This window comes from Phaeobacter sp. BS52 (assembly GCF_045040595.1).
Taxonomy (GTDB): domain Bacteria; phylum Pseudomonadota; class Alphaproteobacteria; order Rhodobacterales; family Rhodobacteraceae; genus Phaeobacter; species Phaeobacter piscinae.
Map to the genome: position 1 here is coordinate 803,717 of NZ_CP090662.1, position 461,373 is coordinate 1,265,089.

354 protein-coding genes, 7 tRNA genes and 91 pseudogenes (2 of these 452 only partly in view) are annotated in these 461,373 nt (G+C 60.3%); 210 read left to right on the plus strand and 242 right to left on the minus strand.

Features of this window, described 5'->3' with window-relative positions:
• On the minus strand, positions 1–721 hold the 5' portion of the coding sequence (locus tag L0Z65_RS03915; protein ID WP_405110931.1) for an HNH endonuclease. The gene continues 470 nt to the left of window position 1, outside the view; only the first 721 of its 1,191 coding nucleotides appear in the window; its start codon is at positions 719–721; its stop codon lies off the left edge, out of view.
• A complete protein-coding gene (locus L0Z65_RS03920) occupies positions 722–1,054 on the minus strand; it encodes a nucleotide pyrophosphohydrolase (protein ID WP_405110934.1) in 333 nt (110 codons plus the stop codon). It abuts the gene before it with no gap.
• A 763-nt stretch (positions 1,055–1,817) separates the two neighbouring features.
• On the opposite strand from L0Z65_RS03920, the gene L0Z65_RS03925 reads away from it, so the two are divergent.
• Positions 1,818–2,294 (plus strand): thermonuclease family protein, encoded by a 477-nt coding sequence (locus tag L0Z65_RS03925; RefSeq protein ID WP_405110937.1) that lies wholly within the window; start codon positions 1,818–1,820, stop codon positions 2,292–2,294.
• Here the strand turns inward: L0Z65_RS03925 and L0Z65_RS03930 are convergent.
• The 47 genes from L0Z65_RS03930 to L0Z65_RS04160 form a co-directional block, all read right to left on the minus strand.
• Positions 2,257–3,237 carry a contractile injection system protein, VgrG/Pvc8 family gene (locus tag L0Z65_RS03930; protein ID WP_405110939.1) on the minus strand — a complete coding sequence of 327 codons (981 nt, stop codon included), beginning with the start codon at positions 3,235–3,237 and terminating at the stop codon, positions 2,257–2,259. The two genes, L0Z65_RS03925 and L0Z65_RS03930, sit on opposite strands and share 38 nt — an antisense overlap.
• Complete coding sequence (locus L0Z65_RS03935) at positions 3,234–3,443, minus strand: tail protein X (RefSeq protein WP_260083504.1); 210 nt, start codon at positions 3,441–3,443, stop codon at positions 3,234–3,236. Before L0Z65_RS03935 ends, L0Z65_RS03930 begins: the two co-directional genes overlap by 4 nt.
• Entirely contained in the window at positions 3,443–3,868 is a 426-nt protein-coding gene (locus tag L0Z65_RS03940) for a phage tail protein (protein ID WP_051338946.1), read from the minus strand. Before L0Z65_RS03940 ends, L0Z65_RS03935 begins: the two co-directional genes overlap by 1 nt.
• Positions 3,868–6,705 (minus strand): phage tail tape measure protein, encoded by a 2,838-nt coding sequence (locus L0Z65_RS03945; protein WP_405110944.1) that lies wholly within the window; start codon positions 6,703–6,705, stop codon positions 3,868–3,870. The genes L0Z65_RS03940 and L0Z65_RS03945 overlap by 1 nt, the downstream gene beginning before the upstream one ends.
• A 21-nt stretch (positions 6,706–6,726) precedes the next feature.
• Entirely contained in the window at positions 6,727–6,855 is a 129-nt protein-coding gene (locus L0Z65_RS03950) for a GpE family phage tail protein (RefSeq protein WP_081698684.1), read from the minus strand.
• 26 nt (positions 6,856–6,881) lie between these two features.
• The gene (locus L0Z65_RS03955; RefSeq protein WP_405110947.1) at positions 6,882–7,202 is read right to left on the minus strand and encodes a phage tail assembly protein; all 321 of its coding nucleotides are present in this window, start codon (positions 7,200–7,202) and stop codon (positions 6,882–6,884) included.
• A gap of 84 nt (positions 7,203–7,286) precedes the next feature.
• The gene (locus tag L0Z65_RS03960) at positions 7,287–7,787 is read right to left on the minus strand and encodes a phage major tail tube protein (protein WP_405110950.1); all 501 of its coding nucleotides are present in this window, start codon (positions 7,785–7,787) and stop codon (positions 7,287–7,289) included.
• An 11-nt stretch (positions 7,788–7,798) separates the two neighbouring features.
• Positions 7,799–8,980, minus strand: coding sequence for a phage tail sheath C-terminal domain-containing protein (locus tag L0Z65_RS03965; protein ID WP_405110953.1), 1,182 nt, complete (start codon positions 8,978–8,980; stop codon positions 7,799–7,801).
• A 44-nt stretch (positions 8,981–9,024) separates the two neighbouring features.
• Complete coding sequence (locus L0Z65_RS03970) at positions 9,025–9,501, minus strand: hypothetical protein (protein ID WP_405110956.1); 477 nt, start codon at positions 9,499–9,501, stop codon at positions 9,025–9,027.
• A gap of 10 nt (positions 9,502–9,511) precedes the next feature.
• Positions 9,512–10,405 carry a hypothetical protein gene (locus tag L0Z65_RS03975; RefSeq protein ID WP_405110959.1) on the minus strand — a complete coding sequence of 298 codons (894 nt, stop codon included), beginning with the start codon at positions 10,403–10,405 and terminating at the stop codon, positions 9,512–9,514.
• A complete protein-coding gene (locus L0Z65_RS03980; protein WP_405110962.1) occupies positions 10,402–10,740 on the minus strand; it encodes a hypothetical protein in 339 nt (112 codons plus the stop codon). The genes L0Z65_RS03975 and L0Z65_RS03980 overlap by 4 nt, the downstream gene beginning before the upstream one ends.
• A gap of 4 nt (positions 10,741–10,744) precedes the next feature.
• Positions 10,745–11,359, minus strand: coding sequence for a phage tail protein (locus tag L0Z65_RS03985; protein WP_405110965.1), 615 nt, complete (start codon positions 11,357–11,359; stop codon positions 10,745–10,747).
• The gene (locus L0Z65_RS03990) at positions 11,359–12,063 is read right to left on the minus strand and encodes a phage tail protein I (protein WP_405110968.1); all 705 of its coding nucleotides are present in this window, start codon (positions 12,061–12,063) and stop codon (positions 11,359–11,361) included. The genes L0Z65_RS03985 and L0Z65_RS03990 overlap by 1 nt, the downstream gene beginning before the upstream one ends.
• Positions 12,056–13,063, minus strand: a complete 1,008-nt coding sequence (locus tag L0Z65_RS03995) for a baseplate J/gp47 family protein (protein ID WP_405110971.1) — start codon at positions 13,061–13,063, stop codon at positions 12,056–12,058. The genes L0Z65_RS03990 and L0Z65_RS03995 overlap by 8 nt, the downstream gene beginning before the upstream one ends.
• Positions 13,060–13,392 carry a GPW/gp25 family protein gene (locus tag L0Z65_RS04000; RefSeq protein WP_405110973.1) on the minus strand — a complete coding sequence of 111 codons (333 nt, stop codon included), beginning with the start codon at positions 13,390–13,392 and terminating at the stop codon, positions 13,060–13,062. Before L0Z65_RS04000 ends, L0Z65_RS03995 begins: the two co-directional genes overlap by 4 nt.
• A gap of 5 nt (positions 13,393–13,397) precedes the next feature.
• Positions 13,398–13,583 carry a hypothetical protein gene (locus L0Z65_RS04005; RefSeq protein ID WP_405110976.1) on the minus strand — a complete coding sequence of 62 codons (186 nt, stop codon included), beginning with the start codon at positions 13,581–13,583 and terminating at the stop codon, positions 13,398–13,400.
• 1 nt (position 13,584) lies between these two features.
• Positions 13,585–13,875, minus strand: coding sequence for a PAAR domain-containing protein (locus L0Z65_RS04010; RefSeq protein ID WP_405110979.1), 291 nt, complete (start codon positions 13,873–13,875; stop codon positions 13,585–13,587).
• Positions 13,875–14,273, minus strand: a complete 399-nt coding sequence (locus L0Z65_RS04015) for a phage baseplate assembly protein V (RefSeq protein WP_405110982.1) — start codon at positions 14,271–14,273, stop codon at positions 13,875–13,877. The genes L0Z65_RS04010 and L0Z65_RS04015 overlap by 1 nt, the downstream gene beginning before the upstream one ends.
• Positions 14,266–14,823, minus strand: coding sequence for a hypothetical protein (locus L0Z65_RS04020; RefSeq protein WP_405110985.1), 558 nt, complete (start codon positions 14,821–14,823; stop codon positions 14,266–14,268). The genes L0Z65_RS04015 and L0Z65_RS04020 overlap by 8 nt, the downstream gene beginning before the upstream one ends.
• Positions 14,820–15,266, minus strand: coding sequence for a phage virion morphogenesis protein (locus tag L0Z65_RS04025; protein WP_405110988.1), 447 nt, complete (start codon positions 15,264–15,266; stop codon positions 14,820–14,822). Before L0Z65_RS04025 ends, L0Z65_RS04020 begins: the two co-directional genes overlap by 4 nt.
• 3 nt (positions 15,267–15,269) lie before the next feature.
• Positions 15,270–15,713 (minus strand): gp436 family protein, encoded by a 444-nt coding sequence (locus tag L0Z65_RS04030; RefSeq protein WP_405110991.1) that lies wholly within the window; start codon positions 15,711–15,713, stop codon positions 15,270–15,272.
• 96 nt (positions 15,714–15,809) lie between these two features.
• Complete coding sequence (locus tag L0Z65_RS04035; RefSeq protein ID WP_260112269.1) at positions 15,810–16,199, minus strand: HI1506-related protein; 390 nt, start codon at positions 16,197–16,199, stop codon at positions 15,810–15,812.
• A gap of 14 nt (positions 16,200–16,213) precedes the next feature.
• Positions 16,214–17,128 (minus strand): Mu-like prophage major head subunit gpT family protein, encoded by a 915-nt coding sequence (locus L0Z65_RS04040; protein WP_096706364.1) that lies wholly within the window; start codon positions 17,126–17,128, stop codon positions 16,214–16,216.
• A 2-nt stretch (positions 17,129–17,130) separates the two neighbouring features.
• Positions 17,131–18,114, minus strand: coding sequence for a phage protease (locus tag L0Z65_RS04045; protein ID WP_405110995.1), 984 nt, complete (start codon positions 18,112–18,114; stop codon positions 17,131–17,133).
• 337 nt (positions 18,115–18,451) lie between these two features.
• Positions 18,452–19,660 (minus strand): phage minor head protein, encoded by a 1,209-nt coding sequence (locus L0Z65_RS04050; protein ID WP_405110998.1) that lies wholly within the window; start codon positions 19,658–19,660, stop codon positions 18,452–18,454.
• A complete protein-coding gene (locus L0Z65_RS04055) occupies positions 19,653–21,224 on the minus strand; it encodes a DUF935 domain-containing protein (protein ID WP_405111001.1) in 1,572 nt (523 codons plus the stop codon). Before L0Z65_RS04055 ends, L0Z65_RS04050 begins: the two co-directional genes overlap by 8 nt.
• Positions 21,224–22,666: a terminase large subunit domain-containing protein gene (locus L0Z65_RS04060; protein ID WP_405111004.1), complete on the minus strand. Its 1,443-nt coding sequence runs from the start codon at positions 22,664–22,666 to the stop codon at positions 21,224–21,226. The genes L0Z65_RS04055 and L0Z65_RS04060 overlap by 1 nt, the downstream gene beginning before the upstream one ends.
• On the minus strand, positions 22,656–22,862 hold the full coding sequence (locus L0Z65_RS04065; RefSeq protein WP_405111006.1) for a hypothetical protein: 207 nt from the start codon (positions 22,860–22,862) through the stop codon (positions 22,656–22,658). Before L0Z65_RS04065 ends, L0Z65_RS04060 begins: the two co-directional genes overlap by 11 nt.
• Complete coding sequence (locus L0Z65_RS04070; protein WP_405111009.1) at positions 22,862–23,398, minus strand: phage protein Gp27 family protein; 537 nt, start codon at positions 23,396–23,398, stop codon at positions 22,862–22,864. Before L0Z65_RS04070 ends, L0Z65_RS04065 begins: the two co-directional genes overlap by 1 nt.
• Before the next feature lie 2 nt (positions 23,399–23,400).
• The gene (locus L0Z65_RS04075) at positions 23,401–23,700 is read right to left on the minus strand and encodes a hypothetical protein (RefSeq protein ID WP_260079489.1); all 300 of its coding nucleotides are present in this window, start codon (positions 23,698–23,700) and stop codon (positions 23,401–23,403) included.
• Positions 23,697–24,044 (minus strand): DUF2730 family protein, encoded by a 348-nt coding sequence (locus L0Z65_RS04080; protein WP_405111012.1) that lies wholly within the window; start codon positions 24,042–24,044, stop codon positions 23,697–23,699. Before L0Z65_RS04080 ends, L0Z65_RS04075 begins: the two co-directional genes overlap by 4 nt.
• On the minus strand, positions 24,041–24,610 hold the full coding sequence (locus L0Z65_RS04085) for a holin family protein (protein ID WP_096706369.1): 570 nt from the start codon (positions 24,608–24,610) through the stop codon (positions 24,041–24,043). The genes L0Z65_RS04080 and L0Z65_RS04085 overlap by 4 nt, the downstream gene beginning before the upstream one ends.
• Before the next feature lie 67 nt (positions 24,611–24,677).
• A complete protein-coding gene (locus L0Z65_RS04090; protein WP_405111015.1) occupies positions 24,678–25,289 on the minus strand; it encodes a holin-associated N-acetylmuramidase in 612 nt (203 codons plus the stop codon).
• Between the two features lie 85 nt (positions 25,290–25,374).
• Positions 25,375–25,761: a hypothetical protein gene (locus L0Z65_RS04095; RefSeq protein ID WP_405111018.1), complete on the minus strand. Its 387-nt coding sequence runs from the start codon at positions 25,759–25,761 to the stop codon at positions 25,375–25,377.
• Positions 25,758–26,213, minus strand: a complete 456-nt coding sequence (locus tag L0Z65_RS04100; protein ID WP_405111020.1) for a gp16 family protein — start codon at positions 26,211–26,213, stop codon at positions 25,758–25,760. The genes L0Z65_RS04095 and L0Z65_RS04100 overlap by 4 nt, the downstream gene beginning before the upstream one ends.
• A complete protein-coding gene (locus L0Z65_RS04105) occupies positions 26,213–26,464 on the minus strand; it encodes a hypothetical protein (protein ID WP_405111023.1) in 252 nt (83 codons plus the stop codon). The genes L0Z65_RS04100 and L0Z65_RS04105 overlap by 1 nt, the downstream gene beginning before the upstream one ends.
• 11 nt (positions 26,465–26,475) lie before the next feature.
• On the minus strand, positions 26,476–27,141 hold the full coding sequence (locus L0Z65_RS04110; RefSeq protein ID WP_405111026.1) for a DUF3164 family protein: 666 nt from the start codon (positions 27,139–27,141) through the stop codon (positions 26,476–26,478).
• 40 nt (positions 27,142–27,181) lie between these two features.
• Positions 27,182–27,376, minus strand: coding sequence for a hypothetical protein (locus L0Z65_RS04115; RefSeq protein ID WP_061047874.1), 195 nt, complete (start codon positions 27,374–27,376; stop codon positions 27,182–27,184).
• Positions 27,373–27,750 carry a hypothetical protein gene (locus tag L0Z65_RS04120; protein WP_405111029.1) on the minus strand — a complete coding sequence of 126 codons (378 nt, stop codon included), beginning with the start codon at positions 27,748–27,750 and terminating at the stop codon, positions 27,373–27,375. Before L0Z65_RS04120 ends, L0Z65_RS04115 begins: the two co-directional genes overlap by 4 nt.
• Positions 27,750–28,613 carry a hypothetical protein gene (locus tag L0Z65_RS04125; RefSeq protein ID WP_405111032.1) on the minus strand — a complete coding sequence of 288 codons (864 nt, stop codon included), beginning with the start codon at positions 28,611–28,613 and terminating at the stop codon, positions 27,750–27,752. The genes L0Z65_RS04120 and L0Z65_RS04125 overlap by 1 nt, the downstream gene beginning before the upstream one ends.
• Before the next feature lie 5 nt (positions 28,614–28,618).
• Entirely contained in the window at positions 28,619–29,365 is a 747-nt protein-coding gene (locus L0Z65_RS04130) for an AAA family ATPase (protein ID WP_052463855.1), read from the minus strand.
• Between the two features lie 57 nt (positions 29,366–29,422).
• Positions 29,423–31,561: a transposase domain-containing protein gene (locus L0Z65_RS04135; protein ID WP_405111035.1), complete on the minus strand. Its 2,139-nt coding sequence runs from the start codon at positions 31,559–31,561 to the stop codon at positions 29,423–29,425.
• Complete coding sequence (locus L0Z65_RS04140) at positions 31,558–32,097, minus strand: hypothetical protein (protein WP_405112621.1); 540 nt, start codon at positions 32,095–32,097, stop codon at positions 31,558–31,560. The genes L0Z65_RS04135 and L0Z65_RS04140 overlap by 4 nt, the downstream gene beginning before the upstream one ends.
• Positions 32,045–32,527 carry a ParB/RepB/Spo0J family partition protein gene (locus tag L0Z65_RS04145; RefSeq protein WP_405111038.1) on the minus strand — a complete coding sequence of 161 codons (483 nt, stop codon included), beginning with the start codon at positions 32,525–32,527 and terminating at the stop codon, positions 32,045–32,047. The genes L0Z65_RS04140 and L0Z65_RS04145 overlap by 53 nt, the downstream gene beginning before the upstream one ends.
• Entirely contained in the window at positions 32,527–32,832 is a 306-nt protein-coding gene (locus L0Z65_RS04150) for a hypothetical protein (RefSeq protein WP_405111041.1), read from the minus strand. Before L0Z65_RS04150 ends, L0Z65_RS04145 begins: the two co-directional genes overlap by 1 nt.
• Entirely contained in the window at positions 32,829–33,086 is a 258-nt protein-coding gene (locus tag L0Z65_RS04155) for a hypothetical protein (protein ID WP_405111044.1), read from the minus strand. The genes L0Z65_RS04150 and L0Z65_RS04155 overlap by 4 nt, the downstream gene beginning before the upstream one ends.
• Positions 33,083–33,451 carry a hypothetical protein gene (locus tag L0Z65_RS04160; RefSeq protein ID WP_405111046.1) on the minus strand — a complete coding sequence of 123 codons (369 nt, stop codon included), beginning with the start codon at positions 33,449–33,451 and terminating at the stop codon, positions 33,083–33,085. The genes L0Z65_RS04155 and L0Z65_RS04160 overlap by 4 nt, the downstream gene beginning before the upstream one ends.
• A gap of 736 nt (positions 33,452–34,187) precedes the next feature.
• On the opposite strand from L0Z65_RS04160, the gene L0Z65_RS04165 reads away from it, so the two are divergent.
• Together L0Z65_RS04165 and L0Z65_RS04170 are read left to right on the plus strand one after the other, a co-directional pair.
• A complete protein-coding gene (locus L0Z65_RS04165) occupies positions 34,188–34,790 on the plus strand; it encodes an autoinducer binding domain-containing protein (protein ID WP_405112448.1) in 603 nt (200 codons plus the stop codon).
• A 61-nt stretch (positions 34,791–34,851) separates the two neighbouring features.
• Positions 34,852–35,559, plus strand: a complete 708-nt coding sequence (locus L0Z65_RS04170) for an acyl-homoserine-lactone synthase (protein WP_405111049.1) — start codon at positions 34,852–34,854, stop codon at positions 35,557–35,559.
• Positions 35,560–35,879: 320 nt separating this feature from the next.
• On the opposite strand, the gene L0Z65_RS04175 is transcribed toward L0Z65_RS04170, so the two are convergent.
• Both L0Z65_RS04175 and L0Z65_RS04180 read right to left on the minus strand, forming a co-directional pair.
• Positions 35,880–38,729, minus strand: coding sequence for a TrlF family AAA-like ATPase (locus L0Z65_RS04175; RefSeq protein WP_405111052.1), 2,850 nt, complete (start codon positions 38,727–38,729; stop codon positions 35,880–35,882).
• A 1,024-nt stretch (positions 38,730–39,753) separates the two neighbouring features.
• On the minus strand, positions 39,754–40,512 hold the full coding sequence (locus L0Z65_RS04180) for a hypothetical protein (RefSeq protein ID WP_123618695.1): 759 nt from the start codon (positions 40,510–40,512) through the stop codon (positions 39,754–39,756).
• A 214-nt stretch (positions 40,513–40,726) separates the two neighbouring features.
• Here L0Z65_RS04180 and L0Z65_RS04185 point away from each other — a divergent pair, with 214 nt between their 5' ends.
• The 6 genes and pseudogenes from L0Z65_RS04185 (at position 40,727) to L0Z65_RS04210 (ending at position 48,845) form a co-directional block, all read left to right on the plus strand.
• Positions 40,727–41,614 (plus strand): tyrosine-type recombinase/integrase, encoded by an 888-nt coding sequence (locus L0Z65_RS04185; RefSeq protein WP_405111055.1) that lies wholly within the window; start codon positions 40,727–40,729, stop codon positions 41,612–41,614.
• Positions 41,615–41,624: 10 nt separating this feature from the next.
• On the plus strand, positions 41,625–42,818 hold the full coding sequence (locus L0Z65_RS04190; protein WP_405111058.1) for an IS91 family transposase: 1,194 nt from the start codon (positions 41,625–41,627) through the stop codon (positions 42,816–42,818).
• Between the two features lie 1,031 nt (positions 42,819–43,849).
• Positions 43,850–46,666 (plus strand): annotated as a pseudogene (locus tag L0Z65_RS04195) (glutamine-synthetase adenylyltransferase).
• On the plus strand, positions 46,656–46,946 hold the full coding sequence (locus tag L0Z65_RS04200) for a hypothetical protein (protein WP_405111061.1): 291 nt from the start codon (positions 46,656–46,658) through the stop codon (positions 46,944–46,946). Before L0Z65_RS04195 ends, L0Z65_RS04200 begins: the two are co-directional and overlap by 11 nt.
• Before the next feature lie 120 nt (positions 46,947–47,066).
• Positions 47,067–48,281: an RSP_2647 family RNA methyltransferase gene (locus L0Z65_RS04205; RefSeq protein WP_405111064.1), complete on the plus strand. Its 1,215-nt coding sequence runs from the start codon at positions 47,067–47,069 to the stop codon at positions 48,279–48,281.
• A gap of 21 nt (positions 48,282–48,302) precedes the next feature.
• Positions 48,303–48,845 carry an RSP_2648 family PIN domain-containing protein gene (locus L0Z65_RS04210; protein WP_405111067.1) on the plus strand — a complete coding sequence of 181 codons (543 nt, stop codon included), beginning with the start codon at positions 48,303–48,305 and terminating at the stop codon, positions 48,843–48,845.
• A gap of 10 nt (positions 48,846–48,855) precedes the next feature.
• Here L0Z65_RS04210 and L0Z65_RS04215 read toward each other — a convergent pair whose 3' ends face one another.
• The 3 genes and pseudogenes from L0Z65_RS04215 to mazG form a co-directional block, all read right to left on the minus strand.
• The gene (locus tag L0Z65_RS04215) at positions 48,856–49,851 is read right to left on the minus strand and encodes an LLM class flavin-dependent oxidoreductase (protein ID WP_405111070.1); all 996 of its coding nucleotides are present in this window, start codon (positions 49,849–49,851) and stop codon (positions 48,856–48,858) included.
• A gap of 184 nt (positions 49,852–50,035) precedes the next feature.
• Complete coding sequence (locus L0Z65_RS04220; protein WP_405111073.1) at positions 50,036–50,728, minus strand: M48 family metallopeptidase; 693 nt, start codon at positions 50,726–50,728, stop codon at positions 50,036–50,038.
• Between the two features lie 46 nt (positions 50,729–50,774).
• Positions 50,775–51,613: pseudogene (gene mazG / locus L0Z65_RS04225) on the minus strand (nucleoside triphosphate pyrophosphohydrolase).
• Positions 51,614–51,677: 64 nt separating this feature from the next.
• On the opposite strand from mazG, the gene L0Z65_RS04230 reads away from it, so the two are divergent.
• From L0Z65_RS04230 to L0Z65_RS04245, 4 genes are read left to right on the plus strand one after another with little or no spacing between them, the layout of a single operon-like run.
• A complete protein-coding gene (locus L0Z65_RS04230; RefSeq protein ID WP_405111076.1) occupies positions 51,678–52,871 on the plus strand; it encodes a M20 aminoacylase family protein in 1,194 nt (397 codons plus the stop codon).
• 59 nt (positions 52,872–52,930) lie between these two features.
• The gene (gene speB / locus L0Z65_RS04235) at positions 52,931–53,899 is read left to right on the plus strand and encodes an agmatinase (RefSeq protein ID WP_405111079.1); all 969 of its coding nucleotides are present in this window, start codon (positions 52,931–52,933) and stop codon (positions 53,897–53,899) included.
• Positions 53,892–54,839 carry an agmatinase gene (speB, locus tag L0Z65_RS04240; protein ID WP_027247112.1) on the plus strand — a complete coding sequence of 316 codons (948 nt, stop codon included), beginning with the start codon at positions 53,892–53,894 and terminating at the stop codon, positions 54,837–54,839. The genes speB (L0Z65_RS04235) and speB (L0Z65_RS04240) overlap by 8 nt, the downstream gene beginning before the upstream one ends.
• 44 nt (positions 54,840–54,883) lie before the next feature.
• Positions 54,884–55,306 carry a DUF1499 domain-containing protein gene (locus L0Z65_RS04245; RefSeq protein ID WP_040181078.1) on the plus strand — a complete coding sequence of 141 codons (423 nt, stop codon included), beginning with the start codon at positions 54,884–54,886 and terminating at the stop codon, positions 55,304–55,306.
• A 42-nt stretch (positions 55,307–55,348) separates the two neighbouring features.
• Here the strand turns inward: L0Z65_RS04245 and L0Z65_RS04250 are convergent, their stop codons facing one another.
• Positions 55,349–55,747 carry a hypothetical protein gene (locus L0Z65_RS04250; protein WP_405111083.1) on the minus strand — a complete coding sequence of 133 codons (399 nt, stop codon included), beginning with the start codon at positions 55,745–55,747 and terminating at the stop codon, positions 55,349–55,351.
• A gap of 62 nt (positions 55,748–55,809) precedes the next feature.
• On the opposite strand from L0Z65_RS04250, the gene prfA reads away from it, so the two are divergent.
• The 3 genes from prfA (at position 55,810) to L0Z65_RS04265 (ending at position 58,663) form a co-directional block, all read left to right on the plus strand.
• Positions 55,810–56,865, plus strand: coding sequence for a peptide chain release factor 1 (gene prfA, locus L0Z65_RS04255; RefSeq protein WP_405111085.1), 1,056 nt, complete (start codon positions 55,810–55,812; stop codon positions 56,863–56,865).
• Positions 56,862–57,719: a peptide chain release factor N(5)-glutamine methyltransferase gene (gene prmC, locus L0Z65_RS04260; protein ID WP_096871590.1), complete on the plus strand. Its 858-nt coding sequence runs from the start codon at positions 56,862–56,864 to the stop codon at positions 57,717–57,719. The genes prfA and prmC overlap by 4 nt, the downstream gene beginning before the upstream one ends.
• A 224-nt stretch (positions 57,720–57,943) precedes the next feature.
• Positions 57,944–58,663 carry a DUF4167 domain-containing protein gene (locus L0Z65_RS04265; protein ID WP_096871589.1) on the plus strand — a complete coding sequence of 240 codons (720 nt, stop codon included), beginning with the start codon at positions 57,944–57,946 and terminating at the stop codon, positions 58,661–58,663.
• Between the two features lie 126 nt (positions 58,664–58,789).
• Here L0Z65_RS04265 and rsmA read toward each other — a convergent pair whose 3' ends face one another.
• From rsmA to lptF, 6 genes and pseudogenes are all read right to left on the minus strand, one after another.
• On the minus strand, positions 58,790–59,635 hold the full coding sequence (gene rsmA / locus L0Z65_RS04270) for a 16S rRNA (adenine(1518)-N(6)/adenine(1519)-N(6))-dimethyltransferase RsmA (protein ID WP_405111089.1): 846 nt from the start codon (positions 59,633–59,635) through the stop codon (positions 58,790–58,792).
• A 122-nt stretch (positions 59,636–59,757) separates the two neighbouring features.
• Positions 59,758–60,737 (minus strand): annotated as a pseudogene (pdxA, locus tag L0Z65_RS04275) (4-hydroxythreonine-4-phosphate dehydrogenase PdxA).
• Positions 60,734–61,999 (minus strand): peptidylprolyl isomerase, encoded by a 1,266-nt coding sequence (locus L0Z65_RS04280; protein ID WP_405111092.1) that lies wholly within the window; start codon positions 61,997–61,999, stop codon positions 60,734–60,736. The pseudogene pdxA and the gene L0Z65_RS04280 overlap by 4 nt, the downstream one beginning before the upstream one ends.
• Positions 61,984–64,173 (minus strand): LPS-assembly protein LptD, encoded by a 2,190-nt coding sequence (locus L0Z65_RS04285; protein WP_405112451.1) that lies wholly within the window; start codon positions 64,171–64,173, stop codon positions 61,984–61,986. Before L0Z65_RS04285 ends, L0Z65_RS04280 begins: the two co-directional genes overlap by 16 nt.
• 1 nt (position 64,174) lies before the next feature.
• Positions 64,175–65,279 (minus strand): annotated as a pseudogene (lptG, locus tag L0Z65_RS04290) (LPS export ABC transporter permease LptG).
• Positions 65,276–66,419, minus strand: a pseudogene (gene lptF, locus L0Z65_RS04295) (LPS export ABC transporter permease LptF). Before lptF ends, lptG begins: the two co-directional pseudogenes overlap by 4 nt.
• A 248-nt stretch (positions 66,420–66,667) precedes the next feature.
• Between lptF and L0Z65_RS04300 the strand changes: the two are divergent.
• Positions 66,668–68,145, plus strand: a pseudogene (locus tag L0Z65_RS04300) (leucyl aminopeptidase).
• A gap of 34 nt (positions 68,146–68,179) precedes the next feature.
• Positions 68,180–68,653 (plus strand): DNA polymerase III subunit chi, encoded by a 474-nt coding sequence (locus L0Z65_RS04305; RefSeq protein ID WP_405111094.1) that lies wholly within the window; start codon positions 68,180–68,182, stop codon positions 68,651–68,653.
• 20 nt (positions 68,654–68,673) lie between these two features.
• Here L0Z65_RS04305 and L0Z65_RS04310 read toward each other — a convergent pair whose 3' ends face one another.
• From L0Z65_RS04310 to L0Z65_RS04320, 3 genes and pseudogenes are all read right to left on the minus strand, one after another.
• On the minus strand, positions 68,674–69,255 hold the full coding sequence (locus tag L0Z65_RS04310; protein ID WP_118068115.1) for a TIGR02281 family clan AA aspartic protease: 582 nt from the start codon (positions 69,253–69,255) through the stop codon (positions 68,674–68,676).
• A gap of 67 nt (positions 69,256–69,322) precedes the next feature.
• A pseudogene (locus L0Z65_RS04315) lies at positions 69,323–69,944 on the minus strand (MarC family protein).
• Complete coding sequence (locus L0Z65_RS04320; protein WP_405111098.1) at positions 69,944–71,797, minus strand: ABC-F family ATP-binding cassette domain-containing protein; 1,854 nt, start codon at positions 71,795–71,797, stop codon at positions 69,944–69,946. The pseudogene L0Z65_RS04315 and the gene L0Z65_RS04320 overlap by 1 nt, the downstream one beginning before the upstream one ends.
• Before the next feature lie 244 nt (positions 71,798–72,041).
• Between L0Z65_RS04320 and ndk the strand changes: the two genes are divergently transcribed.
• Positions 72,042–72,464 carry a nucleoside-diphosphate kinase gene (gene ndk / locus L0Z65_RS04325; protein ID WP_014874960.1) on the plus strand — a complete coding sequence of 141 codons (423 nt, stop codon included), beginning with the start codon at positions 72,042–72,044 and terminating at the stop codon, positions 72,462–72,464.
• Between the two features lie 104 nt (positions 72,465–72,568).
• Here the strand turns inward: ndk and L0Z65_RS04330 are convergent, their stop codons facing one another.
• The 4 genes from L0Z65_RS04330 to L0Z65_RS04345 all read right to left on the minus strand — a co-directional run bounded on the left by L0Z65_RS04330 (position 72,569) and on the right by L0Z65_RS04345 (position 73,656).
• Positions 72,569–72,955 (minus strand): DUF4112 domain-containing protein, encoded by a 387-nt coding sequence (locus L0Z65_RS04330; protein ID WP_405111102.1) that lies wholly within the window; start codon positions 72,953–72,955, stop codon positions 72,569–72,571.
• On the minus strand, positions 72,846–73,094 hold the full coding sequence (locus L0Z65_RS04335) for a DUF4112 domain-containing protein (protein ID WP_405111105.1): 249 nt from the start codon (positions 73,092–73,094) through the stop codon (positions 72,846–72,848). Before L0Z65_RS04335 ends, L0Z65_RS04330 begins: the two co-directional genes overlap by 110 nt.
• The gene (locus L0Z65_RS04340; RefSeq protein ID WP_014874958.1) at positions 73,087–73,257 is read right to left on the minus strand and encodes a YqaE/Pmp3 family membrane protein; all 171 of its coding nucleotides are present in this window, start codon (positions 73,255–73,257) and stop codon (positions 73,087–73,089) included. The genes L0Z65_RS04335 and L0Z65_RS04340 overlap by 8 nt, the downstream gene beginning before the upstream one ends.
• A 69-nt stretch (positions 73,258–73,326) precedes the next feature.
• Entirely contained in the window at positions 73,327–73,656 is a 330-nt protein-coding gene (locus L0Z65_RS04345) for a TfoX/Sxy family protein (protein ID WP_405111108.1), read from the minus strand.
• Positions 73,657–73,895: 239 nt separating this feature from the next.
• Between L0Z65_RS04345 and L0Z65_RS04350 the strand changes: the two genes are divergently transcribed.
• On the plus strand, positions 73,896–75,248 hold the full coding sequence (locus L0Z65_RS04350; protein ID WP_405111110.1) for an alginate biosynthesis protein: 1,353 nt from the start codon (positions 73,896–73,898) through the stop codon (positions 75,246–75,248).
• Between the two features lie 91 nt (positions 75,249–75,339).
• Here L0Z65_RS04350 and L0Z65_RS04355 read toward each other — a convergent pair.
• From L0Z65_RS04355 to L0Z65_RS04365, 3 genes and pseudogenes are all read right to left on the minus strand, one after another.
• Positions 75,340–77,095, minus strand: a pseudogene (locus L0Z65_RS04355) (SulP family inorganic anion transporter).
• 121 nt (positions 77,096–77,216) lie between these two features.
• Positions 77,217–77,429 (minus strand): DUF2892 domain-containing protein, encoded by a 213-nt coding sequence (locus tag L0Z65_RS04360; RefSeq protein WP_102896804.1) that lies wholly within the window; start codon positions 77,427–77,429, stop codon positions 77,217–77,219.
• 106 nt (positions 77,430–77,535) lie between these two features.
• Positions 77,536–78,213: a Crp/Fnr family transcriptional regulator gene (locus L0Z65_RS04365; protein ID WP_405111113.1), complete on the minus strand. Its 678-nt coding sequence runs from the start codon at positions 78,211–78,213 to the stop codon at positions 77,536–77,538.
• Between the two features lie 276 nt (positions 78,214–78,489).
• On the opposite strand from L0Z65_RS04365, the gene L0Z65_RS04370 reads away from it, so the two are divergent.
• From L0Z65_RS04370 to L0Z65_RS04380, 3 genes are read left to right on the plus strand one after another with little or no spacing between them, the layout of a single operon-like run.
• Positions 78,490–79,914: a cytochrome ubiquinol oxidase subunit I gene (locus L0Z65_RS04370; protein WP_102896806.1), complete on the plus strand. Its 1,425-nt coding sequence runs from the start codon at positions 78,490–78,492 to the stop codon at positions 79,912–79,914.
• Between the two features lie 14 nt (positions 79,915–79,928).
• Entirely contained in the window at positions 79,929–80,933 is a 1,005-nt protein-coding gene (cydB, locus tag L0Z65_RS04375; protein ID WP_405111117.1) for a cytochrome d ubiquinol oxidase subunit II, read from the plus strand.
• A gap of 14 nt (positions 80,934–80,947) precedes the next feature.
• The gene (locus L0Z65_RS04380; RefSeq protein WP_405111120.1) at positions 80,948–81,100 is read left to right on the plus strand and encodes a DUF2474 family protein; all 153 of its coding nucleotides are present in this window, start codon (positions 80,948–80,950) and stop codon (positions 81,098–81,100) included.
• A 144-nt stretch (positions 81,101–81,244) separates the two neighbouring features.
• On the opposite strand, the gene L0Z65_RS04385 is transcribed toward L0Z65_RS04380, so the two are convergent.
• Positions 81,245–81,859, minus strand: a complete 615-nt coding sequence (locus L0Z65_RS04385) for a response regulator transcription factor (RefSeq protein ID WP_102896808.1) — start codon at positions 81,857–81,859, stop codon at positions 81,245–81,247.
• A gap of 303 nt (positions 81,860–82,162) precedes the next feature.
• On the opposite strand from L0Z65_RS04385, the gene L0Z65_RS04390 reads away from it, so the two are divergent.
• From L0Z65_RS04390 to L0Z65_RS04400, 3 genes are read left to right on the plus strand one after another with little or no spacing between them, the layout of a single operon-like run.
• Positions 82,163–82,795 carry a molybdopterin-dependent oxidoreductase gene (locus tag L0Z65_RS04390; protein ID WP_405111124.1) on the plus strand — a complete coding sequence of 211 codons (633 nt, stop codon included), beginning with the start codon at positions 82,163–82,165 and terminating at the stop codon, positions 82,793–82,795.
• Between the two features lie 50 nt (positions 82,796–82,845).
• Entirely contained in the window at positions 82,846–84,822 is a 1,977-nt protein-coding gene (locus L0Z65_RS04395; protein ID WP_405111127.1) for an ATP-binding protein, read from the plus strand.
• 5 nt (positions 84,823–84,827) lie between these two features.
• Positions 84,828–85,490 (plus strand): response regulator, encoded by a 663-nt coding sequence (locus tag L0Z65_RS04400; RefSeq protein ID WP_405111130.1) that lies wholly within the window; start codon positions 84,828–84,830, stop codon positions 85,488–85,490.
• 220 nt (positions 85,491–85,710) lie between these two features.
• Here the strand turns inward: L0Z65_RS04400 and L0Z65_RS04405 are convergent, their stop codons facing one another.
• Positions 85,711–85,884, minus strand: a complete 174-nt coding sequence (locus tag L0Z65_RS04405; RefSeq protein WP_096871567.1) for a DUF1328 domain-containing protein — start codon at positions 85,882–85,884, stop codon at positions 85,711–85,713.
• Between the two features lie 20 nt (positions 85,885–85,904).
• On the minus strand, positions 85,905–86,372 hold the full coding sequence (locus tag L0Z65_RS04410) for a hypothetical protein (protein WP_405111133.1): 468 nt from the start codon (positions 86,370–86,372) through the stop codon (positions 85,905–85,907).
• 89 nt (positions 86,373–86,461) lie between these two features.
• Between L0Z65_RS04410 and L0Z65_RS04415 the strand changes: the two genes are divergently transcribed.
• From L0Z65_RS04415 to L0Z65_RS04430, 4 genes and pseudogenes are all read left to right on the plus strand, one after another.
• The gene (locus tag L0Z65_RS04415) at positions 86,462–87,193 is read left to right on the plus strand and encodes a Crp/Fnr family transcriptional regulator (protein ID WP_405111136.1); all 732 of its coding nucleotides are present in this window, start codon (positions 86,462–86,464) and stop codon (positions 87,191–87,193) included.
• Positions 87,194–87,409: 216 nt separating this feature from the next.
• Positions 87,410–88,356 (plus strand): annotated as a pseudogene (gene dusA, locus L0Z65_RS04420) (tRNA dihydrouridine(20/20a) synthase DusA).
• Between the two features lie 212 nt (positions 88,357–88,568).
• On the plus strand, positions 88,569–89,435 hold the full coding sequence (locus tag L0Z65_RS04425; RefSeq protein ID WP_405111139.1) for a sulfite exporter TauE/SafE family protein: 867 nt from the start codon (positions 88,569–88,571) through the stop codon (positions 89,433–89,435).
• A 19-nt stretch (positions 89,436–89,454) separates the two neighbouring features.
• Positions 89,455–90,249, plus strand: coding sequence for a hypothetical protein (locus L0Z65_RS04430; protein ID WP_405111142.1), 795 nt, complete (start codon positions 89,455–89,457; stop codon positions 90,247–90,249).
• A 162-nt stretch (positions 90,250–90,411) separates the two neighbouring features.
• On the opposite strand, the gene L0Z65_RS04435 is transcribed toward L0Z65_RS04430, so the two are convergent.
• The 3 genes and pseudogenes from L0Z65_RS04435 to ccmI all read right to left on the minus strand — a co-directional run bounded on the left by L0Z65_RS04435 (position 90,412) and on the right by ccmI (position 92,380).
• Positions 90,412–90,645, minus strand: a complete 234-nt coding sequence (locus L0Z65_RS04435; protein ID WP_040170777.1) for a DUF1289 domain-containing protein — start codon at positions 90,643–90,645, stop codon at positions 90,412–90,414.
• A gap of 5 nt (positions 90,646–90,650) precedes the next feature.
• Positions 90,651–91,124, minus strand: coding sequence for a Holliday junction resolvase RuvX (gene ruvX, locus L0Z65_RS04440; RefSeq protein ID WP_096868969.1), 474 nt, complete (start codon positions 91,122–91,124; stop codon positions 90,651–90,653).
• Positions 91,121–92,380, minus strand: a pseudogene (gene ccmI, locus L0Z65_RS04445) (c-type cytochrome biogenesis protein CcmI). The gene ruvX and the pseudogene ccmI overlap by 4 nt, the downstream one beginning before the upstream one ends.
• A gap of 232 nt (positions 92,381–92,612) precedes the next feature.
• Between ccmI and L0Z65_RS04450 the strand changes: the two are divergent.
• The 9 genes and pseudogenes from L0Z65_RS04450 to L0Z65_RS04490 all read left to right on the plus strand — a co-directional run bounded on the left by L0Z65_RS04450 (position 92,613) and on the right by L0Z65_RS04490 (position 100,666).
• Positions 92,613–93,858, plus strand: a pseudogene (locus L0Z65_RS04450) (sarcosine oxidase subunit beta family protein).
• Between the two features lie 85 nt (positions 93,859–93,943).
• Positions 93,944–94,273 carry a sarcosine oxidase subunit delta gene (locus tag L0Z65_RS04455; protein ID WP_040170784.1) on the plus strand — a complete coding sequence of 110 codons (330 nt, stop codon included), beginning with the start codon at positions 93,944–93,946 and terminating at the stop codon, positions 94,271–94,273.
• A gap of 58 nt (positions 94,274–94,331) precedes the next feature.
• A complete protein-coding gene (locus L0Z65_RS04460) occupies positions 94,332–97,364 on the plus strand; it encodes a sarcosine oxidase subunit alpha family protein (RefSeq protein ID WP_405111146.1) in 3,033 nt (1,010 codons plus the stop codon).
• Positions 97,357–97,929, plus strand: coding sequence for a sarcosine oxidase subunit gamma (locus L0Z65_RS04465; protein WP_405111149.1), 573 nt, complete (start codon positions 97,357–97,359; stop codon positions 97,927–97,929). Before L0Z65_RS04460 ends, L0Z65_RS04465 begins: the two co-directional genes overlap by 8 nt.
• A gap of 178 nt (positions 97,930–98,107) precedes the next feature.
• The gene (locus L0Z65_RS04470; RefSeq protein ID WP_118068095.1) at positions 98,108–98,563 is read left to right on the plus strand and encodes a hypothetical protein; all 456 of its coding nucleotides are present in this window, start codon (positions 98,108–98,110) and stop codon (positions 98,561–98,563) included.
• A gap of 65 nt (positions 98,564–98,628) precedes the next feature.
• Positions 98,629–99,096, plus strand: coding sequence for a hypothetical protein (locus tag L0Z65_RS04475; RefSeq protein ID WP_405111152.1), 468 nt, complete (start codon positions 98,629–98,631; stop codon positions 99,094–99,096).
• Between the two features lie 175 nt (positions 99,097–99,271).
• Entirely contained in the window at positions 99,272–99,871 is a 600-nt protein-coding gene (locus L0Z65_RS04480; protein WP_096871535.1) for a superoxide dismutase, read from the plus strand.
• 142 nt (positions 99,872–100,013) lie between these two features.
• Entirely contained in the window at positions 100,014–100,214 is a 201-nt protein-coding gene (locus L0Z65_RS04485; protein ID WP_014880275.1) for a hypothetical protein, read from the plus strand.
• Positions 100,214–100,666: a host attachment family protein gene (locus L0Z65_RS04490; protein ID WP_405111156.1), complete on the plus strand. Its 453-nt coding sequence runs from the start codon at positions 100,214–100,216 to the stop codon at positions 100,664–100,666. Before L0Z65_RS04485 ends, L0Z65_RS04490 begins: the two co-directional genes overlap by 1 nt.
• A gap of 110 nt (positions 100,667–100,776) precedes the next feature.
• Here the strand turns inward: L0Z65_RS04490 and L0Z65_RS04495 are convergent, their stop codons facing one another.
• Complete coding sequence (locus L0Z65_RS04495) at positions 100,777–101,319, minus strand: TIGR00730 family Rossman fold protein (RefSeq protein WP_405111159.1); 543 nt, start codon at positions 101,317–101,319, stop codon at positions 100,777–100,779.
• A 165-nt stretch (positions 101,320–101,484) separates the two neighbouring features.
• On the opposite strand from L0Z65_RS04495, the gene L0Z65_RS04500 reads away from it, so the two are divergent.
• Entirely contained in the window at positions 101,485–103,170 is a 1,686-nt protein-coding gene (locus L0Z65_RS04500) for a LysM peptidoglycan-binding domain-containing protein (RefSeq protein WP_405111162.1), read from the plus strand.
• Between the two features lie 135 nt (positions 103,171–103,305).
• The gene (locus tag L0Z65_RS04505) at positions 103,306–105,114 is read left to right on the plus strand and encodes an ABCB family ABC transporter ATP-binding protein/permease (protein ID WP_405111165.1); all 1,809 of its coding nucleotides are present in this window, start codon (positions 103,306–103,308) and stop codon (positions 105,112–105,114) included.
• A gap of 47 nt (positions 105,115–105,161) precedes the next feature.
• Here the strand turns inward: L0Z65_RS04505 and L0Z65_RS04510 are convergent, their stop codons facing one another.
• The 3 genes and pseudogenes from L0Z65_RS04510 to L0Z65_RS04520 all read right to left on the minus strand — a co-directional run bounded on the left by L0Z65_RS04510 (position 105,162) and on the right by L0Z65_RS04520 (position 110,573).
• A complete protein-coding gene (locus L0Z65_RS04510; protein WP_024096937.1) occupies positions 105,162–105,389 on the minus strand; it encodes a hypothetical protein in 228 nt (75 codons plus the stop codon).
• Between the two features lie 90 nt (positions 105,390–105,479).
• Positions 105,480–109,293, minus strand: a pseudogene (locus tag L0Z65_RS04515) (efflux RND transporter permease subunit).
• Positions 109,290–110,573 carry an efflux RND transporter periplasmic adaptor subunit gene (locus L0Z65_RS04520; protein ID WP_096871529.1) on the minus strand — a complete coding sequence of 428 codons (1,284 nt, stop codon included), beginning with the start codon at positions 110,571–110,573 and terminating at the stop codon, positions 109,290–109,292. The pseudogene L0Z65_RS04515 and the gene L0Z65_RS04520 overlap by 4 nt, the downstream one beginning before the upstream one ends.
• Positions 110,574–110,870: 297 nt before the next feature.
• Here L0Z65_RS04520 and L0Z65_RS04525 point away from each other — a divergent pair, with 297 nt between their 5' ends.
• The 5 genes and pseudogenes from L0Z65_RS04525 to L0Z65_RS04545 all read left to right on the plus strand — a co-directional run bounded on the left by L0Z65_RS04525 (position 110,871) and on the right by L0Z65_RS04545 (position 116,486).
• Entirely contained in the window at positions 110,871–111,542 is a 672-nt protein-coding gene (locus tag L0Z65_RS04525) for a tetratricopeptide repeat protein (RefSeq protein WP_096871528.1), read from the plus strand.
• Positions 111,543–111,608: 66 nt separating this feature from the next.
• Positions 111,609–112,931, plus strand: coding sequence for a PQQ-binding-like beta-propeller repeat protein (locus L0Z65_RS04530; RefSeq protein WP_405111169.1), 1,323 nt, complete (start codon positions 111,609–111,611; stop codon positions 112,929–112,931).
• A 99-nt stretch (positions 112,932–113,030) separates the two neighbouring features.
• Positions 113,031–114,492, plus strand: a pseudogene (gene der / locus L0Z65_RS04535) (ribosome biogenesis GTPase Der).
• A 300-nt stretch (positions 114,493–114,792) separates the two neighbouring features.
• Positions 114,793–115,806, plus strand: coding sequence for a fatty acid desaturase (locus L0Z65_RS04540; RefSeq protein WP_405111172.1), 1,014 nt, complete (start codon positions 114,793–114,795; stop codon positions 115,804–115,806).
• Entirely contained in the window at positions 115,803–116,486 is a 684-nt protein-coding gene (locus tag L0Z65_RS04545) for a helix-hairpin-helix domain-containing protein (RefSeq protein WP_405111175.1), read from the plus strand. The genes L0Z65_RS04540 and L0Z65_RS04545 overlap by 4 nt, the downstream gene beginning before the upstream one ends.
• Before the next feature lie 92 nt (positions 116,487–116,578).
• On the opposite strand, the pseudogene serS reads toward L0Z65_RS04545, so the two are convergent.
• Positions 116,579–117,872, minus strand: a pseudogene (serS, locus tag L0Z65_RS04550) (serine--tRNA ligase).
• A 109-nt stretch (positions 117,873–117,981) separates the two neighbouring features.
• The gene (locus tag L0Z65_RS04555) at positions 117,982–119,496 is read right to left on the minus strand and encodes a pentapeptide repeat-containing protein (RefSeq protein ID WP_405111178.1); all 1,515 of its coding nucleotides are present in this window, start codon (positions 119,494–119,496) and stop codon (positions 117,982–117,984) included.
• Positions 119,497–119,675: 179 nt separating this feature from the next.
• Between L0Z65_RS04555 and yajC the strand changes: the two genes are divergently transcribed.
• From yajC to L0Z65_RS04600, 9 genes and pseudogenes are all read left to right on the plus strand, one after another.
• The gene (gene yajC, locus L0Z65_RS04560; RefSeq protein ID WP_405111181.1) at positions 119,676–119,975 is read left to right on the plus strand and encodes a preprotein translocase subunit YajC; all 300 of its coding nucleotides are present in this window, start codon (positions 119,676–119,678) and stop codon (positions 119,973–119,975) included.
• A gap of 20 nt (positions 119,976–119,995) precedes the next feature.
• On the plus strand, positions 119,996–121,657 hold the full coding sequence (gene secD / locus L0Z65_RS04565; RefSeq protein WP_405111184.1) for a protein translocase subunit SecD: 1,662 nt from the start codon (positions 119,996–119,998) through the stop codon (positions 121,655–121,657).
• Position 121,658: 1 nt separating this feature from the next.
• Positions 121,659–122,627 (plus strand): protein translocase subunit SecF, encoded by a 969-nt coding sequence (gene secF, locus L0Z65_RS04570; RefSeq protein ID WP_405111187.1) that lies wholly within the window; start codon positions 121,659–121,661, stop codon positions 122,625–122,627.
• A 168-nt stretch (positions 122,628–122,795) separates the two neighbouring features.
• Positions 122,796–123,149, plus strand: coding sequence for an Mth938-like domain-containing protein (locus L0Z65_RS04575; protein ID WP_040178755.1), 354 nt, complete (start codon positions 122,796–122,798; stop codon positions 123,147–123,149).
• A 97-nt stretch (positions 123,150–123,246) separates the two neighbouring features.
• Positions 123,247–123,874, plus strand: a pseudogene (gene ccmA, locus L0Z65_RS04580) (heme ABC exporter ATP-binding protein CcmA).
• On the plus strand, positions 123,871–124,527 hold the full coding sequence (gene ccmB, locus L0Z65_RS04585; protein ID WP_014874911.1) for a heme exporter protein CcmB: 657 nt from the start codon (positions 123,871–123,873) through the stop codon (positions 124,525–124,527). The pseudogene ccmA and the gene ccmB overlap by 4 nt, the downstream one beginning before the upstream one ends.
• Positions 124,528–124,572: 45 nt before the next feature.
• Positions 124,573–125,304 carry a heme ABC transporter permease gene (locus L0Z65_RS04590; protein ID WP_405111192.1) on the plus strand — a complete coding sequence of 244 codons (732 nt, stop codon included), beginning with the start codon at positions 124,573–124,575 and terminating at the stop codon, positions 125,302–125,304.
• Positions 125,301–125,474: a heme exporter protein CcmD gene (gene ccmD, locus L0Z65_RS04595; protein ID WP_405111195.1), complete on the plus strand. Its 174-nt coding sequence runs from the start codon at positions 125,301–125,303 to the stop codon at positions 125,472–125,474. The genes L0Z65_RS04590 and ccmD overlap by 4 nt, the downstream gene beginning before the upstream one ends.
• Positions 125,467–126,007, plus strand: a pseudogene (locus tag L0Z65_RS04600) (DsbE family thiol:disulfide interchange protein). The gene ccmD and the pseudogene L0Z65_RS04600 overlap by 8 nt, the downstream one beginning before the upstream one ends.
• 71 nt (positions 126,008–126,078) lie before the next feature.
• Here the strand turns inward: L0Z65_RS04600 and L0Z65_RS04605 are convergent.
• Both L0Z65_RS04605 and acnA read right to left on the minus strand, forming a co-directional pair.
• Entirely contained in the window at positions 126,079–126,378 is a 300-nt protein-coding gene (locus L0Z65_RS04605; RefSeq protein ID WP_405111198.1) for a putative quinol monooxygenase, read from the minus strand.
• A gap of 280 nt (positions 126,379–126,658) precedes the next feature.
• Positions 126,659–129,348, minus strand: a pseudogene (gene acnA, locus L0Z65_RS04610) (aconitate hydratase AcnA).
• A gap of 246 nt (positions 129,349–129,594) precedes the next feature.
• On the opposite strand from acnA, the gene L0Z65_RS04615 reads away from it, so the two are divergent.
• Complete coding sequence (locus L0Z65_RS04615; RefSeq protein ID WP_096871516.1) at positions 129,595–130,326, plus strand: thioredoxin family protein; 732 nt, start codon at positions 129,595–129,597, stop codon at positions 130,324–130,326.
• Between the two features lie 14 nt (positions 130,327–130,340).
• On the opposite strand, the pseudogene L0Z65_RS04620 reads toward L0Z65_RS04615, so the two are convergent.
• The 5 genes and pseudogenes from L0Z65_RS04620 to L0Z65_RS04640 form a co-directional block, all read right to left on the minus strand.
• Positions 130,341–131,278 (minus strand): annotated as a pseudogene (locus L0Z65_RS04620) (lysophospholipid acyltransferase family protein).
• 383 nt (positions 131,279–131,661) lie between these two features.
• Positions 131,662–132,864, minus strand: coding sequence for a flagellar motor switch protein FliG (locus L0Z65_RS04625; RefSeq protein WP_405111201.1), 1,203 nt, complete (start codon positions 132,862–132,864; stop codon positions 131,662–131,664).
• A 76-nt stretch (positions 132,865–132,940) separates the two neighbouring features.
• Positions 132,941–133,546, minus strand: coding sequence for a tetratricopeptide repeat protein (locus L0Z65_RS04630; protein ID WP_118068078.1), 606 nt, complete (start codon positions 133,544–133,546; stop codon positions 132,941–132,943).
• 188 nt (positions 133,547–133,734) lie between these two features.
• Positions 133,735–135,039 (minus strand): adenylosuccinate lyase, encoded by a 1,305-nt coding sequence (gene purB, locus L0Z65_RS04635; protein ID WP_405111204.1) that lies wholly within the window; start codon positions 135,037–135,039, stop codon positions 133,735–133,737.
• Positions 135,040–135,317: 278 nt separating this feature from the next.
• Complete coding sequence (locus tag L0Z65_RS04640) at positions 135,318–136,574, minus strand: bifunctional alpha/beta hydrolase/OsmC family protein (protein WP_096871512.1); 1,257 nt, start codon at positions 136,572–136,574, stop codon at positions 135,318–135,320.
• Positions 136,575–136,669: 95 nt separating this feature from the next.
• Here L0Z65_RS04640 and L0Z65_RS04645 point away from each other — a divergent pair, with 95 nt between their 5' ends.
• A complete protein-coding gene (locus tag L0Z65_RS04645) occupies positions 136,670–137,230 on the plus strand; it encodes an NUDIX hydrolase (protein WP_405111207.1) in 561 nt (186 codons plus the stop codon).
• A 77-nt stretch (positions 137,231–137,307) separates the two neighbouring features.
• Here L0Z65_RS04645 and dddP read toward each other — a convergent pair whose 3' ends face one another.
• Positions 137,308–138,651 (minus strand): dimethylsulfonioproprionate lyase DddP, encoded by a 1,344-nt coding sequence (gene dddP / locus L0Z65_RS04650; RefSeq protein ID WP_405112454.1) that lies wholly within the window; start codon positions 138,649–138,651, stop codon positions 137,308–137,310.
• Positions 138,652–138,838: 187 nt separating this feature from the next.
• Here dddP and L0Z65_RS04655 point away from each other — a divergent pair, with 187 nt between their 5' ends.
• A complete protein-coding gene (locus L0Z65_RS04655; RefSeq protein WP_405111210.1) occupies positions 138,839–139,603 on the plus strand; it encodes a heme-dependent oxidative N-demethylase family protein in 765 nt (254 codons plus the stop codon).
• Positions 139,604–139,619: 16 nt separating this feature from the next.
• Here the strand turns inward: L0Z65_RS04655 and L0Z65_RS04660 are convergent, their stop codons facing one another.
• The 3 genes from L0Z65_RS04660 to L0Z65_RS04670 form a co-directional block, all read right to left on the minus strand.
• Positions 139,620–140,645 (minus strand): hypothetical protein, encoded by a 1,026-nt coding sequence (locus tag L0Z65_RS04660; protein WP_405111213.1) that lies wholly within the window; start codon positions 140,643–140,645, stop codon positions 139,620–139,622.
• 527 nt (positions 140,646–141,172) lie between these two features.
• Positions 141,173–142,579, minus strand: a complete 1,407-nt coding sequence (gene glnA, locus L0Z65_RS04665; RefSeq protein WP_096871508.1) for a type I glutamate--ammonia ligase — start codon at positions 142,577–142,579, stop codon at positions 141,173–141,175.
• 93 nt (positions 142,580–142,672) lie between these two features.
• Complete coding sequence (locus tag L0Z65_RS04670) at positions 142,673–143,011, minus strand: P-II family nitrogen regulator (protein WP_014874894.1); 339 nt, start codon at positions 143,009–143,011, stop codon at positions 142,673–142,675.
• A 192-nt stretch (positions 143,012–143,203) separates the two neighbouring features.
• On the opposite strand from L0Z65_RS04670, the pseudogene L0Z65_RS04675 reads away from it, so the two are divergent.
• Both L0Z65_RS04675 and L0Z65_RS04680 read left to right on the plus strand, forming a co-directional pair.
• Positions 143,204–144,902: pseudogene (locus L0Z65_RS04675) on the plus strand (NAD(P)H-hydrate dehydratase).
• Positions 144,903–145,018: 116 nt separating this feature from the next.
• A tRNA-Leu gene (locus L0Z65_RS04680) sits at positions 145,019–145,103 on the plus strand.
• Positions 145,104–145,276: 173 nt separating this feature from the next.
• On the opposite strand, the gene L0Z65_RS04685 is transcribed toward L0Z65_RS04680, so the two are convergent.
• The 4 genes and pseudogenes from L0Z65_RS04685 to L0Z65_RS04700 form a co-directional block, all read right to left on the minus strand.
• Complete coding sequence (locus tag L0Z65_RS04685) at positions 145,277–145,432, minus strand: hypothetical protein (RefSeq protein WP_405111218.1); 156 nt, start codon at positions 145,430–145,432, stop codon at positions 145,277–145,279.
• Between the two features lie 4 nt (positions 145,433–145,436).
• Entirely contained in the window at positions 145,437–145,775 is a 339-nt protein-coding gene (locus tag L0Z65_RS04690; protein WP_405112457.1) for a methyl-accepting chemotaxis protein, read from the minus strand.
• Positions 145,776–145,824: 49 nt separating this feature from the next.
• Positions 145,825–146,211 (minus strand): annotated as a pseudogene (locus L0Z65_RS04695) (methyl-accepting chemotaxis protein); the annotation flags it as partial.
• On the minus strand, positions 146,150–147,484 hold the full coding sequence (locus L0Z65_RS04700; protein WP_405111221.1) for a HAMP domain-containing protein: 1,335 nt from the start codon (positions 147,482–147,484) through the stop codon (positions 146,150–146,152). The gene L0Z65_RS04700 and the pseudogene L0Z65_RS04695, both read right to left, overlap by 62 nt.
• Before the next feature lie 354 nt (positions 147,485–147,838).
• Here L0Z65_RS04700 and L0Z65_RS04705 point away from each other — a divergent pair.
• Both L0Z65_RS04705 and tig read left to right on the plus strand, forming a co-directional pair.
• A pseudogene (locus L0Z65_RS04705) lies at positions 147,839–148,971 on the plus strand (porin).
• 268 nt (positions 148,972–149,239) lie between these two features.
• Complete coding sequence (gene tig, locus L0Z65_RS04710; RefSeq protein WP_405111224.1) at positions 149,240–150,571, plus strand: trigger factor; 1,332 nt, start codon at positions 149,240–149,242, stop codon at positions 150,569–150,571.
• A 214-nt stretch (positions 150,572–150,785) separates the two neighbouring features.
• Here the strand turns inward: tig and L0Z65_RS04715 are convergent, their stop codons facing one another.
• The 8 genes and pseudogenes from L0Z65_RS04715 to rpsF form a co-directional block, all read right to left on the minus strand.
• Complete coding sequence (locus L0Z65_RS04715) at positions 150,786–151,223, minus strand: M10 family metallopeptidase C-terminal domain-containing protein (protein ID WP_405111227.1); 438 nt, start codon at positions 151,221–151,223, stop codon at positions 150,786–150,788.
• Positions 151,189–152,055, minus strand: a complete 867-nt coding sequence (locus L0Z65_RS04720) for a hypothetical protein (protein ID WP_405111230.1) — start codon at positions 152,053–152,055, stop codon at positions 151,189–151,191. The genes L0Z65_RS04715 and L0Z65_RS04720 overlap by 35 nt, the downstream gene beginning before the upstream one ends.
• 298 nt (positions 152,056–152,353) lie before the next feature.
• Positions 152,354–154,313: pseudogene (locus L0Z65_RS04725) on the minus strand (bifunctional 2',3'-cyclic-nucleotide 2'-phosphodiesterase/3'-nucleotidase).
• A gap of 150 nt (positions 154,314–154,463) precedes the next feature.
• Positions 154,464–154,934: a transglycosylase SLT domain-containing protein gene (locus L0Z65_RS04730; protein ID WP_405111233.1), complete on the minus strand. Its 471-nt coding sequence runs from the start codon at positions 154,932–154,934 to the stop codon at positions 154,464–154,466.
• A 321-nt stretch (positions 154,935–155,255) separates the two neighbouring features.
• Positions 155,256–155,438: a hypothetical protein gene (locus L0Z65_RS04735; RefSeq protein WP_040169456.1), complete on the minus strand. Its 183-nt coding sequence runs from the start codon at positions 155,436–155,438 to the stop codon at positions 155,256–155,258.
• 232 nt (positions 155,439–155,670) lie between these two features.
• On the minus strand, positions 155,671–156,285 hold the full coding sequence (gene rplI, locus L0Z65_RS04740) for a 50S ribosomal protein L9 (RefSeq protein WP_040169455.1): 615 nt from the start codon (positions 156,283–156,285) through the stop codon (positions 155,671–155,673).
• A gap of 12 nt (positions 156,286–156,297) precedes the next feature.
• Complete coding sequence (gene rpsR, locus L0Z65_RS04745) at positions 156,298–156,525, minus strand: 30S ribosomal protein S18 (protein WP_005982441.1); 228 nt, start codon at positions 156,523–156,525, stop codon at positions 156,298–156,300.
• 28 nt (positions 156,526–156,553) lie between these two features.
• Positions 156,554–156,908, minus strand: a pseudogene (gene rpsF, locus L0Z65_RS04750) (30S ribosomal protein S6).
• A 586-nt stretch (positions 156,909–157,494) separates the two neighbouring features.
• Between rpsF and L0Z65_RS04755 the strand changes: the two are divergent.
• The 3 genes from L0Z65_RS04755 (at position 157,495) to L0Z65_RS04765 (ending at position 160,100) form a co-directional block, all read left to right on the plus strand.
• Positions 157,495–158,091: a hypothetical protein gene (locus L0Z65_RS04755; protein WP_096871443.1), complete on the plus strand. Its 597-nt coding sequence runs from the start codon at positions 157,495–157,497 to the stop codon at positions 158,089–158,091.
• 236 nt (positions 158,092–158,327) lie between these two features.
• Positions 158,328–158,903, plus strand: coding sequence for a YceI family protein (locus L0Z65_RS04760; protein ID WP_102896859.1), 576 nt, complete (start codon positions 158,328–158,330; stop codon positions 158,901–158,903).
• A 363-nt stretch (positions 158,904–159,266) separates the two neighbouring features.
• Positions 159,267–160,100 (plus strand): hypothetical protein, encoded by an 834-nt coding sequence (locus L0Z65_RS04765; RefSeq protein WP_405111243.1) that lies wholly within the window; start codon positions 159,267–159,269, stop codon positions 160,098–160,100.
• A 280-nt stretch (positions 160,101–160,380) separates the two neighbouring features.
• On the opposite strand, the pseudogene L0Z65_RS04770 reads toward L0Z65_RS04765, so the two are convergent.
• Positions 160,381–161,671, minus strand: a pseudogene (locus L0Z65_RS04770) (cytochrome b/b6 domain-containing protein).
• A 185-nt stretch (positions 161,672–161,856) separates the two neighbouring features.
• Here L0Z65_RS04770 and fabD point away from each other — a divergent pair.
• The 4 genes from fabD to L0Z65_RS04790 all read left to right on the plus strand — a co-directional run bounded on the left by fabD (position 161,857) and on the right by L0Z65_RS04790 (position 165,448).
• Complete coding sequence (fabD, locus tag L0Z65_RS04775; protein WP_405111246.1) at positions 161,857–162,789, plus strand: ACP S-malonyltransferase; 933 nt, start codon at positions 161,857–161,859, stop codon at positions 162,787–162,789.
• An 86-nt stretch (positions 162,790–162,875) separates the two neighbouring features.
• Complete coding sequence (fabG, locus tag L0Z65_RS04780) at positions 162,876–163,613, plus strand: 3-oxoacyl-ACP reductase FabG (protein WP_040169440.1); 738 nt, start codon at positions 162,876–162,878, stop codon at positions 163,611–163,613.
• A gap of 693 nt (positions 163,614–164,306) precedes the next feature.
• Positions 164,307–164,540: an acyl carrier protein gene (locus tag L0Z65_RS04785; RefSeq protein ID WP_005982462.1), complete on the plus strand. Its 234-nt coding sequence runs from the start codon at positions 164,307–164,309 to the stop codon at positions 164,538–164,540.
• Between the two features lie 164 nt (positions 164,541–164,704).
• Positions 164,705–165,448, plus strand: a complete 744-nt coding sequence (locus L0Z65_RS04790; protein ID WP_096871438.1) for a HisA/HisF-related TIM barrel protein — start codon at positions 164,705–164,707, stop codon at positions 165,446–165,448.
• 293 nt (positions 165,449–165,741) lie between these two features.
• On the opposite strand, the gene L0Z65_RS04795 is transcribed toward L0Z65_RS04790, so the two are convergent.
• Positions 165,742–166,653: a PilZ domain-containing protein gene (locus L0Z65_RS04795; RefSeq protein ID WP_405111251.1), complete on the minus strand. Its 912-nt coding sequence runs from the start codon at positions 166,651–166,653 to the stop codon at positions 165,742–165,744.
• Between the two features lie 363 nt (positions 166,654–167,016).
• On the opposite strand from L0Z65_RS04795, the gene fabF reads away from it, so the two are divergent.
• The 22 genes and pseudogenes from fabF to L0Z65_RS04905 all read left to right on the plus strand — a co-directional run bounded on the left by fabF (position 167,017) and on the right by L0Z65_RS04905 (position 186,771).
• Positions 167,017–168,282 (plus strand): beta-ketoacyl-ACP synthase II, encoded by a 1,266-nt coding sequence (gene fabF, locus L0Z65_RS04800; protein WP_405111254.1) that lies wholly within the window; start codon positions 167,017–167,019, stop codon positions 168,280–168,282.
• A pseudogene (gene mltG / locus L0Z65_RS04805) lies at positions 168,282–169,437 on the plus strand (endolytic transglycosylase MltG). The gene fabF and the pseudogene mltG overlap by 1 nt, the downstream one beginning before the upstream one ends.
• 291 nt (positions 169,438–169,728) lie before the next feature.
• Positions 169,729–170,070 (plus strand): recombinase, encoded by a 342-nt coding sequence (locus L0Z65_RS04810; RefSeq protein ID WP_405111257.1) that lies wholly within the window; start codon positions 169,729–169,731, stop codon positions 170,068–170,070.
• Positions 170,042–171,335, plus strand: a pseudogene (locus tag L0Z65_RS04815) (DNA-packaging protein). Before L0Z65_RS04810 ends, L0Z65_RS04815 begins: the two are co-directional and overlap by 29 nt.
• Positions 171,336–171,539: 204 nt before the next feature.
• Positions 171,540–172,735, plus strand: a pseudogene (locus L0Z65_RS04820) (phage portal protein).
• Entirely contained in the window at positions 172,728–172,946 is a 219-nt protein-coding gene (locus L0Z65_RS04825; protein ID WP_405111260.1) for a hypothetical protein, read from the plus strand. The pseudogene L0Z65_RS04820 and the gene L0Z65_RS04825 overlap by 8 nt, the downstream one beginning before the upstream one ends.
• A 35-nt stretch (positions 172,947–172,981) precedes the next feature.
• Positions 172,982–173,599, plus strand: a complete 618-nt coding sequence (locus tag L0Z65_RS04830; protein ID WP_405111263.1) for an HK97 family phage prohead protease — start codon at positions 172,982–172,984, stop codon at positions 173,597–173,599.
• Between the two features lie 48 nt (positions 173,600–173,647).
• A pseudogene (locus L0Z65_RS04835) lies at positions 173,648–174,833 on the plus strand (phage major capsid protein).
• 185 nt (positions 174,834–175,018) lie between these two features.
• Complete coding sequence (locus L0Z65_RS04840) at positions 175,019–175,666, plus strand: hypothetical protein (protein ID WP_405111266.1); 648 nt, start codon at positions 175,019–175,021, stop codon at positions 175,664–175,666.
• Positions 175,663–176,034, plus strand: a complete 372-nt coding sequence (locus L0Z65_RS04845; RefSeq protein WP_040169406.1) for a head-tail adaptor protein — start codon at positions 175,663–175,665, stop codon at positions 176,032–176,034. The genes L0Z65_RS04840 and L0Z65_RS04845 overlap by 4 nt, the downstream gene beginning before the upstream one ends.
• On the plus strand, positions 176,031–176,444 hold the full coding sequence (locus tag L0Z65_RS04850) for a DUF3168 domain-containing protein (RefSeq protein ID WP_405111269.1): 414 nt from the start codon (positions 176,031–176,033) through the stop codon (positions 176,442–176,444). The genes L0Z65_RS04845 and L0Z65_RS04850 overlap by 4 nt, the downstream gene beginning before the upstream one ends.
• Positions 176,445–176,550: 106 nt before the next feature.
• A pseudogene (locus tag L0Z65_RS04855) lies at positions 176,551–176,965 on the plus strand (phage major tail protein, TP901-1 family).
• Between the two features lie 14 nt (positions 176,966–176,979).
• Positions 176,980–177,333, plus strand: coding sequence for a GTA-gp10 family protein (locus tag L0Z65_RS04860; protein WP_405111272.1), 354 nt, complete (start codon positions 176,980–176,982; stop codon positions 177,331–177,333).
• Positions 177,330–177,587 (plus strand): rcc01693 family protein, encoded by a 258-nt coding sequence (locus L0Z65_RS04865; RefSeq protein WP_405111275.1) that lies wholly within the window; start codon positions 177,330–177,332, stop codon positions 177,585–177,587. The genes L0Z65_RS04860 and L0Z65_RS04865 overlap by 4 nt, the downstream gene beginning before the upstream one ends.
• On the plus strand, positions 177,580–178,236 hold the full coding sequence (locus tag L0Z65_RS04870; protein WP_405111278.1) for a phage tail tape measure protein: 657 nt from the start codon (positions 177,580–177,582) through the stop codon (positions 178,234–178,236). Before L0Z65_RS04865 ends, L0Z65_RS04870 begins: the two co-directional genes overlap by 8 nt.
• Positions 178,237–178,251: 15 nt before the next feature.
• The gene (locus tag L0Z65_RS04875) at positions 178,252–178,884 is read left to right on the plus strand and encodes a TIGR02217 family protein (protein ID WP_405111281.1); all 633 of its coding nucleotides are present in this window, start codon (positions 178,252–178,254) and stop codon (positions 178,882–178,884) included.
• Entirely contained in the window at positions 178,884–179,834 is a 951-nt protein-coding gene (locus L0Z65_RS04880) for a DUF2163 domain-containing protein (protein WP_405111284.1), read from the plus strand. Before L0Z65_RS04875 ends, L0Z65_RS04880 begins: the two co-directional genes overlap by 1 nt.
• On the plus strand, positions 179,831–180,301 hold the full coding sequence (locus L0Z65_RS04885; protein ID WP_040169390.1) for an NlpC/P60 family protein: 471 nt from the start codon (positions 179,831–179,833) through the stop codon (positions 180,299–180,301). The genes L0Z65_RS04880 and L0Z65_RS04885 overlap by 4 nt, the downstream gene beginning before the upstream one ends.
• Positions 180,301–184,257: a glycoside hydrolase/phage tail family protein gene (locus tag L0Z65_RS04890; RefSeq protein WP_405111287.1), complete on the plus strand. Its 3,957-nt coding sequence runs from the start codon at positions 180,301–180,303 to the stop codon at positions 184,255–184,257. Before L0Z65_RS04885 ends, L0Z65_RS04890 begins: the two co-directional genes overlap by 1 nt.
• Positions 184,258–184,269: 12 nt before the next feature.
• On the plus strand, positions 184,270–184,590 hold the full coding sequence (locus L0Z65_RS04895; RefSeq protein WP_405111290.1) for a hypothetical protein: 321 nt from the start codon (positions 184,270–184,272) through the stop codon (positions 184,588–184,590).
• 267 nt (positions 184,591–184,857) lie between these two features.
• The gene (cysE, locus tag L0Z65_RS04900) at positions 184,858–185,673 is read left to right on the plus strand and encodes a serine O-acetyltransferase (RefSeq protein ID WP_040169387.1); all 816 of its coding nucleotides are present in this window, start codon (positions 184,858–184,860) and stop codon (positions 185,671–185,673) included.
• A 210-nt stretch (positions 185,674–185,883) separates the two neighbouring features.
• Positions 185,884–186,771 carry a sulfotransferase domain-containing protein gene (locus tag L0Z65_RS04905; RefSeq protein ID WP_405111293.1) on the plus strand — a complete coding sequence of 296 codons (888 nt, stop codon included), beginning with the start codon at positions 185,884–185,886 and terminating at the stop codon, positions 186,769–186,771.
• A gap of 183 nt (positions 186,772–186,954) precedes the next feature.
• On the opposite strand, the gene L0Z65_RS04910 is transcribed toward L0Z65_RS04905, so the two are convergent.
• From L0Z65_RS04910 to L0Z65_RS04930, 5 genes and pseudogenes are all read right to left on the minus strand, one after another.
• A complete protein-coding gene (locus tag L0Z65_RS04910) occupies positions 186,955–188,292 on the minus strand; it encodes a pyruvate dehydrogenase complex dihydrolipoamide acetyltransferase (protein ID WP_102896877.1) in 1,338 nt (445 codons plus the stop codon).
• A 12-nt stretch (positions 188,293–188,304) separates the two neighbouring features.
• Positions 188,305–189,690: a pyruvate dehydrogenase complex E1 component subunit beta gene (locus L0Z65_RS04915; RefSeq protein ID WP_405111297.1), complete on the minus strand. Its 1,386-nt coding sequence runs from the start codon at positions 189,688–189,690 to the stop codon at positions 188,305–188,307.
• 16 nt (positions 189,691–189,706) lie between these two features.
• A pseudogene (pdhA, locus tag L0Z65_RS04920) lies at positions 189,707–190,721 on the minus strand (pyruvate dehydrogenase (acetyl-transferring) E1 component subunit alpha).
• Between the two features lie 302 nt (positions 190,722–191,023).
• Positions 191,024–191,323 (minus strand): septum formation initiator family protein, encoded by a 300-nt coding sequence (locus L0Z65_RS04925; RefSeq protein WP_014880143.1) that lies wholly within the window; start codon positions 191,321–191,323, stop codon positions 191,024–191,026.
• A 254-nt stretch (positions 191,324–191,577) separates the two neighbouring features.
• Positions 191,578–192,768, minus strand: a complete 1,191-nt coding sequence (locus tag L0Z65_RS04930) for a phosphoglycerate kinase (RefSeq protein ID WP_405111301.1) — start codon at positions 192,766–192,768, stop codon at positions 191,578–191,580.
• 181 nt (positions 192,769–192,949) lie between these two features.
• Here L0Z65_RS04930 and L0Z65_RS04935 point away from each other — a divergent pair, with 181 nt between their 5' ends.
• The 3 genes from L0Z65_RS04935 to L0Z65_RS04945 all read left to right on the plus strand — a co-directional run bounded on the left by L0Z65_RS04935 (position 192,950) and on the right by L0Z65_RS04945 (position 195,206).
• Positions 192,950–193,456, plus strand: coding sequence for a peptidylprolyl isomerase (locus L0Z65_RS04935; protein ID WP_040169371.1), 507 nt, complete (start codon positions 192,950–192,952; stop codon positions 193,454–193,456).
• A complete protein-coding gene (locus tag L0Z65_RS04940) occupies positions 193,449–194,000 on the plus strand; it encodes a peptidylprolyl isomerase (protein ID WP_040178650.1) in 552 nt (183 codons plus the stop codon). The genes L0Z65_RS04935 and L0Z65_RS04940 overlap by 8 nt, the downstream gene beginning before the upstream one ends.
• Before the next feature lie 198 nt (positions 194,001–194,198).
• Complete coding sequence (locus L0Z65_RS04945) at positions 194,199–195,206, plus strand: DUF3179 domain-containing protein (RefSeq protein ID WP_405111305.1); 1,008 nt, start codon at positions 194,199–194,201, stop codon at positions 195,204–195,206.
• A gap of 86 nt (positions 195,207–195,292) precedes the next feature.
• On the opposite strand, the gene L0Z65_RS04950 is transcribed toward L0Z65_RS04945, so the two are convergent.
• From L0Z65_RS04950 to L0Z65_RS04985, 8 genes and pseudogenes are all read right to left on the minus strand, one after another.
• Positions 195,293–196,789: a calcium-binding protein gene (locus L0Z65_RS04950; protein ID WP_405111308.1), complete on the minus strand. Its 1,497-nt coding sequence runs from the start codon at positions 196,787–196,789 to the stop codon at positions 195,293–195,295.
• 243 nt (positions 196,790–197,032) lie between these two features.
• A complete protein-coding gene (locus L0Z65_RS04955; protein ID WP_405112460.1) occupies positions 197,033–197,548 on the minus strand; it encodes a hypothetical protein in 516 nt (171 codons plus the stop codon).
• Positions 197,431–198,282 (minus strand): calcium-binding protein, encoded by an 852-nt coding sequence (locus L0Z65_RS04960; protein ID WP_405111314.1) that lies wholly within the window; start codon positions 198,280–198,282, stop codon positions 197,431–197,433. Before L0Z65_RS04960 ends, L0Z65_RS04955 begins: the two co-directional genes overlap by 118 nt.
• Before the next feature lie 262 nt (positions 198,283–198,544).
• A pseudogene (locus tag L0Z65_RS04965) lies at positions 198,545–199,089 on the minus strand (polymer-forming cytoskeletal protein).
• Positions 199,079–199,411 (minus strand): M23 family metallopeptidase, encoded by a 333-nt coding sequence (locus tag L0Z65_RS04970; RefSeq protein WP_405111317.1) that lies wholly within the window; start codon positions 199,409–199,411, stop codon positions 199,079–199,081. The pseudogene L0Z65_RS04965 and the gene L0Z65_RS04970 overlap by 11 nt, the downstream one beginning before the upstream one ends.
• Positions 199,341–200,411, minus strand: coding sequence for a DUF5930 domain-containing protein (locus L0Z65_RS04975; RefSeq protein WP_405111320.1), 1,071 nt, complete (start codon positions 200,409–200,411; stop codon positions 199,341–199,343). The genes L0Z65_RS04970 and L0Z65_RS04975 overlap by 71 nt, the downstream gene beginning before the upstream one ends.
• Before the next feature lie 405 nt (positions 200,412–200,816).
• Positions 200,817–201,698: a ferritin-like domain-containing protein gene (locus L0Z65_RS04980; protein ID WP_405111323.1), complete on the minus strand. Its 882-nt coding sequence runs from the start codon at positions 201,696–201,698 to the stop codon at positions 200,817–200,819.
• Between the two features lie 141 nt (positions 201,699–201,839).
• Positions 201,840–202,301, minus strand: coding sequence for a peroxiredoxin (locus tag L0Z65_RS04985; RefSeq protein WP_405111326.1), 462 nt, complete (start codon positions 202,299–202,301; stop codon positions 201,840–201,842).
• A gap of 100 nt (positions 202,302–202,401) precedes the next feature.
• Between L0Z65_RS04985 and L0Z65_RS04990 the strand changes: the two genes are divergently transcribed.
• The 7 genes and pseudogenes from L0Z65_RS04990 (at position 202,402) to uvrA (ending at position 215,506) form a co-directional block, all read left to right on the plus strand.
• On the plus strand, positions 202,402–206,136 hold the full coding sequence (locus L0Z65_RS04990; protein WP_405111329.1) for a DUF3971 domain-containing protein: 3,735 nt from the start codon (positions 202,402–202,404) through the stop codon (positions 206,134–206,136).
• Between the two features lie 102 nt (positions 206,137–206,238).
• Positions 206,239–207,309, plus strand: a complete 1,071-nt coding sequence (gene queA, locus L0Z65_RS04995) for a tRNA preQ1(34) S-adenosylmethionine ribosyltransferase-isomerase QueA (RefSeq protein ID WP_405111332.1) — start codon at positions 206,239–206,241, stop codon at positions 207,307–207,309.
• A gap of 249 nt (positions 207,310–207,558) precedes the next feature.
• Positions 207,559–208,833, plus strand: coding sequence for an MFS transporter (locus tag L0Z65_RS05000; protein ID WP_040169351.1), 1,275 nt, complete (start codon positions 207,559–207,561; stop codon positions 208,831–208,833).
• A gap of 137 nt (positions 208,834–208,970) precedes the next feature.
• Positions 208,971–209,549, plus strand: coding sequence for a DUF924 family protein (locus tag L0Z65_RS05005; RefSeq protein WP_405111335.1), 579 nt, complete (start codon positions 208,971–208,973; stop codon positions 209,547–209,549).
• A 192-nt stretch (positions 209,550–209,741) separates the two neighbouring features.
• Positions 209,742–211,137: pseudogene (gene lpdA / locus L0Z65_RS05010) on the plus strand (dihydrolipoyl dehydrogenase).
• 129 nt (positions 211,138–211,266) lie between these two features.
• Positions 211,267–212,519: pseudogene (locus L0Z65_RS05015) on the plus strand (MFS transporter).
• 110 nt (positions 212,520–212,629) lie between these two features.
• Positions 212,630–215,506: an excinuclease ABC subunit UvrA gene (gene uvrA, locus L0Z65_RS05020; protein WP_405111338.1), complete on the plus strand. Its 2,877-nt coding sequence runs from the start codon at positions 212,630–212,632 to the stop codon at positions 215,504–215,506.
• A 785-nt stretch (positions 215,507–216,291) separates the two neighbouring features.
• On the opposite strand, the pseudogene mmsB reads toward uvrA, so the two are convergent.
• The 3 genes and pseudogenes from mmsB to L0Z65_RS05035 form a co-directional block, all read right to left on the minus strand.
• Positions 216,292–217,169, minus strand: a pseudogene (mmsB, locus tag L0Z65_RS05025) (3-hydroxyisobutyrate dehydrogenase).
• Entirely contained in the window at positions 217,166–218,212 is a 1,047-nt protein-coding gene (locus L0Z65_RS05030) for an enoyl-CoA hydratase/isomerase family protein (protein ID WP_405111341.1), read from the minus strand. Before L0Z65_RS05030 ends, mmsB begins: the two are co-directional and overlap by 4 nt.
• A 7-nt stretch (positions 218,213–218,219) precedes the next feature.
• Positions 218,220–219,366: pseudogene (locus tag L0Z65_RS05035) on the minus strand (acyl-CoA dehydrogenase family protein).
• Positions 219,367–219,405: 39 nt separating this feature from the next.
• Between L0Z65_RS05035 and L0Z65_RS05040 the strand changes: the two are divergent.
• Positions 219,406–221,430 (plus strand): UDP-N-acetylglucosamine-peptide N-acetylglucosaminyltransferase, encoded by a 2,025-nt coding sequence (locus L0Z65_RS05040; RefSeq protein ID WP_405111344.1) that lies wholly within the window; start codon positions 219,406–219,408, stop codon positions 221,428–221,430.
• 260 nt (positions 221,431–221,690) lie between these two features.
• On the opposite strand, the gene L0Z65_RS05045 is transcribed toward L0Z65_RS05040, so the two are convergent.
• The 3 genes from L0Z65_RS05045 to L0Z65_RS05055 all read right to left on the minus strand — a co-directional run bounded on the left by L0Z65_RS05045 (position 221,691) and on the right by L0Z65_RS05055 (position 225,215).
• Positions 221,691–222,290 (minus strand): L,D-transpeptidase, encoded by a 600-nt coding sequence (locus L0Z65_RS05045; RefSeq protein WP_405111347.1) that lies wholly within the window; start codon positions 222,288–222,290, stop codon positions 221,691–221,693.
• Between the two features lie 183 nt (positions 222,291–222,473).
• Positions 222,474–223,502: a fatty acid desaturase gene (locus tag L0Z65_RS05050; RefSeq protein WP_102896894.1), complete on the minus strand. Its 1,029-nt coding sequence runs from the start codon at positions 223,500–223,502 to the stop codon at positions 222,474–222,476.
• A 213-nt stretch (positions 223,503–223,715) separates the two neighbouring features.
• Entirely contained in the window at positions 223,716–225,215 is a 1,500-nt protein-coding gene (locus L0Z65_RS05055; RefSeq protein ID WP_102896895.1) for a CoA-acylating methylmalonate-semialdehyde dehydrogenase, read from the minus strand.
• Positions 225,216–225,347: 132 nt separating this feature from the next.
• Between L0Z65_RS05055 and L0Z65_RS05060 the strand changes: the two genes are divergently transcribed.
• The 3 genes from L0Z65_RS05060 (at position 225,348) to coaD (ending at position 227,372) form a co-directional block, all read left to right on the plus strand.
• Positions 225,348–226,244, plus strand: a complete 897-nt coding sequence (locus L0Z65_RS05060; RefSeq protein ID WP_096871401.1) for a LysR family transcriptional regulator — start codon at positions 225,348–225,350, stop codon at positions 226,242–226,244.
• A gap of 56 nt (positions 226,245–226,300) precedes the next feature.
• Positions 226,301–226,735: a CBS domain-containing protein gene (locus tag L0Z65_RS05065; RefSeq protein WP_096871400.1), complete on the plus strand. Its 435-nt coding sequence runs from the start codon at positions 226,301–226,303 to the stop codon at positions 226,733–226,735.
• A 142-nt stretch (positions 226,736–226,877) separates the two neighbouring features.
• On the plus strand, positions 226,878–227,372 hold the full coding sequence (coaD, locus tag L0Z65_RS05070; protein ID WP_014874824.1) for a pantetheine-phosphate adenylyltransferase: 495 nt from the start codon (positions 226,878–226,880) through the stop codon (positions 227,370–227,372).
• 69 nt (positions 227,373–227,441) lie between these two features.
• Here coaD and L0Z65_RS05075 read toward each other — a convergent pair whose 3' ends face one another.
• The gene (locus tag L0Z65_RS05075) at positions 227,442–227,585 is read right to left on the minus strand and encodes a hypothetical protein (RefSeq protein WP_167385675.1); all 144 of its coding nucleotides are present in this window, start codon (positions 227,583–227,585) and stop codon (positions 227,442–227,444) included.
• A gap of 103 nt (positions 227,586–227,688) precedes the next feature.
• Entirely contained in the window at positions 227,689–228,690 is a 1,002-nt protein-coding gene (gene gap, locus L0Z65_RS05080) for a type I glyceraldehyde-3-phosphate dehydrogenase (protein ID WP_405111352.1), read from the minus strand.
• 283 nt (positions 228,691–228,973) lie between these two features.
• Here gap and L0Z65_RS05085 point away from each other — a divergent pair, with 283 nt between their 5' ends.
• Together L0Z65_RS05085 and L0Z65_RS05090 are read left to right on the plus strand one after the other, a co-directional pair.
• Positions 228,974–229,945 (plus strand): DUF808 domain-containing protein, encoded by a 972-nt coding sequence (locus tag L0Z65_RS05085; protein ID WP_405111355.1) that lies wholly within the window; start codon positions 228,974–228,976, stop codon positions 229,943–229,945.
• A gap of 42 nt (positions 229,946–229,987) precedes the next feature.
• The gene (locus L0Z65_RS05090; RefSeq protein ID WP_123618699.1) at positions 229,988–230,401 is read left to right on the plus strand and encodes a hypothetical protein; all 414 of its coding nucleotides are present in this window, start codon (positions 229,988–229,990) and stop codon (positions 230,399–230,401) included.
• A gap of 67 nt (positions 230,402–230,468) precedes the next feature.
• Here L0Z65_RS05090 and tkt read toward each other — a convergent pair.
• Positions 230,469–232,491, minus strand: a pseudogene (gene tkt, locus L0Z65_RS05095) (transketolase).
• A gap of 283 nt (positions 232,492–232,774) precedes the next feature.
• Between tkt and L0Z65_RS05100 the strand changes: the two are divergent.
• Together L0Z65_RS05100 and L0Z65_RS05105 are read left to right on the plus strand one after the other, a co-directional pair.
• Entirely contained in the window at positions 232,775–233,773 is a 999-nt protein-coding gene (locus L0Z65_RS05100) for a hypothetical protein (protein WP_405111358.1), read from the plus strand.
• Positions 233,773–234,171, plus strand: coding sequence for a cell division protein ZapA (locus L0Z65_RS05105; protein WP_405111361.1), 399 nt, complete (start codon positions 233,773–233,775; stop codon positions 234,169–234,171). The genes L0Z65_RS05100 and L0Z65_RS05105 overlap by 1 nt, the downstream gene beginning before the upstream one ends.
• Positions 234,172–234,249: 78 nt before the next feature.
• Here L0Z65_RS05105 and L0Z65_RS05110 read toward each other — a convergent pair whose 3' ends face one another.
• Positions 234,250–234,726: a TetR/AcrR family transcriptional regulator gene (locus tag L0Z65_RS05110; RefSeq protein ID WP_405111364.1), complete on the minus strand. Its 477-nt coding sequence runs from the start codon at positions 234,724–234,726 to the stop codon at positions 234,250–234,252.
• 135 nt (positions 234,727–234,861) lie between these two features.
• On the opposite strand from L0Z65_RS05110, the gene L0Z65_RS05115 reads away from it, so the two are divergent.
• Positions 234,862–235,542, plus strand: coding sequence for a DUF1295 domain-containing protein (locus L0Z65_RS05115; protein WP_405111366.1), 681 nt, complete (start codon positions 234,862–234,864; stop codon positions 235,540–235,542).
• Positions 235,543–235,653: 111 nt separating this feature from the next.
• On the opposite strand, the pseudogene grxD reads toward L0Z65_RS05115, so the two are convergent.
• From grxD to L0Z65_RS05150, 7 genes and pseudogenes are all read right to left on the minus strand, one after another.
• Positions 235,654–236,019, minus strand: a pseudogene (gene grxD / locus L0Z65_RS05120) (Grx4 family monothiol glutaredoxin).
• 101 nt (positions 236,020–236,120) lie between these two features.
• On the minus strand, positions 236,121–236,351 hold the full coding sequence (locus L0Z65_RS05125) for a hypothetical protein (protein ID WP_405111369.1): 231 nt from the start codon (positions 236,349–236,351) through the stop codon (positions 236,121–236,123).
• Positions 236,352–236,357: 6 nt separating this feature from the next.
• Positions 236,358–236,594: a BolA/IbaG family iron-sulfur metabolism protein gene (locus L0Z65_RS05130; protein WP_096789236.1), complete on the minus strand. Its 237-nt coding sequence runs from the start codon at positions 236,592–236,594 to the stop codon at positions 236,358–236,360.
• A gap of 67 nt (positions 236,595–236,661) precedes the next feature.
• The gene (locus L0Z65_RS05135; protein ID WP_405111372.1) at positions 236,662–237,210 is read right to left on the minus strand and encodes a hypothetical protein; all 549 of its coding nucleotides are present in this window, start codon (positions 237,208–237,210) and stop codon (positions 236,662–236,664) included.
• Between the two features lie 97 nt (positions 237,211–237,307).
• A pseudogene (purL, locus tag L0Z65_RS05140) lies at positions 237,308–239,474 on the minus strand (phosphoribosylformylglycinamidine synthase subunit PurL).
• Between the two features lie 216 nt (positions 239,475–239,690).
• On the minus strand, positions 239,691–240,086 hold the full coding sequence (locus L0Z65_RS05145; RefSeq protein ID WP_024097071.1) for a hypothetical protein: 396 nt from the start codon (positions 240,084–240,086) through the stop codon (positions 239,691–239,693).
• A gap of 585 nt (positions 240,087–240,671) precedes the next feature.
• A pseudogene (locus L0Z65_RS05150) lies at positions 240,672–241,578 on the minus strand (LysR family transcriptional regulator).
• A gap of 169 nt (positions 241,579–241,747) precedes the next feature.
• On the opposite strand from L0Z65_RS05150, the pseudogene L0Z65_RS05155 reads away from it, so the two are divergent.
• The 10 genes and pseudogenes from L0Z65_RS05155 (at position 241,748) to L0Z65_RS05200 (ending at position 253,703) form a co-directional block, all read left to right on the plus strand.
• A pseudogene (locus L0Z65_RS05155) lies at positions 241,748–245,169 on the plus strand (indolepyruvate ferredoxin oxidoreductase family protein).
• Positions 245,170–245,428: 259 nt separating this feature from the next.
• On the plus strand, positions 245,429–246,349 hold the full coding sequence (locus tag L0Z65_RS05160; RefSeq protein WP_405112463.1) for a lysophospholipid acyltransferase family protein: 921 nt from the start codon (positions 245,429–245,431) through the stop codon (positions 246,347–246,349).
• Between the two features lie 20 nt (positions 246,350–246,369).
• The gene (locus L0Z65_RS05165) at positions 246,370–247,179 is read left to right on the plus strand and encodes a glutamate racemase (protein ID WP_405111375.1); all 810 of its coding nucleotides are present in this window, start codon (positions 246,370–246,372) and stop codon (positions 247,177–247,179) included.
• 125 nt (positions 247,180–247,304) lie between these two features.
• Positions 247,305–248,333, plus strand: a complete 1,029-nt coding sequence (gene argC, locus L0Z65_RS05170; RefSeq protein WP_405111378.1) for an N-acetyl-gamma-glutamyl-phosphate reductase — start codon at positions 247,305–247,307, stop codon at positions 248,331–248,333.
• 53 nt (positions 248,334–248,386) lie between these two features.
• On the plus strand, positions 248,387–248,830 hold the full coding sequence (gene ccmE, locus L0Z65_RS05175) for a cytochrome c maturation protein CcmE (protein WP_040169618.1): 444 nt from the start codon (positions 248,387–248,389) through the stop codon (positions 248,828–248,830).
• Positions 248,831–248,949: 119 nt separating this feature from the next.
• On the plus strand, positions 248,950–249,561 hold the full coding sequence (locus tag L0Z65_RS05180; RefSeq protein ID WP_405111381.1) for a holin-associated N-acetylmuramidase: 612 nt from the start codon (positions 248,950–248,952) through the stop codon (positions 249,559–249,561).
• Positions 249,552–250,164: pseudogene (locus L0Z65_RS05185) on the plus strand (holin family protein). Before L0Z65_RS05180 ends, L0Z65_RS05185 begins: the two are co-directional and overlap by 10 nt.
• Before the next feature lie 118 nt (positions 250,165–250,282).
• Positions 250,283–252,247 carry a heme lyase CcmF/NrfE family subunit gene (locus L0Z65_RS05190; protein ID WP_405111384.1) on the plus strand — a complete coding sequence of 655 codons (1,965 nt, stop codon included), beginning with the start codon at positions 250,283–250,285 and terminating at the stop codon, positions 252,245–252,247.
• A pseudogene (locus tag L0Z65_RS05195) lies at positions 252,244–252,739 on the plus strand (cytochrome c-type biogenesis protein). The gene L0Z65_RS05190 and the pseudogene L0Z65_RS05195 overlap by 4 nt, the downstream one beginning before the upstream one ends.
• A 186-nt stretch (positions 252,740–252,925) precedes the next feature.
• Positions 252,926–253,703 (plus strand): annotated as a pseudogene (locus L0Z65_RS05200) (enoyl-CoA hydratase-related protein).
• A gap of 147 nt (positions 253,704–253,850) precedes the next feature.
• On the opposite strand, the gene L0Z65_RS05205 reads toward L0Z65_RS05200, so the two are convergent.
• From L0Z65_RS05205 to gltX, 3 genes and pseudogenes are all read right to left on the minus strand, one after another.
• A complete protein-coding gene (locus L0Z65_RS05205) occupies positions 253,851–254,741 on the minus strand; it encodes a calcium-binding protein (RefSeq protein ID WP_254683181.1) in 891 nt (296 codons plus the stop codon).
• A gap of 334 nt (positions 254,742–255,075) precedes the next feature.
• A pseudogene (gene gltA, locus L0Z65_RS05210) lies at positions 255,076–256,372 on the minus strand (citrate synthase).
• A 126-nt stretch (positions 256,373–256,498) separates the two neighbouring features.
• Positions 256,499–257,898 (minus strand): annotated as a pseudogene (gene gltX / locus L0Z65_RS05215) (glutamate--tRNA ligase).
• A gap of 79 nt (positions 257,899–257,977) precedes the next feature.
• Between gltX and L0Z65_RS05220 the strand changes: the two are divergent.
• The gene (locus L0Z65_RS05220; RefSeq protein ID WP_405111387.1) at positions 257,978–259,423 is read left to right on the plus strand and encodes a ComEC/Rec2 family competence protein; all 1,446 of its coding nucleotides are present in this window, start codon (positions 257,978–257,980) and stop codon (positions 259,421–259,423) included.
• A complete protein-coding gene (locus L0Z65_RS05225) occupies positions 259,368–260,042 on the plus strand; it encodes a hypothetical protein (protein WP_405111390.1) in 675 nt (224 codons plus the stop codon). The genes L0Z65_RS05220 and L0Z65_RS05225 overlap by 56 nt, the downstream gene beginning before the upstream one ends.
• Before the next feature lie 386 nt (positions 260,043–260,428).
• Here L0Z65_RS05225 and lexA read toward each other — a convergent pair whose 3' ends face one another.
• From lexA to L0Z65_RS05260, 7 genes and pseudogenes are all read right to left on the minus strand, one after another.
• The gene (gene lexA, locus L0Z65_RS05230; RefSeq protein WP_096871379.1) at positions 260,429–261,112 is read right to left on the minus strand and encodes a transcriptional repressor LexA; all 684 of its coding nucleotides are present in this window, start codon (positions 261,110–261,112) and stop codon (positions 260,429–260,431) included.
• 139 nt (positions 261,113–261,251) lie between these two features.
• Positions 261,252–262,424, minus strand: a complete 1,173-nt coding sequence (gene glp, locus L0Z65_RS05235; protein ID WP_405111393.1) for a gephyrin-like molybdotransferase Glp — start codon at positions 262,422–262,424, stop codon at positions 261,252–261,254.
• Complete coding sequence (gene moaC / locus L0Z65_RS05240; protein WP_405111396.1) at positions 262,425–262,895, minus strand: cyclic pyranopterin monophosphate synthase MoaC; 471 nt, start codon at positions 262,893–262,895, stop codon at positions 262,425–262,427.
• Positions 262,895–263,709, minus strand: a pseudogene (gene trpC, locus L0Z65_RS05245) (indole-3-glycerol phosphate synthase TrpC). Before trpC ends, moaC begins: the two are co-directional and overlap by 1 nt.
• Positions 263,710–263,723: 14 nt before the next feature.
• Positions 263,724–264,377: a uracil-DNA glycosylase gene (locus L0Z65_RS05250; RefSeq protein WP_405111399.1), complete on the minus strand. Its 654-nt coding sequence runs from the start codon at positions 264,375–264,377 to the stop codon at positions 263,724–263,726.
• Positions 264,374–265,403: pseudogene (gene trpD, locus L0Z65_RS05255) on the minus strand (anthranilate phosphoribosyltransferase). The gene L0Z65_RS05250 and the pseudogene trpD overlap by 4 nt, the downstream one beginning before the upstream one ends.
• Positions 265,400–265,982 (minus strand): annotated as a pseudogene (locus L0Z65_RS05260) (anthranilate synthase component II). Before L0Z65_RS05260 ends, trpD begins: the two co-directional pseudogenes overlap by 4 nt.
• Positions 265,983–266,180: 198 nt before the next feature.
• Between L0Z65_RS05260 and L0Z65_RS05265 the strand changes: the two are divergent.
• A complete protein-coding gene (locus L0Z65_RS05265) occupies positions 266,181–266,561 on the plus strand; it encodes a hypothetical protein (protein WP_405111402.1) in 381 nt (126 codons plus the stop codon).
• On the plus strand, positions 266,503–267,837 hold the full coding sequence (locus tag L0Z65_RS05270) for a divergent polysaccharide deacetylase family protein (RefSeq protein WP_405111405.1): 1,335 nt from the start codon (positions 266,503–266,505) through the stop codon (positions 267,835–267,837). Before L0Z65_RS05265 ends, L0Z65_RS05270 begins: the two co-directional genes overlap by 59 nt.
• A gap of 133 nt (positions 267,838–267,970) precedes the next feature.
• On the opposite strand, the pseudogene trpE reads toward L0Z65_RS05270, so the two are convergent.
• The 6 genes and pseudogenes from trpE to fabI all read right to left on the minus strand — a co-directional run bounded on the left by trpE (position 267,971) and on the right by fabI (position 274,984).
• A pseudogene (trpE, locus tag L0Z65_RS05275) lies at positions 267,971–269,484 on the minus strand (anthranilate synthase component I).
• Positions 269,485–269,499: 15 nt separating this feature from the next.
• A pseudogene (locus L0Z65_RS05280) lies at positions 269,500–271,343 on the minus strand (SurA N-terminal domain-containing protein).
• A 147-nt stretch (positions 271,344–271,490) separates the two neighbouring features.
• Positions 271,491–272,681, minus strand: a complete 1,191-nt coding sequence (locus tag L0Z65_RS05285) for an aminotransferase (RefSeq protein ID WP_405111408.1) — start codon at positions 272,679–272,681, stop codon at positions 271,491–271,493.
• Positions 272,682–272,880: 199 nt separating this feature from the next.
• Positions 272,881–273,384, minus strand: coding sequence for a xanthine phosphoribosyltransferase (gpt, locus tag L0Z65_RS05290; RefSeq protein ID WP_014874783.1), 504 nt, complete (start codon positions 273,382–273,384; stop codon positions 272,881–272,883).
• Positions 273,385–273,433: 49 nt separating this feature from the next.
• Positions 273,434–274,048 carry a LysE family translocator gene (locus tag L0Z65_RS05295; RefSeq protein ID WP_096868837.1) on the minus strand — a complete coding sequence of 205 codons (615 nt, stop codon included), beginning with the start codon at positions 274,046–274,048 and terminating at the stop codon, positions 273,434–273,436.
• 116 nt (positions 274,049–274,164) lie between these two features.
• Positions 274,165–274,984: pseudogene (gene fabI / locus L0Z65_RS05300) on the minus strand (enoyl-ACP reductase FabI).
• Positions 274,985–275,151: 167 nt separating this feature from the next.
• Here fabI and pdxH point away from each other — a divergent pair.
• From pdxH to L0Z65_RS05325, 5 genes and pseudogenes are all read left to right on the plus strand, one after another.
• A pseudogene (gene pdxH / locus L0Z65_RS05305) lies at positions 275,152–275,758 on the plus strand (pyridoxamine 5'-phosphate oxidase).
• 118 nt (positions 275,759–275,876) lie between these two features.
• Entirely contained in the window at positions 275,877–276,413 is a 537-nt protein-coding gene (locus L0Z65_RS05310) for a cold-shock protein (RefSeq protein ID WP_102896920.1), read from the plus strand.
• A gap of 4 nt (positions 276,414–276,417) precedes the next feature.
• A complete protein-coding gene (locus L0Z65_RS05315) occupies positions 276,418–276,954 on the plus strand; it encodes a DUF192 domain-containing protein (protein WP_405111413.1) in 537 nt (178 codons plus the stop codon).
• 43 nt (positions 276,955–276,997) lie between these two features.
• A tRNA-Pro gene (locus L0Z65_RS05320) sits at positions 276,998–277,074 on the plus strand.
• Positions 277,075–277,926: 852 nt separating this feature from the next.
• Positions 277,927–281,574 (plus strand): annotated as a pseudogene (locus L0Z65_RS05325) (vitamin B12-dependent ribonucleotide reductase).
• 193 nt (positions 281,575–281,767) lie between these two features.
• Here the strand turns inward: L0Z65_RS05325 and L0Z65_RS05330 are convergent.
• Positions 281,768–282,937 carry an MFS transporter gene (locus L0Z65_RS05330; protein WP_405111416.1) on the minus strand — a complete coding sequence of 390 codons (1,170 nt, stop codon included), beginning with the start codon at positions 282,935–282,937 and terminating at the stop codon, positions 281,768–281,770.
• A 236-nt stretch (positions 282,938–283,173) separates the two neighbouring features.
• Between L0Z65_RS05330 and L0Z65_RS05335 the strand changes: the two genes are divergently transcribed.
• The 11 genes and pseudogenes from L0Z65_RS05335 (at position 283,174) to L0Z65_RS05385 (ending at position 293,793) form a co-directional block, all read left to right on the plus strand.
• Positions 283,174–285,579: a diguanylate cyclase domain-containing protein gene (locus tag L0Z65_RS05335; RefSeq protein ID WP_405111419.1), complete on the plus strand. Its 2,406-nt coding sequence runs from the start codon at positions 283,174–283,176 to the stop codon at positions 285,577–285,579.
• A gap of 19 nt (positions 285,580–285,598) precedes the next feature.
• Positions 285,599–286,018, plus strand: a complete 420-nt coding sequence (locus tag L0Z65_RS05340; RefSeq protein WP_405111422.1) for an EAL domain-containing protein — start codon at positions 285,599–285,601, stop codon at positions 286,016–286,018.
• A 415-nt stretch (positions 286,019–286,433) separates the two neighbouring features.
• The gene (locus L0Z65_RS05345; RefSeq protein WP_405111425.1) at positions 286,434–287,180 is read left to right on the plus strand and encodes a FadR/GntR family transcriptional regulator; all 747 of its coding nucleotides are present in this window, start codon (positions 286,434–286,436) and stop codon (positions 287,178–287,180) included.
• Positions 287,173–287,847 (plus strand): aminotransferase class I/II-fold pyridoxal phosphate-dependent enzyme, encoded by a 675-nt coding sequence (locus L0Z65_RS05350; protein WP_405111428.1) that lies wholly within the window; start codon positions 287,173–287,175, stop codon positions 287,845–287,847. Before L0Z65_RS05345 ends, L0Z65_RS05350 begins: the two co-directional genes overlap by 8 nt.
• Positions 287,819–288,325 (plus strand): PLP-dependent transferase, encoded by a 507-nt coding sequence (locus L0Z65_RS05355; protein ID WP_405111431.1) that lies wholly within the window; start codon positions 287,819–287,821, stop codon positions 288,323–288,325. The genes L0Z65_RS05350 and L0Z65_RS05355 overlap by 29 nt, the downstream gene beginning before the upstream one ends.
• 41 nt (positions 288,326–288,366) lie before the next feature.
• Complete coding sequence (locus L0Z65_RS05360) at positions 288,367–289,110, plus strand: ABC transporter substrate-binding protein (RefSeq protein WP_405111434.1); 744 nt, start codon at positions 288,367–288,369, stop codon at positions 289,108–289,110.
• Complete coding sequence (locus tag L0Z65_RS05365) at positions 289,094–289,624, plus strand: extracellular solute-binding protein (protein ID WP_405111437.1); 531 nt, start codon at positions 289,094–289,096, stop codon at positions 289,622–289,624. Before L0Z65_RS05360 ends, L0Z65_RS05365 begins: the two co-directional genes overlap by 17 nt.
• The gene (locus L0Z65_RS05370) at positions 289,606–290,556 is read left to right on the plus strand and encodes a carbohydrate ABC transporter permease (protein ID WP_040169252.1); all 951 of its coding nucleotides are present in this window, start codon (positions 289,606–289,608) and stop codon (positions 290,554–290,556) included. Before L0Z65_RS05365 ends, L0Z65_RS05370 begins: the two co-directional genes overlap by 19 nt.
• Before the next feature lie 9 nt (positions 290,557–290,565).
• Positions 290,566–291,417 carry a carbohydrate ABC transporter permease gene (locus L0Z65_RS05375; protein ID WP_040169251.1) on the plus strand — a complete coding sequence of 284 codons (852 nt, stop codon included), beginning with the start codon at positions 290,566–290,568 and terminating at the stop codon, positions 291,415–291,417.
• Positions 291,418–291,428: 11 nt separating this feature from the next.
• Positions 291,429–292,484, plus strand: a pseudogene (locus tag L0Z65_RS05380) (ABC transporter ATP-binding protein); the annotation flags it as partial.
• A 55-nt stretch (positions 292,485–292,539) separates the two neighbouring features.
• The gene (locus L0Z65_RS05385; RefSeq protein WP_405111440.1) at positions 292,540–293,793 is read left to right on the plus strand and encodes an AGE family epimerase/isomerase; all 1,254 of its coding nucleotides are present in this window, start codon (positions 292,540–292,542) and stop codon (positions 293,791–293,793) included.
• An 80-nt stretch (positions 293,794–293,873) separates the two neighbouring features.
• On the opposite strand, the gene L0Z65_RS05390 is transcribed toward L0Z65_RS05385, so the two are convergent.
• Positions 293,874–293,948: transfer RNA gene (locus L0Z65_RS05390), tRNA-Asn, on the minus strand.
• A 453-nt stretch (positions 293,949–294,401) separates the two neighbouring features.
• Here L0Z65_RS05390 and L0Z65_RS05395 point away from each other — a divergent pair.
• The gene (locus L0Z65_RS05395) at positions 294,402–297,407 is read left to right on the plus strand and encodes a hypothetical protein (RefSeq protein ID WP_405111443.1); all 3,006 of its coding nucleotides are present in this window, start codon (positions 294,402–294,404) and stop codon (positions 297,405–297,407) included.
• 16 nt (positions 297,408–297,423) lie between these two features.
• Here L0Z65_RS05395 and L0Z65_RS05400 read toward each other — a convergent pair whose 3' ends face one another.
• The 5 genes from L0Z65_RS05400 to L0Z65_RS05420 form a co-directional block, all read right to left on the minus strand.
• Positions 297,424–297,957, minus strand: coding sequence for a phosphatase PAP2 family protein (locus tag L0Z65_RS05400; protein ID WP_405111446.1), 534 nt, complete (start codon positions 297,955–297,957; stop codon positions 297,424–297,426).
• Positions 297,958–298,015: 58 nt separating this feature from the next.
• A complete protein-coding gene (locus L0Z65_RS05405; RefSeq protein ID WP_405111449.1) occupies positions 298,016–298,870 on the minus strand; it encodes a hypothetical protein in 855 nt (284 codons plus the stop codon).
• Between the two features lie 132 nt (positions 298,871–299,002).
• Positions 299,003–299,254, minus strand: coding sequence for a hypothetical protein (locus L0Z65_RS05410; protein WP_405111452.1), 252 nt, complete (start codon positions 299,252–299,254; stop codon positions 299,003–299,005).
• A gap of 16 nt (positions 299,255–299,270) precedes the next feature.
• On the minus strand, positions 299,271–300,776 hold the full coding sequence (locus L0Z65_RS05415; protein WP_405111455.1) for an adenylate/guanylate cyclase domain-containing protein: 1,506 nt from the start codon (positions 300,774–300,776) through the stop codon (positions 299,271–299,273).
• A 122-nt stretch (positions 300,777–300,898) separates the two neighbouring features.
• Positions 300,899–301,387, minus strand: coding sequence for an Lrp/AsnC family transcriptional regulator (locus L0Z65_RS05420; RefSeq protein WP_405111457.1), 489 nt, complete (start codon positions 301,385–301,387; stop codon positions 300,899–300,901).
• A 94-nt stretch (positions 301,388–301,481) separates the two neighbouring features.
• Between L0Z65_RS05420 and L0Z65_RS05425 the strand changes: the two are divergent.
• Positions 301,482–302,689, plus strand: a pseudogene (locus tag L0Z65_RS05425) (methionine gamma-lyase).
• Between the two features lie 116 nt (positions 302,690–302,805).
• The gene (locus L0Z65_RS05430) at positions 302,806–305,217 is read left to right on the plus strand and encodes a transketolase-like TK C-terminal-containing protein (RefSeq protein WP_405111460.1); all 2,412 of its coding nucleotides are present in this window, start codon (positions 302,806–302,808) and stop codon (positions 305,215–305,217) included.
• Positions 305,218–305,318: 101 nt separating this feature from the next.
• On the opposite strand, the gene L0Z65_RS05435 is transcribed toward L0Z65_RS05430, so the two are convergent.
• Positions 305,319–308,075: a CheR family methyltransferase gene (locus tag L0Z65_RS05435; RefSeq protein WP_405111463.1), complete on the minus strand. Its 2,757-nt coding sequence runs from the start codon at positions 308,073–308,075 to the stop codon at positions 305,319–305,321.
• Complete coding sequence (locus L0Z65_RS05440) at positions 307,978–308,571, minus strand: chemotaxis protein CheB (RefSeq protein ID WP_405111466.1); 594 nt, start codon at positions 308,569–308,571, stop codon at positions 307,978–307,980. The genes L0Z65_RS05435 and L0Z65_RS05440 overlap by 98 nt, the downstream gene beginning before the upstream one ends.
• 270 nt (positions 308,572–308,841) lie before the next feature.
• Here L0Z65_RS05440 and L0Z65_RS05445 point away from each other — a divergent pair, with 270 nt between their 5' ends.
• From L0Z65_RS05445 to L0Z65_RS05475, 7 genes and pseudogenes are all read left to right on the plus strand, one after another.
• The gene (locus L0Z65_RS05445; RefSeq protein WP_405111469.1) at positions 308,842–309,324 is read left to right on the plus strand and encodes a hypothetical protein; all 483 of its coding nucleotides are present in this window, start codon (positions 308,842–308,844) and stop codon (positions 309,322–309,324) included.
• 730 nt (positions 309,325–310,054) lie between these two features.
• Positions 310,055–311,192 (plus strand): annotated as a pseudogene (locus L0Z65_RS05450) (ABC transporter substrate-binding protein).
• Between the two features lie 97 nt (positions 311,193–311,289).
• Positions 311,290–312,212 (plus strand): annotated as a pseudogene (locus L0Z65_RS05455) (branched-chain amino acid ABC transporter permease).
• Positions 312,212–313,195: a branched-chain amino acid ABC transporter permease gene (locus L0Z65_RS05460; protein ID WP_405111472.1), complete on the plus strand. Its 984-nt coding sequence runs from the start codon at positions 312,212–312,214 to the stop codon at positions 313,193–313,195. Before L0Z65_RS05455 ends, L0Z65_RS05460 begins: the two are co-directional and overlap by 1 nt.
• On the plus strand, positions 313,188–313,958 hold the full coding sequence (locus L0Z65_RS05465) for an ABC transporter ATP-binding protein (RefSeq protein WP_405111475.1): 771 nt from the start codon (positions 313,188–313,190) through the stop codon (positions 313,956–313,958). Before L0Z65_RS05460 ends, L0Z65_RS05465 begins: the two co-directional genes overlap by 8 nt.
• Positions 313,955–314,644, plus strand: coding sequence for an ABC transporter ATP-binding protein (locus L0Z65_RS05470; RefSeq protein WP_040178578.1), 690 nt, complete (start codon positions 313,955–313,957; stop codon positions 314,642–314,644). Before L0Z65_RS05465 ends, L0Z65_RS05470 begins: the two co-directional genes overlap by 4 nt.
• 73 nt (positions 314,645–314,717) lie before the next feature.
• Positions 314,718–315,461, plus strand: a complete 744-nt coding sequence (locus tag L0Z65_RS05475) for a glycosyltransferase family 2 protein (protein WP_405111479.1) — start codon at positions 314,718–314,720, stop codon at positions 315,459–315,461.
• 61 nt (positions 315,462–315,522) lie between these two features.
• On the opposite strand, the pseudogene L0Z65_RS05480 reads toward L0Z65_RS05475, so the two are convergent.
• Positions 315,523–317,076 (minus strand): annotated as a pseudogene (locus tag L0Z65_RS05480) (trimethylamine methyltransferase family protein).
• Between the two features lie 473 nt (positions 317,077–317,549).
• On the opposite strand from L0Z65_RS05480, the gene L0Z65_RS05485 reads away from it, so the two are divergent.
• The 5 genes from L0Z65_RS05485 to L0Z65_RS05505 all read left to right on the plus strand — a co-directional run bounded on the left by L0Z65_RS05485 (position 317,550) and on the right by L0Z65_RS05505 (position 323,335).
• Positions 317,550–318,146 carry an outer membrane protein gene (locus L0Z65_RS05485; protein WP_405111482.1) on the plus strand — a complete coding sequence of 199 codons (597 nt, stop codon included), beginning with the start codon at positions 317,550–317,552 and terminating at the stop codon, positions 318,144–318,146.
• A 408-nt stretch (positions 318,147–318,554) separates the two neighbouring features.
• Complete coding sequence (locus L0Z65_RS05490; protein ID WP_405111485.1) at positions 318,555–319,085, plus strand: outer membrane protein; 531 nt, start codon at positions 318,555–318,557, stop codon at positions 319,083–319,085.
• Positions 319,086–319,390: 305 nt separating this feature from the next.
• Positions 319,391–320,809, plus strand: a complete 1,419-nt coding sequence (gene cysS, locus L0Z65_RS05495; RefSeq protein ID WP_405111488.1) for a cysteine--tRNA ligase — start codon at positions 319,391–319,393, stop codon at positions 320,807–320,809.
• A 115-nt stretch (positions 320,810–320,924) separates the two neighbouring features.
• Positions 320,925–322,556, plus strand: a complete 1,632-nt coding sequence (gene cimA / locus L0Z65_RS05500) for a citramalate synthase (protein WP_405111491.1) — start codon at positions 320,925–320,927, stop codon at positions 322,554–322,556.
• On the plus strand, positions 322,556–323,335 hold the full coding sequence (locus L0Z65_RS05505; protein WP_405111494.1) for a squalene/phytoene synthase family protein: 780 nt from the start codon (positions 322,556–322,558) through the stop codon (positions 323,333–323,335). Before cimA ends, L0Z65_RS05505 begins: the two co-directional genes overlap by 1 nt.
• A gap of 90 nt (positions 323,336–323,425) precedes the next feature.
• On the opposite strand, the gene L0Z65_RS05510 is transcribed toward L0Z65_RS05505, so the two are convergent.
• The gene (locus L0Z65_RS05510) at positions 323,426–324,652 is read right to left on the minus strand and encodes an MFS transporter (RefSeq protein ID WP_024097132.1); all 1,227 of its coding nucleotides are present in this window, start codon (positions 324,650–324,652) and stop codon (positions 323,426–323,428) included.
• A 92-nt stretch (positions 324,653–324,744) separates the two neighbouring features.
• On the opposite strand from L0Z65_RS05510, the pseudogene L0Z65_RS05515 reads away from it, so the two are divergent.
• Positions 324,745–325,414: pseudogene (locus L0Z65_RS05515) on the plus strand (DNA-3-methyladenine glycosylase family protein).
• The gene (locus tag L0Z65_RS05520; protein WP_040169209.1) at positions 325,411–326,076 is read left to right on the plus strand and encodes an alpha/beta hydrolase; all 666 of its coding nucleotides are present in this window, start codon (positions 325,411–325,413) and stop codon (positions 326,074–326,076) included. Before L0Z65_RS05515 ends, L0Z65_RS05520 begins: the two are co-directional and overlap by 4 nt.
• A gap of 40 nt (positions 326,077–326,116) precedes the next feature.
• On the opposite strand, the gene L0Z65_RS05525 is transcribed toward L0Z65_RS05520, so the two are convergent.
• On the minus strand, positions 326,117–326,815 hold the full coding sequence (locus L0Z65_RS05525; protein ID WP_405111499.1) for a pseudouridine synthase: 699 nt from the start codon (positions 326,813–326,815) through the stop codon (positions 326,117–326,119).
• Between the two features lie 622 nt (positions 326,816–327,437).
• Between L0Z65_RS05525 and L0Z65_RS05530 the strand changes: the two genes are divergently transcribed.
• The gene (locus L0Z65_RS05530) at positions 327,438–328,004 is read left to right on the plus strand and encodes an HNH endonuclease (protein WP_040169205.1); all 567 of its coding nucleotides are present in this window, start codon (positions 327,438–327,440) and stop codon (positions 328,002–328,004) included.
• A 79-nt stretch (positions 328,005–328,083) separates the two neighbouring features.
• Here L0Z65_RS05530 and L0Z65_RS05535 read toward each other — a convergent pair whose 3' ends face one another.
• The 3 genes and pseudogenes from L0Z65_RS05535 to rocF all read right to left on the minus strand — a co-directional run bounded on the left by L0Z65_RS05535 (position 328,084) and on the right by rocF (position 330,981).
• Positions 328,084–329,130 (minus strand): ornithine cyclodeaminase, encoded by a 1,047-nt coding sequence (locus L0Z65_RS05535; protein ID WP_405111503.1) that lies wholly within the window; start codon positions 329,128–329,130, stop codon positions 328,084–328,086.
• Positions 329,127–330,056 (minus strand): citrulline utilization hydrolase CtlX, encoded by a 930-nt coding sequence (gene ctlX, locus L0Z65_RS05540; protein ID WP_405111506.1) that lies wholly within the window; start codon positions 330,054–330,056, stop codon positions 329,127–329,129. Before ctlX ends, L0Z65_RS05535 begins: the two co-directional genes overlap by 4 nt.
• Positions 330,053–330,981, minus strand: a pseudogene (rocF, locus tag L0Z65_RS05545) (arginase). Before rocF ends, ctlX begins: the two are co-directional and overlap by 4 nt.
• A 112-nt stretch (positions 330,982–331,093) precedes the next feature.
• Between rocF and L0Z65_RS05550 the strand changes: the two are divergent.
• Positions 331,094–331,519 carry an Lrp/AsnC family transcriptional regulator gene (locus tag L0Z65_RS05550; protein ID WP_024097141.1) on the plus strand — a complete coding sequence of 142 codons (426 nt, stop codon included), beginning with the start codon at positions 331,094–331,096 and terminating at the stop codon, positions 331,517–331,519.
• A gap of 34 nt (positions 331,520–331,553) precedes the next feature.
• Here the strand turns inward: L0Z65_RS05550 and L0Z65_RS05555 are convergent.
• Both L0Z65_RS05555 and L0Z65_RS05560 read right to left on the minus strand, forming a co-directional pair.
• Positions 331,554–332,025 (minus strand): annotated as a pseudogene (locus L0Z65_RS05555) (disulfide bond formation protein B).
• A 2-nt stretch (positions 332,026–332,027) separates the two neighbouring features.
• Positions 332,028–332,606 carry a YqaA family protein gene (locus L0Z65_RS05560; protein ID WP_405111509.1) on the minus strand — a complete coding sequence of 193 codons (579 nt, stop codon included), beginning with the start codon at positions 332,604–332,606 and terminating at the stop codon, positions 332,028–332,030.
• Between the two features lie 177 nt (positions 332,607–332,783).
• On the opposite strand from L0Z65_RS05560, the gene L0Z65_RS05565 reads away from it, so the two are divergent.
• Positions 332,784–332,869, plus strand: a tRNA-Leu gene (locus tag L0Z65_RS05565).
• A gap of 180 nt (positions 332,870–333,049) precedes the next feature.
• On the opposite strand, the gene L0Z65_RS05570 is transcribed toward L0Z65_RS05565, so the two are convergent.
• The 13 genes and pseudogenes from L0Z65_RS05570 to L0Z65_RS05630 form a co-directional block, all read right to left on the minus strand.
• Entirely contained in the window at positions 333,050–334,528 is a 1,479-nt protein-coding gene (locus tag L0Z65_RS05570; RefSeq protein WP_405111512.1) for an HD-GYP domain-containing protein, read from the minus strand.
• A gap of 122 nt (positions 334,529–334,650) precedes the next feature.
• Positions 334,651–335,406, minus strand: coding sequence for an ABC transporter ATP-binding protein (locus tag L0Z65_RS05575; RefSeq protein WP_405111515.1), 756 nt, complete (start codon positions 335,404–335,406; stop codon positions 334,651–334,653).
• Positions 335,406–336,260 (minus strand): ABC transporter ATP-binding protein, encoded by an 855-nt coding sequence (locus L0Z65_RS05580; protein ID WP_102896950.1) that lies wholly within the window; start codon positions 336,258–336,260, stop codon positions 335,406–335,408. The genes L0Z65_RS05575 and L0Z65_RS05580 overlap by 1 nt, the downstream gene beginning before the upstream one ends.
• Positions 336,257–337,193: pseudogene (gene nikC / locus L0Z65_RS05585) on the minus strand (nickel transporter permease). The gene L0Z65_RS05580 and the pseudogene nikC overlap by 4 nt, the downstream one beginning before the upstream one ends.
• Positions 337,190–338,149 (minus strand): ABC transporter permease, encoded by a 960-nt coding sequence (locus L0Z65_RS05590; protein ID WP_405112466.1) that lies wholly within the window; start codon positions 338,147–338,149, stop codon positions 337,190–337,192. The pseudogene nikC and the gene L0Z65_RS05590 overlap by 4 nt, the downstream one beginning before the upstream one ends.
• Positions 338,150–338,248: 99 nt before the next feature.
• A pseudogene (locus L0Z65_RS05595) lies at positions 338,249–339,845 on the minus strand (ABC transporter substrate-binding protein).
• 108 nt (positions 339,846–339,953) lie between these two features.
• The gene (locus L0Z65_RS05600; protein ID WP_405111519.1) at positions 339,954–341,006 is read right to left on the minus strand and encodes a dipeptidase; all 1,053 of its coding nucleotides are present in this window, start codon (positions 341,004–341,006) and stop codon (positions 339,954–339,956) included.
• Positions 341,007–341,210: 204 nt separating this feature from the next.
• A complete protein-coding gene (locus L0Z65_RS05605) occupies positions 341,211–341,882 on the minus strand; it encodes a class II aldolase/adducin family protein (RefSeq protein ID WP_405111522.1) in 672 nt (223 codons plus the stop codon).
• 6 nt (positions 341,883–341,888) lie between these two features.
• A complete protein-coding gene (gene mtnA / locus L0Z65_RS05610; protein WP_405111525.1) occupies positions 341,889–342,992 on the minus strand; it encodes an S-methyl-5-thioribose-1-phosphate isomerase in 1,104 nt (367 codons plus the stop codon).
• 103 nt (positions 342,993–343,095) lie between these two features.
• Positions 343,096–343,386 carry a MoaD/ThiS family protein gene (locus tag L0Z65_RS05615; protein WP_096871336.1) on the minus strand — a complete coding sequence of 97 codons (291 nt, stop codon included), beginning with the start codon at positions 343,384–343,386 and terminating at the stop codon, positions 343,096–343,098.
• 9 nt (positions 343,387–343,395) lie between these two features.
• A pseudogene (locus L0Z65_RS05620) lies at positions 343,396–345,667 on the minus strand (xanthine dehydrogenase family protein molybdopterin-binding subunit).
• Positions 345,667–346,149 (minus strand): (2Fe-2S)-binding protein, encoded by a 483-nt coding sequence (locus tag L0Z65_RS05625; RefSeq protein WP_040169184.1) that lies wholly within the window; start codon positions 346,147–346,149, stop codon positions 345,667–345,669. The pseudogene L0Z65_RS05620 and the gene L0Z65_RS05625 overlap by 1 nt, the downstream one beginning before the upstream one ends.
• Positions 346,146–347,014, minus strand: a pseudogene (locus tag L0Z65_RS05630) (FAD binding domain-containing protein). The gene L0Z65_RS05625 and the pseudogene L0Z65_RS05630 overlap by 4 nt, the downstream one beginning before the upstream one ends.
• A gap of 687 nt (positions 347,015–347,701) precedes the next feature.
• On the opposite strand from L0Z65_RS05630, the pseudogene L0Z65_RS05635 reads away from it, so the two are divergent.
• The 3 genes and pseudogenes from L0Z65_RS05635 to L0Z65_RS05645 all read left to right on the plus strand — a co-directional run bounded on the left by L0Z65_RS05635 (position 347,702) and on the right by L0Z65_RS05645 (position 351,886).
• Positions 347,702–348,668 (plus strand): annotated as a pseudogene (locus tag L0Z65_RS05635) (TAXI family TRAP transporter solute-binding subunit).
• 177 nt (positions 348,669–348,845) lie between these two features.
• Positions 348,846–351,458, plus strand: a pseudogene (locus L0Z65_RS05640) (TRAP transporter permease).
• Positions 351,455–351,886, plus strand: coding sequence for a universal stress protein (locus L0Z65_RS05645; RefSeq protein WP_405111529.1), 432 nt, complete (start codon positions 351,455–351,457; stop codon positions 351,884–351,886). Before L0Z65_RS05640 ends, L0Z65_RS05645 begins: the two are co-directional and overlap by 4 nt.
• A 92-nt stretch (positions 351,887–351,978) precedes the next feature.
• Here the strand turns inward: L0Z65_RS05645 and L0Z65_RS05650 are convergent.
• From L0Z65_RS05650 to L0Z65_RS05660, 3 genes and pseudogenes are all read right to left on the minus strand, one after another.
• Positions 351,979–353,086 (minus strand): annotated as a pseudogene (locus L0Z65_RS05650) (lipocalin-like domain-containing protein).
• Complete coding sequence (locus tag L0Z65_RS05655; protein WP_405111532.1) at positions 353,076–355,535, minus strand: FtsX-like permease family protein; 2,460 nt, start codon at positions 355,533–355,535, stop codon at positions 353,076–353,078. The pseudogene L0Z65_RS05650 and the gene L0Z65_RS05655 overlap by 11 nt, the downstream one beginning before the upstream one ends.
• Positions 355,532–356,233: an ABC transporter ATP-binding protein gene (locus tag L0Z65_RS05660; RefSeq protein ID WP_405111535.1), complete on the minus strand. Its 702-nt coding sequence runs from the start codon at positions 356,231–356,233 to the stop codon at positions 355,532–355,534. The genes L0Z65_RS05655 and L0Z65_RS05660 overlap by 4 nt, the downstream gene beginning before the upstream one ends.
• A gap of 198 nt (positions 356,234–356,431) precedes the next feature.
• Here L0Z65_RS05660 and L0Z65_RS05665 point away from each other — a divergent pair, with 198 nt between their 5' ends.
• The gene (locus L0Z65_RS05665) at positions 356,432–356,812 is read left to right on the plus strand and encodes a hypothetical protein (protein ID WP_405111538.1); all 381 of its coding nucleotides are present in this window, start codon (positions 356,432–356,434) and stop codon (positions 356,810–356,812) included.
• A 96-nt stretch (positions 356,813–356,908) separates the two neighbouring features.
• A complete protein-coding gene (locus tag L0Z65_RS05670; RefSeq protein WP_405111541.1) occupies positions 356,909–357,358 on the plus strand; it encodes an ion channel in 450 nt (149 codons plus the stop codon).
• 17 nt (positions 357,359–357,375) lie between these two features.
• On the opposite strand, the gene cls is transcribed toward L0Z65_RS05670, so the two are convergent.
• The gene (cls, locus tag L0Z65_RS05675) at positions 357,376–358,794 is read right to left on the minus strand and encodes a cardiolipin synthase (RefSeq protein WP_405111544.1); all 1,419 of its coding nucleotides are present in this window, start codon (positions 358,792–358,794) and stop codon (positions 357,376–357,378) included.
• A gap of 114 nt (positions 358,795–358,908) precedes the next feature.
• Here cls and L0Z65_RS05680 point away from each other — a divergent pair, with 114 nt between their 5' ends.
• The gene (locus tag L0Z65_RS05680) at positions 358,909–359,772 is read left to right on the plus strand and encodes a YihY/virulence factor BrkB family protein (RefSeq protein ID WP_102896967.1); all 864 of its coding nucleotides are present in this window, start codon (positions 358,909–358,911) and stop codon (positions 359,770–359,772) included.
• A gap of 410 nt (positions 359,773–360,182) precedes the next feature.
• Here L0Z65_RS05680 and L0Z65_RS05685 read toward each other — a convergent pair whose 3' ends face one another.
• Both L0Z65_RS05685 and L0Z65_RS05690 read right to left on the minus strand, forming a co-directional pair.
• The gene (locus L0Z65_RS05685; RefSeq protein WP_096868797.1) at positions 360,183–360,938 is read right to left on the minus strand and encodes an RlmE family RNA methyltransferase; all 756 of its coding nucleotides are present in this window, start codon (positions 360,936–360,938) and stop codon (positions 360,183–360,185) included.
• Between the two features lie 68 nt (positions 360,939–361,006).
• On the minus strand, positions 361,007–362,119 hold the full coding sequence (locus L0Z65_RS05690) for a Ppx/GppA phosphatase family protein (protein ID WP_014874712.1): 1,113 nt from the start codon (positions 362,117–362,119) through the stop codon (positions 361,007–361,009).
• 324 nt (positions 362,120–362,443) lie between these two features.
• On the opposite strand from L0Z65_RS05690, the gene L0Z65_RS05695 reads away from it, so the two are divergent.
• From L0Z65_RS05695 to L0Z65_RS05705, 3 genes and pseudogenes are all read left to right on the plus strand, one after another.
• On the plus strand, positions 362,444–362,740 hold the full coding sequence (locus L0Z65_RS05695; RefSeq protein ID WP_061049542.1) for a virulence factor: 297 nt from the start codon (positions 362,444–362,446) through the stop codon (positions 362,738–362,740).
• Positions 362,741–362,766: 26 nt separating this feature from the next.
• Positions 362,767–363,702: pseudogene (locus L0Z65_RS05700) on the plus strand (methylenetetrahydrofolate reductase).
• Positions 363,703–363,705: 3 nt separating this feature from the next.
• Positions 363,706–364,768 (plus strand): annotated as a pseudogene (locus L0Z65_RS05705) (methyltetrahydrofolate cobalamin methyltransferase).
• A gap of 338 nt (positions 364,769–365,106) precedes the next feature.
• Here L0Z65_RS05705 and L0Z65_RS05710 read toward each other — a convergent pair.
• A tRNA-Arg gene (locus tag L0Z65_RS05710) sits at positions 365,107–365,183 on the minus strand.
• Positions 365,184–365,423: 240 nt separating this feature from the next.
• Positions 365,424–365,993: a DUF882 domain-containing protein gene (locus L0Z65_RS05715; protein WP_096871322.1), complete on the minus strand. Its 570-nt coding sequence runs from the start codon at positions 365,991–365,993 to the stop codon at positions 365,424–365,426.
• 374 nt (positions 365,994–366,367) lie between these two features.
• Between L0Z65_RS05715 and L0Z65_RS05720 the strand changes: the two genes are divergently transcribed.
• The 4 genes from L0Z65_RS05720 to L0Z65_RS05735 are packed head-to-tail and all read left to right on the plus strand — an operon-like array spanning position 366,368 to position 370,654.
• Complete coding sequence (locus L0Z65_RS05720; protein WP_405112469.1) at positions 366,368–368,002, plus strand: murein L,D-transpeptidase; 1,635 nt, start codon at positions 366,368–366,370, stop codon at positions 368,000–368,002.
• 38 nt (positions 368,003–368,040) lie between these two features.
• Positions 368,041–369,114 (plus strand): UDP-3-O-(3-hydroxymyristoyl)glucosamine N-acyltransferase, encoded by a 1,074-nt coding sequence (gene lpxD / locus L0Z65_RS05725; RefSeq protein ID WP_405111550.1) that lies wholly within the window; start codon positions 368,041–368,043, stop codon positions 369,112–369,114.
• 48 nt (positions 369,115–369,162) lie between these two features.
• Positions 369,163–369,417, plus strand: a complete 255-nt coding sequence (locus L0Z65_RS05730) for an acyl carrier protein (protein ID WP_024097235.1) — start codon at positions 369,163–369,165, stop codon at positions 369,415–369,417.
• 28 nt (positions 369,418–369,445) lie between these two features.
• Positions 369,446–370,654 carry a beta-ketoacyl-[acyl-carrier-protein] synthase family protein gene (locus tag L0Z65_RS05735; RefSeq protein WP_405111554.1) on the plus strand — a complete coding sequence of 403 codons (1,209 nt, stop codon included), beginning with the start codon at positions 369,446–369,448 and terminating at the stop codon, positions 370,652–370,654.
• A gap of 98 nt (positions 370,655–370,752) precedes the next feature.
• Here the strand turns inward: L0Z65_RS05735 and L0Z65_RS05740 are convergent.
• A pseudogene (locus L0Z65_RS05740) lies at positions 370,753–371,396 on the minus strand (invasion associated locus B family protein).
• Positions 371,397–371,938: 542 nt separating this feature from the next.
• On the opposite strand from L0Z65_RS05740, the gene L0Z65_RS05745 reads away from it, so the two are divergent.
• A complete protein-coding gene (locus tag L0Z65_RS05745; protein ID WP_405111557.1) occupies positions 371,939–373,483 on the plus strand; it encodes a helicase HerA-like domain-containing protein in 1,545 nt (514 codons plus the stop codon).
• A 97-nt stretch (positions 373,484–373,580) separates the two neighbouring features.
• On the opposite strand, the gene L0Z65_RS05750 is transcribed toward L0Z65_RS05745, so the two are convergent.
• From L0Z65_RS05750 to L0Z65_RS05775, 6 genes and pseudogenes are all read right to left on the minus strand, one after another.
• On the minus strand, positions 373,581–374,903 hold the full coding sequence (locus tag L0Z65_RS05750; protein WP_096871318.1) for a branched-chain amino acid ABC transporter permease: 1,323 nt from the start codon (positions 374,901–374,903) through the stop codon (positions 373,581–373,583).
• Positions 374,900–375,910 carry a branched-chain amino acid ABC transporter permease gene (locus L0Z65_RS05755; protein WP_040169148.1) on the minus strand — a complete coding sequence of 337 codons (1,011 nt, stop codon included), beginning with the start codon at positions 375,908–375,910 and terminating at the stop codon, positions 374,900–374,902. The genes L0Z65_RS05750 and L0Z65_RS05755 overlap by 4 nt, the downstream gene beginning before the upstream one ends.
• Positions 375,910–376,095, minus strand: a complete 186-nt coding sequence (locus L0Z65_RS05760; RefSeq protein WP_118067943.1) for a hypothetical protein — start codon at positions 376,093–376,095, stop codon at positions 375,910–375,912. The genes L0Z65_RS05755 and L0Z65_RS05760 overlap by 1 nt, the downstream gene beginning before the upstream one ends.
• Positions 376,096–376,400: 305 nt before the next feature.
• Positions 376,401–377,233 (minus strand): annotated as a pseudogene (locus L0Z65_RS05765) (ABC transporter ATP-binding protein).
• Positions 377,230–378,018 carry an ABC transporter ATP-binding protein gene (locus L0Z65_RS05770; protein WP_040169146.1) on the minus strand — a complete coding sequence of 263 codons (789 nt, stop codon included), beginning with the start codon at positions 378,016–378,018 and terminating at the stop codon, positions 377,230–377,232. Before L0Z65_RS05770 ends, L0Z65_RS05765 begins: the two are co-directional and overlap by 4 nt.
• Before the next feature lie 99 nt (positions 378,019–378,117).
• Positions 378,118–379,312, minus strand: a pseudogene (locus L0Z65_RS05775) (ABC transporter substrate-binding protein).
• 478 nt (positions 379,313–379,790) lie between these two features.
• Here L0Z65_RS05775 and L0Z65_RS05780 point away from each other — a divergent pair.
• Positions 379,791–380,898: pseudogene (locus L0Z65_RS05780) on the plus strand (PQQ-dependent sugar dehydrogenase).
• A 31-nt stretch (positions 380,899–380,929) separates the two neighbouring features.
• Here the strand turns inward: L0Z65_RS05780 and L0Z65_RS05785 are convergent.
• The gene (locus L0Z65_RS05785) at positions 380,930–381,934 is read right to left on the minus strand and encodes a GlxA family transcriptional regulator (RefSeq protein ID WP_040169140.1); all 1,005 of its coding nucleotides are present in this window, start codon (positions 381,932–381,934) and stop codon (positions 380,930–380,932) included.
• Between the two features lie 180 nt (positions 381,935–382,114).
• Here L0Z65_RS05785 and L0Z65_RS05790 point away from each other — a divergent pair, with 180 nt between their 5' ends.
• Positions 382,115–383,485 carry a class II 3-deoxy-7-phosphoheptulonate synthase gene (locus L0Z65_RS05790; RefSeq protein ID WP_096789172.1) on the plus strand — a complete coding sequence of 457 codons (1,371 nt, stop codon included), beginning with the start codon at positions 382,115–382,117 and terminating at the stop codon, positions 383,483–383,485.
• A gap of 277 nt (positions 383,486–383,762) precedes the next feature.
• Here the strand turns inward: L0Z65_RS05790 and L0Z65_RS05795 are convergent, their stop codons facing one another.
• Complete coding sequence (locus L0Z65_RS05795; RefSeq protein WP_405111564.1) at positions 383,763–384,620, minus strand: PAS domain-containing protein; 858 nt, start codon at positions 384,618–384,620, stop codon at positions 383,763–383,765.
• 245 nt (positions 384,621–384,865) lie between these two features.
• On the opposite strand from L0Z65_RS05795, the gene L0Z65_RS05800 reads away from it, so the two are divergent.
• From L0Z65_RS05800 to phoB, 11 genes and pseudogenes are all read left to right on the plus strand, one after another.
• Positions 384,866–385,762, plus strand: a complete 897-nt coding sequence (locus tag L0Z65_RS05800; protein ID WP_405111567.1) for a YicC/YloC family endoribonuclease — start codon at positions 384,866–384,868, stop codon at positions 385,760–385,762.
• A 41-nt stretch (positions 385,763–385,803) separates the two neighbouring features.
• Positions 385,804–386,447, plus strand: a pseudogene (gene gmk, locus L0Z65_RS05805) (guanylate kinase).
• Positions 386,444–386,965, plus strand: a complete 522-nt coding sequence (locus tag L0Z65_RS05810) for a gamma carbonic anhydrase family protein (RefSeq protein ID WP_014874690.1) — start codon at positions 386,444–386,446, stop codon at positions 386,963–386,965. Before gmk ends, L0Z65_RS05810 begins: the two are co-directional and overlap by 4 nt.
• A 27-nt stretch (positions 386,966–386,992) precedes the next feature.
• On the plus strand, positions 386,993–388,150 hold the full coding sequence (locus tag L0Z65_RS05815; protein ID WP_040169131.1) for a PLP-dependent aspartate aminotransferase family protein: 1,158 nt from the start codon (positions 386,993–386,995) through the stop codon (positions 388,148–388,150).
• A gap of 50 nt (positions 388,151–388,200) precedes the next feature.
• Complete coding sequence (locus tag L0Z65_RS05820; protein WP_405111571.1) at positions 388,201–389,241, plus strand: sensor histidine kinase; 1,041 nt, start codon at positions 388,201–388,203, stop codon at positions 389,239–389,241.
• Positions 389,242–389,484: 243 nt separating this feature from the next.
• Positions 389,485–390,540 (plus strand): substrate-binding domain-containing protein, encoded by a 1,056-nt coding sequence (locus L0Z65_RS05825; RefSeq protein WP_405111574.1) that lies wholly within the window; start codon positions 389,485–389,487, stop codon positions 390,538–390,540.
• A gap of 144 nt (positions 390,541–390,684) precedes the next feature.
• Positions 390,685–392,164, plus strand: a pseudogene (pstC, locus tag L0Z65_RS05830) (phosphate ABC transporter permease subunit PstC).
• Positions 392,164–393,520, plus strand: a pseudogene (pstA, locus tag L0Z65_RS05835) (phosphate ABC transporter permease PstA). The pseudogenes pstC and pstA overlap by 1 nt, the downstream one beginning before the upstream one ends.
• Positions 393,521–393,533: 13 nt before the next feature.
• The gene (gene pstB / locus L0Z65_RS05840) at positions 393,534–394,331 is read left to right on the plus strand and encodes a phosphate ABC transporter ATP-binding protein PstB (protein ID WP_024097257.1); all 798 of its coding nucleotides are present in this window, start codon (positions 393,534–393,536) and stop codon (positions 394,329–394,331) included.
• 14 nt (positions 394,332–394,345) lie between these two features.
• Positions 394,346–395,056, plus strand: a complete 711-nt coding sequence (phoU, locus tag L0Z65_RS05845; protein ID WP_014874683.1) for a phosphate signaling complex protein PhoU — start codon at positions 394,346–394,348, stop codon at positions 395,054–395,056.
• A 2-nt stretch (positions 395,057–395,058) separates the two neighbouring features.
• Complete coding sequence (gene phoB / locus L0Z65_RS05850; RefSeq protein ID WP_040169121.1) at positions 395,059–395,748, plus strand: phosphate regulon transcriptional regulator PhoB; 690 nt, start codon at positions 395,059–395,061, stop codon at positions 395,746–395,748.
• Between the two features lie 63 nt (positions 395,749–395,811).
• Here phoB and L0Z65_RS05855 read toward each other — a convergent pair whose 3' ends face one another.
• Positions 395,812–396,723: a LysR family transcriptional regulator gene (locus L0Z65_RS05855; RefSeq protein WP_102896978.1), complete on the minus strand. Its 912-nt coding sequence runs from the start codon at positions 396,721–396,723 to the stop codon at positions 395,812–395,814.
• 102 nt (positions 396,724–396,825) lie between these two features.
• Here L0Z65_RS05855 and L0Z65_RS05860 point away from each other — a divergent pair.
• Together L0Z65_RS05860 and L0Z65_RS05865 are read left to right on the plus strand one after the other, a co-directional pair.
• Positions 396,826–398,047 (plus strand): annotated as a pseudogene (locus tag L0Z65_RS05860) (acyl-CoA dehydrogenase).
• A gap of 762 nt (positions 398,048–398,809) precedes the next feature.
• A complete protein-coding gene (locus tag L0Z65_RS05865; RefSeq protein WP_405111579.1) occupies positions 398,810–399,586 on the plus strand; it encodes an SDR family NAD(P)-dependent oxidoreductase in 777 nt (258 codons plus the stop codon).
• A gap of 26 nt (positions 399,587–399,612) precedes the next feature.
• Here L0Z65_RS05865 and L0Z65_RS05870 read toward each other — a convergent pair whose 3' ends face one another.
• The 6 genes and pseudogenes from L0Z65_RS05870 to L0Z65_RS05895 form a co-directional block, all read right to left on the minus strand.
• Entirely contained in the window at positions 399,613–400,479 is an 867-nt protein-coding gene (locus L0Z65_RS05870) for an acyl-CoA thioesterase (protein WP_405111582.1), read from the minus strand.
• An 81-nt stretch (positions 400,480–400,560) separates the two neighbouring features.
• Positions 400,561–401,774: pseudogene (locus tag L0Z65_RS05875) on the minus strand (serine hydrolase domain-containing protein).
• Between the two features lie 30 nt (positions 401,775–401,804).
• A complete protein-coding gene (locus L0Z65_RS05880; RefSeq protein ID WP_405111585.1) occupies positions 401,805–402,557 on the minus strand; it encodes an enoyl-CoA hydratase/isomerase family protein in 753 nt (250 codons plus the stop codon).
• A gap of 141 nt (positions 402,558–402,698) precedes the next feature.
• On the minus strand, positions 402,699–403,493 hold the full coding sequence (locus tag L0Z65_RS05885) for an IclR family transcriptional regulator (protein ID WP_102896984.1): 795 nt from the start codon (positions 403,491–403,493) through the stop codon (positions 402,699–402,701).
• A gap of 24 nt (positions 403,494–403,517) precedes the next feature.
• The gene (locus L0Z65_RS05890; protein ID WP_405111589.1) at positions 403,518–404,594 is read right to left on the minus strand and encodes a phosphotransferase family protein; all 1,077 of its coding nucleotides are present in this window, start codon (positions 404,592–404,594) and stop codon (positions 403,518–403,520) included.
• Positions 404,594–405,617: pseudogene (locus tag L0Z65_RS05895) on the minus strand (NAD(P)H-dependent flavin oxidoreductase). Before L0Z65_RS05895 ends, L0Z65_RS05890 begins: the two are co-directional and overlap by 1 nt.
• 163 nt (positions 405,618–405,780) lie before the next feature.
• On the opposite strand from L0Z65_RS05895, the gene L0Z65_RS05900 reads away from it, so the two are divergent.
• The 3 genes and pseudogenes from L0Z65_RS05900 to L0Z65_RS05910 all read left to right on the plus strand — a co-directional run bounded on the left by L0Z65_RS05900 (position 405,781) and on the right by L0Z65_RS05910 (position 408,221).
• Positions 405,781–406,782: an NADPH:quinone oxidoreductase family protein gene (locus L0Z65_RS05900; protein ID WP_405111592.1), complete on the plus strand. Its 1,002-nt coding sequence runs from the start codon at positions 405,781–405,783 to the stop codon at positions 406,780–406,782.
• A 236-nt stretch (positions 406,783–407,018) separates the two neighbouring features.
• The gene (gene aroQ, locus L0Z65_RS05905) at positions 407,019–407,468 is read left to right on the plus strand and encodes a type II 3-dehydroquinate dehydratase (protein WP_102896987.1); all 450 of its coding nucleotides are present in this window, start codon (positions 407,019–407,021) and stop codon (positions 407,466–407,468) included.
• A pseudogene (locus L0Z65_RS05910) lies at positions 407,465–408,221 on the plus strand (LuxR family transcriptional regulator). The gene aroQ and the pseudogene L0Z65_RS05910 overlap by 4 nt, the downstream one beginning before the upstream one ends.
• Before the next feature lie 452 nt (positions 408,222–408,673).
• Here L0Z65_RS05910 and tsf read toward each other — a convergent pair.
• From tsf to L0Z65_RS05935, 5 genes and pseudogenes are all read right to left on the minus strand, one after another.
• The gene (gene tsf / locus L0Z65_RS05915) at positions 408,674–409,549 is read right to left on the minus strand and encodes a translation elongation factor Ts (protein ID WP_040169102.1); all 876 of its coding nucleotides are present in this window, start codon (positions 409,547–409,549) and stop codon (positions 408,674–408,676) included.
• A 79-nt stretch (positions 409,550–409,628) separates the two neighbouring features.
• On the minus strand, positions 409,629–410,402 hold the full coding sequence (gene rpsB / locus L0Z65_RS05920; RefSeq protein WP_024097272.1) for a 30S ribosomal protein S2: 774 nt from the start codon (positions 410,400–410,402) through the stop codon (positions 409,629–409,631).
• A gap of 185 nt (positions 410,403–410,587) precedes the next feature.
• Positions 410,588–411,452 (minus strand): annotated as a pseudogene (locus L0Z65_RS05925) (lysophospholipid acyltransferase family protein).
• Positions 411,449–412,210, minus strand: coding sequence for a GNAT family N-acetyltransferase (locus tag L0Z65_RS05930; protein WP_405112472.1), 762 nt, complete (start codon positions 412,208–412,210; stop codon positions 411,449–411,451). The pseudogene L0Z65_RS05925 and the gene L0Z65_RS05930 overlap by 4 nt, the downstream one beginning before the upstream one ends.
• A gap of 105 nt (positions 412,211–412,315) precedes the next feature.
• Entirely contained in the window at positions 412,316–412,501 is a 186-nt protein-coding gene (locus tag L0Z65_RS05935; protein WP_405111597.1) for a DUF3553 domain-containing protein, read from the minus strand.
• A gap of 29 nt (positions 412,502–412,530) precedes the next feature.
• On the opposite strand from L0Z65_RS05935, the gene L0Z65_RS05940 reads away from it, so the two are divergent.
• Complete coding sequence (locus L0Z65_RS05940) at positions 412,531–413,127, plus strand: histidine phosphotransferase family protein (protein ID WP_405111600.1); 597 nt, start codon at positions 412,531–412,533, stop codon at positions 413,125–413,127.
• Positions 413,128–413,233: 106 nt separating this feature from the next.
• Here L0Z65_RS05940 and L0Z65_RS05945 read toward each other — a convergent pair.
• From L0Z65_RS05945 to L0Z65_RS05975, 7 genes and pseudogenes are all read right to left on the minus strand, one after another.
• Positions 413,234–414,501: pseudogene (locus L0Z65_RS05945) on the minus strand (glutamate-5-semialdehyde dehydrogenase).
• Between the two features lie 74 nt (positions 414,502–414,575).
• A pseudogene (proB, locus tag L0Z65_RS05950) lies at positions 414,576–415,683 on the minus strand (glutamate 5-kinase).
• A complete protein-coding gene (gene obgE / locus L0Z65_RS05955; protein WP_405111603.1) occupies positions 415,671–416,705 on the minus strand; it encodes a GTPase ObgE in 1,035 nt (344 codons plus the stop codon). Before obgE ends, proB begins: the two are co-directional and overlap by 13 nt.
• 110 nt (positions 416,706–416,815) lie before the next feature.
• A complete protein-coding gene (locus L0Z65_RS05960) occupies positions 416,816–417,355 on the minus strand; it encodes a GNAT family N-acetyltransferase (RefSeq protein ID WP_014879990.1) in 540 nt (179 codons plus the stop codon).
• A 194-nt stretch (positions 417,356–417,549) separates the two neighbouring features.
• Positions 417,550–417,819, minus strand: coding sequence for a 50S ribosomal protein L27 (rpmA, locus tag L0Z65_RS05965; RefSeq protein ID WP_014874659.1), 270 nt, complete (start codon positions 417,817–417,819; stop codon positions 417,550–417,552).
• 11 nt (positions 417,820–417,830) lie between these two features.
• A pseudogene (locus L0Z65_RS05970) lies at positions 417,831–418,422 on the minus strand (50S ribosomal protein L21).
• A gap of 239 nt (positions 418,423–418,661) precedes the next feature.
• Entirely contained in the window at positions 418,662–419,513 is an 852-nt protein-coding gene (locus L0Z65_RS05975; RefSeq protein WP_405111608.1) for a DUF2059 domain-containing protein, read from the minus strand.
• Positions 419,514–419,633: 120 nt separating this feature from the next.
• On the opposite strand from L0Z65_RS05975, the gene L0Z65_RS05980 reads away from it, so the two are divergent.
• From L0Z65_RS05980 to L0Z65_RS05990, 3 genes are all read left to right on the plus strand, one after another.
• Positions 419,634–419,723, plus strand: a tRNA-Ser gene (locus tag L0Z65_RS05980).
• Between the two features lie 172 nt (positions 419,724–419,895).
• The gene (locus tag L0Z65_RS05985; RefSeq protein ID WP_405111611.1) at positions 419,896–421,344 is read left to right on the plus strand and encodes a UDP-N-acetylglucosamine-peptide N-acetylglucosaminyltransferase; all 1,449 of its coding nucleotides are present in this window, start codon (positions 419,896–419,898) and stop codon (positions 421,342–421,344) included.
• Positions 421,316–421,555, plus strand: a complete 240-nt coding sequence (locus L0Z65_RS05990; RefSeq protein ID WP_405111614.1) for a hypothetical protein — start codon at positions 421,316–421,318, stop codon at positions 421,553–421,555. The genes L0Z65_RS05985 and L0Z65_RS05990 overlap by 29 nt, the downstream gene beginning before the upstream one ends.
• A 158-nt stretch (positions 421,556–421,713) precedes the next feature.
• On the opposite strand, the pseudogene L0Z65_RS05995 reads toward L0Z65_RS05990, so the two are convergent.
• The 9 genes and pseudogenes from L0Z65_RS05995 to L0Z65_RS06035 all read right to left on the minus strand — a co-directional run bounded on the left by L0Z65_RS05995 (position 421,714) and on the right by L0Z65_RS06035 (position 429,864).
• A pseudogene (locus L0Z65_RS05995) lies at positions 421,714–422,935 on the minus strand (cysteine desulfurase).
• Positions 422,928–423,509, minus strand: coding sequence for a YIP1 family protein (locus L0Z65_RS06000; protein WP_405111617.1), 582 nt, complete (start codon positions 423,507–423,509; stop codon positions 422,928–422,930). Before L0Z65_RS06000 ends, L0Z65_RS05995 begins: the two are co-directional and overlap by 8 nt.
• Positions 423,506–423,991 carry a YIP1 family protein gene (locus L0Z65_RS06005; protein WP_096871286.1) on the minus strand — a complete coding sequence of 162 codons (486 nt, stop codon included), beginning with the start codon at positions 423,989–423,991 and terminating at the stop codon, positions 423,506–423,508. Before L0Z65_RS06005 ends, L0Z65_RS06000 begins: the two co-directional genes overlap by 4 nt.
• On the minus strand, positions 423,991–425,271 hold the full coding sequence (locus L0Z65_RS06010; RefSeq protein WP_405111620.1) for a SufB/SufD family protein: 1,281 nt from the start codon (positions 425,269–425,271) through the stop codon (positions 423,991–423,993). The genes L0Z65_RS06005 and L0Z65_RS06010 overlap by 1 nt, the downstream gene beginning before the upstream one ends.
• On the minus strand, positions 425,272–426,027 hold the full coding sequence (gene sufC / locus L0Z65_RS06015; RefSeq protein ID WP_014879982.1) for a Fe-S cluster assembly ATPase SufC: 756 nt from the start codon (positions 426,025–426,027) through the stop codon (positions 425,272–425,274).
• A 66-nt stretch (positions 426,028–426,093) separates the two neighbouring features.
• Positions 426,094–426,408: a heavy metal-binding domain-containing protein gene (locus L0Z65_RS06020; RefSeq protein WP_014879981.1), complete on the minus strand. Its 315-nt coding sequence runs from the start codon at positions 426,406–426,408 to the stop codon at positions 426,094–426,096.
• A gap of 296 nt (positions 426,409–426,704) precedes the next feature.
• Complete coding sequence (gene sufB, locus L0Z65_RS06025) at positions 426,705–428,228, minus strand: Fe-S cluster assembly protein SufB (protein ID WP_040169591.1); 1,524 nt, start codon at positions 428,226–428,228, stop codon at positions 426,705–426,707.
• A 15-nt stretch (positions 428,229–428,243) separates the two neighbouring features.
• Positions 428,244–429,287 carry a cysteine desulfurase family protein gene (locus tag L0Z65_RS06030; RefSeq protein ID WP_405111625.1) on the minus strand — a complete coding sequence of 348 codons (1,044 nt, stop codon included), beginning with the start codon at positions 429,285–429,287 and terminating at the stop codon, positions 428,244–428,246.
• A 118-nt stretch (positions 429,288–429,405) separates the two neighbouring features.
• The gene (locus L0Z65_RS06035; RefSeq protein WP_040169082.1) at positions 429,406–429,864 is read right to left on the minus strand and encodes an Rrf2 family transcriptional regulator; all 459 of its coding nucleotides are present in this window, start codon (positions 429,862–429,864) and stop codon (positions 429,406–429,408) included.
• Between the two features lie 188 nt (positions 429,865–430,052).
• Here L0Z65_RS06035 and L0Z65_RS06040 point away from each other — a divergent pair, with 188 nt between their 5' ends.
• The 6 genes from L0Z65_RS06040 (at position 430,053) to L0Z65_RS06065 (ending at position 435,168) form a co-directional block, all read left to right on the plus strand.
• Entirely contained in the window at positions 430,053–430,706 is a 654-nt protein-coding gene (locus L0Z65_RS06040) for an alpha/beta hydrolase (RefSeq protein ID WP_024097294.1), read from the plus strand.
• Positions 430,706–430,954 carry a hypothetical protein gene (locus tag L0Z65_RS06045; RefSeq protein ID WP_076615216.1) on the plus strand — a complete coding sequence of 83 codons (249 nt, stop codon included), beginning with the start codon at positions 430,706–430,708 and terminating at the stop codon, positions 430,952–430,954. The genes L0Z65_RS06040 and L0Z65_RS06045 overlap by 1 nt, the downstream gene beginning before the upstream one ends.
• Entirely contained in the window at positions 430,947–432,119 is a 1,173-nt protein-coding gene (locus L0Z65_RS06050; RefSeq protein ID WP_405111630.1) for an HD domain-containing protein, read from the plus strand. Before L0Z65_RS06045 ends, L0Z65_RS06050 begins: the two co-directional genes overlap by 8 nt.
• Positions 432,120–432,164: 45 nt before the next feature.
• Entirely contained in the window at positions 432,165–432,500 is a 336-nt protein-coding gene (locus tag L0Z65_RS06055; protein WP_096871281.1) for a multidrug efflux SMR transporter, read from the plus strand.
• 148 nt (positions 432,501–432,648) lie between these two features.
• Positions 432,649–434,469 (plus strand): translational GTPase TypA, encoded by a 1,821-nt coding sequence (gene typA, locus L0Z65_RS06060; RefSeq protein ID WP_096789143.1) that lies wholly within the window; start codon positions 432,649–432,651, stop codon positions 434,467–434,469.
• 117 nt (positions 434,470–434,586) lie between these two features.
• The gene (locus L0Z65_RS06065) at positions 434,587–435,168 is read left to right on the plus strand and encodes a VOC family protein (RefSeq protein WP_405111634.1); all 582 of its coding nucleotides are present in this window, start codon (positions 434,587–434,589) and stop codon (positions 435,166–435,168) included.
• A gap of 91 nt (positions 435,169–435,259) precedes the next feature.
• On the opposite strand, the pseudogene L0Z65_RS06070 reads toward L0Z65_RS06065, so the two are convergent.
• From L0Z65_RS06070 to recA, 3 genes and pseudogenes are all read right to left on the minus strand, one after another.
• Positions 435,260–435,548: pseudogene (locus tag L0Z65_RS06070) on the minus strand (DUF1330 domain-containing protein).
• A gap of 94 nt (positions 435,549–435,642) precedes the next feature.
• Entirely contained in the window at positions 435,643–438,294 is a 2,652-nt protein-coding gene (gene alaS, locus L0Z65_RS06075; RefSeq protein WP_405111637.1) for an alanine--tRNA ligase, read from the minus strand.
• Positions 438,295–438,508: 214 nt separating this feature from the next.
• Complete coding sequence (recA, locus tag L0Z65_RS06080) at positions 438,509–439,576, minus strand: recombinase RecA (protein ID WP_024097302.1); 1,068 nt, start codon at positions 439,574–439,576, stop codon at positions 438,509–438,511.
• A gap of 204 nt (positions 439,577–439,780) precedes the next feature.
• Here recA and L0Z65_RS06085 point away from each other — a divergent pair.
• Positions 439,781–440,375, plus strand: a pseudogene (locus L0Z65_RS06085) (gamma-glutamyl kinase).
• 62 nt (positions 440,376–440,437) lie between these two features.
• Here L0Z65_RS06085 and L0Z65_RS06090 read toward each other — a convergent pair.
• The 3 genes and pseudogenes from L0Z65_RS06090 to guaB form a co-directional block, all read right to left on the minus strand.
• Positions 440,438–442,754, minus strand: a pseudogene (locus L0Z65_RS06090) (ATP-binding protein).
• A gap of 94 nt (positions 442,755–442,848) precedes the next feature.
• The gene (locus tag L0Z65_RS06095) at positions 442,849–444,060 is read right to left on the minus strand and encodes an RsmB/NOP family class I SAM-dependent RNA methyltransferase (protein WP_405111640.1); all 1,212 of its coding nucleotides are present in this window, start codon (positions 444,058–444,060) and stop codon (positions 442,849–442,851) included.
• A 50-nt stretch (positions 444,061–444,110) separates the two neighbouring features.
• Positions 444,111–445,562 (minus strand): annotated as a pseudogene (gene guaB, locus L0Z65_RS06100) (IMP dehydrogenase).
• A 263-nt stretch (positions 445,563–445,825) separates the two neighbouring features.
• On the opposite strand from guaB, the pseudogene L0Z65_RS06105 reads away from it, so the two are divergent.
• From L0Z65_RS06105 to L0Z65_RS06120, 4 genes and pseudogenes are all read left to right on the plus strand, one after another.
• Positions 445,826–447,002: pseudogene (locus tag L0Z65_RS06105) on the plus strand (CaiB/BaiF CoA transferase family protein).
• 160 nt (positions 447,003–447,162) lie between these two features.
• Positions 447,163–449,259, plus strand: coding sequence for an ASKHA domain-containing protein (locus L0Z65_RS06110; RefSeq protein ID WP_405111643.1), 2,097 nt, complete (start codon positions 447,163–447,165; stop codon positions 449,257–449,259).
• 75 nt (positions 449,260–449,334) lie between these two features.
• Positions 449,335–449,408, plus strand: a tRNA-Gly gene (locus L0Z65_RS06115).
• Between the two features lie 147 nt (positions 449,409–449,555).
• Positions 449,556–450,032: an acyl-CoA thioesterase gene (locus L0Z65_RS06120; protein WP_405111646.1), complete on the plus strand. Its 477-nt coding sequence runs from the start codon at positions 449,556–449,558 to the stop codon at positions 450,030–450,032.
• Positions 450,033–450,066: 34 nt separating this feature from the next.
• On the opposite strand, the gene pgl is transcribed toward L0Z65_RS06120, so the two are convergent.
• The 3 genes from pgl to L0Z65_RS06135 form a co-directional block, all read right to left on the minus strand.
• Positions 450,067–450,738, minus strand: a complete 672-nt coding sequence (gene pgl / locus L0Z65_RS06125) for a 6-phosphogluconolactonase (RefSeq protein WP_096873129.1) — start codon at positions 450,736–450,738, stop codon at positions 450,067–450,069.
• Positions 450,735–452,222, minus strand: a complete 1,488-nt coding sequence (zwf, locus tag L0Z65_RS06130) for a glucose-6-phosphate dehydrogenase (protein ID WP_405111650.1) — start codon at positions 452,220–452,222, stop codon at positions 450,735–450,737. The genes pgl and zwf overlap by 4 nt, the downstream gene beginning before the upstream one ends.
• Positions 452,223–452,489: 267 nt before the next feature.
• Positions 452,490–452,759, minus strand: coding sequence for an usg protein (locus tag L0Z65_RS06135; RefSeq protein ID WP_024097312.1), 270 nt, complete (start codon positions 452,757–452,759; stop codon positions 452,490–452,492).
• Between the two features lie 193 nt (positions 452,760–452,952).
• Here L0Z65_RS06135 and gyrA point away from each other — a divergent pair, with 193 nt between their 5' ends.
• Together gyrA and L0Z65_RS06145 are read left to right on the plus strand one after the other, a co-directional pair.
• Positions 452,953–455,709, plus strand: coding sequence for a DNA gyrase subunit A (gene gyrA, locus L0Z65_RS06140; protein WP_040178446.1), 2,757 nt, complete (start codon positions 452,953–452,955; stop codon positions 455,707–455,709).
• Between the two features lie 131 nt (positions 455,710–455,840).
• Positions 455,841–456,191, plus strand: a complete 351-nt coding sequence (locus L0Z65_RS06145; protein WP_040169054.1) for a DUF6614 family protein — start codon at positions 455,841–455,843, stop codon at positions 456,189–456,191.
• A gap of 94 nt (positions 456,192–456,285) precedes the next feature.
• Here the strand turns inward: L0Z65_RS06145 and L0Z65_RS06150 are convergent, their stop codons facing one another.
• The 3 genes from L0Z65_RS06150 to L0Z65_RS06160 all read right to left on the minus strand — a co-directional run bounded on the left by L0Z65_RS06150 (position 456,286) and on the right by L0Z65_RS06160 (position 459,744).
• Positions 456,286–457,755: a carboxypeptidase M32 gene (locus L0Z65_RS06150; protein ID WP_405111655.1), complete on the minus strand. Its 1,470-nt coding sequence runs from the start codon at positions 457,753–457,755 to the stop codon at positions 456,286–456,288.
• 2 nt (positions 457,756–457,757) lie between these two features.
• Positions 457,758–458,906 carry a heme A synthase gene (ctaA, locus tag L0Z65_RS06155; protein WP_405111658.1) on the minus strand — a complete coding sequence of 383 codons (1,149 nt, stop codon included), beginning with the start codon at positions 458,904–458,906 and terminating at the stop codon, positions 457,758–457,760.
• Between the two features lie 91 nt (positions 458,907–458,997).
• Positions 458,998–459,744: an RNA methyltransferase gene (locus L0Z65_RS06160; protein ID WP_405111661.1), complete on the minus strand. Its 747-nt coding sequence runs from the start codon at positions 459,742–459,744 to the stop codon at positions 458,998–459,000.
• 207 nt (positions 459,745–459,951) lie between these two features.
• Here L0Z65_RS06160 and L0Z65_RS06165 point away from each other — a divergent pair, with 207 nt between their 5' ends.
• Positions 459,952–460,587, plus strand: coding sequence for a thiamine phosphate synthase (locus L0Z65_RS06165; RefSeq protein ID WP_040169046.1), 636 nt, complete (start codon positions 459,952–459,954; stop codon positions 460,585–460,587).
• Between the two features lie 71 nt (positions 460,588–460,658).
• Here the strand turns inward: L0Z65_RS06165 and L0Z65_RS06170 are convergent, their stop codons facing one another.
• Positions 460,659–461,373, minus strand: partial view of a HupE/UreJ family protein gene (locus L0Z65_RS06170; protein WP_405111664.1) — the 3' portion only. Its footprint extends 494 nt past the window's final position; the window shows 715 of its 1,209 coding nt (coding positions 495–1,209); the start codon falls outside the window, past its right edge; the stop codon is at positions 460,659–460,661.

Consider the following 461,373-nt stretch of genomic DNA (forward strand, 5'->3'; position numbering starts at 1 on the left):
TTGGCAAGCAACCCATTAGAATAGGATGAAAGGCATTTGCCATACGGCTAAACTCTTCATCCAAGGACAGGCTCTCTAGCCCCTCCAATGAGAAGAACTTGCATATAGAGCCGCCGCCTTTGTCAGTGCCGGAGATTTTTGTTGTTTCTATGAGATCAGTCAGCGAAGTCCATTCATCGAACCCGTCTTCTCCGGGGGATAGACGCGCTTTCGAATTAAAGTGCCAACCACCTTCGCGTTCCAGATAATCCGAAAGCTCAACAGCCCTCTCGTCCTCAGGAAGTGGTAGCTTTCGATTTATGAGAGGGACAATCGTCCTGTTCCGGGTCTTGACCGCCAGATCGTGGTAGTCATTTTCGCTAATGCTTATGGCTAAGCCCATTTCGAGACCGCGTTCAGATGCAATTGCATAGATCTGTGGCATTCGGGCAAATTCCTCCGATCCAGTACCGCAAAGCGAGACCCAAACATCCACGGGCCGATGCCCCCTCGCTCCATACTGCGGAGAGAAGTTCATGCGCTTAATCTCAACGGTCTCTGGCACCGGTAGGCTTGATCTTGCAGCCTCAGCCGCTTCAACTAGCTCATCGTGGATCAGAGTATAGCGAGCTTTGTCCTGCTCAGATATGACACCCGGATTATTCTTGCTGCCAAAAGCATTGGCTGGTGCGTCTCGCCACTTTGCAAAGACCTCAAATGCCGCTTGATCACCCTTGAGCATTCATACCTCTTTTTTGGGTTTGGCAATTCCCCTGCTAACGTCAGCGGGGAAACGCTGTTGGTTTGCATCGATCTTCTTGTTAGTGGCTTCGACGAGGTCGATGCCGGTTTTGTCGCAAAAAAGCAGTAGATACGAGAAAATGTCCGCAACTTCACTTTCAATTGCACGCTTCATTCGTTCGTCCACTGGTGCGGCTTCAGGCCTCCATTGAAATACCTCCAAGAGTTCCGAAGCCTCAACTGAGATTGATAATGCCAAGTCCTTCGGCGTATGGAATTGATCCCAGTCCCGTTCATCGCGGAATTTTTTCAGACGTTCTGTGACTGATTGCATTTGGCTTGATCCAACTACTACTGATGATAGGGTTTCAAAAATAACCCGAGTGCAAGACTGTTCTTTCCGTGTTGAACGATACCCCTTTTGGAAGATCTGCAACAAGCCATTGTCGCCCTCGTTAGCATATGTGTACCGAAGCCAGCGTTGTCCGCAATGTGTGAGTTCGCAACCTAAGCGGCAACCGTCGGCTACAGTAAATTCGCACAGAGGATCATGGTCAGCTTGAGGCTGCGAGCTGCTTTACTATGCCCCATGATTCCTGAAGAAAAAGGGCTTATCTCATCCATCACAAGCGCACCCACGGCCCTTACGACAAGTTTTGCTGCGACTGATACAAGAGTTTCCACAGGCTTTCCCCTTGCGGCATGTCTTACAGCAGGCGGCATTCCAGATCGTTGCCTCAGTGTCGATGCCAAGCGCACGAAGGCGCTCCCAAGTTGCCGCTGTGTAGGCTGCTGGGTTGGTACTTTCTTGTAGATCCGACATGCTGTGGTTGAGATCAGCCGCAACTGCGATGTCCCCAACACCAATGACAGCGAAAACTGCCAGAATGTTCAGAAATTTGCGCATGGTTTCCCCCCGGAAAATGAATCACCTATAAATTGCATGGATCGTGCGGCATTAAACTGACCCATATCAAGTCAGGATGGGAGCGGTGGCAGCAACTTTAGGCTGTCCTCGGCTGCGTTCGATGCTACGGAAAGGGCAACAGTTTCGAACATTAGGGCGTAGCAGAATGAGAGTATCCAGTGCGGTCGCTATGAGACCTGCAATTGCCGTGGCGCTCGCTCTTGTGGTTTCAATTCCCGCTTTGGCTGCTGGGCTACGGGTGCGAGATGCTGACACGATCGTGGTTGACGGAACACCAGTTCGACTACAGGGCGTAGATGCGCCAGAGTTGAAAACGAGAGCCGGGAAGGACGCTAGGCGTTGGATGGTCAACTTCCTTTCGGGTAAGAGCGTTGAATGCAGCCTGAACGGCGAACGTTCTTATGATCGCTACATTGGTGTCTGCTATGCTGAAGGCCAAGATATTGGGGCAGCGGTTATCGCTGCAGGCCACGCGCTCGACTGCCGCCGCTATTCTGGTGGTCGATATCGTCACTTGGAGACGCTTAGCTGCGAAGTCCCGAATACGCCGTGCTTCTTACTGCCGTTGAAGCGGTTCGGTACCGTGAGGGCTGATCTCAGCGCGAGATCTATTTCTTGGCCTTCTCGTTGTCGCGTTCTGCTTTGAGACTGGTTGTGAGTGTGGTGCCGAGGCGGTGGGTGACGCTGGTGATCAACCATTCGCCTTCTAGTTCGGGCTTGATGCCGGTCAGGTTGACCTTGGCCTCGGCCATCAGATCACCCCAGAAGCCGCCGAGCTGAACATTGACAGATCCGCTGGCGCGGGCGGTGCGGGATAGGGCGGCGTCGGCGGCGCGCTGTGCCTCTGCCTCGTTCGGGTAACGATGGCGCAGCTTCAGCTTGGGGTCTTTGTCTCCGGCCTTGCAGGTGCGGATCTCAGCGCTGCCAAGGTCGGTCCATTCCACGATGACACAACCATATTTGCCGCGCCCTTTCAGTTGCCAATCGCAAGACGACATCTGTGCGCGGTTCACCTCAAACACCGGCAGGGCAGAGCCATCTGCGGCTTTGTTCTCCCCGCGTTTGGCGACAACCAGGGCGCCGCCCGCTGGCTTGGCGACGGCGTCCAGATCCTTGGCCAGACGGGTCAGGAAGTTGAGGTCGCTTTCGGTGGTTTGCGCAAGATAGGCATAGCGGTGGGCTTTCAGGCTGTCGCTGATCACCGGTTTCAGCCCGTGTTCGCCCGCGATCTTGGTCACGATGTCGGCAAGGGAGACGTTGCGCCAGGACCGGGATTTGCGTGCCCGGATACCGCTCAGCATATCTGCGGCCTTGGCACCGATGGTCATGATATCCGGCGCAATGCTGCCGCTCAGCTCATCAACCACAAAGCGCCCGATTTCCACCAGATCGCCGGTGAAGCCAAGCGAGATTTGCAACGCGGCGCCGGTTTTAGGCAGGGCGATGGCATAGTCGCGGTCGTCCACCGTGATCTCTGCGCGGTCGGATTTGCTGCCCGCCTCATCAATGACGGTCAGGCCAATCAGCCGGTCGGCAAAATTGCCTGTGACGTCCTCACCATCAGCGATAATTTGATAGGCGACTTTCATGACGTGCCCCACAGGCGCAGCGGCTTACGGACAGTGGCTGGGGCCGGATCGGGCAGGGTGATCAGCATGCCCTTGGGGAGGATGGGGCCCAGCCGCGCCAGCCCCGGATTGGCCTCATAGACGGCAACGGTCATGTCCTCGCGGCCATAGTGATCCTTGCAGATCTCGTCGATCATATCGCCCTCGCTGGTGCGGTAGGTCTGCATCACAGCCCCCCAAGGAATGAGGACAGGACGCCGTTGTCCTGGCCATAGGCTTGCAGGGTTAGCGAGAACTCAATCTTGCGCGGGGCACCATCGGCCAGAAAGACGCTTTTGCGTTCCTCAACATGGGTGATCACCCAGCGGTCCCAGACCCAACCGAGGCCATCGACCATCATCATCGGTTTGGCCACTTTGGCTTGCAACCGCATCATTTCCACCTGTCGTAAACCGCCTTTGAAATGGGGGTAAATCACCCCTTCAAGCCGCAGCTCCTCGGCGTCCGGCCCGGTGAACTGTAGGGCCGGGGCACGTCCGATCCGATTCACCTTTTCCCAGCGGTAAGCGGCGGTGCGGGCAAACTGCTGATAGGAATCCCCGCCCATACCAAAGCGAAAGCCGCCAAGGGCCATCATGACCATGCTCAACATCAGTAATCCAACCCGTCATGCAGGTCGGCGCGGCGCGCGCTTTCCCGTTTGTTTAACTCTTGCATCACCATCCGCGCGATTGCGGCCTCATCGGTGCCCTGCGGCGGGGCGATGGTGATATTGATCGTATCGCCCTGGCGGGTGATCTGCGGTGCGGCGGCCTGCGTGGACAGAGCCGGGCGCGGATCAATCTGGCGCTGGATTTCACCGGGGCCTGCGACGGCGGCCGCCGGGATCGACAGCGAGGTCGCCGCCATTGCCGCCTTCAGAACCCGCGTGGGCAGGATGCTGCCGGATACGCCAGGCACAAAGATCTCGGCGCTGCGTTCCCCGACCAGATAGGGCATCCCTGCGCGCACCGGCCCGCCCGCGTCTCGCTGCCCACTCAGGGGATGCGCTTTAGGCGAGCGTTCACGCCCGTCGCCGGTCGCTGCCTTGGCGGTGGGGCTATCGCCGCTGGCCCAGGCTTGCAGATCCGTAAGCCATTGGGGCTTGAGATTGGCCAGCTTGTTTGTGATGAAGGTCACTGCTTGGTCCACGATTGAGGCCATGCCGTCCCAGAGCGATTTCATCAACGTGACACCGCTGGCAAAGAGAGAGATTTCTTTGAACTTGGCAATGATCTGCTGCGGGACGCCCAACAGCTCCATGACATAGGCAACCAGCCCGATGGCGCCCTCTATCGCAAGGGTGAAGGGGTTGAACTCCGCCAGCAGCTTGAACACGCCTTTGATCAGCCCCTCATCAAAGGCCGCGCGCACCAGTTCTATTTTCTCGATGACCGCGCCGACGATCTTGTCCCAATTGTCATAGACGACATAGGCAAGTGCGGCGACGGCTGCGATGACCAGGCCAATGGGATTGGCCATGGCCAGAGCGCCAAGGCGGACAAAGGCACCACTCAGCAGTTTGACCCCGCGCAGCAGCAACAACAGCGGACCTTTGCCGACCCACATCAGCAGTTTGCCCGCTGCGAAGATGGGAGCCATGGGCAGCCACCAGATCAGGCGCAACGCGGCAAAACCCGCATAGAGGGCTGCGGCTGAGGCAATGACCCGGCCTAAGCTGCCGTCCCATTCAAACAGCGAGGCCACCATTTGACCAAGCGCGGCCCCGGCATCGATGCCCCAGGACGTCCAGGCGTCGCGGCTGGCGTCCAGCGGCCCCAGGAGATTGCTAAACCACTCCCAAAGATCACGCGCGGCCTGGATGATTTCGTCCAACATTGGCGCGGCAGGACCAAGGGCGGCACGGAACCCGTCCCAGAATCCGGTAAAGAATGCGCCAAGGCCGGACCAGTTGTTGTAGATCCAGATACCCGCCATCGCGACACCGGCCAGGAGCGCGCCAATGCCGGTGGCCAGAAACGCCCAACGGATCGCAATTAACGCACCGCGCACCAGCTTTAACGGGTTCAACAGCGCCAGCAATCCACGCGCCAGAAGTGGCGCCAACATCAGGAAACCGCTGCCCGCCCGGATGATGTGCAGGAACACCGGCAGGATCGAGAACAGCGACCAGCGCAGGGCAATGGATGCGACCCGCAGGCTGAACAATGCGAGTGCCGCTTTCATCACGCCGTTGATCAGAGCGGGGTGGGCAGCGGCCCAATCCGTCATCGCAGCCACAATCGGCATCAGCGTGGCCATCAGTTCATTCATCTGTGGCAGAACGACAGTGCCGACGACAACGGCCAGCCCCTTGGCGAACTCCAGAAGGCGCTGGCGCTGTACAAAGGTGGTGGCCGCCTGTCGGCTATATTCTTCCTCCATCAGCCCTAGGAGGCTTGCGGTGTCGGTGGCCTTAGCGAAGGCGGTTTCCAGCATTTCGACATTGGTGATCAGAGGGGTGATTGCGCCCTTGGCTTCCTCACCAAAGAGAATGCCGACCATCGAATTGCGCTGATGAACCGGGACGCTGTCAAACGACTTGATCACCTTCAGGATGGCGCCGGTTGCATCGTCTTGCATGTCTTTTGCGAGTTGAACGGGGTCCAGGCCGAGGGCCTTATAGACGGCTTTCTGGCGTTTGGTGACATTGCTGCCACGGGTCAGCGCGTTGGTGAAGTTCTTCAGCCCCGTTGCGGCCACTTCCGGGGCCGCGCCTGCGGCCAGCAATGTGGCGCTAAGCGCGGCGATTTCATCGGCGGCAAGACCGGCGGATTTGGCAACGGTGCCTTGCCGGTTGATCACGGCCAGAATGTCGGCCTCGCTGGTCGCCATCGTATTGCCGAGCAGGTTTACGGTATCGCCCAGGACCATGGCTTCCGTGTGGGTCAGTTTCAGGTTCTGACGCCACCGTGCCAGCGCCGTTCCGGCCTCATCGGCGGTGATGCCAAAGGCGGCACTCATCTTGGCAGCGTCGGTGGCAAATTCCAGCAACTGGCGGCGTTTTTCATCATCGGGCAGGTTTTCATCTACGACGCCCATCCGACCAGCGGCGGCGATGATATCGGTCATGCCTTCGGCGGTGGCGGCCAACCCGCCAGAGGTCACCAATTCGCGGATCTGCGTTTGCAGGATATTCAGCCCATTGGCGTCCTTGAATGACACCACCTTGGACACCTCGGCCAAACGCCGTTCGGCCTGAATGGCGGGTTCGGTCAAGCCAAGCAGGGTGCCGCCCAATGCGGCTAGCCCCAGAACCTCGCCTTGCAGGGCAGAGCGGCGCGCCTTGTTGGCTTCAAGCTGCTGATTGGCCCATTCCACACCACGGCGCCCGGTCTGTTCGGTGACGTGGCCGATCTTGTCCAGCGCCGAAGTTGCCTGCCGCGCCGGGGCCGACACCTGGTCAACCAGTTTCAAGATCAGGGCAATGTTCAGATCGCCTGTGGCCATGCCACCCACTCCAATATCAGCCTATTGCTGCGCGCCGTTCTGGGCCTCGGATCGCTCGCGCGCTTTTTCCCGCCACATGGCCAGCTCCTCGATGCTCATGCTGTCCATCACATCGGGGGGCCAGTGGAACACGAGGGCGATATCCGCCATCGCGTCCTCTACAAATTCGGGCAGTTTCAGGGGGTCGCCTCCAGTTCCAGAAGCTGCCCCTCCAACTGCTCTTTCTTCGCGAAAAAAAGCAGGGTTTTCGTCGCCAGTTCGGTGAAGTCCTCCGGCTCCAGTTCCGAGGACAATTGCAGAGGCGACAGCGGCGGCTGGGTGATGCGGGGCAGCAGTTTGAACATGGCGTCCACTTCCATCCGCAGGATATCCACCATCGACAGGCCGCGCAGTTCCCCAGGCGAGGGACGCCGCAGGATGATTTCGGTGACCTTTTCGCCGTCGATGGTAACGGGCGAGGATAGGGTGACAGCGTTGAGTTTTTGGGTTTGGCTCATGGGTCAGGCTTTCAAAAAAGTAGGAGAGAGGGCAGGGCGGATGAGCCGCCCTGCGGGGGTGTTCAAGGTGTTTCAAATGCTGCTTTAAAGGCCCATTGAGGCGCGAAGGGCCGCCAATTGATCAACGCCACCGATGACGCGCTTGCCCGCGCGCACGTCGATCTCGAACAGTTCTTCGCCATCGTGCAACAGGCGGAAATAGTCGGCTTCAAGCGTGAGCTTCATTGGTACGTCAGAACCGGGCTTGAGGTCGGCAAAATTGGTGACAGCGAATAGACCGCCAACGGTGGCGACATAGGTGTTAGAGGAAAAGTCTTCTTCACCCATCGCGCCGGGGCGTAGTGTCAGCCGCTTGCGCGTGCCAAACATCTTGATCAGCTCCGGCGGCCATTCCGCCAGCGTCAGCTCACAGCGCATCGCCTCAGTGCCCATGTCCTGGGCAACGGTGCCGTCCATGCCTGCGCCGCGATGATTGGCAAGTTGGAGTTTCAATTCCGGCAGCTTGCCTTCGGTGACGCGCCCGCAATAGCTGCGCCCGTCCACGAACGCGCCGAAATTGCGGATTTTGCGGGGGTATTGGATCATCGTTCAGCCTCCTATGCTGCCTGTTTCACGCCGGAAACAAGATCGTCGTAATAGGCGCCATTGCGGTGGCCCCGGAAAATCAGGTGTTCCAGTGGGGCGGGCGGCTCCAGGTCGTAATCCAGATACAGTTTGCCCGCCTTCAGGGTGGCCTCGGTGTTCAGTTCCGGGTCCATCCAGCAATTGAAACCCAGCAGAGCCTGGCGGAGTACCAGACCCCGGCCAAAGGCCAGAACACCATCGCGAATATCCATGATGAGCTGCGCCGACAGCGGGCGGTCCATGGCCCAATCATGGGCTTCGGCGATGCTCTGGGCCACGATGTCGGCGGTCCGCACAACCGACATGAACGCCCATTGCGCATCTGCCGAGGTGCCCCGGTTACCCCAGAGACGGAAACCCTTATTGCGGACAATCGTGGCGACCTCGGCCTCGTTCATCCGATTGGCTTCGGTTGCCGCCGAGTTGATGTGGAAACCGACCGGGCGGGCGGTGCCATTCAGTCCAAGCATGACCTGATTGGAGGGCCATTGCCAATAACCGTTTTTGACGTCGTTCTTGGCAATCAGCCCTGCGACATATCCAGAGGCGGGGCGTGTTACGTTGCTTTGGCTGTCGGTGTCAAACGCGGTCACCGCTGGGTCGATGATGAACAGACGGTCGGAGCCGTAATTCTGCCGGTCCAACTTCGCGTCCTCTTCGGTGGTGTTGGGGCCGTCCTTCAGCACCACGGCGCGGGTCTTTTCCGCCAGGCTAATGAGATTGGACACAACCGGATTGACGCCCTCACCGGGCAGGCCAGAAGTGAAACCAGGTGCCGCCGTGATCCGGGGGGTCATGTCCAAAACGCTGCGGGCATGTTCCAGGGCAAAGACGCCGGTTCCGGTGGTCGGATCGCCAACCACATTGGCCTTGGTTGCAGCCGCGTTTTCCCCCTCCGGAGCGGCCACCACGACCACCTCGGTTGCGCCGTTTTGATAGGCCGCCAGATAGGCATCGCGCAGGGTGCCGCCGACGCCCAGCTCACTGGCGTGGCGCGGGCCTTTCAGGTGGACCGGCTTGTTACGGGGAAAGCCGAGGGGTGCATCGGGCGCGGTGCCGACAAGCCCGATAACGGAGCTTTTGGCCGAGCGGATCGGGCGGAGGCCGTCGTCAATGCGAACAACTTCGACCCCGTGAAGAAACATTTCAGGCATTGTGAGCCTCCTTTGGTTTGGTTCGGGAAGAATGGGCCATGTGATCAGCCCTCGACCGGCCAGGCGGCCAGCATGGCGGCCTTGTGTTCGGCGGTGGCGTAGCCTTCGGCGATCAGGCCACTGAGGAAGTGTTCAACAACCGGATTGTCGCGGTGGATGCTTTGGGGAACGTCGGTTTCCCATTTCATCCACAGCAGCTTGATTGCCGGATCTTCCCGCATGGCCAGCTCGCCTGCGTCATCCATGCCGGTGACGTGCCGAAACAGGGTCATGGCTTCCAGCTTGGTCAGGGAACGGTAGACCGGATCGCGGGGCGGCAATGGCTCAACCGTCCAATCACCATCCTGCCAGTCCAGCCGCTCGGCGGCCGGATCATAGGTGGGCTTGGCCGGGGCCGGTGCGTATCCCGCAGCCGTCAGATCCGCCTCGGTGTAGGGGGCAGTCCGCCAGCGACCATTGGGCAGGCGCAGTTTTTTAGGAAGAGACGCGGGACGCGCGCCATTCAGCGTGTATTGGCTCACAATGGCCTCCTTAATATTGCTCGGTGAGGTAGCCCCGGTTCTCAACCAGCCAGAGCGTTCGGTCAGGGGCATAGGCGAATTGTTCGCTGCTGGAGTTATGCGGATCCGGGCGCTGCCCCTGATAGGTCAGCGTGTCCAAGTCGCCATTGGTGCCAAATCTCAGGGTCTGCACCCCGTAACCGAGACCGACGTCTGACGAATTGAAACAGCACAGCTCATCGTCCGCTGGCATGAAAATTCCGGCACCGCCGTTGTTCTTTATCTCGCTGGGCACAAGCACGCTTTGATCGGGGGTCGCGGCGTCAATGCCGGAGAAATCCCAAGGGGTGGCGGCGTCCCACTTGTCGAGATAGCTGATGTAATCCGGTGACCCGGTCTCTTGGCGGAAACGCAGCAAGTAGCTGCCGTCGCGGGCAAAACAGGCATATTTGCTGGCATGTGAAATCGGATTTCCCACGGACCAGTCCAACACCATCGTGTTGACGTCCCAAGGGGTGGTCAGCCGGTACACTTTGATCGGAGAGGCAGATCCGAAAAATGCAAAATGCGATCCATCAGCGGCGGCAACCATCGTTCGGTTTCCGGGCGAGACTTGTCCATGGCTCACAACCGAATTGGCAGGATCCGAAAGATCTTCCCAGTTTTGGATATCATAGACGATGAGGGCACCGCCGGTATCCTCCGATGACACGATCAATTTGCCGCCTCCGGTAGCGTCTGGGATGACACAGATGCCCTTCAGGACGCCGAGGCTTGGGCTACCAACAATGCTCGAAAGAGACAGCCGCCGCCGAAAGAGGCCGGTCGCCGCACCTATGCTACCGCCGCCCGCAGCCTGACCCGCGCCGCCCAGCGACAACAGCGGGCTGCTCAGCGCGCCGTCATGTCCGACAACACGTCTCATGCGGGCACCGCCTCTGCCACCGGACGGTCGTGATAGCTGACCCAGATATCAAGGGCGGCATCGTCGCTGGCAACAAAGCGCAGCACGTCACCGGCCAGGAGGGTTCCGGGGCCGACGATACTGGCGCGGGCGTCGCCTTCGGTGATGGTCTGGGCGGGCGTCACCTTGTAGGTCTCGCCGCCCGCGTCGATTTCGCAGGTCAGAATGACACCGGATGCCGCGTCATTGCTGGTCTGGATGGTGGCAATATGGCGGGTGTGATCCGCCGGAACTGGCGGCATGGCGACACCGGCTTGCGTGACATGCGCCAGAAAACGGTTTGGGATGATGCTCATGGGTTCAGGCTCCTGCAATCATGGCGAGGTGTTCGGCGTCGGACAGCGCGTCAGAGCGCGGCACCCATTGGGCGCTGCCGTCTGGGCCGCCTTGCAGCATGGCCCCCGGTGTCGGCGCGCCTTCGGGCAACAGGCGGGGGTCCAGCGCGTCCAGATCTTGTTTGGTGGCGAGGGTCAGCAGCTTATTAATCTGGGCCGTGACGGTCTGGGCCTGGCCAATCACGGTGATCAGATCGAAGGTTTGTTCGATCACGGTTGCGCCGCCTTCAGCGGGCATAAAATCCGGCGTATCGGCAGCGTGGGTGTAGCCATAAAGCTGTTCATCACCGGTCGCCGGATCGCGGGCGAACACGCCCAGCTCGCGGATATAGAACCCCTCGGCCAGCCCTTGATTGGTGACAAAGGCGCGGATGCGCGATGTGCCATCGCCCAGAACCTCCATCGACTGGATGCCAAGCGACAGCCGTTCATTGACCAGGGCATTCAGTGGCTTGATCTCTGCCGGTTCTGCGCCGTCGCCCAGGGCAACGCGGGTGAACTCCAGGGGCTGACCGATCTGAGCCTTGGCTTGCAGGTTGTCGCCTGCGGCGGTGGTGACTGTGCCGGAAAAATTCGCCATCAGATTGACCTCGGTTGAATGGTGGTTTTGGCGGTGATGTGGGCGGCGGTGCCGCGCAAGAGCTGGGCAGGTGCGACGGCAATGCTGGGCCGTGCCGGGCGGATCTCGGTGCGCTTGACCTGGTGCAGTGCCGCACCGATGGTCCGGTAGGTGGGCGCGACCTTCAGGCCAAAACGGATGCCGACGCGCAGATGCGTTCCGCTGTGTAGGGCGGTGGCCTTGTAGAACGTGGTTACAGCGGATCTGGTGACGCGGATTGCGTTCAGGCGTGACCGCACGGGTTTCACGCTCTCAACAACACGGATCAGCTCCGCATAGCTGGCGGCTTGCAGCCCCTGATTGGGGGCAAGGGACAGCGCGAAGGCATGGGGCGCAAGGCGCGCGTCATTGCGCGGCTCAGCAATGCTGATTTGACCGACGATGCCCTCCAAAACGCGGCGCAGCGCTGTGACCGTGCCCTTGCGACGGTGAACCTCGAGCGCGGCCTTGATCACCCGGCGTTTGGTCGCCTCATCCCAGGACGGCTCCCAAACATCCACGGAGAACGCCCAGGCCAACCAGCCCAGCAAATCGGCGGGGCAGGTATCGGGGTTCATCAGCGTGGCGACGGGCGACAGATCCGGGCGTGTGCTTTGGATCAGCCGCTCCAAGGACCGCTCCAGCGATGTGCTGTTTGGTGGCAGGATGGACGGCTGGTCAGACATGGTGGCCCCCAACGGTCAGGGACACGTCTTCGGGCGCGCAATAGGCCGCTTGCCAGTCTCCGACCTCGATGTCGGCGGCAGGGCTGATGAGATTCACGCGCTGCACACCTTCGACAAACAGCGCGGCATAGATTGCGCCGCGCGTGATGTCGTGGCCAAGCCGGTGATTGCGGTTGATGTAATCGGCCAGTGAGGCTTGCGCGGTGGTCAAAACCAAGGCGCGATCGGGGCCGTCCTTCAGGAACAATTCCGCGGTGATCTGATAGCGTGGAATACCAGCGCTGCGCGGGCGCGGGTTGTCGGTGACGGGGCGGACGTCTTCGGCGTTCACAGAGGTTTCAACGGCACTTAAAACCTCGTTTGAAGCGCTGCCGTCGCCGGTTTGGCTCAATACCGTAATGGCCACGTCACCCGGCATCGGGTCCACCAGACCGGCATCATCCAGAACGCCCAGCACCAGGGCACCGTCAGGCAATTGCGAAGCCAGTTCGGGCGCGACTTGCAGGCGCGTAAAGATGGGCGCAGCCACGTCCACGTCTTTGATGCCGCCCGCTGCTGACAGCGCCCAGTAGATGTAGGAGCCGCGCGGCCCGGCGGTGCTGCGACCTTCCATAGATAGCTGGATGCGGTGGCGGAATGCGTCGTCGCTTTCCTTCAGCTCAGGGATCGGCGGAATGGGGCTGTCGTCGGCCTCTTGAATGGTCAGACGCTCAACGCCCCAGAAGACACCGAGGTGATCCAGTGTTGCACCGGTAGAAAGCGCCAGCAGCAGGCCGCGCGCATCGTCGTTAAACTCCAAACGATCCAGCAGTCGGTAATAGGCAAAGACGCGGATCAGTTTGGTGACCGGCTCGCTTTCAAGCTGAAGGAATGGTGCCAGCTCCGGCTCCAGGCGGATCGCCTCTGCCTTCATATCGGCGAACAGTACGTCAAAGCCGACCGAGCGCAGGATTTCCGGCGCAGGAAGCTTGCTGTGGTCGATGGCAGTAAAGTGGCTCATTGACTGGCCTCCGGTGACAGATCCACGGGCAGGGGCAACAGGTTGCCGTCGGGGTCGCTCAGTTCCAGAACCGCATAGCCGGGGCGCGCCTCGGTGACCTGTACCCGTGCAAGCGTGATGCGCGGCTCCCAGAGGGCCAGCGCCTCGGCAGTGGCCTGGTAGACGTCAATAAGGGTGTCCCCGTTCAGGGGCTGGTCGATGATGAAGGGCAGGTCCGATCCGTAGTCCCGCAGCATCACCGTTGACCCCTTTGGAGTGGTCAGGATGTCGTGGATCGACTGGGCAAGATGCCCGTCGCCCTGCAACGCCCGCCCGCTATGTCGGCTCATACCGGTCACGACTTGGCACGCTCCGGCTTGCCTGCGCCTGATTTGGCAGCGGGTTTCGGGGCCTCATCCGCCAGGGTAACATTCTCATATTGCGCCTGGGCTGCGGTCAGTTGCAAAGGCGCGCCTTTGGGGCGCCATTCGCCAGCCGTCCAGCCTGCGGCGGTGGTCACATAGTCCAGTTTCAATGGCATCTTAGCCTCCTACAATCACGGTTCCGGCGCCGGTCGCGATGGATGAGCCGCAGCCCACCGCATCGCCGACACGGGCCAGAGGTTTGCCGTTCACAAAAACTGTGGATGAGCCTGTCGCCTGGCTTGCACCGTGGCAGAGCAGGTCGGGGTTACAGTGGGTTGCCCAGCTATCGCCCTGGCGCAGGGCGGCGAGGCCCTCGATCTCCACATTCGGGCTACCGCCGGTGGCGGGCCGGGATGGAAAATCGGCATGGCCGGTGCAGGTGTCGGTTTTACGCGCTGCTTTTGGCATTAGTTGATCCTTACTTTGGCGCCTTGCAGGAACAGCTCACCAATCGCTTTGATGGTGATATTGCCACCAGCAGCTTCGATGTATGAGCCGCCCTCAAAGCTGAGACGGAATGTGTCTGGCGCCCCGTGGGGCGGGTTCTTTCCAGTGGGCAGGGCGCCCAAAATGACAGCCTGGGCCAGATCGCCGAATGGGGCGGCCAGCATCACCCATTCGCCGGTCTGCAAGGGCCACCACGAATGGTTGCTTGCGGCGCGCTGTGCCAGCCAGGGGATCAGGTTGGTCTCAATGTCACCGCATTTGACGCGCGCCCGGCCTGAGGCCGCATCAACCGCAATGACCTTTCCGGTCATCAGCAAGTTTTCAATGCGGCGGTCTGCTTCTGCGAGCTGTTCACTCATCGTCAGAGCCTCCAACGTGTTCGTAGTCATCGACATGATCCGCGCCGACTTTGGGCGCGATGCCGACATGCAGCTCCACGCCCAGAGAGCGGGGCACGGGCTGAAAAAAGCTGATGGGCTGAAGCCAAGTGACCGCCCAAAGGGAAACCGCTTTCGATTTGACCTTGGTCGATATCAACGTGTGCATCGCCGTGGTTCGGGCGGGGCCGATGCCGTCCAGGCCCCAAGTCTGTTCGGGGATGGCGGCCAGCAGCGTCTGGCAGATCTGAGCGGCGAGAATATCGCGACTGATGCCGAGGCCATCACGGGTGACCACGTATGCCGCCATCAACAGCAGAAAGGTTGCCGGTGCCCCTGCATAGGTTTGGTCCTGCTTTGCGCCGAGACACGAAACCTTGACCGCTGGCGCGGGAATGCCTTCGCGTTTCAGGTCATCAAGGGTGTATTTGCCCTCATGCGGCGTACACTCGCGAAGATCCGGCAATAGGGCATTGAACCGGGCGCAGACCTGGGCGGGTAGTTCAGACAGAACGTTGTTCGGATCGCTCATTGCAACAAATCCTCCAGCGTCACCGTGACGAGGTCGTGCAAATCCAGCTCATCCTCACCAGAGACGCCAAGGTAGGGCCGGGCCGGAATGCCGCTGTCGATTTCATCACCGCCGATCTGGTGGTGGGCGGCATAGACAAGATTGGAGCCGACCTGGACCTCGCTCTCGCTGGCATAGCTGGCGATGCTGTCCCGCAAATCTCCCTCATCGACCAAAAGCGAATGCACGTCATGGTCGCGGGTTTCGTCATAGCTTTCTGACCAGGGCGCCCAACGGTCGCCGTCGGGGGCGACGGCAGTGTCAAACCGGCGCCGGGTAGAGCTTTCCAGAACCGCCCCGGCATCATCTGCCAGTTCAGCCAGGCGAAAGCCCTCGAGGCGACGGACCTTGGCAATGGCTTCGGTCAAGCCCGTGGATGTGAGAGTTGCAGCAACACCGGCCATGGATCAAAGCCCCCGCATCTTGTCACGGGTGAACTCGCGTTCCGGGCCGACCGAGACCACCGGACGGGGCCGGGCCGGAGCTGCGGGTGCTTCGCCGTCGCCGGATTGCGGCGCACCTGTGTTTAATGTGGCGGTGCCGCGTGCGATGTCCTTCAGGTGTTTCTGGGCGTCCTCGTAGCGGGTGCGGTGTTCGTCCGACAGCACGTCGCTGGACAGCGCGAGACGGTAAAGGGCGATATCCACGCTGAACTGAACCAGGAGGCCGGGCACGGTCTCCAGCGGCAAGCTGAACCGGACGCCCAGATAGCTGTCGATCTCATCACCCGCCGTTTGCAAGGCGCGGGCAATGGCGGCCTCATCGGGTACACCGTCGCCGTCGCGATCCGCCACATAGAGCGCGTCCTGCGAATAGAGCGTCACGATATCTGTCTGAGTGGCGTAGGCCATCAGGTCACCTTTGGTTTCTGGTCTTGGATAAATCGTCGGGGCAAGAGGCTCCCCGATGCAGCACCCCGTGGCCGCGCCGGATCATCGCCCCCCGGTTTAAGCCGGTGCAGTGGCGGCTGGGGTTTCAAACCCGCCACTGGTGAGAGCATCCCAGGCCGCGTTGCGCTCGGCGGTGGTGATCTTGCCCAGGTCATCGCCCAGAAGGTCGAACAGGGCGTCGATTTTCGGCTTGCCGTCCTTCTGGAAATCCTCGGGGCTGAGGCTTTTGATGGCCTCGCGGATCTGGGCGTCGCGCGCTGCTGCGTCTGAAGCTGGGTCAGCCTCGGCCAGCGCCACTCGCAGGTTTGGCTCTGCCTTCAGGCGGCGCCATTGATCGGCGTCGAAATCCTCGGCGTTGACCGGGATGCCAGCGTTGGGAAAGAACGTGCCGCAGCGGCAAAAACCCTCTTTTGGTACGCCTGAAATTGTATAGTTCTTGGATGTCATAGCGCGGCCCTCCTTTAAGGCAGCCAGGGGTTCACCAGAACCTTGACCTCGTTGTAGTTGGGGTTGGATGCGCCACCGTCGCCGAGCATCATCTTGACGACCTTGTTGGCCTTGGAGCGGTTGGACCGGCCCACCATGATGTGTGAGGGCATCAGGCCCAATTCGCGCCCGCCGTCGCCGGTCACGCCCATCATGGCCTCAAAGGCGGCATCAAAATTGTCGCCGTTCAGTTCGGCCTTGGACATATGGGCCATTTGCCAGAAGCCATAGCCAGCCGCCCAATATGCGTCGGCGCCATAGAGGTACTGGTTGCGCATGAACACATGGTCGCTGGTCTTGGGGTCTTCCTTGCCAATGAGGCCGACCTTTTCGCGCTCTTGGAAAATGAACGGGCGCAGGACGGAATTCAGATCCAGCATATACCAGGGCGACCCGGCGCCATCGGTCATATTGGAAACGGTTGTCACCGCGCCAGTGCCGTCATGTCCGGCATAAACCGGGTGGTCAGTGTCAAAGAAGTACTGGCCGTCATAGCAGGTCTGGCTTGCTCCGTTGATGATCAGGTCGCGAACCATTTGGTCGGGCTTGCGCGCGGCGGCTTCACCAAGGCGGCGGAAACGAGGTCCGTAGGTGCCCAGCTTGTCGTTCTTGATGTCCTTGGCTTTGACGCCGATGGTTGTCTCGAACTCCTGGTTGATGATCTGGTAGCCGTGCGACTTGATATCTTTGACCACCCGGTCGCCGATCCATTCCCGCATTTCCGGGGCATCGCCCAACCAGTCATAGGTCTCGCGATCATCATTGGAATTCACGATGGTGCAGACGTCCTTGTAAAAGGACTGGTTTGCCATCGCCTCATAGCCATCATTGAAGTTCTTTTTGGCGCCTGTCCAAAGTGCTGACAGCACCGCTGGTGTAATTGCAGCCATGATCAGCTCTCCTCGGTTTCAGCTTGCGCCGCGTGGAAGTCTTCAGGGGTGAGGCCCATCTGGCGGCAGATCGCCAGCTCGTCGGGCGACAGGGCCTTGTTTTGGGCCGTGGGGGTCTTGTCGCGTAGCTCGCTGTCTGCGGCGATGACGGGGCTGGCATCGACCAGTTGCTGGAATTTCTCCAGCCCGCCCTCGGAGCGGCAGGCCGCCACATGGTAGTCGCGGCTGCTTGGCGCAATCTTACCCGCCTCAATAGCAGCCCCGACGGCAGTGTTGATCGCCTCGTCCTGGCGTTCTTTCTCAGCGGTTTCAAAGGCGCTGATCTTGTTCATCGCCAGATCGTAATCGGCGCGCGGGATGAATTTGCCGCTGTCGGGGTTTTCGGCCCGATTGCGGGCAGTCGCCTCATCCGTTTTCATTTTGTTGATCGCCGTCACCACATCCAGATCGGACGCGTTTTCCGGCAGGCCGAGGGCCTCAAGGATCGCCTTGTTCATCGGCAGTACCTCATCAGCGCCACCCTGACGGTCTTCAGTGTTCAGGGCGGCTAGTTCCAGGTTGGGTTGGTTGGTCAGGCCCGCTGAAATCATCTTGCTGATTTCCTTGGCCGCCTTGGTGAAGGTGAAAACGGGGCTCACATAGCGGTATCCTTTCGACGCGATGGAATTGCGGCCTGCGTCATTCCATTCAACGCGCCCCCAGATCGCCCCGTTGCGCGCATCCAGTTCCTTGATCCAGCCGACCGCAGGGGCGGCATCGCCCTTTGCGCCCTTCACTTGGGTGGCATGTTCAAAATCAACGGGGAGGTCAGCACGGTTGCGCGCAAATTCAGCGACCACCGCGTCGGGATTGGTCAGCCGCCATTGGCGCCCGTCACGGCCCGTCAGGTGCGGGCCGGGTGGCGTGAGCTGGATCCAATCGGGTACGCTGTCGCCCTCGGCGTTCAGCGCTAGCGCAATGGTGGTTATGGAGTTGGCCTGTGTCATGAGGCCACAATGCCCCGCCGTGCCGTACTACTCAGCCTTGGCAGGTGTCGGGGGCAAGATCGAGGGTCAGAACGGGGTTGGCGAAAGAGGGGGCTTAGACGGGCGTAACGGCTGATCTCGCATGATGCCGCCCGAAAACCCGTTCCACCCCTTTCTACCCCCTTTAACCCCCCTTTAAAAACGATCCTCGCAGCATGAGGTCGGGGCGATCAGCGGCTCGCGGGCACTATTCGGGCCGGTGTTGAAAAATTCATTCCTGATTGCTATCTTTGAAGTGCGCGTGAGCCTAGGGAAGCCGGTCTTGAGCCGCGAGGGAATTTCCGCCCCTCCACGCGCGTCACTCCCTCACTATGGTCACGTTTTTGCCGCGCAGCAGCTTTGCCCATTTGGCGGGTGTGCTGCGATGGAATGTACTTAGGAAGATCTCATCCCCGGCCACAGTGCGCTTTAGAACCAGCCGCCAGCGCTTCGCGCCTTGTCCTTCAAAGATCAGGCTTTCGGTTCCGGTGCCTGATACCTCATGAGCCACGGCGCCGGTTTCCAGCAGCTCCGCAACGCGTCTGAACTGGTCGGCGGTGGCCTCACCATGTTTGCGCCTGGTCTTCTCGGCTGTGTAATCGGAGAACTGCACCACGCGGGTTTTTGCGCCGATCCGGTCTGCCAGCTCCAGCGGCAGCATGGCGACGGGGGCCGAGCCGGTGGCTGAACCGTCATGGATGCGGCGCACACGCCAGCTTGTCGCCATGTCGCGGGCGGCGGCGTGGGCAATGGCCGGATCGGCGGCGTTCAGTTTGTCTTGCAGGAACTCGGCCATGCGGCGTTGGCGGTAGAGGCCGGGATTGCTTTCCCATCCGGGGTCGATGCCAACCGGGATTTCCTTCAGCTCGCCGGTACGCGGATTGAACACCTCGCGGCTGGGGGTGTCGGGGTTTTCACTGATGCCGATTTCTTCAGCTTCGCGGCGGGTGATCTGGCGAACATGGCATTTGCAACCAAAGCCATTGGGCGGATACCAAACCTGCCAGGCTGGATCATCGACCGGCAACACCATGCCGCTCCGGGCCGCGTGGCTGGGCCGGTGGCGGACGCTCGGGCCGAGCAGATAGACCAGATAGGGCAGGGCGCGCTTGCTGCGCTGGATGCGTTGCCATTGGCCCGCCGCACGGGCCGAGCGCATATTGGCGCGATAGATGGTCTTGAGTCGGCGGGGCGATCCAAGGCGCACTTTCTTCACATCACCGGTAAGCGGATCCACCTGTTCTTTGACACCCCACCAGCCCATGCGGCGCAGGCGTGGGGTCAAAGTCTTCTGGAACTCCTCAAAGGGAATGCCGTTGTCCAGGGCCGTTTGCAGCTCGTCGCGGATGGTTTGCAGGACATCGACCTGCATGGCCTTGGCCACGGTGAAGGCGACGGCGTGTTCTTCAGGCTCAACATCGCGAAAGCTGAAGCTGGGGCGCATGGCCTTATTGCGGAAAAAATCCGCCACCTCAGGCGGCGCGCCGGGATTGAAGCTGTAGCCGGGCCGGTCGCGAAACTCAGCCATCGCTGATGTCTCCCAGGGCGCGGGATTTCACGGCAGATTTGACCAGGCTGTCCAAGAGCGGGCGGGTGTCCATTTTGGGGAATGCATCTGCCAGTGTCGCAAGCGCATCCTCATAGGAGGTGGCGGTCTCCAGCAGTTCCAGAACCGGGGCAACAACTGGCCCCATGATCGCCTCCCAATCTTCTGCCAGTTCGGCCTCCAGATCGTCCAGCGGCGCATAAGGATTGCTTGCACCCGTCGGCGTTTCGGACCGGTTGGCGGCGGTTTCGGTGGGCGGCGCTGACTGCACTGCATCTGCGGCGTTGGATTTCGCCCGTGATGGCGTCAGGATCTCATCACCCGCATCGGGTTCAGAATAGCCAAGCTTGCCCCGCACCTCGGACTGGCGCACCCGAACGCCCCGATCCACCATCTCAGCGGTATGACGCAGGATCATGTCCACGTCTTCGATCTCGTCAATCGTGATCACCAAGCGTGGATATCGCTTCTGCACTCCGAAATGCAGATCTACATAGGGCTTCACCAGATCCCGGTTCAGAGTGGTGGTGACAGATTTGGCATCGGCCTTGGCAACGTCGTGGCGAACATCGTTATGAACTTCCGCCTGGGCCATGGATGAGCCATTGTCTGAGGTCATGGTCTGGCCGAGCACGGCCTTTGATGTCTGTTCATCGACCCAGCGGGCAAGGCTTTCAAACACCTCGGCACTGGCGCTGCCGCTCATGGCCTGCACAAACTCAATTTTCATGGCCTCTGGGATGACTGCCGCCGCGTCGGTGCCGATATTGGCAACGGCCTGAAACAGCACCTCGACGTCGTCGGGCGTGGCACTTGGCCCATATTTCCCAACACGCAAGGGCAGACCGTAGGTTTCTGCAAAGGCCATCCAGTCTTTCACCGTATAGGCTTTGCACATCCAGCCAAAGGACACGAGCCGGGCCAGACCGCCCCGGATCGGCAGACCGGACTTCAGTTTGGCCTGGTGGGAAATCCACTTGAACGGCTCCAGCTCGACGCCGTCGATCATATCCCGCTCGTCCAACATGCGGATCTTACGACCTGTTTCGCGGTCTACAGTGAAGAACCTCGGGTCGTGATGTAAGAACTCTTTGACCCACCATTCTGTCTTGCTCCGGTCCCAGATAATTTCCGTTTGGGAGAAGCCCTTTCCGAGCGCGTCCAGCATATCCTCAATCAGGTCGGAAAACCCGTCATGCTCTGCAATGTTATCGCGGACGGCGTCGGCCATTTTTTCGTCCTGAGCGTCGCCGGATGCCGGAGTGACAACGGGATCAACCCCTGAAATCGCACGTTTGCGGATGCCCAGGACAGAACCATAGTGCTGGTCGCGTTCTTCCATTTCCTCAGCCAGGACAAGATAGTCCTGAATATTGCCCTCATTGGCCGCCAGTAGAATCCGCGACAGGCGCTGCGGTGTCAGACCGAGTGCGACCGACGGCGCCCATGCGTTGCGGATAGAGGTGATCCCCGGTTCGGGCACCCGCTGCGTCAGGCTCTGGAGTTTGATCGGGCGCCCATAGGCATCAAGCAAGCGGGGTGTCATCACCAAATTCCTTTTCTGGCATTAAAACCTGCGGTCAGGTTGATCAGCCGTTTTGTGTGTTTGTCGCCGCCGGGTGCGACGGGGCGATAGACCAGCGGCTGGTATTCGGTTTCTGCGGCTTCGCAGGCCAGGGCTGCCGCCCAGAAGCGGTCGGCGTGGCCGTCGGTGTCGGTGTCCGCGACGAGGCGCCGGATACCCGTGGGGCCGGTCACAGATTTGATGGCATGAAGATCCGCGCGCAGCTTGGGGTCGCCTTCGGGGATCAACATTGAGCGATCCTGAAAACGGTCTTTCATGCCAGTGGCCAGATCCAGCTTAACCGGCGCGCTGAATAACACGCCGAGAACACGGTCCTCGCCGTGATTGCGCTTGGCATCTTCCACCGGCTTTTCGCCCATTCCGGTCTGATCCATGCAGCAGCGCGCCACCCGGTAGCGGCGGAACACATCTGCTAAAAGCTGGTCTTGCCGCGCAAAGCTGATACGGCGTTCGGCGATGACTTCGCGGGTGATCAACTGGCCTTCGACCAGTTCCATCAGCCAGATCACAAAGAGGTCGTTTCGTGCCGCGATATCAACGCCGACGTAGCAAAGCCCGCCACGATAGAGCGCAGGGTGACCGGCGCGCACATCTTCACAGGATGAAATCAGATCGTAGTCCAGCCAGGCCGAGGCCGCGTCCAGCCATTTCAGCTCAAATTCTTGCGCCCAGGCGTCTTCGTCGGACATACCGGCGCGCAATTCGTCAATATCAACGTCCAGCCCCTGTTTGACCGCCTCGTAGATATCGACGTGGTGTTTAGAAAACCCATTGTTGAGCGTGGTCATCAGCTCATGGAACTTGTTGCCCTTGCCATTTGGGGTGCTGATCACCCGGATCTTATGGCCACCGCGCGCGGCGACCGGAAAAGCCGACCCCCAGATCCGGCGGCTGTCGGCGTGAAAGGCAAACTCGTCGAACAGCATGTTGCCACCAAAGCCACGGGCGGCGTCAGGTGAGGCGGAAATCGCTGTGACGCGTGAACCACCCGGAAATCGGACTTCCTGCGCCTTGTAGGTTGCCGCCTCAACATCAATCAGATGGGTTGCGCCGTTCTGGACGACTTCGCGTTTGTGGGCCGGGACGTGGAAATCTTCCTCGGAAAACTCTGGCCGACCCTTGCGTGCCAAGGTGGAGAGGGCCGCGTAATAGCCCTCAGTCATGGGTTTTACAGCGTCTTCAATGGCCTCTTTGGCAGTCGCTTCAGACCGGGAAAGGATCGTCCAACGCGTTTTGCGCCCTTCAATCTCGGCATCAACGCAGTCGCCCACGATTTCGCCGCCCGAGCCGAATGTCTTGCCGCCCCGCCTGGTAAACATGCCAATTTTGAAACGGGATGTGTTGGCGATCCACGCCTTCTGGTAGGGCAGGAAATCAATGACCGGCCCAACGCTAACCGCCATTTTTGGCCTCGGGCGCCTCACGCAGTGCAATCAGGTAAGGCTGTTCTTTGTACCACGCGATTGTGCAGTGCTTTTCAAGGTGAACGAACCTTTCGCGCCGCCCAAAGAACAGAGCAGCAATAGAGGGCCACATCGGCCCCTTGCGCCAATTGTAGTCACCGACCAGGACAACAGTTCCAATTGCCATATCGCTCATCAGACAAACCCCATGATTTCGCGGGCCTTCTGTGCGGCCTCTTTTTCCACGTCTCCGGCTTCCACCGCCTCATCCAGTTTGCGCGCCATTGCGTCGCGTTCGGCCTTGGCGATTTCATCACGCAGCGAGGTGCTGCGGATCAGGTTGTTCAGGGCGGTGGTCAGATCCTTCAGCCCGCGCGGATCGGGAAGCTGATCGGGATTGGCCATTGCCATCTGCAACCGCCATTGAATCGTGGTGAGCTGCTGGAACAGGGCCGAGGTGACGTCGACCTCATCTTGCAGGCTGGCCTCCTCAAGAAAGGCGCGGATTTCGTCCTGGGCCTGTTCCTGCATCTTGGCGTAGTCGCGAAACTCCTGCCCGTAGGCGTGAACGGCGGACTTGCCGATCCGCATTTCCAGCCCGGCGTCTTCAAGGCGAAAATTCAGCGCCTCGGTGACTTCCTCATAGTCAGAGAAACCACGCGCCTTCAGCTCATCTTGCAGCCAATGGCGCATCTCGCTTGGCAGTAGGTCGATCTTGCGGGGTGGGGGCATGACTACGGCCCAGGCCGGGGGCGTTGGACGCCTGAATGGCGCGCTTTGCCTTCGGCGATCTCAACACCGCGACTGGTCGCAGTGGCAATGCGAAATAACCCGTTATCAGTGACACTGGCCAAGCCCTGTTCGCTCAGCCAGTCCAGCTCGCCCATGACCTGGTCGCGGGTGGTAGCTACCCCGTAGCTATTGCAGACGTCCACGAGGATGGATGCGTTGGACGTATATTCCGGGCTGTCTGACAGGAATTTTAAAATTGTCAGGCGACGGTGTTTGGACAGGGTGTCTTGGTATGCGCTCATGGTCTCTTAGGTCCGATTAGATGGTCTTCGTGTCGGCTGACGATGGTTTCAAGGCGGGCCATAATCTTGGCGTTGCCGTCCATCACAGCGCGGATTTCAGCCAGCGATCCTGTCTGTTTGACCAGCTCCAATTGCAGGGCGTGAATGTCGCCCGTGCCGGGGAGGATCTGCACCGTTTGCTCAAGTGCCGCGATACGGTTTTCGTGGCGGTCCATCCGCTTGGATCCTTCTTTGAACCGTTCGTCGGTGTCTTTCTGGCGGGTCGCAAAGAACGTGTAGATGATGGCGCAAACCGAAATTCCGAGATTGGTCAGCTTTAGAATGGTCTCAAGATCCAGGGTCACCGTTTCTGCCCCGCTTCCCACCAGTCCATCACGGCTTGATTGTCCTCTTTCGGCTGCGCCTTGGCGATGTCATCGCCCGCCACGCCGCCCTCAGCGGCGCCGGGCGTGTCATGTCGTAGAGCGTCGATTGCGCTGATGTTTTCCAGAACCTGCGGCAACAGCGCGGTGCCCTGGCTCAACGATTGGCGGAACTGCTGCGACTTAACCTGAAACCGCCCGCCGAAATAGAAGGCGACGATTGTTCCTGCCAGCCACCAGAGCGGATCAGGCACCAGGGCCAGCCCTTGCATCCGGGCAGCAAACCAAAGCGGGTCGAACATGGCCGAGGCAAAGAGGGCAAAGGTGGCAATCACCATCAGAGGGCGCGGCAGGCGGTTCATGCCGTCCATAAACCGATCAAAACGCCCAAGGGCGGGTCGGCTGAACTCGGCGCCATGTTGAGCCAGCGCGGACTGCACGTAAGCGGCGTCGCGCTGTGCGCTCGCCTCAGCATGTGGGCGAAATACGCCTGCTGTTTCGGCGATCACATTGCGACCACCGCCAAAGAGCCATTTCAAAAACTGCATATCTTGCCTCCTAAGTCGCAGCCAAACCGATGCGTAAACTGCGAAACCTGCCAATCGCCCGGCGCGCTTATCCCCATGCCGCTGTCCGTTGCTGGAAAGCGGTGTTGTTCAGGTGGTAGCGGGGTGAAATGAACTCCTCGGCGCGTTTGATCCAACCGCCTTTGCCGCCCGCGCGGGTCCGGACAAACCTGCGTGATGCAGGCCGACGGTCGGCGAGGCGCAGATAGTAGTCCCGGCGGGCAATACCGTAGGCATCGACCAGATAGTCCCCGGCCTTTCCATAGGCCCGGTGGGCTGCTGCGGCGGTCTTGGGACCAAGTGCGCCATCGACTGTGACCGGTTCCTGAAAACCCGCCAGCAGGCGCTGGAGGATCTTTATGGCATTGGCACCGGCATTGACCTGCATGTCAAAAACACTGGCTTGCAGCGCCTGCGGCAACAGGTCGATCCGGGGTTTTGTGAAATAATGCCGGATGAAAATCTCAACGGCCTGCGCGCGGCTCAAAGCGCGCACATCCAACACGTCAACATCGCCGTCGCGGTCTAGGTCCAATCCCAGACGGCGCATCGTATGGATGGTCACGCCGTAATTGGTCGCGCCGCCGGGGTCGGCAGGATCATTTACGAACCCGCCTTCGCGCGCGACGATTTCCTCTGCAATAGTTTGGACTGATGGCATGGCCGGTGGCTCCGTCTGTGTAAGACAAAACTACCTGTGACGCTGGGTGATTGCCGTCCCGCCGGGTGTCGGGGGCAATGCAATACTAGATGAAAAAGTCGCCTTGATCGTCGTTGCGTCTGCGCAGACTGGCCGCGACACGCTCGACGGTTCGCAGGGTCACGTCAACCTCGGCGGCGACCACCGAGTGACTTTTACCTTGGCCCAGCAACATGGCGATCCGCTGGCGGCGCCCGGCTTGACCGCCAAAGTTTCCGGCGGGGACAACCAGTTTTCCGCCGCCGAGTAGTTTGTACAGGCGGAGCGCATCCTCTGCGCCCACCAGTTCCGCAAGGCTGGAGCCTGCTTTGTTCGAGATATAGACCTCACGCCCGCCCTTCACCTCTGCCAGGCGCACAGCCAGATCAAGACTGATTTCCTCGGCGATGTAGGACAGAACACCGGGCAGATATGGGCGAAAACTGCGGCTCATCGCTGATGGTCTGACCAATCAAAGTCGATGTCCTGGCGGTGGCCCCAAGACTTCAACGCCTGAATGACCTGGTCGATCTGTTCAAGATCGCGGAGCATATCAACGTCAGCGGGCACCGACTGCCAAGCGGAGCCAAATCGTTTGCGGATGAATGTGTTCAACCCCTTGCGGCTAGGGTCACGCAATGCGTCGGCCTCACCGAGCTTTCGCCAAAGGACATGGACCAAACGCAGATCAGCGCGGGGAGCTTTCTTGTGGCGGTGGTTCCCGGCTGTCGCGTGTTTGAAACCATCGCTCCTAAGGCGCTTTAAAACGCTTTTTAACTCGGCCTCGGTCATGTCTTTCATCGACGTTTTGCCCGTGACGGCCAGTTGCAGGCCGCGCCGTGCATCGCTGTCCATGCCAAGCTGACGGCAGCCGATGTGGATCTTCTGTTGCAGGGCGCGGCTCATCACACAGCCTCGGCTATCGGGGCGGCAACGGGATGCTGGACAAGGTCGTCCCGCATCCGTTTGTCGGCTTGGTTCATTTCCTCACGGGCCATTGCGTCGAATGCTTCAGGCGCGATCTTGGCAATCTCCGCCTCACGCCGCAGAACGACCAAGCTATTGCCCAGGACCAGATTGGCACGCCGCATTTTGGTGGCATAGCTGCTGAATGCACTGTGCAGCGCGGTTTGGATTTCGGATTGGGTCATTGCCATCGGACGCGCTCCTATGCCTTGGCCAAGTCAATCGTGATATGTTCCCAAGGCGCATCGACGCTGGGCCGTTGGTAGCAACGCGTATAGCTGGCGGTGCCGACAACGCGCATGGCGTCTTTGATGGCCGTCATTGCCCGTTTCCAGCGCTCATCGGTGATGTCGAGCCGCAAGAGCATCATCACCTCACCGCGATTGATCTGGCCGGGCTTCTCGGTGTTGAACGCACGGGTGACGATGGCGCGCAGTTCTGCCGGGGCATCTGCGGACCATTCGTTTAGGCATTCGTCCAGTAGTTGCTTGGCCACCTGCAATTCCGGGCCAAAGTCGATCTTATCGGCGACGGACACGGTGATTTTGAACAGACCGTCAAAAGAGGTCAGGGTCATATTGCCCTTAGCGCCGCCAAGCTGTGCGCCGTATTCCTGAGCCAGCAGGGCCTGCAAATCGGCAACATCGCGGCCAGTATGTGCCTTGAAACGGGCGACTTGGCTACGCAGCGGCAGGGCGTAGCTGATGATCTTGCGGACGGTTTCGTCCTGGAGCTTATCGCGGGCGCTGACCGTTTCCAGTGGCACCAATTTGCCCTTTGCGTCGGTCATGTATTTGTTGCCATTGGCCTCAACGATGCCGTCGGGGATGTCTGCTCGTTCGAGGGAGGTGGTCTGGACTTGGGTCATTGCAATCGCTTTCTTTCTGGGGGCTTGGGTTCAGGTCGGGCTATGCGCCCTCTGGGTCCAGCACGTCGGCCAGGCTACGCAAGACGATGCCTGCGTGAACTGGATCCTTGATCATGATGGCGTCTGTAAGCGCGTCGGCGGTGCCGGTGGGAACGTGTGCGCCTGATACGAGGTCATTCACAGCGGCGCGCACCTTCTCAGGTGTTGGGCGGCAAAAGGGGCGCTGAGTGATCATGTTTCACCTTCTGATTTTATGAACTTCGGGCAGGCGCGACATGCGCGGGTCATGCGGACGCGAAATGGGTTGGAATGGGACCAGGTCTCAGCGCGGCGGCGATGGTCGAGGCAAGCCGCACTCGCTATTTCCACCTGTAAGGCCGGGCACTGCACCGGTGCGTTCATGAAGACATCACGAACCGTAGATTCAATGCGGACCATATTCCCGGCATAGCGGTTGCGGATTGCTTGGCTGACGACCGTGGCACTCAGGCCGAGCTGCTTTGCGACCACGTTTTGCGAAGTGCGGTCGCATTCGGCGATCAAGACGGCGATCCACTCCGGCAAGGTATTGCCCCAACCATCTTGGGCAAGGATCAGGCGGTCGCTCATCACAGACGCCCCCCTGGTGCGTAGACGATCTTATCGTCGTTGCTGTCCACGACCACCGTCATGCTCCGTTTTATAGGGGGTAAGGGGCCTCTATCTTTGATGAGCCGTAGGGGCGTTTCCTCGCCCAGCCCGCGATTGTTGGCGGCGGCGCGTAGGTATCCAGCCAGCCGCAGGGTACGGCAATAGGCCAGAATGCCTTTCTTTGAGACGTCAGGCCGCGCCGGTACGAGGGATGCGTATAGGTCAATAGGGCGAAAGCGCTTCTGTCGACGAATAGCCGTCCACATGATGCCTTCCAGGCTGTCGCGTTTGCTCTTGGAACTGTCACGAACCTCACTTGGCAGCTTGGTTGTATAGAAGGTTTCACCGTTGCCGCGCCCGAACACCCGGACGGCTTGAGCTTGCTTAAGGCGCTGGAAGAACCGCGTTCTGATAGTCTCCGATGCACAGACGTTTTTCAGGTCCGTGACGGTGAAATACGCAAGGTCATTGATATACTTCCAGATCTGCTTTTCTTCAGGAGAACGCGGTTCTGCACTCGGTAGCTCCAAATTGCGCGCGTCGTTTTCATTCATGGACGCGATCAGCGATGCAAGGCGGGCTTTGGATCGTTCTGTATCCCGTTCGTGCTGGTCGCCATAGGCTTCAAACCGCCGGGCTTCCTCGGGATCAAAGACGGTATAACAGGTGGCGTACCCGTCCTTGCCGCATTCGCGCACCACACCTTGGCGCTGGAGCGCGCGCAGGTAGTTTTGACGGGTCCACTCGCTGGCTCCGCAGTAGGTTGCGACCTCTGCATGGGTGAAACGCAGGCGGGTGCTGATGTAATCAAGGATTTCCTGTTCAGCGCTGTTGTTGGCCACTGCGTTCACCATTTCAGCCCCCGGCGCGGAGCTGGGGCCTCGTTGGCCATGAACTCGATACCGCCCCACTCATCAGCCCCCATGGATTTCAGACCAAGCTTGATGGCTTCTTCTTTGACCTGGGCAATGTTCACCACCATCAGGCGCGGGTTGCCGGTGTTGCGTTCGATGATAGACCCCAGCAGATCGTCGCGTATCTCAACGCCTGCCGCGTAGATAGTCGCCAGCAGGCGGGCGTCTTTCAGGGACGCGGGTTGCGCGGCGACGTAGCTCAACACTCGGCTGTCGATGACCGGGAACTTTTTCAATTTCTGAGGGAAGCTCTCGTTGCCAATCATAACCACCGGCGTGTCTGATCCGTCATGCAGATCACGGATCAGTTCAATGACACCGCGATTGAGCGCGTAGTCGGCTTCGTCCACAACCAATGTACGGCCATTCAACGCCAAAGCTTCGCAAGCTTGCAGGGCCATGTCTGGGATCGTCTTATGGGCTGACACGCTCAGCTCTCCGAGCAGCCGGGACAGAAGTGTTTTCTTGGTCCAGTCCGCCTGCATGGAGATATGGATTACGTCAAATTTAGACGCGCAGTAGATGGCCCCAAAGGTCTTGCCGTAGCCGGGATGGCTATAGAAAACCGCCAAGCCGGGAACGCCAAAGGCACGGTCCTGTAGCTGGTTCACCAGCGTTGCCAGTTTCGCGACATTGGTCAGCGGCTGGATGCTATTGCCAACCTCGATAAGCTGTGACATCGTTTGCTCCTACTCAATATTGACCGTCGCCTCGGGGCCAGCCGGGCGGCGGTTTTCTTATCCGGCGCTGTTGCTGCCGAAATCTCCGAAAATCGCCGAATATGCCTTGTATTCAGCGTGTTCTAAAAACCCCTCCAGCCAACCGGCTTCGGCCTCACCGACAGGTTTTCCCTGCCGCTGTCGCTGTGCGATGTCTTCGGCCTGGCGGAACCGCTCCTCGGGGCTGTTGGCAACCGAGAACCCGCTATCCTGCGGTTCTGGTTTGGCCGGGGTCTTGGCACCCATCTGCAAGATAAGTGCCTCTTGTTCGCGTTCCGCCGCTGGGTCCATGTGATCGCGGAACGTGGTGACCGCAGCGGGTTTGCGGAAAACCGGCTTCACCACTTTGGCCTCCAGATCTGCCAGGGCCTCAGACGGCAGCGGAGCCGAGTTGGTCATGTCAGCGGCAAGTTGTTCGACCGGGACGGGTCGTTGCAGCTCAGCCAGGGCTTTTTCCGCTTTGACGATCTGGCGGTTGCGGCGGGCTGTTGACCGCGCGCCGTCCAGATCGAAGAAACCAACCTTCTGCTGGCATTCGGCAAAGCCCAAATACTGACCGTCGAGCGCTGAAAGATGTACGCCGCTGTGCAGGTCTTCGGGGTCGAAGCGGATGATCACTTTGCGACCCGCTTCCTGGCTCATCCAATCGCAATGGTAGACATTGCCGTGCAGGGTGAGCTTGCCGCTGTCCTTGTGCAATTTCCCGTCTGCCTGGCCCATCAACCAAAGGTGCCGTTGTTCTTCGGTCGCCTTGATGATCGGCGCGGTCGCATAGCTTTCGGCAAATGTCTCGTCAAAGGACCGGCCCTTAGCGGTATCGGATCGGCGACCCGTGCGGGCGTTGTGTTCGGCAATACCCTCCGCCAGGACTCCCAGAAACTCAGCGGCCTTGATTGCCCGGCTGCCGTAGTTTTCCGGTTTGGCGTCGGGCCGGTTGCCGACATAGGCGCCTGCAAAGCGCACATCCTTGGCCACATCACTTGCCAAATCCCGGAACGCGCGTTCAATGGGTTTCGCCTGACCGTGGCCCGGGTTGGCCCAGTGCATGTTGATGCCGAGCAAGGGCAAAACACCAATGGGATCGTCTTCCCGGACTTTGAAACGGAACCGGGTTGGCGCGCCTGCTGTCATCCATTTGTTGGCAAATTCGCGCCCGTTGTCGAACAGGCATCGTTTTGGAATGCCCCAGTTGTCGACCAATTCACCAAATGCGGCCATAACCATGACTTTGTTCGGGTCGTGATCCACGCGCCAAGACAGGAATTTGCCGGAGTAAAGGTCTTGAAACACCACGATTTGGGGGCGGTTGACGGTGCCGTCGGGCCATTTGACAAAGACGTCGATCTTGTGACAATCGGCGTTGACCGCTTCCAGCGCATGAAGGCTCGACCGGTCACGAATTTGTGCAGGGTAGCAGCGCATCAGGCCATTAACGCCCTCGCGGAGATAGACTTGCGTTGTGCGTGGCACCTCGGCATCTACCCAGCGCTTTGCGGTCTTCTCAATCGGGATGGGCCATCCCATCTGGCCCGCTTGGCGCTCGGCCATGCGGTAGCATTGCGCAAAGGTAGGGCGTTCGGGACGCAGCCAAGCGCTCTTGAGCCAATCCATAAACGGCTGATAGGCGGTGCGATCTGCCTGTTGGGTGCGTTTTTTCGGCGCCTTGGGCGCGACGAATGCAAGCCGGTCCTCTGGTGCCACACCGGCGACAAGGTCGATCCAGTTATAGATCGTCCGGGTACTGGACCCGATTTCTGCGGCGACAGTGTCGACGGCGTGGACATGGCCCGCACCGCTGGTGTGAAGCAATTCAACCTTGGTGATCGCATCTAGGCGGCGCGCGGCCTCGTCTTTGGATTTCTGGGGTAGGGCTGCATAGGAGGCCCAGGCGCTGTTGCGGTCGAGCTTTTTGACCGGGCGGCTGGCGTCATGCTTGATCAGTTTAGCACGTGCGGCCAGCGGCAGCACTGACCAATGATAGAGTAAACCACCACCGCGACCGACCTTGCGTTTGATCGCACCGGGCACGTCCCGCCAGCCTTCACGGTCGGCTTTTGCAGTCACCCCCCGTGCAGTGCCAGGAATGCCGGGCAGGCGGGCCGCAGCCAGCTCAGCCACAGACCACCATTCCTGTTTGGGCGAGACGGGCGTTGTCATACCTTTGCCTCGCCTTTGGCGTCTTCGATCAATTCAGAGAGAACGTCGCCGTACTGCGCGACAAACTGACGGCGCGCTTCTTTGCTGGCGCGGATGAACGCGTCTGCCAGCTTTGAAAACTGTTGTTCAACCGGTGTTTTAAGCGCAGCGCCTGGGGCTTTTTTCCGGTCTAAAACCTCTTTAGCGGATTTGGCGGTTCCATCGCCTAAGGCAGCGCAGATGGCGGACCTGTCCGCTTGTTCGCCGCATTTGGCTATATGCTCTAGGTCTTTGAACTGGACCTTTTGCGGGGCGTCCCGGAGCTGGGCGATTTCACTAGGTGAGAGCTTTTCACCGACGCTGATCAGGCGTTGCATCGTTTTTTGAGACTTACCGAATGTCTCGGCTGCATTTGCCGTGAACGATGCAAGCGACATTTTGTCGTTTGCATCCCAGCGCCCGTGTGCGCCCGCTTTTCCGCGCGCAGTTTCGGGGTTTTCCCTTTCATAGAGCGCTTTGTGTGCGGCCAGAAACACGGCCATATCCAGCGGCGTCAAAGGCGCGCTTAGCCACATTGGCGTCCACCTCAATACGGATCGCCTGATCATTGGTGCATTCGCTGACTTTAACCGGCACCTCGGCTAATCCCGCCTCTTTCGCAGCGGTCAAGCGGTGCAGACCGTCCAGCAGGCGATAGCCGTCTTTGACACGGCGGACCAAGAGCGGTTGCAGGATGCTGCCCACCTCTTGGATAGAGGATACGATACTTTTAACCGCTGTTTCAGAGGCGGTGCGCAACCGTTCCTCTACCTGAATATCTTCTACGGGTAGGGTTTGAATTTGTTGCCAGATAGGTGGGGTCATTGGGGATGCTCCATCGTAACCGAGGGTCGAGTTTGTTGGCCTGTCGTTCTGTGCGACATGGCCGATGAGGTCGCGGCGCTTCGCCTTGGCCGCCTGGCCTGCGTGGGTCAGCGCGCCAGGCATCAGGGACGCCCGCTGGTTTCGAGTTTCAGAAGGTCGGCGAGGCACTCCAAAGAACCGCGACCATTTAGGTGGGCGACAAGGTCGGCGACGCACTCTTGAGCCGTGCCGACCTCCTCTGCGGCGCGATCCACAGCGTCAGCCAGTGCCCCGGTGTCGCGGCGTCCAAGGGCTCGGGCCGCTTGATGGGCCGTAAGCGCTTGTTGCAGTACCGACCGGCATCGCGCGTAGTTGGCGGCGTGTTTTGTCAGTTCATTGGCCAGCCGGTGCTGAGGAAATTGGATCAATTCAAAGTCAATCGCGCTCATTGCAAAAGGCTCCAAAATAGGAGGGCGGCGGGCAGCACAAAGACACAGGCTGCGCCGATAAGGTCGCCCCAGAAGTCAAACGGGTTAGGGAAGTAGTGTTTAAAACCGTCGCGCAACCTTCGCTGCACGTCTGCTGCGTTGCGCTGAAAAGCCCCCAGCGGCGCATCCCCATGGCCGCTGGGGTAGTTACCCGAATTAGCGACGAGGACATTGCCGCCGCAGGCTATCGGGGAAAGAACCTCAGGCGTTCTCATGTCCGCGCACTCGCGCTCTCGGCGCTTAACGCAATGTCCTTTGCCGTGAGTTGCTTACGGGGGCGGTTTGGACTGTGCAGTGCGTCAATGTAACAGTCTTTGCCTTGCAGGTGAGGAACAACATCTTCCTCAGGTCCATCGACCTCATAGCCCAAGGTATAGAGCACCAGTCTTATGGTCAGGGTTGAAGGTGTTCCTTGCTGCTCAGCAAGCTTGCGTAGCCACTTACCGGTCACGCCGCATGAGCGGCCCAACTCGGCATAAGAGAGTTTTCCCAATCCTCGGTTTGCGGCTGAAAACTCTCTGTTCAAGAGTTTGGCAAACTGTCGGCCGCTCATCTGAGAAATAATCGTATTCGGCGTCATCGCATCCTCCTGTAGTTCGATACGATAGAACTAAACTTCTATCAACTCAACACCGGAAGTCGACATTATAGAATTATAAAGCGATTTATTTGCGGTCAGACCCACTCCCAGGGGTTTATATTCCCGATTGCGGGAACTATAATTCCCTGTATGATGAAAACATGGTTGGACCGATTGATAGAAGCCAAGCGGCGAGTGGTGCGGGCATTGAGTTGTGGCGCAAACGCCTGAGACAGGCGTTGGATGACCGCGGCTTGGACTACGGAGAGATCTCAGTAGCAGCGGGTAATAACGACGAGTACGTTAGCAAGGTCCCTGAACGGTCGCTTTAATCCAACAGTGGCAAGAATTCTGAGAATCTGCGAAGTCGCAAATATAGAGATGGCGTATCTTTTTTCAGATAACCCCTCCGCTGGCGAGCGTGAGGTTATCTCAAAGTCGAGTGACCTTACTGAGAGTGATGCCGACTTAGTCAGCCGGTTGGTCGCAAGTTCCCGATCTCTCTGACAGAGCGGTTTCTATGGCGTCTCTAAACGCCTCTATTCCTTTTCCTGGCTTGACCGCATTCTGCTCAGCTACGCGCTTAAGAATGAGTTCGAGGGTGCGAGCCGTTATTCCGTTGCTGTTCATTGTCTCGCCTGGTCCAGAAAAGTATTACTTGTGATAATACCGTAATGCGGTATTAAGTATGGTCATTACATATGTAGCGTGTGTGTCCAATATGATTAATGATATAATGAGGGTGCATTTGCGTACCCTGGAAGAGATTTCGGACAAAGGCTTCTCGCTCGGTGTTGGCTTCGACGGCGCAGAACCTGTGTTCATGAAGTCTACTTACTCAAGGGAGTGGATCGATCACTATCTAGTTCAACGATATTTTGACCTAGACCCCACCATCCACTTTGGCAAATCTGCAACTGGCTTCACGACGTGGGAGGATCTGAGACGGCATTACCCAACTTCCAACAAATTCTTCGATGATGCGGCCCGTTTCGGCCTAGACTGCGGTAATACACTGTCCATCCACGTCGATGGTCAGGTATCCATATTAAGTTGTTCAGGGCCGAAATGGGGAGATACGGAGCGTCGATTGGCGAAAGCGGCGCTCTATTCGATCCATGCCGTTCACCATCGTGAGTCCTGCCGGTATACGATCAAAGAGAAGTCAAAAGATGTTATCAGACTGATGTGTACAGGATACCAGGACCGGGAAATTGCAGAGAGGCTAGGAGTCAAGCTTGAGACAGTTCGGCAACGAAGGCAAACTGCGATGCAGGCTGTCGAAGCGACATCTACCGCTCAGCTTATAGCACTTGTGATAAAATATGGCCTGATTTAGCGCTTATCGATTCACAAGATTGTCGACCGGATGAACATGGCGTTTCTATTAGGAGAACGCCATGAAGCTACATGTTTTTTCGTTTGCACAGAGATCGAGTTATACAGGGATTCTAGAGGGTTTTTTTGCCCTTAGGAAGCGCAAGCTGGTCGACGAGCTGGGTTGGGCGCTAGCGCACGACGGCGGGCTGGAGAGCGACCAGTATGACAGGCCGGGTGCTGTGTACTCTATTGTCACCGATGACGACTGTGTTGTCGCCGGTGCGCGGGCGTTGTCCTGTGGCGCAGCCTATGGCCATTGGACCTACATGTTGAAAGATGCAGCCGATGGGAAGTTGGAGGGTATTCCTGACGGGTTGATGGACGTTTACCCGACGGATCACTCCGCGTGGGAATGTACACGCTTTGTCACCGACGACAGATTGGCGGAAAATTCTCCTTCTAGCGTCGAAGCTAAGTTGGTTGTGGCTGGTTTGTGTCGGGGCACACATTGGCTCGGGGCTACCAGTCTACTGTCACTTTCGCCCCGAGCACTCGGCGTACTACTTAGAAGGTTTGGATATAGGGTTCAAAGGCAGGCGAACCGCTACTTGTGTGAAGATGATCAGCGTGAATACTGGGCATTTGTGATGGGCTGCGATCCGTCTGTGAATGAAAAGCTATTCTTTACGTATGCTACGCCAACAGCGCTTGCCAATTCATCGGGGCGGCATGATTTGCGCGTACAGCCTCTGATTCGTTGTCACCAGGAGCGAGCCGATGTTGTCTAGGATGTGGCGAAAACTGCTCTCAGGTTCAGCGAAGCTGTCGCTAATCGAAAATTTGATATAATGGCGCCTATTGTGAGGAGTGAGTGAAAGACAGCGGCCAGCCCACAGCGGAAATGTTCTGTGCGATCGCAGCATCAGAACCTGCCGTCAGGCGGGAGCAGTCGTTCTCAGCGATCACCTCGAATGGCTACTACGCGCCAGAAAAGAAAATTTAAGTTTTAACGGTTTGATAGAAAGTGGATGGCTTTCAACAATTCGTAGCGGTTCTTCAAGAAAGCGTGTCGAGATCAGATTCAGCGAAACAAGGCATATTCAGTAACTCAGTAACCATACTTTTCTTTTCTATCTCGAAACGCTTGTGGCCCACCCTCCATGACCTCTGTAATTTTATCGCAAACCTCTTTCGTGTCGATTGCCCCACCACAGGCAACATCTCTCTTTGCGTTATCATTTACATCTAGGCCAAGCACGAGTTCCGAAGAGCCGTTGACAACAATGTTTGCATTATGGCTAGCAAATATGATCTGCCTGTTTTGTTTGGCATCGTGTAGCTTTTCGGCGAGGTCTGACACAATCTTATTGTCGAGATCCCCTTCGGGTTGGTCGACGAGAAGTGGTCCGCCAGATTGTTCCAGCAACATGAACAATAGCGCAGCCGCCCGCTGACCCTCAGATGCTTTTTCGAATGATATCTTTCGATCTCCATCACAGTACAGCAAAGAGATATCATCGCTTGGAACAGCAGTTGCAATAGCTTCCACGCGCGGTAGGTCCATCAACTCAACACAGCGCTCAATCGCCCTTGGTGTTGCCCCGGTTGCTTCAGCCAGCGCCTCCATTTGTGGCGGCTTGCCACTTTCAGATTGCGAAAGGATATTCCAGCGCAAAGCGGCCAATGCATCGGCCCTCAATCTGTCAAGGGACGACCATACATCTGAATCCTCTAAGCACTCATCCGTCCGTTGAATTCTCGTTGCTTCTTTAATGCCTGCCTTGGCGGTTATAATCTCAACTGCGTCATGAATAGCGCTCCAGTTCGCGTTAGCCTTAAGTCGGGCCTCTATCCTTTTGTCAGATAACGTCTCGATCTTGTCGGCCCATTCCCTCGTCTTCCCGCCCTTAAGTGCAACAGAAGCTTTCAATTCGTCGACTGCTGACCTTAGCTTTTCAAACCATTCATCAGCTGAACTGGTTGTGACTGACAGTTCAGAAATTTGTTTGCGAATACCCTGGAGTTCAACTTGGAGGTTGGAAATCTGGGCCGTAGCTGATCGATGTTCCGTGAGTTTTGCCATGGCCGCGTCGCGTGCGATTTTCGCACCTTCTAGAGCACGGGTTATTTCTTTCCCATCCTCGCCTATCGCATCGCGATGCTTACCCAGTTCAATTCCAAGCGCTTCAATTCCGGTCGAAAATGCACTATTGAACTCAGAGTAGGCCTTTTGAAAACTAGCCGCTTCAGGAAGTGTGGAGGTCAGATCAACAGGTGCGCGCGAAGTATGCCAAAGCTGTGTGACTTCTTCCATAACCGCAGCCACTTGTGCAGTCGCTTGTTGCCGCTTAGCGTCAAGAGCGGTCAGGCTTTCATATCGAGCAACTGTTGCCTTGTCGGTCTCAGACAATTCTGGAAGGGTCTTCTGCAGCGCTGCAATTCGCTGCTCCAATGAAGTCTTCGACGCATTGAACTTGCTTATCTTTGCTTCAAGTGCCCACGCCGAAGAAAGTTTTTGGATAGCCTGCCGGATCACCAACTTGGCTGAATCAATTTCTGCATTCAGTCGTTCATCTTCGCGCTTATACTCCTGATCTACAAACTGCAGAAGATCAGACATGTGGGTACGCTTCCCTGCTTGCTTCCCAAGTTCAGAGAGCTCTCCCTGACTATAAACAACTGAGGGTAAAAGCGCTCGAAGCTCTTTTGTGCTGAGCATCTGTGTGGACCCATCTGGGTAAGTCACCTCAGGTTGGTAGGAATTTGCACCATTTCGGCGAACTTTGAATTTTGCTCCATCCTGGATGACATCAATCGATAGTGTGGCACCCTTTGAAATAAGTGTCTGCAAGATCAGTTCTTTCAAGCGGCCAGCCCCAGAGAATGAATCCTTCGGCAAATCATGACAGCTGCGCCCCAGCCCGAACGCAATATACTCAAGCAACGTGCTCTTGCCGCTGCCCCTTCCACCGATGAAGGAATTAAGCTCTGAACTGAGGTCGGTCTTTCTATCAGTTAGGATTTCCGAGCCGCTAACCTCCACAGAGTTAACGCTGAGCGTAGGAGTTTGAGGAAGTTCAATCGCGACACGTGACCGATGCCCCAGTAAGGCTTGTCGAATTGCCTCAGCAGTAGGTGCGGCTAGTTTAATCCAACAACTATTTGTTCCAATCTTAGAAAAGTCTGCTGATCGTCCATCTGATGTGGGTAAGGGATAGACGAAGCGATTTCCCCAGATGTCTTCTTGACCTGATAAGCGCCTCTTGTTCTTCCCCTTTATAGTTTTAATATTCTGCCCTGAGTCGAGATAACCTCCTACGTAGGACATTTTCTTGAAGTCAGCGTGAGATCCTTCGGTTAGTACGGTGTGCTGACCTCCCTGAGAAACGTTCGGCAGGATGATATATCTACCCTGAAGCTCCTGGACTAAATCGAGCCGGGAAGAGATTTCTGGATATGGGAAATCAAGTTGCGTGACACGGGGCCCTTGCTGGCCACTTACATTCAAGGATGGGATTGTGATCCCCAACTTGGACTGAGCTTCAGTCCGCCATTCTTCCGACAGGTCTGCGTCAAAAAGGATTAAACATTGCACACCATGTCGGCAGGTCAGTTCCATTCCTGGAAACAGCCATAGGTCAAAGTGAGTATCCTCAGATAACCGCTGAGCAATAGCCGCCTGAACATAGGGTATCATAACCATTTCGTGGTGATCAGTTATCGCAATCGCTCGTAGGTCTCGCTTCATGCAGGCATCTACGAATTCAAGCGCCCATGCTTTCCGCGCATCATCAACTTGAGTCTGCGTTGCAGGTCCGAGATCAGTTTCGTCGCCCACACCGATCGGCCTTTTTCCCTGCCAGTTGGGGTCGCGTGGAGTATGGAGCTGGAAGTCACATTTCCGCCAAGAAGCAAACTGCATAGTAAAATTCTCAAATTCTGAAATTAGCGTTGTCATCGATCACAGTGATTTCGGGCAACCTATCGACTTAGTCTGCTATAGGGAAGGTTGTGTTGTCAGCCACTTGAACTCATGAGCGGCATGTTTGGGCTGACCCGGTTCCGAACGGGGGTCACAGTTAGTAACTTTGCAGCGGCAGCTTCCTGCGCAGTACTGACGTTGGGCCTAAAAAACTGCGCTTGCGAAGAATTTCGGCGAAGTGTGCAAGTCGGTCAGAATCAGTTCCAAGTTAAGGGCTATGGAGAAGACAGCCGTGTTTAATCATCTATTTGATTTTATGTAGCTAATTCCGTTCTAGGAACTGACCCTTCCGATGGTGCGCTAGTTCCAAGTTCGGTGGACCACATGGCGGTTAGAAACTTAACATAAGTGCTCTTATTGGGTTTGTGCTGCGCTGCTGTGGTGGCGCCGCTTTGGCTGGGGGGCTGTGCCCTCACAGCCTTACAATAAAGGCAGACAGGGCAGGTGGGCGGTGTTGTGCGCTACGATGGGGAGCCTGGGCAGCATTGAAGCAGGTAGCCCCGGATAATTTGAAACTTGAACTGTCTCAGTTTTCGACATCAGCTCTAAATTCGCCCGATTTTTAAGTTGTGCAAGACAAGCGCCATTTTGGCCCGAGCCTTTAAAAACCCTCTTGGAAGCCCAATTTTTTATGCCTCATCCGGGTTTGTCCGGCTTCACCCGGATTCTTCCGGTTACTGCAATATTAAGTGTCTCCTAACATCCGTCAGAACCAGTTCCAGGTTAAGGGCTGTGGATAAGACCGTTGTGTTTGATCATCTATTTGATTTTACATAGCTAATCCCGTTCTAGGAACTGACCCTTCCGATGGTGCGCTAGTTCCAAGTTCGGTGGACCACGTGGCGGTTAGAAACTTAACGTAAGGGCCCTCATTATGTGCGCCAGCTGCAAAGCATCAGCCAGCGCATCAAGGACACAGCGGTTCAATCTGTCTGGTGCCACGCAGACCTTTGGGGTGAATAGCTGAACTGGGAAGATGCAGGACGAAGCGTACGCTGGGTCAATCTCGCTGAACGACTGCTTTGGGTCGCATCAGGATTGTGGCGATCAGCGCTCCCAATATGAAAGCAAATGCGAAGAAGTAGGGTGAGTACGGCGATAGCAGCCAGCCGTAGGCGGCCAAGAAGCTCATTCCTATGAACACTGCAAGACCACGAACGGCCAGCGCGAACACAGTAATTTTGAAAGGTCTTAGCTGCCAGCCATTGCGTTTCCATTTCCACGTGAGGCGCGCTAGAAGCGACCAAGTCACAACCCACCAGAGCACTGACAAAGCGCTACCCATAGGTGAACCCCAAACCCCGGCCATCTCAAATCTGAGTTTTTCTATAGGCGTCGCGGGGCGCTTGGAAAAACCATAATTTATGTGCATGTATTCTGGATATGCGTCACGGGGCGGCCTGCCTTCTTCTTCAATTATTCTGCCCCGCGCCCACTGTTTGTCGTCGGGCTCAAGAACAACGCCCTGCAATTCGTCGTAAATCCGGCAACCTGGTGGGCTGACTGATCTGTCGCATTGGATGAGTAATGCCTCTGACTGCGGCGTTGCCGCAAGCAAATATCCTTTGCTATCAAAGACTACTACTTGCGAGGGATCAGCGAAGAATACGCCGTCGCCGTATAAAACGGCGAACTCAACAACGCCAAATTTTGGATGTTCAATCCTCTCGCTTTGGCCAAAGTAGGGCGAATGTGCTCGGACGGGTGATGAAAACCCAAACCAAAAGAGCGTTGCGAAAACGGTGATGGATAATCTCAATTCAAAACAAACCCTAGCTAAAACCCTCGAATTCAAAGTTAGCAGACATTGGCGTTAAGCGCAGCATCTTACGGTTTGGGCTCTTGGACGAAGCCGCTCGCGCGGCATTGGCGCTTGTGGCTGATGTTTCGCATTGTTCCTGACGTCGTGCATTTTGTGAACTGATGAACCTGTCTGACGATTGGGGCTTTCTCAGTCGACAGAGGAGGTTTCCATGACAGAGGAGAGAACAACCCCGCTTCGGGAGCGGATGATCGAGGATATGCGCATTCGGGGTCTGGGATCCCAATCTCAGCGAGCGCATATCCGGGCGGTGAAGGATTTCGCCGGGTTTCTGGGGCGCTCGCCCGATACGGCCACGACGGAAGAGCTTCGCGCATACCAGCTTCACATGACGGATACCGGGGTCACGCCCTCGGTCTACAATGCCCGCATTACCGCGCTACGTTTCTTCTTCTCGATGACCTGTGGACGCGAGGAGATGAAGCGGTACATGCAGTTCCGCACGCAGCCGCGCAAACTGCCCGCGGTGCTCAGCGCCGAGGAAGTTTCCGAGCTTCTGGCGGTCGCGCCTGGGCCGGGGCTCAAATACCGTGCCGCGCTCAGCATTTCCTACGGTGCAGGTTTGAGAGCTTCCGAGGTTTGCAATCTCACCACTAGCGATATCGATAGCGACCGGATGCTCATCCATGTCGTGCAGGGCAAGGGGCGGAAGGATCGCAAGGTGATGTTGTCGCCCGATCTGCTCGATCTTCTGCGGGACTACTGGTGCGAAGCACGGCCAGAGGGTTGGCTGTTTCCCGGCAAGCCAAAGATCAACCCGATCTCGCCCCGCCAGTTGAACCGGGCTTTCACATCGGCCAAACGCATGGCCGGAATCGACAAACCTGCGACGCTGCACACCCTGCGGCACAGCTTTGCCACGCATCTCTTGGAAGCGGGGACAGATGTGCGGGTGATCCAGGTGTTCCTTGGTCATGCCAAACTGACGACCACCGCCCAATATACCAAAGTCGCCACCAAGATGATCCGGGACACAGCCAGCCTGTTCGAGGCGCTCAAGCAATTGAACCTGCGGACCCGTAACAAGCGACCGGGGTGAGGCGCGGGCCTTGTCCCGCACAAAGCTGGAGGTCGCTGACATATTCCGGAGATTTGGCCCCGCGTGGCGGCAGGCCAATGCAGGGCATATCAGCCTGAGCCAGCTCAAGGTGATGTCGGCCATTGAGGCTTGCCGAACAGAGGCGCTCGGCGGGCATGTGGCCGCTTGCACCAAATGCAGCCATCAGCACATCGCCTATAATTCGTGCAAGAACCGGCACTGTCCCAAGTGCCAGGGACCAGCCGCGCGCGATTGGATGGCCGCGCGGGCCGAGGACCTGCTGCCGGTCGAGTATTTCCACGTTGTCTTCACGCTGCCAGCCGAGATCGCACGGATCGCCCTCTGGAACAAACGGGCGGTCTATAGCCTGCTATTCAGGGCATCGGCGGAAACGGTGATGACCATCGCCACCGATCCCAAGCGTCTTGGCGCCCGCATTGGCATGACCAGCGTGCTGCACACATGGGGATCAGCGCTCACGCGCCACCCCCACATCCACATGATCGTCCCCGGCGGTGGTCTATCGCGCGACGGCAACAAATGGGTGGCGTGCAAGCCAGGGTTCTTCCTGCATGTGCGGGTGCTGTCACGGCTGTTCCGCCGCCTGTTTGTCGAAGGGTTGATGGCGCTGCACTGCACCGGGCAGCTTGCTTTCTTCGGTGATCTGGCTCGGTTGGTGGACGCTGATGCCTTTGCCAGGTACCTCGCTCCGCTGCGCAAAACCGAATGGGTGGTGTATGCCAAACCGCCCTTCGGAGGACCCGAACAGGTGCTAGCCTATCTCAGCCGCTATACTCATCGGGTGGCGATCTCGAACCAGCGCCTCGTCAGTGCCGATGCAAACACCGTGGCGTTCCGATGGAAGGACTACCGTATCAAGTCTGGTGACCGGCAAAAGGTGATGCGTCTGACAACGGACGAGTTCATCCGCCGCTTCCTCATGCATGTCCTACCAGACGGGTTCCACCGCATCCGGCACTACGGCCTGCTGGCCTCCGCTCGACGCAAGATCAACATCATCAAAGTCCGTGTTCTGATAGGAGCAAGCGCACCAGAGCAAGAGCCACAATCCGAAGATGATCCAGCACCACTCACGCTGCGGGAGCCATGCCCCTGTTGCGGCGGCACAATGCTGATCATCGAAACATTCAAACGTGGCCAGGTTCCCCGTTCCCGCGCTCCACCAAGGAAACAGGCCGCATGACCGAGTGCCCAATCATCCCATCCAATGCAGACCGGTTGGCCCAGCCAAACCGGCCAAAACCTCTTGCGCGCAGCGGTTCGGCAAATCGCGTAAAAGGCGCAAACCGCCAGCAACCCGGGTTAAATCCAAGGCAAACCCTCCGGTGGAACGGGGAAGCGGCTGCTTGCAACCTGTTCAATCTTCCCAGCAACGCGCCCGAAACGGCTACAGACCCAACCGGCAGCGCACTTCCACCATAGACAACGCCAGGCCCCCGCGGCTTCCTCCCTGAGAGATTTTCCAACGCGGGCCACAGTCGAACCAAGCCGAAAGGCCGCACCATGGCCCGCATCAGAAAATCTTCATCAACGCCGACCTAGCTTTAGAGGGAACGAATGTCCCTGCTGGGGCGCGGGTCACGCTTTGTGAGGCGCGCCATATGAGCCCAGGCAACGCTGAGGCAAGTGGTGTCGGATAAATTGCAACTCGAGCTGTCTTGGTTTTGATATCCGACCGCTATCAGCGCGGTATTCGGGTTGTGCAAGACACGCGCCAACTTGGTATGTCCTCTTAATATCGTCTTGAAAGCTCAGTTTTTCAGACCTTATCTTGGCTGATCCGGTTTCCCCGGCCTCTGCCGTTGACTGCAACATGAAGTGTCTTCTGACATGGTCCGAGCTGTCAGTTGTCCTGTGGGCCAGGACGGCTCCGGTGCTCAAATCCTAACAGAGACTTTGGCGAAAAGAGAGCGGGGGAGGGCATACGGCTGCGCTTTGCCGTCAGACGATGTGAAATATACCTGATGCGCGCGACAGGTCGGTGCCGCCCTGTTCTGGACGTCTGCGTGCCGCTGATCACCGTATCACTCGTTACTACAAAACTGTCTGACAGGCCCCCGGAACATGAGCGCAGCCGCAGAGTCAGACTTAACTTATCGTTAATAAGAGGGCCATTCCGGTATTCCTTACCTTACGTCATCTTCTGCAATATGGCAGCGCTTTGGTGTGGTTTCGCCGATTGACGGCGACTGCATCTGATCGCAGTGTCACGAGATGGGACAGTCGATTGAAATTCAGCGCCTTCCGCGGGCATTTGATGCAGATCTGGGACAGGATGCGCTGGCACTTGCGCCTGCACTTCAGGGCGATCAAGCCCGCCTGGTGGCCGGTGCGGCCGGATCCAGCCCTTATCTGAAGGAGCTGATCAGCCGTGAGGCGGAATGGCTGGCGCCCGCGCTGGCGGATCCGCAGGTTGCTCTTGCCGGGGTTTTCGCAGATGTGCGGGCCTTGGCGCCGGATCAGCTGAAACCGGGGCTGCGGCGAGCCAAGCGTCAACTGGCGCTGTTGAGCGGGCTATGTGACCTTGCCGGGGCCTGGGACCTTATGCAGGTGACCACGGCGCTGACGCAGTTTGCAGAGCTTTGCGCGGATGTCGCCATCAAGGCTGAAATCGCTGCGCTGATCCGCCGGAAGAAATTGCCGGGGCTGACCGAAGCGGACGTCGAAACCGTCGGCTGGGCTGACTCTCTTGGCGATGGGAAAGATGGGCGCCTATGAGCTGAACTACAGCTCGGACATCGACATGATCTGTCTCTTTGATGAAACGCGGTTTGATCCTGATGATTTCTATGAGGCACGCCAGGGCATGGTTCGGGCCACGCGCAATATGTGCACGGTACTGAGTGAACGCACCGCTGATGGCTATGTCTTCCGCACCGATCTGCGGCTGCGGCCTGACCCATCGGTGACGCCGGTCGCCATGGCGATGGAGGCAGCGGAGCGCTATTATGAGAGCCTTGGCCGCACCTGGGAACGGGCCGCCTATATCAAGGCACGCCCCTGCGCCGGTGATCTGCAAGCGGGCGCGGATTTCTTGCAGACGCTGCGCCCCTTCGTCTGGCGGCGGCATCTCGATTTTGCGGCCATTCAGGACGCACATGATATGCGCCTGCGGATCCGTGAGAACAAAGGCACCGGCGGCCCGCTGACGGTGCCCGGCCATGATATGAAGCTGGGGCGCGGCGGCATTCGCGAGATTGAGTTTTTCACCCAGACCCGGCAGTTGATCGCGGGGGGCGTGATGAAAGCCTGCGTCCGCGCGGCACTCTGGACGGGTTGCGCGCGCTGGCGGCCAAGGACTGGGTGCCACAGGATGTCTGCGACCAGCTCGGCGCGCATTATATTGCCCATCGCGAGGTGGAGCACCGGATCCAGATGGTGCATGACGCCCAGACCCATCGGATGCCACAGTCCGAGGATGGCATCGCCCGGATTGCCTGCCTGATGGACCGTGACCCAGCTGCGCTGCTGGCGGAGACCAAGGCGCGGTTGCAGGAGGTGCATGAGCTGACGGAGGGGTTCTTTGCGCCGGATGCACCGCCGGAGGCCGGGCCTGAGACCCTGCCGGACGCGCTGGATGGGGATATCCTTGCCCGCTGGCCCACTTATCCGGCGCTGCGCTCAGCGCGGGGGGCGCAGATCTTTGAACGGCTGAAACCAGAACTGCTGGCGCGGTTGTCGCGCACCGCCCAACCGGCGGAGGCGCTGGTGGCGCTGGACGGGTTTCTGGCAGGCCTGCCCGCAGGGGTGCAGCTGTTTTCGCTGTTTGAGGCCAATCCGCAGCTGATTGATCTGCTGATTGATATTGTCGGCACCTCCGGCACGCTGGCGAGCTATCTGTCGCGCAATTCCAGCGTATTTGATGCCGTGATCGGCGGATCTTTCTTCGACGACTGGCCCGGGCGTGGGGAACTGTCGCAGTTGCTGGCGGCGGTGCTGGCACAGGAAGACGACTATGAGACGCAGCTGGACGCGACCCGGCGCTGGTGCAAGGAATGGCATTTCCGCATCGGTGTGCATCACCTGCGCGGGTTGATCGATGCCGCAACAGCCGGGGCGCAATATGCCGAATTGGCAGAGGTTGTGATCGCCGGGCTGGCACCGGTGGTGGTGCAGCAGTTTGCGCAGAAACACGGGGCCCCGCCGGGGCGCGGTGCGGCGGTTCTGGGAATGGGGTCGCTGGGCGCGGGGCGGATCAATGCGCTGTCGGATCTGGATGTTATCGTGATCTATGATCCCGGTGACGAAGAGGCCTCAGACGGGCCACGACCGCTCGCCACACGGCCCTATTATGCGCGGCTGACGCAGGCGCTGATCACCTCCCTGACGGCGCGCATGTCGCAGGGCCAGCTTTATGAGGTGGATATGCGGCTGCGCCCCTCGGGCACGCAGGGGCCGGTGGCGACCAGTTTGGACAGTTTCTGCCAGTATCAGCGCAATGATGCCTGGGTCTGGGAGCATCTGGCCCTGACCCGCGCGCGCGTGGTGGCTGCGGCGCCGTCGCCGTCCGCTGATGGTCTCGCAGAGGATATCGGCGCGTTTCGCCGGTCATTTCTGGCCGCCCCACGTCGCCGCGAAACGGTTCTTCCTGATGTCGCCAGCATGCGGGCGCGGCTCGCCGCCGCCAAGGCACCAAGCGGCCCCTGGGACGCCAAGACCGGCGCCGGGCGGATGATGGACATCGAGTTGATCGCTCAGGCAGGGGTCTTGCTCAGCGCGGCAACCGGACAGGATGTGGCCGCGGGTCTGGAGGGCGCTGTCGCCTGTGGCTGGCTGGATGCCGCAGATGCAGCTGAATTGCAGCGCGGCTATGATCTATTCTGGGCCGTGCAGACCGCAGCGCGTCTGGTTTCGGGCAAGGCCATTGATGCGCAGACCCTGGGAGAGGGCGGCGCATTGTTCCTCTGCCGCAGCACGGGCTATGCGGATCTTGCGGCATTGGAAGCGGATTTGACGGCGCGCTATGCGCGCTGCGGTGACATCATCGCCGCCGCATTGGAGAGAGAAGGGGCCACTGGCCATGACGACTGAGGCGACACCATACCTAACGCTTGCCCAGCTCGATCCCAAGGGGCTGATCCGGGAGAGTTTTTGCATCGACGGCATTCAGAGTGGGGAATGCCGCAGCATTTTTCTGGACTGGGCGCTGAGCCTGCCCGACGGGGTTGATAGCCGTCAGGCCATGTCGACCCTGCTTGAGCAGGTGGCCGCAGATCACCCGGATCATCCGATGACGGGGGTGCTGCGCGAGGGGCTGGAGAGCGCCGCCAAACCCCGCAGACGCGGCGGCTGGCGGTCGCGCGCGCGGTGACCGGACGGGCGCCGCGCAGGGTCGGCCGCAGCGCGCGCCGCAAGGCCGCGTGACGCAGACCATCTGCGCCTGATCCAACAGGCTCTTTCAACGGGCAGAGGTTGGGAGTAAGAGGGGCCTATGACAGCTTCTCCCTCCGCGCCCGAGCGCGCCCGCGTAAAACTGAAACCCAAAGCCAATGCCCGCGCTCTGCGCCACGGCTTCCCTTGGGTTTATGCCAACGAGCTGGTCACCGACCGGCGCACCCGCAAACTGGCCCCCGGCACGCTGGCGGTGCTGGAAGATGACGGCATGACGCAGATGGGTCTCGTCGCGGTCAACCCCGAGAGCAAAATCATTGCACGGATGCTGGACAGCGACCCCGCCGCTGAGCTGAGTGTGGCCTGGTTCGAGGCCCGGTTGCGCCGCGCGCTGGAGCTGCGCGAGCAACTGTATGACGCGCCATTCTACCGGTTGGTCCACGCCGAATCCGACGGGTTGCCGGGCGTGGTGATCGACCGCTTCGGCGATACCTGCGTGGTGCAGCCCAATGCGGCCTGGGCCGAGGCGCATCTGGACGCGCTGACCGAGGCGCTGGTGGCCGTCACCGGGGTCACAACCGTTCTGAAAAACGCCTCTGGCCGGGCGCGCAGCCTGGAAGGGCTGGATGACATCAGCACCGCCCTGCGCGGCGGCGCCCCTGAGGCCGCAGTTGAGGTTACGATGAACGGCGCCACCTATATGGCGGATCTGACCGGCGGGCAGAAAACCGGGTTGTTCTACGACCAGCGCGACAATCACGCCTTTGCCGCGAAACTGGTCAAACCCGGCGCCAAGGTGCTTGACGTGTTTTCCCATGTCGGCGGCTTTGGTCTGGCGATGCTGGCCGCTGGTGCGGCTGAGGCTACCTGCGTTGACGGCTCGGCTCCGGCGCTGGAGCTGGCAGAGCAGGGCGCTGCGGCCAGTGGTTTTGCAGACCGGTTCACCGCGCGGCAAGGCGATGCTTTTGAGGTGCTGACACAGCTGGCTGAGGAGGGCGCGCAGTTTGACGTGGTGATTTGTGATCCCCCCGCCTTTGCCCCCTCAAAACAAGCACTTGAAGCCGGTCTGCGCGCCTATGAGCGGATTGCCAAACTGGCGGCGCCTCTGGTGGCACCGGGGGGCTATCTGGGCCTGTGTTCCTGTTCCCATGCGGCAGATCTCAGCCGCTTCCGCAATGCCTCGGCGCGCGGGATCGGGCGGGGCGGTCGTCGCAGCCAGCTGCTGCACACCGGCTATGCTGGCGCAGATCATCCGCAGCTGCCTCAGCTGGCTGAAAGTGGCTATCTGAAGGCCGTGTTCTTCCGGCTCGACTGATCTGGCGCGGGTGTTCTGGCGATGAAACTGCTTTTGGATGCCTGCGTGCTCTATCCGACGGTGATGCGGGAGATGCTGCTGGGCGCGGCCCGGATCGGCCATTTCACGCCACTGTGGTCGCCGCGCATCCTGGAAGAATGGGCGCGGGCGGCGCGCAAGATCGGCCCAACGGGTGAGCCGCAGGCGCGGGCTGAAATTGCGCTGATCTCCGCCGCCTGGCCAAGGGCAGCCATCCCCCCCACACCCGCGGTGGAGGCACGCCTATGGCTGCCTGACAGCGCTGATGTCCACGTGCTGGCGTCGGCGATCATCGGCCATGCGGATGCAATTGTGACCGTCAACAACAAGGATTTCCCCCGCCACACGCTGGCGGAGGAAGGGTTGGAGCGGATCGGGCCGGACCAGCTGCTTTATGAGTTGTGGCTGAAAGATCCCGACGGTCTGTCGGCGGTTGCGGCGTCCGTTCTTGCAGAGGCCAACCGGCTCTCCGGTGGCGGATGGGAGCTGCGTCCGCTGCTGAAAAAGGCCCGGCTGCCGCGCGTGGCGAAGGCTCTGGCCAGCTAGGCCAGGGTGGTCAGACCTCGCTCAGGATTTCGGCAGCGATCTCAAAGGATCTGAGCCGCGCCGCATGGTCATGGATTTGGCCGGTGATGATCACCTCATCCGGGCGGTATCGTTCAAGAATGGACGACAGTTCCGCACGCACGCTGTCCCTGCTGCCTGTCGCGGAAATCCGCAGCGCCTCATTCACGCCGGCAAGCACCGGCGCCGGGATATGGTCGGTGATATCATCTACGGGGGCGGGCAGTTTGCCGGGCTTACCCAGACGCAAACGGGCAAAGGCCTGCTGCATCGTCGTGCGCAAGCGGGTGCCCTGTTCATTGCTCTCGGCGGCAAAGACGTTGATCGCCATCATGGCATGGGGCGCAGACAGGTTGGCAGAGGGTTGGAATTGGTGGCGGTAGACCTCCAGCGCCTCCTCCAATGCGGCGGGCGCAAAATGCGAAGCAAAGGCGTAAGGAAGCCCCAGATGCGCCGCCAGCTGCGCACCGTAAAGGCTGGAGCCGAGCATCCAGACTGGCACATGGGTGTCCTGTCCGGGAAAGGCACGCACCGCGCGCCCCGGATCATCAGCCCCTAAAAATCCCATCATATCAATAACATCCTGCGGGAAGCTGTCACCGGAGGCATGGTCATGGGCCATGCCACGGCGCAGGGCGCGCGCCGTCTGCATATCGGTTCCGGGCGCGCGACCCACTCCCAGATCAATCCGGTCGCCATGCAGGCTTGCCAGCGTGCCAAAGGCCTCTGCGACCATATAGGGTGCATGATTGGGCAGCATGATGCCGCCAGCCCCGACCCGGATTGAGCGGGTCTGCGCGGCGATATGGCCAATCAGCACTGCCGTCGCGGCACTTGCGATGCCCGGCATGTTGTGATGTTCGGCCAGCCAATAGCGGTGATAGCCCCAGCTTTCAGCCCGCTGGGCCAGCTCGGTGCTGTTGCGCAAGGACTGGGCAATCGTCTGGCCTTCGGGCACGGGAGCAAGGTCAAGAACAGAGTAGCGCATGGGGGCTCCTTTGAATTCTCAGTGCCGTTGCTTAGGGGGAGCTGGCAATGGGACTGAATGGGGCAGAAGGATAACTGTTACCTTCCCATGTGGGGAAGGTTTCCCGTCGTGGCAAGAGGCAGGGATCTAATGGGATCTGTTAACTCCCATTAACCATATCTGGCAGGTGGTTATAGGGGGAAGCTTATCCTTTGGGGCTGTCCCACTTTGCTTCCAACCGGTCGAGGGCGGCGATGCGCTCCTCGGTCTTCGGGTGGCTCATCAGCCAGGCGGGAGCCATGCCGCTGCGGGCCTGTGTCAGATCTTCCAGCTTACGAAACAGGCTCTTTTGCGGCGCGATGCCGATGCCGGATTTGGTCAGCAAGGCGGCCGCATATTCGTCAGCCTCATACTCATCGCTGCGCGACAACCGGGCGGCCAAAAGCGAGGTGAGCACATTGGCGATCCACGGCCCGACAAAGGGCACAAAGCGACCGATGATCAGCATCAGGGCGGTGCGCAGAGCGTTCTGTCCAGAGAAATCGATCATGCGCTTTTTGGCGTGCCCCAGCGCCACATGGCCCAGCTCATGGGCGATGACCGAGGCCAGTTCGGCATCGCTGACCTCGCCATTGCGGTATTTGCGATAAAACCCGCGCGTGATGAAGATCCGCCCATCAGGGGCGGCCAGCCCGTTCACCGGGTCAACCTCATAGATATAGACCGGGATATGAGTGATCCCGAGTGCCGCTGCCATCCGGTCCGTCAACTGACGCAGGCGGGCATCGGCCAGTTCGGTGGATTGCTGATCAAGGGCACGATGGGTGCGCCAGACCGACAGGCGATACATCACCAACCCGTAGATCACAGCCAGAAGAATGGGGGTCAAACGCAACATGAGTCAGGATATGGGGCTGTGACAGGGCAGGGGCAAGGCGTGGTGGTTAGCTGCCATGGGCGGATTTGGCGGCGCGGCTCTCGGCCTTCACCTCATCCCAGAGCGCATCCATTTCGGCCAGATCGCTGTCTTCAGGACGTTTGCCACGGGCGGCCAGTTTGGCCTCCACCCCCTCAAACCGGCGGATGAACTTGGCATTGGCGGCGCGCAATGCGGCCTCCGGCTCAACCCCCAGATGGCGGCCGAGATTGGCCATCACAAACATCAGATCGCCGAATTCCTCCTCGACCTCCGCCTGGCTCAAACTGTCGCGCGCCTCGACAAGTTCGGCGGATTCCTCCGCGATCTTGGCAATGACATTGGCAGCCGAGGGCCAGTCAAACCCAACCCGCGCGGCGCGTTTTTGCAGCTTATAAGCCCGCAGAAGGGCGGGCAGGCCGACCGCGACTCCGTCCAGCGTGCCCTGCTGCGCCTTGCCTGCACGTTCCGCGGCCTTGATCGCCTCCCAGTCGGCAGTCTGCTGGTCGGCGGATTTATCGCGGCTCTCATCGCCAAAGACATGCGGATGACGCGAAACCATCTTGTTGGACATGGTGGTGACCACATCCTGAAAGGTGAAATGCCCCGCCTCTGCCGCCATCTGGGCATGAAACACCGACTGAAACAGCAGATCGCCCAGCTCACCCTTCAGCTCATCCCAGGCCTCACGCTCAATTGCATCGGCAACTTCGTAAGCCTCTTCAATGGTATAGGGCGCGATGCTGGCAAAATCCTGCTCGATATCCCAAGGACAGCCGCCCTTTGGATCACGCAGACGGCGCATGATTTCCAGCAGCCGCTCGATGCTGCAGCGGTTTCATTGTGGATGAGATCGGTTTCGGGCATTGCGGCGGCTCTTGTTCCAGTGTCAGATGCATCAATCCCGAGTCTGACCAAGGAGTCCACCCCCATGCCGGTTGTGAACCGAATTGCCGATTACGCCGACGAGATGAAGACCTGGCGTCGGCATCTGCACCAGATCCCCGAATTGGCGCTGGACCTGCCGAAAACCGCGGCCTTCGTGGCTGAGCGGCTGCGCGAATTTGGTGTGGATGAGCTGCATGAGGGCATCGCCACCAGCGGCATGGTGGCGATCATCAACGGGCAGGGCAGTGACGCAGGCGATGGGCCAACCATCGGGTTGCGCGCCGATATGGACGCGCTGCCCATCCCTGAGGAAAGCGGTGTCGACTATGTCTCAGGTCATGCGGGCAATATGCACGCCTGTGGTCACGATGGTCACACCGCCATGCTCTTGGGGGCTGCAAAATACCTCGCGGAGACGCGCAACTTCAAAGGCCGCGTGGCGCTGATCTTCCAGCCCGCAGAGGAGGCCATCGGCGGTGCCCGTATTATGGTCGAAGAGGGCATCATGGAGCGGTTCAACATTGGCGAAGTCTATGCCCTGCATAATGCACCGGGCCTGCCTGTGGGCGCCTTCGCCACCACGCCGGGGCCGTTGATGGCGGCGGTGGATACCTTCCACATCCATATTCAGGGCGTCGGGGGCCATGGGGCGATGCCGCATGAAACCCGCGATCCGGTGATGGCGGCCTGTGGCATGGCGCAGGCGATCCAGACGATTGTGTCTCGCAATCATTATGCGCTGGACGATCTTGTGGTCTCGGTCACCCAGATCCACACCGGCACCGTCGATAATGTGATCCCCGACACCGCCTATATCAACGGCACCGTGCGCACCTTTGATCCGCGTGTGCAGGAGATGGTGATGCGGCGGATGAAGGAGATCGTCGCCGGTCAGGCTGCAAGCTACGGTGTTGAGGCTGAGCTGGATTACGAGGTCGGCTACCCCGCCACCATCAATGACGCGTCCAAGACGGGTTTCGCGGCCAGCGTCGCGGGCGAGGTTGCAGGCCCTGAGAATGTCGAGGCCGAGGCCGGGCGCGAAATGGGAGCGGAGGATTTCTCCTACATGCTTCAGGCCCGCCCCGGCGCTTATCTGTTTCTGGGGCAGGGCGACAGCGCCGGGCTGCATCATCCGAAGTATGATTTCAACGATGAGATCGCGCCGATTGGGGCGTCGTTTTTCGCCCGTCTGGTCGAGAGAGCACAGCCCATGGCCCAGGCATCCAACGACGGGTGACAAGGACAATGTGACCCGCTATTTGATCAAACAGCAGGTGCATCACAAGGAGGCGCAGAATGGCGCTAGAAGACGCAAAGCACATGATCGATCACGCCTTTACGCGTGAGGATATGAAAGGTCTCAGCTTTGAGATCACCTTTGGTGGGGCAACTTCTTTCCTGCGACGCAAATATACCAAGGATCTGACCGGGGTGGACATCGCGGTCACCGGCGTGCCGTTTGATCAGGCGGTCACCAACCGGCCCGGAACACGGCTGGGTCCGCGCGCCATCCGCGAGGCCTCAGCACTGCAAAGCCCGGATGAACCCTATGGCTGGCCCCATAGCCCGCTCAGCACGCTGGCCATCGCCGACTATGGCGATCTGGCCTTTGACCACGCCGATGTTCCGGCCTTTCCTGCCGCGCTGACGGAGCATATCCGTGGTATTCTGGCCTCCGATACGGCCTCGGTCGTCTTGGGTGGTGATCACTATATCAGCTTCCCGATCCTGAAGGCCTATGCAGAGAAATACGGCCCTATCTCGCTGCTGCAGTTTGATGCCCATACCGACACCTGGCCCGATGACAACATGGACCGGATTGACCATGGGACCATGTTCTACAAGGCGGTGAAAATGGGCCTTGTGGACCCCAAAACATCCGTTCAGGTCGGGATCCGCACCACCAATGACGACACATTGGGTGTGAACATCATCGATGCGCCCACCGTGCATGAGATCGGCCCGGTTGAGACCGCAAAACGGATCAAGGCGATCCTTGGCGACCGGCCCGTCTATCTGACCTTCGATATCGACTGTCTCGATCCGGCCTATGCGCCGGGCACCGGCACGCCGGTCTGGGGTGGGCTGACCTCGGCGCAGGCGGCCCGTATCCTGCGCGAGATTGCAGGCATCAATATCAAAGGCGGCGACGTGGTGGAGGTCTCCCCTCCGTTTGACACCACCGGCGCCACCGCCATCGCAGGTGCCCATGTGGCGACCGAAATTATCTGCCTTCTTGGCTGGAATATGAGAGACAATGACTGATTTCAATCAACCGATCAGCGGCAATGATCTGGCGCGGTTTTCTGGTCCGAACACCTTTATGCGACTGCCACAGGCGACTTCACTTGACGGGCTGGATGTGGCCATTCTGGGTGTGCCGATGGATATCGGCACCTCCTGGCGCTCCGGCACCCGCTTTGGCCCCAAGCAGATCCGCGCCGAAAGCGCGATGATCCGCCCCTATAATATGACCTCCGGTGCGGCACCGTTTGACAGCCTGAATATCGGTGACATCGGCGATTTGGCGATCAATACGTTTTCTCTGTCCGATAGCCTGCGCATCATTCAGGAAAGCTACAGCGCAATCCTGTCCAGCGGTGTGACACCTGTCGCAATGGGCGGGGATCATTCGATCACCCTGCCAATCCTGCGTGCCATTGCTGAAAAATACGGACCTGTTGCGCTGGTCCATGTCGATGCCCATGCGGATGTGAACGACGATATGTTCGGCGAGCGTGAAACCCATGGCACCGTGTTCCGCCGCGCCTATGAAGAGGGTCTGATCGTCGCCGACAAGACCTATCAGATCGGGCTGCGCGGTACCGGCTATGGTGCGGACGACTTCAAGGAGGCGCAGCGCTGGGGCTTCCAGCACTTCCCGGCCAGCGAATTGTGGAACCGCTCGCTGCACGGCATGGGTGCGGAAATTCGTCGCGATATCGGCAATAGGCCGGTCTATGTGTCCTATGATATTGATAGTCTTGATCCGGCCTATGCGCCGGGCACCGGCACGCCGGAAATCGGCGGGCTGACCACACCGCAGGCGCTGGAGCTGATCCGCGCTTTGCGGGGGCTGAACATTGTGGGTTGCGACATGGTCGAAGTGTCGCCGCCTTATGACACATCGGGCAATACAGCGCTGACAGCGGCCAATCTGCTGTATGAGCTGCTCTGTGTGCTGCCGGGTGTGACAACAAAATAAGGCAGGCTGTCCAGTGGCAGCCGCCACGAGGGAGAGCGGACCATATGGGTCGAGTGATGATATTTGTCTGGCTGAGCATTGCGGCGCTTGTCGTGGTGCTCGGCTTTATCCGGCTGGCGCCCAGCGATCCGCTGGACTGGAACACACAGCCGGAATTCAGCGAGGACAAGACCTTTCGCGGCGGCGTGTTTCGGGTGGTTCGCAGCGGGGAGGACGGGCTGGAGCGGTTTCACGCGGTCGCCAGCAATGCGCCGCGCACCCGTGTTCTTGCAGGCTCGGTCGAGGACGAAATGGTCACCTATGTGACCCGCACCCGGTTTCTGGGGTTTCCCGATTATACAACGGCGCGGCAGCATGGCGACCTGCTGAAGGTCTATGCGCGGCTGCGCTTTGGCCGCTCTGATCTGGGCGCGAATAACGACCGGATCAACAGCTGGATCGCGCAGATGGAGCCCGCGCCGCAATAGTTCGCGCGCAGGGATGAGTTGGCAAAGCGATTGTCAGCAATGTCAGATCTGGGGCAGGGGGGCGGTCGGGACCGATATATCTGGCGCCGGATCCGCCTCAGCCGCAAGGCATCCTTTTTGCACCTCGCGCCACATCGGTACATTCAGCGACATCTGGCATTGGGCGGTGAACATGCGCCCATCAACCTGCAGGCAGATAAACTCACCCAGTTCGATCCGGCTGCCGCTTTTGTCGGTGCAATAACAATCAATCGTGCGGCCGTTTGGGGCTGTCACATCCGCTCGGACGGTGGTCGCGGCGGCACAAGACAGCAGAACAAGGCCAAGAAGCCGCATCAGCTGCCGCGCCGGGGGCACAACAGTGTGTTCCGGGTGAGTATCGGCAAGGGCGCAGCGCTGCAGGCGGCCCGTTCCCACGATATGAGGACTGGCATGTTGCATGGCCCTAGCATATCACAAGGGCAGCTTTCCGCCAAAGACAGATCAGAACGGACATTGCGCGCATGATCCCCGAAGACCGCCTTGAACAGATTTTGCAACGGTTCCAATATCTTGAGGCCGCAATGGCCGAGGGCGTTGCCGGTGCGGATATCGCGGCTTTGGCCAAGGAATATTCCGACCTGCGCCCGGTTGCGGAGCAGATCACCGCCTATCGCCGACTGCTCTCCGATCTGGAGGAGGCCGAACAGATGCTGGCGGATCCCGATATGGCAGAGCTGGCTCAAGAGGAGCTGCCGCAGCTGCGCGCCGCCTTGCCTGAGGCGGAACATGCGCTGCAACTGGCGCTGTTGCCCCGTGATGAGGCGGACGCCCGCCCGGCGATGCTGGAAATCCGCCCCGGCACCGGCGGAGATGAGGCGGCCCTTTTTGCCGGAGACCTCCTGCGCATGTATCAGCGCTACGCGGAGGCGCGGGGCTGGGGGTTCGAGATCATCGAAGAGCAGACAACCGAATTGGGCGGGCTGAAAGAAGTGGTGGCCCATGTGAAGGGAGAAAACGTCTTTGCCCGGTTGAAGTATGAATCCGGTGTCCACCGCGTGCAACGGGTGCCAGTGACAGAATCCGGTGGCCGCATTCACACCTCCGCCGCCACTGTCGCGGTATTGCCCGAGGCTGAGGATGTGGACCTGCGCATTGATCCCGGCGATCTGCGGATCGACACCATGCGGGCCTCAGGGGCGGGCGGCCAGCACGTGAACACCACCGATTCCGCCGTGCGGATCACCCATATCCCGACCGGCATCATCGTGGTCAGCTCTGAGAAATCCCAGCACCGCAACCGGGAAATCGCCATGCAGGTGATGCGGACCCGGCTCTATGATCTGGAACGGCAGCGGATTGACAGCGAACGCTCAGCCGATCGCGCCAGCCAAGTCGGCTCTGGGGATCGCTCGGAACGGATCCGGACCTATAATTTTCCGCAAGGCCGCATGTCCGACCACCGCATCAACCTGACGCTTTATAAGCTGGATCAGATCATGCAGGGCGATCTGGATGAGATTATCGACGCGCTGACGGCGGATGATCAGGCGCGGCTTCTGGCCGAGATGGGCCAATGAACGCGCCGCAGACAGCCGCTCAGGCGATGGCCGCTGCGGCCGCGCGCCTGCGCGCGGCCGGCGTGCCTGACCCGGCGCGCGATGCGCGCGTTCTGCTTGCCCACGCCGCCCGGATCGAGGCCAGCCGTGTCACCTTGATTGCACCCGAGGATCTCGCACCGGAGATTGCCGAACGCTATGAGCAGCTGATCGCTCTGCGTGCCATCCGTGTGCCGGTCTCGCATCTGATTGGTGAGCGCGAATTCTACGGGCGACGTTTCAAGGTCTCCGGCGACGTGCTGGATCCGCGCCCGGAAACCGAATGCCTGATCGAGGCGGCTCTGGCCGAACCCTTCTCGCGGGTTCTGGACCTTGGCCTTGGATCGGGGTGCATTCTGGTCACCCTGCTGGCAGAGCAGGCCGACGCAACCGGTGTCGGCGTTGACCTGAGCGAGGCCGCCTGTCTGCAGGCCAGTGCCAATGCGGTGCTGCACCGGGTCGAGCTGCGCGCTGAAATTCTGCAATCAGACTGGTTTTCGGCGGTGGACGGCCAGTTTGATCTGATCGTCTCCAACCCGCCCTATATCGCGTTGGATGAAATGTCCGACCTGTCAGACGAAGTGCGCGGCCATGAGCCGGAGATGGCGCTCACCGATGGCGGCGACGGGCTTGGCGCCTATCGCATCCTTGCGGCGCAGCTTGGCGGGCATCTGGCGCCACAGGGGCGGGTGTTTCTGGAAATTGGCCCCACGCAGGGCGCTGCGGTAAGCGATCTGCTGTTGTCGGCTGGGCTAAAAGAGGTCCGTATCATTCAGGATCTCGACGGGCGTGATCGGGTGGTTTGTGGCCGCGGCTGTGACGAAAACGCCTCCTAAACCCGTGAAAATCGCCCGAATTTGCAGTTTCGTAAGAAAAAGCACGGATAATAGCGCCTAACCCCTTGTCTGAACGGGCGTAACATGATTACTCAAAGAGGTCGCCTTCGGGCGAGGTCAAGAATACCTCCCGGCGACATCAAGCCCAAAATGGTCGATGATCCGGCGCAGAGGCGCGCCGATATGGGTCCACGACAAATACAATCAAGGCTGACGTTAGGCATATGAGATCGTCCAAATCACGTTCGCGTTCCAAGTCGAACCGGAATCGCCCGCAAGGCGCAAATGTTGTCAACCGTGTGTTCGACAGCTCCGGCCCCGAGGGGAAGGTTCGCGGAACGCCGCAACAGATCATCGATAAATACAATCAGCTGGCGCGTGACGCCCAGCTGAGCAATGATCGTGTTGCCACAGAGAATTTCCAACAGCACGCCGAACACTACCTGCGTATGCTGAACGAGGCCCAACGCGAAATCGACGCGCGCCGCGAAGAGCAGGAGCGGCAAAACCGCGAGCGCCAGGCGGAGCGGGATCGCGAACGCGCAGAGCGGCTGGAGCGTCAGGAGCGCGAGGCGGGCAGCCGCAGCGATGATCCGGCAGCAGCCCCTCAGCCAGAAGTGATGGACCCGCGCGACAGCAACGGTGAAAGCGGTCTGGTAGAAACCCCCGAGAGCCGCGATCAGGCTGCTGCAGAGGGTGACAGCAAGCCGCAAAAGCCTCAGGCCCGCAAACCGCGCAGCCGCAAGCCCAAGGCAGAGGGCGGCAAGGCTGAAGGTGGCAAAGCGGAAGAGGCCAAAGGCGACGATACTGCAGAAACTGCAAGCGCGCAGAGCGCGCCAGCAGACGCAGGCGAGGCTGCCCCGGCCCCGGAGCGCAAACCCGCGCCCCGCCGCAAGCCCAAGCCGAAACCCTCGGCCGAGGATGCGCCTGAGGCCGCAGAATAACGCAGCGCGAAATACCGTATTGCAATAGACAGATAAAAAAACCCCGGCCTGAAATCAGGCCGGGGTTTTTTTGTCTGTAATGACCACTAGGCCTGCTTGCTGCGCGTCGGTTCTACCTATCTCGACTTAGTCCAGCGGCTTCAGGCTGCGGGCCAAGGCGCAGAAGGCCTCCAGCCCGACCTGCTCGGCGCGCTCGGTAGGCGGAATGCCAACGGCCTTCAGGTGATCCTCGATATCGGGACTCACGCTTTTGAGGCTGGCGCGCAGCATCTTGCGGCGCTGGTTGAAGGCTGCGGCGACCACCTTGTTCAGGGTTCCGGCATTTGCCGGATAGCGCGGCGCCTCAAGCGCTTTCAGATGCACCACCGCGCTATGGACCTTGGGCGGCGGGCTGAACGCCTCGGGCGGCAGGGACAGCACAATGCGCGCATCGGCGCGCCACTGCGCCAGCAACGCCAGACGCCCATAGGCCTTGCTGCCGGGTTGCGCGACAATCCGCTCCGCGACCTCACGCTGGAACATCAGGGTCAGGCTCTGCCAGAACGGCGGCCAGGCCTTCGGCGTCAGCCAGCGCACCAGCAGCTCGGTGCCGACATTATAGGGCAGATTGGCGGCAATGCGGATCGGCGGTGTCAGATGGGTGAGGGGGTTCACCTCCAGCGCGTCACCTTCGATCACCTGCAACCGTCCGGGATAGGCATTGGAAATCTCCGCCAGCGCGGGGATACAGCGACTGTCCTTCTCCACCGCCAAGACGCGCCGCGCACCCTCCGCCAGCAGGCCCCGTGTCAGACCGCCGGGGCCGGGGCCGATTTCCAGCACATCGCATTCGCGGAGATCACCAGCCTGCCGCGCGATTTTCGCGGTCAGGTTCAGATCCAGAAGAAAGTTCTGGCCCAGCGATTTGCGCGCCAGAAGCTGGTGAGTCTCGATCACCTCACGCAGGGGAGGAAGGGAGTCGATAGCGCTCATATCATCGGTACCTTGGGACGGGGCGCGAGGGACGCGCGATAGTTTTCATGCCTCCGGCGGGGATATTTCCGGCCAGAAGAAGTTTCAAGTGCCGGCGTTCAGTCGCTGTGCCGTGCGCTGGGTCAACTGCGCGCCATGGACTGCGCCAGCCGCAGCGCCTCAATCAGGCTGGAGGGGTTGGCGATGCCCTGACCGGCGATGTCGCAGGCGGTGCCGTGGTCCGGCGAGGTGCGGATGAAGGGCAGCCCCAGCGTAACATTGACGCCGCGATCAAAATCCAGCGTCTTGATCGGGATCAGCGCCTGATCATGATACATGCAGATCGCCGCGTCATAACGTGCGCGGGCCGCCGCATGAAACATGGTGTCGGCGGGATGTGGCCCGGACAGCGTGTAGGCGCCGCCCTGCATATCGGCAATCAGCCCGCGCATCCAATCCAGTTCTTCGTGGCCCATGGCGCCTTCTTCGCTGCGGCATGAGGGTTGAGACCTGCAATCGCAATTCTCGGGTGCGCCAGACCAAACTGGTCGCGCAGCCCCTGAGCGGTGATCTCAATCGTGGCCCGCAGACGCGCGGCGGTCAGCGTCTTTGGCACCTCCGACAGGGCGATATGGATGGTTGCAGGCACCACCCGCAGCGCCGGACTGGCCAGCATCATGACCACATTTTGCACATTGCCGAGATGGGCGAGGAATTCTGTATGGCCGGGGAAGGGAAACTGCGCCCCATCCATCAGCGCCTTTTTGTGAATTGGTGCGGTACAGAGCGCGCTGGCCTCACCGGACTGCACCAGCGCGACACCGGTCTCGATGGCGCGGATGACACCGGCGGCATTGTCGGGGTTGAGCTGTCCGGGCACGGCCGGTGCGGCAAAGTCGACCCGCAGCACAGGCATCGCGCTGGCGCTGACATCGGCGGCCTCAGCCGCTTGGTCGATCTCTCGCCAGTCGGTTCCCGTGGGCAGGTGGGCCGGATCCCCCAACCACAGGAACGGGCAGCTGTCGCGCAACTCCTGCCAGGCCTTCACCGCCAGTTCCGGGCCAATGCCCGCCGGTTCCCCACAGCTAAGCGCGATGGGCAAGGGGCGGGCAGGGCGGCTCATTCGCCGCTGATCCGCGCGTCAGCTTTCAGCTGCTCCAACAGGCTGTCAGCAAAGGCCCCGAGCCGTTGCTGGGTCAGCGCGTTGCCGACGCTTTCGCGGCTGGCTTCGGCATTCACCTCAGCGGTGCGGCCACAGAGCATCAGCAGCATCAGAGTCTGACCATTGTTGCGGGTCAGCGCCAGCGAGGTCTCATTGGGATCCAGCTTGGCCAGCTCAATGGCGATATCCTGCGGGATCTCCGCCGGGGCCAGTGTTTCGCGGTCCAGCACAGATGGATCCTGATCCTTGGCCACACCGTAGAGGTCGTCACAGGTGTCGATGGCGTTTGCTACCTTGGTGCCTGCGGCCAGCGCCTCTGGGGTGCGGCCTCCGGGCAGGTAATAGGCCGCATATTCGATGGCGGCATAACTTGGCGCCGCACCGGAGGTTTCGCGCAGATCGCGCAGCTGGAACAGCGCAACGGCTCCATCCAGCGGCAGCGGGGCGGTCACCTCACCCGGACGCAGGCCCAGAACCACCTGTTGCAACTGCGGTGGCAGATTGGTCAGCGGCATCCACGGCAGCCGACCACCGCTCTGCCGGGTAGCCGTAGCGGAATACTGCTGCGCCGCCTGCGAGAAGGCACCGGTGGTAGTGATCCGGCTCACCTGTTGGGCGATGTCTTCAACCTGGGCTGCGTTCTGCGCGTTGATCGGCATGATCAGCTCAGACAGAAGCACCTCAACCCCGCCAGAGCCAGACAACCCCATGGCGCGGTCAATTTCTTCCTCGCTTGGGCGGGCCTGCGCCAGATAGCGGGCGGCGATATATTCGCGCCAGGCAATGCCAACGCGGGTGAAATCACGCAGGGTTTCAGGTGCCACGCCGTTCTGACCCAGCACATTCAGGAATTCCTGCAGGCTGAGATTGGCGCGCCCGGCCAGCTCGGTCATGCCTTCGACGATCTCTTCTTCCGTCGGTTCAATCCCCGCCTGGGCCAGCACATCCAGCTTCAGCCGATCAAGGATCAGATCTTCGCGGGCCTTTTTCTGCGGATCGCCCGGATCGCGCAGCAACGTCAGAAAGCGGGCGCGCTGCTGCAGCTCATAATTGGTGACCACGGCATCGTTTACCGTCACAGCCGGGGCAAACAGCCCCTGCGCCGCCGCTGGCGCGGGGCCAAACATGACTGCCGTTGCCAAGGCAATGGCTGCTGCGCTCTGGGTTAGGCGCTGAACGAAAGGGGCCGCATCTTGGGGCCGGAAACTCAGGTGTTTTTGCATGATCGCCTGTACTTCTTGCTGCCGCTGTCCACGGAAAACCCGTTTAACGCGATGGTAAAGCCGAAATCCGTTGTCGGCTCAACACTTGTTGTCGATGTATAGCGCCGGTTGACCGAAAGATCGACCGTCACGCATTCATTGGAGTATACCAGTCCCAGCCCGGCGCGAGTGGCGCGGGCGTCTGAGATGTCGTAGCGCAAACTGGCACTTGCGGTCCAGCCGGGGGTGACCTCATAGGCGCCGTCGAACCAGAGTTCGGAGACCTCTTCGGAGCGGCCTTCTGCGGGGTCGGTGCCCAGCCACATATAGGTGCCGGTGAGGCGGCTGCGGTCGGTCATCCAGTCGCCGCGCACCTCTGCCTTGGAGAAGTTGAGCGAGCCGTTGAGCAGCCCGCGCGTGGTGATCGCCAGATCGTCGTTCAGCTTCAGCTGCGCCGCCATCAAGAGGTCAGAGGACGTGCCACCAAGGCCAGAACTCTTGGTGAATCGTCCATCGTCGCTGTCGCGAAACACCTGACCGATGGTTGCCGAGGCCTGCCAGCCACTGGGGGAGAACCGTGCCCAGTTCAGACCGTAGACCACGGTCACCCCGTCCTCTCGCGCATCCGTGGCCGGAAACCGGGAGAGCTCCAGCAGGTTGCCGCGATCAAATTCGACGAAATTGCTCTCGTCGTTGGGCACGGCGGTATCACCGGTATCGGTCCAGCCGATTTGCAGGATCGGTTCCAGATATTGTGTTGCGCCGGATTGTTCGCGCCGGGTCATCGGCAGACGGAAGGTCAGCGCACTGCGCGGACTGAAGCGTGAGGTTTTATTGGCAAATACGTCATCATCATAAACCGCGAAGGCATCTGCCGCAGCCCCCAGCGACCATTCCGCCACCAACCCGCTGCCAAAGCGCCAGCTGCGTTGCCAGTCCACATCAACGGTGGCGCGCCCTACATCGCGCCCACCGGGATCGGTCAGATTGCCTTTGATATCGGATGTGCGGTTGTGACCATGGGTTTCCAACGACAGCCGCAACTCGCCGCCGATCTGGGTCGGAAAGAACCGCTTCTCATAGTAGAGGTTGCCGATGGAGGAGGGGATCAGATCCTGATTTTCACTGTCCCGCAGCGTCTTGTAGGAAATTGCGCTGGCGCGGAACAGGCTGTCGCGCTGCACTTTGGACACCACCACCTCAGAGCGCAGCCGGTCCAGATCCTGCAGGCCGTAGTCCACCAGATAGGCGTCGTCCGACACGGTTTTGAGGTCAAAGCGCAGTTTGAACTCATTGCGCAGATCAAATGTGCCCTCGGCAAAGACATAGCCGCGATCCTCGCCCCGGTACAGCTCATCGCGGGTATAGGCGCCGTTGACCTCGATCTCACCGCGCCGGAACGCCTGCCGATAGCGCATATCCAGTGTGCGGGTGCGTGACGACAGATAAGGCGATAGCGTCAGATCACGGTGGGGGCCGATGGTGAGGAAATAGGGCACCTTAACCCCGGTGCCGAGGTTGGAGGTGGTGCGGATGGACGGGATCAGAAACCCGTTGGCACGCTCCAGCGTCGGATCGGGCAGGCGAATGCCGGGAAAATAGAAGATCGGCGTATCCAGCACACGCAGCTGGGCGTTCTCAAGATAAAGCTGACGTTCTTGCTGGTCATGGGTGATCCGCTCGGCCCGGATCTGCCAAAGTGGCGGCCGCCCATCGTTGCAGACATGGCAGGAGGTGACAGCGGTTTTGTACAGCTGGGTATAGCGACCGCCGACCCGTGTCATCTGCAGCGAGGCGAGTTGCAGCTGTTGCTGGAACACCATCCGCGCACCCACCAGCAGACCATTGCGCAGGTCGCGGTCCAATTCGGCTGCATCTGCCAGAATGGTGATATCGCCGCCTTCGTCGATGCGGATGGGGCCTTCTATTTGCAAGGCGCCTTGCGTCTGATCAAAGGTGATCTTCCGTGCCGTCAACCTGATGCCGCCCTGAAACGCCTCGACATTGCCCTCTGCAACCAGGGTGCGGTCCGGGGTGATAAACAGCTGATCGGCCACAAGGATGGCCGGGGCCTCCGATGATGGTCCGCTGGTAGCACCTAGAGGCGCGCTTTGGGCGCGGGCGCTCTCGGGCAGGGCAAACTGACCCAGCGCCAGCCAAGGTAAAACCGTCGAAAGCAACAGGGCGCGGCGCATGTTATCCGTCCTCGGCATGTAAGAGTAACCCCATCGTCAGCAGGATTGCGGCCACCGGCGGTGCCCAGCTTAGCCAGCGCCACGGGGATCTGACCATTCTCCCCCAGGATCTGCGCGAAATTGCGCAGGAAATAAAGCCCGAACCCCAACAGCACAGCTGTCAGCACCGCCAGCCCCGTGCCGCCAAACCGCGCATGGCGCATGGTGAAGGCCGCGCCGACCAGCGCCATAGCGATCAGGAACAAGGGCCGCGCCAGTTCGACCTGCAACCAGACCTCATAGCGTTTGGTGGAAAAACCCGCCTCCGAGAGTTCGCGAATGGTGGCAGGAAGATCGTAGATCGAGATCCCCGTCGCCGTGCCCAGCGTGTCTCGGATCCGTTCCGACGTCAGCGTGGTCGACAGGCGCAGGGTGGGGTGGCGCTCGGCATTGGTTTCCGGGTTCACGCCGACAATCAGCGGCCAGACCTTGGCCTTGGTCAACACCCAGTCACCGTTATCCAATGCAGCCTCTTCCGCCAGCGTCTGGCGGATCGGGCGCCCTTCCGGTCCATAGGACAGGATCGTCACATCATAGAGCGTGATATCTTCGGTATCGCCACTATAGCCGGTGGCGTGAATGACGGATTGCCCCTGCGCGCCGCCCTGCCGCAGCCACAGCCCCTCACCAGTAAGCGACAGCGCTGCCGGGCCGCCGTTGCGATAGGTCTCCGCCAGGTCGCGGTAGCGGTTGGAGGTCGCTGCCACGATCGGGTTCAGCGTGCTGACCGCCAGTACACCAATGAGAGCCGCCAACAGGACCGGCGCCGCCAGCGCCCGGATGCCGGAGCGGCCAATGGCGCGGGTCACCACCAATTCACTGCTGCGGGCCAGCCCGATGAACAGCACGATGGTGGTGAGGATCATGATCAGCGGCAGAAATTCACTCAGCGCGGCGGGCGTGTTCAGCAACGTCAGGCCAAACAGCTGGCCCAGCGACAGATCCTGCGCCTCGAACCGTCGGATCTGCTCGTTCAGGTCGATCAGCATTACGAGGGTTAACAAAACCCCGCAAATCACTGCAAACCATTGAAGAAACCGGCGCGCGTAATAGAAGTCGAGGGTCATGTCGCGCGCTCCCTGCGGCTGTGACGGCCCCGCGCCAGGATTGGCCCCAGTGGCTTCGCCGCCAGTTGCAGGAAGATCAGCCCGACCAGCAGCCCGATCAGCGTTGGCAGGTAGATCAAGGGCCAGAGATCCGCGTTCTGCAGCACCGGTTCCGACACCACGCCGCGCAGCCCCTCAACGAAGATCAGCAGGACAAAGGCCAGCAAGGCCTGCCGCCAGACCCCAAATCGCGAGAACCCGCCCAGCATCAGCGCCGCAAACCCGATCATCACCACCGCCACGCAGACGAGCGCCCGCGCAAACCGAAGGTGCAGCTCCTCCGCCAACGCCCCCGCACTATAGGGGCCGTCGGCAATCAGCTTGGCGCGGTCGCGCAGCAATTCCAGGCTGGGGATCGCACGGATATTGCGGGTCTTTTCCTCAGCTTTGTTGGCAAGGCTGCTGATATCATAGGAGAAATCAGAGAATATGGTGGAGGAGAGCCGCTGCGTTTCCGCATTGATACGCTGCGACATGCCATCGACCATCACCAGATGGGTTCGCTCACCGTCGCGCACCAGATAGGCTTTGCCACCGGTGTAGGTCACACTTTCGGCGGGGTTGCGGCGGTCCGACAGAAACACATCGTTCAGCGTGCCATCAGGATCAATCCGACCAATGTAGAAGGTCACGCCCCGCGCCGGATGCAGAAAATCGCCCTCACTCAGCAGCTTGGCGGTCACATTGCGGGCAACCTCGGATTCGCGTTGCTCCAGGGTGGCAATGGACGCCAAGCAACAGCACATGGGTGAGGATCGACATCATCGCAGCCGTGATGAGGCCAAAGACCAGCGCCGGTTTGGCCATCTGCCAGGGGCTGGTGCCGGTGGCGCGCAGCACCGTCAGCTCGCTCTCGCTATTGAGCCGGTTGGTCACCCAGACTGAGGCGGCAAAGGCCGCAACCGGCAGCACCATACGCACCAGATTCGGCAGCGCCAGCGCAGTGAATTCGAGGAAAACCAGCGCCGACTGCCCGTCACCGATCAACCGGTCAAACAGCACCACAGCGCGGTTGATCCAGAACACGGCCACCAGAATCAAGGCAAAGAACCCAAAAAACAGCAGGTATTGGGACAGCACATATCTGTCGTATCGTGACACGCGATCCCCCCAGATCCTACTGCCCTTGTTTTGAGGTGACCTTAGAGGATTTCATTGCCGGGGAAAACTGCATTCTGAACGCGCGCGACAGTCAGCCGGTGGCGGTCTGATACGCGGCGGCTTCTATGCCATCTGTGCCGGGCGCGGCGCTAAAATATATCTGACCCTAGTCATCGCCGCACAGGCAGGCTACCTGTTGGGCATTGAGGAATTGACCCTGAGAATTGACCCTGACAGGAGCCCCGAATATGCGTCCGCTGACCCCCACACGTTTTGTCGAATTTGATCCCAAGACCCTCTCCGATATCGAGGGCCGCGTGGTGGTTCAGATCACCCCCGAAGGGACATTGGGGCAGGCTGCGCGCACGGCCAATCGGCTGACCAAAGGCGCGCTGGCGCGTCTGGTCGAGGCAAAAAGCTTTGAGAAGGCCAAATCCGGCGATGTCATCTCGCTGGCCTGGCCCGCAGGCATGAAGGCCGAGGCGCTGGACATCCTTGTGACCCCGCGCCGGATCAGCACCATCGAGGCGCGCAAAGCCGGGGCCAAACTGGCCGCCCGCAGTGGTGGCAAGCCGGTGACAGTGATGGCAGGCTCCATGCCGCGCGCCGCAGATCTGGCGCTGGGAATGGCACTGCGCGACTACCGTTTTGACGATCACAAAACCGCTGACAAGGATCCGTCCGAGGCGGAAGTGGTCATCGCCCATAAATCCCCCGCCGATATTGAGGCCAGCTACGGCCCGTTGGCAGCCGTGGCCGAGGGAGTGCATATGACCCGCGATCTGGTCAATGAGCCTGCAAACGTGCTGACCACTACCGAATTTGCCAATCGTCTCGCTGAGATGGAGAACCTCGGGCTCAAGGTTGAGGTGCTGGAAGAGGACCAGTTGGAAGAGCTGGGCATGCGGACACTGCTTTCGGTCGGGCAAGGCTCTGACAGCCCCTCTAAGGTGGTTGTGATGCAATGGAACGGGGGCGAAGATGATGCCGCCCCGCTCGCACTGGTCGGCAAGGGCGTTGTCTTTGATACCGGTGGCATCTCGCTGAAACCTGCCGCTGGTATGGAAGATATGACCATGGATATGGGCGGCGCTGGCGTCGTTGCTCGAGCACCATGCGCGCCTTGGCCCTGCGCAAGGCGAAGGCCAATGTGGTTGGCCTTGTCGGATTGGTAGAAAACATGCCGTCGGGCAACGCGACCCGTCCGGGTGATGTCATCAAATCCATGAAGGGCGACACCGTCGAGGTGATCAACACCGACGCCGAGGGCCGCTTGGTGCTCTGCGATGTGATGTGGTACGCGCAGGAGCGGTTCAAACCTGCCGGGATGATCGACCTCGCCACCCTGACCGGTGCGATCATCATTGGTCTCGGCCATGAAAACGCCGGTGTGTTCTCCAACGATGATGCGCTTTGCAATGCCCTCCTCAAGGCCGCCGAGGCCGAGGGCGAGGGCGCATGGCGCCTGCCGCTGGGCAAGGCCTATGATGATCTGCTGAAATCGCGCATCGCGGATATGAAGAACATCGGTGGCCGCGCCGCGGGGTCCATCACCGCAGCCCAGTTCCTGCAACGGTTTGTGCAGGACGATACCCCCTGGATCCATCTCGACATTGCCGGTGTGGCCTCTGTCAAAAGTGATACCGACTATGCACCCAAAGGCGCCACCGGTTGGGGCGTCATGGCGCTGAGCCGTCTGGTGCAGAACATGTTCGAAGCGGACTGAAACGGGTAGTGTGGGGCAGGCAGAGGCGTAAACCATGGGTGCGGCCTATTTCTATCATCTGACCCGGCGGTCTCTCGAAGAGACGCTGCCGGTGCTGCTTGAGAAGGCGCTTGGCGCTGGCTGGCGCATTGTTGTGCGCGGCGTGGACCTGCCGCGGATCACGCGGTTGGACGAACGGTTGTGGTTGGGGGCGGAGGATCAGTTCCTCCCCCATGGCCTGGTTGGCGGCCCCCATGACGCGCTTCAGCCTGTCCTGCTCAGCCATGAGACCACGCCGGTGCCCGGCACCAGCTGCCTGATGGCGGTGGATGGGGCTGAGGTTGCGGCGGAAGAGGTGACTGCGCTGGAGCGTGTTTGCATCCTCTTTGACGGCACCAACCCCGACGCGGTCGCCCGCGCGCGGGTGCAGTGGAAATCCCTCACCGATGCGGGCTGTTCCGCCCAATATTGGTCCGAAGAGAGTGGGCGCTGGGAGAAAAAGGCCGAGAAAACGGCGGGCTCCGACTAAGCCGCAGGTTGGCCCCAACCTCAGCGGGTCAGGATCAGCGATCCATTGCGGATCTCAATACTTGACCAGCGTTGCAGGTAATCCATCCCCAAGAGCGACTGATCCATCTGCCCCTCATTGACCGAGAGGGTGATATTGCGGTCCGTGATGCCGCCCAGCGACATGCTCTCAACCTTGGCCAATGCGGTGCGCACCTCGCCATTGGCGGTCCGTGCGCGTCCCAGATAGGCCAGATCATCAGGGTTCAGGCCAACCCGCCGGGCGTCTTCTTCGTTCAGCACCACGGCGCTGGCGCCGGTGTCGACCAGAAACTGCACCGGCACGTCGTTCACATCTACGGTCAGGTAATAATGCCCGTCGCGGGCGCGCGGCACATCCACACGGCCCGCGTCGCGCATCACCACCTGCTGCGGCTGAACGGTGCTGCGGATATCTTCCCAGAGGCCATAGCCCGCAATCACCCCAAGAAAGATGAACGCCCAGATCGCCAGCTGCTGCACGGTCTTGCCCAGCCCCTGCCGGTTCTGCACGAACACCCAGGAGCCAACGGCAACCAGAAGCAGAAGAAGATAAATCAGCCGTGGGGTGTCGATTGCGTCCAATGTCTGTCTCCTAAGGGGTAGTCGCGTCCCTATTCAATATGGGGAGCATTCTGCCACTTGCGAGGGGTCAGCCCCCGGCAAAGCCAAAGGCGCGCAGACCGTCCAGTACGAACTGCACCGACAGCGCCGCCAGCAGCATCCCCAACAGGCGAGTGACGACAGTAATGCCGGTCTTGCCCAAAAGCCGCTCAAACAGACCGGAGAACAGGCACATGACCAGCAGGATACCCAGCACCGCAAACACAACACCCATCACCATGGCAAACCCGGCAAACCCCGGCTGCTGACCGGTCAGCAGGATCACCGTCGCGATGGAGCCGGGGCTAGGCAATTAGCGGGATCGCCAGCGGAAAGACAGAAGGATCATCGAAATCATCTTCCTCGCTGCGGTCCTCTCGCCGCTTGTTGCGGCGTTCAAACAGCATGTCGAGGGCGGTCAGGAACAACAGAACGCCGCCCGCGATGCGAAAGGCAGCCATGGAAATACCGGCAAATCCCAGCACGGCCTCGCCAAAGGCAGCGAATACCGCCAGCAAGATCGCCGCCGTCACAGTAGAGCGCAGTGCAATCGCCCGGCGCTGCGCTGGTGTCATGCCTTGCGTCAGCGCCAGAAAGATGGGGGTCAGACCAATCGGATCCACGATCACAAACAGGGTGACAAAAGAAGTGATCAGAAAGGCCGTATCCATCACAGCGCCTCCGCTTTCTCAAGCTTCTCCACCGCCTTCAGCCACAGATCCTCTGCCCGGTCCTGTGCTTCCATCACTTCGGCGTATTTGCGTTGCCAGACCACGGCCTCATCCTTGCGCTCTTCGTCATAGAGGGCCGGATCGGCCAGCTTCTTGGCCAGCTTGTCCCGCATTTCACTGACCTTCTCCAGCCGTGCCTCACCTTTGCGGACTTCGGCGCGCAAGGCAAGCAGCGCGTCGCGCGAGGGGCGTTTGGGCTTTTCGGCCTTGGTCTTGGATTTACCCGCCGGTTTGTCGCGTGTCAGCAGCAGATCACGGTAGGAGGGCAGATCGCCCTCGTAGGGTTTCACCGTGCCGCCGGAAACCAGCCACAACCGATCCGCCACAAGGCTCAGCAGATGCATATCGTGGCTGACCAGAATGACCGCGCCGGAATAAGCGGTCAGGGCCTCCACCAGCGCTTCGCGGCTTTCAATGTCCAGGTGGTTGGTCGGCTCATCGAGGATCAACAGATGCGGCGCGGGCAGGGTAGCCAGCAGCAGCGACAGACGCGCCTTTTGCCCACCAGAGAGCCGCCCGACCTCCGTATCCGCCTGATCCGACCCAAGACCAAAGCCTGCCAGTCGCGCGCGCAACCGGGCCTGTCCCTCATTCGGGCGCTCGCGTTGCAGATGCTGCAAGGGGGTTTCATCAATATGCAGCTCATCCACCTGATGCTGAGCAAAAAAACCGATCCGCAGTTTGCTGGATTGGGTCATCTTGCCGGTCATCACATCCAGACGGCCAGACAGCATTTTGGATAGGGTCGATTTGCCCTCACCGTTTTTGCCCAGAAGCGCAATCCGGTCGTCCTGATCGATGCGCAGGTCCAAGCGGCTCAGGATTGTGGTGCCGTCATAGCCGACTGATGCGCCCTCGGTGGCGATGATCGGCGGCGACAGCTCTTCCGGTTCGGGGAAGGTGAAGACCGTGCGCGCCGCATCTTCGGGGGCGCGGATGGTTTCCATCTTCTCCAGCATCTTCACCCGGCTCTGGGCCTGTTTGGCCTTGCTCGCCTTGGCTTTGAAGCGATCGACAAAGGCCTGCAGATGCGCGCGGCGGGCGTCCTGCTTCTTGGCCTGTGCGGCCTGATTGGCGCGGTTTGCGGCGCGCTGACGGGCAAACTGATCGTAGTTGCCGGAATAAAACGTCAGGCCGAGGTCTTCCAGATGCAGGATCCCGTTCACGGAGCGGTTCAGCAACTCGCGGTCGTGGCTGATGATGATCACGGTGTGCGGGTATTTGACCAGATAGGCCTCCAGCCACAGCGCGCCTTCCAGGTCCAGATAGTTGGTCGGCTCATCGAGCAGCAACAGATCCGGCTGTGAAAACAGCACCGCTGCCAGCGCCACCCGCATCCGCCAGCCACCGGAGAAATCCGAACAGGGGCGCTGCTGCGCCTCATAGTCGAACCCCAGACCCTTCAGGATCGAGGCGGCGCGCGCCTCCGCCGACCAGGCGTCGATATCGCTGAGCCGCGTCTGAATTTCGGCGATGCGGTTTGGATCCTGTGCCGTCTCCGCTTCCGCCAGCAGCTCCGCCCGCTCGGTGTCGGCTGCCAGCACCGCCTCGATCAGCGACACATCCGAGGCTGGCGCCTCCTGTGCGACGCCCCCAATGCGTGAGCGACTGGGCAGGGAGATGCTGCCGGATTCCAGCGACAACTCATTGCGGATGAGGCGAAAGAGGGTGGTTTTGCCGGTGCCATTGCGGCCCACCAAACCGACCTTATGGCCTGTGGGGATCGTGGCGCTGGCGCCATCGAAGAGAAGACGGCCTTCGACCGCATAGGAGATATCGCTGATACGTAACATAGGGGCGGTGTGGCCCAGTGACCCGGTGCTGTCAATTGGCCTCAGGACGTCTGACGGGTCAAAGCGCGCCGCGATGCGCGCGAACGGACATATATGTCGCGACTTTGGCCAACTGATGGTCCCGACCGGGCAGGGGGAGTGCAACAACCCCCTTCCCATGAGGCGCAAGCCATGTTAGGCGGCGCGCGAAGTTTCCGGCCCCGGGAGGTCCCTTTCCGCGGCCCAATATGCAGGAGTATGCCTAATGGCTCTGGAACGTACCTTTTCGATCATCAAACCCGATGCAACCCGTCGTAACCTGACCGGCAAAATCAACGCCAAGTTCGAAGACGCAGGTCTGCGCATCGTCGCACAAAAGCGCATCCACCTGACCAAAGCGCAAGCGGGCGAGTTCTACGCTGTGCACGCCGAGCGTCCGTTCTACGACGAACTCTGCGAATTCATGGCATCCGCGCCGATCGTTGCGCAGGTTCTGGAGGGCGAAAACGCCATCGCGAAAAACCGCGAAGTCATGGGCGCCACCAACCCGGCCGACGCTGCTGCCGGCACCATCCGCGCTGAGTTCGCCGAATCCGTTGGCGAAAACTCCGTCCACGGTTCTGACGCACCGGAAACCGCAGCGGTTGAGATCGCGTATTTCTTCTCCGGTCTGGAGCTGGTCGGCTAAGCCACCGCTGTTTCAGTATGTGAGCAAGACTAAAGGCCGCGCCGGAGCATCCGGGGCGGCCTTTTTCATGACGCGCCTTTCGGCGAGACCATCGGTGATATCGGTCAGCTGTGACGCAGCCGTGCTTCGCCCGCACCGGTCGTCGATGTTTTGCTACCGCGACTGTGCAGGCGTTGCGGCAGGTTACGGGCGGCCTTCAATGTCTTGCGGGTTGGGGCGTTGATATGGTCGAACCCCCTGCGGGCCAGCCGTTTGGCCAAAGGCTCGCCCGCCATCGTCTTTTTTTCAAGATGCCGCCTCAGGATGGCAACGTTGCGCAGATTGGCCTTCCAGCCAATGTCGAACATATCACCCAACAAGGGGATCGTACCGATCACCGCGTCAACGCCGATATTGCCTACCATCCGCGCAAGCGTGCCGGTTGAGGCGCCCATACGGTAGCCGGACAGTACGATATATCCCTGCTGGCGCCAGCGCCAGCGCGTCGCCAACGCCTGGCACCAGACCCAGGATGCTGTCCCAACCGACACGCGCGCCGATGACAGGCAGACGAAAGGCGCGATCCATACCATGCGCCAGCCGCTCAAGCGACTGCAGGCGCTCTTCATGCGGGGTTTCGATATTAGGCATGCTGGGGTTCCCGTGCGATCACCCAGACAGCGTGAACGATGCCGGGGATATAGCCGAGCAGGGTCAACAGGATATTCAGCCAGAAATGCTTGCCCAGACCGACCTGAAGAAAGACGCCCAGTGGCGGCAGAATAACGGCGGCGATAATACGAATAAGATCCATGATAGCTCTCCCAAAGCTTTGGTTGCTGTTACAGATACAACTCTCGCAGCTTGGAAATGGTTCCCGCCCTCACCGCCGCTCGATCACCCCGATCTCATTGAGGGCACGCTCGAATTCAGACCTGCCGACATCACAGCTGCCAGCTTTTAGCGCATCAAAACGTTTGCGCAGGGCCGCTTTCTCGGCGCCTTTGCAATCGTTCCAGGGCCGCCCCTGCAGGGCCATGACCAGAACGTAATACCCAATGAAATGTGGTCTTTGCCCGGTCTCGAGCAGTCGGGTATAGGCCGCATCCGCCCCCATCGCGCGCAGGGCTTCGGCAGAGGGGATACCCGCCTTGGTACAGGCCGCCTCAAACGCGGGGCCAAGATTGCGGATGGAGGAAACAGGTGTGGACATACCGAGAACATACCCGCCGGGCGCGCCGCTGTCACGATGGGATTTTAGGGAAATTTGAACCATTTCTATGATGAATTGCACAGAGCTAGAACGCTAAGGTTGTACCGGCGCTATCCTTTTTCGCGCCCGGAAACACCCACTGGATAGAAGATCGTGATTGCTGAATTTCCTAATGTGAGATCAACACGCCCGCTCTGGGTCATCCCAGAACCGCCAGGATACATCGAAAGGAATGCAGCATGATCTTCCCTATCGTTCTCGCCGGAGCCACCGAAGCCGATATCGCCAGCAGCGCGGATATGGTGCCGATGCATTTCGAAGACGCCGTCGGCATTCAGAGCCGCTATCAAACCGTCTTGTCGACTGTTGCCGCGCCTGAATTTCACACGCCGACGGTGCTGAGCAGCGACAGCTTCGCTGCGGTGGCCCGCACCCAGTTGGAGGCCGCAGGCCTCTCGGGCCGGTTGCTGCTGGAACCCGGCGCCACCAAAACTGCCGCAGGGGTGATCGCGGCATTGCACAGCCTGCGCGCATCGGCTGACAGTCTGGTATTGATCTTGCCTGCGGATCAGGATTTTGATGACCCCAATCAGCTTCAGGATGCTTTGGCGCAGGGGGTTCAGGCGGCACAGCAGGGTGATATTGTGATGCTGGGGGTGCAGACGGATCGCGCCTGCCGCAGCCATGGCTATATCGAATGTGCGCAGCGCCTCACTGCAGAGACCGCAACCCCGGTGAGCACGTTCCTCGACCAGCGCAGCCCGGCCTTTGATGGCTGGCGTGAACAGCTGACCGCAAAACTCTGGAACACCGGCATTTATCTTGCCCGGCTGGACACGCTGTTGGCCGCTTACAAGAAACACGCCGCCCGGATCCTGATGCCCGGCAAAACGGCGATGGCCCGCGGCCATCAGGTTGACGACATCCTGATGCTGGATCCCGAGAACTATCGCCGCGCCCGTGGCAGCTCCTTTGAAAACGCGGTCCTACGCCATCTCGATGGTCTCTCGGTTGTCGAACTGGATGCAGGCTGGGATGAACTTGATGCTTGGCAGGTTGAACCTGAGGCGGCCAGCGATGCCGAGTGGGAGGCCTGGCTGTCCGGCAGCGTCTCGGGCGAGGCGGGCTGGTGCAAAACCCTGCCGCATAGCCGCAGGGCGCCTGCCGAACGCCCCGCCGCCACAATGCGCGAGAGCAGCGATGCTGTTACGCTGGCTAGCTGGTATAGCGATCAGCTGCGCGACGGGGGCAGCCCCGCCGCTGCCAGCCAAAGCACCACTGAAACTTGGGGCCACAGCGAGACCCTCGATATGGGCGCGCAGCATATCGTCAAACATTTGACTGTGCTGCCGGGGCAAAGCCTGCCGCTTTCGGTGGCAACGCTCGGCACCCATTGGCGGGTGGTCGAAGGATCCGCGATGATCTCCTCGCAGGAACGGGTGCAGATGGTCTGGCGGGATCAAAGCCTGACCAGCGGTGGTGAAATCCAGCGGATCGACAATATCGGCATCCGCCCGCTGCACCTGATCGAAGTCGCGCCGACCCGCAGCATTCGGATGGCAAAACGCAGGGTTCTGTCGGGCGTCGCCTAGGGGGGCAGCCGGATCACCGACAGACGCCACACCTGAAACACCACGGGCCGCAGTATTTTGCGGCCCGGTTTGCGTTTGGCCGGGACTGCGCCTAGTCCCTGAGGGACGGCGCGGAGAGACGTGTCTCGCTTCCAGCAGGCCGCAATGCCTCCATCGCGTCGTGCTGGCTCAGGAAGACCTTGCCGGTGAGGTGATCCAACAGTGCCCCGCACCGTAGCCGGTCCATCACCGGCCCCTTCACCTCCGACAGATGCAGCGTCACGCCCATCTCGCCCAGCCGGTGCATGATCTCCTCCAGCGAGTCCAGCGCGCTGAGGTCGATGTCATTGATCGCGGCGCAGTGCAGCACAACGTGATCAATCTGCGGATCATCCACCACCCGCCGGTGAATGCAGTCTTCCAGAAACCGCGCATTGGCAAAAAACAGGCTCTCATCGACGCGCAGGTTCAGCAGGCTGGGATGGGTCTCCACCTCATGGCGCAGGATATTGCGGAAGTGTTCGGTGCCCGGCACCCGGCCCACTTCGGCGATATGCGGGCGCGAGGATTTATAAAGATGCAGCCCGATCGACAGCACCACACCGGCGGAAACACCCGCCTCGACCCCCATCAACAGCGTAAGCGCGATGGTGGCCAGAACGGCGGCGAAATCTGCCTTCGAATAGTCCCAGCTCTTGCGCAGGATAGAGAAATCCACCAACCCCAAGACGGCGGTGATGATGGTCGCGGCAAGGGTCGCCTTGGGCAGAAAATAGATCAACGGTGTCAGGGCAACGGCGGCAATTGCCAGCCCGACCGCCGTAAAGGCCCCGGCCGCAGGGGTTTCCGCTCCGGCGTCAAAATTCACCACTGACCGGGAAAACCCGCCAGTCACCGGGAACCCACCGGTGAAGGCCGCGCCGAGATTGGCGGTGCCCAGACCGATCAGCTCCTGATCCGGGTCGATCCGCTGCCGCCGCTTTGCGGCTAGCGTCTGCGCCACGGAAATCGATTCCACAAATCCGATGACGGAAATCAGCACCGCAGGCAACAGCAGCTGCGCCAGCAGATCCTGTGACAGATCTGGCAGGGTGAGGGGCGGCAGCGCCTGTGGCACCGCGCCGACAATCTTCACGCCGCTCTGCGCCAGCCCCAATCCCCAGACCGCCAGCGTGGTGACGACAACCGCGGCAACCGGCCCGGCCTTGGTCAGAAAACCCGCCATGCGCGTCCCGACCCCAAGTCGGCGCAGGGCTGGGTTCAGCCCGCGCCGCACCCAGAACAGAAACGCGGTTGCGCCTCCGCCGATCAGCGCAGTTGGCCAGTTGAGTAGCGGTAGATGCTCCAGAAGCGACAGGAGCAATTCAGGCAGGGTGTGCCCCTCCGCATGGATCCCAAGCAGATGCTTGATCTGACTGGTGGCGATCAGCACGCCAGAGGCTGTGATAAATCCGGCAATCACCGGATGCGATAGGAAATTCGCAAGAAACCCCAGCCGTAGCAGCCCCATCGCCAATAAGATCGCCCCCGACAGCGCGGCCAGCGACAGGGCCGCAACCGCGTAGCCCATACTGCCCTGTGCGGGGATCTCACTCAGGCTCGCGGCGGTCATCAGGGAGACCACGGCGACGGAGTCCCACCGCCAGCGCCCGACTGGTGCCAAACACCGCATAAAGCAGGATCGGCACGATTGACGCATATAACCCGGCCTCAGGCGGCAAACCCGCCAGCAAGGCATAGGCCAGCGACTGCGGGATCAGCATAATCGTGACAATCACCGCCGCGATCAGGTCATTGGTCAGGGTCAGGCGGTCATACTCCCGCCCCCAGGTCAACAGCGGGACATAGCGGGTCAGGAGAGAAGGCATTCAGGTCTTTCTTTGCGTGTAACAAGCCGTCTTGCAGCGGGGCGTGTCTCAAACCGGCGCAGCACCTTGAACGACAGCGCGGCGCCGGGGTCAAGTGACCAGCCGGGCAACAGGACCGGGATCAAAGCTTGCAGCTGCGCAGGCCCAGAAGCGTGTAGACCGGACAGCTGCGGGTCAGCGCCACCAGTAGCATCACCGCCCCGACAACCACCGACAATACCGTGGCCCAGGTTGCGGCAAAAATGGCAAATCCGCTGACAAAGGGCGCGGCAATGAGGGCCAGGCCCAGCATCAGGCGCATTGTCCGGTCTAGGGTGCCGACGTTTCTGGTCATCTTATCTACTCCTTGGCGATGTCTTCTCGCCAGAAACCGCAGATTGCCCCGCGCTGTCTGTGACAAAGTCACCCTGACGCACAACTATCGCCAAAACCGGCGCGCCTCAGCGTCCGGCCAGCTGCCGCAGGGCCTCGCGGTTCACGATGGCAACACTGCCACGCGCCAGCTGCACCCAGCCGCGGCGCTGAAACTCCTGCATCTGGCGCGACACCACCTCGCGGGCGGTGCCCAGATCCACGGCCAGTTGCTGATGGGTCACCGCCAGGTGATCATCTGCTCCGGCCAGATCCAAAAGCCCCTGCGCCAGCCGCACGTCAACGCGCTGGAACGCGACCTCGTCAATTACCAGAAACAAATCGGTGATCCGCTTGGAGAAGGCCGAAAAGACAAAACTGCGGAACTCTGCCGAGGTGGCGACCAGCGCGTCAAACACCGACCGGGGCAGGGCTGCGGCGGCCACATCTGTCTCGGCAATGCCTTCTGCCGCGTAGTCTTCATAGGCGAGCAGGCAGGCGGTGGTCAGCACACAGCTTTCGCCCGCGTTGATCCGGTACAGCAGGATCTCGCGCCCACTGTCAGAGACCTGCTGCACCCGGACCGTACCATCCAAGAGGAACAGCATGTTTTCGGGCGACTTGCCGGGACCAAAAATCACCGCGCCCTTTGGGACCTTCACCAACGCGGCCTCCGCGAGGATATGCGCCTTGGTCTTCGCATCCAGCCTGGCCAATCCGGCGAAACGATCAATCCAGAGGGGCTCTGCCGGGGTCATAACTGTCATTCCGTTCCTGCCTGCGCCATTCTGCCACCTTCACCTCACCCCGAGGGGTCGCTGTTGCCCCAAGCCCTTGAAACAGGCTGTGCAACGGCATTTTCAGGGACTAGCATAAATGGGTGCGGTTCGGAAAACCTGAGACCTGTCGCCGCGCTGCGGCTTTCTGCCACCTGCAATTCTGCGCTTCGGTATTAGCTTTGTCACAAGAAGAAGGCCGCGCCACCACAGTTCGCACTCCTAACCGGTAAGGGGCGGCACCGAGTTCTAGGAAAGAGACCAGATATGTTTGATGGCCTGACAGCCGAGACACTGGCACGTATGCAATTTGCGTTCACCGTCTCGTTTCACATCATCTTCCCGGCATTCTCCATCGGTTTGGCCAGCTATCTGGCCGTGCTGAACGCGCAGTGGCTGCGCACCCGGGATGAAACCTACTACACCCTGTTTGAATACTGGAAAAAGATCTTCGCAGTCGCCTTTGGCATGGGGGTCGTCTCCGGCATCGTGATGTCCTACCAGTTTGGCACCAATTGGTCGGTGTTCTCGGACAAGACCGGTCCGGTGCTGGGTCCGTTGATGGCCTATGAGGTGTTGTCTGCGTTTTTCCTTGAGGCTGGGTTTCTGGGGATCATGCTGTTTGGCCGTGCCCGCGTCGGGGACCGGCTGCATATGTTCGCCACCGCTATGGTGGCCTTTGGCACGTTGATGTCGGCGACATGGATCCTCAGCGTGAACAGCTGGATGCAGACACCCGCAGGCTACAGCATCAATGAGGTCGGTCAGTTTGTGCCGGAGGATTGGTGGCAGATCGTCTTTAACCCGTCCTTCCCCTACCGGTTGGTGCATATGGTTCTGGCGGCGTTCCTGACCACCGCGCTGGTGGTGGGCGGCGTCGGTGCCTTGCATTTGCTGCGTGACAAAACCGATGCGGCAGCCCGGCGAATGTTTTCCATGGCGATGTGGATGCTGATCGTGGTCGCTCCGCTCCAGATCTTTGCCGGTGATATGCACGGGCTGAACACGCTGGAGCACCAACCGGCCAAGGTGATGGCAATGGAAGGTCACTATGACAGCCACCCCGAGGGCGCCCCGCTGATCCTGTTTGGCCTGCCGAATGCCGAAACAAAAACAATCGACTACGCCATTGAGATCCCCAAACTCTCAAGCCTGATCCTGAAACATGATCTGAACGCGCCGCTGGCCGGGCTGGACACGATCCCCGACGAGGATGAACCACCGGTGGCCATCGTGTTCTGGAGCTTCCGGGTGATGGTTGGTCTTGGGTTTGCGATGGCGGGTCTTGGGCTCTGGTCGCTCTGGGGGCGTCTGCGTGGGCAGCTCTATGACAGTCGCTGGCTGCACCGCGCCTCAATTGCGATGGGGCCGATGGGGTTTGTCGCGGTTCTGGCCGGTTGGATCACCACCGAGGTCGGGCGCCAGCCGTTCACGGTCTATGGTTTGCTGCGCACCTCCGACAGTCTGGCGCCAGTGTCCGCACCTGCGGTCGCGGCCTCGCTGACGGCGTTTGTGATTGTCTATTTCTTCATCTTCGGGGCCGGAACCTTCTACATCCTGCGGATGATGAACAAGGCACCAGCGACCCGCAATCTTGGTCTGCGTGACGGGCCGGTGCGGGCGGCGGGCATCACCCCGGCGCAGCAGGTCGACCCTGACATCACCGATGATCCCACCCCGCAAGGCAACTGACAGAGGTCCTTACTATGTTGTTTGATCTATCCTTCATCTGGGCCGGGATCATCGCCTTTGCGGTGCTGACCTATGTTGTCCTCGACGGGTTCGACCTTGGCGTCGGCATCCTGTTCCCCTTTGCCACCTCAGAGCGCGACCGCGCCACCATGATGAACTCCATCGCGCCGGTCTGGGACGGCAATGAGACCTGGCTGGTCCTTGGCGGCGGCGGGCTGTTTGCGGTCTTTCCGCTCGCCTATGCGGTGATCATGCCAGCGCTCTATATGCCCATAACCCTGATGCTGCTGGCGCTGGTGTTTCGCGGTGTGGCCTTTGAATACCGCTGGCGCACCACCCGCTGGCGCGGCGTCTGGGACAGCGCGTTCTTCGGCGGTTCCGTGGTGGCCGCCACCATGCAGGGCATCGCGCTGGGCGCGCTGGTGCAGGGGATCGAGATTGAAGGCCGCGCCTACGCAGGCGGCTGGTGGGACTGGCTGACGCCGTTCTCGGTCCTCACTGGGTTGGCGGTGTTGACGGGCTATGCGCTGCTGGGCGCGACCTGGCTCAATATGAAGACCGAGGGTGACCTGCAAGGCCAGATGCGCGGCTACGCCCGTTGGCTTGCGGCGGCGACGCTGGTTTCAATCGGGCTGGTCAGCCTGCTGACGCCGTTTCAGGATCCGGAGTATTTTCGCCGCTGGTTTAACCTGCCCGGCAGCCTGTTCAGCCTATTGGTGCCAGGACTGGTCGCGCTGTGCAGCTACGCGCTGTTTCAGGGGCTGAAGGGCACGCGGGATGCGCAGCCATTCCTCGCCGCACTTGGGCTGTTTGTCCTCAGCTTCATCGGGATCGGTATCAGTTTCTACCCGTTCATTGTACCACCGGGTCTGACCATCGCAGAGGCTGCCGCGCCGGATGAAAGCCTGATGTTCACATTGGTCGGCGCCGCGGTGCTGGTGCCGCTGATCCTGGGCTATACCGCTTATGCCTATTGGGTGTTTCGCGGCAAAATTAACCCGGAGGAGGGCTACCACTGATGCAGGGAAAGCCGATGAACCCCCGTCGTGAGCACCAGCCGCCACAGCCCGAACCGGGTGCGCGGCGCCCTATGGGGCGGCTGTTGTGGTTCGCGGCGATCTGGATTGCCAGCGTCGCGGTTCTGGGCTGCGTGGCCTATGTCATCCGCTGGGCGGTGGTTCCCTGATCTCGGCAGCCGGAGCGGGTTGACACGCCCATCATCCGCGCCGGACGGTATATTCAGGATAAAAAAGCGCACTCAGCCACCGGCTGGGCGCGCTTTCACGATTGATGCGACTGTTACCACATATGGTAAAGGCCAGCTGGCGGCTTAAAAAAGGCCCGCTTCCTTGGCCGTCAGCGCGGCTTGGGTGCGATTCTTGGCCTCAAGCTTGCGGCAGAGCGTGCGGACATGCAGCTTGATCGTGACCTCCTGCAACTCCAGCTCACGGGCGATTTCCTTGTTCGACAGACCGCGGCACAACCCGTCCAGCACCTCAATTTCGCGCGGGCTCAGCTTGTCAGCGAGCGGATGGACAGGCGCCTCTGCCTCCTTGCGCATCAGCTCAACCGGGACGTAGATTTCCCCGGCGCTCATGAACCGCACGGCATTCAGAAGCGACTGCGCGCCCATGGTTTTCGGGATGAAGCCGATGGCCCCGGCATCCAACGCCTCCTGCGCGGTGCGGCTGGGCGCACTGCCGGAGATGATCGCAACCCCCTTGCCACCATTGGCCTTCAGCGCGGTGCCCAACCCGGCCAGCCCCTGCATGCCAGGCATATTGTAATCCAGCAGGACCAGATCATAAGGCCCGTTCTCTTCAATCTCGCTCAGCGCGCCGGGCAGATCGATGGTCGAGGTCACGGCGGCACCGCCTTCTGATTTCAGATAGGCGGATATTGTTTCGCGAACCATGTCGTGATCGTCCGCCAAAAGAATACGCATGTAAGCTCCTGCTAAGTACCGGCTTTGTTGTTAGGATAACCGTAATTTGGTTGATAAAATGTCAATCGCCCCTGATCTGGGACGCTATGGGTTTTGGCCGTGGGTGTGGCGGCGGTTCGGGCGGCGGTTCGGGCAGCGGCTGAGGCAAGGGGGGGCAAATCCGCCCCTCCAAACCCGTAAGCCAGCTCCTATTTTGCCCTTCTGCGGGCGCAACCGCACGTAAAATCGTCCTCAGGTGGCAAAAAATCGCAGTTCTGGTTACGAATCCTATACCAAAGAATAGCAGTCTATCCGCAGGAACAGATGCCCGGCGCGGCGGTTTGTGACAGGTTGGGACCAGATCAGGGATGTGCAGCACCGCAGGGACACCACTTCGACCCGCCGGGATGCACGGGCAAAAGGATAGACGCTATGAAACACTGGCACCTTCACATCGCGGCATTGTTCGCAGTCGTTACAGTGCTTTGCGGTCTGCCATCCGGCGCCGTGCAGGCGTCCCAATCGGATGCGGCCGTGCTGACCGTGGCCGTCAAACCTGCCAATGGCGGCGACATGCAGCGGCATGAATTCTCCATGGAGGAGCTGCGCAGCCTGCCGGTGGCCCAATTTGATACCCGGACCATCTGGACCTCGGGGGAGCAGGCCTTCACCGGGGTGAGCCTGGCCGCCCTGCTGGCCCATGTCGGCGTCGCCGAGGGGCAGTCGGGGGTCGTCGTGGCCCGGGCGATCAATGACTACGCCGTCGAAATTCCCGTCTCTGACGCCACCAATGGCGGCCCGATGGTCGCCTATGAGCGCAACGGGTCGTCCATGTCGGTACGCGACAAGGGGCCTTTGTGGATTGTCTATCCTTACGATAGCGACCCCACATATCGTACAGAGGCGGTTTATTCCCGCAGCATCTGGCAGCTTGAGGAGATCACAGTAGGCCAATGACCGGCACAGACAGAGGCCCTTCATAGGTGCGGCTCAGGGAGAACCCTTTGGTGTCGCGCAGCGTCCTGATCACCGTGGGCTTGGTTCTTGCCTTGCTCGCGGTGCAGTCCGTTCGGCTGGGACGCGAGGTGCTGGTGCGCCTGGAGGTTCTCTCAACCGCCGCAACCGACAGCCTGCAGTGGACCCTGTCTCAGGCCGAAATTGAACAGCTGAAGCTGGAGAATGCAGTTCTGTCAGCGCGCAACGCGCAGGATCTGTCGCAGGTGCGCCGCGAATTCGATATCCTCTACAGCCGCGTGGCCATCATCCGCGAAAGCCAAACCTTCAAATCCGTGCGCGAGGCGCCGGAAAACGCCCAGATCCTGCAACGGGTCATGGCGCGGATTGACACTTTGATCACCTATATCGACGGTCCGGATGAGGCATTGTTGTTCGGCCTGCCGCAGGTGAGCGAGATCCTGCGGGCAAACCGCGATGACCTGCGGGTGCTGGCGCTTGCGGGGCTTGTTGAACATGCGCGCACGACTGAGGAAAAACGCCTCAGCCTCTTTGCGATCCTGTCCCGGCTGGCCTGGGTTGTGCTGGCGCTCTGCGTGGCGCTGGGGCTGACCGCATTGATGATGGGGCGGCTGTACCAGCGCGGCAAACGTCTGGCCGAACGCACCCGTTTTGCGGTCGCGCGGATGCGCGCCATGATCACCTCCTCCCTGGATGCCATTCTGGTTGTTGGCGATGATGGGCGCATTCAGGAGGTGAATGGCGCGGCAGAGACGATTTTTGGCTACTCAAAGGGGGAGGCGACGGGCGCCGATATGGCAGAGCTGATCATCCCCGACCACCTGCGCGACGCCCATGAGCAGGGCATGCAGGCCTATCTGGCTGGGGGCACGCCCAAGGTCGTGGGTCAGGGCCGTGTGCAGTTGCAGGCCAAGCGCAAATCGGGTGAGATCTTCCCGGTGGAACTGTCGATCACCGCCAGCCAATCCGCCGAAGAAACCGTCTTTGTCAGCTATCTGCGCGATATCTCCGACCGGATCGCCGCCGAGGAAGAGCTGACCCGCACCCGCGATGAGGCCCTGGCAGGCGAGCGGGCGAAGGCCGATCTTCTCACCGTGATGAGCCATGAGATGCGAACGCCGCTGACCGGTGTCCTTGGCGCGGTTGAGCTGCTGGACGGCACCGCCCTGTCGCCGGATCAGCGCGACTACCTGTCGGCGATCCGCACCTCAGGCGACCGTTTGATGGCCCATGTCAATGATGTCCTGCAATTGTCGCATTTGGAAACCGGCGTCGACTATGAGCATCAGCGCATTTTCAACCTCAGCGATCTGGTCCAGGAACTGATCGATACGCATCAGAGCACCGCCCGCCGTGGTCGCAATGATCTGAGCCTGCATTGCAGTCTTGGCGCCAGCGGAGACGTGCTGGGGCGCCCGGTCGCGCTGAAGAAGGTCTTGGTCAACCTGGTCGAGAACGCGTTGCAATTCACCACTGATGGGGCCGTGTCGGTTGATGTGCAGCGCCTCGGGCAGGGCGATACTGTGGAGATCAGCATCGCCGACACCGGCGCCGGCATTGCCGAACGTGATCTCGACCGGATTTTTGAGGATTTCATTCGGCTGGACGCGAGCTATGCGCGCAGCAGCGAGGGCACGGGGCTTGGCCTTGCGATCACCCGCCGCATTGTTGTGGCGCTTGGCGGGGATATCTCCTGCGAGAGTGAGCTGGGGGAGGGCAGCCTGTTCACCATCTCGTTGCCGCTGCCGGCCTCCCATGCCGGGGGGGCGGTGGATGCGGCGCCCGCTGAGCTGGCGCCGGTGCTGACCGCGCCGCCCGCCCCGGCACCGCAGCAAAGCCTGGACATCAGCCGGTCTGAGGATACGCCAGTGCGGATCCTTGTGGTCGAGGACAATGAAATCAACCGGCTTTTGGTGGAGCGGATGCTGACCAATCTTGGCCATCAGGTGGTGCTGGCCCCCGGCGGGGCTGAGGGGTCGCGGCTGCGCGCGCCGAACGGTTTGATCTGATCTTCATGGACATCAGCATGCCAGAGGTGGACGGGATCGAGGCCACCCGCCAGATCCGCGAACAGCGCCTGGCAGAGGGCACGCAGATCGTCGCACTTACCGCGCATGTGGCCGCCCGTGATCACGCAAGGATACGTGACGCCGGGCTGGTCGAAGTGGTCACCAAGCCGGTCAGCAAATCAACTCTGGCAGAGGTGATATCGCGCCACGTCAATCGGGATCGACCTGACGAAAACAAACCCGCTGCAGCGCAGCAGCCATTGTCGGGATCTGCGCCGTCGGCGACCGCAATGTCACAGCAGGCAGCCGCCGCAGCACCGGCGCAGATACATGCGGGCACCGGGGGTCAGGGATCGGATATCACGCAGTTTTTCCATGCTCTGGGCGCTGAACGCGGCGCGCAGTTCCTTGGGGGCTATTGCCAAGAGGTGGATCAGTTCCTTGACGATCTGGGCACGGCGCACACTCTGGATGCGGCCCACCGGCAGGAGGCGCACCGGCTGGCCGGATCGGCAGCTGTGCTTGGCTTTACTGAGCTGCGCGAGGCGCTGCTAACCATCGAGCATACCGAGGCTGCGGACATGCCGGATCTGGCAGGCCTCGCGCGTGCGTGGGAGCAGGCCAGCTGCGAGATCGCGGCAGCCCTTCCGGGGAAGGCCGCAGGCTGATCCTCTGGCGGTCAAAGCTCAAATATGCCAGTCTCCGTCGGATCTCAATCATACAGGCCGGAGCCGCCCACCGACCATGGCGGGGGCAAGGGGGCAGCCATGGCTCGTCAGGGACTTCTCTTCCTCAAGGCGCAATAAAAACGCCAATGGCCCGCCACAGCCCCAACAAGGAACCAATGACAGGCCAAATGTTCAATCGGACCTCAGGATGCGCAGCGTGTTACACCGGCGGTTTTCCCTTCAGCGCGCGCATGACCATCGCCACAACAAAGAGGACGAGGAAAATGATGAACAGGATCTTTGCGATACCGGCCGACGCCCCTGCGATGCCACCGAAACCAAGCAGGCCCGCGACCAGTGCGACGACCAGAAATGTAAGTGCCCAACCAAGCATTTTCTCTCTCCTTCAAAAGGTTAGTCTACAATACGTAGATGCAGAGGTAACGCGTCAGGTCCCGAATTGTTCCCTGCGGTGGCCTTCGGCGCAGTATGCCGGGGGGGTAGCCAGCTTTTGATCACTGCGGTAGAAAACGGGCGGCACAGCACCGGCCAGGGGTAGGAGCCGATCTCTGCCGCCTCCATTTCAGCCTCCGCTGCTGTGCCCATCAGAACCAGTTTGCCACCGCGCGCCGGGATAATCTGATCCAGCTGCAGCTGGTCGACCAACGCAACCCCAGCCTCGGCAAACACCACGGCAAGCGTGCTGTGACGACAGAGGTCGGCCATCGCGGCCTCGATCGACAGATGGCAGATCACCTTCGCATCGGTGTGAAGTTCAAAAATTGTGTCGGAAATATCGCATGTGGTCAGATAATCCTTCGACGCAACAATGTAGACAGCGTCTTTTGCTGTGGTCGAGGTGACCGGCGGATTGTCTTGCATAGGGAAGTGGCCTTTCGTTTCGTGCATCTTGCGTCGAACTGGTCTAGGCTTGCATTAATCTATGACATACCGCCGAAGGGGATTGCGCATTGTTGACCACCGACTGTCAGGATTGCCCCCTGCGAAACCGCGATATTTTCAACCAGATGAGCAAGGACGAGCTGGCCTTTACCCAAGGGTTCAAGACCGGCGAATTGGTGGTCGATCCCGGAACAACCATTTTGCTGGAAGGTTCAAACAGTCCGCAGGTCTATACGGTGCTCAAGGGGATGGGCACCCGCTACACCACGCTTGAAAACGGGCGCAGGCAGGTAATCAACTTTATCTTTCCGGGCGATTTTATAGGCTTGCAGGCAGGTCTTATGGGGGAGATGAAACACTCCGTTGAGGCAACAACCAGCATGACCCTCTGCGTGTTTCGGCGTTCTGAAATTTTCCGCCTGTTTGAACAATATCCGGCGCGTGCGTATGATCTGACCTGGATTGCAGCGGTGGAGGAACATTTCCTGGGCGAGACGATTGCATCCCTCGGACAACGCGATGCGTCACAGCGCATTGCATGGGCCTTGGTGCGGATTTACCTGCGCCTGCGCGCGGTCGGGCTGGAGGAGGGGCACACGGTTCCGCTGGCCTATCGCCAGCAGGATCTGGCGGATGCGCTTGGCCTGTCACTGGTGCATACCAACAAACGGCTGAAGGCACTGCGCGATGAGGGGCTGGCGGACTGGCAGAACGGTCAGTTGTCGATCAGCGATCTGGACACCCTTGCGGAACGCGCCTTGATTGATCTGGAAAACCCAGAACGCCGCCCCTTGATCTGACCACAGATCCGTGGTGTTGCCTGCGTTTTGGGGTGGGTGCTGGAAATCCCGCAGGAATTGATGATATGCGGCGCGCAGACTGCCTGTTGCGCCCAATAGCTGCGACCAGCCCCCGACGAGAAGAGCCCTGACATGACCGATCAGACCAACGCCCCGTTTCCCCAACCCGCTGGCACCAGCGCCCTTCACCAAGCGGCGCGCCTATCCATTGCACCCATGATGGATTGGACCGATCGCCATTGCCGCTACCTGCACCGACTGCTGAGCAAAGAGGCGTTGCTGTATACGGAAATGGTAACGGCACCTGCCTTGGTGCGGGGGGCGCGCTGCATTTGCTGGATCATTCTGCGCAGGAGCATCCCGTTGCGCTGCAACTGGGGGGATCGGACCCGGTTGAGCTGGCGGAGGCGGCGCGTTTGGGGGCAGAGGCGGGCTATGATGAGATCAATCTCAACTGCGGCTGCCCCAGTGACCGGGTACAGTCCGGCGCCTTCGGCGCGGTGCTGATGAAATCGCCGGATCTGGTGGCAGAATGTGTCGCGGCCATGCGGGCCAAGGTGGATGTCGAGGTCACTGTAAAATGCCGGATTGGTGTCGATGATCAGGACCCGCAGGAGGTGTTGCCGGGGTTTGTTTCCGCCATCGCAGAGGCCGGGTGCCCGCGGGTGACGATCCATGCGCGCAAAGCCTGGCTGAAAGGGCTCAGCCCCAAGGAAAACCGCGATATTCCGCCGTTGGATTATGAGATCGTGCATCAGATGAAGGCGGAGTTTCCGCAGCTGCATATCTCGCTCAACGGTGGCGTGGCCAGTCTCGATGAGGCGCTGCCACATCTGGAGCGTGGGCTTGATGGGGTGATGATTGGCCGTGCGGCCTATCATCAGCCCGCCGATATCTTGTCGCAGGCGGATCCGCTGATTTATGGCACCGGCAGTGCCACGGATCCGGTCGCCGTGGTGAGGCAGATGCTGACCTATATCGACGATCAGATGGTGCAGGGGGCCCGGTTGCATCAGATCACCCGGCATATGCTGGGGTTGTTTGCCGGGCGGCCCGGTGCGCGCAACTGGCGGCGGGTGTTGTCAGAGGGCGCAAGTCGGCCGGGAGCGGACACTCGGTTGGTGGAAACCGCGCTGGAGCAGGTGACCGGGATCGCGGCCTGATCCGGCAGAGGCCTGAATATGGGCTGATCAAGCATCAGGTCTGCGATGCCCTGCGACCACGGGTCACTGCTGCAATCGACTGATCTGCAAGAAATCCTGAGACAAAATTGCGCTCACCCTGTAGGGGAGGGTTTGGATCTGCGCGCCGCACACAGCCCACAGGAGGGCAGGGTGCCGACCGGGATCGCGACCGCCATGAAGGAGAGCCGTCAATGTCAGCCCTGACCACCAGTCTTGTGACCACTGCTGCCCTGCTGCCGGAGCCTGCTGTGCTGGCGCAGATGGCCGGTCTGCTGATCGTGACCGGCGCGGTTGCCGGTGTTCTGGCGGGCCTGCTTGGGGTTGGTGGCGGTATTGTGCTGGTGCCTGCGTTTTTCTATGTCTTCCAGACGCTTGGCTATGGCGGTGATCAGCTGATGCAGATGTGTCTGGCGACCTCGCTTGCGACGATCATCGTGACCTCCCTGCGCTCAGTGATGAGCCACAATAAGAAGGGTGCGGTGGATTGGCAGATCCTGCGCGGCTGGGGACCGGGGATTGCCATTGGTGCCATCATTGGCGTCACGGTGGCGTCCTCGCTGCGCTCCACCACGTTGCAGGCGCTGTTTGGCGTGCTGGCGTTGATGATCGGGCTTTACATGGCTTTTGGGCGCGCGGACTGGCGGCTGGGGCAGGAGATGCCAAAGGGCGCCCGGCGCATGATCCTGTCGCCCATGGTGGGGTTTCTGTCGGTGCTGATGGGCATTGGCGGTGGCAGTTTCGGGGTGCCGCTGATGAGCCTGCATGCAACCCCCATTCACCGGGCGGTGGCCACGGCGGCGGGCTTTGGTGTGATCATCGCGGTGCCTTCTGTGATTGGGTTCCTGTTCCTTCCTGTTGAGGCTGCTGTGCGTCCGCCGCTCACTGTTGGGGCGGTCAATCTGGTTGCTTTTGTGGTGGTGATTGCGATGACGCTGATCACTGCGCCTTGGGGGGTGAAGCTGGCCCATGCGATGGACCCGAAACCGCTGAAACGAGTGTTTGCAGTGTTTCTGATCCTTGTGGCGCTGAACATGCTGCGCAAGTCGCTCGGCTTTTGATTTTTGTTAGGGGTTAGCAATGGGCTGGCAGGACTTCTTAACCCGTGGCTGGTGTGAGTTCCCAGCTGATGCGGCCACCCTGGCCTGGGCGCGACATGCGCATAGGGCAGGCGTTCAGGCGTTAGCGGATCCGGCCAATGCCGACTGGCTGCAATGCGAAGGGACCTGGTTCATTGGCGTGGATGCGCTGCCCAATGATGCGCAGGGTCAGCTGCCCGGTGGGCCTGAGCTGGCGGGCCCCGCGCTTGATTTTATCACGGCGCATCTGGGCGGTCTGCCGGATCTGCATCGCGGGCAGGTGTCCTCCGTCTTTCCCGGCTATCCACGACCGCGCCCCGGGGAGGGGGAGGCGGCGCTGCGCTACCGGATCAAACGGGATGCGGCCCATGTGGACGGGGTGAAGATGTTCGGCGATGCCCGTCGCCGCAAGGTGGAGGAACCGCATGCCTGGGTGCTTGGCCTGCCGCTGAATGACAGCAGCGCGGATGCCTCCCCATTGGTGATCTGGGAGAGCAGCCATGTGATCATGCGCCGTGCCTTTGCAGCAGCCTTTGACGGCATCCCATCGGAGCAATGGGGCGATGTTGATGTGACCGACGCCTATACGGCCGCCCGCAAGCAGGTGTTTGAAACCTGTCCGCGTGCCACGGTGTCAGCAAAACCGGGGCAGGCCTATCTGATGCACCGGCTATGTCTGCACGGTGTTGCGCCCTGGGCAGAGGGCGCCAGCGCACCGGAGGAGGGGCGGATGATCGCCTATTTCCGACCTGAGATGGCGGAGTGGACCGATCCGGTGCGGGGGTGGCTGTCTTAGGTCAGCAATCCTGCCCGAATGTTTCGCGTGCGAAACAATAGGTCAGGGGTTATTCCGCATGATTTTCAAAGTGTTACCGAGGCGCGCGCGGCTTTCGCTGGCAGAAAACTGTGCGGGATCAGCCCGCTATCCGTTGCCGCGCGACATGTGCCGCGCGCCGCGTTAGCTGCGTTTTAGGCGGGCACTGCGGCCGCCGCGGCGCTTGGTCAGCTCCTTGGCGCGCTCGGGCAGGGCCTCCAGCAACTCGGCCCGTTCATCGTTGCTCATCTTGGACCAGCGGGTGATCTCGTCGATGGAGCGGTAGCAGCCGGTGCAGATCCGCGCCTCCGGGTGGACGACACAAATTTGGATGCAGGGCGATTGCACCTCGTCACGTTTCCAGACCTCGTCGCTCATCTGCTTTATCCTGCCTTGATATGGCGCATCCGGTCGAGCGCCCCCTGCAGGATATACGACGCAGCGACGTGATCGATCACCTCTGCGCGACGTTTTCTGCTCGTATCCGCCTCCAAAAGCGCTCTTTCGGCGGCAACCGTGCTGAGCCGTTCGTCCCAGAAGCCGATCGGCAGCTCTGTCAGCTTGGCCAAATTGCGGGCAAAGGCGCGGGTTTTCTGACAGCGCGGGCCTTCGGTACCATCCATGTTGCGGGGCAGGCCCAACAGCAGCGCGCCAACCTCGCGGGCTTTGACGATTTCGAACAGGCGTTCTGCATCCAGCGTGAATTTCTTGCGCCGGATGGTTTCCAGCGGGGTGGCGACGGTGCCCATCCGGTCCGAGATGGCGACGCCCACGGTTTTATCGCCAAAATCCAGCCCGGCAATCGGGGTGAAATTCGGGACTGCCGCCGCGAAGGTTTCAAAGTCGTCGTAGATCATTGGGTCAGTCCTGCCTGTTTGGCGGCGGCGGTGATGGTGGCGAGGGCCTCGGGCACCTCGGCGAAGACCTCCTGCGCCTCAGCGTAGATGGCTTGCGCGCGATCGGTCTGTTGCAGCACCGATAGGGCGCCGATCAGCCGCGCCCATTCCTGCGGCGTGCCGCCAGTGGTGGCAAGCCGGTCTGAGAGGCCCTCAACCATGCCACGGATCATCTGCTGGCGGTCTTCGGTGCTCATGTCTTCCGCGGCGGCGATATCGTCGGCGCTGGGACCTGTCGCAGGAGTGGCGGGGGCGCGGCCCGGTGCAGGCACGCTGCCGGGGGTGATTGGCGTGTATTCAACGCCGAGCGCGATAGGCGATATCTTCAATCTGGGCAGTGATGGCGGTGACCCAGGGCGCGCCCTCCGGTCCCATGGCGAGGGTTTCGCTCCAGACCTCATAAGCGACATCCGGGCGGCCGATCTGGGCCATCATCAGCCCCCAGTAATAGCGCGCGCCGCCATCAAAACGATCAAGCGTCAGCGTGGTGCGCAGGGCGTCCTCCGCCTCCGGGGAGACATAGCCGTGCGGCAGGCCATGATCTGCAGCTCTGCCAGCTCGCCGAAATCGCGGGCCTCAACATCGCCGGACATAATGCGGATATAGTTTGCCTTGGCTCTGGCGGCGGCGGCGAAATTGCCGAGGTTGGCCTCATGCTGGGCCAGCAGCGCCTGACCCTGCGCATCATCAACGCGTTTACTGGCGGTGTCGCGCAGCTGATCGACCAGCGTGGCGTAACCCGGCTCTACCACGCGGGCCGGGCGTTTCGGTGCGTCGGCCTCTGCCTCAGCCTGCGTGGGACGTGTGGCGGCGCGTTCCGCAGCGGCGTCGATGCGCAGTTGCAGGCCAAGGTCGCTGTAGCCCGGCGCGCCGAGATTGGCATAGATCAGGTAGGTGCCACCGCAGACCAGCCCGATCAGCGCGATGGCGGCAGCGCTGGTCAGGGTGCGGGGCTGGGTGTGGCCGCTGGCGGCGGCCTGGACCTGAGCGTCGGCGCTCAGGATGCGGCGGGAAATCTCGGTGCGGATACGCTCGGCATCGCTGGCCTGCAGCACCCCGCGCGCCAGATCCTTGTCCACATCGCGCAGTTGCTGGCGGTAGACCTGCAGGTCATAGGCGGCGGCTGGTTCGCCGCTGTCGCGTCCGCGCAGCAGCACAAGGGACAGCAGCGTGGCGGTGGCCAGCGTGATGAGGCTGATAACGATCCAGAAGGTCATGGCGGCTCCCGCAGTTTCAATCCCATGTATAGGGGCTGGGGGGCGGAAAAAAGGCCTATCTGCTGCGGCGCGCTGTCCCGGTGGCGGGCGTTGAGGACGCAAAGGGTGCGGTGAGCCTGTGGCGTCTTTGCTGCCGGATGTCGCAACCATGCATGATTGCGACGATAAACGGCGCAGGTCAGCCTTGTCTGTGGTGCATACCCGTTAACAGTCTCGAACCACGGATTCGCCCATGAAACGTTATTCTGCCTTTGCTGTCGCGCGTGAGGCGCTGCGCTACCACACCGGATGGGAACGCGCCTGGCGCTCTCCCGAACCCAAACGCCACTATGATGTGATCATCGTCGGGGCCGGTGGCCATGGTCTGGCCACGGCTTATTTCCTTGGAAAAAACTACGGCATCACCAATGTCGCGGTTCTGGAAAAGGGCTGGTTGGGTGGCGGCAACACCGGGCGCAACACCACTATCATCCGCTCCAACTACCTGCAGGATCCCTCCGCCGCGATCTATGAGAAATCGCGCTCGCTCTATGAGACGATGAGCCAGGACATCAACTACAACGTGATGTTCAGCCCGCGCGGCGTGATCATGCTGGCGCAGACCGAGCATGAGGTGCGCGGCTACAAGCGCACCGCCCATGCCAATGCGCTGCAGGGGGTGCAGACCGAATGGATTGAGCCTGCGCGGGTGAAGGAACTGGTGCCGATCATCAATCTGGAAGGGCCGCGCTATCCGGTTCTGGGCGGGCTTTGGCAGGAACGCGGTGGCACCGCGCGCCATGATGCGGTGGCCTGGGGCTATGCGCGGGCCTGTTCGAACATGGGCATGGACATCATCCAGCAGTGCGAAGTCACTGGTGTGCGCAATGAAAACGGCCGTGTCGTCGGTGTCGACACCACCAAGGGTGCTATCGACTGCGACAAGCTGGGCATGGTGGTTGCGGGCAATTGTTCGCATCTCTCCGAAATGGCCGGTTTCCGTCTGCCGGTGGAAAGCGTGGCGCTACAGGCGCTGGTGTCTGAGCCGATCAAACCCTGCATGGATGTGGTCGTGATGGCCAATACCGTGCATGGCTACATGTCCCAGTCCGACAAAGGCGAGATGGTCATCGGCGGCGGCACCGACGGGTTCAACAACTACACCCAGCGCGGGTCGCTTCCATCATATCGAGGAAACCGTGCGCGCCCTCAATGAGACCTTCCCGATGGTCAGCCGTCTGAAGATGCTGCGCCAGTGGGGCGGGATCGTGGATGTGACCGGCGACCGTTCGCCGCTGATCTCCAAGACGCCGGTTGGCAATATCTTTGTCAACGCAGGCTGGGGCACCGGTGGCTTCAAGGCGATCCCGGGCTCCGGCTGGGCGATGGCGGAACTGATGGCCACAGGTCATTCGCCGCTGGCCGAAGAGTTTTCGATGATGCGCTTCAAAGAAGGCAAATTCATCGACGAGAGCGTCGCAGCGGGTGTGGCACACTGATGCAGCGCACCGTCGCAAAATTCTTGGAAGAATTTTGCCGAGGATTTTCAAACATCCTTGGCCCCCAGTTGGAGAGGTCCGCACAATGCTGATCCTTGAATGCCCATATTGCGGCGTCAAAGCCGAAGAAACCGAACTGGCCGCAGGCGGCGAGGCGCATCTGAAGCGTTTTGGCCCCGGTTCGTCAGATGAAGAGTTTCATGACTATCTGTTCATGCGCGAAAACCCCAAGGGTGTGCATTTTGAACGCTGGCGCCATGCCAATGGCTGCGGCAAGTGGTTCCATGCTGCCCGCTGCACCACCACGCTGGAGGTGTTTGGCACCTATTCGGCGCAGACCTATGAGCCGCCGCAGGAGATCCTGGATGCGGTCACGGCCAAACGCCCCGGTTGGACATGGCGGGATCTGAAATGATCGCCTCTCTGAACGTAACCTCCCTTTTCGTCGCCCTCTCTTGCGAAAGGTCCGCCACATGAGCACGCGCCTTGCCAAAAACGGCCGGTTGATCGACCGCTCCAAACCGATCGAATTCACCTTCAACGGCAAGCGGATGAAGGGCTATGCAGGCGACACGCTGGCGTCTGCCCTGTTGGCCAATGACCAGATGATGGTTGGCCGCTCGTTCAAATATCACCGCCCACGTGGTCTGGTTGCAGCTGGTCCCGAAGAGCCCAATGCGCTTGTGGGGCTGGGCACCGGCGACCGGTTTGAACCCAATCAGCGCGCCACCACGACCGAGCTGTTCTCGGGCCTGTCGGCGCAGTCGCAGAACCACTGGCCGAGCCTTGAGTTCGACGTGGGTGTGGCCAACAACGCGCTGGCACGCTTCCTGCCTGCGGGTTTCTACTACAAGATGTTCATCCACCCGCGTCCCCTGTGGAAACATGTCTATGAGCCGATCATCCGCCACTCTGCCGGTCTGGGCAAAGCGCCGGACAAGGAGCTGAAGGACGCCGACACCTACGAGCATTTCTATTATTTCGCCGATGTGCTGGTGATTGGTGGCGGTGTGGCCGGTCTTCAGGCGGCCAAGGCGGCGGCCAGCTCCGGTGCCAAGGTGTTGTTGCTGGAGCAGAACAATCACTGGGGTGGTCGTGCGCCCGTTGACGGTGGCACCATCGACGGGATGGAGCCGGACGCCTGGATTGAGAAAACCCTCGCCGAGCTGCGCGCCATGGACAATGTCACCCTGCGCGATCGCTGCATGGGGGCAGGCGTTTATGACCACGGCTACGCGCTGGGGTATGAGCGGCTGACCGATCATGCGCCGGGGCAGGGTGGTCCGCGCCACCGTCTGTGGCGGATCCGGGCCAGCCAGATCGTCACGGCAACCGGTGCCATTGAACGTCCCCTGTCCTTTGCCGGGAATGATGTGCCGGGCGTGATGCTGGCAGCCTCCATGCGCGATTATGCGGTGAACTGGGGGGTGACCCCGGGCCAGAAGGTCGTGGTGGCCACCAACAATGACGACGCCTATCGCACGGCAATTGCCCTGCATGGCGCGGGTGTTGAGGTGGTCCGTGTGCTGGATGCCCGCGACAGCGGCGGCGGGGCCCTGATGGAAGAGGTCCGTCAGCTGGGCATCCGCGTTGAATGTGGCCGGGCCATTGCCAAGGTGAAGGGCGGCAAGCGCGTCACATCCGTGGCGATCTGCGCCCAGAACGGCGAAGGCGGGGCGCAGGAGGAGGTCGAGGCCGATGCGGTCGCGATGTCCGGTGGCTGGTCGCCGGTTGTGCACTTGTGGTCCCATTGCGGTGGTAAGCTGGTCTGGGATCAGGCCCATGCGAATTTCCGTCCCGATGCCTCGCGTCCGCCGCTGGGTGCGGATGGCAATGGGTTTGTCATCGCAGCAGGTGCCGCCAATGGCGCGGCCGGTCTGGCGGCAGCGTTGAGCGATGCGCAGGCCGCAGGGGAAGCGGCGGCGAAGGCCGCTGGCCGCAAGGTCAAAGCGGCGGCTGCGCCGGTCGGAGATGCGCCGGTTGAAAAGGCGATGGAGCCGGTGTGGCTGATGCCTGCCAAGGCTGACATCAAGCTGCGCATGAAGACCTGGCTGGACTATCAGAACGACGTCAAAGTGTCGGACGTGCAGCTGGCCGCGCGCGAAGGTTTCGAGAGCGTCGAGCATACCAAGCGTTACACCACGCTGGGCATGGCAACCGATCAAGGGAAGCTGTCGAATATCAACGGCTTGGCGATCCTTGCTGATGCGCTGGGGGCTGAGATTCCGCAGGTGGGCACGACCACGTTCCGTCCGCCGTATCACCCGATTTCGATGGGGTCGATTGGCGGTGAGGCCCGCGGCGAGATCTTCCAGCCGCTGCGCAAGACACCGATGTATGACTGGCACGACAGCAATGGTGCGGATTGGGAACCGGTTGGCCAGTGGCGCCGTCCCTTCGCCTATGTCCGCTCTGGCGAGAGCCTGCATGACGCGGTGAACCGTGAGGTGAAGAACACCCGCGAGAACCTCGGCCTTCTGGATGCCTCGACCCTGGGTAAGCTGGTCGTCAAGGGGCCGGATGCGGGCAAGTTCCTCGACATGATGTACACCAACATGATGTCGACGCTGAAAGTCGGCAAATGCCGCTACGGTCTGATGTGTTCGGAGAACGGGTTCCTGATCGACGATGGTGTGGTTGCGCGCATTGATGAGGACACCTGGCTTTGCCACACCACCACCGGCGGTGCCGAGCGGATCCATGGTCATATGGAAGAATGGCTGCAGACCGAATGGTGGGACTGGAAGGTCTATGTTGCCAATGTCACCGAACAGCTGGCGCAGGTTGCCGTCGTCGGCCCCAATGCCCGCAAGGTGCTGGAAAAGCTGAACGAAAACGCGGGCGGTGGCATGGATCTGTCCAAGGAGGCGCTGCCCTTCATGGAATGGCGTGACGGGGATATCGGCGGCTTCAAGGCGCGAGCCTACCGGATCTCCTTCTCGGGTGAGCTGTCCTATGAGATCGCGGTTGCGGCCTCGGACGGGCAGGCGTTCTGGACCGCATTGATGGAAGCGGGCAAGGAATTCGGGGTGATGCCGTATGGCACCGAATGTCTGCATATCCTGCGGGCCGAGAAGGGCTTCATCATGATTGGTGATGAAACCGACGGAACCGTGATTCCGCAGGATCTGGGCCTGAACTGGGCGCTGTCGAAGAAGAAAGAGGACTTCCTCGGCAAGCGGGCGCATACCCGCAGCCATATGGCCGATCCCGACCGCTGGCAGCTGGTGGGTCTGGAAACAACCGATGGCTCGGTGCTGCCGGATGGCGCCTATGCGGTGGGCAATGGTGTGAATGCCAATGGGCAGAAAAACACCATCGGGCGCGTGACCTCGACCTATTACTCGTCGAACCTGGGCCGTGGCATCGCCATGGGTCTGGTCAAGCATGGTCCCAAACGGATGGGCGAAGTGATCGAATTCCCCGGCACCGACGGGACAATCTACAAGGCCAAGATCGTCGATCAGGTCTTTTACGACAAGGAAGGGGAGAAGCAGAATGTCTGATCCTGTCAGCGCAATGAATGGTGCCAAGTTCTCCGGTCTGGCGCAGATCGAGGACAGCGGGCTGCAGGGGATGATTACCCTGCGCGGCGATCTGGCATCTGACACCCTGAAGGCGGCGGTTAAAGCCGCCACCGGGGCGGATGTTCCAGCCAGCGGTCAGGTGTCACTGACCGATGCGGGCGGTGTCGCGTGGATGTCCCCGGATGAGCTGCTGCTGCTGGTGCCCTACGCCGAGGTTGAGGCGAAGGTTGCCGAGTTGTCAGAGGCGCTGAAAGGCGAGCACGCGCTGGCGGTCAACGTCTCAGATGCGCGCGGTGTGTTCCGCCTGTCCGGTGACGGCGCGCGGGAGGTTCTGGCTAAGATCTGCCCGGTGGATCTGTCGGCTGAAGCCTTCAAACCCGGTCAATTCCGCCGTACCCGCATGGCGCAGGTGGCGGCTGCCTTCTGGTTGGACAATAACGGTGCATTTCACATCGTTTGCTTCCGCTCAGTGGGCGGATATGTCTACAACTTGTTATGCACAGCCGCCCATCCACAATCTAAGGTAGGCGTGTTAACTGGTTAAGGCAATTTAGCCTTGTGGCAAGTTTTACGGCCAGTTACAGTGTCCCTGGATTTCCGGGGGCACTTTTTATTTGGTTTTGTTGGTTGTTTCCCAACTTTGAGTCGCGATTATCCCTAAATCGGAAGTGTCGAGATGCGGTGTGGCGGTGCCATGCTGCCCTGGCTGGTGGGAGGTCGAAATGTCCAAGGTCGTTGACCTGTTGGTTCCAAGAGTGCGGGCACTCGGCCTTGTGGCCGGGGTTGCGCTTGGGGCCGGTCTTGCGACCCCGGCAATGGCGCTGGAGGGCATGTATACCTGCGCGGTCACCTCGCTGTCCGGGCGGGGCTGGATCCCGCCGCAGATCAGTTTGCATTTTCACGATGAATGGACCGCCGAAGTCGTGCATTCGGGCAATGTCAGCGCGCTGTCCGGACGCCCGTTGAAAGCGGGTTTTTTCCGCATCAGTGATGTGTCTTATCGGGTCAGTTGGACGGTGGTCAGTGCCTCTGTCGGCAACGGGGCCGAGGCGGTGAAAACCCATTATCGCGCCGTGTTCAACACCCAGAACAAGAAACTCTCAGTGCAGGTGATCTCCCTTGATAGCGGGGCAAAGCCGCCACGCGGGATTGGCCAATGCGTCCAGGTGACCAGTTAGCTGATGATGTCGCGACTGCGCCGTAACGATAGCCGTTGACAATCTGGGGTGCAACTGTCAGGCGAGTGCCTGATTTTGTATACGTCCAGAAGAGAGCGCAGGCTTTACCAATGAAAACACTGATCAAAACCGTCGCCGTCCTCGGCACCCTGTTTGCTGCAGCGCCTGTTGCAGCGGCGCCGGTGACCTATGATTGCACCATTCAGTCTTATGAGAAACACGGCTGGATCGCGTCGCGCGTTCTTGTTTTTGTAGACCACGACGAAAAAGTCAGTGGCGTGATGGATGGCATTATTGCCACTCGTCAGAAAACCCCGATGATTGTGCCTTATGATCAGCGCTCTAAGCAGCGGTTGAAGTTGAAGTGGACCCTGAAAAACTTGGGTTCGAGCCAAGGATCAACCAAAGTCACATATTCCGCGACCATGGACGAGCCGCGTATGAAGTTGTCGATTTCTGCCCGTGTGCATGGCGCAGATAACCGCCCCTCCGGCAGCGGCCCTTGCAAGCGCAGCGACATCAAGCTGAACTGACGTGAGGGCGCGCCAATGGCGCAGTTAAGCGGATCGTGTGGCAGGGTCTCAGGCAGCGGTGTCTTCCAAAATGCTGCGGATATTTTTTGGTGTTTCCCCGGCTTGGTCTTGACCAAAGGGGACACCAGCCGCATGTATCTGCCTAGAAACGCAACAGATACTACAGGGGGCCCAGATGGCTTTTGAACTTCCCGATCTTCCTTACGCCCATGACGCGCTGGCATCTAAAGGCATGTCCGCCGAAACGCTGGAATATCACCACGACCTGCACCACAAGGCTTATGTCGACAACGGCAACAAGCTGATTGCGGGCACCGAGTGGGACGGCAAGTCCATGGAAGAGATCATCAAGGGCACCTATGACGCGGGTGCGGTCGCCCAGAGCGGTATCTTCAACAACATCTCCCAGCTGTGGAACCACAATCAGTTCTGGGAAATGATGGGCCCGGGCGACAGCAAGATGCCGGGTGAGCTGGAAAAGGCGCTGATCGACAGCTTCGGTTCGGTTGACACGTTCAAGGACGAGTTCTCCGCTGCGGGTGCAGGTCAGTTCGGCTCTGGCTGGGCCTGGCTGGTCAAGGATACTGATGGCGGCCTGAAGGTGACCAAGACCGAAAACGGCGTGAACCCCGTTTGCTTTGGTCAGACGGCACTGCTGGGTTGTGACGTGTGGGAGCATTCCTATTACATCGATTTCCGCAACAAGCGTCCGGCCTATCTGACCAACTTCCTCGACAATCTGGTCAACTGGGAAAACGTTGCATCGCGCATGTGATTGCGGCGTAGCAGCATTAGAATTTGGGCCTCGTCCGCTATCGGACGGGGCCTTTTTTTGTGCCGGGATCGTGGGATCCAGTGGAACAAATCCCCACGCTCAGCGGTTGTATTGGTGAACCCACAACAGATGGAGGACCGACATGGCAGACCGCGTCAGATCAAAAGATGGCCGTCAGGAAACCAAGGAGATCCTTGGCGCTGAAGGCAGTGTTTCGCATGGCGGGCGTACCGGTGGTCGACTGGCCCGGGAGGTCGCGACCGAGGATGAGGAAAAGCGCGCCATGGAACGCCCGGCAGGTGCGACACGGGTGACCAAATCCAACGAGCAGGAGGACCAATAATGGCACAGCTTGACCACGGCACCTTTGTGCTGGTGACCGACAGCGAGAAGGCATTGCTGCTGCAAAACACCACCGATGCGCAGAACCCGCATCTGGAGGTGCGCCGCAAGGAAGAACAGGACAACCCGTCAGACATTGACCAATCCGCCAATCGGCCCGGTCGGATGCATGACGGTGGCCCTGGCCAGCGCTCGGCGCTGGATGATACCGACTGGCATGAATTGGCCAAGGAACGGTTTGCCGATGACATCGCCGATCTGCTTTATGAGCGGGCGCACAAGGGCAAGCTGGGGAGCATCGTGCTGGTGGCCTCGCCGCAGGTTTTGGGCAATCTGCGTGGCAAGCTGCACAAGGAAGTGCAGGATCTGGTCACGGCGGAAATTCCCAAGACGCTGACCAATCACCCGATTGATGAGATTGAGAAGATTGTGCAGCAGGAGCTGGCTGCCTGATCGGTGCCAAGCGAGCGACGAACTATGAATTTAGAAAACGCGGTGCTGTGAGGCGCCGCGTTTTTTGCGTTTCACAGTGGTCCGTGCTGCGCTCATGCAGGGTCTGGGCGTCAGCCGCGCAGGATCGCCAGCGCATCCTCAACAGTGCTGACCCAGGTGAGCGCCTCGGTGGTTTCCGTACCGGCAAAGCCTTCGGCCACCACATGCTCGACCAAGGCCTTCAGCGGATCCCAGTAGCCATCGATATTGAGGATCAGGATCGGCTTTCCGTGCAGCTCCAGCTGGCGCCAGGTTAGCGCTTCGAACAATTCGTCCAGCGATCCTGCGCCGCCGGGCAGGACCACCACCGCATCAGCATTATAAAGCATCACTTTCTTGCGCTCATGCATGGTTTCGGTGACCACATAGGTGTTAAGATCTGTCTTGGCGACCTCGCGGCGAGCCAGATGCTCGGGGATGACGCCGAAAGTGTGCCCGCCTGCGGCCTGCGCCGCACGTGCCACCCGGCCCATCAGACCAACGTCACCGGCGCCGTAGACCAATCGCTGACCCTGCGCCGCTAGCCCGGTGCCGAGCGCGTCGGCGGCCTCGGGATAGGCTGGGCGGATCCCGTCGCGCGATCCACAATACACACAGACGGAATGAATACGCATGGCAGTCACCTTTTTTGTTGTGTTCGGAGGGGAAATAAGTCGTCCTTTGGTCCCTGATAGCGGCATTGAATGGCTGGCTCAAGCAAGCGGGGGGCACATCCCGCAGGATCGACAGCGACGGCGCCCCGGAAAGGGTCTGTCTAGGGTCGGAAGGGAAGGAACAGAATGACGGATGTAACGGGCAAAGGCGGGCTGTCCGCAACCGCCATCGGCGGGGTTGCGGCGGTGGTCGTGGTGCTGGGCGGGGTGATTTTCCTGCAATGGGGCGCCTCGGAGCAGACAGAGGCGCCGCGCAGCGCTGCGGGCACGGGGGACAGCGCGGTTATCTCGCCTTCGGCCAGTTCCGATGGCGCGGGCGCGGTACCTGTCCCGGCCAATGAGGCCCCTGTTGCGCAGACCCCCGCCGTGACTGCGGAGACGGACAGCGCTGACGCCGCTGCGCCCGCTGGCGAGGATATTGCGGAGGACGTGGCCAGCGGTGATGCCTCAGCGCAGGCTGTGACGGATGCGGGAGAAGACGAGGATGCGGCGCTGGCCCTGAATGCGCCGCAGATGGATCTGGCGCGGTTTGAGACCGACGGCAGCGGCATGGTGGCGGGGCGGGCGACGCCCGGCGCGGTCGTATCGCTGTTGCTGGACGGGGTTGTGGTGGAGCGGCTGACGGTGCCCTCCGATGGCAGTTTTGTGCTGTTCACCACCGTTGCCCTGTCGACCCGCCCGCAGGTGATTTCATTGGAGGCGGCGCTGGGGGAGGCGGTTCTGCCTTCGGATGCGCAGTTTATTCTGGCCCCTGTGGCCGAGGTTGAGGTGGCAGAAGCACCGGTTGCTGACGGGCAGGTGGCGGACCAGGCGGCGACAGGCGCGCAAGCAACAGACCTTGCATCGGCGGCGGCTCCGGAAGGTGATTGTCCTACTGTCGGTACGGCTGATGCGGACACCAAACTCTCCGAAGCGCAGGAATCCCGCGGCAGTGACGTTGCAGCGGATGCGACAGATCAGGCCATCGCTCAGACGGATGTGGCGGACAGCGACGCAGAGGAGCCTGCCGTCGTGGCGGCTGCCGGGGACGCGTCTGAGGTGACGCAGGAGGAGACGGTGACAGCCGCCAACGACATACCAGCGGCGGAGACGGAGGCAGTCCCCGCCACGGATGACAACCGCGATGAGGCACAGGACGCAGCGGCTGGTCAGGGTGCGGAGGATGATGCGGCGCGGTCAGATGATATCGCGGCGACAGCGCCGGAGACCGCGACAGAGGCGGCGCCGGAGCAGAGGGCGGTGCTGCGCTCTGATGCCAGCGGTGTGACGCTGGTACAGCCGCCGACGCCAAGCCTGGCCGAGGCACCGGAGACCGTGGCGCTGGATACCATCTCCTACGATGCGGAGGGCGCCGTGGTGCTAAGCGGTCGGGTGCGCTCCGATGCGGTGGTGCGTGCCTATCTGGACAATGCGGCAGTTGCCGATCTGCCGGTAGACGAAGAAGGGCGCTGGTCCGGCGTCCTGCCGGATGTGGCGCCGGGGATTTACGCGCTGCGGCTGGATGCGTTGGACACCGACGGCAAGGTGCTGAGCCGTCTTGAAACCCCGTTCAAACGGGAGGCACCAGAGGTTTTGCAGCCACCGGTTGAGGCGGCCGCCACAGGTACCACAGCACCGGATGCAGCCCCCACCGGAGCGAAACCGCTGGTGCGGTTGGTCACCGTACAGGAGGGCGACACCCTCTGGGCAATTTCGCGGGAGCGGTATGGCGACGGGCTGCTCTATGTGCGGGTGTTTGATGCCAACCGACAGGCTATCCGGGACCCGGATCTGATTTACCCCGGTCAGGTGTTCTCCGTCCCGGTGCAGTAAGACCATAGCCTGATCCCGCCAGGGGGCTGCATACCGTGCCGCCCCTCAGCCAGAAGATGGGCCATGATATAGGGGCTGCGCTGGTCAAAGTGCCATGCGGTCCCTATGTCAAAGGTCTTGCAGTAAGGACATGTGATGACAGACAGCGATATGACAACCGCGCAGGAGGAGCGCCGCTCCGGTCTGCGCACGTTGCGCCGTGTTTTCCCCTACCTTTGGCCCGAGGGGCAGGCCTGGGTCAAATACCGGGTTGTGGCAGCGCTGGCGGTGCTGATTTTGGCAAAGCTAGTCGCGGTTTACACGCCGATGCTCTACAAAGGCGCGGTGGACAGTCTGGCGGGCGAGGGCGTGCCGCCGCTGGCCCTGGGGGCGGTTGGCCTGACCGTGGCCTATGGGATGGCGCGGATCCTCACCACCGGGTTTCAGCAGCTGCGCGATGCGGTGTTTGCCCCGGTTGGCCAGCGCGCCCTGCGGCGTCTGGCGCTGGAGACCTTCCGCCATATTCACCGCCTGTCGATGCGCTATCACATCACCCGCAAGACTGGCGGGTTGAGCCGGATTATCGAACGCGGTGTGAAAGGCGTGGAATTCCTGCTGCGCTTCCTGCTGTTTTCCATCGGACCGCTGGTGCTGGAATTGGCACTGGTTGCCATCATCCTCGCCGTTATGTTTGACATCTGGTATCTCGTCGTGGTGGCGGTGACGGTCGGGCTCTATGTCTGGTTCACCTTCGCGGTGACCGAATGGCGGGTGAAGCTTCGCCGGGAGATGAACAAGCAGGACACCGATGCCAACCAGAAGGCCATCGACAGCCTGCTGAACTACGAGACGGTCAAATATTTCGGCGCCGAGGATCGCGAGACCGAGCGTTATGATGTCGCCATGCGGGCCTATGCCAAAGCAGCTCTGAAGACGGCCTACTCGTTGGCATTTCTGAACTTTGGCCAGAGCCTGGTGATCACCGGCGGTCTGGTTGCGGTGATGGTGATGGCGGCAATCGGCGTGCAGCAGGGCAATCTGACGGTGGGCGATTTTGTCATGGTGAACGCTTATATGATCCAGATCACCGTGCCGCTGAACTTCCTTGGGACCGTGTACCGCGAAATCCGGCAGAGCCTGGTGGATATGGGCGAGATGTTCGATCTGATCGAACAGGATCCGGATGTGAAGGATCGCGACAACGCCGATGTCTTGCAGGTCAAGGGCGGGGCGATTGCGCTGGAGAACGTAGAGTTCGGCTATGACAGCGACCGCCAGATCCTGAAGGGCGTCAGCTTTGACGTGGCGGCAGGGCAGACGGTGGCCATCGTCGGGTCCACCGGATCGGGCAAATCCACCATTGGGCGGCTGTTGTTCCGGTTTTATGACGTGACGCGCGGCGCGCTGCGCATCGACGGGCAGGACGTGCGCGAGGTCACGCAAAAGAGCCTGCACGCCGCGATTGGCGTGGTGCCACAGGATACTGTGCTGTTCAATGACACCATCCGCTACAACATCGCCTATGGCCGCGCTGGGGCCACTCAGGAGGAGGTCGAACAGGCCGCACGCGATGCGCAGATCCACGACTTCATCATGCGGCTACCCGAGGGCTATGAGACGCAGGTCGGCGAGCGCGGGCTGAAGCTGTCGGGCGGTGAGAAGCAGCGGGTGGGCATCGCGCGGACGCTGCTGAAGAACCCGCCGATCCTGCTGCTGGATGAGGCGACATCGGCGCTGGACAGCGATACCGAGCAGGAGATCAAGGAGGCGCTGTCACGGGCCGGGCAGGGACGCACGGTGATCACCATCGCGCACCGGCTGAGCACGGTGGCGGAGGCGGACCAGATCATTGTGCTGGAACAGGGCGAGATCGCCGAACAGGGCACCCATGAGGATCTGTTGGCCAAGGACGGGCGCTACGCGCATCTGTGGCAGCGCCAGCAGTCGGATCAGGACGCGGCGTAGCCGTTGCCTTCTGGATATCGGCAATTTCGGGGTCTGTGTCTGCGCGTCTAACCGCTGACGTAGACCCCGTCCTTTGGTTTGTAGAAAATCTTCTGATTGTGTAGCCGCCCCAGGAGATCATGGATCTGGCGCAGGCTGTCCTCGCGGCTGTGACCGGCGATGCCCTGCGCCTGCTGGTTGGCATCGGCCAGGCTGTCGCGGGTGCGTTGCAGCGCGGCCTCGATCAGGTCGACATCGGCGATGGTCAATTCAAACATATCGTTGAAATCGGGCATGGGCTGGGTCGCTTTCTGCTGGGGGGCTCTGGCGGTGGTGATCTGCCTGCTGAAACGAACAACGCCCCGCGAGGGCGGGGCGTTGTCAGGTTATTCAGCGGCGCGAAGCGGTGTTGACGGCGGTGTTTCGCGGTCGTCGCGCGTGGTGGTCTTGGCCGGGGGGCTGTCCGGGCCGCCCGGGTTCGGTTCAGCCTCCCACAGGATTTCCGTGGTGGGCAGGGTGCGGGCCTTGGTGGCCAGCCGCATATCCCGGGCAATCCGGCTGGACCGGCCACGGGTGAGCCGGGCCAGCAAGCGGCCAAGCGCGCCAACGTAGATCCAGAGCCAGACCCGGATCGCCAGCAGTGACGGCGTGACCAGCAGCGTCAGGACCGTAGCGATGCCAAGACCGAAGACCACTGCCGTTGCCAGCTGTTTCCACCATAGCGAGGTCGGGCTGTCGATCGAGTAGCCGCCATTGATGAAGTCGAGGCTGAGGCCGAACATCATCGGCGCAAGGCCTGCCATCGTGGTGATGGTGGTCAGGAGAACCGGGCGAATGCGGGCCTCGGCGGTGCGAATGATCGCCTCGATCCGCGGCATCTTCTGGGCGTATTCCTGATAGGTGTCGATCAGAACGATATTGTTGTTCACCACGATCCCCGCCAGCGCGACGATACCGGTGCCGGTCATGATGATCGAGAACGGCTGCTGCATCACCATCATGCCGATCAGCACGCCGGTGGTGGAGAGCACCACCGCCAGAAGCACCAGCACCGAGTTGTAGAAGCTGTTGAACTGGGCCAGCAGGATCACGAACATCAGCGCCAAGGCACCGGCAAAGGCTTTCATCAGGAAGGCACCGGATTCGGCCTGTTCTTCCTGATCACCGGTCCATTCCCAGGTAATGTCCTTGGGCAGCGGATCAGTTTCCAGCCATTCCGTCAGGGCGGCGATACGTTCATTGGCATTGAGGGCCACAACGCGGGCGTCATCGTCCAGCGCGGTCTGCACCGCCTCAAGACTGTCGGCGCTGGCGAGGCTGCGCAGCTTCAGCGGTGTCCCGCTTGGTCCGGTCAGGTCGCTGGCGCTGGTGTCGCTGCCCTCGGCGAAGGATTTGACATAGGCCAGCGTTTCTTCTGCACCGCTGTCCCCGCCGGTGATGACCACCTTGGAAAGGCCGGGTTCGATATCCGCCTTCACGTCATAGTATCGCTGCTGTTGGACACGGTTGATCTGTTCCAGTTTCGGCACCGGCTGGCGGGAGATGAAGTTTGACAGCGGCACCAGACCATCCTCGGTGCGCAGTTTCATCACATCAAGGGTGGAGAGCACGCGGTCCTCTTCTGGCAGGCGGACGCGGATTTCGATCTCCTCATCCGAGCTGTCGACGCGCATGGTATCCAGAAGGATCCCGCGGGTGACCAGCTGCACCATGGCGCCAACGGTGGCGACATCGGCGCCGTAGCGGCTAGGCCTTTTCGACGTCGACGTCGATCTGCCAGTCAATGCCGGGCAGGGGCAGGCTGTCCTCGATCAGATCCAGACCGGGGGTTTCATCAAACCGGGCGCGGGCGGTCTGCGTGGCGGCGGTCAGCGTGTCCCAGCTGTCGCCCTTCAGGCGCAGATGGATCGGCTTGCCAGAGGCAGGCCCCTGCGCCAATGCGCGGATTTCAGCCTCGAAACCGGGCAGTTTTGCCAGCTCGGTATTGATCTCCTCAATCACGGTGTCGCCGTCGAAATCGGTCGCTGTGACCTCACGGGTGAACCAGCCGTTGAACCAGGTTTCAGTCTGGGTCGGGCGATCCTCCCAAGGGATGATCTCGAATTGTACCTGACCCACGGTGTCGGGCGGTGTCTGCGCGCCGGAGGCATCGGTGTTCAACCCGCCTTCACCTGCAAAGGAGAAGACATTAACCACCGCCGGATGCGACAGGATGACCTGTTCGGTCTGGCGCACCATCTCGTCCTCTTCCATCAGCGAGGTATTGCCGCGCGCCCGGACATAGGCGGTGGCCTGTTCCGGTTCAGATTCGACAAAGAACTCAACGCCGTAGTTGTTGGTCGAGAACAGCGTGAAAACGGTCATGATGGAGAAGGCAACAGCCCCGATCGCAACAAGGGGCATCACCGGATTGCCGACGATGAACTTAATGAAATGGCCAAAGGGCGTGTGTTTGTAGCTGGCGTTGACCGATTTTTCCGACCTTTGCAGACTGGTAGCGCCCAGCGTTACAGAGGCGCCGAAGGAGGCCAGCACAAAGACCAACGCGCCAAAGATCAGCGCGGCCACATCCGGCACATCCGCAGGCAGCAGGTAGCTGCCGTTCAGCATCTGCATCGCGCCTGCAAACATGCCCCAGAGCATTACGGGCACCAGCGCCGCGCGCAGCCACCAGGGCGCAACGGCGCGCAACCCATCGGAGAGGTTCTCGAACAGGCGGCTCATCCGGCCGGTGACGCCGCCCATGACGGGCAGGTAGATCAGGGCCACCACCAGCGACGCCGACAGAACGAAGATCAGCGTGACCGGCAGCATGCCCATGAATTCACCGGGAACGCCGGGCCAGAACAGCATCGGCAGGAACGCACAGAGCGTGGTCGCGGTGGAGGAGACCACCGGCCAGAACATGCGCTGCGCCGCCTCGACATAGGCGTGCATCGGACCCGTGCCTTCCTTGATGCGTTTGTCGGCGTATTCCACTACCACGATGGCGCCATCCACCAGCATGCCCACTGCAAGGATCAGACCAAACATCACGATGTTGGAGATGCTGATCCCCATCACAGCAAGCAGCGCAAAGCACAGCAGGAAGGAGGTCGGGATCGCAAAGCCGACCAGCAGGGCCGCCCGGCTGCCAAGCGCTGACAGCACCACAATCATCACCAGTGCGACGGCGGTCAGAACCGAGCCTTCCAGCTGACCGACCATGGAGGCCACGACGCGGCTTTGGTCATTTGAGGTGCCGACGGAGACGGCTGCTGTCAATTCCGGCGGCCATTTGGTTTTTGCGTCAGCCAGCGTTTCCTTCACCAGATCAACGGTGTCGATCAGGTTGTAGCCTTTCCGCTTCACCACCTGCAGGGCAACGGTGTCCTTACCGTTGAACCGGGCGGTGCCGCGACGGTCCTCGAAGGTGAAGTTGATGGTTGCCAGTTCGCCAAGCGTGACCACGCGGTCGCCATTGGTCTTGATCGGCAGTTCATAGATATCGCGCACGTCGTCAAAGGAGGAGGGGATCTTCACCGAGAAGGTGCCCTGATTGCTCTCGACTTCGCCCGCTGCGATCAGCTGGTTGTTGTTCTGCACAACGGTGATCAGCTCAAGCGCCGTGACGTTGTAAGCCTCCAGCCGCAGGGGGTCGATCAGCACCTCGACCATCTCGTCGCGGTTGCCGGCGATCCCGGCCTCAAGCACCGGTTCCAAGGCCTCAAGATCGTCCTGCAAATCCTTGGCGATCCGCGCCATTGTGCGTTCCGGCACAGCGCCGGTCAGGTTGACAATGACGATGGGGAATTCAGAGAAGTTGATCTCGTTGATCGAATATTTCTCTGCCCCCTCGGGGAAATCCGCCTCGGCGGCATCCATCGCATCGCGGACGTCGGCCATGATGGCGGTCTTGTCCCAGCCAAAGTCAAACTCCAGCGCCACGCCGCCATAGCCTTCGGCGGCGGTGGAGGACATTTTGTCGAGCCCGTCCAGATCGGCCAGCTCGGTCTCCATCACCTTGACCAGCAGCGTTTCGGCATCCTCGGCAGAGATGCCGGGGAAGGGGACGGAGATGAACAGGGCCGGGATTTCGATGTCCGGCTCACCCTCTTTCGGGAGGCTGGCATAGGCAAAGCCGCCGACCAGCAGCGAAATGGCAATGAATGCCAGGATCATACGGGCCCGTTCTGCGGCCCAGCTGACGATACCGGTCATTGGGATACCTCTTTATAGGTGGGCGCAACAGAAACGCCCGCAACAACAAAATCCTGTCCCACAACAATCACATCGGCCTGTTCCGGCAGGCCGCCGACCCAGACGCCGCTGGCTTCGTCGCGCAGCAGCTGGATGGGGTAGAACCCGACGGTCATGTCGTCTTTTACCACACGTACGCCCAATTGGCCGTCATTATTCAGGGTCAGCGCCGACTGCGGCAGGTAATGCGCCTTGGCGCCCTCGGCTGAGATCACGATATCGGCGGTCTGGCCGTCGCGGATCGCAAGATCGGGATTGGGCACGGTGATTTCCACCTCGAAGGTACGCGTGGTCGGGTCGGCGGAGCGGCTGATAAAGGTCACTTTGCCCTCAACATTGCGACCATTGGCCAGTTCTGCCCGCGCGCCCGCTCCGATGGTGACGCGGTTCACCTCGGTTTCGGGCACATAGCCAACCAGCTTGATGGTCTCCAGCTGGATCACGGTCGCACAAAGGCTGCCGGGCTGCATCAGGCTGCCCAGCTCGGCGGTGTCGCTTTCCAACAGCCCGTCGAAGGGGGCCAGAATATCCAGACGTGCCAGTTCCTTCTCGGCGGCGGCGACCTGGGCAGAGGCGGCCTCAATCCCCGCGCTGGTGGTTTCCAGACCGGTTTCCGCAGTGGCCACGCCAGCCACGGCCGAGCGTTCCGCCGCCTGCGAGGAGGCAAGACGGGTTTCAGAGGCAAAGCCACCTTCGGAGAGTTTGGCGGCTGCTGTCAGGTTGATCTGCGCTTCCTTGAGGCGGGCGCGGGCCTCATCCAGGCGGGCCTGCGCCTCGGGAACGCGAATTTTCGCCTCGCTCAGCCGGGCCTTGGCCTCCAACAGGGTGGAGGGGCGGGTGCCGGGATCCAGCTTGCACAGAAGATCGCCCGCCTTCACCTGCGCGCCCTTGCGCAGCGGTTCTGACAACACGGTGGAGGTGGTTTCGGAGCGGACTTCGACCTGGCGGATGGCCTGTGTCTGCCCGCGCAGCACGACCGCGCTGTCGATGCCACGGGCGGTGCTGCGCAGGGCGACCACGCCGACGCCTGAATTGCCGGTCTTGTCAGCGCTGGCGGCCTGCGGGGCCGCAGTTGCTGGCGCTGCGGCGGGTGTTTCGGTCGGATCGGAGGCATCAGCGGATGCGGTCTCATCGCTGAGCTGCTCGCCACGGGCAAAGGCCAAAAGCGCATCCCGCTCAATCACGGCATAATACAGGCCTGCCGTCACAACAGCAGCAGTCATCAGGGGAATTACACGCATCTTGGGCCTTCCTAATTCATAGTCATCCCGTTCGGGACATATAGAGCCACTCAACAATCATACCATTAATGGGCATATTCGGGCGAACTGGCGCTAAGTGATATGGGCGATATAAGTATTGTCCATACTAAACTCTGTAGTTCAGTTCACATTTTTTGCCTTTTTGGAGCAGTTTGTGGCCACGCCGGGGTGTCAGGGCCACTTGGCTTGGCATCGGTTGCACTGTAAGAGAAGCAGAACACAGGAAACTTTCCGGCGACTGCGGGGGCGGTTGCGGGATCTGCCAGGGACATTTTCATGAGCGACACCGACAGCTTTATCGATGAGGTGACAGAAGAGGTCCGCCGCGATCGCCTGTTCAAGATGCTCAAACGTTATGGCTGGATTGGCGGCGTTGCGGTGGTGCTGATCGTGGGTGGGGCGGCGGTTCGCGAATATAACCGCGCCCAGACCGAAGCGGCATCGCAGGCGCTCGGTGATCAGATGATTGCGGCGCTGGACAGCGATGACAGTGCGGCACGGGCGACTGCCCTGGATGCAATCACCGCTGAGACCGCCGGTGGCGATACCGTTCTTAAGCTGTTGCAGGCGGGTGCCTTGGCCGATGCCGGAGACCGTGCGGCGGCTGTTGAGCGGCTGAATGCGGTTGCGCGCAATGGTGAGATGCCGTTGATCTATCGTCATATCGCAACGTTCAAGGCGCTTGGTCTGCAGCAGGAGAGCCTGCCAGCGGCAGATCGCCGGATCCAGTTCGAGGCGCTGGCCCAACCCGGCGCGCCGCTGGCGCTGCTGGCACAGGAACAGCTGGCACTGATTGATATCGAAGAGAACAACACTGACGCCGCCATTTCGCGGTTGCAGGAGATTATTGCCTCCGCCGGTGTCACCTCGGACTTGAAAGACCGTGCTTCGCAAGTGATTGTGGCGCTTGGGGGAGCGCTGGAGCCGGTGGCGGCGACAGAAGGCTAAGATCAATTCGGCGCCGATGGGCGCCACGATAACGTGCAGTACAAAGTGCAGTAATGGGGCAGGGCAATGACGGCAGTAACAAGCTTTTGGAGCGCGAGGGGCATTCTGACGGGGACCGCATTGGCGTTGATCCTGTCCGCCTGCGCCGAGCCTGAGGTCATCCTGCGCGGCGAGCGTCTGGATCTGCGCGACGACAGCGTCACGGTTGTCAGCAATGAGACCCGCGCCATTGCGCTGCCTGCAACGCGCAACAATGCCAGCTGGCCACAGGGGCCGGGCGTTGAGGGGCTGCGCCCTGTACATCCGGCGCTGGCTGCTGCGCCGCGCGCAATCTGGGCCACCTCGATCGGCGACGGTGACAGCCGCCGCCAGCGCATCACCGCGACACCGGTTGTGGGCGATGGGCGTATCTACACGCTGGACAGCGGCGCCAAGGTTTCGGCCGTCAGCCCAGCCGGGGCGTTGCAGTGGCAAAGCGAACTGTTGCCTGCGTCTGACAGCTCAGGGCAGGCCACTGGCGGCGGTTTGGCCTATGACAGTGGCGTGCTTTATGTCTCGTCCGGCTATGGCGTGCTGACCGCGCTGGATGCCGCCAGCGGAGCAACCATTTGGCGGCAGGAGCTGGAGGCCACCGGCTCCGGTCAGCCCACGGTGCGCGACGGTCTGGTCTATCTGGTGGCCGGAGATGATACCGGCTGGGCGGTCCACGCCAAGGATGGCCGCATTGCCTGGCAGGTTCAGGCTACCCCCAGCCCGTCGAATATTCTGGGCGCACCGGCGCCTGCGGTCACTTCTGATCTGGCGATCTTCGCCTTTGGCTCGGGCGATCTGACCGCGACCTTCCGCAAGGGCGGCCTGCGGCGCTGGAACGCCTCCGTGGCGGGTAAGCGGATTGGCCGGACCATTTCCCGGATCAGCGATGTCACCGGCGCACCTGTCGTGTCTGGCAACCGGATGTATGTGGGCAACCAGTCCGGTCGAACAGCGGCCTTTGACCTTGGCAGCGGTGATAGGCTGTGGACCGCGCCCCATGGGGCGGTGGATCCGGTCTGGGCGGTTGCGGGCAATGTGTTCCTGATCAGCGACCTTGGCCAATTGGTGCGGCTGGATGCGGACAGTGGCGCCGCTGTCTGGGCGACGGATCTGCCCGGATACCTCAAGGATAAGCCCCGCAAGCGCGGCGCAGTGGTGGCCCATCACGGGCCGGTTCTGGCCGGTGGTCAGGTGGTGGTGGCCTCCAACGACGGGCTGTTGCGCTTCTTCAGCCCAGAAAGCGGCGCGCTACTGCGCAGCGTGACGGTGCCCGGCGGCGCCAGCACCGCGCCTGTTGTGGCGAATGGCACGCTTTATGTTGTGTCCACCAAGGGTGAATTGCACGCTTTCCGATAGCGCTTTGATGCGGTAGGAGAGATTTACGCAGCGATGTGCTCTGGCAGGGCGCGCGCAGATGCGCTATGGGGCGCGTCTGAATCGCAGAAAGTTGGTCTGATGTCTTTTACCCTCGCTATTGTGGGCCGCCCGAATGTGGGCAAATCCACATTGTTCAATCGTCTCGTCGGCAAGCGGCTGGCGCTGGTGGATGACCAGCCCGGCGTCACGCGCGATCTGCGCGAAGGGGAAGCGCGTCTTGGCGATCTGCGCTTTACCGTGGTGGACACTGCCGGTCTGGAAGATGCCACCGACAACTCGCTGGAAGGGCGGATGCGCCGTCTGACCGAGCGGGCGGTTGATATGGCTGATATCTGTCTGTTCATGGTGGATGCCCGCGTTGGCGTGACCCCGGTGGACCAGATGTTTGCAGAGATCCTGCGCAAGAAATCCGCCCATGTGATTCTGGCCGCCAACAAAGCCGAGGGCAACGCCGCCGATGCCGGTGTGCTGGATGCCTGGGGCCTGGGTCTGGGGGAGCCGATCCGCCTGTCCGGTGAGCATGGCGAAGGTCTGAATGATCTTTATTCGCAGCTGATGCCGCTGGCGGATGAGTTTGAAAAACGCGCCGAGGATGACAGCCCCGAGATCGACGTCGTTCTGGACGAAGACGCCGACGAAGACGACCTGTCGGTGCCGATGCCGACCCGCAATAAACCGTTGCAGGTGGCTGTTGTCGGACGTCCCAATGCGGGCAAATCCACCCTGATCAACAAGATCCTGGGCGAGGACCGCCTGCTGACCGGGCCTGAGGCCGGGATCACCCGCGATGCGATTTCGCTTCAGATCGACTGGCAAGATGTGCCGATGCGCATCTTCGATACTGCTCGGCATGCGCAAGAAGGCCAAGGTGCAGGAAAAGCTGGAGAAGCTCTCCGTCTCCGACGGTCTGCGGGCGGTGAAATTTGCCGAAGTGGTGGTGGTCCTGCTGGATGCGGCGATCCCGTTTGAACAGCAGGATCTGCGGATTGCCGATCTGGCCGAGCGGGAAGGCCGCGCGGTGGTGGTCGCGGTCAACAAATGGGACATTGAGGATGAGAAGCAGGAAAAGCTGCGCAACCTCAAGGAAGCCTTTGATCGGTTGCTGCCGCAGCTGCGCGGCGCGCCGCTGATCACGGTTTCGGCGAAGACCGGCAAGGGGCTGGATCGTCTGCACGCAGCGATCATGCGCGCCTATGACGTCTGGAACCGCCGGGTGCCCACCGCGGCGCTGAACCGCTGGCTGACGGGGATGTTGGAACAGCACCCGCCGCCCGCGCCGCAGGGCAAGCGGATCAAGCTGCGCTATATGACTCAGGCCAAGACCCGCCCGCCGGGCTTTGTGGTGATGTGTTCACATCCCGACAAAATGCCCGAGAGCTACAATCGCTATCTGGTCAACGGGTTGCGGCAGGACTTTGATATGCCCGGCTCGCCGATCCGTCTGACGCTGCGTTCGCAGTCGGAAAAGAACCCCTACAAGGGCAAGAAAAAGGCGCCGCCGTCGAAGCTGCGCAAACATCTGGAAGGCCGCCGCAACTAAGCGCGCAGGTGCCCGTTCCAAGAATGATAGGAGGCAGCTTTCCATGTCGGAGGCTGCCTTTTTTCATGGCAAGCGCGGGTTTGTGCCTGCGTTGACGGCGTAGAATTTGACCGCAAGCCATTGGGCTTGCTAGGCTTCACTGTAATTTATTGAAATGCCGGTGTGCTGTTGCCAAGTTTGTTGGGCGCAGTATGGCCATGGCCGGGATATTAACAGTGGCGTCGGGTCGCCGCGCGCTTGGTACGTATCACCGAAGGGCGGCGTCATCGTGACGTCACACTGCGTCTCTAGGGAACTCCCATGGATTTGAGAGAATACACGCGGACATATTGTGACAAGGACAACCGGCTGGCTGCGCTCAGCTATTTCGGGACATTTGCAGTCTACTTCCTGTCACTGACGGTTGCGATCCGCTTTGCTGATATCTGGTATTTTCTGGTCCCTGCGGGGGTGGTTTTTGCCTTTGCAGCGGTGCGGCTTTACGTGCTGCAACATGATACCGGGCATCAGTCGCTGTTTGAAACGCGCCTCCAGAATGAGCTTGCCGGTCATGTGTTGTCGCCCTTTACCTTTGCGCCGTTTGAGGTGATGAAGCAGAACCACAATGAGCATCACGCCTATGTCGGCAATCTGGAGCACCGCGAATCCGGCGAGATCCACACCATGACCCTGCGCGAATGGCAGGCGGCAGGCTGGCAACAGCGGCTGGTCTATCGGCTGTATCGCAATCCGCTGGTGCTGGTGCCGTTTGGGGCGGCGTTCACCTATTTCATCCGCTACCGCTGGCCAAAGAACACGCTGCGCTTTGGCGTGCTGGGGGTGATCCTGCATAATGCGGTGATCGTGCTGTTGCTTGCGCTGCTCTATGCCATTGCGGGGGCAACAGGCGTGCTGGTCTGGCTTGGATTTTCCTTTTTGGGCGGCATGATCGGCGTCTTTCTGGTCTATCTGCAGCATAATTTTGAGGACACCTATTGGGATCGCCGACCTGACCTCAACCCACAGGTTGCAGCGCTTCAGGGATCATCCTGTCTAGATTTTGGCTGGTTTTTTGATTTTATAGTCGCCAATATCACGCTTCATGACATTCATCATTTCAACGCCCGCATTCCCAGCTACCGGCTGCGCCGCTGCCACCACAACCTGCCGCCGGAGATTGCACCGCGCCGGATCAAGTTCGCTGAGGCGGTCCGCGCCATGGGGCTAAAGCTTTGGGACGAAGATCAACAGCGGCTGGTGCCATTCCCGCCGGGCAACGCGCAGGGGTCTCTGGCCACGGCAGCAGGCCAAACCAACACGCAGGAGCCTTCATGACATCCATCGCCAAACTTCCCGGTGTCGGCCCCGCGCTGGCACGGGTTCTGACCGACCATGGCTACGCCACGATTGAGGCGGTAGCAGGAAAATCGCCGCAGGAGCTGAGCAAGATCCCACGGATCGGCAAGCTGCGCGCGGCGAGATTGTCCGCAGAAGCAAAGAAAGCCCACGGGGAAACCAGCCCAGAGCAAGGAAAACCTGCCCGCCGTGCCAATGGGGATGCTCCAGCGATGCCGAATGGTGCAGCGCAGGGGAAACCCGTTGACCGCGCCGAGGCTGATAAACTCAGTTCCGCGCTGGCCGCTGCTGAGGCCGCCCGTCGTGCGGCAGAGGCCAAGGCCGAAAAAGCTGTGCTGAAAGCGAAGAAATCCGCGAGAAAGGCGGCTGCCCTTGCCGAGGAATTTGCCGCCGCAAAGGTGAAAGCCAAGGCGAAGGCCAAGCGGGTGAAGGCCAAGGCCAAACGCGCGATTGAAAAGGAAAAGGCCAAGGCGAAGGCCATCCTTGAGGCCAAGCATAACCCGAAGAAAGAGGCACCTAAGAAGGACAGCGGCAAGAAAGACCCATCCAAGAAGGAGCCGACTAAGAAGGTCTCCGCCAAAAAGGATGGAACAAAGAAGCCGATGGCCAAGAAGCAGGGGGAGCCGAGCGTTCCTGCGAAGGGTAAGAAAAAGAAATAGCGCCGCCGGGACGCAATAAGGAGAACAAAGAAAAACCGACTCTGTAAGGCGCCGGTTTTTTTTGCTTTTTATTAAGGGGTTGCGTGTGGTTCTTAAACTAGCGTGCCCTCTGCCGTCAGAGTCAAACGTCCGCCCAGATAGGGGGCCAGAACCTCTGGCAGTTTGACGGAACCGTCTTCCTGCTGGCCGTTTTCCAGCACCGCAATCAGGCAGCGCCCAACGGCCAGACCGGAACCGTTCAGCGTGTGCAGATATTCCGGCTTGCCGCCGTCGGCCGGTTTGAACCGAGCATTCATACGACGGGCCTGGAAATCACCGGTGGTGGAGACCGAGGAAATCTCGCGGTAGGTGTTCTGACCGGGCACCCAGGCCTCGATGTCGAAGGTGCGGCGCGCGCCGAACCCCATGTCCCCGGTGCAAAGCACTACGGTGCGATAGGGGATGCCCAGTTTTTCCAGCAACCCCTCAGCGCAGCGCAGCATGCGCTTTTGCTCATCGTCGGACTGGCTGGGGTGCACAACCGAGACCATCTCGACCTTCTCAAACTGGTGCTGGCGCAGCATGCCGGAGGTGTCTTTGCCCGCGCTGCCCGCCTCGGAGCGGAAGCACAGCGTATGCGCGGTCATGCGGATCGGCAGGGCGGCCTCGTCCAGCGTGTCGCCCGCGACGGAATAGGTCAGCGGCACCTCGGAGGTGGGCACCAGCCACCAGCCATTGGTGGTCTGATAGCTGTCATCGCCAAATTTCGGCAGCTTATCGGTGCCATACATCGCCTCGTCACGCACCAGCACCGGTGAGTTCACCTCGGTGAGGCCGTTTTCCTCCACATGGGTGTCGACCATGAACTGCGCCAGCGCGCGGTGGATGCGGGCCACGGAGCCCTTCAGCAGCACAAAGCGCGCGCCGGAGATCTTCGCCGCGGTTTCGAAATCCATCGCCGCCGCGACGCCCTTGATTTCAAAATGCTCTTTCGGGTCAAAGGCGAAATTGGGGAGCGCGCCCCATTTGCTGACCTCGACATTGTCGTCCTCATCGGCGCCCGCTGGCACGTCCGCGGCCGGTAGGTTGGGGATGCGCGCCAGCACGTCGGTCAGCTTGGCGTCCAGTTCCTTGGCCTCGGTCTGCAGGGCGGCGACTTCGGCTTTCTTGCCTAGCCACCTCGGCGCGCAGACGTTCGAATTCGGCGTCGTCCCCCTTGGCCTTGGCCGCGCCAATAGCCTTGGCCGCCTTGTTCTGCTCGGCCTGCGCGGTTTCAGCCGCCTGGATTTTGGCCCGGCGGGATTCATCCAGCGCCAGGATGTCAGAAGACATCGCCGCATCCCCACGCCGCGCCAAAGCGGCGTCAAAAGCGGCAGGGTTCTCGCGGATCGCGCGGATGTCATGCATGGGAGGTGCTCCTAAAGCGTTGAATCAGTGCCGCCAGCATATGCCGGATGGGGGCGGGAAGGGGAAGGGGGCGCTCACGTTTGCTGCCGGGGTGTTGTGGGATGGCACGTTAGTGGGTGGTGGGAGGCGTGTTGTTGTCGGGGTCGTTTAGCCATTTGAAGAACTCTTCGTCGAATTCGTCATCCGAGAGTGTTTTTTTGATCCAGTGGTCGGGTGCTGAGGTCGGCCAGTTGCTGACCGTTCCATCCGCGAGCAAATTGCTGAAGCAGCCATTGTTGCGCGCGTTTTTTGATAAATCGAGTCGCCGAAGTGCGCATTTGCAAAGTGTATTTGCGATTGAGGGTTGGTACCCATCTCTATCACTAGTTAGGGCGTCGAACTGTAGCCTCGATCGAAATATCATCCCTCTAATTTTTGAGCTTCGAACCACTCTTAATGCGTCGGGGATTGGCACTCCATTGACCTTCAACTCGCAGTTCTCGATCGTCGGCCCCCAATGGCCATAGTCGCTGGGCGTTAGAAAGCACTGGATCTGCTCCGGCTCGAAATTCGTGAAGCGCAGCTCAGCTCGCTCAATTTTTGCGTTCTCGAAACTACACTCAGCCATCGCGAGCTTTGAGAGGCGGCTTCTTCGAAAATCCGTTTCGACAAAGCTCGCATTGGAAAAACTGGCCTGCTCTAACGCACTATCTGACAGATCAGCTCGGTTCCAGTTGCCGGTAATTTGAGCGCCTTGTAAGTTGCATCCGTTTAAACGCAATTTGAAGTTTGCGAAGGCTTCTTGTGTTCGGATATTCGTCTCCGATCGTCGTCCCAGTGCATCGAGGGCCGTCTGAATGTCAATTCGCAAGGAAGGGCATTGGCCTGAGCTTTCGTCGCCATGGTGAGCTGAGTTTTCTGCGTCTCTGTTGTAAAAAGAGAGTTTAGCCGCTCCAGTTACCGGAGAGTTCAAGCGAATGTAGGTGCACAGCAGCCCCATAACCTGAATGTGGAAATCGGGGCTTTCGCGCGCGATGCGTTCGAGGGCAAAGATTGAGCCAATCCTCACTTCTAGGTTGGGCTCGGAGGTTTCGACAAACACCGGTTTGGAATAATCGCTGCTACCCTTGGTGTCTTTCTCGTAGGTGGGGTTGCCATCTTGGTCATGGCGCTGGCGCTTCACCGTCTTTTCCGTCCCCAAGCCCTCAACGGCCTTGTTGATCCTGTCCGTGATCTGGCCTTGAACGGTTGTTTCGTTCGCATCCCGCGTGAGCTTCACTTTGATAAGGGTCATTGGGAATGCAATGACCGCGCCGGTGGTTGCCGTGATGGCCGTGAGACGAACAAGGGCAAAACGTCCGTCGTGGGTCTTGTCGCCCTCAGTGGACCGCCAGAACACGCCTTGGACAATCTCCCAAATCACCGACAACAAGCCAAAAATTAGGAATCCGAACACAATAGTCCAGAGCGCAGCGCCGATGAGTAAGACAGGGGCCCATACCGCATTCAGTCCCAGTTTGGACTGCAGAAATGCGATTGGTTTGGCTTCGTTTGACGACAAAACAATAAGCGGGAAGGCGACAAATACGGCGAGGCCAAACAGGGCAAGAACCGGCAAGAGGCCGGGGTCTGAGATGCTGATCATGACTGCAATCTGGTTCTGAAAATCAATACCCGCACCCTCTCATCGCCCCTGCATCGGGTCAACTGCGTTTGCGGTATCGGTTCTGGCCGCCTTAGCCTTGCAAGTGGCCCTTTCTGCGCATAGGTTCCCCTGCAAAATTAAGGGCGTCTCAAGCGCCTGTCACACAGAAGGAATATCCCATGGAAGGTGGCGCACTCGCCCAATTTCTCCCGCTCATTCTGATTTTTGGTATCATGTACTTCCTGCTGATCCGTCCGCAGCAGAAAAAGCTGAAGACGCATCAGTCGATGGTCGAAGCACTGCGCCGTGGCGATCAGGTGGTGACCCAGGGTGGCATCATCGGCAAGGTGGCCAAGGTCAAGGATGACGGCGAAATCGAAGTGGAAATCGCCGAGGGTGTCAAAATCCGCGTGATCAAAACCACCATCGCACAGGTTCTGAACAAGACCGAGCTAAGCAGCGTAAGTAGCCCCGCTTAACCAACTGAAAAGGCAGGGCAATGCTGCAAATTGATCTCTGGAAGCGGGTTCTCATCTGGCTGGTCTGTGTGACCGGCCTTTTGCTTGCCCTGCCAAATGCGTTTTACACGCGCGTCGAGCAGGCCAATGACGCCGCCGCCGAAATAATCGCCAAGGGCGAAAGCCCCGAGCGGCTGGAGGTGGCGGGCCAATGGCCGTCCTTCATGCCGTCGTCGCTGGTCAACCTGGGTCTGGATCTGCGCGGTGGCGCGCATCTTCTGGCCGAGGTGAAGGTCGCCGACGTCTATGGCGCGCGTATGGATGCGCTCTGGCCTGAGGTGCGTGACGCGCTGCGGCCTGAGCGTGGTGAGGTCGGCACCTTCCGCCGCCAGCAGGCGCCGGAGGGGCAGATTCGTCTGAAGATCTCCAAGCCCGAGGGCATGGCCCGCGCGCTTGAGGTTGTGCGCGGTCTGGCCAACCCGATCACCAGCCTGACCGGGGCCGGGGCCACCGATATCACCGTGTCCGGGACCGGTGACATTCTGACCGTGGAGCTGAGCGAGCAGGAAAAGCTGGCCTCTGATGATCGCACGGTGCGGCAAGCGCTGGAAATCATCCGCCGCCGGATTGACGAGGTGGGCACACGCGAGCCGACCATTCAACGCCAGGGCAGCGACCGGATCCTGATCCAGGTGCCGGGCATCGGGTCGGCGTCTGAATTGAAGGCCATCATCGGCACCACCGCACAGCTGACCTTTAACCCCGTCGTAGGGCGCGGTACGGACGCCGATGCCAATGCGGGCGTGGGCAACAAGGTTGTGCCGTCGCTTGATGAGGACGGCGTGTTCTACACCGTCGAGGCCGCACCGGTTGTGACCGGTGAGGAGTTGGTGGATGCGCAGCCGTCGTTTGATCAGAATGGCCGCCCGGCGGTCAGCTTCCGCTTCAACACCACAGGCGCGCGCAAGTTTGGCGACTATACGGCGGAAAACATCGGCTCTCCCTTTGCGATTGTACTGGATGAAGAGGTGGTCTCCGCCCCGGTCATTCAGGCGCATATTGCAGGTGGTTCCGGGATCATCACCGGTAATTTCACCATCGAGGAAAGCACCAATATGGCGATCCTGCTGCGTGCGGGTGCCCTGCCTGCGGGGCTGGAGTTCCTGGAAGAGCGCACGATCGGCCCGGAACTGGGGCAGGACAGCATTGATGCCGGTAAGGTTGCGACGATTGTGGCCTTTGTCGGGGTGCTGGTCTTCATGGCGCTGAGCTATGGTCTGTTTGGCCTCTTTGCGAATGTCGCGCTGATCCTCAATATCGGTCTGATCTTTGGCGCGCTGAGCCTGATTGGCGCCACGCTGACCCTGCCGGGGATTGCGGGTATCGTTCTGACGGTTGGTATGGCGGTCGACGCCAACGTGCTGATCTTTGAACGGATCCGCGAGGAGCTGAAGGCTGGTCGTGGTCCTGCACGGGCCATTGATGAGGGCTACTCCAAGGCGCTGAGCGCCATTCTGGACGCCAATATCACCACCTTCATTACGGCGGTGATCCTGTTTGCCATGGGCTCCGGCCCGGTGCGCGGCTTTGCGATCACGCTGGGGCTGGGGATCATGACGTCCGTCTTCACCGCGATCTTTGTGACGCGGGTGATCATTGTGATGTGGTTTGAACGGCGTCGTCCGAAAACGATCGAGGTGTGAGATGCGGCTGAAACTTATTCCCGAAAGTACCTCGTTTGATTTCTTCAAGCGCTGGAAACTGTGGCTGGGCATCTCTGCCCTGATGATTGTCGTGGGTTTTGCCTCCTTTGCCTTGCAGGGGCTGAACTTCGGCATTGATTTTCGGGGCGGTACAACCATCCGCACCGAAAGCACCACGGACATTGACGTGGGCACCTACCGGACTGCGCTGGAGCCGCTGGAGCTGGGTGACATCACCATCAGTGAGGTGTTTGATCCGACATTTGCCGAGGATCAGCATGTCGCCATGGTGCGTATTCAGGCGCAGGCTGATGGCGAGTCGATCTCTGGTGAGGTGATCGCTGAGGTGAACGCCGCGCTGGATGCGGTGGCGCCGGGCATCAAATTCGTGTCGGTGGAATCCGTCGGTCCCAAGGTCTCGGGTGAGCTGGTGCAGACGGCAGTCCTGGCGGTTGCGCTCGCGATTGGCGCGGTTCTGATCTACATCTGGCTGCGCTTTGAATGGCAGTTTGCGCTGGGGGCCGTCGCGGCGCTGGTGCATGATGTGGTGCTGACCATCGGTGTCTTCTCCGAACTCCAGATCAAGTTCGACCTGGCGATCATCGCAGCGCTGCTGACCATCGTCGGCTATTCGCTGAACGACACGGTGGTGGTGTTTGACCGGGTGCGCGAAAACCTGCGTCGCTACAAGAAGAAGCCGCTGGCGGAGGTGCTGAACATCTCGATCAACGAGACTCTCAGTCGGACCGTGATGACCTCGGTGACCACCTTGCTGGCGCTGATCTCGCTTTATGTGCTGGGCGGAGATGTGATCCGGGGCTTTGTCTTTGCGATGATCTGGGGCGTTATCATCGGCACCTATTCGTCGATCTTCGTCGCCTCTACCATCCTGTTGTGGCTGGGCGTGAAGCGCGACTGGACGAAGCCGTCAAACACCACAGGCAACCAGTTCGCCAATATCGACGCCTGAGCTGCCGCTTAGGTATGACATGTCAGAGGTCGCGTCCCGCCGGGATGCGGCCTCTTTTTATGGGTCGCAGCCGGGCTGGTATTTTGTCAGGGGGACGGACATGTTATGCAGCCGGGCAGGGCGCCGCGCCACGCGCCCACCGCCGACCACGAACAGAGGATGCACGCCATGCGGTTGAACGAAGTTGCCTATACGGACGCCCTGCCTATCGACGGCTACGGGCCGGGTTTTTTTCGCGTAGGCGGTGAGGTGTTTCAGAGTTCTATCCTGACCGGGGCAATGGGGACCACGGGCTGGGGCGGCTATGAGGACGCTGACCCGCTGTTGGCACTCGTCGGCGAGGTGGATGTGCTGTTCATCGGCACCGGCGCCGAGGTCGCGCATATCCCGGCCAGCCTGCGTCAGCAGCTGGAAGGGGCCGGGATCGGGGTTGAGGCGATGAACTCTCCCGCTGCCTGCCGGACCTATAACGTCCTCCTCTCAGAAGGGCGCCGGATCGCCCTTGCGGCGCTTGCGGTCTGATCACCTGTCCATGATGGAAACAGGCTTGATCTGGCGCAAGGACAGGCCGCGCGGGATCGGGTTTTTCGACCAAGAACCAAAGAGGTAGGCGGATTTCATGACAGTGACCATTGCCGGGCTGAGTATCGCGCGCGGCGGCGTGCCGGTGCTGGAAGGGGTGAGCTTTGCGCTGACGCCCGGACGGGCACTGATCCTGCGGGGGCCGAATGGCTGTGGCAAGACCACGCTGCTGCGCACCATTGCCGGGCTGCAACCGCCGCTTGCCGGTGAGGTGGCAATAAGCGGGACCGGCGAGGGCGACGATATCGCCTATGCAGGCCACGCCGACGGGATCAAGCTGACCCTGACGGTGGCGGAAAACCTGAAATTCTGGGCGGCGATCTTTGCCACGGATGAGATCGACAGCGCGCTGGATGCCTTTGACCTGCGGTCCCTGCGTGATCGGCAGGCCGGGGCGCTTTCTGCCGGGCAGAAACGCCGAGCTGGGGCTGGCGCGGTTGATGGTCACCGGGCGGCGTTACTGGATATTGGATGAGCCGACGGTCAGTCTGGATCGGGCCTCGGTGCAGCAGTTCGCGAATGTTGTGCAGGGCCATCTTGCGGGTGGCGGGGCGGCGTTGATTGCCACCCATATCGACCTTGGCCTTGACGGCGACACGCTGGACGTCAGCCGGTTTCGCGCCAAGCTGCCGGATCTGGACAACTTCGACGGAGCCTTCCTGTGAGGGCGCTGTTGCTGCGGGATCTGCGGCTGGCCTTGCGCGCGGGCGGCGGCTTTGGCCTGGGGCTGGCGTTTTTCCTGATCGTGACGGTGCTGGTGCCGTTCTCTGTCGGACCGCAGTCAGAGCTGCTGGGCCGCATTGCCCCCGGTGTGCTGTGGCTTGGTGCGCTCTTGGCCTGCCTGTTGTCGCTGGACCGCCTGCTGGCGCTGGACTGGGAGGATGGCACATTGGATCTGATGGCCACCGCCCCCCTGCCGCTGGAAGCGGTAGTGACGATCAAGGCGCTGGCCCATTGGATCACCACCAGCCTGCCGCTGGTGCTGGCGGCGCCTGTGCTGGGTGTACTGCTCAACCTGCCGACCGCAGGCTTTCTGTGGCTGGTGGTCTCGCTTTTGCTGGGCACGCCCGCGCTGTCGGTGATCGGCACCTTTGGCGCCGCACTCACAGTTGGGCTGAAGCGGGGCGGGCTGTTGATGTCGCTTTTGGTGCTGCCACTTTATGTGCCGACGCTGATCTTCGGCGCAGAGGCCGCGCGGCGGGGTGCCGCGGGTATGGCTGTGGAGACGCCGCTGTTGATGCTGGCCGGTATTTCGGCCGCCACGCTGGCGCTGCTGCCCTTTGCCAGCGCCGCCGTCCTGCGCGTCAATTTGCGCTAGGATGAATGAATTGAGATCCCTTCAAGCAAGAGCTAAATAGCCACTATGTCGATCTGGGAATACGCCAATCCAAAGAAGTTCCTGACCACATCGGAACGGGTGATGCCTGCACTGTGGGTCTCAGCCGCTGTGCTGTGCACGATTGGGCTGATCTGGGGGTTCTTCTTCACGCCTGATGACTACCGTCAGGGCTCTACCGTCAAGATCATCTTCCTGCATGTGCCCGCAGCACTGATTGCGATCAATGCCTGGTTCATGATGCTGGTCGCCTCGCTGATCTGGGTGGTACGTCGCCATCACGTGAGCGCGCTGGCGGCGAAGGCTGCGGCCCCCATCGGGGTGGTGATGACGCTGATTGCGCTGATCACCGGGGCGCTTTGGGGGCAGCCGATGTGGGGCACATGGTGGGAATGGGATCCGCGGCTGACCTCCTTTCTGGTGCTGTTCCTGTTCTACCTTGGCTACATTGCCCTCTGGGAGGCGATTGAGGACCCGGATACTGCCGCTGATCTGACCTCCATCCTATGTCTGGTCGGCTCGGTCTTTGCGGTGCTCAGCCGCTATGCGGTCAACTTCTGGAACCAGGGGCTGCATCAGGGGGCTTCGCTGTCGCTGGACAAGGAGGAGAATGTGGCGGATGCGTTCTCCAATCCGCTGTATGTCTGCATGGTTGGCTTTGGTCTCTTGTTTCTGGCACTGGTGCTCTATCGCACCGGCACAGAGATCCGCGCCCGTCGGATGCGCGCCCTGATGCTGCGGGAAAGGATGCAAGCATGATGCCGGATCTTGGAAAATATGCGGTTGAGGTACTCTCCTCTTACGCCGCTTCTCTGTTGCTATTGTTGGCGCTGCTGCTGATGACATTTGCCCGTGGCCGCCGCGTGCGGCGGCAGATGCAGGAGATGGAGCGGCAGATGCAAAGCCAGGGAGGACCGCGCCGTGGCTAAGATCTCTCCCGTGATGGCGCTGCCCGTTCTGGTCTTTGGCAGTTTTGTTGCGCTGGCCTTTGCTGGCATGTTTCGCAACGATCCTGAAAGCCTGCCATCTGCGCGTGAAGGGCAATCGGCGCCGCCGGTTGTGCTGACCAGCTTTGCTGACGACCCCGGATTTGATGATGCGACCTTGCGTGACGGCACTGTAAAACTGGTGAATTTCTGGGCCAGCTGGTGCGGCCCCTGCCGGGTGGAACACCCAAGCCTTGACGCCTTGTCCGAGGAAGGGCTGGCGATCTATGGCGTCAACTACAAGGATCAGGAAGACAATGCGGTTGGGTTCCTTGAGGAGCTGGGCAACCCCTATCGTGCCATTGGCCGGGATGAGGCTAAGCCGGATGGCGCTGGACTGGGGCGTCTATGGCGTGCCGGAAACCTATGTGATCGACGGGGAGGGGACCATTATCCTGCGCTTTGCTGGTCCCATCACGCAGCGGGTAATCGACACCACCCTGCGCCCGGCGCTGGAGCGTGCAGCACAGAACTGAATCGGGTCCAATGCCGCGTAGGCGATTGGAAACACATTCAAGCGGGCCGTATTTGGCTCCGCTTTTTGGTGTCAGCCAAGCGTGTAGGTGCGGAAGATCTGCTCATCGTGGATCAGTTCGCCCAGACGCTCAAAGTCGCCCCGTTCTGCGCGCCAGGTCAGATAGGCGCTCTGCGCCTCGCTGCTTTCCCAGATTTGGAAAATCACCATCTCTTCACGCTCCGGCGCCAGCAGCAGATGTGCTTCGATACAGCCGGGAAACGCGCGGGTCTCCGGCATCATCGCCTGGATTGCGGCTGCCAATTCGTCAAACAGGCTGGGCACTGCTTTCACGGTGACGATAACGGCTTCTTTTTCAGGGGTATTTGTCACGGGCTGTCCGTTTGAGGTTGCTGTACTGCCCCGGGGTGGCAGGGCATGTTTGTTATCACTAGTGCAGATAGGGCATCGAAATGTGCCGACCATCATTTCAAATGCTAGCCCGGCAAACGCTGCGCCGTCCAGACGGAAGTTAACGCAACGGAAGTTGGCGTCGCAGGTACCCTTCATGCGGGTGCGGGGAAAACGGGTTTTCGTATTCTAAACAAAAACGGGCACCGCTGTGGCGCCCGTTTTCTGTGCTTTGCCGCGCAGTGGACCTGCGCTGCTTCTTTTACGATTTGGCGAGGTTACGCAGCACGTAGTGCAGCACGCCGCCATGTTCGATGTATTCAATTTCCGGCGCGGTATCGATGCGGCACTTCAGGGTGATGGTCTTGGTTGTGCCATCGCCATAGGTGATGTCGCAGGAGACCTCTTCCTGAGGTTTGATCGTGTCCAAACCATGGATCGAGACGGTTTCATCCCCGGTGAGGTTCAGCGATTTGCGGGTATCACCGCCGGTGAACTCAAACGGGATAACGCCCATGCCAACCAGGTTGGAGCGGTGGATACGTTCAAAGCTCTCGGCGATGACCGCCTTGACGCCCAGCAGGGCCGTGCCCTTGGCCGCCCAGTCGCGGGAGGACCCAGCGCCATACTGCTCACCACCGAAGACCACCAGCGGCGTGCCTTGTTCCTGATAGGCCATGGAGGCCTCGTAAACAGAGGTCTGTTCGCCATCGGGGCCTTTGGTATACCCACCTTCGACGCCGTCCAGCATCTCGTTCTTGATGCGGATATTGGCAAAGGTGCCGCGCATCATGATCTCGTGGTTGCCACGACGCGAGCCGTAGGAGTTGAACTCACGCGGTTGCACCTGACGGTCCAGCAGATACTGGCCAGCCGGGGTGGTGGTTGCAAAGGAACCCGCCGGGGAAATGTGGTCGGTGGTGACCATGTCGCCAAGGATCAAGAGCGGCTTGGCGTCCTTGATGTTGGAGATAGTTCCCGGCTCAGAGCCCATACCCTGGAAGTAGGGCGGGTTCTGGATGTAGGTGGAGGCTGCAGGCCAGTCGTAGGTTTCTGCATCGGTGGTTTCAACCGCCTGCCACTTCTCGTCACCTTTGAACACATCGGCATATTTCGACAGGAAGGCTTCGCGGGTCACGGTCGCTTCGACCAGATCTGCGATCTCTTTCTGGCTCGGCCAGATATCCTTCAGGTAGACGTCATTGCCGTCCTTGTCCTGTGCGATCGGATCTGTCGCCAGATCAATGTCCATGGTGCCCGCCAGCGCATAGGCGACAACCAGCGGCGGCGAGGCCAGGTAGTTGGCGCGCACATCGGGGCTGATGCGGCCTTCGAAGTTGCGGTTGCCGGACAGGACAGAGGTCGCGACCAGATCACCCTCGGCGATGGCGTCGGAGAGTTCCTGCTGGATCGGGCCGGAGTTGCCGATACAGGTGGTGCAGCCATAACCCACGAGGTTAAAGCCGATCTTGTCGAGATCTTCCTGAAGGTTTGCGGCCTCCAGATAGGCGGACACCACCTGCGAGCCGGGCGCGAGCGAGGTTTTGACCCAAGGTTTGCGATCCAGACCCAATGCTGCGGCCTTGCGCGCTACAAGGCCCGCACCGATCATAACATAAGGGTTGGATGTGTTGGTGCAGGAGGTGATCGAGGCGATTACGACCTTGCCGCTTTCCATGGTGTAGTCTTCGCCTTTGACGGCGATTTCCTTGCCCATGGGACGCTTGAAGGTCTCTTCCATTTCCTTGTGGAAGGCCGCCTTGGCACCAGTCAGGGCAACATAGTCCTGCGGGCGTTTCGGGCCGGAGATCGCAGGCACGATGGTGCCCATGTCGAGGCTCAGCGTGTCGGTGTAGATCGGGGCGTAATCCGCATCGCGCCAGAAGCCGTTTTCCTTGGCGTAGGCTTCGACCAACGCGATACGATCTTCGTCGCGGCCGGTGTTGCGCAGGTAGCGGATGGTTTCCTCATCGATCGGGAAGAAGCCACAGGTGGCACCATATTCAGGCGCCATGTTGGCGATGGTCGCGCGGTCTGCCAGCGGTAGCGTGTCCAGACCCTTGCCGTAGAATTCCACGAATTTGCCAACCACACCTTTGGCACGCAGCATTTCCACGACCTTCAGCACGAGGTCGGTGCCGGTGGTGCCTTCGACCATGGCGCCGGTCAGCTCAAAGCCGATAACCTCAGGGATCAGCATGGAGATCGGCTGACCCAGCATCGCGGCCTCAGCCTCGATGCCGCCAACACCCCAGCCCAGAACGGCGGCGCCGTTGACCATGGTGGTGTGGCTATCGGTGCCGACCAGCGTGTCAGGGTAGGCAACCATATCGCCGTTCTGATCCTCATCCGACCAGATTGTCTGGGCGAGATATTCCAGGTTCACCTGATGGCAGATGCCGGTGCCCGGCGGGACAACGCGGAAGTTGTTGAACGCGCCCTGGCCCCATTTCAGGAACTGGTAACGCTCCATGTTGCGTTCGTATTCGCGGTCAACATTCATCTGGAACGCGCGCGGGTTCCCGAACTCGTCGATCATGACGGAGTGGTCGATGACCAGATCAACCGGGTTCAGCGGGTTGATCTTCTGGGCGTCGCCCCCCAGCGCCTTGATGCCGTCGCGCATGGCGGCGAGGTCCACAACAGCGGGAACGCCGGTGAAATCCTGCATCAGCACGCGGGCTTAGCCGATAGGCGATTTCGCGCGGGTTCTTGCCGCCGTTGGCGCCCCATTCGGCAAAGGCCTTGATGTCGTCAGTGGAGACGGAGAAGCCGCCATCCTCAAACCGCAGCATGTTTTCCAGCACCACTTTCAGGGCTGCGGGCAGTTTGGCAAAATCGCCAAGGCTCGGCCTCAGTGGCTGCGGGGATCGAGTAATATGAGATCGACTTGCCACCCGCGCTCAGCTTGCGGCGCGTCTTGGCATTGTCCTGTCCGACGGTGATAGGCATGTTTGGCCTCCCTCTGGGATGTGAATACAGGGAATTCGCTACCGGCTATCTGCAACAGGTCGGGCGTGCATTCAATAGCTGAAACGCCGCAGGTCGCATTTTTGTATGCAATAGTACACAAAATTTGCACCAACGTCGCATTTCGCCTCAAATTGCCCTGCGCACGACGGTCTCAAGAATGATTGATTGGTCATTTCAGCTCAGCCGCCGCTACATCGGTAGATCAGAGCAAAAAGGGTTCGTTGCATGAAATTTATCGCATCGCTTGTCATGGCCGCGTGGATGGCGCTGCCAATTGGGGCCGCCGCCCAGAGCGGTGGACCGGCCACGGATCTGGTGGTGGTGGAGCTGTTCACCTCGCAGGGTTGTTCCTCCTGTCCGCCCGCCGATGCGTTGTTGCAGCAGCTGACAGCGCGGTCGGATGTATTGCCCCTGGCGCTGCATGTAGATTATTGGGACTATATCGGCTGGAAAGACCAGTTCGCCGACCCGGCCCACACCCGCCGTCAGAAAGGCTACGCCCATGAAGGTGGCCGTCAGATGGTCTACACACCGCAGATGATCGTGAACGGTCAGGACGATGTGGTCGGTGCCAATGCGATGAAGCTGAGCGAGACCATCGCCGCGCATCAGGCACGCCCAACCCCGGTTGCGATGACCATCGACGGCACCCAAAGCGGCACGGGCGGGATCGCTGTAGAACTGCGCCGCGCCGATGTCGCACCGGTGCTGTCCGGTCCGATTTCGGTGCAGCTGGTGCGCTATGCGCCGCTGAAAACGGTCGATATCTCCCGTGGAGAATTGGCGGGCCGACGCCTGGATTATGCGAATGTGGTGGAGCAGATTGACCGCGTGGCGGAGTGGGACGGGCAGGGCACATTGCAGCTGACGGTGACGCTGACCGACACGCGTCCGGCGGCGCTGCTGGTCCAGCAGGCGCCCTATGGTGCCATCCTTGCCGCGGCGACACTCAACTAAGCGGCATCTTGGGGTCAGTCAGAGCTGGACCTTTGATCTGTCGGCGAGGATTTCGGGATCGGCACATAGGGTTTCCAGCGCCGATGAACCCAGAACCACTGCCCCATGTGCTGGCGCACCAGATCCTCCAGCCGTTTGCAGACGGTGGTTGTCATGGTAACCGGATCAGAGGGGGCAATCTCTTCCTGCACGATAATTTCGAAATCGAGGCCGTTGGGCTGGCGAATGGCATAGACCGGGATCATCGCGGCGTTGTATTTCAGCGCCAGTTCTGCTTAAGCACAACGGACGTCACGGCGGGTTCGCCAAAGAAATCAATGTTGACCCCGCCATGGGCGTGCAGATCCGCGACAATCGCAATGATGCCGCCCTGTTTCAGGTGACGGACCATCTCCATCATGCCGCGTTTGCCCTGTTCGAACATCGGCTTGCCGGTTTTTTCAATTGCTTGCACGTAGTGGTCGTTGAAATAGGGGTTGGCCATCCGGCGATAGAGCGCCCCCATGGAAAAGCCGCGCCGGATCAAATTGGCGCGGGCGGCGTCGTAATTGCCGAAATGGCCGGTGACCAGAATGACCGGTCGCCCCTCCGCGCGGGCGCGCTCCAGCGCGGGCAGGCCGGGGCCGGAAACCGGCGCCGCCCAGGCGCGCTCCAGAAACGGCTGTCCGGCATAGAGCTCGGCGACGACACGGCCGATATTGTCACTCACCTCATCGCAAAGCCGCGCGACATCCGCCTCCGGCAGCTCAGGACAGGTGAGCGCAAGATTGCCACGGATCCGTTTGTGAAACCCCACCAGAGGGGCTGCTTTGCGCATCACCCAGCCCATTGCCGGAATACGCTTTTCATAGGGGATCAGCCCAAGCGCCCCGATAAGACCACGCAGAGCCAGATTGCTGGCGTAGTAACTGGCGCGACGGCCTGGGGACAGGGTGGAGGGATCGACGGGCATGTCCGGAGGGCCTGCAATTGGAGAGACAAAATCACCGCGACCATAAACGGCAGCGCAGAGAGGCACAAGCAAGCCCGGCGGTGATCCGCAGTTGCGGGCCGCGCTCAGCGGAACTGCGACCCTGACGTCGGCGGGGCATCAAGACCACATGTCAGCGATGCCAAGTCTCAGCTACGGATCAGCAGACAAGGCGCGGGCCAGGGTGCTAAACCGCTGGCAGGGCGCCTTCGATCACTGCGGTATCCGTTGAGGTCCCGTCTCAGTGTGGCTGCGGAGATGGGCGTGGTCGGGCATCAGTTATCTGTGCGACTGTCTCTGTCGACATATGTGTGCGACCGCAGGCAGGAAGGCACAGGCCAATGCGGAGACCTGATCGTGCGGGCTTACTCTTCTTCTTCATCCTCGGCTGAGCGAAGTTCGACCTCGCCGGAGTTCACCAGCTCCCGCAGGGCGTTGACGATGGTGCTCATGGCGCCTTCTCCGACACTGCGCTTGACCTTGCCGCGCTCGCTCACCTCTTCGCGGATGTTGTTGGCCATACGGCTGGACATATTGGCCAGCATGAATTCGCTGGTTTCGACATCTTCTTCGTCGGTGGCAAAGGCGATGGCCGTGACCAGATCCTGCTGCGCCAGAACACGGGCGATTTTTGGCACGTCCACCGGGCTTACCCGCTGGGCGATCAGCGCATAGGTGAAGATCGATTTGCGCACGTCGCCGGCAAATTCCTCGTCTTCTTCGTCCAGCGCGGTCAGCACCTCATCGCGTTTGCCGGCTGCGGCTTGGGTCAGGATCGCGCCCATCCGCTGGCCCGGGGTTTCGTCAAAGGCGACCTCCGGTCGCGCCTCAATCTGCGCGGCGAGGGACAGGCCGATGCGATCGACGGTATCCGGGGTCACGGCGGCAGTCTGGCTAACGGCATAGGTGATGCGGCGCGCAACGGGACCGGGCAGGTGGATCAACATCTGCGCTGCTTTGGTGGTGTCCAGCTTCGACAGGAGAACGGCGGCGACTTCTGTGCTTTCGGCCTCAGCCAGCTCGGCGAGATCCTCTGGTGGCAGGGCGCGCAGACGCTCCCACGGGTCGCCAAACTGGCGCACGCCGGCTTCCTTGCGCAGACGACTGGCGGTCTGGCGGCTGATTTTGCCCTCCATCGCGGAGAGCGCACCGGCCAGCCCATTGGGGAAGGACAGCCCGACATTGTCCAGCATTTCGGCAAATTCACCGGCCACCTCATGCAGGGTGTCGCGGTCGATCAGCCCCATGCGGCCCATCTGCTGTGTCAGTTCGATCTGAAGATCATCGGGCAGCGATTCCAGCGGAATATCGGCCCCTTCATTCAGCAGCAGGCGCACCACGATGGCGGCCTTCGCCTTGCCGCTGAGTTTGGATTTGGCAACCGGCAGACCGCCGCCGCCCATGGCAGGCATATCCAGCGCGCCACCACCCATGCCGCCCATGCCCAAGTCACCACCGCCGAAATCGCCGCCCAGATCCATACCGCCGAGCGGAGCCGGGGCGGAAAAATCACCCAAATCATCTGAGGAGGCCGCCATGGGAAGCGCCAAAGCATTTTCATTCTGCATTTATGAGCCCTAGCCAAAAAGATTCTCTTTCTGTTGTCTCCAATCTAGGGGCAAAGCAGTAAATAAATGCTGAAAATCAGTAGCTTTGCGTCTGTCCGGACAAAAGAGCGTCCCGCAAGGAGACTTCGGCCCAGCTGTCGCTGCCGCCGGTGGCGCGGATGATCTTCCATTGTTCCAGCGCAAGCCCGTATTTTCCTTCGGTTACAAACCCTTGACCCATGTAGGAGCGCGCAAGGTGGTTCTGCGGATCCTGCGCGATGGCCTGAGTGTAATAGGACATCGCCTGATCGGGATAGCCCTGCTTACGATAGGTAAAGCCCCAATAGGTCAGCACCCGGCTATCCGTTTGGTCAGGCATCGCGGCCAGTACCGCCTGCGCGTCGCTATAGCGCCCGGCATAGGCGAGTTCGCGCACCGCATCATACATCTCATCCGGGTCCAGGGAGGATTGCTCTGGTGCAACGCAACGCTGTTTCTGATCGTCCCAGACCTTCGCGCCCTTGCAGGTTTTGGTGGTGTTGGTCGGTTTTGGCGCCGCGCTGTCACCGCTTCCGGCTGCAAATGCGCCGCTGGCAAATGCCGCAGAGAGCACCAGCGCGGTTAAGGTCGCGCAGCTGGCGCGCATCGCAGATGCAGGCAGAGAGCGGGCATGGGGGGCATTATGTGTCAGCATGGCAGGCATCAGTTTGTCCTTTTGTCGCGCGCGCCGCAGCTCTGCGGCCTGTTGGATCGCTCCACCTTAGACGGTTGGCCGCAACCGCGCGATAACAAGACGGTGAGACGTGATCCCAGCACTGTATGACTATAGAAAAAGGGGCCGCCCTGTCGCTGACAGAACGGCCCTTATTGTGGTTGCTGGTGAACTCCGGCTTAGGCGCCAAACACCCGCTTGAAGATCGTGTCGACATGTTTGGTGTGATATCCCATGTCGAATTTCTCGTTGATCGCCTCTTCGCCAAGGACGGCAACCACATCCGCGTCCGCCAGCAGCAATTCGCGGAAATCAACGCGATCTTCCCAGACTTTGAGGGCGTTGCGCTGCACCATGGCATAAGCATCTTCGCGGCTGACACCGGCCTGCGTCAGCGCCAGAAGTACCCGCTGCGACATCACTAGACCGGGGAATTTATTCATATTGTCCAGCATGTTCTCCGGGAAGACCAGCATCTTGTCGATGACGCCAGCCAGACGGTTCAGCGCAAAGTCCAGCGTCACGGTGGCGTCGGGGCCGATACCGCGCTCAACGGAGGAGTGCGAGATATCGCGCTCATGCCAGAGAGCCACGTTTTCCATCGCCGGGATCACTGCCATACGCACCAGACGTGCAAGACCGGTGAGGTTTTCCGTGAGCACCGGGTTCTTTTTATGCGGCATCGCGGAGGAGCCTTTCTGCCCCATGGAGAAGAATTCCGCCCCCTCCAGCACTTCGGTGCGCTGCATGTGGCGGATTTCCACCGCGATGTTTTCGATCGAGGAAGCGATCACCCCCAGCGTGGCAAAGAACATCGCGTGACGATCACGCGGGATCACCTGTGTCGAGATCGGTTCGGGGCTCAGGCCGAGCTGCTCACAGACGTGTTCTTCAACGCGAGGGTCGATATTGGCAAAGGTGCCAACCGCGCCGGAAATCGCGCCAGTGGCGACTTCGCTGCGCGCGTTTTGCAGGCGCTGTTTGTTGCGGTCCATCTCGGCGTAGAAACGGGCAAAGGTGAGACCCATGGTGGTCGGCTCGGCGTGGATCCCGTGGGAGCGGCCAACACGCACGGTGTCTTTATGTTCCAGCGCGCGTTTTTTCAGCGCGGCCAGTACCTTGTCCATGCCACCCAGAAGAATATCGGCGGCACGCACCAGCTGCACATTGAGACAGGTGTCCAGCACGTCAGAGGATGTCATGCCCTGATGCACGAAGCGGGCTTCTTCAGAACCGACATGCTCGGCCAGATGGGTCAGGAAGGCGATGACGTCATGTTTGGTGACAGCTTCGATTTCGTCGATGCGGGCGACGTCGAATTCGACATCCTTGGCTTTCCACACCGCGTCGGCGTTTTCGCGCGGGATCACGCCGAGGTTGGCCATGGCTTCGCAGGCGTGTGCCTCGATCTCGTACCAGATCTTGAATTTGGTTTCCGGCGACCAGATGGCAACCATTTCAGGACGGGAATAGCGGGGGATCATGGGCAGCAGCACCTTTTCATAGCAGGGCAGAAGGGAAGCGGATGATGCCGCGGGTCTTAGAGCAGCGCGCCCTACAGGGCAAGGGCAGGGGCGCGCGCCGCGACAGAAAGCCCGCAAAAACAGGTCTCTTATGGTGGGAGGGATGATGTACGGTCTGCCTAGGCCACGGGACTGTCCATAGCCTGCCGATAATTGGGTCGCGCGTCAGTCACGGTCGAAGCCCCCTATTTGCAAGGGGGCTCGTGGTGACTTCATCGGGCCGGGGGAGGGCGCTCCGGTCAGAACGGCAGATGCGCGGGATCTACATCTGCCTCGCTCTCGGGCTCATCCAATCGGGTGGTGACCTTGGCGCCATGTTCCAGCGTGCGATGCACCGGGCAGCGGTCGGCGATCTCCAGCAGCTTGGCGCGTTGATCCTGGGTCAGATTGCCGCTGAGGTAGATCACACGGGTGAACTGGTCAATCTGCGCGGGACCGGAGGGCAGCGCGTCCTGTGCATGAACCTTGTCATGGCAAACATCGACGCTGACGCCTTCTAGGGGCCACCCCTTGCGGCGGGCATACATGCGGATGGTCATAGAGGTGCAGGCACCCAGCCCCGCTGAGATAAACCCATAAGGCGTCATGCCGCGATTGCTGCCGCCATAGGCCAGTGGCTCATCCGCATAGGTGTGATGGCGCGGGCCAGACTGGATATCCTGCAAGAACCCATTGGGATCCGCCTCGGTGACGCGCAACACGCCCTCAGGCGCGCCGGGGGGCGGTGCGGGGGGCGACAGATCGATATAGCGCCCGGCCCAGGCGGCAATGACATCCGCGGCATATTCCGCATCGCGAGGCCGGGAAATCAGGTGATCGGCATCATCCAGGGTGATGAAGCTCTTGGGGTGTTTCGCCGCGACAAAGATATCGGCGGCATTGTCGATACTGACCGTGGCATCCAGCGGCGCGTGCATCACCAGAAGCGCGGCATCCAGATCGGCAAGGGCGCTGGTCAGCGCCTCGGCGCGGATATCCTCGACAAATTGCTTGCGGATCAGGAACGGGCGGTCGGCCAGACAGACCTCAGCGGCGCCTTCGGCCTCAATCATCTCCAGCGCGTCACCAAACTGATGCGCCACATGGGACGGGTCAGAGGGCGCGCCCAGCGTGACAACACCGCGCACCGATGGCAGCCCGGCCCGCGCCCGCAACACCGCAGCGCCGCCCAGCGAATGACCGATCAGCAATGAGGGCGCCAGCCCGCGCCCGGCCAGATACTGTCCCGCCGCCACCAGATCGGCGACATTGGAGCTGAAGTTGGTATTGGAGAACTCACCATCGGAATGGCCAAGACCGGTGAAATCAAACCGCAATACGGCGATGCCCATCGCCGCCAGACGGGCCGAGATGCGCCGCGCGGCGGGGATGTCCTTGGAACAGGTAAAACAATGGGCAAAGAGTGCTGTGGACAGGATCGGCCCTTCGGGCAGGTCCAGCCGCGCAGCCAGCTGGTCACCGGAGTGTCCGGAAAAAGAAATGCGTTCGGTGGGCATCAGGCTCGCCTTTATCTGGGGGTCACCCTAAGGTGCGGCGACAGGCGGGCGGGCACAAGGCATCCGCCGCCCACGTCACGGGAAGGTGAGGGATATTGACAACAGACCGTTTGGCCGAGGCCTGCGCAGGCATCGGAGGTTTCGCGCCGCAAGATGCGCGTGACCAGCAGATGTGGCAGCGCCTGACCGCGTTCTGCGCGCGCGAACCAAAGGCGTTTGAACGAGATCCAACGACCGGCCATGTGACGGGATCGGCCTTTGTCCTGTCACCCGATCTGTCAGCGGTGCTCCTGACCCATCACGCCAAACTGGACCGCTGGCTGCAACTGGGGGGACATTGCGACGGCATCGCCGACGCCCGGTTCACGGCCCAGAAAGAAGCCTATGAAGAAAGCGGTCTGGCCTGGATCAGCCTGCTGTCTGATCAGGTGTTTGACATCGATATCCACGAAATTCCTGCCAACAGCCGCGAGGCGGCGCATCTGCACTATGATGTGCGCTACCTGTTTCGTGCTGAAGCGGGCGATATCCATGCCAGCGCGGAGTCCAAGGCACTCGCCTGGGTGCCGTTGGCAGAGCTGGCGCAGTATAGCCAGGCGGATAGTGTGCTGATCTTGCAGGAAAAACTGGCCCGGTTGCACAGCGCAGGCTGCTAAGCGCCCCACAGGATCAGCGGCCGTTCGGCAAGTGGGGTACAACCGCGGTTTTGTCGCCCCTCATTGCGGCGGCGGCATCACGGCTTTCCCATCAACGCGGGATCAAACGGGTAGGTGGTGAGATTCTCATATCCGTCCTCGGTGATCAGCACCTGATCCTCCAACTTGATCGAGAAATCACCGCCCTCAGGTGAGACCAGCGCCTCAACACAGAGCACCATGCCCGGCTCCAGTTCGTAATCAAAGGCACCCTCGACCATGGCATCCGGGTAGGCCACCAGCGGCCATTCATCGCAAAGTCCGACGCCGTGCATCATGCAGCCGTATTTCTGTTTCTGGAACTGCGCATCCAGCAGATGGCAGTTGTGCGACAGATCTTGCAGGTTCACGCCGGGTTTCAGCATCTCCATATTGCTCTGGATATGCTCGACCCCGTGCTGCATGGCATAGACCATATCTGCGGGCGGGGGGCGGTCACCAATCCACCAGCTGCGCGAGATGTCGATGCAGATCCCGTAGGAGCCGACCAGATCGGTGTCAAAGCTGACGATTTCATTGTTCTGGATGATCCGCCCGCCGCATTCCTGAAACCACGGATTGGTGCGCGGGCCTGAGGTCAGCAGGCGGGTTTCGATCCACTCACCACCGCGGCGGATGTTTTCGGCATGCAGCACGGCCCAGACGTCATCTTCGCTGATGCCACCGCCGGGAATGGCGCTGCGGGCATAGCGCTCCATCTCGGCGACGGCGGTTTCACAGGCGTGATTGGCGCAGCGCATGGCGAGGATTTCGTCCACGCCTTTCACTGCGCGACATTTCTCGGTCAACTCCTCGCCGGGGAAGACCTCAAGCCCCTGTGCCTCAAGCGCGCGCAGCCCGTGCAGCATGATCTTGTCCACCGCAAGACGCGTATTGCCGCCGCTATGCTCCGCCAGCAGAGTGCGCACCTCATTGGCGAAGGCGTCTGCCGCCACATCCACCTTATCGCCCCGATCAAAGTAAAACAGATCGGCCCCGGCCCGCTGTTCGCGCACCAGAGGGTTGAATTCACTAAGAAACGGCGCCTGTTTGTAATCCCACATCACCATATAGCCATCGGCGCAGATCAGCAGCGCGCGAAACGGGTTGTGGGTGTTCCACAGCTGCATATTGGTGGAATCCGTCGCGTAGCGGATGTTCATCGGATCAAACACCAACAGTCCGGCATAATCGCGGTCGTTGATGAACCGTGTCAGGCGCTCCCAACGGTAGCGGCGCATGGCCTGAAGATCCGGCAGTTGAAGACCCGCAGCCGCCCATTCGCCAAAGGCCAGCCGGGTCGGTCCAATCTCGACGCGGTCCTGATCATTGGGAGTATTGTCCCCAAGGGTTGCACCGCGTGTCGGGTCGATCTTGCGTCTATCGCGGTAATGCTCGTTCATCTCTGGCTCCGTATTCGACATCGTCTCGAAGGTGTCGCTGGACATCTCTGTCCAATGTTGTGCGGAGCGCGGAGGGGAGTCGCCACCAAATGCGACGGTCCAGACGGTCGTTTTCAGACAGATGTGTTTGGGTCAGCGTGTCGCATCTAGCGGGTGGCGCTGCGTGTCTGGCTTGCTACAACATGTCATGACCAAGATTCTGCAAACCCGCCTGCCGTATAATCCGCTGGAAGAGCGCAAGCTGCCCGGTATTCAGCCCTTGGCGCCACAGGACTGGTTGCACTTTGATGAGGCATGCGCGGGCCAGATGGCGGAGCGGGAGCGGCTGTTGCAGCAGTGCCGTTCGCAGGTCCTGTATTGCGCGCCCGAGGCCATGCCAGCGGCCTCTGAGCTGTTGGACGCGGTTTTGGCGCAGCTCTACCCGGATACTGCCCAGACCCATGTGGTCCGCCCCGATGGGGTCGAGGTGGCATTGGATTGGGAAGATCCGCTGGGCACGCTTGGCCGGATTGCCCAGCAAGATTTCTGCATTTTGGGAAAACCGGAGGGCGCGCAAGAGCATGTGTTGACCGGCGCGATCCTGTGCTTTCCCGCAAATTGGACGCTCGCGGAGAAAGCGGGGCGGCCACTGATTGCCATTCACGCGCCGGTCGACAGCTATGATGCTGGCATTGCTGCGCGGGTGCAGCGGCTGTTTGACGGGGTGCAGGTGGGGCGGCCGATGTGGCGGTTCAATGCGTTGTGGTACGCCGATGCGACGCTGCATCAGCCGCGCCGCGCCAGTGGCGATCGCCCGCGTCCCGGCGCCGAAACGGCGGGCTATATGCGCAGTGAGCGGCAGACGATCCTGCGCCTGCCGCGTAGCCGCGCCGTTGTTTTCAGCATCCACACCAGTGTCGTGACCCGTGCGGATGTGATGGCCCAGTGGGGGGCACCGGCAGCCTCGCGCTGAGTGTAGACCAGGAGGTCTAAAAGGCGATGGCAGCCGAGCTTTGCAGCGCAAGAAGGGCCGTCGCGCCGCAGACGATGTGAAGATGGCCACGCAGCTGCGGGCTGCGCAGGAGATGGCTGGTGGTTGCGATCATCCGCTGCGGCATGGCCGCCAGAAGACCGCCCAGCCGGGCAACGGCGGCACCGCTGCCGCGGGGCTGTGTCATAACCGCTTTGGCGCGGGCCCGGGCCCGATTGCGCGCCTCGACAGCATGGCGCCCGGTAGCGCGGGTGTCCGGGGACTGCAACATTGCGGCGTAATGTTCTTCCAGCTGCGCAACCGTTACCTCGACCGGCTCAAAACAGGCGCGTCCCCGCAGGCGCCCATTTGCAACAGGCTTGGCGCCGGTGGTAGGCTGCGGCGACGGCGGCGGCGTATCAAGGGCGGCGTCAATCGGTGTCGCAACAGGGGCGTCCGCTTCGGGTGTCGTCTGCGGGCTGAGCGGGGCGCTCGACTTGGCGGCTTGGCTGTCGGCGATATCTGCGGCGATTTCGGTCACAGGAGAAATGTCCAGCGTGGCGTGGTCTGCAACAGCCTCCGCGTGGGTTTCCACCTGCGTTTCCGCGTCTTCAAATACCCCAAGGAAAGCGTCACGGGTTAGGGTGAAGGGCACATGCAGCCAGTCCACCGTCGCGACATCCAGATCCTCGGCCAGGCGGCGCAGGATCATCGCCAGCAACATCTCGCTCAGCTCCACATCGCAGTGGTCCGGGTGGTTCGGGGTCAGGGTCACGCCAAGCGAACTGCGCAGCGGTGTCTCGGTGCTGTCAGTACCGGCCGCACTGGCCTGCGTTGGTTTGATCGGATGGCGGCGGTAGCGCAGTTCAACCCGGTAATGATCACAATCAAGGCGGATCAGATTGGGGTTTCGCGATTGGAACTGGCGCACGCTGTGGCCGTATTCTTCCAATGTATCGACCACAGCAGTCGAGCCGCTGGACAGCGCATCTGGGTCTCGAATTTCAAAACCCAGCTTGCCTTTATACTGATCTACCTGTGTCACCGTCAGGATCCTCCGCTCAGGTGCTTCAGCAATTAAGTTAAAATTTGAAATGGCAGAAAGTGAGGCGGTGACAGCTGAGAGGTAAAAAATTCCTTTCCAATTCGACGATTGTATTGTGATTGATTTAACCATTTGAAAATTAACAGTAAAATAATTATCCGCCCTAAGCGCCTCTTTGAATTTGGGCAAGAACTGGGCAGCTGACGGCCATATTGATGCCGTAGCCCTTACAAATTGGGCGTGAGGCTAACAGTGTTTCCGATTGGGTGACGCCAGGTCAATCTTAAAGGCTTGCGTGGAACGATCAGGCTGCGCCGGGGAAGGGGTGACAGTGTTGAAAATATGAAATCCAGAGCGTGCGACAGCCCGGTCGGTAGTCAAAGCGTCAACCAAGGGCAGTGCCCTAGGCGATCGGAGTGCATCTGTCAGACAAGGATTGGCCGGGGGCTGCAAACGGCTGGGGCTCTGCAAATGAAAAAGGCGCCCCCAACAGATGGGAGCGCCCAGTAAATCTGCGTGATCGGGGATCAGCAGCTGTAGTACATGCCGTATTCCACCGGATGCGGCGTGTGTTCGTAGGTTTCCACCTCTTCCATCTTGAGGGCGATGTAGCCTTCGATCTGGTCTTTGGTGAACACGTCGCCCTGCAGCAGGAAGTCGTGATCGCCTGCCAGCGATTCCAGCGCTTCGCGCAGGGAGCCGCAGACGGTGGGGATATCGGCCAGCTCTTCTGCGGGCAGATCATAGAGGTTCTTATCCATGGCTTCGCCCGGATCGATCTTGTTCTTGATGCCGTCCAGACCGGCCATCAGCAGTGCGGCAAAGCACAGGTAGGGGTTCGCGGCCGGATCGGGGAAACGGGCCTCGACGCGCTTGGCTTTCGGGCTTTCGGTCCATGGGATCCGCACGCAGCCGGAGCGGTTGCGGGCGGAATAGGCGCGCAGAACCGGCGCTTCAAAGCCAGGGATCAGGCGCTTGTAGGAGTTGGTGGACGGGTTGGTGAAGGCGTTCAGTGTCTTGGCGTGTTTCAGGATACCGCCGATGAAATACAGCGCCTCATTGGAGAGATCTGCGTATTTGTCGCCCGCAAAGAGCGGCTTGCCATCTTTCCAGATCGACATGTTCACATGCATGCCGGTGCCGTTGTCGCCATAGATCGGCTTCGGCATGAAGGTCGCCGATTTGCCATAGGCGTGAGCCACATTGTGGATCACATATTTGTATTTCTGCAGCTCGTCAGCCTGTTTGGTCAGGCTGTCAAAGATCAGACCCAGTTCGTGCTGGCAGGAGGCCACCTCGTGGTGGTGCTTGTCGACCTTCATGCCCAGACGCTTCATGGTGGACAGCATCTCGGAGCGCAGATCCTGGGCTTCGTCGATGGGGTTCACCGGGAAGTAGCCGCCCTTGAGACCGGGGCGATGACCCATGTTGCCCATCTCATATTCAGTGTCGGTGTTCCAGGAGGCGTCGGTTGCGTCGACCTCAAAGGACACTTTGTTGATGGTGTTGGAGAAGCGCACATCATCAAACAGAAAGAATTCCGCCTCGGGGCCCATATAGGCCACGTCACCGATGCCGGAGGACTTCAGATAGGCTTCGGCCTTCTGCGCGGTGCCGCGCGGGTCACGCGGGTAGGCTTCGCCGGTGTCGGGCTCAACCACGGAGCAGTGGATGCAGATGGTTTTCTCGGCATAGAAGGGATCAACATAGGCCGAGGTGGTGTCGAGGATCAGCTTCATGTCGGAGTTTTCGATCGACTTCCAACCGGCGATGGAGGACCCATCAAACATGAACCCTTCTTCGAGGAAGTCTTCGTCCACCAGGTCAACGTCGATGGTGACGTGCTGGAGCTTGCCACGTACATCGGTGAAACGAATGTCGACATAGGCCGCATCTTCGTCCTTGATCATCTTCAGAACTGCGTCTGCGCTCATTTCCAATGGTCCTTCTGATCTTGTAATCTTATGTGTGTCCGGGCTGCCGCGCCCATCAGCGACGGCGGGCACCCCTGTGTTCTGGTGTCAGGCTCAGAGCGCGTCCGAGCCGGTTTCGCCGGTGCGGATGCGGATGGCCTGCTCTACGGGGGAGACAAAAATCTTGCCGTCACCGATCTTGTCGGTCTTGGCCGCGGCCACGATGGCCTCGATTGCGGCGTCGACCTGATCGTCGTCCAGCACCACCTCGATTTTCACCTTCGGCAGAAAATCGACGACGTATTCGGCACCGCGATAGAGTTCGGTGTGACCCTTCTGGCGACCAAACCCCTTGACCTCGATCACCGACAGGCCTTGCACGCCCACGTCCTGCAAGGCTTCCTTCACCTCGTCCAATTTGAACGGCTTAATGATGGCTTCGATCTTTTTCATCGGCATGGCTCCTCGCAACCTTGTCGAGAGAGGTCAGATCACTTCTACTGAGCGGGGACAATAATAGCCGCAAGCGCTGCGGCGAAACTGCGCATGATTTCGCGGTCTCTGCCTAAAAATTAAGCACAGCGCCTGATTTTCGCGCAATTTTGAATCGCGACATGACCACGACATGAAAAAGAGGCCCCAGACATGACCGAATTGCTGACCGCCGCCCAGATGCGCGCCATCGAACAGGCCGCGATTGCCGCTGGTGAGGTGACCGGGCTGGAACTGATGGAGCGGGCCGGGCAGGGCGTGGTTGCGGCCATTTTTGAGGAATGGCCGGAATATGAAAGTGCGCCTCAAAGTGTGGCAGTCCTATGCGGTCCCGGCAACAATGGCGGAGATGGTTTTGTCGTGGCCCGGCTGCTTGCTGGGAAAGGCTGGACGGTAAAGGTTTTCTTGTATGGTGATCCAGATAAGCTGCCAGCTGATGCGCGCACCAATTATGAGATTTGGCTGGCTGACAATCAGGTCGAGGAACTCACTGAAAGAGCGTTTCGAAAGGAGCCTTACAGCTTGCATATTGACGCCCTGTTCGGGGCCGGGCTATCTCGCCCGTTGGAGGGTGAAGCCTTTAATGTTGCTTCCCATATGTCGGGGCGCAACGGTGATGATTACAGTGATAGCGTTGTCGCCATAGATGCCCCGTCCGGCCTCTGCTTGGATAGCGGAACTGTTCTTGAGGAAGCGCCGCCCAGCCTGGGCCATCCGATCTTCGACCAACAGGGGCAGGAACCTCGAGGTCGAAAGCCGTTTCAAGACAGATTTGCAGCCCTGACAGTTACATTCGACAGCCCAAAGTTCGGTCATTTTGTAAATGAAGGCCCGTCTGTGTGCGGCCAAGTCGTTGTTAAAGACATTGGGTTGGAACAATGGCGAGTGCTGAAAGGAACTAAACCCGGTACGCCTCCTCGGTCATTGCGACTGCCTCATTCAGTTCTGCTGGGAGCGAGGCCATTAGTCAAAGATCGTCGGAAGCCATGGATCTCTCGTTTTGGTTTCGTCCGATGCAAAAAGGCATCCACAAAGGGCCACAAATACACCTACGGCCACGCTCTCGTCCTCTCTGGCGGCCATGGTAAGACCGGCGCTGCGCGGCTGGCCGCTCGCGGCGCGTTGCGGATCGGGGCGGGGCTGGTCACTGTCGGCTCGCCACGCTCGGCGATGATGGAGAATGCCATCCAGCTGACCGCGATTATGTTGCGACAGATGGATGGCGCGGATGAGCTGCGCACGCTGTTGCAGGACAGCCGTATCAACGCGGTTTGTCTTGGGCCGGGGCTTGGGCTGGACGCTGATCCTGAGGGCTTGGTTCTGGAGGTCTTGCAGGCAAACCGCTCCACGGTTCTGGATGCAGATGCGCTGACGCAGTTTGAGGACCGCGCTGAGGCGCTGTTTGAGGCTTTGCACGAAAACTGTGTCATCACCCCGCATGGCGGTGAATTTGCACGGCTCTTTCCAGATCTGGCAGAAAAACTGAACGCACCTGCCACCACTGGCCCGGCCTATTCCAAGGTGGACGCCACCCGCGAGGCCGCCAAACGCGCGGGCTGCGTGGTGCTGTTCAAGGGGCCGGACACGGTGATCGCCGCGCCGAACGGGCTCTGCTCAGTGAATTCCGCCCACTACGACCGCTCCGCGCCCTGGCTGGCGACTGCTGGGGCTCGGCGACGTGCTGGCCGGGTTCATCACAGGCTTGATGGCGCGCGGATTGGACCCGATGCAGGCAGCAGAAACAGCTGCATATCTGCATGTCGAATGCGCGTTGAACTTCGGCCCGGGGCTCATCGCTGAAGACCTGCCGGAGCAAATACCGGCTGTTCTGCGCAAGCTTGATATTTTCTAAGCGGGTGGCGGAGGGAAGGCGTGGAAAAGTTTTGCCCAAAGAGTGCTTTCCCTTTTGCATCCGCTGAAAAGCTTTGCTATTGAGCGCGTCACGATGGGCGCGCCCATCGTCAGGATGCGGGTGTGGCGGAATTGGTAGACGCACCAGATTTAGGTTCTGGCGCCGCAAGGCGTGGGGGTTCAAGTCCCTTCACCCGCACCATTTATCCCTTGATACTGTCGAATAATCGCGTCTCTGTGGGGTTTCGGTTCGCACTCTGGCCCTCGCTTTATTATTCGCTGGGGGCCTGGCATAGGCCGTCGATCTGAGAGACACCCGTTGCATCAGGTGTCTCCCGGCTTTTGTCTTGCACCGATGCGGTGGTCTTTTCCCCGTCACGCTGAGCGGGCGTAGGTGTCCCTGTCATCAAAGGTGGTGTCGGCCCAATCGTCGGCCGCGGGCGGCGGGGTGTGCTCGTTGACGCGACTGGCGGGATCAATGGTGAAGCCCGAGACCGCCTGCACCAATGTCTGAGCTTCCTCGCGCAGCATCTGGCTAAGCAGCGGCAGTCTGTTCCAGCATGGCGGAGTTTTTCTGTGCATTCTGATCCAGACTGACAACCGCGGTGTTCACCTCGGAGAGCCCGTTGGATTGCTCGACCGTGGTGGCGGCAATCTGTTCAACCTTGCCCACCACCGCTTCCACGGAACTTTGGATGGAGGCGAGGGCCGTGCCAGTCTGATCGACCAGTTTCACGCCCTGTGCCACCTCATGGGTGCTGACGTCGATCAGCTGATTGATTTCCTGCACCGCATCGGCGGAGCGCTGCGCAAGGCCGCGGACCTCGGAGGCGACGACCGCAAAACCGCGACCGGCCTCGCCGAGCGCGGGCAGCCTCGACCCCCGCGTTCAGCGCCAGAAGGTTGGTCTGAAAGGCAAGATCTTCGATCAGGTCGGTGATCTTGGCGATGGCGCCGGACGGATCCTCAATCCGCTGCATCGCGCTGATGGTCTGGCTGGCCAGTTCGCTGGTGGTGCGGGCCTGGGTGAAGGCGTCGCGCACGATATCCTTGGCCTGTTCCGAGCCCTCGGCGGTGCCCCGCACGGTGTCATCCAGCGTTTGCAGGGCGGCGGCTGTTTCCTCAAGGGAGGCGGCAGAGGTTTCGCCCCGGCGCGAGGCGTCATCTGCGGCGGCGGCAATTTCTGCGGCGGTCGAGTTCAGAACCTCACTGCTGTGGGACAGTTGCTGCACCATTCCGGTCAGATTGTCACTGAGGTTGTCGACTGCGTTGGCGATCTCCTTGAAGATACCTTTCTGACCATCGGGCATCCGCTGGGTCAGATCGCCGAGCTGCCAGCGTGTCCAGAACTTGGCGAATATCGCCCAGCCCGCCTTCGGCCGCATCGCCAATGGCATTTACGCCGCGGCCCAGCTCCGCAAAGGAGCCGCTGGCCCCCTCCACCTGCAGGCGTTTGGAGAAATCACCGGCGGCGCAGGCGCGGATCACCTCTGAGATGTCGCGCGTCAGCCGGTCCTTCATCTCATTGTCGGCGCGCAGCTCTTCGACGGCGGTGGCAATGGTCGAAACCTCCCTGATGCGCGACTGCGGCGCCGGGGTGGAGAAATCACCGGCCATGATTTTCTGCAGGACCACATTGACCCGCGACAGTGGCCGCGAGATGCCGATGGCCAGGAAGAACGCCACCACGACAAAGATGCCAAGCCCGCCAAGCCCGGCCTTCAGCGCATTGGCATTGGCCGTGCTGATCGCCTCGGCCGCGCTGGCATGGATCATGTCCAGGCGAGCCGTCGTTTGCTCATTCATGGCGGCCAACACCGGTTCAGCGGCCGCCTCAATGACGTCCAGCGCCTTGTAGTGGTCATCGATCTGGGTGACTTCCTCAGCATAAGCATTAAAGGAATTCTGATAGCTGGTCAGCAGGCTGCCAATTCGGGCGCGCTGCGAGATATTCTTGTAGTAACTGCCAGGAAAGGCACGGAATTCATCAACCCGCGCGTTCAGACGCTCAATGTATTTTGCGGCGTGACGCATGATGAAATCTTTCTCATGGCGACGCATCATCAACATCTTGATTGTCATGTCAGGCTCGGCGGTGTCTTTCAGCGCCGTCTCAATGCTGCGAACCGAACTGCGCAGCGCCCCCTGCAGCCCATCGGTTTCGTCAAAGCCCAGCCGCTCCTGACTGGCGACAACCTCGGCAAAACCGGCCTCATAAGCGGTGATCGCTGCTGCCAGCTGGCGCAGATTGTCCGAGGCCTCCGCCATGCCGTCCAGCGCCGAAATCTGGGTTTTTGCACGCTCTATCCGGTTGGAGAGATGCGCCATCGTATCAGCCTGCGTGGCAAGAACGTCGTGGCTTGGTTTCAGGCGAAAGCTCATCTCGACCAGACGGGTGCTCTGAAAATCAGCGCTCACCTCTGACAGTGTCTGTGCAAACCCTTCGACCGCGGTAACCTCCGCCTCGATCTCTGTGCGCAGCTGATCCGTATAGCGCGACAGTCCGATCAAGGCGAACATGACTGCGCTGGCCAGGAAGACGATCATAAATACGGCCGTCTTGATGGAAGTCTTGAATTTCATAGTCTGAGTACCTGCTTTGTCGATCTGTCACGACTATCGGCTAAGCTGTTAATAAACCGTGGAAACTTGTGAAAAACCTGCATGTTTTGATCTGTTTTGACGCCTGACCCGCGCGCGGTTTACGTTCCGCGATGAAACTCTTGCCGCTGATCCTAAACGCGCCCCGTGCGGCGAGCCGCGCGTGTGATTCCACCGATCACGATTTTGAGAGAATTTGTCCCGCTGCTGGCAAGGGTAGCGGCGCGGCATATTTCAAGCCTACTGCTGCGAAAAAACGCGTGATAGCACCTGCGACAGGTCAGCCCCTCAGGGATGGAGAGGGAGCTGCCCTGAACAATATTGGAGCATCTCCTCATGAACACCAGATTTGCCTCTCACCTCGGGGCGACGGCCTTGGTTTCCGGGCTTTTTGTCGGCCTCGCAGCGCCTGCGGTGGCCGGACCAACCTACGAGAACAGCTCGGGCGGGACCTTCCGCTACTATGGTCAGTTCAACCCCTCCTTCCAGTCGTTTGACGACGGCGGTGACGATTTCAGCGCGCTTGTCGACAATGCCAATTCAAACTCCCGTATCGGGTTCTGGCTGGAACAGCCTTTTGGTGAAAATACCCTGCGGTTCAATTTCGAGACCGCGTTTGGCCTGCGCTCCTCTGACGGGGTGGACCAGAATGGGCGCCCTCAGAATATCAGCTGGGACCGCACCCGGATCCGCAAGGTTGATCTCCAATATGCCACCGCGCGGTATGGCACGTTCTCTTTCGGTCAGGGATCCATGGCATCGGATGGGCTGGCGGAATCTGATCTCTCCGGCACTGGCGTGATCCAGACATCCTCGATTGCAGATTCTGCTGGCGGTTTCCTGTTCCGCACCTCCACCGGCGCTCTGTCGGGCGTCAGCATCGGGTCTGCCTTCCGCAGCCTGGACGGCGGTCGCCTGGGCCGGGTGCGCTATGACACGCCGGAATTCAGCGGCTTCACCGTGTCGGCGTCTTATGGCGAGGAAATCCTGCGCTCGAATTCCGATCGCGAAGCCTATGATATTGCGGTGCGCTACACCAATGATGACCTTGGTGACTTGACCATCAATGGCGCCTTGGGTGCGGTGTGGAATGAGAATGGTCCCGGCACCAAAACCCGCGATATTGTTGCCTCTTTTGCAGCACTGCATGAGCCGTCGGGCGTGTCCTTCGCCGTTGCCGCAGCGGCGACCGGGACACCGGCGGCGATTATGCCTTCGCCAAGCTGGGTTACACCGCGAATTTCCTGTCGGTTGGGGCGACGTCCTTTGCCATCGATTACTATGACGGCTCGGATATGGTCACCAGCGGCGATAGTGCTGAATCCTGGGGCGTCGCGGCGGTTCAGAATTTCGACAATCTGAACCTTGAGACTTATGTCGCCTACCGCGACTACTCCTACTCTGACACCAGCGCGACCAGCTATCAGGACTCCTCGTCCATTATGGCAGGGGCCCGCTGGAAGTTCTGATCCAATCAGTCGGGGCAGGGCGGTTGTGGCACGGCTGCCGCGCCTGCCTGACCTTGGACTGAATTGCTCTTCAGCTGGACGTACACCCTCAAAACACGCCCCTTTGGGCGTGTTTTTCTTTTGAAGGGCCAAAAAACGCCGCATCCGCCCCGGTCGAGGCCGCTCTTGAGGCAATCCCTCTTGCGCCGCCGCTCATGTGCAAATAGAAGGCCACAAATTGTCTGGGGGAGCGCCTGCGCGCGCGCCCCGAATCTCTATGGGGAATATGATGCAGGTCACCGAGACGCTGAACGAAGGTCTGAAACGCGGTTACGCGATCACCGTCACCGCCGCCGAGCTGGACGCTAAGGTCAATGAGAAACTGGTCGAGGCACAGCCCGAAGTCGAGATGAAAGGCTTCCGCAAGGGCAAGGTTCCCATGGCGCTGCTGAAGAAGCAGTTCGGCCAGCGTCTGATCGGCGAAGCCATGCAGGAAACCATCGACGGTGCGATGAACAAGCACTTCGAGGAAAGCGGTGACCGTCCGGCCATGCAGCCCGACGTGAAAATGACCAACGAAGACTGGAAAGAGGGCGACGACGTCAACGTCGAGATGTCCTATGAAGCACTGCCCGAGATCCCCGAAGTTGATCTCTCCGGTGTTGAGCTGGAAAAGCTGGTCGTGAAAGCAGACGACGCAGCCGTCGAAGAAGCGCTGGCCAACCTCGCAGAAACCGCGCAGGATTTCGAAGCCCGCGAAGACGGTGCCGCGGCAGAAGATGGCGATCAGGTTGTCATCGATTTCGTTGGTAAGGTTGACGGCGAAGCCTTTGATGGCGGCGCAGGCGACGACTACCCGCTGACACTGGGCTCCAACTCCTTCATCCCCGGTTTTGAAGAGCAGCTGGTCGGCACCAAAGCGGGCGAAGAAAAAGACGTCACCGTCACCTTCCCCGAAGAATATCAGGCCGAGCATCTGGCCGGTAAAGAAGCCGTGTTCTCCTGCACCGTGAAAGAGGTGAAAGCCCCCAAAGCGGCAGAGATCAACGACGAGCTGGCGCAGAAATTCGGTGCCGAAGACCTCGCTGGCCTGAAAGGTCAGATCTCCGAGCGTCTGGAAGCCGAATACGCCGGTGCGGCCCGTGCCGTGATGAAGCGTGGCCTGCTGGACAAGCTGGACGATCTGGTCTCCTTTGACCTGCCGCCGTCGCTGGTCGAAGCAGAAGCCAAGCAGATCGCACACCAGCTGTGGCACGAGGAAAACCCCGAGGTTCAGGGCCACGATCACGAAGAGATCGAAGCCAGCGACGAGCACAACAAGCTGGCCGAGCGCCGCGTGCGTCTGGGCCTCCTGCTGGCAGAACTGGGCCAGAAAGCCGAAGTCGAAGTGACCGACGCAGAAATGACCCAAGCGATCATGCAGCAGGCACGCCAGTACCCTGGTCAGGAACGTCAGTTCTTTGAGTTCATTCAGCAGAACGCTCAGATGCAGCAGCAGCTGCGCGCGCCTATCTTTGAAGACAAAGTGATCGACCACATCGCTGAGCAAGCGAAAGTGGATGAGAAAGAAGTCTCCAAAGACGATCTGCAGGCCGCCGTTGAGGCCCTGGAAGACGAGTAATCAGACCTCGGGCCTGCGCCTTCGCGCGGGCTCTTGCCTCTGACTAAGGAACAGGCTGCCCCTCGGGGGTGGCCTTTTTCTTTTCCGGATCAGAAATGGGACAACCCGGACCGGTGGGGACGCCCCGTCACAAGCAAAACCGCCCCTGGGTTTATCCAGGGGCGGCACAAAATGACGTGAGCTTGGGCTCTCCGACCGTCGTCGGAAACGAGTGTCAGAACAAAAAGTTATCGGAGTTTGACAACTCCGCCACTGAAATATTCTCCACCGTTACAACCACGTTGTCGAAGGTCATCACAACGTGATGGCCTTTCGCGGTGAAATCGACCTGATTGAGGGTCTCCGCCCCGCTGAGAATGTCGATTTTGTCGACACCCACTTCGAAATCGCGGATCCGTGCGCGCCCGTGATTGCTGCCGAAAGCAAATGTATCGGCGCCGTCACCGCCTATCAGCAGGTCGTTGCCCTGCTGGCCGAACAGTTTGTCATTGCCGTTACCGCCAATCAGTGTGTCGTTGCCTGCGCCGCCACGGATCGTGTCAGCCCCGTGCGAGCCGTTCAGCTTGTCGTCACCATTCTGGCCGATCAGCCGATCACGTCCGCCGCCGCCGCGCAGGTCATCGTCGCCAAGCCCGTCCGGCAAGCCTGTCATTGCCACCTCGACCGGAAATCAGATCATCTGCCCCGGTCCCATCGAGGATATCGCGGCTGACAGTTCCCAGCAGGGTTTCACCGACCTCAGGCTCGCCCGTGTCGAGCGGTGCATTGCCACCTGCCTTGCGGTCCTGCCAGAAGGCGATCAGCGCGTCCGCAGTGGGGCTGTCGTAGCCACCGAAATCCTTAACGTATTTCAGAATCGAGGTGCCGTATTCATCCGTCGACGCGGTATCGCTCAGCAGCAGTGTTGCCAGCCCGGAAGCACCGCGCAGATGTGCGGCGGCCATCAACCCGGTCAGGGACAGGGTAACCTCAACCATGGCGCCATTCACATCGCGGTAGGAGACAGTTTCACCTACGTAATCGGCGAGACTGCGCCCCTGCTGGCCGAGATAGTAGCTGAGCATCTCGAAATTATAGCCAAAGGCCTCATTGATGGCTGTGTCCTGCGCGGCATGAGTCTTGAAATCATCTAGGCTGTTGACGCCATTCTTGCCGGTCCAGGTGCCGTCCCAGCGGTTGATGCTATCACCGCCCAGGTAGTAAAAATCATCCCGGTAGTAGCCGAGGTCAATCAGCAGCGCCTCGCCGAACTGATAGCCGACAAAGCCCAGCGAGTTGGTCGAGTGATAGGCCATATCGCGCCACTGGGTCGCGTTCAGCTGGCCCCAGCTGCTCAGGCCCTGATAAAAACTGCCAACCGGCGCACCGGCCCATTGTGTCAGCTGTGCGTCGCTGATCTGCCCGGCATCGTAGCGGTCCCGGTCCCAGCCGGATTCAAACGCCAGAAGCGCATTGCGAAAGTCGTTGAAACTGCCGTTTGGCATCGTCACTGCTCCTCTTGCGTATCAACCGTCTTGATGCGGACTGCTGGCGTTCAGCGTTGTCCGACACATGGCATGTTGGAAAACTCTGTCGCAAGAAAGGGGCAGAAATTTGGCAAACAAATGCCTAAAAAAGAGTAAGGAGAGCGTAATTTTGCTCGAAATTTGTAAAAATTAACCTTTAGGGCGCGCCGCAACAAATAGTGTGCAAGCGGGGCGTGTGCGCCTAGATCTGCCGCCCGGTGACGTATCGCCGGACGGCAGGAATCGGTTTATTCCACTCAAAATGGAAACAGTTTGTTCACAGCGAAATCCTGTAGCGTGCAAAACCATCCGGGCCTTCACCTGCAGGTTCAATCGCAATGCTCTCGACGCTGTCGACATAAGCCGCCGCCTTTGGGCCGGTGTCAAACAGCACGGAGGTCTGCGCAAGCGGGGCGAACCGCCAGTTGGCATCCGCCCGCGGGCTGATGGTGCCCTTCTCAACGATATAGCGCACGATCACATCGCGGTTGGTGTCTGGCCCCTCAAAGACAACCGTATCACCCATCGCGCCGGGGAAGGCGCCACCGCCGCCTGCGCGGTAATTGTTGGTGGCGATAATGAACTCCTGCGCGGGGTCGATCGGCGCGCCGTTGAACTCAAGATCGACGATGCGATTGGCGTCAGGATTTTCCAACGCGCCCTTGGGGCCGAACTTCGAAGGCTGCGACAGGTCGATCTGATAGGTCACCCCGTCGATCACGTCAAAGTTGTAGCTGGGAAAGGCCGGGTTGAGCAGCACCTGATCCGCCTCACCGGGGGTGATCTGGTTGAACATGCCAGCAGAGCGTTCCAGCCAGTCCTTGACCTGCGCGCCGGTCACCCGCACCGCACGGGCGGTATTGGGGTAGAGGTAGAGGTCGGCGACATTCTTGATCGCCACATCGCCCTTGGGCACATCGGTGTAATACTCCGCCCCCCCACGACCAGCCGGCCTTGAACGGGGCCGCTGCAGAGAGGATCGGCAGCCCCTCATGTTCAGTGCCTTTCAGCATCTGTTCAATGTACCAGGTCTGGGCAATCGACACGATTTGCACCGACGGGTCATCCGCAACCAGCGCAAAATAGCTGTGCAACGGCGCGTCGGTCTTGCCCACGGCGCGGCGCACATATTGCAGCGTCTCATCATGCTCTTTCTGTGCTGCCGCCAGCACTGCCGGTGCGCTGTCGACCAGGGCAGTGATCGAGCGGTCCTCTTCGCGCCGAGAAATGGGCCGCGCTTCTGATGCATGGCCGACGATGCGCCAGCCAGCACCATCGCGTTCCAGCATCAGATCAATCAGACCCATATGGCTGCCCCAGAACCCGCCCATGGTTGCAGGGGTGCCGTGGATGGTGCCCTTGTCGACATCGACCCCGGCAAAATCCGCATAGGTGGAGGAGGGGAAGACCAGATGCGAATGGCCGGTCATGATCGCATCAATGCCCTCAACCGCCGCCAGCGGGACGGAGGCGTTCTCCATTCCATCAGCTTCCTGCGCGCTGCCAATGCCGGAATGTGAGAGCGCGATAATGATATCGGCCCCTTTTTCCTTCATCTCCGGCACATAGGCGCGGGCGGTTTCCAGAATGTCGCGCGCCTGAACGTTGCCCTCCAGATGGCGGCGGTCCCAGTTCATCACCTGCGGCGGGACAAAGCCAATGAGGCCGATCTTGATCGCATGTGTATTGCCTGCGCCATCGGTCAGCTCGCGCTCCATAATGACGTAAGGCGGCAGCAGGGTTGTGTCGTCGCGCGGCCCGGCGCCGGTGGATTTGGCGACATTGGCACAGACCACCGGGAAATCGGCCCCAGCGAGGGATTTCATCAGGAAATCCAGCCCGTAGTTGAATTCATGGTTGCCCAGCGTCGAGGCATCAAAGCCCACCGCATTCATCGCCTGAATGACCGGATGGGTGTCGCCTTCCTTCATGCCCCGCTCATAGGCGATATAGTCGCCCATCGGATTGCCCTGCAGGAAATCGCCATTGTCCAGCAGCAGTGAATTGGTCGCCTCAGCGCGGATATCGCCGATCAGCGAGGCGGTGCGGGCCAGACCCACCGTATCGCGCGGCTTGTCGGCGTAGTAATCATAGGGAAACACATGCACATGCAGGTCGGTGGTTTCCATCAGGCGCAGATGCACCTGGTTGGAGGCCGCCTGAACAGAAAACGGATGCAGCGCAATCAGACCAGCGCTGCCAGCCAGAAAGGACCGGCGGTCAAGTTGGATAGGCATTTTTCGCTCCCACGTCTTTTTATAATAGACATCCATGCTAGCAGAAAAATGCCCGCCGTCATGTGACAGTTTTGCGCTAACAGGTTCGGCGGCAGCCTGTCGCGTAAAACTACAAAAGCTGTTTTTTATCAGGTGGTTGTGTTCGAATCCTTAAAGGCGTAGCCCCGTTTCGCGCAACATGCCCCGGCGTTTGGCGGCGTAATAGTAGCCGCGTGAATAGTGCTTCACCGCCTGATCATAGCTGCCATCAGACAGAAGCCAGGCCCCGCGCAGATACTTGACCGCGTATTTCAGATTGGTGTCCGCATCCAGAAGATCCTTCGGCCTGCCCCGAAATCCCATGGACCGCGCGGTGGCGGGCAGGATCTGCAACAGCCCGTAATAAGGTCGGTTGATGGCCCAGGGGCGATGCGTGCTCTCGCGGATCGCTAGCCGGTGCACCAGAGGGCGCGGCACCTCGTAATGGTCGGCCCAGAAATTGATCTTACGGCGCAGCTCCGGTGTTTCATTGGGATAAAGCGGCGGCTCCGCCGCGCGGTCGGTTGCGGCGGGGGCATCTCCGCAGGCGGCAAGGGCCAGCGGGCTGAGAAGGAAGGCCAGAGCCGTTCTGCGATCAATCATGGAAACTGCCTGTTAGATCCCCGGTCTGGCCGGGTCGGCGGCAGGTTAGGCGGGGGAGGGGATTTGGGCAAACAGCAGATGTTGGCATCGGCGGATATCCCCCCAGTTGGTGACCGGGGCCAGGCGGCATCGCGCCGCGAGCACTGCTGGCTAAAATTTTAGCCGCTATTCAATTGTGCCGGGCTGCCGGACGCCGCAGGATTTCGACGCGCATGAACCGGGCATCGCCCCGTCCCAACACGGCTCCCGTGCCTGCGGCCCGCTTGGGATGCACATGCAAAGGGGCCGCGAGGGGGAGCCTTCGCGGCTCCGCCAGCGCACTCAGGGCTGAATGATCCTATGTGGATTGTGCCGGGTCAGCTCTGCCGTGATCAGCTCCGGCGGCACCAGATTGCTGATGGCCTCGCCCTTGTGGCGCGGGTTCTCAAAGCTAAACCCCCGCAGCAGCCGCAACAGCAGACGGCGGCGCAATGCGGTTTCTTCCCGGATCAGTTCCTCTTCCATGGTCACCCCCAGATGACTGCATATCGTCGAACACAGATGCGCGGGCACAAGCCCACGGCGGGGTCTGAGACTGGTCGAAACCAGCGAAGATGAGGTTACCAACGCAGAGCTTTATGCGGCGAGTTTGAGGCGATTTTGATCTGTCTGCAGATCGCAGCATCTGAATGGGCACACGAAAAAGGCCGCCCCGGATGGAGCGGCCTTTCTCAATGTCGGATAGATCCAAGGCCGATTAGGCGTTGGTCTCGTCGTCGCTTGCAGCCGGGGCTGCATCGTCGTCGTCGTCCGAAGCGGCAGAGCCGATATCGTCGAACAGCTCGGAGATTTCGAATTCAGCAGCGGCTTCTTCTTCAGCGGCCAGCTCTTGAATCGATTTGCCCGAGGCTTGCAGCTCAGCTTCTTCAGCAGAGCGTGCAACGTTCAGTTTGATCTGAACTTCGACTTCAGGGTGCAGCTTCACAGCAACGCTGTGCAGGCCCAGATCCTTGATCGGCGAAAGCAGAGCGATCTGCTTCTTGTCGACCGAGAACCCTTCTTCGGTGGCTGCGTCTGCGGCGTCACGGGGGGTGACGGAACCGTAGAGCGCGCCCGCGTCAGAAGCGGAGCGAATCACGATGAACTGCTGACCGTCCAGCTTTTCTGCCAGAGCTTCCGCTTCTTTCTTGGTTTCCAGGTTGCGCGCTTCCAGCTGCGCTTTCTGGTCCTCAAAACGAGCGATGTTGTTCTGCGACGCGGTCAGCGCCTTGCCTTGCGGCAGCAGGAAGTTGCGTGCGTAGCCGGGCTTAACGTCCACGACTTCGCCCATTTGACCCAGTTTGGCCACACGTTCCAGAAGGATAACTTGCATGTGCTTATCTCCTTACTTCACGGCGTAGGGCAGCAGGGCGAGGAAGCGGGCGCGCTTGATAGCACGGGCCAGTTCACGCTGCTTCTTTGCCGAAACGGCGGTGATGCGCGAGGGCACAATCTTACCACGTTCGGAAATATAGCGCTGCAGAAGACGGGTGTCTTTGTAGTCGATTTTCGGCGCATTGTCGCCCGAGAACGGGCATACTTTACGACGACGGAAAAACGGTTTGGCTGCCATGGTTTAGCGTCCTTTTCTCAAGCGTTGATCAGCGGCGCTCACGACGCGAGTCGCGCTCATCGCGCTTCTGCATCTGAACCGAGGGGCCGTCTTCATGTGCGTCAACCTTGATGGTCAGAACGCGCATAACGTCATCATGCAGGCGCATCAGACGCTCCATTTCCTGGATCGCCGCTGCGGATGCATCGGTCTTCAGGAAGGAGTAGTGGCCCTTACGATTTTTGTTGATCTTATAGGCCATCGTCTTGACGCCCCAGTACTCGCTGTCGACCAGGCTACCGCCGTTGTCGGACAGAACAGCACCGAAATGTTCGATGAGGCCTTCAGCTTGCGAGTTGGACAGAGTCCTGACGCGCAATCATGACATGCTCGTAGAGTGGCATGTGAACTCCAGTTTGTGTCTAGGCGCATTTCATAGACGGGGCGGTTGATCCTTCCGCTGCCCTGTCACGAGAGTCTGCGCGGATCGAAAATGTCGCGGAAGGAAGCCCCCATATACAGGCTGCCGCCAAAAGGGCAAGTGCCGTTTCCCGGCAGCCCTAGTCTGTGCGGATTTTCGGGGTCAATCACGGGGAGAGGGGCCGGTTCAGCGGATGTGAACCAAGTTTTAGCAAAATCATGCAAGGCTGAAGATGGCCAGAAGATTATGGGTGGATCCAGAGCAGCGACAACGGTTGCCGTTTCCACCAGCCCCGCCTGAACCGCCCACATGATCGGGGCAGCCAGGAAGCCAGGACAGGCAGGACAGGCAGGACAGGCAGGGCAGGCAGGCCCAGAACCAACCTCCGGGGCAACCGTATGGGCGCGACCCGCATTTACCGCAACTCCGCCCCATTTCAGCCTCAATGCTGGCGTCAATCTTGGTTAACAAAGCGTTAACCGGCCAGCCAGACCCAGACCAAAGGCGCAGAAAGCGCCGCAGAAAAGGCAGGACAGACCGACCGCGTTAAGAGTGAGAAGGGACCAGAGATGAGCATCATCGAACCATCCGACATCGGGTTTCAGCCTGCGCATCAGGCTCGATTTGGTCACGCCATGCAGGGCGCGTCGGCTCAATCCTACGTCAGGCAATCTCGTGCCGCGCGCCGATTGGCGGATCTGGCCCGCGCCACACCTTTGAACCTGCAGGTGCAGGCCAATTGGCCGGTCCGCTCCATTTTGCTACGTATTCTTGGCGGGGGGATGGTGCTTGGCTCGACCGGTCTGTGGCTGCTGCCCGACGCCGGGATCGACCCGCAGATGTCGCTGATCCGGATCGGCATTTCCATCGCCTTCCTCTTTGTCGGGCTGATCCTGCTGACCACACATCATCCCGACAGCCAGCCGGAGGCGTGTTTCGATCCGGTCCGGCGCGAACTGCGGATCCTGCGCAAATCCCGCAGTGGTGCCCCCCGCGTTGTCCTGCGCCGCAGCTACGCCAGCCTTGGCGGTGTGCGCCTTTCGGCAAATGCCATTTCGGTGCTCGACAGCGATGGGTCCGTGCTGATGGAGCTGCCGATTGACAGCACCGACACCCGTTTGCGGCTGCGCGATCAGCTCAATGGCGCCTTGCCCATTCTCAGCTGACGGCCGCAGCAGAACCGACCCGACAGGCGGTGTCCCCCGCCGATCTGCTCCGATCAGCTCCCGGTCCAATCCCGGCCGCAATCCATCACAACTGCGCGAGAACCTGCCGCTCTGCACAGATGCAGCTTTGGTTGTTCATCTGAACACAGATAGTGTTGGGTTTTGCGGGCTTCCCTTTCGGGCGAGAAAATCCTCAACTGGGAAGCGATGTTACACGGTCCAATGGAGCCAAGATCATGAAAACCACTCTTCTCGCTGCCGCCCTGATGGGCGCTGCCGCCACCACTGCTTTTGCCGCACCCGAAGCCTATAATCTGGATGCGAGCCACAGCCAGGTGGTGTTCAGCTACAATCACCTTGGGTTCTCGACGACCTACGGCATGTTCTCCGGGTTCGAGGGTGAGATTGCCTTTGATCAGGAAAACCCCGAAGCCTCCAGCGTTTCGGTCTCGATGCCGGCACAATCGATGCTGACCGGCTGGGAAGGGCGGTTTGATCACTTCATGTCGAAGGATTTCTTTGGCGCTGATGACAAGGAGATGATCACCTTCACCTCCACCGGCATCAAGGTGACTGGCGAAAATACCGCTGAAATCACCGGCGATCTCACCCTGAACGGCGTCACCAAATCCGTGGTTCTGGACGCCAAGCTGAACCAGGTTGGTGATCACCCGATGGCGGGCAAGCCCTGGGCCGGTTTCGACGCCACCACCACGCTGCTGCGCTCCGACTACGAGCTGGGCAAATTCGCCCCCTTCGTCAGTGATGAGGTTGACGTGAAAATCTCGGTTGAGGCGATGAAGGCCGAATAAGCCGGATGTCCAACGGCGGGATCACAAGATCCGCCGTCCAACAACTTGAAACCGCTGCCCCGACGGGGTGGCGGTTTTCTGTCGTTAGAGCATGATGGTCCGCTGTGAGCCCTTTGCAGTCGTCCGCCTCTGGTACCTTCTCACATGTGCAGCAAGTCGCGACCCAGCGCCAAGTGGACGCTACCGCTCGGCCACAGCAAAGCAGCTCAGCCGGACATTTCGGACTTTAGCCCGTGCGGCTTTTTGTTTGCGCAGAAAAGACTCCTGGGCTCGGCAACAACGGGGGGATTTACAAGGAGAACCAGAATGCACAATCTCCCCGTAAGCTAACGGTACTTGGGGAATACCAACTTAGGTAAAATAATGACACTCGTACTTATTGCTCAAACAGCAGACGGCCTGTGTGCCGTGGCCGACACCCGAATTTCGACCTCAGAAAAGACGACCGTTGACTACTGTTCAAAGCTGGCTTGTCTGACCGTTAAAACCCATACGTATCTACAAGATGGCAGCGGGTATTATCCCCAAACACGCGAATTTGGTTTTGCCTTTGCTGCGGATTCCGTATTGCTGGCTACCAATATACTCCTGACTGCAAGCGCCGTTTGCAGGAACTTCTTCTCACGCGGAATGATCGGAACGTTGCAGCTCGGCTCAGTTGCCGAAGTCGTTGCAAAAATCGCACGTGACCTGACACTCGCCTATAATCAGAATACAACGGACAAAAACAGAAAGATCGCAGAAATTTGCGTGTTCGGATTCTGCCAGATCGGTAATGAGTTCCAGGCACATGTGCTGTCTCCGGTCGTTGATAGCTCTGGTTCTAGAATGGAGTGCCATCTTCATCGCCCCAACTCTAACGGCGTGGTGATCCTCGGCGACCCGACCGCTAAGCAGGCACTTATGGAAGAAGTTCAAAGGCGAATAGAAAACCAGAGCGAACTGAGCATTACACATCTCGTTGATGCGGTCTGCAAGAACAACGATATCAACGGGGTCGGCGGGGATATTCAAACGCTGCTTGCCGGTGTCAATGAAGTTACAATGCCTCCGACTTTGATCGTTGATGACACCGATGGGTCCGACAGAAGAGTGATTTTTGGTCAGGATATTTCCGAGTTTGACGAATACGGCGGGTTTTCCATCGGAGATCCGGAAGCCGCTCTGCCTCAGCCCTTTACCGGTGACCGAAAATAAGATCAGTATTGTCTTTCACTGGCCCGATCTCGGACTAAAGCAACTCTCTGACCCTCCCCGACTTGTGTGTCGCCTTTTGTTCCAATTGGCAGATTTCCGTTAAGGAAAAACACGTTGCCCCTATAGGCGCTTAAGAGACGCATAGGTCGCTCGCTGCGCAAAGCGGACGCGCTGGGTTGTCTTGGCTGCATCCGCAGCGAACGGCAGCAAGGTCTGCATAGCTGATCAAGACACCCTGTGGATACCCTCATCCACCAGCAGTGTGCCTGCTACAGCCCCCTCAGGGCGCGCGGCTGGCGGTCAGGTCGACGGCGATTGTCACCGCATAGGCCAGCGAGCCTTCGTCCTTTACGCCGCGCCCGATGTTGAAATCCAGCCGGTTCACCTCGGCGCTTCCGGACATCACGGCGGTGTCACCGTTCAGATCCAAGGTGAAGGGCAGGCGCAGTGGCACCTCCTGGTCGCGGATGCGCAGGGTGCCGTCAGCGACATAGCCCTCCGCCAGCTTCTCGATCTCGGCGCGGAACTCGGCGGTGGGATAGCTGGCACTGTCGAAGTAGTCCGGACCCATCGCCTGATCGGTGACCGATCCCAGCATCAGCGAGGGGATCGCCACGGAGACGGTGACCGTGCCTGCCGGGCCAGGGGCGTCTGGCTCCTCAAACGCGATGCTCGCCTGCCATTGGTCGAACTGGCCGCGCACCTCGCTGCCCATCTGCACGATGGCGATGGCCAGCGTACCGTCCTGAACCACCCAGCCGCCAGTGGGCATAGTATCTGTGCCTGCCTCGTGGTCATGGTCATGTCCGTGGGCAGCAGCGGTGTCGGCTCGGCGCGTGGCTATGCGGCGCATAAAGCCCGAAGGCCCCCCCGCCCGCCAGCACCAGACCCCAGATTGCCAGCGCCACCAGAAACGGCAGGGCACCATGGGGGGTCTCGGTCTGGGCGGTAACCTCAGGGGCGCGCCCCGGCAGCATCCGGCGCAGGGTGGCGTCACGGTCGATCACCTCATGCTTCAGCGCACCGGCAATATGCAGCCCCAATGCCACGGCAAGGGTCCAGACAAACAGCCAATGCAGCCCGCCAAACACCGCAGCCACCGCCTCCGATTTCGGCACAAACGGCAGGCTCTGGCCAAAGGGCCACCAGATCGGCGCAAAACCGGTGGTCGCCGCATGGTGGATCCAGCCCGTCAGCGGCGCGGCAACCAGCGCACCGTAAAGCAGCCAATGCACCACCTCCGCCAGAACCGTCTCCGCCCGTCGTTCGGGGTGGAGTGCCACCGGCTTGGGCTGGCTCAACGCCCAGAGAATGCGCAAAAGCGCAGTCAGAAACAGCGCCAGCCCCAGTGTTTTATGCAGCGAGAACAGCAGGGCGGCGCGGGTTAGCGTGGCCTGCGATCCGTCGAAATCGGCGCTCTGGATGTGATGCGCCAGATCATTGGCGAAATATCCCAGCGGAAACACCGCCAGCATCAACAGGGCGGTCAGCCAGTGGAACCCCTTGGCAACGCTGCCATAGTGAAGGGCGGTGTTGTGGCGGGCGACGGGAGAGCTGGCAGGGGAGGACACGTCAGGGAAAACCTTCTCATCGGGAGTGACAGGGTTACCCTATCCCCTCCGCTGTCTGAGACAACACGCATCTCTGTCACCTGATGCACAGGCTTGGTGCATCCGCGCAAGGCTGTGCTTGTACGCAGCGTCACCTGCGTCTAAACCCGGTGCAACGCAGATGTGCAGAGAAGATGAGGTCTCAGATGACAATTGCATTCGTGTTTCCAGGGCAGGGCGCGCAGACCATCGGGATGGGCAAGGCGCTGGCCGAGGCCTATCCGGCAGCCAAAGCGGTCTTTGACGAGGTGGATGCCGCATTGGGAGAGGCGCTGAGCCAACTGATCTGGGAGGGGGACATCGAAACCCTGACCCTCACGCAGAACGCTCAGCCCGCGCTGATGGCCACGTCGCTTGCTGCCATGCGGGCGCTGGAGGCTGAGGGTGTCAGCATCGACAAGGCCACCTTTGTTGCCGGTCACAGTCTTGGCGAATATTCCGCATTGGCCGCAGCTGGCGCGATTTCGGTGGCCGATACGGCGCGGCTCCTGCGCACCCGTGGCCAGGCCATGCAAAGCGCGGTGCCAGTGGGGGAGGGCGCAATGGCCGCCATTCTGGGGCTGGACCTTGAGGCCGTGCGTACCGTCGCGGAGGAGGCTGCACAGGGCGAGGTCTGCCAGGCCGCCAATGACAATGACCCGACCCAGGTGGTGGTCTCCGGCGCTAAGGCTGCCGTGGAACGCGCCGCTGAGATAGCCAAGGAAAAAGGCGCCAAACGGGCGGTGATGCTGCCGGTCTCGGCACCGTTTCATTGCGCGCTGATGCAGCCTGCCGCCGATGTGATGGCCGAGGCGCTGGCAGATGTGGCCATTAAATCCCCCGCCGTGCCGCTGATCGCCAATGTGCGTGCCGATGCGGTGAACGACCCGGATGAGATCCGCAAACTGCTGGTCGAACAGGTCACCGGGTCGGTGCGCTGGCGCGAAAGCGTGCAGACCATGGCCGCCAAAGGGGTGAGTGAGTTCTGGGAAATCGGCGCAGGCAAGGCGCTCTCCGGCATGATCCGCAAGATCGACCGCAGCCTGACCAGCCGTCAGGTTGGCACCGCTGAAGATGTGGCCGCCATCACCGCGGGCTGAACGCGGAATTTCATTAAAATTCCGGCCCGTTTTCTTCGTTAAGAAAACAGCGGATCGCGGGCCGGGGATGCGACAAAGGAAACCATATGTTTGATCTGACTGGCAAATCTGCCCTCATCACCGGCGCGTCCGGCGGCATCGGTGGTGATATCGCCCGCGCGCTGCATGCCGCTGGCGCCACGGTTGGCCTCTCTGGCACCCGTGAAGCCCCCTTGCAGGAGCTCGCCGCCGAACTGGGGGAGCGCGCCCATGTGCTGCCCTGCAACCTCTCCGATGCGGAGGCGGTTGAGGCACTGCCGAAACAGGCCATCGCGGCGATGGGGTCGGTCGATATTCTGGTCAACAACGCTGGCATCACCCGCGACAACCTCTTCATGCGGATGAAGGATGAGGAGTGGCAGAGCGTGCTTGAGGTGAACCTCACCTCCACCATGCGCCTGTGTCGCGGCGTGCTGCGCGGCATGATGAAGGCACGCTGGGGCCGGATCATCAATATCTCCTCCATCGTAGGGGCCACCGGCAATCCAGGTCAGGGCAACTATGCGGCCGCAAAGGCCGGCATGGTTGGCATGTCGAAATCGCTGGCCTATGAGGTCGCCAACCGTGGCATCACTGTGAATGCGGTGGCTCCCGGCTTTATCGCGACCGCCATGACCGACAAGCTGAACGACGCCCAGAAAGACGCGATCCTGACCCAGATCCCCAGCGGACGCATGGGCAATCCTGAGGAAATCGCCTCAGCCGTGTTGTATCTGGCCAGCGCTGAGGCAGGCTATGTCACTGGCACCACGCTGCATGTAAACGGCGGTATGGCGATGCTCTGATCCGGGGCTGATAGCTCTTTGGATGAGGCACCAGAGGCCCGAGTCACTGGCCCGCGTTACTGGCTGGCTCACTGGCTGAGACACCGGCTCTATCGCTGGTCCTGTCATTTGCCCCGTCACCGGGTCCTCCGGCGGCGGGGCTTTTGCGTGCCGTGCCCGCCGCAGCCCGACCTATCTGTGATGCGGATGCCTCAGGGGGGTGTTGATCGCGGGCGGTCTCAGCGGTGATTTGCGGGAGGGATCGGCGTATTTTGCGGTGGGTTTGCGTTCGGGTGTGGCGCGAATGCGGGCAAAACGCCGCTTTGGTAGCTGGTAAATACGGCTGAAACCCGCTGAAAAATAATGTAAAAATCGAGTCTTTGGTCGGTGTGGGATGAAAAATATCGCATACAAGTCTTGCATGTGCCGCCGCCTGTGGCCAAATGCTCACCCTGTTGCCTGAGCCTCAGGTAGCAGGCTTCGGGTCGACGGTCGCAGGGATGCTGCGAAATCGTTTGCCTCTGCGTCGGTCTGTGTTATAGGCGGCGCATATTCGCCATCTGCAGGTCCATGCCGGACCGGCAGGGGCACGTTCCGCTATGCGGGACACGATCGCCCGCATCGGGCACAACCACGCCGCCCCGAGCGGGCAAGGGCAGAACCGGGCGAAGGCCTGACAAACCGGGCGAATGCCTGAAAAGATGAGGAATTGACATGAGCGACGTCGCAGACCGCGTAAAAAAGATCGTTGTGGAACACCTGGGTGTTGAAGAAGACAAAGTGACCGAGAACGCGTCGTTCATCGATGATCTGGGCGCCGACAGCCTGGACACCGTTGAGCTGGTCATGGCCTTCGAAGAAGAATTCGGCATCGAGATCCCCGATGACGCAGCCGAGACCATCCAGACTTTTGGCGATGCGGTGAAGTTCATCAGCGAAGCTTCCTGATCCCACCCAATCGGTGACGATCACAGACGGCGCTTTCCGGGCAGGAAGGCGCCGTTTTGCGTTTGTGGCCGTTTCCGACCCATGCGAGGTCGGGTTTTCTCCTTAGGGGTGATCGATCTCCGTGCTAGCCTTGGCGAAACTGCCGACGACAGGAGGGCATAGCGATGATGATCTACCCCACGATGGAGCTGAAGGACGGGCGCTGCGTGACGCTGGACAAGGGGCGGCTTGATACCGCCATGATCTGGCATGTGGACCCGGTGGCCACCGCTTGCAGCTTTGCGGCCGATGGTGCCGAATGGATGCATCTGACGGATTTTGATGCCATTGAAGGCGACAACCGGAATGCTGAGCTGGTGGAGGAAATCATCCGCACGGCGGGCATTCCCGTGCAGTTGGGCGGCGGCATGCGCAGCCGCGAACATGTTGAACATTGGATCGACAAGGGCGCAGGCCGGGTTGTGGTTGGTACTCTGGCCGCGCAGGATCCGGAGATGGTGCGCATGTTGACCCGTCTCTATCCCGATCAGATCGTACTGGCGGTGGATGTCTGGGAAGGTCAGGTGATGACCGATGGCTGGCGTCAGGCCGGGTCGTTCACGCCCGAAGCCTTTATCGAAGCCTTTGCCGATTGTCCCTTTGCGGGGATCATCATCACCGACATCGAAAGTGATATGAGCGATGTTGAGGCGCAACTGGGGTTGATCGCCGGGCTGGCAGAGAAGGCCCGCACGCCGGTGATCGCCAGCGGCGTGGTGCGCACTGCGGACGATGTGGCGCGGCTGAAATACATTGGCTCGGTCTCCGGTACTCTGGTCGGGCGGGCGCTGTTCCGCAAAACACTGACCCTGACAGAGGCATTGGAAGAGGCCGCTCCCAGCCGTGAACCCGTGGCTGAGTTCCGCTGATCTGATCCGAGCTGAGCAAGGTTCCGGCCGAGACCCAGATAGGACCGGGTCGGGACGGAGCAAGCATCGAGCAAGTACCGACCGGAGATAGCGACAGTATCGGTCGGACCACACGACCGACCCCAAAAAGAAGGCTGCGCAGGCTACTGCGCAGCCTTTCGTCATATTTTGGCGTTACTTCGGGGCCGGAACAACCAGCGCGTCAGGCGCGGTGTGATGGTCCGGGGCAGGGCGTCAGGGCAGAGTGTCAGGGAGAGGGCGCTAGGGCAGGATTCCAGGTTAGGGGCGGAGAACTAGCCGGAAATGGCGCTGCTTGGCTCCAAATCGGGTGACGTGTCGCCGCGCGCGATCCCCCGCTTGGCAGGTGACGTTGCCCGGCGGAATCCAGCCAGTGTTTTCACAACATCTCGGGGTAATCGGTCCTTGAACTGAATGCCAAAATAATTGGCGTTGCACCATTGAATCTGGCCAGACAGGTCAACCTGAGGCGCATCCTTGGGCAGATTCAGCAGGATCATACCCCCGACAGCACAGATTAAATCAGATTTGATCTTTGCACCCTCCTGGCTGATGTCCAGAAGTGTGGCCTCGGCTTCCTCTTCTGCATACAGCAGATGGCAGTCCAGATTGCAGGTATGGCGCTTGCGCCGCCGCTTCAGCGTGGTCATGCGCCGCTCAAACAGGATAAAGCAAAGCGCTCCGAGCGCCACCAGTCCCAGCGAGCCCGCCGCCGCGGTGGTGCTGGAAATCTGCCCAAGCGCGGGCAGGGCGCCTAAATTGCCATCCGTGGTTCCTTTCTTATGGGCGTTCTGGCAGGGCATACGTGCCAGCTCCCGGCGATAGGCCGCCAGGGTTTCGCGGGCGAACAGCTTGACCGACGTCCGCTCCGCCGTGCGCCGATCCTTGATCGACAGAACCCGCAGCAGGCTGCGCTGCTGAGCGATCAGGTGCTGGGTGGCCTTGGACAGCTCATGCAGGTTTTCGTGCTGCATGCCACGCTGCAGCTCCGTCTTGTTGGTATTGGACAAAAACCGTTCCAACTCCTGCACGGCGCGCGAATTGCTGCCGGTGCGCAGGTAGTCCAGCATCTCCTCACTGGCGAGGGTCAGGGTCATCAATTTGTTGAACACCCTGCATTCCCGTGCCGCCAGCGGTTCGGCGCCCAGAAACAAACCGGTGATAATCAAAAGGGCGAACAGCCCCATGCCCCACATGCGCGAAGGGCGGCGGTGTGCCGGTCGCCAGCCCCTTCGCAAATCTGGGTCCAATGACGCGGGGCGTCCCAATAACAACTGTATTTGCACCATTTACGCCTTGCCCCAGAGCCGTAGATCCTGATTTTGCGCCCTGTCTAGGCAGGCGCCACATGTCGCTTCGCAGGTGCCGTTGAGCCGGGATCCCCCGGTGAGCCGCGCCACGAAACACCCTGGGGATACCTGTGCGAGGTTAATTGCAATCTAAGGATGTCATTAAAATAGCGTAAAACCGCCCGACTGTTCCGGCTCTTGCACCTTTGCGCCAATCCAAGCTATTTGGTGACAAATTGCCGAGGCAAAGGAGGGCAAGAAATGCGTCGAGTAGTAGTTACCGGACTGGGCCTGGTCACACCGCTGGCCAGCGGCGTCGAAGAAAGCTGGTCACGGTTGCTGGACGGGCAGTCCGGCGCGGGTCCGATCACGCATTTTGATGCGGTCGAAAGCGGTGTCGCCACCACATATGCCTGCGAAGTGCCGCGCGGCGATGGCTCCGAGGGCAGCTTCAACCCCGATGACTGGGTGGTGAAGAAAGACCAGAAGAAGATTGACGACTTCATCCTCTACGGTATTGCCGCCGCGGATATGGCCGTGCGCGATGCAGGCTGGACGCCCGAGGATGAGGCAAGCCGCCTGCGCACCGGTGTGATGATCGGCTCCGGTATCGGGGGTCTCAGCTCGATCGCGGACACCGCCGTGATGATCAAGGAGAAAGGCCCCCGCCGGGTCTCGCCCTTCTTTATTCCTGGCGCGCTGATCAACCTGATTTCCGGTCAGGTTTCCATCCGCTTTGGCTTCAAGGGGCCGAACCATTCCGTTGTGACCGCCTGTTCGACCGGTGCCCATGCCATTGGCGACGCGGCCCGTCTGATCAAATCCGGCGACGCTGATGTGATGATCGCAGGCGGCGCCGAGGCGGCGATCTGTGAGATTGGCATCGCGGGCTTCAATGCCTGTAAGGCGCTGTCGACCAAACGCGCCGATGACCCCAAAGCGGCCTCGCGCCCCTATGACGCCGACCGCGACGGGTTTGTCATGGGTGAGGGTGCGGGCATCGTTGTGCTGGAAGACTATGAGCACGCCAAGGCCCGTGGCGCGAAGATCTACGCCGAGGTGCTGGGCTATGGTCTTTCCGGCGACGCCTACCACATCACCGCACCGTCTGAAGACGGCGAAGGCGGCGAACGTTCTATGCGGGCGGCGCTGGCCAATGCCGGGCTTGAGCCGAAGGATATCGATTACATCAACGCACATGGCACCTCCACGATGGCCGATACCATTGAACTGGGCGCGGTTGAGCGGATGATGGGCGATGCCGCAGGCAAGGTCACCATGTCCTCCACCAAATCCGCCACCGGCCACCTGTTGGGCGCGGCTGGCGCGATTGAGGCGATCTTCTCCATTCTTGCGATCCGGGATCAGGTGGCACCGCCCACCATCAACCTGGACAATCCCGCAGTGGACACAGCGGTTGACCTTGCCCCCAATGCCAAGCGTGAGCGCGAGATCAACGTGGCCCTGTCGAACTCCTTCGGCTTCGGCGGCACCAATGCGTCGGTCCTGTTCGGAAAGCCTGAGTGATGTGGCGCAGCCTCGCCTCTAATATGCTGACGGTCCTGGTGGTGATGCTGTTCCTTCTGGGCGGTGTCATCCTCTGGGGGCAGTCGCAATATACCTCGGAAGGTCCGCTGGAGAGCGCAATTTGCCTGCGGGTGCCGTCTGGCTCCAACATGTCGCGGGTCAGCCGTGATCTGGAAACCCAGGGTGCCATCAATTCTGGCCCGCTGTTTCGGGTTGGGGTGCGCTACGCCGAAAAAACCGGTGAGCTGAAGGCCAAGCAGCTATCTGGTGCCAGCTGGCGCCTCGATGGAGGCCATCGTGGATCAGATCACCCGTGGCGGCGCCAGCAGCTGCGGCACGGAGATCGTCTATCGCGTCGGCGTCACCCGCGTGCTGGCAGAGGTGCGCGAACTGGATCCGGCCACCAACCGCTTTGTTGAGCGCGCGGAATTTGTGCCCGGCGTTGATGAGGTGCCTGCCGTCTACGACGAGAAGAAAGCCGACGCCGACACCCGCTACCGCATTGCGCTGGCGGAAGGGGTCACCAGCTGGCAGGTGGTGGAATCTCTGAAGGCGATGGATATCCTTGAAGGCGAGCCAGGCGATCGCCCTGCGGAAGGGATGCTGGCACCGGACAGCTATGAGGTCTCCCCCGGGGACAACCGTGCTGAGATCCTGGCCGAGATGCAGGAACGTCAGGTGCTGCGGATCAATGCCGCCTGGGAGAGCCGCTCGGACCGCGCGGCGGTCACCAGCCCGGAGGAGATGCTGATCCTTGCCTCGATCATCGAGAAGGAAACCGGCGTCGCCGAAGAACGCCGTCAGGTGGCCTCAGTCTTTACCAACCGTCTCAATCGCGGCATGCGGCTGCAGACGGACCCAACGGTGATCTATGGCGTGACCAAGGGGGAGGGCGTGCTGGGCCGTGGGCTGCGCCAGAGCGAGCTGCGCCGCGCCACCCCCTGGAACACCTATGTGATCGAAGGGCTGCCGCCGACCCCCATCGCCAATCCTGGCATGGCCAGCCTGGAGGCTGCGGTGGATCCCGATCAGGGTGACTATCTGTTCTTTGTTGCGGATGGGACTGGCGGTCATGCCTTTGCCGTCACCCTGGAAGAGCACAACCGCAATGTTGCCAAATGGCGCGAGATCGAAGCCGAGCGCAACAGCAACTGATCGCAACAACAGCATAAACCAGATCTGGAAAGGGACGCTTTGGCGTCCCTTTTTTCGTGCGCGCATCCGTTAACTCCATCGTAGGGAAGTCGGGCATTTCCTTAATAAATTCGGCAGTTTGCGTCCGATACTTCAGGTGGTGAATTTTGACTTTTGCGCTGCTTTATGCCATGCTCTCGGGGCAGCTGGAAAACTGACTGATCTGCCATGCAGGAGCCTCATCTGGGGCTGCGCATCTGGCTGGATCCGTGGTTTTGCGGATGGAGGTCCCATCACTATGAGGCCCCAACCATGAGCAGTTACACACCGGAAAATCGGCTGGCAAAAACCGCCGATCTTCTGTTCTCACTCCACAGCTCCATCGAACGGCTCCGGCAGGAGGCAGAGCAGATGCTCGAACGTCTTGCCTGCGATGCAGAGGAGGGCAGCAGCACCCCGCGCATCGCCAAATTGGAAAGCCTGATCCGTGACAGCCAGAAAGTGGAGAAAGCCCTTGTCGAACAAAGTGAACAGCATCAGGCCGCAGCCGGTCTCGACACCAACGCGGCGCGCAGCGAAATCGAAAACCGATTGGCTCGCCTGCGCGCCAGCCTCGACGCAGACGATGTTTCTGGACCGGCTCAGCGACCATGACCTCTGTGCGATGCCCTATCTCTTTGATCTCTGGGCGCTGCCACATCAGCTGCCAGCCGGCAGGCGACTGGCGCAGCTGGGTCATTCTTGGTGGACGGGGGGCGGGAAAAACCCGCGCCGGTGCCGAATGGGTGCGCACGCTGGCCGAAGGGGCAACACCCCTGTCCGCTGGTCGCGCCCGCCGCATCGCGCTCCTCGGAGAGACCTATGATCAGGTGCGCGATGTCATGGTACAGGGCGACAGCGGCCTCCTTGCCTGCACGCCCCCCGATCGGCGTCCGACGTGGAAAGCCACCGAACGACGGCTGATCTGGCCCAACGGGGCCACCGCACAGGCGTTTTCAGCCCATGACCCCGAGGCACTGCGCGGCCCGCAGTTCGATGCGGCCTGGGCGGATGAGCTGGCGAAATGGAAACGCGGGCAGGACGGTTGGGACATGCTGCAATTTGCCCTGCGCCTTGGCACCGATCCGCGCGTCTGCGTCACCACAACGCCGCGCAATGTGGGCGTGCTGCGCGACCTCCTCGCCAGCCCTTCCACGGCGCAGACCCATGCCGCAACGGAGGCCAACCGCGCCAATCTCGCTGCCTCCTTTCTGGCAGAGGTGCGCAATCGCTATGCCGGGTCCCGCCTTGGTCGGCAGGAGCTGGATGGCATCCTCTTGCAGGATGTCGAGGGCGCGCTTTGGTCCAATGCCGGGTTGGCTGCCGCGCAGATCGCAAAGACCCCAACACTGGACCGGGTGGTGGTGGCGGTGGACCCGGCGGTGAGCGCGGGCAAACATTCCGACGCCTGTGGCATCATTGTGGTGGGCGCAACCCTGCAGGGCCCGCCACAGGACTGGTGCGCCTATGTGCTGGCCGATTGCACGGTGCAGGGCGTCGGCCCGCTCACTTGGGCGCAGGCTGCCATTGATGCCCGCGACCGCTATGGCGCCGACCGGGTGGTGGCGGAGGTCAATCAGGGCGGCGCGCTGGTCGAAAGCCTGCTGCGCCAGATTGATCCGCTGGTGCCCTTCACAGCGCTGCACGCCAGCCGGGGCAAGGGGGCGCGGGCGGAACCGGTGGCGGCACTCTATGAACAGGGGCGGGTGCGTCATCTGCCGGGCTTGGGCGCGCTGGAGGACCAGCTTTGCCAGATGACCCCGCGCGGCTATCTGGGGCAGGGTTCTCCCGACCGGCTGGATGCGCTGGTCTGGGCGGTGCAGGAACTGATCCTGACCCCGGCCAACCGCCACCGAATGCCCCGCGCCCGCATGTTGTGAGCTGACCACACCACGGCCGACACCCCCAGAAACGCCCGCAGTGATGCGGGCGTTTTTCGTTTCACTGCAAGCGTTTGGTCCGGGTGTTGCGTGCCCTGCGCGCGCCTCGCTCAAATCTTATTCAATTCCAGCCGTCATAAAGGATTGCAGCAAACAGGGGGCAGGATTTGCCCGGTCCCGCAAATTCAAGCAAAGGAGTGGCCCATGGTCTTTGACCTCCTGCGGCGCAAGCAACAGCCCGTCGAAACCAAGACAAGCGCCGCCGCCCGCGTGGTGGCCTGGCATGGCAGCACCGGTGGCACAGGCTGGAGCCCGCGCGACAGCAGTTCACTGACCCGCAGCGGCTTTGCTTAAGCAATCCGGTGGGCTACCGCGCCGTCAAGATGATCATTGAGGCCGCCGCCGCGCTGCCGCTTGTGTTGCAGGATGGCACACAGCGCTACGACAGCCACCCGCTGCTGACGCTGCTGGCCCGGCCCAATGCCGCCCAGGGCCGCGCCGAGCTGCTGGAGGCGCTGTTTGGTCATCTCCTGCTTTCCGGCAACGCTTATATAGAGGCGGTCTGCGACCCGGATGCAGGCGCCGCGCTCCCGGTTGAACTGCACGTGCTGCGTCCCGACCGGATGACTGTGGTGCCCGGCAGCGACGGCTGGCCTGTGGCCTATGATTACAGCGTGTCGGGGCGCAAACATCGTTTTGATGTGACCCTGGCCTGCGCGCCGATCTGCCATCTGCGCAGTTTCCATCCGCAGGATGACCACTACGGGTTGTCCCCGATGCAGGCCGCGGCCATGGCGGTGGATGTTCACACCTCCGCTTCGCGCTGGTCGAAGGCGCTTTTGGACAATGCAGCCCGCCCCTCGGGCGCGCTGGTATGGACCGGCAGCGACGGTCAGGGGCTGATGGCGGAGAATCAGTTTCGCCGCCTAAGTGACGAAATCGAAATGAATTTTCAGGGCGCGCGCAACGCCGGTCGTCCGATGGTGCTGGAAGGCGGGCTGGATTGGAAACCGATGGGTTTCTCGCCGTCGGATATGGAGTTTCACCAGACCAAGGACGCCGCCGCCCGCGAAATTGCGCTCGCGCTTGGGGTGCCACCGATGCTGCTGGGACTGCCCGGCGATGCCACCTACGCCAATTACCAAGAGGCCAATCGCGCCTTTTATCGTCTCACCGTCCTGCCGCTGGTGACCCGCGTGGCGGCAAGCCTGTCGGACTGGCTGTCGCGCTATCAGGGCGCTGCGGTCACCCTGAAGCCCGACCTTGATCAGGTGTCTGCGTTGGCCTCCGAACGCGAGGCGCAGTGGCGCCGTGTGGCCAGCGCCGATTTCCTGACCGTGGCAGAGAAACGCCACCTTCTGGGCCTGCCGCCACAAGAGGAAGGGGACCGCGATGACTGAGATCCCGATCCCACCGTTTGAATGCTCTCCGGGGCTGCGGCTCTCCGCTCATGAACGCATCGCTGAAATCCAGCAGGAGGCGATGAACCGTCGGCTCGAACGGCTGGAGATGATGATGGAGCGGATGGAGAAACGGCTCTGGCTCACTGTCTACGGTGTTGCTGCGGTCATTCTGGCACAGGCGTTCCAGTCCTTTCTGGTGGTCCAGTAAATCACATGAATTCAATGAGATATAAGGGGAAGATGATGCGACATGATGAGCATCTGGAACATAAATTCGCGCGCTTCGGCGAGGATCTGACCGTCGGGGATGAGGCCGACGACATGGTCGTGATCAGCGGCTACGCCAGCTTGTTCGGCTGCGTCGATGGCGGCGGTGATCTGGTGCAATCTGGCGCCTATCAGGCGTCGCTGGACCGTCTTTGCAAGGCCGGGATTGCGGTGAAAATGCTCTGGCAGCATGACCCGGCACAGCCGATCGGCGTCTGGGATACGGTCCGCGAGGATGCCCGCGGCCTGCATGTCACGGGCCGTATCCTGACCCGCACCCAGAAGGGGGCGGAGGCGGCAGCGCTGATTGGTGCCGGTGCGCTGGATGGTCTCTCCATCGGCTATCGCACCCGCCGCGCCACCGCGCGCAAAGGCGGCGGTCGCTGCTTGGCGGAACTCGACCTTTGGGAGGTGTCACTGGTGACCTTCCCGATGCTGCCCACCGCCCGCGTAACCGCCACCGCACAGCCCGTGACAGCCGCCAAATCGACATCGGCCGAGCCGGATCTGAGCGATCCCGGCGAGACACCGCAGATCTGGCGCGAGGTGATCGAACTGTTGCGCAGCGGGGCCAGTCTCGCACCCCTCGGCTGAGCACAGCGCCGTTTCCCGTCTTCTCCAACCGACCCAAAGGACAGACAGATGAGCCACACCCAATCCCACAACGACCCATCGGCCCACCCCGATGCAGCCCCGCAGGAGGTCAAACAGGCCGTTTCCGACTTCGTGCATAATTTCAATGGGTTCAAAGACGACGTTGCCTTGAAACTGAAACAGACAGAAGAGCGTATGACCATGCTGGATCGCAAATCTCACTTTGCCAATCGCCCCCCGCTTGCCGCCGCCGATGCGGGCGCGGCCCCCCATCAAAAGGCGCTGGATGCCTATCTTCGCTCCGGTGATGATGCCGCCCTGCGCGGTCTTGATCTGGATGCCAAGGCGATGAACACCACCGTCAATGGCGATGGCGGCTACCTGGTGGATCCACAGACCGCAGAGAGCGTGAAATCGGTGCTCTCCAGCACCGCTTCCCTCCGCGCAGTGGCGTCGGTGGTGACGGTGGAGGCAACCTCTTATGATGTGCTCATTGACCACGGCGATGTGGGGCATGGCTGGGCCAATGAGACAAGTGCCGTCACCGAAACATCCACCCCGGTGATCGACCGGATCACCATCCCGCTGCATGAACTCAGCGCGCTGCCCAAGGCCTCGCAGCGGCTGCTGGATGACAGTGCCTTTGATATTGAGGGCTGGCTGGCAGGGCGCATCGCGGATAAATTCTCCCGTGCCGAGGCCGCCGCCTTCATCATGGGCGACGGCAATGACAAGCCCACCGGCATCCTCTACCACCCGGTGATGGCCAACGACAGCTGGAGCTGGGGCAACCTTGGCTATGTGACCACCGGTGTTGAGGGCGATATCGGCGATGGCGATGCGATCATTGATCTGGTCTATGCGCTTGGCGCGCAGTACCGCGCCAACGCCAGCTTTCTGATGAATTCCAAAACCGCTTAGCCTGCTGCGCAAGCTGAAGGACGCCGATGGCCGCTTCCTGTGGTCCGATGGTCTGGCTGCCGCAGAACCGGCGCGGCTGATGGGCTATCCGGTTGTCATTGCTGAGGATATGCCCGACGCCGATGTGAACGGCTATGCCGTGGCCTTTGGCGATTTTGCGGCTGGCTACACCATCGCCGAACGCCCGGACCTGCGGGTGTTGCGCGATCCCTTCAGCGCCAAACCGCATGTGCTGTTTTATGCCACCAAACGTGTGGGCGGCAATGTCAGCGATTTTGCGGCCATCAAACTGCTGAAATTCGGCCTGAGCTGACGCTTGGACCGATGGCGGGACCGGCTCTCCGGTTCCGTCTGCGGATGCGCGCCCCGGCCACTGTCGTCCAGCTGCTCCCCTTCCGTCCCACGGCAGCAGTCCGGCGCGCATCCGTGCCCCGATCCGATCCGCCAGACGCAGCCCCACCCGAGCAGCCCTGAAAGAACAGCCGTTGGAGTGAAATGATGATGTTGAGTGAAGTGACACCGGTGCCAGAGGCAGCCCTGCCGCAAGAGGCGTTCAAGGCGCATCTGCGTCTGGGCACCGGGTTTGATGAGGCGGGTTTGCAGGAGGCGGTGTTGATCAGCTTCCTGCGCGCGGCCATCGCGGCGATTGAGGCGCGCACCGGCAAGGTGTTGCTGGCGCGGGATTTTCTGCTGACGCTTTCGACCTGGCGCGGCCCGCAGGTGCAGGCGTTGCCACTGGCGCCGGTGCAGATGATCCACTCGGTCACGCTGGTTGGCTCCGACGGGGGCGAGACGCTGCTGGAGGCCGGGCGTTACCGGCTGGAACCCGACAGCCAGCAGCCCCGGCTGCGCCCGGTGGGGGGGCCGTTGCCGATGATTGCCAGCGGCGGCGCGGTGCGGATTGCGATCCGCGCTGGCATGGCCAACAGCTGGGCGGCGCTGCCCGGTGATCTGGCGCAGGCGGTGCTGATGCTGGCGGCGCATTACTACGAATTCCGTGATGACACCCGGCTGCAGGGCGGGTGCATGCCCTTTGGGGTGACCAGCCTGATCGAACGCTACCGCGCCCTGCGGGTGAGCCTGGGGGTGGGGGCTGTTGGAGACCGTGGCTTTGGTCGCAACCTCGGACCGGGGGCAGGCGCATGAGCCGCCGCACCACCGCGCGCCGCGCATCCGCCGCCACACCACGTCTCAACCGCTGTCTGGCGCTGGAAGATCCGCGCCGCACCTCGGATGGCGCGGGCGGGTTTCTTGAGGCATGGCAATTGCTTGGCCACCATTGGTGCGAGATGCGTGCGCTCACCGGGCGCAGCACCGACCAATCCGGCACCAGCCTGTCGCTGCAACGCTATCGTATCACCCTGCGTGCCCATCCGCCCGGCAGCCCGGCGCGGCCCCGACCAGATCAGCGGCTGCGCGATGGCGCCCGGATTTTCCGCATTGATGCGGTGGCCGAAGGCGACCCCGATGGCCGCTTCCTGACCTGTTTTGCAACCGAGGAGACAAGCGCATGACCTATGCCCTGGCCCTGCCATTGCAGGAAGCACTCTTTCAGCATCTGAGCACCGACCCCGATCTGACCGCAGCGCTGAATGGTGCGGTTTATGACGCGCTGCCTGCAGGCACGCTGCCGCAGACCTATGTGACCCTCGGCCCGGAGGAGGTGCGCGACCGTTCTGATCGCAGCGGCGCTAGCGCCCATCATCGGGTGGAGATCACCGTGCACACCGATACCGCTGGCTTTGCCGGGGCCAAGGCGATTGCCGCCCTGATTTGCGACAGCCTGACGGCAGTTGAGCCGGTGCTGGCCCTGTCTCGGGGGCGGCTGGTGGGGCTGTGGTTTGAGCGCGCAAATGCCAGCCGCAACAAATCCGGTGGCCGTCAGATCCGCCTGCGCTTTGCCGCGCGACTGGAGGATATCTGACCGCTCAAAACAAACGGCAATACCGATAAATCAGATAATTGCGCAGCACAGCTGATGTTTTTTTTCGCCGTGCTGCCCGCCTTTTCAACCACAGGAGATCACCACAATGAGTGTCCAAAACGGCAAGGATCTATTGGTCAAGGTCGATATGACCGGCGACGGTCAGTTCGAAACCATCGCAGGGCTGCGCGCCACGCGTATCAGCTTCAACGCTGAAAGCGTCGATGTCACCAGTCTGGAAAGTCAGGGCGGCTGGCGTGAGCTGCTGTCCGGCGCCGGGGTGCGTTCGGCGAATATCTCCGGTTCTGGTATTTTTCGCGACGAAGGCACCGATGAGAGGGCGCGGCAGCTGTTCTTTGACGGGCTGACCCCGGCGTTTCAGGTGATCATCCCCGATTTCGGCATTGTCGAAGGCGCGTTTCAGGTGACCGCCTTGGAGTATGCTCGGCAGCCACAATGGCGAGGCGACCTATGAGCTGTCGCTGGCCAGCGCCGGGGCGCTGGTTTTCACGGCCATTTAAGGGAGGCGGTGCGGATGGATCCCCACGTACAAACCGGCTCTGGTGCCAATCCCCACACAGGCGAGGTGGCGCTGGGGATCAACGGCCAGATGCTGCCGCTGAAACTGACCCTTGGCGCACTTGCCGCTTTGGAGTGCGAGTTGCGGACCAGGTCGCTGATTGACCTCGTGACCCGGTTCGAGGGCGGCGGATTCTCCGCGGCCGATGTGCTGGCGCTGCTGGCGGCAGGGTTGCGCGGCGGCGGTCACTGCCTCAGCGCTGCCGAGCTGGCCGCTGCCGATATTGACGGCGGCCCGATGCAGGCGGCGCGGGTCGCCGCACAGCTCCTGGCGCGCAGTTTTGCGCTGCCGGGAGAGGTCACCCCATGACGCCCCAGCAGCGCGCCACAGATGGACAAGGCACCGGGCTTGATTGGCTAGCGCTGATCCGGGCCGGGCTGGTTGGGCTGCGCCTCACGCCGGATCAGTTCTGGCGCCTCACCCCGGCAGAGCTGCGGTTGATGCTGGGACAGGACACGGGCGCGGTGCCACTGGGGCGGGCTGGTCTGGATCAACTGATGCAGGCCTTTCCCGACCCCGCAGCGCCGACACCCAAAGAAACAGGAGCAGTAAGCGATGACTGACACAGGACTGAATGCGCTGGACCAGCAGAGCGAGGCGCTGAGCGATAGTCTGGGCGACGCGGCAGGTATGGCGGCCACGTTCGATGCCGAGCTGCGCCGGGTGCGCGCCGCCTTCGCCGCCACCGGCAAGGATGCCGAAACACTGGAGCGCGGCATGTCCAAGGGGCTGCGCCGGGCCTTTGACGGTGTGGTCTTTGACGGCATGAAACTCTCCGGTGCGCTGGATACCATGGCGCAGTCGATGATCCAGACCACCTATTCGGCGGCCATCAAACCCGTGACCAGCCATGTGGGCGGGCTGTTGTCGGAGGGGGTGGGAAAGCTGATGAGCGGCATCCTCCCCTTTGCCGATGGGGCGGCGTTTTCGCAGGGCCGGGTGATGCCCTTTGCCAAAGGCGGTGTTGTGACCGGGCCGGTGAGTTTTCCGATGCGCGGCGCAACCGGCCTGATGGGAGAAGCCGGCCCGGAGGCGATCCTGCCGCTGACACGCGGCGCGGATGGGGCGCTGGGGGTGCGCAGCCAGGGCGGCGGGGGCCCTTCGGTGGTGATGAATATCCAGACCCCCGATGTGCAGGGATTTCAACGCAGCCAGGGCCAGATCGCGGCCCAGCTGAGCCGCGCCCTGACGCGTGGCAACCGCAACCGCTGAGCCGGAGGACAGCAGATGAATTTTCACGAGGTCAGATTTCCCGCATCGCTCAGCTTTGGCTCCATCGGCGGGCCGGAGCGGCGCACCGATGTGGTGACGCTCGCCAATGGGCATGAGGAACGCAACACCCCCTGGGCGCATTCGCGCCGCCGCTATGACGCGGGGCTGGGCCTTCGGGGGCTGGAGGATATCGAGGCGCTGATCGCCTTTTTCGAGGCACGACAGGGCCAGATGTATGGCTTCCGCTGGAAGGATTGGTCCGATTTCAAATCCGCCCGCGCGACGCAGGAGGTGGCGTTTGGGGATCAGGTGATTGGCATGGGCGACGGGGAACAGCGGGTGTTTCAGCTGACCAAGACCTATCGCTCCGGCAGCTATGCCTATCAGCGCCCGATTGCGAAACCGGTGGTGGGCAGCGTGCGCATCGGGATTGAGCAGGACGCCCTGCAGGAGACGGTGGATTACACGCTCGACAGCAGCCTCGGCACCATTACGCTGGCGCATCCGCCGGAGGCCGGTCTGGCAGTAAAGGCAGGGTTTGAATTTGATGTGCCGGTGCGCTTTGACACCGACCGCATCCAGACCAGCGTAGCGTCCTTTCAGGCGGGCGACGTGCCCAATGTGCCGGTAGTGGAGGTGCGGGTCTGATGGCGGGGGTGAGCGAGGCGTTTCAAACTCATGTAGCAGGCGGCCTGACCACGTTGTGTCGCTGTTGGCTGGTCACCCGCAGCGATGGCGTACAGTTCGGCTTTACCGACCACGACCGCGATCTTCGGTTCGAAACTGCCGCCGAGGGTGAGGCCGGTCTGCTGTTTCGCGCAGGCACTGGCCTGACCGCGCGCAGCCTGCAACAGGCCACCGGGCTGGCGGTGGACAATACCGAGGCGCTTGGCGCGCTGAGCGATGCCGCCATCTGCGAAGAGGAGATTGAGGCTGGGCGGTTTGATGGTGCTGAGGTGCGCTGCTGGCTGGTCAATTGGGCTGATGTGTCGGTCCGCTGGTTGCAGTTTCGCGGCAGTTTCGGCCAGATCCGCCGCGCTGGCGGCGCCTTTGAGGCGGAGCTGCGCGGCCTGACCGAGGCGCTCAACCAGCCGATGGGGCGGATCTATCAGAAACCCTGCACGGCGGTGTTGGGCGATCGGGCCTGCCGCTTTGATATGACCACACCGGGCTATGCGCTGGACCGGGCCGCCGAAGAGATCCGCGAGGGGCAATATTTCAGCTTTGCCGCCCTGCCGGGGTTTGAGCCGAACTGGTTCACGTCTGGCCGCCTCACGGTGATGAGTGGGGCCGCCAAGGGGCTGTGGGGCTGGATCAAACAGGACCGCCAGCAGGCCGGGCGGCTGGGACAGGACGCAAACGCGCCGGATCCAAGTGTTGAACACCGCCAGCTGACCCTGTGGGAGCCGTTGCGCGCGACGGTTCAGCCCGGCGATCTGCTGCATCTGGCCGCGGGCTGTGACAAGCGGCTGAAGACCTGCCGGTTGAAGTTCAACAATGGCGTCAACTTTCAGGGCTTCCCGGATATTCCCGGCGAAGACTGGGTGATGAGCGTGCCGCGCCAGAGCGGCACCAACACCGGCGGCAGCCGCAGATGAGTGGCGCGACGGGGGTATCCCGCACCGCATTGGTCGCGGCAGCACGGGGCTGGCTGGGCACGCCCTATGTGCATCAGGCGGCCACGCGCGGCGCCGGTTGTGATTGCCTTGGCCTGATCCGGGGGCTTTGGCGCGAGGTCTACGGTCAGGAGCCAGAGGCGGTGCCAGGCTACACGATGGACTGGTCCGAACCGCAAGGTGAGGAGGCGCTGTGGCAGGCCGCGCTGCGCCATCTCACGCCCAGACCCCTCACCGAGGCGCGCGCTGGCGATGTGATCCTGTTCCGTATGCGGCGCGGCGCGGTGGCCAAGCATATTGCGCTGCAAACTGAAACCGGCGCCATGCCGCGATTTATCCATGCCTATAGCGGCCACGGGGTGGTTGAAAACACCCTGAGCCACCCGTGGCACCGGCGGATCGTGGCGCGGTTTTCCTTTCCTGATGTTGATGCTGATGAGGTGACGTGATGGCGACCATTCTTCTTTCTGCGGCGGGGGCGGCACTTGGCGGCTCGGTTGGGGGGGCTGTGGCGGGCCTGTCGTCAGTTGCGATTGGCCGCGCGCTTGGCGCCACGGTTGGACGCGCGATTGACAGCCGCCTGCTGGGTGCGGGCAGTGAGCCGGTGCAGACCGGCCGGGTGGAACGGTTTCGCCTGACCCATGCCAGTGACGGCCAGCCGATTGCGCAGGTTTATGGCCGGATGCGGGTGGGCGGACAGGTGATCTGGGCGTCAGAGTTCCGCGAAACCTCCAGCACCAGTGGCGGCGGAGGCAAGGGCGGCGGTGCGCGCCAGCCCAAGGTGACAAGCTACAGCTATGATGTCTCTCTGGCGGTGGCGGTCTGCGCCGGGGAGGTGGCCTCCATCGGGCGGGTCTGGGCCGATGGGGAGGAGGTGGCGCCCAAGGATCTCAATATGACCGTCTATCGCGGCACCATGGACCAACTGCCCGACCCGGTGATGGAGGCGGTAGAGGGCGCAGGCGCGGTGCCCGCTTATCGCGGCACCGCCTATGTGGTGATGGAAGGTCTCGCACTGGAACGCTTTGGCAACCGGGTGCCGCAATTCTCGTTTGAGGTGCTGCGTGCCGAGCAACCCAGCTCAAACAGCTATGATCTGGATCTGCCGCAGCTGGTTCAGGGCGTGGCGCTGATGCCGGGGACCGGGGAGTATGCGCTGGCCACGACGCCGGTGCATTATGATCATGGGCCGGGACAGGCAAAACCGGCCAATTCGCACAGCCCCTCGGGGGAGACGGATCTGGTGACCTCGCTCACCACATTGGGAGAGGAGCTGCCCGCCTGTGGCGCGGCCTCGCTGATTGTGTCGTGGTTTGGCGATGATCTGCGCTGTGGCGTGTGTAGCGTCAAACCGAAGGTAGAGCGCCAGCATATTGAGGGGGCGAATATGCCCTGGTCCGTCGCGGGTCTGACCCGCACGGAGGCGGAGCTGATCGCGCGGCAGGAGGACCGGCCGATCTATGGCGGCACCCCCACCGACGCCTCAGTGATTGAGGCCATTCGCGCACTGCAGGAACAGGGCAAGCGGGTGATGTTCTACCCGTTTATCCTGATGGATCAGATGGCGGGCAATGATTTGCCTGATCCCTGGAGCGGCGAAGTAGGGCAGGCGCATCTGCCGTGGCGCGGGCGCATCACCCTGTCGCGGGCACCGGGCCAGCCGGGCACCCCGGATGGGACAGCAGCGGCGCGTATGGAGGTGCAGCAGTTCTTTGGCACTGTGACGGCGGCGGATTTCACCGTGGCTGACGGGAGCGTCAGCTACAGTGGCCCGGTAGAGGACTGGGGGCTGCGGCGGTTTATCCTGCACAATGCCGCGCTTTGTGCGGCGGCGGGCGGGGTTGCGGCCTTCTGCATCAGCTCTGAGATGCGCGGGCTGACCCAGATCCGCGATGAGGCGGGTTTTCCCGCCGTGGCAGAGCTGCGGGCGCTGACGCAGGAGGTGCGCCAGATCCTCGGGCCGGACACCAAGATCGGCTATGCCGCCGATTGGTCGGAATACTGGGGCTACCAGAGCCCGGAGGGGGACCGCTATTTCCACCTTGATCCGCTGTGGGCGGATGAGGAGATCGACTTCATCGGCATCGACAACTACATGCCGCTGTCCGACTGGCGCGAGGGGGGGGATCATCTGGACGCCAAGGCAGGCACGCCCAATATCTATGACCTCAGCTATCTGCGCGCCAATATCGAGGGCGGTGAGGGCTATGACTGGTATTACCACTCGCCCGAGGCGGAGGCGGCCCAGATCCGCACCCCGATCACCGATGGGGCTTATGAGGAGCCGTGGATCTGGCGCTACAAGGATCTGCGCAGCTGGTGGTCGAAACCGCATCATGACCGGATCAACGGCGAACGGGCCGCATTGCCCACCGCATGGGAGCCTGAGAGCAAGCCGATCTGGTTCACTGAACTGGGCTGTGCGGCCATCGACAAGGGGACCAATCAGCCCAACAAGTTTCTGGATCCCAAAAGCTCGGAATCAAAACTGCCGAAATTCTCTGACGGGCAGCGTGATGACATGATGCAGCTGGCCTATCTGCGTGCCCTTCTGGGCTATTGGGGGGAGGCGGGGAATAACCCGGTCTCAGAGGTCTATGGCGGTCCGATGCTGGATATGTCCAACGCCTATGTCTGGGCCTGGGATGCGCGCCCCTTTCCAACCTTTCCCAATGCTGTGGAGGTCTGGAGCGACGGTGAGAACTACCTGCGTGGGCATTGGCTGAACGGACGGGTGGGGCAACGCACGTTGGCCTCGGTGCTGGAGGAGATCTGTACCGCCTCTGGGGTTGCGGCAATAGATGTGAGCGACCTGCCTGCGCTGGTGCGGGGCTATGCGATCAGCGACGTCGGAGAGGCCCGCGCGGCGCTGCAACCGCTGCTGTTGCGCCACGGGGTGGATGCGATAGAACGCGACGGGGTGTTGCGCTTCCGCCTGCGCAACGGACGAGCGGATGCCACACTGGATCTGGCGCAACTGGTTGAGGGGCAGGAGCTGGATGGGGTCATCGAACAGACCCGCGCGCCAGAGGCAGAGCTGGCTGGCCGTATGCGCCTGCGCTTTGTCGAATGGGGCGGGCGCCATGACCTGCGCGGGGAGGAGGCGATCCTGCCCGATGAGGCCACCCATGCAGTCAGCGACAATGAACTGCCGATGGCGCTGACCCGCGCCGAAGGGCGGCAGGTGGTGGACCGCTGGCTGAGCGAGGCGCGCATGGCCCGCGATACCCTGCGGCTGGAACTGCCACCCTCCGCCATGGCGCTGGGCGCGGGGGATGTGATCCGCCTGCCGCTTGCGGGGGCGGTGGCCGAACCGGGTTCCGACAGCGGTGCGCAGGCGCGCTACCGTATTGACCGGGTCGAACAGGGCGCGGCGCAGCTGATCGAGGCGGTGCGGATCGAGCCGGAGAACTACCACCCCGCGCCGGTGCCGGAGGAATTGCCGGGTGTCACCGCCTTTGCGGCGCCAGTGCCGGTGCTGCCGCTGTTCATGGATCTGCCGCTGATCCGCGGCGATGAGGTGCCCCATGCGCCGCATCTGGCGGTCACGGCGGCTCCCTGGCCGGGGAGTGTCGCCCTATATGGTGCACAGAGCGATGCGGATTATGTGTTGGAAGAGGTGTTGGCCGCGGCCTCTACCATTGCCATCACCAATACGGTGCTGCCTGCGGGCGCGCTGGGCCGTTGGGAGCGGGGGGCAGATCTGGAGGTCGATATAGTCTCCGGCCAGTTCCAGAGCCGCGATCCGCTGGCGGTGCTGAATGGTGCCAATTTGGTAGCGATCGGCGATGGCACCCCTGGCAATTGGGAGCTGATGCAGTTTGCCACGGCTGAGCTGATTGCACCGGGGCGCTACCTGCTGCGCGACCGGCTGCGCGGTCAGCAGGGCAGCGATGCGCGGATGCCGGTGTCCTGGCCCAAGGGGTCCTATGTAGTGGCGCTGGATGGCACTCCGCAGCAGATAGAAGTCGCAGCCAACCAGCGCGGTCTCAGTCGTCATTATCGTATCGGCACCGCACGGCGGGCCTATGATGACCCGAGCTATCTGCATCTGGAGACGGCTTTTGCAGGGGAAGGGCTGCGTCCCTATGCGCCGGTGCATCTGCGCCAGCAAGGCGCGCTGGGTTCTGGTGCGGTTGGGCTGAACTGGATCCGCCGCAGCCGCATCGACGGCGACCGTTGGGATCTGGTGGAGATCCCGCTTGGTGAGGATCTGGAGCGCTACCGCCTGCGCATCCTGCGCGGCAGTGACGTGCTGCGCGAGGAGCTGCTGGACAGTCCGGTCTGGAGCTATCCGCCAGCGGCCCAGGTGGCGGATGCGGTGGCACCGGGGGATCGTGTGGAGGTGGCGCAAGTCTCGGCCCGGTATGGCGCCGGGGCGGTTTCTGCCCTGCGGCTGGTCTGAGGAGGGACGGCAATGCGACGGCCTGTCCTGCCAGGTGACATCACCAGCACCGCCCGCGCCTTGCTGGCGGTGGCCCCGGCGCAACGGCGGGCGCTGTGCGAGCGGATCTTTGCCGGGGCCGGGCAGGCGCTGCGCCATACGCGCCGCACCCGGCGGCTCTGCCCGGATTGGGGGGATGGCTCCCTCAGCGCGGCGGCGCGAAAATTCACGCTTGCGGATGAGCCGTTTTATGACGCGGCCCCCTATCTGGCCTGCACGCGGCTGGTGCTGGCCCGGCTGGCGCGGCATCTGCGCGACCCTGCGGCGGCGGAAGGTCACGGGGCTGACCCTTAAAGCCGATCTGATGCGGCTGCCGCCGCCGTTTTAAGGCGCGCTGTGCCATCTCTCCCTCCGGGCGATCACAGATCCGCACAGCGGCTGTGCGTGCGCTGCTGCGCGTCGTAATTCGACCCTCGGCGCAATAAAAACAATGGACTGGCGCGGCATATAAATCTGGCGGAGCGGAAAGATCAGCAGATCCGATGGCTGTCATCACGGATTTGCGGTTGGCCTTTCGGCGGATAAATCGCTACTCTGAGGGGCAGCACAGGAGGCAGAGCCATGCTTGAGACGCGCCACGCCGTCAGTTCCGTTGATCCGGTCTGGGATCAGATCACCACCGAGGCGCAGGACGCCGTGAGCCGCCAGCCGCTGATGGGCGGGCTGATTCACGCCTGCATCCTGCATCACACCTCACTTGAAAAGGCGCTGTCCTATCGCATCGCGGCCAAGCTTTGCTCCAATGAGATGTCGATGGTGATCCTGCGCGAGATTGTCGACAAGGCCTATGGCGAAAACCCCGATCTGATCGCCGCCGGGCGCGCCGATCTGATGGCGGTCTATGAACGCGATCCCGCCTGCCACCGGCTGTTGCAGCCGATCCTCTACTTCAAGGGCTATCAGGCGGTGCAATGTTACCGTGTGGCCAATTGGCTGTGGCAGCAGGGTGACTATGACCTGTCCTATTTCTTCCAGATGCGGATCTCCGAGATCTTTGGCGTTGATATCCACCCGGCGGCGCGGATTGGCCGGGGCATCATGATCGACCACGCCCATTCCATCGTCATTGGCGAAACCGCTGTGGTGGGCGACAATGTGTCGATGCTGCATTCGGTGACCCTGGGCGGTACCGGCAAGGAAGAGGAAGACCGCCATCCCAAGATTGGCAATGGCGTGCTGATTGGGGCTGGCGCCAAAGTGCTCGGCAATATCAAGGTCGGCCATTGCTCGCGCATCGCCGCAGGCTCCGTGGTGCTGCAGGAGGTGCCACCGTGCAAGACCGTGGCAGGCGTCCCGGCCAAGATCGTCGGCGAGGCAGGTTGTGATCAGCCCTCGGTCAGCATGAATCAGGTGCTGGCGGGCGGCAAGCCGCAGTAAGGCGGCGCTGCGGGGAAGCATCGCGGGTGTAGCGAGTGCCTCCACGGGTGTGCCTGTGAGTATTTTTGGAAAGATGACGATGAAGAGGGGCGGCGTTGGCTGGCCCCTTTTTTCGTGGGGTGGAGGTGCGGTCTGGGTCATGAACATTATGTCGCTTCAGCGTAGTATATAATATATACACGCCCTGATTGCATTGATATCCATAGCGACATGTTAAACGAACCCGAACTGCCAAAGCGCCGGTACGACGGCAAGATTGCGGATCCTGAGCGGTGGTTGGCCTTCACCCCGCGCGCGGGGGATATTGTTGTGTCGACGCCGCCAAAGTCAGGCACGACCTGGACGCAGGCCATTCTGGCCTTATTGATCTCCGGCGACCCGGAGGTGGATGCCGCGATCTCGCGCAAGGCACCGTGGATTGATGTCACCTCGCCCGAGCAGGATGGAATTATCGCTGATCTGAACGCGCAAACCGGGCGGCGGCAGGTCAAAACCCATACCCCGCTAGATGGGATCCCGTTTTGGTTGGACCTGCGCTATATCACGGTTTTCAGGCATCCTATTGATGTGCATTTTTCCTTTCGCCGCCATGTCGAGAACATGACGGAGGAGGTGCTTCAGGAGGTCTTCCCACGCGACGTTCAGGCGGGGTTTCATCTTTTTCTGGAGGGAGATCATCGCGATGGGGCCAGTCTGATATCCATTGTCGATCACTATTGCAGTGTGTTGGCATTGGGAAATCGGGACAATGTGCTCTGCCTGCACTATGCCGATATGACTCGTGATCTGAGGTCAGCCGTCGCTCGGATTGCAGATCATATTAGCTTGTCCTACCCGGCTGCAGTGATGGACACGCTGGTGGAAGCGGCGAGATTTTCCAATATGAAGCGCAACGCAGAGAGATTTGCCGTCTTGGCGCGGCAAGGGGTCTGGCGGAACGATTCTGATTTCTTTGATAGTGCGACATCGAGGAAATGGGTTGGTCGGCTTTCGGATGCGGATCTTGCGGCCTATGAGGCGCGTATGGCGGCGTTGCTCAGCCCTGAGGAACGGCACTGGTTGGAATATGGCAGCGCCGGATTGTTGAAGTCCGGTTAACCGGAATTGGGCAGTTCTGCCGGTGTCCTGATCCGGGAGGCTGAAGCGTTGAGAAGCAGCTGCAGCTTTTTTGTTTCAACTTCGAGGGCGGGTCTCGAGCGGTCATAAGTCTCTGTCTACATAAAAAAGGACCGGAGTGCTGCCCCGGTCCTTTCCTTTTTCTCGCCCGTTGAGGTGCGTGGCTCAGGCCAGCATCATCATCGGGTTTTCCAGGTTGTCCTTGATCGCGTTCAAGAGTTCGGCGCCAAGGGCGCCGTCGATGACGCGGTGGTCGACGGACATGGTCACTGACATCACGGTGGCCACGGCCAACTCGCCGTCCGCACCCACAACCGGCTTTTTGACCCCGGCGCCTACGGCAAGGATGCCTGCGTGCGGCGGGTTCACGATGGCGTCGAAATTGTCGATGCCGAACATGCCGAGGTTGGAGATCGCGAAGGAGCCGCCCTGATATTCATGCGGCGCGAGCTTGCGGTCGCGGGCGCGTTTGGCGAGGTCTTTCATCTCGGTCGAGAGGGTTGAGAGCGATTTGGTGTCGCTGTCCTGCAGAACCGGGGTGAACAAGCCGCCCTCAATCGCGACGGCAACGGCCACGTCGGAGGATTGCATCTTCAGCACGCGGTCCCCGGCCCAGACAGCATTGGCGTCGGGCACGGCCTGCAGCGCCAGGGCACAGGCCTTGATGATGAAGTCATTGACCGAGAGTTTGACGCCGCGGGCCTCCAGCTGCTTGTTCAGCTCACCGCGGAACTTCAGCAGCGCATCCAGCTGGATATCGCGACGCAGGTAGAAATGCGGCACGGTCTGCTTGGCCTCGGTGAGGCGGGCAGCGATGGTTTTGCGCATGCCGTCGAGTTTGACCTCCTCATAGGTGCGGCCTTCGTACATGCGGGCGACCTGATCGGCGGAGGGGCCTGTGGGGGCTGCGGCGGTGGCGGCCGGGGCGCTGGCGCTCTCGGCCTTGGCTTGCGGTGCTGAGGCCGCAGCGGCCTGGGGTTTGGCGTTCTCGACGTCGGCTTTCACGATGCGGCCACGGGGGCCGGAGCCTGTGAGGGCTGCGAGGTCCAGACCTTTGTCCGCCGCAATCCGGCGCGCCAGGGGTGATGCAAAGATGCGGTTGCCATCGGCGCCCTGCGGGGCTGCGGGCGCGGGTGTTGCGGCCGCGGCCTCTGCCGGGGCCGATGCGGGAGCAGCTTCCTCGGAGGCGGCGGGCGCGGGCGCCTCGTCTGCTGCGGAAGCGGGGGCATCCGGTGTGGCGCCGATATCATCGGCGCTTTCGCCATCTTCCAGCAGCACCGCGATGGGGCTGTTGACCTTCACGCCCTCAGAGCCCTCGGGGATCAGGATCTTGCCAATGGTGCCTTCGTCGACGGCCTCAAACTCCATCGTCGCCTTGTCGGTTTCGATTTCCGCCAGCAAGTCGCCGGAGGCGACAGTGTCGCCTTCCTTCACGAGCCATTTGGCGAGCGTGCCTTCCTCCATTGTGGGAGAGAGGGCGGGCATCAGGATTTCTGTGGGCATCGCTGTCTCTCCTTACCGGTAGGTCACTTGCTTCACCGCTTCGATCACCTCATCGGTGGTGACCAGCGCGTGTTTTTCGAGGTTGGCGGCATAAGGCATGGGCACATCCTTGCCGGTGCAGGTGATGACGGGGGCATCAAGGTAGTCGAAGGCCTCCTGCATCACCACGGAGGAGATGTAGCTGCCGACGGACCCCTGCGGCCAGCCTTCCTCAACAGTGACCAGACGGTTGGTCTTCATCACCGACTTGATGATGGAGCCGGTGTCCATCGGACGCAGGGTGCGCAGGTCGATGACCTCGGCGGAGATGCCATCCTCGGCCAGTTTTTCCGCTGCTTCCAGTGCATAGGTCATGCCGATGCCGAAGGAGACGATGGTGACATCCTCGCCCTTGCGCCAGATCCGGGCCTTGCCAAAGGGAACGGTGTAGTCATCCAGCTTCGGCACATCGAAGGATTTGCCGTAGAGGATCTCATTCTCGAGGAAGATCACCGGGTTGTTGTCGCGGATGGCGGTTTTCATCAGACCTTTGGCGTCGGAGGCGGAGTAGGGCATCGCCACCTTCAGGCCGGGGATCTGCATATACCAAGCGGCGTAATCCTGAGAGTGCTGGGCGCCAACGCGGGCGGCAGCACCATTGGGGCCACGGAACACCATGGGCGCGCCCATCTGGCCGCCGGACATATACAGCGTCTTGGCGGCGGAGTTGATGATGTGGTCAATCGCCTGCATGGCGAAGTTGAAGGTCATGAACTCAACAATGGGACGCAACCCGCCAAAGGCCGCACCAGTGGCGATCCCGGCAAAACCATGTTCGGTGATCGGGGTGTCGATCACGCGCTTGGCGCCGAATTCATCCAAGAGGCCCTGGGAGATCTTGTAGGCGCCCTGATATTCGGCGACTTCCTCGCCCATCAGGAAGACATCATCGTCGCGGCGCATCTCTTCGGCCATGGCGTCGCGCAGCGCTTCGCGCACGGTGGTCTGCACCACCTCGGTGCCCTCGGGCCAGTCGGGGGTGTCATCCACCTCCGGTGCGGCGGGGGCTGCGGCAGCAGCCGCGGCGGTTGCGGGCGCCGCAGGTGCCTCTGCCGCCGGGGCTTCGTTTGCGGACAATTCGGATGCTGCGGGGGCGGCATCGGGGTCGTAGCTTTCGCCATCCTCCAGCAGCACCGCGATGGGGCTGTTGACCTTCACGTTCTCGGTGCCCTCGGCGATCAGGATCTTGCCGACGGTGCCTTCGTCCACCGCCTCAAACTCCATCGTCGCCTTGTCGGTTTCGATTTCGGCCAGGATATCGCCGGAATTTACGGTATCGCCCTCTTTGACCAGCCATTTGGCCAGGGTGCCTTCCTCCATGGTCGGCGACAGGGCGGGCATCAGGATTTCAGTTGCCATATCGTGTTACGTCCCCTCAGGCGGTTTCTTGCGGCAGCTCGTCCGCATAAATATCGGTCCAGAGTTCTTCGAGCGCCGGTTCCGGGCTCTCCTTGGAGAAATCTGCGGATTTGTTGACGATGTCCTTGATCTCTTTGTCGATCGCCTTCAGGTCATCCTCGGTCGCGTGTTTGCCGGTGAGCAGCATATCGCGGACCTGTTCGATGGGATCGCGTTCCTCGCGCATTTTCTGCACCTCTTCGCGGGTGCGGTATTTGGCCGGGTCGGACATGGAGTGACCACGGTAGCGGTAGGTCTTGACCTCAAGGATATACGGGCCTTTGCCCGCGCGGCAGTGGGCAACGGCGCGTTCGTCAGCCTCTTTCACCGCCAGCACATCCATGCCGTCCACTTCCTCACCTTTGATGCCGTAGGCTTCGCCGCGTTTCCACAGGGCGGGGGATTTGGTGGAGCGCTGCACCGAGGTGCCCATGGCGTATTGGTTGTTCTCGATCACGAAAACCACCGGCAGATCCCAGAGCTGGGCCATGTTATAGGTCTCATAGACCTGACCCTGGTTGGCCGCGCCATCGCCGAAATAGGCGAAGGTCACGCGGTCGTTGCCTTTGTATTTGTCAGAGAAGGCGAGGCCTGCACCCAGTGGCACCTGCGCGCCGACGATGCCGTGGCCGCCGTAGAAGTGTTTCTCCTTGGAAAACATATGCATCGAGCCGCCCTTACCCTTGGAGTAGCCGCCTTCGCGGCCGGTCAGCTCGGCCATGACGCCGTTGGGGTCCATGCCACAGGCCAGCATATGGCCGTGGTCGCGGTAGGAGGTGACACGCTTGTCGCCGTCCTCTGCGGCGGCCTCGAGACCGACAACAACCGCTTCCTGACCGATATAGAGGTGGCAGAAGCCGCCAATCAGCCCCATGCCGTAAAGCTGGCTAGGCCTTTTCCTCGAATCGCCGGATCAGCAGCATCTCGCGGTAGTATTCGAGCAGCTCATCAGCAGAAACGTTTGGTTTCTTGACACTTTTTCTCGCAGCCATGGTGGCGGGCTCCCCCTTAAGGCTAGATAGTTTAATGCTAAACTAGTTCATAATGGATTTTACGACGTCATGCGAGTGTTATTATGACGTGCCGTCACCAAGGGGTAAAGGCGATGGCGGATAGAGGTGGTGACGTTGGGAGAGATGGCGGGAGAGGTGGCGTATTTATGAGAGGATTGCGCTGGGGGTGCTGTGGCACGGGGCCGGGCAGGAGCTAGCGGTGCCTCATCACGACAAAACGCCCGCAAGCGGGGGCTGCGGGCGGTGGCATATAATTGGTTGTGGTCTGCTGAATGCGTGGCTTAGCGGATGACAATCTCATCGGCGCGCAGCAGGCCGAGGACCGAGCGGGCCTGCTCATCCAGAAGATCCAGATCGAGGTAGTCATCCGACAGCCGGTGGGTAAGGTTTTCCATCTGCGCGGTTTCGCGTTTCAGCTGGTCGAGATCCTGACGCAGCGCTTCGGCCTCGGCCTGGATCTCGACCCGCCTGAACAATCCGAAGTCGCCCTGCACGGCGGCAAAGGTAAAATATGCGCTGAGTGCGAATGCAATTGTTGAGAAAACGAATGCGCCCAGAGAGGGTCGGTTGCTTCGGGTCACGGTGGATAGCCTGTATGATCTGCTGCTCAAGTCTCGCGCCAGTTTGCCCGGCGTCTGCAACAATACTGCCACAGGCAGCATGGTTTGTGAAACGTAAAAATTGTTAATTTTGAACATTCTCAGGCAAAATCGCACCCCAGCCGCGTGGCAGGGTGCGAATGGTAAACAGTTGGTTAAGGCGCTCTGCGGATCACTGCGATCTTAACCTTTTGCGGCGAGGGAGTGTCCGGTCGACGCCAGACCGCGCGCCCGATTCACCCTTCTAGGGCAGCGACACCGGGCAGGGTCTTGCCCTCCATCCATTCCAGAAAGGCACCGCCTGCGGTAGAGATATAGGTGAAATCAGCTGCAGCCCCGGCCTGATTGAGGGCGGCCACGGTGTCGCCACCGCCTGCCACGCTGACCAGCGCGCCGGATTTGGTGAGGCTGGCGGCCTGTTGTGCGGCGGCATTGGTGGCAGCATCGAAGGGCGCGATTTCAAAGGCGCCCATTGGGCCATTCCAGATCAGCGTTTTGGAGGCCGAAAGCGTATCGGCGACGGCGGCGACGGTCTGCGGGCCTGCATCGAGGATCATCGCATCGGCGGGGCAGGCGTCCGCAGCGACGGTCTCATTGTCGGCACCTGCCTTGAACTCGCGCGCCACCACAACATCGACCGGCAGGAGGATCTTGCAGCCCTTGGCTTCTGCCTTGCTCAGGATCTCGCGGGCGGTGTCGGCCATCTCGTGTTCGCAGAGGGATTTGCCCACATCAATGCCCTGTGCCGCGAGGAAGGTATTGGCCATGCCGCCGCCGATCACCAGATTGTCGACCTTGCCAACGAGATTGCCCAGAAGTTCCAGCTTGGTGGAGACTTTGGCGCCGCCGACAACGGCGGTGACCGGGCGCTGGGGTTGGCCAAGGGCCGCTTCCAACGCGGTCAGCTCGGCCTGCATCAAACGACCGGCACAGGCGGGCAGCAGGCGGGCGAGCGCCTCGGTCGAGGCATGGGCGCGGTGAGCGGCAGAAAACGCATCGTTGCAGTAAATGTCGCCCAGCTTGGCCATCTCTGCCGCCAGATCGGTGTCGTTCTTTTCCTCGCCCGCGTGAAAACGGGTGTTCTCCAGCAGCAGCACGCCACCAGCAGGCAGGCCCGCAACGGCGGCCTCGGCAGCGGGGCCGCGGCAATCCGCGACAAAGGTCACTGGCGCGTCAAAGGCGGCCTCAAGTGCTGGCACCAGCGGGCGCAATGACATCTCTGCGACCACCTTGCCCTTGGGGCGGCCAAAATGGGCCAGCAGAATTGGCGTGCCACCGGCGGCGAGGATATCCTTGATCGTGGGGGCGACGCGCTGGATGCGGGTGTCATCGGTGACGCGGCCATCCTCAACCGGGACGTTGATATCGACGCGCACCAGAACGCGTTTGCCTGCCAGGTCCATCGTGTCGAGTGCGGTCCAACCCATGGTCATATCCTTCTTTGGTCTTGGTTTGAGGCGTCGGCTGCGGAAACTGCGCCGCAGGCGGTGTTGGCGCGATGTTTCGGGGCTTTTTGCCGCCCAGTCAATGCTCCGTGACCAAAGCTCCCTTGGCAATTGCGGGCGTGGGCCTTAACTATCGGGCAAATGCAAAGAACAGGAGGGCCACATGGCCGAGATCAAAGACCCCGAAAACACCATCATCATGGAGCTGAAAGACGGCAAGGTGGTGATCGAACTGCTGCCCGACGTGGCCCCTCAGCACAGCGCGCGCATGAAAGAGCTGGCCCGTAGCGGTGAGTATGACAATGTGGCGTTTCACCGGGTGATCGACGGCTTCATGGCGCAGACCGGCGACGTGCAGCACGGTGACATGGAAGACGGGTTCAACCTGCGCATGGCGGGCACCGGTGGCTCTGATCTGCCGAATGTTCCGGCGGAATTCTCCAAGCTGCCGCATGACCGTGGCACGCTGGGCGCGGCGCGGTCGGCCAACCCGGATTCGGCCAACTCGCAGTTCTTCATCAACTTCAAGGACAACCATTTCCTGAACGGTCAGTACACTGTTTATGGCCGTGTGATCGAAGGCATGGAGCATGTCGACGCGATCACCCGTGGCGAGCCGCCTGCGAACCCCGACCGCATGGTCAGCGTCAAGGTGGCGGCAGATGTATAAGCTGGCAGCCGTCTTTGCGCTGATGGCGGGTCCGGCACTGGCCAGCGGTCTGGAGATCGCGGTTGAGGGCGAGGGCGCCAATGGCACCATCCAGATCGACCTGTTTGAGGACGTGGCGCCGAAACATGTCGAGCAGATCACCGCGCTGGCGGCAGAAGGCAAATATGATGGCGTGGTGTTTCACCGCGTGATCGAAGGCTTCATGGCGCAGACCGGCGATGTGGAATTTGGCAAGCTGGGTGGCGATATGCGCCGCGCAGGCATGGGCGGTTCCGAGCGGTCGGACCTGCCTGCTGAATTCTCGGATCTGGAGTTTGATCGTGGTGTGGTTGGCATGGCCCGCTCACAGGATCCCGACAGCGCCAATTCGCAGTTCTTCATCATGTTTGCACCGGGGCATTTCCTCAATGGTCAGTACACCGTCGTGGGCAAGGTGACCGAAGGCATGGATGTGGTTGACGCGATCAAGCGTGGCAGCAGCAGTCAGAACGGCGCCGTTGTGGGCCAGCCTGATGTGATGAAAACGGTCTCTGTAACCGAGTGAGCCTTGGATCGCGGGTCTCCTGATCCGCCTATGATAGCCTCAATGGCCCGTGCCTTGACTGGCGCGGGCCGTTTGCTGTTTGCCGCCTGTCACGGGCTTGTGCGGTGCATGTGAGGCGGATTTGCGGCAGGCTGTGCCCCTGATTTGGGCCGGGGACCCCATGGGAGACCTCTTGGGGACACAGGGAGGAGGCCTGCGATGTCACAGATGACTGCAACACATACATTCTTTTTGCAAAACAAAGCGGTGGCGGGGCTGTCGCTGCTTTTGATGCTATCCTGGCTGGCGGTGGCCCGTGCGGATCCGGCCATCTGGGCGCGGGAATGGCCGGTCACGGATTTTACGCGCAGCAGCGTGACGGACTGGGCTGAGATCAAATCAGGTGGCCCGCCGAAAGATGGCATTCCGGCCCTCAGCAGTCCGGTGTTTCATCCTGCAGCGCAGGCCAAGGGGCTGAGCCGCGCCGAGCCGGTGGTGGTGCTGGATCTGCCGGGGCAGGCGGCGCGCGCCTATCCGCTGCGCTATCTGATCTGGCATGAAATCGTCAATGATCGGGTGGGCGGTACCCCGGTTGCGGTGACCTATTGCCCCTTGTGCAATTCCGCCATGAGCTTTGACCGGCGGGTGGCGGGGCGCAGCCTGAGCTTTGGCGTCACCGGCAAGCTGCGGCAGTCCGATATGGTGATGTATGACCGCGAGACGGAAAGCTGGTGGCAGCAGGCCACGGGCACCGGCATCGTGGGCGAGATGAACGGGCGGGCGCTGCGGCAGCTGCCGAGCTGGCTGGACAGCTGGCAGGGGTTTCGTGCGGCCTATCCAGAGGGGCTGGTGATGGCGGAGCCGCGCCACAATCGCAGCTACGGCCGCAATCCCTATCAGGGCTATGACCGGTCAAACTGGCCGTTTCTTTTTGATGGCACGCCGCCACCCCATGGCATCGCGCCGCTGGCGCGTGTGGTGCGGGTGGGGGATCGGGCCTGGCCCTTGGCACGATTGGCCAAGGTTGGGGAGATCCGCGAGGCGGGTGTGACCCTCAGCTGGCGGTCGGGGCAGGCCTCGGCGCTGGATGCGGGGCATGTCGGCAAGGGGCGCGATGTCGGCTCGGTCCGGGTGCTGGGGCGTGACGGCGCAGATCTGCCCCATGATGTGATGTTTGCCTTTGCCTATCACGCCTTCTGGCCGAAGGGACGCTGGATGCTGGAGTGAGGCGCAGCGCGGCGCCGCGGGTGGACATAAAAAAGGGCGCACCGGCAAAGGCGCGCCCAAGGCCATATTCTGAGAGCGGTAACTGATCAGAACAGGAAATTATCGGTGTCCATCAACTGGTCGACGGTCACGTTTTCAACCACGATCGAGACATTCGCGAAGGTCACGCGCACATCCTCGCCCTGCTGTGAAAACCCCAGCTGGTCGATCCGATTGGCGCCTCGGGTAATTTCGATCACATCTTCGCCGATACGGAAATCGGTGATGGTGTCGCGGCCAGAGCCCCTGGCAAAAACAAAGCTGTCGCCGCCGCTGCCGCCGGTCAGGCGGTCGTGGCCGGACTGACCGATCAGCCGGTCGGCGCCATCGCTGCCAAACAGAATGTCGTGGCCTCGCCCGCCAAGCAGCAGATCGTCGCCGGCATCGCCGCGCATCACGTCATGGCCTGCACCGCCGCTCAGCCGGTCGTTGTCAGCGCCGCCGGTCAGCGTATCATTGGCGCGGCCACCAGCCAGCGTATCGCGCCCGTCATCGCCGCTGATCAAATCGCGCCCACGTCCACCGTTGAGGCTGTCGCTGCCCGCGCCGCCATGCAGCGTATCGGCGCCGCTGCCTGCCTTTAGCGTGTCGTCGCCGGCGTTGCCGTCGAGGCTGTCGTGGCCGCTGCCGCCGATCAACAGGTCATCGGCATTGTCATCGGGGCCCACGTCATTGTCGCCGCGCAGCGTGTCATTGCCCGCGCCGCCGATCAGCGTGTCATTGCCGAGGCTGCCGCGTAGATTGTCATCCCCCGCCTTGCCGGAGAGGTGATCATCACCAAGCCCGCCATCCAGGAAATCGTCGTTTTTGCCCGCGGAGAGGCTGTCTTCCCCGGCGCCACCCAGCAGAAAGTCCTTGCCCGCACCGCCGGTGATCGTGTCATCGCCGCCCCGGCCATGGATCATGTCTGAAACGCTGGCGTCATCGGCATTGGTGCTGATCAGGGCCTCATCCGCGCTGCCGCCTTCCTGAATATGCAGGGTCTGATTGGCGAGCCGCACCGTTTCCACGTCAAAGAGCATGTCACGCCCCTGAGTGGTGGTCAGCAGCGCCCCGGCGCTGTCGCCAAAGGTGAAACTGTAGGTCTGGACCCCGTCCCCCAGGATCAGTTCATCCTGACCGGCGCCGCCAAAGATGGTGTCATCCCCGCTACCGGCGCGGATGGTGTCATTGCCGGTAAACCCGTTGATCCGCTCGCCGCCGCTCCAGGCCGAGGTGATGATATCATCCCCGGAGAGCGCCACCGCCAGCAGCGCGTAGAGATCCCCATCAGCAATCATCTGCGAGGGCAGGGTGAAGCCGCTCACCGACATGACCAGCGATTGGTCGTAAAACAGGCCAAAGCCATTGAGCGGGCTGTCGGGGCTCAGATTGCCGCTTTTATCAAAGCTAAAGCTGCCCTGAAACACCATGACAAAGGCACCATATTGCACCGCGATCTGGGTGTCCGTGGCGCTGAGAACCGCGACCTTGGTAAAATCGAAGTCACTGAAATCAAACGGCGGCGCCACATTTGACGCAGCCGTGACGAGAAGTTCTGCCATGGTCTGACCTACTGCTTGAATGCCTGACGCATCTTTTCGATGCTTTTGCGGTCAGCCTAGGCGGGGGGCTTTGGTCTGGGAAGGTTGCTGTTAATGAATTCTTAACCTTTATGAAGCCTGTTGCGCAAATTCTTCACTCCCCAGATCTGCGGCTGTGCTGCCGCCGGGATGAAAAAAGGCGCATCCCATTTTGGGATACGCCTGTGATTTCGGATGGCCAGGGGCCATCAGGTCAGAAGAGGCTCAGAACAGGAAGTTGTCCGCATCCTCAATCTGCGCCAGCGTGCTGTTCTCCACCATGATGGTGACATCGGCAAAAGTGATCTGAACACTATTGCCTTGGCTGGTGAAGGTCAGATCATCCATCCCGTCAGCCCCGCGACCAATCTGGATCCGATCCTCGCCAACGGTGAAATCGGTGATGATGTCGGTGCCATAGCCGCGGTGGAAGACGAATGTGTCGGCATGGGCGCCACCCGCCAGAGTGTCGTTGCCCTCCTGACCGAAGAGACGGTCCTGACCGCCATCGCCATAGATGCGGTCGTTGCCGCGCCCGCCCAAGAGATGATCCCAGCCGGAGTTGCCGCGCAGAACATCGTGACCATCCTGGCCGCGCAAAGTGTCGTGACCACCGCCGCCAATCAGTTTGTCACCGTGGGAGCCGCCACTGATGGCATCATTGCCGAGATCGTGCGGCTTACCAACCAGTCTCGTCCGGAACCGCCGACAAGGATATCGCGCCCATCGCCGCCTTTTAATGTGTCGTGGCCCTCGCCGCCCGTCAGGTGATCGTCGCCCTCTTCGCCCAGCAGCATATCACGCCCTGAGAGTCCGGCCAAAGTGTCAGCGCCAAGGCCACCCAGCATGATGTCGCTGGTAAGGGTGCTGTCGCGATCACCGCTCATTGAGGTGCTGTTGCTGGTGTCCACGCTCAGGGAAAAACTACGGTTGCTGAACTGCAGCTGTTCGATCGACAGCAGAGTATCTCTCCCGTCGGCTGAGTCGATCCACACACCGCCGTAGACCGAGGAGATGTCCGCCCGACCATAAGTGTCGTGAATGATCAGCCTGTCGGTGCCGTACCCCCCGTGGACGTAATCATCGCCGATACCTAGGCTGATGACGTCATCACCGCCGTAGGCAAACCAACGATTTCCCTCAACCATATTGGAGGTGATTGTGTCGTCACCTGTGAGAATCGCTGCTTCAAGCGCGGCTCCGCTGCTGGCACTGAAGCGATAGAAGTTTATGGAAAACTCACTAATTGCATAGACCGGTGTACCACCGGAGTTCACCGCCATCGACTCAATCGTCCAAAAATAGGGGGATGAAGCTGAAAAATCCCCAGTCAGCGTGATGCTGGTGCCAGTCGGGCTGGTAAAGAACAGTTGGTTGATTGACCGGCTGTTCAAGCTGGCATTGTCAAAGCCTAGGTCGCTGAGGTTATTCAGCGACAGCGTACCGGTCGGGTCATTTACGGTAAAAATAGCCATTGTCTAAAACACATGTCCTGATTGTGGTGGCGGCAGGCGTAATGCCTGCAAATTTACCTATTCCCTACATTCAGCAACTTATAGGTGCAAGGCCCAGTATTTCAGGTTGCGCGTTCCCCGCACGCGACGTTGCGTTCGCTTGGCCTGCGCGACTTGGTGGTGTGAATGGATCCGGATACCCATTGCAGCACACGAAAAACGCCGCAGGGTGTGACCTGCGGCGTTTGTCTACTAGCGAGTGCCGAAATAGGCAGGCTTGGGATCAGCTGTCGGATTTATGTGCCGCGGTGGCTGCGGAGACAGCGGCTGAGGGTGCCGGTGCCGGGGCTGCGGCGCGGGGGGCGGCAGCTTTGCCCGGGTTCAGCGGATCATCCTGACGTTGAACGGAGCCTTCGAAATGGGCGCCGCTCTCAATCGCGATGGTCTTGTGGATGATGTCGCCTTCGACGCGGGCGGTGGAGGTCAGACGCACCTTCAGGCCGCGCACGCGGCCGACGATGCGGCCGTTGATGACCACGTCATCAGCAGTCACTTCGCCTTTGATGGTGGCGCTCTCACCGATGGTCAGCAGATGGGCGCGGATGTCGCCTTCGACGGTGCCCTCGACCTGGATGTCGCCGGTGGTCTTGAGGTTGCCGGTGATGTGCAGATCCGAGCTGAGCACGGATGCCGCAGCGGCTTTGCCTTCGGGGCGGTTGCCTTGAAATCGCTGGCGGGCGGAACCGGAGCGGAGGACGGCGCAGGTGCCGCAGGGGTTGCTTCGGCCGCTTTCTGGCCGGGCTCGTTGATTTTGCTCTTAGAAAACATTTCTCGCAGCCTTGATATAGATCATCGGGTTTACGGGGTTGCCATTGACCCGAACCTCATAGTGGAGGTGGGTCCCGGTGGACCGTCCGGTGTTACCCATATCAGCAATGTGATCCCCGCGCGAGACCCTTTGACCGACCTTCACGCGGAGTTTCGAGTTATGGGCATATTTCGTCTCAATGCCAAAGGCATGTTGAATTGTCACAAGTTTTCCGTAGCCCGATTGCCAGCCCGCGTGGGTCACAACCCCATCAGCAGTGGCGAAGATATCGGTGCCGGTGCGGCTGAGCGAAATCGGAGCCTTTGTGCAGGCGGCGACCACCGGTCTTGGGGTCGCGGCGATAGCCGAAGCCGGAGCTGCGGCGCACCAAATTCATGTTTACCGGCGAGGCAAAGGGCGCTTTCTGTGCGGCCAGCCGATAGAGGTTCAGCTTGTTCATCTGGCGCAGCAGATCATTGGCGCGCAGTTCCTCGCGGGTGGGTTCCTCACCGCGCGTGGACAGGGCTAAAGGGCTGAGCGGACCGCCCTGACCGCTGTAGCCGCGCCGCACCTGTTCCAGAATGCGGTCGGTGGGCATGCCAGCGCTGCGGAACATCTTGTCCAGCGGCGCGACGGAGACCTCCATCGCCTCTTCCAGCTGGCGGAAAATCTGGTCGTTGCGTTCATCCAGCAGACGCAGTTCCAGTTCCAGCGCGTCGCGCTGTTCCAGCGCGGATTGGGCGTTGGCCTCAATCTGGTCGCGCTGTGCGGCGGTTTCGGCCAGCGCGTCGGCCATGAATTCCATCTGAACCGGGGCGCTGACGGCCATCATCTGGGCCGGGCTGTCTGCGGCGGTTTCCTGCTTCAGCGCCACCAGCGCGTCGCGCGCGGTCTCACGTTCGGACATGGTCTGCCGCAGTGTGGTCTGAATCACCTCGATCCCGGTTTCCAGCTCGCGACGGCGGGTTTCGGAGGCCAACAGCTCCGATTGCATGGAGGAAATCTGCGTCAGAGCGGCGTTGAAGCGTTCCTGAGCAGCCAGCGCCTCGGCGGCGCGGTCGTCGCGTTCGCTTGAGAGCGCATTGAGCCGGGCGCGGTAGGTCATCTGATCGCGTTTGGCCTGCTCGCGGAAATTGCCGGAGCCGATGCTGTCCATCAGAACGATGGCGGTGGCGACAATGGACCAGGCCACCAAGAGGGCCATACCCGCAAAGGCGATGAGCTGGGTTTCGGAGCGGAGTCGAATGAAACGGGTATCTGAGTCGGACTTGAGGAACACCCGCCGTTCCGGAAAGCGGCGTTCGAGAAATGCGTGAATTTTGATTGCCAGACGTGTCCGCACGCTTTGGTCCTTAGTCCTGCCCCAGTTGTGGCGCTGCGGTCCCCGGCGCTCCTCCTGCCGGTTTCATATGGCCAGATCCGGTCCCATCGGAGCTGCCCTGTCGCAGTGCCAGGCCGCGTTCGCGCGCCATGGCGAAAGGGAATAGCCAGCCGGATCAGTTTGGGCAAGCCTGTTGACCCAGTGTTCGGCGGGTCCGCGCGGAAACGGCGCGGCAGCTGTGCTGATCGGCCGGGGAATGAGCGAAAAGCCGCCGATATCTCGTGGATTTGGCCAGATCACGGTGGCGCAGGCGGGGTGTCGTCGGAGGTTAAACAAAACGGCCCGCCCATGATAGGCAGGCCGATTTTATCTGTGGCGGGCAAAGGTTTCGCGGCATTTTCGGGGCCTGTTTGCGGCCCGCCGGGGTTAACGCAGGGCCGGAGGTTTGACCGGGATCTCATCCGCCAGCGGCCAGTAAAAATCCGGTGGGATGCCAGCCTCGGCGCGTTTTTCCTCGTTGAAGGGCGGTTTCAGATGGCCGTGGAAATATCGGCCCACGAGGTCATGAAACACCTCCTTCGGGTCCAGATTGTCGCGCCCACAGAGGAAATGAAACCATTTGGAGCCATAGGCCACATGGCTGACTTCCTCGGCATAGATCACCTCCAGCGCATCAACCGCCTGAGTGAGCTTTGCCTTGCGGAAAATCTCGATCATGCCGGGAGTGACGTCCAGACCGCGCGCCTCCAGCACCATGGGCACGACGGCGAGGCGGCCCATCAGATCCTCGGCGGTATCTTCGGCGGCGCGCCACATACCGGCATGGGCGGGCAGTTCACCATAATGACTGCCCAATGCCTCAAGACAATCGCACATCAGGTTGAAATGTTTAGATTCTTCATCCGCCGCTTTGACCCAATCGTCAAAGAATCCGAGCGGCATCGGCACATGGGAGAACCGCGCGATGATGTCCCAGTGCAGATCAACAGCGTTCAATTCGATATGGGCGACGGCATGCAGCAGCGCTTTGCGCCCGGCTTCGGATCCGGGGCGGCGGCGGGGGACATCGCGCGGGTTCAGCAGTTCAGGTCTGTCGGGACGCGCGGGGTGCAGCGGCGGATTGGCGGTTCCGACCTCGATCTTTGCCGCATCACCTGCGCGATAGGCAAACCAGTGCGCGGCATGGCGGCGCGACAGCGCGGTTTTTTCGCGCCCGTCGGCGGTGGTCAGTACCTCCTGCGCCATCTGCGCAAGGCTGAGCGGGCTGTCCGGGCTGTCTGCGTGGGTCTGTGCTGCGTCGCTGGTCATCGGTGCGGATCCGTTTTGGCGGTGGGCTGTTGAGTGGGGCTGTCGTTGGCCAGTCCCTGCCACCCGGCGCGCTGCGCTGCAAGCGGATAGGCAGCCCTACGCCCGGTCTATCGGCCTATGCAGGGCTGCCGGAATGGGTGATCAGAGCGCCCTGGCGGCCTCCAGTACCTCGGCGACATGGCCATCGACCTTCACCTTGCGCCAGATCTGAGCGATCTTGCCCTCGCCGTCGATGAGAAAGGTCGAGCGTTCAATCCCCCAGTGTTTCTTGCCGTACATGTTCTTTTCTTTCCAGACGCCATAATCCTCGCAGGTGGTGCCATCGGCATCGGAGAGTAGCGGCGTGGTCAGGCTGTGTTTGGCGACAAATTTGTCGTGTTTGGCAACCGGATCCTTCGAGATGCCATAGACCACCGCCCCGGCATCGGCAAAGGCCTGCAGATGCTCGGAAAATCCGATGGATTCCTTGGTGCAGCCCGGAGTATCATCACGGGGGTAAAAGAACAGCACGACGGCCTTGCCGCGCAGCTCCTCCAACGTCACGGTGCCACCGCCATCGCGGGGCAGGTTAAAGGAGGGCGCGGGGTCTGAGGGGGCGAGCATAATTCGAGGTCTCCAAAACGGTTTCGCAGGGTTTGCGTGCCACAGTTAGGCCATCACAGGCAAAGGGAAAGCAAGGATTAAACCAGCCTCACCCACAGCGGTGGATCCTGAACAGGAGCCATCTTCCTCTGCGCCGGTGGATGCCGCGCAGGATGCCGGGCCCAGTGGGGCAGCGGCCGAGGAGGATGTGGCGGTCGCAAAGGCGGTGCCGCCGCCGGAGACTGTGGTGTTTTTCGGCCCGGATGAACAGGCGCCGGATAAGGAAGCGCAGGTGGTGACCTCAGCGTCCGAAGGGGAGGAGGCCAAGGCGGAACGCGGAATGCGGGACGAGGCGGTGCCGGTACCGGGGCCACAGCCGTCCGATGGCATTTCCGCCGGGGATCTTGTCAAACCGGCTGAGGAGGACGCAGCCCCAGTGGTGGCGACTTCAGCGCCAGAGCCCGCGTCGGATGCCAGCGCCAAGCCAAAATCCCGCATTCTGCGCCGGATGCTGCGCAGCGCAACCATCACCGCCGTGGTTCTGGCACTGCTGGCGGGTGCTGTGGTGTTCCTGGGGCTGGGGACGCGGTTTGATGCGCCGGATTGGCTGCGTGACCGGGTCGAGCGGCGGATTGAGCGGCATCTGGGTGGATTGAGCATTGAATTCGGGGCCATTCATCTGGTGGTGAACCGCGGCTGGCGGCCCCGTGTCAGCCTGCGCGACGTGACCCTGCGCGATGAGACCGGCGCGCGGGTGGCGCGGCTGGCGGATGCGCAGGCCTCGCTGGCGATGCGGCCGCTGCTGCGCGGTCAGATTCGGCCCAAGACGATTATGCTGAGCGGGCTTTATGGCACTCTCAGGCGGGACAACAGCGGCGGCTTGGCGCTGAGCCTGGCCGAGGGGGAGGCGCCGCTGCGGCAGGCGGCCACCCTGCCAGCGCTGATTGAGCAATGGGACAGCCAGCTGGAATTACCGGTGCTGTCGGCGCTGGTGGAGGTTGAGACCGAGGCGCTGACGCTGCGCTATGAGGATGCGCGTCTGGGGCGGGTCTGGACGCTGGATGGCGGCAGTATTCGCATGAGCCGCAGCGGTCAGGATATCGAGTTGGCAGCCGGGTTCTCATTGCTGAGCGGGCGCGATTATGTTGGCACGGTAGAGGCGAACTACAGCTCCGCGATTGGCGACAAGGCGGCGGAATTTGGCGTGCTGGTCAATTCTGTCGCCAGCAAGGATATCGCCGCACAGAGTGCTGCCCTTGGCTGGTTGGACGTGCTGGACGCGCCGATCTCAGGTTCCCTGCGCGGTGCGATCCGCAGTGACGGAGCCTTGCTGCCGGTCTCTGCCAGCCTGCAGATTGGCGAGGGGGTGATCCAGCCCACCGCCGCCACCCGCCCGGTGCCGATCACCGGCGCGCAAAGCTATTTCACCTATTTGCCGGACCGCCAGGAGCTGCGCTTTAACGAGCTGTCGGTGAACAGCGGCTGGGGCTCCGGCACGATGGAGGGGCGGGCGCGTCTGATCGGGGTGGAAAACGGCCAGCTAACCGATCTGGTCGGGCAGCTGCGGTTTCAGGACCTGAGCCTCAACCCGGCGAAACTCTATGACACGCCGCTGGATCTGGCGGGGGTGACGGCAGATTTCAAGCTGGAAATGGCGCCGTTCCGTCTGCGTCTGGGCGAGATGCTGGTGCGGGATGGTGACACGCGGATGCTGCTGGACGGGGAGATTTCTGCCGGGCAGGCGGGCTGGGACTACGCGCTGAACGGGCGCGCCAATGGCATGTCTGCGGCGCGGCTGAAGGAGGTCTGGCCTGCGGCGGCGCCACCCAAGCCGCGCGAATGGGTGCGCGAGAACCTGCTGGCGGGCTATGCGCGAGATGTGAATTTTGCCATGCGTGGCAGCGGGACAGCGAAGCCCTTTGTCTATCTGGATCTGGCGTTTGAAGATGCGGCGGTGAAGTTTCAGAAATCGCTGCCGCCCCTGCGCGAGGCCGCCGGGCAGTTCAGCCTTTATGGCAACCGGATGGTGGTGATGGCGACGAAGGGCTGGGTGACGGCGGATCAGGGCGGGCGCGTGGATGCTGCGGGCACCTCGTTTATCATTCCGGATACATCGGTGAAGGATGGCGCGCCGGGGATCGCCCGGATTGAGGCTTCGGGACCGGTGACGGCGGCACTGTCGCTGCTCAACCGTCCACCGCTGTCGGTGATGGAGAAGGCAGGGTTGCCGGTGGATCTGGCCTCCGGTCAGGTCGCACTGAGCGGGACGCTGTCCCTGCCGCTGCGCAAGGGGGTGACACCTGAAGAGATCACCTATCACTATCGCGGGCGCATCCGCGAGGCCGCCAGTGATGTGCTGGTGCCGGGAGAGAGCCTCTCGGCGGAGGTGCTGGGGCTGAGCGGCGATCAGGACCATGTGCAGATCGAAGGGGACGGCGCGCTGTCGGGGGTGCCGGGCAGCCTGATCTGGCGGCAGGCCGTCGGTCCGGCGGCGGAGCGGGCAACTGCGGCAGTGGGTCAGGCACCGCCGGTGCGGGTGAACGGCACGATTGAGCTGTCGCAGGCCACGGTTGACGCCCTGCGCATTGGCCTGCCGAAGGGATCGGTTTTTGGTCGCGGTGAGGGCCGCTATGAGGTGGTGATCGACAAGGGGGCTGCGCCAAGGCTGACACTGGAGAGCGATCTGGCCGGGCTTGGCTTGCGGATCCCTGCGCTGAGCTGGCGGCTGAGCGAGGCGGGCACCGGTCGGCTGCAACTGCGCGCGCTGTTGGGAGAGCCGCCGCAGGTGGAAGCGCTGTCGCTGGAGGGGGCGGGGTTGCAGGCCTCTGGCCGTGTCACGCTGGAGCCGGGGGGTGGCCTTAGCCGGGCGCTGTTTGACCGGGTGGACTTGCGAGGCTGGTTCCGGGGGGCGGTTGAGCTGGTCGGGCGTGGCGCGCGGGCGCCAGGCATCAACATCCGCAGCGGTGTGCTCGATTTGCGCCGGATGCCGGATGGATCGGGCGGCAGTGGCAGCAGCGGTGGCTCCTCTGGTGGGACGGGGCCAATTACGCTGCAATTGGACCGGATGCAGGTCACCGACAGTATTGCGCTGACTGGTTTTCGCGGCCGGTTTTCCACCACCGGCGGGTTAAACGGTGATTTCACCGCCGCATTGAACGGACAGACCGGCGTCAGCGGTGTTGTGGTGCCAAAGGACGGCGGCTTTGCCACCCGGATCCAGTCAGAGGACGCAGGCGGGGTGTTCCGCGCGGCGGGCGTGCTGCGCCATGGCTCCGGCGGCACCTTTGATATGTCGCTGGTCCCGGCCCCCGGCGCGCCCGGTGAATATGACGGCCAGATCGAGGTGAAGAACACCCGCATCAAAGACGCGCCATCAATGGCGGCGCTGCTCAATGCGGTGAGCGTGGTCGGGCTGATCGATGCGTTGGCGGGGCAGGGCATTTTGTTCACCACGGTGGAAGCCAAGTTCCGGCTGGGCGCGACCCATCTGATTGTCCATGAGAGCAGCGCGGTCGGGCCATCGATTGGTCTCTCCATGGATGGCAATTACGATCTGGAGCGCAGCGTGCTGAACATGCGGGGGGTGATCTCTCCGATCTATCTGCTCAATGCGGTTGGCCGGGTGTTCACCCGCAAGGGCGAGGGGCTGATTGGCTTTGCCTTCACGTTGAAGGGGGCGGCGGATGATCCGCGCGTACAGGTAAACCCGCTGTCGGGACTGGCACCGGGGATTTTCCGCGAGCTGTTCCGGGGTCCGGCGCCGCGCCTGCCGGGGGAGGAGCCGCCCAGCACCGTGGTGCCACGGGCTGAGCGGGAAAGGCCGCCCTATTCCGTCTCCCCCGGCGAAGATCGCTAAGCGGGCTGCATCTGATCGGGGGCTGGTTTCGGCACGGCGTTTGGCGGTTTTTGGCACAAAACCTGTTGGCCAAGTGCGGCGCAACAGCCTATATCGCAGCTTATGAAACTCAGTGATTTTGACTTCGATCTTCCCGATGACCGCATTGCCACCCGTCCGGCGGTGCCGCGCAGTTCCGCGCGGCTGCTGGTGGCGGAGGGCGACCGTATCAGTGATGCCCGCGTGGCCAATCTGGGCCAGTGGCTGCGGCCCGGCGACCGGCTGGTGCTGAATGACACCAAGGTGATCCCCGCAAGGCTCAGCGGGCTGCGCCACCGCGACACCGCACAGGGGCCGATGGCCGCCAAGGTGGAGGTGACGCTGCTGGATCCGGGTGCAGATGGCAGCTGGGCGGCGCTGTTGAAGCCGCTGAAGAAGGTCAAGCTGGGCGAGGAGATCATTTTCTCCGATGCGCTGAGCGCGACATTGGAGCGGATTGAGGATGGGCAGGGGCATCTGTCGTTCAATCTGAGTGGAACCGATTTTGATGCCGCTCTGGCGGAGGCTGGCGCAATGCCGCTGCCGCCTTATATCGCGGCCAAACGGCCCGCAGATGAGCAGGATAAAACCGATTATCAGACGGTCTGGGCGCGCAACTCCGGCGCAGTGGCGGCCCCGACGGCATCCCTGCATTTTGACGACGCGCTGTTGGCGGAATTGCAGGCCAAGGGTGTCGAGATCAGCTATGTGACGCTGCATGTGGGCGCAGGGACCTTCCTGCCGGTGAAGGTGGAGGATGTGACCACCCACCGGATGCATGCCGAATGGGGCCGCGTCAGCGCCGAGGCGGCGGCGGAGATTGCCGCGACCAAGGCGGCAGGCGGGCGGGTGATCCCGGTTGGCACCACGGCGCTGCGTCTGATCGAAAGTGCGGCACAATCGGGTGCGATCCAGCCTTGGGAGGGGGATACGGATATCTTTATCTATCCCGGCTTCACCTTCCATGTGGCCGACGCGCTGATGACGAATTTCCACCTGCCGAAGTCGACGCTGCTGATGTTGGTATCGGCGCTGATGGGGCAGGATCGGATCCGGGCAATTTATGAGCATGCCCTGGCAGAGGAATACCGGTTCTTTTCCTACGGCGATGCGTCGCTTTTGATCCCGCCGATGGCGGAGTTGTCGCAGACCTGAGGCGCAATTTCAGCAAGAAGTGATTTCAACCGGTCTGACCTCTGGTCGGGCCGGGAACTGTCGTCACCGGGTCTGCCATCTGCACGCCCGGTTTTTGGGGTCGCGTGGTCGTCAAACTGCTATGAGATCCGGTCCATAACGGCGCGCGGCAATCGCGACGCCGATATTCATTTAAACAAGACCCCGGCGCGGGGCCGGAGCCGGATTGGCGCGCTCCGGAACAGACAAGCGAAGTAGGAGAGACGGGCAATGTGGCAGGTGCTGTCTAGCGCATGGGCGCTGCTGTTGGGCATGGGAATGCTGATGATCGGCAACGGTCTTCAGGGCACGCTCCTGGGTGTGCGCGGCGATATTGAGGGGTTCTCCACCCTTCAGATGTCCTTTGTCATGTCGGCCTATTTTGTTGGCTTCCTCGGGGGGTCGCGGCTGGCGCCGGAGATGATCCGCCGGGTGGGTCATGTGCGGGTCTTTGCGGCGCTGGCGTCGTTCATCTCCGCGGTGATGATCCTCTATCCTGCGGTCACCAACCCGGTGGCCTGGATGCTGGGCCGTGTGGTGATCGGCTTTTGCTTCTCCGGCGTGTATGTCACGGCCGAAAGCTGGCTTAACAACGCCTCCGACAATGCTAACCGGGGCAAGGCGCTGTCGCTCTATATGATCGTGCAGATGGTCGGCATTGTCAGCGCGCAGGCGCTGATGCTAGTGGGGGATCCGTCGGGCTATGAGACCTTCGTGATTGCCTCGGTGGTGGTTTCGGTGTCCTTCGCGCCGATTCTGCTGTCGATTTCGCCGACGCCTGCCTTTGACCGGACCAAGCCGATGTCGTTGCGCCAGCTGATGGATGCTTCGCCCCTGGGCTGTGTCGGCATGTTCTTGCTGGGCGGTGTGTTCTCGGCCCAGTTCGGCATGAGCGCGGTCTATGCCGCCTCTGCGGGGCTGAGCCTGACGCAGATCTCGATCTTTGTTGCGACCTTCTACGTGGGGGCCGTGGTGATGCAATATCCGCTGGGCTGGATGTCGGACCGGATGGATCGCCGGGTGCTGATCCTGTTTGGTGCGGCGGTTGCCGGGGCTGCGGCCATCGGTGCGATGATACTTGGGACGGACTTCAATTTCTTGCTGGTCGCGGCCTTCCTGATCGGTGGCATGACCAACCCGCTTTACTCACTGCTGATTGCCCATACCAATGACTACCTCGACTATGACGACATGCCGGCGGCCTCTGGCGGGCTGGTGTTCATCAACGGGCTGGGGGCCGTGGCCGGGCCGCTGATCACTGGCTGGATGATGGGCGACAGTGTGTTCGGCGCGCCGGGGTTCTTCCTGTTCATGGCGGTGCTGCTGCTGTTGCTGGCGGTCTATGCCGGTTATCGCACGACTCAGCGTCCCGCCATTCCGACCGAAGAGACCGGGATCATGTCACCGATGGCGCCAACCGGGTCGCCTGTTGTAGTTGAATTTGCCCAGGAATATGCAATCGAGACGGAAATCGAGGAGCAGGAAGCCGCCGCCGAAGCTGGGTGATTGCGCTAACTTGCGGGATTTGTGGTGAAATTTTCACGAAACTGTCGTGTATGACGCAAATCGTGACGCGCTTCCCCTTGTAAAATCTCTGCAAAAGCGTCTGAATTTCAGGACGGTATCTATGTGGAGGCAGACCTATGACAGGTCCTGAGGAGATCCTAGACTTCTGGCTCGTAAGCACGGGTGAGAAGGGCTGGTATATGCAGGATGACGCGCTGGATCAGGCGATCCGGCGCCGGTTCGAGACGACGTGGGAGGCCGCCTGCGAGGGCAAATGTGACCACTGGCGCAGCGGGCCGAAGGGGGTTCTGGCCTATATCATCCTGACCGACCAGTTCCCGCGCAATATGTTCCGGGGGGAGGCGCAGGCCTTTGCCACGGATACGTTGGCGCTGGCGGCGGCGAAATGTGCGATCAGCAAGTCCTGGGACATGAAGATCGACGAACCGCAGCGGCAGTTTTTCTACCTGCCGCTGATGCATTCGGAGAACCTGTGCGATCAGGAGCGCTGTGTGCGGCTGATGCTGGAGCGGATGCCGAAGAACGGTGCCTCCAACCTGCTGCATGCGCGGGCCCACCGCGAGGTGATCCGGCAGTTTGGTCGCTTCCCTTATCGCAATGAGGCGCTGTCGCGAAGCAGCACGGCACCGGAAATGGACTACGTCATGGCTGGCGGCTATGGCAGCACCATGCGCAGTTTGCAGGCCGCAGGCTGAGGCGGCTTGCCTTTCGGGCTTGCCTGAAACGCGTCCTGACCTGACACTGGTTTTGCGCCGCGCCCCAAGGATCGGGGTGCGGCGTTGCTGTTTCTTGCATGGCGGCTATGAGCCTGCACTGGATGATTGCAGTGCAGCGAGAAATAGTTTAACGGTGAACTAGTTTTTGATCCAGCTTGGCGAGGAACCACCATGGCCGCAGAAACCTATGACGTGATCGTAATCGGCGCAGGGCCGGGGGGCTATGTGGCTGCCATCCGTGCCGCTCAGCTGGGGCTGAAGACCTGTATTGTCGAGCGTGAACATATGGGCGGCATCTGCCTGAACTGGGGCTGTATCCCGACAAAGGCGCTGTTGCGGTCGTCGGAAGTGTTTCACCTGATGGAGCGGGCCAAGGATTTCGGCCTGAAGGCCGAGAATATCAGCTATGATCTGGACGCGGTGGTGAAACGCTCGCGCGGGGTGGCGAAACAGCTGTCCTCCGGCATTGGCCATCTGATGAAGAAGAACAAGATTGCCGTTGTCATGGGTGAGGCGACGCTCCCCGCCAAGGGCAAGGTATCTGTGAAGACCGAGAAGGGGACGCAGGAGCTGGCGGCGAAGAATATCGTGCTGGCCACCGGCGCCCGGGCGCGGGAATTGCCCGGACTTGAGGCGGACGGCGATCTGGTCTGGACCTATAAGCACGCGCTGGATCCGGTGCGGATGCCGAAGAAGTTGCTGGTGATCGGGTCGGGCGCCATCGGTATTGAATTTGCAAGTTTCTACAACACCTTGGGTGCTGATACGACTGTTGTCGAAGTCATGGACCGGGTGCTGCCGGTGGAAGATGCGGAGATTTCCGCCTTTGCCAAGAAGGCCTTTGTCAAACAGGGCATGAAGATCATGGAGAAAGCCATGGTCAAGCAGCTGGACCGCGGTAAGGGCAAAGTCACCGCCCATATTGAGGTCGGCGGCAAGGTCGAGAAACAGGAATTCGACACGGTGATTTCCGCCGTGGGCATCGTCGGCAATGTTGAGGGGCTGGGGCTGGAAGGTCTCGGCGTCAAAGTCGATCGCACCCATGTCGTCACGGATGAATTCTGCCGCACTGGCGTTGATGGGCTTTATGCGATTGGCGATATCGCCGGTGCGCCCTGGCTGGCGCACAAGGCCTCCCACGAGGGCGTCATGGTGGCGGAGCTGATCGCGGGCAAACACGCTCATGCTGTAAAGCCTGAGAGCATTGCCGAGCTGCACCTATTGCCAGCCGCAGGTCGCCTCCGTCGGCTACACCGAGGCGAAGGCCAAGGAACTGGGCTATGACATCAAGGTCGGGCGCTTCCCCTTCATCGGCAACGGCAAGGCGATTGCCCTGGGTGAGGCCGAAGGCATGGTGAAGACCATCTTTGACGCCAAAACAGGTGAACTCTTGGGCGCCCATATGGTGGGGGCCGAGGTGACCGAGATGATTCAGGGTTATGTGGTCGGCCGCCAGCTGGAAACCACCGAGGAAGACCTGATGAACACCGTCTTCCCGCATCCGACGCTGAGCGAAATGATGCATGAAAGCGTGTTGGATGCCTTTGATCGGGTGATCCATATGTAAGCAGATCTTCTGATCTGTCTGATTACGATCGTCAGGACGCCCGAGGCATCGCTTCGGGCGTTTTTACGTGCGGTTTTCGGGCTGAGGCGTTCAGCCCGTCTGGCGCTTCGCTGTCAGGCGGGGTATGTCCTGCGCTTCGGCCGGTCCTGGCGGATTTCCTGCGCAATGCGCGATTGCAATGAGGGCAGCCCCATGAACACACCCCATATCCATGAACCACAGACCCGCTGGGGTGTGGTGATGATCATCTGGGCCGCCGGTCTGGGCGCTGCGGCGCAATATGGCAAGATCGCGATCATCTTTGATCAGCTGGGCCTGCTGTATCCCGGGGCGGGGTCTTCGCTCAGCCTGGTGGTCACCATGGTTGGTGTGCTTGGCATTCTGCTGGGCGTGGTTGCGGGCGGGTTTGTCGCCTCCTTCGGGTATCGCCGCAGTCTTGTGTGGGCGCTGTGGATCGGGGCGGTGATGTCGGCGCTTCAGGCGCTGCATCTGCCCTATGGTCTGTTTCTGGCAACACGGCTGATCGAAGGCCTGTCGCATCTGGGGATCGTGGTGGCCGCCCCAACGCTGATCCCGCAGATCTGTAGCCCGCGCCATCGCGGCACCGCGCTGTCGATCTGGAGCACGTTCTTTGGCGTGTCCTTTGCGCTGCTGGTGTGGTTTGGCTTGCCGCTGGTCGCCGGGTTTGGGCTGTTGTCGCTGTTTGGCGCCCATGCGCTGATGATGGCAGGTCTGGCGCTGGTGCTGGGACGGGTGTTGAAGACGGTGCAGGTGCCCCCCCGTTTGCCGCTGGCCAAGTTGGCGGATCTGCCTAGGCACTGCATCTGGAGATCTACCGCTCCCCCGCGAAAGTGGCCCCAGCGGCGGGCTGGCTGTTCTACACCACCTGTTTTGTCGCCTTGCTGACGGTGCTGCCGCCGCATCTGGATGCGGCCACGCGCGTGGGTGTGATCAGCGCCATGCCACTGGTCAGTATCGCCACCTCTATGACATTGGGGGTCTGGCTGTTGCGGCGGATGGCGGCGGTGCGCGTGGTGCAGGCAGGCTTCCTGCTGGCAGCGGGCGGCGCAATCTGGCTGCTGCTGACGCCCGGTCTGCCGCTGGCTTGTATGGCGCTGGCGGTGGCCTTTGGGCTGGTGCAGGGGGCGAGCTTTGCCTCGGTGCCGCAGCTGAACGCAGAGGCGGCGGAGCAGGCGCAGTCCAATGGCGCCATGAGCCAGGCTGGCAACCTTGGCAATGCGGTCGGCACGCCGCTGATGGTGGCGGCAGTTGCCTATGGCGGCTACCACGGGATGATGACCATGGCGCTGATGCTGTTCGTCGGGGGCTTTGCCGTACATGCAATGCTGGCCCGCCGACGCGGGCAAACCGCAGCAATCTGAGCGTGTTCGCGCTCCGTTCTCATTTTTCTATTGGAGACTCGCGGCGCAGTCCCTATCTGTAGGGTCGAACACTGGCCGCAAGGGCGGCTGGCGTTGAATTTGGGGGCAGTATGGCTGAGTTGAAATCGATCGAAGTGCGCGGTGCGCGCGAGCACAATCTGAAAAACATCGACGTGGATATCCCGCGCGATCAGCTGGTGGTGATCACCGGCCTTTCCGGCTCGGGCAAATCCAGTCTCGCGTTTGACACCATCTATGCCGAGGGTCAGCGCCGCTATGTCGAGAGCCTGTCGGCCTATGCGCGTCAGTTCCTCGATATGATGGAAAAGCCGGATGTGGACCACATCAGCGGCCTGTCGCCTGCGATTTCGATTGAGCAGAAGACCACCTCGAAAAACCCGCGCTCCACCGTGGGTACGGTGACCGAGATTTACGACTATCTGCGGCTGCTGTTTGCCCGTGCTGGCACGCCCTATTCGTCGACCACCGGCCTGCCGATTGAGGCGCAGCAGGTGCAGGATATGGTCGACCGGATCATGACGCTGGAGGAGGGTACCCGTGGCTTCCTGCTGGCGCCGATCGTGCGCGACCGCAAGGGTGAGTACCGCAAGGAGTTTCTGGAGCTTCGCAAGCAGGGGTTCCAGCGGGTGAAGGTGGATGGCGAATTCTACGAGCTGGACGAGCCGCCGACATTGGACAAGAAATTCCGCCATGACATCGACGTGGTCGTTGACCGTCTGGTGGTGCGCGAGGGGTTGGAGACCCGGCTGGCCGACAGTCTGCGCACCGCGCTGGATCTGGCGGATGGGATCGCCATTCTGGAAACGGCCCCCCGCGCGGCGGAGGGCGAAGAGGCACCAGAACCTGAGCGGATCACCTTTTCCGAGAATTTTGCCTGCCCGGTCAGTGGCTTCACCATTCCTGAGATCGAACCGCGGCTGTTCTCCTTCAACGCGCCGTTTGGGGCCTGCCCGGATTGTGACGGGCTGGGGGTTGAGCTGTTCTTTGATGAGCGGCTTGTGGTGCCGGATCAGAGCCTGAAAATCTATGACGGAGCGCTGGCGCCCTGGCGCAAGGGGAAATCGCCTTATTTCCTGCAGACGATTGAGGCGATTGCCAAACATTATCAGTTCGACAAGAACACCAAATGGAAAGACCTGCCCAAGAAGGTGCAGCAGGTGTTCCTGCGTGGCTCTGGGGATGAGGAAATCAAATTCCGCTACGACGAGGGCGGCCGTGTCTATGAGGTGACCCGCGTCTTTGAAGGGGTGATCCCCAATATGGAACGGCGCTACCGCGAAACGGATTCCAGCTGGATCCGGGAGGAGTTCGAACGCTATCAGAACAACCGCCCCTGTGGCAGCTGTGACGGCTACCGCCTGCGCGAAGAGGCCTTGGCGGTGAAGATCGCAGGGCTGCATGTGGGGCAGGTGGTACAGATGTCGATCCGCGAGGCGCTGGCCTGGATCGAGGAGGTGCCAAACCACCTGTCGGCGCAAAAGCAGGAGATCGCCCGCGCCATTGTGAAGGAAATCCGCGAGCGTCTGGGCTTCCTCAACAATGTCGGTCTGGAGTATCTGACGCTGAGCCGCAATGCCGGGACCCTGTCTGGCGGTGAGAGCCAGCGGATCCGGCTGGCGTCTCAGATTGGCTCCGGCTTGACCGGCGTTCTCTATGTGCTGGATGAGCCGTCCATCGGGTTGCACCAGCGCGACAACGATCGCCTGCTGGAGACGCTGAAAAACCTGCGTGATCAGGGCAATACGGTCATTGTGGTGGAACACGACGAGGACGCGATCCGCGAGGCGGACTACGTCTTTGACATTGGGCCGGGGGCCGGGGTGCATGGCGGGCAGGTCGTCAGCCACGGCACGCCCGATGTGATTGCCGCTGATACCGGGTCGATCACCGGTCAGTATCTGTCAGGCAGCCGGGAAATCGCCATCCCTGCCGTGCGGCGCAATGGCAATGGCAAATCGGTGAAGGTGGTCAAGGCCACCGGCAACAACCTCAAGAATGTCACGGCGGAGTTCCCACTGGGCAAGTTCCTCTGTGTGTCCGGGGTGTCGGGCGGTGGCAAATCCACGCTGACCATTGAGACCCTGTTCAAAACCGCATCCATGCGCCTTAACGGCGCGCGTCAGACCCCGGCACCTTGCGAAACCATCAAAGGGCTGGAGCATCTTGACAAGGTGATCGACATCGATCAGCGGCCCATCGGTCGGACCCCCCGATCAAACCCGGCTACCTATACCGGCGCCTTTACCCCGATCCGTGAGTGGTTTGCCGGGCTGCCGGAGGCGAAGACACGGGGCTACAAACCGGGTCGGTTCTCCTTCAACGTGAAGGGGGGGCGCTGTGAGGCCTGTCAGGGTGATGGTGTCATCAAGATCGAGATGCACTTCCTGCCGGACGTCTACGTGGAATGTGAGACCTGCAAGGGCGCGCGCTACAATCGCGAGACGCTGGAAATCCAGTTCAAGGGCAAGTCGATTGCCGATGTACTGGATATGACGGTGGAAGATGCGCAGCAGTTTTTCCAGGCGGTGCCATCAATCCGGGACAAGATGGACGCGCTGATGCGGGTGGGCCTTGGCTATATCAAGGTGGGCCAGCAGGCGACCACCTTGTCTGGCGGTGAGGCGCAGCGGGTCAAACTGTCGAAGGAGCTGGCGAAACGGTCCACCGGGCGGACGCTCTATATTCTGGATGAACCGACGACCGGTCTGCATTTCGAGGACGTGCGCAAGCTATTGGAAGTGCTGCATGAATTGGTCGAGCAGGGCAACTCTGTTGTGGTGATCGAGCATAATCTCGATGTGATCAAAACCGCTGACTGGATCATTGATATTGGCCCGGAAGGCGGCGACGGCGGCGGTGAGATCGTGGCCGCTGGTACGCCAGAGGATGTGGCCGCAGCAAAGGGCAGCCATACCGGTCACTACCTCAAAGAAATCCTCGACGCCCGCAGTCTCGCGGCGGAGTGATCCGCGGCAGCGTTTGTGGTGTCCCGCGACAGGTCTGAGCCCAAAAACGAAGCGCCGCCGACATTCTGTCAGCGGCGCTTTCCACAGAGCTGGATTGGGACGGCGCGACACCCGTGGGGATGGGGGAGAGCCTGCAACCGAGGATGTGCAGGCGGCAGATGTCGCGAACCAAAGTCTTTAATCCAATTGGCGTGGAAGTCTTCTTTTCAGAAGCCAAACGAACCTGTGTAAATGCGACGAAATAGACGAAACCGGTGGGGGGATCAGTGTCGTTTCTTACGTATTCGCAAAGGATCGCTTCTGTTAATTGTTTCCTTTCCCATTCTATTTTCATTGTTAAGTACCACAGGGTATCGGCCTGATGCCAATTGACAGGTGGTGTCCGGATTGCTTCCAGAGGGAGGGGCCGTTTCTAGCCACATCGTCGGGGGTGATCAAATATGTCGTTGATCTAATGGTAGGTTGGCATATGGGTTTTCATGCGTCTAGGGAAAAGTTAACGCCGACGGTGGCGTAAAAATGAGAATTTTATATTTCCTAACGGCGACCTGTCAGGATTAGTGAATTATTAACGAATATTTCTCGATCTGATGCTGAGAGTTTCACGACGCTGCTATTTCGATCAGAGATGTGATTGAATTTAAGGAAAATCGAGAATTTAATAAAAATACGCCGCAGTCCGAAATGGAATGCGGCGTTGGTCGTTTTTACGAAAGCGCGCCGATCATCTGGATCACTGCGGCACCCCCGGTGTCAGTGGGCGGTGCCGCTGCGGTGATGCCGGATCAGTCGTGGCGGCTGCGCGCCTCAAAGCGGGGCAGCATGGCGCTGAAATCCTTGTCTGCACCGCCCTCGTCCTCGACAAACATGGAATAGAGCGCCTGCGCCAATGCCCCCATGGGGGTGTCCGCATCCGCACTATGGGCGGCTTGTTGCGCCAGACGCAGATCCTTCAACATCAGCTCGGCAGCAAAACCGGGCTGGTAGTCATTGTCAGCCGGGGACTGCGGCCCGACGCCGGGGGCGGGGCAATAGGCGTTCATCGACCAGCTGTAGCCGGAAGAGGTGGAGACCACATCGAACATCTTCTGCCGGTCGAGGCCCAGTTTGTCGGCCAGGGCAAAGGCCTCGCAGGTGCCGATCATGGTGATGCCGAGGATCATATTGTTGCAGATTTTCGCCGCCTGACCGGCGCCAAGCCTCACCACAATGGACGGCCTTCTGCCCCATGATGTCAAACAGCAGTTCCGCCGCTGCAAAGGCCGCAGCGGAGCCGCTCGACCATAAAGGTGAGCGTGCCACCTGAGGCGCCGCCAATACCGCCGGAGACCGGAGCATCGACAAACATCAGGTTGGCGGACCCTGCCTGATCAGCCACCGTGCGGGCGCTGTCGACATCAACGGTGGAGCAATCCACCAGCGTGGCGCCCGCACTCATGGCGGGGATGACGTCATCTGCGACCGCGCGCAGGATCTGGCCATTGGGCAGCATGGTAATCACCACCTCTGCGCCGGTCGCAGCCTCAGCGGCGGAGGCCGCCATGGTGACACCCTCGATCGAGACATTCGCCATGTCAAAGCCAGTGACAGTGTGGCCTGCCTTGGCCAGATTAGCCGCCATCGGGCCGCCCATATTGCCAAGACCGATAAATCCGATGTTCATGTGTTTTCCTCCTCAAACTGCAGCGTCTGGGTCGCCAGCGGCATCAGCATCTGGCTGACAGCGGTAGCAGGCACATCACGATCTGCATATTGCCATTTGGGCTGGCGGTCCTTGTCAATGATCTGGGCGCGGATGCCTTCCAGCAAGTCGCCCTTCTCCATCGCACGATGGGTGAAGCGGTATTCCAGTTCAAGCGCCTTGCGAATGCCCATGGTGCCGAGGCGGAGCCGGTGCAGCAGCTCGACGGTGCAGGCCATCGACAGAGGGGCGTTGCGCCGCAGGGTTTTCAGGGTCTCTTCGGCGAAGGCGCTGCTGTCCTGATCAAGTGTGGTTAGAATAGGGCCCAGCGTCTCCCCGGAGAAGCTGTGGTCGATGGTGTCGCGCAGCGCCTCCAGACGGCCTTCGGGTGCGATCTCTGCAGCGTCCACAAGCTGATCGGCGCGCCCGGATTGTTCCAGTTCGGCGATTAGCTCAGGCCAGCGGGCTTCGGGGATGTAGTGGTCCGCAAAGCCTGCATAAATCGCGTCCGCCGCAGACATCCGTGCCCCGGTGAGGCCAAGGTATTCCCCCAGCCGCCCCGGCGCCAGGGCCAGCATCAAGGTGCCGCCGACATCGGGGATAAGGCCAATACCAACCTCGGGCATGGCGATCTTCGTGCTGTCTCCGACGATGCGATGGGTGCCATGGCAGCCGAGACCAACACCGCCGCCCATGACAAACCCCTGAAGGAAGCTCACCACCGGTTTGGGGTATTCGAAGATCCGTGCATTCATACGGTATTCATCGCGCCAGAACCGGCGACCATAGTCATAATCGCCACTGGTGCCGGTCTGGTAGAGTTCGGCAATGTCACCGCCCGCACAGAAGGCTTTCTCGCCTTCGGCGTCCATCACTACCAGATCAACGGCGTCGTTATCAGCCCAGGCTTTCAGCGCGGCGTCAACGGCCATGCACATGTCATAGCTCAGCGCATTCAGCGCCTTGTTGCGGGTGAGGGTGATCCGCCCGGCGCGACCGGTGATGCGGATATCAATATCGCTCATGGCTGCCTCAGTGGTTTTCGGCCAGAAGATGGCGCGCGGTGATCACGCGCATGATCTCATTGGTGCCCTCAAGGATCTGGTGGACGCGCAGATCGCGCACCAGTTTCTCGATGCCATAATCCGCGAGATAGCCGTAACCGCCATGCAGTTGCAGGCATTGATCAACGACCTTGGATCCCGCTTCGGTGACGAATTTCTTCGCCATGGCGCAGTGTTTAGACGCATCCGGTGCGCCCTGATCCAGTTTCCACGCGGCTTGACGCAGGAACACACGGGCCGCCTGAAGCTCGATCTCCATATCCGCGAGGCGGAATTGCAGCCCCTGAAATTGATCAATGGATTTACCAAACGCTTTGCGCTCGGACATATATTGCAGGGTCATCGTCAGCGCCTGCTGGGCCGCGCCAAGGGAGCAGGAGGCGATGTTCAGACGCCCGCCATCGAGACCTTTCATCGCGTAGGTGAAGCCTTTGCCCTCTTCTCCGACCAGATTGTCTGCAGGGATTTTGCAATCGTCGAATTGAACCTGGGCTGTGGGCTGGCTCTTCCAGCCCATTTTATCCTCAAGCCCGCCAAAGCTGAGGCTCGACGGTGCCATCCTCGACATAGACCGTGGAGACACCTTTGGGGCCGTCCTCCCCGCTGCGGACCATGCAGACATAGGCGTCGGAATAGCCGCCGCCGGAAATGAACGCCTTGGTCCCTTTAAGGGTGTAACCCTCGTTGGTTTTGGCGGCGCGGGTCTTCAGCGCGGCAGCATCTGAGCCGGAACCGGGTTCCGTGAGACAATAGCTGAGCACGGTCTTCATCGACAGGATGTCCGGCATGATCCGCGCCTTCATCTCGTCACTGGCAAAACTGTCGAGCATCTTGGCGCACATATTGTGGATCGACAGGAAAGCGGCCACAGACGGGCAGGCCATCGACAGCGCCTCAAACACCAATGTGGCATCCAACCGCGACAGGCTGGCGCCACCGGTTTCCTCAGAGACATAAAGCGCGCCAAAGCCCAGCTCACCGATCTGCGGCCAGAGTGATTTCGGAATGGTGCCCTCAGCCTCCCACTGGCGGGCGAAGGGGGCGATATGCTCCTGTCCAAAGGCGAAAGCCATATCGAAAATGGCGGTCTGTTCCTCGGTCAATGCGAAATCCACAGCGTGTCCTCCCTCGTGTGAACGCAGCCCGGCCCGGATATGATCCGCCGGGGTCGTCATGAATTGAACGGTTGTTTATTTTTTAGCGACCCAAGGGCGACAGGGCAAGCCGCAGCGGTGCAAAGCTGCTGTGCAGAAATGTCGGTTTGTCCTCGATTCAGGCGGATAAGTAAGGGCATTGCTGCAAGAAGTGCGAGCGGTAGGGCAGTGAACCGTTTCTTAGGTATTTTCTTTCAAACTGGTCGAAATTTGTCAAAAACCGGGGCGCATCGCAGCCGCGGAGGATCAGCTGAGGGCAGAATTTCGATGAACAAGCCATTGCGCACCAAACATCTTTCCAAATCGGCGCGTCGCAAACTGGAAGCCACTGCGGTATCTCCTGCGGACCGGCTTAAGGCGGAGGCCGCCCGAGCCTTTGTAGAGGCGGATTACCCACGCGCGCGCGATCTGACGACGCAAGCACTAATGTTTGAGCCAGGTAATGCGACGTTGCATGCAGAGATTGCGTCCAGCTTTATGCAGGAAAAGAAATACGAACTTGCGCTGAAGCATCTGATGGGGGCGCTCAAACTGGAGCCACTTAACCCGAAATGGCTGAGTGCAATCGGCACCATATTGTTTTTGATGGACAAATTGGGGGACGCGGTTGGCTTCTTTGAAGCGGTGTATCAGCTGGAGCCGGAAAACGCGATGAATGTCTCGCGTCTGGTTCAGTCGCAAATGAATCTGTGTGATTGGTCGGTTTACGATGATCAGAAAAACAAGCTGAGAATTCTGGACAATGACCCGGCCAACGGCGACCCATTTACAACCCTGCTATATGTGGATGACGCGGCCTTTCAAAAAAAACGCGCCGTTACGAAATCGAAGACCAAGGCTGCTATTTCAGGACGGAAGGTGGCGCATAAATTCAACCGTACCTCTGTAGCAGGACGCAAGATCCGGGTAGGATACTTCTCCTGTGATTTTTTTAATCACGCGACAATGTTCCTGATGGCGCGCCATTTTGAACTGCATGACCGGGACAAATTCGAAATCTATATCTACGATTATAGCGAAACACCTGACAATGTGATGCGTCAGCGGGTGCTCAGCGCGGCTGATTGCTACCACCAAGTCTCGGATATGAAAGATGAGGATGTCGCCGAACTGGCACGGGCGGATGGCCTCGATATTGCCATTGACCTGAAAGGCTACACCAAACATGCTCGGCCTGCGATTTTTGGTTTTCGTGCAGCACCACTGCAGATCTCCTACCTAGGATACCCTAGCACCACGGGCATGCCGACAATGGATTACTTCCTCGCGGACCCTATCACCGTCCCAAAAGAGGGGCGACGCCATTTCTCAGAGAAAATCCTCTATATGCCGAACTGTTATCAGGTGAATGATAACAGCCGTGAGCATCCTGAAAATCTGCCGACACGGGCCGATATGGGGCTGCCGGAAGATGCGGTTGTGTTCTGTGCGTTCAACAACCACAACAAGGTTACTCCGGTCGAGTTTGATATCTGGATGGACCTGCTGAAGCAGGTGGATAATAGCGTGCTGTGGTTCTTGGCTGCCGCTGATGTTGTCCGTGCCAATATCCTTAAGGAAGCAGAGGCGCGCGGTGTGCCTGCGGATCGGATTGTCTTTGCTGGGCGCTGCAGTACACCGGATCACGTGGCGCGACTGCCTCTGGCGGATATCTTCCTCGATACTTTTGCCTGTAATGCCCACACCACAGCGAGTGAGATGCTGTGGTCCGGCGTGCCGGTGGTCACCAAACCAGGGGAGCAGTTTGCCGCCCGTGTTGCGGCCAGCATTGTGACGGCGGTTGGTTGCCCTGAGCTGATTGCCGAAACGGAAGAGGCGTATCGCGCGCTGGCGTTGCGTCTGGCCACCCGGCCTGAGGAGCTTAAGGCGCTGCGGGAGAAGCTTGCGGCGAATATCTCCACCACGCCGCTATACGATACTGAGCAATATGTTCGGGATTTCGAGGCGCTGATGGAAAAGGCGATCCTGCGCTATGATGACGGTCTGAAACCGGATCATCTGAGCCTCGCTGACGGCAAGGTCTAACCACGGCGGAGACGCGAAATGCGTTGCGGTCAGACACGGGCTGTCTGCTATTGGATCCCGCGCTGCAAGGTTATCAGACTAACCAGATAAAAAGCGCGCGCCGGATTGCCGGTGCGCGCTTTGCAGATTTGCAGCCGGTTGGGTTCTGCTGCTTGAGGTTCGACCTTAGCAGGGTCCTGGCAGACACCGGTCTTATCGGCCGCACTTCTCATTGACGTGGCGACTAGGCCGCGGGTCTAGCGGCTGGGCTCCGTCGGCGTCTAAAGCAGGCGCACCTGGGTGCCGACCTCCACCATTTCATAGAGCGCTTCGACGTGCTGATTATAAAGGCCAATACAGCCGGAGCTGCTTTGGCGGCCGATCTTGCGGGTGTCATGGGTGCCATGAACCAGATAGGCGGGCCAGCTGAGGTACATGGCGCGGGTGCCCAAGGGGTTGCCGGGGCCGCCATCCATCCGCAGGGGCAGCGAGGGGTCGCGTTCGCGCATTGAGGCTGTCGGTGTCCAGCTCGGGTTCTTGGCCTTGCGCACCACCTTGGTGTAACCGCGCTTGGTCAATTCCTCTGTCATCGGCACGGAGGAGGGGAACAGCCGATAGGTGACCCCGTCACCGCCCCAGTAGTGCAGCGCACGCGAGGAGATATCGGCCAGCATACAGCCGACGCCCAACTCATCAAAATGATCCTGCCAGGCCTGCTGCTGGAAGGAGGAGATGTTGCGTTTGACCGGGATTTCGGTCTCGATCTTTGGCTCTGCCACCGGGAAGGCGTCGCTGGATTGCGCGCGCAGCAGGGTCGGGGTGGCCAATGTGGCGCCAAGCCCGGACAGGGCGGCGCGGCGGGTCATATGAAGTTTGCTCATGGTATCCTTCGACGGTCTGCTCGGACATGCGGCCTTTAATTAAGCATGGCACCGCAATTTCCTAGGGGCCGGACGGTGATTTCCGCCAGCCTCACAGGGTTGTGTAACCTTAGGATGCCACAAATGGCGACATCCCGCCGTTGGCTGATAGCAGGCGGGACCGTCCGCCCCAGCTGGTAATGATCAGCCGTAGAGCTGACGGACCTGCGCGAAGGACAACAGGCGTTTGCTGTTTTCGTCCCACAGATGCAGCCGCGCGTTTGCGAGGCTTTCGCGGATGGTCATCCGGTTGCCCTCGGCCAGTTCAGCATGATCGCGCAGCACCTGCGGCAGGCGGTAAAACGGGATACGGCTGTAGAGGTGATGCACATGGTGGATGCCGATATTGGCGCTGATCCATTGCAGCACGGGGGGCAGCACGTAATGTGAGCTGCCGTGCAAGGCCGCGTCATGCAGCTGCCAGTCGTCTTCCTGTTCCCACTGGGTGGTCTCGAACTGGTGCTGAACATAGAACAGCCACAGCCCGGCGGTGGCCGCAAGCAGGGTCGCCGGGACGAAGATCAGCAAAAGCGGCATCAGCCCGCCGAAATACCAGATCGCGGCCAGCGCAATAACGATGGTGAGATTGGTGCCCATCGCGCTGATCCAATAGCGGGCCTGTCCCATCAGACCAAAGGGAATGCGGTTCTGCAGAAAAAACAGATAGCCAGGCCCGATGGCAAACAGGGTGACCGGATGGCGGTAGAGCCGATACATCAGACGACCCCAGCGGCTTTCGGCGCGGTATTCGGCAACAGTCATGGTGTGGATATCGCCCATGCCACGTTTGCCGAGGTTGCCATGGGTGCTGTGATGGATCGAATGAGTGCGGCGCCAGACATCATAAGGCGTGAGGGTCAGCACTCCGATGATGCGCCCGACCCAGTCGCTGAGCCGCCGGTTGCTGAAAAACGAGCCATGGCCGCAATCATGCTGAATGGTAAAGAGCCGCAGAAGGAAGGCCGCGATCAAAACCGACAGGCCCAGTGTCAGCCAGTAGCTGACCGAGAGCGACCACCAGGCCAGCGCCCAGAGCAGCACAAAAGGCACAACGGTGACAGTCAGTTCAAACAGGCTGCGCAGCATATTGGGCTCGCGGTATTGCGCGAGGATCTTGACCCAATCACGCGCCGTCTTCTCAGCCGCCTGCGGCCCGTTTTGCTTTTGGGACATACTTATCTGCCTGTCGTTTCACTGCCTCTGGCAGACCGGATAGACTACCGGTGGTATTGAGCAAGTAAAATCCGGACCAAATAGGCCAAAATCACGCGCAAGTGCGCAGAAATACGGGGAGTGCGGCGCGGCAACATCAATTGCGGGCGCTCGCCATAAGAAAAGGCCCCGGCAGCGCCGGAGCCTTGAATTACTGGCGGATTGACCTGAAAATCAGTCCATCGCCTTGAAGTTGAATTCGCCACCTTCCTTGATGCCCGAGGGCCAGCGGGAGGTCACGGTCTTGGTGCGGGTGTAGAATTTGAAGCTGTCCGGGCCGTGCTGGTTCAGGTCGCCGAACATGGATTTCTTCCAGCCGCCAAAGGTGTGATAGGCCAGCGGCACGGGGATTGGCACGTTGATGCCGACCATCCCGATGTTGACGCGGGACGCGAAGTCACGCGCGGTGTCGCCATCACGGGTAAAGATCGCGGTGCCGTTGCCGTATTCGTGGTCCATCGCCAGCTTCAGCGCGTCCTCATAGCTGTCTGCACGTACGGTGGACAGAACCGGGCCAAAGATCTCCTGCTTGTAGATGTCCATGTCCGGGGTGACATGGTCAAACAGATGTGCACCGACGAAGAAGCCGTCTTCATAGCCCTGCAGTTTGAAGTCGCGGTTATCAACCACCAGCGTCGCACCCTGATCCACGCCGGACTGGATCAGGCCCAGGATCCGCTCTTTGGATGCAGCGGTCACAACCGGGCCGAGGTCGACGTCGTCGCCTGCGGTGTAGGGGCCGACTTTCAGCTTTTCGATGCGCGGGATCAGCTTCTCGATCAGCTTGTCGGCGGTTTCTTCACCGACGGGAACGGCCACGGAGATCGCCATGCAGCGTTCGCCAGCCGCGCCGAAACCGGCGCCAACCAAGGCGTCTGCGGCCTGGTCCAGATCGGCGTCAGGCATCACGATCATGTGGTTTTTGGCACCGCCAAAACACTGCGCGCGCTTGCCGTTGGCGGTGGCGCGGGAGTAGATGTACTGCGCAATCGGGGTGGAGCCGACAAAGGACACGCCCTGAATGATCTCGCTGTCCAGAATGGTGTCAACGGCTTCCTTGTCGCCGTTTACGACCTGGAACACACCTTCGGGCAGACCGGCTTCGACAAACAGCTCCGCCAGCATCAGCGGCACGGAAGGATCACGTTCGGAGGGTTTCAGCACCACCGCGTTTCCGCAGGCCAGGGCCGGGCCGACATGCCACAGCGGCATCATGGCGGGGAAGTTAAACGGCATGATGGAGCCGACAACACCCAGCGGCTGGCGCATGGAATACATGTCGATGCCGGGGCCTGCGCTGTCGGTGAACTCGCCTTTCAGCATCTGCGGTGCGCCGATGCAATATTCGACCACTTCCAGACCACGCTGAAGGTCGCCCTTGGCATCCGGAATGGTCTTGCCGTGCTCGCGGGAGAGCGCCTCGGCCAGCTTGTCCATGTCGCGGTTCATCAGCGCGACCATTTTCATCATCACGCGGGCGCGTTTCTGCGGGTTGGTGGCGCCCCAGGCCGGCTGCGCGGCAGCGGCTTTTTCGATCGCATCGGTGGTTTCCGCAGCACTGGCCATCGGGCACTGGTACTGCACGTCGCCGGTTGCGGGGTTGAAAACATCGTCAAACCGGCCCGAAGTGCCGGAGACCAGTTTGCCGTTGATAAAGTGGCCGAGCTCTTTCATCGGATCCTCCTGTGTTCATCTTGGCGATATCCTAGGCTTGCAAAAAACACTGGAAAAGAGGAAAGATCTCAAAGAGGCTTTGCAGGAACGCAAAGGTTAACAGAATGTTGACGGCAGGAGGAGGGAAAGCTCATGGATCCACAATGGGATGACATGCGGGTGTTCCTGGCAGTGGCGCGGGAGAGCAGCCTGTCGGGGGCGGGGCGGATCCTTAAAATGGATCCGGCAACGGTCGGGCGGCGGATCTCTCGCTTTGAAGAGGCGCTGGATACGCCGCTGTTTGTGAAATCACCGCAGGGCTATGCGCTGAGCGCCGCCGGGGACCGTCTGTTGGGTCATGCGGAGGCGGCAGAACAGGCGATGCGCGCGGGGCAGGAGGCTCTGGTGGGGCCGAGCGATACGCTGTCCGGGCAGATCCGTATCGGTGCGCCGGACGGAAGTGCCAATTATCTGTTGCCGCAGGTCTGTGCCAAGATTGGCGCTGAGAACCCGGATCTGGACATCCAGATCGTCGCCCTGCCGCGGGTCATCAACCTCAGTCGCCGTGAGGCCGATATGGCGGTGACGGTCAGCGCGCCGACCGCTGGCCAGCTGTTGGTGCAGAAGATCACCGATTACAAACTGCACTTGGTGGGATCGCGTCACTATCTGCGCGAGCATCCGCCGATCAAGACGCTGGAGGATCTGAAGCACCATAAGATGATCGGCTATATCCCCGACATGATCTTTGATCGCGAATTGGATTACCTCAACAACCTTGGGGTCGAGCGTGTGGCGCTGGCCTCCAATTCGGTGTCGGTGCAGATCAAACTGGCGGCGGAGGGCACCGCGCTCTGCGTGGCGCATGATTTCACGCTGCCGTCGCATCGCTCCCTGCGCAAAGTGCTGACCGACAAAATTAGCCTCAGCCGCAGTTTCTATCTGGTGCGCCATCAGGGAGATCAGCGCAGCGACCGGCTCAATCGCTTTGCGCAGGCGTTGTCAAAAGGCATACGCGACGAAGTGGTCCGGCTGGAAGGCTTGACTTGATGCCGCGATAGGGCAACCCTTGGTGGTACGCAAGAAAATTACAAAAAGGAGCGCCTATGCTGGTTCAATTGATTCTGAAGTCCAAGGCAAGCTCTGGGGTGGTCACCATTGCTCCTGAGGCAACGATATCCGAGGCTGCCAAGCTGCTGGGCGATCATAAGATCGGAACCGTAGTGGTCTCCAGCGATGGCGAGACCGCTGAAGGTATCCTGTCCGAGCGCGATATCGTGCGTGAACTGGCCCGCAGTGGCTCCGGCTGTCTCAGCAAGGCCACCAGTGAGTATATGACCCGGAAGCTGGTCACCTGCACCAGCCAGTCCAACGTCGAGGATGTGTTGAAACAGATGACCGAGGGACGGTTCCGCCACATGCCTGTGGTGGAAGACAGCAAGCTGATCGGTCTGGTGTCACTGGGCGATGTTGTGAAGGCACAGCTGGCTGAGGTTGCGATGGAGAAAGATGCTCTTGAAGGCATGATCATGGGTCACTGACCCTGCGCCTCGACAACGGCCATGGCCTGTGTCGAAGCCCTGACGTCACGGCGCAGGAGCGGGTCGGTATTTCCACGCTCTTGCGCCCCGATGACAAAAATGTTTGCTTGCGCGCATCCAACCAGCAGGCAGGAGAGGCCCCATGCGTATTGGCTTGTATCCCGGCACATTCGATCCCATCACATTGGGGCATATAGATATTATCCGCCGGGCCAGCGCGCTGGTGGACAAGCTGGTGATCGGCGTTGCGATCAACCGCGACAAGGGGCCATTGTTTTCGCTGGAAGAGCGTGTCGCCATGATCGAGGCGGAATGTGCCAAGCTGAGCGAGCAGACCGGGACCGAGATTGTCGCCCATCCGTTTGAGAACCTGCTGATTGATTGTGCCCGAGACGTCGGCGCGCAGATCATCGTACGGGGGCTGCGGGCGGTGGCTGATTTCGAATATGAATTTCAGATGGTCGGCATGAACCGGGCACTCGACAGTTCGGTCGAGACGGTGTTTCTGATGGCCGAAGCGCGGCATCAGGCGATCGCCTCAAAGCTGGTGAAGGAAATCGCGCGGCTTGGGGGGGATGTCTCGAAATTTGTGACGCCGCTGGTCGAAAGCGAGCTGCGCCGTCAATTGGCCAAGTAACGCGTGCCACATTGATCGCATGCTAGGGCGGTCCCGTTTGGGGCCGTTTTTTGTTGTCTGTCCGAAAAATCAGCGCCAGAAGGCGATCCAGTCGATCAGCTCAAACAGGCGTTTGCCCAGAAACACCATATGCTCGCTGCCATAAAGCGAGAGATCCACGGCAAGAGCGGTCAGGATCAGCAGCGCAAGAAAGAGGGCAACTTTGTTGGTCATGATCCCGGCTCAAAATAAGATACGCCCGGCCAGATATGCCTGACCGGGCGGTGTCTTACAAGTCGCAGCGCCTCTCGAGAACACGCTGTGCTTAGCGCAGGGATTAGCCCAGACGCCCCATTGCGACAGCCACATCCGCCATCCGGACGGAGAAGGCCCATTCATTGTCATACCAGGCGAGAACGCGGACCAGGCTGTTTTCCACCACGCGTGTCTGATCCGGGGCAAAGATCGAGCTGTGTTCTGAGTGATTGAAGTCGATCGACACCAGCGGCGCAGGCTCATAGCCGATCACGCGGGACATATGGCCCTTGGCGGCTTCGCTCATGATGGCGTTGATCTCGGTCACGCTTGTCTCTTTGCTGGCGCGGAAGGTCAGATCCACAGCGGAGACATTCGGCGTCGGCACGCGGATCGCGGATCCGTCCAGACGGCCTTTGAGGTTCGGCAGCACCTCACCCAGCGCCTTGGCCGCACCTGTGGTGGTGGGGATCATCGCCATTGCCGCGGCACGGGCACGGTAGAGATCGTCGTGACGACGGTCCAGGGTTGGCTGATCCCCGGTGTAGGCGTGGATCGTGGTCATGATCCCGCTTTCGATGCCGACAGTTTCATCCAGCACCTTAGCGAGCGGGGCCAGACAGTTGGTGGTGCAGGAGCCGTTGGAGACCATCCGGTCACCGGCGCGCAGCTTGTCGTCGTTGACGCCGAACACGATGGTCTTATCGACATTGGTGCCGGGGGCAGACAGCAGCACCTTCTTGGCACCGCGCGCCAGATGCGCCTTGGCTTTTTCGCCGTCGTTGAATTTGCCGGTGCATTCCAGCACGACGTCACAGCCGGACCAGTCCAGTTCATCCATATTATAGGTGGAGAACATCTGCATGTCGCCACGGCCGAGGTTCATGGTGTTTTCACCCAAGGTCACCTCACCGGGGAAACGGCCATGCACGGAGTCGTATTTCAGCAGATGCGCTGCGGTCTCCAGCGGGCCGGTGGCATTCACCTTGACCACTTCGATATCGTCCCGGCCAGAGGCTGCGATATGCGCCAAGGTGCAGCGGCCGATGCGGCCAAACCCGTTGATCCCGACTTTGATGGTCATATGCGTATCTCCAAGCGAGCAAGAATTGTCCTCGCTATAGCGGCCATTCCCTCGGGTCAAAAGCTTAAAAATGGCATTATTCCAGACTGTTAGCGCAAAACTTGACTGGTTGCGGTAACGGAATTGACTGATTGCGATAACGGTTTTACCCGTCGGTGCGGGCAGCAGATGAAGACAGCATCAAAGGCCCGGCGGGAACAAACGGGCGGCTCAACGGCTTGTACCTGATAGGCGATAGGATAGGGTGGGCCAAAATGCGCGCGACTAGAAAAAGGATCCCGGTATGAGCGGTTTGTTGGCTTTGCTCGATGATGTGGCAGGCATTGCAAAGGTGGCTGCGGCGTCAGTGGATGACGTGGCAGCAGCGGCGGGGAAGGCCGGGGCCAAAACGGCGGGCGTGATCATCGACGATGCGGCGGTGACACCGAAGTATCTGCAAGGCTTTGCCCCGGCGCGCGAACTGCCGATCATCTGGCGCATCACCCGCGGGTCGCTGTTCAACAAACTGATCCTGCTGATGCCGGTCGCCATGTTGCTGGCCAATTTCGCGCCTTGGGCAATCACGCCGCTGCTGATGCTGGGCGGATCCTATTTGTGTTTTGAGGGCGCCGAGAAGATTTTTCACGTGCTGTTCCCGCACGCAAGCCACGCGGTCCACGAAGATATGAGCGTCAAGGACCCCGGTCATCTGGAAGAGCAGAAGATCAAGGGCGCCATCAAAACCGATTTTATCCTGTCCGCTGAGATCATGACCATTGCGCTGGCTGCCATTGAGGCGCCGAATGTCTGGATGCAGGCGGCAACACTGGCGGTGGTCGCGATTGGTGTGACGTTGGCTGTCTACGGCTCGGTTGCGGTGATCGTGAAGATGGACGACGTGGGCCTGTATCTGGCGGGCAACGCACCAACGCCCATCGGGCGTGGGCTGGGCCGTGGGCTGGTGAAATTCATGCCGGTGCTGATGTGGATCCTGTCGGTGGTCGGCACCGCCGCGATGCTCTGGGTTGGCGGTTCCATCATCATTCACGGGCTGGAGGTGCTGGGCTTTGGCTGGCTGGGCCATCACATCCACGACTGGGCTTATGCCGTCGGCCACGCGGTGCCTGCCGCCTGGGCGGGCTTTGCTGAGTGGAGCGCCAAGGCGGCGATGGATGGGGTGTTCGGCCTGGCCTGGGGACTGGTGCTGATCCCACTGGCGACGAAGGTTGTGGGGCCGGTGATTGCGGCGATTTCGGGGAAGTCTGCGGGACACTGAAAGTGATAAGTCATATGATTGCAATAGTTTGAGGATTCGCTTTTGAATAAGCCAATTATCAAGATTCTTTCCGGCCCAACTCCAAACCAAGTCGCAGCAGGTGAAATCTCGACAGGCGGAACGGCGTCTTTGCTCTCGGCAATCAGTAAGGCAGCGGACCTCGCCCCCATGGACGTGAAACAGTTGTACGGTTTCCTCCATTTTCGCCTGCATTCCGCAAAACAGGCACAAGCTCGCAGTGGCTGGTTCGGAGGCCGGTTATTCAACAAATTCAGCGGCGAGTCTTCGGACTATGTCCCGCTTTCCGGCACTCAAATGACGCAAGCTTTCCTTGCTGCGGGGATAGAACCTCCAGAATTCATCGTCGCCAGCGGTAACTACGAGCTGCGTTTGGACTATGCACAGAAAGCCTATGATGCGTTGAAGGAAATGGCCGAAACTGACAACGCGCAATAGGTGGTTCAAACCGAAAAAAAAAGGGCTCCGACAGGAGCCCTTTTCTGTTTCTAGTGTTTGACGGGCCTCAGCCCAGCAGCTCTTTCACTTTCGCCACTGTGCCCTCAGCCGTAATGCCGAAGCGCTCGAACAGCTCGCCTGCGGGGGCGGAGGCGCCGAAGCTGTCCATGCCCACGAATGCGGCTTTCTTTTCCTGGCCGCGTTCACCCATCAGCAGACGATCCCAGCCGCCTGCACGCATGGCGGCCTCAATACCGACGCGGACGGGGCCTGCGGGCAGGACCTTGCGGCGGTAGGCTTCGTCCTGCTCTGCGAACAGCTCCATGCAGGGCATGGAGACCACGCGGGTGCCGATGCCGTCGGCTTCCAGCTTCGCCTTGGCGTCCATCGCGACAGAGACCTCAGAACCGGTGGCGATCAGAATGACCTGACGCTTGCCCTCAGCTTCGGCCAGAACATAGCCGCCCTTGGCTGTGAGGTTGCTGAGCTTATGCTCGGTCCGCACGGTGGGCAGGTTCTGACGGGTCAGGGTCATCACCGAGGGGGTGTCCTTGGAGGTGAGGGCGATTTCCCAGGCCTCTGCGGTTTCCACGGTGTCGGCGGGACGGAACACGTAGGTGTTCGGGGTCGCGCGGCAGATCGCCAGATGTTCGACCGGCTGGTGGGTCGGGCCATCTTCGCCAACGCCGATGGAATCATGGGTCATGACAAAGACAGTCGGGATCTTCATCAGGGCCGCCAGACGCATCGCGGGGCGGGCATAGTCGGTGAAGCAGAAGAAAGTGCCACCATAGGGGCGCATGCCGCCGTGCAGCGCCATACCGTTCATCGCGGAGGCCATGCCGTGCTCACGGATGCCCCAGTAGACGTAACGGCCCTTGCGATTATCCGTGTCAAAGATGCCCAGATCGCCGGTCTTGGTGTTGTTGGAACCGGTGAGATCCGCAGAGCCGCCCACGGTTTCCGGCATGATCGGGTTGATCACTTCCAGCGCCATCTCGGAGGATTTCCGGGTGGCCACCTTGGGCTGGGTTTCGGAGACCTGCTTTTTCAGCGCCTTGACGGTGGCGGAGAGTTTCTTGGGCGCGTCCAGCGCATAAGCACGGTTGAAGCGGTCCTGCTTCTGCTGGGAGGCTTCGGCAAAGCGGGCTTCCCAGGCTTCGCGTTCGGATGCGCCGCGCTGGCCGATGGCTTCCCACTGGGATTTGACGTCTGCGGGCACATCAAACGGGCCGGTGGTCCAGCCATAGGCCGCTTTGGCGTCCCGCATCTGGTCGGCGTCGGTCAGCGCGCCATGACCCTTGGAGGTGTCCTGTGCAGCGTGACCCAGCGCGATATGCGTCTTGCAGGCGATCATCGACGGTTTCTTCGACTTCTTCGCCGCGGTGAGCGCCTCGTCGATGGCCTTGGGGTCGTGGCCGTCGATTTCGATGACCTGCCAACCCGACGCCTTGAAGCGCTGCACCTGATTGGTGCGGTCGCTGAGTTCAACGGTGCCGTCGATTGTGATGTTGTTGTTGTCCCAAAGCACGATCAGCTTGCCCAGGGAATGACGACCGGCGAGGCCAATGGCCTCCTGGCTGATGCCTTCCATCAGGCAGCCGTCGCCCGCGATCACATAGGTGTGGTGATCGACCAGCTTGCGGCCATACTGCGCGCGCTGCATTTCTTCTGCCATGGCAAAGCCGACGGCATTAGCGATGCCCTGACCCAGCGGGCCCGTGGTGGTTTCCACCGCATCAATCAGGAAATTCTCGGGGTGGCTAAGCGGTCAGCGCGCCCATCTGACGGAAGTTTTTCACCTGATCCAGCGTCACTTGCGCGTCACCCATGAGATAGAGCAGCGAGTAGATCAGCATGGAGCCGTGACCGGCGGACAGGATAAACCGGTCGCGGTCGGGCCACTGGGGATTGGCCACATCGAACTTCATGTGTTTTTCAAACAGGACGGTGGCGACATCGGCCATGCCAATCGGCATGCCGGAATGGCCCGAATTTGCCGCAGCAACGGCATCAAGGGTCAGGGCACGGATGGCCGCGGCCTTGGTCCAATGTTCGGGGTTTGCGTTGCGCAGGGCTGTCAGATCCACTGGATTTTTCCTCTGGGTTTTCGGCAGACTGAGCGCTCAATAGCAGTGATATGGCAAAGATCAAGCGTTTGCGCGGCTTCCTGCGCGAAGTTGACGCTGCAAGTGGTTGAAAGCAAACAGGGGGTAATTTATCCCTGCATGAACTAAGCTGGATGTGCAGCGTCAGATCCACCTTGATTCGCGCCCTGGATGCAAAACAGGCCGCCGAACGTGGGTGAGAGCGCTGCATATGGGACCGGCGGACAAGACCGGCAGACACTCACGGGGTCGTAAAGGGGCAGGCATGGAGCAGATCGAAGAATTGCAGGGTCGGATCCTGGCGGCAATGGACCGGATTGGCAGCGGTGCTGCGGCGTTACAGGCCAATGCGCGCGCCTCGGCGGAGGCCCATGTTCAGGCCCAGGCAGAGGCCCAGTCCAAGACGGATGCAGCGCAGAATGACCTCAGCCGCGCGCTGGAAGAGGAAAAACTCGCCAATGCCCAGCTGGAAGAGCGGCTGAAAGTGCTGCGCGCCAAGCTGGAAGAGGCCGAGGCCAACGCCGCCCCGGCGCCCGGCGCCGATATCGGTGAGCTGGCCGCGCTGCAATCCGAGGTGGAGTTGCTGCGCAATGAGCTGAGCAACACCAGCGAGAAAGACGCGCTGAAGGCAGAAGTGGCGCGGCTGAAACAGGAAATGGAAGTGCAGGGCAATGAGGCGGCCACCGCCCGCGAAACCCTGCAAGATGAGCTGGACGAGGCGCAGGCGTCGTTGGCGCGACTTCAGGAAGAGCTGGCCGAACAACCGGATGATCTGGGAGCGGCAGTCGACACCGCTGCGCTGGAGGCTGAGGCGGAGGCGCTGCGGCGCCAACTGGAGGCCGCACAGTCCGACGCCGCGCGCGCGACAGCCGCGCTTGCGGAACGTCCCGCAGGCCCGAGTGTCGAGGATATCGCCCAGCAGAATGAAACGCTGCTGCGTCTGGATGCGACGTTGCAAGAGCTGCGGCAGAGCAATGATCAGCTGCGCGCCTCCAACGCGGCCCTGCGGGAGGCGAATGCAGCGGGCGTTGGCGACGCGGCGCTGATCAACGCGGCGCTGCAGGCCGATATCGATGCGCTGACGGCGGCGCGGGCCAGCGATCAGGCTGAGGTCAACGCAGTATTGGCCAAACTGGAGCCGCTGCTCGGGGCGGAGGCGACCATCGCCGACCCGGCTGGGGCGCCATTTGCGGATACCGCAGTCATGTCCGCTACGCCGCCGCCGCTTACCGCCCAGCCTATGCCCGAAGGGGAGGAAATCTGATGCCCGAAGTCACTATTCATATCGGGGGTCGCGGTTTTGAAGTCTCCTGCCAGGAGGGAGAAGAGAGCTATCTGCATTCCGCCGCCAAAATGCTGGATGATGAGGCGCAGGTGCTGTCCGACCAGATCGGGCGGATGCCTGAGGCGCGGATGCTGTTGATGGCGGGGCTGATGCTGGCGGATAAAACCGCCGCCGTTGAGGACCGCATCAAGGAGATCGAGGCCGAGCTGGCGGAGCGCAATGCCGAATTGGCGGAGCTGCGCGCAGCACCGGCACCGGAGCCGGAACGGATTGAGGTGCCTGTTGTGCCGCCACTGGTGACCGAGACATTGGCGGAGCTGGCCGCGCGGACCGAAGCGCTGGCGCAGGAGCTGGAAGAGCAAACCGCAGCAAGCTAACTGGTCCGGTCAGAGAATTGTAACATGAAATAGTCACCGCAAGCCTCTGGGTTTGCGGTGATTTTTACATGGACGGCTTTATCGTCCAGACATGAATTCGAGCAGCAGCGTGCCGAGCAGCTGGGCAAGGGCGGTCTCTGCCGCGCCCTCTCCGACAATGTCCGCAACAGCCCGGCGATATGTCGACAATGCAAGCTGCATCGCCTCATCTGCGGCGATCTCCTCGGCGGATTTACCGCGCAAATAGTCGAAAATCAGCGCCATCTCCCGGGCAAAACCCGGCCGCAGCAGATCCGTCAGCTGTGCCAGTTTCTGTGCCTCAGTTGCATCCGGTGCGATGGCCAAGGACGCGAATGTGCCCATCACCTGATGCGTGCAGGCCAGAAACAGCGACTCCTTGGTCGGGAAATAGTGATAGAGCGCGCTTTTCGACAGCCCCAGATGCGCGGCAATTTTGCGCATACTGCTACCGGCATAGCCATGGTGTGAAAAATACTCTGCCGCGCGGCGGGCAAGACCCTGGCTGTGGGCGTCGTGGTCAATAATCTTCGGCATTATTTCGTCCATATGGTCGAAATAGAATTGACAGAGCCCAGACGAACTGTCCAATAGTTTTTGCAGACCATTTGGACGAAATAACCCGCCAGATCCGGAGTACGGTCGCGGCGGAAATCACGAAGGGACATTCGAATGAGCAGCAACTATGGCGGTGTTGACCGCTCCCATGGGCGGTCGTTGCGCAGCAAACTGTGTTTTGCAGCCCTGCATGCCGGATCGGTGTTGGTCTGCCTTTGGCTGGCTTTTGGCGGGCTGGACTGGCCGGATCCCATGCGCGCGAAACTGCTGGCCGGGGCAGCTGCGCTGTATTTCCTGCGCCATCTGGTGACGCTGTTTGTCCTGCTCCAGCGGAAGGTCGATCTGTCGGAGGGGCTGGGGCTGGCGGCATTTATGGCCGCTTTCGAAATTGGCTTTCTGCTGTTGGGCGCGGGGCTGATCTCCGGCGCGGCGGCGCCGTTTGGTCCATGGGATATTCTGGGCGGCGTGCTATTGCTGATCGGATCCGCGGTGAACACCGGATCGGAGCTGCAGCGGTGGCAGTGGAAAAAGCAGCCAGAGAGCAAGGGGCATTGTTACACCGGTGGGCTGTTTGCCTATGCGATGCATGTGAACTACCTCGGCGACAGTATTCTGTTCACCGGATGGGCCATCCTGACAGCGTCGCTTTGGGCGGGAGTCGTGCCAATACTGATGACGGGCATGTTCATTTTCTACCATATTCCGGCGCTGGACCGGTATCTGGCGGATCGCTACGGGGCGGAGTTCCGCGCCTACGCTGCGCGGACGGCGAAATTCCTGCCCTTCGTCTATTGAGGTGGCGCAGTCGCAAAGCGCTTTCATGACGAAAAAAGCCTGCCACGCAGACCGTGGCAGGCTTTTTCATTGTGTTTCTGAGCCGATCGCGTTGGATCGGATGCCGCAGGTTTAGCCGTTGGCTTCGCGGATCTTGTCAGCGGCGTCCTTGTCGAAGGTGACGCCGTTTTGTTCAAACATTCCGTCCAGTTCACCCGACAGGGTCATCTCGGTGATGATGTCGCAACCGCCCACAAACTCACCTTTGACGTAAAGCTGGGGGATGGTCGGCCAGTCGGAATAATCCTTGATGCTTAAGCGCGCAGTTCCTCATCAGCCAGCACATTCACATCGGTGTAGTCGACGCCGATGTAATTCAGGACGCTTAGCCACGCGTGAGGAGAAGCCACACTGCGGCATATCCTTGGTGCCCTTCATGAAGAGCACGACATCGCTGGCTTTGACGGTTTCGTCGATGCGGGTTTTAACGTCGGTCATATTGCGTTTCCTTTTGGCGGATGGGCCGATGGTCCGTTGGCCGTCATATAGGCACAAAGCGGGGGTTTGCCAATCGGCGCCGGGAATTTCGGGTGGCGCTGTTACTTTTTGCCCTTGGGCACAAAGAAGCGGGCGTAGGCGTCCGGATCCTTGGGCACCTTCCAGGTCCGCATTGAACCACCCCCCATGCCCGACTGATAGTCAGAGCGCAGGGTGTGGTGATCCGGATCTGTTTCATCCTCTTCAATCGGCGCGCGGCGCTGGCCAATCAGCGCGACAAGCGCGGTCATGACAACAATGCCGAGGATCAGAAGGGACATGAACAGCGACATGTCGGGTTACTCAGGCACCTTTGTGGTCAGGGCGAGGGCGTGCAGCTCCCCGTTGGCGCCATCCATCTTGCCCTTCAGCGCGGCATAGACCGCGCGCTGCTGCTGGACACGGTTCTTGCCGCGAAAGCTCTCGTCGATGACCATCGCGGACATATGCACACCATCATGGCCGCCAACCTGAATTTCCGCATCTGGAAAACTCTCGCGCAGCAGGTCTTCGATTTCTTGGGCTTGCATCGGCATTGGGGGGATGTCCTTATTTCTAGCTTATGGAAAATGTAGGGTGCTGCAGGGACCTCTGCAAGGCGGATTAGCCGCGCGGCACCACATAGGGGGCAAGGCGCGGCACGAACTCAGGAACCTGCGCCAGGGCGGCCTGCACCTCCGGTTCCTCGAAATCCCAGATCGAGGTGCCATCGCGCACGGCAAGGGTCTCGCTCAGGCGGGTCAGCTCCGCCCGCAGTGCGTCGGGGAGTCTCAGGGCAGCGGCCTCCTGCAGGATCAGCAGCGCCTCATGGATGGGGCGCAGGACACGCAGGGCATGGGTCATATGTGGCAGGAGGTCAGGATCGTCGCGCCATGTCTCGCCCTGAAACAGCACCTCGGTCACCCGTTGCCCGGCGCCAGCGCAGGAATAGGCGATACAGCCGCCAAATCCACGGGCGCTCAGATCGGCATGGATGGTGCAGTTGAAACAGGAGGGCGAGAGGTTGGGGCAGGGGTGGTCCGTCTCCTTCAGGATCGCAAAATCCTCGTCTTCCTCAAACGGGTAGGCCACACAACAAAGCGCAGCGCAGCGGCTGCAATCGGCTGTCAGCGCGGGGAAGTCGATCGGTGCTGACTGGCCGGGCAGGGGCATTGGGTCACCTGAGAGAGGTCAAAAAAAGGGGTGGGATGACGCCGCCATCCCACCCGGTATTCGAGTGCTGAGGTCTATGCCCCAACGCTGGCTGTCTTTAGGCCACAGCAGCGGCAAAGCTCGAGCGGAAGATGTCGGCCAGTTCGGTCAGAGAGGCCTCTGAGCCGCCGATCTTCACCATGTCGCCGCCGAATTTGCCGACGCTGGTGACCGTGACACCGGCCTGACCTGCGGCCATCATCAGTGCCTCGGCCTGATCGAAGTTGCAGGCCACGAGATAGCGCGCCTGATCCTCACCAAACACGGTCGGGGTGTCGCCCGCGTCGATCTGCACGCCAACACCGGCGCCTTCGGCCAGTTCAAAGGCTGCCATGGCCAGACCGCCGTCACCAAGGTCGGTGCAGGCTTTGATCAGCTCGCGGTTGGCGCGGATAAATTCGCCGTTGCGCTTCTCCGCCGCCAGATCCACCGCCGGTGCATCGCCGTCCTCGCGGTTGAACACCTCGGCCAGCAGTGCCGACTGGCCAAGATGGCCGATGGTGTCACCGATCAGGAGGGCGATGTGACCGTCACGGACTTCGCCGGTGATGGCGTCCTCGCCCGCAGCGATCAGGCCAACCGCGCCAATCGTGGGCGTGGGCAGGATGCCCTGACCGTCGGTTTCATTGTAGAGCGACACATTACCGGAAACGATTGGCATATCGAGGGCTGCAACCGCCTCGCCGATGCCTTTGATGGCGCCAACAAACTGACCCATGATTTCGGGCTTTTCAGGGTTGCCGAAGTTCAGGTTGTCGGTTGTCGCCAAGGGCGTGGCGCCGACAGCTGTCAGGTTGCGATAGGCCTCGGCCACCGCCTGTTTGCCGCCCTCGAACGGGTTTGCCATCACGTAGCGTGGCGTCACGTCGGAGGTGAAGGCCAGCTGTTTGTCGGTGCCATGCACCCGCACAATACCGGAGCCTGCGCCGGGGCGGCGGGCGGTGTCGCCCATGACCGTGGTGTCATATTGCTCATAGACCCACTGTTTGCCGGCATAGTTCGGGCTGGAGATCAGCGCCTTCAGGCCGTCAATCGGATCAATGGTGGGCACATCCGCGTCGGTGAGCGGCTCAGGCGCGGGGGTCTCCACCCAGGGGCGGTCGTATTCCGGTGCGGTGGAGGCCAGTTTCGATAGAACCAGATCTGCCTTTACCTCACCATTGTGCAGGATCAGGAAGCGATCCTCGGCGATGGTCTCGCCGACGATGGCAAAATCGAGGTCCCATTTCTCGAACACGGCGCGGGCTTCGGCTTCCAGTTCGGGTTTCAGCACCATCAGCATGCGTTCCTGAGATTCCGACAGCATCATCTCATAGGCCGTCATGTTCTCTTCGCGCTGCGGTACGTCTTCGAGGTTCAGCTTGACGCCCAGCTTGCCCTTGTCGCCCATTTCCACGGCAGAACAGGTGAGGCCCGCGGCGCCCATGTCCTGAATTGAGATCACCGCGCCGGTCTGCATCAGCTCCAGCGTGGCTTCCATCAGGCGTTTTTCGGTGAAGGGGTCGCCGACCTGAACGGTGGGGCGCTTTTCCTCGATTGTGTCGTCGAATTCGGCGGAGGCCATGGTGGCTCCGCCAACGCCGTCACGACCAGTTTTGGCGCCGAGGTATACAACCGGCATGCCGACGCCGGAGGCGGCGGAGTAGAAAATGCTGTCAGTTTTGGCGAGGCTTAGCCGCAAAGGCGTTCACGAGACAGTTGCCATTGTAAGCGGGATGGAAGCGCACTTCGCCGCCAACACAAGGCACGCCAAAGCAGTTGCCATAACCGCCGATGCCCTCAACCACACCGTTGACCAGCTGGCGGGTCTTGTGATGGGACGGCTCGCCGAAGGACAGCGCATTCATCGAGGCGATGGGCCGCGCGCCCATGGTGAAGACGTCGCGCAGAATGCCACCAACCCCGGTCGCCGCACCCTGATAGGGCTCGATGTAGGAGGGGTGGTTGTGGCTTTCCATTTTGAAGACAACGGCATCGCCGTCGCCGATATCCACAATCCCTGCGTTTTCACCGGGGCCACAGATCACCTGCGGGCCGTCGGTCGGCAGGGTGCGGAGCCATTTTTTGGAGGATTTGTAAGAACAGTGCTCATTCCACATGGCCGAGAAAATGCCCAGCTCCGTGAATGTTGGCTCCCGCCCGATGATTTCGAGGATCAGATCGTATTCCTCGGGCTTCAACCCGTGGTTGGCAATCAGTTCAGGCGTGATGGCGGGTTCTTGCATCCGTGTAACGTCCCCAATGGCTGCGATTGCGCGCCTTTTAGGGCAAGGAGGGCCAAGGGGGAAGGAAAAAGCGCAAGGCGGCTGCTGGCGCTTTGGTGCGCTGCGTTGCTGGAGGTGGTCACATATGGAAAAAGGGCCAGAGCCGCTGTGGCTCTGACCCAAATCTGATCCCCGGCCCCGCGAGATGCGGGGGCGATCACTGTCTGACTGTGCCGCTTAGTTCAAGACGGAGCCATCAGTGAGCTTGTCGGGGTTTTCGTTGGCGTAGGTTTCAAGCATGGTCCGCAGCTCGCCAGTGGTCTGACCCATGCGCAGCACGCCGTCGGTTTCCCACATGCCATCAAGGTTGAAGCGCAGGCCGCTCAGCTTGTCGGAGAAACTGTCGCGGAACTCGACCAGGATTTTACGGTCGGGGCCCGGCTCGGTGCCGACCTCGACAACCTTGCCCAGGAACACGCCGTTTACGTCAACCACGGGCGCGCCCATGAATTCGATGTTTTCCTCAAGGAATGTCTCGCCCGCATCATTCGGGGTGGCGTTTTCGGTCAGCACTTCAGCGCTGGCAGCACCGGTCATGGCGATCAGGGCGGCGATAGAGGTCATGCGAAGCATTGTTGCTCTCCTTCAAGTCAGATGCGTTGGTGTCTTGTGTTCTGGCTACCCAACGGGGTGTCCCCGCCAAAGGTTCCTGATTTTTTCGAAATCGGGTGGGTTTTCATGCGAGCGTTAACCAGATGCTCATTGTTCAACCCCCTGATGGGGCTGAACAAACCGGGGTCATGATGAGACGGGAAACGACCTGTTTTGTGGACCGGGCTGCAGCGGCTTTCCTGCCGATCTGGACGATATTTATACGGAGAGGGGCGATAAATCCGGCACTGGCGCTGAAATGTGCAGCAGTTGGGTGAATACCGCACGCAAGTACCGACCAAGACGGGATGAGCCGGTTGACGGGGGTCAGGCGGGCTGTGACGTTGCAGGTGCCGATGTCGCCAGAGCCGCCGGGGCATAGAGCGAGTATGGGCCAAAAAAAAGGCCGAGCACTAAGCTCGGCCGAAGTCCAACAGGGAGGTATGAAGGGCGACAGTGTCGCTGCCTTCGAGAGTTGATTTAGGGGTGCAATGCGCCCCGATCAAGGGCAATCAGACTTGGAAAATGGCAAGGCCGCCATGCATTTTTTGCATGGCTCGCCAGATGTCATATTTTGCCCAGTTCTTTCATATGCTTGCGATGTGCAATAATCTCGTTCTGGACGAAATCCCGGAATGCGGAAATCCGCCGGGAATGGCGCAATTCTTCCGGGTAGGCGAGGTAGACCGGCACGTCGCTGGTGTCCTCATCCTGCAGGACTGGCACCAAATCGGGAAAGTCCTCAGTCACGTAATCGGGCAGCACCCCGATGCCCAGATCATGAATGACGCCCTGCAACACACCAAAGTAGTTGTTCACGGTCAGCAGCGATGACGGGTTATGGGTCATGAGTTTCTGCACCAGTACCGCGGCTGAGCCAACCTGAGCGGAACGGGGGTTTTGGCAGATCAGCCGGTGATCGACGATATCTTCGGCCTGTTCCGGCGCGCCGTTGCGTTCGACATAACCGCGCGAAGCATAGAGTTTCATCTGCACGGTCATCAGCCGCTTGCGGATCAGATCTGCCTGGCTGGGTTCCTTCATACGGATGGCCACATCAGCCTCGCGCATGGGCAGGTCCAGCACGCGTTCCTCCAGCATCAGATCAATCTTCAGATCCGGGTATTGCTCATAAAGCTTGGTCAGGCGCGGCGCCAGCCACAGGGTACCAAAGCCAAAGGTGGTGGTGACGCGCAGCTCGCCAAAGACTTCTTCCTCGCTGTCGCGAATGCGGGCCGAGGCGGCCTCAAGCCGTTTTGACATCGATTTGGTGGCGTCAAACAGCAACTCCCCCTGTTCGGTGAGAATCAACCCCCGCGCGTGGCGGTGAAACAGGGTCGAGCTGAGGCTCTCTTCCAATGCGCGAATCTGCTAGGCTGACCGCCGACTGCGACAAGTTCAGCTTGTCGCCCGCATGGGTCAGACTGCCTGCGTCCGCCACTGCGTGAAATATTCTAAGCTTATCCCAATCCATACCCGTCACTTTCGATGCCTCTTTCGTAGCCTATATGAAATGTATCGAAACTTTCAATTTGATAGGGCGGTCAGAAACATATTCCGGCAAAAAACAGTATACAGGTCAGCAATTGTGACCTAATATGACGCCAAGAAGTGCAAGCTAATCGAGGTTGGGGAGGCCCAGGATGAGCACGCAGAAAATTTCTCTGAACGACAAATTTGACCTGACAAAATCGCAGGTGATGCTGAACGGCACACAGGCGCTGGTGCGCCTTATGCTGATGCAGAAGCACCGGGATAAGGCCGCGGGCCTTAACACCGCTGGCCTGGTCACAGGCTATCGCGGCTCACCCCTCGGCGCGGTTGATATGCAGATGAAGCGGGCGGAAAAACATCTGACTGCCAGCGATGTCACCTTTCAGTATGGTTTGAACGAGGATCTCGCCGTGACCGCCCTATGGGGCGCGCAGCAGGCTGAGGTCCGGGGGGAGGGTAAATACGACGGTGTCTTTGGCCTCTGGTACGGCAAGGGACCGGGCGTTGACCGTTCAGGTGATGCGATCCGGCACGCCAATATGGCCGGTTCGTCCAAATATGGCGGTGTCCTGGTTGCCATGGGCGATGACCACACCGGCGAAAGCTCCACCGTGTTGCACCAGTCGGAATGGTCGCTGATGGATTGCTACCTGCCCATCGTCAGCCCCGCTGGCGTGCAGGAGATTCTGGACTACGGTGCCTATGGACTGGCGCTCAGCCGGTTTTCCGGTCTTTGGGTCGGCCTGAAGACGATGAAAGACACGATAGAGGTCACCTCGGTGGTTGATGGCGATCCGGACCGGATGAAGCTGGTCACGCCGGAGTTTGACATGCTTGAGCAGATGGGCTGAACATCCGTCTGGATGATGACCGGTTCCGGCAGGAAAACCGGATCATCGACTACAAGCGCTTTGCGGCGGAGGCCTTCAGCCACGCCAACAAGATGGACAAGCGCATGTGGGGCAAACCCGGTGCCAAGATCGGTTTTGTTGCGGCGGGCAAGAACTGGCTGGATCTGGTCCATGCTATGTCGCTGCTGAACATCGATGAAACCATGGCCGAACGGCTGGGCATCACCACCTATAAGGTCGGCCAGACCTGGCCGCTGGATATGAAGGGCTTCAACGACTGGGCCGAAGGGCTGGACCTGATCGTGGTGGTCGAGGAAAAGCGCAAGCTGATCGAAATCCAGATCAAGGAAGCCATCTTTGATGACCGTCGCGGTCGCCGTGTCTATGGCTGGTACAAAGGCGGCGCCGGTGCCATGCACCGCGAGGAACTGTTTCCGACGAAATACGCGCTCGACCCGATCATGATTGCCGAGAAACTGGGCCAGATCCTGATTGAAGAGGGGCGCGAAACGGAGGCGATCCGCGCCGGGCTGACCGCGCTGGATGATGCCAAACGCGCTGACAACGCCGAGGAAATCGCGGCCCGTCTGCCGTATTTCTGCTCAGGCTGTCCGCATAACTCCTCGACCAAGCTGCCCGACGGAAGCCGGGCCTATGCGGGCATCGGCTGTCACTTCATGGTGCAGTGGATGGACCGCGAGACGACCGGCTTTACCCATATGGGGGGCGAGGGTGTGAACTGGGTTGGCGAGGCGCCATTCTCCACCCGCAAGCACGTGTTCCAGAACCTTGGCGATGGTACCTACAACCACTCCGGTGTGCAGGCGATCCGAGCGGCGCTGGCCGAGGGGACGAATATCACCTTCAAGATCCTCTACAATGACGCCGTTGCCATGACTGGCGGACAGGAGGCCGAGGGCGGGCTGACCGCACATCAGATCGCGCATGAGCTGACAGCGATGGGCGTGAAGACCATCGCCGTGGTCTATGACGAGAAAGAAGACGTCGACACCAAGCTGTTCCCGGCGGGTATGCGGATGCACGAGCGGGCTGAGCTGATGGTGGTGCAGGAGGAAATGGAGACAGTCGAAGGCGTTTCCGCCATCATCTATATCCAGACCTGTGCCGCTGAGAAACGTCGCCGCCGCAAGAAGGGCCAGTTCCCCGATCCCGATCAGCGCGTGTTCATCAACCCGGACGTCTGCGAGGGCTGCGGGGATTGTGGGGTGCAGTCCAACTGTGTCTCTATCGTGCCAAAGGAGACTGAGCTGGGCCGCAAACGGGCGATTGACCAGTCGTCCTGCAACAAGGATTTCAGCTGCGTCAAAGGTTTCTGCCCGTCCTTCCTGACCATTGAGGGCGCAAAAATCCGTAAGGAGCCAACCGCCGCATTGGATCTGCCGGACCTGCCGAAGCCAGAGCTGCCAAGCATCAACGGCACTCATAATGTGGTGATCACCGGGGTTGGTGGCACCGGCGTTGTCACTATCGGCGCGGTGCTGGCACAGGCGGCGCAGATCGATGGCAAGGGCGCTGGCATGATGGAAATGGCCGGTCTCGCCCAGAAGGGCGGCGCGGTGCATATCCACTGCCGCATTGCCAACAAACCCGAGGACATCAGCGCGATCCGTGTGGCCACCGGCGAATGTGACGCGCTGATCGGGGGTGATCTGGTGGTGTCGGCTGGCGCAAAGACCATCGGTCTGATGAAAACCGGCAAGACCGGCGCGGTGGTGAACAGCCATGAGATCATCACCGGTGATTTCACCCGCGACACCGATTTCCAGCTTCCCACCGACCGGTTGCAGGTGGCACTTGAAGCACGGTTGCGGGATCGGCTGGATCTGTTTGATGCCTCCGATCTGGCGCGCGCCAGCATGGGAGATTCGATTTTCTCCAACATGATGATCTTTGGCGCAGCCTGGCAGCGCGGTCTGCTGCCAATCACGCTTGAGGCCATTCAGGAGGCGATCACCCTCAACGGGGCCGCGGTAGAGCGCAATTTGCGCGCCTTTGATATCGGTCGCTGGGCGGTGCTTTATCCGCAGGATGCCGCGCGCCTTGCGGAACCCAATGTTGTTGACCTGCCCAAGTCGCTGGAGGAGAAGATCGCCTTCCGCAAGGGGCATCTGACCGACTATCAGGGCCCCCGTCTGGCCAAACGCTATGGCAAGATGCTGGACGGCATTTCCGATAAGGCGCTGAAGGAAGCGGTCGCCAAAGGCTATCACAAGCTGCTGGCGTATAAGGACGAATACGAGGTTGCGCGCCTGTTGCTGTCCAGCCGGGGGAAGGCCGAGGCGGAGTTTGAGGGCGATCTGAAGATCTCCTACAACCTCGCGCCGCCGATGCTGACAGGCACCGACCCCAATGGCCGCCCGAAGAAGCGTAAATTCGGCCCTGGTCTGGAACGTGGGCTGCGTCTGCTGGCGAAGTTCAAAGGCCTGCGCGGCACGCCGCTGGATGTGTTTGGCTACACCGCTGAACGCAAGATGGAGCGGGCGTTGATTGCGCAGTATGAGGCCGACATGAAGGAATGGCTGCCCAAGGCCAGCCCTGAAATCATGGCGCCGCTGATTGCGCTGGCGGAATTGCCGCTGGAGATCCGGGGCTTTGGTCCGGTGAAACAGGCCAACGAAGCCAAGGCGGCAAAACGCCGCGAGGAGCTGCTGGCCGCATTGCGTCATGGCGGCACCGAGTTGAAGACCGCCGCAGAGTAATCGACAGCAGCCGCCTCGGGCGCAGCCTCCAAAACACCAAAGAACGCTCCGGTTTGCCGGGGCGTTTTTGTTTGTTCCATCGCGTAGGACCAGAAAGACACAGGATGGCGGGCGGGCTGTCGTGTGATTGTTACCTCGGTTGTGCAAACCGTGATACCGGCTCTATAGCCGAACGCGGCAGCAGGCTGCCCTTACGTAAGACCGCGACTGAGATCACGAGGCCCATCCCATGTTTCCCACCCGCAGCACGCATGGCAACATGAAAACCCAGCCATCCGGGACTGTCTCCCGGCGTGAGGCGATGCGCAGCGCGCGTGATCTCTCCTATGCGCATTCCGCTCAGACCCGGCCCGGACGCGCGATGATCCGGATGATGGAGAACGTCACTGGGCGTTTGCAACTGATCAAACGCGCCGAGGGGTATGAGGCCGATGTCGCTGCCGGGCACAGTTTCTGGAGCGTGATGCGCGCGCGTTACGGCTTGCAATTGGAGGTGGTGCGCGGCACGCTCTCTCATATCCCGCAGGATCAGCCGGTGGTGGTGATTGCCAATCATCCTTATGGCATTCTCGACGGGCTGATGCTGGGGCATATCCTGTCCGAGGCGCGCGGTGATTTCCGCATTCTGGCCCATCAGGTGTTTCGCAAGGCTGATGATCTGTCCCGCGTCATCCTGCCGATTGATTTTGCCGAAACCAAAGCGGCGCTGAAAACCAATCTTGAGACCCGTAAGACCGCGTTGGAGTATCTCGGACAAGGGGGCGCCATCGGGATTTTCCCCGGTGGCACCGTCTCCACCGCCGCGCGGCCTTTTTTGCGGCCAAAGGTGCCGCCGATGGACCCGATGTGGCGCGGCTTTACCGCGCGGATGATTGCCAAATCCCGCGCCGTTGTGGTGCCTATCTACTTTGACGGGCATACCTCCCGGCTGTTCCAGATGGCCAGCCATTTGCATCCCACATTGCGTATGGGGCTGTTAATCAAGGAGTTTCGCAAACGCGTCGATACGCCGGTGCGCGTCTCTATTGGGACTCCGATCGGACGCGATGTGCTGGACCCGCTGGCAAGTGACGCAAAAGCAATGATGGATTTCCTGCGCAAAGCCACGTATGAGCTGTCACCAACGCCACTCAAATCCTATGACTACGGGTATGAGTTTGAGGAGAAACATCGCGCCTGAGCGCACAGCGAGAGAGACAGATGGCTGTAGGTATCTTTGATTCCGGCCTTGGCGGGCTGACCGTGCTGAATGCCGTGCAGGAGCGGCTCCCGGATGTGGACTTCCTCTACTATGCGGACAGCGCCCATGCGCCTTATGGTGTGCGCGATGCCGAAGATATTTATCAGCTGACCAAGGCGGCGGTTGAGGACATGTGGTCCAAGGGCTGCAATCTTGTGGTCCTGGCCTGCAACACCGCGTCGGCAGCAGCGCTGCGGCGGATGCAGGAAGCCGGTGTCCCTGAAGGCAAACGTGTGCTGGGCGTCTTTGTGCCGCTCATTGAGGCGCTGACAGAACGGCAATGGGGCGACAATTCCCCGCCGCGGGAGGTGGAAACCAAACATGTCGCGCTTTTTGCGACCCCGGCGACCGTTGCCAGTCGGGCGTTCCAGCGTGAATTGGCATTCCGCGCCATTGGCGTCGATGTCGAGGCGCAGGCCTGTGGCGGTGTTGTGGATGCCATCGAAGACGGCGACATGATCCTCGCCGAAGCCTTGGTGCGCAGCCATGTGGATGCGCTGAAACGCAAGATGCCGGAGCCGCAGGCCGCGATCCTCGGCTGTACACATTATCCGCTGATGGAAGAGATCTTTCAGGCCGCATTGGGCGCTGATGTGCAGGTGTTTAGTCAGGGCAGATTGGTTGCCGACAGTCTGGCGGATTACCTTGACCGTCACCCGCAGATGATGGGCCAGGGGCAGGGTGGGTTCTACACCACCGGTATGCCTGCCCGTGTCAGCGACCGCGCTACGCAGTTCTTGCGACGAGAGATGATCTTTCAAGCGGCTTAAGCGCAAACGCCCGGGAACCTTTCTCCAAGCTTGTTCCTGGTCAAAGAGCGCAAGGCTCTGTCCCTTTATTTCTCTCCGCAGATGGCTGCGGAACCGGCATATCACATCGAAAGACGAGGTCTGACATGACCCATAAAGTAGCTATTCTTGGCGCCTCCGGTTACACTGGCGCTGAACTGGTGCGGCTGATTGCCCAGCATCCTACGATTGAGATTGCGGCCCTCTCCGCGGAGCGTAAGGCCGGAATGACCATGGCCGAGGTGTTCCCGCACCTGCGCCATCTGGAGCTGCCCCGGCTTTGCAAGATCGGTGAAATCGACTTTTCTGGCATCGACCTGTGTTTCTGCGCCCTGCCGCATAAGACCAGCCAAGAGGTGATTGCCGCCCTGCCGCAGGATCTGAAGATCGTCGATCTGTCTGCGGACTTCCGGCTGCGGGACCCGGCGGAATACGAGAAATGGTACGGCAACCCCCACGCCGCGCTGGCGCAACAGGAAGAGGCGGTTTACGGCCTGACCGAGTTTTACCGGGAAGAGATCAAATCCGCGCGTCTGGTGGCAGGCACCGGTTGTAATGCCGCGACGGGGCAGTTTGCCCTGCGGCCGCTGATCGCGGCCGGGGTGATTGACTTGGATGACATCATTCTGGATCTGAAATGCGCGGTCTCAGGCGCGGGTCGGTCGCTCAAGGAGAACCTGCTGCATGCGGAGCTGAGCGAAGGCTACCACGGCTATGCGGTTGGCGGCACCCACCGGCACTTGGGTGAATTTGATCAGGAGTTCAGCAAGATCGCAGGCCGCCCGGTCAAGGTACAGTTTACCCCGCATCTGGTGCCCGCCAATCGCGGCATTCTGGCGACTGTCTATGTCAAAGGGGACGTGCAGGCGATCCATGACACCTTTGCCAAGGCTTATGCGGATGAGCCGTTTATTGAGCTGCTGCCCATCGGAGAAGCGCCCTCGACCCGGCATATCCGTGGCTCCAACTTCTGCCACATCGGGGTAGCGGCGGACCGGATTGAAGGCCGCACGATTGTCATCGCGGCGCTGGATAACCTGACAAAAGGTAGCAGCGGTCAGGCCTTGCAGAATGCCAACCTGATGTTAGGTGAGGAGGAGACAACCGGGCTGATGATGGCGCCGCTGTTCCCCTAACGACCCAAAGGTCTGGCGCAACATGCGCCGGACCCACACCTAAAGAGGCCGCGATGAAGTCACTGAAAAAACAGCGCCGCATCCAGATCATCGCACTGACCACCGTGGCACTTGTGGTCGCCACGGCGCTGATTGGCTATGCCATGCGTGACGGGATCAACTTCTTCCGCTCCCCCAGCCAGGTGATCGCTGAGCCGCCAGAAGCCAGCGAGGTGTTTCGCATCGGGGGGCTGGTGGAAGAAGGCAGCATCATACGCGGTCAGGGTGAGACACTGCGCTTTGTGGTGACAGACGGCGGCGCCTCTGTGCCGGTGACCTATACGGGCGTTCTGCCCGATCTCTTCTCCGAAAACCAAGGCATGGTCGGCACCGGTCGCTACATCAACGGCACCTTCGAAGCGTCTGAAATTCTTGCCAAACATGATGAAACCTACATGCCGAAAGAGGTGATGGACGCGCTGAAAGAGCAGGGCGTCTATCAGGAGCCGGAAACCTAAATTCCCTCTGCCCGAGGGCGCACCTCAAGGGTGTTGCGCCCTCAGCGCGCGCTCAAGTCCGGGTGCGCTCATTTTTGACTGTCATGCTGGTGTCCCACTCCAATTGAAGGGACTGACCCATGCAAGACATCAAGGCCATCGCTCAGGAAATCGTTGCCCGCGAAGGCGGTTATGTTGACGACCCGGATGATCCGGGTGGGGCTACCAAACATGGCGTGACATTGGGTACGCTACAGCGTCTTGGCATGGATTTGACGCGCGATGGCCGTATCGACAAGGCAGATGTGGCCGCCGTCAGCCAGGCGCAGGCGGTGGACCTCTATATCCGGCACTATTTCAACAAACCGCGCATCGCAGCCCTGCCGGAAATGCTGCATCCTTCGGTCTTTGACATGTATGTCAACGCCGGGGCCAATGCGGTGCGGATCCTGCAACGACTGCTGGTGCAGATGGGATATGAGCTGGCAGTGGATGGGCGGATTGGTCCCAAAACCGCCGGGGCCGCCCGCGCTGCGGCCAAGATTGGCCGGGTGGCGCTGCGTGATGCCTATGGCGTGGCCCGGCGCAACTATTACTTCCGCATCGCCGATCGCCGCCCTGCCAGCCGCAAATACGCCCGCACTCGCAAGGGCGGCAAAGGGGGCTGGATCCTGCGGGCCGAAAGCTTCATCTCGCCGCAATACCAGTTGAGCGAGGCGGAATTTCAGGCGCGGGTGGCGGCATGGGGCTGATTGCGGATGTGCTGCGGGGCCTGTTCGGGCGGGAGCGCAATGTGGTTGCCGAAACGCTGGAGGTGTTTCGCGAAAACGCGGAAGCCGAGCGCGGTAAGGGATCACACCGGCCGGGCCGATGCGCTCGCGCAATTCGCAGCGGAATTCGCCCGCAGTCAGGCCGGGCACGGCCCCGTTAGTCGGTTTGATCGCTGGATGGATGGCGTGAACCGCCTGCCACGTCCCTTGCTGGCGTTGTCGACACTGGCGCTGCTTGGCTCAGCCATGGTGGACCCGCTGTGGTTCGCCGCCCGCATGCAGGGGCTGGCACTGGTGCCGGAACCGCTCTGGTGGCTGCTTGGGGTGATTGTCTCGTTTTATTTCGGCGCGCGTCAGCAGTTGAAAAGCCAAGGCTTCCAGCGTGAGATTGCCGTCAGCCTGGCACAGGCCCCCGCCGTGGCGGCAAATGTGTCCCGGATCAATGAATTGCGGGCGTCTGAGCCTGCGGCCCCCGCGATGTCTGATCCTTCCGAAGCAGATCATCGTCACAGTGTAAGTAAAAGCAAAGAAACAGAAAATCCAGCGTTGTCTAAGTGGATAGAACTATCAAAGGCAGCCAAATGAACGGTTGGCGCGGGTTGCCTTCAGGCGCATGCGCGGAGGGGCACGGGCGGGGACACTGCGGCGTGAGGACGCGCCGATTGCGATTGGCGGCCTTGCCTGATCGCCCTATAGATAGGCTATGATTACAGAACTCGGTCACTTCGCCCTCATCCTCGCTTTTGTGATTGCCATCGTACAGATGGTGGTGCCGCTAGTTGGCGCCCATTTTCGCTGGCCCGGCTGGATGTCGGTTGCGGAACCTGCTGCGCAGGCGCAGTTCTTCTTCACAGGCTTTGCCTTTTTGGCGCTGATGTGGGCGTTCATCACCTCCGACTTCTCGCTGCGGCTGGTTGCGCTCAACAGTCATTCCGCCAAGCCGATGCTCTATAAAATCTCCGGCACTTGGGGCAACCACGAAGGCTCAATGTTGCTGTGGGTGCTGATTGTCAGCCTGTTCGGGGCGGTGGCCTCGGTGTATGGAAATGGCTTGCCGCCAACGCTGAAGGCGCGGGTGCTGTCGGTGCAGGCGGCGATTGGTGTCGCGTTCTTTGCCTTCATTCTGTTTACCTCCAACCCGTTTCTGCGCCTTGCGGTGCCGCCGTTTGACGGGCAGGGGTTGAACCCGTTGTTGCAGGATCCGGGCCTCGCATTTCATCCGCCGTTCCTCTACCTCGGCTATGTCGGGTTGAGCATGGCGTTTTCGTTTGCGGTGGCGGCCCTGATTGAAGGCCGTGTCGATGCGGCCTGGGGGCGCTGGGTGCGACCCTGGACGTTGGCGGCCTGGATCTTCCTCACCATCGGCATCGCGCTGGGGTCCTGGTGGGCCTACTACGAGTTGGGCTGGGGCGGATTCTGGTTCTGGGATCCGGTTGAGAACGCGTCCTTCATGCCCTGGTTGCTGGCGGCGGCGCTGCTGCATTCCGCCATTGTGGTTGAGAAACGCGAGGCGTTGAAAAGCTGGACCATCCTGCTGGCGATCCTGGCCTTTGGCTTCTCCCTGATCGGCACATTTATCGTGCGTTCGGGACTGCTGACCTCGGTCCATGCCTTTGCCAGTGATCCGGAGCGGGGCGTGTTTATCCTGTATATTCTGGCGTTTTTCACCGGTGGCGCGCTGCTGCTGTTTGCGCTGCGCGCACAGGCGATGCAGGCCAAAGGCGTCTTTGGTCTGGTGAGCCGCGAAACCGCGCTGGTGGCCAATAATATCCTTCTGGCGGTGAGCTGCTTTGTGGTCTTCTTCGGCACACTCTGGCCGGTGGTGGCGGAGATGGCCTTTGACCGCAAGCTGAGCGTCGGTCCGCCGTTCTTCAATACGGCCTTCACCCCCTTCATGGTGGTGCTGGGCGCAATCCTGCCCGTGGGCGCGATGCTGCCGTGGAAACGCGGTCTTTTGGGGCGCACGGCCTGGCGCCTGCGCTTTGTCTTTGCGCTGGCCATCGCACTTGGCGTGCTGGCCTGGGCGATGCAGACCGGTCGCTCCGGGCTGGGGCCGATTGGGCTGTTTATCGGTGTCTGGGTGGTTGTTGGCGCTTTTGCGGATCTTTGGCTGCGGGGCAGTGCGACCGGGCGTTGGCAGCGTCTGTTGCGCCTGCCGCGCGCCGACTGGGGCAAGGCGCTGGCCCATGCGGGTCTGGGCGTCACGATCTTTGCCATTGCCGGACTGACCGCCTGGCAGGATGAGGATATTCGGATTGCCGAACTGAACCGGCCCTTCAACGTCGGGGCCTATACGCTGGAATTGCAGAATGTGCGCCGTGTTCAAGGGCCCAACTACCTCAGTACGATGGCAGATATCGAAGTGACCCGTGCTGGTCGGTTTGTGGCGCTGCTGAACCCGGAAAAGCGGGACTACCCGGTCTCGCGCATGCCCACCACCGAAGCCGCAATCGACTACCGGTTCCTGCGCGATCTTTATGTGGTGATCGGCGACCAGCAGGCCAATGGCGGCTGGACGGTGCGGACCTATATCAAACCGCTGGCCAACTGGATCTGGGGCGGTTGCCTTCTCATGTCGCTTGGCGGGCTGCTGAGCCTGACAGATCGGCGATTCCGCGTTGCGGCTAGCGCGCGCCGTCGCCCGCGTGAAGGAGTGCCAGCGGAATGAGATATGCGTTTCTTGCCCGGCTGTTGCTGTCGTTGACGCTGCTGGCCCCGATGGTGATAACCAGCACCCCGGCGCTGGCGGTTGAACCCGACGAAATTCTGGAAGATCCGGTGCTGGAAGGCCGCGCGCGCGAGCTGTCCAGGCGACCTGCGCTGTCTGGTGTGTCGCAACGAGAATATCGACGAAAGCAACGCCGATCTGGCCCGTGATCTGCGCCTTCTGGTGCGCGAACGCCTGGTGGCAGGCGACAGCAATGATGAGGCGATGGATTTCATCGTGGAGCGTTACGGCGAATATGTTCTGCTCAGCCCCCGGGCAAGTGGCGCCAACTGGCTGCTTTATGCTGCTGGCCCGCTGATGTTGGTTCTGGCGCTCATACTGGCGGGGGGCTATATCCGCACGCGCAGCCGCACCCCGAGCGCGGAGGATCCCGGCGCAGAGGGGCTCAGCGCGCAGGAGCGGGCGCAACTGGATCGTATTCTGAAAGACTGACCGTTCGATATCGGTGGTGTTCGATGCCACGGGCCACGGATCGCGTGGGCCACAACCCTTCCGGCACCGGGCGACAGGGGCGCACCGTTTGGGTGGTTTTGCCGCGAGAGGTTACGCGGCGTTTGCCTTTTCCTGCAGGCTTGCATAGGCAAGTCTGCGAAAAACCTTTAACCACGAGGCCCTTTGATGGATTACCAGGAAATTCTGTTCTCGCTGGAAGACGGCTTGGCCGTTGTGACGCTGAACCGCCCCGCCAAGATGAACGCCTTGACCGGTCTGACGCGGGCGGAAATCACCCATGCGATGCAGCGTGCCGGAAAAGAGGCCCGTGCCGTGGTGCTGACCGGCTCCGGCGTGTCGTTCTGTTCGGGTCAGGATCTGTCCGATGCGGCAAGCCAGGGCAAGCTGGATCTGGAGCGCACCCTGCGCGATGAATACACCCCGATGCTGGAGGCAATCTACAACTGCCCGGTGCCGACCATCGCTGCGGTCAATGGCCCGGCGGCGGGCGCAGGCGCCAATCTGGCGCTGGCCGCAGATGTGGTGATCGCAACGGAGAGCGCCTATTTCATGCAGGCCTTTGCCCGTATTGGCCTGATGCCCGATGCCGGTGGCACCTGGTTCATGCCACGCCAGATGGGCATGGCAAAAGCGATGGGGGCTGCGCTGTTTGCCGATAAGATCAATGCCAAACAGGCGAGCGACTGGGGCATGATCTGGGAGGCCATTCCAGATGCCGAATTCGACGCCCATTGGCGTGCCCGTGCGGCCTATCTGGCCTCTGGTCCGACCCGTGCCTTTGGCGCGATCAAGACGGCAATCCGCGATGGCTATGGCAACAGCCTGCCGGAGCAACTGTCCGAAGAGGCGCATCTGCAAGGTCAATGTGGCAAGACCCGCGATTTCATGGAAGGGGTTACCGCCTTCATGGAAAAACGGCTTAGCGAAATTCGAAGGTCGCTGAGGCGCCGCGATCCGCGTCTGACTCTTGAACGGTGCAAACGAAAAAACCCGCCCTTCCGCTATGCGGTAGGGCGGGTTTTTTGCTGCGTTCGTGCGGGCTCTGCCGGGGCGGGCCAGATCAATTGACCCACCGCAGCGGAGCAATTTATCAGCCGCTGCGGGCGACCAGCGCAACATGCTCGGCCAGGTTGAAGGTGGTACCGGCATTGATCAGACGCACCACTTCCTCGCCATTGGCCACCAGGAAGGCATCGGTGCCGCCATCGTCATTGGCGCGGGTGACCACGTCCAGCTCCGGCTCTTCCTCGTCTTCATCGTAGTAATAAAGCACGCGGTCATCATCGGCGGTGAAATCGGTGATGGTGGCCTGCTCATCCTCGCTCAGCCAGGCACCGGTTTCAAAGCTGTCGCTGCCGCTGCCACCGGTCACCGTGTCGTTGAGACCAAAGAGCACCGAGTCATCGCCTGCCCCTGCGTTGATGGTGTCGCCTTCGCCATCCTGATCGCTGGTGTAGTCGAGCTCCAGCAATGCTTCGACTTCTGCCTCGCTGATCGGTGTCTCGCGGCCCTGAACGATATCCTCATAGGCGCCTTCATTCAGAATCCCGGCCGCAATAATAAGATCATCGCCCTGACCACCTACGAGGTGATCCGCACCGCGGGTGTCGATTAGGGTATCATCCCCCGCGTTACCGCGCATGAAATCATCGTCATTGCCGCCCACCATCGTATCGTCGCCATCGCCGCCAAAGACATTATCGGCTGCGGATCCGCCGTCGAGAACATCATTCCCGGCGCCACCTTCGATGGTGTCAGGGCCGCCACGGGCGTCAATATTGTCGTCCCCCGCGCCGCCAAGCAGGTTTTCGCTGCCGGTTGTGCCTAACAGCAGATCCGCGCCGTCAGTGCCTTCGACAACGGTTTCAGTGTTGTCTTCGTTACCGCTTTCGTTGGCGCCGGACTCGGCGCTATCGGAATCATCGGAGTCATTGATGATCACGCCAGCCAGCAGGCCAACCCCAAGCAATGTCATGAGCATAAGCACGGTGCGTCTCCCGTTAAGGTTTAATTAGCAATTAGCGACATGCCTATTCAGGAGGTGGAATTCCGTCAATCGAAACCCGCCGTAATTGAGTAAAATGCGATCAAACAGGTTAACCAGGTTTCCGGATTGGAAACATCGACTGCCTATCCTTTTGATTGTCGCACTAGCCGAAAGACGTAGACCTGCAATCAAAAGATGTATCACTGATAAGGGGACGCAGACCTGTCGCTCCCTCATCGTATCGGCTGAGGTCACGAAAAAACCCTGCCTCCGAAAAGGCAGGGTTTGCAATTTTCTATCACCGATGATGCGATGGCGCAGCCTGTGATCAGCGGCTTTCGATATCGATGTAGTCGCGGGCGGTTTCGCCGAGGTAGAGCTGACGCGGGCGACCGATTTTGTTCTGTGGATCCGCGATCATTTCTTTCCACTGCGAAATCCAGCCGACGGTGCGCGACAGCGCGAAGATCGGTGTGAACATCGAGGTCGGGAAACCCATCGCCTCAAGGATGATGCCGGAGTAGAAATCCACGTTCGGGAACAGTTTCTTCTCGATGAAATATTCATCGTTGAGCGCGGTCCGCTCCAGTTCCTTGGCGACCTGCAGGAGCGGGTTGTTTTCAACACCCAAAAGCTCCAGCACCTCGTCGGCGGATTGCTTCAGCACCTTGGCGCGCGGATCGGTGTTCTTGTAGACCCGGTGGCCAAAGCCCATCAGACGGAACGGATCGTTCTTGTCCTTGGCGCGTTCGATGAACTCAGGGATGCGGTCGACGGAGCCGATTTCCTTGAGCATCTCCAGACAAGCCTGGTTGGCACCACCATGAGCTAAGCCCCCAGAGACAAGCGATGCCCGCCGCAATACAGGCGAACGGGTTGGCACCGGATGAGGACGCCAGACGCACAGTCGAGGTTGAGGCGTTCTGTTCATGATCGGCATGCAGGATGAAGATCCGGTCCATCGCACGGGCAAGGATCGGGTCGACATGGTATTCTTCTGCCGGAACGGAGAAACACATGTGCAGGAAGTTCGCCGCGTAATCCAGATCGTTGCGCGGATACACAAATGGCTGGCCGATCGAGTACTTATAGGCCATCGCAGCGATGGTGGGCAGTTTTGCGATCAAACGGATCGCGGCCACTTCGCGCTGCCAGGGATCATTGATGTCGGTGGAATCGTGGTAGAAGGCCGACATGGCACCGACCACACCCACAAGGGTCGCCATCGGGTGCGCGTCCCGGCGGAAGCCGCGGAAGAAGTTGTGCATCTGTTCATGCACCATGGTGTGACGGGTCACGCGGGTCTCGAAATCTTCCAGCTGAGCCGCGGTCGGCAGCTCACCATAAAGCAGCAGATAGCAGACTTCGAGGTGGTGCGATTTGGATGCCAGCTGGTCAATCGGGTAGCCACGGTGCAGCAGTTCGCCCTTGCCACCGTCGATATAGGTGATGGTGCTGTCGCAGCTCGCAGTGGAGGTAAAGCCGGGATCATAGGTAAACACACCGGCCTGGCCATAGAGCTTGCGGATATCCAGAACATCGGGCCCGGTCGTCGGCGAGAAAATGGGAAGCTCGTAAGTTTCGCCATTCAGGCTGAGCTGGGCGGTTTTTTTTGTATCGGTCATAGATGTCCCTTCCTGATACAGGCACGAAAGCGGGGGAGGCCCCCGCCTTGTGCAGGCAGCACCTGCACGGCAATCGCGCAGGTGAGGTCATAGCGGTACCGACTTACCCAGCGGTTAACGACAGGGTCAGCCAGCAACGTCGGAGAGTCGGGCCAGTGTTTCGTCCCGGCCCAGAATCAGCATCATGTCGAAAACTGAAGGGGTTACCGCACGACCAGCCAGCGCGGCCCGCAAGGGACCCGCCAGTTTGCCGAACTTGGTATCCTGTGCTTCTGCAAATGCGTTCAGAAGCGCCTCCAGATCGTCTCGGGACCAGCTAGCATTTTGCAGCTGCGGCGTCAATTCACCCAGTATACCGTCGGATACAGATGCAAGGGCCTTAGCGGCCTTCTGATCGGGTTCAATCGGCCGTGAAACCAGAATAAAATGAGCTTTTTCAAGCAGCTCTGGGAATGTCTTGGCGCGATCCTTGAGGCAATACATCGCACGTTCAAGATCGTTTGACTGAACGTCATTTAACTGTGGCTTGTCAGCTGCCGCCAGATAGGCCTGAAGCTCATTCCGCAGTGCAGCATCATCGCTGATGGCGATATGCTGACCGCAAAGGTTTTCCAGCTTCTTGGTATCAAACCGCGCCGGGCTTTTGCCGATGCCGTCAAGGTCGAACCAGTCGCGCGCCTGCGCATCGGTAAAGAACTCATCATCGCCATGGCTCCAGCCCAGACGGGCCAGGTAGTTGCGCATGCCCGCAGCCGGATAGCCCATCGCCTGATATTCCTGCGCGCCCAAGGCACCATGGCGTTTGGAGAGTTTTTTGCCATCGGGGCCGTGGATCAGCGGGATATGCGCCCAAACCGGCACATCCCAGCCCATCGCCTCGTAGATCATCATCTGACGCGCGGCGTTATTGAGGTGGTCATCGCCCCGGATCACATGGGTGACGCCCATATCGTGATCGTCCACCACAACGGCCAGCATATAAACAGGGTCCCGTCTGAACGCAGCAGGATCATATCATCGAGCTGGTCATTCTTGATCGTAACATCGCCCTGCACCTCATCGCGGATCACTGTGGTGCCGTCCTGCGGGGCCTTGATGCGGATCACGTAAGGCGCGTCCGGATGATCGGCCTCTGCCGCATCGCGCCAGGGCGAACGGTAGAGAGTCGATTTCCCCTCGGCTTTTGCCTGATCGCGGAAGGCCGAGATTTCTTCCTGTGTGGCGAAGCACTTATAAGCCTTGCCTTCCGCAAGCAACTCACGGGCGACAGCGGCGTGACGTTCGGCGCCTTCGAATTGGCTGACCACCTCACCATCGTGATCAAGGCCGAGCCAGGCCATGCCTTGCAAGATCGCGGCCGTCGCCTCCGGATTGGAGCGCTCGCGGTCGGTGTCCTCGATCCGCAACAGGAACTTGCCGCCGCGGCCACGGGCATAAAGCCAGTTGAACAGCGCGGTGCGGGCGCCGCCGATATGCAGATAGCCGGTGGGCGAGGGGGCGAAACGGGTGACGACCGGTTTGGACATGGGTGTGATTTACCTTTTGGAAACCATGGAAGGGCTAGTTTTGCCGCCTGTCTACCGAGCCAGAAGGCAAGGAGCAAGCATGCGCGCCCTGGGCGTCCTTGATGGTCTGCTGCAATCCCAGCGCGGGGATCTCTTTCCCTGGGTGCCGGTCTTGTTCGGGGTTGGCGTTGGTCTGTTTTTCTCACTCAGGGTTGAGCCGGGGCTGGCGCATTATCTTTGGGGCGCCGGGATTGCCTGCGCCGCGCTGGCGATGCTGTGGCGCGGCGACCGGCAGGATACTGTGGTCTTTCTGGGCTGGATACTGCTGCTGGTTGCCCTCGGCTTTGCAGCCGCCGGTATGCGCGCCCATGCGGTTGGCGCGCCGGTGCTTCAGTACCGCAGCTATGGCGCGGTGGAGGGGCGGGTGATTGCTATCGACCGCTCCGCCCGTGACCGGCTGCGGATCACACTGGATCAGCCTTTTCTCGACCGCATCTCGCCAGATCAGACTCCTGCACGGGTGCGGCTTTCGTTGCCGGACGGGGCAGCGGTTCCACGCATTGGCGACCGGGTGATGACCACGGCCCATCTGATGCCGCCACAGGGTCCGGTTGAACCGCATGGGTTTGATTTCCGGCGACATGCCTGGTTTCAACAGCTTGGCGCGGTGGGCTACACCCGTGTGCCGGTGTTGATCGTCAGCCACGGCCCGCGTGATCTGCCGGTTGAGCAGTTGCGCCAGCGGCTCTCCACCGGCATCCGTTCGCAGATGCCGGTGGCGACCGGCGGATTTGCTTCGGCCATTACCACAGGTGATCGCTCGGCCATCCCCCAAGCGGCGCTGGAGGCGTTGCGGGCCAGTAACCTGGCGCATTTGTTGGCAATTTCCGGGCTGCATATGGGGCTGCTGGCTGGCGTTGTCTTTGGCGGGCTGCGGCTGTTGTTGGCGCTTGCGCCAGCCGTTGCGCAGCGTGTCGACACCAAAAAACTGGCGGCGGTTGGCGCCTTGCTTGCGGCCAGCGCCTATCTGTTGCTGTCGGGGATGCAGGTGGCCAGCACGCGGGCCTATATCATGGTGGCGATGATGTTGGGGGCGGTGCTGCTGGACCGGCGGGCGCTGTCGCTGCGCGCGGTGGCGCTGGCAGCAATGGTGATCCTGCTCTTGCGTCCGGAGAGCTTGCTCAGTCCCGGATTTCAGATGAGTTTTGCCGCCACAACCGCCTTGATCGTGATCTTTGGTGGCCTGCGAGACCGGCTGACCCCGAGCAGTCCGCGCTGGCTGCGGATGGCGGCGGGTGTTGTGCTGTCCTCGCTGATTGCGGGACTTGCAACCGCGCCATTTGGGGCCGCGCATTTCAACATGATTTCGCATTACGGGTTGTTGGCCAATGTCCTGGCGGTGCCGGTGATGGGGGCGCTGGTGGTGCTTAGCTGCAGTTCTGGCGCTTTGCCTCGCGCCAGTGGGGGCATCGTGGATTGGCCTTGCGCTGATGGATCTGGGGATCAGCTGGATCCTGTTTGTTGCCAATTGGGTTGCCGCTCTTGATGGTGCGCAGGGGGCGGTGCCGATGCCGCCAGCATCGGTGCTGCCACTGGTGGCTTTTGGGGGGCTGTTGCTGGGCCTTTGGCGCGGGCGGTTGCGCCTTCTTGGTGTGCCGGTGCTGATTTGGGGCGCGATGATCTGGCATGGCAGCCCGCGCCCTACGGTTCTGGTGGCGCCCAACGGCGGCATCGTTGGGGCCCTGACGGCGGAGGGACGGGCCCTGTCGCGCGCCAAGGGGCATGGTTATGCGGCGGAACGTTGGACGGAAAATGACGGACGCTTGCAGACACAGGAGGAGGACGCAGAATTGTGGCCGCTGATTGCCGGGTCAGAGGCGCCCGGTAAATCGGTCACCGCATATCTGGCGGCGACGGATCAGCGGCTGACCCATGTGATCGGCAAGGCAGCGGTCGAGGCAATGACCGAATGTACAGCCGGTGAGGTGATCATCAGCGCCAAATCAGTGGCGCCGGTCGGGGACTGTCTGGTGTTTGACGCAGATGCGCTGAATCGTTTGGGCAGCGTTCAGATGGATGCGCAGGGGCGCTGGATTTCGGTGCGAGATGTGGTGGGAACGCGTCTGTGGAGCCGCGATCCGGCGACATCACGATCAAGTCCATAACAACAATCCAATGACGTTTGGTGCTGACACTGCCCGATGTTAACCACGATTTGGGTCGGTGATCATCCGGGCCTTGGCTCACTCAGCCTGCCGGTGACAGGGCGGTAGCTACAGGATTGGTGTTTTAGACTGCACTCGCGTGGTGTCAGGCTTCTGCGTCTGGCCGGTCTATGCTCGCAAAGTACCTAGGTGCCAAGCGACGTAGGCCACCACTATCCAGAGATCGGCCAAAACAAAGGCTGCGTCTCGCTAGGCCCATGTCGCGCCACATCATATGGCAGCGCCCCTCGCACTCTGTTCGTCGTGCAGGGCTCTCAACCTCATCAATGTGCCGGTCCCGGGATACCGCACTTCCGCCCAGGACACTGGGAGAGCCGTGATGTCGCTCAGTAGGTGCGGATGAGGCCGACGAGGCGGCCTTGCACCTTCACCTGATCCTGCGGGTAGCGGCGGGTTTCATAGGCGGGGTTGGCGGCCTCCAGCGCGATGGTGCTGCCCTTGCGGTAAATACGTTTCAGCGTGGCTTCCTGCCCCTCTACCAGGGCCACCACCACGTCGCCGTTGTCTGCCACCGCTGTTTCCCGGATCACGACGATATCGCCATCGTTGATCCCAGCCTCGATCATGGAGTCGCCGCGCACCTCCAATGCAAAATGCTGCCCTTGCGCCGAGAGCATGGAGGCGGGAACAGCGACCTGATGAGAGACCTGATTGATGGCCTCAATCGGAACACCGGCAGCGATGCGTCCCATCACCGGCAGTTCCATCGCGGCGATCATCGCAGGCGCCGATACCTGATTTGCAGGGCTCGGGGCAGGAGGTGCCACCTCCGTCGTCTGAGCGGTTTTGCCAAGGCTGTCCGGCAGGCGAATAATCTCAATCGCGCGGGCCCGATGGGCGAGACGGCGAATGAATCCGCGCTCCTCCAGCGCGGTGATCAGCCGGTGGATGCCGGATTTGGACCGCAGATCCAGCGCCACCTTCATCTCATCAAAGCTAGGCGGGACGCCATCCTTCTGCAGGCGTGTGTGGATGAAATCCAGCAAATCCAATTGCTTCTTCGTCAGCATGACATCCCTCTCAACCGCTCGATGTTTCTCTTTGTTCTACGCATGTTCCCGTTTTGTGTCAACGGGCTCTTGCGTAAAACCTGTCATATCCAGCGGATTTGACGATGAATTGTTGGCAAAGTGAAAGCGGGTCGCCCTGTCAGATTACAATATAGGCGAGCGGTTCGCCCTTGCCTCGGGGGGGATCATGCGGGGGGCGAATGGCGAGGGCGTTGGCCTCGGCCAGAAGGGTCAGCCGGGCGCTGTCCTGATCGTCGAAGACATGCAGATCGCCGCCGCTCAACCTAGCGCGCATATAATGTGTCCGTGGGCCGTTTGCAGGCAGGTCATGAGCCAGATTTGCCGTCGCCGACTGCTGATCCAGAGGTGACAAACCTTGCATCATGCGCAGCATGGGCAACAGGAAGACATGCCCGCAAACCATTGCAGATACGGGATTTCCCGGAAGGCCCACCATAGCGGAACCGCCCAGCATTCCAGCCATCAGCGGCTTTCCCGGACGCATCGCAACCTTGTAGAACGCGCGCGACATGCCAAGCCCCTCGGTCACCCCGGCGACCAGATCGTGATCCCCAACCGAGGCCCCGCCAATGGTGACTATCAGGTCGGCGTACTGCGCCAGATCCAGCGCCATGCGCAGGCTGCTTTCGGTGTCGCGGGCGATGGGCAAAATCCGGGACTCAGCGCCTGCAGCGCTCAGCATGGCGTCCAGCCCAAAGGTGTTGGAGGCGATGATCTGATCCGGGCCGGGACTTTCGCCGGGCAGGACCAGCTCATCCCCGGTGGAGATCAGCGCCACTGATGGTTTGCGGTGCACGGGCACCTCGGCGATGTTCATCGCCGCGAGCAGGGCGATATCCGCGGGTGTCAGGTTGCGCGGCGCGTCAACAGTGGTGCCGATTTGAAAATCGCCACCTTTGGCGCGGATATTATGGCCAGGTCCGGGATGGTCCGTGATGGTCAGCAAGGATCCGGTAACACTGGTATCCTCCTGAATAACAACGAAATCAGCGCCTTCAGGCACTGGCGCTCCCGTGAAGATCCGCACCGCCTGGCCGGGGCCGACGCGCCCCTGAAACCCATGGCCAGCAGCGCTTTCTCCGATCACTTTGAACATCGCATCCCGCTCAACCTCTGCCGACTTCACCGCGTAACCGTCCATGGCGGAGGCGGCAAAGGGCGGCTGGTCCCGGTTGGCGGACACAGGTCTTGCCAGCACGCGGCCAGCAGCGGCGCGCAGGGGAACGGTCTCCACCTCAAGCGGTGCCACCAGATCAAGCAGTGTGGTCAATGCGTCGGAAACTGATATCATCTAGGCCTCGTATCGTCCTGATTTTCCGCCATCTTTCAATGTTACACGGATACCGCCGATTTCCATCGCCTTGTCGACGGCCTTGGCCATGTCATAGACCGTGAGCGCGGCGGTGGAGACTGCGGTCAGCGCCTCCATTTCGACGCCGGTTTGGCCCGTGGTTTTCACGATAGCCGCGATGCGGACGCCGGGCAGATCGGGGTCGAGGGTCAGATCCACGGCAACCTTAGTCACGGGCAGCGGATGGCAGAGCGGGATGAGCTCCGGTGTCTTCTTGGCCCCCATGATGCCTGCAAGCCGCGCCACCGACAGGACATCGCCCTTCTTTGCGCGACCTTCTGCAATGATATCATAGGTTTCGCGCGCCATGGTGATGTGGCCCTCAGCGGTAGCGATCCGCGAGGTGACCGCTTTGTCCGAGACATCGACCATATGGGCGTCGCCCTTGCCGTCGAAATGGGTGAGGGGCATTACATGGCCCCCGGCATCAGCGGATTTGCGAGGATGTCACGGGTCGCAGCTGCCACGTCATCCTGACGCATCAGGCTTTCACCGATGAGGAAACTGCGCGCGCCGTAGCGGGCCATATCAGAGAGATCCGCAGGCGTGGACAGCGCGCTTTCGCAGACGATGGTTCGGTCGGCAGGAACCAGACGGGACAGGGTGCGGGTGGTGTCCAATGTCGTCTCAAAGGTCTTGAGATTGCGGTTGTTAATACCAAGAAGGGGTGATTTCAGCTTGCAGGCGCGATGCAACTCTTCCTCGTCATGAACCTCTAGCAACACGTCCATATTCCAATCAGCGGCGGCGGCTTCCAGCTCTGCTGCCTGCGTGTCGGAGACTGAGGCAAGAATAATCAGGATACAGTCAGCACCAAGCGCGCGCGCCTCAGCCACCTGATAGGGATCATACATGAAGTCCTTGCGCAGGGCCGGGAGGGCACAGGCCTCGCGCGCCTCGGTTAGAAAGGATTTCGCGCCCTGAAAACTGGGAGTATCAGTCAGCACGGAGAGGCAGGTTGCACCGCTCAGCCTCATAGGCCTGAGCGAGGTCTGCGGGGTGAAAATCCTCTCGGATCAACCCTTTGGAGGGGCTGGCTTTCTTGATTTCAGCAATCAGCCCGTAGCCATCGCGGCTAGGCCTGCATAAGCGCCTTGGCAAAGCCGCGCACCGGGCTGGCATCACGGGCTTCGGCCTCAACCGCCTCGAGGGGTTTGGCAGCCTTGTCGGCGGCGATCTCTTCCAGCTTGTAGGCCTTGATCTTGTCCAGCACTGTTTCAGTCATCTTGACGCCTCCCGTCACGCGTTCCAGTCAATTGTCGGCTGGCCCTGCTCAGCAAGCCAGCGGTTCACCGTCGAAAACGGGCGCGAGCCGAAAAAGCCGCGCCGCGCAGACAGTGGTGAGGGGTGCGCGGTCCTCAGGATAAGGTGATCACCCGGTTGGATATATTTTTCAAGCCCTTGGGCCTGCTTCCCCCAGAGAATATAAGCCGTCGGGCGCTGGCTGGACAGGCTGAGGACCTCATGGGCGAGCTGCTGCCAGCCAAGGGTTTTGTGGCCGTTGGCCTCGCCAGCGGGGACGGACAAGACGGTGTTGAGCAGCAAAACGCCCTGACGTGCCCAACCGTGCAGGTCGCCTGTCTCGCGCTCAACACCAAGATCGTCGTGCAACTCTTTGAATATATTGCTCAAAGATCTTGGCAACGGGCGCACGTCGGGTTCGACGGAAAACGCCAACCCATGGGCATGACCGCGCGTCGGATAGGGGCCCTGACCCAGAATGACCACGCGGGTTTCGTCCGGCGGGGTCAGCGTGAGAGCCGCAAGGCGCTGATCCGCTGGCGGGAGGATATCGCGCGGATCCTTTGCCACCATCTGTGCTATGGCCGGGTAACGGGCGCTAAAAAACGGCAGTTCGGCCCAACCGCCCAGATCCGGCAGGTCTACACTCATGTATTCGAGGCAGCTGTGGTGATCCGGGCCACGGCTTCGATCTTACCGCGTGCCGCACCGCTGTCGATGCTCGCACGTGCCATTTCGGCGCCGGTTTTCAGATCGCTTGCAGCCCCTGCCACCACAAGTGCCGCGGCAGAGTTTAGCAGGACGGCGTCGCGGTAAGCTGAGGGTTCGCCTGCCAACAGGGCCTGAAATGCCTTGGCGTTTTCTTCGGGACTTCCACCAACGATTGCCTCAAACGGGTGGGAAGGCAGGCCCGCGTCTTCTGGGTGGAGTTCCATCTCAGTGACACTGCCATCGGGGGTCAGCGCGGCGACCCAGCTGACGCCGGTGATGGTCAGCTCATCCGTGCCGTCGGAGCCGTGGACGAGCCAGGCCTGCTCCGACCCCAACTGGCCAAGCGTTTCCGCCATCGGGCGGATCAGATCACGGCTAAACGCGCCGGTTAGCTGTCGTTTGACAGCCGGCAGGGTTGGTGAGGGGGCCAAGGATGTTGAAGATCGTACGCGTGCCAAGCTCCTGGCGAGTGGGCATTACATGGGCGATGGCGGGGTGGTGCATCGGCGCCATCATGAAGCAGATCCCAGCCTCGCGCAGCGCCTGTTCAGCCACCTTCGGGCCGACCATGACATTGATCCCCATCTGGCCAAGCGCATCCGCTGCGCCGGATTTCGACGACAGGTTGCGGTTGCCGTGTTTTGCAACAACGGTTCCGGCCCCGGCCACGACAAAGGCGGTTGCGGTGGAGATGTTCAGCGTGCCCTTGCCGTCGCCACCGGTGCCGACGATGTCCATCGCGCCTTCAGGCGCCACAACGGGGTTGCATTTGGCGCGCATGACAGCCGCTGCGGCTGCATATTCGTCGACGGTTTCGCCGCGGGTGCGCAACGCCATCAACAATCCGCCCATCTGGCTCGGCGTGGCGTTGCCCTCAAACAGATGGGTGAAGGCGGCCTCGGCCTCATCCCGGCTCAGAGCGCGCTCCGCAGCGGCATCAATCAGCGGCTTCATTGCGTTGCTCATGCGGGCACCCTCATCACGTTGAGGAAGTTCTTCAGCAGCGCGTGGCCGTGTTCGGAGGCGATGGATTCCGGGTGGAACTGCACGCCGTGGATCGGCAGCGTCTTGTGCTGCAGGCCCATAATGGTGCCGTCGTCCAGCTCGGCGGTGATTTCAAGAGTGTCGGGCAGGGTGTCGCGATCAACAATCAGCGAGTGATAGCGCGTCGCCTCAAACGGCGAAGGCAGCCCGGCAAAAAGGCCCGTGTCGGTATGATGCATGGTGCCCATCTTGCCGTGGACGATATCTTTGCAGCGCACAACGTTGCCGCCAAAGGCCTGTCCGATGGTCTGATGGCCAAGGCAGACGCCGAGCAGCGGGGTTTTGGTCTCAGCTGCGGCCTCGGTCAGGGCAAGGCAGATACCGGCCTGATCCGGATCGCAGGGACCGGGTGACAACAGAATGCTTAGCCGGGTTCATCGCCATGGCCTCCTGCACATTCAGCGCGTCATTGCGGCGGACCTGCACGTCAGCGCCCAGCTCCCCCAGATAATGCACGAGGTTGTAGGTAAAGGAGTCGTAGTTGTCGATCAGCAGCAGCATAGTCGCGGGCTCGTTTAAGGGCTGGCGGGCCGGGGCCGCGCCGCAGTATAGTGGTCGCAACATACATGTTCAGGGTTGCGCGGCAGCGTCAAGAGCACATCACCAACAGCAGGCGGGCCGAGCGTGCCCGACCGCCTTGGTGTGGCCTGGCCAACAGAATGCGACCGGTTCCAGAAGGCAACGAGAGGCAGGACAGAGATGCGAGGGTTTCTTGGAGGCGTGAGTTTCGGGGCCTTGGTGGCCGCAGGCGGCGCCGTGGTGTGGTCGCTGTCGGTGCCCTTGCCCAAATCGGTTGAGGTCAGTGTCGCCGAACCGGCCCGCAGTGAAGTGCAGGCCCCGGCGGCGGAAACCCCGGTAGACAGCGCCGGGAGCGATCCGGATCTGGTGGAAACCCCACCAGCAGCGCTGGACCCGCAGGTGGTGGGTGATGATCTGGCCGCACTTGCGGATGCCGATACCGACCCCGCCAGCCGTCCCGACGTGGGCACCGAATTGGGCAGCGGGGATCGCGCTGCGCCCGGTGGCGTCGGCGCGCTTGGCCATCGATGTGGCACGGGATGCGCCCGTCACCCCGGTTGACGCACTGCCCGCACCCAATGCCCCCAGTCAGGAGCAACGTCTTGTGGTGGTGTCCGAACCGGCGCAGCCACCGGTGCCGCAGACTGCAAACGAAGCGCCCGCCCGGCTGACGACAGCGCCGGATCAACCCTCTCCCGATCAGCCTACGCAGGACCAGTCCAGGCCATCTGCCGAGGTCGACCGCGGCGGCAATGAGGCCTCAGCAGCTGCCAGCCTTCCGGTGCCGGATGTGGCAACCGGAGATCCGGCCCTCAGCGCGGCAGAGGCTGGGGGCGACCAAGGACCAGCCTTGGGCGCGGTGCCTGGCCCGACGGCGATTCCCGTGGTGCCGGGACTGGGGCAGGCCGGGCCAACGGAGGTGGGCACCCAGCCTGCGGCAAGCGCTGAACCTAGGACGGGTGCCGAAGGCCAGGGTGAGGATGCCGGGGCGCGGCGGATTTCCGATCTGCCAACCACCACCCCCACGACAGAACCGGGCAACACAGCGGATGAAACCGGCAGTCGCCCACGGATCGGCACCCCGGTCCGTCCGCTGACGGAGCGGGATCAGGCCAATGCACCGGCGGTCGGCAGTCAGACCAATGCGCAGTCGGATGGGGTGCCGTTTGAACGCAACGCCGAAGCCTTCACACCTGAGGCAGACCGCGCCCTGATGTCGATTGTTCTCATCGATGATGCCGATGCGATTGGTGCTGAGGCGTTGCAGGATTTCCCCTATCCGCTGAGTTTTGCGCTGGATCCAAGGGACCCGGAGGCGCCCGCGAAGATGGCACGCCACCGCGCTGCCGGGTTTGAGGTGATGCTGATCGCCGATCTGCCCCGCGATGCCGCGCCGCAGGATGCTGAGACGGCCCTGCAGGTCTGGCTGGAAACTCTGCCAGAGGCCGTCGCCGTGTTGGAAGGCGTGACCACCGGGTTTCAGGGCAACCGCCCGCTGGCCGATCAGATGGCCACGGCGCTTGGCGCGATGGGGTACGGGATGGTGACGCAGGATGCCGGGCTCAACACGGTGCAGAAGCTCGCCCTGCGCGAAGGTGTTCCGGCAGGTGTGGTGTTCCGTGATTTCGACGGCGCCGGGCAGGACCCCCGCGCGATCCGGCGCTTTCTGGATCAGGCTGCGTTTCGCGCCGGGCAGGAAGGGGCCGTGATCATGCTGGGCCGGGTTCAGCCGGATACGATTTCCGCCTTGCTGATCTGGGGCCTTCAGGACCGGGCAAACCGGGTGTCGTTGGCGCCGATCTCGGCCTCTCTGCGCGCAAAGCTGCAGGCGGAATAAACAACGCGGCAGGTGGTTTTCATGACAAAGGCGCCGCTCCGGTTGGAGCGACGCCTTTGGGGCCTTCGGCGAGAGTATTTTGAGAAAGGTGACAGGCAGGCGCTCATGACAGGGTGCCCGCCCAGCCTTTGACCTAGCTGTTGCCGTTGCCGGTGAAGCGGGCCGCATCCGCAGCGGCGCGGCGGATGGCGTTGGATTTGTGGACCGTCTCCATATACTCCGCCTCCGGGTCGCTGTCGTAGACAACGCCGCCACCGGCCTGGATATAGAGGTTCTGATCCTTGACGATGGCTGTGCGCAGCGCGATGCACATATCCATGTCGCCGCCTGCCGAGAAATAGCCGACGCCGCCGCCGTAGATGCCGCGTTTTTCAGGTTCCAGTTCATCAATGATTTCCATCGCACGCACTTTGGGCGCGCCGGAGACCGTGCCTGCGGGCATGCTTAAGCAAAGAAAGCGTCCAGCGCATCCTTATCCTCTGCCAGCTCACCCACGACGTTGGAGACAATGTGCATGACGTGGCTGTAGCGTTCGATGATGAATTTCTCGGTTGGGCGCACGGTGCCGATTTTGGCAACCCGGCCGGTGTCGTTGCGGCCCAGATCCAGCAGCATCAGGTGTTCGGCCAGTTCCTTCTTGTCGGCCAGAAGATCCAGTTCCAGCGCCTTGTCTTCTTCTGGTGTGGCGCCACGTGGGCGGGTGCCTGCGATCGGGCGGATGGTGACCTCCTGCCCGAAGACACGGACGAGGATTTCGGGGGAAGCCCCCACCACCTGAAAGCCACCGAAGTTGAAGTAGAACATGAACGGCGAGGGGTTGGTGCGGCGCAGGGAGCGATAAAGCGCGAAGGGGGGCTGGCGGAATTCCTGCGTCCAGCGCTGTGCTGGCACCACCTGAAAGATGTCGCCCGCGCGGATGTAGTCCTTGGCCGTCTCCACCGCGGCCATGTAGCCGTCCTTGGTGAAATTGCTCACAGGCGGCGCTACCTCATCGGCATCGCCGAGATCGCGGCTTTCGGCGGGCATGGCGCGTTCCAGATCGCGGACCGCGTCCATCACCCGCTCTGCGGCCTGGGCGTAAGCCGCCTTGGCCGACTGGCCATCGCTGGCCCAGGCGGGGGAGACCACGGTCACCTCACCTTTAACTCCGTCAAGCACCGCGATGACAGAGGGGCGCAACATCAGCGCATCGGGAAGGCCAAGGGGATCGGGGTTCACGTCCGGCAGATGTTCGACCAGCCGGATCATGTCATAGCCGAGGTAGCCAAACAGGCCGGCTGCGGCCTGCGGCAGATCATCGGGCAGGTCGATTTTGCTTTCGGCGATGAGGTCACGCAGGCAGTCCAGCGGGTTGCCGTCCAGCGATTCAAAAGCATCAGCGTCAAAGCGGGCAGACCGGTTGAGCGCGGCGCGCTCCCCGTGGCAGCGCCAGACCAGATCCGGTTTCATGCCAATGATGGAGTAGCGCCCGCGCACCTCGCCACCGGTGACGGACTCCAGCATAAAGGCGTCCTTCTGGGCGCCTGTCAGCTTCAGCATCAGCGACACCGGCGTGTCGAGATCGGCGGCAAGCCGGGTGTAGACGACCTGGTTTTCACCGGCCTCATAGGCCTTGGCGAAGGTGTCGAAATCGGGGGTCAGGGCCATTTCGGTCTGCCTTGATTACTGGAAGTTGGCCTGCACGGCATTGAGCGCCTGCGGGTCGATGCGCGGGGCCGCGCGGGTCTGGGCATCTTGGACGAAGGCTTCGAACAGGGCCTGTGCCAGCGCCTGATCAAGCTGGGTGCCCATCGCCTCGGCCAACGCTGTCATTTCTGGCGTATCGGCCACCGGCAGGGTCTCAGTGAGGCGCACCACAACAGTGGCTGTGTCATCGCTGACCTCGGCAACCTCGCCCTCTGCCAGATCAAAGACGCGGGCCATCAGCGGCTGTGGTGCTGCGTCGATATAGGCGGCGCGGGTCAGGCCGGTTTCTGATGTCAACTCGATACCCTCGGGGAGGTCTTCGCCCTTTCGCAGCATATCAGCCAGACGCTCGGCCTCGGCCTTCAGGGCATCCTGCAACCGTTTGGTCTGCCAGGCAGCGCGCAGTCTGTCCTGCGCATCCTCGAAGGGTTCGGGGCGCGGGTCCAGTTCCTCATCCAGGCGGATGGCAAACAGGCTGCCATCCTCAAGGAAGGCCACTTCGGGGAAGTCTTCGGCGGTGACGGCGGATGCGGCCTGGCGGAACCCGTCATAGGCGGCGATGCCATCGGTGCTGCCGTTGTGCCAGTCGATCTTGCCGAGTTCCATGCCGGGTTCGTCGATCAGCTCCTCCAGCGTGGCACCGCTCGACCAGCATGTCGTTGATTTCCTCCGCGCGGGTTTCAATCAGGCGACGGGCGCGGTCGGTGGCCAGTTCGGCGCGCAGCTCATCCGTGACATCCTCAAGGCTGGTCACGCGGGCCTCAAGACGGCCATTGATGCGGAACAGGGCCGGGCCCAGATCGCTGTCGAGCGGACCAACCACCTCACCGACCTGCGCGGCAAAGACGTCCTGACCGGCGCTGCCAAGGTCACCCATGGTCACATCGCCCAGATCCACGTCCTGCAGGCTGAGGCCGCGATCTGCGACCAGCGCGTCAAATGTGGTGCCGTTGATGTCGAGCTGTGCCTTGGCGCTGTCGGCGGCGTCCCGGTTGGCAAAGACCAGACGTTCCACCAGACGGCGCTCTGGCACCTGATATTCGGCGCTGCGGTCGTTGAACAGCTGTTCCAATGCTGCCGCGTCGATCTCGATCTCATCCACCAGCGCGTCGGGGCGCAGCGCTGCATAGGTGATCACTTTGGTGCGGGGCAGGGTGAACTGGTCGATATTGGCGTCATAGAAGGCGCGCAGCTGGTCTTCGCTCGGCTCGACTGCGGTGAGGGCGACGCTGTCTTCGCTGACTGTCAGCCAGTCAAAGCTGCGGCGCGCGCCGACATAGCTGGTCAGTGTGTCGCGCAGGGTGTCGGGCATTTCGGTGCTCGGCCATGATGGCGCCCTGCACTAGGGTGCGGGCGGATTCGCGGCGCAGATCGGCCTCAAACGCGGCCTCGGTCAGGCCGATATTGTCGAGGGCATATTGATAGGTGTCGCGGTTGAAGGCGCCGGTGCCATCCTGAAAGGCCGGGATTCGGCTGATTTCGTCAAATAGGTTCTGATCACCAATCGACAGGCCAAGATCGCTGCTTTCCTGATCAAGGGAGGCAATGGCAATCAGACGCCCCAGAACCACGCGGTCCATACCAAGCGCAGTCATCTGGGCGATAGGGATACGCTGACCGGTCTGGGCCTCAAGCGCGCGCTGCTCGCGCTGTAATTCGCGGGCGTAGTCATCGACCGAGACCTCCTGATCGCCGACCACCGCGACGGAGGAGACAGAGCCTGTGAAATTCACGGCGCCAAATCCGGCCAGGCCGATGATCAGCATCCCCATCAGGATCCAGACAAATGTATTTGATAGTTTTTTCATGCCTGCTGCCATGATGTCCTCGTATTGCCGGTCGCCGAACTGCGCCGCGGCAGCCGGGAATGCTGAAATGTCGAGGCTCTGAATACGCTGCCACCTTGAAAGGGGCAAGGGACGACTGATCAGCGCCTATATTCAGAGCTGGTGAGCGGGGTGAATAGGTTAGGGTGTCCAGCTTGCCAGCCGTTCAAAAAGCGTGCGAATGCCAGTCGTGTCGACATTGGCGAAGGCAATGCGAAACTGCCGTGCACCGCTGGGATCGCCGTCCGGAGTGAACATGCTGCCGGGCAGCATCAGGATGCCAGCCTCTTTCACCAGACGTCTGGCCAGCTCGTCCGACGATGCCGCAAAGGGATGGGCGACATAGGCGAAATAGGCGCCACATCCGAGGAGTTGCCAGCCTTGCGCAGCAAGTGGCGCAAACCCCGTCTCAATCGCAGCGCGGCGGTTGAGCAGTTCCTGGCGTTCCCCGGCGAGCCAGTCATCGAGGTTTTGCAGCCCCCAGAGCGCGCCGGTCTGCCCCAATTGGGCCGGACATATAGTGACGGTATCGAGGAATTTCTCCATCTCCAGCAGCAGGTCCGGGCGGGCTGCAATCGCGCCGAGGCGGTGGCCGGTCAGCCGGTAGGCCTTGGAAAAGGAATAAAGATGGATCAGCGTATCTGGCCAGTTCGGATCCTGAAACAGCGAATGGGGCGGGCCACTGCGGCTGTCAAAGTCGCGGTAGGTTTCATCCACGATCAGCGCCAGACCGTGGGCACGGGCAAGATCATAGAAGCGCTGCACCAGACCGTCAGGATATTCCACACCGCAGGGGTTGTTGGGGGTTACCAGAACGATGGCGCGGGTGCGGTCGGTGATCCGTTTTGCGGCGGCATCGGGGCAGGGCAGCATGGCCTCTCCCACGGGCAGCGGGCAGGTCTCCACCCCCTGCATATCGAGCCACATTTTATGGTTGAAATACCACGGCGTTGGCAGGATGACCTGATCGCCCTCACCACAAAGCGCGGCGATGGTCGCGGCAAAGGCCTGATTGCAGCCAGAGGTGATGGCCACATCTGCCGCAGACAGATCAGCTGTGTAGTGACGGTTCATTTTTTCGGCGAGGGCTGCACGCAGCTCATCCCGGCCAAGCACCGCACCATAAAGATGGCTGCTGTCGTCGTTCAGGGCCGCCTCAGCAATGGCGCGGCGTAGCCCCTCGGGAGGTGGATCTGCTGGTGCAGCCTGGCTGAGGTTGAGCAGCGGCAGGTCATCGGGCAAAGCCAGCCCCTGAAGCCAGCGTCGGGATTCGACAATCGGCGAGATAAAGGTGTCGCGGGTGCGGGCGTTTGGAAATGAAGCCTGTGGCATGGGTGTCCTGTTCTGCGTCGGCGTCTGTGGGGGAAACGGTGGCGCCTGTTTGGGCCACTCCGCCGCAAGTTCAGAGGTTTTGCAAGGGGCTTTGGTTGGGGGTGGTCAAATGGATAGCCCACATCTGCGCGCAAAAGAAAAAGACGCCCCCGAAGGCGCGTCTTGTTAGGTGGTCATTTGTTGCTTGGATCAACAGAGATCAGTCGGTGCCGCGATAGGGCTCGACATATTGCAGCGCCATATCCCAGGGGAAGAAAATCCAGGTGTCCTGGCTGACTTCGGTGATGAAGGTATCAACCATCGGTCGGCCCTTGGGCTTGGCGTAGACGGTGGCAAAATGTGCCTTCGGGTACATTTGGCGCACCAGCTCCAGGGTTTTGCCGCTGTCGACCAGATCGTCGATGATCAGCACGCCTTCCCCGTCGCCCATCAGCTCTGCATCAGGGGCTTTCAGCACTTCGGCCTGTCCCTGATCCTGATGGTGGTAGGATTTCACGCCGATGGTGTCGACGATGCGGATGTCCAGCTCGCGGCTGACGATCATGGCCGGGGCCATGCCGCCACGGGTGATGGCCACCACGGCGCGCCAGGCGCCATTGTCGGGCCCTTGCCCATCCAGACGCCAGGCCAGTGCGCGGCTGTCGCGGTGCAGCTGGTCCCAGGAAATATGAAAGCCTTTTTCATGAGGCAGACGATCGGTCATGTTTTTGATGCTCCTGTTAGGATCTGGCGTCCGGATCGCACATCAGCCCTCAGAGGACGGCGATCTTGACCCCGAGGGCGGCGAGCAGGCCGCCAAAGACCCGGTCGATCACATGTTTCAGATTGATATACCCACGGCGCGTTTTCTCAAAGGAGAAGATACGGGCCACAAAGGTGTTCCAGGTGACTTCACCCAGAAAGATGCAGATAAGCAGCGCCGCGAGGGTGAATGGGCTGCTGCCATCGGGCACGGTGCCGACAAAGACAGCACCGAAAAAAGCTGCCGCTTTGGGGTTTGCGAACTGGGTGAAGATCCCCAGGCGAAACGCGGCAAAGGCCGTCTGCGGCAGTTGCGTATCGCTGACCTGCGACATTGGCTCATTGGCGTGACGCCACATGTTCCAGGCCATGTAGATCAGGAACAGGGCGCCGCCCACCTTCAGCAGGGTCAGCAGGAACGGGGCGTAGTCAAACAGCAGGTTCAGCCCGAACAGCGCGGCCGAGGCCCAGAGCACCGCGCCGGTGCCGATACCAATTGCCAGCGCCAGCCCGCTGCGCCAGCCATGGGCAAGGCCAACGCGCGCGGCCATAAGGACGGCAGGGCCGGGACTGATGGCCGCCATCAGGCAAAGCAGGACGGAAGCGGTAAAGGCAGCCAGTGTCATAATGCGGTCTCTGTCATTGGAAGAGGCGCGCGTGGGCCGCGCGCCTGCTGTGTCTTGCTTTGGGATGCTGCCGCAACTGGTGTGGCAGCTGGACCTGCGTTTGCTTGCGCGCGGCCTTACTTGCGTCCGGTGGCCGCGTCGATGTCGGGGGCGTCGACCGCCTTCATCCCGACGACGTGATAGCCAGCGTCAACATGCAGGTTCTCCCCGGTCACACCGGAGGACAGATCCGACAGCAGATAGAGCGCGGAATTGCCCACGTCATTGATGGTCACGTTGCGGCGCAGTGGCGAATTGAATTCGTTCCACTTCATGATGTAGCGGAAATCACCGATACCGGATGCTGCCAGCGTCTTGATCGGGCCAGCCGAGATCGCGTTGACGCGAATGCCGTCTTTGCCCAGATCTTCGGCCAGATACTTGACCGATGCTTCCAGCGCCGCCTTGGCCACGCCCATGACATTATAATGTGGCATGACCTGTTCCGCACCGTAGTATGTCAGCGTCACGGCGCTGCCACCTTCGGACATCATCTTCTCGGCACGCTGCATCACCGAAGTGAAGGAGTAGACCGAGATGTCCATGGTCATCTGGAAGTTGCTGCGGCTGGTGTCGACATAGCGACCGCGCAGTTCGTTCTTGTCGGAAAAGCCGATGGCGTGCACCAGAAAATCCAGCTTCCCCCATTTCTCTTCCAGCGCGGCGAACAGCGCATCGACGGAGCCTTCATCGGCCACATCGCAGGGCAGGACGATATCGCTGCCCAATTGCGCCGCCAGCGGGTCGACGCGTTTTTTCAGGGCCTCGCCCTGGTAGGAAAACGCAAGCTCAGCGCCCGCGTCGGCGCAGGCTTTGGCAATGCCCCACGCGATGGATTTGTCATTGGCAAGGCCCATGATGAGGCCACGTTTGCTTAGCCATCAGTTGACTAGACATGCAGGTTCTCCGCCTGTGATCTTCGAATTAGACGACGTTTAGTCTGTCATGCGGGGCGCTTCAAGGGCGCTGTCTCTTGTCGTGGGCCGGTTGTCGACCTAGGTTCCTTTCAGCCACGCGCATTCCTGCGCCAGCCAACCCAAACAAAATAGACTATGAGGTGCGCCATGTCCGATCGCAGCGGTATCTTTGCGGGAGAGGATCCCTTTGCCATCGCCCGCAGCTGGCTGAGTGAAGCCGAGGAGAGCGAGATCAACGATCCCAATGCGATCGCGTTGTCCACGGTTGATGCAGATGGTCTGCCGAATTGCCGGATGGTCCTGCTGAAGGAGATCGAGGACGCGGCCTTTGTCTTTTATACCAACTACGAGAGCGCCAAGGCGCAGGAATTGGACGGGGCTTAGCAAGGCTGCGTTTGTCATGCATTGGAAATCGCTGCGCCGTCAGGTGCGCGCCCGTGGGATCATCACCCGCGAGAACGGCCCGCAGGCGGATGAATACTACAAATCCCGATCTCTCAAGAGCCGCTTGGGGGCCTGGGCCTCGGCGCAGTCGCGGCCACTGTCCAGCCGTGGCGCCCTGATGGCAGAGGTGGCGAAAGTGACTGCAACCAAAGGATCAAACCCGGATCGCCCGCCATTCTGGGGCGGCTACCGGCTGACGCCGCTGGAGATCGAATTCTGGGCCGATGGGGCATTCCGTCTTCATGATCGGTTTGTCTGGCGACGCGAAACCCCCGAAGCGCTTTGGACCGTGGATCGGCTGTGCCCTTAGGTTATCCGCGGAAAATAGCAGATTTGTGATATTGGTGGGTGTTTTTAGCTTGAACTTCGTTCCGAGAATAGAGCATCACCTACGGGTTAAATACTGAAGAATACGGTGGACTACGGCAGTGGCAGAAGACTTGAGCAGTTTGCAGCAAATACGCGGGCTGGTGAAATGGTTCGATCCGACCAAAGGGTTCGGATTTGTCGTCTCTGACGAGGGCGGACCGGATATCCTGCTGCATGTGAACGTGCTGCGCAACTTCGGCCAGAGTTCCATCGCGGATGGGGCCGAGGTCGAGTTGGTGACGCATCACACAGAACGCGGGGTTCAGGCGGTGGAAGTCCTGTCGATCACGCCTCCGACGCGCGACGACAGCCCTGTGCTGAGCGATTTCGCCGAAATGGATTCGGATGTTCTTTATTCTGAGCCATTGGTGCCCGCGCGGGTGAAGTGGTTTGACAAGGGCAAGGGCTTTGGCTTTGCCAATGTGTTCGGGCGCGATGAAGATGTGTTCCTGCATGTCGAGGTTCTGCGCCAGTCCGGCCTGTCGGAGCTGCAACCGGGGGAGGCCCTGGGAATGCGGGTCATCGACGGCAAGCGGGGCCGCATGGCGGTTGAGGTGCTCGCCTGGGAAGCCGCCCTGCTGGAAAAGCAGGACTGAGAAGATGCAGCCCCTCTGGATCCGAATGTCACGCCCGGTCATGCGCCGATTGACAGCAGGAGCCAGAGCAGTTTGTATCCTGTCTGTTGCCGCCGTTGTGGCAGCAGATCACGCGGCGGCCCAAAGCGGGCCGGACGCCTGCCAGCCTGATCAGGTCGCCCTGCGTGGGCCCTGGGGGCAGACACAGTTTACCGTGGAAATCGCTGATTCTATTGAGGAACGTGCCGAGGGGCTGATGCATCGGCCGCATATGGCGCGTGGCGCTGGTATGCTGTTTGTCTACGAGGCGCCGCAGCGGGCCAGTTTCTGGATGAAGAACACGCTGATCCCGCTGGATATGCTGTTTGTCGATGTGACCGGAACGGTCCGGCATATCCACCACCGGGCGATACCCGGTGATTTGACGCCGATTCCCGGTGGCGACAACGTCTTTGCGGTGCTGGAAATCAACGGTGGTTTGGCCGCACGCTACGGGATTTCTGTCGGCACCGAGCTGCGCCATGAAGTTTTTTCAAAGACAGGCGCAATTTGGCCCTGTTAGGGCTTTTCAAATCAGATTGGCAACGCTAGGAAGGCGCACGGTCCGGGGCGTGGCGCAGTCTGGTAGCGCACCTGTTTTGGGTACAGGGGGTCGTGAGTTCGAATCTCGCCGCCCCGACCATGTCATCCTTCGGGATGCAACGTAGACGCCGACTTGCCTGTTTCAGGCGGTCGGCGTTTCGCGTTCTGAAACCTCCAGCTGTTTGGCACCGAACACTCCGGAAGGTGATCGCAACTGCGTCGGAGGTCCGCTGCGCCGACCCTGCGCGGGTTCGATGAGTGTAGAACGGTTTGATCCCGCGAGGCCTGTGCTGGGTGGAGATTCGAAGTGGTTTCCAAATTGTCACTAAATTTGCCTTAAAGGCCGCTTCGTTAAGGGGTGATTAACCATCTGTTGCGCTTTGGCGTCGAATTGGTTTTGCGCTTCGTGTGTGCATGGAAAAAAAACATCGTTGCACACGCTCTGCTTTTTCTGCGGGTATTTCATTTTCTCAACCCTCGGTCAGGTTGTGTCCTGCTGATACGGCCCGATGTTATCTTCGGGATCCTTCTCGCAACATGCGCGGCAACCCCCTCTCTTCAAGGGGATTTCTCGCCTGGTGACTCTGCCTGTGCGAGGAGCGGCAGAGGGGTTGTGATCAACTTTGAATCGCAGCTTCGTGATAGCCCTCAGACCATCAAGCTATCGTCAATCGAAAAGTTGGTTACGAAACCCTAAAAATGGCGTTGACCAGCTATGCCTGAATACGTCAAATTGTGTATGTCGGATGATGCAGCACAAAATATGGTGAATTCCACCCCGCGCTGCACCAAACTGAGCAAAGCATCAAGCGCTAGCTGAAATGGGGTTTCGGCCCTGACTCGCATCTTCTATGAGGTGCGCAACGGGATGTTTTGTCGCGAACGACAACGAGGAATGCGCCGGAAAAGGCGTGATTTGTGACAGTGGGACTGCAGAAAAGAGGCAGATGGCATGAAGATTGAACGGAAATTCACTAAATCTGGGCAGGACGCATATGCCGATCTGGAGTTCGTTCCTGCAACGTCGGAGATCCGCAATCCGGACGGCACCATTGTGTTCCGCCTTGAGGGCGTTGAGGTTCCGGCAGGCTGGAGCCAGGTTGCCAGCGACGTCATCGCGCAGAAATATTTCCGTAAGGCGGGCGTGCCCAGCAAACTGAAAAAGCTCCGTGAAAAAGGCGTTCCTGAATTCCTCTGGCGCTCTGTTCCGGCGGGGGACGATGTGGAATTTGGCGGTGAGACCTCTTCTAAGCAGGTGTTTGACCGCCTCGCCGGTGCCTGGTGCTACTGGGGCTGGAAAGGGGGCTATTTCTCCACTGAGGAGGATGCGCGCGCCTATTTCGACGAGATGCGCTTCATGCTGGCGACCCAGCGCGCCGCGCCCAACAGCCCGCAGTGGTTCAACACGGGCCTGCACTGGGCCTATGGCATCGACGGTCCGGCCCAGGGGCACCACTATGTCGACTATAAAACCGGCAAGCTGACCAAATCCGACAGCGCCTATGAACATCCCCAGCCTCATGCCTGCTTTATTCAGTCAGTTTCTGACGATCTGGTGCAGGACGGCGGCATCATGGATCTTTGGGTGCGCGAAGCGCGCCTGTTCAAATATGGCTCCGGCACCGGCACCAACTTCAGCCATCTGCGCGGTGAGGGCGAGCCGCTGTCCGGGGGCGGCAAATCCTCTGGCCTGATGGGCTTCCTCAAAATCGGTGACCGTGCGGCTGGCGCCATCAAATCCGGCGGCACCACGCGGCGCGCGGCCAAGATGGTGATCGTCGATGCGGATCACCCCGATATTGAACAGTTCATCGACTGGAAAGTGATCGAAGAGCAGAAAGTGGCATCCATCGTCGCGGGCTCCAAGATGCATGAGAAGATGCTGAACGGCCTGTTCGAGGCCATTCGCAGCTGGGATGGGGCCGAAGCCGACGCCTATGATCCGGCTGTGAACGACGGTCTCAAGCGGGCCATTCGCGAGGCGAAAAAGGTTGCGATCCCAGAGACATATGTCAAACGCGTGCTGGATTATGCCAAGCAGGGCCACACCTCGATCGAATTTCCGACCTATGACACCGACTGGGACAGTGACGCCTATAGCTCGGTCTCAGGGCAGAACTCCAACAACTCCATCCGGGTCACCAATGCCTTCCTGCATGCGGTGAAGAAAGACGCCGACTGGCAGTTGATCAACCGCGTCGATGGCAAGGTGGCCAAAACGGTGAAGGCCCGCGATCTGTGGGAAAAGGTGGGGCATGCGGCCTGGGCCTGCGCTGATCCGGGAATCCAGTTCCACGATACGGTCAACGAATGGCACACGTGCCCGTCTGATGGCGAAATTCGCGGTTCAAACCCGTGTTCGGAATATATGTTCCTGGACGACACCGCCTGTAACCTCGCGTCGCTGAACCTGCTGACCTTCCTCAAGGATGGGGAGTTCCAGGCCGAAGATTATATGCACGCTTGTCGCCTGTGGACCGTGACGCTGGAAATCTCCGTCATGATGGCGCAATTCCCGTCGAAGGAAATCGCGCAGCGTTCTTATGATTTCCGCACGCTCGGCCTCGGCTATGCCAATATCGGCGGCCTGCTGATGAACATGGGCTTTGGCTATGACAGTGCGGAGGGGCGCGCGCTTTGTGGTGCGCTGACGGCGATCATGACTGGTGTGTCTTATGCGACCTCGGCAGAAATGGCGTCGGAACTGGGGCCATTTGCCCGCTATGAGCAGAACGCCAGCGATATGCTGCGGGTGATCCGCAACCACCGGGCGGCTGCGCATGGGTCGGTTGACGGCTATGAAGGCCTGGCCGTGAAGCCGGTACCGCTGGACAGTGCAAACTGCCCCGATCCGCGTCTGGCAGAACTGGCAATGAGCAGCTGGGATGAGGCGCTGGAGCTGGGCGAGCGTCACGGGTTCCGCAATGCGCAGGCGACCGTTGTCGCACCCACCGGCACCATTGGTCTGGTGATGGATTGCGACACTACCGGGATTGAGCCGGATTTTGCCCTGGTGAAGTTCAAGAAGCTGGCTTAGCGGCGGCTACTTCAAGATCATCAACCGGTCGGTGCCTGCGGCGCTGGAGGGGCTGGGCTATTCCCCGGCGCAGATTGAAGAGATCGTCTCCTATGCGGTGGGTCACGGCACCATCGGCAACGCGCCGGGCATCAACCATACCTCACTGGCTAAGCCATGGGTTTGGCCCGGCGGAGCTGGCGAAGGTCGATGCCGCACTGGAAAGTGCCTTTGACATCCGGTTTGTCTTCAACCAGTGGACGCTGGGTGAGGATTTCTGCACCGGCGTTCTGGGCATCCCGGCAACCAAGCTGAATGACCCGACCTTTGATCTTTTGCGTCACCTTGGCTTTGGCAAAGCCGATATCGAGGCCGCAAATGACCATGTCTGCGGGTCGATGACGCTGGAAGGTGCACCGCATCTGAAGGAAGAGCATTATCACATCTTTGATTGTGCCAATCCCTGCGGCAAGAAAGGTAAGCGGTACCTTGGGGTTGAGAGCCATATCCTGATGATGGCGGCGGCGCAGAGCTTTATCTCCGGCGCGATCTCCAAGACCATCAATATGCCCAATGACGCGACTATTGAGGATTGTCAGAAAGCCTATGAACTCAGCTGGTCGCTGGGGGTGAAGGCCAATGCGCTCTACCGTGACGGTTCCAAGTTGAGCCAGCCGCTGGCGGCGGCGCTGGTTGAGGATGATGACGAGGCGGCAGAGGTTCTGGAAAGCGGCTCGCAGCAGGAAAAGGCCATCACCCTAGCCGAGAAAATTGTCGAGAAAGTGGTCATCAAAGAGGTGGTGAAATCCCATCGCACCAAGATGCCACAACGCCGCAAGGGCTATACCCAGAAGGCGGTCGTCGGGGGGCATAAGGTCTATCTGCGCACCGGCGAGTATGAAGATGGCAACCTGGGCGAGATCTTCATCGACATGCACAAGGAAGGGGCTGGCTTCCGGGCGATGATGAACAACTTCGCCATCGCGGTCTCGGTTGGTCTGCAATACGGCGTGCCGCTGGAGGAGTTCGTGGATGCCTTCACCTTCACCAAATTTGAGCCTGCGGGCATGGTGCAGGGCAACGACTCGATCAAAAACGCGACCTCGATCCTCGACTACGTGTTCCGCGAATTGGCGGTGAGCTATCTGGACCGCACCGATCTGGCGCATGTCAAACCGGAAGGCGCCAGCTTCGACGATCTGGGCCGGGGTGAGGAAGAGGGTGTCTCCAACGTTTCCGAACTGAGTGAGACCGCCGCGACCCGGTCGCTGGAAGTGCTGAAGCAGATCTCCTCCACCGGCTATCTGCGCAAGCGCTTGCCGCAGGAGCTGGTTGTTCTTCAGGGCGGCCAGACAGAGATGCTGGCGGAAGGCACTGATCCTGTCTCTGCCTTGCAATCGCTGGTGCCTGAGACGTCAACCGCGGCAGCGCCGGCGAGTCTCCGGCGGCATGGATGCCCGTACCAAGGCAAAGATGCAGGGCTATGAAGGCGAGGCCTGCGGCGATTGCGGCAATTACACGCTGGTGCGCAATGGCACCTGCATGAAATGCAACACCTGCGGCGGCACCTCTGGCTGTAGCTGAAACGGGCAGGCAACGGAATGATGATCGTCGCGGCACAAGGGGTGTCGCGGCGGTTCGGAACCCGGGATGGGTGCGCTCATCCCGACACGGATCAGGACACAGGCAACGACCTCGGGCGGTAACAAGAACCACCTGATCCGTGCACCTGGAGGGGGAGGCCACTGTGCCTCCCTTTTTCTTGTTTGGTGATGGATCAGCTGCGTCTCAGAACGTGTGAGAATATAACAATAAAAACTGCAAGTGCGGCCAGAATAAGAAAGGCCGCGGGCAGCGATATCAGCTCAGCGGTGACGCCAATCATCGGTGGGCCGATCAAGATTCCGCCGTAGCCAAAGGTTGCAACGCTGGCAATGGCCGCGCCAGCGGGCAGGTCCGGATCGCTGGCCGCGCGGCTGAAGGCCAGCGGCATGACCAGCGCATAGCCGATCCCCATCAGGGCAAAGCCGACCATTGCCGCACCATAGCTACCCCAGCTCACCGCAATCAGCGCGCCAATGCTGGCACTTGCTCCGGCAAGACGGCCTGCTGCGACGGGGCTAATGCGCGCGACGACAAGGTCGCCAACCAGCCGCATCGCCACCATCGCAACGGAGAAAACGGCAAAGCCAAGTGCCGCATCAGCCTCGGTTGCGCCAGTGGTCAGAACCAGAAAAATCGCGCTCCAGTCGGCCATGGCGCCTTCGCCAACTGCGCCGCAGAAGGCAACGAAGCCAACCGCCAGCAAGGGGCCGCGCGGCAGCAGGGACGGTTTGGCAGCACCCCCCATTGGGGCGGGGATCGCCACCCAGGGGATCTGCGCCATATATAGCGTGAGCAGAGCTGAAACACTACCGGCCACGAGGAAGTGCAGTGTGATATCGGCGTTGATCGACGCCGCACCATATCCGGAGAGCGCTCCGAGACCGGCGCCAAGGCTGAACATCGCATGAAAAGAGGACATCATTGGCCGCGCCGCGCGGGCCTCGACTTCGCTGGCCCAAGCGTTCATGGCGACATCCATGCTGCCATGGGCCGCGCCAAAGACAAACAAAGCCGCCGCCAGAAGCGGCAGGGTCGGGGCCAGCGCCAGCAACACCAGCCCCAGAACATAGGCCAGCGCCACCCGACGGGTGACACGGGCCGCGCCGATCCGGTCGGCCGCACGTCCGGCCAGCGGAAATGACAGGATCGCCCCGGCTGCCATCAGCAGCAACAGCAGACCCAGCCCGCCGGGCGTTAGCCCGTGGATCTCCGAGACCGCGGGGATGCGCGAGGCCCAGATCCCAAAAAGCGCGCCGTTCAGCACAAACATTGCCGAGACTGCACGCCACGGGCTGCGCAGCCGAAAGGCTTGGCCGGAATGATCGGAACGGGTTTCAGACACGCGGGATCCTTGGGACGTAGATCGTTATCGGAGTTTTCACGGCAGGTTGATCTGAAATCAGAGCAGACGCAAGCGGCAGTGCAGAGCTTGGTCATTGCGGGAAAATTAGCTCAAAACTCAAGGGATATTTCACGCAGGCTTTGTGGTGGGGCAACAGTTTCTTGGGATCAAATTGCTACCTTTGGGTGAGTTTTGCCGCAGACATTCTGGTCATGGCGATATCCGGAGGGGCTTATATGGCCGAATTTGACACCGCCTGGACGGTCATTATGGCGCTATTGGTGCTGATCCTGCAATGTGGGTTCCTGTGTCTGGAGTCCGGCACCGTGCGGGAGAAGAACGCCGCCAATGTTGCGTTGAAAAACCTCGCCGATATTTGCCTCGTTGGGACCGTGTTCTGGATCGCCGGATTTGGTCTGATGTTTGGCAGTAGCCTGAGTGGGTTGGTGGGTGTGGATGGATTTTTTCCGAGCCTGTCCAATGTGCTAACGGGAACTGCGGGGCATGTGCCGGATCACGTGCATGTCGCCGATACTGACCATGTCGGCGGGCTGGAGGCGCATGTCTCCGCAATGTTCCTGTTTCAAACGGCTTTTGCGGCGACGGCGGCGACCATCGTCTCCGGGGCTGTGGCTGAACGGGAGCGGTTTCTGGGATATATCGCCACCTCCCTGACGCTGGCCGGATTGGTCTACCCGCTGGCCGGGCACTGGATCTGGAACCCCGATGGGTGGTTGCGTCAGATCGGCTTCATCGATTTTGCCGGAGCGACGGTGGTGCATAGCGTCGGCGGATGGACCGCTTTGATTGCAGTGCTGTTTCTGGGTCCCCGGCTGGGCCGTTATGGGCATAAGAACCGGTTCTTTGAGGAAAATTCGATCTCGCTGATGGCGCTGGGGGGCATGCTGCTGTGGATTGGCTGGGGCGCGTTTAATGGTGGCACTGCGATGGTGTCCAACGCGGATGTGGCGCCGATTGTGGCGCGGACCATGCTGTCCGCAGCCGGGGCTGGGGTGACCTCTATCGCGGTAGGGCTGTTGTTGAACGGCCACATCCGCGCAGAGCTGTTGATCAACGGTATTTTGGGGGGGCTTGTGGCCGGGACCGCCGCGATCCATCTGGTGACCGGGCCAGCGGCATTCGTGATCGGCGTTGCAGGGGCGCTGACGGTGATGTTCGTTCGTGACGTGTTGGACGCGCTTAAAATCGACGATGTCGTTGGTGCTGTTCCGGTTCACCTGGCAGCGGGAATTGTCGGGACGCTGGCAGTGGCGGTTGCGGTCCCCTATGAGGCGCTTCCGGCGGGCAGTCGTCTTGGTCAGCTCGGCATTCAACTCCTTGGTGTTGGTGCGGTCGGGGCATGGGTATTGGCCACAATGGCGCCGCTTCTCTGGATGTTGAACCACCGCGGTTTGTTGCGCGCCAAGCCGCGGGATGAGGTGCGCGGGCTGAACCTTGCGGAAAACAACCAGCGCAACGCGCTTTTGGAACTGCTGGAGGATATGAAACGGCATCAAAGATCAGGCCGGTTCAGCCAGCGCGTGCGGGTAGAGCCATCGACCCGGCTTGGTGCTCTGGCGTATCGCTATAACCGCGTGCTGGATCGTGTGGAGACCGAAATCGCCGAGCGGATTGACGCCCTGCGGCGCGAACGCGATATGCGGGCCATTGCCGAAGACGCGTTTGATGCCATGTGTGAGGCCCAGAAGGAAAGCGCCTGGGCAGCGCGTCATGACAAACTGACCGGGATCGGCAACCGGAAATACCTTGAAGATTTCCTCGCCGCGCCGGTTCGGGTGCCGGGGGAGGTGACGCTGGTGATGGCGCTGGACCTGGATCGGTTCAAGGAGATCAATGACACCTACGGCCACGCGGCAGGGGATGCCGTGCTTCAGGTTGTGGCCCGTCGGTTGTCGGGACAAATGCGGGATGGTCGGGATTTTGCCTTTCGCATCGGGGGAGATGAATTCACAGCCTTTGTACAGGTCTCGGACAGGGGTGCTGGGGCGGAGGAGATGTGCCAGGATCTGGCGTTTAGCCTATTGGAGCCGTTTTATTATCAGGAGGTGCATCTGCGGTTCGGCGTGTCGGTCGGATTTGCCGTTATGGAACCGGGGGAGCCGTTGAAATCGACGCTGCGGCGTGCCGATCTTGCGTTATATGAGGCAAAGTCCTCAGGATCAGACCGTGTGGTGGCCTATAACGATGCGATCGGTCAGGCCCATAGCGACAAGATGAACTTGATCCGCGATTTCCGAGAGGCTTTGGAGCGCAATGAAATCACCGCGCTGTTCCAGCCGCAGATTGACGCAAAAACCGGTCGCCTTATCGGCTGCGAGGTTCTGGCGCGCTGGCAACACCCCCATCGTGGTCTGTTGACGCCGGACGTGTTCCTGCCCATCGCCGAGGAGATGAATTGCAGCGCAGATCTCGATATGGCGATCCTCGATCTGGCCCTGCAGGGGTATTGGGAACTGCACCGTCAGGGTATTGATTTGCCAGGTATTTCGGTCAATGTTTCTGCGGCCCGTCTGGCTGATCCGCAATTGATCGCGGAATTGCAAAGCCGCGATGACATTCCAGGCGGTGCGCTGACCTTTGAACTGCTGGAGACTGTGTTTCTGGATCTCGATCAGCGATGATTACGCGCAGAAGATCGCCATGCTCAAGGATCTGGGCATCAGCATAGAGATTGATGATTTTGGGACCGGTCATGCCAGCATTGCCGGTGTGCTCGCCTTGCAGCCTGACCGGCTCAAGATCGACAGGGTTTTTGCCAGTGAAATTGATCGCAAACCGGCGCGTCAGGACCTGATGCGCGGGCTGATAGACATGGCGGCCAGTGTTGGTGCAGAGACCGTCGTTGAGGGCGTTGAGACATGGGAGGAGGCCAGTGTGCTCACTGCCCTGGGCGCAGATGTGTTGCAGGGCTATGTGATTGGCCGCCCGATGGCGTTCGAGGATTTGCTGCACTGGCATAGCGCCCGCGAGGGGCAGGCGGATGCGGTTGCCGCGCCCGATGGGGCGCCTGACAAGACGTCGGACCGGGATAAGGAACGTTCCCTGCGCAGCACAGGATAAGCGGGCCCTGGTGCCTTATGTTGGTGGTGCGGTTTGAGGTCGCCGGTTGGTGTTGCCGGTCTGTGTTGCCGGTCGCTGTAGACAGCCGCGCCCTAATATGGGCCCCGGCCGGGTGATCGCCCCACAAGGATCAACGCATGAACCGACGGGTTTCTGCCGCCTCCGGGGCAGGACAGTGGTTGGTGATGGCGATGACTAACCTATGTCGAATCGCGTCGTCCGTCTCTTGATCGGTGGCCTTGCGGCGGCGGGTGACACCGCAAGGGTCGCGATGCGCCATCGGGTGTCAGAGGAGTAAGACTATGACATTGTTATATATTATATTGTCCTACAATAACATTGATAATGTCGGACAATACTGACATGCTTTTCTGAGACGGGTTCGGCACAACGCCGATCCAAAGAGAGGCAGAGCATGGCAGCGCGTGATCCGAAACAATTCAGCCACAGCATGGCGCCACTTCCGGCGCGCAGCAGCAGCCGCGATGTTCTGGAAGCTTTAACGCATATGATTGAGGTGGAGGGACTTGGCATCGGTGATCGGCTGCCACCGGAGGTCGACATTGCCCGCCAGCTTGGGATTGGTCGCGCCAAAGTACGTGAGGCGCTGACCGCCTGGCAGAACATGGGCATTGTGACCCGCAACAAAAAAGCCGGTACACGGCTCGCCACTGAGGTTGTCTCCAACGCCCTTCACCTGCCCGTGACGCTCAAGCTGGAGGCAGAGAGCCTGCTGCGGACCCACGCCGTGCGTCGCCCGCTTGAGATCGAAACCGTACGCCTGGCGACGCGCAATATCACGCCGCAAAGCGGTCGGATCATCATGGGGCGCGTGGGTGAGTTGATTGCGATCCATGGCGCCGGGCAGGACTGGCGCGCGGCGGACTATCGCTTTCACGAAGCCTTGCAGGAAGCCTGCGGCAACCCGCTGTTTGGTCAGCTGATCCAGCAGATCCAGCATGGCTTCAACGAGGTATATGAAGCGCCGTTTGGCAAACCGCATCTGGGCGAGGCGTCGATCCCGCTGCACCTGCCGCTCGCCGAGGCGGTGGTCGCCGGTGACGAGAGCGCTGCGGCTCAGGTCATGGAACGCATTCTGGATATGGTCGAGGCGGAGATCCGCGAGTCGATGCAGTCCATGGTGGAGGGGCGCAATGACTGAGGGGGCGGATCTGGCGACATTGATGGCGGCGGTCATGGACGACGGAAGCGGTGCGATCACGCCGCCGATTGTTCAGACATCGCTGTTCAGCTTTGACAGCTATGAGGCATTTGAGGACCGGATGGCGGGACGCAGTGACGCTGCGATCTACACGCGCGTGCAGAACCCGACGGTCGCCGCGTTTGAGGCGCTGATGGCCAAGGCGGAACAGGGGGAGGCGGCGGTTGGCTTTGCCTCTGGTATGGCGGCGATTTCGTCGACGCTGCTGGCCTTTGTCAAACCGGGGGACCGGATCGCCTGCGTCGAGCATGTCTACCCCGACAGTTATCGGTTCATGGAACGGATGCTGCGACCATTTGGGGTGGAGATCGACTATTACGCGCCGCATCAGCTGGAAGAAGAGCCGGAGCTGTTGAACGGGGTGCGCCTCGCTTATCTCGAAAGCCCCAGCTCGGTCGTGTTTCAGCCGCTGAACCTCAAGAAGGTGACAGCCCATGCCAAACGGCACGGCGCATTGACGATGATCGACAACTCCTGGGCCAGCCCGGTGTTTCAGAAACCGCTGACGCAGGGTGTTGATATTGTTCTGCATTCCGCGTCCAAATACATCTCGGGCCATTCCGATACAGTGGCTGAGCGTGGTGGTTGCGGAGCAGCAGCATATTGACCGGATCCGTGATCTGACACTGCCGCTCCTGGGCGCCAAACTGGCCCCGTTTGAGGCGTTTCTGCTCACACGGGGCCTGCGAACCCTCGCTGCCCGGATGCGTCAGCATCAGGCCACAGCGACGTTGTTTGTTGACCGGCTGGCCGCGCTGCCACAGGTGCGCCGGGTGCATTCTCCGGGGCCGAACGCGGTGCCGGGGCTGACCGGACGTTCGGGGCTGATGGCGGTCGAATTTGACGACAGCGTGGATATTCCTGCGTTTTCCAATGCGCTTCGCCATTTTCGGCTGGGCGTCAGCTGGGGCGGATTTGAGAGCCTGATCCTGCCAGCCCGTGTCGGGCTTGCACAGATTGGCGAAGAAAATTCGATGCAGCGTTTTGGCGTTTCGCCGAACCTCGTTCGGCTGAACCTCGGGCTGGAGGAGGCCGAGGACCTGTGGGCGGACGTCACATCTGCCCTCGCGACCAGCACGGTCTGACAGGGCCGTGTGCACCGTCACACGACAAGGGGAAGGACAAGATGAAAAAATTTCTGACAGGGATCACCACGGCAGCGATGCTCATGGGAAGCGCCGCTTATGCGGAGACAACGCTGAAGCTGGTCGAAGTGATCACCAGCCCGGAACGCACCAAGGTTTTGCAGAGCATCGTTGACGGCTATGAGGCCGCGAACCCGGATGTGACGGTTGAGATCATCAGCCTGCCGTGGGGACAGGCGTTTGAGAAGCTGGCCACAATGGTCGCCGGTGGTGATATCCCGGATGTTGTTGAAATGCCGGACACCTGGCAGGCCCTTTATGCAGGCTCCGGCCAGCTGGCCAGTCTGAGTGATCACGTCGCCGACTGGGAGCATGGTGCCACCCTAACAGAGAAGACCGTCGCCATGGGCAGTCAGGCCGGGGATCTCTATATGATCCCTTACGGGTTCTATCTTCGGGCGATGTTCTACAACAAGAATCTGCTTGCCGAAGCCGGGGTTGCGCCGCCGGAAACCATGGCAGACTTCATGGCCGCATCGGCTGCTGTGTCCGAACTGGAGGGAAAATCAGGCTACTGCCTGCGCGGCGGTCCCGGTGGAACCAACGGCTGGGTGATGATGGCGGCCGCCATGAACGGCACCAATGATTTCTTCACCGAGGATGGCAAAAGCCGGATGAATGAACCCGGCTCGGTTGAGGGGATCCAGTTCATGCTTGATCTCTACCAGAACGGTTACGCGCCGAAAGATGCGGTCAGTTGGGGGTTCAATGAGATCGTGGCTTAGCTTTTATTCCGGCACCTGTGCGTTTCTTGATCAGGACCCGGACGCGCTGATCGCGATTTCGGAGCGGATGCCTGCGGAGGATTTTGCGGTGATCCCGATGCCTGTCGGCCCTTCAGGGAAGGCGTTCCCGACCATCGGTTTTGCGGGCTGGTCGATCTTCAAGGCAACAGCACATGAGGACAAAGCCTTTGATCTGGTCGCGGCCCTGTCCGCGCCGGAGGCCAACGGCACGTGGGCGAAACGCGTTGGTGTGATCCCGGTTCACAAAGGCGCGGATCAGGATCCTTATTTCCAGACCGAACAATTCGAAGGCTGGTTCAAGGAGCTGAATGGCGATCAGTATGAGCCCACAACCATGCCGACCTATCTTGAGAAATGGGGCTATTTTGCCAGCACGGTGGTTCTGGAAACCAGCCAGGAAGCACTGCTGGGGCAGCGCAGCGCTCAGGATCTGGCGGATGAATGGGCAGAATTCCTGACCGACGAACACGCCAAATGGCAGGCAAAGCAGTGATTGCGCGCGCCAAAACAACCGTCGTGTCCGGGGGAACCGGGGCACGACGCTCGCTCTACTGGCAGTATATGGTGGAGCCGTTTCTATATCTGTCGCCGATGATCCTATTGATCGGCAGCGTCATGTTGATGCCGCTAATTGTCGGAATTTCCTATTCCTTTCAGTCGATTGAGCTGCTCAATCCCTTTGCTACCGGTTGGGTTGGCTTTGAGAACTATGAAAAACTGTGGAGTGATCGAAAGTTCTGGATCGCGCTGGAGAACACCGTCTTCTGGACCTTTTGGTCGATCTTCTTTCAGTTCTTCCTTGGGCTTGGTCTGGCGATGCTGCTGAATACGCAGTTCTTCGGTAAAAAACTGTTCCAAGCGCTGGTATTCCTGCCTTGGGCGGTGCCCACATTTCTGTCGGCTTTGACTTGGGCTTGGCTGTTTAACCCGGTGATCGGACCGATCCCGCATTGGTTGGCCGCCCTTGGCGTGCTGTCTGAGCCCTATAATATTCTGGGTGATCCTGATCTGGCGATCTGGGGACCGATCACCGCCAATATCTGGTTCGGGGTGCCGTTTTTTGCGATCACGCTGCTGGCGGCGCTGCAATCTATTCCCGGCGAGCTGTACGAAGCGGCAGAGATCGATGGCGCGACGCCTTGGCAGAGCTTCACCAAGATCACGCTGCCGTTTCTGGCGCCGATGATTGCCATCACGGTGATGCTGCGCACCATCTGGATTGCGAATTTCGCGGATCTGATCTTCGTGATGACAGGCGGTGGTCCGGCAAATTCGACGCAGATCCTGTCCACCTATATTTTCACCACGGCGTTCCGCAAATTGGACTTTGGCTATGCCTCGACCATTGCGGTGGCGCTGCTGATCATTCTGCTGGCCTATGCTGTCATCCTGCTTTGGATGCGCAAGCGGCTGGTCAAGATCTGAGGTTCTCCCATGGGTTCTGTTGCACGCTCAAACAGCCGCCATCCGGCACTGGCGTTCGGGAAATATGCGGCCATCGCCTTCTATCTCGGCTTTGCGCTGTTTCCGCTGTACTGGCTGATGAAAATCGCAATCACACCGGATGCGCTGATCTTCTCCGAGGGCACGCGGATGCTGCCCTCGGCAGTGACGTTCGAGAATTTTGCCACGGTTCTGTTCGAGACTGAGTTCCTTGCCTATTTCCGCAATTCACTGACAGTATCGCTGGGGACTGCGTTCTTTACCACGCTGATTGCTGCCGGAGCGGGTTATGCCTTTTCGCGGTTTGTCTTTGCGGGCAAGCGGATCATCATCGCAGTGATGCTGATCACCCAGATGTTTCCGCTGTTGATGATCATTGCACCGATCTACAAAATCGTGGCTGACCTCGGACTGCTGAACTCACTCACCTCGCTGATCGTGGTCTACACCGCGTTCAATATCCCCTTTGCGACCTTCCTCATGCAATCCTTCTTTGACGGGATCCCGAAGGATCTGGAAGAGGCTGCGATGATGGATGGGTGCTCGCGGTTTCAGGCGTTGCGCACGGTGGTGTTTCCACTGACCCTACCGGGGCTGGGGGCAACACTTGGATTTGTCTTCACCGCCGCGTGGTCGGAGCTGCTGTTTGCGCTGATGCTGATCTCGAAGAATGACGCGATGACCTTCCCGGTCGGGCTGTTGACCTTCGTGTCGAAATTCTCGGTCGACTGGGGGCAGATGATGGCGGCCGGAGTGCTGGCGCTGGTGCCAAGCTGCCTGTTTTTCATTTTCATACAACGCTACCTCGTGCAGGGCCTCACGTCCGGCGCGGTCAAGGGATAGGGGGCCGGATCATGGCACGGATCGAACTCAGAGATGTGGCGAAACGTTATGGTGCGGTTGAGGTGCTGCGCGATATCAATCTTGATATTCAGGACGGTGAGTTCATCGTTCTTGTGGGGCCATCGGGCTGCGGGAAATCTACGCTGCTGCGGATGATTGCGGGGCTGGAGCCGATCACATCGGGTGATTTTGAGATTGACAGCCAACGGATGAATGATGTCCGTCCGCGTGACCGCGATATTGCGATGGTGTTTCAGTCCTATGCGCTCTACCCGCATATGGATGTGGCACGGAATATGGGGTTCTCCATGGAGATCCGCAAAAATCCCGCCGAGGCGCGCCGCTCCCGCGTTGCCAAGGCAGCGGAGACACTGGGGCTGTCATCCTTGGTTGATCGCCTGCCCAAGGCCCTCTCGGGCGGTCAGCGACAGCGTGTTGCGATGGGGCGCGCGATCATCCGGGATCCCCGCGCGTTTCTTTTTGATGAGCCGCTGTCCAATCTGGACGCTGCACTGCGTGTTGAGATGCGGCTGGAGATTGCCCGGCTGCACAAACAACTGGGCGCCACGATGATCTATGTGACCCATGACCAGGTGGAGGCGCTGACCCTTGCCGATCGTATCGTGGTGTTGAACGGCGGCGATATACAGCAGGTCGGCTCGCCGCTTGAGCTTTACGAACGCCCGGCCAACAAATTTGTCGCGCAGTTCATCGGCTCCCCCACAATGAACATTCTGCCGGTGTCCGGTGCGGCCTCTGGCGTGATGGCGAGCAATGGGATGATGCTGACGCTGGATCATCTGCAGGACACCGCTGCAGCGGTTGAACTGGGCATCCGGCCAGAACATCTGGATGTGGTGGAGCCGGGTGAGGGGCATCTGACCGCCGTTGCCGATGTGGTGGAGCGTCTGGGCTCTGACACCAATATCTATGCCAAAGTTGACGGGATTGGGCCGCTGATGATCCGCAAGCACGGCAATGTGCCGGTGCGAAGTGGAGAGCGTCTGGGCTTGCGCCTGCAGGCCCAAAACGCGCATATCTTTGATGATCGCGGCATTGCCCTCAGGCTAAGCAGCCTGAGCCGCTGCGATCACGACCCTGGCAGCAAAAGGAGAGCAGCCGATGAGCACGCAGTCCGCAGTCGGAGATCTTTCCGCGCCCGGTGCTTGGTTGGAGGATGCGGGTCATCGGGCCTATCTGATTGCAGATGCCAGGCGGCAGCTGGATTTCTTCGCAGGTAGTCTGCGGGCAGGGCCGGGGTTTCACACTCTGGATGCTTCAGGGCGGCCCTTGCCGGATGACAAGCAGGAGCTGCACACCACCACACGGTTGGTCCATTCTTACGCGCTGGCGCATATCTGCGGCTACGCCGGTGCCGACCGGATGATTGATCACGGCATCGCCTATCTCAACAATCACCACCGCGATCAGATCCATGGCGGATACCTTTGGGCGCTGTCCGGGGATACGGTCGCGGATGATCGCAAACTGGCCTATGGCCATGTCTTTGTCCTGCTGGCTGCGGCGTCGGCGAAACTGGCCGGGCACCCCGCTGCCGATGCCTTGCTGAGCGATGTGGCGGAGATCTTGGATCAGCGCTTCTGGGAGGCGGAGCCAAAACGGTTAGCCGACGAATGGAACCGCGATTGGACCCCGTTTTCGACCTATCGCGGAATGAACGCCAATATGCACGGGGTGGAAGCGCTGCTGACGGCATATGAGGCCACGGGTGAGACGGTATTTCTGGACCGCGCAGGCCATATCCTCGATTTTTTCGTGGGCGAAGTTGCACCTGCAGAAGGCTGGCGTCTGCCTGAACATTACACTGAGACGTGGCAAATCGACCGCAGCTATGCCGGGGTTCCGATGTTTCGGCCCGCAGGGACCACCCCTGGCCATTCATTTGAGCTGGGGCGGTTGACGTTGCAGCACTGGGATCTGGCAGGGCGGCGGGACACGGGCGCCCCGACACGCGCGCGCACCCTGATTGAACGCGCCCTAGCTGACGCCTGGTTATCTGATGGTGGCTTTGCCTATACGCTTGATTTCGACGGCAAGGTAGCGATGGGCAATCGGTTCTGGTGGCCGGTGACGGAGGCAATCGGTGCCGTTGCCACGCTTGTGAAACTGGACGCCAGAAACGAGGATGAGAATTGGTATCGCCGCCTCTGGGGATTTGCGCAGGCGCATTTCATCGATGAAACCCGCGGCGGCTGGTATCCTGAAATTGATGGGAACGGGCAGGTGACACGGTCGATCTTCACTGGAAAGCCGGACATCTACCACGCGCTACAGGCCTGCCTGCTGCCATTGGGGGCGCTGCCGTTGGGCCATGTGGCCGGGCTGCAGAGACTGCCCGCTCCGCTCTTGTCCTGAGCAGGGCGGCAGATGCATCAATAACACAAGTGCAGAAGCCAAAAGGGCCTAGCGTATATACGCTAAGCCCTTGGAAACTCTGGCTCCGGCGGTAGGGATCGAACCTACGACCAATTGATTAACAGTCAACTGCTCTACCGCTGAGCTACGCCGGAATGTGGGGCTGATATATGGTTTCCGTTCTGGCGCGTCCAGAGAAAAAATGCGCTGGTTTCAAATTTTTTGCCTCCAAAGGACAGATCATTTCTCAAACCGTCAGAGAACCAAAGTAGCCAGCAGGTCGCCGGGCCATCCGTGATGGTTTGGCAGCTTTCGCCGATCACTGGCGGAGTGTGCTGTCAGCCTACTGTTGGCGCTGAAACTATGGTAGGCTCATCCTGAGGTGGGGTCTGCGTTTGCAGCGCATCAGATGCTCGACGTGGCCGACGCCGCAAGTCCAGCAGCGCACCTCCAATGAAATGACGGGATTGAAAAACCGCGTCACTCTTTGCTGAACGGCGGCATATTATGTCGTTGTGTGTCTGCGGAGGGCCGTTCCTGAGGATGTCGGGTGAGCATTATGACACAGACATAGCATGCCCTTCGGCGCATGCACCAAGGGGGATGATATGGCGAAACTGACACATCCTGGCAAATGGCCTCCCACTGACGTTGCTGAAGGCACAACACCGCGGGCTTGGTTGCGATATGAGTGGCAATATCCGGGGTCACGCCGCCCGTCGCGCCTGATATCACATCCGACCGTGCCTTATGTGACGGCTGCGCGTGTGGGCGGTGCTGATGGTGAGATTGATCTGGCGGCGCTAAGCACGGCGGCAGAACATTACCTCAAACAGCTGAAGCACTATGTGAACGCAACGCCGCCGCCGCTGGGTCGGGCGGACCCGATGCTGGATCTGTTGGCCGATGTTGCCGCCAGCGGCAGCCTGCTGCATTGGTGCGATATCTGGCCCAAAATCAACGCTGAGCCGAGCCGTCTTGAGGGGCAGATCGCCAGCTGGAACATGTCGCGCCATCCAAAGAGTGCGATGCCGGGCACCGTTATTCTCGTGGCGACAGAAGGTATTCCTGACCCGATGCACGGGTCTTTTCTGATGCGGTTCCCGTCCGCCGGATTCCGCGTCCCGATTGAGGTGCGCGCCACTGATGATGGCTTTGATCTGATTATCCGTGGCCTGACGGCAGAGTTTCCCGGCGGATCCCACCAAGCGCTGTCATCGCTGTTGGCCGGGCGAACTGATGCGGAAAAACGCATGGTTCTGGGCGGCTTGTCGCGCAGCCTCTCCGGTGTGCCCTTGGGGTTCCAGGCCGGTGTGGCTCCGGCAACACTGGTTGCATCCTCTGAGACGGACACGGGTGACGCGCCTGTTGAGGCTGCAGTCTCAGACGACGCCAGCAGCGCGACGTCGCCACCGCCCTCTGATACATCCTCTGTCCCGCCGACACCTCAAACGGGTGCGCAGCCTGCGGCGCGGTCCTCGGTCTATCGGATGATCACGATGCTGGAGGATGATATTGCCAAACAGGCTGGAGTGGTGCCGAAGTCCCTGCTGTTGCAGGATATCCGGTTTTCGGCGCAGCCTGAGAACGTCACCGACGGGGCCTGGGATGTCACTCTGACCCTGCTGGCGCGCGGGCAGGATACACCGCGCGGCGAACCGGTGAGCTATCGTTTGACCGTTCGGGTGCGTCTCGCGGAGCCGGGCGCAAATGAGGTTGAGTTGCTCTCCGTGACGCGGGTGCCGCTGGTCAGTCATGCGATGGCGGGGACGGGGGCGCTCCCGACGCCGCTGCCTTTTGTGCGGGTGTTTCCAGTGCCGCCGCCTGATTGGCGCGCCTCTATGGCGCGGGTTCCACCGCAACCTGCACCACCGCTCGCATGGCGCCGTCCAACGCGGGTGGACCAGATTTTGGACCTTTTCCGCGACACCCTCGCGATTGGGTTGGGGAGCGGCATGAAGATGCAGCAGCCAGCCTATGAGGTGCGCAACTGCCCGCGGTTTGTGCCTGGCGACGGGGAAGCCCGTTTACCCAAGCCTCTACCGATCACAGGGCTGTCTGACTTGCCGCCGCGCCGCAATATATCCAGTGCGATCAGCGCCTATTGGCACAGCAAAACCTTCTTTGACACGATGCGCGGGCTGGGCCTTGCACCAGAGAGTTACATGGCGACGGCGGAGGGACCGCTGGCCGTGCACTACCGGTCCGGCATCGTGCCGGGGCCGGGCCGGGATGGGCGGACGATCAATGCCCAGGTGCGCTATGAAGTGGCGCCGGATGCCACCCTTCAGAGCAAACCCAGCATTGACATGCATCTGGCGCTGGCCAATCTCAACCGTTGGGCGCGGGTGAAGGCTGGGACGTCGGACAGTCAATTGGAGCCTCTGGGTATGGCCAGCTGCGGGCGCTGGATGATGCATGAATTCGGGCATTATCTTTTGGCGGCCCGGATTGGGCAGCTTGAGTTCGATTTTGCCCATAGTGCAGGGGACTCGCTGGCGGCGGTGTTCTTCGATCCGCTGTCGGATCTGTCCAGCCCGACCTATCCCGGCGACCCGAGGATGCGGGGATGGACGTTTCCCTTTGTCTTTGCGCCACGGCGGCACGACCGGACGCCCGCCATGGGCTGGGGCTGGTATGGGTTGCTGAACCGCTCTGTGATTGAGGATCCACCGGATTCCGGGACCGAGCATAAAGCCTATCTGACCGAGCAGATCCTGTCGTCCACCTGCTTCCTGCTCTATCGATCCTTGGGCGGCGATACGCTTGCCGGTACAGAGGCTGACTGGGCACAGCGCACCCGGGCCTCTGATATGACGCTATATCTGCTGATGCAAGGGATGGCCGGGCTGGCACAATCGCCGTCGCGGGCGGAAATGCTGGAGGTTGGCATGGAGGAGGCAGGCTGGAGCGCCCCGGCCTCCGTATCCTTGCCGAGAGGCGGAGCAGACTGGCAGCCCGCCACCTCTCACAAGGTGACGCGATGGGCCTATGAAACCATGGGCATGTTCCCCTCCGACCCGAGTGAGATTATCAGCAAGGCGGGAGCACCGCCGCTCGTAGATATCTATATTCGCGATCGCCGTCCCGATGTGTTCCCGACCGGGGACGGGCCGGTGAAGGTCGGACCGGGCAGCTATGTGCCCGTCTCGCTTCATTGGGCAGCGGATGCGGATTGGGTGACGCCCGGCTGGCTGCCGAGCTTTGGCAACAGAGGGGCGGTGGCCGCTGGTGGCGCGCGGCTGAGGGCGTGGGTTGGTTGGGTGCTCAATGACAAACCGCTGGCTCAAATTATGGAGCGCAGTGTTGTCTGGAACGGGCAGGTTGATATCGGACCGTTCAATATTGCGCCGGACGCGGCAGACATGACGCTGGTGCAGACTGATCAGCAGCAGATTACACAGCTGACCACGGCGGCACGCGCTGCCGCCCCTGCAGGCACCCAGTTGGTGGTCTTCTATGAGCTGAGCCAGATCAATGACCGTGCCAACACCGACCCTGCCGCTGACTTCACGGTCAAGATTGGCGCAGCGGCGTCACCGCCCAAGAAGGTGCAGGCCCTTGTTGATCTGGTCGCGGGTGACAACAATCTGGGCCTGCATATGGCGTCCTAGGAGGTCTCTGCGATCCTCATGTGATGTCAGCGAAGACCCAGGGTGTCGGCCATTCGGTCTTCGCCTTCTCCAGGATGCGGTGCAGCGTGGGGACCGAGATATGCGCCCATGGGTCGCCGCCTGCCTCTGGGTTCACCGGGGCGCTGTCCATCAGGCAATACCAGATGCCTGCCGCGATGTGGCGTCCAGCGGTCGAGTCGGAGGGGTAGTGCACCCCGATCCGTTCACGGTTCACAGCAATCCGGTTCGCCATGGTCAGCAACGGCGAGGCGATCACATCACTGCCAAGCAGATCATTATAGGTCGGCTTGCGCAGCAAGGTGCCCGCCGGGATTTGCACATCCGTGCCTGAACCATCAGATTTATACCCTTTCACCACCCCAAATCGCTGTGCCACGCCGGGAATTTCCAGCAACAGCAGGGACAGGAAATGCGCCAGAAACGCATGGCCGCTGGGAAAGGCTGGATGGGCGGGTGGCCCAAAGGGCACCGTCAGGCCGGGCCGCAGTATCGAGGGGCGCACCCGTTTGAAATGGGCTTTATAGCTCATATAGGCGACATTGCCGACCGCCAGCCCGAGGTCAATCAGCTTGAGCGTAAACGGATGGTCAAAGCTGTTGGCCCCCAGAAAATGGATCAGATAGGCTTAGCAGGCCATCCGCCTGGATATCGCATTCAACCATATACTGTTGGCGATCATCCTCCATATACATTTTGAGCACTTCCAGCTCAGCGACGATGATATCAAAAGCCGCCTCCGCCGCAGTGCGCGATTGCGCAGCAGTACCGGTTCTGACGTAGTGCCAAAGCCGGTCGTTCTCTGGTACCCAGCGATTGCCGACATGAGCCGGATGCCAATTGGTGAATTGTGACGCAAATTCCAGCGCCGCCATGGTGCCGGGCTCCGATCTGTCCGCAGCACGCAGCCATTCCCCAAGATTGGGATCAAATGGCAGCGCCCAGAACCGCAGAGCGGGATCCCAGTCCTCGGTGATCCATTCCAGCGCCACGGGATAGGCGGCGGTGTCGGTCGGCAGCTGATAGGGGCTGATGATCATCGACAGAGGAAACGGGTCACCGCCATTGTTGTCGGGACTGAAATCCAGCGTCCAGGGCAGCAGCCCCAGTTCCTTTGGCGTGGCGTAGTAGCTGCGCAATGTCCCGATACCGGCATCAGCGCCATTGCCGAGAAGATAGCCGTTATCCTCCAGCCCGAGCCCCAGCCCTGAGCCGAGCCCCAAACCATTCCCAAGTCCAAGACCGGATCCTAGCCCAAGACCAAGGCCGGATCCCAACCCGAGACCCAGCCCCAAGCCCTGACCGGCACCCAGCCCGTTGCCAAGACCGAGGCCATTGCCCAATCCCAGACCATTTCCAAGACCCAGACCATTGCCGAGGCCCAGCCCCAACCCGAGGCCAAGACCGTTCGACGCGCCTTGTGAACTGCCATGTTCCGCCATCATGAATCCCCCTTAAATCGTTGAATACGAGTTAAAAAACGTCCTACGTGGCTGCTGATATCTGGCCTTTGCCGGTCTGCCTCTCTGTTCATTTTGTTCTTGTCGGGTATCCCGATTATGCGCTGTGGCTGCCGTCTATTCCGGCAGTCCTGCGCGTATCAATCCGTCGATCAGACGATCCAGGGCCTCCTTTGATTTCAGCGGGTACCAGGTCGCAAATTTCGAGACCGAGAAGCCGGGATCCAGATCCAGAATTTCCTGCGCAACCTTGCGCGCGTTGTCTGCCTGACCGCTGAGGGCAAAGGATGCCGCAAGCAGACGCAGACTGGCCATGAAGCGGGGCTTGTTGCGGCGGGCGTTCTTCAGAAAACGGATCGCTTCCGGCATGTTTCCGTCAACAAACTCAGCAAGGCTTAGCCGCGGTCAGGAAAAAGAAGCTCAACGGATCGTAGGGTGCCAGCCGCCAGACATTGAGAAGCCTGTCGCGGGCCTCTGCACCGTCGCCGAGATAGGCATATGTCGTCGCACTCAGCCCCCAGGCCAGTGGCAGGTTCATATTGTGCGCCAGCGCATCCTCAAAGAGTTCCAACGCGTCTTCCGGGCTGTTTTCATGCAGGCTCAGCACATGGGCGCGCACCGACAGGGTCAGCGCGTCGTCCGGGTCCAGTTCCACCGCGCGGCGCGAATGGTTGATCATGGTCAGTATGTCGTCACGCGGGTTGTGTGAATGCCCTTCCGCCAAGAAGAAGTTCATACACCATGCAAGATAAGCATGCGCCTGCGGATATTTCGGATCCAGTGACACCGCCCGTTGCAGCAGGGCAATCGCCTCTTCATAGCTGTAGTCGTCCAGCTGATAGAGCCGGGCAAGGGCGCGCAACACACATTTATACGCATCCAGACTATCCGTGCTACGGGCGCTGATATGCTCAGCCTCCGTTGACAGCACCTTTGGTTCCAGCATCGCCAGCACACCGGAGGCGATCTCATCCTGAAAGGCAAACAGCTCCTGCAAATCTCCGCGGTAGGTCTGGGCCCAGATGGCGCGGTTGCGCAGCACATCCATCAACTCGACAAAAATGCGCAGCTGATCGCCGTGCCGGTCGACCGAACCGGTCAATAGATAGGAGACCCCAAGCCCGCGACCAATCTCGGCCGGATTCTCGTTGCTGCCCCGGAATTTAAGCGTCGAGGTGCGCGCCATGACAAACATTGTGCGGCTGCGGGACACGCCTGAGATGATCTCCTCGGTGATGCCGTCGCCGAAGTACTGCTCCTCTGCCTGCGCGCCGCGATCCTGAAAGGGCAGCACCGCCAGTGTTGGGCGGTTTTTCCAATCGGCATGGGGGTGGAGGGGGACGGTGTCACCGCTGCCGTCGCAGACCTGATAGACCTGAACCGGGCGATCAATGTTCTTCAGCAGCGGCGATCCAAGGTCATGAAACCGCAGCGACAGTTTTCCGCGGACGATATCGCGGACCATCTTGGTGACCACCACGGTGCCGGGATCGGCCAGTTGATGAATGCGTGAGGCAATGACAACGCCGTCAGATTGCACAGTGCCATGATCATCGATCACGTCGTCAATATTGACACCGATGCGGATTTTCATCGGGTTGGCCTCGTCATCCTGCTGGCCCAGCCGGTTCTGAACCGCCATCGCCCACTGCACCGCATCCGTGGCGCTTGAGAATTCTACCAGCAGCGCATCTCCGGCATCGGACCGCCGCACGCCGTCGTAACGCTTCAACTCGTCCAGCAGCACTGTATCGCGCAGGTGACACCAACGGCGCACCGTATCCGTTGTGCTGATTTCGATGTGCCGCGTGTAATCGGCCACGTCAGCAAAGGCAAACGCCGTGAGCCGCGTCGAGATCTTGGGTAGAATTGTCGGGATGGGCCCCTGCATGGATGATGTCCTGCCGCCAATAGGGGGGCAGTATATCGAATAGTGTAGAATTATAAAGAATGTAGCGCAGGGGAGGTCGGATCTTTGCCGCCCAACGGCAACTCACCCAACCTGTTGGATGATCAACCTTTCCCGCTCTCAACCTCAGGGTAGACCGCAGTCTTCTTAACGATGCCGTAGACAAAGCTGGTGTCGATGGAGCTGATGCCGCCAATAGGATGCAGACGCGCGCGCACGAAGCGCTCGTAATCTTCCAGATCCGCCACCACCACCCGCAGCAGATAGTCGGCCAGGCCGGTCATGACAAAACACTCCAGCACCTCCGGTGTGTCGCGGATCTGGCGTTCGAAATTGGCCACCACGCTTTCCGTATGGTTCTCAAGGCTGACCCGGACAAAGACCGTGACTGGCAGCCCGTAGACCTTGGCATCGACGTCGATGCTGTAGCCCTGAATGACATTGGTATTTTCCAAAATACGCAATCGGCGCAGGCAGGGCGAGGGGGAGAGATTGACCTCTGCCGCGAGGTCGAGATTCGTCATCCGCCCATTGCGCTGCAGCGCCCGGATAATTCGCCGGTCAGTCACGTCTAATTTGGGTATTTCTGGCATAATATGCCAATCCTTATGCTATTTGAGGGTAAATTAGCAACTAATCGCCCGCGTGGCCATCCTAAGATGCTGGAAACGCAATAGGGTGATTTCCATGACAAAAACCGGTTCCAGCTTCTCCACACGCGCAATCCACCATGGCTATGACACGCAGTCGCAGCAGGGATCGCTGAATCCGCCGCTCTATCTGACGTCGACGTTCACCTTCGATTCCGCCGAGGCCGACGGTGAGATGTTCACCGGCGAACGTGAAGGGCATTTCTACAGCCGGATCTCCAACCCGACTTTGGACCATCTGGAGCAGCGGATTGCCAATCTGGAAGGGGGCGAAGCAGGGCTTGCCACAGCGTCCGGCATGGGTGCGATCACCTCGACGCTGTGGTCGTTCCTTGCAGCGGGTGACGAAATCATTCTCGACAAGACGCTCTATGGCTGCACCTTCTCGTTTATGACCCATGGTCTGCCGCGTTTTGGCGTGAAGGTACGCCTGGTGGATATGACGGATCCGACCAATCTGGCAGAGGCGATCAGCCCGACGACCAAGCTGGTCTATTTTGAGACGCCAAGCAGAATCCCAATAACCGCCTGATCGACATCGCCGCAATTTCCGAGATTGCGCATAAAGCCGGTGCCAAAGTGGTGGTCGACAACACCTTTGCCACGCCGGTCATCACGCGACCGATCGAACTGGGTGCAGATATCGTCGTGCATTCGGCGACCAAATTCATCAGCGGCCACGGCGATGTCATCGCGGGTCTGGTGGTGGGCTCGAAGGAGGATATCACCCAGATCCGTTTGGTCGGGCTGAAGGATATGACCGGTGCGGTGATGTCACCCTTCAGCGCAATGCTGCTGATGCGCGGACTTAAGACGCTGGAACTGCGCATGGAGCGCCATTGCAAATCCGCATTGAAGGTCGCCGAGGCGCTGCAATCGCACCCTGCGGTGGAGCGGGTCTATTATCCGGGCCTTGACGATTTTGCCCAAGGTGATCTGGCGCGACGGCAGATGTCGGGCTTTGGTGGCATGATCCCGTTTGAGGTGGTCGGCGGCAAGGCGGGCGGTATCGCCATGATGAACCGGCTTGAGATGGTCCAGCGCGCGGTCTCGCTAGGCGATGCCGAAACCCTGATCCAACACCCGGCCAGCATGACTCATTCGACCTATACCCCTGAGGAACGCGCCGAACATGGGATCGCTGAAGGTCTGGTACGGATGTCAGTAGGGCTTGAAGGTGTCGACGATATCATCGACGATCTGATGCAGGCGCTGTCCTCGCATAACGCCTACGCCGCTGCCTGATTTTCGGCTGTGCACGGGCGCGCTCCCTTTAGCCGCCTGATGTAACTGCTGCGCTCTTCAGGTCGCCCCTGTAAAAGGCCCCCTCCGCACTCCGGCGGGAGGGGTAGCTTCGACTTATGCCAACGAGTTTGATCATGACCCCGACATCCGCCGTGCCGACATCCTCTCCTGAAATGCTCAAGACGATTGAGCAGCGGCTGCTATGGCTGTCACATTGGATGATCCACAACGCCAACCACCTGCGCGCCAAGGAAGATGGCATCAAGATCGGGGGTCATCAGGCCAGCTCTGCCTCCATGGTGTCGATCATGACCGCGCTCTATTTCAGCGCGCTGCGGCCTGAGGATCGGGTGGCGGTAAAACCCCATGCCTCTCCCATCTTTCATGCGATCCAGTATCTGATGGGCAACCAGACCCGCGAGAAGATGGAGAATTTCCGCGGCTTTGGCGGCGTGCAAAGCTATCCGAGCCGGACCAAGGATATTGATGACGTGGATTTCTCCACCGGATCCGTGGGTCTTGGCGTGGCGATCACCTCCTTTGCGTCCATGGTTCAGGACTATATCACCGCGAAATCCTGGGGCGCAGACGCGCCGCAGGGGCGCATGGTGGCGCTGGTCGGCGACGCTGAGCTGGATGAGGGCAATGTGTACGAATGCCTTCAGGAAGGCTGGAAAAACGATCTGCGCAACACCTGGTGGATCATTGATTATAACCGCCAGTCCCTTGACGGGATTGTGCGCGAAGGATTGTTCCAGCGGATCGAGAAGATCTTTGACGCCTTTGGCTGGGATGTGGTGAAGGTAAAATATGGCGCCCTGCAGCGCGCCGCGTTTGAGGAGCCGGGCGGCGACAAGCTGCGTCAGTGGATTGATGATTGCCCCAACCAGACCTATTCGGCGCTGACCTTCATGGGCGGAGCGGTCTGGCGCCAGCATCTGATGGAGGATCTGGGCGATCAGGGGGATGTGACCGCGCTGATCGACCGGCGTTCGGATGCGGAGCTGGCGGCGCTGATGGAAAACCTCGGCGGCAATTGCGTGGCCACCATGGCCGAGACCTTTGCCGCCATCGACCATGACCGCCCGGTCTGTTTCCTGGCCTATACGGTGAAGGGGTGGGGCACGCCCATCGCGGGTCACAAGGACAACCACGGCGGCCTGATGAACAAGACCCAGATGGCGGAATGGCAGCGCTATATGGGCGTCGCTGAGGGCGAGGAATGGGAGCCGTTTGCAACGGTCAAAGATGCCGCTGCGCTGCAAGGGCTTCTGGATCAGGCCCCGTTTTTTGCCAAGGGCGCGCGGCGTTATCATGACGCGCGCTTACCTGTGCCGACGGTGGAGGTGAAGACCGACCGCGAGATGTCGACACAGATGGGATTTGGCAAGATTCTTGATGACCTCTCCAAAGGCGACAGCGATCTGGCGACGCGGATTGTCACCATGTCTCCGGACGTGACCGGCACCACCAACCTTGGTCCTTGGGTGAACCGGCGCAAGCTGTTTGCCCGCACGGCCCAGGCGGATGCGTTCATTGAGCATAAGATCCCGTCGACCGCCAAATGGGAGTTTACACCGGACGGCCAGCACATAGAGCTGGGCATCGCGGAGATGAACCTGTTCCTGCTGCTGGGGGCTGCGGGCCTGTCTCAATCGCTGTTTGGCAAGCGGCTGATCCCGATTGGCACCGTCTATGACCCCTTCGTCGCGCGTGGCCTCGATGCGCTGAACTATGCCTGCTACCAGGATGCCCGTTTCATGATCGTAGGCACGCCATCTGGGGTGACATTGGCCCCGGAAGGGGGCGCGCATCAATCCATCGGCTCGCCACTGATCGGGATGAGCCAGGACGGGCTGGCTGCGTTTGAACCTGCCTTCGTGGATGAGCTGGCGGTGATTATGGAATGGGCGTTTGATTATGTGCAGCGCGACGGCGAGGGTGACCCGGATGAGCGCACATGGCTGCGTGATGAGACCGGCGGATCGGTCTATCTGCGGCTGACCACCAACCCGATTGAACAGCCCGGCAAACGTGGTGACGATGATTTCCGGCAGGGGGCCATTGATGGTGCTTACTGGCTGAAAAAGCCGGGGCCGAACTGTGATGTGGTGATCGCCTATCAGGGGGCCGTCGCGCCGGAAGCCATCAAAGCCGCTGCCGCCATTGGCGAAGGTCGCCGGGACGTGGGCGTGCTGGCCGTCACCTCAGCCGACCGGTTGAATGCGGGCTGGACCGCAGCGCAGCGGGCGCGGGCACGTGGCTTGCCGCAGGCGCAAAGCCATATCGAGACCTTGCTCGCCCAGCTGCCCAACCATTGCAAGCTGATCACGGTGATTGACGGGCATCCCGCAACCCTGAGCTGGCTGGGGAGCGTTCAGGGGCATCAGTCTATTCCGCTTGGCGTCGAGCATTTTGGTCAAACCGGGACCATCGGCGATCTCTACCGTCACTTCGGCATCGACGCGCAAGCCATCACCGCAGCCGCAGACGGGTTGACGGCAGGGCGACGGCTGAAGGTGGTCTGACATCGGCCCCTTCGCGAGGCGGGTCAAAGACTACAGATGTAGAACAAGAATAAGGCGCGGTCACCTGCGCCTTTTTTGTGTTTCCTCTGGTGTGAGGGCGATCAGCTGTCAGCCTCCTGCGCCTCGCGGAAGATACCCACCAATTGCGTCACCTCGCCGTTGTCGTCGCGGATTGCCAGCCCCTGGCTCTCCACGCGGATTTCGGCACCATCGGCGCGGATCAAACGTTTGATGAATGTGAAGCCGTTGCCCGTCTCGATGGCCTCAGAGACGATGCGCTGCACATCCTCCCGGTCATCGGGGTGGAAGAAGGAAATCGCGCTGTCGATCTCCGGATCATAATCCTCGGGTTTTACGCCATGGATCTCATAGACCTTGGGCGACCAATAGGGCGTCTGACCATCAGCGTCGATGGACCAGAACCCGATCCCGACCATATCCTGAACCAATTCCGCCTGCATCAGCAGCGCCTCAGCCCGTTCGCGTGCCTCCACGGTTTCGGTCACATCGGTGCCGATGGTGAAAACTGTTGGTTCCTCGGTGATGTGATGCGGGAAACGGTGGCGGTCCATGCTGATCCAGCGGTCACCCTGACCATCGGGCAAGCTCACCTGCAGCAGTTCATTGTCAAACCCGTCCTTGCTGTCGAGCACCTTTGCATCTTCCCGGAGCATCTGCTCATCAGCGCCAGCGTCCGATGCGAGTGCAAAGAGATTCTTTGACAGCGCCTTGCCACGGCTCAGCCCAAGGAGTTCCGCATAGGCCGAACTGATCCGCAGGATCTCTCCGCTGCGGGTTCGATTGAGCAGCAGCAGATTGGAGTTGTCGAGGATCATCTCCATCTCATGGGCCATGCCGGGGAATTCCGACACCACCATGGTCACGCCAAGGATCTGCCCGTTGACATCGAAATAGGGCGAGCAGGTCAGGCGGATGCGGGTGCCCTTGGAGGTGAATTCCTCGGTCACAGTCTGGCCAAGACGCAGGGCCTCGCTGCAAATCGGCGCCAGAATTGGAAACCCTTCGGGCAGGGCGCATTGGCTGATGTGCGGGCTGGAAATCGGGCGGCGGATATTGAACATCCGGGTCGCCGCCAGAGTTGCCTGAGTGATCTGCAGGGCGCTGTCGGCCACCACAATCGCCAGTGGCGTGCTTTCCAGAACGGAAATCAACTCGCCAGTACGGCCGCTCAGCTCGGAGGCGGTGACCTGAAGTTCCTCGTTGACGGTGATCAGCTCTTCGTTGGTGGATTGCAGTTCCTCGTTTGAGGTCTCCAGCTCCTCATTGGTGGCTTGCAGTTCCTCATTGGTGGATTGCAGCTCCTCATTGAGTGACTGCAGTTCCTCGTTCGAGGTCTCCAGCTCTTCAATCGTCTGCTGCAGAGCTTCGCGGGTTGTCGCGACCTCATTCTCAAGATTGCGGATCCGTTCAAAGGTGGCGTCACCTTCCTCACCAACAATCGGTGTCTCACTCATCCGGGAGCGGTCAACCGTGACCGGCGTGAAGACCACAAGCGCCGCGCGTTCGCTGATGTCCTTGGCGATAATCGGGTAGACGTCGAGGCGGATCTCCTCGTCGTCATTCTCTGCCAAAAGATGGCGCACGCCGCCCTTGTGAGCGCCGTTTTTCAGGGCGATGGTGATCAGGCTGCGCGCCTCTTCACGCAGGGGGCTGCGCAGCAGATCAAGATGCATCCGCAGCGAACTGGTCTCATTGACCTCAATAAACTGACTCACCGAGCCATAGACCCGCGCGATGGAGAAATCCTCGGTGACCAGAAGCGAGTTTTTGCCCAGGGACTGAGCCAATGCCTCAAACAGCTGACGGTCGGTGGAGGGCCCCGGCTGTGTCGGCGGTTTGATGGTTGGCCGTTGCGCCATCATCGGCACTGATGGCATATTATAGGGCTGCTGGGCCTGATGGGCGCGCAGGGATCGCTTGCGGTAGACATGGGATGCGGAGCGGTCCTGGACGAACAACTCATCCGATCCGGCGACACTCTCGGCAGTGCCGAGGAACAGCAAACCATGCGGTGACATCGCATAGTGGAATCTCGACATGACCTTCTGCTGCAGTGGGTTGCCGAAATAAATCAGCAGGTTGCGGCAACAAATCAGATCGACCTTCTGAAATGGCGGATCCTGGCAGACGTTGTGGTCAGAGAACAGAACCGCATTGCGCAGGTTGTCAACAACCCGGACGCCATCGGTCTGACGGATCAGGTATTTATCCGCAAGTTCAGAGGGGATATCGTTCAGCGCCGCAAGGCTGTAGACCCCTTTTCGCGCGGTTTTCAACGCATCCTTGTCGATATCAGTCGCGAAGATCTGCACCCGCGATTTGAGCTGGTTGGTTGGATTGCCAAGCGCCTCAGAGACCACCATGGCGATCGAGTAGGCCTCTTCGCCGGTGGCGCAGCCAGCGACCCAGATCCGCAGCGGGCCGGGGCCGCGCTCCTTGATCAGCTGGGGGAGCAGCGCTTTCAGCAGTTCGAATTCTTCGCGGTCGCGGAAAAACCGTGTGACCGAAATCAGCAAGTCCTTAAACAAGGCATCAACCGCATGCGGGTTGTTGCGGCAGAACTGGGTGTATTCCTCCTGGGTTTCGATCCCCAGGGCGATCATGCGCCGCTCGATCCGGCGGCTGATGGTTGTCTGTTTGTAGTCGCGGAAATCCACGCGGGTGCGCGCCAGAAGAATTTGTAGCAGATCCGACACCGGCGAGTCCCGCAAGCTGTTCTCATGCCGGAAGGAGGTGAAATCACGTGGGGAAGAGAGGATCTTCTGCAGGTTGGCGCCGATATCTTGCGGCCGCAGCACGAGATCGACGCAGCCGGTCTGCACCGCAGCTACAGGCATTCCATCGTATTTCGCGCTTTCGGCGTCCTGCGCAATGGTGATGCCGCTCGGCCTCCCGAATGGCCTGTACGCCATAGGCGCCATCACTGCCGGTCCCCGAAAGGATGATCGCCATGGAGTTGTCGCCGTTCTGCTCCGCAAGGCTGACCAGGAAGCGGTCGACCGAGGGGCGCGGCGTACCGGGTTCGGCATTGGGATCTTGCAACAGGTGCAGGCGACCATCTGAGAAGATGACATCGCTCTTGGGCGGGGTGATGTAGACGACATTGGCCTCGGGGATCGTGCCATTTTGTATGGTGCCGACCTTCAGCTGGGTCTGCCGCGCCACCAGCTCCGTCATCAGGCTTTTGTGGTGTGGCGACATATGTTGGACAACAACATAGGCCGCAGGCACATCCACCGGGAGCGTCGCAACCAGCTCACGAATGGCTTCAAGTCCGCCTGCGGAAGACCCGATGCCGATAATGGTCAGGTCCTGAGTTGTTTGCGTTGTCATATGTGTGCCTATCGTCTACCGTCTTTTTTATCTATTAACGTCTTCGGCGCTACAAGGTCCATGACCAATTGGGAAAAAGGTCGAGTTGGGGAGCGAACTGACGTGACGTGTCCGGGGGGGGTAGGATGTGAAATTGCAATCCAGGGTTGCATAAATCTTGACTGAGATTGTTACTTCAACCTACGCTGTATCAATGATTTGTAAACTACTCCTAACTAGAAATTAAAACATCTCCAGTGATACAGGTTGGGTGTGATGAACGTGGTGGCTATGACTGACAGTATTGAGGCTGGAGAAGACCAACGGCGGTTCATCGTGAACCTGATGGCCGAGAAGGGCGAGACCCCTTATGTGCGGTCCTGCGAAGTGGTCAGTCCCGCGTTCCGCAACAGAACATCCTTTGTGAATACGATGCCCCTTGATGAGGTGTTTTGCGATTCCATTGCGGAAGGATTGCAAGACTGCGTCAACATGCTGTCCGGCGAAACACAGGTCATCTCTCTGCCGTCCCTCATCCTTGAGGTGCCGGGACTGGTACTGGCAGGGGCACATGTCCTTACTACCGTTAACGAAGATGGCAGCCAGTCAATCATCATCCGCTTCCGGATCAGCCTTGGCGGCATTGGCTACGCGTTCCGCCCTGATGTGGGTTTCGGGGCAGGGCTTGAGGATCTGACCCGCGAGGTGAGCGCACAGGTGCTGACCGATCTGGCATTGCCGCTGCTCAATGTGCTGTCCGCGACCGAAGCCTAGCCTGGTCGATGCCGAAAGTGCCATCAGCTCTCTGAGCCAGCAGCTCGCCGACCGGGTTCATGAAATCCGCTTTCAGATCGAACTTGTGAAACGCTACACCGATGGACTTGAGCGTCAGCGCAACAGCACGCAGGGCGCGGATCCCGCGAAAGATCAGCCACGTCGGCTTAGATCCTGCTAAAAAACACCAGCATCTATCAAATTAAGGTTGCATTAAATGCGGTGCATGGTGATGGGCGTGCTCCCTTGTCGTACTCTTTCGTGGGCGCATTCTGGTCCGCACTGATGTTTTCGCATATCGTAGTAATAGCGGTCCAAGGGCTGCGCGAGGGATGCCTCATTCCCTTACGATATGCGGCAGGGCCACTATTAGGCTTGCTCTCACGGCCCTAACCAGCTGGTGAAGCGGGCGCTCTCCATCAGAAAATCCCTAGATCGGCCGTGTCTGTGTCGGGATGATAAGTTTTAAGGTTAGATATTTTAATCTTGAAATAAATCCCAACTTCAGCCTAGGCTTCCTTGAAGGGCTGATGAAACGGTCCTTGGACATAGCGCGACCTGTCTCCTGCGTATGTGCTCTGCCTCCGGCATGAGCGCGTTTGCGTGGACTGACAAATCGGGAGAACGCCGCAAAAAGCTGGCGCCGTGCGGTCCAATCAGAAAGAGTAAGCAGCGGGGAGTTGCCACAGAAGCGGCCCCCATTGCTCAGACAGATCAGGGAGATGGATCAATGACGACACTGAAGACTATGGCACTGGCGACGGCCGTATCAACACTGGCCCTGGCCGCGGGCGCCGAGACCAAGATCGGTATGATAACAACACTCTCCGGTGGCGGTGCGGGCCTGGGCGTCGATGTGCGCGACGGTTTCATGCTGGCGATGGAGCAGGCGGGCCGCGACGATATCGAAGTGGTGATCGAAGACGATCAGCGTAAACCCGAAAGTGCCGTACAGATCGCCGATCAGATGATCCAATCAGAGAAGGTCGATATCATGACCGGCATCATCTGGTCGAACCTCGCTATGGCGGTGGTTCCGGCGGCCACGGCGCAAGGTGTATTCTACCTGTCGCCCAATGCCGGTCCGTCAGCACTGGCCGGAAAGCGCTGCCATGAAAACTACTTCAACGTGGCCTGGCAGAACGACAATCTGCATGAGGCGGCGGGCGCCTATGCCAATGATGCCGAGCCTCAAGAACAGCTATATCCTCGCCCCGAATTACCCGGCTGGGAAGGATGCATTGACCGGCTACAAGCGGATGTATCAGGGCGATCTGGCCGGTGAGACATACACCAAATTGGGTCAGACCGATTACGCGGCCGAAATTGCGCAAATCCGCGCCTCCGGTGCCGACAGCGTCTATTTCTTCCTGCCGGGTGGCATGGGGATTTCCTTCCTCAAGCAATATGCAGACAGCGGTGTCGATTTGCCGGTTGTTGGCCCGGCCTTCAGCTTTGATCAGGGCATTCTTCAGGCGGTCGGTGGTGCTGCACTGGGGATCAAGAACACCTCGCAGTGGAACAAAGACCTCGACAATCCGGCCAACACAGCCTTTGTCACCGCCTTTGAGCAGAAATATGAACGCCTCCCTTCGCTCTATGCAAGCCAGGGCTACGACACCGCAAACCTGATCCTCAGCGCATTGGACAAGGCAAGTGTTGATGACAAGGAGGCCTTTCGCGCGGCGCTGAAGGCTGCGGAGTTCGACTCCGTTCGGGGCGATTTCAAATTCGGTGACAACCACCACCCGGTCCAGAACATCTACGTCCGCGAAGTCATTCAGGAAGGGGATGTTTTCACCAACAAGATCATCGCAACCGGTTTGGAAAGTCACGCTGACGCCTACGCGGCAGAGTGCAAGATGTAAGACAATCTGAGGCGTGCGGGTCGGTGAGAGATCCGGCTCGCATCCTCCCATTCCAATTGCTGCGGGGCATCATGCTCTGCCTTGGTGGAACGAATTCATGTCCCTCATACTTATACTGGAGCAGATCCTGAACGGATTGCAGTTCGGGGTGATGCTCTTTCTCATGGCGGCTTAGCCTGACCTTGGTCTTTGGTGTCATGGGGCTGATCAATCTGGCGCATGGTGCGCTTTATATGGTTGGTGCTTTTGCCGCCGCGGTTGTTGCGGCCTGGACCGGCTCATTTGTTCTGGCCCTGATCGCCAGCCTGGCCGCCGCAGCTGCGGCTGGCGCGCTGGTCGAACTTCTGGTGATCCGGAAACTCTATGACCGGGATCATCTGGATCAGGTGCTGGCCACGTTTGCGCTGATCCTGATCTTCTCGGAAGGCACGCGCTGGGTCTTTGGATCCTTCCCTCTGTTTCTGGATGTGCCGAATTATCTGTCGGGTCCGATCAGCCTGCCGGGGGGCATTGAATACCCGCTTTATCGTCTGACCATCATTGCCATTGGTCTCGTGGTCGCAGCCGGGTTGTTCTGGCTGATCGCGCGCACCCGTATCGGGATCCAGATCCGCGCTCGACGAAAGTGACCGGGAGATGATTGCCGCACTTGGTGTCGATATTTCAAAGCTTTACACGCTAGTCTTCGCTCTTGGTGCAGCGCTTGCCGGGCTGGCCGGTGCCTTGGTCGGAGCCATCCAGTCGGTGCAGGTCGGCATGGGTGAGCCGGTGCTGATCCTGGCCTTCGTGGTGATTGTCATCGGCGGCATCGGTTCGATCAAGGGGGCGATGGTCGGGGCATTGTTGGTGGGGCTGACGGATACACTAGGCGGGGTGTTCCTGCCGCAGGTGTTTGCGCTGTTCATGGAGCCTGCCAGTGCGACATCCGTCGGGGCATCGCTGGCGTCGATGCTGATTTACATCCTGATGGCGCTGATCCTGTTGGTGCGCCCGTCCGGTCTCTATGGGGGGCAGCACTGATGAGCCGTGAAAACCTGTTGAACGCTGCGGTGATCCTGCTGCTGCTCGCGATCCCGCTGTGGGCGCATATGGCAGAAGAGCCGTTTCTGATCACCCTCGCCACAAAGGTCGCAATCCTTGCGCTGGCTGGGGTTGGTCTCAATATTGCGCTGGGGATTGGTGGGCTTGTGAGCCTAGGCCATGCTGCATTTTTCGGGATCGGCGGTTATGCGATGGGAATCCTGGCGGCCCACGCGCAGAATTATGAACCGCTGGCCGAATGGCCGATGCTGATCGAAGGCACCAACCAGATGCCGGTGATCTGGCTGGTGGCGGTTGTTGCTAGCGCGCTTGCGGCACTGGTGATCGGTGCGCTGTCGCTGCGCACCTCTGGTGTCTATTTCATCATGATCACCTTGGCCTTTGGTCAGATGCTCTACTACTTTGCCATCAGTTGGTCAGCCTATGGCGGTGAGGACGGGCTATCGATCTGGGTGCGCAATGAGTTTCCGGGTCTGAACACATTGGTTCCTTTGCAGTTTTTCCTGATCTGTTATGCCATCCTTTGTGCGGCGCTCTGGTTTGCCGCCCGGCTGGCGCGCGCGCCCTTTGGTCTGGCGCTTTCTGCTGCGCGTCAATGCGAGGCGCGGGTGGAGACGGTTGGCATCACCCCTTACCAGCTGCGTCTGACGGCCTTTGTTATCTCAGGCGCGATCACCGGTCTCGCCGGGGCGCTGTTTGCCGATCTGAACCGTTTTGTCAGCCCCACCATGCTCAGCTGGCATACCAGTGGTGAGATCATGATCTTTGTCATCATCGGTGGCGTGGGTCGGCTGTTTGGCCCGGTCATCGGCGCTGCGCTGTTCATCCTGCTAGAGCATCTTCTGGGCGGGATCAGCGATTACTGGCAGATCTACCTGGGCGGGCTGCTGCTGATGATCGTGCTTTACGCCCGTGGTGGCGTGATCGGTGCGATCAGCGGACGGGAGGTGGCCCATGACTGATCTAACGGGCGCAAAACGGGTCCTGGAGGTCAGGGATCTGAGCAAATCCTTTGGCGCGTTGCAGGCCAGCAAGAACATCTCTCTGGATCTGCGCGTCGGTGAAATCCATGCGTTGATCGGCCCCAACGGCGCCGGAAAATCAACCCTTATCAAGCAGATATCCGGCGAACTTCGTCCTGATAGCGGATCCGTCTCACTGCTTGGTTGCCCGGTTGATGACCTGAACCGCGTCGCACGAGCCCGGATGGGGCTGGGGCGCACCTTTCAGATCTCCGCGCTCGCGATGGATTTCACCGTGTTGCAAAATGCGGTGCTTGGCGCGCTTGGTGCGCGGGGTGGCGTGTTTCGGTTCCTTGGCAATGTGATGCGAGACAAGACACTGGTGGCGCAGGCGGAACAGGCGTTGGAGCGCGTGGGCCTGCTGAGCGATGCAAAGCGGCGGACCGCTGATCTGTCACATGGTCAACGGCGCCAACTGGAGGTGGCGGTGGCGCTGACGCTGCAGCCAAAACTGTTCTTGATGGATGAGCCGATGGCAGGTCTTGGCGCGGGCGGATCGCAGGCGCTGACCGGATTTTTGAACACACTGCGCCACGAGGCGCCGATCCTTCTGGTGGAGCATGATATGGACGCGGTGTTTGCCCTGGCGGATCGGATCAGCGTGCTGGTTTATGGCGAGGTCATAGCCACCGGCACCACCGATGAGATCCGCAACAACGCTGAGGTGCGACGCGCCTACTTGGGTGAAGAGGAGGCGGTATGATGTTGCTATCTCTTAAAAATGTTACTGCATCATATGGACCATCTCAGGCCTTGTTTGGTGTGGATCTGGACATTGGCGAAGGTGAAGTGGTGGCGCTGATGGGGCGCAACGGGATGGGTAAATCCACCACAATCAAGACCATCTGCGGCATGCTGCCAGCGAGTGAAGGCACGCTGCATTTCGCCGGAAATGACCTGCGCAAGCTGCCCTCACATAAAATCGCGCGCCTGGGCATCGGGCTGGTTCCTGAGGGCCGCCGGTGTTTTGCCCCACTCACAGTCGAAGAAAATTTAAGAGCTGCTGCACGGCCCGGCCCCTGGGATTTTGCCATGGTGGCAGATCTCTTTCCGCGCTTGGCGGAGCGGCGTGATCAAACGGCGTCGTCTCTGTCCGGAGGCGAGCAACAGATGCTCGCCATTGGCCGCGCGCTGATGATCAACCCGCGGCTGCTGATCCTGGATGAGGCCACCGAAGGGTTGGCGCCAGTGGTGCGGCAGGAGATCTGGGCGGCGATTGCACGGCTGAAACGCGACAGTGGCCTGTCGATCCTGGTGGTGGACAAAACGCTGCGGGAACTGGCTGCCGTGGCGGATCGCGCGGTGATCGTGAACAAGGGCACGACGGTTTGGACAGGTGCGATGGGCGCGCTGACGCCCGAGCTGAAGGACCGCTATCTGGGCGTTTAGGCAGGTCCGCGGCTTGGACTTGCGCTGTGGCTTTGCTAGGCAGGGCAAAACAGCCCCGGCCAAGGAACCCGCCATGCCTGCAATCACCCTCTGCATTCCTGCCTATGCCATGGGCGGGGATGGTGCGCGTTACCTTGCGGATTCCTTTGACCATCTCTGCCACCAGAGTTTTAGCGATTTCGATATCGTCGTGTCAGATCAATCCGATGACATGGCGGTTGCGCAGGTCTGCCGGGACTATGCCGACCGGCTGACCATCACCCATCTGTGGAACCGCGAGGGGTTGCGACAGGCATCGGCCAATGTGAATAACGCAATGGCCCATGCAACCGGCGATATCATCAAGGTTCTGTTCCAGGATGATTTGATCATAGATCCCAACGGGTTGACGCATATACATGATGCAATGGGGCAGGGGGCGGACTGGTGCCTCTGCGGCTCTGGTGTCACGCGGGACGGCAGCAGTGTGACCCGTCCGATGCGGCCCCGCCTGACGGATCGGATGCATTTTGGCAAGAACACGGTATCCAGCCCCTCGGTTCTCGCCATGCGCCGGACTTCGGCCATGGAGTTCGACGAAGCCTTGATCTGGCTGATGGATGTGGACCTCTACAAACGTCTGTGGGATGCCTACGGAGATCCCGTGGTGGTGCCAGACACAGTGATCGCCAACCGCATGCACGAGGGGCAGGTCAGCGCCTCTGTCAGCAAGGCGCTACGGCAGAAAGAGCTGCGATACATGGGCAAGAAATTCGCCAAGACCACAAGCTTTCGTGGCTGGCTGGAATATTTGCGGCAGCGGCTGAAGGCGATCTGACATCGGCGACAAAGGTCACCTATGGGCAGTCTGTGACGATGCCCACAGATATATCAATGGCTTATCTGGGCAAGTGAATGTTGAACCGTTCCCGCAGCGCCTGATCCAGAACCGGGTCGAATTGTGCCTGCGAGGCTTGGCTCAGGATTTGTTCCTTGCGGGCCACCGCCTTTTCTATGAGGTCGGGTTTGTCCAGTTCAGCCCATTCCTTGGGCGAAGTGCGATCCCCGAATGTCGGGTAGACAAAATCCTGCTGCATCCGGCTCAGCGTCGCGTCCGTACCCAGATAATGGCCCGTACCGCTAAGGCAGACTTCAGCGATCTGATCAATGGCGACGGTATCCTCGCTCACCTCAATCCCGCGCACACAGCGCATGGCCTGACCAAGCATATCGTCGCTCAGGATCAGGGACTCAAGACAGAACCCAAGCAGTGAGGCGTGCATTCCAGCTGCTTCATACACCATGTTGCACCCCGACAGCCCCGCCATCACGTTGGAGCACATCTGCTCCCATCCGGCCTGCATGTCGGGCAGTTTGCTGTCAGAGGCGCCAGCGGCGGCCCCGCCCGGCAGGTCATAAAAATGATGCATCTGCGCGCAGCCCGCCGTCAGCAGGGCCTGTTCTCCAGATCCGATCGACATCGCCCCGGTTCGAAGATCGAGCCCAAACGGCCAGGTGCCAAAAATCGCGGGCGCGCCGGGTTTGACGGCGTTGACATAAACCAGACCGGCCAGGCATTCGGCCACCGCCTGCACAATCGCGCCTAAGCAATTGTTGAGGGGGCGGTTGCGCCAGCCATGCCAGCGGACAACAGGAGAACCGGCATGCCGCCCTTGATGCACAGCTCCATCACCTCGCAGCTTTCGGTGGCGAACTTCATCGGGGGCACAACGAAGCAGTTGGAATTGGACATAAACGGACGCTCGCGCCATTTGTCCTCACCGCCTGCAATCATATGCAGCATCTCCAGAGCCGAGCGGCACATGGCTCGGCTCGGTAAAGGATGTTCCGATATGTTTCAGCGTGCCAGAGCAGCTTGCGTAGACCGTATTCAGGTCCATTTCCATATTGTCGAGGATATCGCGGCACACCATGGGCCGTTGCAGGAAATGGACATTGTCCAGCTGGTCGGTGATCCGGGCCGCGTCGTGCAGATCCTGCACAGTTGAATCGCGGTATGTCCGACCATGAACATCAACCACATGGACCGCAGCGCCGGCGGTACCATAATGCACCCGGCTACCGGAGAGTTCGAGATCGTTTTTGCCATCCCGGCTGAACAGGGTGACTGATCTGTTGGCCTTGGCAATCGTGTCCTCGACCAGGGCGCGGGGGAAGCGGATGCGTCCGTCGTCGCCTTCGATACAGCCCGCAGCTTTCAGATAGGCGACCCCGCTGGGGGGCGCATCGGCAAGGCCGATCTGCTCCAGAGCATCCAGCGCGGCTTGGTGAATGCGTGCGACACCGGCGTCGCTGAGCGGGCGATAGAGCCCGCCCTCCAACCCGGCCCGGATGGGGCGCAGATGGTCGGCGAGGGGGGCTGCACGGGCAGCACGGCGGGCAGCGCGACCGCCACTGCGGGCCGCACGAGGGGAGTTCGATTGATCTGTCATAAGCTCTCTCAGGGTCTGAAATGAAATCTGAATGCTTCAGACCCGCTGCGGTCGTCCCCGTGCCGCCCGACCACGGGACGCGCCGATGGTGCGGCCGATCAGGTTGATGACCCACCGTTCCCCTGACTGTTTCCCTGGCTGGCTGGCTGCCATGTCGCTGCTCCGTTGTGCTCTGGACATCGTTGCACAGAGGGCGACCGATTCTATCTCATTTGCGACTTTTGTGAAATTTCCGACCAATATTTCACTACCAAGATGCGCAGGCTGCCGGGTCAACGCTCCATGACGATCAGTAAAAATATATATATTTTAAACCCTTATCGAGAGAACTTCGTCTTTATTTGCACCCTTTGCTGAGGCACCCTGAGCACACCGTAATGCTGAACCCGATATTAAACATTTGCAGAGATACTGGTCGGAGATGGGCAATCACGCGCGCCTGAATGGCGCGCCGTCAGAAAAGGGCAGTGCCGATGACACCGGCCTTCATTCGCAGCACAGACCATGATCTCTTGGTGCATCGCAGGCAGCGGCGCCGGGGGATTTGGGCAAATGGGTGCGGATCAGCCCGGCGGGCGGCCATTGCGGGGTTTGCTGCGGCGGTCTTTGCAGCGGCGCCGGGTTTTGCGGGTGACTGGAGCGGCTTCTTCCTCGGCGCCTCCATGGCGCGGGCGCAGGCAGCAGCATCAGAGCGCGGCTCGGTGAGCGCGTCTGGGCTTCATCTTGGCTATGATCATGACTTTGGTCGCGTGGTGCTGGGCGGGGAGGTTGAGGTCGATCGCAGCGGGCGTGTCCGCTCTGACCTGAATGAGGAGCAGACCCGGCGGATCAAACTGCGCGCCGGATATGACATGGGGGAGACGCTGGGATATGTCACCATCGGCTCCGCGCGCAATGAAACCGCCACAGATAGCGACAATGGCGCGGTCTATGGCCTGGGGCTCAGCTACTCGCTCAACCGTGCTCTGCGGGTCAGCGGGGAATACCTGCACCAGAACGCAAGCGATGGCGCGGCCGTTCAGGCGCCGTCCCGGGATATCCTGTCGATCCGCGCCTCCTTTCAGTTCTGACAGCAGCCTTCTCACCATCCACCAGCAGCGCCTCAACCTCGGCCGGGCGATCCGCGCAATATGCCGATTCCGAGCAGGATACGGGGCCCGGATCCTGAATCCAGATAAGCGGCGGTTGGCCGGTCGGGCGAGATGCTGGCGCGAACCTGCCAATCGGCGATTAGCTGCCTGAACTCAATCGGCAGGAACCTGCCTCAGACGCTCATTTTGGGCCAAATAATGCGCAGAAATTCGGAAAAATATGCCGGGGTCTGGAACAAAACGGCTGTCGATCTTCTTTAGGAGGGGCAGACGCGAGAGTAGCGCGTCGACGCAGAAGACACATGTCGAAAGACAGACAAGGAGAAGTCGAGATGACTCGTATCGTATCCATGGCCGCTATCGCCGCCGCCCTGAGCACCCCAGCCTTTGCTTAGCAACCTGGAAGAGCCGGTCGTAGCCCCGGCTCCTGCCGCTCCGCCAGTTGTGGTGGCCAATGACGGCGGCGACTGGACCGGTGCCTATATCGGTGGCCAAATCGGGCAGCTGGACGCAGATACCAGCAATGGCCTGTCAGGGGATGATGTCTCTTACGGTGTGCACGCTGGCTACAACTATGATTTTGGCCGCTTCGTGCTGGGTGGTGAGATTGACTATGACGCCACCGATGTTGATCTCGGCGGTGGTGCCGCCACTGTGGACTCGGTGATGCGCGGCAAGGTGAAGGCCGGGTATGACTTTGGCCCCGTGCTGGCCTATGTGACCGGCGGTGTGGCGCAGGTTGATACCTCTGTTGGTGATGAAACCGGTGAATTCTACGGTATCGGCGTGGCCTACCGTGTGACCGACCAATGGACTGTCGGTGGCGAAGTGCTGGAGCATGACTTCGACAATCTGGGCAGCTCCGGCATCAGCGCCGATGCGACCACCGTGTCGCTGCGGGCGTCCTACCAGTTCTGATTTGACCCACCGGGGTTAAAGGCGGCGCGTCCATTGCGGTGGGCGCGCCGTTTTGCGTTGGCGTGAGGCCTCGGTCTGAATTGCAGGCTTGGCGGGACGATGCGCGCGTGTTATGACAACTCCATGAACCGGATTTGCAACATTATTACTTGCTGCATTACCTGCTGAAATAATCAGCGGGCTGGTTTCTGTCGTTCCCTTCTTTTGAACAAGTTGCTAAGCCCGCGCTGCGCGCCGCGTATCTGCGGCACCCGTTGGGAGAGTGGCCAGAGGCGCATGCGCTGCGGTCAGACGAAGGATTTGTGATGACGACGATCAAGCTGCACAACACCCGCACCCGAGGCAAAGAGGTGCTGGACCCGCTCAATCCCGACGATGTGCGCCTCTATCTCTGCGGGCCAACTGTCTATGACCGCGCCCATCTGGGCAATGCGCGTCCTGTGGTGGTGTTTGACGTGCTCTATCGCCTCTTGCGCCACGTCTACGGCACCAATCACGTGACCTATGCACGCAATTTCACCGATGTGGATGACAAAATCAACGCAACCGCGCTGGCCCGGAAGGAAGCAGGCGCGCCGGGTACGTTGGAAGAGCTGGTACAGGAGCGCACCGAAGAGACTATCAGCTGGTATCTGGCTGATATGGCTGAGCTGGGCGCGCTGGAGCCGGATCACATGCCGCGAGCAACCGCCTATATTCCGCAGATGATCGCGATGATCGAAGACTTGATTGCCAAGGGCCATGCCTATGCCGATGGCGCGGGGCATGTGCTGTTCTCGGTCAAGAGCTACAAGGACTACGGCGCGCTGTCCGGCCGGTCGGTGGACGACATGATTGCCGGTGCGCGGGTCGAAGTGGCGGATAACAAACGCGATCCGATGGATTTCGTGTTGTGGAAACCCTCCACCGATGAGTTGCCGGGCTGGGACAGTCCCTGGGGCCGGGGTCGTCCAGGGTGGCATATCGAATGCTCCGCCATGAGCCATGAGCTGTTTGGCGACAGTTTTGATATTCACGGCGGTGGCAATGACCTGATGTTCCCGCATCACGAGAATGAAATTGCGCAAAGCTGCTGTGCCCATCCGGAAGGCGATTTTGCAAAAATCTGGCTGCACAATGAGATGCTGCAGGTCGAAGGCAAGAAGATGTCCAAGTCTCTGGGCAACTTTTTCACCGTGCGCGACCTCTTGGATCAGGGCTATCCCGGGGAGGTCATTCGCTTTGTGTTCCTGCAAACGCATTACCGCAAGCCGATGGATTGGACCGACAAAAAGGCGGAGGAAGCAAGGCAAACACTAGCGAAGTTCTATTCTGTATTGATGGTGCCGGGTGAGTACGCGAAGCCGGGATCTCGTGGTGTATATCTCAATACGGATGTCTATCAGCCTGATGAAAAGATAGTTGAGGCAATCGCAGACGATCTCAATACGTCCAAGGCAATTTCAATACTGCATAAGCTATACAAAGAAGAGCGTTACCAGCTTCTAATTGGTTCGATGGTATTCCTTGGCCTGTTGAATGAAGAGACCGACATTGACCACCTTTCAAGACCAGAAGGTTCTTCCTATTCGGCTTGGACGGGCAACCTAGGACAATATGTGTCGATCTTAGAAGATGCTCGTAAGTCTGCTATGGAAAAGAAAGATTTTTCTGAAGTAGATCGCATTAAGGCCCTTCTTATCGATGCCGAGCATCGAAGTTCGCATGTCAAAAGCTGGCGTTGAACTGGTGCCCGGCCCGTCGTTTGATCCCAGCAAATTGGACGCGATCTAGCACCACAACACATCACGGCCCTCTGAGGGGAGGGCCACCCTCATTTGCCAAGCCATAAGGCCAGCCATGACCAAAGAACGTCTTTACCTCTATGACACCACGCTGCGCGATGGGCAGCAGACCCAGGGTGTGCAGTTCTCGACCACCGAGAAGGTGCAGATTGCCACGGCGCTGGACGGGCTGGGGGTAGACTACATCGAAGGGGGCTGGCCCGGCGCCAATCCGACTGACAGCGGGTTCTTTGATGCGGCCCCGCAGACGCGCGCAACCATGACCGCTTTTGGCATGACCAAACGGGCCGGGCGGTCCGCGGAAAACGACGATGTTCTGGCGGCGGTGATGAATGCCGGCACCGGGGCGGTCTGTCTGGTGGGCAAAAGCCATGATTATCACGTGACCCATGCGCTGGGGATCACGCTTGAGGAGAACCTCGACAATATCCGCGCCTCCATCGCGCATCTTGTGGCGCAGGGGCGCGAGGCGCTGTTTGATGCCGAACATTTCTTTGATGGCTACAAGGACAACCCGGACTACGCGCTGGCAGCATGCCGCGCCGCGCTTGAGGCGGGCGCGCGCTGGGTGGTGCTGTGCGATACCAATGGTGGCACCTTGCCCGGTGACGTCGGGCGGATCGTGGCGGAGGTGATTGCGGCGGGGCTGCCGGGGGATCATTTGGGCATTCACACCCATAACGACACCGAAAACGCGGTGGCCTGTTCGCTAGCAGCTGTGGATGCAGGGGCGCGGCAGATCCAAGGCACGCTAAACGGATTGGGGGAGCGCTGCGGCAATGCCAATCTGACCACGCTGATCCCCACACTGCTGCTGAAACACCCCTATGCGGACCAGTTTGACATCGGTGTCAGTCGCGATGGGTTGAGCACGCTCACGGCGCTCAGTCGGATGCTGGATGAGATTCTGAACCGGGTGCCAACGAAACAGGCCGCTTATGTTGGGGCTTCTGCCTTTGCCCATAAGGCCGGGCTGCATGCCAGCGCGATCCTCAAGGATCCGAGCACCTATGAGCATATTGACCCGGCATTGGTGGGCAATGCGCGTATCATCCCGATGTCCAATCAGGCCGGGCAGTCCAATCTGCGCCGTCGCCTGTCGGAGGCCGGTTTGCGCGTGGAGAACGGCGATCCGGCGCTGGCGCGTATTCTGGAACGGATCAAGACCCGTGAGGCCGAGGGCTATTCCTATGACACCGCGCAGGCCTCGTTCGAGATCCTAGCGCGTGAGGAGCTGGGGCAGCTTCCAAGCTTCTTTGAGGTGAAGCGCTATAAGGTCACGGTGGAGCGGCGCAAGAACAAGTATGACCGGATGGTCTCCCTCTCTGAGGCGGTTGTGGTCGTCAAGGTGGATGGCCAAAAGCTGCTGTCGGTGAGTGAATCGCTGGACGAAACGGGCAGCGACCGGGGGCCGGTGAACGCGCTTGCCAAGGCGCTGACGAAGGATCTGGGCCAGTATTCCAAGGCGCTGGATGATATGCGGTTGGTCGATTTCAAGGTGCGCATCACCCAAGGCGGGACCGAGGCGGTGACCCGCGTCATTATCGACAGCGAAGATGGCAAGGGGCGGCGCTGGTCAACCGTTGGCGTCAGCGCCAACATAATAGACGCGTCGTTTGAGGCGCTGCTGGATGCGATCCGCTGGAAACTGTTGCGCGATACCGATGCGGCGGGTGGTGCGGCCTGATGATCCCGTTTGATGATGATCTGACCGCCTGCGCCGATCTGGTGCACAAAGGCGATCCCGATCGTTTTGCCACGGTGATGGCGGCGCCGGTCGAGGCACGTGCGCCGCTGTTTGCGATCTACGCGTTTAATCTGGAATTGGCGCGCGCGCCCTGGGCCTCATCCGAGGCGATGATCGCGGAGATGCGTGTCCAGTGGTGGCGTGATGTCGGGGAGGAAATCGCCGCGGGCGGCCCGGTGCGTCGGCATTTTGTGGCAACACCGCTGGCCAAGGTCCTGACGCCAGAGCTGGCGGGGCATATTGATGCCATGGCAGAGGCGCGCCGCTGGGATATCTACCGTGACCCGTTTGAAGATGAGGCGGCGCTGGCCGATCACATCGACAAGACCACAGGGTCTCTCATGTGGATGGCGGCGGCAACGCTGGGCGCATCGGATGAGGCGCTGGTGCGCCGGTTCGCCTATGGGGTTGGGGTTGCCAATTGGCTGCGCGCGATCCCGAAACTGGTCGCGGAAAAGCGTATTCCCCTGCTGGACGGCACGCCGTCAGGCATAAGTGCGCTGGCAAAAGCCGGGCTGGAGGCGCTGAAGGAGGCGCGCGGGCAACGCGCCAAACTCACCAAATCCGCGCTGCCGGCGCTGCTTCCCGGCTGGCAGGCCGCTGCGATCCTGCGGCAGGCCGTGGCAGAACCGCAGCGCGTGGCCGAGGGTACATTGGGCACCAGCGAGTTTCGCCGCCGCGCAGGCCTGATCTACCGGGTGTCAACCGGACGCTGGTAACGGGCTCAGGCCTCCAGATGAAAAAGACGCCTGTGGTTTCCCGTCAGGCGTCTTTTTTGTCGGTTTATCATCACGAGCGCGAGTGTGTGCTCAGGCCTTGCGCAGAGCCCGCGGCTTCAGCATCAGCCACAGCAAAGCTCCGCCTGCCAGCACCAGGAAGGGCGCCATGGCCATGTTCACAGCGGTCCAACCTTCGACCGCACTGCCGCCGGAACAGTTCATCAGACCACCAGAGGCGAGCGAGGCGAAGGTCACGCCGCCAAACACCAAGAGGTCGTTCAACCCCTGCATCCGGCCGCGCTCATAGCTCTCATGCGCGCCCGCCAACATGGTGGTTGCACCGATGAAGCCAAAGTTCCATCCAATGCCCAGCAGGACCAGCGCGACAAAGAAATTCTCCAGATCAACGCCTTGCAGCGCGACAGCCCCGGCTGCGGCAAGGATCACAAGGCCAGCGCCGACAATCTTTTCCACGCCAAACCGCGCGATCAGATGACCGGTAAAGAAGGACGGCACATACATTGCCAACACGTGGGCGGTCACCACATCGGCGGCGCTGCCTTCGCTAAAGCCACAGCCAACAACCGCCAGCGGGGTTGAGGTCATCACCAGGTTCATCAGCGCGTAGGACACCATGGCGCAGATCACCGCCACGGCGATGGTGGGCGTGCGCAGCAGCTCCAGACGGCTGCGCCCCTTGGGGGCGTCTTCGCTGGGGACAGGGGGTTTGGGGATTTTGAGGAACAAAAACAGGATTGCACCCAGGACGTTCACTGCAACCACGGCCATATAAGTGCCGAGGAAGGGGATCACAAAGGCCTGGCTGGTCGCCTTGACGATTTGCGGGCCAATGATGGCCGAGAGCAACCCGCCCGCCATCACATAAGAAATCGCCTTGGGCCGAAACGCATCGGACGCGGTGTCCGTCGCGGCAAAGCGGTAAAAGCCCTGCGCGCTCATATAAATACCGGTGAGGAAGCTGCCCAGCAGGAAGATGGGAAAAGAGCCAAGGTAGAGCCCATATGCCCCAATGACACCGCCAAGTGTGCCGCCAGCGGCGCCCACAAAGAAGCCCGCCTTGCGCCCGTACCGCTGCATGATCGCAGAGATCGGCGTGGCCGCCAGCATGGAACCGGCGACGATCAGCGAAATCGGCAGCGTCGCGAAACAGGCATTGCTGGCAAGCGATTGACCTGCGAGACCACCAATGGTGAAAATCATCGGCATCTGCGCACCCAGAAAGGCCTGCGCAAGCACGAGAATGACAACATTGCGTTTGGCGATGCGGTCGTCGGGGAGGGGGAGGCTGTCAGTCATGACAGATGCGTATCCCTGAATATCCGACAGGGCAAGATTGATGCTGCATCAGTGCGCTATGCGCGCGAAAAAGACGCAAGGAGAGGTCACATATGACAGGATCGAAAAATCCGGATGCGGTGGGGGTGGCCAACGTCGGGCGGATCATCACCAGTGACGCCTGTGTGCGCGAAGGCGCCGCGTGGCTGGCCGATCAGGACCCACGGTTTGCCGCCGCAATCGACCTCTGCGGACCGTTGCCCTTGCGCCGCAAACCCGAGGGATTTGGTGAACTGCTGAGCGCGATTATCAGCCAGCAGGTCAGCGTGGCTTCGGCCAATGCGATCTGGGGGCGGATGGTTGAGGCCGGGCTGGATACAGCACCGCAGGTAGCAGCGGCAAGCGAGGAGGATCTGCGCGCCGTCGGTCTCAGCCGTCAGAAAATCCGCTACGCCCATGCGCTGGCCGCGGCTCGGCATTGATTTTGACGCCCTGCACCAGCTCCCGGATGCGGAGGTGATTGCGACCCTGACGCAAGTGTCGGGCATTGGCACCTGGACGGCGGAAATCTACGCGATGTTCTCGCTTGGGCGGGCCGATGTCTTTGCCCATGGCGATCTGGCGCTGCAAGAAGGGGCACGGATCCTGCTGGATCTGCCGGAGCGGCCGAAACCCGCCGCGATGCGCCGCATCGCTGAGGACTGGTCGCCATGGCGGTCGGTTGCGGCGCGCGTGCTCTGGGCCTATTACCGGGTGGCAAAGGACAGGGAAGGGATCCGATGACACGAGTTTTGAAAGCCGAGCGCAAGGCGCCCTTGTCGGGGCAGACCCGATCCGTGGTGGTGTTCCTGCATGGCTATGGGGCCAATGGGGCCGATCTGCTGGGGCTGGCTGACCCCTTGGCCGAACATCTGCCCGACACCTTGTTTGTGGCACCGGATGCCCCGGAAAGCTGTGCAGGCGCGCCTTTTGGCTTCCAGTGGTTTCCGATCCCCTGGATCGACGGCTCCTCGGAAGAGGAATCCATGCGCGGGATGATGGCCTCCATCGAGGATCTGAACGCCTTTTTGGATGCGCTGATGGTGGATGAGGACGTGCTGCCCGAGCAGGTGGTGCTGTTTGGATTCTCGCAAGGCACAATGATGAGCCTGCATGTGGCCCCCCGCCGCGAGGATGCGGTGGCGGGGATCGTCGCTTTCTCCGGTCGCCTGCTGTCGCCGGAAACGCTGAAGGATGAAGTGGTCTCAAAAATGCCGGTGCTGCTGGTGCATGGCGACGCTGACGATGTGGTGCCGCCACAATCGCTGCCCGAAGCTGCCGAGGCGCTGGGAGAGGCCGGGTTCCAGGATGTCTTTGCCCATATCATGAAGGGCACAGGCCACGGCATCGCCCCCGATGGGCTAAGCGTGGCGCTGGCGTTCATGCGGGACAAGCTGAGCCTCTGAGCGCTGAAAGCCGTAGATGAAGCGCAAAGCCGCGTAAGGATCAGCCCTTGCGCGGCTTTCTTGGTTTTCGCGGCTTTGCTCTCGCGTTCAGTTCCGGGCAACCGGGCGTGGACGCGGCAGCCTTGCGCCGGGCGATGGCCTGTCGATTTGGCGCGGGTTTGGGTTTGGGCGGTCCGGGAATAGACGGCACCTCCAGATCCTCCCAATTGCCGGGGGACAAGCCATCAAGCGTCCAGATCCCAATCGCAGCCCGGATCAGGCGCAAAGTTGGGTGACCCACAGCAGCCGTCATCCGCCGCACCTGACGGTTACGGCCCTCGCGGATGGTCAGCGCGATCCAGCTATCAGGGACGGACTTGCGCACCCGGATAGGCGGATTGCGTGCCCAGATCCCGTCGGGTTCCTCCATCAATGCCGCTTTCGCTGGGCGGGTCAGCCCGTCCTTTAGCTCTACGCCGTCGGCCAGCGCCTGAATAGCCGCAGCATCCGGCGTGCCCTCAACCTGCACCCAATAGGTTTTTGGCATTTTATGCTGAGGGTCCGAGATCCACGCCTGCAAGCGCCCGTGATCGGTCAGCAGCATCAGCCCCTCGCTGTCACGATCCAGCCGCCCCGCAGGGTAAACTCCCGGCAGATCAATCCAGTCGCTCAGCGTTGCGCGCGGACTGCTTTCGCTGCCACGGTCTGTGAACTGCGGCAAGACGTCATAGGGTTTGTTGAAGCGGATCAATCTGGTCATCAGCCTGCAATAGGCAGCACTCCGCTGAGTGGCAAGGGGCGCGCGCGCCTCCGGCGTGGTTTGTCCCGACACGCATCAGCGTCTGGTCGTCATGCAGCTGTCACGGAAACATCCTAGTGGTTGATCTGAGAGCTGGTCTGAGACCTTGTCATAATCATTGATAATGGGGGCTTGCCAGTTGCAGGCCACGATATATAGTTAATTCAAAGCAGGGGCGGGTTCCCCGCTCTGGTGTCGGAACACAGGCAGACAGGGCGGTAGAGCCGTTGCAGAACATGCAGATCCAACAGCAACAGATTTCAGCAGATAATGGGTATCGCCGTGCAGCCGTTGCCCATGGTCAGCCTGCGATCAGCGGCAGCAAGGGAACGCGCCCGCTGATTGGTCTGCGAATACCTGTCTGGCCGCATCGAAGCCCTCTGTCGGTTCGCCCGCAGACTGCTGATATTCACCCGCAGACTGCTGATATTCATATGACTGATCCAAAGACAAGCGCGTGCACTCCACGCGCTTTTGTTTTGTCTGAAACCACTGCTGTGTCGGCCCGTACGCGGGGGCAGGGCGGTGGTCAGTGGCCGGGACCTTGGCGCAGGTCCGGGCCATTGAAACGAGGAGGTGCAGTATGACCGTCGCCGTTGGTAATCTCAGAACTTTGATTCTGAACGCAGATATGCAGCCGCTCAGCTGGGCGCCGCTGTCTGTCTGCAATTGGCAGGATGCGTTTGTTGCCGTCCATCAGGAACGGGTCATACAGGTCAAAACCTATGATGATGTCGCGGTGCATTCGGCCTCGGACACCTTCGAAGTGCCCGCTGTTGTTGCGCTCAAACGCTATCGCAAGCGCAAGAAGGTGGCCTTCACCCGGTACAATGTGTTTCTGCGTGATGAGTTCTGCTGCCAGTATTGCGGCAAGCGGTTTGCTGCCAAGGATCTGACATTTGATCATGTGATCCCCCGCAGCAAAGGTGGTGCATCCTCCTGGACCAATATCGTCGCCTGTTGCAGTGCCGATAATCTGCGTAAGGGCAATCTGAAACCACAGCAGGTGGGGTTGAAGCTTCGTCGTCAACCCTTCGCCCCAAGCCCACATGAACTGGACGCGATTGCCCGGCGCCTGCCACGCCCGAAACCGGAACTGCACCAGACCTGGATGGATTTCCTCTATTGGGACAGCGAATTGGACAGCTGATCGCACCCTGAAAGAGCTATGAAAAAGGCCCCGATCAGCAGCGCTGTCGGGGCCTTTTGGTATCCACCTTCGGGGGTGATCAGCCTTTGGCGCGTTGCACCATGCCAAAGAGATCGCGCGGATCGTCAGGGTCGGCCAGCATATCCAGTTCGAGGAACAAATCGGTGTCCTTGATCCGGTCGCGGATGTAGCGCAGAGCCGAGAAATCCTCGATCGCGAACCCGACGCTGTCGAACAGGGTGATCTGCTTGTCATCGCGGCGACCGGGTTTCTGCCCCAGGATCACCTGCCACAGTTCGGTAACCTCAAAATCCTCAGGCATCTGCTGGATTTCCCCTTCGACCCGGGTCTGGGGCGGGAATTCCACAAATACGTCAGAGCGGGACAGGATACCTGGTGCAAGCTCCGTCTTGCCTGGGCAGTCGCCGCCGATGGCGTTGATGTGCACGCCGCTGCCGACCATGTTGTCGGTCAGGATCGTGGCATATTGCTTGTCTGCGGTGCAGGTGGTCAGGATCTGCGCGCCCTCAATCGCCTCTTCCGGCGTCTTACAGGCCACAACCTCAAGCCCGCTGTTTTTCAGGTTTGCCGCGCATTTCGCGGTGGCGGCCGGATCAACATCATAAAGACGCACGGATTTCAGCCCGCAGATCGCCTGCATGGCGAGCGACTGGAACTCCGACTGGGCGCCGTTGCCGATCATGGCCATGGTCGTCGCGCCTTTGGGCGCAAGGTGTTTTGCCACCATGGCGGAGGTCGCGGCCGTGCGCAGCGCGGTCAGAATGGTCATCTCTGTCAGAAGTACCGGATAGCCAGTATAAACATCCGCAAGCAGGCCAAAGGCAGTGACAGTTTGTAGCCCTTCAGAGGTGTTCTTCGGATGGCCGTTCACATATTTGAAGCCGTAAGCCTCGCCATCGGAGGTGGGCATCAGTTCGATCACACCGACGTCGGAGTGGCTGGCCACGCGCGGTGTCTTGTCAAACAGCTCCCAGCGTTTGAAATCCTCTTCGATATAGGCGGCGAGATCCTTCATCACCGTGTCGATCCCGACATGATGAATGAGGCGCATCATATTGTCGACGCTGACAAAAGGCACAAGCGCCTTGTCCGAGGGTTGGGTCATGACTGGGTCCTTTCACGGGGGCTGAGGTGGATGGCTGCCAGCATGCAGCGCACCGACCCGCCAGCGGTTTCGATAGTGGGAATGGAGAGCGGCAGCAGGGTCGCGCTGCGCTCAATTACAGCGATTTGGTCGGCACGCAGCACATCGACGGCACGCGACGACAGCGCCAGCAAGCGGCTGTGCCCGGTCAGCTCCAGCGCGTTGCCTGCAAATCCGGCGATCTGTTCGGGCGTAAGATCAATCACCCGGCGTCCGGTTTCCTCCAGCCGGGCGGCAACTTCGGCCCGGCGTATTGGATCGGTGATCATATCAAGACAGATCAGCGCATAATCCGTGCCAATACCCATCAGTACGTTGGTGTGATAGACATCGCGCCCCTGCGCATCTCGTGCTTCAAACACCATAGGTTCAAAGTTGAAATGGGTGCAGAAACGTTCCAGCAGCACCGGATCGGCACGGTTGGATTTCACGGTGTAGGCAATGCGCCCGATATGGTCGAGCACCATGGCACCGGTACCTTCCAGCGCCAGCCCGTCCTGTTCCAACCCGGAATAGTCGATCACATCCTGAACGCGGTAATCCCGCTTTAGCAGTTCAATCACATCCCAGCGGCGTTCCTTGCGCCGGTTGGCCGCATACATGGGATAGACCGCAACATGGCCGCCGGCATGGGTCGAAAACCAGTTGTTCGGAAACACGCTGTCCGGGGTTTCCGTGCCAGTGTCGTCAAACACATGGACGTTCACACCCGCGCCGCGCAGCGCCGAAACTGCTCCGTCGAATTCGGCCAGCGCCTGCGCAGAGGTCACATCCGCCGTGTCATCCGCAAGGGTTTGAAACGCATTGTCGTCGCGCGTCTCCGGGTTGGAGCAAAAATGGTGCGGACGGATCATCACCACCGCACCGGGGGCCTGAAGCTGGCTCATTGATAGCTCCGTGTCGGGCGGTCAAAGACACGACGCCCAAGGGCCGAGGCGCAGAGATCCACCATCAGATGGGCCGTGCGGCCGCGCTCATCCAGAAACGGGTTCAGCTCTACCAGATCCAAAGAGGTCATCAGCCCGGAATCATGCAGCATTTCGCACACCAGATGCCCCTCGCGCACTGTGGCGCCGCCGGGCACGGTGGTGCCGACCGCAGGGGCCACAGACGGGTCCAGAAAATCAACATCCAGCGAAACATGCAGCATTCCATTGGCGTCCTTGACCCGCTGAAGGAAGGCAGAAAGCGGGCTTAAGCAATGCCATTTTCGTCGATATCACGCATGTCGTGACGGTGAATATCGCTGGCCTCAAGCGCGAGGCGTTCCGGGGTATCAACCGAGCGCAGGCCGATCATGCAGACATTTTCCTGCGGGACCGGGTTGGCCACCTCAGGAAAGCCTGCAAAATCTGGACGCCCGGTGAAATAGCCCACTGGTGTGCCGTGCAGGTTGCCGCTGTCGGAGGTTGCCGGGGTGTGAAAATCGGTATGCGCATCGAGCCACAGCACAAATTGCGGGCGGCCTTCTTTGGCGGCGTGGTTGGCCACGCCAACAACCGAGCCGAGGGACAGTGAATGGTCGCCACCAAGAAAGATCGGCAGCCCCTCTGTCATCGCTTCTTCGGCGGCGCGGATCAGGCGATTGGTCCAGCCGATGGTTTCATTGCGGGCAAAGACCAGACCGTCGTTGGTATCGCGTTCATGGGTCGCAGGCCGCAGATTGCCCTGATCGATCACCTTATGACCCAGACTTTCGATTGCGCGCCCCAGACCGGCGGTGCGATAGGCATCCGGCCCCATCAGGCATCCGGCGCGCCGCTTGCCGCTGTCCACCGGGGCGCCGATCAGAATACAGGTCTTGGATGTCACGCGCATATCTCCTCTGCGAACTGTGCTTACCCTTAGAAACCTCCGATTTGAGGTGGATTCCAGCGATCAAATCGCCCATATAGTAGGGCAAATCATCAAGACGGAGGTCAAATTGGACAAAACGGATGAGCGCCTGATTGCTGCGCTACGTCATAATGCACGCGCCTCCCTGTCGGATCTGGCGTTGCAGCTGAACCTGTCGCGGACCACCGTCCGGGCCCGGATTGAACGGCTGCAAGCCAAAGGCGATATCCTTGGGTTTTCAGTTGTTCTGAAGGAGGATGTGCTGCGCGATCCGGTCCGTGGCCTGATGATGATCGGCATCGAGGGGCGAGGCACCAGCCGCATAACGCGGCAGCTTCAGGGCCTGCCGGAAGTGCGGGCGATCCACACCACGAACGGGCGCTGGGATCTGATTGTGGAACTGGGTACCGAAACGCTGGAGACGCTGGATGCCGCTCTTGCCAAAATCCGCACATTCGAAGGGGTGGTGAGCAGCGAAACCAACCTCCTTCTTGCCACGAAAAAGGACAGCTGAGCCGAGCGGTGACAGGCCCGGCCCGATGGAGGCGTCAGATCCGGTTCTTGCGCATGTGATTGGCCGCAGCAATCCAGAGCACGGCCAGAAACAGCGATGCAATCGCATTCCAACTGGCCATTGAGAGGCTGAACAGCTCCCACGGGACGTCGTCGCAGCGCACCAGCGGTGCAGACATGATCTGCTGCATCAGATCTTCGGAGCTGAGGTTGCCAATCGGGCCGGAGGTGCAGGAATTCGGGCCTTCCCACCAGCCACGCTCAACCCCGGTGTGATATGCGCCGATCCCCGCCGTGGTCAGCGCAGCAAGCGCACCGAGATAGGGCAGCATCACCATTGGGACCATCAGCGCCAACATGCCGATCACCACAGCTGCGCCATGCGGATACCGTTGCCAGATGCACAGCTTACACGGTGCCATCTCACCAAGATACTGAAATCCGAAGGCCCCAAGCAGCAGCGCAGCTGAGCTTAGCGGTGGCAATAAGGATGAGAAATCGGCTCATGTTTACAAGACCTTCAGTGCGAAAAATCCGCCAAACAACAACACGACAAACACCGTAAAGACAAGCCCCAGACGCCGCTCGATAAAGTTGCGGATGGGTGCGCCGAATTGCCACAAAAGCCCCGCAACCACGAAAAACCGCAGTGCACGGGCCAGAATGGAGGTCGCAACAAAGGTTGCAAGCGGCATGCCGGTCCAGCCTGACATTATCGTGATGACCTTATAGGGGAAGGGGGTGATGCCCGCGATCAGCACCGCCCAGAACCCAAAGTCGTTGAACCGCGTGTTGAAGTCCGCCATCGCGTCGGCTTTGCCCATGGCTGCGAGCACCGGCTGGCCGATACTGTCGTAGAAAAATGCGCCAATGGCGTAGCCTAGCAGGCCACCGGCGACTGAAGCGGCCAGCGCGACCAACGCAATCAGCCAAGCCCGCGATGGGCGTGCGAGGATCATCGGGATCATCAGAACATCGGGCGGGATCGGAAAAACCGAGCTTTCGACAAAGGCGACGCCAGCCAGCCACCACAGGGCCTTGGGGTGATCGGCCAGAGCCATGGTTCGGTCATACAGCGCGCGCAACATCCTCGGGGCTCTCCTTGGCAATCCGATGAGAGCGGTGCCACGTGGGAGCGGGCGGGTCAACCGCCATGGCCCCTCGGGGCCCCAAACCCCGCTCAGACCACGGGTGCATTTTTCACCCCTTTGAAGGCGATTTGCCTATGGACCTCCGCGACCGCCTTGGGTAGGAACAAGCTAGGGGCCCAAGTGGCGGAATGGTAGACGCAGGGGATTCAAAATCCCCCGCCTTTGCGGGCGTGCCGGTTCGAGTCCGGCCTTGGGTACCAAGGGTTTCAAGGGGCTGTGCGATGATATCGCGCGGCCCCTTATTCTATTGCAGCCGCGTGCGAACAACTAGTCTTCGCAACGGCCCCCGCCGCCAATCAACTTCGGCAGCCTGCGACAGCATGAGTGTCGGCGGCGGCGCCTGGGAGCGCTTTTCCTGCAATCGCGCCGTCGCTTATGGGTCAGTAGCTGGGCGAGAAAGGACGCGCCTCGCGAGCGGGCCATGGGCTGGCTGCGATGGCGTCTTTCAGGGCTTGGTAGATTTTCGGGTCGATGGTCGTGCCTTGCATGTCGTCCATGGCCGCAAATGCCTTCTCCAGCGGCAAGGCCGAGCGATAGGGGCGATCCGCCGTCATCGCGTCAAAAATGTCGGCGACAGTGAGGATGCGCATTTCGACGGTCAGATCTGCCGCTCCGAGGCCGTGCGGATAGCCGGTTCCGTCCAGCCGTTCGTGATGCGCCGCCACCACGTCCGCGACATCTTCGAAAACCGATATCCGGCGTAATATGTCGTGGCCCAGAACCGGGTGCAGTTTGACCCGCTCCATGTCCTGATCACTCAGACGGCCGGGTTTATCCAGAATCGCGTTGGAGACGCCCAGCTTGCCCAGATCGTGCAGAAGCCCGGCGCGGACCATCCAGCGCCGATGCGGCAGGTCAAAGCCGAGCGCCTCGCAGATCATATCCGTGTAGTGCGCGACCCGTTCGGAGTGGCCATATGTGTATGGGCTTTTGGCGTCGATCACCTTTGAAAATGCGTAAGAAATCTCATCCAGATAGTCATCGTCAACCGGCATGCTCACCTGCGCTGCGCGATCTGCGAACACGCTGGCCTCCAGCCTGTTGCTGGTCAGTGTGTCATAAAATCCTGGCGCGCGGATCACGCGGGTAAAGACCGGGACCAACTCTGGATCGAACCAGCTGCCTGCACGGGTTTCCAGTTCATCTGCCGCGGCGCCGGAACCGAGTTGCAGCGTGAAGACATCGGTGACCTGCGCCATAAGCGCGATACGGGAGAACAGCGGAATTTCCGCCCGGCTGATCCCGGCTGGATGTCCGCCGCCATCCCAATGTTCGTCCAACGCCGCAATCCCATCGGCTACCTGCTCCGAGAAGCGCATGAGCCGGGCGATTTCTGCGCCCCTGTCACAACGGGTCTGGATCAGTTCGGTGGCCAGGCTGCCGCTGCGGCCAATCACGCCGGTGACGGTTTTCAGCCGCTTCAGACGGCTGTCCCCCTGACCGGTGTGGCGCAGTACGAAATCCAGCTTTTGCCGCGTCGTGCCGTCGACAAATTTGAAGTTGCGCTTAAAAGTGAGGTCATCGGTGCGGTAGAGCGCGCAGATCCGGGCGGCGTTGGAGCTGCATCCCAGATCCTTGAGCAGAAGTGTGAAATATAGATCGGCGCGATCCTGCTGCGACAGATGCAGATAATCTGCCACCTGCATGCCAATCCAGCAGCAGCGGACGCAATGCCCCTCTGGCTGACCTTCGGTGAGATCCAGCGCATGGCTGAGTGCGCCCAGCAGTTCGCCCAGCTGGATGGTCTGACCACCAACCCGTGAATAGGTCACATCATGCAGCACGCCCGTGGAGGCGGCCGCAAAACCGGGGCCCGGATCCGGTCCGGGCAGCGAATAGGGGGTCGGAGTGGCCACCATGGCGCGCATCCTTCTTCAAACGCGCGCCTAGCTTACTATCGTGGCCTTAATCTCAGGTTACTGCGGCGCCCGGCCGTCCAGCGGACATCGGCCCTGGTATTGGCCAAGCCCCAGACACCGGGTCAGGCGACACGGTTTGCCGAGGCTTCAAGCAGCGTCTGGGTATAGGGATGCCGTGTTTCACCGCTGCGCATCGCGTCGATGCTGAGCACCTCGACGATCTCGCCATGCTGCATCACGGCTGCCTGATCGCACATATGCGCCACCACCGCGAGATCATGAGAAACCATCACAAAGGTTAGCCCATGCTCGGAGCGCAAATCACTGAGGAGGTTCAGGATTTCCGCCTGAACTGACACATCCAGCGCCGAGGTCGGCTCATCCAGCAGCAGGATATCCGGCTGTGGCGCCAGGGCGCGGGCAATGGCGACGCGCTGGCGTTGGCCACCCGACAGCTGATGCGGATACCGAAAGCGGAACGCGGGACCGAGGCCGACGTCTTTCAACAGTTGATCAACCCGATCGTCAATATCTCGAAACCCGTGCAGGTGTAGCGTTTCTGACAGCACCTGATCCACAGACTGGCGCGGATGGAGCGAGGCATAGGGATCCTGAAACACCATCTGCACGGTCTTGTAGAACTCCCGATCGCGGGTGGGACCAAGCCGCGTGCCCTCGACGAAAATCTCGCCGTTCCATTGCGGCGCCAATCCGGTGATGGCTTTCAAGATAGTGGATTTTCCTGATCCACTTTCCCCGACAAGCCCAAAGCTGGCGCCGGTTTCAACGCTGAGAGAGGCTGCTTTGACGGCATGAACCAGCGCATGACGTTCGCCGAAATAGACGTTGAGATTGTTGATGTCCAAGGCGGTTGTCATCACCGTCCCTCCACACTGGGGGCGTCACGCCAGGCGGGATCGCGTTGCAGCACCTCCAGCCGGGGGCGCGGCGCGTCAAACCGGGGCAGGCTGCCCAATAGCCCCTTGGTATAGGGGTGTTGCGCCTCATGCAGGCGATTGGCGTCACAGACCTCGACGATGCGGCCCGCGTACATGATCAGCACCCGGTCGCAGAACTGGGAGACAAGATTGAGATCATGACTGATGAAGATCAGCCCCATGCCGCGTTCCTTCACCAACCGGTCCATGATCGACAGCACCTGACCCTGCACCGAGACATCCAGCGCAGAAGTGGGTTCATCCGCAATCAGGATTTCCGGGTTCGGGATCAGCATCATGGCAATCATGATGCGCTGCCCCATGCCGCCCGACATCTCGTGCGGATAGGCGCCCATCACCCGTTCGGGATCCCGGATCGAGACCGCCTCCAGCATCTCAAGCGCTTTCTGGCGGGACTCGGCCTTGCTGGCCTTGGCGTGCAGGCGATGTGCCTCGATCAGCTGGTCACCGATTGTCATCACCGGGTTGAGCGAGAATTTCGGATCCTGCATCACCATGGAGATCTGCTCGCCGCGCACCTTGCGCATCTCGCGTTCAGATTTGGCCAGAAGGTTCTCCCCATGAAGGGAGATGTGATCGGCCTCAACCATCCCCGGTTTGCGGATCAGTTGCAGGATGGCGCGCCCGGTCATGGATTTACCCGAGCCGCTTTCGCCAACAATCCCAAGCCGTTCCCGTCCGAGCGAGAAGGACACGCCGCGCACCGCATCAAAGATCCCATTGCGCGTGGGGAACCGCACCCAGAGGTTTTCGACATCCAGAAGCATGCTCATGACGCGCTATCCTTTGGGTCCAGAACATCACGCAGGCCATCGCCGAGCAGGTTGAAAGCCAGCGAGACGGCGAAAATAGCAAGTCCGGGCATGGTGGCCACCCACCAGTGATCCAGAATGAACCGACGCCCCTCTGAGATCATCGCGCCCCATTCCGGGCTGGGCGGTTGCGCGCCAAGGCCAAGGAAGCCAAGTCCAGCGGCAGCGAGAATGATGCCTGCCATATCCAGTGTCACCCGCACGATCAGTGAGGACACACAGAGCGGCCAGATATGCTTGATAATGATCCGCAGCGGGCCAGCGCCTTGCAAACGGATCGCGCTGATATAGTCAGAGGACCGGATGGTCAGTGTCTCTGCCCGCGCCATCCGCGCATAAGGCGGCCATGCGGTGAGCGAGATCGCCAACACCGCGTTTTCTATCCCGGCGCCAAGGGCGGCAACAAAGGCCAGCGCCAGAACCAGCCTTGGAAAGGCGAGGAAGATATCGGTGATGCGCATCAGGATGATATCAGCCCAGCCTCCCACATAGCCAGAAACCGTACCCACCAGCAGCCCCGCAACAGGCGCAATCAGCGCCACCAGGGCAACGATATAAAGCGTGATGCGGGCGCCATAGATCAGCTCGGCTGAGGATGTCGCGGCCAAGGGAGTCGGTGCCCAGAATATGCCCTTCACTGCCTAGGGGCTGCAGGCGGTTGGCAAGGTTCTGCACAAACGGGTCGTGGGGGGCCAACAGCGGTGCCAGCAGTGCAATGGAGATCAGCAGGATCAAGATGGCAAGCCCCACCATCGCCATATGGTTCTGACGCAGCGACAGCCAACCCTGATACAGGGCGGCCAGCCGCGCCTGACGCCGCGATGTGGGGGTATCGGTCAACAGCCAGGCCCGCAGGCCCTGCTTTGGGGCCGGGGTTTGCGACGACATGCTCATTTCGACCTCGGATCAAAGACTTTGTAGAGAAGGTCGGAGAAGATGTTGAGGCAGATGAACACCAGACCAACAACAACGGTGCCGCCCAGCACCGCATTCATATCCGCCGACAGCAGAGCAGTGGTGATATAGCTGCCAATTCCCGGCCAGGAAAAGATAATCTCGGTCAGGACCGACCCCTCAAGCAGGTTGGCATAGCTCAGCGCGATCACGGTGATCAACTGGACGCGGATGTTGCGGAACGCATGGGTCCAGATCACCGCCCATTCGCTCATGCCTTTCACGCGGGCCGTGGTGACATATTCTGCGGAGAGCTGTTCCAGCATGAACGACCGTGTCATGCGGCTGATATAGGCAAGGCTGTAGTATCCAAGCAGGGAGGCGGGCAGCACGATATGTGAAAACGCATCGCGAAAGGCCCCCCAATCCCCGGCGATCAGCGAGTCGATCAGGATCATCCCTGTGACAGAGGGGATCATGTCCTCGTAGAAGATCCCCTGCCGACCTGGTCCGCCAACCCAACCCAGAATTCCGTAAAATAGCAACAACCCCATCAGGCCAAGCCAGAAGATGGGCATGGAGTAGCCAACCAGCGCGATCACGCGGGCAATCTGGTCAATCCAGCTGCCGCGACGCACCGCAGCGATGACCCCCAGTGGCACGCCAAGTATGCAGCCAAAGAGAATGCCGATGGTGGCCAGTTCAAACGTCGCCGGAAACACGCGCGCAATATCGGTCGAGACATCCCGCGCCGTCAGCAGCGAGGTTCCGAAATCGCCCCGCAGGACATCGGTGACATAGTAGAAAAACTGCACCGCAAGCGAGCGATCAAGACCCAGCTCACGGTAGACGGCATTATACTGCTCCTCGGTGGCGCGCTCGCCGACGATGGCCAGCACCGGATCGATGGGCATCACCCGACCGATCAGGAAGGTCACAAACAAGAGGCCCAGCATCGTGACCGCGATGGACGACAGCGTCACCAGCGTGCCGCGCGCCCAAGGGGGAGGGGCAGCCAAGGCCGCCGCTCCGTTTCTGTTGCGAAATTCGCCATCTTACTTGGTCACATCCCAGTAGGCGACCGAGGTGATGGCGCCGCCAAGGCTCAGCCCTTCGACGTTATCGGCCATGCCCGCCTGTTCGATCAGCTGGAACATGACAGCGAAGGGGGCGGTGTCACGGAATTGCGCCTGGATCTCATGATACATCTCCGCGCGCTTCTCTGTGTCGCCCTCGACAACAGCCGCCGACACCTTCTCGGTCAGGCCACCTGTGTCCCAGCCGTTGCGCCAGGCCAGAAGACCGGTGGCATTCGCGGCGTCCGAGTTGTCGGGGTTATAGGCAAAGGTGCCCGCATTGGTATGGGGATCAGGATAGTCCGGCCCCCATGCGCCGAGATAGATATCCAGCTCACGCGCTCGGTACTTACCCAGCACCTGCTTGCCGGTGCCAACCTCAAGGTTCAGCGTGATCCCGGCCTGGGCGAATGTGTTCTGCAGCGACTGGGCAATTTCCAGACGCTCCTGCGCCTCACGCACGCCGACAGTCAGCTCCAGATTTTCGACGCCTGCCTCAGCCAGCAACGCCTTGGCCTTTTCCACATCGAGCGAGAAGGGATTCTCGTCCACCGCGCCGAGATAGGTTTTCGGCAGGAAGTTCTGATGGCCGACATACCAGTTCTTGAGGAAGCTGTTTTCCATGCCATCATAGTCGATCAGATACTTCAGCGCCTGACGGACTTGCGGTTTGGACAGTTCCGGATGCTTCTGGTTGAAGGAGACATACATCAGGCGACCGCGCATTTCGCGCAGCACCTCAACGCCGTCAACACCTGCGAGACCATCGACATCAGACGGGGTAAGATCGCGGGCCACGTCAACGTCGCCACGTTCCAGCATCAGGCGTTGGGTCGCGCTCTCTTGTACGTGTCGCACGATGACGCGCTTCATTGCGGGCTCACCGCCGTAATAGGCCGGGTTGGCGCTCAGGGTAACGCTTTCCTTCGGCTTCCAGCTGGCAAGGCTGTAGGGGCCGGACCCTGCGGAGTTGGTGGTCAGCCAAGTGTTGCCCATATCCCCGTCGACTTCATTGGCCATGACCAGTTCTCTGTCGACAATCGCGCCAATGGTGGCGGTCAGGCAGTTCAGAACAAAGGAGGTTGCGTAGCGCTTGTCGGTGGTGATCGATAGGGTGTTGCCATCAACCTTGATCGTTTCATCGACGTTCTCGGGCGTGAACCCAAATTGGGTGATGATGAAGGATGGCGTCTTGTTCAGCAGAACCGCGCGTTTCAGCGAAAATGCAGCATCCTCGGCCCGGACCGGGTTGCCGGACTGAAATTTGACACCTTCGCGCATGGTGAAGGTGATGGTGCGGCCATCCTCAGAAACAGTCCAGCTTTCGGCCAGATCCGGCTGGTAGCTTAGCGTCCAGATCCGCGGGGTCGAAATTCACCAGTTTGCCGTAGATGTTGCGGATCACATCTGCGCCTGCAAACTCAAAACTCTGCGCCGGATCCAGCGTGGTGATATCATCAATACGGTTGGCAATGACCAGCATATTCGCCGGGGTTTCGGCCATCGTGGCCATCGGGGTGAGGCCAATTGCCAGCCCCAGCGCGGCTGTGCCAAGAAGGGTTTGAATGGTTTTCATCTTTAACTCCCTATCGTGTTTTTAATCTTTGAATATCGCGCTGTTATCAGCGTCTTTTTGTTGTCTAACCGTGGCCCGTGCTGAGCAAGGGCGGCAGCTTGTCGAATGTCAGGGGTTGTCCCAGGTCGCATCCAGAACCCGCAGCCAATTGTCGTGGCACAGCTTTGTCATCAAGGCATCATTGATCCCGTGCTGGCGCAGGGCGGCACGCAGCGCCGGAAGACCCGCCACGGTTTCGATGTCCTTTGGCACCGTGGCGCCATCAAAATCCGAGCCGAAACCGACCCGATCCTCACCCAATTGGGTGATCAGGTGGTCAATATGGTGCAACATGCGATCAATCGGGGTATCGGCGTCCATGCGGCCATCTTCCCGCAGGAAGGCCACGGCAAAGTTGAGACCAACCATGCCATCACTGTCACGGATCGCGTGCAGCTGGCGGTCAGTCAGGTTGCGGCTGTGGGGGGTCAGGGCGTGGGCATTTGAATGTGTGGCCACCAGTGGCGCGTCACTCAGCTCTGCCAAATCCCAGAACCCGGCCTCATTCAGATGTGAAAGATCAATCATCACGCCCAGCTGATTGCAGCGCTTCACCAGCCGTTTGCCATCCGCGGTCAGACCGGGCCCGGTGTCGGGCGAGCCGGGAAAGCGGAATGGTACACCGTGGCCAAACCGGGTCGGGCGGCTCCAGACCGGGCCGAGAGAGCGCAAGCCCGCCTGATAAAGAACGTCAAGCATATGGAACTCCGGATCAATTGCCTCGGCCCCTTCCATATGCAGCACGGCTGCCAGCAACCCCGTGGCGAGACAACTCCGGATATCATTGGTGCTGCGGCAGATCTTCAGCGCACCGTCGCGTTCCAATTGGAGCAATATCGCCGCCTGAGAAAGCGCGACGGGGGCCGCATCCGGCCAGCTGACCTCCTCGGGCAAAGGCAAATCGTAGGCCGTGGCCATCATCTCATCATGGCTGTCGATATCGACAGCGTCGGGTACGTAGATGGCAAAAAAGCCACCGCCAAAGCCACCTTTGCGCGCCTTCACAAGGTCAATCTGGCGTCCGCCGCTGCCCTGAAACCCATCCGCACCCGGTGGAATGTCGCGATTATGCAATCGCAGCAATAGATCGTTGTGGCCGTCGAAAATCAGAGGATCAGTCATTTTGCTTCCTAATTCCCTGATATGAGGTCGTATCTTTTGCGCTAACGCAAGGGAATTTACGCTGGTTTTTGCGATAAGTCAGAGCAACGCCCAAAAAGTAGCGTCTATCCAGCGACATGCAGGACGCTACAGGTCACCCTGTCTGCCAATAGCTCGACCAAGCCGAGAACATGTTCGATTATCGCGCAAATGCGACTCAGGATTTTAGTCCTGCTTCAAGCCATAGCCTGCGAATGCCGCCAGCGCGTCGTCGATCTGCGCCGGGCTGAGCAGCTTGGGCGTGCCGATGCTGCGCGCGCGAATGTAGGTTGCTGCCAAATGTTCCAGCTCAGCCATCCGCCACATGGCGCGCGCCAGGGTGTCACCGGTGCAGATGGCGCCATGGTTGGCCATAAGGCACCCCTCACGGTCCGTCAGTGCGGCAACGACATGGGCCGACAGCTCCGAACTGCCAAAAAGCGCATACTCGGTGAGTGGAACGTCATGTCCGCCAAACGCCGCCACCATATAGTGACAGGCCGGGATCGCCATGTGGTTCACGGCAAGCGCACAGCAATTGACAGGATGGGCATGAACCACGGCCATCGCCTCCGGCTTGGCTGCCAGCAGCGCCTGATGGAACTGCCACTCGGAGGAGGGCGCAGGCTGGCCGTCCCCCGCATCCGGTCCGCGATCCAGTGGCATCCGCACAATCATCTCCGGGGTCATTGCCTCATAGGGGATCCCGGATGGGGTGATCAGCATCTCCCCGCCAGCGATCCGCAACGAGATATTGCCGGATGTGCCCTGATTGATGCCGCTCCTGTTCATCTCCAGACAGGCGTCAATGATTGACTGGCGCAGCGCAGGGCTATCCTCGGGGGCGGACCTTGGCATGGCAGGTTACCCCGCCTTGCGGATCAGGTCGGGAAACAGCGCCGCCAGCCCCTCGGCAGAGGCATCGCAGATACCGCGCTCGGTGATAAGCCCTGTCACCAGCCGGTTTGGCGTCACGTCAAAGGCGGGATTGCCGCAGGCGGTGCCCTCGGGCGTGACCTGCGCCAGACTGATATCCCCACCATCCAGCACGCCCTGAACATGGCTCACCTCGCGGCTGTCGCGGTCTTCAATCGGGATCTCTGCGACACCGTCCGTGACTGTCCAGTCAATGGTGGGCGAGGGCAGGGCGACGTAGAACGGCACCCCGTTGTCACGGGCCGCCAGCGCCTTCAGATAGGTGCCGATCTTGTTGCAGACATCGCCCTGACGGGTGGTGCGATCAGTGCCGGTGATGACCAGATCAACCTGTCCGTGCTGCATCAGATGACCGCCTGCATTGTCCGTAATGTAGCTGTGGCTGATGCCGTGGCTGCCCAGTTCCCAGGCGGTCAGCGCGCCCTGATTGCGGGGGCGGGTTTCATCGACCCAGACATGGATCGGAATTCCGGCATCATGGGCCTGATACATCGGGCTGGTCGCCGTGCCCCAGTCAACGGTGGCGATCCAGCCGGCGTTGCAATGGGTGAGCAGGCGTACGGGCTCCCCTGCCGGTTTCCTGGTGGCGATATCGCGGATCAATGTCAGACCATAGGCACCGATGCGGCGGTTGATCTCGACGTCCTCATCGGCGATGGCATGGGCAAGCTTCAGCGCCGCTTTTGCACGGTCTTCCTCCGGCAGGGGGATCAGCGTTTCCATGCAGCGGTTCAGCGCCCAGCGCAGGTTGATCGCGGTGGGACGGGTGGCATTCAGCTGCTCCCAGGCGGCCTGCAGCGCGCTGTCAGACGGATCCAGCTCCGCTGCCAGCGCCATACCATAGGCCGCGGTCGCTCCGATCAGCGGTGCGCCACGCACCCGCATTTCCACAATGGCCGTAGCGAACGCCTCAAACGTGGCAACGGGCTGGATGCGAAACTCATGCGGCAACCAACGCTGATCAATGATCATCAGGACCGATTGATCCTCATCCCACCAAAGCGAACGATAATGCGTGCCATTGATTTTCACTGCGGGATCCTCCGTTTATGATGGCAGCCACTGGTGTGTTGGTAGCTGAAACCTTGCCGCCCGTCCTAACCGATCGACGGCAAAGTGCAATCACCTTGCGGTCTTAGCCACCGCGCAGCCGTTGCATCAGGTAGATTTCATTCTCAGGGGCGAGGGGTTCATCCAGACTGGCCGCAATGATGCGCCCGTCTACCGCCACCGAAATGCCCGCGTCCAGCGCCGGGGTCAGTGCGGGGTAGGCGGCTTTCAGCGCGGCGATCATGGTGCCTGTGGTGCTGGCGGAAACTTCCACCGCGTCTTGCCCCTCGGCAAAGCGGCGCAACCCGGACCAAAGATGCACGGTCAGGCGCGGCAACCCCGCGTCCTGACCCAGATCTTGCGTCTCACCTGTCATTGCGCTGCATCAATCTGCCGTACCGCGCTGCTGTTCCAATGCTGCCAGAATGCGCGGCGGTGACATCGGCAGCGCATGCAGCCGCACGCCTGCCGCAGCAGAGACGGCATTGGCAATCGCCGCCAGAGGTGGGCAGATGGATGTCTCCCCCACGCCGCGCACACCAAAAGGATGGCCGGGGTTGGGCACTTCGACAATCACCGTGTCGATCATCGGCAGATCAGAGGCCACCGGGATCCGATAATCGAGGAACACCGCATTCTGCAACCGGCCATCCTCGCCGTAGATGTATTCCTCATTGAGCGCCCAGCCGATACCCTGTGCCGCTCCACCCTGAAACTGCCCCTCCACATAGGTGGGGTGGATCGCCTTTCCCGCGTCTTGAATGACGGTGTAGCGGGTGACAGCGGTTTTGCCGGTTTCCGCGTCCACTTCGGCATCGACGATATGGGTGGCAAAGGAGACACCGGCGCCTTCGGGCGTGGCCTCAAAGTGGCCCGAGATGGGACCGCCGGTCTGGCCCATGTCGCGGGTGATCTCAGCTAGCGGGATTGGGTCAAAATTGCCGAGCATTCGGGCCAGAGGGTACGGCGTGGCCTTCTTCCCATTTGACCGCATCCTCCGGGATGCCCCATTTGGCGGCGGCCCGTTTGCTGAGTTTGACCACAGCGTCCTCTGCCGCCTTGATCGTGGCCAGACCGCTCGCATAGGTCACCCGGCTGCCGTGGGAGACATCATTGTATCCCAGTGTTGCGGTATCTGCGATGGTGACACGGATACTTTCATAAGGAATGCCCAGAACCTCTGCCGCCATCAGCGCCATGGAGGCACGAGAGCCGCCGATATCCGGTGTCCCGACCGAGATCTGACAGGTGCCGTCCTCAGACAGGGACAACGACACCGAGGTCTCGCCCCCATGGTTGAACCAGAACCCGCAGGAGACCCCGCGCCCCTGACCGGGTTTGAGTGGGGCGCTGTAATGTGGGTGGGCTTTGGCGGCTTCCAGCGTTTCGACCAGACCGATGCGTTCGAACTTTGGTCCATAGGAGGCTTTGGTGCCCTCGCGCGCCGCGTTTTTCAGCCGAACTTCGATTGGATCCAGATCCAGCTTCCGGCACAGCTCATCAATCACGGATTCCACCGCATAGGCCGCCATGGGCGATCCCGGCGCGCGATAGGCGGCCTGTTTGGGGCGGTTGCTGATGACGTCGTAGCCGATCTGCTGAACATTCTGCAGATCATAGGGCGCAAAGGCACACATGGCGGTCATATCCGCAGGCGCACCGGGGAAGGCACCGCCCTGCAGGCGGAAGGTGCCCTGCGCTGCGGTGATGATGCCATCCGCGGTCATGCCGATCTTGATATCCATGGAGGTCGACGCCGTAGGCCCTGTGGCGCGAAACACCTCAGGGCGGCTCATCACCAGTTTGACCGGGCGGTTGGCCTTGCGCGACAGGGCCAGGGCCACGGGTTCGATGAACACGGTGGTCTTGCCACCAAATCCACCGCCAATTTCCGAGGCGGTGACGCGCAGCTGTGATGTCTCAATGCCCAACAACGCCGCGCAGTTCTTCTGCACATACCAGTGGCCTTGGGTACAGCACCACAGCTCGCCTTTGCCGTCCTGCCCCAGCTGGGCCAGACAGGCGTGAGGTTCGATATAGCCCTGATGCGTCGCCTCGGTGACGAAATGCTCTTCCACCACAAGATCAGCCTTGGCAAAACCCGCCGCTACATCGCCATGACCGCTTTCGTGATAGCGCACCACATTGGGGTGCATCCCCTCTGGCACGGAATAATCGGCTGCCCCTTCACGGATCACCGGCGCATCCTTGGCCATGGCCTTGTCGACATCGGTCACATGGGGCAGCACCTCATATTCGACCTCGATCAGCTTCAGCGCATCGCGCGCGGCGAGGGCAGAGGTGGCGGCAACTGCGGCAATGGCATGACCATCATAAAGCGCGGTATCGCCTGCCATCACGTTTTCGAGCACATTCCATTGTTCACCTTCGAGCCCCGGAGCGGGCTGGATCGCGTCGGAGAAATCGGCGCGGGTGACAATCGCCTTTACGTCATTCAGCGCTTCAGCCTTGCTGGTGTCGATATGTTTGATCCGGGCATGAGCATGGGGACTGCGCAGAATGGCGCCAAACAACATCCCCGGCGCCGTCACATCGGCGCCAAAGCGGGCCTTGCCAGTGACCTTGTCCAGACCATCGGGGCGATTGGGGCGGGTGCCCACTTGGGTGAAGTCGGTTTTTCGTTGATCCAGAGCCATTATGACGCCTCCCGCATCTCTGCTGCCGCGTCCATCACGGCGCGAATGATCTTGTCATAGCCGGTGCACCGGCAGAGGTTGCCCGCCAGCCAATAGCGCACTTCGGTTTCGGTCGGATCCGGGTTTTTCTCCAGCAGAGATTTGGCCGCGACCAGAATACCCGGTGTGCAGATCCCGCATTGCAGCGCAGCGTGGTCAATGAACTTCTGTTGCAGTGGATGCAGTGTTTCGCCGGGCGCGATGCCTTCGACCGTGGCAATTTCTTGGCCCTCAGCCTCAACCCCGAGGACAAGGCAGGAACAGACCAACCGACCGTTCAAGGTGACCGAACAGGCACCGCAGTCACCTGTCCCGCAGCCCTCCTTGGCACCGGTGAGGTTCAACCGGTCACGCAGCACATCCAGCAGGGTTTCGCGCGGGTCGCAGAGATAGTCGACCGCATCGCCATTGATGGTGGCAGAGACGTGGATTTTAGAACTCATGCTGTGTCTCCCTTGGCACGGGTATAGGCGATTTCGGCAGCGCGGCGCGCCATCACGCCAGCGACCTGCGTTCGAAAGGCAACGGTGCCGCGTTTGTCGGTGATCGGTGCGCAGGCATCGGAGGCGGCGGCGGCCAGACGCTCCAGCGCAGCAGTGTCCAAAGTGGAGCCAACTAGCGCATCGGCACAGGCCTCAACCAGCAGCACCGTTGGGGCAACAGCGCCCAATGCAACACGCGCCTCCGCGATGGTGTCCTCCTCCAGCCGCAGCCAGACGCCGCAACCAACAACTGCGATATCCATTTCGGTGCGCGGAATGAACCGCAGATAGGCATCGCCCTGACGCGGTTGAGTGGCGGGCAGATGCACGGCGGTGATCAGCTCGCCGGGGGCAAGCGTGGTTTTGCCTGGGGCTGAGGGAATATCCACGGCAGCTGCGTGGCGATCTCCCTTTGGGCCGGTGATGCTGACGGTCGCCTGCGCGGCGACCATGGCCGAGCACGCTATCCGCCGCTGGCGAGGCGTTGCACAGATTGCCAGCCAACGTGGCGCGGCCCTGCACTTGGGTTGAGCCGATCAGATCCATCGCCTCCACAACACCGGGCCAGGCGGCACATAGGGCAGGGTGCTCGCTCATCTCAGCGCCAGCCACGGCGGCGCCGATCGTCCAGCTGCCATCGTCGTCCTGCCGGATGTCCCGCGCCCCCTCAATTGACTTGATATCAATCAGCGTATCTGGCGTGACGATATCGGCCCGCATCTGCACCAGCACATCGGTGCCGCTTAGCCAGCACACGGGTCACACCCTTGGCTGAGGCCGCCAGCTCTGCCGCCTCGGCAAAACTGCTGGGTCGGTGATATTCCATTGGAGCTGTCCTTCTGCTGGCCTTGCTGCTGGCGACTGTTGTTCGGCCCGGAGGTCCAGGCGCGGAACAAAGGAATGCGGGACAGGGATCCTATGTCGTACATGCCCGCAAGACCATCTTGCGACTAGACATCCCGTTGGGCAAGCCGCCATCAGTGCTTCGCCGGGTGATAGGCGAGAAAATCACTCTGTCGGGCGGCTGTGTTCACAAGGCGCACAACAGAGCCTGTCTCTCCAATCAAGCACCGTTCACAACAGGAATGGGGAGGCTTTTACGTTTTTGCCCCTTGCGGTGTCGGATCCACTCTTTTATGGCGTCGGCGTTTCCAAGTTTTTCGCAAAAAATATTGCCATCTAAGGGGCTTGAATGGCAGAGGTGGCTTGCACTCTGGTGTGACAATCTGCCACACTGCGCCGAATCCAACGGATGTAGGTACGGGGGAAATTTCCGGGATCAGTGTCAGATACGCAGAAACTCCGCACCCTGTGGCGGGGGAGCGGGCCGCAAGCCTTGACTTGGCCGGATGCGCCTGAAACGCTTAAACCTCTGGACCTGCCGGAAATTGTTGCCAGAACGCGCGACAAATCACACCTGGCGTCTACATGTCCCCAAGGGTTCAACAACCCCAGCCGCGCTTTTGGCGGCTCTACGGTTTCGACGACAAAAAAACGTGGGAGAACAACACATATGACCAACACCAAGCTGGCCGTTAGCGCCCTTGTCGCATCCGCTTTCATGGCACCTGCTGCCATGGCAGAGGAATTCATCACAATCGGTACCGGCGGTGTAACCGGCGTGTACTACCCGACCGGTGGCGCGATTTGCCGTCTGGTCAACAAAACCCGCAAAGAGCACGGTATTCGTTGCTCCGTGGAATCCACTGGCGGCTCCGTCTACAACATCAACACCATCCGCGAAGGCGAGCTGGAGTTTGGTGTGGCGCAGTCTGACTGGCAGTATCACGCCTATAACGGCACCTCCAAATTCGAAGATCAGGGCGCCTTTGAAGGTCTGCGCGCGGTATTCTCCGTGCATCCCGAACCGTTCACCGTTGTGGCTCGCGCCGATGCCGAGCGTGACCAGCTTTGACGACCTGCAGGGCAAGCGCGTCAACATCGGCAACCCCGGTTCTGGTCAGCGCGGCACCATGGAAGTGCTGCTGGAAGCCAAAGGCTGGGGCATGGACAGCTTCGCGCTGGCAACCGAGCTGAAAGCGGCAGAACAGTCGGCTGCGCTCTGCGACAACCAGATCGACGCGATGGTCTACACCGTTGGTCACCCGTCCGGCTCCATTCAGGAAGCCACCACCGCCTGTGACTCCGTTCTGGTGACCGTTGATGGGGAAGCCGTTGAAAAGCTGATCGCCGACAACTCCTTCTACCGGACCGCAACCATCCCCGGTGGCATGTACCGTGGCTCCGACGCCGATGTCAGCACATTTGGTGTGGGCGCAACGTTCGTCACCTCCGATCAGGTCTCCGACGAGGCGGTCTATACCGTGGTGAAAGCGGTCTTCGAAAACTTCGATGACTTCAAAAAGCTGCACCCAGCATTTGCCAACCTCAAGCCCGAGGAAATGGCAACCGCAGGCCTGTCCGCGCCGCTGCATCCCGGTGCTGCGAAATACTACAAAGAGCAGGGCTGGGTAGAGTAACCCATCTCTGATGATTGCAGCGGGGCGCCAATGGCGCCCCGTTTTGCCCTTGCCGTGAAGGCTTTGCCCTTTGCCATGAAGCGCTAAAACTCCAAAAGGGAGCAGGGCGCGTCGGGGCCAAGGGCAACACCCAAGAATAACCGGCCGCAGAGACAGACGGCCTCAGGGGGATACTCCATGACATCCGATGTTCAAGGAAATCGACCGCTTACCGAAGAAGAGCTACAGGACCTCGTCGCATCCTCCGATGCCTAGCGCGCGCAACCCGGTTGGGTCGGTTGGGCTATTTCTGGCGATTGTAGCGGTAATATGGTCGGTCTTTCAGGTGGTGCTGGCCTCGCCAGTTTCTAACCTGTTGCTGCCCGGCAGCGTGGTGAATAACTCACGCCAGATTCATTTGGCCTTTGCGATTTTCCTCGCCTTTGCGGCCTATCCGGCCCTGAAATCCAGCCCACGTCACTACATTCCGATTCAAGATTGGGTCATGTCCATTGTCGGGGCGCTGATCGCGCTTTACGGCTATATCTTCTACCAGAAAATCGTGAATTCAGGTGGGCTTGCCGACGATACGGACAAATGGGTGGCCTTGATTGGGCTGCTGTTGCTGTTCGAAGCCGCACGGCGTGCGCTGGGGCTTAGCCATGGCGATTATTGCCTGTGTGTTTCTGGCCTATGTGTTCTTCGGCTCCTCCGACTGGGTGCCGGAAGTCATCCGTTGGAAGGGCGCGAGCCTGAAAAAAGCGATGAGCCATATGTGGATCACTTCGGAGGGGGTGTTTGGCATCGCCTTGGGCGTCTCCACCAAATTCGTGTTCCTCTTCGTGCTGTTCGGTGCGCTTCTGGATAAGGCCGGGGCTGGCAACTATTTCATCAAAATGGCCTTTGGTGCCCTTGGTCACCTGCGGGGTGGTCCGGCCAAGGCTGCGGTGGTCGGTTCTGCCGCTACCGGTCTGATTTCCGGCTCCTCCATCGCCAATGTGGTGACAACCGGCACCTTCACCATTCCGCTGATGAAGCGGGTGGGGTTCAGTTCAGAGCAGGCCGGTTCGGTCGAGGTTGCCTCCTCGGTGAATGGCCAGATCATGCCTCCCGTCATGGGCGCTGCGGCCTTCCTGATGGTGGAATACGTCGGCATTTCCTATGTCGAGGTGATCACCCATGCCTTCCTGCCGCAGCGGCGATTTCTTATATCGCGCTGGTCTATATCGTCCATCTTGAGGCGGTGAAGCGCAACATGCCCACGCTGGGCAACCGTGTTGTGTCTATGGGACGGACAATTGGCGGCATGGCTGCGTTTTTCGCGGGGTTTGCGGCACTTTGCTACGGCATCCAATACCCGATCAAAGCAATCACCGCAGCCATCCCCGGCGCCTCCGGCCTTGTCCTGTCGCTCTTGGTGGTTGCAGCCTATCTGGGGCTATTGTGGCTGGCGGCTGGAACTGACGATCTGGTGCCAGATGATCCCAACGCGGCGGAGGTCGAACTGCCGGTTGTCGGCGAGATCTACAAGGCGGGTCTGCACTATCTGCTGCCGATCATCGTCTTGGTCTACTTCCTGATGATTGAGCAGAAGTCGCCGGGTCTGTCCGCGTTCTGGGCGACGGCACTGCTGTTTGTGATCCTGTTGACCCAAAAACCGCTGAAAGCGCTGTTCCGGGGGCAAAGCACCTTGGCACACAGCTTCTTGGATGGGGTGCATGATCTGTGGAATGGGCTGATTGACGGCGCGCGCAATATGATCGGCATTGCCCTGGCCACAGCCACAGCAGGCGTCATCGTCGGCACTGTAACGCTGACTGGCGTTGGTCAGGTGATGTCGGAACTGGTGGAACTGATGTCCGGCGGCAACCTGATCCTGATGCTGATCATGGTCGGCCTTCTCTCGCTGGTTCTGGGTATGGGGCTGCCGACCACGGCGAACTACATCGTGGTGTCCTCTCTGATGGCGGGCGTTGTGGTTGAACTTGGTGCACAATCCGGGCTGGTGGTGCCGCTGATCGCGGTGCATCTCTTTGTGTTCTACTTCGGGATCATGGCGGATGTGACACCGCCTGTGGGTCTGGCCAGCTTTGCCGCCGCTGCGGTGTCGGGGGGCGATGCCATTCGCACCGGCTTTGTCGCGTTTTTCTACAGCCTGCGCACGGTGGCGCTGCCCTTTGTCTTCATCTTCAACACTGACCTGTTGCTGATCGATGTAGGCTGGGTGCAGGGCATTCTGGTGGCGATTTCTGCGACCATCGCCATTCTTGCCTTCACCGCTGGCACGATGAACTATTTCATCACCCGCAACCGCATCTATGAAAGTGTCCTGCTGGTTTTGGTCGCCTTTGCCCTGTTCCGCCCGGACTTCTTCATGAACCGGCTGATGCCTCCGTTTGCCAACACCGATCCGGCAGCTTTGGTCGAGACCGTTGCCGCGGCCCCTGCGGGCAGTGAGTTGCGGATCACCGTGGAGGTCCCGACTTCGACACCGGTGAGCAGAAGAGTACCACGCTGATCCTGCCGGTCGCTGATGGTGGCGACGGTCAGGCGCAGGTTGATGCCTTTGGCCTGATGTTGCTGCCTGAGGATGGTGTGGTCAAACTGGATGAGCCGATGTTTGGCACGCCCGCGCAATCCGGCATGGACAGCTTCGATTTCTACGGTGATGACCCTGTCCGCCTGCTGAGTGTGCAGGCCCCGGCAGACCAACTGCCCAAGGAGTTGATCTTCATCCCGGCGCTGCTGCTACTGGCGATGATCGCCTTCTTGCAGCGCGCACGGGCCAGCAAGGAAGGAGTCCCGGCATGAGCAAATCCGTTCTCTGCGCATTGGAACTGAGCGACAAGACCATTGATGCCAAGGTGCTGCGCGAAGCGGCGCGGCTGGCGGATCTGGATCAGGCTCAGCTGGATGTGGTCAACGTCCTGCCCGATTTTGGCGAAAGCTGGGTCTCGGGGTTCTTTGAGGATCATCATCATGACCGCGCCGTGAAGGAAACCGCCGACCATCTGGGCAAGCTCTGTGAGGAGGTTCTGGGAGGCGAGCGCAATGCCAAGGTGCGCCACGTGGTTGCCACTGGCAAAGCCTATCAGGAAATCCTGAAGGTCGCCGACAAGGCCGGTGCAGATCTGATCGTGATCGGCGCGCATAAGCCGGAGCTGTCGGATTACCTGCTGGGTCCGAATGCGGCACGGGTGATCCGGCATTCGACCTGTTCGGTCTATGTGGTGCGCTGACCAGCCGAGCCGAAACCACTGCTAACCCATGTAAAAGGGGCGCCCGTTGATGGCGCCCCTTTTACTTCTGGGTGAGATGCTCTTGCCGCCCACTAGTCCGCTGGGGCGCCGTAGCCGGTCATCTCAAGATACCCCTTACCAAGGTGACTGCCGCTGAGGCGTACCGGACCTTCCCAATAGGGAAAGGACATCTCCATCCAAGACTGCGGGTTCATCGCTGAGACACGAACGTCCAACCCGCGCGCAGGCAGGCGCAGCTGCCATTCCGTCGGCACCTTGCGCCCGGATACCTCAGTGAACGTGACGGGCGTTGCCTGCAGGCTGCCCGGCTCAAGCGGAGTTGGGGTGCCGTCGGCCGCAATCCATGTACCGGAGGTGAACAGGCTGGCACCGCGCAACTGGAAACCCATCAGTTTTTCACCGCTGTTAAACCGCAGCGAAAACCAGTCCCAGCCACTCTGATCTTCTGACAGCGGCTGGCTGGACCATTCACGATCAAGCCAGCCTTCCCCCGTCACCGCCACAGGTCCGTCCGGCAGGTCCAGCGTCCCGGTTACCCGGTAATGCGGCTGGGAATAATAGTAGCTCGCCTGCCCATCCGCTGATTTCACCGAATAGCTGAGCGTCACCCTGCATCACCAGCGGCCCCTCTGCGCTAAGTGACAGGTCATAGCGGAAACTCTCGCCCGTTGCGCGCAAGGTCAGATCTCGCAGGTTTTGGTCGCGGCTGCGCATATGCCAATCGTCGATATAGGCCTCAAACGGCGCAGTGGAAACACCGGCCTGACCGATGCCGCCGCGGGCAAGCCGCTCGGCGGAGTAATGGGCGTCAGGCGTCGTCAGACCTGCGTGGCCCATCCAGATCTGTGGGTTGGTCCAGACCGATCCTACGTCGTCCTGCCTGTCGTCCCCGGGTCGCAGCGCTGAGCGAAACAGCGTCCATTGCACGCCGTAATCACGCCCGTCGTCCCCGGTCAGGTTGGCCGTCAGATACCACCATTCAATCCGGTAGTTGGGATGGGGGGCGTGATCGCGTGGAAATACCAGCGGGCGACCGGGGACCGGCACGGCAAAGCCCTCCGCCTCGGTTCCCAATCCGGCATAGCCCTGCGCGGCAGCGGGCGGTGCGGACAGCGCCAGCAATGTTGCCGCCAGGGGGAATTTGCTGACAACTGCCGCAAGGGCGCGTTTAACGTTCATTGGCAAAGACCCTCAACAGATCGGCGGGTTTCAGCTTCGACAGCCGACGGGCGGGCAGGGCGGCGGCCAGCGCTGCCGCCGCAAGCGCCATCAGCAGCAATTGCAGCCAGTCCAACGGAAACAGCGACATCGGCAAGCGCCAACCAAAGGCCTCAACGTTGACGACGGCCAGAAGCGCCCAGCCCAGCAGCAACCCCAAAGGCAGCGCCAACAGTGCGGTCAGCCCCGCAAGGATCACGCTGCGCAAGATTTCATACCGGGCCAACTGTTGGCGCGTCAGCCCCATAGCCCAGATCGGCGCCAATTGCGGCAGGCGCTGGCTCCAGAGTGTCAACAGGCTGGTAAGCATGGCAAATCCAGCCACGCCAAAGGTCAGAAGGTTCAGCGCCCCTGTCACCACAAAGGTCCGGTCGAAAATCGCCAACGACTGCGCCTTGAGCGCGCTTTGGTCGATGAAGGCGCTGCGCGGCAGACCAAACTCACGTTGCAGCGCCGCGCGGATCTCTGCGACCTCAGCAGGGGGCAACCGCAGACCAAACCGACGGTTTTCAATCAGTGGACGATGCCGCAGCAGCGTTTCAAGCCCTACGATGGCCTGCGGGTTGGGATTTCCGTAATCGGAATAAACCCCGGCAATCCGCATCCGCCAGTCCGGCGCGATCACCAGCGTATCACCGGGACCCTGATCCGCGCGCCGCGCCAGCTGTTCATTGATCAGCGCGCCACGCCCCTCGGCGAGTTGCGACCAGACCGTCGGCTCGGCCTGCAACAGCGGCCAGTTGTCGCGATAGGTGGCATCATCCACCACCCCGTAGACCTGCATCGGTGCGCCGATACCGTCTGGTCCCACATAACGCTCGTCACTGTGGCGGATCGGCAGGGTGCGGATTCCCCTGTCGGCAAGCCACGGCAGCACGTCTTTGGCCATCTCCTCCTGCGGCAGCGTCATATACAGTTCAGACGCCAATCGCTGGTCAAGCCAGCCCAAGAACGTGAGGCGGAAGCTGGACACCATTGTTCCGACACCAATATTCGTCGCCAGCGCCAGCAGTAACGCCATCAGCGCCAGCGACAGACCGGGCAGTTGCGCCCGCATATCCGCCCAGAGCCATAGCGTTACCGGCTTGCGTGCCAGCTGCACGCCAACCGAGGCCAACCGGGACAGGGCCAGGGGCAGCAGAAGCGCGGCCCCCAGCATCAGCCCCGCAAGGAAGGCAAACCCCGCAAGCAGCCCGTCGAACAGCACAGGGATCGCGACCGCGCCCAACAAAAGGAGCGCGCCGGACAGTGCCGAGAGGCGATGCCCGCGCAGGGCCTGCTGACCCCGCGCCGCCGCAGCGGGAGCCGCCAGAATGGGCAGGCGCGACAGGCTGACCCAGCTTTGCGCCCCTGCAAGCGCCATCCCTGCCAGCGCCATTGCCAGACCGGAAAACACCCAGCCGGGACGCAGTTGCAGGCTGCCGTCCAGCGACGCGCCATAAAGCCCGGACAGTGTCGCCCCAACGCCGGGGAGCAAGGCCGCGGCAATCAGGTAGCCGAGGATCAGACCCAGCAGCGCCGCCAGCAGTGTTATCACCAGAAGTTCTGCAAAAATAAGCGCAACCAGCGTATTAAGCGGCACACCTAAACTGCGCAGCGTGCGAAACAGACCTCGCCTCTGCTCAATCCCCAGCGCGATGGTGCCCTGCACGATGAACAACCCCACCGCAAAGGACAACAGCCCAAAAGCGGTGAGGTTAAGGTGAAAACTCCGCGTCAGCTGCGCGGTGTCCGCGCCGGTGGAGGCCGTTTGCAGGCGCAGCTGAGGGGCCAGTTCTGCCAGTGGGCGCAGGCCGATGGGTTGCTCATCAAGGATCATCAACCGACTGATAAAAAACGGTTTTCCCAGTAGGCGCGCGACTGTTGAGATATCGCCGACCACCACCCCACGCGGCACCGCCGTGGTGCGTGTCACAGGGGGCAGGCTGCGCAACAGCGGACCTAGATCACTGTCAGGATGCGCAAACAGATGACCGGGGGCCAGCAGCAGGTCCGCAGGGGTCAACGTCGCCTGCGCGCTTTCGTCAGAGGAGCTGTCCGTCGCAGCCAGCCGAGCCATCATCGGATGCGACAGGATATCTATCCCAATCACTTCCAGATCCGTCGCGCCCGCTTCGGCGGTATCCTCTGTAAGTGTTCCGATCAACACCGGTGACAGTTGCCAACCTTCACGTCGCAGGGCAACATACTGATCCAGTTCGATATATCCATCCTGAGGTGTCAGATAGGTCTGCCCTGACGGGGAGATACGCGCCGCAGCCTCAGCATAGCTGGCGCGGGCCTCTGCGTTGATGGCCTGCACCGCAGACCAGAGCGCCGTAGCGAGCGCGAGGCCGGTCACCAGCATCGCCAGCTGCAGCGGATGCAGGCGCCAATGCGACAGGATCGCCGTAAATGTGGCCCTGATCACGCCTTGCCCTCGCGCAGGGTCCCACCGGACGAATTCATTTCATAGCGGCTGTCAGTATTAAGGCGCCCCGTGCTAAGATGACGCTGCTGATCAAGCTGTGAGGCAATGGCCTGCGAATGCGTCACCAGCAGCAGCGCGGCACCGGTTTCGCGCACCAGATCCAGCATGAGCGCCATCACCGAAGCACTTGAACCTTCGTCCAGATTTCCCGTTGGCTCGTCCGCGAGAAGCAGCTTTGGCCGCATGGCCAGCGCACGCGCAATGGCAACACGCTGTTGTTGCCCGCCGGAGAGCTGTTCGGGATAGCGCTCCTGAAACTTCGCCAGCCCAAGTCGTTCCGTCAGTGCCTTTATCCAACCCTGATCAACCCGCCCGGCCAGCCGGGCATGAAGGCTGATATTCTGCGCCACGGTCAGGGCCGGGACCAGATTGAACTGCTGAAACACCAATGAAACCTGCTGACGCCTGAGCGCGGCACGTCCCGCATCATCCAACTCCTCAAGAGAGACGCCATCCACCATAATCCGCCCGCTGTCGGCCTGATCCAGTGCGGCCGCCAGATGGAGCAGTGTGCTTTTGCCAGAGCCGCTGTCCCCGGTCAGGGCCAGGCTGCACCCGGCCGCCAGATGCAGTGAGACCCCATTGAGAACCGGAATATCACCGGAGGGACCTTGATAGGATTTTTTTAACGCCCTCAATGACGAGCATCACATTACAACCTTTTGACAACAAATATTTTTTATCTGCTTCATGTTTTGTTCAGCCCCAAGCCGCAGAAGCCTGCCGCTCAGCATAGACTGCGCCCGCACACTGCACAGCATTGACCCGAAGGGATCTAGCCCCCATTTGAGCAATGCCCATGTCATTTTACCGGGCCGCTTAAATCAGGTTTTGCCATGTCGCTGCTCCCAGTGCCATCCCGTCACCGCCGTGAAATTGTCGCACTGGCGATGCTGATATTCTGTCTGGGCCAGCCCGCTCTAGCGGAGACTGGAAACACCAATCGCGAGGCGCAGTGCCGCAGCCGGGCCGAGGCCTATGCAGGAGCACCCCGCAGCGATGCCACCGATCACTTGCGGCTGGGCAATGATCGCGTCGGGATCACGTTCTCCGGCACCGCCCGTATTGGTATCAGCGTGCAGGATGGCAAGGTCCGCAGCGCCAGATCCCGTCGTGGGTCGGAGGCCGAGGATCGTGACGATTATTTCAATACACCAGAGGCGCGCCGCAAACGACTGGTCAAGCAGCATTATCGCGATTGCATGTCCCAACGCTGAGTGAATAGACTGCACAAAGGCGCGATCTAGGCCGGTTCGGTCGCAAGAGATGCAGGTGTCGACCGTAAGAAACTCGGCACATAAGGGGCAGGGGTCATGACACTCATCCAACAGTTGCTGATGGGCAGCTTGTACCTTGGTATCTGTCTGGTGGTCGAAGCCGGATTGCTGGTCTTCTGCATTCATATATTGCGCGAACGGCTGGGAATTCTACAGCGCAGGCGGCGGTTCTTGCAAATCAGCGTCGTACTTGCGGTGGCGATCGGTCTGATCGTCTTTGCCCATACCCTGCAGGTCTGGATCTGGGCCACGGCGCTGATCTTTTCCGGCGCCATAGGTGATTGGAATACCGCGATTTATTTCTCGCTCGCGACTTATACAACGCTGGGCTACGGCGATATTGTTCTGGGCGAGGGAATGCGGATATTCGCGGCCTTTGGTGCGGTAACGGGGCTTTTTGCCTTTGGCATCAGTACGGCATTTCTGGTCGCTGCCCTGCGTGAAGTCTTCCTCTTGGAAGACACGCCGCCGGTCAGCGGGTGCTGAGATTTCGTGGTCAGAATTTAGAGCACAGGGGCCAGCAGACGGGCAACCGGCGCACCAAATCGGATCGTCAGCGGTTGCGCCTCCAGATCGGTTGTCAAAAGGCGCGCAGACGCCATGTCCTGCTCCAGCATGTCGGCCACCTGATCTGCGGTCTCGCTATCAAAACACAGCGCCATACTCTCGAAATTCAACCGGAATGACCGATTGTCGAGGTTCATCGTACCCACCGCCGCAATGCTATCATCCACCACGAACGCCTTCTGGTGAAGAAACCCGGCCTGATACCGGTAGATCGCGATACCAACGTCGCGCAGGTCGTCGAAATAGGCATAGGCAGCCAGCCACGGTGCATAGTGATCCACAGTATCCGGCAGCAAGATGCGCACATCAACGCCGCGCAGAGCGGCGTTTTTCAACGCAGCCACAACATCCTGATCTGGCACGAAATATGGCGATGACAGCCAGACGCGCGACTGGGCGGCAGCAATTGCAGAGAAATACAGCATCGAGCCATTGACAGTGCTGTCGCCGGGGCCTGTTTCAATCACCAAAGCAGGTTTCCCACCCTCTGCCACTGGCGCGCATTCCCAGGTCAGCAGGTCAAGGATCGGATCCTCCGTCAACCAGAACCAATCTTCGGCATAGCCAAGCTGCAGCTGCTGGACCACAGGACCCTTGAGCCGCACCTGCGTATCGCGCCAGTCGCCAAATTTGGGATCGCGGCCCATATACTCATCGCCAATGTTCATCCCACCGGTAAAACCAACCCGACCATCGACAATCACTGTCTTGCGGTGGTTTCGAAAGTTGAGGTGAAAGCGATGTTTCGGGCCGGGCCGGGTGCTTGGATCAACCTGATTGACCCCCGCCGCGTCCAGATCCGCACGGTATTGATGCGAAAGCCCGTGGCTGCCAACCGCATCGGTCATAAACCATACGGCCACCCCGCGCCCCCGCGCATTGATGAGCGCAGATTTGAGCCGCTGGCCAATCTGATCGTCCCGCACGATGTAGAAATGAACCAGCACATAATCCTCGGCTGCATCAATGGCTTCGATAATCGCATCGCTGATGTCGTTGCCATTGATCAGCAACTCAAAGCTGTTGCCCCGGCAGACCGGATATCCGGCGAGCTGTTCAAAAGGCGCCTGATTCACCGCAAGCTGATCCCGGTCCTGGGTATAACGGGTGGAATAGACGCGCAGCGCGTTCAGCACCCGTTCCGCCTCACGCCGTGTTGCGCGATAGCGGGAGAATTTACGCTGTCCGAAGAAGAGATACAGCGGCAGTGCGAGCAACGGCGCTGAGAGCAAAAACACCACCCAGCCGATAGCGCCCTGAGGTGTGCGCGCCGTGCGCGCCGCCTTGAGAGAGGCAAGCCCCGCAAGCCCCCACATCACCAGCAGCGCAGATGTGCTTATCACCACCTCGACCATCACAGCGCCCCTCCGTGGCTCATCTTGAGCCCGAGCCTACATTCGGTAGGCGCCTTTGGCTATATCTCCCTGAAAGGGCTGGTTTTTCGTTCCAAGCTATGAGACCGTTTTCCCATGAGCATCCGTCCCTACGTCAAGCCCGGCGCCTATGCGTTGTATCTGGCCGCCAAGCGGTTCAACGACAAGAATGGCTGGGTGCTGAGCAGCCACATTGCCATGTCGCTGATGCTGGCCCTGTTTCCGTTCATCCTGTTTACCGTTGCGCTGACCGGTGCGGTGGCGGGAGCGTTTTCCGATGGGATTGATCTGAAGAACCTGGTCGAACTGGTCTTTGGCTCCTGGCCCGACAGCGTCTCTGATCCGATTGTGCGCGAGGTGTATTCCGTCCTCGCAACCTCCTCGACAGGGGTGGTGACGTTGGGGGGTGTGATTGCGATCTACTTTGCCTCAAACGGGGTGGATGCGGTGCGGTTGGCGATGGTTCAGGCCTATCATGAGCGGGACCACAGGCCATTCTGGAAAACCCGAGGCCTGTGCATCGGCCTGGTGATCCTTGGCGGTGCCGGTATCATGGCGGCAGCCGTGTTTGAGTTGATCCTGCCGCTCTATGCGCGCCATCTGGCCAGCTTCTTCCCGCAGGTGCCCCTTGCCCGCAATTGGGAGAGCGGTCTGAATGGCATATTGGTCGCCGTAATCCCATTGATTGCTGTTTGCGCCTTTCACATGCTGCTACCGGCCAAACGCCACCGGTTTACGCAGGTGCTGCCGGGCGTGATCCTGACGGTGGTCCTGTGGTGGGCGGCAGGGCTGGCCTTCGCCATTTATATCAGCAGTTTCGCATCGTATTCGGCGACTTACGCTGGGCTGGCGGGGGCGATGGCGGCGCTTATTTTTCTCTACCTCAACTCTGCCATCCTGATCCTCGGGGCGGAGCTGAACGGCGTGCTGCTGCACCCAACCTCAAAAACCAAGGCCTGAAGACATCAGGGCTTGAAGGGGAAATCTGCGGGTTCGCGCGAAATTGTTTCGGAAATTGCAACAATAAGGCAGTCTTGCCACAATTGGGTCACGATCACGGCCCAGTGATCGATCTATCCTCAGATCATACCAGTCACGACAGCTCATATGGTATGAGGATCAGATGCGTCTTTTGCAAAACAAATTTCCGACCCGCCCATTGGTCCAGCGCTTGTTTGCGCGCCGCACGGAGGGCAAGCCGTCCAGGCGTGTGGACATCCCTCGTGTGACCCTGCGTGCTGAAGGCACTTCGCTGGAAACGCTCGCCCTGCAGACGATGGCGCTCCGCTCCTTTGGCAGTGCGGCGCCGCGCTGATCTGAACACCATCGGGGCAGGGGTCATCACCCCACCCGAACATGTCTAACTGGCGTTAGTCTTCCGCCGCGTCTGATGCATCGCCGCGAAAACCGGTGGCGACCACGAATTTCTCGGAGCTATCGGACCGCGAGGATGGCGGTTTGACATGGTAGACTTTGGTGAATTTCTGCTTCAGCAGTTTCTGCAACTCGCCCTCCGCGCCACCGGCAAGCACCTTTGCAACAAACGTCCCGCCATCCTCAAGCACATCGAAGGCAAAGTAGGCTGCCGTCTCGCAGAGGGAGATGATCCGCAAATGGTCGGTCTGTTTGTGACCGGAGCTGGCCGCGGCCATATCTGACATCACCACATCTGCCTTGCCGCCCAGCCACTCTTTGACTTTGTCGTCGGCACCGTCATCCATGAAATCCAGTTGGTGGAATTCGGCACCGGGCAGCGGCTCCACCTCTTGCAGATCGACACCGATGATACGGCCAACCGCCTTGCCTGGTTTTTCACCCAAGGCGTTGATCCGCTTGACCGCGACCTGCGCCCAGCCACCCGGCGCACAACCGAGGTCAACCACCCGCGCGCCGTTGATGAGAAACCGAAATTTATCGTCGACTTCCATGATCTTATAGGCCGCGCGCCCACGGTAACCTTCGGCCTGTGCACGTTTCACATAAGGATCGTTTAACTGCCGCTGCAACCAGCGGGTTGAGCTGAGCTTGCGCCCACGGGCGGTCTTCACCTTGACCTTCAGATCACGCTGCCCGCGCCCGGAGGTGTTTTTGCCAGTGGGTGTTTTTCCCGTGGGTGTCTTTGCCATATCCGCTGTTCCTTGTCGCCCGAGGCCCCATGTGGACCTGTTGTCGAACGCATCATTTCTATGGGCCCTTAGAACGGCCCGTCTTCCAACACGCCATCGGCGCTCATCTGTGCATAAAGCAGACCTTCGCGAAGGCCCCGGTCCGCCACCGACAGGCGATCTGTCGGCCAGCACCGCAACAAGGCCTGCAGAATTGCCGCACCGGACATGATCAGCGCCTGACGGTCCTCGCCAATGCGCGGGTCACTGCGGCGCCCTTGAGGGCCGAGTTCTAGATAAGAGCGGATCACCTTGTCAATCTGATCGCTGGTCATCCGCAGCCCGTCCACCTTGGTCCGGTCGTACCGCTTCAGCCCCAAATGGGAGGCTGCAACGGTTGTCACCGTGCCGGAGGTTCCGACGATCTGAAACCCCTGCCGGGTCTGCTCATCCTTATAGGGGGCAAAATCCGCAAGGTTTTCCTCAAAAAACCAGCTCATCAGCGCAAACCGTGCGGCATCGTCTTCGACATCGTGGAACTGATCGCGCAGCGTCGCCACCCCCAGAGGGACGGAGATCCAGTCCACCACCTTGGCGGCGGGGAAGGGGCTCTCTGCCGGGTGAAACCCCGCATGAAGCCGCATGATCGCCGAAGGACGATCGCGCCGCGGGATCGAAGAAATGTCAATCCAGACCAATTCGGTAGAGCCACCACCGATATCGACCACCAGCAACTGATCCGTTTTGGTCGACACCAATGGCGCACAGGAAATCACCGCCAGACGCGCTTCTTCCTCTGGTTGGATAATCTCCAGCGTCAGGCCGGTTTCGCGGCGCACCTGGCGAATGAACTCGCGCGCGTTCTTGGCACGGCGACAGGCCTCGGTCGCGACCAGCCGCATCCGTTTGACGCGGTTGCGCTTCAGTTTCTGCTGACAGATCCGAAGCGCCTGAATGGTGCGCGCCATGGACGCGCGCGATAGACGCCCGGTCCGCTCCAAACCGGCGCCCAGTTGCACCGACTTGGAGAAGCTGTCCACCACATGAAAGCCGCTGCCCTTGGGTTGGGCAATCAGCATCCGGCAGCTATTTGTTCCCAGATCGAGCGCCGCATAGAGCGCATCAGGATCTGGGCGGGCCGGTGCAGGGCTCTCTACCGCTCGGGGAAATGCGCCCGCACCTTTGGAACGCCTGGGCGCCATGATTCACGCCCTCCGATAATCGTGTTGATCCAAGCATATGTGGGCACATCGCTGCGTGCAAGATGGGCCGAGCGCCCCAATGACGATTTGCTGTCGCGCGAATTGACGTTTTTTGAACGGTTTTGAACGCTTTGCCGGTCAAATTCATAAAGCTGTTGAATATTATGAGGGAGCCACGCAGTAGCCAGCGCCGGGCCGCGTTGTTATCCAGAAGCGACCCGGAAAAAGGTCGCTCAGAACCAATGTCAGGTCGAAATCCGACGAACGCGCCCGGCGATGCCACACTAGAAACGCATTTACACAGACGCAAAGGAAGCCAAGGCAATGCCCGACGTCACCATCGTATACTGGCGCGACATCCCCGCTCAGATCATCGTCGGCAAAGGCCGTCGCGGGGCAAAACGCCAATTGGAAGAGCGGTTTGAACAAGCCATCGACCGCGCCGCCATGAAGGTGAATGCAAAGGACGCCGATGCCTATCTCGCAGAGTGGCGCAAGGCGGCGCCCTATGCGGTTGACGGTGAGCCTGCAGACATCGCAGAGGCCGAGGCCAAGCGTCTGGAAGCGGATTATGATCAGGACCGTCTGAAGACACTGATCGCTAACGACGGATGGGCATGAGCCTGACATCTTTATGGGAGGCCACGATGGCTTTGTTGAACTTCAAGAAACGCGATGCAGGCGCAGTCCAGCCCAGCAGCCCCGAGGTCGAGGCCTTTCTGGAAAACTATTCGATTGAGGTGATGCCGCGCACCGCCGCCAAGGTCGAGAATTTCCGCGATCTGCTGCCCGCAGGCACCCGCGTCTACATCGCCCATATCGAAGGCACCCCGATTGAGGAGATGGTGGAGACCGCCAAGCGCATCAACGCCGAGGGTTTCCCGGTGATGCCGCATTTCCCCGCCCGCATCATCCAGGACGAGGCCACACTGGCCGATTGGATCGCACGCTATCAGGGCGAAGCTGATGTCAAACAGGCGCTGCTGCTGGCCTAAGCGGCGTGGCCAAGCCGCATGGGGCCTTCGACAGCTCCATGCAGCTTTTGGAAACCGGGCTATTTGACAAGGCCGGTTTCAGCAATCTGCACGTGGCAGGTCATCCCGAGGGCAACAAGGATATCGACCCCGACGGCAGCATGAAGAACGTCTCTGATGCGCTTCTGTGGAAACAGAAATTCTCTGAGCGGACGGACGCAAAAATGGCGCTGGCCACGCAGTTCGCTTTTGAGGCAAAGCCAATTATCGAATGGGCAGACAGCATCAAGGCTGCTCGGCGTTGACCTGCCGATCCACATCGGTATCGCTGGTCCGGCCAAGCTGCAGACGCTGATCAAATTCGCCATCGCTTGTGGTGTTGGCCCCTCGTTGAAGGTTCTGCAGAAGCGCGCGATGGATGTCTCCAAACTGCTGCTGCCCTATGAGCCGACCGATGTGATCGCCGAGCTGGCCGCCCACAAGGCTGCCAACCCCGATTTCAACATCACCAATGTGCATTTCTTCCCGCTGGGTGGCATCAAGACCAACGCCACCTGGGCCATCAACAACGGCGGCGCAGCAGCGCAGCCGGTCAATTCCCAAGGATAAACAATGACCCGTACTGTCGTAGAATCTAAGACAAAAACCGCAATCCTGGGATTTGATGAGCCGTTCTGCGTGATCGGTGAGCGGATCAACCCCACCGGCCGCAAGAAGCTGGCGGCCGAGCTGGAAGCGGGTGATTTCTCCACGGTTGAGAAAGACGCGCTCGCGCAGGTGATGGCGGGAGCCAATATCCTCGATATCAATGCGGGCGTTGTCTACAACTCAAACCCGAACCCGAATGAAACCGAACCGCCGTTGATGACCAAGATCGTCGAGCTGGTGCAGGGCCTCACCGATACGCCGCTCTGCATCGACTCCTCGGTGCCCGGCGCGCTTGAGGCCGGCCTGCAAGCCGCCGAAGGCCGCCCGCTGCTGAACTCCGTCACCGGCGAGGAAGAGCGTCTCGAGCATGTTCTGCCGCTGGTTAAGAAATACAACGTGCCTGTGGTGGCGATTTCCAACGACGACACCGGCATTTCCGAAGATCCCGATGTGCGTTTCGCTGTCGCAAAGAAGATCGTTGAGCGTGCCGCAGACTTCGGCATTCCCGCGCATGATATCGTGGTGGATCCGCTGGTGATGCCAATTGGCGCGATGGCGACCGCCGGTCAGCAGGTTTTCGCTCTGGTCCGCCGCCTGCGCGAAGAGCTGGGCGTCAACACCACCTGTGGTGCCTCCAACGTCTCCTTCGGTCTGCCAAACCGTCACGGCATCAACAACGCCTTCCTGCCGATGGCCATGGGCGCGGGCATGACGTCCGCAATCATGAACCCGGTAGCTCTGCCGATCACTCAGAAAAAGATCGCAGAGAAGAAAGCTGAAGTTGAGGCCGCAGGCATCATCCTCCCCGAAGGAATGGAAGATGAAGCCTTCGTTCAGATGTTCGGTCTGGGCTCCACCAAGCCACGCGCCTAGCAAGGAGATGGAGGCCATCCGCGCCGCCAACCTGCTGACCAACAACGACCCCCACGGTGGGGAGTGGATCAGGGCCAACAAAGAGCCTGCAAAAGAAGGTGAAGAGGGCCGAGGCCGGGGAGGCCGCGCCGGTGGTCGCCGCCGCCGCGCCTGATCCGGGATCAGCGACAAGAATAAGAAAGGTCAGGCTTCGGTCTGACCTTTTTTTGTGAACGCCCGCACCGCGTTTCGCGTAGCCAACAGCAGGCACAGACGCAAACCGCGCAGTCAAAACGACCAGATCGGTCAGGGGCAAAACGAGCGACCCACGGGTAAAACCATTCCATCATGGACGCAGGCCGCTCTCTCCCGCCCCGGATTTGTCGGGATTAACCAATAATAGTGCGTGGGCGGAGCAGCGTCCACTTCTGCCGGTCTGACCGGCAAGCCCTTGCCGTCCAGCTGCACGCGAACATCGCGCATGTTCAGCAATCAGTTCTGACTTGGGAGATATGGCGCACCTGAGAGGATTCGAACCTCTGGCCTCTGCCTTCGGAGGGCAGCGCTCTATCCAGCTGAGCTACAGGTGCCTATATGCGTCGTATAGCCGTCACAGGGTGGGTCTGCAATGGCAAAAAACACCGGAACCATAATTCAATTCAGGCGTTTGTCATCTGTATGCAGTTGCTATGGACCCCGCATGACACGCCGTGAATTTCGCAGAAAAATCGCCTTTCGGGCACCGCGTTCTCGCGCAGCAAAAAACCCATGTTGCGTCACAACATGGGTTTGCAGAGCCTCGGGACAGGCGGTCAGAAATGGCTGTAGTATCAGCCGTTCCAGCTGCGAACGACACCACAGTCCATGTGTACAAAGTTCGACCCTCGGTATTTACCGACGCCACCCGCACGGCATGCTTTTGCTGCGTTGGCCATTTGCGTCACCGAGCGAGAGGACAGGCGCAGATCTGCCGCCTGACCACGCATGTGAAGAGAGTTTTTCGCAACCCCACGCGACCGGCTGCGCAACATGGCGTTGGTTTTCGGACTGCGATAGCCCGACAGCATCATATAGGGTTCGTTCACATCGAGGAGGTTGTGCGATGCAGCCATGATATCAATGGTGCGCAGGTCAATATCTTTGACCTGATCGTTGCGCCAATCGCGCATGAAGTGGTTCACTTCCTTCACTGCGTCCTTGATGTATTTTCCGTCAATCCAATACACCATGTCGATCCGCTCACCGGTGCGGCCTGAGAACATTCGGATCCGCCGAATGTCACCCGCGCCGCGCAAGAAGCCCGCTGCATTGGAGAAGGTCGGAGCGGCGACCAAAGTTGTTGCCGCAAACGCACCCAGTAGGGCACGACGGGAGAAACCCGATTTTTCAGTAGTAGCCATTGTCACTGCGCTGTCCCGTACGCCTGATGTCTCTGCCTGTGCCCGATGTTACGGACATGGTGTGGTCCTGTTTCCACGCGAGAACTGTATTGCACATACAGAATCGCGCGCCAAGTTTTGAATGTTGCAGCTCGACATGAACTGTGAATTTCGGCAATTTTTTGCGCAAAAGGGAAATAAATGGTTAATTTCCCCTCAATGTGTCGTGGCCGCCACGGGCCGTATGCGTCTTATTGCGACCCATAAGACGCAGGTGCCTGTTGCCTGTTTGCGCTGATCAAAATGTGAATGGACAGCGAGGGCTGGCGTTTACCAGGATTTCATGTAGGCAACCGCAGACTGTGAAAAGCAATTCATTTGAGGACCGTACCCATATGTCGCCTGTCATTGTGATCCGTGCCATTTCGACTGTTGGCCCGACGCTGAAGGCGGGGCTGTTTGCGCTTGCGCTTGGCGGCTTTGCACTCGGTGCACCGGATGGTGCGACCGCACAGGTGACCGCGTTTAAGCAAGCGGTTGCCGAGGCGGCCTCGGCCAGCGATCCGGTGGCGCAGTTCTACCGCGAGACAGGGTACACCGCGATCTGGACCGGAAGTGATGATGCCGCCCGTTCCCGTCGCGCCGCATTGTTCCGCGCTCTGGGAGAGGCGCCGATGCACGGGCTTCCGGATCGGACATCGGAAATCAACGCATTGATGAACGTATTGAAGTCGGTCCAGACCACGCGTGATCTGGGTCGGGCCGAGGTAGCGATGAGCCGCGCCTTGGTTGGTTATGCCAGTGATTTGCAAACCGGGCTCCTGCAGCCGCGCCAAATTGATGATGGCATCGTCCGCAAGAAACATCAGCCTGATTTTGCCGCCTACCTGGCTGGCATGAGTGATCAGGCGCCGGTTGCCTATCTGCGCAGCCTCGCCCCGCAAAGCGCCCAATATCAGGCCTTGCTGCGTGAGAAGATGCGCCTGGAGGCACTGCAGCAGGCAGGTGGTTGGGGGCCGCAGGTCGCGGCCAAGAAACTGGAAAGCGGAGACAGCGGCCCAGCCGTCATCGCGCTGCGCAACCGCCTTATCGCCATGGGCTACCTTCCGCGCAGTGCCGCGCGTAGTTACGACGGCGCGCTGGAACGCGCGGTTCAGGCGTTTCAATCGGACCATGGCCTTAACGCTGATGGTGTTGCCGGTGGCGGCACCCTCGCGGAAATCAACAAACCGGTCTCGGCGCGGTTGAAGTCGGTTCTTGTCGCAATGGAGCGTGAGCGCTGGCTGACGCCCGAGCGCGGAACCCGCCATGTTCTGGTGAACCAGACCGATTTCACCGCCAAGATTATCGACAACGGCGAAGTGACCTTTGTGACGCGCTCCGTCATTGGCAAAGACAATGCAGACCGACGCTCGCCGGAGTTCTCCGACGAGATGGAGCATATGGTCATCAACCCCAGCTGGTATGTTCCACGCTCCATCGTGACCAAGGAATATCTGCCCAAGCTGCGCAACAACCCAAATGCGGTCGGCCACATCGAAATCACCGACAGCCGCGGCCGCAAGGTGAATCGCGCCACTGCTGATTTTTCCAAATATACCGCGCGGACTTTCCCTTTTGCGATGCGTCAGCCGCCCAGCCGCAAGAACGCGCTTGGCTTGGTCAAGTTCATGTTTCCGAACAAATACAATATCTACCTGCATGACACGCCGCAGAAGAGCCTCTTTCAACGGGAGGTCCGCGCCTTCTCGCATGGCTGTATCCGCCTCGCGCAACCCTTTGAATTTGCGTATGCTTTGCTGGCGCGCCAGACTGAAAACCCCAAAGACTTCTTTCACCGCATCCTGAACAGCGGGAAAGAGACCAAAGTCGTTCTGGATCAAAAGGTGCCGGTGCATATCATCTATCGCACCGCCTTTGTAACGCCGAAGGGGCAGCCAGAGTACCGACGCGATATCTATGGCCGTGACGCCAAGGTATGGGCCGCACTGGAACGGGCAGGGGTGGTGTTGCCGGGCGTACAAGGGTAATCCTCGGGCCCAAAGGCAACAGACCGGAAGGGCCCGACATGTTTACAGTCCGCGAAATCGCCGCCTCGCTTCAGGCAGAGGCTGAGGGAGATCTGGATCTGACGGTGCTGCGGGCCGCTGAACCTCAGGATGCCGGGCCGGATGATCTGGCGATGGCGATGGCCCCCAAATATGCCGAGAGCCTGGGCGAGGGCAGCGCCCGTGTGGCGCTGGTCTGGGAAGGCGCCGACTGGCAGGCCATGGGCCTACAGGCGGCTATCTTTGCGCCACGCCCCCGCTTGGCCATGGGCGGCATCACCCGGCTGCTGGATCCCGGACAGGGCTTTGACACAGGCATTCACCCCAGTGCCGTTGTCGACCCTACCGCCGAATTGGGCGAGGGCGTCTGTGTTGGCCCGCTGGCGGTGATCGCCGCAGGCGCGCGCATTGGGGCAGGCTCGGTGATCGGCCCGCAATGCCATATCGGAGCGGATGTGACCCTCGGCCAGAACGCCCAGCTGCGCGAATCCGTCAGCATTGGCGCGCGCGCCACAATCGGCGACCGGTTTCGTGCCCAACCCGGCGCGCGGGTTGGTGGTGACGGGTTTTCTTATGTCACCCCGGAGGTGTCAGGCGTGGAAACCGCCCGCAAAACAATGGGCGATCAGGGCGAGAGCAAAGCGCAAAGCTGGCTGCGCATCCATTCGCTCGGTGCCGTGGACATTGGAGATGATGTCGAACTTGGCAGCAACTGTACCATCGACAACGGCACCATCCGCAACACGGTGATCGGCAGCGGCAGCAAGCTGGATAACCTTGTACATGTCGGCCACAACACCCGTGTGGGCCGCGATTGCCTGCTCTGCGGACAGACCGGGATTTCCGGCTCGGTCGATATCGGCAATAACGTTGTTCTGGGCGGGCAGACCGGCGTTGCAGACAATCTCTTCATCGGTGATGGCGTGATCGCAGGCGGCGGCACCAAGATCCTGTCCAATGTTCCGGCAGGCCGCGTGGTGATGGGATATCCGGCTGTCAAAATGGAGACACATACCGAAATGTATAAGGGGCAGCGGCGCCTGAGCCGCCTGATGCGCGACATTGAAGCGCTGAAGAAGGCGGTTTTCAAATAACGGCGCAGCCACTACATGACGCAAAATACCATTGATCAGGGATCCCCTATGAGCACGCAGGACAAGGTCATCGCCATCATTGCCGAACAGGCCGTGCTGGAGCCATCAGATGTGACACTCGACAGCACACTGGAGGATCTGGGGATCGACAGCCTCGGCCTCGTTGAGAGCATCTTCGCCATTGAGGAAGAGTTTGATATCACCATTCCCTTCAATGCCAATGAACCGGAGAAAAGCGATTTCGACATCTCCAACGTGGCGGCGATCATCGCGGGTATCGACACGCTGATTTCAGAAAAATGACCATGCGGGATCGGGTTGGAGACGACGGATGAACCGGGTTGTCATCACCGGGATGGGCACGATCAACGCGCTTGGCCACACCGTGTCAGAGACCATGGCCTCCATGGCCGAAGGGCGCTGCGGCATTGGCGAACTTGAGTTTCAGGATGTTGATCGCCTGTCCATCCGTATTGGGGGCCAGGTGCGCGGCTTTGAGGCGGAGGGACGTTTTAATCGCCAACAGATGAGCCTTTATGACCGGTTTACCCAATTCACATTGACTGCCGCCAAAGAGGCGATAGACCAATCGGGCCTGGAATTTCATGGCGAGCTGTCGCAGAAATCCGGCGTGGTACTGGGCACGGCAGGCGGTGGTGTCTCGACCTGGGACGATAACTATCGGTCTGTCTATGAGGCGGGGAAAAATCGGGTCCATCCCTTCGTCGTGCCCAAGCTGATGAACAACGCCGCAGCCAGCCATGTGTCCATGGAACATAATCTGAAGGGGCCCAGTTTCACGGTCTCCACCGCCTGCGCCTCCTCCAATCATGCGATGGCACAGGCGTTTCAAATGGTCCGCTGCGGTATGGCGACGGTGATGATTACAGGCGGATCTGAATCGATGCTGTGCTTTGGCGGGGTGAAGGCCTGGGAGGGGCTTCGGGTGATGTCACGCGATGCCTGCCGCCCCTTCAGCGCCAATCGCAATGGGATGGTACAGGGCGAAGGGGCAGGTGTCTTTGTTTTCGAAGACTACGAACACGCCCGTTCCCGCGGCGCCGATATCATCTGTGAGGTCATCGGCTTTGCCATGTCATCGGATGCCGCCGATATCGTGATGCCCAGCAAACAGGGCGCGGCGCGGGCCATTGCAGGCGCTTTGCAGGATGCGAGGCTGAACCCGGAAGATGTCGGCTATGTCAACGCCCATGGCACCGGAACTGCGGCCAACGACAAGACAGAGTGCGCGGCCGTGGCCGATGTCTTTGGTCCGCATGCTGACAATCTGATGATCTCCTCCACCAAGTCCATGCACGGCCATCTGATCGGCGGCACAGGCGCGGTGGAACTGCTGGCCTGCATCATGGCGCTGCGCGACGGTATCGTGGCGCCCACCATCGGCTATGAGGAACCCGATCCCGAATGCGCGCTTGATGTGGTGCCGAATGAGGCACGGCAGGCTGATGTGACTGTCGCCCTCAGCAATGCCTTTGCCTTTGGCGGGTTGAACGCGGTGCTGGCCTTGCGGAAAATCTGAGTGGTCAGCGCCATATCCATCGGCAAAACATAAAAAAACCGCCGCGATCCTAGCCAGGATGCGGCGGTTTTCTGTTTCGGGCGTCTGTGTCGGACGGCTTACTGTTTCACCACATCCACAACGTTATAGCTGCACGGTAAAGCCGCTTAGCGACAGATCCATATTGATCACCTGATCAGGGGCAGGTGCCGGGCGCAGGCTCAATGTGGCTTTCTTGCCTTTCTTGAAGGCTGCGATATCGGTCTCGGTAAGGCCAATCTGCGCCACACAGCCCATCGGGTTGCAGAACGAGTAGTTATACCGTTTGCCCGGTGCGCCATCGATGGAGATGGTCAGCGCCGCTGGCAACAGCGTTTCCAGCGGAACGATGACCGTGGCGCTGAGCGACGGCCTGGCTGCCTTCCTGATTGATCCGGAACATCGAAAACTCCGCCATCGGGTTCCCGGACGCATCGGTCATGATCTGCAGCAGTGAGCAGGGGTCGTTGTCTTCTTCGGTCTTGACGCAGGCCAGATCCCAATCACCGTGGGTTTCTTTGGAATAGCGCTGGCCCAGTTGCGGGCCGTCCTGTACGGGCTGGCCAAGATCCAAGACGTCATCGGCCTTTGGGGCCTCCGTCGTGGCCTCTGCGGCGGGCTGGCTCTCTTCGGTCTCGGCCGCCCCAGCGGTGTCCTGCGCCATCACGGGCAGCGGCAGCGCCATCAGCGCGGCCAGGGTCATCGGGGTCAGGGACTTGATCATGATTGCCTCATCTATCCTGTGTTATCGGCCCGATGTAGCATGCCCGAAACCCGGTGTCAGTCCCATAACCATCTGACGCCCCAGCACTGGCGGGGAATTGATCGGATTACACGTCAGAGATGGAAGCAGCTGGATTAAAACAAAAAAGGGAGCAAAAATGCCCCCTTTTTCGTATTTTTTCTCCCCGTCGGACTGGCCGACTTAGTTATTGGGAGGACGTTACGAAAGGGTCGGCCATCGGTCAACATGCAAAGAGAAAAAAATGTCGCAGTTGAGGGATTAATTGACGCCTTCGCATGACGCGCGCGCAATGGGCACGAAACACGCCTGACGTGCAGGCGCAATCTCCCGGACTGCCCGGAAACACGGCAAAAAAAAGGCCGTGCCCGAAGCACGGCCCAGTCTGACAGGGAGGAAATGTCCGCCGAACCAACCGCATGATGGCCGACGGGCAATTATCACTCTCGCATTCAAAGGTTAATTTTGTATTTTCATTTCACAGAAACCGCAGCGTGCGGGATGACAACAGCCGGGGGCAGATCATGCAGGACAAGTTATTTATCGGGGGTGGGGGTGAAAACTATGCGGATCCACAGGCGCTGACGCTCAAATACGCCAATCGTCACGGGCTGATTGCAGGGGCCACCGGCACCGGCAAAACCGTAACTCTACAGATCCTGGCCGAGAGTTTTTCCAATGCCGGAGTTCCGGTTATTCTGTCGGATGTAAAAGGGGACCTCTCCGGCCTTGCGAAATCCGGCAGCGCTACGCACAAACTGCACGACGCCTTTACCAGCCGGGCAGAAAAAATCGGCTTCGGCGATTACCGCTACCACGCCTGTCCGGTCACCTTCTGGGATCTCTACGGCCAACAGGGACATCCGGTGCGCACCACCGTAGCGGAGATGGGGCCGCTGCTTCTGGCGCGATTGCTGGAGCTGAGCGAGGCACAGGAGGGTATTCTGAACATTGCCTTCCGTCTGGCCGATGAGGAAGGGCTGGCGCTGCTGGATCTGAAGGATCTGCAGGCGCTGCTGGTCTGGGTCGGGGAAAACCGCGCCGATCTCTCGCTGCGCTACGGCAATGTCTCCACCGCCTCCATCGGGGCGATCCAGCGTCGGTTGCTAGTGCTGGAAAACCAGGGCGGTGCGCAGCTCTTTGGCGAACCTGCGCTAGACCTTGCTGATCTGATGCGCTGCACGGCGGAGGGGCACGGCATGGTCAATATCCTCGCCGCAGACAAGCTGATGGCCGCACCGGGACTATATGCAACATTTCTGCTGTGGCTCCTCAGTGAACTGTTCGAAGAGCTGCCGGAGGTTGGCGATCCTGACAAACCGAAGTTGGTCTTCTTCTTTGACGAGGCGCATCTGTTGTTTGATGACGCCCCCAAGGCGCTGATCGACAAGGTGGAGCAGGTGGCCCGTCTGATCCGTTCCAAAGGGGTCGGGATCTATTTCATCACCCAGAACCCGGCTGATGTGCCGGAAGACATCCTTGGCCAGCTTGGCAACCGCATCCAGCACGCCTTGCGTGCCTTCACCGCGCGCGATCGCAGGAACCTGCGGATGGCGGCGGAGACCTATCGAGAGAACCCGCGGTTTTCGACCGAAGAGGCCATTCGCGAGGTTGGCGTCGGCGAGGCGGTCACCTCCATGCTGCAGAAAAAGGGCATCCCCGGTGTGGTCGAGCGGACGCTGATCCGTCCGCCCAGTTCTCAGCTGGGGCCGATCACTGCTGCGGAGCGGGCGGCGTTACTGCAGACCTCGGATATGGCCGGGAAGTACGACCAGACCAGCGACCGGCGCTCCGCCTATGAAATCCTCGCCGAACGCGCAGCCAAGGCCGCAGCCGAGGCTGAGGCAGCAGAAGTGGCAGCCGAAGCCGCACCAGAGCCGATGGCGCGTGAGTATAACGCCGGGCGGCGCTACTCCGGCAACCGGGTCAGCCGGTCGTCGTCACGGCGGATGAAACCGCGCGACAGCTTTACCTCAGCCATGTCCGAAGCAGTAATCAAGGAGTTGAAAGGCACCACTGGGCGGCGCCTTGTGCGCGGCATCCTTGGTGGGTTGTTCAAGGGACGCTGAGCGCCACCAGAACAAAAGAAAACGCCGCCCGAGATATCCACGGGCGGCGTTTTTTGTTTCAGGGGTCCGCATTTGAACCCGCTACGCACCTTCGACTTTACCGTTCCGGGATCAGACCACGGGGGCTGAACCGCAAGACCAGCAACAGGATCAGACCCATGGTCAGCAAACGCATATGCGACGCGCTTTCCAACAGATGCAGCTTCAGCGCGTTGGTGTCGGACATGCCTGCCGTCACGGTTTCAATCAGCAGGATGCCCATCGGCTCCACCTTGATCCAGAGGAACCAGATCAGCAGGCCACCCAGCACCGCGCCAAAGTTGTTGCCGGACCCGCCGACAATCACCATCACCCAGATCAGGAAGGTGAAGCGCAAGGGATTATAGGTGCCCGGTGTCAGCTGGCTGTCCAGCGTGGTCATCATCGCCCCGGCAATACCGCAAATCGCAGAGCCCAGAATGAAGATCTGCAGATGGCGGCGGGTCACATCCTTGCCCATCGCCTCGGCGGCCACCTCATTGTCGCGAATGGCGCGCATCATCCGGCCCCAGGGGCTCTTCAGTGCCATCTGCGCCATCCATAGCAGCGCCAGCAACACAACCGTGAACAACAGCGAATAGCCCAGCTTCACATAGAGCGTGGAGGCCAGAACCGGATCCAGACCATAGTCCGCAGCCTTGGCGACAAACGCGGCATCGTTCTGCAAATCGACCTCATAGGGCAGGGGCCGGGGCAGGCCGACAACGTTCTTCACGCCGCGCGACAGCCAGTCCTCGTTCTTCAGAACCGAGATGATGATCTCTGCAATCCCCAGTGTCGCGATCGCCAGATAATCCGAGCGCAGACCCAGCGCCGTCTTGCCGATCAGCCAGGCAACACCGGCGGCCAGCAGGCCACCTGCGGGCCAGGCCAGCAGCACCGGCAGGCCAAGGCCGCCAAGATTACCTTCAAGCGCGGGGTTGATTGCCTCGACGCCCGCCACCGCCGGATCAAAGATCGCCCGGTAGACTACGAATCCCAGGATCAGCACCGCCAGCAGCACCGCAATACGCAGTTTGCCCGCAGGCACCATCCGCATCGTGGCAACCGCCGCAACCAGCGTCATCGCCCCCATGGCCAGCGCCATGATGATCCCAACGCCGCCCTGGCTCCAGGCGCCCGGTGTTGGCGCGGTGGATACCAGCACAACCGCCAGACCGCCAAGCGCTACAAACCCCATGATGCCAACGTTGAACAGGCCCGCAAAGCCCCACTGAAGGTTGACGCCAATCGCCATGATGGCCGACACCAACCCCATATTGAGGATCACCAGAGCCGAGTTCCAAGACCCGGAGAAGAAGAGGAAATTGGTGCTGCCTTCAAGCAGGATCAGCACACCAACAAACAGAAACAGCAGGGATGTTTTGACTGTCTCGCTCATACCACTTTTCCTTTAAAAAGGCCCGTGGGCTTGAACAGAAGCACGACCACGAGGATCGCAAAGGACACGGCGAATTTGTAATCCGTGCTCAGAAGCTGGACGAGGCCATCCGGCTTCATCGTTTCCGGCACAACATAGGTCAGCACCTTCTTCCAGGCGTAGGTGATCGTCACCTCGGAAAAGGCGATGATGAACCCACCCGCGATGGCACCAACAGGGCTGCCCAGACCGCCAACGATGGCGGCGGCAAAGATCGGCAGCAGCAGCTGGAAATAGGTGAAGGGTTTGAAGGATTTGTCCAAACCATAAAGCACACCGGCAATGGTCGCGAGGGTCGCAACGATCAACCACGTGTACATCACCACGCGCTCCGGGTTGATGCCCGAGAGCAGAGCCAGATCCTCATTATCGGAATAGGCGCGCATGGACTTACCGGTGCGGGTTTTGTTCAGGAACCAGAACAACAGCGCCACAACCACAACCGCAGTGATCACGGTGATGCCTTGGGTCGTCTTGATTGCCAGACCTTCGCGCAGTCCAGTCAGCGCCTTGAAGTCACGCGCAGAGATAATGAACCGCTCGCCATCGGAAAACCGCTGATCCCCCGGCCCGATGATGAATCGCACAAGGCCGTTCATCATGAACATCACGCCGAGCGAGACCATGACAAAAATCACCGGCTTGGCCTTTTGCGCGCGATAGAACCGATAGACGGTGCGATCGGTGATCAGCATCAAGAGCATACAGCCCGCGATACCAATAGGCAGCGCAAGCAGCGCGGTCGGCAGGGGACCAAAGCTGATGCCCATAGACTGGAACCACCAGGTCACCAGAATGGTGATCATGGTGCCAAAGGCCATGGTGTCACCATGGGCGAAGTTCGAAAACCGCAGCACCGAATAGATCAGTGTCACGCCAAGCGCACCAAGCGCAAGCTGGCTGCCATAGGCGATTGCCGGAACCCCGACAAAATTGGTAAGCGCCACAAGGGCGTTGAGGAAGTCCATTATTTGTCCTCTTGGCAGGTGCCAGTATATTTCACTTGCGAGGGATACCCCGTGGCACTTCGCTCATCCAGTGAGACATTGTTGCCGGTCATCAGCAGCAGCCAGCTGTCGATAGATGTGTCCGCAGGCGGAACTTTCGCAAACATCACGGACGAAGCAAGCCCCACAAACGGAGCAAGCGACATGAACTCTTCCGAGTCTCCTTGTGTCCAGGCAAATCGAGCCATGCTCGAGCACTCGCTTCTTGTGAGAGCATTGCCAGGGTGATTTTCATGTCAATGGGCTCGGCCGGACATCTTGGAACTGTCTTGCAATCAGCGGCATCGTTGGTGGTGCATTCCTGAACGGAAATACACTCAGGTTCCAGGTAACAGCTGAGAGTCGTCTCACCTTGGTTAGAGAGAGCTGCAACAGGGCTGACCGCAATACAAAAAGCGAGAGCCACACTGCGGTTCGTTGCGGCCGATTTTTTTAACAGAGGCATATTCTGTCACCCTCCCAAGAAGGATTTGCGTACTTCGGGATCGGCGAGCAGCTCTTGACCGGTGCCGGTATAGGCATTGCGCCCCTGCACCAGCACATAGCCTTTGTCCGCGATCTCAAGCGCTTGTTTGGCGTTTTGTTCAACCATCAGGATCGGCAGCCCGGTGCGGGCGACCTCAATGATACGGTCAAACAGTTCATCCATGACGATGGGCGAGACACCCGCTGTGGGCTCATCCAGCATCAGCACCTTCGGCTTGGTCATCAGCGCGCGGCCCACGGCCACCTGTTGGCGCTGCCCGCCGGACAGCTCACCAGCGGGCTGGTTGCGTTTCTCACGCAGGATCGGAAACAGCTCATAGACCTGCTCCATCGTGTCGGAGAAATCATCCGTGCGGATAAACGCGCCCATTTCCAGGTTCTCTTCCACCGTCATCGAGGTGAAGATATTGCTGGTCTGGGGGACAAATCCCATGCCCTTGATCACCCGGTCCTGTGGGGTAAGCTGGGTGATATCCTCACCGTCCAGACGCACAGCACCAGACCGCACATCCAGCATGCCAAACACGGCTTTCATCGCGGTCGATTTGCTTAAGCACCGTTGGGACCGACGATCACCGCGATCTCGCCCTTGTCGACCGCAATCGTGCAGTCGTGCAGAATATCTGGACCCTTGCCGTAGCCGCCGGTCATGGTGTCACCAATCAGGAACGGTCCGCCATCAACCTTCGTTGTTGGCCCACTTTTGCTATGCGCTGGTTGCATTGTCCCGGCGCCATGCGGGTTGGTGATCGAGGCGTCACGATTGCCATGATCGTTCTGGTAGGGGTTGTCGCTCATGCGCCCGCCTCCAGTTTGTCTTTGTTTTTCAGCCCAGTGCCGAGGTAGGCTTCGATCACCTGCTCATTGGCCTTGATCTCGTTCAATGTGCCTTGTGCCAGCTTCTTGCCCTCAGCCATGCAGATCACCGGATCGCAGAGGCGGCCGATGAATTCCATGTCGTGTTCAATCACAACAAAGGTATATCCGCGCTCCTCGTTGAGGCGCTTGATGGCGTCAGCGATGGTATAAAGCAGGGTGCGGTTCACACCGGCGCCGACCTCATCCAGAAAGACGATCTTGGCATCGACCATCATGGTCCGGCCCAGCTCCAGCAGCTTCTTCTGGCCGCCAGAAACCTGTCCGGCCTTTAGATCTGCGATATGGCTGATTGTCAGGAACTCCAGCACCTCATCGGCCTTGGCCCGCAACGCGCGTTCCTCATCAGCGATGCGTTTGCGGCCGAACCAGGTGTTCCACAGGCTTTCACCCGATTGGGTGCCCGGAACCATCATCAGGTTTTCACGGCAAGTCATCGACGCAAATTCATGCGCGATCTGGAAGGTGCGCAGCAATCCCTTGTGGAACAGCTCATGCGGCGGCAGTCCGGTGATATCCTCACCATCCATCGTTACCCGCCCGGAGGTGGGCGGAAGGACGCCAGCGATTACATTGAAAAGAGTGGTTTTTCCGGCGCCGTTTGGCCCGATCAAACCGGTTATGGAGCCCTTAGCGATTTCTAGCGATGCGCCATCAACCGCGTGGAACCCGCCGAAGTGCTTGTGCAAGTCCTCGACGACGATCATGTCATTTCATCCCCCACCGTCTTTTTGACGGCTTTTGAATTTGGAACAGCCCGGGCAGAACCCGGGCTGATCATCTTGGTTTGATCCGGTGTTAAGGGATCAGCGGAATTTCACGGTGGCGTTGGCGCCGTCCTTGACTTCGATTTCACGGTAGGAGCCTGCGCTCTCACCGGGGCCGATCAGCTCCACCCCAGTGGCACCTTCATAGTCGATGTCGCCGCCATTCGCGAGGATCTCAAGCGCTTTGCCCAACTCACCAGGGTTGATTTTCTCACCCGGTGCGTTCGCCACTTCGAGGATCTTGGAGCCATAATCGGCCGGATCCTTGGAGTTCGCGGCCTGCATCGCCAGCATGAACAGCGCTGCCGCATCATAGCTTTCCGGCGAATAGGCGGAGGTGCCGTCAAAACCGGCGGCTTTGGCCAGCTCAGCATAGATGGCAGCGCCTTCGCTGTCAGAGCCTGCGATCTGGCCGAAGGAGCCGTCAAGATCCGAGCCGATGTTCTTGGGCAGGGAGTCACCGATCATACCGCCGGGCAGACCGAAGGTGTCATATGCGCCGGAGTCGAGCGAGGCTTGGATGATGCCCAGACCGCCCTGGTCCAGATAGCCTAGCCACAACCAGAATATCGCCACCAGCGGAGGCCAGCGCCGCAACTTCTGCGGAGTAGTCGCCTTTGCCATCCTCATGCGCGGTCACGATGGTGACTTCGCCGCCCACCTCCTCGAAGGAGGATTTGATCGCGTCGGCCAGACCCTTGCCGTAGTCGTTGTTGGTGTAGGTCAGCGCGATGGAGTTGATTCCACGCTCTTTTAGCACTTCTGCCATGACCTGGCCTTCGCGGGCGTCAGACGGCGATGTGCGGAAGAACAGGTCATTGTCTTCCATCGAGGACAGGCCCGGCGAGGTGGCGGAGGGCGAGATCATCACCATGCCGTTCGGGATGGCAACGTTCTGCAGGATCGCGCCGGTCACACCGGAGCAGTCACCGCCAATGATACCGTTCACACCGTCAGCGACCAGTTTTTCGCCGTTCGCGGTGGACAGGCCATTGTCGATGCAGCCAGTGTCCGCGCGCACAGGGGTGACCGTGGCGGAGTCCAGCAGTTTGCCGGATTTGGTGACCTCTTCCATCGCCAGTTCCGCACCCGCACCCATGGCAGGGGCCAGCGATTCAATCGGGCCGGTAAAGCCGAGAAGGACACCCAGTTTCACTTCCTTGGCGTGACCACCTGCAAATGCGGTGCCAGCAGTCAGGGCAGCGGCCGCTGTGGCCATCATCAGTTTTTTCATTTTTGAAACTCCCATTTGTTGGAACTTATTTGTTCAAATCGGACCCTAGGCAAGCACGGGAAAAAAGGAAAGGCCTCTAGCGCCAACAATCGGCAGGTTTTTTGGTGGGTCCGCTGACATTAGAATGTTCACAACCACATAGGCGGAACTGCGGCTGCGCAACCCTGTCAGAGCAGCGATCAGCCCAGTTTCATTGACGTCGCAAGTGCCTGCGTCAGCGTCGTTTTCCACGTTCGGACCGCCTGAAATTGGGTCGAATGCAAAACCGTGCTAATCTTTGATAAGGCGCCCCTTGTCAGAGCGGCAAGGGCGCGCACCGGGTGGTTTGAACGAGAGGCGACAGCAGATGAGAAGGCCCGCTATTCGAAGAATCCAAATCTGTCATTCACATATATATCCGAGCCGGTCTTCAGCGGCAGCGCTGGCGCGTCCTCGCATCCCGCTTTTTGGGCGCAGATCATCCAGCCGCAGGGGCGGCATGACGTCGTGGCTTGTCACGATCACCTCTGGCGCCGCCGTGCTGCTGGCGCTGGCGACTGGGGCATCAGCGGAGGCGCTGAGCAGCAGCCAGGGCGCGCTACGGATCGAGAAGATGGCGCAGGGGCTGGATATCCCCTGGGGCTTTGATTTTCTCCCCGACGGTTCGCTGCTGATCACAGAGCGGGCTTGGCAATCTCCTCCTCCTGAACGAGGGCCGTCTGACACGGATCAAGGGAACACCGAAGGTGGCCGATCAGGGGCAGGGTGGTTTGCTTGATGTCATGGTCCCGAAGACCTTCGCCAAAACCCGGCGGATCTACCTCACCTATGCAAAACGGGTTGGACGCGGTTCTGCAACTGCCGTCGCCACCGGCCAGCTGGCCCGGCGCAACACGCAATTGCAGGGGCTGCGGGATATCTTTGTCGCCGCGCCAGCCGTCAGCAGTGGCCGACATTTTGGATCGCGACTGGCCGAAGGACCTGATGGCCATATCTATGTCACGCTTGGGGATCGCGGTGACCGTCAATCGGCGCAGGTTTTGGCATCACATCAGGGCAGTATTCTGCGGCTGACACCCGAAGGCTCCGTGCCACGCAGCAATCCCCTGATCAAACGCCGGGGCGCCCAACCCGAGATCTGGTCCTACGGGCACCGCAATCCGCAGGGGTTGAGCTTTGCCGCCGATGGCAGCCTCTGGTCGGTCGAACATGGCGCCCGTGGCGGAGATGAGGTCAACCGTATCGAAAAGGGAGCCAACTACGGCTGGCCAATCATTTCATACGGGCGCCATTATTCCGGGCTGAAAATCGGCGAAGGCACCGAGAAACCGGGCCTGAAACAGCCAGAGCACTACTGGGATCCGTCGATCGCGCCCTCCAATCTGCTGGTCTACTCCGGCAAGATGTGGCCGGAGTGGCGCGGCGATATCTTCGTTGGTTCGCTCAAATTCGACTACATTGCGCGCCTGTCAGGCGCCCCGCTGAAAGAGGTCGAGCAGATCAAAAACAATCAGACCGGCCGCATCCGAGACCTGCGCGAGGCCCCGGACGGCAGTCTCTGGTTTGCCTCGGAAACCGATGGCGCGATCTACCGGCTGTCGCGCTGATAGGCGGCGCCCCGCTAGACAGCTGCGAGGATCACATCGCAGGCGGTGCCGACTTGCTGCCGCGCTCGCGGTATGGCGTGGTGTCATAGTGGGCACGATAGCATTTTGAGAAATGCGACGGTGAGGCAAACCCGCAGGCAAGTGCCACGTTGATCACACTCATATCGGTCTGCATCAGCAGGTTGCGTGCCTTTTGCAACCGCAGCTCCATGTAATAGCGCTTCGGTGAGCGGTTCAGATAGCGGCGGAACAACCGTTCAAGCTGACGGGTCGACATGCCCACATTCTGCGCCAGAATTGATGGGCTGATCGGTTCCTCGATGTTGGCCTCCATCATCTGGATCACCATGGAGAGTTTCGGATGCCGCACACCGATCCGCGTGGGAATCGACAGGCGCTGAGTGTCCTGATCGGTGCGAATCGAGGAATAGATCAGCTGGTCCGCTACGGAATTGGCGATATCCTCCCCATGATCGCTGGCAATCAGCTTCAGCATCAGATCGATGGAGGAGGTCCCGCCTGCGGTGGACATCCGGTTGCCATCAATGACAAACACCGACTTCGTGAGCTCAACCTCGTCGAATTCCTCATTGAAACTATCGGCATTTTCCCAGTGAATCGTCGCTCGCTTGCCATCCAGCAGTCCCGCGCGCGCCAGAGAATAAGAAGCGGTACACAGCCCCCCGATCTTCAGCCCCTTGCGGGCCTCGCGGCGCAGCCAGGACAGCAGCTTTTTCGTGGTGGCCTCCTGCACCGAAATGCCGGAACACAACAGAATTGTGTCATCGCGCTGCAATTCCACCAGATCGTCATCAACCTGGAAGGATGTTCCTGCCGAACAACTCACCGTGCGACCGCCCTCAGCCAGCAAGGTCCAGGTGTAGACCTCACGTCCCATCATCCGGTTCGCGATCCGCAGGCATTCCAGCGCGGAGGCAAACGAAAGCATGGAAAAACTATCCAGCAAAACAAAGGCATAGCGCCGGGTTTGGGGGCCTGTGGCCGGGCTTGTTGTGGGCTTGCTTTGCGTCCGCATGGCCAGCGTCCTTATTCAAAATCTCTGTTTTTCGCAAAGCCGGATTTTGCGAAATTCGGGCACCGTGTTCACAGCTTCGCGGTGTCGTCAAGACTTTGCAAATCTAAACTGGTCAGCGCGGGTGCGATTTCGTATAGATGTCCTTCGTTAACCTAAGACCTCTTATGCGGAGACACAGCTATGAGTGAGTGGCAAAAATCGACCTGGCGCCAGAAACCGCGGGTGCAAATGCCAGATTATACCAACGCCGACGCGCTGTCGGCTGTTGAGGCTCAGCTGTCCAAGTATCCGCCCTTGGTATTTGCGGGTGAGGCACGTCGCCTGAAACAGCACCTTGGCGCTGCGGGCCGGGGTGAGGCATTCCTGCTGCAAGGCGGCGATTGCGCCGAAAGCTTTGATCAGTTCAGCGCCGACGCGATCCGCGATACCTTCAAGGTGATGCTGCAGATGGCGATGGTGCTGACCTATGGCGCCAAGGTACCGGTGATCAAAGTGGGCCGCATGGCGGGCCAGTTCGCCAAGCCGCGCAGCGCCCCCACGGAAACCGTGAACGGTGTGGAACTGCCCAGCTACCGCGGGGATATCATCAACGATCTGGCCTTCACTGAAACATCGCGTGTGCCCGATCCCCAGCGCATGTTGCAGGCCTATACCCAGGCTGCGGCAACCGTGAACCTGATCCGGGCGTTTTCGACCGGCGGCTATGCCGATGTGAATCAGGTCCATGCCTGGACCCTGGGTTTCACCGAGGGCGAGAAGGCCGAAAGCTACCGTGAAATGGCGAATCGGATCACCGATACGCTCGACTTCATGAAGGCCGCAGGCATCAATAATGACACCGCTCACACCTTGCAATCGGTGGAATTCTACACCAGCCACGAAGGTCTGCTGCTGGAGTATGAAGAGGCGCTGACCCGTCTGGATTCCACATCTGGCAAATGGCTGGCCGGTTCCGGCCACATGCTGTGGATTGGCGACCGCACCCGTCAGCCTGACGGCGCCCATGTGGAATTCTGCAGCGGCGTCCAGAACCCGATCGGCCTGAAATGTGGCCCGACCACCACCGCCGAAGATCTGAAGGTGCTGATGGCCAAGCTGAACCCCGAAAACGAAGAGGGGCGTCTGACCCTGATCGCGCGGTTCGGTGCAGGCAAGGCCGGTGAACATCTGCCGCGCTTGATCAAGGCGGTTCAGGAGGAGGGCGCCAAGGTAACTTGGGTCTGCGACCCGATGCACGGCAACACCATCAAATCCTCCTCTGGCTACAAGACCCGCCCGTTTGAAAGCGTGCTGCGTGAGGTCCGTGACTTCTTTGCGATCCACACCGCAGAGGGCACGATCCCGGGCGGTGTGCATTTTGAGATGACCGGTCAGGATGTCACCGAATGCACCGGCGGCGTGCGTGCCGTGACCGATGAGGATCTGAGCGATCGCTACCATACCGCCTGCGATCCACGCCTGAACGCCAGCCAGTCGCTGGAACTGGCCTTCTTGGTGGCTGAAGAAGTGTCACAGTTGCGTGCCCGCACCTCTGAGCGTCAGGCCGGATGATCTTGTTTCTGGTGATACCCGACAACGGGGATCGCCGATATGAAACGACAAGCCCTCACCCCAAACCGGGGTGAGGGCTTTTATTTTCAAAAACTTACCCTGCACTCTTCATGTCGTGCTGCGGTGTTGTTTGCAGGCGGACAAGGCGCAGCAGGATCATTATTTCGTCTACAAAACGGGAAACGCCCCGGACTTTCTGTCGCGGGGCGATCGCTTTCTAGCTATGTCCAGTAGCGCGAAAGGAATTCGGAATATACGGGGGTGGTGAGGCCGGACTTCAGTCCTTGCTGACAACCAGACGCAGGTGGCCGCCGCGTTTCTTGGTCTTCTCCTCGGCCTGCTCTGCCGCAGGCGCTGCCGGTGTCTCAGTCGACATCTGGCGGCTGCGCTCAATCAGGGCACGCGCCTCGGTCATGACGGTGGGCTCGCGTTCAAACCGCGCCTGAGTTTCGGCAAAACCGGGGTTTGGTGCATTGACGTCCTTCGCTGCGGGTGCTGGTGTCGCGGGCTTCGCCGGTGCGGCCGGATCTGCGGCGCGCGGCTTTGCCTTGAAGGGCGCATCACCGATCGGGCTGACCTGGCGGATCTGCGTTTCGGTCACCGAGAACCGCTGCGAGGTTCCGGTTGGGTTGCCTTCAGAGATGAAGACCCCCAGCGCCCGGCTGACATCGCCCAAATCACTGCGCAGCGGCAGCAGCAGCATGCGCGCCTCGCGGGCGCCGCGCAGGCGGTTGTTCTCGGTCTGTAGGGTCAGCTCGATAATGGCAGGCGTGTCGAACATCGTCTCCAACGCTGCGCTGACCTGTTTACGGGCCGCCGGGGTGAAGAAAGCGGTGATGGGCATGCCGCGCACTTCCATTCCAGCCATTTCGTTCACCCGCTGACCAGCAAGACGAAACCGGGCGATGCCGGGAGCGATCCGCTCCAGAATGAAGGTCTGAGGCAGGATGTTTTCCAACCCGCGTGGATCGATCTGCGACCGGCTGGGAATATCGTCGCCACGGCGCAGAGCGGTCCAATAGGCCTCCGCCTGTCGCATGGGCGACAGCGATCCCGCTGCGCGGAAGCGATCCATTGCCACAACCTTGGTTTGACCTTCGGTCTGATTGTTGTCTTTGCGGCCGCCAAAAAACATCGCTGTCATCCTCGCTGGATCCGGCTGGGTCATGCGCCAAGCTAAAGTTGGTTGCCTAACGATTAATGCCGAATTGGTTATCCTGAAGTTAACATGCCACAATCTTATTCAATTTTGGACTATTTCTTTAATCAATGGTTAACACTTTAGGATAGGTCTCCGCGCTTATGGACTTGTCCGCTGGCCGTTTGTAAACCTGTGGCGAGGCGAAACAGCGCCTCGTGCACCCGGGGAGGCCGCAGACAATGACCATCCATTCAATGACGGGCTTTGCCGCAGGGCAGGGCAGCACCGGGGCGCATAGCTGGTCGTGCGAATTGCGCTCGGTAAATGCCAAAGGGCTGGACCTTCGCTTGCGCATCCCCGACTGGCTGGACGGGCTTGAAGCCAACCTGCGCGGGCAATTGAGCAAGGCGCTGTCGCGCGGCAATGTCTCTATGACCCTGAGGATCAACCGCAGCGAGGAGGCTGCCGTCGCCCTTCAGATCAACCAAGCGGCCCTGGCAAAGCTGCTGAAAGCGGTTGGCGAGGTGGAGCGGCAGGCCGCTGCTGCAGGGATCACCTTGGCGCAGACCTCTGCCACGGATCTTCTGACGCAACGGGGCGTGCTGGAGCAGGCCAGCGGCAGCGACGACCCCGCGCCCATCGTGGCGGCGCTCAGCACCGATTTTGCCGCAATCCTGTCCGACTTCGTTAACATGCGCGCCAGTGAGGGCGCCGCGCTGAAGGCTGTCCTGATGGACCAACTGGATCAGATTGCCACCCTGCGCGAGGAAGCCGCACGCCGCGCTGACGCCCGCAAGGCCGAGGTTGCGTTAACTCTGCGCAGCAATCTGGCGCGGGTGCTGGAGAACAGTGACGGCGTCGACGAAACCCGGCTGGCACAAGAGCTGGCCCTGCTGGCGGTCAAAGCGGATGTCACCGAGGAGCTGGACCGGCTGACGGCCCATGTGGCGGCTGCGCGGGAACTGCTGGCCAAAGGCGGCGCTGTCGGGCGCAAGCTGGATTTCCTGATGCAGGAATTCAACCGAGAGGCCAATACGCTCTGCGCGAAAGCGCAAAACAGCGACCTGACAGCGGTCGGGCTTGAGCTGAAAGCGGTGATCGACCAGATGCGCGAGCAGGTTCAGAACATCGAATAGAAACCAGAATAACAACTAATATAATATAAGGAGAGCATGCCATGGCAGATCGGCGCGGCCTGTTGATTATCCTTTCTTCGCCCTCAGGGGCCGGGAAATCCACATTGGCGAAACGGTTGCGGTCCTGGGATCCCAGCATTGAATTTTCCGTCTCTGCCACCACGCGCAACCCGCGCCCCGGCGAGACGGATGGGCAGGATTACCATTTCATCACTACTGATGCCTTCAAGACCGCCGTGAGCGAGGGCAATATGCTGGAGCACGCCCATGTCTTCGGCAATTTCTATGGCTCCCCCAAGGGGCCGGTGAAGGCGGCGATTGATGGTGGGCGTGATGTGCTGTTTGATATCGACTGGCAGGGCGCGCAGCAGATCCGCAACTCAGACCTGGGCCAGCACACGCTGTCGATTTTCCTGCTGCCACCTTCGATCGGAGAGTTGCGCCGCTGCAGCTAGAGAGCCGCGCCCAGGATGATGCCGCGACCATCACCCGCCGGATGGAGAAAAGCTGGGACGAAATCAGCCACTGGGGCAGCTATGATCACGTGCTGATCAATGATGATCTGGATGCCACCGAATTGCAGCTGAAGACCATTATCACCGCGACCCGTCTGCGCCGCATCCAGCAGCCGCATTTGGTGGATCACGTGCGCGGCCTGCAAAGCGAATTTGAGGATCTGTCATGACGATTTATGCTCTGGGAGACAAAACCCCCGAACTCCACGCCGACACATGGGTCGCGCCGGATGCCAATCTGATCGGCCTTGTGGTGTTGGAGGAGGGGGCCTCGGTCTGGTTCGGCAGCACCATCCGCGCCGATCACGAGGAAATCCGCATCGGGCGCGGCTCCAACGTGCAGGAAAACTGCGTCATGCATATTGATGCAGGCTACCCGCTGACCATTGGCGAGAATTGCACCATCGGCCACAAGGTGATGCTGCATGGCTGCACCATCGGCGACAACTCCCTGATCGGGATGGGGGCCACGGTGCTGAATGGAGCCAAGATCGGTAAGAATTGCCTGATCGGCGCGGGCGCCCTGATTACGGAGAATAAGGAAATCCCTGATAATTCTCTGGTCATGGGCGCACCCGGCAAAATCGTCCGTGATGTGGATGAGGCGCTGGTTCAATCCCTGCGTCAAAGCGCCGAGCACTACCAAGAAAACATGCGTCGTTTCCGCGACGAACTGACAGAGGTCTGACACGTGAAAAATTCCAAAGGGTCGCTGATGCGGCCAGATCCCTTGCCCTTCAGCGCGAGCCATCCGGTGGTGACCCCGCTTAGTCCGTCCGTGGTCTATGCCAGCGACACGCCAGATGCGCTGGATGATCAATATGAGGGGCGGGTGCACGGCTATACCTATTCGCGTGAGGGGCATCCAAACGCCGATGTGGTCGCCAAACGGCTCGATGCGATGGAAGGCATGCCCGGCGGGGTTGTGACCGGTTCTGGTATGGCGGCGGTTTCGGCTGTTCTGCTGGGCCTGCTGAAAACCGGCGATCACGTGATTGGCGGCAATCAGCTTTATGGGCGCTCCATGCGCCTCATGGCGGAGGATCTGCCGCGTCTGGGCATTGCAACAACGCTGGCCGATCCCGGCGATGTGGCTGCGGTTGAGGCCGCGATCCGCCCCGAAACCAAAATGATCCTGGTCGAGGCCGTCTCGAACCCGACGCTGGCCGTGGCCGATATCGACGGTCTGGCGCAGCTCTGCAAGGACCGCGATATCCTTTTGGTGGTCGACAACACCTTCACCACCCCACGGGGCTTTCGCCCCTTTGATCATGGCGCGGATATCGTAATCCATTCCATTACCAAGCTTTTGGCCGGGCATTCCGATGTGATGCTGGGCTATGTCGTGGCCAAGGATCCTGAGATCAACACCCGTCTCAGCGTCTATGTGGTCACCACCGGCATGACCCCCAGCCCGTTTGACTGCTGGCTGGCAGAACGCGGCATGCTGTCGTTTGAGCTGCGGTTTGAGCGCGCGCAGGCCACCGCGGTGACGCTGGCTGATCATCTGGCCGGGCTACCGGGGGTGAAGCGGGTGATATACCCGACCCGCAAGGACCATCCCGACCACGAGCGCGCAATGGCGCTGTTGGATGGCAAAGGCTGCAATATGGTCAGCTTTGAGCTGGAAGGCGGGCGCGCTGCGGCCAATGCCTTTACCCGTGGGGCCGATGGGCTGAACTTTGCCCCGACGCTGGGGGATGTGGGCACCACGTTGTCGCATCCCGCCTCCTCCTCGCACCGCGCCCTCAGCGCAGAAGATCGTGCCAAACTGGGGCTGAGCGAAGGATTCTTCCGGGTTTCGGTCGGGCTTGAGGATCCAGACACACTCTGCGCTGTCTTCAGCGAAGCGGTCGCGGCTGCCACGTCATAGTTACATTCGGTTTGTAACACGGCTAAGCACAGCAACAAGGCGAGGGGCAAATGACGCAGGATCTGATTGACGGTTTCATGGAGGCCATCCCCTTGCCAGCGGTGCTGGTCGATCAAAGCGAAAGGTTCATCGCCGCAAACGCGGCGGCGACCACCCTGCTGGGCAACAATCTTGTCGGGCGTCATTTCGCCACCATCCTGCGCCAGCCCAACGTGGCGACTGCGATTGAGCGCTGTCTTTATGAACGCAGCGCCAAAACCGCGCGTCACATGTCCAACGACGGCGCGCAGGACACCACGTTCGAGGTCGCCTTGCGCTATATTCCCGGTATCGGCGCGGTCAATGGCGGCGCGGCGCTGATCAGCCTCACGGATATCACAGAACGTGAGCAGGCCAGCCAGATGCGGCGCGATTTTGTCGCCAATGTCAGCCATGAGCTGCGCACGCCGCTGACAGCCCTCATGGGGTTCATCGAAACGCTGCGTGGCCCCGCCCGTGATGATGGTGCAGCGCGCGACAGGTTTCTGCAGATCATGCAGGATGAAGCCAACCGCATGAACCGCCTGGTCGGCGATCTCTTGTCGCTGAACCGGGTCGAGAGCGAAGAGCGTGTGCGCCCGCGCGCGCAGCTCGATCTGGGCGCACATCTGGCCTCAACGCTGAAGTCGCTGGAACCGGTGGCGGAGGCTGCGGATGTCCATCTCACACTGGAAATCCCTGAGGAGCCGACACTGGTAACCGGCGATCCGGATCAGCTGCAGCAGGTCTTCACCAATCTTGTCGAGAACGCCATCAAATATGGTGGCGATCAGGTGACCTTGCGGCTCAAAACCCGCGACCGCGACCCCGCCGTGCGCGCCGCCGCCGTCCGGGTTGAGGTGATCGACAATGGCGCCGGGATCGACCCGGTCCATCTGCCCCGGCTTACGGAACGGTTCTACCGCGTCGATACGCACAGATCGCGTGAGCAGGGCGGCACCGGGCTGGGGCTGGCGATCGTCAAACATATCATCAACCGCCATCGTGGCCGGATGCGGGTGGAAAGCTCAGCTGCGACGGGCACGGTGTTCACCGTGATCTTGCCGCGCTGACACGCCGGTGAGGCTTTGGCGCGCTCTATGTGACAACAACCTAAGCGTCCGCCGCGAAGGTCGGCGCGAAAAGTTAAGAAAATCCACCGTTGCTAGGCCAGTTTGTCACAAAAAACGGGGCAACAACCCGGTTTGTCATACAGCTGTTACATAGCCGTCACAAAAGGCACATGCGCCGCCCTTAGGTGAGGGCGCAAGATCATCACGGGATGATCCTGAAAATTGACACCCAAGGAGACACAGATGTCCTTTGTGAAACTCACCGCTTCCGCCCTGGCCATTTCGGCTGTTTCTGCCACTGCTGCGGCAGCGCGCGATCAGGTTCAGGTGGCCGGTTCTTCGACCGTTCTGCCCTATGCCTCCATCGTGGCCGAAGCCTTCGGCGAGAATTTCGACTTCCCGACACCGGTCGTTGAATCCGGTGGATCCTCTGCCGGTCTGAAGCGGTTCTGCGAAGGTGTGGGTGAAAACACCATCGACGTTGCCAACGCCTCGCGCCGCATCAAGGAAAAAGAAATCAGGGCCTGCGCCGAAAACGGCGTGACTGACATCATCGAAGTCCAGATCGGCTATGATGGCATCGTGTTTGCCAATGACATCAAGGGCAACGCCTTTGAATACACGCCCACCGACTGGTTCCTGGCCCTGTCCGACGAAATCCTGGTTGATGGCAAAATGGTTGCCAACCCCAACAAGACCTGGGCCGATGTGAACAGCGCTTTCCCGGCACAGGACATTCAGGCCTTCATCCCCGGCACCAAGCACGGCACCCGCGAAGTGTTCGAAGACAAGGTGATCCTGGCAGGCTGCGAAGCCACCGGCGCATTTGAGCACCTGCTGGAACACGCGGAAGGCGACAGCGACAAAGCCAAGAAGAAAGCCGCAGAGAAAGCCTGTATCTCCCTGCGCACCGACGGCAAATCGGTCGATATCGACGGCGACTATACCGAAACTCTCGCCCGCATCGAGAGCAACAAGGACGGCATCGGCGTCTTTGGTCTGGCGTTCTATGAGAACAATACCGACAAGCTGCAGGTTGCCACCATGTCCGGCGTTGTGCCCACCACCGAAAGCATCGCCGAAGGTGAATATCCGGTATCGCGCCCGCTGTTCTTCTACGTGAAGAAAGCCCATATCGGCGTGATCCCCGGTCTGAAGGAATACGCTGAATTCTTCGTCGCAGACGAAGTGGCCTACCCCGATGGCCCGCTCGCAGAATACGGTCTGGTTGCCGATCCCGAGCTGACCAAGACCCAGGCTGTGGTCTCCGAAGAAGAGGTCATCGGCGGCAATTCCTGATCGCCCGGCTTAAGTGACACTGCGGGCCGGGGCATCTGACATTGCCCCGGCCCAATCTCTGACCACCATAAGACACCCCTTTGCAATCCGCGTGGTCGGCTCTTGCAGAACCGGATTTTCCGTCTCACTCAAACGGAGTAGCTGATGCCGACAGTTTGGCTCGTGATTGCCCTTCTTGCCCTTTCCGGGCTGGGCTTTGTGCTGGGGCGCAACCGCGCGCTTGCCTCGGCAGGAGGGAACGCCAAGGCGTTGCACTCGCTGCCCGCTTACTACGGTCATAACGTGGCCTTCAGCGCGCTGGTGCTCGGCATTGGCGTTGCTCGCCATCTGGTCGCTGGCCCAGCCAATGGTCATTGAAAACCGCGTTTCCGCTATGATCCCGGCAGAGCTGGTGCCAGAGAACTCCACGCTTGGCCTTGTGATGAGCGACGTGCGCCGTCTCGCAGAGGGGTTGGATCTGGCGGTAGAGCAGGGGGTTCTTTCCCCAACCGACGCCCGCAACCTCGACAGTGGTGAGACCGATATCCGTGCCCGTCTGGGCGAGATTGGCGTTGCACTTGGCTCCGAGGTGCGCCCGGAGGTGCTGACTGCGGCGCAGAGTTACCGCAGCCTTGCCAACAAGGGCCAGATCATCATGTCGGTGATTGTCGGCCTCCTGGCGATGGTTGGCTTTGCTTGGGCCTATGGCCGCACGCATAAGGATTTTCGCGCCCGCAATGTGGTGGAACAGGGGATCATGGCGCTGCTCATTCTTGCAGCCAGCCTCGCCATTCTGACCACCGTTGGCATCGTGTTCTCGATGCTGTTTGAAAGCATCAATTTCTTCGGGCTGCATGCCTGGAGCGATTTCTTCTTTGGCACCACATGGGCGCCGAACTTCCGCGGGGACAGTGACCTGTCGATCCTGCCGCTGCTGTGGGGAACACTGTATATCTCGGCGATTGCGCTGCTGGTTGCGGTGCCTGTCGGGCTTTTTGCCGCAATCTACCTCTCTGAATACGCCAGCGGCACAACCCGCGCCTTTGCCAAACCGCTGCTGGAGATCCTTGCCGGCATTCCGACCATCGTCTACGGCCTCTTTGCGCTGCTGACGGTTGGTCCGCTGCTGGTGAAATTCTTCGGTCAGGGTGAGGACGGCATTCTGGGGGTCGAATGGATGAGCGGGGCCACCTCGGTTCTGACCGCTGGTCTGGTGATGGGCATTATGCTGATCCCCTTTGTGTCGTCGCTGTCCGATGACATCATCAACGCCGTGCCGCAGGCCATGCGCGATGGCTCGCTTGGGCTGGGGGCGACCAAATCCGAAACCATCCGCCAGGTGGTGATGCCCGCAGCGCTTCCCGGCATCGTGGGCGCTGTGCTGCTGGCGGCGTCACGCGCCATTGGTGAGACGATGATTGTTGTTATGGGCGCCGGGGCGATTGCAAAATTCTCACTCAACCCGCTGGAATCGATGACCACAATCACCACACGGATCGTCAGCCAGCTGACGGGCGACACCGACTTTGCCAGCCCCGAGACGCTGGTCGCCTTTGCCCTTGGTCTGACGCTGTTTGTGCTGACCCTCGGGCTTAATGTTCTGGCGCTTTATATCGTGCGCAAATACCGGGAGCAGTACGACTAATGACCGATATCAGCCAAAACACCCCGGGACCCGAAAGCAGCCACGCAGGCTCGCTGCTGCAGCAATCGGACCGCACCCGCAAACGCAACGCCGCCGAGCGCCGGTTTCGTGGTTACGGTATTGCCGCCATCACGGTTGGCCTTCTGATGCTTGCGGTGCTGGTGTTCACCATTGTGAGCCGGGGCACAGGTGCGTTTCAACAGACCTTCATCACGCTGAACGTGGAACTGCTGGAAAGCAAACTGGACAAATCCGGTACCCGCGATCTGGACGCCATTAAGAAGGTGACCACATTCGGCTATGCGCCGCTGATCAAAAACGCGGTGCAGGCGAAGGTTGCGGAGCTGGGGATTGAGACGGATCTGAAGGCCAAGGCGATGGCGGGCATCCTGTCAAAGAACGCCGCCGCGCAGCTGCGGGCCTATGTGCTGGAAAACCCCGATCAGATTGGGGAGACGGTTACCTTCCGCTTCCTCGCCTCCAGCCGGGTGGACGGCTACCTGAAAGGCCGCGTCAGTCGCGACAGCATTGTCAACGACAAGAGCATCTCGCCCGCACAACTCGATCTGGTGGATGCACTGGTGACGGCAGGCGTCGCGGCCAAAACCTTCAATCTTGACTTCATCACCGGCGCCGACGCTTCTGATGCGCGTCCAGAAGCTGCTTAGCATGGGCGTCTCCATGATGGGATCGCTCTTCATGATGCTGGTGGTGCTGGCGCTGGCGCTGCCCATCGGTGTTGCCGCCTCTATCTATCTTGAAGAATTTGCTCCGAAAAACTGGCTCACTGATGTGATTGAGGTGAATATCTCCAACCTCGCTGCCGTGCCGTCGATTGTGTTTGGTATCCTCGGCCTGGCGGTGTTCATCAACTACATGCACCTGCCGATGTCGGCGCCGCTGGTGGGTGGTCTGGTGCTGACGCTGATGACCCTGCCAACGGTGATCATCTCGACCCGTGCCTCTCTCAAATCCGTGCCGCCGTCGATCCGCGATGCGGCGCTTGGGGTCGGGGCCTCGCGCATGCAGGCGGTGTTTCACCATGTGCTGCCGCTGGCCGCTCCCGGCATCCTGACCGGCACCATTATCGGTCTGGCGCAGGCCCTGGGGGAGACCGCACCGCTGTTGCTGATCGGCATGGTCGGCTTCATCGCCTCCAATGCGCCGGAAACCGTCGCTGATGGCCTGCTGGCCCCGAACTCAGCCATGCCCGCGCAGATCTACGAATGGGCGAAACGTGCTGATCCGGCATTTTACGAACGCGCCTGGGGCGGTATCATCATCCTGTTGATCTTCCTCGTCACCATGAACACAGTGGCAGTGATCCTGCGCCGCCGCTTTGAACGCCGCTGGTAAGGGGGCTGCCGATATGAACCTGATGACTGCATTGGACAAAGACGTGCAAACACAGAAAACCAAAATTGCCGCTAAGAACGTGAATGTCTACTACGGCGAGTCCCACGCGATCAAAGACGTCAACGTCGAGATCGAGGACAACACCGTCACCGCCTTCATCGGCCCATCGGGCTGCGGCAAGTCGACCTTCCTGCGTTGTCTTAACCGGATGAATGACACCATTGATATCTGCCGGGTGACCGGGGATATCTCTATCGACGGTGAAGACATCTATGACAGCCGTGTCGATCCTGTGCAGCTGCGCGCCAAGGTGGGCATGGTGTTTCAGAAACCGAACCCGTTCCCCAAGTCGATCTATGACAATGTCGCCTATGGCCCGCGTATTCACGGCCTGGCCGCCAATAAGGCGGAGCTGGATGAGATCGTCGAGAAATCCCTGCGCCGTGGCGCCATCTGGGATGAGGTGAAGGATCGGCTGGACGCCCCCGGCACCGGCCTTTCCGGTGGCCAACAACAGCGCCTGTGCATCGCCCGCGCCGTTGCGACCGAACCAGAAGTGCTGTTGATGGATGAGCCCTGTTCCGCACTTGACCCGATCGCCACCGCCCAGATCGAAGAGCTGATTGACGAACTGCGCAACAGCTATTCGGTGGTTATCGTCACCCACTCAATGCAGCAGGCCGCACGGGTGAGTCAGAAAACCGCCTTCTTCCACCTTGGCAATCTGGTTGAATTTGGTGCGACCGGCCAGATCTTCACCAACCCTGAGGATCCGCGCACCGAGAGCTACATCACCGGCCGTATCGGCTGATCGAGGACAGACCCATGGTAGAACAACATATTGCATCCGCATTTGACCGCGACCTCGAAGCCATTCAGGCGCAGATCATGAAAATGGGCGGCCTCGTCGAGGCTGCCATCATGGACGCAGCCCGCGCGCTGGAAACCCGTGATGAGGAACTGGCCCAGCAAGTGCGTCAGGGCGACAAGGCCATCGACGGTCTGGAAGAGCTGATCAACGAAGAGGCCGCCCGCGTCATCGCCATCCGTGCGCCCGCCGCTGTTGACCTGCGGCTGGTTCTGTCGGTGATGAAAATCTCCGGCAATCTGGAGCGCATCGGCGACTACGCCAAGAACATCGCCAAACGGACGGCTGTTCTGGCGCAGGGGCCGAATGTCTCCGAAAGTGCTGCCGCCATGCGCCGAATGGCCCGCGAGGTCGAACTGATGCTGAAGGACGCGCTGGATTCCTACATCCAGCGCGATGTGGAACTGGCGCAGGATGTGATCGCCCGCGACCGTGATGTCGATCAGATGTACAATGCGCTGTTCCGTGAATTCCTCACCTTCATGATGGAAGATCCGCGCAACATCACCCCCTGCATGCACTTGCATTTCATCGCCAAGAACGTCGAACGCATGGGGGATCACGTCACATCCATCGCGGAGCAGGTGGTCTATCTGGTGACCGGCGACAAACCGGAAGATGACCGGCAGAAAGCCGACACCACATCGTCTGTGCCGCAGGAGGTCTGAGCATGGCTGCCGACCAACCCACCGTTCTGGTGGTCGAGGACGAATTGGCCCAACGCGAGGTGCTGTCCTATAATCTGGAGGCGGACGGCTTTCGCGTCCTGCGCGCCGAACACGGCGAAGAGGCGCTGCTGATCGTCGAAGAGGACATGCCGGATATCATCGTTTTGGACTGGATGATGCCCAATCTGAGCGGGATTGAGGTTTGCCGCCGCCTGAAGACGCGCACCGAAACCCGTAATATCCCGATCATCATGCTCTCGGCCCGCTCCGAGGAAGTGGACAAGGTGCGCGGACTGGAAACCGGAGCGGATGACTATGTGGTCAAACCCTATTCCGTGATTGAGCTGATGGCCCGTGTGCGGACCCAGTTGCGGCGCGTACGTCCGTCAACCGTTGGGGTGCGGCTGGAATTTGACGATATCGTGCTGGATGCCGAAACCCATAAGGTGAGCCGGGGCGAGGCGCCGTTGAAACTGGGGCCAACCGAATTTCGCCTGCTGTCGACCTTTATGGAGAAACCCGGTCGGGTCTGGAGCCGGGAGCAGCTGCTGGACCGTGTCTGGGGGCGGGACATCTATGTCGACACCCGAACTGTGGACGTCCACATCGGCCGTCTGCGCAAGGCGCTGACCCAACATGGCGGATCGGACCCTGTCCGGACCGTTCGCGGCGCAGGATACGCCTTAGGATAGACCATCATCACATTGATAAAATTATGAAATCTTTTCGTCAGATGGGATTTCACCACCCGAATACTACCTTGGCAGCGGATCTTCAGGCTGTGCCTGACCCGCCAGCCAGCTGCGGAACTTGATCAGGGCAGGGTCCTTGGACCGGGCCTCGGGCCAGACAAGGTAATAGGCGCCCGGGCTTTCGGTAGCGGTGGCGTGAAGCGCCACAAGCCGCCCTGTCGCAAGATCCTGCTCCACCAGGTAATCCGGCATCAAAGCCACGCCAAGCCCATGCAGCGCAGCCTGTGTAATGGTTGCGAATTGGTCATACATGGTGCCGGATAAACCGTCCTGCAACGCGATATCATGGCTCTCGAACCAATGTTGCCAGGCCTGAGGGCGAGTCTGGATATGCAACAGGGGCAGGGCGGCGATATCACTCGGGGTACGGACCTCACCCCCTGCCAGCAGGTCGGGCGCACAGACTGGCAGCATCTGTTCATGTTTCAACAGCAGCGCCTCGGTACCGGGCCAGTCTGCGGTCCCAAAATGTATTGCAGCATCAAAGCCTTCACTGACGAAGTTGAACGGTTCCAGCCGCGTGGACATATTGATCGTCACATCCGGATGCCGCCGTGCAAATTCCGGTAGCCGCGGCATCAACCAGCGCATCCCAAAAGCGGGCAAGATCGCCAGATTAAGACTGCCAGCCAAGGGCGCTGCCTGTACGCGCAGCGTCGACTGGGCGATCTGGTTCAGCGCCTGACGGATATCAGCAGCGTAGGTCTCCGCCTCCGGTGACAGCGTCAGCCGCTTTTGATCTCGGCGCACCAGATCCACGCCCAATTGACGCTCCAGCGCCTGCAACTGACGGCTCACTGCACCCTGCGTCAGCGCCAACTCATCCGCCGCCGCCGAGGCGCTGCCCAAACGGTCCAGCGCTTCCAGCGCGCGCAGCGCCGCAATTGAAGGGAGGAAGCGTCTTGGGGTGGCCATGTATGAGCTTTTGTAATGTTTGCTTGTGGTTCTCTCGCTGTCCTTTGTCTTACCGCAAGGTTAAGGTCGGCGGCAAGTTGAGGATCAAAAAGGTGACGAAAAATGACCGATAAACCTGCTTTGCGCGCCAAAGATGCCCCGGATCTGGGTCAGTTCAATTGGGACGATCCTCTGCGGCTGGACGATCAGCTGACTGAGGACGAGCGGATGATTGCAGCATCCGCTCGGTCCTATGCTCAGGAAAAACTTCAACCACGCGTTCTAAACGCTTACGAAAACGAAGAAACTGATCCTGAGATCTTTCGCGAAATGGGCGAGATGGGCCTCCTTGGAACGACCATCCCGGAACAATACGGCGGCCTCGGCGCAGGCTATGTCTCCTATGGGCTGGTTGCACGGGAAGTCGAGCGCGTCGACAGCGGCTACCGCTCAATGATGTCGGTGCAAAGCTCGCTCGTGATGTATCCCATTTACGCATATGGCAGCGAGGAGCAGCGCCAGAAATACCTGCCGAAACTCTCCTCCGGCGAATGGATTGGCTGTTTTGGCCTGACCGAACCCGATGCGGGATCCGACCCGGCTAGGCATGAAAACCCGCGCGGAAAAGACCGAAGGCGGCTACCGGTTGACTGGCTCCAAAATGTGGATCTCCAACGCGCCAATCGCAGATGTGTTTGTCGTCTGGGCCAAATCCGAAGCCCATGGTGGTAAGATCCGCGGCTTTGTCCTGGAAAAAGGGATGAAAGGCCTGTCCGCACCAAAAATCGCCAATAAGGCGTCGCTCCGCGCCTCCATCACCGGTGAAATCGTCATGGATGGTGTTGAGGTTGGCGACGACGCGCTGCTGCCCCATGTGGAAGGTTTGAAAGGCCCGTTCGGCTGCCTGAACCGTGCCCGCTATGGCATCAGCTGGGGCGCGATGGGCGCCGCAGAGGCTTGCTGGCACGCCGCCCGTCAATATGGGTTGGATCGCAAACAGTTCGGTCGCCCCTTGGCCAACACCCAGTTGTTCCAGCTGAAACTGGCCAATATGCAGACCGAAATCACGCTTGGCCTGCAGGCCTCCTTGCGCGTTGGGCGTCTGATGGATGACGCCAACGCCGCGCCGGAAATGATTTCCATCGTCAAGCGCAACAACTGCGGCAAGGCGCTGGAGATCGCACGGAATGCCCGCGACATGCACGGCGGAAATGGCATCAGCCTGGAGTTCGGCGTCATCAGGCACATGGTCAACCTGGAAACTGTGAACACTTATGAGGGGACTCATGATGTTCACGCGCTGATCCTCGGGCGCGCACAGACAGGTCTGCAGGCCTTTTTCTAAGCGCAACCGACAGCTACAACTGATCAATAAAACCATTAAAAATCGCACCGTTGCCTGACAAGGGTGCGATTTTTTGTTAAGATCGTAACCGAGGTGTAAACCCATGGAGAGGTTAACACTCGTGACACGCCCCGCATTTGTGCAAATCTCAATTGCATTTTTGCAAAACGTGGCCGTACCCACAGCGACGCAAGGAGAAGCAGGTGGATCAGACAAGATTTGTCTGCTCTCTTTGGCGGAGAATAGTTAAGGGGATAAATCTGAATCTTCGTGTATTCATTGGCGCGCAGAAGGTGAAACGAAGCGGCGGGGTTAATGCCCTCATGATCCGACGCAACACCGGTCGTGGAATGACCGTTCCGTACAGAGAGTTCCGCAAAAGGCGCAAGATCACCACTGAACCGTCCGCCGAACTGCGATATTGCAAAAGAGCGCGGCCATGTCCGATCAAATGGCCGAAATGACAGGTTAATCCTGCTGCATAGATGCACGCTACGGCAACTGAAGCCAACCAAGTCATGCGAATGCCCCAAAGCGCAGGTGAAATCCCGCAGGATCGCCGAGGTGTTTTTGCCAGACGCATCAACCTCAATAAATGAAAGGTAAATGCGCAAAAGAGCGTATTTCGTCTGGCCAATCTACACTACGCAAATTTACCTGTAATCAGTATTATGTGTAATTTATATGATGTAGCGTCACTGTTGCAGGTCTGGCCTGTACACGAGACAGTATCACAGAACGACTTCATCAGTTGAGGCCAACATGGATCTGCACGGCAAAACAATTGTCATCACCGGTGCCGCAACGGGTATCGGGCGTGCCTTGGCGATCGCAATGGCTGGGTGTAATCCCAAGCATATTATCTGCGCGGATTTGGACGGACTGGGCGCGCAGCGCACTGCGGATGAAATCGGTGGTCGTGGCTATACCCTGGACGTTGGATCGGACCGCGCCATCGCTGAGATGATTGATGTGATCGAGCATGAAATCGCGCCGATTGATGTGTTCTGTTCCAATGCCGGGATCCTTCGCATCGGTGGACTTGAGACCTCGCTCGCTGACTGGCAGCAAAGCTGGGATATCAACGTGATGGCCCATGTGTCAGCCGCGCGGCATCTGGTGCCGCGGATGATCAATCGCGGTGGCGGGTATTTTCTCAATATTGCCTCAGCGGCAGGATTGTTGAACCAGATTGGCGCTGTGAGCTATGGGGTGAGCAAACATGCCGCCGTCGGGTTTTCTGAGTGGCTTGCGATCACCCATGGCGATCAAGGGATCGGCGTCTCCGTGGCCTGTCCGCAAGCGGTAAAAACCGCCATGACCAAGGGAATGGAGCACAGCGCCGCGGCGGTGGACGGGATGATCTCGGCCGAGGATGTTGCGAGAAGTTGTATCGAGGCTATTGAAAACAATAGATTTCTTGTACTGCCCCATGCGAAGGTCGAAGGGTATATTCAGGCCAAGGCCGCAGACTATGACCGCTGGATCACTGGCATGCAGAGGCTGCGCGACAAATTCGACCTTCCAACAGCTGACTGAATAATTTCAGTGCTTTCTGTACCATTTCACGACTTGGAGATCGGGCGCATCAGCCCTTCCTGTGCAACACTGGCGACCAGTTGGCCGTCCTGCGTGAAGATTGAGCCACGGTTGAACCCGCGCCCGCCACCGGCAAATGGAGAGTCCATCGTGTAAAGATGCCAGTTGTCAAATTGCACCGGGGCGTGGAACCACATCGCATGATCAAGGCTGGCCGTCATGGCCTGACCTTTTACAAAACTCAGACCGTGCGGCCGCAGCGCTGACCCCAACAACCCGTAGTCGGAGACATAGGCCATCAGCACATGCTGCAGCTGTGGCGTGGCGCCTTTTGCCGCCTTCATTCTAATCCACATATGATTGATATCATTACATTTATCCGGATTGACCGGATCGCGTGGCTCAACATCGCGGATCTCGAACGGACGCTCTCGCGTGAATTCGACGCGTAAACGGCTGTCCAGTTTCGGGGCAAGCTGACGCAGGAGAACATCGCGGGACACCAATGCGTCTGGCGTCTTCACCTCGGGGATCTCATGTTGATGCTGCCACCCCGGTTCCTCAATGTGAAAGGACGCCGCCAGGTTGAGGATTTGCTTGCCGTTTTGCAAAGCTGTCACCCGACGGGTTGTGAAGCTGCCGCCGTCGCGCGCAGGATCAACCGCGTAGATCACTGGTTTTGACGGATCACCGGGGCGGATGAAATAGGCATGCAGCGAATGGCACAGCCTGTCCTCAACAGTGGAATAAGCCGCCATCAAAGCCTGCGCGATCACTTGGCCGCCGTAGATCCGCGTCGGTGTTTCGCCGCCAGACCCAATACCGCGATAGAGATTGCGATCAAGCTCTTCTAAATCAAGTAAATTGAGCAAAATCTCAGCTGCGTCAGGCATCTATCAGTTCCTGTTAATGTGACATCAGGCGGGCCGCTGCGGTCAACCGCCCTGCCCCGATGGTCTGGCTGGACAGCAGCCTTAACGCGTTACGGCGCCATGGACCAGCGCCTTCAGCTCCGCCCGCGACGAATAAGAACTGGATGGTGCGAGCTGCGTAAAAAAGACAACACTCAAATCGAGGATCGGATCAACCCAGAAGAAGGTCGAGGCCATCCCCCCCCAGCTGAAATCGCCAACGGATCCGGGGCATCTCGCCCTGGCCGGATCCAGCACAACCGCACCGCCAAGGCCAAACCCCATCCCGTCCATCGGTTGCTCCGCAAAACTTTGCGGTCCCATGGATGCGATGTCACCGGGCAGATGATTTTGACACATGAAATCAACGGTCTGCGGGCTGATCAGATGATCCTTACCCACCGCTCCGCGCAGCCGGATCAGCTCGGCAAAGCGCATATAATCGTCGATCGTACTCAGAAGACCGCCGCCGCCTGAGTGCATCTCGGCGGTGTCGAAGGGGGTATCGTCGTATGAATCAATCAGACGCAGGCTGTCAGCCCCCTGTTGCGCATCATTCAGAGCCATCGCGTCGCCGCTCAGCGGAGAATAGAGCGATGCCAATAAGTTGCCGGTTGTTTCCAAACTGCGAAAACCGGTTCGGTCCATGCCGAGTGGATCAAAGATTTCCCGCTTCAGCATGGCGCCAAGGCTCTCTCCGGTCACGACCTCAATCACTCGGCCGATCACGTCGATCCCAACGGAGTATTCCCACCGCTGGCCGGGTTCAAAGGCCAACGGCAGCGCCGCCAACTCCTCCACCCGCGCCGCAAGGGCACCCTGGCTGGGTTTGAACATCAAATCGGTTTTTGACATTTCTTCAGGCAGGACGCCGGGATTGAACGGGTAGCTCAGCCCACTGGTATGAGTTAGCAGCTCATGCAGGGTTGGCGGCCGACAGGGTTTGGTCTGCGCAATCTCGGTTTCACCATCAATAAGACAGCGCATATCTTTGAATTCAGGAAGAAATTCAGAAACAGGCATATCCAGGTGGATCAGGCCGCGTTCCAGCAGCAGCATCAGCGCGAGCGAGGTCACCGGCTTGGTCATCGAGTAGATGCGCGTCACGGTATCACGGGTGAACGGCAGCTCCTCCGCAATGTTTCGCTGGCCCGCAGCGTGGAAATAGTGCTCTTCACCATTACGATTGATCAGCAGCGAACTGCTTAAGCATATTTGCGTTGATCCACATAGCGGTGTTGCCATGTCCTGATGTGCTCAAGGCGCGCAGCGTCCATGGGGGCTCCTATTGTCGGTGATCTGGCAGTTTAGCCGATGATCTTGGTCATCGCCGGGACGGTCTCTTCGGTGAACCAGGGCTGGTCCTCAGCCTCTGCGTCCATTGCGGACCTGATCTTTGCAATTGTTTCGCCGCGCAGCTGCTGTTTGATCGCGGCATAGGTTCCGGGTGGCAGCTCTGCCAGTGCGCGCGCTTCTTTCAGCGCATAGCCAAGCAGATCCTCCGCATCATCCGCAATGATATCCACGATGTTAAAGTTCCGCGCAGCGATGGGACCGATGGTTTGCCCGGTCATCATCAGCCGTCGCTGGATATTCGGGTTCAGCGTCGCGCGGGCGATCTCCAGCGGCGCAATCGGGAAATCAACTCCCGCCTGCACTTCTGCAAGACCAAACTTGGATTTCACCTGGGCCACCCGCACATCACTGCAAAGGACAAAGAACAGCCCACCTGCAATGGCCGCGCCATTTACGGCGGCGACAACCGGCTTCGGACAGGCATAGAGCGCAAGAAAGGCCTCGTTCAGCCCCCGCACCGCGGCGCGCTGACCGGCCAGATCCAAGTCCCGCGCCACCTTCAGGTCGAGGCCTGCAGAAAACACCTTGAAAGCGCTGGTCAGCAGCAGCGCTCGGACAGTGGGATCCTTGCCGATCTCATTGATAACATCCGCGAAATCCATGAGGAACTCTGGCGATAGCGCATTGACCGGTGCGCGCGCCAGTTTGATTTCGACAACCCCGTCGCCATGTGCGTGCCGGATCAGCCAATCGCTCTCAGTCATTTCTGGGTCTTCCCTTAGACGCTGACACAGCTGCCAGCCGTTTCGATTATCATGCGCAGTTTGTTCAGCAAGGTCGAGTATTTTGACCTACGTAGAACCACGCATGACACCTAACATCGCTGCTTTGGCAAAGCGTTACCGCTACGGTCGCATACTCAGGGTTTCTGCAGCAGACATCAGCTGATCCGCATAGACCGTCTCCAGCACATCCGGACTCACATGAAAGGACGGGCCACCAACGTTCAGCCCGTAGACGCGCATCCCGTTCAGCGACACAACCGGAACCGCAATCCCGTTCACATCCGGCCGCCAATCTCCGTAGCCAGTACAAAAGCCACGGGCAGCATATTCGTCCTGCGCCCGACCCAGACTGTCCTGGCGTGAGAGGCTGTCAGCAGGATCAAGCGCATCCGCAATCCGCAGGCTTTCGGCCCGTTGATCCGGTGACATACCGGCAAGGATCGCGCGGCCCACGGCGGAATAAAACAGCGGCAACCGCATCCCGACATGCGCCGCCAGCGAGACATCCTCGCGAGAGCGATGCACCGCAATATAGATGACATCCGCATGATGTGCCTCACCCAAGGCACTGGTGATATATGAGTTTTCGCCATTTCGCAGATCCCTGAGGATCTGCGATGCACGGTCGCTGATATCCATCCCGGCCAAGACACCATAGCCCAGACGCAACACCCCTGCCCCCAAACGGTAATTGCCGGACTGCCCGTCCTGAACCAGATACCCCAGCTGGCACAGCGTATAGGTCAGCCGCGAGACGGTCGGTTTCGGCAGCCCCGTGCGTTCAGCCAGATCGGTGTTGGTCAGCTCCAGCTCATTGCGGCGAAACGCGCGCAGCACATCAAGGCCCCGCGCCAAGGCGGTGACAAAATTTCGATCTTTTTCGCCATCCGCTGTGGCCTTCTTGTCGCTGTCCATCTCCGGTCCCGTCTCAGATGCGCTTCAGTCAAATTTCCGGGACAAGGCCGCCAGCCCGGCGCGCGCGAAGTCCGGCACAAACGCACCAAGGCGCGCCGCATGTTCGGGGTTTGAGGCGTTGCCATCAAGCCCTCTTTTGCGCACCCCCTGAAGGATTGCCGCCATTCGGAAGAAGCTGAAAGAGAGGTAATAGCCGAAATTCTCCACTCCCGGCAAATTTCTGCGTTGGCAATAGCTTGCGATAAATTCTTGATCCGATGGAAGACCAAGATCGCGCCGGTTGACACCGGCCAACCCACGCCCTTCACGCCCGGGTGGCATCTGCCACTGCATGATGACACCGGCAAGGTCTGCATATGGGTGGCCAATGGTGGACAGCTCCCAATCCAGAACCGCCCGGCAGTTTGTCCCGTCGGCTGCATAGATCATATTGTCGATGCGGTAGTCGCCATGTACCAACCCGCGCTGAGCGTCATCAGCGGGCATCTGTGCGCCCAATGCCGCGATCAGCTCGTCCATCTCTGCGATGGTTTCAACCTCGCTGGCGCGGTATTGCTTGCTCCAGCGACCGTGCTGACGCTCAAAATAGTTGCCCTCAGGCCCGTAATCGGCCAGCCCGACAGTGGCGACATCCACATCGTGCAGCGCCGCCAGGACACGGCTCATCTCATCCATCACCGCAGCGCGATCACTCGCGGGAAGACCGGGCAAAGTCGGATCTGAGAAGTTTCTCCCAACCACATGTTCCATAACATAAAAAGGTGATCCAATCACGGTATCATCCTCACAGAGATGATGCATCTTCGCGACCGGAACCCCAGTGTCCCGCAGCGCCATCTGCACGCGAAACTCGCGCTCCACCGCATGGGCAGATTTCAGCAGAACGCCCGGCGGCTTGCGTCGCAGAACATAGGCGCCCGCCCCGGTCTGTAGCAGATAAGTCGGGTTTGACTGGCCGTTCTGAAACTTTCGGGCGGTGATCTCCGTGTCGAACCCGGGCAGACGCCCTTGCATGTACTGCTGAACAGCTCCGAGATTGAGCGCTAGGGGATCCTCGATACCGCTGTCATCAGGGGTTCCGGGTGATGTCTGCGATGCCATCAGTGCGCCCCAGCCGATGTGAACTCAGCCGCCAACCGTCGCCCGGCAGCGTCATAATCGGCGGCAATCTCATCCACCAGCGCACCCGCTGGGCGGACATCCCTGATGGCGCCAATGCCCTGACCGGAACCCCAGATCTCCTTCCAGGCCTTGGGCTTGGAAGACCCGCCAGCGAAATTCATCGCGCTTGCATCCGCACTCTCCAGATTTTCGGGATCAAGTCCTGCGTTCTGGATTGATCCACGCAGGTAGTTTCCAGAAACCCCTGTAAACAATGATGAATAGACAATGTCATCCGCAGCGCTATCGACAATCATCTGCTTGTAGCCCTGCTGTGCGTTCGCCTCTTCCGTGGCGATAAACGGGGAACCCACATATCCGAAATCGGCCCCCAACGCCCGCGCAGCAAGCAGCGACGGACCATTGGCAATCGCGCCTGACAGCGCAAGTGGCCCCTTAAACCAGCTGCGAATTTCGCTGATCAGTGCAAGCGGAGATTGCTGACCCGCATGGCCACCTGCCCCGGCGGCGACCGCGATCAAACCATCGGCGCCTTTCTCAATCGCCTTCCGGGCAAAACGGTTGTTGATCACATCATGCAGCACAATGCCGCCGCAACCATGGGCGGCCTCATTCACCTCGGGCCGCGCCCCAAGTGACGTGATCCAAAGCGGCACCTTCCAGTGGTGACAGATCTCAAGATCGCGCTCCAACCGCGTGTTGGAGCGATGCACGATCTGGTTTACCGCAAACGGTGCCGCAGGACGATCCGGGTTGTCTTGGTTGTGTCTGTCCAACTCCTCGGTGATCTGCTGCAGCCAGACCTCCAGCAGCGGCGGCTCGCCCTCTGCCTCACGCGCGTTTAGTGCGGGAAAGGATCCCACGATGCCGAGCCTTGCATTGCGCAATGACCAGCTCTGGCACCGATATGATAAACAGCGGCGCACCGATCATCGGCAAGCGCAGTCTCTGCAGGGCATCAGGCATAGGCTGCCCACCCGATGTGAGGCGAGTTTCCTTCATTTCCAATCCTTTATCCAGCATATTTCACGCCGCTTTCCGGCCAGAAAACAGATCTATCGCAGAGCAGAATTGCATTTCGCAATTTCATTGACAACGTAAGATCCACACAGAAGACTTGACGTCACAACGGGCCCGCTTGGGCATCATGACAGGACACTCAGCCATGCACGCCATGCTCTCAACCGCTCCGGGCGGCCCCGAAACCCTGCAGTGGAGCGCGCAGGACTGCCCCCAACCCGGGGCCCAGGAGGTGTTGGTCAAAATCCATGCCGCCAGCGTGAACTACCCAGATACGCTGATGATCCAGGATCTGTATCAGATCAAACCGCCCCGACCCTTTGCGCCCGGCGGAGAGATCGCGGGAGAAATCATCGCCCTTGGTCCTGAGGTTCAGGGCCACAAGATCGGAGATCGGGTTCTGGCGCTGACAGGCTATGGCGGCTTTGCCACCCATATCGCGATCCCAGCCGCCAGTGCGATCCGGATCCCGGATCAAATGTCCGATCTGGATGCCGCCGGGTTTGTCTTCACCTATGGCACATCACATCACGCCCTGAAGGAGCGCGCCACTCTACAATCGGGCGAAACCGTGCTGGTCCTCGGCGCCGCCGGTGGTGTTGGATCTGCTGCGGTAGAGCTGGCCAAAGCAGCGGGCGCGCGCGTTATTGCTGCCGTGTCCTCCGCCGAAAAAGCGGCGTTCTGCCAGGAGATCGGTGCAGATGCCACGGTGATCTACGGCCATGCGCCGGACAAGGAAGATCAGATCAGCTTTGGTAAAAATATCAAAGCCCTGGCAGGGAAAGCGGGTGTGGATGTGGTCTATGATGCGGTGGGTGGTTCCTATGCGGAGCCTGCGCTGCGCGCCATGGGCTGGCAGGGCCGCTATCTCGTTGTCGGCTTTGCGGCAGGCATCCCGAAAATCCCGATGAACCTGCCCCTGCTGAAAGGCTGCCAGATCGTTGGTGTCTTTTGGGGTGCTGCCGTGCAACGCGACCCAGCGCAGCACCTGCGCAATGTGGAGGAGCTGTTTGAGCTCTATCGCAGCGGCAAGATCCGGCCCCGTGTGCATGCGGCCTACCCGATGAGCGACGCGGCAACCGCGCTGACGGAGATGCAAAACCGGAGCGTGCTGGGAAAGATCATCCTGACAAATACGCCTGAGTGAAACAGGCACACCCGCACAACGTTAGCGTTAGCTGGCTTGCATATCATCCTGAAAGATATATCAATATGAGCCAACTACAGGACTCTGACCGCCAATCGTGGAGTTGAATGTCTCCGGCCAGCACATCGCTCCGGAGCATTCCCAAAACGCTGATGACCAGCCTGTCAGTTCCTGTCACAGCAGTTAAACTGACAGCCCGCGCAGCCAGGGCATCATAAGAACAAGTGGATACCAACATGCACACCGTCCTGGTTTTGAACGGACCCAATCTCAACCTGCTTGGCACCCGTCAACCGGAGGTCTATGGCCGCGAGACGCTCGCCATGGTCGAACAGCGTTGTGTCGAACACGGGCAGTCCATCGGCCTCTCCGTGAGCTGCGAGCAGTCGAACCATGAGGGGGCTTTGCTTGATGCGTTGCACGGTGCGCGGGGCGTTTACGGCGGCGTGATCCTCAATGCAGGCGCCTATACACATACCTCCATCGCGTTGATGGATGCGATCTTCTCGATTGAGCTGCCCGTGGTTGAGGTTCACCTCTCAAACATCCATGCACGTGAGGATTTTCGCCACCGCTCTTATCTCGCGCGGGCAGCGCTGGGGCAGATCTGCGGTTTTGGCACTCAGGGGTATATCATGGCACTGGACGCGCTACGCGCCCATCTGGACAAAGACGCCGCGGGATGAAACTTCGGGCCTATCTCAACTTTCTGTGCGGCGCACGGACGCTTGAGGAGCTGTGGCTGGAACACGTCAAACAGATGCAAGCCTTTGGGTTTGATCGGCTGATCTACGGCTATACGCGCCACAAGACCAAGACATCACTTGGCGATCCGGAGGATTTCGTCATCCTCTCCAACCATTGCGCGGAGTATGTGCAGGGGTTTGTCAATTCCGGCCTCTATTTCGACGCCCCCATGCTGCAATGGGCGTTGAATAACGAGGGGGCTTAGCAGCTGGCGGATGGTGCAGCAACAGCTGGAGCAGCAAACACTGACACCGCAAGCCCAGAAAGTGATCGATTTCAACACGGCCATGGGCGTGCGGGCCGGTTACACGGTCAGTTTCTATTCAACCTCCCAACGCTTCAAAGGGGCGATTTCACTGGCGGCTGAGGAAAGCCTGAGCCAGGATGACATCGACGAGATCTGGGCAAAGGACGGGCACGACATCATATTGATGAACAATGTCGCGCATTTGAAAATCCTGACCATGCCCTACGATCCCCCAAACCGCAGCCTGACAAAACGTCAGCGCGAGGCATTACAGTGGGTTGGCGACGGCAAAACCACCCAAGACATTGCGTTGCTGATGGGGTTGACGCCTGCAACCGTCGAAAAACACCTACGTCTTGCACGTGAGGCCCTCGCTGTTGAAACAACAGCCCATGCGGTTCTAAAGGCCGCCCTGCACAACCAGATGTACGTTATGGAAAATTGATAAAATCATAAAATATACATTCCAAAGGTTGTTTAACCTATATTCCGAAAATCTATTAACCCATTCTTCAGAATTGGGTATGGAATTCATTACTTCCAGAAGGCGAGAATTACAGGCACAGTTACAATGTTCCGTGAGTGGGGCTTTGGCCTGGGACGGCGCAGGGCATGACCCTTGGGATTTCAAGGCTCTCTAACCTGTCCGGTCGCTGCGTGTATTGTTCCGCGCCAGCGCCGGGATATTCAGAGGGGCTCTGCAACACCTGCAGCGCCCCTCAACTATTTTTCATCCAAGATATCTATAAGAACGGTACAGGTTGATTTATTGGCCTGCGCAGTCTTTTCAGGTTGCCCCAAACCAACGAAGCAGCTGCGTTTCGCAAAAGAAAAGGCCAATGAAGCAACAGCTTCATTGGCCTTTTCTTTATTCACAAGAGCAAAGCTCGGACAGGATTAGCCCTGTGCGGCCTTGGCAACCTCAGCGGCGAAGTCTTCTTTTTCGACTTCGATGCCTTCGCCCACTTCCAGACGAACAAAACCAGTGATGGTCGCGCCTGCTTCCTTGGCCGCTTCTTCAACGGTCAGGTCAGGGTTCACAACAAACTGCTGGTTCAGCAGGGTTGCTTCGGCGACGAATTTCTTCATCCGGCCGACGATCATCTTCTCGATCACCTGCTCCGGCTTGCCGGATTCGCGGGCGATGTCCATCTGGACCTGCTTTTCTTTCTCGACAACCGAGGCGTCCAGCTCAGCTTCGCTCAGCGCGGCGGGGTTCACAGCGGCGATGTGCATCGCAACCTGTTTGCCAATCGCCTCGTCACCACCGTTCATAGCAACCAGAACACCGATCTTGCCCATGCCAGCGGTCGCAGCGTTGTGCACGTAGGACACAACGGTGTCACCTTCGAGCGACGCCATACGGCGGACGTTCATGTTCTCGCCAATGGTGGCGATTTTGTCGGTCAGCGTGTCAGCAACGGTCTTGCCGCCCATGTCAGCCGCCAGCAGCGCGTCAACATCAGCAACGTTCAGAGCTGTCTTGGCGATGCCGGAGACCATTTCCTGGAATTCAGCGTTTTTGCCAACAAAGTCGGTTTCCGAGTTCACTTCGACAGCAACACCTTTGTTGCCTTCGACGACCACGGCGACCAGGCCTTCGGCAGCGGTACGGCCGGATTTCTTGGCCGCTTTGGCCAGACCCTTGGTGCGCAGCCAGTCAACGGCGGCTTCCATGTCGCCATTGGTTTCGGTCAACGCCTTCTTGGCGTCCATCATGCCTGCGCCGGTGCTGTCGCGCAGTTCCTTAACCATGGATGCGGTAATTGCCATCTTAGGCTCTCCTCAATTCAAAAACGGATTTGGGGCAGGTGATACCCTGCCCCTCATGTCAGTTCCGTGACGGGACGGATCAGGCTTCGGCAGCAGCTTCTTCAGCAACGGCTTCTTCAACCGGTGCGTCTTCCAGTGCGCCAAGATCAACGCCTGCCGCACCCAGCTGAGCGGACATGCCGTCCAGAGCTGCGCGCGCAACCAGATCGCAGTAGAGCGCAATTGCGCGGGCTGCGTCGTCGTTGCCGGGGATGATGTAATCGACACCATCGGGCGAGCAGTTGGTGTCGACGATGGCCACAACCGGGATGCCCAGTTTGTTGGCTTCGGCGATGGCCAGAGCTTCTTTTTTCACGTCGATGACGAACAGCAGATCAGGAACGCCGCCCATCTCGCGGATACCGCCGAGGGACGCTTCCAGTTTCAGCTGGTCACGCTCCATGCCCAGACGCTCTTTCTTGGTCAGGCCTTCGGCGCCGGACGCCATTTTCTCGTCGATTTCCTTCAGACGGTTGATCGACTGGGAAACGGTTTTCCAGTTGGTCAGTGTGCCGCCGAGCCAGCGGTGGTTCATGAAGTACTGAGCGGATTTCTCTGCAGCATCTGCGATCGGCTGAGCCGCCTGACGCTTGGTGCCGACGAACAGAACGCGGCCGCCTTTTGCGACGGTGTCACGCACAGCATTCAGAGCTGCGTCGAGCATGGGAACGGTCTGGGTCAAGTCCAGAATGTGGATGCCATTGCGCGAGCCGTAGATGAACGGCGACATACGCGGGTTCCAGCGCTGGGTTTGGTGACCAAAGTGTACGCCTGCCTCAAGCAGCTGACGCATGGAGAACTCGGGAAGAGCCATGTATATTTTCCTTTTCCGGTTTCGTGCCTCGGCGGGGGTCTCAGAGCGAATGCTCCAACCGGCGGTCTGCCGGGGATGTCTCCCCCGATCAGGCCAATCCCCACCTGCGGATTGAATGGCGCGCGTATATGCCAGCCCTGTGGAATGCGCAAGAGCAAAAGTCTGACCGCTCTCCCCTGCGCCGCTTAGGTCATAGGGGTAACCTGTCCGTTTGCGAGCACGTCACCCGACCGCAGCATAGTATGTCCCGCCCTGACCCGCGCCTCGCAAGCGGCGGCCAATGCCTTGCGATCGGGATAGTCGGACACCCGAAGCGGCTCATGATAGTGCAGTACGACCTCGCCCTGACGCCGCGCCGCAAGGGTTTTCAACAGATGCGGGCCAAAGTCCATATCTCCCCACCAACCATAGAAACGTGGCTCTTCACCTTCGGGCGGAAGAAACACAACGGACACCGGTTGGATCGAAATAAGATCGCGCAGTTCTGGGTGGAAAAACGCCGCAAAAAGCGTGGTTTTGAACGGCAAGACCCGCAAACCATCCGTCGATGTCCCCTCCGGGAAGAACAACAGCTTATGCCCCAGAAGCAGACGTTTTTGAAACAAGGCCGTCTGTTTTTGCGCCTCCCTTGCGTCCCGCTTAATAAAAACGGTGCCGGTTGCGCGCGCCAGCCAGCCGATACCAGGCCAGCTGAGCGACCTCTGCCTTGGAGACAAAATAGATCCGTTTACGCGCATTCAGGGCAAAAATATCCAGCCACGAGGTGTGGTTCGCCACCACCGCACCGCGGTTTGTCATCAAGGCGCCCTTGGTGCGAAACCTCATACCAAGGACGCGGAATGCATTGCGGCAAACCCATTGCGTGATGAAGGGCGTGACCGGCCGGTTCAAGCCGCACAGCGGACGTTCAACCAGGCGAACCAGCAACAGGATCAGCAACCCGCCAAAAACCAGCACTCCCAGCAGTAATCCGCGAAGGGCAACCCGCATCCAGCCCGTCGCGCTGATCTCTATCGGAGCTGCGGCGTCACCGCCCTCCCAGGTGCTCATGTGGTGCTCCGCCCTGCGCCGTAGATCCGTTTTTGCCGCGCATTCATTCGCGCGGTGTCAAGCAAGAGGCAGACATCCGTTGTGTTGAACGCATGATCAACAAACGCACCATCTCCGACACAGCCCCCCAGGCGCAGATAGGCTTTGATCAGGGCTGGGGTGTCCAGCATCGCCTGTCGGCGGTTCAAATCATCTACCGCGATCAGGTCCATCGACTGATACTCCCGCGCGACGGGGCGCAGCGCCTCAGGTACCAGATGATTGTGGTAGAGCATCGACAGCGCATTGGCCAGCGGCGCGGTATCGGTCCCGTGAAAGCTGGCAACACCAAACAGGATTTCAACCTCATGTTCCGCCACATAGTCTGCCAAAGCGGACCACAGATGGAACATGGCGGTGCCACCGCGATAATCCGGATGCAGGCAGGAACGCCCCAGTTCCAACAGCTTACGACCCGATGCTGTCAGTTTGGAGAGATCATATTCGCCCTCGGAATAGAATTGCCCTGCGCGCAGGGCCTGATCGCTCCGCAGCAGACGATAGACACCCACCACCGCGTCGCGCTCCAGATCCCAGAGCAGCAGGTGATCACAAAACGCATCGAAATGATCCCGCTCCAAACCGGCATCATGGTCCACCAAAGCACCACCACCGCCCAGTTCGCTGACAAAAACGTCGTACCGAAGCGCCTGCGCCGCGCGTAAATCCGCCGATGTCTGTGCCAGTTTGACCTGAAACGCAGGAGAACTGCCGCCCATGACCTTGCTCAACAATGGTTTGCCTTGCGTGCAGCTAGCCTATAAGGCACGGCATGTGCAAGTTTCGTTCAAATTGGTGAACAGGCGTTAACCGTTCATCAACGCTTATGACGGATCAAAGACTGGAATAAGGGCCACCTGAGCGCCGTTGAACACCACCTTACCCTGATCGGGGAAATTCACGGTGATCTTGCCGACGGCATTGGACTGGACCTGCCCGGTGCCCCACTCGGGGTGGTCGGGATGGGTCACGAACATGCCAGGGGCAAGTATAGCGTTAAGGTCGTTCATGCGTGAGAGGCCCACTTCGGAGGAAAGATATGTCAGTAGATAACGCTAATCTCGCGGCTTTGATAGGGTCGCGCATTTGCCACGACCTGATCAGCCCGATCGGCGCGATCAACAACGGGCTGGAACTGCTTGGAATGTCTGGGGATATGTCCGGCCCCGAGCTGGAGCTGATCTCCGACAGTGTGGCCAATGCCAATGCCCGTGTCCGGTTCTTCCGGATTGCCTTTGGCGCAGCCAGCGACCAGCAGATTAGCCGTGCCGAAGTGGTGTCCGTCCTCGAAGATATCGGCAAAGGGGGCCGGTTGAAATATCAATGGGCTCCGCAGGAGGCCTCCAGCCGGACAGAGGTGCGGCTCGCCTTCCTCGCGGCGCTGTGCCTGGAAACCGGCCTGCCCTATGGCGGCACGGTCAAGATCCTCTGTGCCGACGGGAAATGGACCGTCATCGGTGAGGGCAGCAAGCTGAATATTGATGATGATCTCTGGGCACGCGTCAGCGGCGGCACCTCCTCGGCAACCGTCACACCCGCGCTGGTTCAGTTCGCGATGCTGCCCGAGGCGGCAAAAGATCTGGGCCGCACCGTCCGTGTGGAACAGACGCTGGAACGCGTCACGGTCCATTTCTAAGCTGGCCATTTCTAGTCTGGCCATATCTAGGCTGGATTGAATCTTGGATATAATGAAAGCGCTGCAATCACTTGCAGCGCTTTTTTAATGTCAGTCTGGTCCGGAATTAGCTGCGTACGGCTCCATGGCCACGCACCAGATATTTAAAGCTGGTCAACTGCGCCGCCCCGACAGGCCCACGTGCGTGCATCTTGCCCGTCGCAATGCCGATCTCCGCTCCCATGCCAAATTCACCACCATCGGCAAACTGGGTTGAAGCATTGTGCATCAGGATCGCGCTATCCAGCTCAGCGAAGAACTGCGCCACAGCACCATCGTTTTCGCTGATGATGCAATCGGTGTGCTGCGAATGATGGGCACGGATATGGGCAATCGCGGCGTCGATATCATCGACCTGCTTGGCCGCGATAATCGCATCCAGATATTCGCAGCCCCAATCCGCGCTTGTGGCGGCTGTCATGCCATCCGGCCCCGGCAGACCAGCCTCAGCCCGGATTTCCACCCCTGCTGTCGCCAGCGCCGTCAGCACATCCCGGCCGATTGTCTCGGCAATATCACGGTGGATTAGCAGACATTCTGCCGCGCCACAGATGCCCGTCCTGCGGGTTTTGGCGTTCAGAACGATCTCCACCGCCTTTTGCGGATCTGCATCCTTGTCGAGGTAGATGTGCACGATCCCCTCCAAATGTGCAAAGACCGGCACCCGCGCCTCGCGCTGGACCAGCCCCACCAACCCCTTACCGCCACGCGGAACAATCACATCGACCGTATCGGTCATGGTGAGCAGTTCCTGCACAGCCGCGCGATCGCGCGTCGGTACCAGTTGAACAGCGTCCTCAGGCAGGTTGGCGGCACGCAGACCCGCGGCCAAACAGCCATGAATGGCCTGACTGGAATGAAAACTCTCCGACCCGCCCCGCAGGATCACCGCATTGCCGGATTTGAGGCACAGCGCGCCTAAGCATCCGCTGTCACATTCGGGCGGCTTTCGTAGATCACGCCGATCACCCCAAGTGGGGTACGCACCCGCTGAATGTCCAACCCAGAGGGCTGAGACCATTCCGCCAACACCTCTCCCACGGGGTCGGGTTGTGCGGCAACCGCGCGCAGCCCAGCGACGATCCCCGAAATCCGGTCCTCATCCAGCGACAGCCGGTCCATCATGGCGGGCGATAACCCTTTACTGCGACCGAAATCAAGATCCTTGCCATTGGCGGACAAGATCTCCGCACGAGTGTCCCAAACTGCATCCGCAGCCGCATTCAGCGCCGCCGTTTTGCGTTCAGCAGTGGCTGCCGCCAGTTTTGCGGCAGCCTGCTTTGCGCGTTTGCCAATATCGGCCATCAGCGCAGCTATATCTTGCGTCTCATTCATTGGTTGAAACCCTTTGTAGACCCTCTTTGACACATGTCGCGGTCAGGCGGGGTCAGCCCTAACATGGATCACGGTTACAGCGCCATATCATCACGGTGAATGACAGCAGCGCGGCCCGCATAACCAAGGATGGCCTCGATCTCGATCGACTGGCACCCTTTGATGGCAGACGCCTCCTCGGCTGTATACCGGCTAAGCCCCTGCCCCAGTTTTCGCCCGTCTGGGCCCAGGATGGCCAACGGGTCACCGCGGCCAAAGTCTCCTTCGATATGTCGGATGCCAGCGGGCAATAGGCTCTTGCCGGAACCGAGTGCCCGTGCCGCGCCTTCATCCACAGAGACCACACCGCGTGTCTTCATCGCCGCGATCCAGCGCTTGCGTGCAACCTGCGGATCATCCTGCGCGGCGAACCACGTCGAGGCCGCACCATTTTCAAGCAACTTCAGTGGATTATCAGGCGAACCTTCGGTAATCGCCATAGCGCAACCCGCCGCCGTTGCCATTTTGGCCGCCAGGAGTTTGGTGATCATCCCGCCCTTGGAGAGACCCGAAACACCATCGCTTAGCCATCGCCTCAATCTCAGGTGTGATCTGGTCGATGATGTCATAGCGCCGGGCCGTCGGATCCAACGCCGGGTTGGCTGTGTAGAACCCATCGACATCCGACAGCAGGATGAGCGCATCGGCGCCAACCGTGACCGCTACCTGCGCCGCCAGCCGATCGTTATCGCCATAGCGGATCTCATCGGTGGCGATGGTGTCATTTTCATTAACGATGGGCACAACGCCCAAGCCAATAAGCGTCTCCAACGTGGCGCGGGAATTCAGATAGCGGCGGCGGTCGGCGCTGTCTTCCAATGTGACCAGCACTTGGGCGGTGGTGATCTCATGCGGGGCCAGCGCCTCCTCATAGGCGCCTGCGAGCCGGATTTGACCAACGGCAGCCGCGGCCTGCGACTGCTCCAGCGGCAACTCCTGTGCCGCCAGCCCCAGCACCCGACGCCCCAACGCGATAGAGCCGGATGAGACAAGGATCACATCCTTGCCCATCGATTTCAGCCAGGCAACATCCGCCGCCAAGGCCCGCAACCAATCCGCCCGCAATGCACCGCTTGTCCGGTCCACCAACAGGGCGGACCCGATTTTGACAACGATACGCTGGGCGTCGGTCAGGGTTGCCACGTGTCCTGCTCCTCTTGGGGTTTCTGGCGCAGGCGATCTTCGTCGATCTGGGTCCGCATGGACCGCAGCACCTCGTTCAGACCTTCGCGGCTGACACCTGACATCATGAACACAGGTCCACCCACCGCAGCCTCCAGCGCGGCCTTGGCCTCGGCGCGCTCTTCATCATCAAGGGAGTCGATCTTGTTCAGCGCTGTGATACGGGGCTTCTCCGCCAGCTCACCACCATAAGCTTCCAGCTCACTGATGATGGTCTGGTAATCCTCAGCAATGGTTTCTGAGGTGCCATCTACCAGATGCAAGAGCACCGCACAGCGCTCCACATGCCCCAGGAACCGGTCGCCAATGCCACGCCCTTCATGAGCGCCAGCAATCAGACCGGGAATATCAGCCACCACAAATTCAACCCCATCAATGCCCACAACGCCGAGGTTGGGATGCAACGTGGTAAACGGGTAATCAGCGATCTTGGGCCGCGCGTTGGAGGTCGCGGACAGGAAGGTGGATTTGCCCGCATTGGGCAGGCCCAGCAGACCGACGTCGGCGATCAGCTTCAGGCGCAGCCAGATGGTGCGCTCAATCCCGTCCTGACCGGAATTGGCCCGACGCGGAGCCTGGTTGGTCGCGCTTTTGAAATGCAGGTTGCCAAAGCCGCCATTGCCGCCTTTTGCCAGCAGGAAACGCTCCCCCACCTCCGTGAGGTCGGCCAGAACGGTCTCCTGATCCTCATCCATGATCTCGGTACCGACAGGGACCCGCAGGACGATATCATCGCCATCTTTGCCGGTGCGCTGACGGCCCATGCCAGACTGGCCATTCTTGGCGAAGAAGTGCTGCTGATAGCGGAAGTCAATCAGCGTGTTCAGCCCTTCGGTCACCTCAACCCAGACGGAACCACCGCGACCACCGTCACCGCCGTCGGGACCGCCATATTCCATAAATTTTTCACGGCGAAAGCTGACGCAGCCGTTCCCGCCCGCGCCGGAGCGAATGTAGACTTTGGCCAGATCGAGGAATTTCATGTCAGCTCCTTGCTGATGACCTGCCGCCAGGGGCGCAGGGATAAGATGGGGCGTACCGACGGTGCCGGGGCTTGCTGCCCCGACTTAACGCAAACCGCGCGGCGCGCCAATCACAGTTTTCGGCTGTAGGTCCAGGTTGGCACAGTTGCATCGCGCGCCACGGAGAAGGTCTCGGCATCGCCAAGATATTCAAACCCGCAATGGGTCAGCACACGTGCGGAGGCCGGATTGTCCTGAAACGCACTGGCAAAGAGCGCGTTACACCCTTGCGGATTGGTCTCAACCAAAGCGCGCAACGCGTCTGAGGCAAGGCCATTGTTCCAAAACACCGGGGCAATCCAATAGCCGACTTCGCTCTGGTCGCGGTCAAGCCGCTTGAGGCTGATAATGCCCTTCAGCTCCTCGCCACCGTCTGCGGTACCGTCGATGGCCCAGACATCTTCATCGCGGTCCTCATCCAGGGCGCGGGCAACAAAAGCCTCAATCGCGCCCGGCGGCAGCGGGTGTGGAATAGCGGTCGTCATGCGGGCAACGCGTTCATCGCTGACATAATGGGCAATCAGCCCCTCATCAGATTTGCGCAACGGGCGCAGAACAAAACGTCCTGCATCGATCACGGGCTGTTCTGCTCTTTTATGATCCAAACTCATGCCCTTGCTCCTCTCGAAGAATACCAACACTCATCTTGCTGCCGGATGAAACCGCGGGGCCTTAACAAACTGTTGCGCCCTGCCCTAACGCAAAGCCGTTGAGAACTGGTTAGGTTTTGCCACCGGGGCAAAAATAAAAAAGGGACCGGCGATGTCGCCGATCCCCTGATTGTGTCTCACCTTTCAGGTTCGGCTTATTCAGCGGCCTCCGCCACTGGCAGAACCGAAATAAAGGTGCGGCCTTTGAGGCCTTTGTGGAAGGTCACAGCACCGTCCGTGGTTGCAAAGATCGTGTGATCTTTGCCCAGGCCAACGCCTTCGCCCGGCCAAAACTTGGTGCCGCGCTGGCGTACGATGATGTTGCCAGAGATGGCCGCTTGGCCACCATAGAGTTTCACGCCAAGGCGGCGACCGGCTGAGTCGCGGCCGTTACGTGAGGAACCACCAGCTTTCTTATGTGCCATTGTCTATCTCCTTAGCCTTTAGCCAATTCTTTGGCCTGCTCAACCCATTCGGGCTTCACTTTGACCGCGTCGATAGCAGCAATGTCAGCATCCGACAAGGCCGCGATCTGGGCAAAGCTGGTCAGACCGGCTTCTTCCAGCTTCTTGGCAGCGGCGGGACCAACACCTGTCAGCTCGGTGAGGTTGTCACCGGAGGCAGCAGGCGCAGCCTTTTTTGCAGCCGGAGCGGCTTTGGCAGCAGGCGCATCGCCCTGACCGCTGGCAGCTTTCACGCCGGACTTGTCAGCGCCGGAGGCCAGGATCTCGGTGATCTTGACCAGAGTCAGCTTCTGACGGTGACCCTTGGTGCGCTTGGAGGAGTGCTTACGACGGCGCTTCACAAAGTGAATGACCTTCTCGCCTTTGATCTGATCGACGACTTCGGCCTGAACCGCAGCACCGTCAACAAAGGGCGCACCCACAACCGGTGCATCACCACCGAGCATCAGGACGTCGTTGAACTGGATTGTTTCGCCAGCATCAGCAGCCAATTTTTCCACGCGCAGCATATCGCCAAGCCTGAACTTTGTACTGCTTGCCGCCGGTTTTGAGGACCGCAAACATATGCGTCTTTCCTTTTCTACCCGCGTCCTACGGTCCCTTTCGCATCAGATGCGTCCAGCGTTTCGACCCGAAGGCCACCTCGAACAGCGCGCCCCGTGGGGGCGTATGACAAATAAACCCCGGCACAGAGAATCCGGGCCGGGATGCGGGCTTATGCGGCGAAACGGAGGAGCTGTCAACCCTAGGCGGGTGTCGCCTAGCGCAGCTGAAACGCGACCGGTCGTAGTGCAGTTTTCGTTTCAGAGATCCTGCGCAGCTTCCAGGTCTTTCAGCCGGTAGGCCAGCACTTCGAAACGGTTGGCCGTAATTTCGAATGTCACCGCGTTGAGCAGCTCATAAACCCGCTGCATCAGCGGATGCTCCAACGCCACAATATACGCTTCCAGTTCCTCATTGTTAAAGGCCTGATAGGTATAGGCGTTTGCGGCCATATTCGCGGCCTGCAGCGCCATCTGGGTTGAGGCCTGCTGCTCCTTCATAAAGGCGCGCAACCCGTCCGCGTCCAGCTGCAGATCGATCACACCGGCGGCGCTGGCCGCCATCAGGAACCGAAACTGGATTTCCTGCACCGCCTTCACACCTGTGCCATCGGCATCGATTGCCTGCCCCATGCGCTGAAACAGTTGCGGGCGCTCACTGCCCTCGGCCACCAAGTCGGAGATGATGCGCAGCCCTGCCTGCTGCTTGGTCTCATCATCCTCAATCATATGAGAGGCATTCTCCGCCTGTACCAGACGCGCCCCCAGCGGGCTGGCGTAGAACTCAGCAGCATGGGCCAGCGCGTCCTCCTCCAGCGTTTCTTCCAGTATACCTAGCGCAATCTCGCGCATTTCCTGGAGGTCAAACACATCCTGCGACAACCGCACCCAGGCAGCTCCAAAATCTCCGGCATCCACCCCCAACATATCCGGCGCCATCTCGGCCGACAGGGCTATACTGTCGAGAGCCACATCAAACCCGGTGGTTTCAAGAAAGGCGATCAGCCTGTCCCGCTCCGCGCCCTGTGCAGCAGTGATTGCGAATAATGATGCAAGAACAAGGCTTAAGAGCGTTTGCATCACGCGGGTTCGGAACGACATAAGCTGTATCATAGTCCAAAACCTAAGCGTTTTCCTGCGGGAGACAATGAAAAATCCATTTTCCTGCTCAATGCGCCAAATCCCCCCTTGCGCGCCTGCGAATTCCACTTTAAACGCCCTCTCACCCCCCGCGGAGAGGTGCCGGAGTGGTCGAACGGGGCGGTCTCGAAAACCGTTGAGCCTTCACGGGTTCCCAGGGTTCGAATCCCTGTCTCTCCGCCATTACTACATTAAAATCTGACCACTCCTGTGTTCCCCCGCGATAGATTGCGGTTGGGGTCTCTAAGAGTGCTGTCGTAAACATGCCGAAATACCCGCCATTTCATCTGCGGATCCTCACCGGCCATTAAGCATTTCGAGTCTTAATAGGCTGGCGCTGATCCGGAGTTTCATTTTGACCATTGCGTTTCCAAACGGATTTAACTGCCCGCTCTATACACGCGCAGTTCTCCTTATGCGCAGCCGTGACTTCGCAGATGCCGAACCCTTGATGCGCAGCTCCCTCATACATGAGGGTGAGACTGCGCTCAGCTATCACTATCTGGCCGAAATCATTGCCTCCCAACCCGGGCGCATTGCCGAAGCCATTGCCTTGCAGAAAAAAGCTCTGTCGCTGGCGTCGTCAAACCCTGTTTTCATCGCCGCCCTCGGATCACGATTGAAAGATGGTGGCGACGAGAGAGAGGCGCTCACGACACTTGAGGCCGCCCTGCAGATCGATGAGAACAACCCTATCGCGCTGCCACTTATAGTGAGGCTTCGGCGAAAATTCCTTGCTTGGGAAAGCGGGGCACAAGAGGTGGCCACTATCCAGCGAATGCGCCAGACAGGCCTTACTTTTGAACCCCTGGCGCTGCTAGCCTATCTGGATGACCCGCAAGCGCAGCTTGAAAATGCACAGCTGCGAGCCCCCAAACCCAAACGAAGCAAACCTGCTCCCCATGATCCCGGCGAAAAAATCAGAATTGGTTATTTCTCGAGCGACTTCTGTGAACATGCGACAATGCATCTGTTTAGAGGCGCCCTGAAGGCCCATGATAGAGAACAGTTTGAATTCTTCGTCTACGATCTCTTTCCCAAAGAGCAGTCGGAGGAAAGCACCTTCGTCCGTGCATTTGCAGATCACTACAGGGATGTCTCAGACCTGACTGCTGAGGAAATTGCCGATCTGTCCATCCGCGACAAGGTCGATATCGCCGTCGATCTCAAAGGCGATACGTTCAAGTCAAAGCAGGAAATCTTCGCCTACGGAGCTGCACCTGTCCAAGTGTCTTTCCTCGGGTTTCCCGGAACTACTGGCATGGACATGATGGACTATATGATCGCCGATCATGTCACCATCCCGGAAGGCGCTGAGCAGTATTATAGCGAAACGATCCTCAGACTGCCCAATTGCTATCAGCCGAACAGCAATTGCCGCCATATCCCGGAAGTCCGCAACACAAGATCTGACTACAACCTGCCGCAGGACACATTCGTTTTCGCCAATCTAAACAATACATACAAGGTCGGCCCGCGAGAATTCGCCACTTGGATGAAAATCCTCAAAAGAGCTCCGGGCTCGGTGCTGCTGTTTTATATGGGTAGTGATGATATCTCCGATGACATCGCCCAAAAGGCCGAGGCGCATGGCGTGGATCCAGATCGGATCATCCCCTGCGGGGCGTTACCGCAGGCTGCCCACCTTGATCGCATAGCGCAGGTCGACCTGTGCCTCGATTGCTTTAGCTACAATGCCCACACCACGGCGTCCGACGCCCTGTGGGCTAGCTGTTCCGATACTGACACGAGCCGGAAAACAGTTTGCGTCCCGCGTGGCCAGCAGCATCCTGAGCGCGGCTAACCTGTCTGACCTGTCTGTGAAATCAGAAAAACTCTTCATCGACAAAGCCGTCAGCCTAGCGAAAAACCCCGATGAAATGATGCGTATCAAACATCACCTGAGAGAGCAGCGATTGGCGCTGCCGTTATTTGACACCGCAGCCTGGACGAGAGACTACGAGGGTACGCTGCGCCAGATCTATCAAGAGAGTCAGTCCGCAACTCGGCATTAAGACCGCCGCGCCAACTGAATCGTCTTCGCCAAGCATCCCGGCGCGCATGCCACCCTCGCGAAATCCGTCAGAGCACCGCAGCGCTGGCGCTGCACTGACGGGTGAGCATCTAGGATGAGCAAGGTCGCGGCTGATATTGGCGCGTCTACACGTGTAGCTTAGCCAAACAGGTCGTGCGCCAGCTCCAGCGCATCGATCAGCACGTCGACCTCTTCCTTGGTGTTGTACAATCCGAAAGAGGCCCGGCAGGTAGCGGCTACGCCGAGGTGATCCATCAGAGGCCCCGCACAATGCTGCCCTGCGCGCACCGCCACGCCCTTTTTATCAAGGATGGTGGAGATATCATGCGCATGAGCAGCGCCCTCAAGCGTGAAGCTGAAGATTGCTGCTTTGTCAACAGCTTGCCCCTGGATATTCACCCAGTTCAACCCGCTTAGCCGCTCGTTGGCATAGGTCGTAATGGCCGTCTCATGAGCGGCGATATTCTCCATGCCGATGTCCATCATATATTCAAGCGCCACGCCCAGACCGATCATCTGTACGATCCCCGGCGTGCTTAGCCTCGAACTTCATCGGCGCATCATTGTAGATCACCTGATCACGCGCGACCTCTTTGATCATATCGCCGCCGCCCATGAAGGGGCGCATCTCTGCCATCCGTTCGGGTCGAATGTAGATCGAACCTGATGAGGACGGCCCGTAGAGTTTGTGACCCGTGATCGCGTAGAAATCACAGCCGATATCCTGTACATCCACTGGCATGTGGACCGCGCCCTGCGAGCCGTCGACCAATACCGCAACGCCCTGTTCACGCGCTTCACGACAGATGGTTTTCACATCCACAATGGTCCCCAACACATTGGAGCATTGGGTAATTGCGATCAGCTTGGTTTTGGGACCGATGGCGTCCAATACCGCCTGCGGATCAAGACTGCCGTCAGCGGCGGTCTCTACCCACTTCAGCACCACGCCCTGACGCTCGCGCAAGAAATGCCAAGGCACAATGTTGGCGTGGTGCTCCATCACGCTCAGAATGATCTCATCCCCGGCCTCCAGCTGGGGCATCGCCCAACCATAGGCTACGGTGTTGATGCCTTCAGTGGTACCGGAGTTCATCACAATCGTGTTCTCATCCCCAGCATTCAGAAAACGCGAGATCGTGCCACGCACGCCTTCGTATTTTTCAGTCGCAAGGTTAGAAAGATAGTGCAAACCTCTGTGAACGTTAGAATATTCCTCTGAATATGCACGGGTAATTGCATCAATCACCACCTGAGGTTTCTGCGCCGACGCACCGTTGTCCAGATAGGTCAGCGGCTTGCCGTTCACCTGACGGGACAGGATTGGAAAATCGGCGCGAATTTTTTGGACATCATACATGGTCGGGAAGTCCCAATAGTGCCGGGGCATGGGCCCCCAAAAGCAGAGAGAGAAGGATGACGATCAATATCGCCGACATCAGAACCGAGCCAATGGCCCGCCAGACGGATGTAAACTGATGTGCTTCTTTGATGAACAGCAGAAAGATCGCCAGCATGACGAAGTTCGCCACCAGCGCAATCAACGAGGCGGCCAACGGCAGCACCAGATGCAGCAGTATCACCGCTGCCAAAAGCACAATCTGCACCGCATTCAGCCAGACGTTGACCGCAAGTATATCGACAAAACGCGCCTGCCCGCCAACCCAGCGACCGGTCCAGGTCAGCAGCCCAGTAATGCAAAGATGCAGGGCAAACACCGCACCGGCATAGGGCAGCGGGGGCAGGCTGGGCAGGAGACTGCTGTCGCTGGCGAGGATCGCATCCGCGACTTCAAGCACCAGAGTGTTCAGCACCGCCGTCAGTAACAAGGCCAAAACGAGCGCCTGACGGGGCCAATCCACCGACAGAAGCACCCGTGCCGCCGCAGTTGGTGCGCTGAAGGTCAGGCTTGCAAGTGTCTGGTAGGGTATCATTTTTCACCCCAGTAAGACTGCGCCATACCGCTGACCCAGAACCAGAGAAACAGCAGAAACCAGATCCCGCCAACCAGCGTCAGTTCAAGCCCCGACCCGATGAACCCAGCCACGAGTCCATTTAGCAGCATCAACGGGCTGGCCGCCAGAAAGGCCCAGAACAGCGCCAGACGGGCCTGTGCGCTACCGCCTGAGCCGCCAACCATCCGGGCCAGCCCATGGGCCAGAAACGCCAGCGCATATAACAGCAGCGGCGCCATGAACAGCAATGCAAGCAGCGATCCGCCCAGCAGCATGTTCAACTCCTGCCCGGTCAGATGTGCCTCCCGCGCCCGCACCGGCATCTGCGCAATGAACGCAATGGCGCAGCCAGCCATCAGAATGGCAAGCAGCCGGTCTTCATGCAGCCCCATGGCAAGACGCCGCGCAAAAACTCTGCGCGGCCCCTTGTAGGTGGCAACAATGTCCTGACTGACGGACATCAGCGGCGCCGGGCCAACCAGCCTTCCAGCCGGTCCACAACGTTCGCCGCAATATCAGCGTCCTCAATCTCGTCCACCGCCTCGGCGAGGAACGCAAGCGTCATGAGATCGGTCGCTTCGGCATGCGGTACACCACGGGAGCGCAGATAGAACAGCCCTTCTTCGTCAATCGCACCGGACGTGGAGCCATGCGAACAGGCCACGTCATCGGCATAGATTTCCAGCTCAGGCTTGGCGAGGAACTGGCTGTCATCGTCCAGCAGCAAAGACTGGGAAATCTGATACCCGTCAGTCTTTTGCGCGCCTTCCTTCACGAGGATCTTGCCCTGGAATACACCAGTCGCGCCATTGCGCAGCACCTTCTTGAAGACCTGACGGCTCTCACAGTTCACGGCATCATGGGTGATGAACACAGTGTCGTCGTGATGGAAATCGCCATCGCCAACACACGCACCAGCGATATGGGCCACGGCATCATCGCCGGTCAGCTCGATCACCGCTTCATTCCGGGTCAGCACGCCATTCACGGTCAGGGTGAAGGATTTGAACACAGATTCAGTGCCAAGACGCGCAAACAGATGTGTTGCCGCGCGACGCTCGTGGTCACGACCCTGTGCGCGCACCAGATGCAGGGAACCGCCGTCGGCGACGTCAATTTCCATGCATTTGTTGAACCGCGAGGCCGCAGGCCCGTTTTCAAGAATGGTCGCGGTGGCCCCGCTCTCAACACGGATCACGTGGTGCAGAATCGCATCCGAATCCTCTGAGGCGTGGCGATAGATCAAGCTGACCGGTTTCGAAGGCGTCCCGGTAACACGGATCGCGACACCATCCTGCGCAAATGCAGTATTCAAAGCCGCCAGCGGGCGTGCGACAGGGGTCTGACCGCGCGCTTCAAGAACACCGTACAAGTCCTTGGCCCAATGGATATCTTTGGCGCAGATGTCAGCAATGCGATCAATGCTGATCCCTTCCAACGCCAGTTCATCCGAGGCATCAGCGTCAAAAACACCATCGACAAACACGATCTTGATGCGTTCGAATTCGCTGAACATCGGAGGCTCGCCTGCATCAAAAACGGCGGCGGTTGGTGCCTCCGCTGCGGTCAGCGTATCAGGCCGGGTGTATTTCCAATATTCATCGCGACGGCCGGGCAGCCCCAGTGTCTGAACGCGGGACAGCGCAGCCTTGCGCGCCTCCGCCAGGCAGCCGCCCTCCGGCATGGTCAGCGTGGCCAGACGCGCCTCTGTTTCGCTTTGTTTTCTGTCAGCAAGCGCCATTTACACACCCTCTGCCAGAATGTCGGCATAGCCGTTGTTCTCGACTTCCAGCGCCAGCTCAGGACCACCAGTTTTCACGATGCGACCATCTGCCATGATGTGAACCACGTCGGGTTTGATGTGGTCCAACAGGCGCTGATAGTGGGTGATGACGAGGAAACCGCGGCCTTCGTCGCGCAGGGCATTCACGCCTTCGGAAACCAGTTTCATTGCATCCACGTCCAGACCGGAATCGGTCTCATCAAGGATGCACATTTTCGGCTCCAGCATCGCCATCTGCAGAATTTCGTTACGCTTTTTCTCACCACCGGAGAAGCCGACATTGACCGGACGCTTCAGCATATCGGCGTCGATCTTCAGCGTCTTCGCCTTGGCGCGGACCTCTTTCAGGAAGTCAGAGGCGCTCAGCTCTTCTTCGCCGCGGGCCTTGCGCTGCGCGTTTACTGCGGTGCGCAGGAAGGTCATGTTGCCGACACCGGGGATCTCAACCGGATATTGGAACGCCAGGAAGACGCCTGCGGCGGCGCGCTCTTCCGGCTCCATCTCCAGCAGATCTTCGCCCGCCAGCGAGGCCTCACCGTCGGTCACCTCATAGCCGTCGCGGCCAGACAGCACATAAGACAGCGTGGATTTGCCAGAGCCGTTCGGCCCCATGATCGCATGCACTTTGCCAGCTTCAACGGTGAGGTTGACGCCTTTGAGGATCTGCTTGTCCTCTTCTTCAAGTTTGACGTGCAGGTTTTTGATTTCGAGCATTTTTTCCTCGTTTATATCTCTTCGGGGCGAACCCCGGTTATTCCTGTGCCCCGAGGGGCGAATTTTTTAGCCGAGCACCACGGCTGTTCCGCTGGCCGACACCATCAGCATGGATTGGCCGACCACTTCGTAATCCAGATCGACGCCGACAACTGCGTTGGCGCCTTTGGCGCGGGCGCGGTCTTCCAGCTCTGCCAGCGCGGTTTCACGCGCATCCTGCAGCTTGCTTTCATAAGCGCCGGAGCGGCCGCCAACGATATCGGTGATGGAGGCAAAAACATCGCGCACCACGTTGGCGCCCATGATGGCCTCGCCCACCACGATGCCTTTGTAGTCGGATATCTGGTAGCCTTCGACGTTTGGTGTGGTTGTGATGATCATCTTGAAACTCCAGTGTTGATACGCCGACCCGCTCGAATTGCCCCGGTCACAAGGCCGATCATCATGCCTAACGCGCCAAATCCACCGTATCCAACGCAATACATGATCCAAGCAGCGTCTGCGTCTTTTGGCCCAATCAGTGACATGACGCAGAACCCGCCGGAAACCCCAACTAAAAGGGCAAATAGTGCCCCAGTCTTCAGAATTCCTGCGTTACCTTTGTCAACATTGGCCCAGACACCAGGCGCAACATTCAGGCGTTCCATCTGACTTGCGTCGCACCCGTTCCGCATAATTTACCCCACAGACCCTTCCAGCGAGATCGCAACCAGCTGCTGCGCTTCCATGGCGAACTCCATCGGCAGCGCTTGCAGCACGTCCTTGCAGAAGCCGTTGACCACCAGGGCCACCGCCTCCTCCTCGTCCATGCCGCGCTGGCGGCAGTAGAACAGCTGGTCGTCGTCCACCTTGGAAGTGGTCGCCTCATGCTCCACGCGGGAGGAGTTGTTCTTGACCTCGATGTAAGGAACCGTGTGGGCGCCGCATTTGTCGCCGATCAGCAGGCTGTCGCACTGGGTGTAGTTGCGGCTGTCCTTGGCCTTGGGGTGCATCGACACCAGACCGCGGTAGGTGTTCTGCGCCTTGCCCGCGCTGATGCCTTTGGAGACGATGCGCGACTTGGTGTTCTTGCCCAGATGCACCATCTTGGTGCCGGTGTCGGCCTGCTGCATGTTGTTGGCAATCGCGATCGAGTAGAACTCGCCCTGGCTTTCCTCACCGCGCAGGATGCAGGAGGGGTATTTCCAGGTGACGGCAGAGCCGGTTTCCACTTGGGTCCACATCACCTTGGAGCGATCTCCACGGCAATCGGCGCGTTTGGTCACGAAGTTATAGATGCCGCCCTTGCCGTTCTCATCACCGGGATACCAGTTCTGAACGGTGGAATATTTCACCTCGGCATCTTCTTCGATGATGATTTCCACGACCGCTGCGTGCAGCTGGGCGATATCACGCGCTGGTGCAGTACAGCCTTCCAAGTAGCTGACATAGCTGCCTTTATCGGCGATGATCAGCGTCCGTTCAAACTGGCCCGTGTTTTCCGCATTGATGCGGAAATAGGTCGACAGCTCCATCGGGCAGCGCACGCCCGGCGGCACATAAACGAACGAGCCGTCCGAGAACACAGCCGAGTTCAGCGTTGCGTAGAAGTTGTCGGACACCGGCACGACAGAACCGAGGTACTTCTTCACCAGTTCGGGGTGCTCTCGGATCGCCTCAGAGATCGAACAGAAGATCACGCCCGCTTTTTTCAACTCTTCCTGGAAGGTTGTGCCAACGGACACGGAGTCGAACACCGCATCGACAGCGACCTTGCGGCCTTCGGCGGGCATGTTCTCCGCCCCCTCAACACCTGCAAGAATCATCTGTTCTTTCAGAGGGATGCCCAGCTTTTCGTAGGTTGCGAGCAGCTTGGGATCGACCTCATCCAGCGACTTTGGCTTGACCTCCATCGATTTGGGACGCGCATAGTAATACTGGTCCTGAAAATCGATTTCAGGATAGTCGACCATCGCCCAGGTCGGCTCTTCCTTCTGCAGCCAGCGGTCATAGGCTTCCAGCCGCCAGTTCAGCATCCATTCGGGCTCTTCGTTCTTTTCCGAAATCAGCCGCACGATATCGGTGGTCAGGCCCTTGGGGGCGTATTCCATCTCGATGTCAGTTTCCCAGCCGTACTTATAGGCGCCGCCCACCTCGCGGACGGCATCAACCGTTTCCTGGTCAACGCCTTCTTTCACCTGAACATCATCCAATGCTGTCATGGTCATCTCCTTCACTCACGCCACCCGGGCGCGATGTTTCTTCTGTTTGGCGCACCAGCTTTCGGCAAAGCGCAGCACGTCCGTTTCTGTTGTGTCCGGCCCAAGCGAGACGCGCACGGCGCTCTGGGCGGTTAACTCGTCATATCCCATGGCGGTCAGCACCGCGCTGGCGCGCACCTTGCCGCTGGAGCAAGCACTGCCTGCGCTGATCGCAAAACCCGAGAGGTCCATTTGCATGACCTGGGTTTCGCCCTTCCAGCCCGGGGTCGCAAAACAGCTGGTGTTGGGAAGGCGTGATGCCGATGTCCCAACAAAAATAGTATCGGGACTGCCAGCTGCAAGGGCCGCTTCCATTGTGTCGCGCAGCATCGCAATCCGCTCCCACACACCATTGGCCAGCGCCTGTGCTGCGGCTTCGGCAGCGGCGCCGAAACCGGCGATGCCGACAACATTCTCGGTGCCGGACCGACGGCCCATTTCCTGACCGCCCCCTTTGATCTGCGCCGCCAGATCGGTGCCGCGTTTCAGCACAACCGCGCCGATCCCCTTGGGGCCGCCCAGCTTATGCGCCGAAATCAGCGCCATGGTTGCGCCCATCCAATTGAAGGCCACGGGCAGCTTGCCAAAGGCCTGTGTCGCATCGGTCACCGCCAGCCCCTGCGGCAATGTCTGCATAATGCCCGTTTCGGAATTGGCCAGTTGCAGGGCAGAGGTCGCCGGGTCATTCACAAGGACATCGCCTTCAGGCGAAACCTGTAAATCTTCGACAGCCCAAGATCTTATCGCGTCATGTTCAACCGATGCGGCGTGAAGATCGCGGCCACTCATGGCCAGGGCAGCCCCCTCAGTCGACCCGGAGGTAAAGACGATATCGGCACCATCCGCCCCAAAAGCCGAGGCGATCTGCGCCCGCGCCTTCTCAACCAACGCCTTGGCGGCCCGACCCTCAGCATGCACTGAAGACGGGTTTCCACAAATCTCCATGGCAGAGATCATCGCAGCCTTCGCAGCATCGCAAAGCGGCGTGGTAGCGTTGTGATCAAGATAGACGCGCGACATCTGCAGTGTTGGTCCTTGGCTCTTACCCCTCGCCGCCGCTCAGAGCAGGCACGCGATCGTTGATTTCGTCGGTACAGCGCACCAGCGCCGGTGTGGATTTCCAAATTTGCGGGTCGGATCAGTCATCGACCACGGAAAACAAGGTCGGAACCGCCGGACAGGGCACCAGATCATTTTCGATCACATCCGACAGGCGGGTTTGATGCAGGAAAACATACACATGCGCGCTCAGCCCCTCCCATAGACGGTTGGTCAGCGATTGCGCGCGGCTTCCTGATAGCCCGCCAGAGGCACCGGCCCCCTTGTGCATGGCATCAACGGTTTCATCCACCGCACTCAGCACATCAACCACCCGGATGTCCGAGGGCGGTTGTGCCAGCCTGTAGCCCCCACCGGGGCCACGCACCGACACCACAAGACCGCTGCGGCGCAGTTTGACAAACAGCTGTTCGAGGTACGGGAGCGAGATATCCTGACGTTTGGAGATATCCCCCAACACCACCAGACTGCCCTCTGGCTGCAAGGCGATATCCGCCAAGGCCACCATCGCATACCGCCCTTTGGTCGAAAGTTTCATATTTTCAAATCCTCAGACCCTGACGACACAGCGAAAAGATTGACCTCGAACGCTGCAATGCGTATCTCAGCGGGACGGCAGCGAAACTTGGCCTCTGCCACCAATTAGAACCGTTCTAAGGTGCCCTACGGAATTCGTCAAGTATTCCCGGCGGCATCCCCGAAAATAAGAGTAGGATTCACCCACACATGCCTGAGGTCATTTTTCCCGGACCCGAAGGCCGCCTGGAAGGCCGCTATCACCCGCAAAAAGAAAAAGACGCGCCCATCGCCATCGTGCTGCATCCGCATCCGCAGTTCGGCGGAACGATGAACAACAAGGTCGTCTACAATCTGCATTATGCGTTCTATAACATGGGCTTTACGGTTCTGCGGTTCAATTTCCGCGGCGTTGGCCGGTCGCAGGGCGAATATGATCAGGGCGTTGGCGAATTGTCCGATGCCGCATCGGCGCTGGATTACCTGCAGTCGATGAACAACAATTCCAAGCACTGCTGGGTTGCCGGTTTCTCGTTTGGGGCCTGGATCGGCATGCAGCTGTTGATGCGCCGTCCTGAGATCACCGGTTTCATCTCGGTCGCGCCGCCTGCCAATATGTATGATTTCTCGTTCCTGGCGCCCTGCCCGTCCTCGGGTCTGATCATCAATGGGACCGCCGACCGCGTGGCGCCGCCTGCGGATACGGTAAACCTGGTGAACAAACTGCATGAGCAGAAAGGCATCACCATCACCCATACCGAAGTCGAAGGCGCTGATCACTTCTTCCAGGATCCTCATATGGATCCAATGATCGACAATGTCTCCGACTACGTCAAACGGCGGCTCACCGAAAGCTCCCGCTGATGGGCACAATTGAGACGCTGGCTCAAAAACTTGCCGCCGACACGCTAAAGGTACAGGACGCCACCGGCGAAGAGCGCCTTTACATGGAGGTGAGCCAAGTTCTGGGGGCGGCGTCTCAATCCCTTGAGGAAGCCTTCCTCACTGAAATGCGGGTGCGCCTTGCCGAGCGTAAGGCGCGCGCCTTCCTCAACAGCAAAATCAGTGCCGCCAAGGCCAAGATTGCATCCAAGGCCCCAGACCATGACTGACACCTCAACGCGGCTTGAAAGCCAGTTCCGTTTCTTGCTGGAGGCGGACAAGCTGCGCCGCGTGGATCGTCAGAACCTGATCCTGGACGGCTCGCGCTGCGAAAACTCCGCCGAACACAGCTGGCATCTGGCGCTTTATGCGCTGGTCCTGGCCCCGTTTGCACCGGCTGACGTCTCGATCGAACGGGTGGTGCAGATGTTGCTGTTGCATGATCTGGTTGAGATTGATGCGGGCGACCATCCGATTGACGGTGATGTGGACTGGGAGGCGGTTGCCAGCGCCGAAGCGGTTGCCGCGACCCGGCTGTTCTCGCTGCTTCCGGCGGATCAATCTGCCTTTCTGCATGGTCTGTGGCGCGAGTTCGAAGCAAGCACAACGCCCGACGCGCAATGGGCCAAGCGCATTGATCACTGTCAGCCAATCTTTCAGACCCTTTACAATGCGGATATGCCAGCAGCGCATATCGAGGTGGTCCGTGGCAATCTCTATGGTGGACGCGCGGCCGCGTTGAAAGAGGCCTTTCCTGAGGTTTACACCCATGCGGTCACGAAGCTTGAGGGGGGCACTCCACAGGATGTGCTGACAGCGCCCCTCGCCTTCCTCAATGAAGTCGACGCGTTGAAGACCGTTCTGCGCGCAACCACGCTCGGCGACGGCAGCCGCCATGAGAATTCCGCCGAACACAGCTGGCACATCATGCTTTACGCCTGGGTGCTGGCGCAACACAGCCACGCGCCGGTGGATATGGGTAAAGTGCTGCAGATGCTGATGCTGCATGACATTGTCGAAATTGATGCAGGCGATGTGCCGATCCATTCGACCCTGTCGGAGGCTGATCACGCTGCCATTGCCGCAAGTGAACAGGCCGCTGCAGAACGGATCTTCGCCCTTCTGCCAGAAAATCAGGGCCAGGCCTTCCGCAGCATCTGGGAGGAGTTCGAAGCCGCAGACAGCGCCGAAGCGGTCTATGCCAAGGCCATTGATCGCGTGCAGCCGGTCTTGCTGAACCTGATGTCCGGGGGCGGCAGCTGGCGGGAATATAACGTCACTCTGGCGCAGCTGGAGGCCCGCGTCGGCCAGAAAGTCGCCCGCGGCGCACCTGCGGTCTGGGAGTATGTCCGGGCCACTGTTGCCCCTTGGTTTGCCGAAAACACCAGCGCCTGAACCGGGCGCTGCGTGGTCGGGCAGATCCCCACTGGAAGTCTGAACATGCCGCTTCACTATCTCTATCTGGTCTTGGCAGTTGTCGCAGAGACCATTGGCACCACCGCCTTGCAGGCCAGCCAGCAATTCACCCGGCTTGGCCCGTCAATTCTCGTGGTGGTTGGCTATGGGTTGGCGTTTTACCTCATGGCGCTCACCCTGCGGCACATGCCTGTCGGGATCGTCTATGCAATCTGGTCCGGCCTTGGCATTTTCCTCATTGCGATCATTGGCTGGATTGTATTCGGACAACGGCTTGATCTGCCTGCTGTTCTGGGATTGTTGCTGATCCTGGTCGGCATTCTGGTGATCCATCTGTTTTCCAACACCACCGGACATTGACAGCGATCAGCGCGTCCTCACGTATGGCCAGCCAAACGCCACAACACGGGTTCGATTGGGGCCACGCGGGCAAAAAGATGTATTTCCTCTGGCCTTTGGTGGCCTATCACGCTATGCGCGCGTCAACTTCCTTACAAAGGCTGACGTCATGGACCTGCGCAACATTGCGATCATTGCTCACGTGGACCACGGGAAAACCACCCTGGTTGACGAGCTTCTGAAACAATCCGGCGCCTTCCGCGAAAACCAGGCTGTGGCGGAACGCGCCATGGACAGCAACGATCTGGAACGCGAGCGGGGCATCACAATTCTGGCCAAGGCCACTTCGGTGGAGTGGAACGGCACTCGGATCAACATCGTCGACACCCCCGGCCACGCCGATTTCGGCGGCGAAGTTGAGCGGATCCTGTCCATGGTAGACGGTGTTGTCCTGCTGGTAGACGCCGCTGAAGGTCCGATGCCACAGACCAAATTCGTGACCTCTAAGGCGCTGGCCCTTGGGCTGCGCCCGATCGTGGTCGTGAACAAGGTCGACAAACCCGATGGTGAGCCTGATCGCGCGCTGGACCAGTGTTTTGACCTCTTCGCCAACCTCGGCGCCGATGATGATCAGCTGGACTTCCCATCAATGTATGCGTCCGGTCGCTCCGGTTGGGCTGATATGGAACTGGACGGCCCGCGCAAGGATCTCTCGGCCCTGTTCGACCTCATCGTGGATCACGTCCCTGCACCAAAGCAGATTGAGCACAAAGACGAGCCGTTCCGCATGCTGGCAACCACCTTGGGCGCCGACCCCTTCATGGGCCGCATCCTAACCGGCCGTGTTGAATCCGGCACCCTCAAGGCAGGCGACAACCTCAAAGCGCTGAGCCGCGAGGGCGACCTGATCGAGAACTTCCGCTGCACCAAGGTTCTGGCTTTCCGCGGTCTTGGCCAGCAGGCCATCGACGTGGCCGAAGCCGGCGATATCGTCTCCATCGCGGGGATGACCAAAGCCACCGTGGCGGATTCGCTGGTAGATACCTCGGTCAGTGAAGCCCTGCCCGCGCAGCCGATTGATCCGCCCACCATCACCGTAACCTTTGGCATCAATGACAGCCCGCTGGCTGGTCGCGATGGCAAGAAGGTTCAGTCCCGCGTCATTCGCGATCGTCTGATGAAGGAAGCCGAATCCAACGTCGCGATCCAAATCTCCGACACCCCCGGCGGCGAGGCCTTTGAGGTTGCCGGTCGCGGCGAACTCCAGATGGGTGTTCTGATCGAGAACATGCGCCGCGAAGGCTTTGAACTGTCGATCTCCCGTCCGCAGGTTCTGTTCAAGGAAGAAGACGGCGTCCGCATGGAGCCGGTTGAGGAAGCCACCATCGACGTCGATGATGAATATTCCGGCGTTGTCATCGAGAAGCTGACCGGTCACCGCAAGGGTGAGCTGGTCGAGATGAAGCCCGCAGGCGTTGGCAAGACCCGCATCATCGCGCATGTCCCCTCCCGTGGCCTGATCGGCTATCACGGTGAGTTTCTGACCGACACCCGCGGCACCGGCGTTCTGAACCGCGTGTTCCACGGCTGGACCCCGCACAAAGGCTCCATTCCCGGTCGTCGCGCGGGTGTTCTGATTTCCATGGAAAACGGCACCTCGGTGGCCTATGCCCTGTGGAACCTGGAAGAACGCGGCAAGATGATGATCGGCGCGCAGGAAGACGTCTACACCGGCATGATCATTGGCGAGCACAGCCGCGACAATGATCTTGAGGTGAACCCGCTGAAAGGCAAGAAACTGACCAACGTTCGTGCCTCCGGCACCGACGATGCGGTGCGCCTGACAACGCCGATGAAGCTCTCTCTGGAAGAGGCGATTGCTTATATCGACGATGATGAGCTGGTGGAGGTGACCCCGAACTCCGTGCGTCTGCGCAAGCGCTATCTCGACCCGCATGAGCGCAAGCGGATGGCCCGCGCCAACGCTTAAGATACAGTTGATACAGAAAATATCAGAGGCCGCCCAGAATTCAGGGCGGCCTTTTTGCTATCTGTTTGCCGCGTGCTACCCTGCGAGAAACACCGGTTCATCCAAGGGAAAGACAGCATGCGCAAACTACAGGTTCAGGGCGTTCATCATATCACCTTGACCGGTGCCGACCGGCAGACGTCAATCGATTTCTGGGAGGGCGTGCTGGGCATGCCGTTCATCTTCGACCAACCCAATCTCGACGACCCGGACGAAGGGCATCTCTACTTCGACCCCGGCGATGGCCGCCTGATCACGGTCTTCACCAATGAGACCCGCACGGCTGACCGTCGTCGCACGCCGATGGACCCTGGCTGTGTCCATCATCTGGCCTTCAACGTCTCTAAGGCCACTTTTGCCCAGGCCGTTGAACGGCTCAACGAGCGCGGGATCGGACATTCCGGTCCGAAGGATCGCGGCTTCATGGATTCGATCTACTTCAAGGATCCGATGGGGTTGCTGATCGAGCTCGCCTGCTACAAATTTGACCCGCCGATGGGGTGCTCCCATGCGGATGTGATGATCACCGCACATAAAATCCGGGTTGCTGCCGGAGACTATAATATTCAGGAAAGACACCTGGCCGACGCGATAGAGCAGCTGGTTGAACGGCGGCAACAGACCCTGTCTGAGGATCGCACACCCCGCAATCCCTATTGAGAGACCTGTCACACTGCCAACAACGCTTTGAAAAATGAAAAAGAGCGGCCAAAGGCCGCTCTCATCACATCTGGAAGAGGCTGATCAGTGCTTATTCGCTGATCTCAACCACCATCAGCTCTCGCTCGGAGGCGTCACGGGCATAGCTCAGCGCCTCTTGGTATTCGGGGCTGTTATAGCACTCCACCGCGGCATCGACGCTGGGGAATTTTGCCACGACATTGCGCGGACGTTCCTTGCCTTCCAGCTGCACAAACCGGCCACCACGGGCGATGAACTGACCGCCATGTTTGGCAACCGCCGGGCTTAGCCAATTCAGCGTATTTGCCGTACGCGTCTGCGTCGGTGACGGTGACATGTGCAATCCAGAGTGCTGGCATCGGGGACGTTCCTTTGTCTGACGATCTTTCCGGCAGGTTACGGGAATTGCCGGAAAGACCAAGTCATTTTTGATCAGATGATCAAACAGATGTGTTACCCAGCCAACAGGGCCTCAGCTGCCTTGATCGCCTCCTCGGCGCCAGCGAAGTCCTTGCCGCCGCCCTGCGCCATATCAGGACGACCACCGCCGCCTTTGCCGCCGACCGCCGGAACGGCTGCTTTCAAGACATCAACCGCAGACACTTCTGCCGTCAGATCATCCGTGACACCCGCGGCCACCGCCACCTTGCCGCCGTCATTGGCGATCAACAGGATCACACCGGAGCCGATTTTCTGCTTATGGGCATCAATCAATCCGCGCAGATCCTTGCCCGAAACACCTTCCAGCGCCTGACCGAGGAAGGTTTTGCCACCAATTTCTTTGGTCTCGGATCCGCCACCAGCGCCGCCGCCCATGGCAACCTGCTGTTTCAGCTGCGACACCTCGTTCTGCAGCGCCTTGCGTTCATCCATCAGCGCCTTGAGACGGTCCATGACCTCCTCCGGCTGTGCCTTGAGACTATTGGCGACCTCCGCCATTCGCAGGGCCTCCCGGTCCAGATGAGCAAAGGCTTCTGCGCCGGTCAGTGCCTCGATCCGACGCACCCCTGCAGAGGAGGCACTGTCACTCAGGATCACGAAGGTGCCGATGTCCCCGGTTTGGCGCACATGGGTGCCGCCGCACAGCTCGATCGAATAGGTAGTGCCATCCTGTCCCTTGCCGGTGTCGGCCTCACCCATGGAGACGACGCGCACCTCATCGCCGTATTTCTCGCCAAACAGCGCCTGCGCGCCCAGGGCGCGAGCATCATCCGGCGTCATAATGCGGGTTTCGACGGCAGTGTTCTGGCGAATAAACCGGTTCACATCAACGGCCACCCGGCGCAATTCTTCCGCGCTCAGCGCCTTGTTGTGGCTGAAGTCGAACCGCAGCCGGTCATCCGCATTGAGCGAACCGCGCTGCGCCACATGATCCCCCAGCGCCTCGCGCAGAGCCTCATGTAGCAGGTGCGTCGCCGAATGGTTGGCGCGGATGGCGCTACGGCGGATGTGATCGACCTCCAACTGGGCTGCGGCACCTTTGGTGATCAGGCCGCTTTCAACCTTGCCGAAGTGGATGAAAACGCCAGCGGCTTTCTTGGTGTCCGTCACCCGAACCACGCCACCCTCGACACGGATCTCACCGCTGTCGCCGATCTGGCCACCGGATTCCGCATAAAACGGCGTCTGGTTCAGAACCACCTGCACGTCAGAGCTAGCCCCGGCTTCGGCAACCTGAGCGCCATCAACCACAAGCGCCATGATCTGGCCTTCAGCCGCCTCGGTCTCATAGCCAAGGAAATCAGTGGTGCCCGCCTGATCGGCAACATCAAACCAGATTGTGCTATCCGCAGATTCACCTGACCCGGACCATGCCGCCCGCGCCTTGGCCTTCTGCTCCGCCATAGCGCTGTCGAACCCGTCGGTGTCCACGGTCCGGCCCTTTTCGCGCAAGGCGTCCTGAGTCAGATCCAACGGAAAGCCGAAAGTGTCATACAGTTTGAACGCCGCAGCACCGGGCAGCGGTGCGCCCTCATCCAGACCGGCCAACTCGTCATCCAGCAGTTTCAGGCCGCGATCCAGCGTCTGCTTGAAACGGGTCTCTTCCTGATGCAGCGTCTCTTCGATCATCGGCTGTGCGCGACCCAGTTCGGGATAGGCTGCCCCCATCTGCTGCACCAGCGCCGGGACCAGACGGTGCATCACCGGATCCTTGGCACCCAGCAAATGCGCATGACGCATCGCGCGGCGCATAATGCGGCGCAGCACATAGCCACGCCCATCGTTTGACGGCATCACACCATCAGCCATCAGGAAGGATGTCGACCGCAAATGGTCCGCAATCACCCGGTGGTGGACGTTCTGATCCCCATAGGGATCCACATTGGTCACATCGGCCGAGGCCTCGATCAGCGCCTTGAACAGGTCGGTGTCGTAGTTGTCATGGCTGCCTTGCAACAGCGCGCCGATCCGTTCCAGCCCCATGCCAGTGTCGATCGACTGCATGTCGAGCGCCTTCATCGTGCCGTCTTCGAATTGCTCGTTCTGCATGAAGACGACATTCCAGATCTCGATGAACCGGTCGCCATCTTCATCAGCGCTGCCCGGAGGGCCACCCCAGATGTGATCGCCGTGATCATAGAAAATCTCGGTGCAGGGCCCACAGGGGCCAGTCGGCCCCATCTGCCAGAAATTGTCGGAGGTATCGATGCGAATGATCCGGTCTTCCGGCACGCCGACCTTCTTCCAGATCTCGAACGCCTCGTCATCGGTGTGATACACCGTGGTCAGCAGACGGTTCTTGTCGATGCCAAATTCCTTGGTGATCAGCTCCCAGGCAAAGGTGATCGCCTCTTCCTTGAAGTAATCGCCAAATGAGAAATTCCCCAGCATTTCAAAGAACGTATGGTGACGCGCGGTATAGCCGACATTGTCGAGGTCGTTGTGCTTGCCGCCTGCCCGCACACATTTCTGCGAGGTCGTCGCGCGTTTGTAGTCGCGGGTTTCAACCCCGGTAAAACAGTTTTTGAACTGAACCATGCCAGAGTTGGCAAACATCAGGGTCGGGTCATTGCGCGGCACCAGCGGGCTGGAGGACACGACCTCGTGCCCCTGCTTGGCAAAGTAGTTCAGAAAGGTAGAGCGGATATCATTGAGCGTCGGCATAATCGGGATCTCTCGGCTGGCTGTCTCAGCGGTTCGGGAAGATGTATCCGCCCCCAGAGAGCCTGTCCAGCGCTGCGGTGCGGAAAGCCGACATGAAAAAGGGCGCGGAGAGGTCCGCGCCCTGTTTTGATCAGATTCTCCCGGCGACATCTGTGCTTATGAACGGGCGCTGCCGCATCCATGGCACGTGACCGGGCGACCTGCGCCCCTGTCGTCAGGCTTCCAGGATGTCATCATCCGCGCCTTCCGGCCGGTCAAACTCAAGCCCATGAGCCGCGCGGATCTTATCTTCGATATCATAGGCGATATGGGCGTTTTCGCGCAGATAGGTTTTGGCGTTTTCACGCCCCTGCCCGATACGCTCATCCCCGTAGGAGAACCAGGCCCCGGATTTCGCGACAACACCTGCGGCCACACCCAGATCCAGCAGTTCGCCCATCTTGGAGATGCCTTCACCATACATGATGTCGAATTCCACCTGTTTGAACGGTGGGGCCACCTTGTTCTTGACGACCTTCACGCGGGTTGCGTTGCCGACAACCTCGTCCCGATCCTTGATCGCGCCAATGCGGCGGATATCCAGACGGACAGAGGAGTAGAATTTCAACGCGTTGCCGCCTGTGGTGGTTTCGGGCGAGCCGAACATGACGCCAATCTTCATCCGGATTTGGTTGATGAAAATCACCATGCAGTTGGAACGGCTGATGGAGCCGGTCAGTTTGCGCATGGCCTGGCTCATCAAACGGGCCTGCACGCCGACATTGCTGTCGCCCATGTCGCCTTCCAGCTCCGACTTTGGTGTGAGGGCTGCAACGGAGTCCACGATCACCATATTCACTGCGCCGGAACGCACCAGCGTATCGGTGATCTCCAGCGCCTGCTCACCGGTATCGGGCTGTGAAATCAGCAGCTCGTCCAGATCGACACCCAGCTTGGCCGCATATTGCGGATCAAGCGCATGTTCCGCATCCACAAAGGCGCAAACGCCACCTTTCTTCTGCTGCTCTGCAATACAATGCAGGGTCAGCGTGGTCTTGCCCGAGCTTTCAGGGCCGTAGATTTCGACGATCCGCCCCATCGGCAAACCGCCGATGCCAAGGGCAATATCCAGCCCCAACGATCCGGTCGACGACGCCTCGATCTCGTTCAGGGGGTTGCCGTCGCCGAGCTTCATAATGGAGCCCTTGCCGAACTGCCGCTCAATCTGCGCCAGAGCGCTATCAAGCGCCTTTTGTTTGTCGCCGCTCTTCTTATTGTCTTTCATGGTCAAAAGATCCGCCATAGTCCCTTGTCCCTTTCTATGTGTCACACCCGCGAGCGGGCGGCAATCACTGCTTTGTTCGCCTCTTGTTCTATATGAGATCAAAAGGAGAACATTGCAATGAAAATCTGACGTGGCCACTCCTGCCCTGATCTGGTGGCCAAGAGGGTTAAGAGAGTGTTATCCAAGGAAGACCCTTCGTCTTAGCCGCGGATTTTTCACGCTATGCTGATCTTTTTCAAGGAACGACTGGCACTGCTGAGCGTGCCCAAAACCGGCACCACGGCCTATCAGGCGGCGCTGAGCGCCCGCGCCGATATGGTCTTTGCCAACCCGCCACAGCTGAAACACGCCCCAGTCTACCGCTACAATCGCTGGATCTCGCCCGATGCTGGCCAAGGTTTGCGATGCTGAAATGGAGCTGGTTGCGGTCATGCGTGAACCGGTCAGTTGGCTGGGCAGCTGGTATCGGTTCCGGCAGCGCGACGATCTGCGCGGCCATGCCAACAGTACGCTGGGGATCAGTTTTGACGATTTTCTGCGGGACGCCTGCAAAGGAAAGCCGCCGCGTCACGCCGATGTCGGCAGTCAGGCCAAATTTCTGGAAGCCCAGCCCAATGGCTGCGCCGTCAGTCATTTGTTCCGCTATGAGGATCCAGACGCGCTCCATGGGTTTCTTCAGGACCGGCTCCAGACCGACATCAACCTGCCCCGGCTGAATGTCAGCCCGTCGGCCGATCTGGCCCCCAGCAGTGCTGCGCTAGAGGTTGCCAGACGCAAACGTGCGGATGAGTTCGCACTTTATGCCAGTCTGAGCTGACACGTTCAGAATTGCCATCACACGGGCCACAGGAACAACTGCTCCAAGTCCAGTGAAGCCGCTTAGTGCAGCTGTTCGTGAACGGTTTCTGTCAACTGGTTGAGCGAGAAGGGTTTTGGCAGGAAGACCGAATTCGGGACCGATGGCTCGGCCTCGCCAAAGGCGCCTTCGGCATAGCCTGAGACAAAGACCACGCGGGTATCCGGACGCGTCTTCAATGCCTCACGCACCCAGCTGGGCCCGTCCATGCCGGGCATCACCACATCCGTGACGAAGACATCGACGGTAAGACCCGGATCTTCCAGGGTGCGCAATGCGTCCTCGGCAGATTCCGCCTCAAGCACCGTATAGCCGCGCATCCGCAGCGCGCGGGACGCAAAGGCCCGTACGGGTGCTTCGTCCTCCACCAGAAGAACAACCCCTTCGCCGTGCTGGGCGGCGACCGGTTTTGCGGTGGTATCTACAGTGATCGCAGCAGCGGCTTCCGCCTCCACCTGCGTGTTCACCGGGAAGAACAGGGTGAACTGAGTGCCCTGATCTTTGATCGAGTCGACGAAGATATAGCCGCCGGTCTGCTTGATGATGCCATAGGCTGTCGAAAGACCAAGGCCAGTGCCCTCACCCGTCCGTTTGGTGGTGTAGAACGGTTCAAACACCTTCTGTAGCTTGTCCGGGGATATGCCGACGCCTTCATCAGAAACCTTGACCGTAACCCAGTCGCCAGCGGGCACAACCGCGCGGTTGCGCTCCAAAGGCTCATCCAGCACCACGGCCTCAGTCTCGATCCGGATCTCGCCGCCCTGTGGCATCGCATCGCGCGCATTCACCACCAGATTCATCAGCACCTGTTCCAGCTGACGTTTGTCCGCCCGGATTGACCGCATCACCGGATCATGACTCAGCGTCAGCGTTACTTTCTCCCCAACCAGTCGGTTCAACAGATGGGTAAGGTCAGACAGGGTGTCGCGCACATCCAGCACTTCAGGCTGCAAAGTCTGCTTGCGCGAGAATGCCAGCAGCTGACTGACAAGAGCCGCCGCGCGGTTGGCGTTCTCATGGATCTGGATCAGATCGCCGAAGTCCTGATCGCCCTGATCATGACGCAACAGCAGCAGATCGCAATGCCCGGAAATGGCCGTCAGAAGGTTGTTGAAATCATGCGCCACGCCGCCCGCCAGCTGACCAATCGCCTGCATCTTCTGGCTCTGCACAAATTGCGCCTCAAGCGTCTTCAGTTCGGTCGCATCGTTCAGCACCGCGATGAGGACGGTTTCGCCCTCCTCAATGACCCGTGTCAGGGTCACCTGCACAAACACTTCCTTGTCACGGCGCGTCAGACGCAGGAACTCGGACTTGTGCGAGGCTTGGCCGTCAGCGGTGTCGCGCAGCCAGTCCGACATCGGACGGCCAAGACCATCCATCAGCTGGCCGATATTCAGATTGCCGCAGGAGCTGATGCCCAGCAGGTGCATCCCCATCTTATTGGCCGAGATCAGCGCCCCCTTCGGATCAACCTTCACAAATGGCACCGGCAGGCTCTCGAGAGAGGCCTGTCCAACCGAGGTTTCGCTGTCATCCAACTGCAGGAAATACAGCTCGCTGCGTCCCTGACTGCGGTTCTTCTCGCAGACCAGAACCTCAATCAGCCCGGTCTTGGTGCTCATGGTGTTGATCTGTCCGGACAGCACCGGCAACGATGTGAAGAGGCGGTCGGTGGACTTCACCCGTTCACCAATCACCCCGCGGGCCGCCTCGTTCATGAACAGGACTGCCCCGGTGCGCCCAACCGTCAGCATCGGAATTGGCACCGCATCGGCGCCACGGCTAGTGGTGGGGCGATCCGTGATCTCCTCCACCCGCCACAAAAAGCTACCGCCCTGCATCTGATGGACCGCCAGCCGCACATGGCCACGGCGGGTCACGATATCTTCGCGCGCAGCCCCATCAACACGGGCGCGACTTTGCAGGCGGAACAGAACCGCCGAGGGATTGGCAAGGATCGAACGCAACGTGCTTAGCCAGCGTCTCGGTATCGGCATCGGCAAACCGTTTCAGCGCGGCCCCGTTGGAGGCATGGATCATCCCATCATCATCACAGACGAAGGTCGCGGTCGCGTCCTTCTCGATGAACCCGGTGAGAAGTGCAGCCGCCATTGAGCGCGCCCGCAACCGTGTGCGCGCCTGCACCAGCATCATCAGCGCGACGGCAATCAGCGTCAGGCCAACCGTCACAAGCCCGCGCGTGATCCATTCTGGCGTCTGGAGCAGCCAAGGCGCAGTGATGACCATGACCGACAAAAGCAAAACCGCCGCCAGGCGAGCATGTTCCGGCGTGTAGACGCGCAACTGGGGAACGGGTGAAGCATGGCGACCGTTCATTGCGGCTCCCTCGATGAAATTAATGTGCTTATATCGAGACGAATTAGGTTAAAACTGCGTTAAGACTGCAGGATCCGAATTGCCTTAAAGTCAATCAATCGTCGCCGAAACGGGACAGAACGGCAACATAGAAACCATCGGTTCCATCCTGGACCTGCCAGCCGTGATCCTGATGCAACTGCCAATCAGGGTTTCGGGCCAGGAACGCTGCGACCTGGTCGCCGTTTTCTGCGTCCAGCATGGAGCAGGTCGCATAGGCCAGCGTTCCGCCGGGGGCCACCAGCTGACTGGCGTCCTGCAGGATCTGCGCCTGCGTCTGGCACAGCTCATCCAGCCGCGCCTGCGTCAGGTGCCATTTGCCTTCGGGTGCGCGCCGCCAGGAGCCAGAGCCGGAACAGGGCGCGTCACACAGAACCAGATCAAAGGGTGCCTTGGCAGCGACATCATCGGGGGCCAGCACTGTGATGGAAGCCCCTGCCCGATCTGCGCGTGCAGGCAGGTCTTTCATCCGTTGCGGCGCGATATCATGGGCAAAAACTGCAAGCTTGGCGCGCGCCGCGATAGCGAGGCTCTTGCCCCCGCCACCGGCACAGTAATCAAGCACCCGCTGGCCATCAGCCAGGGGCAGCACCTCGATCACCGCCTGACTGGCGGCGTCCTGCAATTCGACCAATCCGGTCAGATAGGCGGAACTGTTGCGCAGCTTGCGCGCGCCTTCCGTCACCGACAAAGCCGTGTCTGCTGCGGGGTGCGTCTCGGCAAGGATCCCCTCCTCCGCCAGCGCGCGCACCGCTGCGTCACGATCAGTTTTGTGCCGGTTGACGCGCAGATGCACTGGAGCGCGTTGCTGCAACGCTCGTGCTGCCGCCTCAGCCGCATCGCCAAGGCTGGCCGCAAAGGCAGGCCAGAGCCAGTCCGGAATATCAAGCGCCTCCGCCTGATGCATCTGAGGCGCGGCGCTGAGCGCGGCCTCCTCAGCGGGTTCAAGCGGCGCAGGTGCGTGGCCCACTCCGTTGAATATCTGAGCCACATCAGCGCCTTCTGCCCGCAGAGCGCCCAACATCAGCTGCCGACCCGTTGTATTGGCATCCGAGATCTCCGCCGCGCCACCGCCGCCGCCAAGGGCCGCATAGGAGCGCAGGCATCGCAGAGCGTCAAAGACGTGGTCGCGTACCGCAGCGCGGTCTTTGGATCCGGCGAACCGGCTGCGCCGCGCCCACGCTGTCAGTGCTTTTTCCACAGGCTCTCCGGTCAGGATCTGATCGAGGATTTCGATAGCTGCCTGACGGCGGGCAGCCGGGGTCATACCCCGGCCTCATGGTGATGCGTCACAGTCATCCGGCAGCGCTCCTGTCTTTAGCCGATACGGTAATTCGGGCTTTCGCGGGTGATCTGCACGTCGTGGACATGGCTTTCTTTCAGACCCGCGCCGGTGATGCGAACAAATTCGCAGTTTTTGCGCATCTCATCCACGGTTGCACAGCCGGTATACCCCATAGCCGCGCGCAGACCGCCCACCAGCTGGTGGATCACCGCGCCAGCCGAACCTTTGTAGGCAACCTGACCTTCGATCCCCTCGGGCACCAGTTTGTCGCTGGCCGCATCTTTCTGGAAATAGCGGTCTGCGGAACCGCGCGCCATTGCGCCCAGCGATCCCATGCCGCGATAGGATTTGAACGAACGTCCCTGATAGAGGATCACCTCGCCCGGGCTTTCGTCGGTACCTGCAATCATCGAACCAACCATGGCACAGGACGCGCCTGCCGCGATGGCCTTGGCGAAATCGCCGGAAAATTTGATGCCACCGTCCGCAATGATCGGAATATCGCCAGCAGCGCTTAGGCGCAATCCATAATCGCCGTCAGCTGCGGCACACCAACACCCGCCACCATACGGGTGGTGCAGATGGAGCCCGGACCGATGCCGACCTTCACTGCATCGGCACCGGCGTCAATCAGCGCCTTGGTCGCTGCAGCGGTTGCAACATTGCCCGCCACAACCTGCACACCGGAGGACAGCGCCTTGATGCGTTTCACGGCCTCGATCACGCCTTCGGAATGACCGTGGGCGGTGTCCACGACGACAATATCAACACCGGCATCAATTAGCGCCTCGGAACGGGCAAAGCCGCTGTCGCCAACAGAGCTGGCAGCCGCCACGCGCAGGCGCCCCAGATCATCCTTGCAGGCGGTGGGGTTCAAAACCGCTTGTTCGGTGTCTTTCAGCGTCAGCAGGCCTGTCAGTTTCCCGTCACCATCGGTCACCAGCAGCTTTTCGATGCGGCGCGCCTTCATCATCGACTTGGCCTCTTCCAGCTCAGCCGGTTCATGCAGCAGTGCGAGATTGTCGGAGGTCATCATCACCGAGACCGGCGTGTTGTCATCGGTGGCAAAGCGCATATCGCGGTTGGTCACGATGCCAACCACGCGCCCGTCGTTATCGACAACGGGAAAGCCGGTGACACGGTAGCGCTCCTGCAAGGCCTTGGCGTCGGCCAGGGTCTGATCTGCGGTCAGGGTGATCGGGTTGTAGACAATGCCGCTCTCAAAGCGTTTGACCCGGCGCACCTGACGGGCCTGCTCTTCCAGATCAAGGTTCTTGTGAATGACACCCATACCGCTCGGCCTGCGCCATAGCGATGGCCATCCGCGATTCCGTCACCGTGTCCATCGCCGAGCTGAGCAAAGGAATGTTCAGAGAGATGCCACCCGTGACGCGCGTGCGCGTGTCAGCCGTGTTCGGCAGAACGCTAGACGCAGCCGGAACCAGAAGAACATCATCGAATGTGAGAGCCTCACGAATCTGCATTTGTCATCCCCATGCATAACCCCGTTTGGCGATGACCCTATGGCACAGAAGCCGAAGGGGGAAAAGAGGTGGCGCCGGAAAAACGGGAGAATTGCGACGGTTTCTCAACCGGCAATGTGATGACCGCTGCCCCGTCTGCGACACTGGCCATGGACATCACGGCTGACAGCCTGCCCACCAAGACCGGGCTGATCTGCATCAAGGCAGGCTGCGGAGCATTCCGCCACCAAGAGACCGCGAACAGATCAGATAGGAGCCTCGCCATGATCCGCCCTCTCAGCGATATTGTTGTCCTCGACCTCACCCATGTGCTGGCCGGGCCTTATGCCTCCATGACGCTGCGCGATCTGGGCGCACGAGTGATCAAGGTGGAACGACCTGGCCTTGGCGATGACACCCGCGCCTTTCCCCCCTTCAAGGATGGCGACAGCGCCTATTTCGCCACCATCAACCACGGGAAAGAGAGCATCGCTCTGGATCTGCGCGCCGAAGAGGATCGCGGCACCTTCGAACAGCTGTTGGCGCAGGCCGATGTGATCCTCGAGAATTTTCGCCCCGGCGTGATGGAGCGGCTGGGGTACGGCTGGGAGGCGCTGCATGCCCGTTTCCCGAAACTCGTCTATGGCGCGGTCTCAGGCTTTGGTCACACCGGACCCGACCGGCTGCGCCCGGCCTATGACATGGTGGTGCAAGCCCGTGGTGGGGTGATGTCAATTACCGGCGAACGCGACCGCGAGCCGGTGCGCGTCGGCGCCTCCATCGGCGATCTCGCAGCGGGCATGTTCCTGTGTCAGGGTGTTTTGGCGGCGCTCTATGCTGTGCAAGGGGGCGCGCCTGGTCAAAAGGTGGATATCGCCATGCTCGACAGCCAGTTGGCGCTGTTGGAACACGCGGTGGCGATCACCTCGGTAACGGGCGAACCCCCACGCCCGTCAGGGGCGCGCCACCCGTCAATCACTCCGTTTGAGACGTTCCACGCCAGCGACGGGTTGTTTGTGATCGCGGCTAAGCAATGACGCTCTGTTTGCGACGCTGTGTACCGCGCTAGACCTGCCACTGGCCACGGATGCGCGCTTTGCCAGCAATCAGGCGCGCTGCGAAAACGCTCGCCTTCTCAAACGGTTGATTGAGGCTGTGACGCTGGACCAGCCCGCATCCTATTGGATTGATCGGTTGCAGCGCGCCGGTGTGCCGACGGGTCCGATCCAATCTGTCGCCGAGGTGATGCAGGATCCCCAGATCCTCGCCCGCAATATGCTGGTGGATGTCTGTGACCACGACGGCGCGCCACGGTTCAAGGCGGCGGGCAACCCGGTCAAACTCTCCGCCCTGCCAGATGAGACCACGCGCCCGCCTGCGCCGATGCTTGACGAACACCGTGGCCAGATCCTGCATTGGCTGGGCGACATCGCGTCAAGATCACCCGACAACAATACCTGAGGCGGCTTGATTTTGTCATCAATCCGCCGCCCGCAGCGGTCTTTTCCCAAAACCGCGCAGAAATGACGCCACGAGACCGCAAAATGACGCGCGCCGCCTTTCCTCCCGCCAAAAACGCCATATGCTCCGCCCAAACCGCGCAAGCAAGATAGGTACAGGCATGGCAAACGATCCCGCCCCCGAGATCTCGACCGAGACCGCAACTGATCCCGCATCGCATCCGCTGGTGGTCTTTACCCCGTCCGGCAAGCGTGGCCGGTTTCCGGTTGGCACGCCAGTTCTGACAGCAGCCCGCCAGCTGGGGGTCGATCTGGATTCCGTCTGCGGCGGGCGGGGCATCTGTTCGAAATGTCAGATCACGCCATCTTATGGTGAGTTCTCCAAACATGGCGTGACCGTCGCCGATGACGCCCTGACCGAATGGAACAAGGTCGAACAGCGCTACAAGGACAAACGCGGCCTGATCGACGGGCGGCGCCTGGGGTGTCAGGCGCAGGTGCAGGGCGATGTGGTGATCGACGTGCCACCGGAAAGCCAGGTCCACCGTCAGGTGGTCCGCAAACGCGCCGAAGCGCGCGACATCACCATGAACCCCTCCACCCGCCTTTATTATGTCGAGGTGGAAGAACCCGACATGCACAAACCCACAGGTGATATGGAGCGGCTGATCGAGGCGCTGGATGCGCAGTGGGATCTGAAGGGTGTCAAAACCGATTTGCACATCCTGAGCGTGCTGCAACCGGCCCTGCGCAAGGGCGGCTGGAAAGTCACCGTCGCTGTGCATCTGGGCGATGAAAATAACCCGCCCAAGATCATGCACATCTGGCCGGGGTTCTACGAGGGCTCGATCTATGGTCTGGCGGTTGACCTCGGCTCCACCACCATCGCTGCGCATCTGTGCGATCTGAAAACCGGCGAGGTCGTCGCCTCCTCCGGCATCATGAACCCGCAGATCCGCTTTGGCGAAGATCTGATGAGCCGGGTTTCCTATTCGATGATGAACAAGGGCGGCGATCAGGAGATGACCCGCGCGGTGCGAGAGGGCATGAACGCGCTGTTCACCCAGATCGCGTCTGAGGCGGAAATCGACAAGGCGCTGATCGTGGATGCGGTGTTCGTCTGCAACCCGGTGATGCACCACCTGTTCCTTGGCATTGATCCGTTTGAACTGGGTCAGGCCCCCTTTGCGCTGGCGACCTCCAATGCGCTGGCACTGCGCGCCGTTGAGCTGGACCTGAATATTCACCCGGCCGCCCGCGTATACCTGCTGCCCTGCATTGCCGGCCACGTCGGCGCCGATGCCGCCGCGGTGGCACTGTCGGAAGCGCCCGACAAATCAGAAGATCTGGTGCTGGTCGTGGATGTGGGTACCAATGCGGAAATCCTGCTTGGCAACAAGGACAAGGTGCTGGCCTGTTCCTCCCCCACCGGCCCCGCGTTTGAGGGCGCGCAGATCTCCAGCGGTCAACGGGCGGCCCCCGGTGCCATTGAACGGGTTGAGATCAACCCGGAGACCAAGAAGCCGCGCTTCCGGGTGATCGGCTCCGACATCTGGTCGGATGAGGATGGTTTTGCCGCCGCAGTCGCCACCACCGGCATCACCGGTATCTGTGGCTCCGGCATTATCGAGGCGATTGCCGAGATGCGGCTCGCTGGCGTGCTGGATGCCTCCGGTCTGATTGGCTCAGCCGAACAGACCGGCAGTGCGCGTTGCATCCAGGACGGGCGCACCAATGCCTATCTGCTGTGGGACGGCTCCGCAGAGGGCGGCCCGACCATCACCGTGACCAACCCCGATATCCGCGCGATCCAGATGGCAAAGGCGGCGCTCTATTCCGGCGCACGTCTCCTGATGGACAAATTCGGCATCGATACCGTTGATCGGGTGGTACTGGCGGGCGCATTCGGTGCGCATATTTCCGCAAAACACGCAATGGTCCTTGGGATGATCCCGGATTGTCCACTGGACAAGGTGACCAGCGCGGGCAATGCCGCAGGCACCGGTGCCCGTATTGCGCTGCTCAACACAAAGGCCCGCACCGAGATTGAGGCCACCGTCCAGCGGATCGAAAAGATCGAAACCGCAGTGGAGTCACGGTTCCAGGAGCATTTCGTCAATGCCTCTGCCATCCCGAACTCCGCCGAACCATTCCCCATCCTGAACAGCATCGTCACCCTGCCGGAGGCGAATTTCAACACCGGAGGTGGCGACGGCAATGAGGATGGCGGACGCCGTCGTCGGCGGCGGCGCGGATAAGGCATTTTTGCCGGTCGCGGGGGTGGTTGGGCGCTTGACCCTCCCCCGCGAAACCGGTAATCACCCCTTATTGGCGCGGGTATGGTGAAAAGGTATCACGGCAGCTTCCCAAGCTTTAGTTACGAGTTCGATTCTCGTTACCCGCTCCAAAATCTCTCACATTAAGATAGCCTCACAATTCACTGGATTTTCAGTGTTATTTTGCCTTCACGGCATGTTGCGAATGCCCCTTGTGAGACATCCTGTTGCGGCGTGCTGACTTGCACCTTGCTGCCAATCTCGCTAGCGACTTTCGCATGGATCTGATCTTTCACACCCCGCTCAGCCCGGATGCCCAACGCCACCACGGTCTCAAAAGCCCGCAACCGCTGGCAATGGCCGATCGGGTGCGGTTTTCCGAGCTGGATATTCTGCATCATGTAAACAACAAGGCCTATCTGAGCTGGTTTGAGACCCTGCGCGTGGCCTACTACGACCGGTTTTTCGCGCCACATTTCAAGGGGATGCCAGCGCCTCGCAATGTGCTGCGCAACGCAAACGTGCATTACATGAAAGAGATGGTGCTGGACGAGGACTATATCACCACGGCCCGCGTCGTGTCATTCCGCCGGACCTCATATGTGATGGAACAGCAGATCTGGTCTGGCGATCTGCGTGCAACGATGACCGGGATCATGGTTCTACGCACACCAGATGGGCAATCGGGCTATCCGCTGCCAGACAGCCTCCGCACCGCCCTGATCGAGCGGGACGGCGCTGTTTCAGAGGGTTAAGCGGCGGATCTCAACCCTCAACACTTTACCTGATCTAAGGCGCCCAATGCACTGTCATTTCTGACAAAACTGCCTGAATTGGCGCCTCTTCCGGCGGCAAGGATTTGGCGGTTTCAAGCGCCTCCCGCTTGGCCTCCCCATAGATCACCAGATGTTTGGCAATCGCCGCGTCCAATACCCGCGCCGATAGGCTGACACGCGGTTCCGGCTGGCTGTCGGGCCGCATCACCGCCAACACCGGCGCATCTGGGGCCAGTGCCTCGCTCAGCCCGCGCACGCCGGGAAACAGAGAGGCCGTGTGCATGTCTTCGCCCATCCCCAACAGGACAACAGAAAGCGGCAGATCCGGCTCAATCTGGCTTTCGACCTCAGCCAGAACATCCTCTGGCGCACGCGCGGGCACATGAAACGGCACGAAGGTCGCGGATGCCGCCCGGTTGACCAGCAGACGCTCGCGGATCATGCGCGCATTGGAACGTGCGCTGTCGGCGGGCACCCAGCGTTCATCCGTCGCCATCAGGCGCACCCGCGCCCAGTCGATATCCGCGGCGCAGAGATCGTCGAAAATCGGCGCTGGGGTGGTGCCGCCTGCGACGGCAAAGGACGCGCTGTCATGATGCAAAAGATGGGTTTTCAGATCACCAGCCAGTTGATTGGCCACGTCAATCGCCAGCATATCCCGATCTGCATATTCGATAATATTCATGGGTTGATCCCCCGCCATTCCCGTTCATCGCGCCGCATCAGGAGATCCGCATCTCCCGGTCCGGTGCTACCGCTATCATAGGGTTTTGGCACATCTCCGCGCGATGTCCAGCCCGCAATGATGGGATCCGTCCAGGCCCAGGCGGCCTCCACCTCATCACCGCGCATGAACAGCGTCTGATTGCCCCGGATCACATCGGTGATCAGCCGCTCATAAGCATCGGGCGCGCCGTCGATATCCGCCCCCAGCGCCTGCGCAAAGCTCATATCCAGCGGCACATCGATCAGCCGCATACCGCCGGGTCCAGGCTCCTTGATGGTCACCTTAAGGGTGATGCCCTCATTCGGTTGCAGACGAATGGTCAGCAGATTGGCATGTCTCCCGGCATCGGCACCAAAAATCGAATGGGGCGCATCCTTGAAGAACACATTGATCACAGAGGAGCGCGCCACCAGCCGCTTGCCCGTGCGCAGATAAAACGGCGTGCCCGCCCACCGCCAATTGCTGATATGGGCCTTCAGCGCGACATAGCTTTCGGTGGTGGAGCGTGGATCCCCCACGGTTTCGCGGTAAGACTGGTCTTCGTGGCGCCCTGCCCCGTCCTCAGCCGATGCGTATTGACCGCGCACAATATGGTGGGGTTCCACCGGCTCCAGCGCCCGGATTACCTTCAGCTTTTCGTCGCGCACGGCATCGGGATCGAATTTTGCCGGGGGTTCCATGGCAATCAGGCACAGCAGCTGCATCAGGTGGTTTTGCATCATGTCCCGCATCGCGCCCGATTTGTCATAATACGACGCTCTACCGTCAATACCCACTGATTCAGCGACAGTAATTTGGATATGATCCACATACTGACTATTCCAGAGCGGCTCAAACAGCATATTGCCAAACCGGATCGCCATCAGGTTCTGTACCGTTTCCTTGCCCAGATAATGATCAATCCTGTAGATCTGGCTTTCATCGAAATGGCCCGCCAGAGTGCGATTGAGCGCTTTTGCTGAACTCAGGTCATGACCGAAGGGTTTTTCAACCACAATCCGGGTTTGCTCATCCGCCAGCTGATGCGTCCAGATCTGCTCCGCCAGCGGCGCAAACAGCGCCGGGCCGACGGAAAAATAAAACACCCGCACACGATCCGACGTTGGCAGACCAAGCATTTGTTTCAGCGCTGCCCAGCCATCGCGCGCCTCCGCATCAATCGCCAGATACTCAAGCCGCGCCAGAAATCGCTCAAGCTCCTCACCGCGCGCAGCAATCTCTGCACCGCTCAGCTCATTGTGCAAGGCATCGCGGATCAGATCGCGATAGCCATCGCTGCCAAGCGCCCTCCGCGCCGCGCCCACAATCCGCGCATCCTGCGGCAACTGGCCTGCACAATGGCGCCGGAACAGTGCAGGCAGGATTTTGCGCTGCGCCAGATCCCCCGTGCCGCCAAATATCACCAGATCGAAGGCCTGAACCGGAATAACTCGGGAAACCATATTGCGCTTTCTCTCAACCAGGAGGGGTCACATCCCAACCTCAGGCACATAAAACGCACCCCGCAGGCCAGCAGCTGTCACCGCAGCACCGGCTTGCACAACGCAAGAGCCACTGCCATCGGGTCCATTCGGCGCCAGTATAAGCACTTGCCGCAGAAAGAAAACAGATCTCCGCCCATGGTCGTCACGACGCGCAGCCGAGCCCCCGCGCACCCAGGGTTTCTCGGATCTCACTTAATTGCCCGGACTGGCCATTTGGCGGCGCAATCAGTGCATATGCAGCACACCCTTCACGTTGCGCCATTCGCCGGGGCTGATCATTTTACGATGGGTAAATCGGACCGAATGTAACGGGCCGTCAATCTCACGATGCCAAAAATCAATGAATTCAAACAATCGCGGATGGTCTGGCGCCAGATCATACTCCTGCCAGACGAAGGTGTTCAGAACATGGGTGTGATCCGGCATGTGATAGGTCATCTCAGCCGTGGTCAGACCGTAGCCCTTCAGCATCAACTCAGTTTCGCGTGTCTCCATTTCAGGTCTCCCTTACGGATCCCCCCAAAGTAGCTTACCACGGAAAGGGTTAATTCCGAACAAATACAGCCCTTTGGCAGAAAACCTCCAGCACGGGGACGCTCCGCCGCCCTGCTTGCTTGCGCCTTATATGCCCTGTCTGTTATGGTGCAGACACAACATATAGACCCAATAATAACAACGGGCAGCCAACGTGAACGATACGCCGGAAACTCCTGAAAACATGGACGAAAACAAACCTGAACGGCCCCAATATGACGGCCCAACGGTGTCCATCGAATCCGAGATGCGCACATCGTATCTCGACTATGCGATGTCGGTTATTGTCAGCCGCGCCATTCCTGACCTGCGTGACGGGTTGAAACCGGTTCATCGCCGGATTCTCTACGCCATGCATGAGGTCGGGAACTCGCATGACAAACCCTACCGCAAATCGGCGCGCCCGGTTGGCGATGTCATGGGTAAATACCACCCCCATGGCGACTCCGCGATTTATGACGCCTTGGTGCGGATGGCGCAGGATTTCTCCATGTCACTGCCGCTTCTCGACGGTCAGGGCAACTTTGGGTCCATGGATGGCGATAACCCAGCCGCCATGCGCTATACCGAAGTGCGGATGGACAAACCCGCCGCCTCAATCCTGGCTGACATTGAAAAAGACACGGTCGATTTTCAGGACAACTACGATGGCAAGGACCGTGAACCGACGGTTCTGCCCGCGCGGTTCCCCAACATGCTGGTCAATGGCGCTGGTGGTATCGCGGTTGGTATGGCCACCAATATCCCGCCCCACAACCTGGGCGAAGTGATTGATGCCACGCTCGCGCTGATCGAAGACCCAGATCTGACCAGTGAACAGCTGATCGACTTTGTTCCCGGCCCGGACTTTCCGACCGGCGGCGTGATGCTGGGTCGGTCCGGCGCGCGCAAGGCCTATCTGGAAGGGCGCGGCAGCGTCGTCATTCGCGCCAAGACCCGCGTTGAGGAAATTCGCAAAGATCGCTACGCCATCGTGGTCGAGGAGATCCCCTATCAGGTCAACAAGGCCGCGATGATCGAAAAGATCGCCGAACAGGTGCGCGAGAAAAAGATCGAGGGTGTCAGCCACGTTCAGGATGAATCCGATCGCAACGGCGTGCGGGTTGTTGTCGAGCTGAAACGCGATGCCACGGCTGAGGTGGTGCTGAACCAGCTCTATCGTTTCTCGCCCATGCAGACCCACTTTGGCTGCAATATGCTGGCTCTGAATGGCGGTCGGCCCGAACAGCTGACCCTGCGCCGGTTCCTGACGTCTTTCCTTGATTTCCGCGAAGACGTGATTGCACGGCGCACCGCCTATGACCTGCGCAAAGCGCGGGAACGCAGCCATATTCTGTGCGGTTTGGCCGTCGCGGTTTCTAATGTGGACGAAGTGGTCGCAACCATCCGCGCCTCTGCGGATGCAGCCGAAGCGCGACAGAAGCTGATGACCCGACGCTGGCCCGCGGTCGACATCGCACCTTATATCCGTCTGATTGACGATCCGACCCACACCATGAATGACGACGGCACCTATAATCTCTCCGAGATTCAGGCCCGCGCCATTCTGGAACTGCGTCTGCAACGTCTCACCCAGATTGGTGTCAAAGAAGTCACGGATGAGCTGGAAGAACTGGCAGGCAAGATCAAGGAATACCTTGAGATCCTGTCCTCGCGTGAGCGGATCCTTGGTATCATCTCGGATGAGCTGCGCGAAGTGCGTGATAATTTCGCCGTGCCCCGTCGCACCCAGATCGTCGACTGGTCCGGCGATATGGAAGACGAAGACCTGATCGAGCGCGAAGACATGGTCGTGACGATCACCAGCGGCGGCTATATTAAGCGGACCCCTCTGGCAGACTTCCGCGCGCAGAAGCGTGGCGGCAAGGGGCTGTCGGGTATGCAGACCAAGGAAGAGGATGTTGTCACCAACCTCTTTGTGGCCAATACCCATACCCAGCTGTTGTTCTTCACCACTGACGGGATGGTCTACAAGCTGAAGACCTGGCGCCTGCCGCAAGGTGGCCGCACGTCGAAGGGTAAGGCGATTGTCAACATTCTGCCGATCCCGCCGGGCGTCTCCATCGCGGCGATCATGCCGGTCGATGTGCCAGACGACGAATGGGAAAACCTACAGGTGGTCTTTGCCACCTCGGGCGGGGACGTGCGTCGCAACCGCCTGTCGGATTTCACCAATGTGCGCCGCAACGGCAAGATCGCGATGAAGCTGCCCGAGGATGGCTCGGTCAGGCTGGTCAACGCCCGCATCTGCTCCGAGGATGATGACGTGATGCTGGTGACCAATTCCGGCCGGGCAATCCGCTTCCGCTCCACCGACGTCCGCGTCTTCAACTCCCGTGAATCGACCGGGGTGCGTGGGATCCGGCTGGTGAGCGATGGGGATGAGGTCGTCTCGATGTCGGTGATCCGCCATTTCAGCGCAGAACCCTGGGAGCGCAATGCCTTCATCAAACGGTTCCGCTCCGAATTTGGCGGCGAGGTTGCCGAAGACGAAAATGGTGAAGAAACCGAAGGTTCACTCTCCGAGGAGCGCTATCAGGAAATGCTGGCGGCCAATGATCTCTTGGTGACCATAAACCGCTCTGGCGTGGGCAACCTGACCTCCGCGCATGACTACCGTGTCAGCGGACGTGGTGGTCAGGGTGTTGGTGCCATGAAAGGCGGCGCCATCGTCGCGACCTTCCCGGTCGAGCTTGAAGACCAGATCATGCTGGCAACGTCCAAAGGCCAGTCGATCCGCTGTCCGGTCAACGGGATCTCGTTCCGCTCCCGCAGCGCCGGTGGTGTACGGGTGTTCAACACGGCCAAGGGAGAAGAGGTCGTCTCGGTTGCCTGGATCGCGGAACGCGACGACGAGGATGCAGAGGTTCCCACGTCTGAGGGGGCCAGCGAAGCTGCTGAGGCAACCTGATCTCACCCCTGTTATTGCGCCATGACGTCACTAAAACGCCACCCTCCGGGGTGGCGTTTTTCGTTAATCGAAACCTAAGCAGTTTCTGTCAGCCTTCCAGCGATACACGCCATCGCCAAGGGAGGCCTGACATGAACCTCTATCACTGCTCGATAGATTTGCATCACGAGGCGAAGGCGATTGCCTTTGCCAATGCCGTGGACCAATGGATGTCCTATCTGCGTGAGCGGGATGTCATTCAGGGCTGGCGCCTGCTGCGCCGCAAACTGAACCTGGCCAGCGACAATCACCGGGATTTTCTGCTGGAAATCGAATTCGCGAATATGACCCAGCTGGATCAGGCGTTTCGGGTGCTGGGTGAAATGGACGAGAATGTCGAGCGGCTCTATGCCAATGTGAATGCGCTGATTGCCTCTGCTGACTTCGGCCTGTACCGCCCCTTCCCCGATCCTGAACGCGCCGAGCGTATGGCGCTGATCTGAACGGACCTGCGTCAGCGAGACGCGCGCGGCACCGGAACCGAAAAACCCCCGCCAGTGACTGACGGGGGCTTCGTTGATTGTGCAGCGTGTCGCTTTACAGCTCGTAAAGCGCGCCGAACTTCTCTTCCAGATAGCTGAGCAGCGGCTCCGGACTGGGTGCCATTCCCGCGGCATGGGTGATGGTCTCAACCGGGCTGCGCAGCCCGCCATGGGTTTGCAGATTATCGCGCAGCCAGCTGGTTGCGGCGACCGTATCCCCCGCCGCGAGTTGCTTATCCAGATCCGGTACCGCCTGACGCAGCGCCTGATAGAGGCAGTCGGCATAGACATTGCCCAGCGAATAGGTCGGGAAATAGCCAAACAGCCCCACCGACCAATGCACGTCCTGAAGGCAGCCATTGGAGGGCTTATCAACGTCATAGCCGAAATCAGCGGCGAAACGGTCATTCCAGGCTGCCTCCAGATCCTGTACCTGCAAATCACCGGACATCAGCGCGCGCTCCAGATCAAAGCGCATCATCACATGCAGGTTATACTGCAACTCATCCGCTTCGGTCCGGATGTAGCCGTTGTGGACCGCGTTCACTGCCGCATAAAACGCATCGGCATCCGCAATGCCAAAGTCACCAAACTGCGGCACCATCTGATCAAACAGCCACCCGGTAAAGGCACGGCTGCGGCCGAGTTGGTTCTCGTAGATCCGGCTTTGGCTTTCATGCACACCCATAGAGACGCCGCGCCCCAGTGGGGTCAGCAGATAGGCCTGATCAATGTTCTGCTCATAGGCAGCGTGGCCGACCTCGTGAATGGTGGAATAGAAACAGTTGAAGGGATCATCGTCGCTGGTCCGCGTCGTCACGCGTACATCCAGACCGCTGCCGGAACAGAAAGGATGCACTGCCTTGTCGACCCGACCATGGCGCATCTGGTAGCCAAAAGTCTCCGCCAGCGAGGTGGTCAGGGCCATCTGCTTGTCAGCATCGAAATGCCCGCTGACGCCCTTCGGCGCGGGTTTGTCCAAAACGCGCGCGCGCAGATCAACCAGACGCGGACGCATGGCATCAAACAGAGCTGCAATCTCGGCAGCGGTGGTGCCATGTTCATAGTCAGCGATCATCGCGTCATAGACATCGCCCCCGGCAGCCAAGGCCTGCCCCTCTTCGCGTTTCAGTGCGACCACTTCCTCCAGCACCGGCAGGAAAGCTGCGACGTCCTCAGCGGCCCGGGCGGCTGCCCATTTCCCCTGCGCCTCGGAGGTGACCCGGGCGATGCGTTTCGCCAGATCGCCGGGCACCTTGACGGCACGCTCGTGACTGCGACGGATCTCGCGCAGCTGGGCCGCACCCACCTCATCTGGGGCCTCAACCCGTGCCAGCCAGTCGGCCACCTGCGGATCGGAGCGCCGGGCATGCAGAACCGCCTCAATCGCGGCCATTTCTTCGCCGCGCTGGGGGGCGGCACCGCGGGGCATCATGGTCTCCTGATCCCAGCCCAATCGGCCCGCAATCTGGCCAAGCGCCTGGGTGTCCCGCTCATAGGCCATCAAGTCGTCAAATGCGCTCATTCTCAGTGATCCTTAATCGAAGTTGCAATGGGATAACCCGACAGATACCGCGCCCTGAGGATCAGGACCCAGAGGCAGACAGCCATCAGCTGATGCAGGATCGCGATCTGCCAGGGCGCCGCATAGAGCACGGTGACAATACCGAGGACCATTTGCAACAACAGCGCGGCAAAGACAGCGTTAAAGGCAAAGCGCGTGCGCAGGTGGGCGCTGTTACGCCCGCGCAACCACACCACCACGCCAAAGGCCAACAGGAGATAACCGCTGATCCGGTGAATGAACTGCACAAGGCCCGGGTTTTCAAAGAAATTGGTCCAGAGCGGCTGCAGCATAAACGGCTCAGGCGGCAGGATCTGCCCGCCCATCAAGGGCCAGTCGGTGTAGGACCGCCCCGCGTCAATGCCCGCAACCAGCGCGCCAAGGATGATCTGCAAAAAGCTGAAATGCAGCAGGCCGGTAGAGAGACCAAACAGCTTTGCCTCCTTGGCCCGACGCGCCTGCATCAGATCGCGCTCTTCGCGCCCCAGTAGGAACATATACCAGGCGATAAAACCCAGAATGACAAAGGCCAACCCCAGATGGGTCGCCAAGCGGTAAGACGCAACCGAGGTCATGCCCTCGCCTTGCGTTACACCGGAGGCCACCATCCACCATCCGATCGCGCCCTGAACAGCGCCCAGAAGGCCGGGCAGTGCCAGCCGTCCGGCCCAACCAACCGGGATCTGCCGTGTGAGAGCAAAGCCGAGGAACCCCAGCGCCCAGACCAGGCCGATCACCCGGCCCAATTGGCGATGGCCCCATTCCCACCAATAGATTTCTTTGAAATCCGCCAGCTGCATCCATTGGTTCTCAATGCGCCACTGATCGATTTCCTTGTATTTGTCGAATTCTGCCTGCCAGTCTGCCTCGCTCAGCGGTGGCATGGCACCGGTCACAGGCCGCCATTCGGTGATCGACAGCCCACTGTCGGTCAGCCGGGTCAGCCCGCCAACAACAATCATCGTCACCACCAGCGCAAACAGCACTGCCAGCCACGCCCGAATTGCACCCCTTGCGCCGCGGCGGGTGCGATCAATACCGCCGGGTGTCGCCTGTGGGCGTTCCTGCGGCTCGTTGCCAGAGACCTCTTCGAAAATGCTGCGCTTGCTCATGCTTGCCTCTTCCAATTTCCCGTCAAGCTAGGCCGCATGTTCGGCCCCGTCCAGTGGGCGACTGTGGTGCAAATTCGCCCGAAGTCGCGTCTCAGTCGCGTTTTTCTTTCCAGCGGACCATCTGTCGCATGACACCATGCAGCATCTGAACGTCTGCGCGGGTCAGCGGCATCCGACTGAACATGTTGCGGAACACGGTTTTCATGCTGGGCGCCTTGTCCGGCGGAAAGAAGAACCCCGCCTCATCCAACCGGTCCTCATAATGGTTGACCAGCGCATCAACATCCGCGTAGCTGGCCCAGTCGGATTTGCCAAGATCGGTCACGACGGGCGCAACCTCAGCCATCTGACGCCGCCATTCATAGGCCGTCAGCAATACGCATTGGCCAAGGTTTAGCGACGCAAACTCGGGATTCACGGGGACCGAGATAATGGCGTTCGCGCGGGCGATGTCCTCATTCTCAAGGCCTGCTCGCTCAGGGCCGAACATCACCGCCACTTTTTGCCCTGCCGCAATTTTCTCTGCGGCCAGTTTCATCGCGGCTTCCGGGCTATAAACAGGTTTCGTCAGCTCGCGCGGGCGCGCCGTGGTGGCAAAGACGAAATCGCAATCCTCAAGCGCGCTGGCCAGATCCCCTGCCAGTCGCGCCTCATCCAGCAACCGCCCCGCGCCTGAGGCCATGGCGACGGCCTTGGGGTTGGGCCAGCCATCGCGCGGCGCCACGATGCGCATCCGGTCCAGCCCAAAGTTCCACATCGCGCGGGCGGCGGCGCCGATGTTCTCGCCCATCTGCGGGCGCACGAGGACAAAAGCGGGTTGAGGGGTGTCGCTGGGCATCCGGTTCTCCAAAAAAGCTGCACTGCTGTAGTCGGCACAGGCGTGATGGGCAAGGCCGCGCGGGGCGACTTCTGCCCAAACACCGCTATATTCCTGATATATCAGCGCTGCATCACACGGAAATATCCCACTTGGGATGTCGCCAAATCCTTGCGTCCAGTGGCAGATGCGCTAAACACCGACAACCACTGAACAGGAGCCCTCCCCATGGACAGCCCCGCTGACGCCCCCGAAACGCCGCAGATCTATCTGACGACGCCCCCCAGTTTTGAGCTTGGTCGCTTTCCCGACCAACTGGCGCGGGTGTTGGATTCGGTGGACATTGCCTGCGTCCGTCTTGAGCTGGCCAGCCGCGATGAGGACACGCTGAGCCGGGCGGGCGATGCCCTGCGCGCGGTGGCCCATGCCCGCGATGTGGCGATTGTGATCGCCGATCATCAGATCCTGGCAGAGCGTCTGGGCCTTGACGGGGTGCATCTGTCGGACGCCGCCCGTCCCATTCGCGCGGCACGCAAGGCGCTTGGCGCCGATGCGATTGTTGGCAGTTTCTGCGCGGCCTCACGCCATGATGGTCTGACCGCCGCCGAAGCCGGTGCCGATTATGTCAGTTTCGGCCCGGTTGGGACCTCCGGTCTGGGTGATGGCAATCAGGCCCAGAAAGAGCTCTTTGAGTGGTGGTCCCAGATGATCGAAGTGCCCGTAGTGGCAGAGGGCGGCCTCACACCTGAGCTGGTCCGCGATCTGACGCCTTATACGGATTTCTTCGGCATCGGAGATGAGATCTGGCGCGAAGAGGATCCGCTCATGAGCCTGCGCAGCCTGCTGGCGGCGATGGAGGGCTAAAAAGGCCCACACCGGTCGAATGTCGCTAAAGACACGTCCGAGACAGCACATCTGACCGGCGTCCCGTCCGGTCAGAGGAACAGCCGCTCCACGCACCAGTAGCCGCCGATCAGCGCAATGGTGAAACTGGCCGGGATGGCGACCCGGCCCCAATATTTCGGATGCCGCCAAAACCAGAACCCGAGGAGCGCATAAGCCGCGCCGACAACGGTCAGCTGCCCCAGTTCCACGCCAACATTGAAGCCCAGCAGCGCAGGCAGGAACTGCGCATCCGGCAGGCCAAACTCGCCCAACACCGAGGCGAACCCCAGCCCGTGCAGCAACCCGAACCCAAAGATCACCAGCGTTCGCCAGCTGTGCAGTTTCCGGGCAAAGATATTTTCCACCGCGACGAATACAATCGATCCAGCAATCAGCGGTTCCACAATGGCAGGATTGATCTGCACCAGCCCCAGAGCGCCAAGCGCCAGGGTGATGGTATGTGCCACCGTGAAGGCGCTGATCTGCCAGATCAGAGGCCGCAGCCGAGTGCTGAAAAAGAATAAGCCCAGCACAAACAGGATATGATCCAGCCCCTTTGGCAGGATATGGGTGTAGCCCACGGGGATATAATCGACAAACGCCTCACTCGGCGTCTGCGCCAGCCCGCCTGACAGGGGAATGGTCGGGGTGGTTTCCCCGCCCTGCAGATAGCCGGTGTAGGGACCTTCGACACCGTTTTGGCGCAGAACCACACCGCCCGACCCCTTTGGCCAGCCCAGTTTCAGCCCGCGCGCGCCGTCCGGG

Bases quoted from the DNA above. Each gene is read 5' to 3' on its own strand.
- L0Z65_RS03920 (WP_405110934.1), bottom strand. From the start codon at position 1,054: ATGCAATCAGTCACAGAACGTCTGAAAAAATTCCGCGATGAACGGGAC.
- L0Z65_RS03925 (WP_405110937.1), top strand. From the start codon at position 1,818: ATGAGACCTGCAATTGCCGTGGCGCTCGCTCTTGTGGTTTCAATTCCC.
- L0Z65_RS03930 (WP_405110939.1), bottom strand. From the start codon at position 3,237: ATGAAAGTCGCCTATCAAATTATCGCTGATGGTGAGGACGTCACAGGC.
- L0Z65_RS03935 (WP_260083504.1), bottom strand. From the start codon at position 3,443: ATGCAGACCTACCGCACCAGCGAGGGCGATATGATCGACGAGATCTGC.
- L0Z65_RS03940 (WP_051338946.1), bottom strand. From the start codon at position 3,868: ATGTTGAGCATGGTCATGATGGCCCTTGGCGGCTTTCGCTTTGGTATG.
- L0Z65_RS03945 (WP_405110944.1), bottom strand. From the start codon at position 6,705: ATGGCCACAGGCGATCTGAACATTGCCCTGATCTTGAAACTGGTTGAC.
- L0Z65_RS03950 (WP_081698684.1), bottom strand. From the start codon at position 6,855: ATGGCGGATATCGCCCTCGTGTTCCACTGGCCCCCCGATGTGATGGAC.
- L0Z65_RS03955 (WP_405110947.1), bottom strand. From the start codon at position 7,202: ATGAGCCAAACCCAAAAACTCAACGCTGTCACCCTATCCTCGCCCGTT.
- L0Z65_RS03960 (WP_405110950.1), bottom strand. From the start codon at position 7,787: ATGATCCAATACCCCCGCAAAATCCGCAATTTCGGCGCGTTCGTGGAC.
- L0Z65_RS03965 (WP_405110953.1), bottom strand. From the start codon at position 8,980: ATGCCTGAAATGTTTCTTCACGGGGTCGAAGTTGTTCGCATTGACGAC.
- L0Z65_RS03975 (WP_405110959.1), bottom strand. From the start codon at position 10,405: ATGAGACGTGTTGTCGGACATGACGGCGCGCTGAGCAGCCCGCTGTTG.
- L0Z65_RS03980 (WP_405110962.1), bottom strand. From the start codon at position 10,740: ATGAGCATCATCCCAAACCGTTTTCTGGCGCATGTCACGCAAGCCGGT.
- L0Z65_RS03985 (WP_405110965.1), bottom strand. From the start codon at position 11,359: ATGGCGAATTTTTCCGGCACAGTCACCACCGCCGCAGGCGACAACCTG.
- L0Z65_RS03990 (WP_405110968.1), bottom strand. From the start codon at position 12,063: ATGTCTGACCAGCCGTCCATCCTGCCACCAAACAGCACATCGCTGGAG.
- L0Z65_RS03995 (WP_405110971.1), bottom strand. From the start codon at position 13,063: ATGAGCCACTTTACTGCCATCGACCACAGCAAGCTTCCTGCGCCGGAA.
- L0Z65_RS04000 (WP_405110973.1), bottom strand. From the start codon at position 13,392: ATGAGCCGACATAGCGGGCGGGCGTTGCAGGGCGACGGGCATCTTGCC.
- L0Z65_RS04005 (WP_405110976.1), bottom strand. From the start codon at position 13,583: ATGCCATTGAAACTGGACTATGTGACCACCGCCGCAGGCTGGACGGCT.
- L0Z65_RS04010 (WP_405110979.1), bottom strand. From the start codon at position 13,875: ATGCCAAAAGCAGCGCGTAAAACCGACACCTGCACCGGCCATGCCGAT.
- L0Z65_RS04015 (WP_405110982.1), bottom strand. From the start codon at position 14,273: ATGAGTGAACAGCTCGCAGAAGCAGACCGCCGCATTGAAAACTTGCTG.
- L0Z65_RS04020 (WP_405110985.1), bottom strand. From the start codon at position 14,823: ATGAGCGATCCGAACAACGTTCTGTCTGAACTACCCGCCCAGGTCTGC.
- L0Z65_RS04025 (WP_405110988.1), bottom strand. From the start codon at position 15,266: ATGGCCGGTGTTGCTGCAACTCTCACATCCACGGGCTTGACCGAAGCC.
- L0Z65_RS04030 (WP_405110991.1), bottom strand. From the start codon at position 15,713: ATGGCCTACGCCACTCAGACAGATATCGTGACGCTCTATTCGCAGGAC.
- L0Z65_RS04035 (WP_260112269.1), bottom strand. From the start codon at position 16,199: ATGACATCCAAGAACTATACAATTTCAGGCGTACCAAAAGAGGGTTTT.
- L0Z65_RS04040 (WP_096706364.1), bottom strand. From the start codon at position 17,128: ATGGCTGCAATTACACCAGCGGTGCTGTCAGCACTTTGGACAGGCGCC.
- L0Z65_RS04045 (WP_405110995.1), bottom strand. From the start codon at position 18,114: ATGACACAGGCCAACTCCATAACCACCATTGCGCTAGCGCTGAACGCC.
- L0Z65_RS04050 (WP_405110998.1), bottom strand. From the start codon at position 19,660: ATGGCTGAGTTTCGCGACCGGCCCGGCTACAGCTTCAATCCCGGCGCG.
- L0Z65_RS04055 (WP_405111001.1), bottom strand. From the start codon at position 21,224: ATGACACCCCGCTTGCTTGATGCCTATGGGCGCCCGATCAAACTCCAG.
- L0Z65_RS04060 (WP_405111004.1), bottom strand. From the start codon at position 22,666: ATGGCGGTTAGCGTTGGGCCGGTCATTGATTTCCTGCCCTACCAGAAG.
- L0Z65_RS04065 (WP_405111006.1), bottom strand. From the start codon at position 22,862: ATGAGCGATATGGCAATTGGAACTGTTGTCCTGGTCGGTGACTACAAT.
- L0Z65_RS04070 (WP_405111009.1), bottom strand. From the start codon at position 23,398: ATGCCCCCACCCCGCAAGATCGACCTACTGCCAAGCGAGATGCGCCAT.
- L0Z65_RS04075 (WP_260079489.1), bottom strand. From the start codon at position 23,700: ATGAGCGCATACCAAGACACCCTGTCCAAACACCGTCGCCTGACAATT.
- L0Z65_RS04085 (WP_096706369.1), bottom strand. From the start codon at position 24,610: ATGCAGTTTTTGAAATGGCTCTTTGGCGGTGGTCGCAATGTGATCGCC.
- L0Z65_RS04090 (WP_405111015.1), bottom strand. From the start codon at position 25,289: ATGCCATCAGTCCAAACTATTGCAGAGGAAATCGTCGCGCGCGAAGGC.
- L0Z65_RS04095 (WP_405111018.1), bottom strand. From the start codon at position 25,761: ATGAGCCGCAGTTTTCGCCCATATCTGCCCGGTGTTCTGTCCTACATC.
- L0Z65_RS04100 (WP_405111020.1), bottom strand. From the start codon at position 26,213: ATGAGCCGCGCCCTGCAACAGAAGATCCACATCGGCTGCCGTCAGCTT.
- L0Z65_RS04105 (WP_405111023.1), bottom strand. From the start codon at position 26,464: ATGGCAATGACCCAATCCGAAATCCAAACCGCGCTGCACAGTGCATTC.
- L0Z65_RS04110 (WP_405111026.1), bottom strand. From the start codon at position 27,141: ATGACCCAAGTCCAGACCACCTCCCTCGAACGAGCAGACATCCCCGAC.
- L0Z65_RS04115 (WP_061047874.1), bottom strand. From the start codon at position 27,376: ATGATCACTCAGCGCCCCTTTTGCCGCCCAACACCTGAGAAGGTGCGC.
- L0Z65_RS04120 (WP_405111029.1), bottom strand. From the start codon at position 27,750: ATGAGCGACCGCCTGATCCTTGCCCAAGATGGTTGGGGCAATACCTTG.
- L0Z65_RS04130 (WP_052463855.1), bottom strand. From the start codon at position 29,365: ATGTCACAGCTTATCGAGGTTGGCAATAGCATCCAGCCGCTGACCAAT.
- L0Z65_RS04135 (WP_405111035.1), bottom strand. From the start codon at position 31,561: ATGACAACGCCCGTCTCGCCCAAACAGGAATGGTGGTCTGTGGCTGAG.
- L0Z65_RS04145 (WP_405111038.1), bottom strand. From the start codon at position 32,527: ATGCCTGGCGCGCTGACCCACGCAGGCCAGGCGGCCAAGGCGAAGCGC.
- L0Z65_RS04150 (WP_405111041.1), bottom strand. From the start codon at position 32,832: ATGAGCGCGATTGACTTTGAATTGATCCAATTTCCTCAGCACCGGCTG.
- L0Z65_RS04155 (WP_405111044.1), bottom strand. From the start codon at position 33,086: ATGAGAACGCCTGAGGTTCTTTCCCCGATAGCCTGCGGCGGCAATGTC.
- L0Z65_RS04160 (WP_405111046.1), bottom strand. From the start codon at position 33,451: ATGACGCCGAATACGATTATTTCTCAGATGAGCGGCCGACAGTTTGCC.
- L0Z65_RS04165 (WP_405112448.1), top strand. From the start codon at position 34,188: ATGAGGGTGCATTTGCGTACCCTGGAAGAGATTTCGGACAAAGGCTTC.
- L0Z65_RS04170 (WP_405111049.1), top strand. From the start codon at position 34,852: ATGAAGCTACATGTTTTTTCGTTTGCACAGAGATCGAGTTATACAGGG.
- L0Z65_RS04175 (WP_405111052.1), bottom strand. From the start codon at position 38,729: ATGACAACGCTAATTTCAGAATTTGAGAATTTTACTATGCAGTTTGCT.
- L0Z65_RS04185 (WP_405111055.1), top strand. From the start codon at position 40,727: ATGACAGAGGAGAGAACAACCCCGCTTCGGGAGCGGATGATCGAGGAT.
- L0Z65_RS04200 (WP_405111061.1), top strand. From the start codon at position 46,656: ATGACGACTGAGGCGACACCATACCTAACGCTTGCCCAGCTCGATCCC.
- L0Z65_RS04205 (WP_405111064.1), top strand. From the start codon at position 47,067: ATGACAGCTTCTCCCTCCGCGCCCGAGCGCGCCCGCGTAAAACTGAAA.
- L0Z65_RS04210 (WP_405111067.1), top strand. From the start codon at position 48,303: ATGAAACTGCTTTTGGATGCCTGCGTGCTCTATCCGACGGTGATGCGG.
- L0Z65_RS04215 (WP_405111070.1), bottom strand. From the start codon at position 49,851: ATGCGCTACTCTGTTCTTGACCTTGCTCCCGTGCCCGAAGGCCAGACG.
- L0Z65_RS04220 (WP_405111073.1), bottom strand. From the start codon at position 50,728: ATGTTGCGTTTGACCCCCATTCTTCTGGCTGTGATCTACGGGTTGGTG.
- L0Z65_RS04230 (WP_405111076.1), top strand. From the start codon at position 51,678: ATGCCGGTTGTGAACCGAATTGCCGATTACGCCGACGAGATGAAGACC.
- speB (WP_405111079.1), top strand. From the start codon at position 52,931: ATGGCGCTAGAAGACGCAAAGCACATGATCGATCACGCCTTTACGCGT.
- speB (WP_027247112.1), top strand. From the start codon at position 53,892: ATGACTGATTTCAATCAACCGATCAGCGGCAATGATCTGGCGCGGTTT.
- L0Z65_RS04245 (WP_040181078.1), top strand. From the start codon at position 54,884: ATGGGTCGAGTGATGATATTTGTCTGGCTGAGCATTGCGGCGCTTGTC.
- L0Z65_RS04250 (WP_405111083.1), bottom strand. From the start codon at position 55,747: ATGCAACATGCCAGTCCTCATATCGTGGGAACGGGCCGCCTGCAGCGC.
- prfA (WP_405111085.1), top strand. From the start codon at position 55,810: ATGATCCCCGAAGACCGCCTTGAACAGATTTTGCAACGGTTCCAATAT.
- prmC (WP_096871590.1), top strand. From the start codon at position 56,862: ATGAACGCGCCGCAGACAGCCGCTCAGGCGATGGCCGCTGCGGCCGCG.
- L0Z65_RS04265 (WP_096871589.1), top strand. From the start codon at position 57,944: ATGAGATCGTCCAAATCACGTTCGCGTTCCAAGTCGAACCGGAATCGC.
- rsmA (WP_405111089.1), bottom strand. From the start codon at position 59,635: ATGAGCGCTATCGACTCCCTTCCTCCCCTGCGTGAGGTGATCGAGACT.
- L0Z65_RS04280 (WP_405111092.1), bottom strand. From the start codon at position 61,999: ATGCAAAAACACCTGAGTTTCCGGCCCCAAGATGCGGCCCCTTTCGTT.
- L0Z65_RS04285 (WP_405112451.1), bottom strand. From the start codon at position 64,173: ATGCGCCGCGCCCTGTTGCTTTCGACGGTTTTACCTTGGCTGGCGCTG.
- L0Z65_RS04305 (WP_405111094.1), top strand. From the start codon at position 68,180: ATGGGTGCGGCCTATTTCTATCATCTGACCCGGCGGTCTCTCGAAGAG.
- L0Z65_RS04320 (WP_405111098.1), bottom strand. From the start codon at position 71,797: ATGTTACGTATCAGCGATATCTCCTATGCGGTCGAAGGCCGTCTTCTC.
- ndk (WP_014874960.1), top strand. From the start codon at position 72,042: ATGGCTCTGGAACGTACCTTTTCGATCATCAAACCCGATGCAACCCGT.
- L0Z65_RS04335 (WP_405111105.1), bottom strand. From the start codon at position 73,094: ATGCCTAATATCGAAACCCCGCATGAAGAGCGCCTGCAGTCGCTTGAG.
- L0Z65_RS04340 (WP_014874958.1), bottom strand. From the start codon at position 73,257: ATGGATCTTATTCGTATTATCGCCGCCGTTATTCTGCCGCCACTGGGC.
- L0Z65_RS04345 (WP_405111108.1), bottom strand. From the start codon at position 73,656: ATGTCCACACCTGTTTCCTCCATCCGCAATCTTGGCCCCGCGTTTGAG.
- L0Z65_RS04350 (WP_405111110.1), top strand. From the start codon at position 73,896: ATGATCTTCCCTATCGTTCTCGCCGGAGCCACCGAAGCCGATATCGCC.
- L0Z65_RS04360 (WP_102896804.1), bottom strand. From the start codon at position 77,429: ATGACCAGAAACGTCGGCACCCTAGACCGGACAATGCGCCTGATGCTG.
- L0Z65_RS04365 (WP_405111113.1), bottom strand. From the start codon at position 78,213: ATGACAGTTATGACCCCGGCAGAGCCCCTCTGGATTGATCGTTTCGCC.
- L0Z65_RS04370 (WP_102896806.1), top strand. From the start codon at position 78,490: ATGTTTGATGGCCTGACAGCCGAGACACTGGCACGTATGCAATTTGCG.
- cydB (WP_405111117.1), top strand. From the start codon at position 79,929: ATGTTGTTTGATCTATCCTTCATCTGGGCCGGGATCATCGCCTTTGCG.
- L0Z65_RS04380 (WP_405111120.1), top strand. From the start codon at position 80,948: ATGAACCCCCGTCGTGAGCACCAGCCGCCACAGCCCGAACCGGGTGCG.
- L0Z65_RS04385 (WP_102896808.1), bottom strand. From the start codon at position 81,859: ATGCGTATTCTTTTGGCGGACGATCACGACATGGTTCGCGAAACAATA.
- L0Z65_RS04390 (WP_405111124.1), top strand. From the start codon at position 82,163: ATGCCCGGCGCGGCGGTTTGTGACAGGTTGGGACCAGATCAGGGATGT.
- L0Z65_RS04400 (WP_405111130.1), top strand. From the start codon at position 84,828: ATGGACATCAGCATGCCAGAGGTGGACGGGATCGAGGCCACCCGCCAG.
- L0Z65_RS04405 (WP_096871567.1), bottom strand. From the start codon at position 85,884: ATGCTTGGTTGGGCACTTACATTTCTGGTCGTCGCACTGGTCGCGGGC.
- L0Z65_RS04410 (WP_405111133.1), bottom strand. From the start codon at position 86,372: ATGCAAGACAATCCGCCGGTCACCTCGACCACAGCAAAAGACGCTGTC.
- L0Z65_RS04425 (WP_405111139.1), top strand. From the start codon at position 88,569: ATGTCAGCCCTGACCACCAGTCTTGTGACCACTGCTGCCCTGCTGCCG.
- L0Z65_RS04430 (WP_405111142.1), top strand. From the start codon at position 89,455: ATGGGCTGGCAGGACTTCTTAACCCGTGGCTGGTGTGAGTTCCCAGCT.
- L0Z65_RS04435 (WP_040170777.1), bottom strand. From the start codon at position 90,645: ATGAGCGACGAGGTCTGGAAACGTGACGAGGTGCAATCGCCCTGCATC.
- ruvX (WP_096868969.1), bottom strand. From the start codon at position 91,124: ATGATCTACGACGACTTTGAAACCTTCGCGGCGGCAGTCCCGAATTTC.
- L0Z65_RS04455 (WP_040170784.1), top strand. From the start codon at position 93,944: ATGCTGATCCTTGAATGCCCATATTGCGGCGTCAAAGCCGAAGAAACC.
- L0Z65_RS04460 (WP_405111146.1), top strand. From the start codon at position 94,332: ATGAGCACGCGCCTTGCCAAAAACGGCCGGTTGATCGACCGCTCCAAA.
- L0Z65_RS04465 (WP_405111149.1), top strand. From the start codon at position 97,357: ATGTCTGATCCTGTCAGCGCAATGAATGGTGCCAAGTTCTCCGGTCTG.
- L0Z65_RS04470 (WP_118068095.1), top strand. From the start codon at position 98,108: ATGTCCAAGGTCGTTGACCTGTTGGTTCCAAGAGTGCGGGCACTCGGC.
- L0Z65_RS04480 (WP_096871535.1), top strand. From the start codon at position 99,272: ATGGCTTTTGAACTTCCCGATCTTCCTTACGCCCATGACGCGCTGGCA.
- L0Z65_RS04485 (WP_014880275.1), top strand. From the start codon at position 100,014: ATGGCAGACCGCGTCAGATCAAAAGATGGCCGTCAGGAAACCAAGGAG.
- L0Z65_RS04490 (WP_405111156.1), top strand. From the start codon at position 100,214: ATGGCACAGCTTGACCACGGCACCTTTGTGCTGGTGACCGACAGCGAG.
- L0Z65_RS04495 (WP_405111159.1), bottom strand. From the start codon at position 101,319: ATGCGTATTCATTCCGTCTGTGTGTATTGTGGATCGCGCGACGGGATC.
- L0Z65_RS04500 (WP_405111162.1), top strand. From the start codon at position 101,485: ATGACGGATGTAACGGGCAAAGGCGGGCTGTCCGCAACCGCCATCGGC.
- L0Z65_RS04505 (WP_405111165.1), top strand. From the start codon at position 103,306: ATGACAGACAGCGATATGACAACCGCGCAGGAGGAGCGCCGCTCCGGT.
- L0Z65_RS04510 (WP_024096937.1), bottom strand. From the start codon at position 105,389: ATGCCCGATTTCAACGATATGTTTGAATTGACCATCGCCGATGTCGAC.
- L0Z65_RS04520 (WP_096871529.1), bottom strand. From the start codon at position 110,573: ATGCGTGTAATTCCCCTGATGACTGCTGCTGTTGTGACGGCAGGCCTG.
- L0Z65_RS04525 (WP_096871528.1), top strand. From the start codon at position 110,871: ATGAGCGACACCGACAGCTTTATCGATGAGGTGACAGAAGAGGTCCGC.
- L0Z65_RS04530 (WP_405111169.1), top strand. From the start codon at position 111,609: ATGACGGCAGTAACAAGCTTTTGGAGCGCGAGGGGCATTCTGACGGGG.
- L0Z65_RS04540 (WP_405111172.1), top strand. From the start codon at position 114,793: ATGGATTTGAGAGAATACACGCGGACATATTGTGACAAGGACAACCGG.
- L0Z65_RS04545 (WP_405111175.1), top strand. From the start codon at position 115,803: ATGACATCCATCGCCAAACTTCCCGGTGTCGGCCCCGCGCTGGCACGG.
- L0Z65_RS04555 (WP_405111178.1), bottom strand. From the start codon at position 119,496: ATGATCAGCATCTCAGACCCCGGCCTCTTGCCGGTTCTTGCCCTGTTT.
- yajC (WP_405111181.1), top strand. From the start codon at position 119,676: ATGGAAGGTGGCGCACTCGCCCAATTTCTCCCGCTCATTCTGATTTTT.
- secD (WP_405111184.1), top strand. From the start codon at position 119,996: ATGCTGCAAATTGATCTCTGGAAGCGGGTTCTCATCTGGCTGGTCTGT.
- secF (WP_405111187.1), top strand. From the start codon at position 121,659: ATGCGGCTGAAACTTATTCCCGAAAGTACCTCGTTTGATTTCTTCAAG.
- L0Z65_RS04575 (WP_040178755.1), top strand. From the start codon at position 122,796: ATGCGGTTGAACGAAGTTGCCTATACGGACGCCCTGCCTATCGACGGC.
- L0Z65_RS04590 (WP_405111192.1), top strand. From the start codon at position 124,573: ATGTCGATCTGGGAATACGCCAATCCAAAGAAGTTCCTGACCACATCG.
- ccmD (WP_405111195.1), top strand. From the start codon at position 125,301: ATGATGCCGGATCTTGGAAAATATGCGGTTGAGGTACTCTCCTCTTAC.
- L0Z65_RS04615 (WP_096871516.1), top strand. From the start codon at position 129,595: ATGAAATTTATCGCATCGCTTGTCATGGCCGCGTGGATGGCGCTGCCA.
- L0Z65_RS04625 (WP_405111201.1), bottom strand. From the start codon at position 132,864: ATGCAGAATGAAAATGCTTTGGCGCTTCCCATGGCGGCCTCCTCAGAT.
- L0Z65_RS04630 (WP_118068078.1), bottom strand. From the start codon at position 133,546: ATGCCTGCCATGCTGACACATAATGCCCCCCATGCCCGCTCTCTGCCT.
- purB (WP_405111204.1), bottom strand. From the start codon at position 135,039: ATGATCCCCCGCTATTCCCGTCCTGAAATGGTTGCCATCTGGTCGCCG.
- L0Z65_RS04640 (WP_096871512.1), bottom strand. From the start codon at position 136,574: ATGCCCACCGAACGCATTTCTTTTTCCGGACACTCCGGTGACCAGCTG.
- dddP (WP_405112454.1), bottom strand. From the start codon at position 138,651: ATGAACGAGCATTACCGCGATAGACGCAAGATCGACCCGACACGCGGT.
- L0Z65_RS04655 (WP_405111210.1), top strand. From the start codon at position 138,839: ATGACCAAGATTCTGCAAACCCGCCTGCCGTATAATCCGCTGGAAGAG.
- glnA (WP_096871508.1), bottom strand. From the start codon at position 142,579: ATGAGCGCAGACGCAGTTCTGAAGATGATCAAGGACGAAGATGCGGCC.
- L0Z65_RS04670 (WP_014874894.1), bottom strand. From the start codon at position 143,011: ATGAAAAAGATCGAAGCCATCATTAAGCCGTTCAAATTGGACGAGGTG.
- L0Z65_RS04685 (WP_405111218.1), bottom strand. From the start codon at position 145,432: ATGCTGCGCGAGGAAGCTCAGACATTGGTGCAGGCGGTCTCGGGCTTC.
- L0Z65_RS04700 (WP_405111221.1), bottom strand. From the start codon at position 147,484: ATGAAATTCAAGACTTCCATCAAGACGGCCGTATTTATGATCGTCTTC.
- tig (WP_405111224.1), top strand. From the start codon at position 149,240: ATGCAGGTCACCGAGACGCTGAACGAAGGTCTGAAACGCGGTTACGCG.
- L0Z65_RS04715 (WP_405111227.1), bottom strand. From the start codon at position 151,223: ATGACAGGCTTGCCGGACGGGCTTGGCGACGATGACCTGCGCGGCGGC.
- L0Z65_RS04720 (WP_405111230.1), bottom strand. From the start codon at position 152,055: ATGCCAAACGGCAGTTTCAACGACTTTCGCAATGCGCTTCTGGCGTTT.
- L0Z65_RS04730 (WP_405111233.1), bottom strand. From the start codon at position 154,934: ATGATTGATCGCAGAACGGCTCTGGCCTTCCTTCTCAGCCCGCTGGCC.
- L0Z65_RS04735 (WP_040169456.1), bottom strand. From the start codon at position 155,438: ATGGAAGAGGAACTGATCCGGGAAGAAACCGCATTGCGCCGCCGTCTG.
- rplI (WP_040169455.1), bottom strand. From the start codon at position 156,285: ATGCAAGTTATCCTTCTGGAACGTGTGGCCAAACTGGGTCAAATGGGC.
- rpsR (WP_005982441.1), bottom strand. From the start codon at position 156,525: ATGGCAGCCAAACCGTTTTTCCGTCGTCGTAAAGTATGCCCGTTCTCG.
- L0Z65_RS04755 (WP_096871443.1), top strand. From the start codon at position 157,495: ATGAGCATCATCGAACCATCCGACATCGGGTTTCAGCCTGCGCATCAG.
- L0Z65_RS04760 (WP_102896859.1), top strand. From the start codon at position 158,328: ATGAAAACCACTCTTCTCGCTGCCGCCCTGATGGGCGCTGCCGCCACC.
- L0Z65_RS04765 (WP_405111243.1), top strand. From the start codon at position 159,267: ATGACACTCGTACTTATTGCTCAAACAGCAGACGGCCTGTGTGCCGTG.
- fabD (WP_405111246.1), top strand. From the start codon at position 161,857: ATGACAATTGCATTCGTGTTTCCAGGGCAGGGCGCGCAGACCATCGGG.
- fabG (WP_040169440.1), top strand. From the start codon at position 162,876: ATGTTTGATCTGACTGGCAAATCTGCCCTCATCACCGGCGCGTCCGGC.
- L0Z65_RS04785 (WP_005982462.1), top strand. From the start codon at position 164,307: ATGAGCGACGTCGCAGACCGCGTAAAAAAGATCGTTGTGGAACACCTG.
- L0Z65_RS04790 (WP_096871438.1), top strand. From the start codon at position 164,705: ATGATGATCTACCCCACGATGGAGCTGAAGGACGGGCGCTGCGTGACG.
- L0Z65_RS04795 (WP_405111251.1), bottom strand. From the start codon at position 166,653: ATGGGGCTGTTCGCCCTTTTGATTATCACCGGTTTGTTTCTGGGCGCC.
- fabF (WP_405111254.1), top strand. From the start codon at position 167,017: ATGCGTCGAGTAGTAGTTACCGGACTGGGCCTGGTCACACCGCTGGCC.
- L0Z65_RS04810 (WP_405111257.1), top strand. From the start codon at position 169,729: ATGAGCAGTTACACACCGGAAAATCGGCTGGCAAAAACCGCCGATCTT.
- L0Z65_RS04825 (WP_405111260.1), top strand. From the start codon at position 172,728: ATGACTGAGATCCCGATCCCACCGTTTGAATGCTCTCCGGGGCTGCGG.
- L0Z65_RS04830 (WP_405111263.1), top strand. From the start codon at position 172,982: ATGCGACATGATGAGCATCTGGAACATAAATTCGCGCGCTTCGGCGAG.
- L0Z65_RS04840 (WP_405111266.1), top strand. From the start codon at position 175,019: ATGATGTTGAGTGAAGTGACACCGGTGCCAGAGGCAGCCCTGCCGCAA.
- L0Z65_RS04845 (WP_040169406.1), top strand. From the start codon at position 175,663: ATGAGCCGCCGCACCACCGCGCGCCGCGCATCCGCCGCCACACCACGT.
- L0Z65_RS04850 (WP_405111269.1), top strand. From the start codon at position 176,031: ATGACCTATGCCCTGGCCCTGCCATTGCAGGAAGCACTCTTTCAGCAT.
- L0Z65_RS04860 (WP_405111272.1), top strand. From the start codon at position 176,980: ATGGATCCCCACGTACAAACCGGCTCTGGTGCCAATCCCCACACAGGC.
- L0Z65_RS04865 (WP_405111275.1), top strand. From the start codon at position 177,330: ATGACGCCCCAGCAGCGCGCCACAGATGGACAAGGCACCGGGCTTGAT.
- L0Z65_RS04870 (WP_405111278.1), top strand. From the start codon at position 177,580: ATGACTGACACAGGACTGAATGCGCTGGACCAGCAGAGCGAGGCGCTG.
- L0Z65_RS04875 (WP_405111281.1), top strand. From the start codon at position 178,252: ATGAATTTTCACGAGGTCAGATTTCCCGCATCGCTCAGCTTTGGCTCC.
- L0Z65_RS04880 (WP_405111284.1), top strand. From the start codon at position 178,884: ATGGCGGGGGTGAGCGAGGCGTTTCAAACTCATGTAGCAGGCGGCCTG.
- L0Z65_RS04885 (WP_040169390.1), top strand. From the start codon at position 179,831: ATGAGTGGCGCGACGGGGGTATCCCGCACCGCATTGGTCGCGGCAGCA.
- L0Z65_RS04890 (WP_405111287.1), top strand. From the start codon at position 180,301: ATGGCGACCATTCTTCTTTCTGCGGCGGGGGCGGCACTTGGCGGCTCG.
- L0Z65_RS04895 (WP_405111290.1), top strand. From the start codon at position 184,270: ATGCGACGGCCTGTCCTGCCAGGTGACATCACCAGCACCGCCCGCGCC.
- cysE (WP_040169387.1), top strand. From the start codon at position 184,858: ATGCTTGAGACGCGCCACGCCGTCAGTTCCGTTGATCCGGTCTGGGAT.
- L0Z65_RS04905 (WP_405111293.1), top strand. From the start codon at position 185,884: ATGTTAAACGAACCCGAACTGCCAAAGCGCCGGTACGACGGCAAGATT.
- L0Z65_RS04910 (WP_102896877.1), bottom strand. From the start codon at position 188,292: ATGCCCACAGAAATCCTGATGCCCGCCCTCTCTCCCACAATGGAGGAA.
- L0Z65_RS04915 (WP_405111297.1), bottom strand. From the start codon at position 189,690: ATGGCAACTGAAATCCTGATGCCCGCCCTGTCGCCGACCATGGAGGAA.
- L0Z65_RS04930 (WP_405111301.1), bottom strand. From the start codon at position 192,768: ATGGGTTGGACCGCACTCGACACGATGGACCTGGCAGGCAAACGCGTT.
- L0Z65_RS04935 (WP_040169371.1), top strand. From the start codon at position 192,950: ATGGCCGAGATCAAAGACCCCGAAAACACCATCATCATGGAGCTGAAA.
- L0Z65_RS04940 (WP_040178650.1), top strand. From the start codon at position 193,449: ATGTATAAGCTGGCAGCCGTCTTTGCGCTGATGGCGGGTCCGGCACTG.
- L0Z65_RS04945 (WP_405111305.1), top strand. From the start codon at position 194,199: ATGTCACAGATGACTGCAACACATACATTCTTTTTGCAAAACAAAGCG.
- L0Z65_RS04950 (WP_405111308.1), bottom strand. From the start codon at position 196,789: ATGGCAGAACTTCTCGTCACGGCTGCGTCAAATGTGGCGCCGCCGTTT.
- L0Z65_RS04960 (WP_405111314.1), bottom strand. From the start codon at position 198,282: ATGGCTATTTTTACCGTAAATGACCCGACCGGTACGCTGTCGCTGAAT.
- L0Z65_RS04980 (WP_405111323.1), bottom strand. From the start codon at position 201,698: ATGACCAGCGACGCAGCACAGACCCACGCAGACAGCCCGGACAGCCCG.
- L0Z65_RS04985 (WP_405111326.1), bottom strand. From the start codon at position 202,301: ATGCTCGCCCCCTCAGACCCCGCGCCCTCCTTTAACCTGCCCCGCGAT.
- queA (WP_405111332.1), top strand. From the start codon at position 206,239: ATGAAACTCAGTGATTTTGACTTCGATCTTCCCGATGACCGCATTGCC.
- L0Z65_RS05000 (WP_040169351.1), top strand. From the start codon at position 207,559: ATGTGGCAGGTGCTGTCTAGCGCATGGGCGCTGCTGTTGGGCATGGGA.
- L0Z65_RS05005 (WP_405111335.1), top strand. From the start codon at position 208,971: ATGACAGGTCCTGAGGAGATCCTAGACTTCTGGCTCGTAAGCACGGGT.
- uvrA (WP_405111338.1), top strand. From the start codon at position 212,630: ATGGCTGAGTTGAAATCGATCGAAGTGCGCGGTGCGCGCGAGCACAAT.
- L0Z65_RS05030 (WP_405111341.1), bottom strand. From the start codon at position 218,212: ATGAGCGATATTGATATCCGCATCACCGGTCGCGCCGGGCGGATCACC.
- L0Z65_RS05040 (WP_405111344.1), top strand. From the start codon at position 219,406: ATGATCCGCCGGGGTCGTCATGAATTGAACGGTTGTTTATTTTTTAGC.
- L0Z65_RS05045 (WP_405111347.1), bottom strand. From the start codon at position 222,290: ATGAGCAAACTTCATATGACCCGCCGCGCCGCCCTGTCCGGGCTTGGC.
- L0Z65_RS05050 (WP_102896894.1), bottom strand. From the start codon at position 223,502: ATGTCCCAAAAGCAAAACGGGCCGCAGGCGGCTGAGAAGACGGCGCGT.
- L0Z65_RS05055 (WP_102896895.1), bottom strand. From the start codon at position 225,215: ATGAAAGAGCTCGGCCACTTTATCAACGGCAAACTGGTCTCCGGCACT.
- L0Z65_RS05060 (WP_096871401.1), top strand. From the start codon at position 225,348: ATGGATCCACAATGGGATGACATGCGGGTGTTCCTGGCAGTGGCGCGG.
- L0Z65_RS05065 (WP_096871400.1), top strand. From the start codon at position 226,301: ATGCTGGTTCAATTGATTCTGAAGTCCAAGGCAAGCTCTGGGGTGGTC.
- coaD (WP_014874824.1), top strand. From the start codon at position 226,878: ATGCGTATTGGCTTGTATCCCGGCACATTCGATCCCATCACATTGGGG.
- L0Z65_RS05075 (WP_167385675.1), bottom strand. From the start codon at position 227,585: ATGACCAACAAAGTTGCCCTCTTTCTTGCGCTGCTGATCCTGACCGCT.
- gap (WP_405111352.1), bottom strand. From the start codon at position 228,690: ATGACCATCAAAGTCGGGATCAACGGGTTTGGCCGCATCGGCCGCTGC.
- L0Z65_RS05085 (WP_405111355.1), top strand. From the start codon at position 228,974: ATGAGCGGTTTGTTGGCTTTGCTCGATGATGTGGCAGGCATTGCAAAG.
- L0Z65_RS05100 (WP_405111358.1), top strand. From the start codon at position 232,775: ATGGAGCAGATCGAAGAATTGCAGGGTCGGATCCTGGCGGCAATGGAC.
- L0Z65_RS05105 (WP_405111361.1), top strand. From the start codon at position 233,773: ATGCCCGAAGTCACTATTCATATCGGGGGTCGCGGTTTTGAAGTCTCC.
- L0Z65_RS05110 (WP_405111364.1), bottom strand. From the start codon at position 234,726: ATGCCGAAGATTATTGACCACGACGCCCACAGCCAGGGTCTTGCCCGC.
- L0Z65_RS05115 (WP_405111366.1), top strand. From the start codon at position 234,862: ATGAGCAGCAACTATGGCGGTGTTGACCGCTCCCATGGGCGGTCGTTG.
- L0Z65_RS05125 (WP_405111369.1), bottom strand. From the start codon at position 236,351: ATGTCGCTGTTCATGTCCCTTCTGATCCTCGGCATTGTTGTCATGACC.
- L0Z65_RS05130 (WP_096789236.1), bottom strand. From the start codon at position 236,594: ATGCCGATGCAAGCCCAAGAAATCGAAGACCTGCTGCGCGAGAGTTTT.
- L0Z65_RS05135 (WP_405111372.1), bottom strand. From the start codon at position 237,210: ATGCCCCTGCCCGGCCAGTCAGCACCGATCGACTTCCCCGCGCTGACA.
- L0Z65_RS05145 (WP_024097071.1), bottom strand. From the start codon at position 240,086: ATGCTTCGCATGACCTCTATCGCCGCCCTGATCGCCATGACCGGTGCT.
- L0Z65_RS05160 (WP_405112463.1), top strand. From the start codon at position 245,429: ATGAAAACCCAGCCATCCGGGACTGTCTCCCGGCGTGAGGCGATGCGC.
- L0Z65_RS05165 (WP_405111375.1), top strand. From the start codon at position 246,370: ATGGCTGTAGGTATCTTTGATTCCGGCCTTGGCGGGCTGACCGTGCTG.
- argC (WP_405111378.1), top strand. From the start codon at position 247,305: ATGACCCATAAAGTAGCTATTCTTGGCGCCTCCGGTTACACTGGCGCT.
- ccmE (WP_040169618.1), top strand. From the start codon at position 248,387: ATGAAGTCACTGAAAAAACAGCGCCGCATCCAGATCATCGCACTGACC.
- L0Z65_RS05180 (WP_405111381.1), top strand. From the start codon at position 248,950: ATGCAAGACATCAAGGCCATCGCTCAGGAAATCGTTGCCCGCGAAGGC.
- L0Z65_RS05190 (WP_405111384.1), top strand. From the start codon at position 250,283: ATGATTACAGAACTCGGTCACTTCGCCCTCATCCTCGCTTTTGTGATT.
- L0Z65_RS05205 (WP_254683181.1), bottom strand. From the start codon at position 254,741: ATGCTCATGACATTGCTTGGGGTTGGCCTGCTGGCTGGCGTGATCATC.
- L0Z65_RS05220 (WP_405111387.1), top strand. From the start codon at position 257,978: ATGCGCGCCCTGGGCGTCCTTGATGGTCTGCTGCAATCCCAGCGCGGG.
- L0Z65_RS05225 (WP_405111390.1), top strand. From the start codon at position 259,368: ATGGATCTGGGGATCAGCTGGATCCTGTTTGTTGCCAATTGGGTTGCC.
- lexA (WP_096871379.1), bottom strand. From the start codon at position 261,112: ATGCTGACGAAGAAGCAATTGGATTTGCTGGATTTCATCCACACACGC.
- glp (WP_405111393.1), bottom strand. From the start codon at position 262,424: ATGATATCAGTTTCCGACGCATTGACCACACTGCTTGATCTGGTGGCA.
- moaC (WP_405111396.1), bottom strand. From the start codon at position 262,895: ATGCCCCTCACCCATTTCGACGGCAAGGGCGACGCCCATATGGTCGAT.
- L0Z65_RS05250 (WP_405111399.1), bottom strand. From the start codon at position 264,377: ATGAGTGTAGACCTGCCGGATCTGGGCGGTTGGGCCGAACTGCCGTTT.
- L0Z65_RS05265 (WP_405111402.1), top strand. From the start codon at position 266,181: ATGCGAGGGTTTCTTGGAGGCGTGAGTTTCGGGGCCTTGGTGGCCGCA.
- L0Z65_RS05285 (WP_405111408.1), bottom strand. From the start codon at position 272,681: ATGCCACAGGCTTCATTTCCAAACGCCCGCACCCGCGACACCTTTATC.
- gpt (WP_014874783.1), bottom strand. From the start codon at position 273,384: ATGACCGATCGTCTGCCTCATGAAAAAGGCTTTCATATTTCCTGGGAC.
- L0Z65_RS05295 (WP_096868837.1), bottom strand. From the start codon at position 274,048: ATGACACTGGCTGCCTTTACCGCTTCCGTCCTGCTTTGCCTGATGGCG.
- L0Z65_RS05315 (WP_405111413.1), top strand. From the start codon at position 276,418: ATGCAGCCCCTCTGGATCCGAATGTCACGCCCGGTCATGCGCCGATTG.
- L0Z65_RS05335 (WP_405111419.1), top strand. From the start codon at position 283,174: ATGGCCGAATTTGACACCGCCTGGACGGTCATTATGGCGCTATTGGTG.
- L0Z65_RS05340 (WP_405111422.1), top strand. From the start codon at position 285,599: ATGCTCAAGGATCTGGGCATCAGCATAGAGATTGATGATTTTGGGACC.
- L0Z65_RS05345 (WP_405111425.1), top strand. From the start codon at position 286,434: ATGGCAGCGCGTGATCCGAAACAATTCAGCCACAGCATGGCGCCACTT.
- L0Z65_RS05350 (WP_405111428.1), top strand. From the start codon at position 287,173: ATGACTGAGGGGGCGGATCTGGCGACATTGATGGCGGCGGTCATGGAC.
- L0Z65_RS05360 (WP_405111434.1), top strand. From the start codon at position 288,367: ATGAAAAAATTTCTGACAGGGATCACCACGGCAGCGATGCTCATGGGA.
- L0Z65_RS05365 (WP_405111437.1), top strand. From the start codon at position 289,094: ATGAGATCGTGGCTTAGCTTTTATTCCGGCACCTGTGCGTTTCTTGAT.
- L0Z65_RS05370 (WP_040169252.1), top strand. From the start codon at position 289,606: ATGGCAGGCAAAGCAGTGATTGCGCGCGCCAAAACAACCGTCGTGTCC.
- L0Z65_RS05375 (WP_040169251.1), top strand. From the start codon at position 290,566: ATGGGTTCTGTTGCACGCTCAAACAGCCGCCATCCGGCACTGGCGTTC.
- L0Z65_RS05385 (WP_405111440.1), top strand. From the start codon at position 292,540: ATGAGCACGCAGTCCGCAGTCGGAGATCTTTCCGCGCCCGGTGCTTGG.
- L0Z65_RS05395 (WP_405111443.1), top strand. From the start codon at position 294,402: ATGGCGAAACTGACACATCCTGGCAAATGGCCTCCCACTGACGTTGCT.
- L0Z65_RS05400 (WP_405111446.1), bottom strand. From the start codon at position 297,957: ATGAGCTATAAAGCCCATTTCAAACGGGTGCGCCCCTCGATACTGCGG.
- L0Z65_RS05405 (WP_405111449.1), bottom strand. From the start codon at position 298,870: ATGATGGCGGAACATGGCAGTTCACAAGGCGCGTCGAACGGTCTTGGC.
- L0Z65_RS05410 (WP_405111452.1), bottom strand. From the start codon at position 299,254: ATGCCGGAAGCGATCCGTTTTCTGAAGAACGCCCGCCGCAACAAGCCC.
- L0Z65_RS05415 (WP_405111455.1), bottom strand. From the start codon at position 300,776: ATGCAGGGGCCCATCCCGACAATTCTACCCAAGATCTCGACGCGGCTC.
- L0Z65_RS05420 (WP_405111457.1), bottom strand. From the start codon at position 301,387: ATGCCAGAAATACCCAAATTAGACGTGACTGACCGGCGAATTATCCGG.
- L0Z65_RS05430 (WP_405111460.1), top strand. From the start codon at position 302,806: ATGCCAACGAGTTTGATCATGACCCCGACATCCGCCGTGCCGACATCC.
- L0Z65_RS05435 (WP_405111463.1), bottom strand. From the start codon at position 308,075: ATGCCTGTAGCTGCGGTGCAGACCGGCTGCGTCGATCTCGTGCTGCGG.
- L0Z65_RS05440 (WP_405111466.1), bottom strand. From the start codon at position 308,571: ATGACAACGCAAACAACTCAGGACCTGACCATTATCGGCATCGGGTCT.
- L0Z65_RS05445 (WP_405111469.1), top strand. From the start codon at position 308,842: ATGACTGACAGTATTGAGGCTGGAGAAGACCAACGGCGGTTCATCGTG.
- L0Z65_RS05460 (WP_405111472.1), top strand. From the start codon at position 312,212: ATGAGCCGTGAAAACCTGTTGAACGCTGCGGTGATCCTGCTGCTGCTC.
- L0Z65_RS05465 (WP_405111475.1), top strand. From the start codon at position 313,188: ATGACTGATCTAACGGGCGCAAAACGGGTCCTGGAGGTCAGGGATCTG.
- L0Z65_RS05470 (WP_040178578.1), top strand. From the start codon at position 313,955: ATGATGTTGCTATCTCTTAAAAATGTTACTGCATCATATGGACCATCT.
- L0Z65_RS05475 (WP_405111479.1), top strand. From the start codon at position 314,718: ATGCCTGCAATCACCCTCTGCATTCCTGCCTATGCCATGGGCGGGGAT.
- L0Z65_RS05485 (WP_405111482.1), top strand. From the start codon at position 317,550: ATGACACCGGCCTTCATTCGCAGCACAGACCATGATCTCTTGGTGCAT.
- cysS (WP_405111488.1), top strand. From the start codon at position 319,391: ATGACGACGATCAAGCTGCACAACACCCGCACCCGAGGCAAAGAGGTG.
- cimA (WP_405111491.1), top strand. From the start codon at position 320,925: ATGACCAAAGAACGTCTTTACCTCTATGACACCACGCTGCGCGATGGG.
- L0Z65_RS05505 (WP_405111494.1), top strand. From the start codon at position 322,556: ATGATCCCGTTTGATGATGATCTGACCGCCTGCGCCGATCTGGTGCAC.
- L0Z65_RS05510 (WP_024097132.1), bottom strand. From the start codon at position 324,652: ATGACTGACAGCCTCCCCCTCCCCGACGACCGCATCGCCAAACGCAAT.
- L0Z65_RS05520 (WP_040169209.1), top strand. From the start codon at position 325,411: ATGACACGAGTTTTGAAAGCCGAGCGCAAGGCGCCCTTGTCGGGGCAG.
- L0Z65_RS05525 (WP_405111499.1), bottom strand. From the start codon at position 326,815: ATGACCAGATTGATCCGCTTCAACAAACCCTATGACGTCTTGCCGCAG.
- L0Z65_RS05530 (WP_040169205.1), top strand. From the start codon at position 327,438: ATGACCGTCGCCGTTGGTAATCTCAGAACTTTGATTCTGAACGCAGAT.
- L0Z65_RS05535 (WP_405111503.1), bottom strand. From the start codon at position 329,130: ATGACCCAACCCTCGGACAAGGCGCTTGTGCCTTTTGTCAGCGTCGAC.
- ctlX (WP_405111506.1), bottom strand. From the start codon at position 330,056: ATGAGCCAGCTTCAGGCCCCCGGTGCGGTGGTGATGATCCGTCCGCAC.
- L0Z65_RS05560 (WP_405111509.1), bottom strand. From the start codon at position 332,606: ATGTTGCGCGCGCTGTATGACCGAACCATGGCTCTGGCCGATCACCCC.
- L0Z65_RS05570 (WP_405111512.1), bottom strand. From the start codon at position 334,528: ATGGTGGCCACTCCGACCCCCTATTCGCTGCCCGGACCGGATCCGGGC.
- L0Z65_RS05575 (WP_405111515.1), bottom strand. From the start codon at position 335,406: ATGACAACCGCCTTGGACATCAACAATCTCAACGTCTATTTCGGCGAA.
- L0Z65_RS05580 (WP_102896950.1), bottom strand. From the start codon at position 336,260: ATGAGCATGCTTCTGGATGTCGAAAACCTCTGGGTGCGGTTCCCCACG.
- L0Z65_RS05590 (WP_405112466.1), bottom strand. From the start codon at position 338,149: ATGCTGGGCCTCTTGTTTGTGACCTTCCTGATCGGTCGGGTGATGCCC.
- L0Z65_RS05600 (WP_405111519.1), bottom strand. From the start codon at position 341,006: ATGACTGATCCTCTGATTTTCGACGGCCACAACGATCTATTGCTGCGA.
- L0Z65_RS05605 (WP_405111522.1), bottom strand. From the start codon at position 341,882: ATGCCAAGGTCCGCCCCCGAGGATAGCCCTGCGCTGCGCCAGTCAATC.
- L0Z65_RS05615 (WP_096871336.1), bottom strand. From the start codon at position 343,386: ATGACAGGTGAGACGCAAGATCTGGGTCAGGACGCGGGGTTGCCGCGC.
- L0Z65_RS05625 (WP_040169184.1), bottom strand. From the start codon at position 346,149: ATGAGTTCTAAAATCCACGTCTCTGCCACCATCAATGGCGATGCGGTC.
- L0Z65_RS05645 (WP_405111529.1), top strand. From the start codon at position 351,455: ATGAGCAAATCCGTTCTCTGCGCATTGGAACTGAGCGACAAGACCATT.
- L0Z65_RS05665 (WP_405111538.1), top strand. From the start codon at position 356,432: ATGTCGCTGCTCCCAGTGCCATCCCGTCACCGCCGTGAAATTGTCGCA.
- L0Z65_RS05670 (WP_405111541.1), top strand. From the start codon at position 356,909: ATGACACTCATCCAACAGTTGCTGATGGGCAGCTTGTACCTTGGTATC.
- cls (WP_405111544.1), bottom strand. From the start codon at position 358,794: ATGGTCGAGGTGGTGATAAGCACATCTGCGCTGCTGGTGATGTGGGGG.
- L0Z65_RS05680 (WP_102896967.1), top strand. From the start codon at position 358,909: ATGAGCATCCGTCCCTACGTCAAGCCCGGCGCCTATGCGTTGTATCTG.
- L0Z65_RS05685 (WP_096868797.1), bottom strand. From the start codon at position 360,938: ATGGCAAAGACACCCACGGGAAAAACACCCACTGGCAAAAACACCTCC.
- L0Z65_RS05690 (WP_014874712.1), bottom strand. From the start codon at position 362,119: ATGGCGCCCAGGCGTTCCAAAGGTGCGGGCGCATTTCCCCGAGCGGTA.
- L0Z65_RS05695 (WP_061049542.1), top strand. From the start codon at position 362,444: ATGCCCGACGTCACCATCGTATACTGGCGCGACATCCCCGCTCAGATC.
- L0Z65_RS05715 (WP_096871322.1), bottom strand. From the start codon at position 365,993: ATGGCTACTACTGAAAAATCGGGTTTCTCCCGTCGTGCCCTACTGGGT.
- L0Z65_RS05720 (WP_405112469.1), top strand. From the start codon at position 366,368: ATGTCGCCTGTCATTGTGATCCGTGCCATTTCGACTGTTGGCCCGACG.
- lpxD (WP_405111550.1), top strand. From the start codon at position 368,041: ATGTTTACAGTCCGCGAAATCGCCGCCTCGCTTCAGGCAGAGGCTGAG.
- L0Z65_RS05730 (WP_024097235.1), top strand. From the start codon at position 369,163: ATGAGCACGCAGGACAAGGTCATCGCCATCATTGCCGAACAGGCCGTG.
- L0Z65_RS05735 (WP_405111554.1), top strand. From the start codon at position 369,446: ATGAACCGGGTTGTCATCACCGGGATGGGCACGATCAACGCGCTTGGC.
- L0Z65_RS05745 (WP_405111557.1), top strand. From the start codon at position 371,939: ATGCAGGACAAGTTATTTATCGGGGGTGGGGGTGAAAACTATGCGGAT.
- L0Z65_RS05750 (WP_096871318.1), bottom strand. From the start codon at position 374,903: ATGAGCGAGACAGTCAAAACATCCCTGCTGTTTCTGTTTGTTGGTGTG.
- L0Z65_RS05755 (WP_040169148.1), bottom strand. From the start codon at position 375,910: ATGGACTTCCTCAACGCCCTTGTGGCGCTTACCAATTTTGTCGGGGTT.
- L0Z65_RS05760 (WP_118067943.1), bottom strand. From the start codon at position 376,095: ATGTCGCTTGCTCCGTTTGTGGGGCTTGCTTCGTCCGTGATGTTTGCG.
- L0Z65_RS05770 (WP_040169146.1), bottom strand. From the start codon at position 378,018: ATGATCGTCGTCGAGGACTTGCACAAGCACTTCGGCGGGTTCCACGCG.
- L0Z65_RS05785 (WP_040169140.1), bottom strand. From the start codon at position 381,934: ATGCGGACGCAAAGCAAGCCCACAACAAGCCCGGCCACAGGCCCCCAA.
- L0Z65_RS05790 (WP_096789172.1), top strand. From the start codon at position 382,115: ATGAGTGAGTGGCAAAAATCGACCTGGCGCCAGAAACCGCGGGTGCAA.
- L0Z65_RS05795 (WP_405111564.1), bottom strand. From the start codon at position 384,620: ATGTTTTTTGGCGGCCGCAAAGACAACAATCAGACCGAAGGTCAAACC.
- L0Z65_RS05800 (WP_405111567.1), top strand. From the start codon at position 384,866: ATGACCATCCATTCAATGACGGGCTTTGCCGCAGGGCAGGGCAGCACC.
- L0Z65_RS05810 (WP_014874690.1), top strand. From the start codon at position 386,444: ATGACGATTTATGCTCTGGGAGACAAAACCCCCGAACTCCACGCCGAC.
- L0Z65_RS05815 (WP_040169131.1), top strand. From the start codon at position 386,993: ATGCGGCCAGATCCCTTGCCCTTCAGCGCGAGCCATCCGGTGGTGACC.
- L0Z65_RS05820 (WP_405111571.1), top strand. From the start codon at position 388,201: ATGACGCAGGATCTGATTGACGGTTTCATGGAGGCCATCCCCTTGCCA.
- L0Z65_RS05825 (WP_405111574.1), top strand. From the start codon at position 389,485: ATGTCCTTTGTGAAACTCACCGCTTCCGCCCTGGCCATTTCGGCTGTT.
- pstB (WP_024097257.1), top strand. From the start codon at position 393,534: ATGAACCTGATGACTGCATTGGACAAAGACGTGCAAACACAGAAAACC.
- phoU (WP_014874683.1), top strand. From the start codon at position 394,346: ATGGTAGAACAACATATTGCATCCGCATTTGACCGCGACCTCGAAGCC.
- phoB (WP_040169121.1), top strand. From the start codon at position 395,059: ATGGCTGCCGACCAACCCACCGTTCTGGTGGTCGAGGACGAATTGGCC.
- L0Z65_RS05855 (WP_102896978.1), bottom strand. From the start codon at position 396,723: ATGGCCACCCCAAGACGCTTCCTCCCTTCAATTGCGGCGCTGCGCGCG.
- L0Z65_RS05865 (WP_405111579.1), top strand. From the start codon at position 398,810: ATGGATCTGCACGGCAAAACAATTGTCATCACCGGTGCCGCAACGGGT.
- L0Z65_RS05870 (WP_405111582.1), bottom strand. From the start codon at position 400,479: ATGCCTGACGCAGCTGAGATTTTGCTCAATTTACTTGATTTAGAAGAG.
- L0Z65_RS05880 (WP_405111585.1), bottom strand. From the start codon at position 402,557: ATGACTGAGAGCGATTGGCTGATCCGGCACGCACATGGCGACGGGGTT.
- L0Z65_RS05885 (WP_102896984.1), bottom strand. From the start codon at position 403,493: ATGGACAGCGACAAGAAGGCCACAGCGGATGGCGAAAAAGATCGAAAT.
- L0Z65_RS05890 (WP_405111589.1), bottom strand. From the start codon at position 404,594: ATGGCATCGCAGACATCACCCGGAACCCCTGATGACAGCGGTATCGAG.
- L0Z65_RS05900 (WP_405111592.1), top strand. From the start codon at position 405,781: ATGCACGCCATGCTCTCAACCGCTCCGGGCGGCCCCGAAACCCTGCAG.
- aroQ (WP_102896987.1), top strand. From the start codon at position 407,019: ATGCACACCGTCCTGGTTTTGAACGGACCCAATCTCAACCTGCTTGGC.
- tsf (WP_040169102.1), bottom strand. From the start codon at position 409,549: ATGGCAATTACCGCATCCATGGTTAAGGAACTGCGCGACAGCACCGGC.
- rpsB (WP_024097272.1), bottom strand. From the start codon at position 410,402: ATGGCTCTTCCCGAGTTCTCCATGCGTCAGCTGCTTGAGGCAGGCGTA.
- L0Z65_RS05930 (WP_405112472.1), bottom strand. From the start codon at position 412,210: ATGGGCGGCAGTTCTCCTGCGTTTCAGGTCAAACTGGCACAGACATCG.
- L0Z65_RS05935 (WP_405111597.1), bottom strand. From the start codon at position 412,501: ATGAACGACCTTAACGCTATACTTGCCCCTGGCATGTTCGTGACCCAT.
- L0Z65_RS05940 (WP_405111600.1), top strand. From the start codon at position 412,531: ATGTCAGTAGATAACGCTAATCTCGCGGCTTTGATAGGGTCGCGCATT.
- obgE (WP_405111603.1), bottom strand. From the start codon at position 416,705: ATGAAATTCCTCGATCTGGCCAAAGTCTACATTCGCTCCGGCGCGGGC.
- L0Z65_RS05960 (WP_014879990.1), bottom strand. From the start codon at position 417,355: ATGAGTTTGGATCATAAAAGAGCAGAACAGCCCGTGATCGATGCAGGA.
- rpmA (WP_014874659.1), bottom strand. From the start codon at position 417,819: ATGGCACATAAGAAAGCTGGTGGTTCCTCACGTAACGGCCGCGACTCA.
- L0Z65_RS05975 (WP_405111608.1), bottom strand. From the start codon at position 419,513: ATGATACAGCTTATGTCGTTCCGAACCCGCGTGATGCAAACGCTCTTA.
- L0Z65_RS06000 (WP_405111617.1), bottom strand. From the start codon at position 423,509: ATGATACCCTACCAGACACTTGCAAGCCTGACCTTCAGCGCACCAACT.
- L0Z65_RS06005 (WP_096871286.1), bottom strand. From the start codon at position 423,991: ATGTCCGTCAGTCAGGACATTGTTGCCACCTACAAGGGGCCGCGCAGA.
- L0Z65_RS06010 (WP_405111620.1), bottom strand. From the start codon at position 425,271: ATGGCGCTTGCTGACAGAAAACAAAGCGAAACAGAGGCGCGTCTGGCC.
- sufC (WP_014879982.1), bottom strand. From the start codon at position 426,027: ATGCTCGAAATCAAAAACCTGCACGTCAAACTTGAAGAAGAGGACAAG.
- L0Z65_RS06020 (WP_014879981.1), bottom strand. From the start codon at position 426,408: ATGATCATCACAACCACACCAAACGTCGAAGGCTACCAGATATCCGAC.
- sufB (WP_040169591.1), bottom strand. From the start codon at position 428,228: ATGACAGCATTGGATGATGTTCAGGTGAAAGAAGGCGTTGACCAGGAA.
- L0Z65_RS06030 (WP_405111625.1), bottom strand. From the start codon at position 429,287: ATGTCGCGCGTCTATCTTGATCACAACGCTACCACGCCGCTTTGCGAT.
- L0Z65_RS06035 (WP_040169082.1), bottom strand. From the start codon at position 429,864: ATGAAACTTTCGACCAAAGGGCGGTATGCGATGGTGGCCTTGGCGGAT.
- L0Z65_RS06040 (WP_024097294.1), top strand. From the start codon at position 430,053: ATGCCTGAGGTCATTTTTCCCGGACCCGAAGGCCGCCTGGAAGGCCGC.
- L0Z65_RS06045 (WP_076615216.1), top strand. From the start codon at position 430,706: ATGGGCACAATTGAGACGCTGGCTCAAAAACTTGCCGCCGACACGCTA.
- L0Z65_RS06050 (WP_405111630.1), top strand. From the start codon at position 430,947: ATGACTGACACCTCAACGCGGCTTGAAAGCCAGTTCCGTTTCTTGCTG.
- L0Z65_RS06055 (WP_096871281.1), top strand. From the start codon at position 432,165: ATGCCGCTTCACTATCTCTATCTGGTCTTGGCAGTTGTCGCAGAGACC.
- typA (WP_096789143.1), top strand. From the start codon at position 432,649: ATGGACCTGCGCAACATTGCGATCATTGCTCACGTGGACCACGGGAAA.
- L0Z65_RS06065 (WP_405111634.1), top strand. From the start codon at position 434,587: ATGCGCAAACTACAGGTTCAGGGCGTTCATCATATCACCTTGACCGGT.
- alaS (WP_405111637.1), bottom strand. From the start codon at position 438,294: ATGCCGACGCTCAATGATATCCGCTCTACCTTTCTGAACTACTTTGCC.
- recA (WP_024097302.1), bottom strand. From the start codon at position 439,576: ATGGCGGATCTTTTGACCATGAAAGACAATAAGAAGAGCGGCGACAAA.
- L0Z65_RS06095 (WP_405111640.1), bottom strand. From the start codon at position 444,060: ATGACCCCGGCTGCCCGCCGTCAGGCAGCTATCGAAATCCTCGATCAG.
- L0Z65_RS06110 (WP_405111643.1), top strand. From the start codon at position 447,163: ATGGCAAACGATCCCGCCCCCGAGATCTCGACCGAGACCGCAACTGAT.
- L0Z65_RS06120 (WP_405111646.1), top strand. From the start codon at position 449,556: ATGGATCTGATCTTTCACACCCCGCTCAGCCCGGATGCCCAACGCCAC.
- pgl (WP_096873129.1), bottom strand. From the start codon at position 450,738: ATGAATATTATCGAATATGCAGATCGGGATATGCTGGCGATTGACGTG.
- zwf (WP_405111650.1), bottom strand. From the start codon at position 452,222: ATGGTTTCCCGAGTTATTCCGGTTCAGGCCTTCGATCTGGTGATATTT.
- L0Z65_RS06135 (WP_024097312.1), bottom strand. From the start codon at position 452,759: ATGGAGACACGCGAAACTGAGTTGATGCTGAAGGGCTACGGTCTGACC.
- L0Z65_RS06145 (WP_040169054.1), top strand. From the start codon at position 455,841: ATGAACCTCTATCACTGCTCGATAGATTTGCATCACGAGGCGAAGGCG.
- L0Z65_RS06150 (WP_405111655.1), bottom strand. From the start codon at position 457,755: ATGAGCGCATTTGACGACTTGATGGCCTATGAGCGGGACACCCAGGCG.
- ctaA (WP_405111658.1), bottom strand. From the start codon at position 458,906: ATGAGCAAGCGCAGCATTTTCGAAGAGGTCTCTGGCAACGAGCCGCAG.
- L0Z65_RS06160 (WP_405111661.1), bottom strand. From the start codon at position 459,744: ATGCCCAGCGACACCCCTCAACCCGCTTTTGTCCTCGTGCGCCCGCAG.
- L0Z65_RS06165 (WP_040169046.1), top strand. From the start codon at position 459,952: ATGGACAGCCCCGCTGACGCCCCCGAAACGCCGCAGATCTATCTGACG.